General features: G+C 63.4%; 396 protein-coding genes, 5 tRNA genes, 10 pseudogenes and 2 riboswitches (2 of these 413 cut by a window edge). Of the genes and pseudogenes, 209 read left to right on the top strand and 202 right to left on the bottom strand.

The features are described from left to right. The 3 genes in view from OUY36_RS20400 to OUY36_RS20390 are tightly spaced (each overlapping or abutting the next) and all read left to right on the top strand, a layout consistent with a single transcriptional unit that may run on beyond the window. Positions 1-7010: the 3' portion of an Hpt domain-containing protein gene (locus tag OUY36_RS20400; RefSeq protein ID WP_267938223.1), read on the top strand. 172 nt of this gene lie to the left of the window's left edge; the window shows 7010 of its 7182 coding nt (coding positions 173-7182); its start codon lies off the left edge, out of view; the stop codon is at positions 7008-7010. Next, positions 7003-8055: a chemotaxis protein CheB gene (locus OUY36_RS20395; RefSeq protein WP_267935788.1), complete on the top strand. Its 1053-nt coding sequence runs from the start codon at positions 7003-7005 to the stop codon at positions 8053-8055. The genes OUY36_RS20400 and OUY36_RS20395 overlap by 8 nt, the downstream gene beginning before the upstream one ends. Beyond that, positions 8052-8522, top strand: coding sequence for a chemotaxis protein CheW (locus OUY36_RS20390; protein WP_110778840.1), 471 nt, complete (start codon positions 8052-8054; stop codon positions 8520-8522). The genes OUY36_RS20395 and OUY36_RS20390 overlap by 4 nt, the downstream gene beginning before the upstream one ends. Before the next feature lie 13 nt (positions 8523-8535). On the opposite strand, the gene OUY36_RS20385 is transcribed toward OUY36_RS20390, so the two are convergent. Both OUY36_RS20385 and OUY36_RS20380 read right to left on the bottom strand, forming a co-directional pair. After that, complete coding sequence (locus OUY36_RS20385; RefSeq protein WP_156244996.1) at positions 8536-9252, bottom strand: 16S rRNA (uracil(1498)-N(3))-methyltransferase; 717 nt, start codon at positions 9250-9252, stop codon at positions 8536-8538. An 86-nt stretch (positions 9253-9338) separates the two neighbouring features. Continuing rightward, positions 9339-10745: an adenosylmethionine--8-amino-7-oxononanoate transaminase gene (locus tag OUY36_RS20380; RefSeq protein WP_267931423.1), complete on the bottom strand. Its 1407-nt coding sequence runs from the start codon at positions 10743-10745 to the stop codon at positions 9339-9341. Positions 10746-10901: 156 nt separating this feature from the next. On the opposite strand from OUY36_RS20380, the gene OUY36_RS20375 reads away from it, so the two are divergent. From OUY36_RS20375 to adeC, 5 genes are all read left to right on the top strand, one after another. Next, entirely contained in the window at positions 10902-11456 is a 555-nt protein-coding gene (locus OUY36_RS20375; RefSeq protein ID WP_267931422.1) for a cytochrome b, read from the top strand. Positions 11457-11480: 24 nt separating this feature from the next. After that, positions 11481-12056: a YceI family protein gene (locus tag OUY36_RS20370; protein WP_102838886.1), complete on the top strand. Its 576-nt coding sequence runs from the start codon at positions 11481-11483 to the stop codon at positions 12054-12056. A gap of 249 nt (positions 12057-12305) precedes the next feature. Beyond that, a complete protein-coding gene (locus OUY36_RS20365) occupies positions 12306-13445 on the top strand; it encodes an efflux RND transporter periplasmic adaptor subunit (protein WP_063540703.1) in 1140 nt (379 codons plus the stop codon). 14 nt (positions 13446-13459) lie between these two features. Further along, positions 13460-16597, top strand: coding sequence for an efflux RND transporter permease subunit (locus tag OUY36_RS20360; protein ID WP_267935787.1), 3138 nt, complete (start codon positions 13460-13462; stop codon positions 16595-16597). Next, entirely contained in the window at positions 16594-18018 is a 1425-nt protein-coding gene (adeC, locus tag OUY36_RS20355) for an AdeC/AdeK/OprM family multidrug efflux complex outer membrane factor (RefSeq protein WP_230724219.1), read from the top strand. Before OUY36_RS20360 ends, adeC begins: the two co-directional genes overlap by 4 nt. A gap of 96 nt (positions 18019-18114) precedes the next feature. On the opposite strand, the gene OUY36_RS20350 is transcribed toward adeC, so the two are convergent. From OUY36_RS20350 to OUY36_RS20335, 4 genes are all read right to left on the bottom strand, one after another. After that, a complete protein-coding gene (locus OUY36_RS20350; RefSeq protein ID WP_267935786.1) occupies positions 18115-19929 on the bottom strand; it encodes a DEAD/DEAH box helicase in 1815 nt (604 codons plus the stop codon). Positions 19930-20161: 232 nt separating this feature from the next. Further along, entirely contained in the window at positions 20162-21013 is an 852-nt protein-coding gene (metF, locus tag OUY36_RS20345; protein WP_267935785.1) for a methylenetetrahydrofolate reductase [NAD(P)H], read from the bottom strand. Between the two features lie 70 nt (positions 21014-21083). Continuing rightward, positions 21084-22490 (bottom strand): adenosylhomocysteinase, encoded by a 1407-nt coding sequence (ahcY, locus tag OUY36_RS20340; protein WP_267935784.1) that lies wholly within the window; start codon positions 22488-22490, stop codon positions 21084-21086. 24 nt (positions 22491-22514) lie between these two features. Next, a riboswitch (S-adenosyl-L-homocysteine riboswitch) is annotated at positions 22515-22613 on the bottom strand. A gap of 82 nt (positions 22614-22695) precedes the next feature. After that, a complete protein-coding gene (locus OUY36_RS20335; RefSeq protein ID WP_267935782.1) occupies positions 22696-23949 on the bottom strand; it encodes a cation:proton antiporter in 1254 nt (417 codons plus the stop codon). A gap of 174 nt (positions 23950-24123) precedes the next feature. Here OUY36_RS20335 and OUY36_RS20330 point away from each other — a divergent pair, with 174 nt between their 5' ends. Both OUY36_RS20330 and OUY36_RS20325 read left to right on the top strand, forming a co-directional pair. After that, positions 24124-24561, top strand: coding sequence for a hypothetical protein (locus tag OUY36_RS20330; protein WP_200597354.1), 438 nt, complete (start codon positions 24124-24126; stop codon positions 24559-24561). A 103-nt stretch (positions 24562-24664) separates the two neighbouring features. Next, entirely contained in the window at positions 24665-25111 is a 447-nt protein-coding gene (locus tag OUY36_RS20325) for a c-type cytochrome (protein WP_063540711.1), read from the top strand. Positions 25112-25117: 6 nt separating this feature from the next. Here the strand turns inward: OUY36_RS20325 and OUY36_RS20320 are convergent, their stop codons facing one another. The 3 genes from OUY36_RS20320 to OUY36_RS20310 form a co-directional block, all read right to left on the bottom strand. Continuing rightward, a complete protein-coding gene (locus OUY36_RS20320; RefSeq protein WP_063540712.1) occupies positions 25118-25498 on the bottom strand; it encodes a DUF1090 domain-containing protein in 381 nt (126 codons plus the stop codon). Between the two features lie 59 nt (positions 25499-25557). Further along, positions 25558-27219, bottom strand: coding sequence for an NAD-dependent DNA ligase LigB (gene ligB, locus OUY36_RS20315; protein WP_267935780.1), 1662 nt, complete (start codon positions 27217-27219; stop codon positions 25558-25560). Positions 27220-27314: 95 nt separating this feature from the next. Beyond that, the gene (locus tag OUY36_RS20310) at positions 27315-28646 is read right to left on the bottom strand and encodes a ferredoxin reductase family protein (protein ID WP_200597358.1); all 1332 of its coding nucleotides are present in this window, start codon (positions 28644-28646) and stop codon (positions 27315-27317) included. 173 nt (positions 28647-28819) lie between these two features. Between OUY36_RS20310 and OUY36_RS20305 the strand changes: the two genes are divergently transcribed. Further along, positions 28820-29743, top strand: coding sequence for an ABC transporter ATP-binding protein (locus tag OUY36_RS20305; RefSeq protein ID WP_267935778.1), 924 nt, complete (start codon positions 28820-28822; stop codon positions 29741-29743). Between the two features lie 12 nt (positions 29744-29755). Then, positions 29756-30517: an ABC transporter permease gene (locus OUY36_RS20300; protein WP_102838873.1), complete on the top strand. Its 762-nt coding sequence runs from the start codon at positions 29756-29758 to the stop codon at positions 30515-30517. A gap of 97 nt (positions 30518-30614) precedes the next feature. Here OUY36_RS20300 and OUY36_RS20295 read toward each other — a convergent pair whose 3' ends face one another. The 7 genes from OUY36_RS20295 to OUY36_RS20265 form a co-directional block, all read right to left on the bottom strand. Next, a complete protein-coding gene (locus OUY36_RS20295; protein WP_156245007.1) occupies positions 30615-30941 on the bottom strand; it encodes a hypothetical protein in 327 nt (108 codons plus the stop codon). A 45-nt stretch (positions 30942-30986) separates the two neighbouring features. Continuing rightward, the gene (locus OUY36_RS20290; protein ID WP_063540718.1) at positions 30987-31514 is read right to left on the bottom strand and encodes a DUF5384 family protein; all 528 of its coding nucleotides are present in this window, start codon (positions 31512-31514) and stop codon (positions 30987-30989) included. 3 nt (positions 31515-31517) lie between these two features. Further along, on the bottom strand, positions 31518-32024 hold the full coding sequence (locus OUY36_RS20285; protein ID WP_063540719.1) for a hypothetical protein: 507 nt from the start codon (positions 32022-32024) through the stop codon (positions 31518-31520). 288 nt (positions 32025-32312) lie between these two features. Further along, the gene (metK, locus tag OUY36_RS20280; protein ID WP_125872061.1) at positions 32313-33503 is read right to left on the bottom strand and encodes a methionine adenosyltransferase; all 1191 of its coding nucleotides are present in this window, start codon (positions 33501-33503) and stop codon (positions 32313-32315) included. 14 nt (positions 33504-33517) lie between these two features. Further along, positions 33518-34519 carry an ArsR/SmtB family transcription factor gene (locus OUY36_RS20275; RefSeq protein ID WP_267935777.1) on the bottom strand — a complete coding sequence of 334 codons (1002 nt, stop codon included), beginning with the start codon at positions 34517-34519 and terminating at the stop codon, positions 33518-33520. A gap of 82 nt (positions 34520-34601) precedes the next feature. Further along, positions 34602-35204 (bottom strand): LysE family translocator, encoded by a 603-nt coding sequence (locus OUY36_RS20270; protein ID WP_125872059.1) that lies wholly within the window; start codon positions 35202-35204, stop codon positions 34602-34604. Continuing rightward, positions 35201-36097, bottom strand: a complete 897-nt coding sequence (locus OUY36_RS20265) for a TauD/TfdA family dioxygenase (protein WP_110778856.1) — start codon at positions 36095-36097, stop codon at positions 35201-35203. Before OUY36_RS20265 ends, OUY36_RS20270 begins: the two co-directional genes overlap by 4 nt. Before the next feature lie 143 nt (positions 36098-36240). On the opposite strand from OUY36_RS20265, the gene OUY36_RS20260 reads away from it, so the two are divergent. The 7 genes from OUY36_RS20260 (at position 36241) to fba (ending at position 43545) form a co-directional block, all read left to right on the top strand. Next, positions 36241-37179 (top strand): LysR substrate-binding domain-containing protein, encoded by a 939-nt coding sequence (locus tag OUY36_RS20260; RefSeq protein ID WP_267938221.1) that lies wholly within the window; start codon positions 36241-36243, stop codon positions 37177-37179. 96 nt (positions 37180-37275) lie between these two features. Beyond that, on the top strand, positions 37276-39273 hold the full coding sequence (tkt, locus tag OUY36_RS20255) for a transketolase (RefSeq protein ID WP_267935776.1): 1998 nt from the start codon (positions 37276-37278) through the stop codon (positions 39271-39273). A gap of 106 nt (positions 39274-39379) precedes the next feature. After that, positions 39380-40426 (top strand): erythrose-4-phosphate dehydrogenase, encoded by a 1047-nt coding sequence (epd, locus tag OUY36_RS20250; RefSeq protein WP_267935774.1) that lies wholly within the window; start codon positions 39380-39382, stop codon positions 40424-40426. 49 nt (positions 40427-40475) lie between these two features. Beyond that, complete coding sequence (locus tag OUY36_RS20245) at positions 40476-41636, top strand: phosphoglycerate kinase (protein WP_267935773.1); 1161 nt, start codon at positions 40476-40478, stop codon at positions 41634-41636. A 115-nt stretch (positions 41637-41751) separates the two neighbouring features. After that, a complete protein-coding gene (locus OUY36_RS20240; RefSeq protein ID WP_013984292.1) occupies positions 41752-41949 on the top strand; it encodes a hypothetical protein in 198 nt (65 codons plus the stop codon). Between the two features lie 20 nt (positions 41950-41969). After that, entirely contained in the window at positions 41970-42305 is a 336-nt protein-coding gene (locus tag OUY36_RS20235) for an MliC family protein (protein ID WP_063540728.1), read from the top strand. Between the two features lie 175 nt (positions 42306-42480). Beyond that, a complete protein-coding gene (fba, locus tag OUY36_RS20230) occupies positions 42481-43545 on the top strand; it encodes a class II fructose-bisphosphate aldolase (RefSeq protein ID WP_102838865.1) in 1065 nt (354 codons plus the stop codon). Between the two features lie 61 nt (positions 43546-43606). Here fba and OUY36_RS20225 read toward each other — a convergent pair whose 3' ends face one another. Next, the gene (locus tag OUY36_RS20225) at positions 43607-43987 is read right to left on the bottom strand and encodes a response regulator (RefSeq protein WP_063540730.1); all 381 of its coding nucleotides are present in this window, start codon (positions 43985-43987) and stop codon (positions 43607-43609) included. 280 nt (positions 43988-44267) lie between these two features. Here OUY36_RS20225 and OUY36_RS20220 point away from each other — a divergent pair, with 280 nt between their 5' ends. The 6 genes from OUY36_RS20220 to OUY36_RS20195 all read left to right on the top strand — a co-directional run bounded on the left by OUY36_RS20220 (position 44268) and on the right by OUY36_RS20195 (position 49043). Beyond that, the gene (locus OUY36_RS20220) at positions 44268-44882 is read left to right on the top strand and encodes a class I SAM-dependent methyltransferase (protein WP_267935772.1); all 615 of its coding nucleotides are present in this window, start codon (positions 44268-44270) and stop codon (positions 44880-44882) included. 177 nt (positions 44883-45059) lie between these two features. Continuing rightward, complete coding sequence (locus OUY36_RS20215) at positions 45060-45338, top strand: DUF3509 domain-containing protein (RefSeq protein ID WP_063540732.1); 279 nt, start codon at positions 45060-45062, stop codon at positions 45336-45338. Between the two features lie 88 nt (positions 45339-45426). After that, on the top strand, positions 45427-45900 hold the full coding sequence (locus tag OUY36_RS20210) for a hemerythrin domain-containing protein (protein ID WP_063540733.1): 474 nt from the start codon (positions 45427-45429) through the stop codon (positions 45898-45900). Between the two features lie 214 nt (positions 45901-46114). Continuing rightward, positions 46115-48361, top strand: coding sequence for a putative bifunctional diguanylate cyclase/phosphodiesterase (locus tag OUY36_RS20205; RefSeq protein ID WP_267935771.1), 2247 nt, complete (start codon positions 46115-46117; stop codon positions 48359-48361). Positions 48362-48492: 131 nt separating this feature from the next. Continuing rightward, positions 48493-48798 carry a hypothetical protein gene (locus OUY36_RS20200; protein WP_110778864.1) on the top strand — a complete coding sequence of 102 codons (306 nt, stop codon included), beginning with the start codon at positions 48493-48495 and terminating at the stop codon, positions 48796-48798. A 62-nt stretch (positions 48799-48860) separates the two neighbouring features. Further along, positions 48861-49043 (top strand): hypothetical protein, encoded by a 183-nt coding sequence (locus OUY36_RS20195; protein WP_102838861.1) that lies wholly within the window; start codon positions 48861-48863, stop codon positions 49041-49043. 28 nt (positions 49044-49071) lie between these two features. On the opposite strand, the gene OUY36_RS20190 is transcribed toward OUY36_RS20195, so the two are convergent. Next, on the bottom strand, positions 49072-50256 hold the full coding sequence (locus tag OUY36_RS20190; protein WP_267935770.1) for an NAD(P)/FAD-dependent oxidoreductase: 1185 nt from the start codon (positions 50254-50256) through the stop codon (positions 49072-49074). 134 nt (positions 50257-50390) lie between these two features. On the opposite strand from OUY36_RS20190, the gene OUY36_RS20185 reads away from it, so the two are divergent. Beyond that, entirely contained in the window at positions 50391-51155 is a 765-nt protein-coding gene (locus OUY36_RS20185) for a substrate-binding periplasmic protein (RefSeq protein ID WP_267935769.1), read from the top strand. Here OUY36_RS20185 and yccS read toward each other — a convergent pair. Both yccS and dbpA read right to left on the bottom strand, forming a co-directional pair. Beyond that, complete coding sequence (gene yccS, locus OUY36_RS20180; protein ID WP_267935767.1) at positions 51152-53335, bottom strand: YccS family putative transporter; 2184 nt, start codon at positions 53333-53335, stop codon at positions 51152-51154. The two genes, OUY36_RS20185 and yccS, sit on opposite strands and share 4 nt — an antisense overlap. 137 nt (positions 53336-53472) lie before the next feature. Further along, complete coding sequence (gene dbpA / locus OUY36_RS20175) at positions 53473-54852, bottom strand: ATP-dependent RNA helicase DbpA (RefSeq protein ID WP_110778868.1); 1380 nt, start codon at positions 54850-54852, stop codon at positions 53473-53475. Positions 54853-54995: 143 nt separating this feature from the next. Between dbpA and rloA2 the strand changes: the two genes are divergently transcribed. The 4 genes from rloA2 (at position 54996) to OUY36_RS20155 (ending at position 58824) form a co-directional block, all read left to right on the top strand. Continuing rightward, positions 54996-55505, top strand: coding sequence for a retropepsin-like aspartic peptidase RloA2 (gene rloA2 / locus OUY36_RS20170; protein ID WP_063540740.1), 510 nt, complete (start codon positions 54996-54998; stop codon positions 55503-55505). 665 nt (positions 55506-56170) lie between these two features. Continuing rightward, positions 56171-56434: a DUF4212 domain-containing protein gene (locus tag OUY36_RS20165; protein WP_063540741.1), complete on the top strand. Its 264-nt coding sequence runs from the start codon at positions 56171-56173 to the stop codon at positions 56432-56434. 3 nt (positions 56435-56437) lie between these two features. Then, positions 56438-58207 (top strand): sodium:solute symporter family protein, encoded by a 1770-nt coding sequence (locus tag OUY36_RS20160; protein ID WP_063540742.1) that lies wholly within the window; start codon positions 56438-56440, stop codon positions 58205-58207. 98 nt (positions 58208-58305) lie between these two features. After that, positions 58306-58824 (top strand): hypothetical protein, encoded by a 519-nt coding sequence (locus OUY36_RS20155; RefSeq protein ID WP_102838855.1) that lies wholly within the window; start codon positions 58306-58308, stop codon positions 58822-58824. Positions 58825-58962: 138 nt separating this feature from the next. Here OUY36_RS20155 and OUY36_RS20150 read toward each other — a convergent pair whose 3' ends face one another. The 6 genes from OUY36_RS20150 to OUY36_RS20125 form a co-directional block, all read right to left on the bottom strand. Next, complete coding sequence (locus OUY36_RS20150; protein WP_110778869.1) at positions 58963-59670, bottom strand: 3'-5' exonuclease; 708 nt, start codon at positions 59668-59670, stop codon at positions 58963-58965. After that, positions 59667-61601 (bottom strand): putative nucleotidyltransferase substrate binding domain-containing protein, encoded by a 1935-nt coding sequence (locus tag OUY36_RS20145; protein ID WP_063540745.1) that lies wholly within the window; start codon positions 61599-61601, stop codon positions 59667-59669. Before OUY36_RS20145 ends, OUY36_RS20150 begins: the two co-directional genes overlap by 4 nt. Before the next feature lie 185 nt (positions 61602-61786). Next, complete coding sequence (locus OUY36_RS20140) at positions 61787-62191, bottom strand: phosphate ABC transporter substrate-binding protein (protein WP_200630353.1); 405 nt, start codon at positions 62189-62191, stop codon at positions 61787-61789. 11 nt (positions 62192-62202) lie between these two features. Beyond that, positions 62203-63342 (bottom strand): porin, encoded by a 1140-nt coding sequence (locus tag OUY36_RS20135; RefSeq protein ID WP_267935762.1) that lies wholly within the window; start codon positions 63340-63342, stop codon positions 62203-62205. A 19-nt stretch (positions 63343-63361) separates the two neighbouring features. Then, positions 63362-64984 carry a methyl-accepting chemotaxis protein gene (locus OUY36_RS20130; protein WP_267935760.1) on the bottom strand — a complete coding sequence of 541 codons (1623 nt, stop codon included), beginning with the start codon at positions 64982-64984 and terminating at the stop codon, positions 63362-63364. A gap of 205 nt (positions 64985-65189) precedes the next feature. Next, positions 65190-67370, bottom strand: a complete 2181-nt coding sequence (locus OUY36_RS20125; RefSeq protein WP_200630355.1) for a malate synthase G — start codon at positions 67368-67370, stop codon at positions 65190-65192. Between the two features lie 227 nt (positions 67371-67597). On the opposite strand from OUY36_RS20125, the gene OUY36_RS20120 reads away from it, so the two are divergent. Then, entirely contained in the window at positions 67598-68122 is a 525-nt protein-coding gene (locus tag OUY36_RS20120; protein ID WP_267935758.1) for a glycine cleavage system protein R, read from the top strand. A gap of 3 nt (positions 68123-68125) precedes the next feature. Here the strand turns inward: OUY36_RS20120 and rarD are convergent, their stop codons facing one another. After that, the gene (gene rarD / locus OUY36_RS20115; RefSeq protein WP_063540751.1) at positions 68126-69016 is read right to left on the bottom strand and encodes an EamA family transporter RarD; all 891 of its coding nucleotides are present in this window, start codon (positions 69014-69016) and stop codon (positions 68126-68128) included. Between the two features lie 203 nt (positions 69017-69219). On the opposite strand from rarD, the gene OUY36_RS20110 reads away from it, so the two are divergent. From OUY36_RS20110 to OUY36_RS20100, 3 genes are all read left to right on the top strand, one after another. Further along, positions 69220-69987, top strand: a complete 768-nt coding sequence (locus OUY36_RS20110; protein ID WP_110778876.1) for an SDR family NAD(P)-dependent oxidoreductase — start codon at positions 69220-69222, stop codon at positions 69985-69987. Further along, positions 69984-71591 carry an alpha,alpha-trehalase TreF gene (treF, locus tag OUY36_RS20105; RefSeq protein ID WP_267935755.1) on the top strand — a complete coding sequence of 536 codons (1608 nt, stop codon included), beginning with the start codon at positions 69984-69986 and terminating at the stop codon, positions 71589-71591. The genes OUY36_RS20110 and treF overlap by 4 nt, the downstream gene beginning before the upstream one ends. Positions 71592-71704: 113 nt before the next feature. Beyond that, positions 71705-72457, top strand: coding sequence for a FadR/GntR family transcriptional regulator (locus tag OUY36_RS20100; protein ID WP_133455430.1), 753 nt, complete (start codon positions 71705-71707; stop codon positions 72455-72457). A 60-nt stretch (positions 72458-72517) separates the two neighbouring features. On the opposite strand, the gene OUY36_RS20095 is transcribed toward OUY36_RS20100, so the two are convergent. The 7 genes from OUY36_RS20095 to OUY36_RS20065 form a co-directional block, all read right to left on the bottom strand. Continuing rightward, positions 72518-73423, bottom strand: a complete 906-nt coding sequence (locus OUY36_RS20095) for an EamA family transporter (RefSeq protein WP_267935753.1) — start codon at positions 73421-73423, stop codon at positions 72518-72520. A gap of 230 nt (positions 73424-73653) precedes the next feature. Next, a complete protein-coding gene (locus OUY36_RS20090; protein WP_208216918.1) occupies positions 73654-74934 on the bottom strand; it encodes a TRAP transporter large permease in 1281 nt (426 codons plus the stop codon). Beyond that, positions 74934-75461 (bottom strand): TRAP transporter small permease, encoded by a 528-nt coding sequence (locus tag OUY36_RS20085; RefSeq protein WP_156245026.1) that lies wholly within the window; start codon positions 75459-75461, stop codon positions 74934-74936. Before OUY36_RS20085 ends, OUY36_RS20090 begins: the two co-directional genes overlap by 1 nt. A 58-nt stretch (positions 75462-75519) precedes the next feature. Further along, complete coding sequence (locus OUY36_RS20080; protein WP_267935750.1) at positions 75520-76491, bottom strand: TRAP transporter substrate-binding protein; 972 nt, start codon at positions 76489-76491, stop codon at positions 75520-75522. 80 nt (positions 76492-76571) lie between these two features. Further along, a complete protein-coding gene (locus tag OUY36_RS20075) occupies positions 76572-77462 on the bottom strand; it encodes an SMP-30/gluconolactonase/LRE family protein (protein ID WP_267935748.1) in 891 nt (296 codons plus the stop codon). Positions 77463-77502: 40 nt separating this feature from the next. Continuing rightward, a complete protein-coding gene (locus OUY36_RS20070) occupies positions 77503-78318 on the bottom strand; it encodes an NAD-dependent epimerase/dehydratase family protein (RefSeq protein ID WP_267935746.1) in 816 nt (271 codons plus the stop codon). Between the two features lie 398 nt (positions 78319-78716). After that, the gene (locus OUY36_RS20065) at positions 78717-79634 is read right to left on the bottom strand and encodes an aromatic alcohol reductase (protein WP_267935744.1); all 918 of its coding nucleotides are present in this window, start codon (positions 79632-79634) and stop codon (positions 78717-78719) included. A 99-nt stretch (positions 79635-79733) separates the two neighbouring features. Between OUY36_RS20065 and OUY36_RS20060 the strand changes: the two genes are divergently transcribed. Beyond that, complete coding sequence (locus OUY36_RS20060) at positions 79734-80147, top strand: winged helix-turn-helix transcriptional regulator (protein ID WP_267938219.1); 414 nt, start codon at positions 79734-79736, stop codon at positions 80145-80147. A 116-nt stretch (positions 80148-80263) separates the two neighbouring features. Here the strand turns inward: OUY36_RS20060 and OUY36_RS20055 are convergent, their stop codons facing one another. The 3 genes from OUY36_RS20055 to OUY36_RS20045 all read right to left on the bottom strand — a co-directional run bounded on the left by OUY36_RS20055 (position 80264) and on the right by OUY36_RS20045 (position 82397). Next, positions 80264-80572, bottom strand: a complete 309-nt coding sequence (locus OUY36_RS20055) for an AzlD family protein (RefSeq protein ID WP_267935742.1) — start codon at positions 80570-80572, stop codon at positions 80264-80266. Continuing rightward, the gene (locus OUY36_RS20050) at positions 80562-81278 is read right to left on the bottom strand and encodes an AzlC family ABC transporter permease (protein ID WP_267935740.1); all 717 of its coding nucleotides are present in this window, start codon (positions 81276-81278) and stop codon (positions 80562-80564) included. The genes OUY36_RS20055 and OUY36_RS20050 overlap by 11 nt, the downstream gene beginning before the upstream one ends. Positions 81279-81482: 204 nt before the next feature. Continuing rightward, positions 81483-82397 (bottom strand): LysR family transcriptional regulator, encoded by a 915-nt coding sequence (locus OUY36_RS20045; RefSeq protein WP_267935738.1) that lies wholly within the window; start codon positions 82395-82397, stop codon positions 81483-81485. Between the two features lie 106 nt (positions 82398-82503). Between OUY36_RS20045 and OUY36_RS20040 the strand changes: the two genes are divergently transcribed. Beyond that, a complete protein-coding gene (locus tag OUY36_RS20040) occupies positions 82504-83646 on the top strand; it encodes an L-talarate/galactarate dehydratase (RefSeq protein WP_267935736.1) in 1143 nt (380 codons plus the stop codon). 36 nt (positions 83647-83682) lie between these two features. On the opposite strand, the gene OUY36_RS20035 is transcribed toward OUY36_RS20040, so the two are convergent. The 4 genes from OUY36_RS20035 to OUY36_RS20020 all read right to left on the bottom strand — a co-directional run bounded on the left by OUY36_RS20035 (position 83683) and on the right by OUY36_RS20020 (position 88168). Next, positions 83683-85203: a tripartite tricarboxylate transporter permease gene (locus tag OUY36_RS20035; protein ID WP_267935734.1), complete on the bottom strand. Its 1521-nt coding sequence runs from the start codon at positions 85201-85203 to the stop codon at positions 83683-83685. A gap of 10 nt (positions 85204-85213) precedes the next feature. Then, positions 85214-85708: a tripartite tricarboxylate transporter TctB family protein gene (locus OUY36_RS20030; RefSeq protein ID WP_267935732.1), complete on the bottom strand. Its 495-nt coding sequence runs from the start codon at positions 85706-85708 to the stop codon at positions 85214-85216. 64 nt (positions 85709-85772) lie between these two features. After that, positions 85773-86741 carry a tripartite tricarboxylate transporter substrate binding protein gene (locus OUY36_RS20025; RefSeq protein WP_110778893.1) on the bottom strand — a complete coding sequence of 323 codons (969 nt, stop codon included), beginning with the start codon at positions 86739-86741 and terminating at the stop codon, positions 85773-85775. 32 nt (positions 86742-86773) lie between these two features. After that, a complete protein-coding gene (locus OUY36_RS20020) occupies positions 86774-88168 on the bottom strand; it encodes an enolase C-terminal domain-like protein (RefSeq protein ID WP_267935729.1) in 1395 nt (464 codons plus the stop codon). A 452-nt stretch (positions 88169-88620) separates the two neighbouring features. Between OUY36_RS20020 and kdgD the strand changes: the two genes are divergently transcribed. The 10 genes from kdgD to OUY36_RS19970 all read left to right on the top strand — a co-directional run bounded on the left by kdgD (position 88621) and on the right by OUY36_RS19970 (position 100736). Then, entirely contained in the window at positions 88621-89532 is a 912-nt protein-coding gene (kdgD, locus tag OUY36_RS20015) for a 5-dehydro-4-deoxyglucarate dehydratase (protein WP_110778895.1), read from the top strand. A gap of 73 nt (positions 89533-89605) precedes the next feature. Beyond that, positions 89606-91048, top strand: coding sequence for an aldehyde dehydrogenase family protein (locus OUY36_RS20010; protein WP_267935727.1), 1443 nt, complete (start codon positions 89606-89608; stop codon positions 91046-91048). A 93-nt stretch (positions 91049-91141) separates the two neighbouring features. Next, positions 91142-92482: a glucarate dehydratase gene (gene gudD / locus OUY36_RS20005; RefSeq protein ID WP_267935726.1), complete on the top strand. Its 1341-nt coding sequence runs from the start codon at positions 91142-91144 to the stop codon at positions 92480-92482. Between the two features lie 232 nt (positions 92483-92714). Next, positions 92715-94268, top strand: a complete 1554-nt coding sequence (gene garD, locus OUY36_RS20000; RefSeq protein ID WP_267938217.1) for a galactarate dehydratase — start codon at positions 92715-92717, stop codon at positions 94266-94268. A 46-nt stretch (positions 94269-94314) separates the two neighbouring features. Further along, a complete protein-coding gene (locus tag OUY36_RS19995) occupies positions 94315-95244 on the top strand; it encodes a 2-hydroxyacid dehydrogenase (protein ID WP_267935724.1) in 930 nt (309 codons plus the stop codon). A gap of 128 nt (positions 95245-95372) precedes the next feature. Next, a complete protein-coding gene (locus OUY36_RS19990; RefSeq protein ID WP_267935722.1) occupies positions 95373-96260 on the top strand; it encodes an aldose 1-epimerase in 888 nt (295 codons plus the stop codon). A 160-nt stretch (positions 96261-96420) separates the two neighbouring features. Further along, on the top strand, positions 96421-98538 hold the full coding sequence (locus OUY36_RS19985) for a TonB-dependent siderophore receptor (RefSeq protein WP_267935720.1): 2118 nt from the start codon (positions 96421-96423) through the stop codon (positions 98536-98538). 52 nt (positions 98539-98590) lie between these two features. Further along, positions 98591-98887 (top strand): DUF3649 domain-containing protein, encoded by a 297-nt coding sequence (locus tag OUY36_RS19980; RefSeq protein ID WP_110778901.1) that lies wholly within the window; start codon positions 98591-98593, stop codon positions 98885-98887. Then, positions 98884-100410, top strand: coding sequence for a PepSY-associated TM helix domain-containing protein (locus tag OUY36_RS19975; RefSeq protein ID WP_110778902.1), 1527 nt, complete (start codon positions 98884-98886; stop codon positions 100408-100410). The genes OUY36_RS19980 and OUY36_RS19975 overlap by 4 nt, the downstream gene beginning before the upstream one ends. 2 nt (positions 100411-100412) lie before the next feature. Next, on the top strand, positions 100413-100736 hold the full coding sequence (locus tag OUY36_RS19970; protein WP_110778903.1) for a DUF3325 domain-containing protein: 324 nt from the start codon (positions 100413-100415) through the stop codon (positions 100734-100736). A gap of 99 nt (positions 100737-100835) precedes the next feature. On the opposite strand, the gene OUY36_RS19965 is transcribed toward OUY36_RS19970, so the two are convergent. From OUY36_RS19965 to OUY36_RS19950, 4 genes are all read right to left on the bottom strand, one after another. Beyond that, entirely contained in the window at positions 100836-102098 is a 1263-nt protein-coding gene (locus tag OUY36_RS19965) for an OprD family porin (protein ID WP_110778904.1), read from the bottom strand. 278 nt (positions 102099-102376) lie between these two features. Further along, the gene (locus OUY36_RS19960) at positions 102377-102880 is read right to left on the bottom strand and encodes an LEA type 2 family protein (protein ID WP_267935717.1); all 504 of its coding nucleotides are present in this window, start codon (positions 102878-102880) and stop codon (positions 102377-102379) included. Further along, positions 102881-103639: a slipin family protein gene (locus OUY36_RS19955; RefSeq protein ID WP_110778906.1), complete on the bottom strand. Its 759-nt coding sequence runs from the start codon at positions 103637-103639 to the stop codon at positions 102881-102883. Beyond that, a complete protein-coding gene (locus tag OUY36_RS19950; protein ID WP_267935714.1) occupies positions 103629-105005 on the bottom strand; it encodes an NfeD family protein in 1377 nt (458 codons plus the stop codon). The genes OUY36_RS19955 and OUY36_RS19950 overlap by 11 nt, the downstream gene beginning before the upstream one ends. A 181-nt stretch (positions 105006-105186) precedes the next feature. Here OUY36_RS19950 and OUY36_RS19945 point away from each other — a divergent pair, with 181 nt between their 5' ends. Both OUY36_RS19945 and OUY36_RS19940 read left to right on the top strand, forming a co-directional pair. Continuing rightward, complete coding sequence (locus OUY36_RS19945; RefSeq protein WP_267935712.1) at positions 105187-106020, top strand: MBL fold metallo-hydrolase; 834 nt, start codon at positions 105187-105189, stop codon at positions 106018-106020. Further along, a complete protein-coding gene (locus OUY36_RS19940) occupies positions 106020-106208 on the top strand; it encodes a hypothetical protein (RefSeq protein WP_152481886.1) in 189 nt (62 codons plus the stop codon). The genes OUY36_RS19945 and OUY36_RS19940 overlap by 1 nt, the downstream gene beginning before the upstream one ends. 7 nt (positions 106209-106215) lie before the next feature. Here OUY36_RS19940 and OUY36_RS19935 read toward each other — a convergent pair whose 3' ends face one another. Continuing rightward, entirely contained in the window at positions 106216-107208 is a 993-nt protein-coding gene (locus OUY36_RS19935) for an SDR family oxidoreductase (RefSeq protein WP_267935710.1), read from the bottom strand. A gap of 428 nt (positions 107209-107636) precedes the next feature. Between OUY36_RS19935 and OUY36_RS19930 the strand changes: the two genes are divergently transcribed. The 5 genes from OUY36_RS19930 to OUY36_RS19910 all read left to right on the top strand — a co-directional run bounded on the left by OUY36_RS19930 (position 107637) and on the right by OUY36_RS19910 (position 114103). Beyond that, complete coding sequence (locus OUY36_RS19930; RefSeq protein ID WP_073865913.1) at positions 107637-107795, top strand: YqaE/Pmp3 family membrane protein; 159 nt, start codon at positions 107637-107639, stop codon at positions 107793-107795. Positions 107796-107996: 201 nt separating this feature from the next. Next, a complete protein-coding gene (locus OUY36_RS19925) occupies positions 107997-111494 on the top strand; it encodes a response regulator (protein ID WP_267935708.1) in 3498 nt (1165 codons plus the stop codon). A gap of 1 nt (position 111495) precedes the next feature. After that, positions 111496-112314: a CheR family methyltransferase gene (locus OUY36_RS19920; RefSeq protein WP_063540763.1), complete on the top strand. Its 819-nt coding sequence runs from the start codon at positions 111496-111498 to the stop codon at positions 112312-112314. Next, entirely contained in the window at positions 112311-112910 is a 600-nt protein-coding gene (locus OUY36_RS19915) for a chemotaxis protein CheB (protein ID WP_267935705.1), read from the top strand. The genes OUY36_RS19920 and OUY36_RS19915 overlap by 4 nt, the downstream gene beginning before the upstream one ends. Before the next feature lie 2 nt (positions 112911-112912). Then, a complete protein-coding gene (locus OUY36_RS19910; protein ID WP_267935703.1) occupies positions 112913-114103 on the top strand; it encodes a hybrid sensor histidine kinase/response regulator in 1191 nt (396 codons plus the stop codon). 56 nt (positions 114104-114159) lie between these two features. Here the strand turns inward: OUY36_RS19910 and selO are convergent, their stop codons facing one another. The 5 genes from selO to OUY36_RS19885 all read right to left on the bottom strand — a co-directional run bounded on the left by selO (position 114160) and on the right by OUY36_RS19885 (position 123807). After that, the gene (gene selO, locus OUY36_RS19905; RefSeq protein ID WP_267935701.1) at positions 114160-115620 is read right to left on the bottom strand and encodes a protein adenylyltransferase SelO; all 1461 of its coding nucleotides are present in this window, start codon (positions 115618-115620) and stop codon (positions 114160-114162) included. 91 nt (positions 115621-115711) lie between these two features. Further along, positions 115712-119005, bottom strand: a complete 3294-nt coding sequence (mscK, locus tag OUY36_RS19900; protein WP_267935699.1) for a mechanosensitive channel MscK — start codon at positions 119003-119005, stop codon at positions 115712-115714. A 128-nt stretch (positions 119006-119133) separates the two neighbouring features. Then, on the bottom strand, positions 119134-120879 hold the full coding sequence (locus tag OUY36_RS19895) for a potassium/proton antiporter (RefSeq protein WP_267935697.1): 1746 nt from the start codon (positions 120877-120879) through the stop codon (positions 119134-119136). Between the two features lie 127 nt (positions 120880-121006). Then, the gene (locus OUY36_RS19890; protein ID WP_267935695.1) at positions 121007-122809 is read right to left on the bottom strand and encodes an acyl-CoA dehydrogenase; all 1803 of its coding nucleotides are present in this window, start codon (positions 122807-122809) and stop codon (positions 121007-121009) included. A gap of 104 nt (positions 122810-122913) precedes the next feature. Then, a complete protein-coding gene (locus tag OUY36_RS19885) occupies positions 122914-123807 on the bottom strand; it encodes a polyprenyl synthetase family protein (RefSeq protein WP_110778917.1) in 894 nt (297 codons plus the stop codon). Between the two features lie 157 nt (positions 123808-123964). On the opposite strand from OUY36_RS19885, the gene fni reads away from it, so the two are divergent. From fni to OUY36_RS19860, 5 genes are read left to right on the top strand one after another with little or no spacing between them, the layout of a single operon-like run. Beyond that, positions 123965-125005 (top strand): type 2 isopentenyl-diphosphate Delta-isomerase, encoded by a 1041-nt coding sequence (gene fni, locus OUY36_RS19880; RefSeq protein ID WP_161612569.1) that lies wholly within the window; start codon positions 123965-123967, stop codon positions 125003-125005. Positions 125006-125024: 19 nt separating this feature from the next. Further along, positions 125025-126311 carry a glycosyltransferase gene (locus OUY36_RS19875; protein ID WP_267935692.1) on the top strand — a complete coding sequence of 429 codons (1287 nt, stop codon included), beginning with the start codon at positions 125025-125027 and terminating at the stop codon, positions 126309-126311. Further along, positions 126301-127467, top strand: coding sequence for a lycopene beta-cyclase CrtY (gene crtY / locus OUY36_RS19870; protein ID WP_110778920.1), 1167 nt, complete (start codon positions 126301-126303; stop codon positions 127465-127467). Before OUY36_RS19875 ends, crtY begins: the two co-directional genes overlap by 11 nt. After that, positions 127464-128981 (top strand): phytoene desaturase, encoded by a 1518-nt coding sequence (locus OUY36_RS19865; RefSeq protein ID WP_152481877.1) that lies wholly within the window; start codon positions 127464-127466, stop codon positions 128979-128981. The genes crtY and OUY36_RS19865 overlap by 4 nt, the downstream gene beginning before the upstream one ends. Next, positions 128978-129904, top strand: coding sequence for a phytoene/squalene synthase family protein (locus tag OUY36_RS19860; protein WP_152481876.1), 927 nt, complete (start codon positions 128978-128980; stop codon positions 129902-129904). Before OUY36_RS19865 ends, OUY36_RS19860 begins: the two co-directional genes overlap by 4 nt. Here OUY36_RS19860 and OUY36_RS19855 read toward each other — a convergent pair. Together OUY36_RS19855 and OUY36_RS19850 are read right to left on the bottom strand one after the other, a co-directional pair. Continuing rightward, positions 129864-130397 (bottom strand): sterol desaturase family protein, encoded by a 534-nt coding sequence (locus OUY36_RS19855; RefSeq protein WP_152481875.1) that lies wholly within the window; start codon positions 130395-130397, stop codon positions 129864-129866. The two genes, OUY36_RS19860 and OUY36_RS19855, sit on opposite strands and share 41 nt — an antisense overlap. Before the next feature lie 83 nt (positions 130398-130480). Then, positions 130481-131524, bottom strand: a complete 1044-nt coding sequence (locus OUY36_RS19850; RefSeq protein WP_152481874.1) for an NAD(P)H-dependent flavin oxidoreductase — start codon at positions 131522-131524, stop codon at positions 130481-130483. 135 nt (positions 131525-131659) lie between these two features. On the opposite strand from OUY36_RS19850, the gene OUY36_RS19845 reads away from it, so the two are divergent. Next, complete coding sequence (locus OUY36_RS19845; protein WP_152481873.1) at positions 131660-132499, top strand: 23S rRNA (adenine(2030)-N(6))-methyltransferase RlmJ; 840 nt, start codon at positions 131660-131662, stop codon at positions 132497-132499. A 144-nt stretch (positions 132500-132643) separates the two neighbouring features. Here the strand turns inward: OUY36_RS19845 and OUY36_RS19840 are convergent, their stop codons facing one another. Continuing rightward, positions 132644-133618 (bottom strand): serine/threonine protein kinase, encoded by a 975-nt coding sequence (locus tag OUY36_RS19840; protein WP_267935687.1) that lies wholly within the window; start codon positions 133616-133618, stop codon positions 132644-132646. Positions 133619-133672: 54 nt separating this feature from the next. Then, positions 133673-134377 carry a ComF family protein gene (locus OUY36_RS19835; RefSeq protein WP_063540779.1) on the bottom strand — a complete coding sequence of 235 codons (705 nt, stop codon included), beginning with the start codon at positions 134375-134377 and terminating at the stop codon, positions 133673-133675. Positions 134378-134470: 93 nt separating this feature from the next. Between OUY36_RS19835 and bioB the strand changes: the two genes are divergently transcribed. The 9 genes from bioB (at position 134471) to OUY36_RS19790 (ending at position 144876) form a co-directional block, all read left to right on the top strand. Beyond that, the gene (gene bioB / locus OUY36_RS19830; RefSeq protein ID WP_063540780.1) at positions 134471-135526 is read left to right on the top strand and encodes a biotin synthase BioB; all 1056 of its coding nucleotides are present in this window, start codon (positions 134471-134473) and stop codon (positions 135524-135526) included. A 106-nt stretch (positions 135527-135632) separates the two neighbouring features. Beyond that, a complete protein-coding gene (gene bioF / locus OUY36_RS19825; RefSeq protein WP_267935685.1) occupies positions 135633-136811 on the top strand; it encodes an 8-amino-7-oxononanoate synthase in 1179 nt (392 codons plus the stop codon). Next, entirely contained in the window at positions 136804-137529 is a 726-nt protein-coding gene (locus OUY36_RS19820; protein ID WP_013984239.1) for an alpha/beta fold hydrolase, read from the top strand. Before bioF ends, OUY36_RS19820 begins: the two co-directional genes overlap by 8 nt. Beyond that, entirely contained in the window at positions 137522-138319 is a 798-nt protein-coding gene (gene bioC, locus OUY36_RS19815; RefSeq protein WP_267935682.1) for a malonyl-ACP O-methyltransferase BioC, read from the top strand. The genes OUY36_RS19820 and bioC overlap by 8 nt, the downstream gene beginning before the upstream one ends. After that, positions 138319-139026 (top strand): dethiobiotin synthase, encoded by a 708-nt coding sequence (bioD, locus tag OUY36_RS19810; RefSeq protein ID WP_267935680.1) that lies wholly within the window; start codon positions 138319-138321, stop codon positions 139024-139026. Before bioC ends, bioD begins: the two co-directional genes overlap by 1 nt. A 64-nt stretch (positions 139027-139090) precedes the next feature. Beyond that, a complete protein-coding gene (locus tag OUY36_RS19805; RefSeq protein ID WP_011914869.1) occupies positions 139091-139339 on the top strand; it encodes a hypothetical protein in 249 nt (82 codons plus the stop codon). Positions 139340-139706: 367 nt separating this feature from the next. Continuing rightward, positions 139707-141512, top strand: coding sequence for a phenylacyl-CoA dehydrogenase (locus tag OUY36_RS19800; protein ID WP_020305770.1), 1806 nt, complete (start codon positions 139707-139709; stop codon positions 141510-141512). Positions 141513-141669: 157 nt separating this feature from the next. Further along, positions 141670-142959 (top strand): GGDEF domain-containing protein, encoded by a 1290-nt coding sequence (locus OUY36_RS19795; protein WP_267935678.1) that lies wholly within the window; start codon positions 141670-141672, stop codon positions 142957-142959. A 138-nt stretch (positions 142960-143097) separates the two neighbouring features. Then, the gene (locus tag OUY36_RS19790; protein WP_267935676.1) at positions 143098-144876 is read left to right on the top strand and encodes an acyl-CoA dehydrogenase C-terminal domain-containing protein; all 1779 of its coding nucleotides are present in this window, start codon (positions 143098-143100) and stop codon (positions 144874-144876) included. Positions 144877-145298: 422 nt separating this feature from the next. Here OUY36_RS19790 and msrA read toward each other — a convergent pair whose 3' ends face one another. Continuing rightward, positions 145299-145946, bottom strand: a complete 648-nt coding sequence (msrA, locus tag OUY36_RS19785; RefSeq protein WP_267935674.1) for a peptide-methionine (S)-S-oxide reductase MsrA — start codon at positions 145944-145946, stop codon at positions 145299-145301. Between the two features lie 85 nt (positions 145947-146031). Then, entirely contained in the window at positions 146032-148704 is a 2673-nt protein-coding gene (locus tag OUY36_RS19780; protein ID WP_267935672.1) for a sensor domain-containing protein, read from the bottom strand. A gap of 150 nt (positions 148705-148854) precedes the next feature. Between OUY36_RS19780 and OUY36_RS19775 the strand changes: the two genes are divergently transcribed. Continuing rightward, positions 148855-149343: a hypothetical protein gene (locus tag OUY36_RS19775; protein WP_267935670.1), complete on the top strand. Its 489-nt coding sequence runs from the start codon at positions 148855-148857 to the stop codon at positions 149341-149343. Between the two features lie 110 nt (positions 149344-149453). Here the strand turns inward: OUY36_RS19775 and aceF are convergent, their stop codons facing one another. Both aceF and aceE read right to left on the bottom strand, forming a co-directional pair. Continuing rightward, positions 149454-151118 carry a dihydrolipoyllysine-residue acetyltransferase gene (gene aceF, locus OUY36_RS19770; RefSeq protein ID WP_267935668.1) on the bottom strand — a complete coding sequence of 555 codons (1665 nt, stop codon included), beginning with the start codon at positions 151116-151118 and terminating at the stop codon, positions 149454-149456. A gap of 11 nt (positions 151119-151129) precedes the next feature. After that, positions 151130-153778, bottom strand: coding sequence for a pyruvate dehydrogenase (acetyl-transferring), homodimeric type (aceE, locus tag OUY36_RS19765; RefSeq protein WP_063540924.1), 2649 nt, complete (start codon positions 153776-153778; stop codon positions 151130-151132). 271 nt (positions 153779-154049) lie between these two features. Here aceE and glnE point away from each other — a divergent pair, with 271 nt between their 5' ends. From glnE to OUY36_RS19690, 15 genes are all read left to right on the top strand, one after another. Then, the gene (gene glnE / locus OUY36_RS19760) at positions 154050-156995 is read left to right on the top strand and encodes a bifunctional [glutamate--ammonia ligase]-adenylyl-L-tyrosine phosphorylase/[glutamate--ammonia-ligase] adenylyltransferase (RefSeq protein ID WP_267935666.1); all 2946 of its coding nucleotides are present in this window, start codon (positions 154050-154052) and stop codon (positions 156993-156995) included. A 48-nt stretch (positions 156996-157043) separates the two neighbouring features. Further along, the gene (gene ilvE / locus OUY36_RS19755; protein WP_014597897.1) at positions 157044-157967 is read left to right on the top strand and encodes a branched-chain-amino-acid transaminase; all 924 of its coding nucleotides are present in this window, start codon (positions 157044-157046) and stop codon (positions 157965-157967) included. A 78-nt stretch (positions 157968-158045) separates the two neighbouring features. Beyond that, positions 158046-159080 carry a lipopolysaccharide heptosyltransferase II gene (gene waaF / locus OUY36_RS19750; RefSeq protein WP_267935664.1) on the top strand — a complete coding sequence of 345 codons (1035 nt, stop codon included), beginning with the start codon at positions 158046-158048 and terminating at the stop codon, positions 159078-159080. Further along, positions 159081-160082, top strand: coding sequence for a lipopolysaccharide heptosyltransferase I (waaC, locus tag OUY36_RS19745; RefSeq protein ID WP_267935663.1), 1002 nt, complete (start codon positions 159081-159083; stop codon positions 160080-160082). It begins immediately after the preceding gene. Continuing rightward, entirely contained in the window at positions 160082-161215 is a 1134-nt protein-coding gene (locus tag OUY36_RS19740) for a glycosyltransferase family 4 protein (RefSeq protein WP_267935661.1), read from the top strand. Before waaC ends, OUY36_RS19740 begins: the two co-directional genes overlap by 1 nt. 40 nt (positions 161216-161255) lie before the next feature. Continuing rightward, positions 161256-162062 carry a lipopolysaccharide core heptose(I) kinase RfaP gene (gene rfaP / locus OUY36_RS19735; RefSeq protein ID WP_267935659.1) on the top strand — a complete coding sequence of 269 codons (807 nt, stop codon included), beginning with the start codon at positions 161256-161258 and terminating at the stop codon, positions 162060-162062. Then, positions 162062-162796 (top strand): lipopolysaccharide kinase InaA family protein, encoded by a 735-nt coding sequence (locus OUY36_RS19730; protein ID WP_267931363.1) that lies wholly within the window; start codon positions 162062-162064, stop codon positions 162794-162796. The genes rfaP and OUY36_RS19730 overlap by 1 nt, the downstream gene beginning before the upstream one ends. Beyond that, positions 162793-163536, top strand: a complete 744-nt coding sequence (locus tag OUY36_RS19725; protein WP_267935657.1) for a lipopolysaccharide kinase InaA family protein — start codon at positions 162793-162795, stop codon at positions 163534-163536. The genes OUY36_RS19730 and OUY36_RS19725 overlap by 4 nt, the downstream gene beginning before the upstream one ends. Next, on the top strand, positions 163536-164981 hold the full coding sequence (locus OUY36_RS19720; RefSeq protein ID WP_267935655.1) for a lipopolysaccharide kinase InaA family protein: 1446 nt from the start codon (positions 163536-163538) through the stop codon (positions 164979-164981). Before OUY36_RS19725 ends, OUY36_RS19720 begins: the two co-directional genes overlap by 1 nt. Positions 164982-164993: 12 nt before the next feature. After that, positions 164994-166748, top strand: coding sequence for a carbamoyltransferase family protein (locus OUY36_RS19715; protein WP_110775642.1), 1755 nt, complete (start codon positions 164994-164996; stop codon positions 166746-166748). Continuing rightward, a complete protein-coding gene (locus OUY36_RS19710; protein WP_156245082.1) occupies positions 166735-167652 on the top strand; it encodes a glycosyltransferase family 2 protein in 918 nt (305 codons plus the stop codon). The genes OUY36_RS19715 and OUY36_RS19710 overlap by 14 nt, the downstream gene beginning before the upstream one ends. A gap of 83 nt (positions 167653-167735) precedes the next feature. Then, positions 167736-168899, top strand: coding sequence for a hypothetical protein (locus tag OUY36_RS19705; protein WP_231600319.1), 1164 nt, complete (start codon positions 167736-167738; stop codon positions 168897-168899). Positions 168900-169072: 173 nt separating this feature from the next. Further along, positions 169073-170020, top strand: coding sequence for a capsular polysaccharide export protein, LipB/KpsS family (locus tag OUY36_RS19700; RefSeq protein WP_267935651.1), 948 nt, complete (start codon positions 169073-169075; stop codon positions 170018-170020). Next, positions 170017-171210 carry an O-antigen ligase family protein gene (locus tag OUY36_RS19695; RefSeq protein ID WP_110775651.1) on the top strand — a complete coding sequence of 398 codons (1194 nt, stop codon included), beginning with the start codon at positions 170017-170019 and terminating at the stop codon, positions 171208-171210. The genes OUY36_RS19700 and OUY36_RS19695 overlap by 4 nt, the downstream gene beginning before the upstream one ends. Then, entirely contained in the window at positions 171210-171776 is a 567-nt protein-coding gene (locus tag OUY36_RS19690) for a serine acetyltransferase (RefSeq protein WP_231600320.1), read from the top strand. The genes OUY36_RS19695 and OUY36_RS19690 overlap by 1 nt, the downstream gene beginning before the upstream one ends. Positions 171777-171795: 19 nt before the next feature. On the opposite strand, the gene OUY36_RS19685 is transcribed toward OUY36_RS19690, so the two are convergent. Beyond that, entirely contained in the window at positions 171796-172398 is a 603-nt protein-coding gene (locus tag OUY36_RS19685; RefSeq protein WP_156245085.1) for a toluene tolerance protein, read from the bottom strand. 34 nt (positions 172399-172432) lie between these two features. Between OUY36_RS19685 and msbA the strand changes: the two genes are divergently transcribed. The 4 genes from msbA (at position 172433) to hldE (ending at position 178045) form a co-directional block, all read left to right on the top strand. Next, positions 172433-174250, top strand: a complete 1818-nt coding sequence (gene msbA / locus OUY36_RS19680) for a lipid A export permease/ATP-binding protein MsbA (protein WP_267935647.1) — start codon at positions 172433-172435, stop codon at positions 174248-174250. Beyond that, positions 174250-175146, top strand: coding sequence for a GNAT family N-acetyltransferase (locus tag OUY36_RS19675; RefSeq protein WP_267935646.1), 897 nt, complete (start codon positions 174250-174252; stop codon positions 175144-175146). Before msbA ends, OUY36_RS19675 begins: the two co-directional genes overlap by 1 nt. Before the next feature lie 3 nt (positions 175147-175149). Then, positions 175150-176544: a PIG-L deacetylase family protein gene (locus tag OUY36_RS19670; protein WP_267935644.1), complete on the top strand. Its 1395-nt coding sequence runs from the start codon at positions 175150-175152 to the stop codon at positions 176542-176544. Positions 176545-176623: 79 nt separating this feature from the next. Further along, complete coding sequence (hldE, locus tag OUY36_RS19665) at positions 176624-178045, top strand: bifunctional D-glycero-beta-D-manno-heptose-7-phosphate kinase/D-glycero-beta-D-manno-heptose 1-phosphate adenylyltransferase HldE (protein WP_267935642.1); 1422 nt, start codon at positions 176624-176626, stop codon at positions 178043-178045. Between the two features lie 72 nt (positions 178046-178117). Here hldE and OUY36_RS19660 read toward each other — a convergent pair whose 3' ends face one another. The 4 genes from OUY36_RS19660 to OUY36_RS19645 all read right to left on the bottom strand — a co-directional run bounded on the left by OUY36_RS19660 (position 178118) and on the right by OUY36_RS19645 (position 181465). Then, positions 178118-179005: a metal ABC transporter ATPase gene (locus tag OUY36_RS19660; protein WP_102838802.1), complete on the bottom strand. Its 888-nt coding sequence runs from the start codon at positions 179003-179005 to the stop codon at positions 178118-178120. A gap of 90 nt (positions 179006-179095) precedes the next feature. Continuing rightward, a complete protein-coding gene (locus OUY36_RS19655; RefSeq protein WP_267935639.1) occupies positions 179096-179905 on the bottom strand; it encodes an aldo/keto reductase in 810 nt (269 codons plus the stop codon). Beyond that, a complete protein-coding gene (locus tag OUY36_RS19650; RefSeq protein WP_267935637.1) occupies positions 179902-181077 on the bottom strand; it encodes an NAD(P)/FAD-dependent oxidoreductase in 1176 nt (391 codons plus the stop codon). The genes OUY36_RS19655 and OUY36_RS19650 overlap by 4 nt, the downstream gene beginning before the upstream one ends. 55 nt (positions 181078-181132) lie before the next feature. Continuing rightward, positions 181133-181465: a DMT family transporter gene (locus OUY36_RS19645; protein WP_020305812.1), complete on the bottom strand. Its 333-nt coding sequence runs from the start codon at positions 181463-181465 to the stop codon at positions 181133-181135. A gap of 112 nt (positions 181466-181577) precedes the next feature. Between OUY36_RS19645 and waaA the strand changes: the two genes are divergently transcribed. Further along, entirely contained in the window at positions 181578-182846 is a 1269-nt protein-coding gene (gene waaA, locus OUY36_RS19640) for a lipid IV(A) 3-deoxy-D-manno-octulosonic acid transferase (RefSeq protein WP_110775671.1), read from the top strand. 117 nt (positions 182847-182963) lie between these two features. On the opposite strand, the gene OUY36_RS19635 is transcribed toward waaA, so the two are convergent. Continuing rightward, positions 182964-184418, bottom strand: a complete 1455-nt coding sequence (locus OUY36_RS19635; protein WP_110775673.1) for a TolC family outer membrane protein — start codon at positions 184416-184418, stop codon at positions 182964-182966. Between the two features lie 174 nt (positions 184419-184592). Further along, a riboswitch (TPP riboswitch) is annotated at positions 184593-184699 on the top strand. A gap of 96 nt (positions 184700-184795) precedes the next feature. On the opposite strand from OUY36_RS19635, the gene thiC reads away from it, so the two are divergent. Then, positions 184796-186679 (top strand): phosphomethylpyrimidine synthase ThiC, encoded by a 1884-nt coding sequence (thiC, locus tag OUY36_RS19630; protein WP_267935634.1) that lies wholly within the window; start codon positions 184796-184798, stop codon positions 186677-186679. A gap of 65 nt (positions 186680-186744) precedes the next feature. On the opposite strand, the gene OUY36_RS19625 is transcribed toward thiC, so the two are convergent. After that, complete coding sequence (locus OUY36_RS19625) at positions 186745-187482, bottom strand: RsiV family protein (RefSeq protein ID WP_267935632.1); 738 nt, start codon at positions 187480-187482, stop codon at positions 186745-186747. A gap of 214 nt (positions 187483-187696) precedes the next feature. Here OUY36_RS19625 and OUY36_RS19620 point away from each other — a divergent pair, with 214 nt between their 5' ends. From OUY36_RS19620 to OUY36_RS19580, 9 genes are all read left to right on the top strand, one after another. Continuing rightward, positions 187697-188314, top strand: a complete 618-nt coding sequence (locus tag OUY36_RS19620) for an NUDIX domain-containing protein (protein ID WP_014597852.1) — start codon at positions 187697-187699, stop codon at positions 188312-188314. Further along, complete coding sequence (locus tag OUY36_RS19615; RefSeq protein WP_063540815.1) at positions 188311-188757, top strand: DUF1249 domain-containing protein; 447 nt, start codon at positions 188311-188313, stop codon at positions 188755-188757. The genes OUY36_RS19620 and OUY36_RS19615 overlap by 4 nt, the downstream gene beginning before the upstream one ends. 136 nt (positions 188758-188893) lie before the next feature. Beyond that, positions 188894-189709 carry a 3',5'-cyclic-AMP phosphodiesterase gene (cpdA, locus tag OUY36_RS19610; RefSeq protein ID WP_267935630.1) on the top strand — a complete coding sequence of 272 codons (816 nt, stop codon included), beginning with the start codon at positions 188894-188896 and terminating at the stop codon, positions 189707-189709. Between the two features lie 145 nt (positions 189710-189854). Then, positions 189855-190460, top strand: coding sequence for a YqiA/YcfP family alpha/beta fold hydrolase (locus tag OUY36_RS19605; protein ID WP_253749117.1), 606 nt, complete (start codon positions 189855-189857; stop codon positions 190458-190460). Between the two features lie 117 nt (positions 190461-190577). Continuing rightward, positions 190578-192464: a DNA topoisomerase IV subunit B gene (parE, locus tag OUY36_RS19600; protein ID WP_102838791.1), complete on the top strand. Its 1887-nt coding sequence runs from the start codon at positions 190578-190580 to the stop codon at positions 192462-192464. Further along, on the top strand, positions 192461-193444 hold the full coding sequence (locus OUY36_RS19595) for an esterase-like activity of phytase family protein (RefSeq protein WP_267935628.1): 984 nt from the start codon (positions 192461-192463) through the stop codon (positions 193442-193444). Before parE ends, OUY36_RS19595 begins: the two co-directional genes overlap by 4 nt. Further along, complete coding sequence (locus OUY36_RS19590; protein ID WP_110775683.1) at positions 193441-193968, top strand: retropepsin-like aspartic protease family protein; 528 nt, start codon at positions 193441-193443, stop codon at positions 193966-193968. Before OUY36_RS19595 ends, OUY36_RS19590 begins: the two co-directional genes overlap by 4 nt. Then, on the top strand, positions 193965-196217 hold the full coding sequence (parC, locus tag OUY36_RS19585; RefSeq protein WP_267935626.1) for a DNA topoisomerase IV subunit A: 2253 nt from the start codon (positions 193965-193967) through the stop codon (positions 196215-196217). The genes OUY36_RS19590 and parC overlap by 4 nt, the downstream gene beginning before the upstream one ends. 185 nt (positions 196218-196402) lie before the next feature. Continuing rightward, positions 196403-197107 (top strand): PqiC family protein, encoded by a 705-nt coding sequence (locus OUY36_RS19580; protein ID WP_267935624.1) that lies wholly within the window; start codon positions 196403-196405, stop codon positions 197105-197107. Positions 197108-197250: 143 nt separating this feature from the next. Here the strand turns inward: OUY36_RS19580 and OUY36_RS19575 are convergent, their stop codons facing one another. Next, positions 197251-198783, bottom strand: coding sequence for an AhpA/YtjB family protein (locus OUY36_RS19575; protein WP_267935622.1), 1533 nt, complete (start codon positions 198781-198783; stop codon positions 197251-197253). Between the two features lie 219 nt (positions 198784-199002). Here OUY36_RS19575 and serB point away from each other — a divergent pair, with 219 nt between their 5' ends. After that, positions 199003-200217 (top strand): phosphoserine phosphatase SerB, encoded by a 1215-nt coding sequence (gene serB, locus OUY36_RS19570; protein WP_267935620.1) that lies wholly within the window; start codon positions 199003-199005, stop codon positions 200215-200217. Between the two features lie 45 nt (positions 200218-200262). Here serB and OUY36_RS19565 read toward each other — a convergent pair whose 3' ends face one another. From OUY36_RS19565 to OUY36_RS19540, 6 genes are all read right to left on the bottom strand, one after another. After that, entirely contained in the window at positions 200263-201336 is a 1074-nt protein-coding gene (locus OUY36_RS19565; protein ID WP_267935618.1) for an NAD(P)-dependent alcohol dehydrogenase, read from the bottom strand. 128 nt (positions 201337-201464) lie between these two features. Then, positions 201465-203531, bottom strand: coding sequence for an EAL domain-containing response regulator (locus OUY36_RS19560; RefSeq protein ID WP_267935616.1), 2067 nt, complete (start codon positions 203529-203531; stop codon positions 201465-201467). A gap of 61 nt (positions 203532-203592) precedes the next feature. Further along, positions 203593-205440 (bottom strand): molecular chaperone, encoded by a 1848-nt coding sequence (locus OUY36_RS19555; protein ID WP_267935614.1) that lies wholly within the window; start codon positions 205438-205440, stop codon positions 203593-203595. Between the two features lie 138 nt (positions 205441-205578). Next, entirely contained in the window at positions 205579-206472 is an 894-nt protein-coding gene (gene asd / locus OUY36_RS19550; RefSeq protein WP_267935612.1) for an archaetidylserine decarboxylase, read from the bottom strand. Positions 206473-206483: 11 nt separating this feature from the next. Next, complete coding sequence (locus tag OUY36_RS19545; RefSeq protein ID WP_102838782.1) at positions 206484-207299, bottom strand: rhodanese-like domain-containing protein; 816 nt, start codon at positions 207297-207299, stop codon at positions 206484-206486. Between the two features lie 48 nt (positions 207300-207347). Then, positions 207348-208862: an HDOD domain-containing protein gene (locus tag OUY36_RS19540; RefSeq protein ID WP_253749097.1), complete on the bottom strand. Its 1515-nt coding sequence runs from the start codon at positions 208860-208862 to the stop codon at positions 207348-207350. 164 nt (positions 208863-209026) lie between these two features. Here OUY36_RS19540 and motA point away from each other — a divergent pair, with 164 nt between their 5' ends. After that, the gene (motA, locus tag OUY36_RS19535; protein ID WP_267935607.1) at positions 209027-209878 is read left to right on the top strand and encodes a flagellar motor stator protein MotA; all 852 of its coding nucleotides are present in this window, start codon (positions 209027-209029) and stop codon (positions 209876-209878) included. 9 nt (positions 209879-209887) lie between these two features. Continuing rightward, positions 209888-210889 (top strand): flagellar motor protein MotB, encoded by a 1002-nt coding sequence (motB, locus tag OUY36_RS19530; RefSeq protein ID WP_152481821.1) that lies wholly within the window; start codon positions 209888-209890, stop codon positions 210887-210889. A 15-nt stretch (positions 210890-210904) separates the two neighbouring features. Here motB and rsgA read toward each other — a convergent pair whose 3' ends face one another. Then, on the bottom strand, positions 210905-211936 hold the full coding sequence (gene rsgA, locus OUY36_RS19525) for a small ribosomal subunit biogenesis GTPase RsgA (RefSeq protein ID WP_110775709.1): 1032 nt from the start codon (positions 211934-211936) through the stop codon (positions 210905-210907). Between the two features lie 117 nt (positions 211937-212053). Between rsgA and OUY36_RS19520 the strand changes: the two genes are divergently transcribed. Further along, positions 212054-212857, top strand: a complete 804-nt coding sequence (locus OUY36_RS19520) for a class I SAM-dependent methyltransferase (protein WP_267935604.1) — start codon at positions 212054-212056, stop codon at positions 212855-212857. Between the two features lie 28 nt (positions 212858-212885). Continuing rightward, positions 212886-213428 (top strand): oligoribonuclease, encoded by a 543-nt coding sequence (gene orn, locus OUY36_RS19515; RefSeq protein ID WP_267935602.1) that lies wholly within the window; start codon positions 212886-212888, stop codon positions 213426-213428. 158 nt (positions 213429-213586) lie between these two features. On the opposite strand, the gene OUY36_RS19510 is transcribed toward orn, so the two are convergent. The 3 genes from OUY36_RS19510 to OUY36_RS19500 all read right to left on the bottom strand — a co-directional run bounded on the left by OUY36_RS19510 (position 213587) and on the right by OUY36_RS19500 (position 216454). Further along, positions 213587-214228, bottom strand: coding sequence for an oxidoreductase (locus tag OUY36_RS19510; RefSeq protein ID WP_063540836.1), 642 nt, complete (start codon positions 214226-214228; stop codon positions 213587-213589). Between the two features lie 19 nt (positions 214229-214247). Continuing rightward, positions 214248-215921: a C13 family peptidase gene (locus tag OUY36_RS19505; protein ID WP_267935599.1), complete on the bottom strand. Its 1674-nt coding sequence runs from the start codon at positions 215919-215921 to the stop codon at positions 214248-214250. Between the two features lie 77 nt (positions 215922-215998). Further along, on the bottom strand, positions 215999-216454 hold the full coding sequence (locus OUY36_RS19500) for a MaoC family dehydratase (RefSeq protein ID WP_125867088.1): 456 nt from the start codon (positions 216452-216454) through the stop codon (positions 215999-216001). Positions 216455-216645: 191 nt separating this feature from the next. On the opposite strand from OUY36_RS19500, the gene OUY36_RS19495 reads away from it, so the two are divergent. From OUY36_RS19495 to OUY36_RS19485, 3 genes are read left to right on the top strand one after another with little or no spacing between them, the layout of a single operon-like run. Next, positions 216646-217008, top strand: coding sequence for a CidA/LrgA family protein (locus OUY36_RS19495; protein WP_102838773.1), 363 nt, complete (start codon positions 216646-216648; stop codon positions 217006-217008). After that, a complete protein-coding gene (locus OUY36_RS19490) occupies positions 217005-217724 on the top strand; it encodes an LrgB family protein (RefSeq protein ID WP_063540840.1) in 720 nt (239 codons plus the stop codon). Before OUY36_RS19495 ends, OUY36_RS19490 begins: the two co-directional genes overlap by 4 nt. Positions 217725-217734: 10 nt before the next feature. Next, entirely contained in the window at positions 217735-218319 is a 585-nt protein-coding gene (locus OUY36_RS19485; RefSeq protein ID WP_125867085.1) for an LON peptidase substrate-binding domain-containing protein, read from the top strand. Between the two features lie 79 nt (positions 218320-218398). Here OUY36_RS19485 and OUY36_RS19480 read toward each other — a convergent pair whose 3' ends face one another. After that, entirely contained in the window at positions 218399-220156 is a 1758-nt protein-coding gene (locus tag OUY36_RS19480; RefSeq protein ID WP_267935594.1) for a bifunctional alpha/beta hydrolase/class I SAM-dependent methyltransferase, read from the bottom strand. A 171-nt stretch (positions 220157-220327) separates the two neighbouring features. Beyond that, positions 220328-221647 carry a bifunctional DedA family/phosphatase PAP2 family protein gene (locus OUY36_RS19475; RefSeq protein ID WP_110775727.1) on the bottom strand — a complete coding sequence of 440 codons (1320 nt, stop codon included), beginning with the start codon at positions 221645-221647 and terminating at the stop codon, positions 220328-220330. A gap of 192 nt (positions 221648-221839) precedes the next feature. On the opposite strand from OUY36_RS19475, the gene OUY36_RS19470 reads away from it, so the two are divergent. The 13 genes from OUY36_RS19470 (at position 221840) to OUY36_RS19410 (ending at position 233356) form a co-directional block, all read left to right on the top strand. Then, complete coding sequence (locus tag OUY36_RS19470; RefSeq protein ID WP_102838769.1) at positions 221840-223105, top strand: glutamate-5-semialdehyde dehydrogenase; 1266 nt, start codon at positions 221840-221842, stop codon at positions 223103-223105. Continuing rightward, on the top strand, positions 223105-223764 hold the full coding sequence (gene nadD, locus OUY36_RS19465) for a nicotinate-nucleotide adenylyltransferase (protein ID WP_110775731.1): 660 nt from the start codon (positions 223105-223107) through the stop codon (positions 223762-223764). Before OUY36_RS19470 ends, nadD begins: the two co-directional genes overlap by 1 nt. 15 nt (positions 223765-223779) lie before the next feature. Beyond that, positions 223780-224139, top strand: a complete 360-nt coding sequence (rsfS, locus tag OUY36_RS19460) for a ribosome silencing factor (protein ID WP_110775733.1) — start codon at positions 223780-223782, stop codon at positions 224137-224139. 3 nt (positions 224140-224142) lie between these two features. Further along, positions 224143-224610 (top strand): 23S rRNA (pseudouridine(1915)-N(3))-methyltransferase RlmH, encoded by a 468-nt coding sequence (rlmH, locus tag OUY36_RS19455; RefSeq protein ID WP_063540847.1) that lies wholly within the window; start codon positions 224143-224145, stop codon positions 224608-224610. An 18-nt stretch (positions 224611-224628) separates the two neighbouring features. Continuing rightward, the gene (mrdA, locus tag OUY36_RS19450) at positions 224629-226518 is read left to right on the top strand and encodes a penicillin-binding protein 2 (protein ID WP_267935590.1); all 1890 of its coding nucleotides are present in this window, start codon (positions 224629-224631) and stop codon (positions 226516-226518) included. Next, positions 226515-227660 carry a rod shape-determining protein RodA gene (gene rodA / locus OUY36_RS19445; RefSeq protein ID WP_267935588.1) on the top strand — a complete coding sequence of 382 codons (1146 nt, stop codon included), beginning with the start codon at positions 226515-226517 and terminating at the stop codon, positions 227658-227660. Before mrdA ends, rodA begins: the two co-directional genes overlap by 4 nt. Before the next feature lie 47 nt (positions 227661-227707). Next, a complete protein-coding gene (gene mltB, locus OUY36_RS19440; RefSeq protein ID WP_267938214.1) occupies positions 227708-228685 on the top strand; it encodes a lytic murein transglycosylase B in 978 nt (325 codons plus the stop codon). Then, positions 228682-229674, top strand: coding sequence for a septal ring lytic transglycosylase RlpA family protein (locus OUY36_RS19435; protein WP_267935586.1), 993 nt, complete (start codon positions 228682-228684; stop codon positions 229672-229674). The genes mltB and OUY36_RS19435 overlap by 4 nt, the downstream gene beginning before the upstream one ends. Positions 229675-229722: 48 nt before the next feature. Continuing rightward, entirely contained in the window at positions 229723-230880 is a 1158-nt protein-coding gene (locus OUY36_RS19430) for a D-alanyl-D-alanine carboxypeptidase family protein (protein WP_110775741.1), read from the top strand. 66 nt (positions 230881-230946) lie between these two features. After that, complete coding sequence (locus OUY36_RS19425; RefSeq protein ID WP_041015896.1) at positions 230947-231228, top strand: DUF493 domain-containing protein; 282 nt, start codon at positions 230947-230949, stop codon at positions 231226-231228. Beyond that, on the top strand, positions 231228-231884 hold the full coding sequence (lipB, locus tag OUY36_RS19420) for a lipoyl(octanoyl) transferase LipB (RefSeq protein ID WP_063540853.1): 657 nt from the start codon (positions 231228-231230) through the stop codon (positions 231882-231884). Before OUY36_RS19425 ends, lipB begins: the two co-directional genes overlap by 1 nt. After that, complete coding sequence (gene lipA, locus OUY36_RS19415) at positions 231877-232854, top strand: lipoyl synthase (protein ID WP_200597485.1); 978 nt, start codon at positions 231877-231879, stop codon at positions 232852-232854. The genes lipB and lipA overlap by 8 nt, the downstream gene beginning before the upstream one ends. A 157-nt stretch (positions 232855-233011) precedes the next feature. Further along, positions 233012-233356, top strand: coding sequence for a hypothetical protein (locus tag OUY36_RS19410; RefSeq protein WP_063540855.1), 345 nt, complete (start codon positions 233012-233014; stop codon positions 233354-233356). 90 nt (positions 233357-233446) lie between these two features. On the opposite strand, the gene OUY36_RS19405 is transcribed toward OUY36_RS19410, so the two are convergent. From OUY36_RS19405 to leuS, 5 genes are all read right to left on the bottom strand, one after another. Next, complete coding sequence (locus tag OUY36_RS19405) at positions 233447-234745, bottom strand: lytic murein transglycosylase (protein ID WP_267935582.1); 1299 nt, start codon at positions 234743-234745, stop codon at positions 233447-233449. 62 nt (positions 234746-234807) lie between these two features. Beyond that, positions 234808-234966, bottom strand: a complete 159-nt coding sequence (gene arfA, locus OUY36_RS19400; RefSeq protein ID WP_102838758.1) for an alternative ribosome rescue factor ArfA — start codon at positions 234964-234966, stop codon at positions 234808-234810. Between the two features lie 78 nt (positions 234967-235044). Next, positions 235045-236076 carry a DNA polymerase III subunit delta gene (gene holA / locus OUY36_RS19395; protein ID WP_156245118.1) on the bottom strand — a complete coding sequence of 344 codons (1032 nt, stop codon included), beginning with the start codon at positions 236074-236076 and terminating at the stop codon, positions 235045-235047. A gap of 37 nt (positions 236077-236113) precedes the next feature. After that, positions 236114-236719, bottom strand: coding sequence for an LPS-assembly lipoprotein LptE (locus OUY36_RS19390; RefSeq protein ID WP_267935578.1), 606 nt, complete (start codon positions 236717-236719; stop codon positions 236114-236116). A 44-nt stretch (positions 236720-236763) separates the two neighbouring features. Further along, the gene (gene leuS, locus OUY36_RS19385) at positions 236764-239370 is read right to left on the bottom strand and encodes a leucine--tRNA ligase (protein ID WP_267935576.1); all 2607 of its coding nucleotides are present in this window, start codon (positions 239368-239370) and stop codon (positions 236764-236766) included. A 262-nt stretch (positions 239371-239632) separates the two neighbouring features. Here leuS and OUY36_RS19380 point away from each other — a divergent pair, with 262 nt between their 5' ends. Further along, entirely contained in the window at positions 239633-240076 is a 444-nt protein-coding gene (locus OUY36_RS19380; RefSeq protein ID WP_174214544.1) for a hypothetical protein, read from the top strand. A gap of 65 nt (positions 240077-240141) precedes the next feature. Next, positions 240142-240915: a YdcF family protein gene (locus OUY36_RS19375; protein WP_267935573.1), complete on the top strand. Its 774-nt coding sequence runs from the start codon at positions 240142-240144 to the stop codon at positions 240913-240915. 36 nt (positions 240916-240951) lie between these two features. Here OUY36_RS19375 and lnt read toward each other — a convergent pair whose 3' ends face one another. From lnt to OUY36_RS19325, 10 genes are all read right to left on the bottom strand, one after another. Further along, positions 240952-242463, bottom strand: coding sequence for an apolipoprotein N-acyltransferase (lnt, locus tag OUY36_RS19370; protein WP_267935572.1), 1512 nt, complete (start codon positions 242461-242463; stop codon positions 240952-240954). Positions 242464-242565: 102 nt separating this feature from the next. Further along, the gene (locus OUY36_RS19365) at positions 242566-243408 is read right to left on the bottom strand and encodes an HlyC/CorC family transporter (RefSeq protein WP_063540862.1); all 843 of its coding nucleotides are present in this window, start codon (positions 243406-243408) and stop codon (positions 242566-242568) included. Between the two features lie 10 nt (positions 243409-243418). Further along, positions 243419-243901 carry an rRNA maturation RNase YbeY gene (ybeY, locus tag OUY36_RS19360; protein ID WP_267935571.1) on the bottom strand — a complete coding sequence of 161 codons (483 nt, stop codon included), beginning with the start codon at positions 243899-243901 and terminating at the stop codon, positions 243419-243421. Continuing rightward, a complete protein-coding gene (locus tag OUY36_RS19355; RefSeq protein WP_102838751.1) occupies positions 243894-244901 on the bottom strand; it encodes a PhoH family protein in 1008 nt (335 codons plus the stop codon). The genes ybeY and OUY36_RS19355 overlap by 8 nt, the downstream gene beginning before the upstream one ends. 119 nt (positions 244902-245020) lie before the next feature. Further along, the gene (gene miaB, locus OUY36_RS19350; protein WP_267935570.1) at positions 245021-246334 is read right to left on the bottom strand and encodes a tRNA (N6-isopentenyl adenosine(37)-C2)-methylthiotransferase MiaB; all 1314 of its coding nucleotides are present in this window, start codon (positions 246332-246334) and stop codon (positions 245021-245023) included. A 97-nt stretch (positions 246335-246431) separates the two neighbouring features. Next, a complete protein-coding gene (locus OUY36_RS19345; protein WP_063540866.1) occupies positions 246432-246968 on the bottom strand; it encodes a tetratricopeptide repeat protein in 537 nt (178 codons plus the stop codon). Positions 246969-247085: 117 nt separating this feature from the next. Next, positions 247086-247697, bottom strand: coding sequence for a hypothetical protein (locus tag OUY36_RS19340; RefSeq protein WP_267935569.1), 612 nt, complete (start codon positions 247695-247697; stop codon positions 247086-247088). A gap of 8 nt (positions 247698-247705) precedes the next feature. Next, entirely contained in the window at positions 247706-248989 is a 1284-nt protein-coding gene (gene hemL, locus OUY36_RS19335) for a glutamate-1-semialdehyde 2,1-aminomutase (RefSeq protein WP_045633632.1), read from the bottom strand. Between the two features lie 52 nt (positions 248990-249041). Then, positions 249042-249683, bottom strand: coding sequence for a thiamine phosphate synthase (gene thiE / locus OUY36_RS19330; RefSeq protein WP_267935568.1), 642 nt, complete (start codon positions 249681-249683; stop codon positions 249042-249044). Between the two features lie 14 nt (positions 249684-249697). Further along, positions 249698-250492 carry a hydroxymethylpyrimidine/phosphomethylpyrimidine kinase gene (locus tag OUY36_RS19325; protein WP_267931298.1) on the bottom strand — a complete coding sequence of 265 codons (795 nt, stop codon included), beginning with the start codon at positions 250490-250492 and terminating at the stop codon, positions 249698-249700. Positions 250493-250717: 225 nt separating this feature from the next. On the opposite strand from OUY36_RS19325, the gene OUY36_RS19320 reads away from it, so the two are divergent. The 5 genes from OUY36_RS19320 (at position 250718) to OUY36_RS19300 (ending at position 258456) form a co-directional block, all read left to right on the top strand. Next, the gene (locus tag OUY36_RS19320) at positions 250718-252679 is read left to right on the top strand and encodes a sensor histidine kinase (protein ID WP_267935567.1); all 1962 of its coding nucleotides are present in this window, start codon (positions 250718-250720) and stop codon (positions 252677-252679) included. 129 nt (positions 252680-252808) lie between these two features. Next, positions 252809-254455 (top strand): acyl-CoA dehydrogenase family protein, encoded by a 1647-nt coding sequence (locus tag OUY36_RS19315; protein WP_267935566.1) that lies wholly within the window; start codon positions 252809-252811, stop codon positions 254453-254455. A 485-nt stretch (positions 254456-254940) separates the two neighbouring features. Further along, the gene (locus tag OUY36_RS19310; protein WP_102838744.1) at positions 254941-256452 is read left to right on the top strand and encodes a succinate CoA transferase; all 1512 of its coding nucleotides are present in this window, start codon (positions 254941-254943) and stop codon (positions 256450-256452) included. Positions 256453-256671: 219 nt separating this feature from the next. Beyond that, complete coding sequence (amn, locus tag OUY36_RS19305) at positions 256672-258147, top strand: AMP nucleosidase (RefSeq protein WP_267935565.1); 1476 nt, start codon at positions 256672-256674, stop codon at positions 258145-258147. A 66-nt stretch (positions 258148-258213) separates the two neighbouring features. Continuing rightward, positions 258214-258456, top strand: coding sequence for a DUF2789 domain-containing protein (locus tag OUY36_RS19300; protein WP_063540874.1), 243 nt, complete (start codon positions 258214-258216; stop codon positions 258454-258456). 14 nt (positions 258457-258470) lie between these two features. Here OUY36_RS19300 and OUY36_RS19295 read toward each other — a convergent pair whose 3' ends face one another. From OUY36_RS19295 to OUY36_RS19275, 5 genes are all read right to left on the bottom strand, one after another. After that, on the bottom strand, positions 258471-259043 hold the full coding sequence (locus tag OUY36_RS19295) for a HupE/UreJ family protein (RefSeq protein ID WP_267935564.1): 573 nt from the start codon (positions 259041-259043) through the stop codon (positions 258471-258473). A gap of 28 nt (positions 259044-259071) precedes the next feature. After that, positions 259072-259686, bottom strand: coding sequence for an urease accessory protein UreG (gene ureG, locus OUY36_RS19290; protein ID WP_267935563.1), 615 nt, complete (start codon positions 259684-259686; stop codon positions 259072-259074). Between the two features lie 339 nt (positions 259687-260025). Next, complete coding sequence (locus tag OUY36_RS19285) at positions 260026-260718, bottom strand: urease accessory protein UreF (protein ID WP_267935562.1); 693 nt, start codon at positions 260716-260718, stop codon at positions 260026-260028. After that, the gene (gene ureE, locus OUY36_RS19280) at positions 260715-261215 is read right to left on the bottom strand and encodes an urease accessory protein UreE (RefSeq protein WP_267935561.1); all 501 of its coding nucleotides are present in this window, start codon (positions 261213-261215) and stop codon (positions 260715-260717) included. The genes OUY36_RS19285 and ureE overlap by 4 nt, the downstream gene beginning before the upstream one ends. A gap of 163 nt (positions 261216-261378) precedes the next feature. Beyond that, positions 261379-261864, bottom strand: coding sequence for a GNAT family N-acetyltransferase (locus OUY36_RS19275; RefSeq protein ID WP_063540878.1), 486 nt, complete (start codon positions 261862-261864; stop codon positions 261379-261381). A 257-nt stretch (positions 261865-262121) separates the two neighbouring features. Between OUY36_RS19275 and OUY36_RS19270 the strand changes: the two genes are divergently transcribed. Together OUY36_RS19270 and OUY36_RS19265 are read left to right on the top strand one after the other, a co-directional pair. Continuing rightward, a complete protein-coding gene (locus tag OUY36_RS19270) occupies positions 262122-262994 on the top strand; it encodes a DMT family transporter (protein ID WP_267935560.1) in 873 nt (290 codons plus the stop codon). Between the two features lie 99 nt (positions 262995-263093). Then, positions 263094-263957, top strand: a complete 864-nt coding sequence (locus tag OUY36_RS19265; protein ID WP_003301755.1) for an isocitrate lyase/PEP mutase family protein — start codon at positions 263094-263096, stop codon at positions 263955-263957. A gap of 6 nt (positions 263958-263963) precedes the next feature. Here OUY36_RS19265 and OUY36_RS19260 read toward each other — a convergent pair whose 3' ends face one another. Beyond that, complete coding sequence (locus tag OUY36_RS19260) at positions 263964-264689, bottom strand: TorF family putative porin (protein WP_267935558.1); 726 nt, start codon at positions 264687-264689, stop codon at positions 263964-263966. Between the two features lie 203 nt (positions 264690-264892). Between OUY36_RS19260 and OUY36_RS19255 the strand changes: the two genes are divergently transcribed. Continuing rightward, positions 264893-265159 (top strand): DksA/TraR family C4-type zinc finger protein, encoded by a 267-nt coding sequence (locus tag OUY36_RS19255; RefSeq protein ID WP_102838738.1) that lies wholly within the window; start codon positions 264893-264895, stop codon positions 265157-265159. Here the strand turns inward: OUY36_RS19255 and OUY36_RS19250 are convergent, their stop codons facing one another. From OUY36_RS19250 to urtA, 11 genes are all read right to left on the bottom strand, one after another. Continuing rightward, positions 265160-266341, bottom strand: a complete 1182-nt coding sequence (locus OUY36_RS19250) for a GAF domain-containing sensor histidine kinase (protein ID WP_267935557.1) — start codon at positions 266339-266341, stop codon at positions 265160-265162. A 130-nt stretch (positions 266342-266471) separates the two neighbouring features. Then, positions 266472-268172 (bottom strand): urease subunit alpha, encoded by a 1701-nt coding sequence (gene ureC / locus OUY36_RS19245; protein ID WP_267935556.1) that lies wholly within the window; start codon positions 268170-268172, stop codon positions 266472-266474. Positions 268173-268292: 120 nt separating this feature from the next. Then, positions 268293-268598: an urease subunit beta gene (locus OUY36_RS19240; RefSeq protein ID WP_267935555.1), complete on the bottom strand. Its 306-nt coding sequence runs from the start codon at positions 268596-268598 to the stop codon at positions 268293-268295. Then, positions 268595-269149, bottom strand: coding sequence for a GNAT family N-acetyltransferase (locus OUY36_RS19235; protein WP_267935554.1), 555 nt, complete (start codon positions 269147-269149; stop codon positions 268595-268597). Before OUY36_RS19235 ends, OUY36_RS19240 begins: the two co-directional genes overlap by 4 nt. Positions 269150-269160: 11 nt before the next feature. Beyond that, positions 269161-269463: an urease subunit gamma gene (gene ureA / locus OUY36_RS19230; RefSeq protein ID WP_003283033.1), complete on the bottom strand. Its 303-nt coding sequence runs from the start codon at positions 269461-269463 to the stop codon at positions 269161-269163. Positions 269464-269603: 140 nt separating this feature from the next. Then, entirely contained in the window at positions 269604-270437 is an 834-nt protein-coding gene (locus OUY36_RS19225; RefSeq protein WP_267935553.1) for an urease accessory protein UreD, read from the bottom strand. 206 nt (positions 270438-270643) lie between these two features. Further along, entirely contained in the window at positions 270644-271342 is a 699-nt protein-coding gene (gene urtE, locus OUY36_RS19220; RefSeq protein WP_003283035.1) for an urea ABC transporter ATP-binding subunit UrtE, read from the bottom strand. Between the two features lie 125 nt (positions 271343-271467). Then, positions 271468-272319: an urea ABC transporter ATP-binding protein UrtD gene (gene urtD / locus OUY36_RS19215; protein WP_267935552.1), complete on the bottom strand. Its 852-nt coding sequence runs from the start codon at positions 272317-272319 to the stop codon at positions 271468-271470. Next, positions 272316-273395 (bottom strand): urea ABC transporter permease subunit UrtC, encoded by a 1080-nt coding sequence (gene urtC, locus OUY36_RS19210; protein WP_267935551.1) that lies wholly within the window; start codon positions 273393-273395, stop codon positions 272316-272318. Before urtC ends, urtD begins: the two co-directional genes overlap by 4 nt. Next, the gene (gene urtB / locus OUY36_RS19205; RefSeq protein ID WP_267935550.1) at positions 273392-274963 is read right to left on the bottom strand and encodes an urea ABC transporter permease subunit UrtB; all 1572 of its coding nucleotides are present in this window, start codon (positions 274961-274963) and stop codon (positions 273392-273394) included. Before urtB ends, urtC begins: the two co-directional genes overlap by 4 nt. A 233-nt stretch (positions 274964-275196) precedes the next feature. Beyond that, complete coding sequence (gene urtA, locus OUY36_RS19200) at positions 275197-276465, bottom strand: urea ABC transporter substrate-binding protein (protein ID WP_200597543.1); 1269 nt, start codon at positions 276463-276465, stop codon at positions 275197-275199. A 291-nt stretch (positions 276466-276756) separates the two neighbouring features. Here urtA and OUY36_RS19195 point away from each other — a divergent pair, with 291 nt between their 5' ends. Beyond that, positions 276757-277395: a pseudouridine synthase gene (locus OUY36_RS19195; protein WP_267935549.1), complete on the top strand. Its 639-nt coding sequence runs from the start codon at positions 276757-276759 to the stop codon at positions 277393-277395. 21 nt (positions 277396-277416) lie between these two features. Here the strand turns inward: OUY36_RS19195 and OUY36_RS19190 are convergent, their stop codons facing one another. The 5 genes from OUY36_RS19190 to OUY36_RS19170 all read right to left on the bottom strand — a co-directional run bounded on the left by OUY36_RS19190 (position 277417) and on the right by OUY36_RS19170 (position 280488). Further along, complete coding sequence (locus OUY36_RS19190) at positions 277417-277635, bottom strand: DUF2788 domain-containing protein (protein ID WP_003298283.1); 219 nt, start codon at positions 277633-277635, stop codon at positions 277417-277419. Positions 277636-277810: 175 nt separating this feature from the next. Next, the gene (locus OUY36_RS19185) at positions 277811-278203 is read right to left on the bottom strand and encodes a globin (RefSeq protein ID WP_063540890.1); all 393 of its coding nucleotides are present in this window, start codon (positions 278201-278203) and stop codon (positions 277811-277813) included. Between the two features lie 149 nt (positions 278204-278352). Next, on the bottom strand, positions 278353-278832 hold the full coding sequence (locus tag OUY36_RS19180; protein ID WP_017246503.1) for an Lrp/AsnC family transcriptional regulator: 480 nt from the start codon (positions 278830-278832) through the stop codon (positions 278353-278355). 323 nt (positions 278833-279155) lie between these two features. Continuing rightward, the gene (locus OUY36_RS19175) at positions 279156-280046 is read right to left on the bottom strand and encodes a cation diffusion facilitator family transporter (protein WP_156245142.1); all 891 of its coding nucleotides are present in this window, start codon (positions 280044-280046) and stop codon (positions 279156-279158) included. Between the two features lie 25 nt (positions 280047-280071). Further along, positions 280072-280488 (bottom strand): polyribonucleotide nucleotidyltransferase, encoded by a 417-nt coding sequence (locus OUY36_RS19170; RefSeq protein WP_200597545.1) that lies wholly within the window; start codon positions 280486-280488, stop codon positions 280072-280074. 155 nt (positions 280489-280643) lie between these two features. Here OUY36_RS19170 and OUY36_RS19165 point away from each other — a divergent pair, with 155 nt between their 5' ends. Then, complete coding sequence (locus OUY36_RS19165; protein ID WP_267931277.1) at positions 280644-281108, top strand: DEAD/DEAH box helicase; 465 nt, start codon at positions 280644-280646, stop codon at positions 281106-281108. A 27-nt stretch (positions 281109-281135) separates the two neighbouring features. Here the strand turns inward: OUY36_RS19165 and OUY36_RS19160 are convergent, their stop codons facing one another. Both OUY36_RS19160 and OUY36_RS19155 read right to left on the bottom strand, forming a co-directional pair. After that, positions 281136-281735 carry a DUF6088 family protein gene (locus tag OUY36_RS19160; RefSeq protein ID WP_015275564.1) on the bottom strand — a complete coding sequence of 200 codons (600 nt, stop codon included), beginning with the start codon at positions 281733-281735 and terminating at the stop codon, positions 281136-281138. A gap of 166 nt (positions 281736-281901) precedes the next feature. Beyond that, positions 281902-282192 carry a helix-turn-helix domain-containing protein gene (locus OUY36_RS19155; protein WP_003292631.1) on the bottom strand — a complete coding sequence of 97 codons (291 nt, stop codon included), beginning with the start codon at positions 282190-282192 and terminating at the stop codon, positions 281902-281904. A gap of 202 nt (positions 282193-282394) precedes the next feature. Between OUY36_RS19155 and OUY36_RS19150 the strand changes: the two genes are divergently transcribed. Beyond that, positions 282395-282751 carry a hypothetical protein gene (locus OUY36_RS19150; protein WP_267935548.1) on the top strand — a complete coding sequence of 119 codons (357 nt, stop codon included), beginning with the start codon at positions 282395-282397 and terminating at the stop codon, positions 282749-282751. 219 nt (positions 282752-282970) lie between these two features. Then, positions 282971-283309, top strand: a pseudogene (locus OUY36_RS19145) (three-Cys-motif partner protein TcmP); the annotation flags it as partial. 90 nt (positions 283310-283399) lie between these two features. On the opposite strand, the gene OUY36_RS19140 reads toward OUY36_RS19145, so the two are convergent. Next, on the bottom strand, positions 283400-284080 hold the full coding sequence (locus OUY36_RS19140) for a heavy metal response regulator transcription factor (RefSeq protein ID WP_003292635.1): 681 nt from the start codon (positions 284078-284080) through the stop codon (positions 283400-283402). A 424-nt stretch (positions 284081-284504) separates the two neighbouring features. Here OUY36_RS19140 and OUY36_RS19135 point away from each other — a divergent pair, with 424 nt between their 5' ends. The 7 genes from OUY36_RS19135 (at position 284505) to OUY36_RS19105 (ending at position 290907) form a co-directional block, all read left to right on the top strand. After that, positions 284505-284714, top strand: coding sequence for a co-regulatory protein PtrA N-terminal domain-containing protein (locus tag OUY36_RS19135; RefSeq protein WP_015275566.1), 210 nt, complete (start codon positions 284505-284507; stop codon positions 284712-284714). Positions 284715-285031: 317 nt separating this feature from the next. Further along, entirely contained in the window at positions 285032-286873 is a 1842-nt protein-coding gene (locus tag OUY36_RS19130) for a copper resistance system multicopper oxidase (RefSeq protein WP_003292636.1), read from the top strand. Positions 286874-286885: 12 nt separating this feature from the next. Continuing rightward, positions 286886-287188 carry a hypothetical protein gene (locus OUY36_RS19125; RefSeq protein WP_003292637.1) on the top strand — a complete coding sequence of 101 codons (303 nt, stop codon included), beginning with the start codon at positions 286886-286888 and terminating at the stop codon, positions 287186-287188. Then, entirely contained in the window at positions 287178-288176 is a 999-nt protein-coding gene (locus OUY36_RS19120) for a copper resistance protein B (protein WP_015275567.1), read from the top strand. The genes OUY36_RS19125 and OUY36_RS19120 overlap by 11 nt, the downstream gene beginning before the upstream one ends. A 9-nt stretch (positions 288177-288185) precedes the next feature. Further along, complete coding sequence (locus OUY36_RS19115; protein ID WP_003292639.1) at positions 288186-288995, top strand: c-type cytochrome; 810 nt, start codon at positions 288186-288188, stop codon at positions 288993-288995. 478 nt (positions 288996-289473) lie between these two features. After that, entirely contained in the window at positions 289474-289803 is a 330-nt protein-coding gene (locus tag OUY36_RS19110) for a four-helix bundle copper-binding protein (protein WP_015275568.1), read from the top strand. Between the two features lie 414 nt (positions 289804-290217). Continuing rightward, a complete protein-coding gene (locus OUY36_RS19105) occupies positions 290218-290907 on the top strand; it encodes an SDR family NAD(P)-dependent oxidoreductase (RefSeq protein WP_231600321.1) in 690 nt (229 codons plus the stop codon). On the opposite strand, the gene OUY36_RS19100 is transcribed toward OUY36_RS19105, so the two are convergent. From OUY36_RS19100 to OUY36_RS19040, 13 genes and pseudogenes are all read right to left on the bottom strand, one after another. Further along, entirely contained in the window at positions 290882-291337 is a 456-nt protein-coding gene (locus OUY36_RS19100) for a DUF305 domain-containing protein (protein ID WP_003292642.1), read from the bottom strand. The genes OUY36_RS19105 and OUY36_RS19100 overlap by 26 nt on opposite strands. 544 nt (positions 291338-291881) lie before the next feature. After that, positions 291882-293549: a hypothetical protein gene (locus OUY36_RS19095; RefSeq protein ID WP_015275569.1), complete on the bottom strand. Its 1668-nt coding sequence runs from the start codon at positions 293547-293549 to the stop codon at positions 291882-291884. A 105-nt stretch (positions 293550-293654) separates the two neighbouring features. Next, positions 293655-295028 carry a heavy metal sensor histidine kinase gene (locus OUY36_RS19090; RefSeq protein WP_003292645.1) on the bottom strand — a complete coding sequence of 458 codons (1374 nt, stop codon included), beginning with the start codon at positions 295026-295028 and terminating at the stop codon, positions 293655-293657. Positions 295029-295118: 90 nt separating this feature from the next. Continuing rightward, positions 295119-295349 carry a hypothetical protein gene (locus OUY36_RS19085; protein ID WP_003292646.1) on the bottom strand — a complete coding sequence of 77 codons (231 nt, stop codon included), beginning with the start codon at positions 295347-295349 and terminating at the stop codon, positions 295119-295121. A gap of 23 nt (positions 295350-295372) precedes the next feature. Beyond that, positions 295373-295630, bottom strand: a complete 258-nt coding sequence (locus tag OUY36_RS19080) for a DUF2933 domain-containing protein (protein WP_003292647.1) — start codon at positions 295628-295630, stop codon at positions 295373-295375. A gap of 32 nt (positions 295631-295662) precedes the next feature. Next, positions 295663-295980, bottom strand: coding sequence for a co-regulatory protein PtrA N-terminal domain-containing protein (locus tag OUY36_RS19075; protein WP_003292648.1), 318 nt, complete (start codon positions 295978-295980; stop codon positions 295663-295665). Positions 295981-296122: 142 nt separating this feature from the next. Further along, entirely contained in the window at positions 296123-296479 is a 357-nt protein-coding gene (locus tag OUY36_RS19070; RefSeq protein WP_003292649.1) for a copper-binding protein, read from the bottom strand. Further along, positions 296476-299640, bottom strand: a complete 3165-nt coding sequence (locus tag OUY36_RS19065) for an efflux RND transporter permease subunit (RefSeq protein WP_003292650.1) — start codon at positions 299638-299640, stop codon at positions 296476-296478. Before OUY36_RS19065 ends, OUY36_RS19070 begins: the two co-directional genes overlap by 4 nt. Further along, a complete protein-coding gene (locus OUY36_RS19060) occupies positions 299637-301088 on the bottom strand; it encodes an efflux RND transporter periplasmic adaptor subunit (protein ID WP_003292651.1) in 1452 nt (483 codons plus the stop codon). The genes OUY36_RS19065 and OUY36_RS19060 overlap by 4 nt, the downstream gene beginning before the upstream one ends. Then, on the bottom strand, positions 301085-302338 hold the full coding sequence (locus tag OUY36_RS19055; protein WP_003292652.1) for a TolC family protein: 1254 nt from the start codon (positions 302336-302338) through the stop codon (positions 301085-301087). Before OUY36_RS19055 ends, OUY36_RS19060 begins: the two co-directional genes overlap by 4 nt. A gap of 92 nt (positions 302339-302430) precedes the next feature. Next, positions 302431-302811, bottom strand: coding sequence for a hypothetical protein (locus tag OUY36_RS19050; RefSeq protein WP_003292653.1), 381 nt, complete (start codon positions 302809-302811; stop codon positions 302431-302433). Positions 302812-302897: 86 nt separating this feature from the next. Then, a complete protein-coding gene (locus OUY36_RS19045) occupies positions 302898-305261 on the bottom strand; it encodes a heavy metal translocating P-type ATPase (protein WP_015275571.1) in 2364 nt (787 codons plus the stop codon). Between the two features lie 494 nt (positions 305262-305755). Beyond that, positions 305756-305860 (bottom strand): annotated as a pseudogene (locus OUY36_RS19040) (integrase); the annotation flags it as partial. 198 nt (positions 305861-306058) lie between these two features. On the opposite strand from OUY36_RS19040, the gene OUY36_RS19035 reads away from it, so the two are divergent. After that, positions 306059-307105 carry a hypothetical protein gene (locus tag OUY36_RS19035; protein ID WP_015275572.1) on the top strand — a complete coding sequence of 349 codons (1047 nt, stop codon included), beginning with the start codon at positions 306059-306061 and terminating at the stop codon, positions 307103-307105. A 613-nt stretch (positions 307106-307718) separates the two neighbouring features. On the opposite strand, the pseudogene OUY36_RS19030 reads toward OUY36_RS19035, so the two are convergent. Then, a pseudogene (locus OUY36_RS19030) lies at positions 307719-308024 on the bottom strand (tyrosine-type recombinase/integrase); the annotation flags it as partial. Here OUY36_RS19030 and tcmP point away from each other — a divergent pair. Further along, positions 308022-308825: pseudogene (gene tcmP / locus OUY36_RS19025) on the top strand (three-Cys-motif partner protein TcmP); the annotation flags it as partial. The pseudogenes OUY36_RS19030 and tcmP sit on opposite strands and share 3 nt — an antisense overlap. A 57-nt stretch (positions 308826-308882) precedes the next feature. Further along, the gene (locus OUY36_RS19020) at positions 308883-309515 is read left to right on the top strand and encodes an HAD family hydrolase (protein ID WP_003292660.1); all 633 of its coding nucleotides are present in this window, start codon (positions 308883-308885) and stop codon (positions 309513-309515) included. Positions 309516-309601: 86 nt separating this feature from the next. On the opposite strand, the gene OUY36_RS19015 is transcribed toward OUY36_RS19020, so the two are convergent. After that, positions 309602-310492: a cation transporter gene (locus tag OUY36_RS19015; protein WP_003292661.1), complete on the bottom strand. Its 891-nt coding sequence runs from the start codon at positions 310490-310492 to the stop codon at positions 309602-309604. 92 nt (positions 310493-310584) lie between these two features. On the opposite strand from OUY36_RS19015, the gene cadR reads away from it, so the two are divergent. Beyond that, the gene (cadR, locus tag OUY36_RS19010; RefSeq protein ID WP_003292662.1) at positions 310585-310989 is read left to right on the top strand and encodes a Cd(II)/Pb(II)-responsive transcriptional regulator; all 405 of its coding nucleotides are present in this window, start codon (positions 310585-310587) and stop codon (positions 310987-310989) included. Positions 310990-311111: 122 nt separating this feature from the next. Here cadR and OUY36_RS19005 read toward each other — a convergent pair whose 3' ends face one another. The 3 genes from OUY36_RS19005 to OUY36_RS18995 form a co-directional block, all read right to left on the bottom strand. Beyond that, positions 311112-312485 (bottom strand): heavy metal sensor histidine kinase, encoded by a 1374-nt coding sequence (locus OUY36_RS19005; RefSeq protein WP_003292663.1) that lies wholly within the window; start codon positions 312483-312485, stop codon positions 311112-311114. Continuing rightward, positions 312482-313156 carry a heavy metal response regulator transcription factor gene (locus tag OUY36_RS19000; RefSeq protein WP_003292664.1) on the bottom strand — a complete coding sequence of 225 codons (675 nt, stop codon included), beginning with the start codon at positions 313154-313156 and terminating at the stop codon, positions 312482-312484. The genes OUY36_RS19005 and OUY36_RS19000 overlap by 4 nt, the downstream gene beginning before the upstream one ends. 320 nt (positions 313157-313476) lie before the next feature. Then, positions 313477-314796, bottom strand: a complete 1320-nt coding sequence (locus OUY36_RS18995) for an OprD family porin (RefSeq protein ID WP_023444719.1) — start codon at positions 314794-314796, stop codon at positions 313477-313479. An 839-nt stretch (positions 314797-315635) separates the two neighbouring features. Between OUY36_RS18995 and OUY36_RS18990 the strand changes: the two genes are divergently transcribed. The 6 genes and pseudogenes from OUY36_RS18990 to OUY36_RS18965 all read left to right on the top strand — a co-directional run. Further along, entirely contained in the window at positions 315636-316943 is a 1308-nt protein-coding gene (locus OUY36_RS18990) for a TolC family protein (RefSeq protein WP_031323266.1), read from the top strand. A 9-nt stretch (positions 316944-316952) separates the two neighbouring features. Continuing rightward, positions 316953-318299, top strand: coding sequence for an efflux RND transporter periplasmic adaptor subunit (locus OUY36_RS18985; protein ID WP_031323264.1), 1347 nt, complete (start codon positions 316953-316955; stop codon positions 318297-318299). A gap of 16 nt (positions 318300-318315) precedes the next feature. After that, positions 318316-319512: pseudogene (locus OUY36_RS18980) on the top strand (efflux RND transporter permease subunit); the annotation flags it as partial. Positions 319513-319575: 63 nt separating this feature from the next. Further along, positions 319576-320556, top strand: coding sequence for an IS5-like element ISPa16 family transposase (locus OUY36_RS18975; protein WP_048376693.1), 981 nt, complete (start codon positions 319576-319578; stop codon positions 320554-320556). 143 nt (positions 320557-320699) lie between these two features. Next, positions 320700-322682 (top strand): annotated as a pseudogene (locus OUY36_RS18970) (efflux RND transporter permease subunit); the annotation flags it as partial. Between the two features lie 265 nt (positions 322683-322947). Beyond that, positions 322948-323153, top strand: a pseudogene (locus OUY36_RS18965) (IS3 family transposase); the annotation flags it as partial. A 168-nt stretch (positions 323154-323321) separates the two neighbouring features. Here the strand turns inward: OUY36_RS18965 and OUY36_RS18960 are convergent. After that, on the bottom strand, positions 323322-323651 hold the full coding sequence (locus tag OUY36_RS18960; RefSeq protein WP_021210274.1) for a hypothetical protein: 330 nt from the start codon (positions 323649-323651) through the stop codon (positions 323322-323324). A 395-nt stretch (positions 323652-324046) separates the two neighbouring features. Here OUY36_RS18960 and OUY36_RS18955 point away from each other — a divergent pair, with 395 nt between their 5' ends. Then, complete coding sequence (locus OUY36_RS18955) at positions 324047-324967, top strand: cation diffusion facilitator family transporter (protein WP_003292671.1); 921 nt, start codon at positions 324047-324049, stop codon at positions 324965-324967. A 214-nt stretch (positions 324968-325181) separates the two neighbouring features. On the opposite strand, the gene OUY36_RS18950 is transcribed toward OUY36_RS18955, so the two are convergent. From OUY36_RS18950 to OUY36_RS18940, 3 genes are read right to left on the bottom strand one after another with little or no spacing between them, the layout of a single operon-like run. Next, the gene (locus OUY36_RS18950) at positions 325182-325643 is read right to left on the bottom strand and encodes a methyltransferase family protein (RefSeq protein ID WP_003292672.1); all 462 of its coding nucleotides are present in this window, start codon (positions 325641-325643) and stop codon (positions 325182-325184) included. A 4-nt stretch (positions 325644-325647) separates the two neighbouring features. Next, on the bottom strand, positions 325648-326328 hold the full coding sequence (locus OUY36_RS18945) for a DsbA family protein (RefSeq protein WP_008569955.1): 681 nt from the start codon (positions 326326-326328) through the stop codon (positions 325648-325650). Continuing rightward, positions 326325-326759: a disulfide bond formation protein B gene (locus OUY36_RS18940; RefSeq protein ID WP_003292674.1), complete on the bottom strand. Its 435-nt coding sequence runs from the start codon at positions 326757-326759 to the stop codon at positions 326325-326327. The genes OUY36_RS18945 and OUY36_RS18940 overlap by 4 nt, the downstream gene beginning before the upstream one ends. Positions 326760-326968: 209 nt before the next feature. Between OUY36_RS18940 and OUY36_RS18935 the strand changes: the two genes are divergently transcribed. Further along, the gene (locus OUY36_RS18935) at positions 326969-327928 is read left to right on the top strand and encodes an arsenic resistance protein (RefSeq protein ID WP_003292675.1); all 960 of its coding nucleotides are present in this window, start codon (positions 326969-326971) and stop codon (positions 327926-327928) included. Between the two features lie 25 nt (positions 327929-327953). On the opposite strand, the gene tnpC is transcribed toward OUY36_RS18935, so the two are convergent. Both tnpC and OUY36_RS18925 read right to left on the bottom strand, forming a co-directional pair. Then, positions 327954-328316 (bottom strand): Tn3 family transposase post-transcriptional regulator TnpC, encoded by a 363-nt coding sequence (gene tnpC, locus OUY36_RS18930; protein ID WP_003292676.1) that lies wholly within the window; start codon positions 328314-328316, stop codon positions 327954-327956. Next, on the bottom strand, positions 328313-328489 hold the full coding sequence (locus tag OUY36_RS18925) for a hypothetical protein (protein ID WP_003292677.1): 177 nt from the start codon (positions 328487-328489) through the stop codon (positions 328313-328315). Before OUY36_RS18925 ends, tnpC begins: the two co-directional genes overlap by 4 nt. A gap of 63 nt (positions 328490-328552) precedes the next feature. On the opposite strand from OUY36_RS18925, the gene OUY36_RS18920 reads away from it, so the two are divergent. The 6 genes and pseudogenes from OUY36_RS18920 to OUY36_RS18895 form a co-directional block, all read left to right on the top strand. Next, a complete protein-coding gene (locus tag OUY36_RS18920) occupies positions 328553-328801 on the top strand; it encodes a hypothetical protein (RefSeq protein WP_101153433.1) in 249 nt (82 codons plus the stop codon). Between the two features lie 478 nt (positions 328802-329279). Beyond that, positions 329280-330938 carry an ATP-dependent nuclease gene (locus tag OUY36_RS18915; RefSeq protein WP_015275579.1) on the top strand — a complete coding sequence of 553 codons (1659 nt, stop codon included), beginning with the start codon at positions 329280-329282 and terminating at the stop codon, positions 330936-330938. Continuing rightward, complete coding sequence (locus OUY36_RS18910) at positions 330931-332115, top strand: UvrD-helicase domain-containing protein (RefSeq protein WP_003292679.1); 1185 nt, start codon at positions 330931-330933, stop codon at positions 332113-332115. Before OUY36_RS18915 ends, OUY36_RS18910 begins: the two co-directional genes overlap by 8 nt. A 73-nt stretch (positions 332116-332188) precedes the next feature. After that, complete coding sequence (locus tag OUY36_RS18905; protein WP_015275580.1) at positions 332189-332467, top strand: BPSL0761 family protein; 279 nt, start codon at positions 332189-332191, stop codon at positions 332465-332467. Positions 332468-332679: 212 nt separating this feature from the next. Continuing rightward, a complete protein-coding gene (gene hrpB / locus OUY36_RS18900; RefSeq protein ID WP_003292681.1) occupies positions 332680-335205 on the top strand; it encodes an ATP-dependent helicase HrpB in 2526 nt (841 codons plus the stop codon). A gap of 224 nt (positions 335206-335429) precedes the next feature. Next, positions 335430-335633 (top strand): annotated as a pseudogene (locus OUY36_RS18895) (chemotaxis protein); the annotation flags it as partial. Positions 335634-335711: 78 nt separating this feature from the next. Here the strand turns inward: OUY36_RS18895 and OUY36_RS18890 are convergent. From OUY36_RS18890 to OUY36_RS18875, 4 genes are read right to left on the bottom strand one after another with little or no spacing between them, the layout of a single operon-like run. Next, positions 335712-337181 (bottom strand): tyrosine-type recombinase/integrase, encoded by a 1470-nt coding sequence (locus OUY36_RS18890; protein ID WP_063613243.1) that lies wholly within the window; start codon positions 337179-337181, stop codon positions 335712-335714. Next, positions 337178-337786, bottom strand: coding sequence for a hypothetical protein (locus tag OUY36_RS18885; protein ID WP_015275582.1), 609 nt, complete (start codon positions 337784-337786; stop codon positions 337178-337180). Before OUY36_RS18885 ends, OUY36_RS18890 begins: the two co-directional genes overlap by 4 nt. Continuing rightward, a complete protein-coding gene (locus OUY36_RS18880) occupies positions 337787-339883 on the bottom strand; it encodes a phage integrase (protein ID WP_015275583.1) in 2097 nt (698 codons plus the stop codon). Further along, positions 339873-341834: a hypothetical protein gene (locus OUY36_RS18875; protein WP_138407004.1), complete on the bottom strand. Its 1962-nt coding sequence runs from the start codon at positions 341832-341834 to the stop codon at positions 339873-339875. The genes OUY36_RS18880 and OUY36_RS18875 overlap by 11 nt, the downstream gene beginning before the upstream one ends. A 402-nt stretch (positions 341835-342236) precedes the next feature. Between OUY36_RS18875 and hrpB (OUY36_RS18870) the strand changes: the two are divergent. Continuing rightward, positions 342237-344390 (top strand): annotated as a pseudogene (gene hrpB, locus OUY36_RS18870) (ATP-dependent helicase HrpB); the annotation flags it as partial. A 3-nt stretch (positions 344391-344393) separates the two neighbouring features. Here hrpB (OUY36_RS18870) and OUY36_RS18865 read toward each other — a convergent pair. Then, positions 344394-345209, bottom strand: coding sequence for a substrate-binding periplasmic protein (locus OUY36_RS18865; RefSeq protein WP_267935544.1), 816 nt, complete (start codon positions 345207-345209; stop codon positions 344394-344396). An 81-nt stretch (positions 345210-345290) separates the two neighbouring features. Here OUY36_RS18865 and OUY36_RS18860 point away from each other — a divergent pair, with 81 nt between their 5' ends. Beyond that, entirely contained in the window at positions 345291-346118 is an 828-nt protein-coding gene (locus tag OUY36_RS18860) for an SDR family oxidoreductase (protein WP_267935542.1), read from the top strand. A 10-nt stretch (positions 346119-346128) separates the two neighbouring features. Here OUY36_RS18860 and OUY36_RS18855 read toward each other — a convergent pair whose 3' ends face one another. Both OUY36_RS18855 and OUY36_RS18850 read right to left on the bottom strand, forming a co-directional pair. Next, positions 346129-346557: a VOC family protein gene (locus tag OUY36_RS18855; RefSeq protein WP_011914724.1), complete on the bottom strand. Its 429-nt coding sequence runs from the start codon at positions 346555-346557 to the stop codon at positions 346129-346131. A gap of 76 nt (positions 346558-346633) precedes the next feature. Further along, positions 346634-347314: a YciC family protein gene (locus OUY36_RS18850; RefSeq protein ID WP_125875678.1), complete on the bottom strand. Its 681-nt coding sequence runs from the start codon at positions 347312-347314 to the stop codon at positions 346634-346636. A 117-nt stretch (positions 347315-347431) separates the two neighbouring features. Here OUY36_RS18850 and OUY36_RS18845 point away from each other — a divergent pair, with 117 nt between their 5' ends. Continuing rightward, positions 347432-347908: a LabA-like NYN domain-containing protein gene (locus OUY36_RS18845; RefSeq protein WP_044314537.1), complete on the top strand. Its 477-nt coding sequence runs from the start codon at positions 347432-347434 to the stop codon at positions 347906-347908. A 200-nt stretch (positions 347909-348108) separates the two neighbouring features. Here the strand turns inward: OUY36_RS18845 and dxs are convergent, their stop codons facing one another. The 16 genes and pseudogenes from dxs to OUY36_RS18765 all read right to left on the bottom strand — a co-directional run bounded on the left by dxs (position 348109) and on the right by OUY36_RS18765 (position 365460). Then, entirely contained in the window at positions 348109-350007 is a 1899-nt protein-coding gene (dxs, locus tag OUY36_RS18840; RefSeq protein ID WP_267935541.1) for a 1-deoxy-D-xylulose-5-phosphate synthase, read from the bottom strand. Between the two features lie 108 nt (positions 350008-350115). Continuing rightward, positions 350116-351003, bottom strand: a complete 888-nt coding sequence (locus tag OUY36_RS18835) for a polyprenyl synthetase family protein (protein WP_267938212.1) — start codon at positions 351001-351003, stop codon at positions 350116-350118. Then, positions 351003-351245 carry an exodeoxyribonuclease VII small subunit gene (locus tag OUY36_RS18830; protein ID WP_003283056.1) on the bottom strand — a complete coding sequence of 81 codons (243 nt, stop codon included), beginning with the start codon at positions 351243-351245 and terminating at the stop codon, positions 351003-351005. The genes OUY36_RS18835 and OUY36_RS18830 overlap by 1 nt, the downstream gene beginning before the upstream one ends. Before the next feature lie 141 nt (positions 351246-351386). After that, entirely contained in the window at positions 351387-352148 is a 762-nt protein-coding gene (locus OUY36_RS18825) for a siderophore ferric iron reductase (RefSeq protein WP_267935540.1), read from the bottom strand. Further along, a complete protein-coding gene (locus tag OUY36_RS18820) occupies positions 352132-353940 on the bottom strand; it encodes an IucA/IucC family protein (RefSeq protein ID WP_267935539.1) in 1809 nt (602 codons plus the stop codon). Before OUY36_RS18820 ends, OUY36_RS18825 begins: the two co-directional genes overlap by 17 nt. After that, positions 353937-354524, bottom strand: a complete 588-nt coding sequence (locus tag OUY36_RS18815; protein ID WP_267935538.1) for a GNAT family N-acetyltransferase — start codon at positions 354522-354524, stop codon at positions 353937-353939. Before OUY36_RS18815 ends, OUY36_RS18820 begins: the two co-directional genes overlap by 4 nt. Next, positions 354521-355675 (bottom strand): MFS transporter, encoded by a 1155-nt coding sequence (locus tag OUY36_RS18810; protein WP_267935537.1) that lies wholly within the window; start codon positions 355673-355675, stop codon positions 354521-354523. The genes OUY36_RS18815 and OUY36_RS18810 overlap by 4 nt, the downstream gene beginning before the upstream one ends. Beyond that, complete coding sequence (locus OUY36_RS18805; RefSeq protein ID WP_267935536.1) at positions 355672-356991, bottom strand: lysine N(6)-hydroxylase/L-ornithine N(5)-oxygenase family protein; 1320 nt, start codon at positions 356989-356991, stop codon at positions 355672-355674. Before OUY36_RS18805 ends, OUY36_RS18810 begins: the two co-directional genes overlap by 4 nt. Then, entirely contained in the window at positions 356988-358514 is a 1527-nt protein-coding gene (locus OUY36_RS18800; protein WP_156245156.1) for a pyridoxal phosphate-dependent decarboxylase family protein, read from the bottom strand. The genes OUY36_RS18805 and OUY36_RS18800 overlap by 4 nt, the downstream gene beginning before the upstream one ends. 196 nt (positions 358515-358710) lie before the next feature. Further along, on the bottom strand, positions 358711-359208 hold the full coding sequence (locus OUY36_RS18795) for an RNA polymerase sigma factor (RefSeq protein ID WP_156245157.1): 498 nt from the start codon (positions 359206-359208) through the stop codon (positions 358711-358713). A gap of 90 nt (positions 359209-359298) precedes the next feature. Then, positions 359299-361689: an EAL domain-containing protein gene (locus OUY36_RS18790; protein WP_267935535.1), complete on the bottom strand. Its 2391-nt coding sequence runs from the start codon at positions 361687-361689 to the stop codon at positions 359299-359301. Further along, positions 361683-362618, bottom strand: coding sequence for an ABC transporter substrate-binding protein (locus tag OUY36_RS18785; RefSeq protein ID WP_267935534.1), 936 nt, complete (start codon positions 362616-362618; stop codon positions 361683-361685). Before OUY36_RS18785 ends, OUY36_RS18790 begins: the two co-directional genes overlap by 7 nt. A 142-nt stretch (positions 362619-362760) precedes the next feature. After that, positions 362761-362895: pseudogene (locus tag OUY36_RS18780) on the bottom strand (chemotaxis protein CheB); the annotation flags it as partial. A 108-nt stretch (positions 362896-363003) separates the two neighbouring features. Then, positions 363004-363765, bottom strand: coding sequence for a TerC family protein (locus OUY36_RS18775; protein WP_102838714.1), 762 nt, complete (start codon positions 363763-363765; stop codon positions 363004-363006). Positions 363766-364012: 247 nt separating this feature from the next. Further along, positions 364013-364540, bottom strand: coding sequence for an inorganic diphosphatase (ppa, locus tag OUY36_RS18770; protein WP_063541497.1), 528 nt, complete (start codon positions 364538-364540; stop codon positions 364013-364015). 107 nt (positions 364541-364647) lie between these two features. After that, positions 364648-365460 (bottom strand): zinc-dependent peptidase, encoded by an 813-nt coding sequence (locus tag OUY36_RS18765; protein WP_267935533.1) that lies wholly within the window; start codon positions 365458-365460, stop codon positions 364648-364650. 147 nt (positions 365461-365607) lie between these two features. On the opposite strand from OUY36_RS18765, the gene OUY36_RS18760 reads away from it, so the two are divergent. After that, positions 365608-367161 carry an alkaline phosphatase D family protein gene (locus OUY36_RS18760; RefSeq protein ID WP_253749955.1) on the top strand — a complete coding sequence of 518 codons (1554 nt, stop codon included), beginning with the start codon at positions 365608-365610 and terminating at the stop codon, positions 367159-367161. Positions 367162-367167: 6 nt separating this feature from the next. Here OUY36_RS18760 and eutC read toward each other — a convergent pair whose 3' ends face one another. From eutC to exaC, 4 genes are all read right to left on the bottom strand, one after another. Beyond that, on the bottom strand, positions 367168-367962 hold the full coding sequence (eutC, locus tag OUY36_RS18755; RefSeq protein ID WP_267935532.1) for an ethanolamine ammonia-lyase subunit EutC: 795 nt from the start codon (positions 367960-367962) through the stop codon (positions 367168-367170). 154 nt (positions 367963-368116) lie between these two features. Continuing rightward, positions 368117-369508, bottom strand: a complete 1392-nt coding sequence (locus OUY36_RS18750; RefSeq protein WP_267935531.1) for an ethanolamine ammonia-lyase subunit EutB — start codon at positions 369506-369508, stop codon at positions 368117-368119. An 11-nt stretch (positions 369509-369519) separates the two neighbouring features. Continuing rightward, on the bottom strand, positions 369520-370968 hold the full coding sequence (gene eat / locus OUY36_RS18745) for an ethanolamine permease (protein ID WP_013984101.1): 1449 nt from the start codon (positions 370966-370968) through the stop codon (positions 369520-369522). A 199-nt stretch (positions 370969-371167) separates the two neighbouring features. Next, on the bottom strand, positions 371168-372688 hold the full coding sequence (gene exaC / locus OUY36_RS18740) for an acetaldehyde dehydrogenase ExaC (RefSeq protein ID WP_267935530.1): 1521 nt from the start codon (positions 372686-372688) through the stop codon (positions 371168-371170). Between the two features lie 203 nt (positions 372689-372891). Here exaC and mpl point away from each other — a divergent pair, with 203 nt between their 5' ends. The 4 genes from mpl (at position 372892) to ftsH (ending at position 377403) form a co-directional block, all read left to right on the top strand. Then, complete coding sequence (gene mpl / locus OUY36_RS18735) at positions 372892-374241, top strand: UDP-N-acetylmuramate:L-alanyl-gamma-D-glutamyl-meso-diaminopimelate ligase (protein ID WP_267935529.1); 1350 nt, start codon at positions 372892-372894, stop codon at positions 374239-374241. Between the two features lie 309 nt (positions 374242-374550). Further along, a complete protein-coding gene (ubiX, locus tag OUY36_RS18730) occupies positions 374551-375180 on the top strand; it encodes a flavin prenyltransferase UbiX (protein ID WP_013984098.1) in 630 nt (209 codons plus the stop codon). 1 nt (position 375181) lies between these two features. Then, positions 375182-375472 (top strand): YceK/YidQ family lipoprotein, encoded by a 291-nt coding sequence (locus OUY36_RS18725; RefSeq protein ID WP_267935528.1) that lies wholly within the window; start codon positions 375182-375184, stop codon positions 375470-375472. 92 nt (positions 375473-375564) lie between these two features. Next, positions 375565-377403, top strand: a complete 1839-nt coding sequence (ftsH, locus tag OUY36_RS18720; protein WP_267935527.1) for an ATP-dependent zinc metalloprotease FtsH — start codon at positions 375565-375567, stop codon at positions 377401-377403. On the opposite strand, the gene queG is transcribed toward ftsH, so the two are convergent. Continuing rightward, the gene (gene queG, locus OUY36_RS18715) at positions 377400-378470 is read right to left on the bottom strand and encodes a tRNA epoxyqueuosine(34) reductase QueG (RefSeq protein ID WP_267935526.1); all 1071 of its coding nucleotides are present in this window, start codon (positions 378468-378470) and stop codon (positions 377400-377402) included. The genes ftsH and queG overlap by 4 nt on opposite strands. A gap of 73 nt (positions 378471-378543) precedes the next feature. Here queG and OUY36_RS18710 point away from each other — a divergent pair, with 73 nt between their 5' ends. The 11 genes from OUY36_RS18710 to OUY36_RS18660 all read left to right on the top strand — a co-directional run bounded on the left by OUY36_RS18710 (position 378544) and on the right by OUY36_RS18660 (position 391508). Next, the gene (locus tag OUY36_RS18710; protein ID WP_267935525.1) at positions 378544-380034 is read left to right on the top strand and encodes an NAD(P)H-hydrate dehydratase; all 1491 of its coding nucleotides are present in this window, start codon (positions 378544-378546) and stop codon (positions 380032-380034) included. Further along, complete coding sequence (gene tsaE, locus OUY36_RS18705) at positions 380022-380492, top strand: tRNA (adenosine(37)-N6)-threonylcarbamoyltransferase complex ATPase subunit type 1 TsaE (RefSeq protein ID WP_267935523.1); 471 nt, start codon at positions 380022-380024, stop codon at positions 380490-380492. The genes OUY36_RS18710 and tsaE overlap by 13 nt, the downstream gene beginning before the upstream one ends. 17 nt (positions 380493-380509) lie before the next feature. After that, positions 380510-381925 (top strand): N-acetylmuramoyl-L-alanine amidase, encoded by a 1416-nt coding sequence (locus tag OUY36_RS18700; protein ID WP_326491934.1) that lies wholly within the window; start codon positions 380510-380512, stop codon positions 381923-381925. After that, the gene (gene mutL / locus OUY36_RS18695) at positions 381922-383799 is read left to right on the top strand and encodes a DNA mismatch repair endonuclease MutL (protein ID WP_267935520.1); all 1878 of its coding nucleotides are present in this window, start codon (positions 381922-381924) and stop codon (positions 383797-383799) included. Before OUY36_RS18700 ends, mutL begins: the two co-directional genes overlap by 4 nt. A gap of 80 nt (positions 383800-383879) precedes the next feature. Then, entirely contained in the window at positions 383880-384851 is a 972-nt protein-coding gene (gene miaA, locus OUY36_RS18690) for a tRNA (adenosine(37)-N6)-dimethylallyltransferase MiaA (protein ID WP_267938208.1), read from the top strand. A gap of 93 nt (positions 384852-384944) precedes the next feature. Next, positions 384945-385199: an RNA chaperone Hfq gene (gene hfq, locus OUY36_RS18685; RefSeq protein WP_267935519.1), complete on the top strand. Its 255-nt coding sequence runs from the start codon at positions 384945-384947 to the stop codon at positions 385197-385199. A gap of 11 nt (positions 385200-385210) precedes the next feature. Beyond that, entirely contained in the window at positions 385211-386512 is a 1302-nt protein-coding gene (gene hflX, locus OUY36_RS18680; protein ID WP_110775873.1) for a ribosome rescue GTPase HflX, read from the top strand. Between the two features lie 98 nt (positions 386513-386610). Beyond that, complete coding sequence (hflK, locus tag OUY36_RS18675; protein ID WP_230724386.1) at positions 386611-387786, top strand: FtsH protease activity modulator HflK; 1176 nt, start codon at positions 386611-386613, stop codon at positions 387784-387786. After that, positions 387786-388652 carry a protease modulator HflC gene (hflC, locus tag OUY36_RS18670; protein ID WP_063541863.1) on the top strand — a complete coding sequence of 289 codons (867 nt, stop codon included), beginning with the start codon at positions 387786-387788 and terminating at the stop codon, positions 388650-388652. The genes hflK and hflC overlap by 1 nt, the downstream gene beginning before the upstream one ends. A gap of 284 nt (positions 388653-388936) precedes the next feature. Beyond that, positions 388937-390124, top strand: a complete 1188-nt coding sequence (locus OUY36_RS18665) for an ATP phosphoribosyltransferase regulatory subunit (protein ID WP_230724387.1) — start codon at positions 388937-388939, stop codon at positions 390122-390124. An 88-nt stretch (positions 390125-390212) separates the two neighbouring features. Further along, positions 390213-391508, top strand: a complete 1296-nt coding sequence (locus OUY36_RS18660) for an adenylosuccinate synthase (RefSeq protein WP_110775875.1) — start codon at positions 390213-390215, stop codon at positions 391506-391508. Positions 391509-391650: 142 nt separating this feature from the next. On the opposite strand, the gene OUY36_RS18655 is transcribed toward OUY36_RS18660, so the two are convergent. Continuing rightward, positions 391651-391737, bottom strand: a tRNA-Leu gene (locus OUY36_RS18655). A 118-nt stretch (positions 391738-391855) separates the two neighbouring features. Continuing rightward, positions 391856-391942, bottom strand: a tRNA-Leu gene (locus OUY36_RS18650). 205 nt (positions 391943-392147) lie between these two features. Between OUY36_RS18650 and rnr the strand changes: the two genes are divergently transcribed. The 9 genes from rnr (at position 392148) to alr (ending at position 402654) form a co-directional block, all read left to right on the top strand. Continuing rightward, positions 392148-394649 carry a ribonuclease R gene (gene rnr / locus OUY36_RS18645; protein WP_267935516.1) on the top strand — a complete coding sequence of 834 codons (2502 nt, stop codon included), beginning with the start codon at positions 392148-392150 and terminating at the stop codon, positions 394647-394649. Next, positions 394646-395401, top strand: coding sequence for a 23S rRNA (guanosine(2251)-2'-O)-methyltransferase RlmB (rlmB, locus tag OUY36_RS18640; protein ID WP_267935515.1), 756 nt, complete (start codon positions 394646-394648; stop codon positions 395399-395401). The genes rnr and rlmB overlap by 4 nt, the downstream gene beginning before the upstream one ends. Before the next feature lie 166 nt (positions 395402-395567). After that, positions 395568-397700, top strand: a complete 2133-nt coding sequence (locus OUY36_RS18635) for a PAS domain-containing protein (RefSeq protein WP_267935514.1) — start codon at positions 395568-395570, stop codon at positions 397698-397700. 179 nt (positions 397701-397879) lie between these two features. After that, positions 397880-398299, top strand: a complete 420-nt coding sequence (gene rpsF, locus OUY36_RS18630) for a 30S ribosomal protein S6 (protein ID WP_063541875.1) — start codon at positions 397880-397882, stop codon at positions 398297-398299. 28 nt (positions 398300-398327) lie between these two features. Beyond that, complete coding sequence (rpsR, locus tag OUY36_RS18625; protein ID WP_003283112.1) at positions 398328-398558, top strand: 30S ribosomal protein S18; 231 nt, start codon at positions 398328-398330, stop codon at positions 398556-398558. Positions 398559-398592: 34 nt separating this feature from the next. Further along, positions 398593-399486 carry a hypothetical protein gene (locus tag OUY36_RS18620; RefSeq protein WP_063541877.1) on the top strand — a complete coding sequence of 298 codons (894 nt, stop codon included), beginning with the start codon at positions 398593-398595 and terminating at the stop codon, positions 399484-399486. Positions 399487-399507: 21 nt separating this feature from the next. Continuing rightward, on the top strand, positions 399508-399954 hold the full coding sequence (gene rplI, locus OUY36_RS18615) for a 50S ribosomal protein L9 (RefSeq protein ID WP_011914672.1): 447 nt from the start codon (positions 399508-399510) through the stop codon (positions 399952-399954). Positions 399955-400058: 104 nt separating this feature from the next. Further along, positions 400059-401453, top strand: coding sequence for a replicative DNA helicase (dnaB, locus tag OUY36_RS18610; RefSeq protein WP_063541879.1), 1395 nt, complete (start codon positions 400059-400061; stop codon positions 401451-401453). Positions 401454-401577: 124 nt separating this feature from the next. Beyond that, the gene (alr, locus tag OUY36_RS18605; RefSeq protein WP_267935512.1) at positions 401578-402654 is read left to right on the top strand and encodes an alanine racemase; all 1077 of its coding nucleotides are present in this window, start codon (positions 401578-401580) and stop codon (positions 402652-402654) included. On the opposite strand, the gene OUY36_RS18600 is transcribed toward alr, so the two are convergent. After that, positions 402642-404504: a diguanylate cyclase domain-containing protein gene (locus OUY36_RS18600; protein WP_267935511.1), complete on the bottom strand. Its 1863-nt coding sequence runs from the start codon at positions 404502-404504 to the stop codon at positions 402642-402644. The genes alr and OUY36_RS18600 overlap by 13 nt on opposite strands. 168 nt (positions 404505-404672) lie before the next feature. Here OUY36_RS18600 and OUY36_RS18595 point away from each other — a divergent pair, with 168 nt between their 5' ends. Further along, complete coding sequence (locus tag OUY36_RS18595) at positions 404673-406952, top strand: YgiQ family radical SAM protein (RefSeq protein WP_267935510.1); 2280 nt, start codon at positions 404673-404675, stop codon at positions 406950-406952. Between the two features lie 54 nt (positions 406953-407006). Here OUY36_RS18595 and OUY36_RS18590 read toward each other — a convergent pair whose 3' ends face one another. Both OUY36_RS18590 and OUY36_RS18585 read right to left on the bottom strand, forming a co-directional pair. Further along, positions 407007-408968: a methyl-accepting chemotaxis protein gene (locus OUY36_RS18590; RefSeq protein WP_267935509.1), complete on the bottom strand. Its 1962-nt coding sequence runs from the start codon at positions 408966-408968 to the stop codon at positions 407007-407009. Positions 408969-409077: 109 nt separating this feature from the next. Continuing rightward, positions 409078-410673, bottom strand: a complete 1596-nt coding sequence (locus tag OUY36_RS18585) for a response regulator (protein WP_267935508.1) — start codon at positions 410671-410673, stop codon at positions 409078-409080. Positions 410674-410887: 214 nt separating this feature from the next. On the opposite strand from OUY36_RS18585, the gene OUY36_RS18580 reads away from it, so the two are divergent. After that, complete coding sequence (locus OUY36_RS18580) at positions 410888-411943, top strand: DUF2333 family protein (RefSeq protein ID WP_063541891.1); 1056 nt, start codon at positions 410888-410890, stop codon at positions 411941-411943. 78 nt (positions 411944-412021) lie between these two features. On the opposite strand, the gene OUY36_RS18575 is transcribed toward OUY36_RS18580, so the two are convergent. The 4 genes from OUY36_RS18575 to OUY36_RS18560 form a co-directional block, all read right to left on the bottom strand. Then, positions 412022-413359 carry a sigma-54-dependent transcriptional regulator gene (locus OUY36_RS18575; protein ID WP_152481770.1) on the bottom strand — a complete coding sequence of 446 codons (1338 nt, stop codon included), beginning with the start codon at positions 413357-413359 and terminating at the stop codon, positions 412022-412024. A 126-nt stretch (positions 413360-413485) separates the two neighbouring features. After that, positions 413486-415081, bottom strand: coding sequence for a sensor histidine kinase (locus OUY36_RS18570; protein ID WP_267935507.1), 1596 nt, complete (start codon positions 415079-415081; stop codon positions 413486-413488). Next, positions 415071-415304 carry a PP0621 family protein gene (locus tag OUY36_RS18565; RefSeq protein WP_110775887.1) on the bottom strand — a complete coding sequence of 78 codons (234 nt, stop codon included), beginning with the start codon at positions 415302-415304 and terminating at the stop codon, positions 415071-415073. The genes OUY36_RS18570 and OUY36_RS18565 overlap by 11 nt, the downstream gene beginning before the upstream one ends. A gap of 120 nt (positions 415305-415424) precedes the next feature. Next, complete coding sequence (locus tag OUY36_RS18560) at positions 415425-416414, bottom strand: outer membrane protein assembly factor BamD (RefSeq protein WP_063541899.1); 990 nt, start codon at positions 416412-416414, stop codon at positions 415425-415427. Between the two features lie 203 nt (positions 416415-416617). Between OUY36_RS18560 and rluD the strand changes: the two genes are divergently transcribed. The 6 genes from rluD to OUY36_RS18530 all read left to right on the top strand — a co-directional run bounded on the left by rluD (position 416618) and on the right by OUY36_RS18530 (position 421492). After that, positions 416618-417592 carry a 23S rRNA pseudouridine(1911/1915/1917) synthase RluD gene (gene rluD, locus OUY36_RS18555; protein ID WP_063541901.1) on the top strand — a complete coding sequence of 325 codons (975 nt, stop codon included), beginning with the start codon at positions 416618-416620 and terminating at the stop codon, positions 417590-417592. Then, positions 417589-418326 (top strand): peptidoglycan editing factor PgeF, encoded by a 738-nt coding sequence (gene pgeF, locus OUY36_RS18550; RefSeq protein ID WP_267935505.1) that lies wholly within the window; start codon positions 417589-417591, stop codon positions 418324-418326. Before rluD ends, pgeF begins: the two co-directional genes overlap by 4 nt. Before the next feature lie 171 nt (positions 418327-418497). Beyond that, positions 418498-421062 carry an ATP-dependent chaperone ClpB gene (gene clpB / locus OUY36_RS18545; RefSeq protein ID WP_063541905.1) on the top strand — a complete coding sequence of 855 codons (2565 nt, stop codon included), beginning with the start codon at positions 418498-418500 and terminating at the stop codon, positions 421060-421062. Positions 421063-421249: 187 nt separating this feature from the next. Then, positions 421250-421325 (top strand) — tRNA-Asn (locus OUY36_RS18540). A 9-nt stretch (positions 421326-421334) separates the two neighbouring features. Then, positions 421335-421411, top strand: a tRNA-Pro gene (locus tag OUY36_RS18535). A 5-nt stretch (positions 421412-421416) separates the two neighbouring features. Further along, a tRNA-Lys gene (locus OUY36_RS18530) sits at positions 421417-421492 on the top strand. 117 nt (positions 421493-421609) lie between these two features. Here OUY36_RS18530 and OUY36_RS18525 read toward each other — a convergent pair. The 3 genes from OUY36_RS18525 to OUY36_RS18515 all read right to left on the bottom strand — a co-directional run bounded on the left by OUY36_RS18525 (position 421610) and on the right by OUY36_RS18515 (position 425503). Further along, entirely contained in the window at positions 421610-422905 is a 1296-nt protein-coding gene (locus OUY36_RS18525) for an NAD(P)/FAD-dependent oxidoreductase (RefSeq protein WP_133455606.1), read from the bottom strand. Positions 422906-422955: 50 nt separating this feature from the next. Beyond that, positions 422956-423129 (bottom strand): DUF3094 family protein, encoded by a 174-nt coding sequence (locus OUY36_RS18520; RefSeq protein ID WP_073865939.1) that lies wholly within the window; start codon positions 423127-423129, stop codon positions 422956-422958. 121 nt (positions 423130-423250) lie between these two features. Next, complete coding sequence (locus OUY36_RS18515; protein ID WP_267935503.1) at positions 423251-425503, bottom strand: DUF1631 domain-containing protein; 2253 nt, start codon at positions 425501-425503, stop codon at positions 423251-423253. Between the two features lie 413 nt (positions 425504-425916). Here OUY36_RS18515 and nadC point away from each other — a divergent pair, with 413 nt between their 5' ends. Continuing rightward, positions 425917-426765, top strand: a complete 849-nt coding sequence (gene nadC / locus OUY36_RS18510; RefSeq protein WP_110775891.1) for a carboxylating nicotinate-nucleotide diphosphorylase — start codon at positions 425917-425919, stop codon at positions 426763-426765. A gap of 41 nt (positions 426766-426806) precedes the next feature. On the opposite strand, the gene OUY36_RS18505 is transcribed toward nadC, so the two are convergent. Beyond that, positions 426807-427235, bottom strand: coding sequence for a YhcB family protein (locus OUY36_RS18505; protein ID WP_063541913.1), 429 nt, complete (start codon positions 427233-427235; stop codon positions 426807-426809). Between the two features lie 138 nt (positions 427236-427373). Between OUY36_RS18505 and OUY36_RS18500 the strand changes: the two genes are divergently transcribed. The 3 genes from OUY36_RS18500 to zapE all read left to right on the top strand — a co-directional run bounded on the left by OUY36_RS18500 (position 427374) and on the right by zapE (position 430662). Further along, the gene (locus OUY36_RS18500) at positions 427374-428000 is read left to right on the top strand and encodes an alpha/beta hydrolase (RefSeq protein WP_200630475.1); all 627 of its coding nucleotides are present in this window, start codon (positions 427374-427376) and stop codon (positions 427998-428000) included. 45 nt (positions 428001-428045) lie between these two features. Continuing rightward, the gene (locus OUY36_RS18495) at positions 428046-429404 is read left to right on the top strand and encodes a tryptophan--tRNA ligase (protein ID WP_267935501.1); all 1359 of its coding nucleotides are present in this window, start codon (positions 428046-428048) and stop codon (positions 429402-429404) included. Between the two features lie 163 nt (positions 429405-429567). Beyond that, on the top strand, positions 429568-430662 hold the full coding sequence (zapE, locus tag OUY36_RS18490) for a cell division protein ZapE (RefSeq protein ID WP_063541919.1): 1095 nt from the start codon (positions 429568-429570) through the stop codon (positions 430660-430662). A gap of 145 nt (positions 430663-430807) precedes the next feature. Here the strand turns inward: zapE and OUY36_RS18485 are convergent, their stop codons facing one another. Then, a complete protein-coding gene (locus OUY36_RS18485) occupies positions 430808-431797 on the bottom strand; it encodes a GlxA family transcriptional regulator (protein ID WP_063541921.1) in 990 nt (329 codons plus the stop codon). 159 nt (positions 431798-431956) lie between these two features. On the opposite strand from OUY36_RS18485, the gene nfi reads away from it, so the two are divergent. From nfi to OUY36_RS18465, 4 genes are all read left to right on the top strand, one after another. Then, the gene (gene nfi / locus OUY36_RS18480; RefSeq protein WP_267935499.1) at positions 431957-432685 is read left to right on the top strand and encodes a deoxyribonuclease V; all 729 of its coding nucleotides are present in this window, start codon (positions 431957-431959) and stop codon (positions 432683-432685) included. 102 nt (positions 432686-432787) lie between these two features. After that, positions 432788-433339: a 1,6-anhydro-N-acetylmuramyl-L-alanine amidase AmpD gene (ampD, locus tag OUY36_RS18475; RefSeq protein ID WP_267935498.1), complete on the top strand. Its 552-nt coding sequence runs from the start codon at positions 432788-432790 to the stop codon at positions 433337-433339. Positions 433340-433354: 15 nt separating this feature from the next. Continuing rightward, a complete protein-coding gene (ampE, locus tag OUY36_RS18470; RefSeq protein ID WP_208216763.1) occupies positions 433355-434191 on the top strand; it encodes a regulatory signaling modulator protein AmpE in 837 nt (278 codons plus the stop codon). Positions 434192-434457: 266 nt separating this feature from the next. Continuing rightward, positions 434458-436488, top strand: coding sequence for a methyl-accepting chemotaxis protein (locus OUY36_RS18465; RefSeq protein WP_267935497.1), 2031 nt, complete (start codon positions 434458-434460; stop codon positions 436486-436488). Between the two features lie 9 nt (positions 436489-436497). Here the strand turns inward: OUY36_RS18465 and OUY36_RS18460 are convergent, their stop codons facing one another. The 3 genes from OUY36_RS18460 to ada are packed head-to-tail and all read right to left on the bottom strand — an operon-like array spanning position 436498 to position 438661. Continuing rightward, positions 436498-437277 carry a TatD family hydrolase gene (locus tag OUY36_RS18460; RefSeq protein ID WP_208216761.1) on the bottom strand — a complete coding sequence of 260 codons (780 nt, stop codon included), beginning with the start codon at positions 437275-437277 and terminating at the stop codon, positions 436498-436500. Positions 437278-437328: 51 nt separating this feature from the next. Beyond that, the gene (locus OUY36_RS18455) at positions 437329-437571 is read right to left on the bottom strand and encodes a hypothetical protein (RefSeq protein ID WP_253749882.1); all 243 of its coding nucleotides are present in this window, start codon (positions 437569-437571) and stop codon (positions 437329-437331) included. A gap of 49 nt (positions 437572-437620) precedes the next feature. Beyond that, on the bottom strand, positions 437621-438661 hold the full coding sequence (ada, locus tag OUY36_RS18450) for a bifunctional DNA-binding transcriptional regulator/O6-methylguanine-DNA methyltransferase Ada (protein WP_102838672.1): 1041 nt from the start codon (positions 438659-438661) through the stop codon (positions 437621-437623). A gap of 157 nt (positions 438662-438818) precedes the next feature. On the opposite strand from ada, the gene OUY36_RS18445 reads away from it, so the two are divergent. Then, entirely contained in the window at positions 438819-439709 is an 891-nt protein-coding gene (locus tag OUY36_RS18445; RefSeq protein ID WP_063541937.1) for a PA4780 family RIO1-like protein kinase, read from the top strand. Between the two features lie 86 nt (positions 439710-439795). On the opposite strand, the gene OUY36_RS18440 is transcribed toward OUY36_RS18445, so the two are convergent. Genes OUY36_RS18440 through OUY36_RS18430 form a run of 3 tightly spaced genes read right to left on the bottom strand, consistent with a single transcriptional unit; the run spans position 439796 to position 445393 of the window. Beyond that, positions 439796-441268: an efflux transporter outer membrane subunit gene (locus OUY36_RS18440; protein ID WP_267935495.1), complete on the bottom strand. Its 1473-nt coding sequence runs from the start codon at positions 441266-441268 to the stop codon at positions 439796-439798. Beyond that, positions 441265-444309, bottom strand: a complete 3045-nt coding sequence (locus OUY36_RS18435) for an efflux RND transporter permease subunit (protein ID WP_267935494.1) — start codon at positions 444307-444309, stop codon at positions 441265-441267. Before OUY36_RS18435 ends, OUY36_RS18440 begins: the two co-directional genes overlap by 4 nt. Before the next feature lie 4 nt (positions 444310-444313). After that, the gene (locus OUY36_RS18430; RefSeq protein ID WP_267935493.1) at positions 444314-445393 is read right to left on the bottom strand and encodes an efflux RND transporter periplasmic adaptor subunit; all 1080 of its coding nucleotides are present in this window, start codon (positions 445391-445393) and stop codon (positions 444314-444316) included. Between the two features lie 245 nt (positions 445394-445638). Here OUY36_RS18430 and bfr point away from each other — a divergent pair, with 245 nt between their 5' ends. Further along, positions 445639-446106: a bacterioferritin gene (bfr, locus tag OUY36_RS18425; protein WP_063541945.1), complete on the top strand. Its 468-nt coding sequence runs from the start codon at positions 445639-445641 to the stop codon at positions 446104-446106. Between the two features lie 44 nt (positions 446107-446150). Here bfr and OUY36_RS18420 read toward each other — a convergent pair whose 3' ends face one another. The 3 genes from OUY36_RS18420 to OUY36_RS18410 form a co-directional block, all read right to left on the bottom strand. Beyond that, positions 446151-448073, bottom strand: coding sequence for a methyl-accepting chemotaxis protein (locus tag OUY36_RS18420; protein ID WP_267935492.1), 1923 nt, complete (start codon positions 448071-448073; stop codon positions 446151-446153). 167 nt (positions 448074-448240) lie between these two features. Next, the gene (gene cueR, locus OUY36_RS18415; RefSeq protein WP_110775904.1) at positions 448241-448681 is read right to left on the bottom strand and encodes a Cu(I)-responsive transcriptional regulator; all 441 of its coding nucleotides are present in this window, start codon (positions 448679-448681) and stop codon (positions 448241-448243) included. Positions 448682-448695: 14 nt separating this feature from the next. Continuing rightward, complete coding sequence (locus OUY36_RS18410) at positions 448696-451074, bottom strand: heavy metal translocating P-type ATPase (RefSeq protein WP_267935491.1); 2379 nt, start codon at positions 451072-451074, stop codon at positions 448696-448698. 148 nt (positions 451075-451222) lie between these two features. Between OUY36_RS18410 and OUY36_RS18405 the strand changes: the two genes are divergently transcribed. Continuing rightward, a complete protein-coding gene (locus tag OUY36_RS18405) occupies positions 451223-451414 on the top strand; it encodes a heavy-metal-associated domain-containing protein (RefSeq protein WP_063541953.1) in 192 nt (63 codons plus the stop codon). A 4-nt stretch (positions 451415-451418) separates the two neighbouring features. On the opposite strand, the gene OUY36_RS18400 is transcribed toward OUY36_RS18405, so the two are convergent. Next, entirely contained in the window at positions 451419-452066 is a 648-nt protein-coding gene (locus OUY36_RS18400) for a TetR family transcriptional regulator (protein ID WP_063541955.1), read from the bottom strand. A 205-nt stretch (positions 452067-452271) separates the two neighbouring features. Between OUY36_RS18400 and OUY36_RS18395 the strand changes: the two genes are divergently transcribed. Next, complete coding sequence (locus tag OUY36_RS18395; RefSeq protein ID WP_267935490.1) at positions 452272-453444, top strand: Bcr/CflA family multidrug efflux MFS transporter; 1173 nt, start codon at positions 452272-452274, stop codon at positions 453442-453444. A 4-nt stretch (positions 453445-453448) separates the two neighbouring features. Here the strand turns inward: OUY36_RS18395 and OUY36_RS18390 are convergent, their stop codons facing one another. From OUY36_RS18390 to OUY36_RS18380, 3 genes are all read right to left on the bottom strand, one after another. Further along, positions 453449-453613, bottom strand: a complete 165-nt coding sequence (locus OUY36_RS18390; RefSeq protein WP_166082458.1) for a hypothetical protein — start codon at positions 453611-453613, stop codon at positions 453449-453451. A 99-nt stretch (positions 453614-453712) separates the two neighbouring features. After that, positions 453713-454663 (bottom strand): adenosine deaminase, encoded by a 951-nt coding sequence (locus OUY36_RS18385; RefSeq protein WP_267935488.1) that lies wholly within the window; start codon positions 454661-454663, stop codon positions 453713-453715. Positions 454664-455111: 448 nt separating this feature from the next. After that, positions 455112-455699 (bottom strand): IMPACT family protein, encoded by a 588-nt coding sequence (locus tag OUY36_RS18380; protein WP_156245360.1) that lies wholly within the window; start codon positions 455697-455699, stop codon positions 455112-455114. Between the two features lie 210 nt (positions 455700-455909). On the opposite strand from OUY36_RS18380, the gene OUY36_RS18375 reads away from it, so the two are divergent. Further along, on the top strand, positions 455910-456239 hold the full coding sequence (locus OUY36_RS18375; RefSeq protein WP_014597733.1) for a four-helix bundle copper-binding protein: 330 nt from the start codon (positions 455910-455912) through the stop codon (positions 456237-456239). A gap of 49 nt (positions 456240-456288) precedes the next feature. On the opposite strand, the gene OUY36_RS18370 is transcribed toward OUY36_RS18375, so the two are convergent. The 3 genes from OUY36_RS18370 to dksA are packed head-to-tail and all read right to left on the bottom strand — an operon-like array spanning position 456289 to position 458549. Beyond that, positions 456289-456933, bottom strand: a complete 645-nt coding sequence (locus OUY36_RS18370; RefSeq protein WP_267935486.1) for a DUF1826 domain-containing protein — start codon at positions 456931-456933, stop codon at positions 456289-456291. Next, positions 456933-458135 carry a zinc metallochaperone GTPase ZigA gene (gene zigA, locus OUY36_RS18365; RefSeq protein WP_156245203.1) on the bottom strand — a complete coding sequence of 401 codons (1203 nt, stop codon included), beginning with the start codon at positions 458133-458135 and terminating at the stop codon, positions 456933-456935. The genes OUY36_RS18370 and zigA overlap by 1 nt, the downstream gene beginning before the upstream one ends. 9 nt (positions 458136-458144) lie before the next feature. Further along, on the bottom strand, positions 458145-458549 hold the full coding sequence (dksA, locus tag OUY36_RS18360) for an RNA polymerase-binding protein DksA (protein WP_156245204.1): 405 nt from the start codon (positions 458547-458549) through the stop codon (positions 458145-458147). A 211-nt stretch (positions 458550-458760) separates the two neighbouring features. Here dksA and OUY36_RS18355 point away from each other — a divergent pair, with 211 nt between their 5' ends. After that, positions 458761-459135 (top strand): VOC family protein, encoded by a 375-nt coding sequence (locus OUY36_RS18355; protein WP_156245205.1) that lies wholly within the window; start codon positions 458761-458763, stop codon positions 459133-459135. A 22-nt stretch (positions 459136-459157) separates the two neighbouring features. Here OUY36_RS18355 and OUY36_RS18350 read toward each other — a convergent pair whose 3' ends face one another. Continuing rightward, a protein-coding gene (locus OUY36_RS18350) for an MFS transporter (RefSeq protein WP_267935483.1) crosses the window boundary here: on the bottom strand, positions 459158-459807 show its 3' portion. Its footprint extends 532 nt past the window's final position; 650 of the gene's 1182 nt are visible here — the last part of the coding sequence; its start codon lies off the right edge, out of view; the stop codon is at positions 459158-459160.

Genomic DNA, 459807 nt, shown 5'->3' with positions numbered 1-459807 from the left:
TCGAGTTCTTCGGAGCGGCGCTGCTTGCGGAAGAAATGGAGCAGCTGGCAAGGGCCCTGCTGGAAGAGCGGGTGGCCAACCAGGGTGAAGCGCTCGAGGTCATGATGCAGGCCATCCTGCAGCTGCCGGCCTATCTGGACCGTATCCAGAGCGCGCGCCGTGATCTGCCGATGGTGGTCCTGCCGCTGCTCAACGACCTTCGCGCCGCGCGTGGCGAGAAACTGCTGTCGGAGACCAGCCTGTTTTCTCCAGATCTGTCGGGGCGGACGCCCGCGCTTTCGCAGGAGTCGGTGGAGCGTTTGCGCACCCAGGAGCTGCCAGCGTTGCTACGCAAGCTGCGGCAGATGCTGCAGGTCGCTCTGGTCGGCGTCATTCGCAATCAGGACCTGCCGACCAACCTCGGTTACATGGCTCGGGTGTTTGCCCGTCTGGAAACCTTGTGCCAGAACGCTCCGCTGGCTGCCCTGTGGCAGATTGCTTCGGGGATGGTCGAGGGGCTGGCCAGCGGCGGCGTGACTAACGGTACCTCGGTCCGCACCTTGCTGCGCCAGGTGGACAAGCAGCTAAAGCGGTTGGTTGAGGAGGGTGCCGATGGTTTCAATCAGGCTGCTCCGGACGAGCTGATCAAGAACCTGCTTTTCTACGTTGCCAAGGCGCCGGGGCAGACGCCTCGCATTCAGGCACTCAAGCAGCATTACCGTCTGGATGAAGCGCTGCCTGACAGCGCTGTCGTCGATCAGGAGCGGGCCCAGCTTGCCGGTCCCGACCGCGGTGCAATGCGCTCGGTGGTCGCGGCCCTTTGCGAAGAATTGGTGAGGGTCAAGGATAGCCTCGACCTGTTCGTGCGCAGCGATCGCAAGGTCATCGCCGATCTTGCCAGCCTTGAGGTGCCGCTCAAGCAGATCGCCGACACGCTGGCCGTTCTCGGTTTCGCACAGCCGCGCAAGATCGTTCTCGATCAGATCGCCTTGGTCCAATCCATCGGCCAGGGGCTGCGCGCGCCGGATGACGCTGTGCTGATGGATATTGCCGGCGCGCTGTTGTACGTCGAGGCGACGCTGGCTGGCATGGTCGGGGGGCCGGCCGAAGAGCGTGGCGAAGAAAGCCACTTGCCCACGACCGATGTGGCGCAGATTCATCAGTTGGTCATTCGTGAAGCGCGTAACGGCCTGGAGCAGGCGAAGGACGCGATCATCGAATTCATTGCTTCGCAGTGGAACCATGAGCATCTGGCGCGGGTGCCGGAGCTGCTGACCCAGGTCCGCGGTGGCCTGGCAATGATTCCGCTCGAGCGTGCCGCGGCACTGTTGCAGGCCTGTAACAGCTATATCCAGGATCAGCTGCTGGCGCGCCAGGCCGTGCCTGATTGGCAGAGTCTGGACACCTTGGCCGATGCGATCACCAGCGTCGAATACTACCTGGAGCGTCTGACCGAGGATTGCGGTACTCAGGGAGACCTGATCCTCGACGTCGCTGAGGAAAGCCTGCAGAACCTCGGTTATTCACTGGGCCGCACACAGCAGCCGATGGCCGCTCTGTCGCAGGTCGAAGCCACGCCTGACGAGACTCTCGACGAGATCGAGGTACTGTTGGAGGAGCCTGAGTCGCTCGACGAGACCTTTGAGCCGATGTTGGACGACGGCGTTGGTCACGAGTCGCAGGCTGAGCCGTCGATGCCATCCGGCCAGGATTCGGTCCTGTCAGAAGACTTCGACTTGCTCGGCGGCGACACGCCTGCCGACGAGCAGATCGTTTTCAGTCTGCCCGAAGACGCCGGCGAGGCAATCTCCGACGATGTACCTGATGCCGTCGACGACGAAACCGCTTTGCAGCAGTGGAGCGAGGCGCAAATGGCCGACCTCGATCTGCCCGAGGTTGCGCTCCCCGATTATGCCGAGCCCGAGCCTGTCGAGAGTGTCCAAGTTGAGCAGCCGCTGAGCATCGAGCAGGTCATGGCGGCGCCTGTCGCGGCAATCAACCCACCTGCGCAGGACGTTCCCCCGACTTTGCTGCCGCCGCCGTCCGATGAGGAGCCGGTCGATGAAGACCTGCTCGAGGTCTTCATCGAGGAAGCCGCCGAAGTCCTGGAGACCATCGGTGAGTACCTGCCGCGCTGGCTCGGTGATAATCAGGACAAGGATGCGCTGACCGAAGTTCGCCGTGCATTCCATACCCTGAAAGGCAGTGGTCGGATGGTCAGGGCGCTGGTTATCGGGGAACTCGCCTGGTCCGTGGAAAACCTGCTCAATCGGGTCCTGGACCGCAGCATCGAAGTCTCCGACTCGGTTGGCCATGTGGTAAACGAGGTCGTCGCCCTGATGCCGGCTCTGGTTGAGGAGTTCGCAGCCAAGAATCAGCGCCAGCGGGATGATGTCGACCGCCTGGCTGCCGCCGCGCACGCCTTGGCCAAAGGCCAACCCGTCGCGCTGTCACTTCCGTCGAACGAGCAGGCGCCTTCGACTGATGAGGTGCCACAGCAGGCTGCCCTGACGCAGCACCAAGATGCGCTGGATCCGCAGCTGCTGGAGATATTTCGTAACGAAGCAGAGTCGCACCTGACCACGCTGGTCAGTTTTCTGGCCGATTGCGCACAGCGTCTTCCGCAGCCGGTGACCGACGCCCTGCAGCGCGCGTTGCATACCCTCAAGGGCAGCGCTCATATGGCTGGCATCCTGCCTGTTGCGGAAATCGCGATGCCACTGGAAAAAATGGTCAAGGAGTTCAAGACCAACCTGATCCCCATGGATCTGGCAGAAGCTGAGCTGCTGCACGAGGCCGAGCTGCTATTGCGCCAGGGCCTGGCCAATCTCGATCACCAGCCGCTTGCTCCGATCGATGGTGCGGCCGAGTTCCTGGAAAAGGTGTATGCGCTGCACAAGGCGCGTCTGGCCGAAGCCGGCGCCCGTCAGCAGAACGATGCAGGCGAAGTGCGTGATCCCAACATGATTGCGCTGTTCCTGTCCGAGGGGATGGATATCCTGCTCGATGCTGAGGATTTGCTGCGCAGTTGGCGTAATCACCCCGCCGAGCGACAGGAGCTGACAGCACTGCTGGAAGAGCTGACGACGTTGGGTCAGGGCGCCAAGATGGCCGAGTTGCCGCAGATGGAAGCGCTATGCCAGGTATTGCTACGGTTGTATGCCGTTGTCGAGGAAGGCCGGCTGGCGGTAAGTGAGCGCTTCTTCGACGATGTCGAGCAGGGCCACGAGGCACTGGTCGGCATGATGGATCAGGTCGCGGCTGCTTTGCAGGTAACGGAGCAGTCCGAGCTGGTGGGGCGACTCGAGGCGCTGCTCGCCGAGGCCGTCGATCCGCTGGCCATTGCGCGGCTGCCGGACGCTGAAACAGATGATGCAGAAAAGGCGGTGGCCCCGACAGACTCGCCAGCCGAAGCCGAAGCCGAAGCCGAAGCCGAAGCCGAAGCCGAAGCCGAAGCCGAAGCCGAAGCCGAAGCCGAAGCCGAAGCTTGGCCTGCAGATGATTCGACGCAGCCACAACCGCAGGAAGATTTCGATCCGGAGATGGTGGACATCTTCCTCGACGAGGCTGTGGACCTGATGGAAAGCGCTGGACAGGCGCTAGATCGCTGGCTTGCCGATCCGTCCAACCAGATGGCGCTGTCGGCGCTGCTGCGCGATTTGCATACCCTTAAGGGTGGCGCCCGGATGGCGGCCATTCGCCCGATAGGTGATCTGGCGCACGAACTCGAGTCGCTTTACGAAGGGCTATCCGATGGACGTTACGTCCATTCGGCCGAGCTGGCCGCGCTGCTCCAGCGCAGTCACGACCATCTGGCGCTGCAGCTCGAGCAGCTGCAGCGCCAGCAGCCAATGAGCGGTGCCGAGGCGCTGATCGATGCGATGCGGGGTTTTCGCCAGGGAGGCAGCTTTCCCGTCGAGGAAATGACATCCGAGGCTCGGCCTGACAATGGCGATCTCGATCGCGGCCCCGACGCATGCCCGAGCACAACCGATGAGCTGTCCGGCCTGCCGGAGCAGGGCGAGCTTTCCGACGCTGCGGAGCTGCCATTGCCGGAGCTCGATGAGCTTACGGTAGAGCAGAGCGATGAGGATGCAGCTAGCACTGAACCGATGCCGGATCCGTTGACGTTCGTCGAGGAGGTCGAGCTGGACCTGCCTGAAACCGATGATCGTTCCGCCCCTATCGACCCGGCGGAGACCGAGGCAAGCACCCCGGCCAATGAGCGCGATCCGGAACTGGTCGAGATTTTCCTGGAGGAAGGCTTCGACCTGCTGGAGAGTGCTGCTGGCGGCCTGCAGCGCTGGATGACCGATGTCGACAACAGTTTCGAGCTCGAAGCGCTACAGCGTGACCTGCACACCCTCAAGGGCGGTGCGCGGATGGCCGATATCGGTGAGGTCGGTGACCTGGCGCACGAACTTGAATACCTGTACGAGGGGCTTTGCGCCGGCCGCTATCGGGCCAGCCCCGAGCTGTTCGGGCTGCTGCAAGCCTGTCAGGACCGACTGGCCGAGATGCTCGAGGCCGTTCGTGCTCATCAACCGTTGCCGAAAGGCGATGGGTTGATCGAAACCATCAAGGCTTTTCGCGACAGCCCCGCGGAACAGCTGAGTATGCCCAGCAGCGTGTCGCTGAAGGCCGCGCAAGAGGATGCTCCACAGACTGCTGAAGCCGAAATTCTCGATATTTTCGTCGAGGAGGCCGATGATCTGCTTGAGGACATGGAGGCGGCCCTTGGTCGCTGGGATGCGTGCCGCGACGATGCTGCACCGCTGGCGGACATTCTTCGCGTTCTGCATACCCTCAAGGGCGGTGCTCGCCTTGCCGGGCAGGGTGCGCTGGGCAACCTGGCGCACGATCTGGAACAGCGCCTGAGCGAGGCTCAGCAGTCGGGGGCGCCCTGGCCGGATAGCCTGTTTCTCGATGTACAACAGGGATATGACGCACTGCTGAGGGATGTCGAGCAGCTGCGCGCCGGCCTAGCGGACGATGGCGCCGAGCAACCGCAGGAGGAGCCGGTCGAGGTTGATCAACCGCTCGGCCAGCCGGCGGCATTGCTACAGACGATTGTCGCTGCCAGCGTCCAGCCGGCTGCAAGCCCCGCTCCGGCGAAGGTGCTGCCGTTCATTCGCCGCGCGCAGCAGGCGGCTCAGGAAGCTGCCGCACGGCGCGCACCACAGGAGCTGGTGAAGGTACCGGCGGAGTTGCTGGAAGGGCTGGTCAATCTGGCCGGGGAAACCTCGATCTTCCGTGGCCGGGTGGAGCAGCAGGTCAGCGACGTCGGGTTCACGCTTGGCGAGATGGAAGCGACCATCGAGCGTGTCCGCGACCAGCTTCGCCGTCTGGACACGGAAACCCAGGCGCAGATTCTCAGCCGCTATCAGGCCGAAGCCGAGCGTGCTGGCTATGACGATTTCGATCCGCTGGAGATGGACCGCCATTCGCAGCTGCAGCAGCTTTCCCGTGCGCTGTTCGAGTCGGCCTCCGACTTGCTCGACCTGAAGGAAACCCTGGCGGCGCGCAACCGAGACGCTGAAACGCTGCTGCTGCAGCAGGCGCGGGTCAATACCGAGCTTCAGGAGGGCCTCATGCGCACCCGCATGGTGCCCTTCGAGCGCCTGGTGCCGCGCCTGCGCCGGATCGTTCGGCAGGTCGCTGGCGAGCTCGGAAAACAGGTCGAGTTCATGGTCGGCAATGCCACCGGGGAGATGGATCGTAGCGTTCTTGAGCGCATCGTCGCGCCTCTCGAACACATGCTGCGCAACGCCGTCGACCACGGCATCGAGTCGGTCGAGCGGCGCCGGGCCGCCGGCAAGCCCGAGCAGGGCACGATCCGTCTGGACCTGGCGCGTGAAGGTGGCGATATCCTGCTGACCCTGGCGGATGACGGTGGCGGTATCAACCTGGAGGCGGTGCGGCGCAAGGCGATCGAGCGCGGCCTGATGTCCACTGGTAGCGATCTGTCCGAACATGAGATTCTGCAGTTCATTCTCGAAGCCGGCTTCTCCACCGCCGAGCGCGTCACGCAGATCTCCGGCCGCGGCGTCGGCATGGACGTGGTGCACTCGGAGGTCAAGCAGCTCGGCGGCTCCATGAGCATCGAATCGACCCTCGGTCAGGGCACACGCTTCCTGATTCGCCTGCCATTCACGGTGTCGGTCAACCGGGCACTGATGGTCTATTCCGGTGAGGATCTCTATGCGATTCCGCTGAATACCATCGAGGGTATCGTACGGGTCTCGCCTTACGAGCTGGAGGCCTACTACCAGCCGGATGCACCGCGTTTCGAGTACGCCGGGCAGGCGTACGAACTGCGCTACCTCGGTGATCTGCTGAACAACGGGCAGAAGCCGAAGCTGGTCGGACAGAGTCTGCCGCTGCCGGTGATCCTGGTGCGCTCGAAAGAGCACAGCGTCGCGGTGCAGGTCGACAGCCTGGCCGGCTCCCGCGAAATCGTGGTGAAGAGCCTCGGCCCGCAGTTTGCTGGTGTACATGGCATCTCCGGCGCGACCATCCTTGGGGACGGCCGCGTGGTGGTGATTCTCGACCTGCTGGCTACCATTCGCGTGCTGCATGCCCATCAGCTCACTCAACTGCATCAGCCTCGCCTGCTCGAGCAGCAGCCGCAGGAACCCGTCGAGACGGAGAGCGAGCGGCCAACCCTGGTCATGGTGGTCGACGACTCGGTCACCGTGCGCAAGGTGACCAGCCGTCTGCTGGAGCGCAACGGCATGAACGTGCTGACCGCCAAGGACGGAGTGGACGCCATCACCCAGCTGCAGGAGCGCAAGCCGGACATCATGCTGCTCGATATCGAAATGCCGCGCATGGACGGTTTCGAGGTGGCCACGCTGGTGCGTCACGACGAGCGTCTGAAGGACCTGCCGATCATCATGATCACCTCGCGTACAGGCGAAAAACACCGCGATCGGGCGCTCGGCATCGGGGTCAACGAGTATCTGGGTAAGCCGTATCAGGAGTCTGTCCTACTCGAAGCCATTCAGCGCCTGGTTCACGCCGATGTCTGACGTTCTCTCTGCACGCATAGCGGTACTAGCCGACACCTCGCTGCAGCGCCATGTGCTGCAGCAGGCGCTGACCGGCAGTGGCTATCAGGTCGTGCTGAACAACGACCCGGCGCGCCTGGAGCCGGCCGACCTGGACGGTACCGAGGCCGATCTTTGGCTGGTGGACCTAGCGCAGACCGAGGATTCGCCGCTGGTGGATGCGCTCCTGGAGCGAGATACCACGCGCGTGCTGTTCGGCGAAGGGCATGCACCGGAACGGCACTCCGAATTCTACCCGCGCTGGGAGCGCAGCCTGTTCAGCAAGCTCAAGCGCCTGGTGGGGGATCCGTCGCATGCGGTGGGACCACGCCTGGATGTGTTGCAGGGCGACGGGCAGGGGCTCGAGCGACTGACGCTGCCGGCGGTGCTCGCCGATTCGGCGCTGCATGTAGGCGAGCCAGCAGCTCAGGTCTGGTTGCTGGCTGCCTCGCTTGGTGGGCCTGAGGCAGTGAAGGCGTTTCTCGACGCTTTGCCGGGCGGGCTGCCGGTGGGTTTCATCTATGCCCAGCACATCGAGGCCAGCTTCGAATCGGCGCTGTCCCAGGCCGTGGGCCGGCACAGCCAATGGCAGGTGCGCCAGGTCCGTCCGGGCGAGCGGGTTCGCTGCGGCGAAGTGATCATCGCGCCGATCGGCGAGGAGCTGGGGTTCGAGGCCGACGGCCGCACGCGGCTGACCGGTCGCTGCTGGCCGGAGCCGTATAGCCCGTCGATCGATCAGATGATGCTGAACCTGGCGCAGCAGTTCGGCGAACGTTGCGGCGTCATCGCCTTCAGTGGCATGGGCAGCGACGGCAGCGCGGCCGCCGCCTATGCCCTGCGCCAGGGCGCCAGGGTCTGGACGCAGCGGGCCGACTCCTGCGCCTGCTCGAGCATGCCGGACAATCTTCGCGAGGGTGGCTACAGCTCCTACAGTGGCGATCCTCGCGAACTGGCCCAGGCGCTGGTCAATCATTTGGTGAATCAGGTCGGTACGACCACCACGTCTTTACTACGGAATAACTCATGAGTCAGATGGTCGTTTCTCAGGACGCGGAAAGCCTCACCGGGCTGCTGATGCCGCTTGCCGACCGCATGTTGCTGGTACCCAACGTCGCGGTGGCCGAGCTGATTCCGTACCGCGCGCCGCAGGCCGCCGAGGGCATGCCGGCCTGGTTTCTCGGTCAGGTGCAGTGGCGCGACCTGAGCCTGCCGCTGCTGTCGTTCGAGGCAGCGTCTACCGGCCAGCCGCCAGCGGTTGGCCAGACTGCCCGGGTAGCTGTGCTCAACGCGGTGGGCGGGCGCGAACACGTCAAGTTCATCGCATTGCTGGTGCAGGGTATTCCGCATTCGATAAAGGTGGATACCAGTCTGGCTCGAGCGGATGCGGCGCTTGCCCCGCTGGAGCTGGACGCTGTCGACCTGGGCGACATGCAGGCGCGCATTCCCGATCTGGTCGGCCTGGAGCAGCAGCTGGCGGATGCCGGGCTGATCTGAGCACGCCCGGGTGCTAGAAGTCTCCCCATAGCTGCTGCGCCACGCTCAGCGCCACCACCGGCGCCGTTTCGGTGCGCAGAACCCGCGGCCCCAGCCGCGCCGGAAGAAAGCCCTGCCCGGCAGCCTGTTCGACTTCGCTCTGGCTCAGACCACCCTCCGGACCGATCAGAAACGCCAGGCTTTGCGGCTTGGCATGGCTCGCCAGCGGCTCGGCCACCGGGTGCAGCACGAGCTTGAGGTCGGCCTCGACGGCCAGCCAGTCGCGCAGCGCAACCGGTGAATGGATGATCGGCAGGACCGAACGGCCACACTGCTCGCAGGCGCTGATGGCGATCTGCCGCCAGTGGGCCAGGCGCTTGTCGGCCCGCTCATCGTTGAGGCGCACTTCACACCGCTCGCTGATCAGCGGCGTGATTTCGCTGACGCCCAGTTCGGTGGCCTTCTGGATCGCCCAGTCCATGCGCTCGCCGCGCGAAAGGCCCTGCCCGAGGTGTATCTGCAGCGGTGATTCCGTCATTCCTGCCAGGCGTTCGTGCAACTCGACGCTAACGCGCTTCTTGCCGACCTCCGTCAGCTCGCCGCGATACTCCTGGCCGCTGCCATCAAACAGCTGCACCGCGCTGCCGGTCGACAGGCGCAGGACTCGCCCGATGTAGTGGGCCGCTGCCTCGGGGAGTGCATGCTGGCCGAGGGAAAGGGGAGCGTCGACGAAGAAGCGGGATAGGCGCATAGGGCAACGGCAGGGCGAGGTGGATGAGGCTGCAAGTCTAAAGCATCGGCGGTCCGGTCAGCAGACCGCCGCACGCTTGCGTGATTTCAGCCCGGATCGCGGAAATCCGGATACGGCCCCGCCGGCACCGATACCTGCGCACTGTCGCGCGTGGCGATGTCGATACCCTCGCTGGCCACGGTGGCGAGAAAATCAATCTGTTCCTCAGTAATGCAATACGGCGGCAGGAAATACACCACGCTACCGAGCGGTCGCAACAAGGCGCCGCGCTGCAGTGCGTGCTCATAGACCTTGAGGCCGCGACGCTCCTGCCACGGATAGGCCGCGCGAGTGGGCTTGTCCTGCACCATTTCAATGGCCAGTGCCATGCCGGTCTGGCGCACCTCGGCCACGTGCGGGTGATCGGCCAGGTGCGCGGTGGCGCTGGCCATGCGCGCGGCCAGGGCCTTGTTCGCTTCGATGACATTGTCCTCGGCGAAAATGTCCAGCGTCGCCAGCGCGGCGGCGCAGGCCAGCGGGTTGCCGGTGTAGGTGTGCGAATGGAGGAAGGCGCGCAGGGTCGAGTAGTCGTCGTAGAACGCCTGGTACAGCTTGTCTGTGGTGAGCACCGCGGCCATTGGCAGGTAGCCGCCGGTCAGTGCCTTGGACAGACAGAGGAAATCCGGTGTGATGCCGGCCTGCTCGCAGGCGAACATGGTGCCGGTGCGACCGAAGCCGACGGCGATCTCGTCATGGATGAGGTGCACCTCGTAGCGGTCGCAGGCTTCGCGCAGCAGCTTGAGGTAGACCGGGTGATACATGCGCATGCCGCCGGCGCCTTGGATCAGCGGTTCGACGATGACCGCGGCGATGTCCTGATGATGCTCGGCCAGGGTCTGCTCCATGTGCGCGAACATCTGCCGCGAATGCTCTTCCCAGCTCATGCCCTCGGGGCGCAGGTAGCAGTCCGGGCTCGGCACCTTGAAGGTGTCCAGCAGCAGCGGCTTGTAGGTGTCGGTGAAGAGCGCGACGTCGCCTACTGACATGGCGGCAACGGTTTCGCCGTGATAGCTGTTGGTCAGCGTGACGAAGCGCTGCTTGCGCTCGCGGCCACTGTTGCGCCAGTAGTGGAAGCTCATCTTCAGCGCCACCTCGATGCCGGTGGAGCCGTTGTCGGTGTAGAACACGCGATCCAGCCCGGCCGGCGTCAGGGCGACCAGGCGCTCCGACAGTTCCACCACCGGCTGGTGGCTGAAGCCGGCGAGCATCACGTGCTCGAGCTGGTCGACCTGGTCCTTGATGCGTTGGTTGATGCGCGGGTTGGCATGGCCGAACACGTTGACCCACCAGGAACTCACCGCGTCCAGGTAACGCTTGCCGTCGAAATCCTCCAGCCACACGCCGTCGCCCCGGCGGATGGGAATCAGCGGTAACTGCTCGTGGTCCTTCATCTGGGTGCAGGGATGCCAGAGCACGGCGAGGTCGCGTTGCATCCAGCTGTCGTTCAGGCTCATGGTTGGTCCTCCGCAGTGAGTCGCGAAGCCTACTTGCAAGTGACACTCGATGCGATCAGTTATCGATTTGCTCGATGTTTCAAAGCGAAAAAATGCGCTCTATTCCGATAGGTAACCGGCTAGGCTTCTAACCCTCGAAATTGAAGGATGGATTCGATGCGTTGGCGCAACTCTTCCACGCACTACGGGCTGACCAGTATCGCGTTGCACTGGCTGGTGGCCGTCGCGGTCTTCGGATTATTCGCCCTGGGCTTCTGGATGGTCGGGCTTAACTACTACAGCAGCTGGTACCGCACCGCGCCGGACCTGCACAAGAGCATTGGCATCGTGTTGTTTTTGATCATGCTGCTGCGGGTGCTCTGGCGCTTCATCAGTCCGGCACCAGGGCCGTTGGCAAGCCAGGGCCGGCTAACCCAGCGGGCTGCCAAGCTTGGGCATGGGCTGCTCTACCTCGGCCTGTTCGTCGTCATGATCTCCGGCTACCTGATTTCCACTGCCGACGGCCGGCCGATCGGTGTGTTCGGCCTGTTCGACGTGCCGGCGCTCATCACCTCCATTCCGGACCAGGCCGATCGCGCCGGGCTGGTTCACGAGTATGCCGCCTGGGCGCTGGTGATCTTTGCCGTCGTACATGCCCTGGCCGCGCTCAAGCACCATTTCATCGACCGCGATGCGACGCTCAGGCGCATGCTCGGTTTCAATGCCGATTAATCATCAAAGACAGGAGAATCACTGATGCTCAAGAAAACCCTCGCGGCACTGATCCTAGGGTCCGCACTGGTCGGCGGCCAGGCATTCGCGGCCGATTACGCCATCGACAAGGAAGGCCAGCATGCCTTCGTCAACTTCAAGATCAGCCACCTCGGTTACAGCTGGCTGTGGGGCACCTTCAACGACTTCGACGGCGACTTCAGCTTCGATGCGGCCAAGCCGGAGGAGAGCAAGGTCAACGTCACACTGAAGACCGCCAGCGTCGACACCAATCATGCCGAGCGGGACAAGCATCTGCGCAGCGATGACTTCCTCAATGTCGCCAAGCACCCGACGGCCACCTTCGAGTCGACGTCGGTGAAGTCCACCGGCGAGGGCACCGCCGACATCACCGGCAACCTGACCCTCAACGGCGTGACCAAGCCGGTGGTGATCGCCGCCAGGTTCATTGGCGAAGGCAAGGACCCGTGGGGTGGCTACCGTGCCGGCTTCGAAGGCAGCACGACGCTGACCCTCAAGGACTTCGACATCAAGATGGATCTCGGCCCGGCCTCGCAGACGGTCGACCTGATCATCTCCGTCGAAGGTGTGCGCAAGTAAGCCCTGTTTCGGGTTGACGAACGCCGGCACCACGCCGGCGTTCTGCTTTGCGAAGGTTGCTCGCCGCTGACTGGACAGGACGCAACGCAATGTCTGGAATGCACGTTTCGCAACATTTAACCGGGACAGCGGGAGGTTTTGGCGGTTTACAGACAGTGATGGATGTAAGTATATTCCGGTCCATTCTGCTATCCGCATCTGCGGCGTGCTTTGCTCATTCCCGCCTGCCGGTTTTCAAGAGGTCTATCCATGTCGATCAAGTCAGCCAGTGCTGCCCTGATGTCCATTCTCGCCGTGGCTGTTTTCCTGGCCGGATGCCAGGAGGAAGCCGCGCCACCGGCGCAGCAGAAGCCCAAGGTAGGCATCGTCACCGTGCAGACGGAACCGTTCGCGGTGACCACCGATCTGCCTGGCCGCACGCGCGCCTACCGCATTGCCGAAGTACGGCCGCAGGTCAATGGCATCATCCAGAAGCGTCTGTTCACCGAAGGCAGTGACGTCAAGGCCGGGCAGCAGCTGTACCAGATCGATGCCTCGGTCTATGAAGCTACCCTGAAAAGCGCTCAGGCCAGCCTGGCTTCCAGCAAGTCGCTGGCTGACCGCTACGCCGAGCTGGTCAAGGATCAGGCTGTCAGCAAGCAGGCCTATGACGAGGCCCGCGCAGCCAGCCTGCAGGCCGAAGCGGAGCTGGAGCGCGCGCGCATCGACCTGCGCTACACCAAGGTGCTGGCGCCCATCTCCGGCCGCATTGGCCGTTCCGCCGTCACCGAAGGTGCGCTGGTCAGCAATGGCCAGGCGCAGGAGCTGGCGACCATTCAGCAGCTCGATCCGATCTATGTCGATGTGACCCAGCCGGCCCGCGACCTGCTGGCGTTGCGCCGCGATCTGGCCGAGGGCCGGCTGCAGAAGTCCGGCGAGAACGCCGCGCGGGTCAGCCTGAAACTGGAAGATGGCAGCGATTACGGCCATGAGGGCAAGCTCGAATTCAGCGAAGTGACGGTCGACCCTGGTACCGGTTCGGTGACCCTGCGCGCCGTCTTCCCCAATCCGGACAAGATTCTTTTGCCGGGCATGTTCGTCCATGCGCAGCTGGTGGCAGGCCTCAAGAGCGAGGCGATGCTGGTGCCGCAGCAAGGCGTGACACGCAACGCCAAGGGTGAACCGACCGCGATGGTGGTCAACGCGGAGAACAAGGTCGAGCTGCGCACGATCAAGACCGAGCGCGCGGTCGGCAACCGCTGGCTGGTCGGCGATGGCTTGCAGCCCGGTGATCGCGTGATCACCGAGGGGTTGCAGTTCATCCAGCCGGGTGTAGAGGTCGAGGTGGCGCCGGCGACCAACGTCGATAACCGGGGGGTGAGCGCACAGCCCCAAGGCCAAGAAGGCTGAGGGGTTACTAGTTCATGTCCAGATTCTTCATCGACCGGCCGATCTTCGCCTGGGTAATCGCCCTGGTGATCATGCTCGCCGGCGGCCTGTCCATCCTCAAGCTGCCGGTCAACCAGTACCCGAGCATCGCCGCGCCTGCTGTCGGCATCTCCGTCAGCTATCCGGGCGCCTCGGCGCAGACGGTGCAGGACACCGTGGTGCAGGTCATCGAGCAGCAGCTCAACGGTATCGACGGGCTGCGCTACATCTCCTCGGAAAGCAACTCCGACGGCAGCATGTCGATCACCGTGACCTTCGATCAGGGCACCAATCCCGATATCGCCCAGGTCCAGGTGCAGAACAAACTGCAGCTGGCGACCCCGTTGCTGCCGCAGGAAGTCCAGCAGCAGGGCATCCGTGTGACCAAGGCGGTGCGCAACTTCCTCATCGTCATCGGTCTGGTCTCCACCGACGGCAGCCTCGACCAGCGTGACCTGGCGAACTACATCGTCGCCAATATGCAGGACCCGATCTCGCGGACCAAGGGCGTGGGCGACTTCCAGGTGTTCGGTGCCCAGTACGCGATGCGCATCTGGCTCGACCCGGCCAAGCTGAACAACTTCAGCCTGACGCCGGTGGATGTCAGCTCGGCTATCCAGGCACAGAACGTCCAGGTCTCGTCCGGCCAGCTCGGTGGTTTGCCGGCGCTGCCGGGCCAGCAGCTCAATGCCACGGTTATCGGCAAGACTCGTCTGCAGACTCCTGAGCAGTTCCGCAACATCCTGCTCAAGGTCCACGCCGACGGCTCGCAGGTTCGCCTGGGTGATGTCGCCAAGGTCGAGCTGGGCGGTGAGAACTACTCGGTCAGCGCGCATTTCAACGGCAAGCCGGCTGCCGGCCTGGCGTTGAAACTGGCCACCGGCGCCAACGCGCTGGATACCGTCGAAGGCGTGCGCAAGACCATCGACGAACTCAAGCCGTTCTTCCCGCCGGGTGTCGAGGTGGTCTATCCGTACGACACCACACCGGTCATTTCCGCATCCATCACCGGGGTCATGCACACGCTGCTCGAGGCGTTCGTGCTGGTGTTCCTGGTGATGTACCTGTTCCTGCAGAACTTCCGTGCGACGCTGGTGCCGACGCTGGCGGTGCCGGTGGTGCTGCTGGGTACCTTCGGCGTACTGGCGGTGTTCGGCTTCAGCATCAACACGCTGACCATGTTCGCCATGATCCTGGCGATCGGCCTGCTAGTGGACGACGCCATCGTGGTGGTGGAAAACGTCGAGCGGGTGATGCGCGAGGAGGGCCTCTCGCCGCTGGAAGCCACGCGCAAGTCCATGGGCCAGATCCAGGGCGCGCTGATCGGCATTGGCGTGGTGCTGTCGGCGGTACTGCTGCCGATGGCCTTCTTCGGCGGATCGACCGGGGTGATCTACCGGCAGTTCTCGATCACCATCGTATCGGCCATGGTGCTCTCGGTGCTGATGGCACTGATCTTCACTCCGGCCCTCTGCGCGACGCTGCTCAAGCCGATCGACAAGGATGACCATCACGAGAAGCGCGGTTTCTTCGGCTGGTTCAATCGCACCTTCGATCGTAGCGTCAACGGCTACGAGCGGGGCGTACGGGGGGTGCTCAAGCGCAAGGCGCCATTCCTGCTGCTCTACGTGCTGATCGTCGGCGTGATGGTGGTGCTGTTCAGCCGCATCCCGACCGCGTTCCTGCCCGAAGAGGATCAGGGCGTACTGTTCGCCCAGGTGATGACGCCGTCGGGCTCGACTGCCGAACGCACCCAGCAGAGCATCGACGCCATGCGTCGCTACCTCTTGGAAGAAGAAGGCGACATCGTCCGTTCGGTGTTCACCGTGACCGGCTTCAGCTTTGCCGGCCGGGGCCAGAGTTCGGGTATCGCCTTCATCGGCCTCAAGCCGTGGAGCGAGCGCACCGACAAAGAAGACAGCGTATTCGCCCTGGCGCAGCGGGCGCAGCAGCATTTCGCCAGTTTCCGCGACGCCCAGGTGTTCGCCTTCGCGCCGCCGGCGGTGATGGAGCTGGGTAACGCCACCGGCTTCAACCTGTACCTGCAGGATCGTGCTGGTGTCGGCCAGGAGGTGCTGCAGCAGGCGCGGGACAAGTTCCTGCAGTTGGCCAGCCAGAGCCCGGTGCTGACCCGTGTGCGGCCCAACACCCTGCGCGACGAGCCGCAGTATCAGATCCTCATCGACGACGAGAAGGCGCGTGTGTTGGGCATTTCCCTGGCCGATATCAACAGCACGCTGTCGATCGCTTGGGGTGGTCGCTACGTCAACGACTTCATCGACCGCGGTCGGGTGAAGAAGGTCTACCTGCAGGGCATCCCCAGTGCACGGATGAATCCCGAGGACCTGGAGAAGTGGTACGTGCGCAACGATGCTGGCGAGATGGTGCCGTTCAGTGCCTTCGCCACGGGCGAGTGGACCTACGGCTCGCCGAAGCTGTCGCGTTTCAACGGCGTCAGCGCGATCGAGATGCTCGGCGAGCCGGCGCCCGGCTACAGCTCGGGCGATGCCATGGCCGAGGTGGAGCGCATCGCCGCCCAGCTGCCGCCGGGGGTGGGCTATTCCTGGACCGGCCAGTCCTACGAGGAGCGCCTGGCCGGCTCGCAGACGCTGGCGCTCTATGCCCTGTCGCTGCTGGTGGTGTTCCTCTGCCTGGCGGCCCTGTACGAGAGCTGGTCGATTCCGTTCTCGGTCATGCTGGTGGTGCCGCTGGGTATTGTTGGGGCGCTTGCCTTCACGCTGGCGCGTGGATTGTCCAACGAGGTGTTCTTCCAGGTCGGTCTGGTCACCACTATCGGCCTGTCGGCGCGTAACGCGATCCTCATCGTCGAGTTCGCCAAGGCGCTGCACGAGCAGGGCATGAGCTATGCGGACGCCGCCTTGCGTGCCTGCCGTATGCGTCTGCGCCCGATCATCATGACCTCTCTGGCGTTCATTCTCGGCGTGGTGCCGCTCGCCATCGCCTCCGGCGCGGGTGCCGGCAGCAAGCACGCCATCGGTACCGGGGTGATCGGCGGCATGCTCACCGCGGCGGTGCTGGCAATCTTCTGGATTCCGTTGTTCTACGTGATGATCTGCTCGTTCTTCGATCGCACGGATTCCGCCAGCGAAGGTGGGAAGGAGGATTCGCTGTGAACAAGTCTCTGTTGAGTCTCGCGCTCGTGGCGGCGCTGAGCGGCTGCTCGCTGATCCCCGAGTACCAGCGTCCGGATGCGCCGGTACCGGCTGACTGGCCACAGGGCGAAGCCTATTCGAAGGCATCCCCCGAGGCTCGGGCGCAGGCCCTTGGCTGGCGCGAGTTCTTCCGTGATCCGGCGCTGCAGCAGCTGATCGAAGTGGCTCTGGAGAACAACCGCGACCTGCGCGTCGCGGCGCTGAACGTCGATGCCTATCGCGCGCTATACCGCGTGCAGCGCGCCGATGTGTTGCCGGCGGTGAGCGCCGACGGCGCGGGGACGCGCAGCCGTACACCGGGCGATCTGAGCATGAGCGGCGAGCCGGCCATCAGCAGTCAGTACAGCGCCACCTTCGGCGTGTCCTGGGAACTGGATCTGTTTGGCCGCCTGCGCAGCCTGCGCGACCAGGCGCTGGAAGAGTTCTTCGCCAGCGAGGCCGCGCAGCGCAGCACGCAGATCAGCCTGATCGCCAGTGTCGCCAATGCCTGGCTGACGCTGCAGGCCGATCAGGCGCTCCTGCAGGTCACCCGCGATACGCTCAAGACCTACGAGGAAAGCCTGGGCCTGACTCAGCGCAGCTTCGATGTCGGTGTCGCCTCGGCGCTGGAGCTGCGCCAGGCGCGCAGTGCAGTGGACAGTGCGCGGGTGAGTATCGAGCAGTACACCCGTCTGGTGGCGCAGGATCGCAACGCACTGACGTTGTTGCTGGGGCAGGCATTGCCGACCGGACTGCCGGCAGACGATCGGCTGGAGCGGACCCAGCTGGCACCGTTGCCGGTCGGACTGCCCTCGGATCTGCTGCAGCAGCGCCCTGACATCCTGCAGGCGGAGTATCAGCTGCGCGCGGCCAACGCCAGCATCGGCGCGGCGCGCGCGGCCTTCTTCCCGCGCATCAGCCTGACCGGTGCGGCAGGTACCGCCAGCCGTGAGCTGTCCGGCTTGTTCGACGGCGGTTCCGGTTACTGGAGTTTCTCGCCGAGCATCAGCGTGCCAATCTTCAATGCCGGCCAGTTGCGCGCGAATCTGGACTACGCAGAGATCAGCAAGAACATCCAGGTCGCGCAGTACGAGAAGGCGATCCAGACCGCATTCCGCGAAGTGGCCGATGGTCTCGCGGCGCAGGCCACCTACACCCGCCAGGTGCAGGCGCAGCGCGATCTGCTGGCGACCAGCGAGGACTACTACAACCTTGCCGAGCGCCGTTATCGCACCGGCGTGGACAGCTATCTGACCGTGCTCGATGCGCAGCGCCAGTTGTTCAGCGTGCAGCAGCAGCTGATCAGCGATCGCCTCGCGCAGATGACCAGCGAGGTCAATCTGTTCAAGGCCCTGGGCGGTGGCTGGCAGGAAACGCTGCAGGCGGCGCCCGCCGAGGGCTGAGTGACATCGACGGCTGTCCCCGGTTCTGGGGAGCGGTCGTCGAGTGGATAAAAAAACGCCGCCCGATGGGCGGCGTTTTCGTTTCGGACGCGGGGCTCAGGCCTCGCGGTTGCGCGTCAGCAGCGCCGGCTTCTCGCCACGCGGGCGAGACGGCAGCTGCTCGAGCTGCTCCAGGCTCGGCAGGCGGTCGATCTTCGATTCCTTGTGGATGATCACCGGCTGCTTCTCGCGCGGCTTGGCCGCTTCCTGGCGCGTCACGGCCGGTTCATCGATGCGGCGACCTTCGTTCTTGCGCCGTGGCTGACCGTTGCGTGGCTGGCCATTGCGCGCAGTCTGGCCCTGGCCCGCAGCCGAACGCTTGCCCTTGCCGCCCGCTGCGCCGCCGCCATTGCGCGCGGCTCCGGCTGCGCGCGGTGCGGAGCCGGGCTGGGCCTGGCCGCCGGAGCGACGTCCGCGGTTCTGCTTGTTCTGATAGGGGCTCACGTAGTCCACCCGGTTGCCGAAGTTGTCCACCTCGTCATCAAGGAACTCGTCCGGCGCCCGGTCCGGTGGCAGCTGGGGCGGCCCGGCGACGACCGGGCCCTGGGCGGCCGCGCCATCACGGGCGGGCTTGCGCGCCTTGCTCTTGCTGCGGCGGTTGCGCTCCTTCGGCTCGCCGCCCTTTTCTGCCGGCTTGTCGCGTTCGCCACGTGCCTTGCGCTCGCCACGCTGCGGGCGTGGTTGGCGGGGCTCGCGTACTTCCGGCTTCTCGGCTTCGATGCTGCTGGCGTCGAAGCCCTGCAGATCGCCATCCGGGATGCGCTGCTTGGTCATGCGCTCGATGCCCTTGAGCAGCTTTTCCTCGTCCGCCGCCACCAGCGAAATGGCTTCACCGCTGCGCCCGGCACGGCCGGTGCGGCCGATGCGGTGCACATAGTCTTCCTCGACATTGGGCAGCTCGAAGTTGACCACGTGCGGCAGCTGATCGATGTCCAGGCCGCGGGCAGCGATATCGGTGGCCACCAGAATGCGCACCTGGTTGGCCTTGAAATCGGCCAGGGCCTTGGTGCGCGCGTTCTGGCTCTTGTTGCCGTGAATCGCGGCAGCCGGCAGGCCGTGCTTCTCCAGGTACTCGGCCAGGCGGTTGGCGCCGTGCTTGGTACGGGTGAAGACCAGCACCTGTTCCCAGGCGCCCTGGGTGATCAGGTGGGCGAGCAGGGCGCGCTTGTGACTGGCGGCGACGCGGAACACGCGCTGTTCGATGCGCTCGACGGTGGTGTTCGGCGGGGTGACCTCGATGCGCTCCGGATTGTGCAAGAGCTTGCCGGCAAGGTCGGTGATGTCCTTGGAGAAGGTGGCCGAGAACAGCAGGTTCTGGCGCTTGGCCGGCAGCTTGGCCAGGACCTTCTTGACGTCATGGATGAAGCCCATGTCGAGCATGCGGTCGGCTTCGTCGAGGACGAGGATTTCCACGTGCGACAGGTCGATGGCCTTCTGGTTGGCCAGATCGAGCAGGCGACCGGGGCAGGCGACCAGCACGTCGACGCCCTTGGCGACGGCCTGGATCTGCGGGTTCATGCCGACGCCGCCGAAGATCACCGCGCTTTTCAGCGGCAGGTCGCGGGCGTAGATCTTGAAGCTGTCGTGAACCTGGGCGGCGAGTTCGCGGGTCGGTGTCAGTACCAGCACGCGCGGCTGCTTCGGGCCGTAGCGATGTTCACGATCCGGGTGACCACCCGGAAACAGTAGTTCGAGTACCGGCAGGGCGAAACCGCCTGTCTTGCCGGTACCGGTCTGGGCGGCGACCATCAGGTCACGGCCTTGCAACACGGCGGGAATGGCCCGCTGTTGCACGGGAGTAGGCTGGGTGTAACCGGCGGCCTCGACGGCACCGGCCAAAGCCTCGGAGAGACCGAGGGAAGCAAAGGACATGAGTAATCCTGTCTTGTAAGGGGCGATGCCCTGGGATGATCATGCCTGGCCCGAATCGCGACTGGCGTGCGATCCCGTCCGGTCCTGCCGCGCATGGTGATGGCGACATCCGGGCGTAAGCCTGGCGGAAGCGCGGAGTATAACAGAGCCTGTCAACGCCGCATTGCTCTGACAGTGTCGCAGGTCACGGGTTCATTAGCCAGCTCCGTATTTCCCCGGAGCTGGCCGGAACTCAGTGCGACAGGCCGAGGTTGTTCCAGATCGCCAGGCTCGGCTCGGCCTGGTTCAGCGTGTAGAAGTGCAGGCCCGGGGCGCCGCCGGCCAGCAGCTTCTGGCACATCTCGGTGATCACCTGCTCGCCGAAGGCCTGGATGCTCTGCATGTCGTCGCCATAGGCTTCGAGCTGCTTGCGTACCCAGCGTGGAATTTCCGCGCCGCAGGCATCGGAGAAACGCGCCAGCTTGCTGTAGTTGGTGATCGGCATGATGCCGGGCACCACCGGCGTTTCCACCCCGAGCTTGCGCACGCGCTCGACGAAGTAGAAATAGCAGTCGGCATTGAAGAAGTACTGGGTGATTGCACTGTCGGCGCCGGCCTTGGCCTTGCGCACGAAGTTCGCCAGGTCGTCCTCGAAGTTGCGTGCCTGGGGATGCATCTCCGGGTAGGCGGCGATCTCGATATGGAAGTGGTCACCGGTTTCGGCGCGGATGAACTCCACCAGCTCATTGGCGTAGCGCAGCTCGCCGCTGGCCATGCCCATGCCGGACGGCAGATCGCCACGCAGGGCGACGATGCGCTTGATGCCGGCACTCTTGTAGAGGTTCAGCAGCTCGCGCAGCTCGGCTTTGGTGTCGCCGACACAGGACAGGTGCGGCGCGGTGGGGATCTTCACCTCACCGTCGAGTTGCAGCACGGTGTTCAGGGTGCGGTCGCGCGTCGAGCCACCGGCACCGTAGGTGCAGGAGAAGAAGTCGGGCTGATAGCCTGCCAGCTGGCGGGCCACGTTCAGCAGTTTTTCATGCCCGGCTTCGGTCTTGGTGGGGAAGAACTCGAAGCTGATGGACGGGCGGTTCGAAGAGGTCATACAGAAATTCCTTGAGCTGCACATCGCCGACCCCGAGCGCTAGGGCTCGGTGGTCGGCGGCATGACCTGCTTAGTAGCGGTAGCTGTCCGGCTTGAACGGACCTTCGACGGCAACGCCGATGTACTCGGCCTGCTTGGCGGTCAGCTGGGTGACCACGCCACCGAAGCCCTTGACCATCTCCAGCGCCACTTCCTCGTCGAGCTTCTTCGGCAAGACCATGACGGTGACGTTCTGGGTCTTCTCGGCCACCGGCAGGTCGGCGAACTTCTCGTTGTAAAGGTGGATCTGCGCCAGTACCTGATTGGCGAACGAACCGTCCATGATCCGGCTCGGGTGACCGGTGGCGTTGCCCAGATTCACCAAACGGCCTTCGGCGAGCAGGATCAGATAGTCATCATTGGCCGGATCGACGCTCTTGCCGGTGCGGTGGATCTTGTGCACCTGCGGCTTGACCTCTTCCCAGCCCCAGTTGGCGCGCATGAAGGCGGTGTCGATCTCGTTGTCGAAGTGGCCGATGTTGCATACCACGGCGCGCTTCTTCAGCGCCTTGAGCATGCCGGCGTCGCAGACGTTGACATTACCGGTGGTGGTGACGATCAGGTCGATCTTGCCCAGCAGCGCGGCGTCGACGCTGGCGTCGGTGCCGTCGTTGAGACCGTTCTTGTACGGCGAGACCAGCTCGAAGCCGTCCATGCAGGCCTGCATGGCGCAGATCGGGTCGACTTCGGACACCTTGACGATCATGCCTTCCTGGCGCAGCGACTGTGCCGAGCCCTTGCCCACGTCGCCGTAGCCGATGACCAGCGCCTGCTTGCCGGAGAGCAGGTGATCGGTAGCGCGCTTGATGGCGTCGTTGAGGCTGTGGCGGCAGCCGTACTTGTTGTCGTTCTTGCTCTTGGTGACCGAGTCGTTGACGTTGATCGCCGGCACTTTCAGGGTGCCGCCCTTGAGCATGTCGAGCAGGCGGTGCACGCCGGTGGTGGTTTCCTCGGTGATGCCATGCACGCGCTCGAGTACCTGCGGGTACTTGTCATGCAGGATCTGGGTCAGGTCGCCACCGTCGTCGAGCACCATGTTGGCGTCCCACGGCTGGCCGTCCTTGAGGATGGTCTGCTCGATGCACCACTCGTATTCTTCCTCGGTTTCGCCCTTCCAGGCGAATACCGGGATGCCGGCAGCGGCGATGGCGGCAGCGGCCTGGTCCTGGGTGGAGAAGATGTTGCAGGAGGACCAGCGTACCTCGGCGCCGAGGGCGATCAGCGTCTCGATCAGCACGGCGGTCTGAATGGTCATGTGGATGCAGCCGAGGATTTTCGCGCCCTTGAGCGGCTGCTCGGCCGCGTACTTCTTGCGCAGGCCCATCAGGGCGGGCATTTCCGATTCGGCGATGATGATCTCGCGGCGGCCCCAGGCGGCCAGGGAAATGTCGGCGACCTTGAAGTCGGTGAAACCGGCAGGCGTCATGACAGCACTCATCGAAGAGTTCTCCATTCGTATAGATGCGAATGGGCGCCGTTGATGCGTTCTAGGAAACGCCCCATCCGAGCCTGACAGGCCTGCTCTGTAACAGAGCAACCTGCTGCAGCGCCCCTCGGACGGGTGGCGGGCACGATCGAAGCGGAGTCGATCGCGTGAAGCCCGGCGATTATAGCGATGACCGCCGGCAATCCCAAGCTGTCCGTCAGTAAGTGCTGGCCGAGTTGCCGCGGCAGATTCGTCGGACCAGCCGGCCGATGCTCAGCCCTTGCACCAGGATCGAGAACAGGACGACCAGGTAGGTGATGTTGAGCAGCAGGTTGCGCTCTTCGCTGGCCGGCAGTGCCAGGACCAGCGCGACCGAGATGCCGCCGCGCAATCCGCCCCAGGTCAGGATGCGTACCGTGCCGGCAGGCAACGCACGGCCTGCCGCACGCAACGCCAGCGCTGCCGGGCCGACTGCGGCGAGGCGTGTGGCCAGTATCAACAGCGTTACGCAGAGGGCGATCAGCAGGTACTGGGCACTGAACGGTAGCAGCACCAGTTCCATGCCGATCAGCACGAACAGCACGGCATTGAGGATTTCGTCCAGCAGCTCCCAGAAGTTGTCCAGGTTTTCCCGCGTATGCCTGGACATTGCATGGCGTCGGCCCTGATTGCCGATGATCAGCCCGGCTACGACCATGGCGATCGGGCCGGATAGGTGCAGATGTGTCGCCAGCGTGTAGCCGCCCAGCACCAGCGCGAGCGTCAGCAGGACCTCGACCTGATACTGGTCGATGCTCTTGAGCAGGGCGAAGGTCAACGCCCCGAGCAGGGCGCCGAGCAGGATACCGCCTCCGGCTTCCTCGACGAACAGCCAGAGCGCCTCGCCAGCCCCCGGCGCCTCTCCGCGCGCCAGCACGCCGAGCAGCACGGTAAACACCACCACCGCGACGCCGTCATTGAACAGCGACTCCCCGACAATGGTGGTCTCCAGCGCCTTGGGTGCGCCCGCCGAGCGCATGATGCCGAGCACGGCAATCGGGTCGGTTGGCGAGATCAGTGCGCCGAACAGCAGGCAGAAGATCAGCGGCGGCTGCAGCCCGAACAGCCCGAAGATCCACCAGCTGCCCAGGCCGATCACAGCGGTGGAGAACAACACGCCGACCGTCGCCAGCAGGCCGATGGCCCAGCGCCGGGCACGCAGATCGGCCAGATTGATGTGCAGTGCGCCGGCGAACAGCAGAAACGACAGCATGCCGTCCATCAGCAGGTGATTGAAGTCGATCCGCCCGACCAGCGCCTCGATGCGTTGCTCAAGCAGTGGCAGGCCGAGCATGGCCAGACCGTGCAACAACAAGGAGAACAGCAGCGCGGTGGCCATCACGCCGATGGTCGGGGGCAGGCCGATGAAGCGGTAATTGACGTAGGCGAGCAGCGCCGTGAGGCTGATGAATATTGCGGCGAGTTCGAGCATGAAACCCTCGCATGAGGTCAGTGATGCAAGGGTGGACTCGCCAGGTGCGCGATTGGTGCCGGCTGCGCCCGGCTTTGCCGGCCAGGCGGTGGGTGACGAACTCAGCGCAGGGCGCGGCGTCGAACCAGAAGGTTCGGTGAACCTTGCCGGGCGAAACCGTTTCAGGAGACCACCATGAACCCCATGCTTCGCTTAGCGCCCGTGTTACTTGTTGGCGCTTTCAGCCTGCCTGCCGCTGCCAAATCCTGCTATGTGCACAGCGAAACCTCCGGTGCGGTTCCTGCGCCAGTGGTGACCGAGCAGTGTTTCGAATTCCACGGCGTGGACAAGGACGACGCCATCGACTGGGTCTGCCAGGACAACGAGGCCGTGAGAAATTCGCGCCGCGAGCTTCGCGACAGCTGTCCCGACGGCCACTTCGGTGTCTGCACCGCGCCGATGACGGCGGAAACGCTGGCCAACGAGCGTGCCACCGGCTCCCAGGCGAAGAACGGTACCTTGCCCAGCCAGGTGGGCGGTGAGGCGACGATCGTCACCTATCACTATCACGCCAGTGATCGGGCCCAGGCCAAGATCGATTGCGAAAGCGCTGGCGGCAGCTGGTCGCAATAGCCTGCCGGGCAATCGTTGCTGACGAAGTCGAAATCCGACTGATTTGTTCAGCCGCGCATGGACGGGGATAATCCCGCGCTTTGCATCGACGAGTGGTTGAACCATGAAGCTGAGTTTGCTGAGCCTGCCCCTGCTTGCTGTCCTGGCGCTGACGGGCTGCGATCGGGTCGATCCCAATTCGCCGCTGGGCAAGCGCAAGGCGATCTATCAGGCAATGCTCGATACCAAGGAAGACCTGGGCGGAATGTTGCGCGGGCGCATTCCGTTCGATGGCGACGCCTTTCGCTCCGGTGCGGTCAAGCTGGACGAGCTTTCGCGGCAGCCGTGGCAGCATTATCCCGAGGTGAAGGAAGAACAGAGCGATGCGCGCGACGACGTTTGGCAGCGTCAGGAACGCTTCAACGAGCTGGCACGTGCGCTGGAGGCCGAAACGGCCGCGCTGGTCGAAGTGACCACGGCTGCGCCGGTCACGGCCGAGGGTGTGGCGCCGGCGTTCCAGCGCGTCGAGGATGCCTGCGAGACCTGCCACAAGGAATTTCGTGCCTATTGAGGTGAGTCATTGGCGCAGCGCCTCGAGCTTTTCCCGGGACTTGGCCAGCTGATTGCGGCGCAGCTCGATCAGCTGCGCGTCGCCGGTACCCAGCGCCTGGCGTAACAGCGTTTCGCGCCGCTCCACCTCACCATAGACGCGCTCGTACTCGACCTGCCGCGGATGCAGCGCGACCAGGCCCTGGCATTGCTCGGTCAGGGTCTGCAGCTCGTGATTGAGCTGCGTCTGTTGCAGCTTGTCGCCCTGCAGGCGTGCCTGTTGCAGCTGCTCGCCCAGCGCCTGACGCTCGGTCTGGCACTGGCTCTCGACGGTCGAAGGGGCTGCCAGCAGCGGGCTGATGACGGCCGTACCGATCAGCAGGGCAAATGGCCAATGTCGCAAAGACATGCCTCGCCTCCATGATTGTTATTCAGCCTCTATCGACAGCGGGGTAGAGCGAAAGTCCCTCAGGTACCCGGAATGCCGACGACCCGTAGCCTTTCACGCAGCGCTTGCAGTTCGGGTTCGCGAAAGAATGCCTGAAGCTGGTTCGCTCGCGCCGGTCCCACGCCGGCTTCGACCTGCCATTGCGCCGGGGCCCGCGCTGCCAGTGCGTCCCAGTCCAGATTCACTTGCGGTGCTTTGCCGGGCATGCCCAGCGCCTTCAGCCACTGCGCCAGCGGTCGTTTGCGGGCCTGGGCGAAGGTGGTCGCCAGTTTGCTCGCGCGCGCTTCGCCGATGCCCGGCACCTGCTGCAGCGTGACGGCATCCAGCGTCAGCCAGGCGAGCAGGTCGGGTAGCAATCCGGCGTCGAGCAGCGCCTGCCAGCTGCCGGCTCCGATGCCGTCGAGGGCGAGGCCCTGCTTGCCGCCGAGCCAGACAAGTCGGGAAAGAAACTGCTGCTCGCAGCCGGGCAGTGGCCGCCAGCAACTGTGCGGGTGATAACGGTTCGGCTCAGGCACGGCCACTGCGGCCCGCTCCGTGGCGCGCCAGGCCACTGAGTCCAGCTGCGGAATGCTGTGCCCGGCGAGCGCAACCGCGACCCGGTCGCCGGGGCGCACGTCCAGCGCCCGCCAGCGCTCCAGCGAGCCGAGGCTCAGCGTGCGAATGCGTCGGCCGTCGAGCTGGACCGGGACGAGCTGCAGCAGCGGCGTGATGCGCCCGGTGCGACCGATGCGAAACTCCACCTCGCGCACCTCGGTCAACGCCTTGCGCAGCGGGTACTTCCAGGCGGCGGCCCAATAGGGTTCCGCCTGCCAGCGCTCGGCCGGTGGACGCTGACCCTGGCGCAGCACCACGCCATCGCTGGCGAACGGCAACGCTTGGCGGTACCAGTGCTCGCGCCAATGTTGCGCTTGTTTGAAGCTCTGAACCGGTAGCGTAAGCGCCTGGCTGTCGGCGAAACCAAGCTCAGCCAAGCGTGCGAGGCGGGTTTGCATCGGCGCAGGGCCGTTTGGCCAGTCCCAGATGAACAGGCCGATCCGCGCGGCGCTGCTGGTGCCCAGACTGTTGCTGGCCATGGCGCCAGCGACGCGCCCGCGAGCCCCCGCGCTGCCGTGGGTGGCCTGGACATGCTGGTCCATTCGCCAATACAGCTCCCCCTGCAGAATGACCTCGCCGGCCAGCGCCAGGCGCGCCGGGATCGCCGCCAGTCTGCGGGCATTGGCCGTCCAGTCCTGCCCGGTGAGGCCGTCGCCGCGGCTGATGGCCTGCTGCAGGACGCCGTCGCGATAGACCAGGGTGACCGCGACACCGTCTATCTTGGGCTGGATCCACAGGTCCTCGCGCCGCGCGATCCAGGCGGCGACCGCCTGCTCATCGGCGAGCTTGGCCAGGCCGGTCTGGCGGATCGGATGGCGAAGCGGGCCGCCGGCGCCGGCCAACGGGTCCGGAGCCGCGAGGGTGCTGGGGAAACAAAGGTGCCAGTCGTGCAGGCGCGCACGGCTCTGGTCGTAGATTTCGTCATCCACCAGCGCCAGGCCGCGGCGGTGATAGGCGTCGTCCCACTCGGCGAGCTGCGTTTGCAGCTGGTGGATTTCCTGCTGTGCTCGGGCGTCGTCCCAGGTTGGGCAGGTGGCGAGGCAGACAGGGGTAAACAGGCACAGCGATAGTGCGATCAGGCGTTGCATGACGAGCATCCTTGCTCTGGTGACAGGAGCGTGGCCCGCCGTCGCTGGCGGGCCGATGCCGGATTGTCGCCTGCCTGGCGCGTGCCGACCGTGCGTCAGCGCATGTTGAACAGCTCCTGATGGAAATCTCGCGGTGGCAGGCCGTGGCGCTGCAGGTCCTTGCTCAGATCCTGACCAAAGCCGGCCGGGCCGCAGAACCAGACGTCACTGTTCTGCCACTGCGGCGCCAACTGGCGCAGGCGCTCGGGTGTCAGCCGGCCGCCCTCGCTGGCTACCAGCACGTGCAGACGCACGCGAGCGCGTTCGGCCAGCTGACGGATGCGCTCGATGAAGCCCTGATCCGGCGCGCTGGTGCAGTAGAACAGGTCGACGTTGTCGCCCGTGCCGCTGTCGGCCAGCGCCTGCAGGCGGCCAATGAACGGCGCGATGCCGATGCCGCCGGCCACCCAGATCTGACGCGGCTGGCGGCTGTGGAAATCGAAGCAGCCATAGGGCCCTTCGACCTTCACCGCGTCGCCCACCTTCAGGGTGTCCGGCAGGGTACGGGTGTAGTCACCGAGCCCCTTGATGGAGAAGGCCAGCTTGCCGTCGTTGCACCAGGCCGAGGAGAGGCTGAAGGGGTGCGGCCCTTCCTTGTCGTCGAAAGTGACGAAGGCGAACTGCCCGGCCTTGTGCCCCGGCCAGGCGCCGTCGAGCTTGATATCGACGCGCAGCACGCGGTTGTCGCGGTGATGGGTCAGGCTTTCGATGCGGCCGACCACCTGATGCTTGCGGCCGATGCGGCGCAGCAGCGAAATGCAGGCAGCGACAGAGCCCGACGCCATCAGCACGGCGAGAACCAGGCCCAACGGCGAGGTCCAGTAGTCGGGCGGGGTCAGCACGATCGAGTGCGCCACCAGGGCCAGGTAGATCAGCGCCAGCCAGCGGTGCGTCTTGAAGAACCAGCGATAGGGGAAGCGCTTGACCAATGCCAGCACGATGAGGATGACGGCGGCATAGAAGGCCCATTCACCGATGTCCTCGGCGAGGCCGCGGAAACGCTGCAGCACGGCGAAGATGCCTTCGTGCCCCTGGCCCTCGCCGGCGCGCCGGGCCGGCTTTTCCAACCAGCCGAAGCCGACCAGCCATTTCGGAATCTGCCCCCAGCCCCAGTGGAAGATGGCGATCACCAGCGCGCTGATGCCCAGCCACTTGTGCAGCCGATAGGTCTTGTCCAGGCCGTCGAAGAAGCGTTCGAAGCGCCGCGGCCGCACCGCCAGTATCATCGCCACGCTCATCGCGACGATGCCGAGCACCCCGCTGTAGTGCACCATTACCTTGCGCAGCGGCCAGATCTGATAGCGCGCCATGATGAAGTCATCCACCAGCAACCAGAGCAGCGTCAGTCCGACGAACAGCGCGACGTAGGTGAGTTTTATCTGTCTCATCTCGGGAAAGCCTCCTTGCTGGCGTCCCGTATGCCAGCGCTTCCAAGCATCTGTGCAGCGCCGCGACGCCGCCATGATCACGGTCACTACGAAGCGTGACTGGGAGACGGCGGGCGCTCTGCGTTGCGTTTTTATCTACAATTCCGCCCCTGATTCCTCGAAGAGACGAGCCCGTGCAACCAGTGATCGCCATCGAGCAGCTCACCAAGACCTACGCTTCCGGCCACCCGGCGCTCAAGCGCATCGACCTCGAGATCCGCAAGGGCGAGATCTTCGCCCTGCTCGGGCCGAACGGCGCCGGCAAGACCACGCTGATCAGCATCATCTGCGGCATCGTCAATCCCGGCAGCGGGCGAGTGCTGGTCGACGGCCACGACATCGTCCAGGACTACCGCGCCGCCCGCTCGAAGATCGGCTTGGTGCCGCAGGAGCTGTTCAACGAGGGCTTCGAAAGCGTCTGGGCGACGGTGCGGTTCTCGCGCGGCCTGTTTGGCAAGGCGCCTGACGATTCGTTCCTGGAGAAACTGTTGCGCGATTTGTCGCTATGGGACAAGCGCCATGCCCGAATCCTGGAGCTTTCCGGCGGCATGAAGCGCCGCGTGATGATCGCCAAGGCGCTGTCCCACGAACCATCGATCCTGTTCCTCGACGAGCCCACCGCCGGCGTCGACGTCGAGCTGCGTCGCGACATGTGGGAGATGGTCCGCGGCCTGCGCGAGCGCGGCGTGACCATCATCCTCACCACGCACTACATCGAGGAGGCCGAGGAGATGGCCGACCGCATCGGGGTGATCAGCAAGGGCGAGATCATCCTCGTCGAGGACAAGCATGTGCTGATGCACAAGCTCGGCAAGAAGCAGCTGACCCTGCACTTGCAGCGTCCGCTGACGGCGATCCCGGGCGAGCTGGCCGACTATCCGCTGGAGCTGACCGATGCCGGCAATCAGCTGGTGTTCACCTTCGATGCCCAGCACGAGGACACCGGTATCGCCGAGCTGCTCAGGCGCCTGGCCGCCCACGGCATCGATTTCAAGGACCTGCAGTCGAGCCAGAGCTCGCTGGAAGAAATCTTCGTCAACCTTGTTCACGGTCGCTGAGGAAAAGCCCGCATGAATTTCTACGCGATCCGCGCGATCTACCTGTTCGAACTGGCGCGCACCTGGCGCACCCTGCTGCAGAGCATTGCCACCCCGGTGATCTCGACGTCGCTTTACTTCGTGGTATTCGGCTCGGCCATCGGCGCACGCATGGAGGCGATGCACGGCATCCCCTACGGCGCGTTCATCATCCCCGGCCTGATCATGATGGCGCTGCTCACCGAGAGCATTTCCAATGCCTCGTTCGGCATCTACATGCCGCGCTACTCGGGGACGATCTACGAGGTGCTGTCGGCGCCGGTGTCCTACATCGAGATCGTCATCGGCTACGTCGGTGCGGCGGCGACCAAGTCGCTGGTGCTCGGCGTGATCATCCTCATCACCGCGCGGCTGTTCGTCGACTACGAGATCCAGCATCCGCTGATGATGGCGCTGTTTCTGGTGCTGACGGCGATTACCTTCTGCCTGTTCGGCTTCATCATCGGCATCTGGGCCGACGGCTGGGAGAAGCTGCAGATCGTCCCGGCGCTGATCGTCACGCCGCTGGCCTTTCTCGGTGGCAGCTTCTATTCCATCGAGATGCTGCCGCCGCTGTGGCAGAAGGTCACCCTGTTCAACCCGGTGGTCTACCTGATCAGCGGCTTCCGCTGGAGCTTCTACGGTGTCTCGGACATCAGCGTCGGCATCAGCCTGGCGATGATCCTCGGCTTCCTCGCCGCCTGCCTGCTGGCGGTGTGGTGGATATTCAAGACCGGCTATCGCTTGAAGAACTGAGGACGGGAAGGCGGTTTTGCGGGCAGCGCAGGATTCGCTCTACCGGATCGGCTGATGCAGCTCTCGGCATCCTGCACCGAGAGCTGCGGCTGGTGGATCAGAGCCCCTGAGGTAGGAAACGGGTGGCCCCGCTCACATCATCGATTTTCTTGATGCGCAGGGCCTTGTGGCAGGTCTCGTCGCGCGTTCCGCTCGGACAGTAGCGGCTGATGAACGCATCCAGCGTCATGTCGGAGCCATCCACGGTGAGGATGCGGCGCCAGTATTCGCCGTCGATTCCCTGGGCTTGTCGCTCCCGAGTTCTTTCCTGATCCACTTCCAGACGACCACGCACGTCAACGTTGGGAACGCTTGGTACTGGGTCTTCATTCGAGCAGCCGGATAACGCCAGGCATGCGAATGCCAGCATTGTAATGTGCTTCATGAAATCATCCTGAAAGCCCCGGCTTGCCGGGGCTGTAGCTGAGCCTTAGTCGAAGAGGCGCTTGGAGCGATTGACTTCGGCTTGGCCGGCATCTTCGAGCAGAGCCTTGGTGCCGGAAGTTACGTTGCGCAGCGAGTCCGCCTCCGACTGGATCACGTCGGTACGTGCGGCCTGATCGCGCAGTTCGGCATCGATATAGTCGTTGGCGCGCGCGGTGCGTGCACGCTTGGCCTGAAGCTCCAGGCGACGCTCTTCGAGCTCGAGGGCTCGTAGTTCGTCCTCGAAGGCTTCCTCGCGCGAGCGGACACGCTTGTTCTCCGCTTCGATCGCAGCGCGCTGCTCGCTAGCTCGTTTCTGTGCGGCTTGCTGCGCGGCGGCGCGCTGGCGCCGCTCGGTCTCCTCTCGGGCTTCTGCTCGGGCACGGGCGGCTGCAGCCTCGCGGATTCGCTCGGCTTCGGCAGCGGCCTCAGCCTGCTTGGTCTGCTGTTCGATCTGGTAGAGCTGATCGAATTGATTGGCGGCGACAGATGTAGAGACGAGCAGCGCAGTTGTTGCGAGAAGGGCGAGTCTCATCGCTTAACCCTTCTGCGGCTCGGGGCAGGTCGCATTCGGCTGAATGCGTGTCTCGTTGTTGATGGTCATCACCATCAAGGAGATTTCACCTGCCTTGAACTCGCAGGGACGGCCAACCTGAGCCGAGGTGAAGATCTTGCCGTTTTCCGAATAGCCGATGAGCACGCCGGGAACCAGCGAGGTGTCGCTGACCAGCGAGCCAGCCATGGCGCCGGCGGCACCGCCGGCGACCCCGCCGACGATGGCCGTGTCAGTGTTGTTCTGGTTGCCCAGCGCGGCGCCACCAATGGCACCGAGCAGGCCGCCGACCATCATGGCGGCTTTCTTGTTCTGCTCGTTGCTGACTTTGATCTTGGTGGCGGAGACGGTGACGATCTTGACCGTCTTAGCCTCCTGCTGCGTGTTGACCTGTGAGGCGTCGAAGACGTCCGCCTGGTACTGCTCGCCGGTGCTTTGGCAGCCGGTAATCAGCGTGGCGATGGCGAGCGATAGGCAGCAACGTTTGATCATGATCCTTTTTCCTTATCCCTGATCGTGGTTCTGAATCCGTGACGCATCCGTACATGGATGGCGATTTGATATCAGTTTATGCGGGGCAGGAAATTGCGGTAAACCCTCGGCTGGCTGCCGCAGGGCAGGCTCAGCGGGCAAAAAGCGGCGCCAATACTGGGGGATTGATAGCAATCTGCGGCAGATGGTCGCGTCCAGGCCTGCGCCTGTATCAAGGTGGTGGCGCGGCAATGAAAAAGCCCCGCACGGCATGGCCGGCGGGGCTTGGCTGCTGCGTGGGTTGGTTAGTTACAGCCCCGCTGCAGCACGCAGTGCGTCGGCCTTGTCGGTGCGCTCCCAGGTGAAGGCGGTGAAGGTGTCGGCACCCACCGTCATTTCGTAGGGGTTGCGGCCGAAGTGGCCGTAGGCCGCGGTGGCGCGATACATCGGGTGTAGCAGGTCGAGCATGCGAGTGATCGCGTAGGGACGCAGGTCGAAATGCTCGCGCACCAGGGCGATGATCTTCTCGTCGCTGAGCTTGCCGGTGCCGAAGGTGTTCAGCGAGATGGAGGTCGGCTGTGCCACGCCGATGGCGTAGGACACCTGGATCTCGCAGCGGTCGGCGAGGCCCGCGGCAACGATGTTCTTGGCGACGTAGCGGCCGGCGTAGGCGGCGCTGCGGTCGACCTTGGACGGGTCCTTGCCGGAGAAGGCGCCGCCGCCGTGGCGGGCCATGCCGCCGTAGGTATCGACGATGATCTTGCGACCGGTCAGGCCGCAGTCGCCGACCGGGCCGCCGATGACGAATTGGCCGGTCGGGTTGATGTGGTACTGGGTGTCCTTGTGCAGCAACTCGGCCGGCAGGCTGTGCTTGATGATCAGCTCCATCACCGCTTCGCGCAGGTCGCTCTGCTTGACGTCGGGGTTGTGCTGGGTCGACAGCACCACGGCATCGATACCGGCGACCTTGCCGTTCTCGTAGCGGCAGGTGACCTGGCTCTTGGCATCCGGGCGCAGCCACGGCAGCAGGCCGTTCTTGCGCGCCTCGGCCTGGCGCTCGACCAGGGCATGGGAGAAGCGGATCGGCGCCGGCATCAGCACGTCGGTCTCGTTGCTGGCGTAGCCGAACATCAGGCCCTGGTCGCCGGCACCTTGGTCTTCCGGCTTGGTGCGGTCGACGCCCTGGGCGATATCCACCGACTGCTTGCCGATGATGTTGATGATGCCGCAGGTGGCGCCGTCGAAACCGACCTCCGAGCTGTTGTAGCCGATGTCGACGATGACGTCGCGCACCAGTTGCTCCAGATCGACCCAGGCGCTGGTGGTCACTTCACCGGCGACGATGGCCACACCGGTCTTGACCAGGGTTTCGCAGGCCACGCGGGCGTGCTTGTCCTCGGCGATGATGGCGTCGAGCACCGCATCGGAGATCTGGTCGGCGATCTTGTCCGGATGCCCTTCGGATACGGACTCGGAGGTGAAAATCGAGTATTCGCTCATCTATCGGTTTCCTATTACCGGTGGGTGAGTCGGTCGTCAGGAGCGGACCGGGAGAAGCACCGGGCCTGGATCTGAAAACCGTTTTTCAAGCCAATGTAGAGGCTCTCGCCGGGCGTGAGCCCCGCGGCATCGGCCCAACGGGCCAGATCGTCCTGTTCGAAGCCCAACCAGAGATCGCCGCAGGCCTCCCTGGCCCAACTCTGGTTGTGGCTGCACAGCTCCGTGACCAGCAGACTACCGCCTGCGTTCACCAGCCGTGCCAGTTGTTTCATCGCTTCGCCCGGCGCTGCCAGGTGATGCAGCACCATGTTCAACACCACACAGTCGGCTGGGCGGCAGTCGTCGTGCAGTGCGTCGGCGAGCTTCAGCTCGACGTTGTCGAGCCCCTCCTGTTCGCAGCGGGCACGCGCCAGGTCGAGCATCGCCGGGCTGTTGTCCAGCGCCACGACGCGGGCGAAGCGACCAGCCAGTTCCGGTAAAAAGCTGCCGTCGCCGGGGCCGACTTCCAGCGCCGTGGCGTCGGCAGCGAAGTTCAGCGCGTCGAGCAGGGCCACCACGCTGTCGCGGTACTGCGGCAGGCCGGCGATCAGGTCCTGGCGGGCCTGAAAGCTGTCGGCCATGCGCGCGAAGAAATCCTCGCTGGCGGCGCTGCGCTGGGCATGCACGGCGGCGATGCGCGCCTCGATCTCGCGCGGCAGTTCCAGGCGGTCCGCTTCTTCCAGCAGCGCCGCATGCAGCCTGCCGCCGAGGCTGTCGAGCTGCGGCAGGCTGCGCCGGTAGAACACGGCATTGCCTTCGCGGCGGGTCGCCAGCAGCCCGGCCTGGGTCAGCACCTTGAGGTGATGGCTCATTCCCGACTGGCCGGTGGCGAAGATCTGCGCCAGCTCCAGCACGCCGAACGAGTCGCTGGCCAACGCGCGCAGCACGTTCAGCCGCAGCGCATCGCCGCCGGCCTTGCACAGGGCGGCGAGCTGGTCACTGGCGTCGTAACGGATCTGGGGAAAGCGCAGGCTCATAGGCCGCGAAGTCTAGTCGGACCGTTTTCACCCAGCAAGGGCAATATCAAAAAGTTTTGATATTGCCCTTGCTGGCGCAGGGTCAATGCAGCAGGCGGGACAGTCCGAGGGTGCAGGAGACCAGACCCAGGCCGATGAGGAAGTAGTTGGGCAGGATATCCAGCAGGCGCTGGATCAGCCCTTCGCCGGCCAGGCGACGCGACAGCAGGCTGTAGGTGAGCAGGATGCTCAGGTCGATGATTGCCCAGATCAGGATGAGCACCATTGCCTGCGGCGCGAACGGCTGCGCGGGCAGGATGAAGCCGGGCAGAAAGGCGAGGAAGAACAGGATGTCCTTCGGGTTGGACAGGCCCACCGCCATGGCCCGCCAGAAATAGTGCGCTTCACTGCGGGTTGGCGTGGCGGTGTCGCTGCGGCCGCCACACAGGCCGTCGCAGCCGAGCCAGATAAGGTAGAGCCCGCCAAGGATCTGGCCGGCCTCGAGCACGATCGGTTGCAGGTCCAGCGCCAGGTAGATCATCACCAGCGCGGCGATCATCAGTACCTGGGCCGATACCACGCCACCGAGAATCGTCCACAGCGGCCAGCGGCGGCGGGCGTCGGCCACCACCAGGGCGACGACGGGGCCGGGCGAGGCGATCAGCAGGGCAACGGCGGCGGCAAAGGCGAGGTAGGTGGCGTTCATAGTTCGGTCACCAGGCCGAAGACCCGGCTGCGGTTGCCCAGGCGCTCGGTGTAGAAGTTCGGATTGGAAATGGCGAATGCCCGCTGTATCCAGCGGTCGCTGCCGTCGAAGCGGGCGCTGAACGGGCTGCGCGCATGGGCGGTGCGGCGATTGTCGATGATCAGCAGGTCGCCACGATTCAGCCGTACCGGCTCGACCACGTCCCAGGCGATGCTGCGCAGTTTGTCCAGCAGCTGCTGGGCACGGTTGCTGAAGGCCTGCATGAAGTGCGGGTCGAAGCGGAAGAACGGCGCATCCGGATCACCGTAGAGCACCGTCTGGTGGCGATTGATGTCGATGCGCTGGTTCTTCGAAGTCGGTCCGTAATCGGAGAGGAAGTTGTATGGCTCGGTGAGAAAGAACGCCTGCTCCTCGAAGGTCAGGCGCTGCAGGATGCGCTCGATCGAGGCGATGTAGGTCACCGCTTCGGCTGCCGGGTCCTGGCGCAGGCAGAGCAGAACCAGATGATCGGGCAGGACGGCATGGAAGGCGTTTTCCGTGTGCAGGTCCAGTTCGGTGTCGAAACTGTCGGAGGTGGCCGCCCGTGACAGCGCTTGTTGCGGGAAGAAATTGTTGACGATGCAGCCGTCGGACTCCTGGGTGTAGCCGATCGGCTCGCCGAGCAGGGCGGTCGCCTGCAGCAGCAGGCGTTCGCTGCTGTCGTCCGGTTTGCGAATGTCCTCGCGGCTGACGGGCGTGGGCGGGATATCGCCGATCGGCAGGTTTTCCAGCAGAAGGAAGCCTTGCTTGTTGCCGAACAGGCGGAAGTTGATGATCTGACCGATCTGCTCATGGCGCAGTGCACCTTGTGCCACCGCGTTGGCCAGAAGCCGCTCGTAATGATCGTTTTGCATGCGTCGTTCCCTGAGTTTTATTGTTGCTGGGCGATGACAGGCGGTGGCCCGGTATTGGCCTTGAGCCTTGTGCTGGCGCAGTATTGGCGGCGGCGAATGCGATGAAAAACGGAAAAAACGAGGAGGAAGCATGAGTGAAAGTCATGCATGACGGAGCGGCTGAATCGCTTCGCATGCCGCCGCTCTATGCCCTACGGGCCTTCGAGGCGGCGGCGCGTTTCGGCTCCTTCACCCAGGCGGCGCAGAGCCTGTTCATCACGCAGAGCGCGATCAGTCGGCATGTGAAGACGTTGGAAGAGCACCTCGGCTGCCAGTTGTTCGAACGCCACGGTCCGCGGCTGCTCCTGACCGATGCCGGTCGTTTGCTGGCGCAGGAGCTGAGGGTCGGGTTTCGGACCATCGAGAATGCCTGCGTCGCGGTTACCCGACAGCGCGGCGCGTTGCGTCTCAAGGCGCCCTCGACGCTGACCATGCGCTGGCTGCTCGCCACGCTGGAAGGCTTCCAGGTGGCCAACCCGCAGAACCGCGTGCAGCTGACCAGCGCCTGGATGGACCTGGACGCCGTGGACTTCCACAGCGAGCCGTTCGACTGCGCGATCTTGCTCGGCAATGGCGGCTTTCCTGCCGATTGGCGCCGGGTCAAGCTGTTCGATGAATGGCTGGTGCCGGTCTGTGCGCCCGAGCTGCTCGGGGCCGCGCCGTGGAGCACGCAGCAGCTGGCGCAGGCCGAGCTGATCCATCCGTCGCGCGACTGCCGTGACTGGCGGCGCTGGCTGCAGCGCACCGGGCGGGCGGATGAGGTCGCCTGGCAGCAGGGCAAGCTGTTCGACACCCTGGAGCTGGGCATCTCCGCCGCTGCTCAGGGGCATGGCGTGTCGATCGGTGATCTGGCGCTGGTCGGTGCCGAGCTGCAGCGCGGCAGTCTGGTGCTGCCGTTCGGGCAGGCGGTCAAATCCGGCGACAGCTACTACCTGGTCTGGCCGGCCGGCGACAGCGAGTCTTCCACCTTGACGCGCATGCGCGACTATCTGCTCGAGCACCTGCCGGATGTCACCGGGCAGGGCATCGAGCTGTTGGATTGACGGTGCTTGCCAGGCCATTCAGTCATTGCCCCGGCCACCCTCGGTAGGGGAAAATGGCCGCCTTTTTCCAGGTACACCCCCGCAGGAGATTCAGCGATGCCCAGCCGTCGTGAGCGAGCCAATGCCATCCGCGCACTCAGCATGGATGCCGTGCAGAAAGCCAACAGCGGCCATCCCGGTGCCCCCATGGGCATGGCGGACATCGCCGAAGTGCTCTGGCGCGACCACCTGAAGCACAGCCCGACCAACCCTCAGTGGGCCGACCGCGACCGCTTCGTGCTGTCCAACGGCCATGGCTCGATGCTGATCTACTCGCTGCTGCACCTGACCGGCTACGACCTGTCCATCGATGACCTGAAGAACTTCCGCCAGCTGCACAGCAAGACCCCGGGCCACCCGGAGTTCGGCTACACCGCCGGCGTCGAGACCACCACCGGCCCGCTGGGTCAGGGTCTGGCCAATGCCGTCGGCTTCGCCCTGGCGGAGAAGGTCATGGCCGCGCAGTTCAACCGCCCCGGCCACGAGATCGTCGACCACAACACCTACGTGTTCCTCGGCGACGGCTGCATGATGGAAGGCATCAGCCACGAGGTCTGCTCGCTGGCCGGCACCTTGGGGCTGAACAAGCTGATCGCCTTCTACGATGACAACGGCATCTCCATCGATGGCGAGGTGCATGGCTGGTTCACCGACGACACCCCGCGTCGCTTCGAGGCCTACGGCTGGCAGGTGATCCGCAATGTCGACGGCCATGACGCCGACGAGATTCAGATGGCGCTGGAAACCGCGCGCAAGAGCGACCAGCCGACACTGATCTGCTGCAAGACCATCATCGGCTTCGGCTCGCCGAACAAGCAGGGCAAGGAGGAGTCCCACGGCGCTGCCCTGGGCGATGCCGAAATCGCCCTGACCCGCGAAGCGCTGGGCTGGAACCACCCGCCGTTCGAAATCCCCGCCGAGATCTACGCCGAGTGGGATGCCAAGCAGAAGGGCGCCGATGCGGAAAACGAGTGGAACAAGCGCTTCGCTGCCTACGAGACCGAGTTCCCGGCACTGGCCGCTGAATTCAAACGCCGCATGGCCGGCGAGCTGCCGGCGGACTTCGCCGAGAAGGCCAGCGAGTTCATCCGTGAAGTCGCCACCAAGGGCGAAACCATCGCCAGCCGCAAGGCCAGTCAGAACTGCCTGAACGCCTTCGGCCCGCTGCTGCCGGAGCTGCTCGGCGGCTCGGCGGACCTGGCCGGCTCCAACCTGACCCTGTGGAAGGGCTGCAAGCCGGTGGTGGCCGAGGATGCCTCGGGCAACTACATGTATTACGGCGTGCGCGAGTTCGGCATGGCCGCGATCATGAACGGTGTCGCCCTGCACGGCGGCCTGATCCCCTACGGCGCGACCTTCCTGATGTTCATGGAATACGCACGCAACGCCGTGCGCATGTCGGCGCTGATGAAGCAGCGGGTGATCTACGTGTTCACCCACGACTCCATCGGCCTCGGCGAAGACGGTCCGACCCACCAGCCGGTCGAGCAGCTGGTCGCCCTGCGCACCACGCCGAACCTGGATACCTGGCGCCCGGCCGACACCGTCGAGTCCGCGGTGGCCTGGAAGCACGCGGTCGAGCGCAAGGACGGCCCGAGCGCGCTGATCTTCTCGCGGCAGAACCTGCCGTTCCATGTGCGCGACAATGAAACCGAAGCGGCCATCGCCCGCGGCGGCTACATCCTGAAGAACTGCGCCGGCGAGCCGGAGCTGATCCTGATCGCCACCGGTTCGGAAGTCAGCCTGGCGGTGCAGGCTGCCGACAAGCTGACCGAGCAGGGCCGCAAGGTGCGCGTCGTCTCGATGCCCTGCACCAGCGTGTTCGACGCCCAGGACGCGGCCTACAAGCAGCAGGTACTGCCGGTGGAAGTCGGTGCGCGCATCGCCATCGAGGCGGCCCACGCGGACTACTGGTACAAGTACGTCGGTCTCGACGGCCGCATCATCGGCATGACCACCTACGGCGAGTCGGCCCCGGCCGGTCAGCTGTTCGAGGAATTCGGCTTCACCGTCGACAACATCCTCTCGGTGGCCGAAGAGCTGCTGGAAGACTAAATCGAGCGGCGGTGGATGACCCTGGTCATCCACCCTACGTCACGCCACCTTGCGTAGGGTGGAAAACCCGCGCGGTGGTTTTCCACCGCCAGGACCGACGATTCCCATGGCCAACGCCCGTCCCTATCGCGTCGCCCTCAACGGTTACGGCCGCATCGGTCGCTGCGTGCTGCGTGCCTTCTATGAGCGCGGCGCTGCCTTCAATTTCCAGTTCGTTGCCCTCAACGACCTGGCCGACATGGCCAGCCTGGAATACCTCACCCGCTTCGATTCCACTCATGGTCGTTTCCCCGGCGAAGTGGGCGTGGACGGCGATTGTCTGCATCTGAACGGGCACTGCGTGAAGGTGCTGCGCGAGTCGACGCCGGAAGCCATCGATTGGCGCGCGCTCGACGTCGATCTGGTGCTGGAGTGCTCCGGCGCGTATACCAGCCGTGCCGATGGCGAGCGCTTCCTTGCGGCGGGTGTGCCGCGGGTACTGTTTTCCCAGCCGATGGCCAGCGCGGCGGATGTCGACGCCACGGTGGTGATGGGCATCAATCAGGGGCAGCTGACGGGTTCCGAGCGGCTGGTGTCCAACGCCTCCTGCACCACCAACTGCGGTGTGCCGTTGCTCAAGCTGCTCAACGATGCGGTGGGCATCGAGTTCGCCTCGATCACCACCATCCATTCGGCGATGAACGACCAGCCGGTGATCGACGCCTACCATCACGATGACCTGCGCCGCACTCGCTCGGCCTTCCAGTCGGTGATTCCGGTGTCCACCGGCCTGGCAAAAGGCATCGAACGCCTGCTGCCGGAACTCTCCGGGCGGATTCAGGCCAAAGCCGTGCGGGTGCCGACGGTGAACGTCTCCTGCCTGGACATCACGCTGCAGACGGCGCGCGATACCGATGCGCAGACCATCAACAAGGTGCTGCGCGAGGCCGCCGAAAGCGGCCCGTTGCAGGGGTTGCTGGCCTACACGGAATTGCCGCATGCCAGTTGCGACTTCAACCACGACCCGCATTCGGCGATCGTCGACGGCAGCCTGACCCGTGCCTCCGGCCCGCGCCTGGTGAACCTGCTGGCCTGGTTCGACAACGAATGGGGGTTCGCCAACCGCATGCTCGACGTCACCGACCATTACCTGCGCGTGGCCCATCGCCCGTAGCGGCACGCGCTTGCAACATCGCTGCTTCTCGACCTTAAGGAAGACCAACATGACCGTTTTGAAGATGACCGATCTCGACCTCCAGGGTAAGCGCGTGCTGATCCGCGAGGACCTCAACGTGCCGGTGAAGGATGGCGCGGTGAAGAGCGATGCGCGCATCCTGGCCTCGTTGCCGACCATCAAGCTGGCGCTGGAGAAAGGCGCTGCGGTGCTGGTCTGCTCGCACCTGGGCCGTCCGGAAGAGGGCGTCTACAGTGAGGAAGACAGCCTCAAGCCGGTCGCCGACTACCTCTCCAAGGCCCTCGGCCGTAAGGTGCCGCTGGTCAAGGATTACCTGGACGGTGTCGAGGTCAAGCCGGGTGAGCTGGTCCTGCTGGAGAACGTGCGCTTCAACAAGGGCGAGAAGAAGAACACCGACGAGCTGGCGCAGCAGTACGCTGCCCTCTGCGACGTCTTCGTCATGGATGCCTTCGGCACCGCTCATCGCGCCCAGGGCTCGACTCATGGCGTGGCCAAGTTCGCCAAGGTCGCCTGTGCCGGCCCGCTGCTGGCCGCCGAGCTGGATGCGCTGGGCAAGGCGCTGGACAAGCCGCAGCGGCCGATGGTGGCCATCGTCGCCGGCTCCAAGGTATCGACCAAGCTCGACGTGTTGACCTCGCTGGCCGACATCTGCGACCAGCTGATCGTCGGCGGCGGCATCGCCAACACCTTCCTCGCCGCGGCCGGCTACAAGGTCGGCAAGTCGCTGCACGAGGCCGATCTGATCGACACCGCCAAGGCCATCGCGGCCAAGGTTGCCGTTCCGCTGCCGGTGGACGTGGTGGTCGCCAAGGAGTTCGCCGAGAGCGCCGAGGCCACGGTCAAGGCCATCGCCGACGTCGCCGACGACGACATGATCCTGGACATCGGACCGAAGACCGCGGCCATGTTCGGCGAGATGCTCAAGGCTTCGCAGACCATCCTCTGGAACGGCCCGGTGGGCGTGTTCGAGTTCGACCAGTTCGGCAACGGCACCAAGGTGCTGGCCCAGGCCATCGCCCAGAGCCCGGCGTTCTCCATTGCCGGCGGTGGCGACACCCTGGCGGCGATCGACAAGTACGGCGTGGCCGAGCAGATTTCCTACATTTCCACCGGTGGCGGCGCTTTCCTCGAGTTCGTCGAGGGCAAGGTGCTGCCGGCGGTCGAGGTGCTGGAACAGCGCGCCAGCTGATACCGATCGGGCAGCCAGTGTCGTCCTCGGTACTGGCTGCCCGCTGATGCAAGCGGCAACCCCGGCGGCTCGCCGTGGTCTTTGTTCTTATCGGAACAAGGAAAGGGGATTCCCCATGCGCTACATCGCTGTTGCCGTTTGTTGCCTGGGCCTGGCCGGTTGCGCCGGCAATTCACCGGATACCGCCTGTCAGGTGCTCGACCCGCCGCCGGTGCTCAGTCCGACCGCCGAGCATGATCAGCGCATGCAGATGCAGGCCACTGGCGATCCGACCGTCGTTACCCAGGGCGGACTGCAAGACTGTCCGGACTGATTTCGCCTCGAGGAGATGGAATGAACAAAGGCTTGCCCATGCTGCTCGCCGCGCTGCTGCTCGGCGGGTGCGGGCACTGGCAGTCCGGCCCGGACGCACCGTTCGTGCGCTGGAAGTGCCAGAGCCAGCAGCACATCGCCTGGCGCTATGCCAATGCCGAACGCAACGTCATCGATCTGAAGATCGGCGACAGCGAGCGGATTCATACGTTGCGCAAGGAACCTGCAACGCATGGCACTTTCTATAGCGATGGCGTAATCGCTTTCCATGACAGAGGCAACCAGGCGCTGGTGTATCGCGTCACCGATGACAAGGTGCTGGCCCACGGCTGCAGCGCATCGCTCATCAGCCTCTAGGCGACACGTTGCGAACGCCTCGCGGCTGCGGGGCACGAATTGAAAGCTGGCGGGACGCTGGCATTTGTCGCTCCCGCCTCTACAATGCCGCGCCCAGCGTGCGGCGCTTGAACAGCGTCGGCCACTGCGGCAGGCTCTACACGATCAAACGACCCAGACCGGGAGAAAGGAAAACATGGCACTCATCAGCATGCGCCAGATGCTCGACCACGCCGCCGAGTTCGGCTACGGCGTGCCGGCCTTCAACGTCAACAACCTCGAGCAAATGCGCGCCATCATGGAAGCGGCCGACAAGACCGATTCCCCGGTGATCGTCCAGGCTTCCGCCGGTGCGCGCAAATATGCCGGTGCGCCGTTCCTGCGTCATCTGATCCTGGCGGCGATCGAAGAATTCCCGCACATCCCGGTGTGCATGCACCAGGACCACGGCACCAGTCCGGACGTCTGCCAGCGCTCGATCCAGCTGGGTTTCAGCTCGGTGATGATGGACGGCTCGCTGAAGGCGGACGGCAAGACCCCCGCCGATTACGACTACAACGTGCGCGTGACCCAGCAGACCGTTGCCTTCGCCCATGCCTGCGGCGTTTCCGTGGAAGGTGAGCTGGGTTGCCTGGGCAGCCTGGAAACCGGCATGGCCGGTGAGGAAGATGGCGTTGGCGCCGAGGGCGTTCTCGATCACAGCCAGCTGCTGACCGATCCGGAAGAGGCTGCCGACTTCGTCGCCAAGACCAAGGTCGACGCCCTGGCCATCGCCATCGGCACCAGCCACGGCGCCTACAAGTTCACCAAGCCGCCGACCGGCGACACCCTGTCGATCCAGCGCATCAAGGAAATCCATGCGCGCATCCCGGACACCCATCTGGTGATGCACGGTTCCTCGTCGGTGCCGCAGGAGTGGCTGAAGATCATCAACGAGTACGGCGGTGAGATCGGCGAAACCTACGGCGTGCCGGTCGAGGAGATCGTCGAGGGCATCAAGTACGGCGTGCGCAAGGTCAACATCGACACCGACCTGCGTCTGGCCTCCACCGGCGCGATCCGCGAATTCCTGGCGAAGAACCCCAGCGAGTTCGACCCGCGCAAGTACCTGGCCAAGACGGTCGCCGCCATGCGCGACATCTGCATCGCCCGCTACGAAGCCTTCGGTACCGCCGGCAATGCCAGCAAGATCAAGCCGATCTCGCTGGAAGGCATGTTCCAGCGCTATGCCAATGGCGAGCTGGATCCGAAGATCAACTGATCGCTCGGACATGAAAAAGCCCGCTGATGCGGGCTTTTTCGTTTCTGCGCGCCGGCAGTGCTCAGCTGGCGAGCAGCTCCTGGATCTGGCAGCGCAGGGTATCCAGCGCGAAGGGCTTGGCCAGCACCGGCGCCGAGCGGGCAATGGGGCTGCCGGATTCGTAGATCTCGATGGGGTAGCCGCTGATGAAGATCACCTTGAGCTCTGGTCGCAGCTTGAGCGCGGGCTCGGCGATCATCACTCCGGAGACGTTGCCTGGCAGGCGGAAGTCGGTGACCAGCAGATCCAGATGTGGCTTGGTCGCCAGGATTTCGAAAGCCTTGGGCGCACTGTCCGCTTCCAGCACCTGATAGCCCTCTCCGGCCAGATAATCCGAGAGCAGGCTGAGGATATGCGGCTCGTCTTCGACGAGCAGTACGATTTTTGGCAGGGCGTGATTCATGGTGGGTCTCGATGTTGCGTTACGTGCTGCATGCCCGCCCGTAGCTTGGAGCCGGACAGGGTTTCGACAGGTTACGCGCTGCAAGTTTCAGTCCTGCGGCTGAACGGTCGTCGTGTCGGCTGCCGCTGTGCGCTGGTGCACGCTTGCGATCATACTCGACGCTTTCAGCACTGCGCTCAATGTCGACCTTAGCCGGGGGCGCCCAGCTGGGGACGCCTGGGCTGGCTCGCGGCGCCCAGCCGCGCTAGGGTTGCCCTTGATCATTCTTGCAGGAGAGACCATGAGCGACCCGTGGAGCGCGGCACAGCGCACGCTCGATCATTACCGAAGCAATGCACAGGCCTTTCGAGAGGGCACGCGCGAGCATGACGTCAGCCAGAACATTGATGCCCTTCTGCGTCACATTCGGGCCGAGCCTCCCCTGCGCATCCTTGATCTCGGCTGCGGTCCTGGGCGCGATCTCAGGGCTTTCAAGGCGCGAGGGCATGTAGCCGTAGGACTGGATGGCACCGAGGCATTCGTCGACATGGCCCGCGCCGAGAGCGGCTGTGAGGTCTGGCAACAAGACCTCTTGCAGCTGCAGCTGCCATCAGCATCGTTCGACGGTGTATTCGCCAACGCGGTGCTGTTTCATGTGCCCAGCCGTGAGCTACCTCGGGTGCTGGCGCAGCTGCACGAAACCCTGAGGCCGGACGGGGTGTTGTTCTGTTCCAATCCGCGCGGTCACAACGAGGAAGGATGGAGCGGCGACCGCTACGGCGTCTGGTACGACTGGCCTGCCTGGCGCAAGCGGTTGCTGGCTGCCGGTTTCACCGAACTGGAGCACTACTATCGTCCGGCCGGCTTGCCACGTGCCCAGCAGCCCTGGCTGGCGAGCGTCTGGCGCAAGGTTTAGCGGTAGCGCAGGCCGCAGAATGCAAGCTGCGTCACACTTCATGTTGCGTTTTGCACGGTCGGATGAAATGTGATATTTGCCTAACTCATTGTTTTATAAGAATAAAAATAATAATCCGCGGTTGGCACGAACGCTGCTCCCGTAATGTTCGCTGGAACTTTACTGGAGTACAGAACAATGACCGCTGCACAACAATTCCTCACTGCCGCTTTCCCTGAGTTCGAAGTACTCACCGAGCCACGCCCGGATGGCGGCTTGCTGCTGACCCTGCGCAACGATGACCGCACGCTGGTCAAGCGAGCGCTGTCGAAGGGGCAGACCCAGACGAAGATTCAACTCGAATGGGTCGTCAGCTCGGTTCGCCGGGATCTGGCGCTGGAGGCCGGGATGTCTCCATCCATCGCGCATTTGCAGAGCCAGAGCCGTACCGCACTGCCGACCTACGAGTACGCCTGAGCCCTTACCGGCTGCCGCCCACGCCGCAGCCCTTCGAGCCGAACGTCGCGGTTCGGCTCCTTTGCCGTGAAGCTGAAGAGGACAACACATGAACGCCATCGACCTGCTGATTGAGGACCATGAGCGCGTGAAGGACCTGCTGACGCGCTTGACCGAGTCCACCGAGCGCGCCGTGAAGACGCGCACCGATCTGCTGAGCAAGCTGGAAATGGAAGTGACCATTCACACCCAGCTCGAAGAGCAGATCCTCTATCCGGCCTACAAGGAAGCGGGCGGCAAGGAAGAACTGAAGATGTTCCACGAGGCCAAGGAAGAGCATCGCGCCGTCGATTCGCTGGTGCTACCGGATCTCAAGGCCACCGACCCCGGAAGTGTGGAATTCTCCGGGCGCGCCAAGGTATGCAAGGAACTGCTCGAGCACCATATCGAGGAGGAGGAGTCGGAGATGTTCCCGCAGGCGCGAGAACTGTTCGATGCCAAGCGACTCGAGGAGATGGGTGAGCAGATGAGCCAGTTGCGCACCCGTTTGAAGAAGGAGATGGCTGGCAAGCAGGCCGCCTGATCCGTTCGCCTGGATACCGGGATCGCCCGGCCCGGTATCCCGCTCTCCTAGCTTCCGAGCGGACCTTCGTCTTTGCTGACGTGCATCAATAATGCGACGAAGCGTCGCTGCGACCCTTGATGGCTTTATAGCATCAGCTGGTGCACTCACCACACTCAGCTGGCTGCAAGCCGGGTGTGGAAGTGTGGTTGGGCCAGCATCGACAGGGGCGGGCATGGAAGACGAGCTGAGGTCACTGCTGCATCGGGTTGGTCTGGGACTCGATCAGATCCTGACGCGCAAGCGTTTCCTACAATGGCAGACCGCTGATGCGCTGCGCCTGAATCGGCTCGCCGCGGAGCTTGAGCCGGCTCATCACGCCTTCATCGAGCGGCTCTATACGCATCTCGCCACGTTCGGCCAGCCAACGGTCATGCAGAACGATGGGATCGGCCTGGCACGTCTCAAGCAGCGTCAGCAGGATTACTACCGGCGACTCTGGAACGGCCCGTACGAACGTGACTACGTGCGCGACCGCCTGTTGGTCGGCCTGGTGCACCAGCGCGTCGGTGTCGATCTGGAATGGTATCTCGGCGCTTACCGGCTGTACCTGTCGGACATGCTGCGGGCGCTGCTGGGCGAAGGCGAGCAGCAGGCGGCCTATGACAGCCTGCTGAAGATCGTCTTCTTCGACATGATTCTGGCCATCGACACCTACAGCGCCGCTCAGCGGCACGCGGTGGAAGACAGCGAGGCGCGTCTGACCCGCGCCTTGCGTGGCTCCGAAGACGGCATCTGGGAATGGGACATCGAGCATGACCAGCTGCACCTGTCCGAGCGCTGGACCGCCATGCTGGAAATGCCGTCGCAGCCCGACTACACCAGCCGCGACTGGTTCGGACGGGTGCATCCAGACGACTTGCCGGGCCTGCGCGAGGCCATCGCCGATCATCTCAACGGACACACCGCCTCGCTGACCTACGAGTACCGGGTGCGCACCGAACGCGGTGAGTACCTCTGGGTGCTGCTGCGCGGCGTCGCCGAGCGCTGCGAGCTGGGCACGCTGCGCCTGGCCGGTTCGCAGACCGACATCAGCGCACGTAAGGCGGCCGAGGAATGTCTGCGGCATGCGGCGCGCCATGATTCGCTGACCGGGCTGGCCAACCGCCTGCACCTGGAAGAGCTGCTCAAGGAGGTTCAGCAACGCCCGCATGGGCGTGCCGCCGCGTTGCTCTTCGTCGATCTGGACCGTTTCAAGCTGATCAACGACAGCCTCGGACATGGCGCCGGCGACCAGGTGCTGGTCGAAGTGGCGCAGCGGCTGCTGCGCTGCCTGCGGCCGGGCGATCACCTGGCGCGTTTCGGCGGTGACGAATTTGTCGCCCTGCTCGGCGATCTGGCCTGCGAGGCCGACGCCGAGCGGGTTGCCCAGCGCATGCTGGTTGCCCTGCGCGAGCCGCTGCAGCTGGGCGAGCGCACCCTGTCGGTCAGCGCCAGCATCGGCATCGCGCCGTTGCAACGCGACGGGCAGGCACTCAATGCCCTGCAGGCGGCGGATCTGGCGCTGTACCGGGCCAAGAGCGCCGGCAAGGACCAGTTCGCGCTGTTCTGCGATGGTCTGCACAGCAAGGCGGCTCGCCAGCTGGAACTCGAAAGCGCATTGGCGCAGGCGCTGACCCGCGGCGAATTCACCTTGCACTTTCAGCCGATCTGCCGGGTGGTTGGCGATCAACCCTATCTGCTTGGCGTCGAGGCACTGTTGCGCTGGCGCTTCAATGACAAGGCAGTGGCGCCCAACGAATTCATTCCGGTGCTGGAGGAGTCGCGCGAGATCGTCCGGGTCGGAGAGTGGGTGCTGCGCGAAGCCTGCCGGCAGGTCCGCCGCTGGCAGCAGGCGGGACAGCCTCTGCTGTACTGCGCGGTCAATCTGTCGATACGTCAGCTGCAGCAGGTTGATTTCGCCGAGCTGCTGGCGCGCGTACTGCAAGAAACCGGGCTGCCGCCGCAGAGTCTGCTGCTGGAGATCACCGAAACGCTGCTGATGCACGACAGCGAGATGATGCTCAGTTGCCTGCGCGAGATCGCGGCGCTGGGCGTGCGTCTGGCGCTGGACGATTTCGGCACCGGCTACTGTTCGCTCGGCTACCTGAAGCGCTACCCGCTGCATGTCCTGAAAGTCGATCGCAGCTTCATTGCCGCGGCGCCGGCAGATACCGATTCGGTGGCGATCAGTCGGGCGATCATCGGGCTCGGCCAGAGCCTGGGCCTTGCGGTGGTCGCCGAGGGCGTGGAGCGGTGCGAGCAGGTGGTCTTTCTCGGCGCCGAGGGTTGTCGGACCATCCAGGGCTACTGGCTCAGCCCGCCGCGCCCGGCGGCGGAGTTGCAGCGGCTGTTCGACGGCGAGCGTTGTCTGGACGGCCTGTGGAGCCTGCGGCGTCCGGCAGCAGCGGAGCGCCTGTCAACTGAGACCCTGTCGGGCTGATCGAGCTGCGCTGCGGATAACCGACCAGGCGGGCAGGGCACTCTTGCGCCAAGACAGGGTCAACCTTCTGTGAATCTGACGATTCAAGCGATTGCCGGCCACCCGCCGGTTCACTCTGAAGGAGGTTAATCATGCGTCTTAGCTATCTGCTGCCCCCCGTGCTCGGACTTCTGCTGGTAGGTTGCGGTCCGGATGAAGACCGCGAGCGCGAGCCGACTCCGCCGCCGGCGACTACCGAGCAGCCTGCCGCGCCTTCCACCAGCACCACCACGCCGCCTGCAGACACCGGCACTGGTACCGGCACCGCACCAAGCACCGGAACTGGCACCGGCACTTCCGGCGGCATGGCAACCCCACCGGCCGACAACGGCAGTGGTCTGGGCACCGAGTCCGGTTCGGGCACCGCACCGAGCACTGGCACCGGCACTTCCCAGTAACCGCCGAGCATCTGATCCAGGCGCCTCCGCACATGCGGGGGTGCCCTCAACCGGAGACGAAGATGAAGCCGATACATGCCTTGGCCGGCGCGCTGGCTGCCCTCACATTGCTGGGCTGCTCGCCGGACGATGAAAGATCTGCCTACGACAACAACACCCGCAACCAGCAGGAATATCAGAACACCGCGACCGACCCGGCGGGGCCGCGGGAGATTTCGCCACCCTCCAACCGGACCAACGAGTAATCCGGGCGGCCTGCTCCGGCAGCGTCCGCTAGACGAACTGGCCGGCGGCGTGGCCGGATGCCCAGGCCCACTGGAAGTTGAACCCGCCCAAGTGGCCGGTAACGTCCAGTACCTCGCCGACGAAGTACAGCCCTGGCGACTTCTGCGATTCCATGGTCTTGGACGATACTTCGCGGGTATCCACCCCGCCCAGCGTGACCTCCGCCGTCCGGTAACCCTCAGTCCCCGCGGGTACCAGCTGCCAGTCCGCCAGTTTGTTCGCGATCGCCTCCAGCTCACTGGGCCCGTACTGCTTCAACGGTCGCGAGTCAAACCAGTGCTCGCACAGCAGCCCGGCCATCTTGCGCGTGAAGACTTCGCCGAGCAGCGTTTTCAGTTCGATGTTCGGCCGTTCCTGCTTCTGCGCCACCAGCCATTCGCCGAGTTCGAGATGCGGTAGCAGATTGATGTGCACCACGTCGCCCGGCTGCCAGAACGACGAGATCTGCAGGATCGCCGGTCCGGACAGGCCGCGATGGGTGAACAGGATGTTCTCGCGAAAGCTCTGCCCGTTGCAGCTGACCAGGCAATCCTCCACCGAGGTGCCGGACAGTTCGCTACAGATGGTCTTGAGTTGCGGGTCGGTGATGGTGAATGGCACCAGCCCTGCGCGGGTCGGCAGCACGTTGTGGCCGAACTGGCGGGCGATCTGGTAGCCGAAGCCGCTGGCGCCCAACGTCGGGATCGACAGCCCGCCGGTGGCAATCACCAGCGACTGGCAGCGCACCGAGCCGATGCCGGTCTGCAGCGCATACCCCTGATCGAGCCGCTCGATCGCCGTCACGGCGGTGTCCAGGCGCAGATCGACTCCGGCCCGCACGCATTCGTCCAGCAGCATCTCCAGGATGTCGCTGGATTTGTTATCGCAGAACAGCTGGCCGAGCTTCTTCTCGTGATAGGGCACGCCGTGGCGGCTGACCATCTCGATGAAGTCCCACTGGGTGTAGCGCGCCAGCGCGGACTTGCAGAAGTGCGAGTTGCTGGAGAGGAAATTCGACGGCTCGGTATAGAGGTTGGTGAAGTTACAGCGCCCGCCGCCGGACATGAGGATCTTCTTGCCGGCCTTGTTGGCGTGGTCCAGCAGCAAGACCTGGCGGCCCCGTGCAGCGGCGGTGAAGGCACACATAAGGCCGGCGGCGCCGGCGCCGATAACCACCACGTCAGTCTGCACCAATGCGCACCTCGTTCGAAAACGCGCGATGGTACTCCGCTCGCGGTTTCGCTGCAGCCCGGCATCCGACGAGGCGCCGACGTCAATCGACCTGCGTTGTGTTCTGATGGGCTGATAGCGCTTTGCCAGAAGGGTGGGTGGACGTGATGGTCATGCGACGATTGATCGGACTGATGCTGCTGCTGGCAAGCGCTTCGCTGCCGGCGGAGGTGCTTCGTCTGGCCGGCAACGTCTGGCCGCCCTATACGGATAAGAGCCTGCCCGGAGAAGGGCTGTCCGTCGAGCTGATCCGCACCGCGCTGGAACGCGGGGGCTACCGGGTCGAGTACATCGATGTGCCCTGGGAGCGCGCACTGTTCGGCCTGCGCAGCGGTAGCTACGACATGGTCAATGGCTGGCCGACGCTCAAGCGCGTCGACTACACGCTGAGCTCCCGCCCGTTTCTGGTCAACCGGATGCGCTGGGTCCAGCGACGCGGAAGCGACTTTCGCTATGACGGCCTCGATAGCCTGATCGGCCATCCGATCGCCTTGAGCCGGGGCTACATGTACAGCGACGAACTGGACGACAACACGCGGTTGCAAAAGGGCTACGCTGCCAGTTTCGTCCAGGCGGCGGCGATGGTGCTTGCCGGCCGCGTCGACTTGACGCTGGAGGATGAGCGCACCGTACTGTTCCATCTCGAGCGCGAGCTGGGCCATGAGCGGGATGAACTCTCCTTCGTCCCCGGTGAGTTCAGGCGGGCCGGGCTGTCCTTGGTGGTGCGCAGCGACCACCCGCAGGCGGCCGACATCGTGGCGACCTTCGAGCGTGAGATCGCCGCGATGGTCGAGGACGGTAGCTACGCGGCGATCTTTCGCCGCCACGCCATGCCCGCCCCGGAGGCGTTGCCCCGGTACTAACGCTGAACCGGCTGCTGCTTGATCAGGTGCGCGGCCATGCTGCGCAGCGGCGCCAGCTGACGGCAGATCAGCCCGAGCTGGGTCTGCACCAGGCGATGGGCATCGTCCATCTCCTCCGGTATCTGTTCGAGCTGCTGCGCCAGGGCTTCTTCCTCTTCGCTGTAGATGGCCACGGGTTCGTTCTGTGCCAGCGCCTTGGCCAGATCGTCGAGGCTCGCTGCCAGCTGCCCTGCGGCGCGCTCGAGCAGCGCATCGCTGGCATCATCAGGCAGGCTTTCGCGATGGGCGCCGAGGCCGGACAGGTAGTTCAGCAGGGTGTGCGAGAGGATCAGAAAGCGAAAGCCGGTCTCGGCATCCTTGCGGAAGTGGCCGGGCTCCAGAAGCATGTTGGAGAGGGTGGTCGACAGCGCGGCATCGGCGTTGTGGGCGTTGCGCCGGGCCAGGCGGTAGGCCAGGTCGTCGTGCTTGCCGCTGTCGTACTGGCGCATGATCTGGCGCAGGTAGTCGCTGTTGCAGCTGAGGGTGTTGGCGACCACCTGGTTCAGACGCCGGCCTTGCCAGTCCGGCAGGATCAGGAACACCGCGGCGGCTGCGATCAGGCTGCCGAGCAGGGTATCGAACAGCCGCGGCCAGATCAGCCCGTAGCCATCGCCGACCTGGTTGAAGCAGAACAGCACCATCAGCGTGATCGCCGCCGTGGCCAGGGTGTAGCGCGTGCTGCGGGTGGCGAAGAACACCACTCCGGCGACCACGGCGAACAGTGCCTGCACCGGCTGGCTGGGGAACAGATCGAACAGCGCCCAGCCGACCACCAGGCCGAGCACGGTGCCGCTGATCCGCTGCACCAGCTTGATCCGGGTGGCGCCATAGTTGGGTTGGCAGACGAATACGGTGGTCAGCAGCACCCAGTAGCCCTGCTCGGGATGGATGGCGTGCAGCGCGGCGTAACCCGCGACCAGGGCGACGGCCATGCGCAGGGCGTGGCGGAACAGCAGGGACGTCGGCGTCAGCTGCAGGCGGATGCGGTTGAATGCCTCGCGCAGCGTCTGCGGTTGGCGATCCAGCAGGCTGCTGTCCTGCGTGCCTTCCAGCGCGGCGGGGTCGCTGGCACTGGCGAGCTGGCGCTGCAGGGTGGAGAGGTTGCTCGACAGCGCACGCAGCGAGCGCAGCAGGCCGCGCCAGGCCGGGTTGTTCTGCTCGCGCAGGTGCTCCAACGACGCTTGCAGGTCCTCCAGTGCCTGCCCATTGGCCTCGCTGTAGCGAAACGTCTGGCGCAGCTGGATGGCCTCGCCGAGTTCGCTGCAGGCGCTGGCCTGCAGACGCAGCAGGCGCTGGCAGCGAAACAGCACGTCGCTGTGGAAGAAGGCTTCGGCCAGGGCCTGGTAGGGGTAGTGCGAAGAGCTGACACGCTCGTGCAGGTCCTGGGCGAGGAAGTACAGCTTCAGGTAGTGATTGATCTTGCTGCCGGGGCGACCACTGCCCAGGCGGTGCAGCAGGGTTTCCTTGGCCGCATTCAGGGCGCTGACCACCCGGCCGTTCTGCTGCGCCAGCTCGAGCCGGCGCTGTTCGACGTCCAGCTGGCGCACCGGCTCGAACAGCGCGGCCTTGTAGCGGAAATACAGGCCCAGCTCGCGATACAACCGCGCCAGGCTCTGCTGCACCGGTTGGTGCGCAAACAGCGCGTTCCAGCATACCGACAGCAGGCCATACCAGGCGGCGCCGGCCACCAGCAGCAGCGGGTCGCGCCAGAACTGCTGCAACTCGCCGTTGCGCTGGTCGGCGGCGATCATGCTGTAGATGGAGAGGATCAGCGTGGCCTGGGCGATCGCGCCGTAGCGTTCGCCAAGCGCACCGAGCATGACCAGGGCGAAGGTGGACAACGCCAGGCCGGCGACGAACAGCCACGGATAGGGAAACAGCAACTCGACGGCTACCGCGGCGATGCTGAAGCACAGCAGGGTCACCAGCAACGCGCTGAGCCGGCCCAGCCAGCTGTCGTCGGTCTCCGCCAGGGCGCTGGCGATGATTCCGAGGAACAGCGGGATGATCAGCGACGGCTGTCCGAGATACCAGCTCAGGCCCATGCTGCCGGCCATGGCGATCAGCACGCGCAGGCTGTAGCCGAACTTCTCCAGCGCCCAGAGGCGCCGCAGTGACTGGCGGAACGAGGATTGCGGCATCTATCGGTCCATCAAGGTGGCAGCGGATTGGACGGTCGCGCTCTTGCGGCTGTCACGGTAGCGATCTTGCTTTGCAAGTCCCATTCCCTTGATGGCCGTATGCGTGTCTCGTCTTCGCCGTGCACTGCGGTACGGTTCTACAGTTGTCTCACCTTCAGCGAGCGGCCCTTGATCTTGCCATCGTTCAGGCGCTTGAGGGCCTGCCTGGCGACAGTTCGTTCCACTGCGACAAAGGCCTGGAAATCGAAGATGGCGATCTTGCCCACCTGGCTGCCCGGGATGCCGGCGTCGCCGGTCAGGGCGCCGAGGATGTCGCCGGGGCGCAGCTTGTCCTTGCGCCCCGCGGCGATGCACAGGGTCACCATGGGTGGCTGCAACGGTTCCCCGGACTGCGACTTGAGCGCATCCAATGGCTGCCAATTGAGTGGCGCTTGCTGCAGATTTTCGATGGCCTGTGCACGATGGGCTTCGGCCGGCGCCACGAGGCTGACCGCCAGGCCCTGCTTGCCGGCCCGTCCGGTACGGCCGATGCGATGCACGTGGATCTCCGGATCGCGCGCCAGCTCGACGTTGATAACCAGATCCAGCGCCTCGACATCCAGGCCGCGCGCGGCAACATCGGTTGCCACCAGCACCGACAGGCTGCGGTTGGCGAACATCGCCAGCACCTGGTCGCGGTCGCGCTGTTCCAGATCGCCGTTGAGCGCTGCCGCGGAAATGCCTTTGCTGGTCAGCTGCTCGACCAGCTCCTGGCATTGCTGTTTGGTAAAGCAGAACGCTACGCAGCTCTGCGGTCGAAAGGCGCTCAGCACGCGCACCACGGCAGTCATGCGCTGCTGCGGATCGATTTCATAGAAGCGCTGTTCGATCTGGGTGTCGTCATGCAGCGCCTCGACCCGTACCTGCTGCGGGTCGCGCATGAAGGTAGCCGACAGTTGCTTGATGCCGGCCGGGTAGGTGGCCGAGAACAGCAGCGTCTGCCGCCTGGCCGGCGTCTGTCCGATGATTTCGGCGATGGCGTCGTAGAAGCCCATGTCCAGCATGCGGTCGGCTTCGTCGAGGACCAGCGTGTTCAGGCCGTCGAGCTTGAGTGTGCCTTTCTTCAGGTGCTCCTGCACGCGTCCCGGCGTGCCGACGATCACGTGGGCGCCATGCTCGAGCGAAGCGATCTGCGGGCCGATGGAGACCCCGCCGCAGAGGGTGAGGATCTTGATGTTGTCCGCCGCCCGCGCCAGCCGGCGCAGTTCCTTGGCCACCTGGTCGGCCAGCTCGCGGGTCGGGCACAGGACCAGCGCCTGACAGCCGAAGTAGCGCGGGTTGATCGGGTCGAGCAGGGCGATGCCGAAGGCGGCGGTCTTGCCGCTGCCGGTCTTGGCCTGTGCGATCAGGTCCTGGCGCTTGAGCATGATGGGCAGACTCTGCGCCTGGATCGGGGTCATCGCCGTGTAACCGAGCGCTTCGAGATTGGCCAGCATGGCCGCGGAGAGGGGCAGCGAGGAAAAGGCGGTACTGGTCACGGAAAGAATCTTCGGCAAGGAATCGACCGGCAGTCTAACAGGCGCTACTGAAACGCGCGGCGCGCATGGGCGCTTCGGTAGACGGAACCCTGGAGGTGACACCTGATCGAAAACTACCCAATCGCTCTAAGCAGGAGGTTGTTTTGTCTCGTGTGCTTTTCCTCGCTGGGTTGCTGGCACTGCCCGCTTTTGCAGCCGAGCCCACGCTCTATGGACGTTACGAACGAATCAAGATCGAAGAGATCGGCAAGATCCTTCCGGCCAAGATGGACACTGGCGCAATGACGGCCTCGCTGTCGGCCCGTGATATCGAGCAGTTCCAGCGCGACGGCGAGGACTGGGTGCGGTTCCGCCTGGCCGTGGATGGCGCCGATGACACGCTCTATGAGCAGCGCATGCTGGGCATCAGTCGGATCAAGACCCGTGCCGAGGAAGCCGGTGACATCGATCCGGGAAGCGAGCCGCCGCGCGCCGAGCGTCCCATCGTCGGCATGCAGCTGTGCATTGGCGACCAGCTGCGCGAGGTCGAGGTCAACCTCACCGACCGCAGCCATTTCAGCTACCCGCTGCTCATCGGCGCGGAAACCATTCGCGACCTGAACGCCGCGATCTACCCGACCGAACGTTACACGGCGGGCCAGCCGACCTGCTGAGCGCCGCCGTGCGTCAGCCTTAGGCCTGCGCCTCGCCTCGCAGTGCTACGGCGGGCCCAGGCCGTACCGGGCCGGGGTCCGTCCCTCCATTCACGGCTGGTCTGCCGTTCACTGGCCGGCGGTGCGCATGACTAGCTAGCAGTCGTGCCATGGTGCGCTGCGGATTGTCTCGGCCCGACTCGAACAAGTGCAATGAATTGGCAATACATTAGTGCTAATTAATGGCGTGATCTGGCGTGGAATTAATTAATTTATTTAAGTGGAATCGCTATAAGTTAATTAATTCGTTGTGTCTTTTTGTATTGCATTGCCCGTGTATTGTTCTGCTCTGCCGTTGTCTTTCACATATATATAACGGTTGGTAGTTTGGTGACCGGTTAGTCGCGTTTAAACCGGCCGTTGCCGGCCGCCAATCTCATCCGTACGGCTGCTGGCGGACCGCTGGCAAGGAGATGGGCGGCGGTCTGGATCGAAGGTTGGCGGCCGTCTGATGGCAAAGTGCTGGTGGCGAACGCGGCGTCTTCGCAGGCTCTGGCGCAGTGCCCGGTCGCCGCTCGGGGTTGATTGTCAGACTAAAGTCGGGGCTTTCATTCTATAAGGCACCTTTGTTAGATTCAGCATGTGGTTTTCTCTCACTCGCAATAACAATAAGGCGGAGAACGTCAATGGCCGACAACGATAAAGAAAATGCTGCTGCGTACTGGAAGGCGAATGTTCGCCTCATAACATGGAGCCTCGTGGTCTGGGCTCTGGTCTCTTATGGCTTTGCCATTCTCTTGCGTCCCCTGCTTTCCGGGATCCCCGTCGGGGGTACGGATCTAGGCTTCTGGTTTGCTCAACAGGGTTCCATCATCACGTTCATTGCGATCATCTTCCACTACGCGTGGCGGCTGAACAAACTGGACAAGGAATTTGGGGTTGAGGAATAAGCCATGAGCCAATATTGGATCAACATGCTGTTCGTGGGCGCCTCGTTCCTGCTCTATATCGGGATCGCGGTCTGGGCTCGCGCCGGGTCAACTAAAGAGTTCTATGTCGCTGGTGGTGGTGTTCACCCGGTAACCAACGGTATGGCAACGGCGGCAGACTGGATGTCTGCGGCTTCCTTCATTTCCATGGCCGGTCTGATCGCTTCCGGCGGTTATGCCACTTCCGTGTACCTGATGGGCTGGACCGGTGGTTACGTGCTGCTGGCGATGCTGCTGGCGCCGTACCTGCGCAAGTTCGGCAAGTTCACCGTGCCGGACTTCATCGGTGACCGTTTCTACAGCCGTGGCGCTCGCCTGGTAGCTGTCGTCTGCCTCATCCTCATCTCCGTTACCTACGTAATCGGCCAGATGGCTGGTGCTGGTGTGGCGTTCTCCCGCTTCCTGGAAGTGAGCAACTCCGCCGGTATCTGGATCGCTGCTGCCATCGTGTTCGCCTACGCGGTATTCGGCGGCATGAAGGGCATCACCTATACCCAGGTGGCGCAGTACGTGGTTCTGATCATTGCCTACACCATCCCGGCCGTGTTCATCGCCATGCAGCTGACTGGCAACCCGATCCCGATGCTCGGGATGTTCGGCACTCATACCGAGTCCGGTATGCCGCTGCTCGACAAGCTGAACCAGGTCGTTACTGACCTCGGCTTCGCTGCCTACACCGCTGACGTCGACAACAAGCTGAACATGTTCCTGTTCACCCTGTCGCTGATGATCGGTACCGCTGGTCTGCCGCACGTCATCATCCGCTTCTTCACCGTACCGAAGGTGGCTGATGCCCGCTGGTCCGCTGGCTGGACCCTGGTCTTCATCGCCCTGCTGTATCTCACCGCTCCGGCCGTTGCCTCCATGGCACGCCTGAACCTGGTCAACACCATCTATCCGGAAGGCCCGCAGGCCGAAGCGATCCGTTATGAAGATCGTCCGCAGTGGGTGCAGACCTGGGAACAGACTGGTCTGATCAAGTGGGAAGACAAGAACGCCGACGGTCGTGTGCAGATGTACAACGACGCCAACGCCGCCTTCACTCCGACCGCTACCGAGCGTGGCTGGAACGGCAACGAGCTGACCGTGAACAATGACATCATCGTTCTGGCCAACCCGGAAATCGCCAACCTGCCGAGCTGGGTCATCGGTCTGATCGCTGCGGGTGCTATCGCTGCTGCGCTCTCGACCGCTGCGGGTCTGCTGCTGGCGATCTCGTCTGCCATCAGTCATGACCTGATCAAGACACTCATCAATCCGAAGATCAGCGAGAAGAACGAAATGCTGGCCGCTCGTCTGTCCATGACGGCAGCGATTCTGCTGGCCACCTGGCTGGGTCTGAATCCACCGGGCTTCGCCGCGCAGGTGGTGGCGCTGGCATTCGGTCTGGCGGCAGCGAGCCTGTTCCCGGCGCTGATGATGGGTATCTTCTCCAAGCGCGTGAACAGCAAGGGTGCGGTCGCCGGTATGCTGGTTGGTGTGGTAAGTACCGCCGTGTACATCTTCCTGTACCTCGGCTGGTTCTTCATCCCTGGCACCGCAAGCATCCCGAACACCCCTGATCAGTGGTGGATGGGCATCTCCCCGCAGGCCTTCGGTGCCGTGGGCGCGATTCTGAACTTCGCTGTTGCCTACGCCGTTTCGATGGCTACCGAGGCCCCGCCGCAGGAGATTCAGGATCTGGTCGAGAGCGTTCGTACCCCGAAGGGTGCTGGCGTTGCACTTGATCACTAACTGATAATGCAGCCGGACGTCAGACCTGCTCTGACACAAGGTTGAGGTAGAAGTCGGGCTTCCAGTTGGAAGCCCGATTTTTTTAGGGGGAGTCGTATATGTTCTGGCATCTAATCGCGGCAATCGTCGCAGGTGTGGCGGGAGCCGGTATTGGCCTGCTGCTGCGCTCACTGACGCGTAAGCGACTGCCGAAATGGATCATTCCCGTCTGCGCCGGTCTGGGAATGCTGAGTTACACCATCCATTACGAGTACACCTGGTTCGAAACCACGCAAGCGCGCCTGCCGGAAGGATCGCTGGTGGTCAGGAGCGAAGAGGGCGAAATGCTCTGGCGCCCATGGACGATGATCTATCCGATGCCGTTGGCCTATACCGTGCTGGACGGTGCGAATGCCCAGGTACAGGACACCACTCAAGGCCGCCTCGGCCGCTTCGTGCTGTACCGTTTTGAGAAGCAACACCTGACGTCGGTCGTGAAGAGCGCCAGCTATCAGCTGATCTGCAGCGAGAGGGCCATGTTCAGGCTCAACGATGCCGGAGAGGCCAAGGTCGAAACGCTGACCGAGCTGGAAAGCGATTCACCGCTGTACCAGGCCATCTGTGAACGTGACCGTTGACGGGATATACCAGCAGAGCCAGGCACCACGCACCGGCCACCGGTGTTCGGTGCCTGCCACGGCGTGGCGCGAATCGGAGCGGGCCGAAGTCCGCGTGACCGAGGCCACCTGCCGCCACGTCGCGGCGCGGTCGTGGCATCAGATCGAGTTGAACGCCGCCTTGCGTGCGCGCTGCCAGCATCTGAGCCGCTGAGCCAGTTCGTCGAAACGCTGGAGTCCGGTGCGCTGCGCGCGATTCAGCAGGATCAGGGCGATCTCAGCTGTAGCCATGGCGTCGGCTGCGGCATTGTGGCGTTGCGGAATGTGGATGTTGAAGTAACCGAGCCAGTGGTCCAACCCGCCGCGATGAATCATCGCTTCCGGAAACAGCATGGGCGCCAGATCGGCTACATCGAGAAAGCTGTGTTCCAGGTTATAGCCAAGCTCCTGTTTCAGCGCGCGGGCCAGCATGCGCTGATCGAACGGGGAGTGAAAGGCCAGGATGACGCTGTCGCCGGCGAACTCCATGAAGCTCAGCAGAGCCTCTGCCGGCGGCAGGCCGCTGGCCAGTTCGCTGGGCGCGATGCCATGGATCAGTACGCTTTCGTTTACCTTGACCTGGCGGCAGAGCGTGCATTCGAACTGCTGGGAATAGGCGATGGCGCCGTTCTCGATTACCACTGCGCCGATGGCGATCACCAGGTCGCGCTTGAGATGCAAGCCGGTGGTTTCCAGATCCAGGACAACCAGCCGTTGCTCGCGCAGAGGCACGGCTTTGGGAGGAGACGGCCGCTGCAGCTCGGCAACGCGCTGTTGCTGCTCCAGGGATAGTTTCGGCCCGCGTGGGTTGAACCAGAACATACTCATAGCTGATAGCGCACCGCGAGACTGGCCTGTAGACGCTGGGCCTGACGGAAGGACTCACGCAGGATCCGGCGGTCGAGCACGTTGAGCGTATCCGGGTCCAGGCGGTTGGAATAGGGCAGTCCGTCGCGTGCCTGCTGCTGGTGGTGCTGCATGCGGGTCTGCTGAATGAAATGATAGGCCTCTTCGTAGGCCGCACCGTCCTTCTTTTCGATCACGCCCTTTTCGACCAGTTTGCGCAGTCGTTCGAGCGTGTTGCAGTTGCCGATGCCATTGCTCAGCGCCAGTAGTCGTGCACCATCGACGAACGGCGTCAGGCCCTGCACCTTGAGGTCCAGCGTGTCCTTGCCGTCGCCTTTGCGGGCCACCACGAAGTCACGGAAGCGGCCCACCGGCGGACGATGGCGCAGGGCGTTTTCGGCCATCATGCGCTGGAACAGGCTGTTGTCGCCGATCTCCTCGAGCAGGTCCTGGCGCAGTTGCTCGCAGCCCTCGGAAGGGCCCCAGATGCTGCGCAGATCGAAATAGATGGTGCTACCGAGCAGGTTTTCCGGCGTCGCCTCACGAACGAACGAGCTGAAGCGCCGACTCCATTCCTGTCGCGACAGGCACAGCTGCGGGTTGCTGGCCATGATGTTGCCTTTGCACAGGGTAAAGCCGCAGGTATCCAGGTCGCGGTTGATCCGCTCGGCCAGCGGCAGCAGCCGGCCGCGGATATGCGCAGCCTCGGCGGCATCGGCGGCCTCGAAAAGCATGCCGTTGTCCTGGTCGGTGTGCAGCGTCTGCTCCTGTCGACCCTCGCTGCCGAAGCACAGCCAGGTGAACGGAACGCCCGGATCGCCCATGTGCTTGATCGCCAGCTCGATGACGCGGCAGACGGTGTGATCATTGAGCAGGGTGACGATGCGGGTGATCTGCGTCGATGACGCGCCATGGGCGAGCATGTTGTCGACCAGCTGGCGAATGCGGCTGCGGATGACCACCAGTGCATCGACATGATCGGCATGCCGAATCGTCTGTGCCAGGTGCACCAGGTCGACCCGCTGCAGGGAGAACAGGTCGCGCTCGGAGATCACGCCGCGCAGCAGCCCGTTATCGACGACGCAGACATGGGCGATATGCCGCTCGGTCATGGCGATCGCCGCGTCGAAGGCGGTGGCGTCGGGCGGCAGATAGAATGGATCGTGCGTCATGAACTGCGAGATCGGCTGGCTCAGATCGGTGGTGCCGGTGCCGATGGCGCGACGCAGGTCGCGCAGAGTGAAGATGCCCTGGGGGTGCAGCGCTTCATCGACGATGACGATGCTGCCGACGTTCTCCTCCTGCATCATCGCCACCGCTTCGTTGAGCGGCCGGCTCGGCAGGCAGGACACCGGGTGATGCAGGGCCAGCTCGCCGATGCTGGTTTCCAGCGAGAAGTTCTCACCGAGGCTTTCCACCGCACGCATCTGCGCCTGTTGGTTGACCAGGTCGAGCAGGCTGCTGACGCCGCGTATGGCGAAATCGCGAAACACGTCGGAGCTGGAGACCAGCTTGACGAAGGCAGGCTTGTTCAGCAGGAAACAGAAGGTGTCCTCGGCCGCCAGGTGCGCGGTACGGGTGGCTCGCTCGCCCATCAGCGCGGCCATCGGGAAGCATTCGCCGACGATGACCTCGAAGGTGGTGTCGGTGCCGCGCTTGGCGGTATGCGGGCGCTGACCGTGAACGCGGCCCTGCTTGACGATATAGAAGTGCTGTACCACACCGTCCTCGGGCGAAATGATGCAGTCGCCCTCGGCGTAGAAGCGCAGCTCGCAGTTCTCCACCAGGTAAGCCAGATGGGCCGGCTCCATCTGGTTGAACGGGGCGTACTTGCGCAGAAACTCCATGGTTCCATGGATGTTCTGCAGTACAGCCGTCTTCCCTGCCTGGGAGAAGGCGTCGGGTGTGCTCATGTTTGGCTTCCACTTTTTATTAATGGTGGGCTGCGGGTCGGCCAGACCCAATTGGACGTAAGTCTAGTCAGCGCGGACGCTAGGAAAGCTGATCGGGATCAGCCTCATGTTTCGAGCTGTTGCGTTGAATTTCAGGCATAAGAAAGCCGGCCACTGGGGCCGGCTCCTTTGCTTCGTCATCGAGCTCAGGGCAGGGTGAACAGCACCTTGACCGAGCCGTTTACTGCCGAGGCGTCGACGTAGCCGATGGCGTCGGCTTCGGCGGCTACCTTGGCCATCACCGCCGCGTCGTCGGCGACGCTGGGCAGGGGCTGGCCCTTGCCGGTGAAGATCAGACCCGACCAGTAGGACTTGAGCTGCGACTCGTTCTTGCTGGTCACGCCGGCGTAGAAGGCTTCCTTGGCCGGGTTCCAGCCCCCCTGGTCGACGCCCTTCATGGACTTGTCCTTGCCCAGGAAGATGTTGGCTACTTCCGACTGCGACGGTGCCTTGGCCGCGCCGGGATTGACGATCACGGCCACTTCGGCCTGCGCCAGGGAAGCCAGGCCGAGCAGCATGGCAGCGCCGAGGGTGCGAATGGATGCTTTCATCTGGACGCTCCTCAGAATACGAAATCGACGCCGACGGAGACGATGTCGCCGTCGTAGTTGCGGGCCGGGGCGATCCCGACGGCGTTCTCGAATACTTCCTGTGCGTTGCGGGTGAACACGCCGTCGTAGCCGTTCTTGGTATCGACGCGCTTGTACTCGCCCTTGACCACCACGGTCGGTGCAGCCTGGTAGTTCAGGCCCAGGGTCCAGGAGCTCTGGCGACCGCCGTTGTCATCCAGCTGCGCGTAGGTAAGGTGAGGCAGGAAATCGCCGAAACGACGGCCGCCCATCAGGTAGAACGAGTCGATGGATTCCATATCATCGTTCTCGATCATGCGCGAGGTCCACTCGTTGCTGCTGACCCAGGTACCGTTGTCGTACTGGTAGCCGATCGAGGTGAACTTGCCTTTTTCCTTGTCCAGATCCAGCAGGCTGAGGGTTCGCATCATGCCGCCGCCAACATCCACCGTGCCGCTGATGTCGGTCTTGATATCCGCCTCGACATAGCCGATGCGCAGCGTGCCGAAGTCGTTGCTGGCCAGGCTGACGCTGGCGCCGAACAGCTTGCCGTAGTCGATATCGAACTGCTCGTCGTAGGCGTAGTAGTCACGGTTCTTCGCCTGGCCGCCGGCGAGCTGGAAGGTCACCGAACCGTACGACAGCGGCATGGTGTAGACCGCATCGACGCCTTCGTAGTTAGTCACCTGAACCTGGCTGTAGACCTCGTCGGGCAGGCGCAGCCAGGGGTAGCTGTAGCCCACGTCGAGGCTTTCGGAATACATGTAGACCGGGCTGCGCAGGCGGCCGGCGCGGAGCATCAACTGGTCGTTGGCCTGCAGCGACAGGTAGGCCCATTCCAGGTTGGCTTTCCACTCGTCCTGTTGCGCCTTGGCTGTGGCCTGCACGGTCACGCCCAGCGTGTCGGTGATGCCGTAGCTCAGCTGGGCACCGAACTTGGACAGCTGATCGCCGCGCCAGGAATCGTTGGTCTGACCCTGGACGCCATAGCTGCGACCGTCATCTTCGCCGCCGAGATGGGTGAAACCGACGGTACCGAAACCGTTGAAGCGATGTTCACCCTGTTCCAGGGCAAAGGCAGGGGTGGCGGCCAGGCAGATAGCTGCCAGACCGGCGACACGAAGTGCAGTCATTGGATGCTCCAAAAAATCGTTAAACACGGAATTGGCTCGTAGCCGCGCGCAGGTGGTCTCCGGTACTCACCAGTTGTTCGCCAAGGCGGGCGGTGGCTTCGGCGCCGTTTGCGGTTGCTTGTGCGTCCTGCTGCAACACTTGGGTTTCTTGTCTGATGGAACTCGACAGGCCGATCTGTTCCTGTGTGAACTGGGCGATGCCGGCGTTGAGTTCGTCGATCTGGTTGACCGTGCCGGCGATGGCTTCCAGCAGCTGTGTGGCTTCGATGGAACGCTCGATGCTGGCGCGGGATTTCTCGCCGTTGCTGGTCATCACGTTGAGCACGGTGTTGGCGCTGTTCTGCAGGCGCTGGATGATCTGTTGGATCTCGGCGGTGGAGGCAGCAGTCTTCTGCGCCAGATTGCGCACTTCGTCGGCGACCACGGCGAAGCCGCGGCCCTGCTCGCCGGCGCGGGCGGCCTCGATGGCGGCGTTCAAGGCCAACAGGTTGGTCTGTTCGGCGATGCTGCGGATCACGGTCAGTACCGAGCCGACTTCCTGGGTTTCTTCCTCCAGCTGTTCCATGGCCTTGACCGCGCCCATCACGCTGTCGCCCAGGTCGTTGATGCCGGTCGACAGACTGCCGACGTGCTCGCGTGCCGTCGCCGCCTGGCGCGCTGCGGAATTGGCCTCGTCGGATGCCTGCTGCGAGCGCTGCGCGACTTCCTGAATGCTGCCGGTCATGGTCAGGATGTCGCGGCTGATCGAATCGGTGTGGTGCTGTTGCGACTTGGCGTTTTCCTCCGAGCCCTGGGTGAGCTGGTAGAGGTCCTTGGAGACCTGGCCGAGCGGGGCGGCGGCCTCGATGATCTGGCGGATGGTGCGCTGCAGCTTGTCGAGAAAGCTGTTGAACAGCTCGATCATGGCGCCGATCTCGTCGTTGGACTCGACGTTGACGCGCTGGGTCAGATCGCCGTCGCCGCGGGCGATCGATTGCAGCGAGGCGATCACCCCGCGGATGTTGACCATCACGCTGCGAATCACCAGCCAGGCTCCGAGGCTGACCAGTACCACCAGCACCAGGCTGAGAATGATGCCCAGGCGGGTGGTCGCCGCGTTGGCTTCGCGGGTTTGCACCAGGGTCTGCTGAAAATCGGCGTAGGCCTGAGCACGGAAGTCGCTGGCGAGCTTCTGCGCCTGCGCCAGGTCACTGGCCATGCGATCCAGACTGGGGCGCAGGTCGTCGAACGAGGCGCTGCCGTCGATCAGCTTGGAAGAGGCGGCGAGGGCATTGTCGGCGTAGTCGCGCACGGCCTTGCGCCAGTCGCTCAGGGCCTGATGCTGCTGGCGCTGCTCGCTCAGCAGCGACGCCAAGGCTTGCTGCTGGCTGTCGATCTGCTGCAGCACGTCGCGCGCTTCGTCGAGAATGCCCGGCTCGCCCGCCGCCACTGCATTGTTCAGCAACGCCGGCACGCGGGAGAACTGGAAGATCACCGCGTCGGCCTTTTCCAGCGTCGGGTAGCTGCGGGTCTCCAGCAGGACCAGGCGCGAGTCGGTCGCCGAAAGCTGCAGCGAGGTGTAGACCACATACAGCACGAGGCCGAGCAGGGCGACGGCCGGGACCAGGGAAAGCTTGGCGGTCAGCGAGAGGTTCTTCAGCATGCAGCGAACTCCAGTGCAGGGGCTTACGGGTACCAGGAAGAGCACGTTGATGGCCAAATGCTACTTTGGCGGCGCAAGTGTGACCGAAAACGATATTCGGGTCACGTTATCGGTTGTAACAGGCCTAACTTGAGGACCGTCGGCCGGATTACGGGCATAAAAAAACCGCCCCGAAGGGCGGTTCTTTCTGCAGCGGCTTGGCGGGTTACAGGCCGTTCTTGGCCTTGAACTCGCGGCGGCGGCGGTGCAGCACCGGCTCGGTGTAGCCGTTGGGCTGCTTGGTGCCTTCGAGGACCAGCTCCAGCGCGGCCTGGAAGGCCACGCTGTTGTCGAAGTCCGGCGCCATCGGGCGGTACAGCGGGTCACCCTGGTTCTGGCGGTCGACTACCGGGGCCATGCGCTTGAGGCTCTCGATCACCTGATCCTTGGTCACCACGCCATGGCGCATCCAGTTGGCCACGTGCTGGCTGGAGATACGCAGGGTGGCGCGGTCTTCCATCAGCGCGATGTCGTTGATGTCCGGAACCTTGGAGCAGCCGACGCCCTGTTCGACCCAGCGAACCATGTAGCCGAGGATGCCCTGCGAGTTGTTGTCCAGCTCGTTGCGCTTTTCTTCCTCGCTCCAGTTGGTGTCTTGCGCCAGCGGGATGGTGAGGATGTCGTCGATGGACGCCTTCTCGCGCTTGGCCAGTTCGACCTGACGCGCCTGCACGTCGATCTTGTGGTAGTGCATGGCGTGCAGGGTGGCAGCGGTCGGCGACGGTACCCAGGCGGTGTTGGCGCCGGCCATGGGGTGGCCGACCTTCTGCTCGAGCATCGCGGCCATCAGGTCAGGCATGGCCCACATGCCCTTGCCGATCTGCGCCTTGCCCTGCAGGCCGCAGGCCAGACCGACGTCGACGTTGTTGTTCTCGTAGGCGCTGATCCACTTCTCGGCTTTCATGGCCGCCTTGCGCACCATCGGGCCGGCTTCCATGGAGGTGTGGATCTCGTCACCGGTGCGGTCGAGAAAGCCGGTGTTGATGAACACCACGCGCTCGCGCGCTTCCTTGATGCAGGCCTTGAGGTTGATCGTGGTACGACGCTCCTCGTCCATGATGCCGACCTTGAGGGTGTTGCGCGGCAGGCCAAGAACGTCCTCGACGCGGCCGAACAGTTCGGTGGCGAAGGCCACTTCTTCCGGGCCGTGCATCTTCGGCTTGACGATGTACATCGAGCCGGTGCGGGTGTTCTTGCGGCTGGTGTTGCCTTTGAGGTTGTGCACCGCGATCAGGCTGGTGAACAGGCCGTCCATGATGCCTTCCGGCACTTCATTGCCTTCCTTGTCGAGGATGGCGTCGTTGGTCATCAGGTGACCGACGTTACGGATGAACAGCAGCGAGCGGCCATGCAGGGTCAGCTCGCCGTTGCCGTCGGCCTTGGTGTAGACCCGGTCCGGGTTCATCGCGCGGGTGATGCGCTTGCCGCCCTTTTCCAGCTCCTCGACCAAGTCGCCCTTCATCAGGCCGAGCCAGTTGCGGTAGACGATGGTCTTGTCGTCGGCGTCGACGGCGGCGATGGAGTCTTCGCAGTCCATGATGGTGGTCAGCGCCGCTTCCATCAGGATGTCCTTCACGCCGGCGGCGTCGGTCTGGCCGATCGGGCTGGCCGGGTCGATCTGGATCTCGAAGTGGATGCCGTTGTTCTTCAGCAGCACGGCGATCGGTGCGCTGGCTTCGCCCTGGAAGCCCTGCAGCTGGGCCGGGTTCTTCAGGCCGGTGGTGCTGCCGTCCTTCAGCGAGACGACCAGCTTGCCGCCTTCGATGCGGTAGCCGGTGGAGTCGACGTGCGAGCCGGTTTCCAGCGGAGCGGCTTCATTGAGGAAGTTGCGCGCGTAGGCGATGACCTTGTTGCCGCGGATCTCGTTGTAGCCCGGGCCCTTGGTAGCGCCGTCTTCTTCGGAGATGGCGTCGGTGCCGTAGAGGGCGTCGTACAGCGAGCCCCAGCGAGCGTTGGCCGCGTTCAGGGCGAAGCGCGCATTCATGATCGGCACCACCAGCTGCGGGCCGGCCATGCGGGCGATTTCTTCGTCGACGTTCTCGGTAGTGGCCTGGAAGTCTTCGGCTTCCGGCAACAGGTAGCCGATTTCCTGCAGGAAGGCCTTGTACGCCACGGCATCGTGGGCCTGACCGGCGCGAGCCTGGTGCCAGGCGTCGATCTTGGCCTGTAACTCGTCGCGCTTGGCCAGCAGGGCGCGGTTCTTCGGCGCCAGGTCGTGGATGACGCTGTCGGCGCCAGCCCAGAAGGCGGCGGCATCGACGCCGGTACCGGGAATCGCCTCGTTGTTCACGAAGTCATACAGGACTTTGGCGACCTGCAGGCCACCGACTTGAACGCGCTCAGTCATTACTCGCCTCACTTGGTTCTTCTAATTTCGCCGGACGGTTTCGCTTTTGTAGTCCGAGGTCGCCGGATACTACATGAAGCGTCGGGGAAAATCAGTCCGCTGAAAGCGCAGGTTGCGTCGGCCTTGCGAGCATGCCGGTACAGGCGGTGCTGTCATCGCGAGTGGGGCCTGCTATACCTATTGGGCCGTCGCCATCGGGCGCGCGAATCCCGCCACAGGAGCAGTCCATGGATCACCTCGTTCTCACCGTCATTGCCAAAGATCAGCCCGGTCTGGTCGAACGACTGGCCAAGTGCATTGCCGATCATGGCGGCAACTGGCTGGAGAGCCGCATGTCGCGCATGGCCGGGCAGTTCGCCGGCATTCTGCGGGTGGCCGTGCCGGCAGACGCCCATGCCGAGCTGACTGCCGCGCTGGAAAGCCTGCAGACCCAGGGCATTCGCGTGTTGCTGGCCCACAGCGGTGCGGAGCCGACAACAAGCTGGCAGGAAATTCAGCTGGAACTGGTCGGCAACGATCGCCCGGGCATCGTCCGCGACATCACCCACCTGCTCGCCGAGCACGGCGTCAATCTGGAAAGCCTGGATACCGAGGTGCTGCCGGCGCCGATGAGCAGCGAACTGCTTTTCCGCGCCGAGGTGCGTCTGGCGGTGCCCAGCGAGCTGTCGCTGGAGCTGCTGCAGCAGCGCCTGGAAACCCTTGCCGACGACCTGATGGTCGAGCTCAAGCTGCAGCCGGCCGAGCGGATGTAGTGCTCAGCCGGCGCTTTTGCGCATGATGCGCCAGGTGTCCAGGCTGTACACCGCAAGTCCGGCCCAGATGCAGAAGAAGGCCAGTTGCCGGTCGACCGGGAACGGCTCGCCGAACAGCTGCACGGCGAGGATCAGCAGCAGCGTCGGCGTCAGGTACTGCAGGAAACCCAGGGTCGAATACGGCAGGTGGCGCGCGGCGGCGTTGAAGCCGAGCAGCGGGATCAGCGTCACCGGGCCGGCCGCCATCAGCCAGAGCGCGTCGGTGCTGGTCCAGAATGCGGGTTCCGTGCTCGTGCCGCTGCTGAACCAGAACAGCCAGACCAGCGCGACCGGCAGCAACATCCAGGTTTCCACCACCAGTCCGGGCAGTGCGGCCACCGGTGCCAGCTTGCGCAGCAGGCCGTAGCTGCCGAAGCTCAGCGCCAGCACCATGGAAATCCATGGGAATTCGCCGAGCATCAGCAACTGCAGACTGACACCGACGGTGGCCATCGCCACCGCCAGCCACTGCAGCGGGCGCAGCCGCTCACGCAGCACGATCATGCCGAGCAGCACATTGACCAGTGGATTGATGTAGTAGCCCAGGCTCGCCTCGACCATGCGGTCGTGGTTCACCGCCCAGACGTAGATCAGCCAATTGGCCGCGATCAGCACGCTGGAGATACCCAGCACGCCCAGGCGCCGCGGGTGCGCCAGCAACTCGCGCCACCAGCCTGGATGGCGCCAGACCAGCAGTACCAGCGAGCCGAACACGGCCGACCAGATCACCCGCTGGGTGACGATCTCCAGCGCGCCGTACTGCTCGAGCGCCTTGAAGTAGAGCGGAAACATGCCCCAGATGCTGAAGGTGGCCAGCCCCAGCAGATAACCCTTGCGCAAATCGGCGGTTTGCATGAATTCCTTCTACGGGCAGCGGAGAGCCGGCCATTCTGCGCCTTTGCCTGCGGGAGAGAAAGATTAGTCAGCTAACAGAGCGATCCCGCGCGACGGACTGTCCGATCGATCAACAAAGGGGAACACTCGGGCGCTTGCCCTCGTCTCATCTGCATCGCTAATCGAGACGGCAGCGCGCGGGTCAGCGCGAGCGGAGGACGGCAATGCGCTTGCACAATCAGGTCGCCCTGGTCACCGGCAGCACTCAGGGCATCGGCCGCGGCATCGCCGTGCGCCTGGCCGAGGAGGGCGCCGATATCGTCATCAACGGCCGCAAGGAGGACGACGAGGCCCGCGAAAGCCTGAAGCAGGTGCGCGCCCTCGGTCGACGGGTGTGCTTCATCGCCGCCGATGTCGGCGAGGTCGGGCAATGCCGCCGGCTGGTGCGCGAGAGCATCGCGCAGATGGGCAGGCTGGACATCCTGGTCAACAACGCCGGGGTGCAGAAGCATGCGGCGTTCCTCGAGGTACAGGAGGGGGATTACGACCAGGTTCTGGACGTCAACCTGCGTGGGCCGTTCTTTCTTGCCCAGGCCTTCGCCCAGTACCTGCGCGAGCAGGGTCGTGGCGGGCGCATCATCAACAACAGCTCGGTGCACGAGGAGCTGCCGCATCCCAACTTCACCGCCTACTGCGCGAGCAAGGGCGGGCTGAAGATGCTCATGCGCAACATCGCCATCGAACTCGCGCCGCTGGGCATCACGGTGAACAACGTGGCGCCCGGCGCGGTGGAGACGCCGATCAACCGCGAGCTGATGAACCAGCCGGACAAGCTTGCCAACCTGCTGCAGAACATCCCGGCCGGCCGTCTCGGCCGCCCGCACGACGTCGCTGGCGTCGTCGCCTTTCTCGCCTCACCGGATGCCGAATACATCACCGGGACTACACTGGTGGTCGATGGCGGCCTGCTATGGAACTACAGCGAGCAATGACCGATACCCCCCCGAACCAGCCGTTCAGTCATGACACCAGCGCCATCTCGCGGGCCGACACGCTCAGCCCCGCCGATCGCTACCAGGAGCTGTTCGTCGCCGTGCAAATGCAGCGGGTGTTTGCCGACAGCAAGACCTTCGTCGACTGCGCGCCGCGGCGCCATCCCGAAGCCATCCTCGAGGCCTACCGCGCCTGCTGCAACGAGCCCGGCTTCGATCTGTCCGCCTTCGTTCACGAGCATTTCAGCCTCTACGAGATGCCCGCCAGAGACTTCGTCGCCAACCCCGACGACAACCTGGCCGAGCACATCGACCGGCTCTGGCCGGTGCTGACCCGCCATCCACGTGAACATCCGGCGCATTCCTCGCTGCTGCCGCTGCCGTACGACTACGTGGTACCAGGCGGGCGCTTTACCGAGCTGTACTACTGGGACTCCTACTTCACCATGCTCGGCCTGGACGAAAGCGGACACTGCGATCTGCTGCGCTCGATGGCAGACAATTTTGCCTACCTGATCGACACCTACGGCCACGTACCCAACGGCAACCGCACCTATTACCTGGGGCGCTCGCAGCCGCCGGTCTTCGCCCTGATGACCGAGCTGTTCGAGGAAACCGGCGTCCACCGCGCCAGCGACTACCTGCCGCAACTGCGCAAGGAATACGCCTTCTGGATGGAGGGTGCCGACTCGCTGCGCCCAGGCGAGCAGCATCGACGCTGCGTCTGTCTGGCGGACGGGGTGGTGCTCAACCGCTACTGGGACGAGCGCGACACACCACGCGAGGAGTCCTATCGCGAGGATGTCGAGACTGCGCGGGCCAGCTGCCGGCCGCGGCACGAGGTCTATCGCGATCTGCGTGCTGGCGCCGAGTCGGGCTGGGACTTCAGCTCGCGCTGGCTCGACGACGCCCATCGGCTGGCGACCATCCGTACCACCGGCATCCTGCCGATCGACCTCAACGCGCTGCTCTACAAGCTGGAGCGGCAGATCGCCGAGCTGTCGGCGGTGAAGGGCCAGCACAGCTGTGCCGAGACCTTTGCCCAGCGTGCCGAATCGCGCCGGGCGGCCATCGACCGATACCTGTGGAACCCGCGTTGCGGTGCCTATTTCGATTACGACTGGCAGCGTGGCCGGCCTCGCGACAACCTCACCGCCGCGACCCTCGCGCCATTGTTCGTGCGCATGGCCGGTGCCGAGCAGGCCGCGGCGGTGGCGGCGACGGTACGTGAGCGCCTGCTGGCGCCGGGCGGCCTGGCCACTACCGAGATCAGCGGCAGCGGCGAGCAGTGGGACCGCCCCAATGGCTGGGCACCGCTGCAGTGGATGGCCATTCGTGGCCTGCAGCACTATGGCCATAACGCCCTGGCGCTCGAAATCGAGGAGCGCTGGCTGACCATCGTCAGTCACCTGTTCGAGCGCGAGAACAAGCTGGTGGAAAAATACGTGCTGCGGCCCTGTACCGAGCATGCCGGCGGCGGCGAATACCCGTTGCAGGACGGCTTCGGCTGGACCAACGGCGTCACCCGCAAACTGATGCAGGAAGATCCCAATCACGAGGCCAACCGCTGTCGTGCCGGGCATTGTCGCAGCGCGCCGGCTTAACGCAGCTGGCAATCGCACGGGCGCTATTTCCACACGGATGCCATGGATCAATAGTTATCGTACAACTGCTGGGCTATGATAAGCGTCGCTTCCGCTTTCAGAGATTGCCGCCCATGGAAAACCAGAGCGCTCAACCGCGTGCCCGCCGCAAACATCGCAGTCTTGCCCAGGAACTGGTCGCCGAACTGTCGCAGCAGATTCGTGATGGGGTGATCAAGCGTGGCGACAAGCTGCCGACCGAGTCGGCCATCATGCAGGCACAGGGCGTCAGCCGCACCGTGGTGCGCGAGGCGATCTCGCGGCTGCAGGCCTCGGGGCTGGTGGAAACACGGCACGGTATCGGCACCTTCGTGCTGGATACGCCGAGCACCACCGGACTGCGCATCGACCCGGCGACCATCGGCACGTTGCGCGATCTGCTGGCGATTCTCGAATTGCGCATCAGCCTGGAAGTGGAGTCGGCCGGTCTGGCCGCGCAGCGCCGCACGCCCGAGCAGCTGGCGGCCATGCGTGCCTTCCTCGATCAGCTGAACCAGAGCGCGGCGCACTCCAGCGATGCGGTGGCCTCGGACTTCCAGTTCCATCTGCAGATCGCCGAGGCCACCGGTAACCGCTACTTCACCGACATCATGAGTCACCTGGGCACCACGCTGATTCCGCGCAGCCGGGTCAACTCTGCGCGCCTGGCCCATGACGATCAGCAGCACTACCAGGCCCGCCTGGGCCGCGAGCACGAGCAGATCTACGAGGCCATCGCCCGGCAGGACCCGGAATCGGCCCGCGCCGCCATGCGTCTGCACTTGACCAACAGCCGCGAGCGGTTACGCCAGGCCCATGAGGAAGCTGAGGCGAGCACGGTCGGCTGACCGCCGCGCCTCGTCAGCCAGCTGCCGCGCCCGGCGGCGGGCGACGCTTCTGCACGAACCCTAGCGGCGGTACGCCAGCAGCACGATGCCGCCGACCACGATCAGCCCGCCGAACACCTGCGAGGGGCCGAGCAGCTGACCGAGCACCAGCCAGCCGAGCAGCATGCCGGCGACCGGCTCCATGTTCATCACCGGCGCGTTGCGCGCGATGTTCAGCCGTGGCATGCAGATGAACAAGGTCGAGAAGGCCGCGCCGTAGAGCAGCACCAGGCAGGCGAGGGCGATCCAGCCGGCTGTGGCGTTGGGCAGGCCGAGCCCGCCGGGAATCAGGCCGCTGCTGCCGAGCAGGGCCGAGGCGAGAAACACCACGATCAGCGTCAGCATGCTGCGCACCGAACCGGCCATGCTCGACAGCTTGTGTTCGGTCACCCACAGCGCCACCGCGAACACCGCGGCGGCCGTCAGGCTGAACAGGATGCCGGCGACCCACTGGCCATCCGGTGCCTCGGCGCTCAGCAGGCGCGCCGGCACATCCAGCACCAGCACCAGGCCGAACAGGATCAGACCCATGATCGCCAGCGCCTGACGGGTCGGCCTTGGGCCGCCGAGGAGCCAGGTGAGCAGCGCCAGCAGGATCGGCGAAAGGTTCACCACCAGCAGTGCCAGCGCCACCGGGACGCGCGCCACCGCCGAATAGATGCAGAAGCTCTGCACCGCGATCAGCAGGCCGAGCAGAAGCTGCCAGCGCCAGGTGGCCGGGCTCAGGCGCAGCGACTCGCGCCGCCAGAGCACCAGCGCCGCCAGCACCACAAGGGTCACGCCGGCGCGACAGAGCATGGCCAGCAGCAGGCCGGTGTCGTGATCGAAGGCGATGCGCGCGGCGATGTGGTTGCCGGCGAACGAGCAGGCCAGGGTCGCCAGAATCAGCACGGAGATATGGCGGGGAAACGGCGCGGCAGCTTGCATGAAATCCAGTCCTTCTAGTGCCTGTACAGAGTTCTACGCATTCGGATTGCAGGATGGCTTGGCGTTAGGCGGCCAGTTCAGGGTGGTGTCTGCGTCAGTGTGCAAAGTAAAACGCCGCCCGGGTGGGCGGCGTCCTCGTTCCCATTTGCGTGCCGTCAGATTTTGTAAATGAGCATTCCGAGCCTGTTTTTAACGCAGGAGGGCCGACGCGCAGCAGATCGTGAGCTGGATCAGAGCACTACGCTCGGCAGCCACAGCGAGATCATCGGGATATAGGTCACGGCCATCAGCACGGCGAACAGCGCGGCGTAGAACGGCAGCAGCGCCTTGACGGTGTTCTCGATGCTGACCTTGCCGATGGCGGCACCGACGAAGAGTACCGCACCAACCGGCGGGGTAATCAGCCCGATCCCCAGATTGACCAGCATGATCATGCCGAAGTGCACCGGGTCGACGCCGAACGACGTCACCACCGGCAGCAGGATCGGCGTGAGGATCAGGATCAGCGGCGCCATGTCCATCAGCGTGCCGAGCACCAGCAGCATCGCGTTGACGCACAGGAGAATCACATAGCGATTGTCCGACAGGGTCAGGAACGCGGTGGTGATCTTCGCCGGGATCTGCATCAGCGTCATGATGTAGCCGAAGCTGGCGGCGAAGGCGATCAGGATCATCACGATGGAAAGCGTACGCACCGTGCGGTGCAGCATTTTCGGCAGCTCGCGCCACTGGTAGTCGCGGTAGATGAACATGGTGACGAAGAAGGCCCAGACCACGGCCACCGCGGCCGACTCGGTGGCGGTGAACACGCCGGAGAGGATGCCGCCGAGGATGATCACCATGGTCATCAGCCCCCACAGCGCCTCGACGCAGATCTTCAGCGCCTGGCGCAGCGGCACCACTTCGCCCTTGGGGTAGTTGCGCTTGCGCGCGAACAGCAGGCAGAGCGTGGCCATGGCGGTGCTGAGCAGCAGGCCAGGGCCGATGCCGGCGACGAACAGCGCGGAAATCGATACGGTGCCGCCGGCCGCCAGCGAGTAGATCACCGAGTTGTGGCTGGGCGGGGTGAGCAGCGCCTGCACCGAGCCGCTGACGGTCACCGCGGTGGAGAACTCGCGCGGATAGCCCTTCTTTTCCATCTCCGGAATCAGCACCGAGCCCACCGAGGCGGTATCAGCCAGCGAGGAGCCGGAAATCGCGCCGAAGAAAGTCGAGGCGGTGATGTTGACCAGCGACAGCCCGCCACGGACGAAACCCACCAGCACGCCGGCGAAGGCCACCAGTCGGCGGGCCATGCCGCCCTCGGCCATGATCGCGCCGGCCAGGACGAAGAACGGGATGGCCAGCAGGGAGAATTTGTTCACGCCGCCGGCGATCTGGATCATCACGGCATGCAGGGGAATATCGATCCACCAGGCGCCGACCAGGGTGGCCAGGCCGAGGGCGTAGGCTACCGGGACGCGTAGCAGGATAAGGACGATGAAACTGCCCAGCAGGACGACGGCATCCATTACACGGACTCCTTGGACTCTTCGCGGGCTTCGTAGTCGACGACCCGGCGTTTGCTCTGGTCGCCGTACAGCAGTTGCTCGATGACGAACAGCAGGGTGATCAGCCCGCCCAGTGGGATCGGCGCATAGCTGACGCCGACGCGCATCCAGGGCAGGGTGCTGAGGTACTGGTTCCAGGTGGCAACGCACAGCTTGTAGCCCCAGATCAGCATGAACAGGCTGATAGCGGCCATGGCCAGGCGCACGAACAGAACGACGAAAGGCTGGGCCAGCGGCGGCAGGCGATCACTGAGCACCTGCACGGCCATGTGCGCGCCCGCGCGGTAGCTGGCGGCGGCGCCGACGAAGGTGAACAGCACCATCAGCAGGATGGCGATGGGCTCGGGCCAGCCGAGGCCCTGGCCCAGTGCGTAACGGCTGAACACGCCCCAGGGGATGATCGTCGCCATGATCACGATCGCCAGGGCGGCGACGATGACGCAGGCGCGATAGATGACGTCATTGACGCCCAGAACCAGGTTTTTCATGAGATTCCACCGGTTGCATCGCGGCGGTGCGGGCCGCCGCGATGCGCTTGCACGAGGATTACTGAACGGCTTCGATGCGCTTGATCAGCTCGGCGTAGGGCGCGCCGTACTTCTCGCGGATCGGCGCGGTCGCGTCGAAGAAGGGCTTCTTTTCGACTTCGATGAACTCGACCCCGGCTTCCTTGAGCTTGGCTTCGCTGGCGGCGGACTTCTCGTCCCACAGCTTGCGCTCTTCGAACTGCGCTTCCTTGGCGAACTTCTTCACCAGCTCCTGCTGCTCGGCACTGAGCTTGTTCCAGGTGGTCTTGGAGATCACGATTGGCTCGGGCAGGATCAGGTGGCCGGTCAGGCTGTAGTACTTGGCGTTGCGGAAGTGGTTGTGCTCGAGCATGGTCGGCGGGTTGTTCTCGGCACCGTCGATCACGCCGCTCTGCAGCGCGCTGAAGATCTCGCCGGTGTCCATGGCGATACCGCTGGCGCCCAGGGCATTGAAGGTTTCGATGAACATCGGGTTGCCGATCACGCGGATCTTCATGCCCTTGAGGTCTTCCAGACTCCGCACCGGCTCCTTGGTGTAGAGGTTGCGCACGCCGCCATCCATCCAGGCCAGGCCGACCATGTTGAATTCGGAATTGGTGATCTTGTCGAGGATCTCCTGGCCGATCTCGCCATCGATGACCTTGCGCATGTGTTCATGGTCGCGGAACACGAACGGCATGTTGAACACGTTGACGTCCGGGACCACCGGTCCGAGGGTGCCGAGGCTGACGCGGGTCATCTGCACGGCACCGAGCTGCACCTGCTCGACCACTTCCTTTTCTGAGCCGAGGACGCCACCGGAGAACATGCGGTAATCCAGCTCGCCCTCGGTGGCTTCGGCGATCTTCTTGCCCATGTTCTCCTGCGCGACCACCGTGGGGTAGCCGGCCGGGTGGATCTCGGCGATCTTCAGCGTCATGGCATGCGCCAGCCCGCTGACGCAGAAGGCGAAGGGTAGGGCGGTAACGAGCAACTTGCGTTTGAGGTTCATGACACTCTCCATCTTGTTTTTGTTGGTGTGCAGCGTTGCGAGAAGCGAGGTTGGGCACGCAGCGGCCCTTCCCTGGTGAGTCAGTTGAAAGTGGGTTCCTCCAGTCCGGTAACGCCCGGGTTCAGGGCGAAGACGCCCCCGGCCAGCGGCTGGTCGCCGAGATCGCCGCCGGGGCGGATCGAGGTGACGAACAGGGTGTCCAGACGCGAGCCGCCGAAGGCGCACATGGTCGGTTTCTTCACCGGTACTGCGAGCGAGCGGTCCAGCCGGCCATCGGGGGTGAAACGGTGGATCAGCCCGGCATCGTTGCCGCAGATCCAATAGCAACCGTCGGCATCCACCGCGGCGCCGTCGGGCCGGCCGTGGTGGTCGAGCATGTCGACGAACAGGCGTCGGCCGGTCGGCGTGCCGCTGTCCGTGTCGTAATCGAAGGCCCAGATCTTCTGCACGCTGGGATGAGAATCGGAGAGGTACATGGTGCGTCCATCCGGGCTGAAGGCCAGGCCGTTGGGCACGATGAAGCCATCGAGCTGCGGTCGCAGCGACGTAGCGCCGGCATCGCCATCCAGCCGGTAGAGCGCGCCGACCGGATGTCCGGCGGCCATGTCCAGCGCCATGCTGCCGGCCCAGAAACGGCCCTGGCGATCGCAGCGGCCATCGTTCATGCGCATCTCGGGCAGCTGGTGCTCGATGGTCGCCAGCGCGCGGCTGTCGAGTTGGCCGTCCGGGCGCGTCTGCAGGGCGAAGAAGCCGCTCTCCATGCCAGCCACCCAGCCGTCGCCGTGACGCGCGATGCAGGCCAGCATCTGCTCGCCCTGCCAGTGGGAAACCTGGCCGTCGGCAGCGCTCCAGCGCAGCAGCTCGCGGTTGGGGATGTCGACCCAGTACAGCGCCTGTTCGGCGGCGACCCAGACCGGGCTTTCACCAGTGGCGCAGCGCAGGTCGGCGATGAGTTCAGCTTCACTGGCCATTGCGTTTCTCTTTGTTGTTGTACGCGGGCGAAGGGGGCGATCAGTCGAAGGGGCCGGCCGCGACGAAGGCGCCGCCCTGGTAGATGCCGGCCGGGTCGTCAGCGCTGTACGGCGGTTGCTGCTCGACCTTGTCGCGGAACGCTTCGGAGCTGTCCTGCGCCTGGAAGCCCAGGTGCGCCGCCAGATGGTTGTCCCACCACACGTCACGGTTGGCGGACATGCCGTAGACCACGGTATGGCCCACCGCTGGCGTGAACAGCGCGCAGCGCATCAGCTCGGTGAGATCGCGGAAACTGAGCCAGGTGCTCATCATCCGGCGGTTGGCCGGCTCGGGAAACGAGGAGCCGATGCGAATGCTCACGGTCTCGATGCCGTAGCGATCGTGGTAGAAGCTCGCCATGTCCTCGCCATAGGACTTGGACAGGCCGTAATAGCCGTCAGGGCGCCGTGGTGTTTGGGCGTCCAGGGTTTCGGTCTGTGGGTAGAAGCCGATCACATGGTTGGAGCTGGCGAAGACCACACGCTTGATGCCATGCAGGCGCGCCGCTTCGTAGATGTGAAAGGTGCCGCGGATATTGGCGTCGAGGATTTCCTCGAACGGCCGCTCGACGGAGACACCGCCGAAGTGGGCGATGGCGTCGACACCTTCGCACAGGGCATGCACCGCCGCCTTGTCGGCGAGGTCGCACGGCACGACCTCCTCGTGCTCGCCGGCTGCCGGAGCCATGGGCGCGATATCGGACAATCGGATGATGCGGGCGTAGGGCTGCAGACGTTCACGCAGTTCCTTGCCGAGGCCGCCCGCTGCACCAGTGAGCAGAAGGCGGCCGAACGGGGGATTTTGAGTGGTGGTCATCGGAGTGCCTGTCGTTATTGTTTTGAAGTCATCTGTTGTCATATGACATGGCGCAAATATCAGCATTTGCCTGGTTAAATGTCAACAGGCTTAAAGTCGTATTCGCTCAGCTGTGCTGGTGCACCCGGTGCGCGCCGTTGGCATATGTGGGCGTTAAGCCTCTCCGCCAGCGGCTCCCTGGCTGTGGCGGTGACACCTGGCGAAGGCGACAACCGAGCTCATCGTTTTCGACGATAGTTGTATGATGACTTGGCGGAATAGCAAGACCTGCGACAGGACACCTTCGGCTTAACTAGCGCCTGCGATGCGATCGTCAGGCTCGCTTCAGTGTATCCGGCATGATCCGCGACCTATGGCAGCAGCTCCAGGGGCGGGTGTGGTGCGAGGCTCGCGCAACGCTATCGCAGCAGGTGCTGCTCCACCCATTGAGCGACCGTCGTGGTCGGAATGCCGCGCTCAGCGTTATAGGTGAGGGATTTGTCCCAGGCGACTCCCACGCCCTCGGCAAATACCGCCCGGTACTTGCGCATGGGGTCGTCCGGGGCGGCCATCAGCTCGTTTCGTAGCATCGGGATCGTCCATTGCTCACGCCGCATCGGGCGCCTCAACACGCGCTCGATGGTGTCGGCCAGCTGGCCATAGCTGATGGTATCGCCGGCGCAGAAGACTATCGGGTCGCCCTGGACCGGTTCGCAGACGACTCGGGCGGTCAGGTCGCCGATGTCCTCCGGGGTCGTAACCGTCACAGTGGTATCCCAGCTGCCGAGAGCGCGAACGATGTCGTTGTCCAGATCGACCACGCCCAGCGCCGGCTCGAACAGGAAGCTGGTGAACATACCGGTGGAGATGATCTGCCATTGAAGCCGGGTTTGCGCACGCAGCATGTCGCGTACGTTCAGCTGTTCGTCGAACAGTGGCTGTGGGCTCCCGCGACCGATGGCGTCATAGTCGACGCCGAACTGCCATGGGATATAGCGCTTCACGGTCGACTGCAGCGCCGCCTGGGTCAGTTTGCGTTGGATGCCGGGCCCCGCCGCGAAGCCAAGGCAGCTGATCAGCGTGTCGAAACCGCTGAACAGCTGCGCCAGACGCTCAACGGAGTCGCCAGCTGCATCGGCATGGACATAGGCGACCCCGAGGTGCTCGAGCGTTTCGGCCTGCGATCCGCCCTGGTCATGCCCATCAGCGGGTGGTCGCAACATTGCCGTGACGCGCGACTCGGGTCGGCCGGCAAGTGCCTGGAGCACGGCCATGCCGAGTTCGCCGACTCCCAGTACCAGGACGTTGTCAGTCTTTTCAGGGGTGAGTGACTGCATATGTGCGATCTCCTCGATGGACTAGCGATGGACGGGTTTTATCCTGTCACTCTCGATGGGCATACAGAAGAAGGCACACGCGTGATACCGCATGAACACATGACCGAAGATGAGGTGATCCATTATTCGCAGGCTGCGTGCGAGGCGCTCAGCGCCGAGGATGGCAAGCTCAAGCGTGAGGTGCTGACGCATGCCGGTAACCGATGGTCGCTCGGCATCGTGCACGCGTTGGGCGTAAGCGGAAAACTTCGCCATGCCGAGCTGGCCCGCCGCCTGGACGGCATCACCCAACGCATGCTGACTCGCAGCCTCAGGCAGCTGGAGCGCGACGGACTGATTCTGCGCTTCGACCACCGGGAAGTGCCGCCGCGGGTGGAATACGAGCTGACGGCGCTTGGCCGGAGTTTTCTGGCTCGCATGGTGCCGCTGTGGATGTGGCTGCTGGAGAATGCCGAGGCGTTTCGCGCATCCCGTGATCGTTTTGGCGGGAGCAACCCAGGTAGCGCTCGCTGACGCTCAGTTCGCTGGTCTGTTTCGGCGCAGGCCGAGGGGCTGACAGTAGCCACGGCGAGGCGGATCGGCGGAGTCAGACTCGCTCCTCGGTGGGCCCGCTTGGAGCGGCAGCCGCTTCAGAACTGCCGGACCAGCGCGGCGACCGCGATGCCGGCGGCAATCGCTGGCAGTGGCTTCTTCAGCACCAGCATGGTCGCTGCCGTGGCCAGCAGCGCCAGGCGGGCGCCGGCGTCCCCCTGCAGGGCTATGGGCGCGACGATCGCCACCAGCACCGAGCCGGACATGGCGGTGATGAACTGCCGGACGCGGTCGCTGATCGGCACGAAGGCCATGACGAGCACGCCGCCCCAGCGCGTCGCCAGGGTCACCAGGGCCATGACCAGCACCACGATCAGCGCGCCGGCGCCCGTTGCATCAAGATTCACGCGCTTTCTCCTGCCACAGCAGCCCCATCGCGCCACCGGCCAGCGCGCCCACCACCACGTGGCTGTTCTCCGGCAGGTAGCTGAAGGCGAGCAGCGAGGCGGCGGCGGCAACGCTCCAGATCACCAGCATGCGCAGGTTCTTTTCGCCGCCGACCACCATCGCCAGCAGGAAGCAGCCCATTACCATGTCCAGGCCCAGGCGCTTCGGATCACTGACCGCACTGCCGAAATGGATGCCCAGCCAGCTGCCGACCACCCAGAACGACCAGAGCGCAAGGCCGCCACCGAGCAGCAGGCCGAAGCCCGGGCGGTTGCGGTTGAAGGCCTGCATGGCCATCGCCCAGTTGGCGTCCGAGGCGATCAGCATCACCCCGTAGCGCCGACCCGGCGGCAGCTGGCGCAACCAGGGATAGAGCGTGGCGCCCATCAGCAAGTGGCGGGCGTTGATGGCGAACACCGTGACCATCAGGGTGAACAGCGGCACCTGAGTGCCCCACAGCTCCAGCGCGGCGAACTGCGAGGCGCCGGCGAACACCAGCGCGCTCATCGTGAGGATCACCGAATCGTCCAGCCCGTTCTGCACTGCCGCCAGACCGAAGGCGGCACCGAACAGGGTGACGAAGATGGAAATAGGCGCGAGCTGGCGAAAACCGGTCCAGACCATGCGCCGGTCGAAATGATGCAACTCGGTTTCTGTGTCGGTCATGCAAGTTCTCCAGTTGAGCGCGCTGGACTGGCGGAGCTGTCCGTGCATTGCCCGGCCGGCCAGATTAAGACCAGTTCGATCGGCGCAACAGTTCAGTTGCGCACCAATCGGCCGGTACAGCGTAGGTGCAGCGGCAGCATCGAGGCGGGCGAGCCGTTCAGGCGACACGGAGCGAGCGGCTCCTGCCTGGTTTGCCTGCTGCGGCTAGATCGGCGGCATGCTCTGGGCAATATCGCCGGCCGCCTGACGCACGGCATCGCGCGCCGCCTCCAGCGCCGGGTTGTCGTTGTCGTCGCGCCAGGCCAGGTGCAGCTCGGCGCAGATCCCCGCCGGCAGCGGCAGTTCGCGAAAGCACACATGCTGGAAGCGGATCGCGCCGGCCCCGCGCGGCACCAGCGCCAGGCCGAGGCCAGCGTTGACCAGCGAGAGGATGGTCAGCGTCGAGCCCAGCGACTGGACGAATTCGGGCTGAATGCCGCTGGCGCGGAACAAGCCGGTGTGCAGCTCGTTGAACGGCTGCCAGGCGCCATGGGCATAGAGGATGAACGGCTCGCCATTGAGCATTTCCAGGGTCGGCGCCGGATGCTGCGCCAGCGGGTGCCGGACCGGCGTCGCCAGCACGAAGGGCTCGCGCAGCAGGCATTCGCTGACCAGCCCCGGCTGCTGCAACGGCTCGCGCACCACCGCCAGGTCGACCCGGCGTGCGCGCAGTGCCTGCAGTTGTTCGAAGGTGGTGGTCTCCAGCAGGTTGATGGCCACGCCTGGCCGCTCCCGGCGTACCTGGGTGATGGCGCGCGGCAGGAAGTCGTAGACCGCGCTGGCCACGAAGCTGATGGTCAGCGAGCCGCTCTCGCCCAATGCGGCCAGTCGCGCGCCCTGCGCCGCGCGGTGGGCCTGGTCGAGCAACGCCTGAGCCTCGACGAAGAAGGCGCGGCCGGCGGCGGTGAGCGCCACCGAGCGCGTGCTGCGGGTGAACAGCGCGACGCCGAGCTGATGTTCCAGCAACTGGATCTGCCGGCTCAGTGGCGGCTGGGTCATGTTCAGACGCTCGGCCGCGCGGCGGAAGTTCAGCTCGCTGGCCAGGATGGTAAAGCAGCGCAGCTGGGCAAGTTCGAACATTGATCCGTTCCTGGTATCAATCGAGTGCAGAAATGAATTAGACCGTATCAATCCTTCGGGGAGATTATCCAGCTCATTCCCTGATTGACGAGGCGGCGACACACGAATGAGCGACCTCTATGAAGCGGACCGCATCAGCTGGATCGGCCTGCGTGCTGTGGAGTTGCCATTGCAGCGGCCCGTCAGCGACGCCAAGGTGCTTACCGGGCGACAGCTGCCCCTGGCGTCGGTCAGCCTGCTGTTCGTCGAGCTGCAGTCGCAGCAGGGGCATCACGGCCTCGGTTTCAGCTACAGCCTGCGCACCGGCGGCCCCGCGCAATATGCCCACGCGCGGGAACTGGCGCCGTTGCTGCTGGGCGAAGACCCCAACGACATCGCCCGCCTGTGGAGCCGGCTGAGCTGGGCCAGCGCCTCGATCGGGCGCAGCGGCCTGGCGCTGCAGAGCATCGCCGCCTTCGATACGGCGCTGTGGGACCTCAAGGCGCGCCGCTCCGAGTTGCCGCTGGCCAAGCTGCTCGGCGCCCATCGCGACGCGGTGCCCTGCTACAACACCTCCGGTGGCTATCTGCAGGCGCCCATCGAGGAGGTCATCGAAAAGGCCGAGGCGTCCCGCGCGCGCGGTATCGGCGGGATCAAGCTGAAGATCGGCCAGCCGAACCGGCGCGAGGACCTGCGCCGCGTGCGGGCGCTGCGCGAGGCGCTGGGGGCGGATGTGGCGCTGATGGTCGACGTCAACCAGCAATGGGACCGCACCACCGCGGCGCGCATGGGGAGGGCGCTGGAGGAGTTCGACCTGACCTGGATCGAGGAGCCGCTGGACGTCCACGATCTGGACGGCCATGCCGCCCTGGCCGCGCAGCTGGTCACCCCGGTAGGTAGCGGCGAGATGCTCGCCAGTGCGGCCGAGGCCTGTGCCTTCGTCGAGCGCGCGGCGGTGGATGTGATCATGCATGACGCGCCGCGCATTGGTGGCATCACGCCGTTCCTGCAGGTGGCCGAGGCGGCGCGGCGGCGCGGAATCATCATGGCGCCGCATTTCGTCATGGAATTGCATATCCACCTCGCTGCGGCCTACGAACATGCCACGTGGGTCGAGCATTTCGAATGGCTCGAGCCGCTGTTCCAGGAACGACTCGAGATCCGCGATGGCTGCATGCAGGTGCCGACCCGGCTCGGACTGGGGCTGAGCCTCAGCGAGCGGGTGGCGGGCTGGACGCTGGCAAGCGATGCGTTCGGTCGGCGCGGCTGAGCCAAACCCTCCTCCGGCCGGAAGAAGGGCGTCGGTTTAGGTACGCAGGGCCTGCGCGATGGCACCGCTGCGTGGCCGCACGGCGCTGTACAGCTGCCAGAGCACGAAGGCCAGGGCCAGGCCGAGGAATGTCGCGGCGATGGGGTTGCTGACGAAGGCGGCGAAGTTGCCATCGGACAGCATCAGGCCGCGGCGCAGGTTGGTTTCGGCCATCGGCCCGAGGATGAAGCCGATGATGAAGGGCGCGACCGGCATCCCCGCCTTGACGAAGCCGTAGCCGAGCAGCCCGAACAGCAGGATCGACCAGACGTCGAACAGCCGGCTGGAGAGGCCGAACGCGCCGACCACACAGAGCACCAGAATGATCGGCAGGAGGATGTGCTTGGGCACGTCGAGCAGCTTGATGAACAGGCGCAGGCCGTAGAACTCCATGAACAGCATCATCACCGAGGCCACCAGCAGCGCGGCGAAGATGGTGTAGACCAGCGGCCCCTGGCTGACGAACAGCAGCGGCCCGGGCTGGATGCCGTGGATCAGGAAGCCGCCAAGCAGGATCGCCGTGGTGGTGTCGCCGGGGATGCCCAGGGTCATCAGCGGCATCATGGCGCCGCCGATGCCGGCGTTGTTCGCCGTCTCGCTGGCGACCACGCCGCCGATGTTGCCCTTGCCGTAGGTTTCCGGCTGCTTGGCGCGCTTCTTGGCGACGATGTAGGAGAGCAGGTTGGAGGTGCCGGCACCGATCCCCGGGAGGATGCCCACCGCCAGACCGATCAGACCGGAACGGCTGGCGTTGGGCAGCTCCTGGCGGAACTCCCTGAGCGAGAAGCCGAAGCCCTTGATGTGCTTCATGCTCACCGAGCCGACCTTGCTGCGCGCGGCGTGCCGCCCTGTTTCGGCGAGCTTGATGACCTCGGCCACGGCGAACATGCCGATCATCACCGTGAGCATGGAGAAGCCGCCGTTCAGCTCGCTGACGCCGAAGGTGAAGCGGCGCACCGCCTCCACCGGGGCGATGCCGACGGTGGACACGGCGATGCCCAGCGTGCCGGCAAACAGCCCCTTGACCATCGAGCCGGCCGACAGGGTGGCGATCAGCGTCAGGGAGAACACCGCGATGGCGAAGTATTCGTGCGGGCCGAAGCTCAGCGCCACCTTGGCCAGCTGCGGGGCGATGAACATCAGCGCGATGATGCTGAAGATGGTGCCGAGAAAGGAGAACACGATGCCGACGCCGAGCGCCTTCACGCCCAGCCCCTGCTCCATCAGCGGGCCGCCGTCGAACACCGTGGCGATGGACGATGGCGTGCCGGGAATCTTCAGCAGGATCGCCGAGATCAGGCCGCCGGATGTGGCGCCGATGAACAGCGCGACCAGCAGCGACAGGCCGGCCTGCGGACCCATGGTAAAGGTCAGCGGCAGGCACAGGGCGACCGCCATGGTCGCGGACAGACCGGGCACGGCGCCGAAGACGATGCCGACCGCGACGCCGCCGAGCATCAGCAGCAGGATGTTGAGCGAGAAGACGGCACCGAAGCCTTGCTGCAGTAATTCGAGCATGGTCGATTCCTCAGAAATTCAGCAGGCCAGCGGGCAGCAACAGGTCGAACGCCTCGCGGAACAGCAGGTAGATGACGATGGACGTGACCACTGCGATGGCCGCGTAGGGCAGGTGGCGGACCTTGTGGTCCACCGGCGTCAGGACGATGAACTGCAGGTAGAGGTACAGCGCGGTCATGATCGGAAAGCCCACCGGGCCGAGCAGCACCACGTAGAGCAGGATCAGGCCGAGGGTCTTCAGCACGGTCAGCGGCTCGATGACGCTGGTACTGGATTGCTCCGGGGCGTCGGCGCCGCTCTCGGCTGCGGGCCGCGCGCGGTTGCCGAAGGCGCTGAGCGTCTGCAGCGCCCCGAGCAGGCAGAGCAGGAAGGCCAGCAGGGTAGGGACGGTGGCGGCATCGATGCCGTCGTGGCCGGGTACGCGGTAGGCCATCACCAGATAGGCGATGCTGGCGCCGAGCATGGCCACGCCGATGATCAGTTCTTTCTTGTTCGCAGTGGTCATGGCAAACCTCCGTGCGTGAGGAGAGACAGCCAGCCGGCGTGGCCGGCTGGCGACACGTCAGGGATCAGTTCTTGGCCTGACGCAGCTCGTCCTTGAACTGCATGAAGTCCTCGCGGGTCTTGGCCAGAATCGCCTTGGCCTCTTCGGTGCCGTGGTAGGCCACCGGCTGCTTGAACTTCTTCAGCTCCTCGGCGTACTCGGGAATCTCGGTGATCTGCTTCATCACGTCGGCCATCTTCTTCACGATGGCCGGGTCGGTGCCCTTCGGGAAGGCGACCACGTAGGGCTTGTCCATGGTGATGTCCAGGCCCTGCTCCTTGAGCGTCGGCACCTCGCCGAGCAGTGGGTTGCGCTCTTCGTTGGGCTGGCCGAGCGCGACCATCTGCCCGCCGCTGACGTAGTCCTGCACCGAGCCGTAGGTGATCGCGCCGAGGTCCAGGCGTCCGCCGAGCATGCCCACCACGCGGTCGGAAACCGTACCGCCGTCGACCATCTTCAGCTTGGTATCGGTCAGCTTCTCCAGCATCAGCCCCTGCACGTGGGAGAAGCTGCCCATCTCGGTGCCGTAGGTGATGCTGCCCGGTTCGGCCTTCGACTTGGCGATCAGGTCCTGCATGCTGGTCACGCCGGACTGCTTGGACGCGACGAACACCGTGCTCTTGTCGACGCCGGCGATGCAGGACACGTCGAAGGTCTCGTAGCTGTCCTCGGTGAGGCCGGCAACCTCGTTGACGATCAGCTGGCCCGGGTGGGTGAAGAGGATGGTGTTGCCATCAGCTGCCGCGCCTTTGACCTGTTCGGCGGCCAGGGTGCCGCCGCCGCCGGCGATATTGGTCACCACCATGCTCTTGCCGGTGATCTGGTTGAAGTACTTGGCCATAGTGCGGGCATTGAAATCGGTGTCGCCACCGGGGTTGGCGATCACCACCACCTGTACGGGGCGGGTCGGCCATTTCACCTCATCGGCAGAGAAGGCGCTGCTGCTGAAGGCCATTGCGGCGGATACCAGGGAGGCGCATATCGCTTTTTTCATTGTTCGATCTCCAGTGGTTGGGGTACTGCGGGTCAGACGGGTGCGCGTCCGAAGCTCGGCCGCTTGGGATGGTATTGCCAGCCCGGAATCAGGTACTGCATGGCCATGGCATCGTCGCGGGCGCCGCTGGCGACCTTCCTGTACAGCTCATGGGCGGCCATGATCCGGTCCATGTCCGGCTCGATGCCCAGGCCCGGGCGCTCGGGCACGTGGACCTGGCCGCCGACGATCTGCAGCGGCTCGCGGGTCAGGCGCTCCTGGCCCTCCTGCCAGATCCAGTGGGTGTCGATGGCGGTGATACGGCCCGGTGCAGCGGCCGCGGCATGGGTGAACATGGCCAGCGAAACATCGAAGTGGTTGTTCGAGTGCGAGCCCCAGGTCAGGCCGAACTGCTCGCACATCTGTGCCAGGCGCACCGAGCCCTGCATGGTCCAGAAGTGCGGGTCGGCCAGCGGGATGTCGACCGATTCCAGGCGCAGCGAGTGGCCCATCTGCCGCCAGTCGGTGGCGACCATGTTGGTGGCGGTGGGAATGCCGGTGGCGCGCTTGAACTCGGCCATGATCTCGCGGCCGGAGTAGCCGTTTTCTGGGCCGCAGGGGTCCTCGGCGTAGGCGAGCAGGTGACCCTGGCCTTTGCACAGGGCGATGGCCTCGTCCAGTGACCAGGCGCCGTTGGGATCGAGGGTGACGCGGGCATCGGGGAAGCGCGCCTTGATCGCGGCGATCGCCTGCATCTCTTCCTCGCCGCGCATCACGCCGCCCTTGAGCTTGAAATCGGCGAAGCCGTAACGCGCATGCGCGGCTTCGGCCAGACGGGCGATGGCGTCCGGGGACAGCGCCTGCTGATGGCGCAGCTGGTACCAGTCCTCACCGGTGCTGGCCAGGTAGGGCAGGTCGGTACGCTGGCGATCGCCTATATAGAAAAGGTAGGCCAGCATCGGCACGGCGTCGCGCTGCTGGCCACTGCCCAACAGCTCGGCCACCGGCACCTGCAGGTGCTGGCCGAGTAGGTCGAGCAGCGCGGCCTCGACCGCGGTGATCACGTTGTCCATACGCAGGTTGATCTCGTGCGGCTGGCGCAGCACGGCGGCCTCGGCTTCGGAGGTCACCTCGTGGCGGGTCGCCTGCGGGGTGCCGGCGGCGTTGCCGGCGATGGCGCTGCGCAGGCTGTTGAGCGTGCGGTTGTAGAGGCCGATCGGCTGGTCGATGACCAGCGGGCGGCAGCGCTCCAATGCCTGACGGATACCCTCTCCACCGGGTACCTCACCGATACCGGTGTTGCCGGCATTGTCGGTGAGCAGCACCAGGTTGCGGGTGGAGTAGGGAGCATGGGCGCCGCAGAGGTTGAGCAGCATGCTGTCGTAGCCGGCCACCGGGATGACCTGCATGCTCTGGACGCGGGGCGTTGCACTGAACGGCTGGCTCATTGTGCGCGGCCTCCGCTGTAGGCGAGGCGAGCGACCGGGGTGGGCGCTGTACGCGCATCTGCTGAGGCAGCGCGGCGGATGACGTTGTCGGCAGCCGGCGGCTGCGCAGGGGACGGGCAATTGCGGAACATGTCCGGGGCCTCGCTATTGTTATTGTGGTCATAGGTCGTCGTACGACTATGGAGGATTTTTTACAGTTCGCTACGTCACCTGTCAAACGAAATCATCGCTGCATTCAGCTGGGTCGTCTGCCGCTGCTTATGCCGTTAAAGCTGCCGCTGTCACGGTGATTGACCTGGCCGAGCGAGTGAAAAGCAGAAAGCTTTCATTCAGCTTTCAGCGCTGAAGAAAATCCGCAGAAAAAACGGTTGGACTATTTTTAGTTGTACGATAACGTATCTCAAGGCTGATGCCCTTGTACCTCTCCAACATGCATTCAGGATGCTCGAATAATGAACCCACAAGAATTGAAGGCCATCCTCTCTTCCGGCCTGCTGTCGTTCCCGGTCACCGACTTCGACGCGCAGGGCGACTTCAACCGCGCCGGCTACGTCAAGCGTCTGGAATGGCTCGGCCCGTACGGAGCCTCGGCGCTGTTCGCCGCCGGCGGCACCGGTGAGTTCTTCTCGCTGGAGCCGCGCGAGTACAGCGAGATCATCAAGACCGCCGTCGATACCTGTGCCGGTACCGTGCCGATCCTCGCCGGCGTCGGTGGTCCGACCCGCCTCGCCATCCAGATGGCTCAGGAGGCCGAGCGCCTGGGCGCCAAGGGGCTGCTGCTGCTGCCGCACTACCTCACCGAAGCCAGCCAGGAAGGCGTGGCCGCCCATGTCGAGCAGGTCTGCAAGTCGGTGAACATCGGCGTGGTGGTCTACAACCGCAACGTCTGCCGCCTGACCGCGACGCACCTGGAGCAGCTGGCCGAGCGCTGCCCGAACCTGATCGGCTACAAGGATGGCCTGGGCGATATCGAGCTGATGGTGTCGATCCGGCGCCGCCTCGGCGACCGCTTCAGCTACCTCGGCGGCCTGCCGACCGCGGAAGTCTATGCCGCGGCCTACAAGGCACTGGGCGTGCCGGTGTATTCCTCGGCGGTGTTCAACTTCATCCCGAAGACCGCCATGGATTTCTACAAGGCCATCGCCCGTGAGGATCATGAAACCGTCGGCAAGCTGATCGACGATTTCTTTCTGCCGTACCTGGAGATCCGCAATCGCTGCAAGGGTTATGCGGTCAGCATCGTCAAGGCCGGCGCCCGAATTTCCGGCTACGACGCCGGCCCGGTCCGCGCGCCACTGACCGAGCTGAAGCCCGACGAGTACGAGCGCCTCGCGGTGCTGATCGAACAGCAGGGCGCGCAGTAAGCGCGGCCTTTTCCGACCTCCTGGCGCCGCTGTGCCGCACGGTCGCGCCGGGCATCACCAGAGGACAGTTTGCATGGCTGACGTACAACGCTACGACAACTACATCGACGGCCAGTGGGTCGCCTCGGATCGCTACCAGGCCAACACCAATCCGTCCGACCTGTCGGACGTGATCGGCGAATACGCCCAGGCCGATGCCGCCCAGGTCGAGCAGGCCATCGCCGCCGCCCGCCGCGCCTTCCCGGCCTGGGCCAGCGTCGGCATCCAGGCGCGCGCCGATGCGCTGGAAAAGGTCGGCCTGGAAATCCTCGCCCGCCGCGAAGAGCTCGGCACGCTGCTGGCCCGCGAGGAGGGCAAGACCCTGCCGGAAGCCATCGGCGAAGTCGCCCGTGCCGGCAATATCTTCAAGTTCTTCGCCGGCGAGTGCCTGCGCCAGGCTGGCGAGACGCTGCAGTCGGTGCGCCCCGGAGTCGGCGTCGAGGTCACCCGCGAACCGCTGGGCGTGATCGGCCTGATCACCCCCTGGAACTTCCCCATCGCCATCCCCGCCTGGAAGATCGCTCCGGCGCTGGCCTTCGGCAACTGCGTGGTGATCAAGCCGGCCGACCTGGTACCGGGCTGCGCCTGGGCCATCGCCGAGATCATCTCCCGCGCGGGTTTCCCGGCTGGCGTGTTCAACCTGGTGATGGGCCGCGGCCGTGAGGTCGGCGAGGCCATCGTCAACGCCAGCGACGTCGATGCCGTGAGCTTCACCGGTTCGGTGGGCGTCGGTCGCGGCATCGCCCAGGCCTGCGTGGCGCGCGGCGCCAAGGTGCAGCTGGAGATGGGCGGCAAGAACCCGCAGATCGTGCTGGACGACGCCGACCTCAAGGTCGCCGTCGAGCTGTGCACCCAGAGCGCCTTCTACTCCACCGGCCAGCGCTGCACGGCCTCCAGCCGCATCATCGTCACCGAAGGCATCTATGACCGCTTCGTCGAGGCGATGGTCGAGCGCATCAGCAAGATCAAGGTCGGCCCGGCGCTGGAGCAGGGCGTCGACGTCGGCCCCGTGGTGTCCGAGGCGCAGCTGGAGCAGGACCTGCGTTACATCGAGATCGGCAAGCAGGAGGGCGCGCGCCTGGCCTGCGGCGGCGAGCGGGTGAAGTGCGGCAGCGACGGCTACTTCCTGGCGCCGACGCTGTTCGTCGACAGCAACCCGAACATGCGCATCAGCCGCGAGGAAATCTTCGGCCCGGTGGCCAACGTGGTGAAGGTCAAGGATTACGACGAGGCGCTGGCCATGGCCAACGACACCGAGTTCGGCCTGTCCGCCGGTATCTGCACCACCTCGCTGAAATACGCCAACCACTTCAAGCGCCACGCCCAGGCCGGCATGGTGATGATCAACCTGCCCACCGCCGGGGTGGATTACCACGTGCCGTTCGGCGGCCGCAAAGGCTCGTCCTATGGCCCGCGCGAACAGGGTCGCTACGCCCAGGAGTTCTACACCACGGTGAAGACCACCTATATCGGCTGATGTTGAAAGCCGGCCGAAAGGTCCGGCCGCAAGACTGCGTCACGGCGCCCCCGGTGGGCGCCGCATCCCCACAAGAACAACAGAGGGACACCCATGACCACCGCCATGTCGGGCACGCCCCGCATCACCGAACTCACCGTCGTGCCCGTCGCCGGGCAGGACAGCATGCTGATGAACCTCAGCGGCGCCCATGGGCCCTGGTTCACCCGCAACATCCTCATCCTCAAGGACAGCGCCGGCCACGTCGGCGTCGGCGAAGTGCCGGGCGGCGAAGCCATCCGCCAGACCCTCGACGATGCGCGTGCCCTGCTGGTCGGCGAACCGATCGGCCAGTACAACGCGCTGCTCGGCAAGGTGCGCCGCGCCTTCGCCGACCGTGACGCCGGCGGCCGCGGCCTGCAGACCTTCGACCTGCGCATCGCCATTCACGCCGTCACCGCGCTGGAGTCGGCGCTGCTCGACCTGCTCGGCCAGCACCTCGAGGTGCCGGTCGCCGCCCTGCTCGGCGAAGGCCAGCAGCGTGACGAAGTGGAAATGCTCGGCTACCTGTTCTTCATCGGCGATCGCAACCGGACCGACCTCGGCTACCGCGACGAATCCAACTCCGACGACGCCTGGTTTCGCGTGCGCAACGAGGAGGCCATGACGCCGGAGCGCATCGTCCGCCAGGCCGAGGCGGCCTACGAGCGCTACGGCTTCAAGGACTTCAAGCTCAAGGGCGGCGTACTGCGCGGCGAAGAGGAAGTCGAGGCGATCCGCGCCCTGGCCCAGCGCTTCCCCGACGCCCGGGTGACCCTGGACCCCAACGGCGCCTGGTCGCTGGACGAAGCCATCGGCCTGTGTCGCGATCTGCACGGTGTGCTGGCCTATGCCGAAGACCCCTGCGGTGCCGAGAACGGCTATTCCGGTCGTGAAGTGATGGCCGAGTTCCGCCGCGCCACCGGCCTGCCCACCGCGACCAACATGATCGCCACCGACTGGCGACAGATGAGTCACGCGGTGTGCCTGCACTCGGTGGATATCCCGCTGGCCGACCCGCACTTCTGGACCATGGCCGGCTCCGTGCGCGTGGCGCAGATGTGCGCCGACTTCGGCCTGACCTGGGGCTCGCACTCGAACAACCACTTCGACATCTCCCTGGCGATGTTCACCCACGTGGCGGCCGCCGCGCCGGGTCGCGTCACTGCCATCGACACCCACTGGATCTGGCAGGACAGCCAGCACCTGACCCGCGAGCCGCTGAAGATCGTCGGCGGCAAGGTCGCGGTGCCGCAGAAGCCGGGGCTGGGCGTCGAGCTGGACTGGGCTGCCCTGGAGCAGGCGCATGCCCACTACCAGGAGAAAGGCCTGGGTGCCCGCGATGACGCCATCGCCATGCAGTACCTGATCCCCAACTGGACCTTCAACAACAAGAAGCCCTGCATGGTGCGCTGAGCCACTTGCCGGGCGGGAGTCGGATGGCTTCGGCCATCCACCCTACGGGTCCGTGCCGGATGGGAAACTCGCACGGTGGGCTAAAGCCCACCCTACAGAGCCGGCAACACCGTAGGGTGGGCTTCAGCCCACCAGCGGCCTGCCGGTAAGCCGCGTGCTTGGCGGGGCGACACCAGCGAAACGACGTCAGAACAACAACCGGACCCTAACCGGAGCAGACATGAGCGAAACCGTGCAACTGATTCCCCACCAGGATTCCCCGCGCTGCATCCGCCTGAACGAGGCGGACAACGTCGCCGTGGTGGTCAATGACGGCGGCGTGCCGGTCGGTGCGCAGTTCGAGGGCGGGCTGGTTACGGTCGAGGCCGTTCCGCAGAGCCACAAGGTCGCGCTCGTCGACATCGGCATAGGCGAGCCGGTACGCCGCTACGGACAGATCATCGGTTACGCCCTCGAGCCCCTGCGCCGTGGCAGCTGGGTCAAGGAAACCCAGTTGCGGATGCCCAGCGCACCGCCGCTGGACAGCCTGCCGCGCGCCACCGCTGTGCCGCCCGGGCTCGACCCGCTCGAGGGCTACACCTTCGAGGGCTACCGCAACGCCGACGGCACCGTCGGCACGCGCAACATCCTCGGCATCAGCACCACGGTGCAGTGCGTCACCGGCGTGCTGGAGCATGCAGCCAAGCGCATCCGCGACGAGCTGCTGCCCAAATACCCGAACGTCGACGACGTGGTCGCCCTGACCCACAGCTACGGCTGCGGCGTGGCGATCAATGCCCGCGACGCCTACATCCCCATCCGCACCGTGCGCAACCTGGCGCGCAACCCGAACCTCGGCGGCGAAGCGCTGATCGTCAGTCTCGGCTGCGAGAAGCTGCAGGCCGAGCAGGTGATGCACGAGGGCGATCCCTCGGTGGACCTGCGCGACCCCTGGCTGTACCGCCTGCAGGAGTCGAACAGCGGCTTCAGCGAGATGATCGAGCAGATCATGGCCCTGGCCGAAACGCGGCTGAAGAAGCTCGACCAGCGCCGCCGCGAAACGGTGCCGGCCAGCGAGCTGATCCTCGGCATGCAGTGCGGCGGCAGCGACGCCTTCTCCGGCATTACCGCCAACCCGGCGCTGGGCTATGCGGCGGACCTGCTGGTGCGCGCCGGGGCCACGGTGATGTTCTCGGAGAACACCGAGGTGCGCGATGCGGTGTATATGCTCACCGCCCGCGCCGAGACGCCGGAAGTGGCCGACGCACTGATTGCCGAGATGGACTGGTATGACCGCTACCTGGAGCGCGGCGCCGCCGATCGCAGCGCCAACACCACCCCGGGCAACAAGAAGGGCGGGTTGTCGAACATCGTCGAGAAGTCCCTGGGCTCCATCGTCAAATCCGGCAGCGGCGCCATCAACGGCGTGGTCGGGCCGGGCGAGCGGGTTGCGCGAAAGGGCCTGATCTTCTGCGCCACCCCGGCGTCGGACTTCGTCTGCGGCACGCTGCAGCTGGCCGCCGGGATGAACCTGCACGTGTTCACCACCGGCCGCGGTACGCCCTACGGCCTGGCCATGGCGCCGGTGATCAAGGTGGCGACGCGCACTGAACTGGCCGAGCGCTGGCCGGACCTGATCGACATCGATGCCGGGCGCATCGCCAGTGGGCGGGCGAGCATCGAGGCGCTCGGCTGGGAACTGTTCCACTACTACCTGGACGTCGCCAGCGGTCGCAAGCAGACCTGGGCTGAGCGCCATCGGCTGCACAATGACCTGGTGCTGTTCAACCCGGCGCCCATCACCTGACGAGCATCGCTGTATCGCTTCACGCCTACCGAATGAGGAGAGCTTCATGCCCTATCTGCTGCAGGTCGCGCCGCTGTCGGCACGGCTCGACCGTGAACTGGCCGACCGCTACGACGTCCTGCCGTTGTGGCAGGCCGATGTTGCCGAGCGCCTGGATGAGGTGGCGGGCTGCATCGAGGTGGTGGTCACCGGTTCGCGCTTCGGCTGCTCGGCCGAGCTGATGGCGCGGCTGCCGGCGCTCAGGGCCATCGTCAGTTTCGGCGTCGGCTACGACCCCATCGATGTGCCTGCCGCGCAGGCCCGCGGCATCGCCATCAGCAACACGCCGGAGGTGCTCAACGACTGCGTCGCCGATCTGGCCATGGGCCTGATCATCGACGGCCGCCGGCAGCTGAGCCGCGCCGATCGCTTCGTCCGCGCCGGCGGCTGGCTGAACGGCAACCTGCCGCTGGCGCGTCGGGTCAGCGGCAGCCGGCTGGGCATTCTCGGTCTCGGCCGCATCGGCCTGGCGGTGGCCCGCCGCGCCGAGGGTTTCGCCATGCCGGTGCGTTACCACAACCGCCGGCCGCTCACCGACTGCCCTTACGAGTACGCCGCCAGCCTGGTCGAGCTGGCGCGCTGGGCCGACGTGCTGCTGCTGACCTGCGTCGGCGGCCCGCAGACCCGCGGCCTGGTGAACCGCGACGTGCTCGAGGCGCTTGGCCCGGACGGCCTGCTGGTGAACGTCGCGCGCGGTTCGGTGGTGGACGAGCCGGCGCTGGTCGAGGCGCTGCAGGCCGGCCGCCTCGGCGGTGCCGCGCTGGACGTGTTCGCCGACGAGCCGCGAGTGCCCGATGCGCTGCTGGGTATGGACAACGCGGTGCTGCTGCCGCACGTCGGCAGCGCCACCCGGGAAACCCGCGCCGCCATGGAAGACCTGGTATTGGCCAACCTGCAGCGCTTCCTCGCGGAGGGGCAGCTGGTGACGCCGGTCTGACCGGTGTCAGCGGCGCACGCGGCGGTTGTCACAGGCTTCCGTCGTGATTACTTGACCGCTCGCTGCGTGCACCCCGAACGCCACAAGCGCTCTGCCGGTGCCGGCACATTTCTGGAAGGGCGAACGCCATGGCTTGCTTCGATGAGTTGCATCTCAGCCGTGCCGGTTTGCAGCTATCGGTGTGTCCCGCGCTGGGCGGCGCGATCACCCGCTTTGCCCTCGACGGCTTCGATCTGCTGCGGCCCTGGGATGGCAGCGAGCAGGTGCGGCGCACGGGCTGCTTCGTGCTGGCGCCGTACTCCAATCGCGTCGCCAGCGGCTGTTTCGACTTCGACGGCAGCTCCTATCAACTGCGGCGCAACTCCCCCGATCACGCCCTGCCGATCCATGGTGTGGCCTGGAAGCGGGCCTGGCAGCTGGACGAGCAGGGCGCCGACCAGCTGCGGCTGAGCCTCGCGCATGATCCGAGCGAGGGCGATAGCGCCGCGGACTGGCCGTTCGCCTTCCACCTCAGCCAGCGGCTGCAGCTCCTCGACGATGGCCTGGTGTTGGAGCTGCGGCTGCACAACCGCGACAGCCGGCCAATGCCTGCCGGACTCGGCTGGCACCCGTACTTTCCGCGGCATGCAGGCGTGGAGCTGCAATTCGCCGCCGAGGCGGTCTGGCTGGCCGACGAGCAGCAGCTGCCGCTGCGCCAGGCAACCATTGCGCCGGTCTGGGATTTCCGCCAGTTGCGCGTCGTGGGCGAGCCGGGGCTGGACAACAATTTCACCGGCTGGGACGGCCAGGCCCGGCTCCGCTGGCCGGAGCAGCGGCTGGGCCTGGCGATCGAGGCCGGGCCGGGGCTCGAACACCTGATCGTCTACACCCCGCCGGTTGACCAGGGTTTCATTGCTGTGGAGCCGGTATCCCACGCCAATGCCGCGCTGAATCGGAGTAAAGACGGGTTGGAAATCCTCGCACCTGGGCAGGCCATGGTTCGCCACTGCCGGCTGCGCATCAGCTCGGACTGCTGAGCCTCTAGCGGCAGTAACAATACCCGGACGGTTAGCGATGGTTGGCGAAATTCCCGGCCGCAGGACGACGAAGCCGAGGAAACAGAAAAACAGATCTTCTAAATGAAAACATTTATCAATATCATGCGCATCCTCAATCCATAACAAGGTCATAACGGTCATGAGTGATGCTGTCGCTTCGCCTCCTTTTTCCCTGCGCCCTCTCGTGCTGGCCCTGCCTCTGGTCGCCTGCTTCGCTGTCCAGGCTCAGGAGGCGGTCGAACTCGAAGCGCAACAGATCACCGCGCCACGCGAAGCCGAGGAGGGCGACGGCCCGGTAGAAGGTTACGTGGCCAAGCGCAGCGTCAGCGGGACCAAGACCGACACGCCGATCATCGAAATCCCACAGTCGATCAGCGTGATCACCGCCGACCGCATCCGTGATCAGGGCTCGCTGACCATCCAGGACTCGTTGCGCTATGTCGCCGGCATGCGTGGCGAGGCTTATGGTCTGGACAGTCGCGGCGACTTCGCGCTGATCCGCGGCGTCGCGCCGACGCTTTTCCTTGATGGCCTGCAGCAGAGCGTCGGCCACTACACGAACTCACGCACCGATCCCTTCACCCTGGAGCGCGTCGAGGTGATCAAGGGGCCGTCATCCATGCTCTACGGGCAGAGTTCGGTCGGCGGCCTGCTCAATTTCGTCAGCAAGCGCCCGCAGGCGGAACAGAAGAATGAGCTGCAGCTGCAATACGGCAGCTTCGACCGCAAGCAGATCGCCTTCGACAGCACCGGCCCGCTGGATGAAGACGGCACGTTGCTTTACCGCGTGGTGGCGATCCAGCGTGACAGCCAGACCCAGGTCGATCACACCAAGGACAACCGTCTGGTGTTCATGCCGTCGTTGACCTGGCGTCCGAACGAGCAGTTCGAATGGACGCTGATGGCCAACGTGCAGAAAGACGACAGCGGCACCACCAGTTCCTTCCTGCCGCACCGCGGCACGGTGCTCGGCGCGCCCTACGGCGAGATTGGCAGCGAGCGCTTCGTCAGCGAACCCGGCTTCGACGAATATGACACCGAGCAGAAAGCACTGACCTCGCAGATGACCTGGCGTGTCGACGACACCTGGACGCTGCGGCAGAACCTGCGTTGGCAGAAGAGCAAGGTCAGCTACCAGACCATGTATGGCTGGCCGCCGGTGCTCGGTGCCGACGACCGCACGGTCAATCGTGTCTATTACGTCTCCAAGCCTGAGGTGACCATCTGGAGCGCCGACCACCAAGCCGAGTCGCGCTTCGACACCGGCCCGCTGCAGCACACTGCGCTGGTCGGTGTCGACTACCGGCACGCCGTCACCGATAGCAAGACCGCTCGCGGAGCCGCCACCCCGCTGGATCTCTACGATCCGGTCTACGGCACCTTCGATCCATCCGGCATCACGCTTTCCGATGTCCCGCAGCAGCGCGTTGCCCAGCAGGGCCTGTATGTTCAGGACCAGATCCGTCTCGACAAGTGGCTGGCAACTCTGGGCCTGCGCAAGGACTGGGCTGACACGCGCGTCGAGCAGGGCACCCGGCAGAAGGATGACGCGGTCACCGGTCGCGTCGGTCTGACCTATCTGTTCGACAATGGCGTGGCGCCCTACATCAGCTACAGCGAGTCCTTCACGCCGATCATCGGTCTGGATAATTTCACTCAGCAGTCCTACAAGCCGCTCGAGGGCGAGCAGTGGGAGCTCGGGGTGAAGTACCAGCCGGCAGGCAGCAACACGCTGCTCACCGCAGCGGTATTCGATCTGCGCGAGAAGAATCGCCAGATAGCCGGATCGGTACCGGGCAGCAATAGCCAGGCCGGCGAAGCGCGGGTCAAGGGACTGGAGCTGGAAGGGCTGGTGGAGGTGAACCCCAACTGGGATCTGATCAGCACCTACACCTACCTCGACAGCGAAGTGGTCAAGGGGCCGACTGCCCAGCAGGGCAAGCGCATCGCCAGTGTACCCGAGCACATGGCCTCGCTGTGGTCGCAGCACCGCTTCAGCATCGCCGGCATTCCCGGCTTCAGCGCCGGTGCCGGTGTGCGCTACGTCGGTGCCAGCTGGGATGGCACCGACAGCCTGAAGACGCCGTCGACCACGCTGTTCGATGCCATGCTCGGCTACGCCTACCAGGACTGGGCGTTCACCCTTAACGCCACCAACCTGGAAGACGAGACCTACTACACCACCTGTCTGTCGCGTGGCGATTGCTTCACCGGCAACCGCCGTACCGTGGTGGCGACCGCCAGTTACAGCTTCTGACCACCGCCAGGGCGCCTGGCGCCCACTGGCTAACGATGGAGGGACACCCACGGTGAGCCGCAATGCATCCATGAATCGCTGGCAGATCGCTTCACGCGTACTGGCGGCGCTGGTCGGCGGCTATGCCGTGGCGTACGCGGTGACCGCCTTTCTGGCGGTTTACCTGCCGCTGGCACGGCCTGATCGGGTGGTGTTTTCCAGCCTGGCCAGCTTTGCCGTGTGGACGGCGGTGGCGATCTACGTGTTCGCCGCTCGCAGTGCTAGCCGCATCTGGCTGTTGATCGTCGGTGTGACCGCGCTGCTGTGCCTGGCCGCGTTCCTTTCCGGCGACTGGAGGGTTCGTCCATGAGACTGCGCCAAAGCATGGCCGGCCTGCACACCTGGGGCGGCTTGCTGCCGAGCTGGCTGCTGTTCGTGATCATCTTCGCCGGCACGGTGGCCTGCTTCGACAAGGAGCTCAGCCGCTGGATGCGCCCCGCGCTGCATGACGGCGTGGTATCGAGTCTGGGTGCCGATGACGTGCGTGGCTGGTTGCAGCAGAACGTCAGCGACGAGCTGCATGCCTTCTGGATGCACGGCCCGACCGAGCGTGAACCGTACTGGCGACTGGGCTGGGAAGTCGACGCCACCAAGACCATCCACAACGTCGCGTTCGACCCGCGCAGTGCGCAGGCCGAGCCGATGCCGGAAACGCTGGGTGGCGAGTTCTTCTTCAAGCTGCACTACAACCTGCACGCCGGCGACATCGGCATGTACATCGTCGGCCTGGCCGGCATGTTCATGCTCGTCGCGCTGGTGTCGGGGGTGATCATTCACCGGCGCATCTTCAAGGACTTCTTCACCCTGCGGCCCAAGGCCAACGGTCAGCGAGCCTGGCTCGATGCGCACAATCTGTTCGGCGTGGTCGGTTTTCCGTTTCATCTGGTGTTGGCCTACACCGGCGTGGCGATCTTCGTCGCGTCCTACATGCCGGCCGCCGCGCAGGTGAGTTATTCCGGCAACGTCATGCAGTACTTCGGCGAGGTGATGGGCAGCTTCGAGCGTGAAGAGGTGGGCCAGCCGCCGCCGGCTCCGGTGTCCCTCGATGCGCTGATCGCCGAATCGCAGCGGCAGTGGGGCGGAGGCGAGGCGGGCTGGGTCAGCGTGCATCATCCCGATGATGCCTCGGCAGTGGTGGATGTCCGTCGCCGGGACCGTTCGCGGATCGGCTCGCCGCAGGACACCCTGAGTTATGACGCCGGCACCGGCGAGCTGCTCAACCGCCAGGACGCATCCACCGGCTACCGCGCCTATCTCTGGCTGGCGGGGCTGCACATGGCGCAGTTCGGCGGCACGCTGGTGCGCCTGCTCTATCTGCTGATGGGTCTTGCCGGTTGCGCCATGCTGGTCGGCGGGCTGCAGGTCTGGCTAGCCAAGCGCGAGCAGCGCGGCGACCGCAGCGTGATCTGGGTGCGCGCGCTGAACGCCTCGGTGTTCGCCGGCTTGCCACTGGCCAGCCTGGCGCTGCTGTGGGGCAACCGGCTGATCCCGGCCGGTTACAGCGAGCGTGCCGTGGCCGAAGGCTGGGTGTTCGCTGGTGCCTGGCTGCTGGTTGCGTTCTGGGCAGTGCTGCGGCGTCAGCAGGGGCGGCGTTTGCTGCGCGGACAACTGCTGCTCGGCGCGCTGCTTGCGCTCGGCCTGCCGATCATCAACGGGCTGACTACCGGCGGTCATCTGCTGGCCAGCATCGGGCGCGGCGACTGGGCGCTGGCTTCGGTGGACCTGTTCCTGATCGTCGCCGGACTGATCTGTGCCGCCTGCGCCTGGCGCTTGAAGGGCGTACCCGCACCGGCTGTCGCACGCCGCCGCGCGCCGCGTGTGCAGGAGGCATGAACATGCTGCTATCGGCTTTCGCGTTGAGTTATCTGGGCATGGTGCTGCTCTGCCTGGGCATGCATCGACATCGTGGCGAGCTGCTGCGCGCTAATCGGCGCGTCCCTGCTGTCATGCTCTTGCGTGCGCTCGCGGCGGCCTGCTTCGGTGCGGCGCTGTGGGCGAGCGTCGCCAGCCTGGGTGGGGAGATCGGTGCGGTGGTCTGGCTCTGCCTGGTGATGCTCGCCGGGGTTGCACTGGCAATGCTGCTGGCCTGGCGTGCGCGCTGGGTGCTGCCGCTGGTTCCGCTGCTGACGGCCGGCGCGGTGCTGTCGGGCCTCTGGTAACGAGCAGATGTCCTTGTGGCGGGCAAAAAAAGACCCGCCTAGGCGGGCCAAAGAAGTTATCGCAACCGGAGCGAGGAGGGTTGCGTACTGCCCTACCGCTTACAGCAGAGACAACGGGTAGTTGAAGATCAGCCGGTTCTCGTCGAACTCGGTAGCGCTGAAGTCGCGGCGGATGCTGGAGTTGCGCCACTTGATGTTGAGGCTCTTGAACGGCCCGCTCTGCACCGTGTAGGCCAGTTCCGATTCGCGCCCCCATTCCTTGCCATCGTCCACGCCGCCGGCTTCGATCTGATCGCCGCTGATGTAACGGTTCATGATGGTCAGACCCGGAACGCCCATGCCGGCGAAGTTGTAGTCATGGCGCAGCTGCCAGGAACGCTCGTTGGCATTGTCGTAGCTGGAGTTGAACGAGTCGTTGGCGAGGGTGCCGCCGCTGGTGCCGTTGACGCGCATCCAGCCGTTGTCGCCGCTGACCTTCTGCAGGCCGACGTAGAAGGTGTTGCCGCCGACCTGCAGGCCGAACAGGCCGGAGTAGGTCTTGTTGTCGAGGTCGCCGGCCAGCGCGCTGCCTTCTTCCTTGCCGGTGAAGTAGCCTAGGTTGGCGGTCAGTGCCACGCCTTCGCCGAGCGGCTGGGTGTGCAGCAGCTGGAAGTAGTTCTGCTGGTAGATGTCTTCCAGGCGTGCATGCCAGGCGCCGACCTTGGTCTTCGCGCCGAGCTCGTATTCGCCGCCGACGAAGTTGAAACGGTCGGAACTCGCGCCGCCGTAGAACATATCCTCCATGCTGCCGTCGTCGCGCGGGCTGTTCTGCCGCATCTGGCCGCCGTAGAGCGACAGGCCCTTGATTTCCTTGGAGGTGATCATGCCGCCCTGGAAGGTCTGCGGCAGCGAACGGCCATCGTCCGAACGCAGGATCGGCAGTACCACCATCCATTCACCGACGCGCACCTCGGTTTCGGAGAACTTGGCCTTCGCCGCGACTGCCAGGCGAGAGAAGTCATCCGCCGGATGCCGATCGCCCGGTGCGCCGTGAACCGGCAGCAGGCCGGTGCCATAGGTGCCGCCACCGCCATCGAGCTTGACCGCCAGCATGCCCAAGGCGTCGACGCCGAAACCCACCGGGCCGGGCGTATAGCCGGACTGGAAATTGAGGATGAAGCTCTGCGTCCACTCTTCACCCTTGCTCTGCGGGTAGTCGGTGTCGACGAAGTTGCGGTTGATGTAGAAGTTGCGCAGGTTCAGTGAAAGCGTCGAATCGTCGATGAAGCCTTCGGCTTGCGCGCCGGTGCTGACGCCGAGCGATACGAGGGTCATGCAGCCGCCGAGAAACAGCGCAGCGGAAGAGGGTGTGCCTGGGGTCATTATTGTTGTGCTCCCTTGCTTGATGGGCCGCCCCGGTGTGGCCACCGTTGGGGCGGTGGTCTATGCCTGATCGGAAAGTCTAATGACGTCAGTTGTCATATGACTGCAGGGATTATGACGATGCTCGCGTCGTTGTCAATCTCGCCACCGCTGAAAGGCAATAGCCTGCAGGCGCCTATTGATAGGCTTTGAGCGATTTGTGACGGGCGGGTAAGCGTTTCGTGATACGGCAGTGAGTGCTCTTGCTGGCGTACGATCGATGATTGGTGGTCGTATGACTAATGGCGCCGGTAGGGAGAATCTGTGATGGGTGACAGGTCGAATGTGCCCTTCTCAACGAAGCGCTGGGTACCGAACAGGCCGCCGGCGAGTTTGCCGCGCAACACATAGGGCACTTCGTCGAGGCCGATGTGCTCGGCTAGCCCCAGCGCCTGGCGCGCGGCGGAGAAGGCGGAGATGGTTACCGGCACTTCGAGCACGCTCTCGCCGAAGCGCGGCACCGTGCCGCGCTGGTCGCTGACACCACTGGCCAGCCGCCGGCCGTTGATCTCCAGGTCCAGGGCGACGCCGTTGTAGTCGATGGCGCCCTCGTTGGGGTTCTGCAGGCGCAGCTTGACCAGGAAGCGCACCTCCAGTCCCTCGCCCTGCAGCGGTTGAATGCCGGCGACCTGGACATTGAGCGGATCGCGCGGCGAAAAGGCAGCGCAGGCGCCCAGAGCCGATGCAAGCAGAATGATCAGCAGCAGGCGCAGCGGGTGGTGGAACGTGGAAGATGTGTGCACTCAGGGTTTCCTGTCGAGGTTCTTGATGCCCTGCAGCAGCTCGATGGGCAGCGGGAAAACGATGGTCGAACTTTTGTCACCGGCGATGCTGCTCAGCGTCTGCATGTAGCGCAGCTGCATGGCTCCCGATTGCCGGCCGAGCATCTCGGCGGCCTGCATCAGCTTCTCCGACGCCTGCAGTTCGCCCTCCGCATGAATGACCTTCGCCCGCCGCTCGCGTTCCGCTTCGGCCTGCCGCGCGATGGCCCGGATCATCGATTCGTCGAGGTCGACGTGCTTGATCTCGACGTTCGCCACCTTGATGCCCCAGGCGTCGGTCTGCGCATCGAGCACCTGCTGGATGTCGCTGTTGAGCTGTTCGCGTTCGGCCAGCATGTCGTCCAGTTCGTGCTTGCCGAGCACCGCACGCAGCGTGGTCTGCGCCAGCTGGCTGGTGGCCGAATGGTAATCCTCGACCTGGATGATCGCCTTCTGCGCGTCCAGCACGCGGTAGTAGACCACCGCATTGACCTTCACCGAGACGTTGTCGCGGGAGATCACGTCCTGGGTCGGCACGTCGAGCACCAGCGTGCGCAGATCGACCCGCACCATCTGCTGGATGCCGGGAATCACCAGGATCAAGCCCGGCCCCTTGACCTTCCAGAAACGTCCGAGCATGAACACCACGCCACGCTCGTATTCGCGCAGGATGCGGAACGTCGACGCCAGCAGGCCGAACAGCAGCACCAGCAACACCAGAAAACTCATTTCATAGCCCATGGTTCAGCTCCTCTCGATGGGTGGATGGCTGTGCAGCGACTTCCAGCTGCAGTCCGTGCCGCGCGATCACGCGTACCTGCTGGCCGGCCGCCAGTGGCGTGGCGCTGTGCACCTGCCAGTTCTCGCCCTGCAGATGCAGCCAGGCGCTGTGCGGATCCTGTGTCGAGACCGAGCTGATCGGCGCGACGCTGCCGATCAGCTCGCTGTCGCCGCCGACCAGGCGCTGGCGTCGCGCCTTCAGCGCCATGGCAACGATGGCGAACACCAGCAGCGCACTGGTGAGGGCAAGGGTGATGATCAATGCCAGCGGAATGCCGAAGCCGGGCACTTCGGTGTCGATCAGGATCACCGCGCCGGCAACGAACGCGGCCACGCCGCCGATGCCGAGCACGCCGAAGCTCGGTAGAAACGCTTCGGCGACCATGAAGGCAATGCCGAGCAGGATCAGCGCCACGCCGGCGTAGTTCACCGGCAGCAGCTGCAGCGAATACAGCGCGAGGATCAGACAGATGCCGCCGAGCACGCTGCCGGCGCCGATGCCGGGGTTGGAGAATTCGAGGATCAGCCCGTAGATGCCGATCATCATCAGGATCAGTGCCACGCTCGGGTTGGTGATCACCGCCAGCAGGCGTACCCGCCAGTCCGGCGCGTGCTCGATCAACTGCGCGTCAGCCGTGTGCAGCGTGACTTCGGTATCCGGGACGGCGAGCGTCTTGCCGTCGAGCTGGCGCAGCAGGTCGGCGACGTCGCGCGCGAGATAGTCGATCACCTTGTGCTCCAGCGCTTCGCTGGCCGACAGGCTGACCGCCTCGCGCACCGCCTGCTCGGCCCACTCGGCATTGCGCCCGCGCAGCTGGGCGAGGCCGCGGATATAGGCCGCCGCGTCGTTGACCTGCTTGCGGCTCATGGCATCGCCGTGTGCCTTGGTTTGCTCGTCCCGCTCGCCTTGCGGCTGCTCGGGCGGCGCGCCGGGCATGCCACCGATCTGCACCGGCGTCGCCGCGCCGAGGTTGGTGCCCGGCGCCATCGCCGCGACATGGCTGGCGTAGAGCATGTAGGTGCCGGCACTGGCCGCGCGGGCGCCGCTGGGGGTGACGTAGGTGGCGACCGGGATGGGGCTGGCGAGGATCGCCTTGATGATGGCGCGCATCGAGGTGTCCAGCCCGCCGGGAGTGTCCAGTTCCAGCACCACCAGCTGCGCACCCTCGTCGCGGGCGTGTTGCAGGCCACGCAGGATGTAGTCGGCACTCGCCGGACCGATGGCGCCATCGACCCGTAGCAGCGTCACCGGTGCGGCGGCGTTCGCACTCTGGACCGCCAGCAGGAGCAGCATGGCCAGCAGCCAGTGGGCGGAATGGCGAGGCATGGCAGGCGTCCTCTTGTGCGAACGGGCACCCGGCGTGCCCCTGTTCAGCGTAGACCACCGGCTGTTACCGGGTTGCGGCGGCACAGAGTTCGCTTCCCGGCGGTCTGAACTCCGGCGCGCGGCACGGCCTCTGACGACATAGAGCCGGCGATCCTGTCGGCTCGTCGAGCGAGGAGTGCCCATGCGCGTCCATCACCTGAACTGCGGTTGCATGTGCCCGCTCGGCGGCGCCTTGTTCGATGGCTTCAGCAAGGGGCTGACGGCGCAGCTGGTTTGCCATTGCCTGCTGCTCGAGACCGAGCAGCACGGGTTGGTGCTGGTGGATACCGGTTTCGGCACCGAAGACGTGCGGCGCCCCGGCGAGCGGCTCAGTCCGTTCTTCCGGGCGCTCAACAACATCCGCCTGGAGCCGCGCTACACCGCGCTGGAGCAGCTGCGCCAGCTCGGGTTCGCCGCCGGGGACGTGTGCCATATCGTGCTCACCCATCTGGATTTCGATCACGCCGGCGGCCTGTCGGATTTTCCGCAGGCCCAGGTGCACGTGCTGCAGCGCGAGATGGATGCCGCCCGGGCGACACGCAGCTTCATCGGCCACAACCGCTACCGTCACCGGCAGTGGGACGAGGTGCGCAACTGGCAGTTCTACGAGCCGGGCGGCGAGCTCTGGTTCGGTTTCCAGGCGGTGCGCGAGTTGCGGGGGCTGCCGCCGGAAGTCCAGCTGATCCCGCTGACCGGGCATGCCCACGGTCACGCCGGGGTCGCCGTGCAGACCGATAGCGGCTGGCTGCTGCATGCCGGCGACGCCTATTTCTTCCGCGAGGAGGTCGGCCGCAACGAGCGCCATTGCACGCCGGGGCTGCGCTTCTACCAGCGCATGATGGAGGTCGATCGCACCGCGCGGCTGGCCAATCAGCACCGGCTGTGGACGCTGTCGCTGGAGCACCGCGACGAGGTCACGCTGTTCTGCAGCCACGACGCGCAGGAGCTGACGCGTATGCAGCGCGGTGCGCACTGATGGCGGCGCCACGTAGCCGGGCGGTGGAACGGATGATGGCCGCCGTGCGCTGGATCGGCTTCGGCGCCTGTTCGCTGGCCGCGCTCGGCTATGCGGCGATCGGCAACTACAGCATGACCGGCGCCATGCTGGCGCTGGCCGTGCTCTCCTGGATCAACATCCGCCGCAAACGCGAGCCGCGCCCGTAACGACAGCTCAGCGCCGGCGACGGCCAAGCAACAGGCCAACGCCGAGCGCCAACAGCGCACCGGCGCCAACGGCCAGTCCGCTGGCGGTCGCCGCACTGAGCGATACGGCCCGGGGTACGGCCTGCTCGGTGAAGCGCCCGTCGGTCCGATGCAGACCCTCTACCGGCTCGAACAGGTTGTCGGGGCGCTCGGATGGGGCAGGCTCGGCGGTCAGCTGGCCATCCCAGGCCTGACGGGCGAGCATTCGATCGAGTAGGCCGGGCATCAGCTGCGTACCCAGGATCGCCTTGAAACTGGCGGCGCCCAGCCAGAGTTCCCGTGGCGCGTTCCTGGCCGCACGCAGGATGGCGCGGGCCGCGACGTCCGGCGTGTGGATCGGCGGCACCGGCTGCGCACGCCGGCTCATCCGGTTGCGCGCCCAGTCGAACTGCGGCGTGTTGTGCGCCGGCAACTGCACCATGGTCAGGCGAATGGCGCTCCTGTCGTGAATCAGCTCGCAGCGCAGTGAATCGATGAAGCCGCGGATGGCGAACTTGGCGCCGCAATAGGCCGACTGCAGCGGAATCGCACGATAGGCCAGCGCCGAGCCGACCTGGACGATGGTGCCGCGGTTGCGTGGGCGCATGCAGCGCAGCGCAGCGAGAATGCCGTGCACGCTGCCGAGATAGGTGACCTCGGTGACGCGGGCGATCTCCTCTGCGCTGAGCGTGGCGACCGGACCGAACACGGTGGCCATTGCGGCATTCACCCAGACCTCGATGGGCCCCAGTTCCGCCTCGATGCGCGTCGCCGCGGCGTCCAGCGCAGCCGCGTCGGCGACATCGACGGACAGGGCCAGCACCTGCGCGCCCGACGCTTCGATCTGCAGCCTCGTTTCATGCAGCCCCTGATCGCCACGGGCGATCAATGCCACTCGGTAACCGGCCCTGGCGAAGGCCTCGGCGGTCGCGCGGCCGACACCGGCGGTCGCACCGCAGATCACCGCAGTTGGTTCGGCCATGGAATCCCCCCTGTCGTCAGTTCACCGCCGGTACGTTGGCCGGCTCTGTAAGCGACCTGCCGCAGCGCGGGCTAGTTCCTGCTCACGACGGACGCATTTTCCGAGTGATCCGCTCGGCTATCGACCAATGGCCAATAGCGATTACGTCTTTAGTCTGAGATTGTTAGCAGGCTAAGCGAAAGCCTGGCGCTGCCCCTTGGTCCAAAAGGCGAAGTGGCACGACGCGGCAGCCACCGCAGGTGGGGCTGCGTCCTTTCCTCTGTGCATCGATCAGATGCCCTCGGCGACTTATCCGGTCGCCTTCGGATCGTGGAGCCGCTGCCCCGGCAGCGGACTTTCCCGGCGGCAGCGCGAAGGAACCGGTCGACACCGATCAGGTCGATTCAGGTAAGCCAAGTTTGGCTACCTCTGACCTGACGGAGACCATGATGGACCTCATCCGCATCATCCTTGCGATTCTGCTGCCGCCGCTGGGCGTATTTCTCCAGGTGGGCTTTGCCGGTGCGTTCTGGCTGAACATCCTGCTCACCCTGCTGGGCTACATCCCGGGCATCATCCATGCGGTCTGGGTCATCGCCCGCCGCTGACGAGCCCCGGCCCGGATGGTCGGGCCATTTTGAACTCCCTCTCCTGGCCGTGTAGAGTCGCCGTCCCGGCGCTATGGAACCTATTGCGCGGGAAACACTCAAGAAAACGCCGTTAACGAGTGCGATCAGGCGGTAGCCATGCCTGCCGCCGGCAATCCTTGCTTGCGTTCGCCCGTCCCGGGTACACGGAAAGGAAACCAGATGAGCGAGTCCTTCATCGACCAAAACAATTTCAGGCGGATCCTCAACCGCAACGTGGCGGTGCCCCTGGGGTTCGGTTTTCTCAGCGCCTTCTTCTTCAGCGCCATCGTCTATTACCTGCTGAGCGTGGGCCAATGGGTCGAGCGCTCGGTTCAAGGCGTCGCCTATGCGCACGAGGCGCAGAAGATGCTCAACGACATCGAATCCTCGATGCGTGGCTATCTGATCGCCGGCCAGGACCGGTTCCTCGAGCCCTACGAGCGCGAGCGGCCGTTGTTCGAGGAGCAGTTGGAACTGATGCGCAAGTACTCGGCGGAAGATGCCGAGCAGCTCGAACGCGTCGAACGCATCGCGATGCTGCACAGCCAATGGCTGGCCTTTGCCGAGGACCTGATCGGCCAGCGCGGTCAGGGGCTTTCGGTCATCGAGGACGTGCAGAGCAAACGTGGGCTCGAGTTGAAGGAGGATCAGCGCCGGCTGCTCAACGATTTCATCGCCCGCGAGCGCCAGCTGCGCAGCGAGCGTACCGATGTCTCGGAGGTCATCACCACCGCGCTGATCGGGGGGTTCCTGCTGTTCAGCCTGATCTTCAGCGGCCTGCTGGTCTACCTTGGTCGCCGCGACCTGACCTCGCTGTCGGAAAGCTACTCGGAGTCACTGCAGCGCCAGCAGTCCCATGCCGAGGCGCTGGAGCAACAGGCCTGGTACCGCACCGGGCAGACCCAGCTCAGCGACTCCATCATCGGCGAGCTGGCGCTGCCGGCTCTCGGTCAGGGGGTGCTTAATTTCCTTGCGCGCTACATCGATGCTGCCGTCGGCGCGCTCTACGTGGTGCAGGACGGCAAGCTGCAGCGCGTCGCTGAGTATGCCTACGACCCGGAGCATCTGCAGAGCGCACGGACCCTGGAAGTCGGCTCCGGGCTGGTCGGCCAGGCCGCGCTGGAGCGCCGGGTGATGGCGGTCGAGGACCTGCCGGCCGATTACCTCAAGGTGACCTCGGCGCTGGGCGGCACCCAACCGCGTTCGGTGCTCATCGTGCCGGTGGAAGACAGCGGCCTGCTCAACGGCGTGATCGAACTCGGCTTCCTGCGACCGCTGCGTGAGCAGGACAGCGAGCTGCTGCGGCGCATCGTGCCCAGCATCGGCTCGGCGATCGAGGCGGCGCGCTACCGCCAGCGCCTGCAAAAGGTGCTAGCCGAAACCCAGCAGCTCAACGAGGAGCTGCAGGTGCAGCAGGAAGAGCTGCGTGCCGCCAACGAAGAGCTGGAAGAACAGTCGAACGCCCTGCGGGAGTCGCAATCGCACCTGGAAGAACAGCAGGCCGAGCTGGAGCAGACCAACGAGCAGCTGGCCGAGCAGACCGAAACCCTCGCGCGTCAGCGCGACGAGATGGACGAGAAGAACCAACGCCTGAACGAGGCCCAGCTGATGCTCGAGCAGCGCGCCGACGAACTGCAGCGCGCCAGCCGCTACAAGTCCGAGTTCCTCGCCAACATGTCCCACGAGCTGCGCACGCCGCTGAACAGCTCACTGATCCTGGCCAAGCTGCTGGCCGACAACCCCGAGGGCAATCTCAGTGACGATCAGGTGCAGTTCGCCCGCTCCATCTATTCGGCCGGCAACGACCTGCTCACGCTGATCAACGACATTCTCGACATCTCCAAGGTGGAGGCCGGCAAGCTCGAGGTGCACCCCGAGCTGACCGTGCTCGCCCGACTGGTCGATGGGGTGAAGAACCTGTTCCTGCCTCAGGCCATGGAGCGATCGCTGCAATTCGAGGTCGAGCTGGCCGATGATCTGCCGGTCAGCCTGTTCAGCGATCGGCAGCGTCTGGAGCAGATTCTCAAGAATCTGCTGGCGAATGCCTTCAAGTTCACCGAGAAGGGATCGGTGACGCTACGGGTGGAAAAGCGCGGCGAAGACCAGCTGGCATTCGCCGTGCGCGACACTGGCATCGGGATTGCGCCGGAGCAGCAGGCCGCCATCTTCGAAGCGTTCCGTCAGGCCGACGGCACCACCAATCGCCGCTATGGCGGCACCGGACTGGGACTGTCGATCTCGCGCGAACTGGCCAATCTGCTCGGTGGCGAGATCGAGGTGCAGAGCAGGCCGGGGGCGGGCAGCACCTTCACCCTGGTGGTGCCGGAACACTACAGTGAGCCGCGCCCCATCACGCCAGCCAGCGTGCCGGCGGCGGCGCCTGTCGCGCTCGAGCCTCCGGCGCCTCCAGCCGCCGTCGAGCGAGACCTGCTGCAGCGTGCCGCGGCTCCCCGCCAGTGGCTGCCGGATGACCGTGACGAGCGGCCGTTCGAGGCGCGCTGCGTACTGGTGATCGAGGACGAGCCGCAGTTCGCGCGCATCCTCTACGACCTCGCCCACGAGCTTAACTACAGCTGCCTGCTGGCGCAGAACGCCGACGACGGCTTCGATACCGCCGTGCAGTACAAGCCCGATGCGATCCTGCTCGACATGCGTCTGCCCGATCACTCCGGTCTGACCGTACTCGAACGCCTCAAGGAAAATCCCGCCACTCGGCATATCCCGGTGCACGTGGTATCGGTGGAGGACCGCAAGGAAGCGGCGTTGCAGATGGGGGCGGTGGGCTACGCAATGAAGCCGACCACCCGCGAGGACCTCAAGGAGGTGTTCGGCCGTCTGGAAGCCAAGCTGGCGCAGAAGGTCAAACGCATCCTGCTGGTCGAGGACGACGCACGTCAGCGTGAGAGCGTGTCGCGGCTGATCGAGGACGTCGATATCGAGATCACCGCTGTCGAGTTCGGCGAGCAGGCCCTCGAACTGCTGCGCAGCACCGTGTTCGACTGCATGATCATCGATCTCAAGCTGCCGGACATGGACGGCAGCGAGCTGCTCGAACGCATGGCTCGCGAGGACATCTGCTCCTTCCCGCCGGTGATCGTCTACACCGGGCGCAACCTGACCCGCGACGAGGAAGCGGCGCTGCTCAAGTATTCGCGTTCGATAATCATCAAGGGCGCGCGCTCGCCGGAGCGTCTGCTCGACGAGGTAACGCTGTTCCTGCACAAGGTCGAGTCGGACATGCCACCGGAGCGGCAGAAGATGCTGAAGAGCGCGCGCAGCCGCGAGAAGGCTTTCGAGGGCCGCAAGATCCTGGTGGTGGACGACGACGTGCGCAACGTCTTCGCCCTGACCAGCGCACTGGAGCAGAAGGGCGCATTGGTGGAAATCGCCCGCAATGGCCTGGAGGCCATCGACCGGCTGCAGCACGATGGCACCATCGACCTGGTGCTGATGGACATCATGATGCCGGAGATGGATGGCTTCACCGCCATGCAGGAAATTCGCAAGGACTCCCGTTTCGCCAAGCTGCCGATCATCGCGGTGACCGCCAAGGCGATGAAGGATGACCAGGATCGCTGCCTGAGCGCTGGCGCCAACGACTACCTGGCCAAGCCCATCGACCTCGATCGGTTGTTCTCGCTGATCCGTGTCTGGCTGCCGAAAGTGGAGCTGCTGTGAAATGCCCGACCGCAATGTCGAGATCGAACTCAAGCTGCTGATCGAGGCCATCTACCTCAAGTACAGCTACGACTTCCGCGACTATTCCGGCGCTTCGCTCAAGCGCCGGGTATTGCTGGCATTGAAGCAGCTGCAGTGCCAGAGCATCTCCGAACTACAGCGAAAGATTCTCTACGATCCGCAGGCGTTCATGGAGCTGCTGCAGTACCTCACCATTCCGGTGAGCGAGATGTTCCGCGACCCGAGCTACTACCGGTCGCTGCGCGAGCACGTGGTGCCGGTGCTGCGTACCTACCCGTCGCTGAAGATCTGGATCGCCGGCTGCAGCACCGGCGAGGAAGTCTATTCGATGGCCATCCTGCTCAAGGAAGAGGACCTGCTGGAGCGTTCGATCATCTACGCCACCGACATCAACCCGCGGTCGCTGGAACAGGCGCGCCAGGGCATCTTCGCCATCGACCACCTACGTCAGTACACCGCCAATTACCAGCAGGCCGGTGGCACGCAGAGCTTTTCCGACTACTACACCGCCGCTTACGACTCGGCGATCATGGACAAGTCGCTGAAGGAAAAGGTTACGTTTGCCGACCATAGCCTGGCGACCGATAGCGTATTTTCCGAGACACAGCTGATTTCTTGCCGAAATGTGCTGATCTACTTCAATAAGCCGCTGCAGGATCGGGCGTTCGGCCTGTTCCACGAGTCGCTCTGCCACCGGGGCTTCCTTGGCCTTGGCAGCAAGGAGACCGTCGAGTTCTCGGCCTTTGCCGGTCTCTACGAGCCATTCGACAAATCGGAAAGGATCTTCCGCAAGCTATGAGCAGCGAGCAGGCTATCTTGCGCAGCAAACGGCAGCCGCCCATCGAGGCCGTAGTGATCGGTGCCTCGGCCGGCGGGTTGGAGGCGCTCGGCATGCTGCTCGACGATCTGCCGGCCAACTTCCGCCTGCCGATTCTGGTGGTGCAGCACGTTCCGGCCAACGGCCCGACCCACCTGGCCGAGATATTCGGCCGCCGGACCCGGTTACGGGTGAAGGAAGCCGACGACAAGGACGCGGTAAGTGGCGCCACCCTGTACTTCGCGGCGCCCGGCTATCACCTGCTGGCCGAGCGCGATCGCAGCCTGTCGCTGAGCCAGGACGATGCGGTGCATTTCTCGCGGCCGTCCATCGACGTACTGTTCGAGTCCGCCGCCGATGCATGGGGCGCGCAACTCGCCGGGTTGCTGCTCACCGGTGCCAATGAGGACGGCGCCGCGGGACTCGAGGCGATCCATCGTTGTGGTGGCCTGACCGTTGTCCAGGACCCAGCCGAAGCGGCGGTACCGACCATGCCGCGTGCCGCGCTCCAGCGCTTCGCGCCGGATTTCATCTTGCCTCTGCGCGACATCCACCGATTGTTGCGAGAACTGGAGTGACCATGCCCGACCATACCGACGAGGTGAATCTGCTGATCGTCGATGACCTGCCGGAGAACCTGCTGGCCCTGGATGCACTGCTGCAGGCGCCGGGCGTCAGGGTGTACCAGGCCGAGTCGGCCGAACAGGCGCTCGAACTGCTTCTGCGGCACGATTTCGCCCTGGCCATTCTCGATGTGCAGATGCCGGGCATGGACGGCTTCCAGCTGGCCGAGCTGATGCGCGGCACCGAGCGCACCAAGCAGATCCCCATCGTCTTCGTCAGCGCCGCCGGTCGCGAACTCAACTATGCCTTCAAGGGCTACGAGAGCGGCGCGGTGGATTTCATGCACAAGCCGCTGGACGCCCATGCGGTGCGCAGCAAGGTCAGCGTGTTCGTCGACCTGTATCGCGGGCGCAAGCGTCTGGCTCGCCAGCTCGATGCGCTGGAGCGCAGTCGCCGCGAGCAGGAAGTGCTGCTCGACGAACTGCGCAGCACCAAGGCCGAGCTGGAGAATGCGGTGCGCATGCGCGATGACTTCATGTCGATCGTCTCCCACGAGCTGAAGACCCCGCTAAACACCCTGATTCTCGAGGTGCAGCTGCGCAAGCTGCAGCTCGGTCGCAACAATCTCGAGGCCTTCAGCGAAGAGCGCCTGCGCAACATGGTGGACAAGGACGAGCGGCAGATTCAGAGCCTGATCCGGCTGATCGACGACATGCTCGACGTGTCGCGAATCCGTACCGGCAAACTGTCGATCCGCCCGGCGCAGATCGATCTCGCGCAACTGGTGGGCAACGTCGTGGAGAGTTTCGCAGCGCAGATGGAAGCCTGCGGCTGCGAATTGCGGCTGGAGCGAAACGAGCCGATCATCGGCGTCTGGGATGCCTTCCGTATCGAACAGGTGCTGGCCAACCTGCTGACCAATGCGATGCGCTACGGTGCCGGCAAGCCGGTGCATGTCAGTGTTGCGTCCTGTGCGGAGGGTGCGTGCATCGAGGTGCGCGACCACGGCATCGGCATCAGCCCGCAGAGTCTGGAGCGCATCTTCTGCCAGTTCGAGCGTGCCGAGGGTAGCGAAAGCAGCGCCGGACTCGGGCTTGGCCTGTTCATCGCCGACCAGATCGTCAGGGCGCACAACGGCCGCATCCAGGTTCACAGCGAGGAAGGTCAGGGCTCGCGGTTCCGCGTGCTGCTGCCATTGGGCAAGTAGCGCAGCGGCGGCACTCCAGCGGCGATATGGGCTCGGCCCGTCACGGGCCGCGCACCTCAGGACGAGCAGCTGATCTCCAGATGCTTGCCCCATTCCGGCGGGCGCTCGGCGTAGCGCTGCATGCCGGGCTGCTCATCGAACGGTCGGCTGAGCACCTGGTGCAATTCGCGCACCGGCCCGTAGTCGCCTTTCTCCGCCGCCTCGATGGCCTGCTGCGCCAGGTAGTTGCGCAGGATGTACTTCGGGTTGACCGCCTGCATGCGCGCCTGGCGCTCGGCCGGCGCGCTGCCCTCGCGTGCGGTGCGCGCGCAATAGTCCGCCGCCCAGGCATCGAAGCCCGGCAGATCGACGAAGTCCTCGCGCAGGCGGCGGACCGCCTGTTCGGCAGGACTCTCGCTGAGTTCGCGGAAGAAGTTCGTGTAATCCACGGCGCTGGCCTGCATCAGTTGCAGCAGACGGCGCACCAGTGCCTCGTCATCCGCCTCGGCCGCGGCGAAGCCCAGGCGTCGGCGCATCAGGTCGAGCCATTCGGCTTCGTACAGCGGTAGGAACAGCTCCATGGTTTCACGCAGCAGCTTGACCTCGACGAAGGGCGTCAGCGCCTGGGCCAGCGCTGCCAGATTCCAGTGAGCGATGGGCACCTGATTCTCGAAGGAGTAGCGGCCGGTATCGTCGGAGTGGTTGCAGATGAACCGCGCGTCGAAATCGTCGAGGAAGGCATAGGGGCCGAAGTCGAAGGTGATGCCCAGGATCGACATGTTGTCGGTGTTCATCACCCCGTGGCAGAAGCCGTAGGCCTGCCAGCGGGCGATCAGCGCCGCGGTGCGTTCGAGCACTTCGCGGAAGAACGCGTGGAATGGTTCGGGATGTTCCAGCAGGTCGGGAAAATGCGCCTCGATGACATGCTCGAGCAGCTGCTTCAGCTCGGCATGCTGGCGGGTGTAATAGAAGAATTCGAAATGGCCGAAGCGCACGTGGCTCGGTGCCAGGCGCAGCAGCATGGCGCCACGTTCCGGTCGCTCGCGGTAGACCGTTGTGTCTGAGCCGGTCACGCACAGCGCGCGGGAGCTTGGGATGCCCAGCGCATGCAGGTGTTCGCTGGCGAGGAACTCGCGGATCGACGAGCGCAGCACGGCACGGCCATCGCCCATGCGCGAGTAGGGCGTCTTGCCGGCACCCTTGAGGTGCAGGTCCCAGTGCTCGCCCGCTTCGTTGACCACCTCGCCGAGCAGCAGGCCGCGGCCGTCGCCGAGCTGCGGGTTGTAGCTGCCGAACTGATGACCGGAGTAAACCATCGCCCGCGGTTCGGCGGTGGACCAGATCTTGTGTCCGGAGAACAGCTCGGCGAACAGCGGCTGCTCGGCCTCGGCCGGATCCAGGTCGAGCAGGGCCATGGCCGCCGCGCTGACGACTACCAGGCGCGGTGCCTCGAGTGGTTGCGGCGGCACCTCGGTGGAGAATGTATCGCCAAGGCGGGCGAAGCGGTTGTCGAAGGTCAGTTGGGTCAGGGTCTTCAAGATCCCTCCGGCGCGACATGCAGGCAAGAATAGCCCGGCAATTGCCGGGCGTGTTCAGGTGGTTGGAGGCTGCGATCCGTCTGGGCGTTCCTCAGCCGCGATCGTCGGTCTCCGACTTCGGCGTATCGCCGGCCGGTTTCGGCGTGGTGCTGAGCTGCAACTGCTGGCCGGCGAAGTTCTTGAGGAACACATCGACCTGGCGGAAGGCGATGTTGATGCCGGCCTTGGCGAACTCGCGATCGATGAAGCGGTTGATCTCGTCGGTGGCCGGGTTGCGGTCGCCGAGATCGCGCACGTGGATGCGCAGCTCATGGTCCAGCGTGCTCTCGCCAAAGGTGAGGAAGAACACCTGCGGCTCCGGCTCCTTGAGCACCCGCGGATTATCCTGAGCGGCCTTGTAGAGCAGCTCCTTGACCTTCTCCAGATCCGAGCCATAGGCCACGCCGACCTTTACCGTCACCCGGGTGACGGTGTCGCTCAGCGACCAGTTGATCAGCTGGCCGGTAATGAAGGTCTTGTTCGGGACGATGATGTCCTTGCGGTCGAAGTCGGTGATGGTGGTGGCGCGGATGCGAATCCGGCTGACCGTGCCGGACAGGTTGCCGATAGTCACCACGTCGCCGATCCGTACCGGACGTTCGAAGAGGATGATCAGGCCGGAGATGAAGTTGGCGAAAATTTCCTGCAGGCCGAAACCCAGGCCCACCGAGAGCGCCGCCACCAGCCATTGCAGTTTGTCCCAACTGACGCCGAGGGTGGACAGCGTGGCAACGATGCCGAAGCCGGCCAGCGCATAGGACAGCAGCGTGGTGGTGGCGTAGGCGCTGCCCTGGGCCAGGCGCAGCTTGGACAGCACCATGACTTCCAGCAGGCCCGGCAGGTTGCGTGCCAGGGCCACGGTGATGGCGACGATCAGCAGCGCGCCGAGCAGGTTGTTCAGGCTGATCGCCGCGGTGGTGAGCGTCTCGCCGCTGCCGGTGGTGTATTCGTAGAGGGTGATGTTGTCCAGGTAGGAGACCACCGAGATCAGGTCCGACCAGACCCAGTACAGCGCCACCAGGAACACGCCGAACATGGTCAGGCGAGTCAGGCGCAGCGACTGCTGGTTGACCTGCTCGATGTCCAGCCCCGGTTCGCCCTGGGTTTCCACCGTGTCGCTGCCCTCGTCGACCTGCGTCTGGCGCTTGGCCAGCGCGCGCTTGTAGGCCAGGCGCCGTGCAGCCACTGTCAGCCCGCGGATCAGCGCGGCTTCGACGACGATCCAGATCATCAGCAGGTAGAGGGTGTCGATCAGCCGGTCGGTCAGCTTCAGGGCCGTGTAGTAGTAGCCAAAGCCGACTGCGACGATCAATGCGATCGGCAGCACGCTGAACAGCAGCCCGATCATCAGCCGCAGCGGCGGGGCGTTCTGGCTCGACGGGCCCTTGAGCAGCAGGCGATTGAGGCGCCAGCTCATCAACGCGAAGCAGGTCAGCACCACCAGGATGCCGAGGACGTCATCGGCCAGCCGCGCCGGTTGATGCTCGGCGACGCTGACCACGGCGACCAGGGCCATGACGATCAGCCCCAGTCGGCGGATTTCGTCACGCAGGAAGGCCACCTGCGGCCGTGACCAGCCGAAATGCAGCTCGGCTACACGCCCCGGCGAGAGCATGCGGTAGGCGCTGTAGAACACCAGCCAGGCCTGGGCCATTTCAAAAAGGGCGGCACCGAGGACGTAGTTCTGTCCGCGTGCGTCCATCTGCAGCAGGTAGCCGCATAGAGTCAGGAACAAGGCGCCGGGCAGTGCCAGCAGCAGGTTGAGCAGCAGCGCCAGTGGGGTGTGCAGCTGGCTATCGTTGCGGAAGTGACCGATTTCTTCGCTCAGCGAGCTGAGCTTGGCCTCGATCTTCCGACGCCACCAGAGCAGGGCGGCGATCAACAGCAGCAGCGGCAGGAAGAACAACGGGCGCTCCTTGAGCCCTGCCCCCAGTTCCTGCAGCGCGGACAGCCAGGGCATCGCCGCGAGCTGATTCTTCAAGCGCTGGGCGGCGCCCTGCAGCCAGTCGAAGTCCAGCGGCTTGTTGCTGGGAATCCAGAACATCTGCTCGTCGAGGGTATTGCTGAGCGCGCTGGCGGTGTCCTGCAGCTGCTTCTGGTTCAGCTGCAGGGTGATGGATGCGTTGAGCAGGGCATCCAGTTCGCGGTTCAGACGGTCGAGCAGCTCGCTGCGGGTGGTCGCCAGCTCCAGCAGGGTGCGCCGCAGTTCCGGCGTGACCTCCTCTTCGTTCTGCTGGGCGAGTAGCTGGTCGACGTAGGCAGAGGGGTTGCCTGCGGCTTCACGGCGCTGGTTCAGCTCGAACTGATAGAGGCGGATATCGGCGATCTCGTCGGCGAGATTCTTGTCCAGCTGCAGGCTCGGCAGCGCCTGCTTCTGCTGATAGAGAATGCGCGACAGCAGCAGGCTGCCTTCGAGCACGGCGATCTGCTCCTCCAGTGCCTGATCGGTCTGGTTGAGCGTGTCGAGCTGCTGGCGGGTCTGCAGATTCTGCTGGTTCAGACGGTTGAGGCGTTCGGTGGCGCGCAGCAGGTAATCGGAGAGCTTGAGGTTCTCGGCGCTTTCGGCGGCGAGCAGTTTGTCCGAGCCGGCCTGCTGCACCCGTGCCGAGAACTCCGCCACGGTCTGTTCCGATTCGGCCCGGCGCTTCTCGTTGATCAGGGTCTGCAGCGCCTGGGTTTCTTCCTCCGCACGCCGAATGCGCTCGGCCAGCAGATCACGGCGAGCCTTGCCGAGGTCCTGCAGCAGGCTGTTGCCGGCCAGCTCCTGACGACGCAGCTCGATCTGTGCCTCGAGCGAGGCGATCTCGGCATTGAGCAGCGCGCGGCGCTCCTCGCTCAGCGGCTTGCCGGATTCACGGCCACTCTTGAGCAGGTTGTTGATCTCCTGGATGCGCGTCTGCGCCGTACCGATCTGCGCCTGAGCGCGTTCGGGGCGTGTCTGCGCCGAGATGATCATGCTGTTGGCCGAGCTGTATTGCTTCTGCCATTCCGCCAGTTCCTCGACCCGCGCGCTCAGGCGCTGTTCGAGCGCATCCACCGACTGGCTGGCATAGCGCTTGGCAGGATCCTCGTCCGGGCTGGCCTTGAGCTTGGCCAGTTCGCGCTGGGCTTCGGCGATCTCCTTCGGCGCCTGCGCCAGTTGCGTCTTCAGCTCTTCGAGGCGGGCCTTGCTGGTTTCGGTCTGCTCGACCATGCGGAGGGTTTGTTCGCCCAGCGATTGTTGGGCGGGCTTCGCTTCGCCTTCGGCACTGGACGGTGTGCCGGTGAGGCTGTCCAGCGATTGGGCATGCAAAGGGGCGACGAACAGGCAGAGCGTCGAGAGCAACAGCGTGCGCAGAAGTGACATGAGGGCAGTGACGTAGCGGATGACCGGAAAGAGCGGAAGTCTACGGACTGTGCCGGCCCAGCGCGAGTACCCGACAGTCGACCGGCAGATGAGCGGTGAGGCCGCGTCAGCCGGCGGCTGTACTGGCATCAGAACATCAGTTGCGGGCCGGGCTTGTCGCCTTCGGGAAACTTCAGGCCGACCTTGCGCACTTCACCGGCGTCCATGGCCGCCACGGTCCAGGTCAGGCCGTTCCATTCGACCTGATCACCCACCACCGGCCGACCACCGACCTCGTCGGCCATGAAGGAGCCGATGGTCTGCTCGCCGTCGACGTCGCCGAGCTTGAGCCCGTAGAGCGCGGCGATGGCGCTGAGCTGGGCGTCGGCTTCGAGGATGAAGTCGCCGAAGAAGCGCAGGTCCTGGCCGCGCTTGGGCGCCTGGCTGAACAGCTTGCCGAGGGCCGGCAGGTCTTCGTCGTGGCCGATCACGCAGAGGATGTCGTTCACCTGCAGACGGGTGCTGCCCGACGGGTGCAGCAGCTCCTTGCCGCGGAACAGCGCAGCAATGCGAGTTCCGGGTGGCATCTTCAACTCGCGCAGGGCGGCGCCGACGCACCATTTGCTGGCGCTCAGGCGGTAGACGAACATCTCCCACTGGCTGGTGGTGTGCACCTGCAGCCCGGTGCGCGAGACCGGCATCGGCGATGGCGGGACCTCCACCTTGGCCTTTTTCGCCGCCCAGGCCAGGGTCGAGCCCTGCAGCAGCAACGATACGAGGACGATGAAGAACGCCACGTTGAAGAACAGCTGGGCGTTCTCCAGCCCGGCCATCAGCGGGAACACCGCGAGGATCACCGGCACCGCACCGCGCAGGCCGATCCAGGAGATGAACAGGCGCTCGCGCAGGTGGAAGCTGCGAAACGGCAGCAGGCTGACGAACACCGCCAGCGGCCGGGCGAAGAGGATCATCCACAGCGACAGCGCCAGTGCCGGCAGGGCGATGGGCAGCAGCTCGCTGGGCGTGAGCAGCAGACCGAGCACGAGGAACATGCCGATCTGGCTGAGCCAGGCCAGACCGTCGAACATGTGCAGGATGCCGTGGCGGTTGCGGATCGGGCGGTTGCCCAGCAGCAGGCCGCAGACGTAGATCGCCAGGATGCCGCTGCCGCCAATCGCGCCGGACAGGGCGAAGATCATCAGGCCGCCGGCCACCGCCAGCAGCGGATAGAGGCCGTCGGCCACCGACAGCCGATTGATCAGCTGCAGCAGCAGCCAGCCACCGAGCAGGCCGAGCACGGTGCCGATGCCGAACTGCTGCAACAGGTTGAGCAGGAAATCCCAGCCGAACGTGGTCTGCCCGGCGAGCAGCATGTCGATCAGCGCGACGGTGAGGAACATCGCCATCGGATCGTTGCTGCCCGATTCGATCTCAAGCGTCGAGCCGACCCGTTCGTTGAGGCCCTTGCCGTTGAGCAGATTGAACACCACGGCGGCATCGGTGGAGCCGACGATCGCACCGATCAGCAGGCCCTGCAGCAGCGGCAGGTCGAACAGCCAGGCGGCGGCGAGGCCGGTCAGGCCGGAGGTGATGGCGACGCCCAGGGTGGCCAGGGAAAAGGCAGGTTTCAGCGCGACGCGGAAGGTCGCGGTGCGCGTGCGCATGCCGCCATCGAGCAGGATCACCGCCAGCGCCAGGTTGCTGATGACGAAGGCGAGCTGGTAGTCCTCGAAGACGATGCCGCCGATGCCGTCGACGCCGGCGAGCATGCCCACGGCGAGGAAGATGACCAGGATCGGTACGCCGAGGCGATTCGACAGCGAACTCATCAGGATGCTGGCAGCAACCAACAAGGCACCGATAAAAAACAGGTGGTTGATGTTGCCGACGTCCAAATGCGCTCTCCCCGGTCATTGCGGCCCCATGCAGGGGGCATGCCAGCGATTCTAACCTGATGATTTGACGGGCTGTCAAAAAAACGCCCCGCATTGTGCGGGGCGCTGTAACAGGATTTCTAGCGGCTTAGAACCAGGCGTCCTGCATGCCCAGGCAGGTGTCGTCGCGGGCTTCGAGAATGGCAAGCTCATGGGCGCAGCCCGGTACCTCCCAGGTCAGGAAGTAGCGCGCCGCCTGCAGCTTGCCACGGTAGAAGTCAGCATCGGCCGGATTGCCCTCGGCCAGCCCGCGTTCGGCGCGCAGCGCCTGTTCCAGCCAGCGCCAGCCGACCACGGCATGGCCGAACACCTTCAGGTATAGCGCCGAGTTGGCCAGGGTCTGGTTGACCTTGCCGGCCATCAGGTCGCCGAGCAGCGCCTGGGTCACGCTGGTGAGGCGGGCGATGTGCTGCTCCAGCGGCTGGCGCAGTGCGCTCAGCGAGTCGTATTCGGCGGCGTGCGCGCAGCTGGCCTGGATCAAACCGAGCAGCTGGCGCAGGCCGGCGCCCTTGTTCTGCATCAGCTTGCGGCCGAGCAGGTCCAGCGACTGGATGCCGTGGGTGCCTTCGTGGATCGGATTGAGGCGGTTGTCGCGGTAGTACTGTTCCACCGGGTATTCGCGGGTGTAGCCATGCCCGCCAAGGATCTGGATCGCCAGTTCGTTGGCCTTGAGGCAGAACTCCGAGGGCCAGGATTTGACGATGGGCGTGAGCAGGTCGAGCAGCTCGCCGGCGTTGCGCCGCTCCTCGTCGCTCTCGGCGGTGTGCTCGTCGTCCACCAGGCGTGCCGAGTACAGGCCGAGATCGAAAGCGCCTTCGACATAGGCCTTCTGCGTCAGCAGCATGCGCTTGACGTCGGTGTGTTCGATGATCGGCACCTGGGTCGAAGCCGGGTCCTTGCCGTCCGGCAGGCGACCCTGCGGACGCTCGCGGGCGTAGTTCAACGAGTAGAGGTAGCCGGCGTAGCCGAGCATGATCGCGCCCATGCCGACGCCGATGCGCGCCTCGTTCATCATCTGGAACATGTAGGCCAGGCCCTTGTGCGGCTCGCCTACCAGATAGCCGACGCAGTTGCCGTTGTCACCGAAGTTCAGCGCGGTGCTGGTGGTGCCGCGCCAACCCATCTTGTGGAACAGCCCGGCGAGCAGTACGTCGTTGCGTTCGCCCAGCGAGCCGTCGTCGTTGACCAGGAACTTCGGCACGATGAACAGGCTGATGCCCTTCACTCCGGGCGGCGCGTCCGGCAGCTTGGCCAGCACCATGTGCACGATGTTTTCCGATAGCGGGTGGTCGCCGCCGGAAATGAAGATCTTGTTGCCCTTCAGGCGGTAGCTGCCGTCACCGGCCGGTTCGGCGCGGGTGCGGATGTCCGACAGCGAGGAGCCGGCGTGCGGCTCGGTGAGCGCCATGGTGCCGAAGAAGCGGCCATCGATCATCGGCTGCAGGAACAGGCGCTTCTGCTCGTCGGAGCCGAAGGCCTCGATCAGGTGAGCCGCACCCATGGTCAGCATCGGATAGGAGCTGGTGGCGATGTTGGCCGACTGGAAGTGGGCGAAGCAGGCGCGCGACAGCAGGTTGGGCATCTGCATGCCGCCGTCTTCGAAGTTGCGTCCGGCGTTGTGGAAGCCCGCCTCGATGAAGGCATCGACCGCCGGCTTCACCTCGGGAATCAGCACGGCCTCGCCGTTCTGGTAGACCGGTTCGTGCTCGTCGGACTTGCGGTTGTGTGGGGCGAAGTACTTCTCGGCGATGGTACGTGCGGTGCCGAGGGCGGCATCGAAGGTTTCGCGGCTGTGCTCGGCGAAGCGCTCGCGGCGGGTCAGGGCTTCGGCGTCGAGCACTTCGTAGAGTTCGAAAGCCAGGTTGCGCGGGCAGAGCAGGGTCTCGGTCATGGTCAACCTCCATTTTTATCGACCCGAGTCTAAGGACGGCGGTTTTCCGTTGCCTAGCTCCATCCATTGCACTGATGGAGCGTCAACACGGTCGCTCTCGTCTGCTAGCCGAGCAGCTGGCGCATCAGCGAGGCGAGTTCGCCTTCGGCCAACCCGGCGGCCTGCAAGTGCGCCAGTGCCGCTTCGCGGTGCGTCGCCAGTTGCTGGCGCGCGGCCTGCGGACCGAGCAGCGAGACCACCGTGGCCTTGGCCCGATCCTGCTGGCAATCCTTGCCGGTCTGCTCGGGACTGAGGCCGTCGGCGATGTCGTCGAGCAGCTGGAAGGCCAGGCCCAGTTCGACGGCGAAACCGTGAAGATGCCGCATCAGCGTTCGATCGGCCCCGACCAGCAGCCCGGCCAGGGTCAGCGCAGCGCTAAACAGGGAGCCGGTCTTCAATTGGTTGGTGGTGGTGGCTGCATCGAGTGGGTGAGCCTGTTGCTGCGCACCGTGCAGGTCGCGGAACTGCCCTCGCACCAGGCCCTGCGCACCGACGGCGCGAGCCAGGATGGCGACCGCTTCGTTGCGCTGTCTGGGCGTCAGGCCCGGCGCGGTGGCGGTGATGCCGTAGGCGTGGCTGAGCAGGGCCACCGAGGCGAGTACGGCGACGTCTTCGCCGAAACGCAGGTGCAGGGTCGGCTGGCCGCGGCGCAGGCTGGCGTTATCCATGCAGGGCATGTCGTCGAGAAACAGCGACGCGGCATGGATCATCTCCAGCGCACAGGCCGGATCCAGGCCGATGGTCGGGTCGCTGCCCAGGTCGCCGAGGGCCAGCAATAGCAAGAGCGGCCGCAAGCGCTTGCCGGGTGCCAGGGTGCCCTCGCGAAGCGCGAGCGTGACCGTGTCCAGCTCCGATTCGGGAAACGGCAGGCGCAGCGCCAGGCGCTCGTCGACTTGCCGGCGCAGGCGCAGCAGGCTGTCGCATGACGGGAGCGGGAGGCTGGTATTCGGCGTTTGCATGGCGCTGCCCTCGCTGGCGTCCCGGCACGAGCCAGGATGGCGGATAGGTTGTACAACCTGATGGGCGGTTTGACAGAAACTTGTACAACTCGTGCCATCGCATAGCACTTTTTTCAGGTCATCACGTCCAATGAAGTCATTCCGGGGAGCCGATTCCATGAGCAAGCAATCGCTGGTCAGCCGCAAGAACGATCATCTGGACATCGTCCTCGATCCCGGGCGCGCGGCGATCGCAGCAGGGAACGGTTTCGCTGCCTTCCGCTTTGAGCACTGCGCCCTGCCCGAGTTGCACCTGGACCAGATCGACCTGCGCAGTCAGCTGTTCGGGCGGCCGCTACAGGCACCGCTGCTGATCAGCTCCATGACCGGTGGCGCAGCGCGCTCGGCGGCAATCAACGCGCATCTGGCCGAGGCCGCCCAGCAGTTGGGTATCGCCATGGCTGTCGGCTCGCAGCGGGTGGCGCTGGAAACCGCGGGCGACCAGGGGCTCACCGGCCAGTTGCGCCAGCTGGCGCCGGACATCCTGCTGCTGGCCAACTTCGGCGCCGCCCAGCTGGTGCGTGGCTATGGCGTGGACGAGGCGCGGCGGGCGGTGGAGATGATCGAAGGCGACGCGCTGATCGTGCACCTCAACCCGCTGCAGGAGGCCGTGCAGGCCGGCGGCGATCGGGACTGGCGCGGCGTGCTGCAGGCGATCGAGGCACTGGCCGCGCGCCTGCCGGTGCCGGTGGTGATCAAGGAAGTCGGCGCGGGTATATCCGCAGCGGTGGCCCGGCGACTGGTCAATGCCGGGGTGGCCGCCATCGATGTGGCTGGTGCCGGCGGCACCAGTTGGGCTGCGGTGGAGGCCGCGCGGGCGGCAGACGCCAGCCAGCAGGCCGTCGCCCAGGCCTTCGCCGACTGGGGCATACCCACGGCGCAAGCACTGCTGGCGGTGCGAGAGGCCTGCCCGAACACGCCGCTGATCGCCTCCGGCGGTATCCGCGATGGCGTCGAGGCGGCCAAGGCGATCCGCCTGGGCGCCGATCTGGTGGGGCAGGCGGCCGGCGTGTTGCAGGCGGCGATGCACAGCAGCGAGGCGGTGGTCAGCCATTTCGAGGTGCTGATCGAGCAGTTGCGCATCGCCTGCTTCTGCACCGGCTCGGCCGATCTCGCCGCGCTGCGACAGGCGCGGCTGCTGCAGCTGTCCGCCTGCTGATGCCCGGCCCGGCGCGCCGATGACACATTTTGCGGCGATTGCGCCGCCCTTCATGAGCCATCTGCGGGCGTCCGAGGCGATCGCCTGGCAGCTGCAGCAACATGGCCACCGCGTGACCTTTATCCAGCAGGCCGATGTCGGCGCGCTGCTGGCCCTACCCGCGGCGGGCTTCGCCGCCATCGGTAGCGACACCCATCCGCCGGGCTCGCTGGCCGCGGTGGTGCGTCGTGCCGCCAGCCCCGGACCGTTTGGCATTCGCCGGGTGATCGCCGACATGGCGGCGAGCACCGAGCTGTTCTGCCGCGAGGCGCCTGCCGTGTTGCGGGCGCTGGAAGTGGATGCGGTGCTGGCCGACCAGATGGAGCCGGCCGGTGCCCTGCTGGCCGAGCACCTCGGGCTGCCATTCGTTTCCATCGCCTGTGCCCTGCCGTTCAACCGCGAGCCGCTGGTGCCGCTGCCGGTGATGCCCTGGCGCTACCGGGCCACGGACTGGGGCGAGCAGCTCAACCGGCACAGCAGCGGCGTCTACGATCGGCTGATGCGGCCGCACGGCGAAGTGATCGAGCGCTATTGCCGGGCGTTCGGCCTGGCCAGGCGCACAAGCCTGAGCGACTGCCTGTCGCCGCTGCTGCAGATCAGCCAGACGGTGGAAGGTTTCGACTTTCCGCGTCAGGCCCTGCCGGCGCACTTCCATGCCGTCGGCCCGTTGCGTCGACCTCTGCAGGCGGAGGGGGAGCTGGACCTGTCGATCGACCGCGCACGGCCCTTAGTCTTCGCCTCGCTAGGCACGCTGCAGGGCCACCGCTACGGCCTGTTGCGCAATATCGCCCGCGCCTGTCGGCGGCTCGATGTGCAGCTGTTGATTGCCCATTGCGGTGGGCTGGATGCCGCAGCGGCTGCCAGGCTCCGGCAGGAAGGCGCATGCTGGGTCACCGATTTCGCGCCGCAGCGGGCCGTGCTGGCGCAGGCGTCTGCCGCGGTGACTCATGCCGGGCTGAACACCGTGCTCGATGCCTTGGAGGCGGGTGTGCCGATGCTGGCGCTGCCGATCGCCTTCGACCAGCCCGGTGTCGCCGCGCGTATCGAGCACGCCGGCATCGGGCTGCGCCTGCTTCCGGCGCTGGCCAGCCCGGCGCGTATCGCCCATGCGCTGCGGCGGCTGCTCGACGAAGCTGCCTTCCGCCAGCGTGCCGCGGCGCTCGGTGAAGAGGTTCGCCAGGCCGGTGGCGCGGCCCGCGCCGCCGAGCTGATCGAAAGCGCGCTCTGCTGCGTTCGGCCTCGGTCGGAGGTGGCCGATGACGCCTGATGCAGACCTGATCCTGGTCGGCGGTGGCCTGGCCAACGGGTTGCTGGCCCTGCGCTTGCGCCAGCGGCGGCCGGAGCTGCGCGTGCTGCTCCTGGAGCAGGGCGAAACCCTCGGCGGCAACCACACCTGGTCGTTTTACCAGCACGACCTGACCCCGGCGCAGCAGGCCTGGCTGGCGCCGCTGGTGGAGCAGCGCTGGCCGGGTTACGAGGTGATCTTTCCCGCCCTGCGACGGCAGCTCGGCAGCGGCTACGCGAGCATTTTCTCGTCGCGCTTTCATCAGCACCTGATGGCTGAGCTCGGCGGGCAGATTCGCCTGGGCGTGGAGGTGTCCGCGGTCGAGCCGCAACGCGTTCAGCTGGTCGGTGGGCAGAGCCTGGAGGCCGGGGCGGTGATCGACGGGCGCGGCGTGCGGCGCAGCGCTCAGCTGGCGCTGGGCTTCCAGAAGTTTCTCGGCCAGGAGTTGCGCCTGCAGCAGCCCCATGGCCTGCAGGTGCCGATCATCATGGACGCCAGCGTCGCCCAGAAAGACGGCTATCGCTTCGTCTACGTGCTGCCGCTCAGCGTCGACAGCCTGTTGATCGAAGACACCTACTACGCCGACGGCGATGCGGTGGCGCCGGAGGCTCTGCGCGCCAATATCCAGCGCTACGCCGAGGGCCGCGGTTGGGCGATCCGCGAGGTGCTGCGCGAGGAGCAGGGCGTGCTGCCCATCGTGCTGTCCGGCGATATCGCGGCGTTCTGGGGGGAGGCGCGTGGCGTGCCGCAGAGCGGGCTGTCGGCTGCGTTGTTCCACCCCACCACGGGCTATTCGCTGCCCGATGCGGTGCGCCTGGCCGACCACCTGGTTGCCCTCGATCGCTGGGATGCAGGCAGCCTGTTCGCCGCGATTCGCGACTATTCCACGCTGCAGTGGCGCAGGCGCGGCTTCTTCCGCCTGCTCAATCGCATGCTGTTCATGGCCGGCCCGGCGGATCGCCGCTGGGCGGTGATGCAACGTTTCTACCGGCTGCGCGAACCGCTGATCCAGCGCTTCTACGCGGCCGAGCTGACTGCCTGGGACCGCTTGCGCATCGTCTCGGGCAAACCTCCCGTGCCGGTGGGCGAGGCGCTGCGGGCGCTGGCCGCCAGCAATCTGCACAAGGACAGACGATGAACCAGGCAACAGGCGGTGTGAGGCGGGCGGTGGTGATCGGTGCCGGTTTCGGCGGGCTGGCGTTGGCGATCCGCCTGCAGCGCGCCGGCGTCCAAACGACGCTGCTGGAGAAGCGCGACAAGCCGGGCGGCCGCGCCTACGTCTACCACGACCAGGGCTTCACCTTCGATGCCGGGCCGACGGTGATCACCGATCCGCCGGCACTGGAAGAACTCTTCAGCGGCGCCGGCAAGCGCATGGCCGACTATGTCGAGCTGCTGCCGGTCAGCCCCTTCTACCGGCTGTGCTGGGAGGACGGCTACAGCTTCGACTACGTCAACGACCAGGCCCAGCTGGACCGGCAGATTCATGCATTGAATCCCAAGGATGTCGCCGGCTATCAGCGCTTTCTCGCCTATTCGCGGGCGGTGTACGAGGAGGGCTACGTCAAGCTCGGCACCATGCCCTTCCTGTCGTTTCGCAGCATGATCGGCGTCGCCCCGCAGCTGGCCAAGCTGCAGGCCTGGCGCAACGTATACGACATAGTGGCCAAATTCGTGGAGAACGACCGGCTGCGCCAGGCGCTGTCCTTTCACTCGCTGCTGGTGGGCGGCAATCCGTTCGAGACCTCGTCCATCTACGCGCTGATCCATGCCCTGGAGCGCCAGGGTGGTGTCTGGTTTCCCCGCGGCGGCACCGGGGCGCTGGTGCGGGGGATGGTCCGGCTGTTCGAAGATCTGGGCGGCAGGCTGGAGCTGAACGCCGAGGTCGCGCGGATCGAGCTGGAGGCTGGACGCGCGAAGGCCGTGATCACCGGTGACGGTCGCCGTTTCGACACCGATGCGGTGGCCTCCAACGCGGATGTGGTCAACACCTACAAGCAGCTGCTCGGGCATGAGGAGCGTGGTCGCGACGAGGCCAAACGGCTCTCCGGCAAGCGTTTCTCGATGTCGCTGTTCGTCATCCATTTCGGCCTCAAGCGCCGTCATGAGCACCTGCAGCACCACACGGTGTGTTTCGGCCCGCGTTACCGCGAGCTGATCGACGAGATCTTCAAGCGCGAGACGCTGGCCGACGACTTTTCCCTCTACCTGCACGCGCCCTGCGTCACCGATCCCTCGCTGGCGCCGGAAGGCTGCGCCAGCCATTACGTGCTGGCGCCGGTGCCGCACCTGGGCACGGCAAATATCGACTGGGCGGAGGAGGGGCCGAAGTACCGCGACCGCATCTTCGAGTACCTGGAGCGGCACTACATGCCGGGGCTGCGAGGCGATCTGGTGACCCACCGAATCTTCACGCCGCAGGATTTCCGCGACGAGCTCAATGCCCATCTGGGCTCGGCGTTTTCGCTGGAGCCGATCCTCACGCAGAGCGCCTGGTTCCGCCCGCACAACCGCGACGACGTGATTCCCAACCTCTATATCGTTGGCGCCGGCACTCACCCGGGTGCCGGCGTGCCGGGCGTCGTCGGTTCGGCCAAGGCCACCGCCGGGCTGATGCTGGAGGACTTCATGCTGAAGGGGCAGGCCGGATGAACGATCAGGTCATCGATCACTCCACTCAGGCGATCAATGTCGGCTCCAAGAGCTTCGCCGCGGCGGCGAAGCTGTTCGACGAGCGCACCCGCCAGAGCGCGGTGATGCTCTACGCCTGGTGCCGTCATTGCGACGATGTGATTGACGGCCAGACGCTGGGGCATGGCCAGGTCGAGGGCGATCGCAACAGCGGTAAGGCGCGGCTGGCCGAGCTGGTCGATCTCACCGAGCGCGCCTACGCTGGCGAGCCGATGGCCGATCCGGCGTTCGCCGCCTTCCAGCAGGTGATCCAGCGTCATCGGATTCCCAAGGCCCATCCGCTGGAGCATCTGGCGGGTTTTCGCATGGATGTGCAGGGCTACCGCTACCAGACCCTCGACGACACCTTGCTGTACTGCTACCGCGTTGCCGGCGTGGTGGGCCTGATGATGGCGCGGGTGATGGGCGCCGAAGCGGAGCCGACGCTGGATCGCGCCTGTGACCTGGGTTTGGCCTTTCAGCTGACCAACATTGCGCGGGATATCGTCGAGGATGCACAGATCGGGCGCGTCTACCTGCCGGCCGAGTGGCTGGCGGAGGTGGGTATTCCGGAGGACGAGGTCGCGCTGCCTCAGCATCGTGCCGCGTTGGCGACGCTGGCGGCGCGACTGGTGGATCTGGCCGAGCCCTACTACCAGTCGGCGTCTCAGGGCTTGCGCGACCTGCCGCTACGCTCGGCCTGGTCGATCGCCACGGCTCATGGCGTCTACCGGCAGATCGGCGTCGAGGTGAAAGCGCGCGGCGTGGCGGCCTGGGATGCGCGGGTGTCGACCAGCAAAGGGCAGAAGCTGCAGTTCCTGCTGGGGGGCGGCGTGCTGGCGCTGGCCTCGCGGCGGATGCAGGTCAGGCCGCGTCCTGATGGTCTCTGGAGGCGTCCTCGCTAGCGCTAGCGCTCGCCTTGCGCAGCGGCCCGCCGTGCAGCTCGCGCAGCTGGCGCTTGAGCACCGGCAGCGGCGGCGCGTAGAGAAAGCCGAAGGATACGCAGCGCTCCTTGCCTTCGACCGCATGGTGCAGGCGGTGCGCCTGATACAGCCGCTTGAGATAACCGTTGCGCGGCACGTAGCGCAGCGGCCAGCGGTGATGGACCAGCCCGTCATGAGCGACGAAATAGAGAAAGCCGTAGGCCGTCATCCCGGCGCCGATCCATTCCAGCGGGTGATAACCGGCCGTGCCGAGGGCGATCAGCAGGATCGCCACGCCAGCGAACACCACCGCATAGAGGTCGTTCTTCTCGAACCAGCCGTTGCGCGGCTCGTGGTGCGACTTGTGCCAGCCCCAGCCCCAGCCGTGCATCACGTACTTGTGTGCCCACCAGGCGAAGACTTCCATGCCGGCCAGGGTGGCGAGGAAGACGAGCGTATTGGTCAGTGGGCTCATTGGCGGCGTTCCGTGTGACGTGCGGTCGATTCTACGCCCCGTCGCGGCGGCTCAGGGCTCGCTGCGACGGAATGCGTAATGACTCAGGCCCGCCAGCCGCCGGCAAGTTCACGAGTCAGCTGGGCGGCCGGGATCTCCCGGCAGCCGCTGACATTTTGCCCGGCCCACAGCGGCGTACAGTGATCCAGGCCCTGCTTCTCGGTCTGGGCGCGCAGCGCACCGATGGCGTTGCCGGCCAGCGGGAAGGGCGGCACGCCTTCGGGCAGCGGACCCAGCTCGCGCATGATGCGGTTGACGATGCCGCGCGCCGGGCGCCCGCTGAACAGGGTGGTCAGCGCGGTATGCACTGCCTGCGGGCTCTTCAGCGCGGCGCGATGCAGCGCATTGGTGCGGCTCTCCGCGCACAGCAGGTAGGCGGTGCCCAGTTGCACACCGGCGGCGCCCAGGGCCTGCGCTGCCGTCACGCCCTGGGCATCGGCGATGCCGCCGGCGGCGACCACCGGTACGTCCAGCGCGGCGACCAGTTGCGGCAGGAGGGCGAAGGTGCCGAGTTGGGTGGTCAGATCCTCGCTGAGGAAGATGCCGCGGTGGCCGCCGGCCTCCAGGCCCTGGGCGATCACCAGGTCGACGCCGTGCTGCTGCAACCAGAGGCCTTCGGCGACCGTTGTCGCGCTGGAGGCGATCTTCGCCCCGGTGGCGCGGGCGCGCTGCAACAGGTCGGGGCTAGGCAGGCCGAAGTGGAAGCTGACCAGTGCGGGCCTGTGCCGCTCCAGCACCGCGGCCATTGCTGCGTCGAACGGCTGGCGGGTGGCGCCGGCCGGAATGTTGGCCGGGTCGACGTCGAATTCGGCGAACAACGGTGCGAGCATCCGGTGCCAGGCGTCGAAGGCCGTCGGGTCGGCTGCTGGCGTCTGGTGACAGAAGAAATTGACGTTGTAGGGTCGGTCGGTCAGCGCCTCGATGGCGGTCAGCTCGGCGTCCAGCGCTGCCGCATCGAGCATGCCGGCCGGGATCGAACCCAGCCCGCCGGCCTCGCACACCGCCGCGGCCAGCAGGTGATTCTGCGCGCCGGCCATGGGCGCCTGGATGATCGGGTGCTCGATGCCGAAGAGATCGCGCAGGTCCATGAGGTCAGCTCCGTTCAGTCGTCGTGGGGCGCCACTGTAGCCCGTGTCGGTGGCCGGGGAAAACGACGCTGGTCATGCCGGACCTGCGCTGGGCAGGGCCGACGGGTAAACTGCGCCGCTCTTCAGGAGGATCAGATGAACTACCGCCACGCCTTCCATGCCGGCAACCACGCCGATGTGCTCAAACACCTGGTGTTGAGCCGGATCTTCGCCCTGCTGTCGCGCAAGGAGGCCCCGTTCGCCTACCTCGACAGCCACGCCGGCGTCGGCCTCTACGACCTGGCCGGCGACCAGGCCAGCCGTACCGGCGAGTGGCTGCAGGGCATCGCCCGCATCTGGCAGGCCGAAACCCGCCCGGCGCTGCTAGACGACTACCTCGGCGTGATCCGCTCGCTCAACCCGGACGGCGCGCTGCGCTACTACCCGGGCTCGCCGGAACTGGCGCGGCAGCTGACCCGCGAGCAGGATCGGCTGCAGCTCAACGAGAAGCACCCCGAGGATGGCGCCCTGCTCAAGGACAACATGTCCGGCGACCGCCGCGTGGCGGTGCACCGGGGCGAGGGCTGGCATGTACCGCGGGCGCTGATGCCGACCCGCGAGAAGCGCGTGGTGCTGCTGATCGACCCGCCATTCGAACAGGCCGACGAACTGAGCCGATGCGTCACGGCGCTCAAGGAAGCGCTCGGCCGCATGCGCCAGACCATCGGCGTGATCTGGTATCCGATCAAGGACGAGCGCCAGCTCAAACGCTTTTATCAGGACCTCGCCCGCAGCGGCGCCCCGAAACTGCTGCGTGCCGAACTGTTCGTCCACCCCGCCGACGATGCCGGCCGCCTGAGCGGTTCGGGCCTGGCCATCGTCAACCCGCCGTGGGGGCTGGAGGAGGAGCTGCGTGAGCTGTTGCCGTGGCTGGCCGAGCAGCTGGCGCAGAGCCAGGGCAGCTGGCGGCTGGACTGGCTGATCGAAGAGGCCTGAGCCGCCGAGATCGCCGCCTGGTGGACGTCCACACGGTGGATCGATAAAGCGCGATCCACCCTACGCAGACGCCTGGATTCGTAGGGTGGATGTCGCTTTTCACATCCACCGTCACGGCGCTGAAGTCGCACCGCTTGGCCGTCCTCAGAACAGCCTGAGCGGCTCTTCCTGCAGCGCCGACATCTGCTCGCGCAGGATCAGCACCTGGTCGCCCCAGTAGCGCTCGCTGCCGAACCAGGGAAAGCTCATGGGGAAGGCCGGGTCGTCCCAGCGTCGTGCCAGCCAGGCGCTGTAGTGCATCAGCCGCAGCGCGCGCAGGGCCTCGATCAGCGGCAGCTCGCGCGGGGCGAAATCGTGGAATTCGTTGTAGCCGTCCACCAGTTCGGCCAGCTGGGCGAGCCGCTCGTGTCGCTCGCCGGCGAGCATCATCCACAGATCCTGTACTGCCGGGCCCATGCGGCAGTCATCCAGGTCGACCAGATAGAAGGCGTCGTCGCGGGCGAGGATATTGCCCGGGTGACAATCGCCATGCAGGCGGATCGGGGTGAAGTTGGTGCTGGCGAAGACATCCTCGACCCGCTTGAGCAGGTCCCGCGCCACCGACTCATACGCTGGCAGCAGGCTCCGCGGCACGAAGTTGCCTTCCAGCAACGTGCTCAGCGAATCATGGCCGAAATTCTGCACGCCCAGGGTTTCGCGATGCTCGAACGGGCGGTTGGCGCCTACCGCATGCATGCGGCCCAGCAGCTGGCCTAGGCGATAGAGCTGGTCGAGATTGCCGGGCTCCGGTGCGCGGCCGCCGCGGCGCGGGAAGAGGGCGAAGCGAAAGCCGGCGTGCTCGAACAGCGTCGTGCCGTTGCGCTCCAGCGGTGCCACCACCGGCACCTCGTGCTCGACCAGTTCCAGACTGAACTGGTGCTCCTCGAGGATCGCCGCGTCGCTCCAGCGGCCCGGACGATAGAACTTGGCGATCAGCGGCGTTTCGTCTTCGATGCCCACCTGATAGACGCGGTTCTCGTAGCTGTTGAGCGCCAGCACGCGGGCATCGCTGAGGTAGCCGATGCTTTCCACGGCGTCGAGGACCAGGTCCGGCGTGAGTGTGTCGAAGGGATGGGACATGACCGGCTCCGCTGACTAGGTCGTCCAGTGTACGCCCTCCATCGGTCGGCGGCTTCATTCGCCGGGTTTCGGGGTGCGCGCCAGGCAATAGACATCGACCCGTTCGGCGCCGGCGCGCTTGAGCAGGCGCGCAAGGGCTTCGGCGGTGGCGCCGGTGGTCAGCACATCGTCGACCAGCGCCAGATGCCGGCCCTTGACGTCGGCACCGGCTGCGATGGCGAAGGCCTGACGCAGGTTGCGGCGGCGGGTGGCGGCGTCCAGCTGCTGCTGAGCCGGTGTGTCGAGTACACGTTCGAGCACGCGGGCGTCGGTGGCGATGCCCAGTGGGCGGCTCAGCCAGTCGGCGAGCATCTGCGCCTGGTTGAAACCGCGCTGGCGCAAGCGCCGACGGGCCAATGGCACCGGCAGCAGCAGGTCCGGCCGCGGCAGCCCATCGGCGAAGGCATGCTCAAGATGATGGGCCAGGCGTTCGCCGAGCAGCCGGCCATAGGGCCAGCGTGCCTGGTGCTTGAAGCGGGTGATCAGCGCATCCACTGGGAAGGCGAAGCGCCAGGGCACTTCGACGTGATCGTAGCTCGGCGGTCGCTTCAGGCATTCGCCACAGACCAGCCCGCGGCTGGGCAGCGGGACCGCACAGACCGTGCACCGAGCGTCGAGCCACGGCAGATCCGCCTCGCAGGGGCTGCACAGTGGCTGACCCTCGCAGCGCTCGTCGCAGAGCAGGCAGTGCTGTTCAATAATTGACCAGTTGTTAACCATGATTCCCTTCCTGGTTGACAGCGTATCGGGCTTGGCTAACCATTCAACATCCGTGTCAGGCCGCCGAGCCGCTATTAATTACAAGGAATGCCCATGAGCGCCACCTCCGCTTCCGTTACCCGCCACGACTGGTCCCTCGCCGAGGTCAAGGCGCTCTTCGAGCAACCCTTCAACGACCTGCTGTTCCAGGCGCAGACCGTGCATCGCCAGCACTTCGACGCCAACCGTGTTCAGGTTTCCACGTTGCTCTCGATCAAGACCGGTGCTTGCCCGGAAGACTGCAAGTACTGCCCGCAGTCCGGTCACTACAACACCGGTCTCGATAAAGAGAAACTGATGGAAGTGCAGAAGGTGCTGGAGGCCGCAGCCGAGGCCAAGGCCATTGGCTCGACCCGCTTCTGCATGGGCGCGGCCTGGAAGCACCCGTCAGCCAAGGACATGCCCTACGTGCTGAAGATGGTCGAGGGCGTCAAGGCCATGGGCCTGGAAACCTGCATGACCCTCGGCAAGCTCGATCAGGAGCAGACTAAGGCGCTGGCGGCGGCGGGGCTGGATTACTACAACCACAACCTGGATACCTCGCCGGAGTACTACGGCAACATCATCACCACTCGCACCTACGGCGAGCGTCTGGAAACGCTGAGCTACGTACGCGAGGCGGGGATGAAGATCTGCTCGGGCGGCATCCTCGGCATGGGTGAGTCGCTGGACGATCGCGCCGGCCTGCTGATCCAGCTGGCCAACCTGCCGGAGCACCCGGAGTCGGTGCCGATCAACATGCTGGTCAAGGTCAAGGGCACGCCGCTGGCCGAGGAACAGGACGTCGATCCGTTCGACTTCATCCGCATGCTCGCGGTGGCGCGGATCATGATGCCGAAATCCCATGTGCGTCTGTCGGCCGGGCGTGAACAGATGAACGAGCAGATGCAGGCCCTGGCCTTCTTCGCGGGTGCCAATTCGATCTTCTACGGCGAGAAGCTGCTGACCACCGCCAACCCGCAGGCGGACAAGGACATGCAGCTGTTCGCGCGTCTGGGCATCAAGCCGGAAGAACGTCAGGAGCACGCCGACGAGGTGCACCAGGCAGCCATCGAGCAGGCGCTGATCGAGCAGCGCGACAGCAAGCTGTTCTACAACGCCGCGGTCTGATCTTCTCGCCGGGGGGATGAGCGTCGCGTTCGTCCTCCCGGTGCCTGCTCTGGTTTCTTCGCAGTGACGGCCCGCTTGCGGTTGTTCACCGTCTCCGGTTCCTGCCATGACATTCGATCTCGCTTCCCGCCTCGCCGCCCGTCGTGCCGAGCACCTCTACCGCCGGCGTCCGCTGCTGCAGAGTCCGCAAGGGCCTGAGGTGACGGTCGACGGTGAACGCCTTCTGGCGTTCAGCTCCAACGACTACCTGGGCCTCGCCAACCATCCCGAGGTGATCGCGGCGCTGCAGCAGGGCGCCGCGACCTGGGGCGTGGGCGGCGGTGCCTCGCATCTGGTGATCGGTCACAGCACGCCGCATCACCAGTTGGAGGAGGCGCTCGCCGAGTTCACCGGCCGGCCGCGTGCGCTGTTGTTCTCCACCGGCTACATGGCCAATCTGGCGGCGGTGACCGCGTTGGTCGGGCAGGGCGACACGGTGCTGGAAGATCGCCTCAATCACGCCTCCCTGCTCGATGCCGGTCTGCTCAGTGGTGCGCGCTTCTCTCGCTATTTGCATAACGACGCGAGCAGCCTCGCCAAGCGACTGGAGAAGGCCAGCGGCAACACCCTGGTGGTCACCGATGGCGTGTTCAGCATGGACGGCGACCTCGCCGACCTGCCGGCGCTCTGCGCCGAGGCGAAGCGACATGGCGCCTGGGTGATGGTCGACGATGCCCACGGCTTCGGCCCGCTGGGCGCCACCGGCGGCGGCATCGCCGAGCATTTCGGTCTCGGGATCGACGAGGTGCCGGTGTTGGTCGGCACCCTCGGCAAGGCCTTCGGTACCGCGGGCGCCTTCGTCGCCGGCAGCGAGGAGCTGATCGAAACGCTGATCCAGTTCGCCCGTCCCTACATCTACACCACCAGCCAGCCGCCGGCGGTGGCCTGTGCCACACTGAAGAGCCTGGAGTTGCTGCGCAGCGAGGGCTGGCGCAGAGACCAGCTGAACCGACTGGTCGCGCGCTTTCGCGCCGGCGCGGCGCAGATCGGCCTGACGCTGATGGCCAGCCCGACGCCGATCCAGCCGGTGCTGGTAGGCAGCAGCGAGCGGGCGCTGCGGCTGTCGGCCTTGCTGCGCGAGCGCGGCATCCTGGTCGGCGCCATCCGCCCGCCGACCGTTCCGGCCGGTAGCGCACGACTGCGGATCACCCTCACCGCGAGCCACAGCGATGCGCAGATCGAGCGCCTGCTGGAGGCGCTGGCCGAGTGCTGGGCCCTGTTGCCCGAGGAGTGCGACGATGCGTGATCGACTGATTCTTCTACCCGGCTGGGCGTTCGGCCCGGCGGCGCTGGAACCCCTGGCCGAACTGCTGCGCGAGCGTGAACCGCGGTTGCAGGTCGAGATCGCGTTGCTGCCAACGCAACCGCAGTCCGGCGCCTGGCTTGACGAACTGGATGCGCGAGTGCCGCCTGACAGCTGGTTGGCCGGCTGGTCTCTGGGCGGCATGCTGGCCACGCAACTGGCCGCGCGTCGCGGCGACAGCTGCCCCGGCCTGATCACCATCTGCAGCAACCCCTGCTTTCGCAGTCGCGACGACTGGCCGACGGCCATGCAAGCGGAAGTGTTCGATGCCTTCGAGGAAGCCTTCCGCCTCGGCCCGGACGACACGCTCAAGCGCTTCAGTTTGCTCTGCAGTCGCGGCGCCTACGATCCACGCACCCTTGCCCGACAATTGCAGGTGAGCCTGCTGGATCAGCCGCAGGCGGTGTCGGCCGCGGGTCTGCGCCTGCTCGCCGAACTGGACGGGCGCGCGGCACTGCAGCGCTATGTCGGGCCGCAGCTGCACCTGTTCGCCGGCAGCGATGCGCTGGTACCGGCGGCCGCGGCCGAGGCGTTGCTGGCCTGCCTGCCGGATGTGGAGGTCGATGTGCTGGCCAATGCCAGCCATGGCCTGCCGCTGGAGCGCGCCGAAGACGTGGCGACGGCCATGCTGGCCTTCATGGGCGAGGGCGAGGATGACTGACAGCACCACCCTGTTGCCGGACAAGCGCCAGGTCGCCGCGTCCTTTTCCCGTGCTGCGGCCAGCTACGACAGCGTCGCTGCCCTGCAGCGGCAGGTCGGCAACCAGCTGCTGGCGCGGCTGCCCGCCGATCTGCAGGTCACCAGCTGGCTCGACCTGGGCAGCGGTACCGGCTATTTCTCTCGCGCACTGGCAGCAGCGTTTCCCCACGGCGACGGCATCGCGCTGGATATCGCCGAGGGCATGCTGCGTCATGCTTGGCCACAGGGTGGTGCGCGCCATTTCGTGGCCGGCGATGCCGAGCGCTTGCCGCTGCGCGATGCTGGCCTGGACCTGATCTTTTCCAGCCTGGCCCTGCAGTGGTGCGAGGATTTCGCCAGCGTGCTTGGCGAAGCACGCCGCGCGCTGCGCCCGGGCGGCACTTTCGCCTTCAGCAGCCTGTGCGTCGGAACCCTGCAGGAGCTGCGTGACAGCTGGCAGGTGGTGGATGGCTTCACCCACGTCAACCGCTTTCGCACCCTGGAAACCTACCAGCGGCTCTGCCAGGACAGCGGTCTGCGACTGCTCGGCCTCGACGTTCGTCCAGAGGTGCTGCATTTCCCCGATCTGCGCCAGCTGACCCACGAACTCAAGGCGCTCGGCGCGCACAACCTCAACCCCGGTCGACCGGGCGGGCTGACCGGTCGCGCACGCATCCGAGCGCTGGTCGACGCCTACGAGGGCTACCGCCAGGCCGAGGGGCTACCCGCCACCTATCAGGTCGTCTACGGGATTCTGCGTAAGGAACCATGATGAGTTGCGCCTTCTTCATCGCCGGCACCGATACCGACGTCGGCAAAACCACCATCGCCGCCGGCCTGCTGCATGCCGCGCGCTCACAGGGGTTGTCCACCGCGGCGATCAAGCCGATCGCCTCTGGCTGCGAGCTGACCGACGCCGGCTTGCGCAACAGCGATGCGCTGGCGCTGCAGGCCGAATGCAGCCCGGCGCTGGAATACGCGGCGGTCAACCCGTTCGCCTTCGCGCCGGCGATCGCGCCGCACATTGCCGCTCGTGAAGCCGGTGTCGAGCTGAGTGCCGAACGCCTGGTTCAGGTGATACGTCCGGTGTTGGCGCGGCAGGCCGATTTCACCCTGGTGGAAGGTGCGGGTGGCTGGCGCGTGCCGCTCAGCGCGCGGGAAAGTCTTTCGGCGGTTGCGCAGGCACTGGGTTTGCCGGTGATCCTGGTGGTTGGCGTGCGGCTGGGCTGCATCAATCACGCCGTGCTCAGTGCCGAGGCGATTGCCCGGGATGGGCTGGTACTGGCCGGCTGGGTGGCCAACATCGTTGACCCGGCAACCTCGCGTCTGGAGGAGAATCTGGCGACGCTGGCCGAGCTGCTGCCAGCACCGTGCCTCGGCCGTGTGCCACGCCTTGACCAGCCGAGCGCGCAGCAGGTCGCCCGCCATCTGTCGCTCGACGCCCTGCCATTGCCGAGCGGTCAAGGTTCCGCGAACTAGCGCCTTGCCGGCACAAGCGGCATCTGCTTGAATGATGGCTACCTGATAGCGCTCGGAGCGAGCCATGCAGATCACCAACAGCCTCATGGGCGCCGGACTGAGCGCCTTCCAGAACGGTCAGCAGCGCGTCGAGCAGGCCGCATCCAGCATCGCCTCCGCCAGTGCGCCCGCGCTGGGCAATTCCCAGGCGGTCGCCGATCTCACCGAAGAGCTGATCCAGCTGAAGCTCGGCGAGCACACTGCCAAACTCGGCACCCGCATGATCCAGAGCGCCGACGAAGTGCTCGGTACGCTGATCGACACTCAGGCCTGATCGAGCTTCCCGCTCCCCATTCTCTTGCTGCGAGCGCGCCGCTCTGCCAGGCGCCTGTTCGGCTGTTTCCACGCTCGTTGTCTGGCTCGCCATCGCTTACGCCACCCCGACAAGTGATTGCAACAATGCATTTCCAGTAGACCCATCTGCCTTGCCTGGCGTCGAGGCCGGTGCGACTGTGCCCGTAATCTGGCCGATTCAGCCGATCGATGGCGACCCTTCCCCTGCTTGACATCGCTCAGGTCGAAACGTATGTTTCAAACGCCTGTTTGACCCGTCGGGCGTATCGTCCGACGGTCGGAATCGAATTCGAATGGCCGGACTTGCCGGTCAGCTGCAACAAGAACTCACCGCTGAGGTTTACGCTATGCCCGATTACAAGGCCCCCTTGCGCGATATCCGCTTCGTACGTGACGAGCTGCTCGGCTACGAGGCGCACTATCAGAGCCTCCCGGGATGTGAAGACGCCACCCCGGACATGGTCAATGCCATTCTCGATGAAGGCGCGAAGTTCTGTGAGCAGGTGCTGGCACCGCTGAACCGCGTCGGCGATACCGAGGGCTGTACCTGGAGCGAGTCCGGCGTGAAGACGCCGACCGGCTTCAAGGAGGCCTATCAGCAGTTCGTCGAAGGCGGCTGGCCGAGCCTGGCCCACGACGTCGAGCACGGCGGCCAGGGCCTGCCGGAGTCTCTCGGCATGGCCATGAGTGAAATGATCGGTGAAGCCAACTGGTCCTGGGGCATGTACCCCGGCCTGTCCCACGGCGCCATGAACACCCTGCATGCCCACGGGACTCCCGAGCAGCAGCAGACCTACCTGACCAAGCTGGTATCCGGCCAGTGGACCGGCACCATGTGCCTGACCGAGCCGCACTGCGGTACCGACCTGGGCATGCTGCGCACCAAGGCCGAGCCGCAGGCCGACGGCAGCTACAAGGTCACCGGCACCAAGATCTTCATCTCCGCTGGCGAGCACGACATGGCCGAGAACATCGTCCACATCGTACTGGCCCGCCTGCCCGACGCCCCTGCCGGTACCAAGGGGATCTCCCTGTTCATCGTGCCGAAGTTCCTGCCGAACGCCGAAGGCGAGGCGGGCGAGCGCAACGGCGTGTCCTGCGGCTCCATCGAGCACAAGATGGGTATCCACGGCAACGCCACCTGCGTGATGAACTTCGACGGCGCCACTGGCTTCCTGATCGGCCCGCCGAACAAGGGGCTGAACTGCATGTTCACCTTCATGAACACCGCGCGCCTGGGTACCGCGCTGCAGGGCCTGGCCCACGCCGAAGTGGCCTTCCAGGGCGGCATCAAGTACGCCCGTGAGCGTCTGCAGATGCGTTCGCTGACCGGCCCCAAGGCTCCGGAAAAGGCCGCCGACCCGATCATCGTGCATCCGGACGTGCGCCGCATGCTGCTGACCATGAAGGCCTTCGCCGAAGGCAACCGCGCCATGCTCTACTTCGCCGCCAAGCAGGTCGACGTGATGCAGCGCAGCCAGGACGAGGAGCAGCGCAAGGCGGCTGACGCCATGCTGGCCTTCCTCACCCCGATCGCCAAGGCGTTCATGACCGAAGTCGGCTTCGAAGCGGCCAACCACGGCGTGCAGATCTACGGTGGCCACGGCTTCATCGCCGAGTGGGGCATGGAGCAGAACGTGCGCGATAGCCGCATCTCCTGCCTGTATGAAGGCACCACCGGCATCCAGGCGCTCGACCTGCTCGGCCGCAAGGTGCTGATGACTCAGGGCGAGGCGCTCAAGGGCTTCACCAAGATCGTGCACAAGTTCTGCCAGGCCAATGAAGGCAACGATACCGTCAAGGAATTCGTCGAGCCGCTGGCCAAGCTGAACAAGGAATGGGGCGAGCTGACCATGAAGGTCGGTATGGCCGCCATGAAGAACCGCGAGGAAGTCGGTGCCGCATCGGTCGACTATCTGATGTACTCCGGCTATGCATGCCTGGCCTACTTCTGGGCCGACATGGCGCGCGTAGCAGCTGAGAAGCTGGCGGCCGGTACCGAGGAAGAGGGCTTCTACAAGGCCAAGCTGCAGACTGCCCGCTTCTACTTCGCACGCATCCTGCCACGTACCCGTACCCATGTGGACGCCATGCTGTCCGGCGCCGACAACCTGATGGAGATGGCCGAGGAAGATTTCGCCCTCGGCTACTGATCGGTTGCTGCTGAAGAAGGCCGCTGCATCTGCAGCGGCTTTTTTTTTGCGCCGATTTCGGCCGGTCTGCAAGACAACTGTGCTTTTCGACCTTTTGGCTGCACATCCGTAACCGTTAAGGCAAAATGCCAGCTTTTCTCGCTGCGCCGGTATTCTCGTGTCGCGCCCCTATTCGCCTCGCTTCAGCCACTTCCTTGCACCGCTGGCATTGTTGCTTGGCGGCGAGGCGATCGCACGCCAGGTCGTGCTGAATGAGTTCTTCACTTCGCTGTACAACGTGCTGCCGACGGTACTGTTGCTGCTCGGTGGGGCGCTGTGCGCGATGTACGGCCGCATTCGCGAGCTGTTCCTGCTGCTGTGCGTCTATATCGTCTATTTCCTGCTCGACACTCACGCCGACTATTACCGGGCCCATGGCAGATTGCTGGACGACGCGGCACTGACGTTCCATCTGTGCAGTCTGTTGCTACCGCTTTTATATGGCTTATATGGCCTGTGGCGAGAGCGCAGCCACCTGGCACAGGATGGTCTGGCCCGGGCGGCGGTGCTGTTTGCCCTGGGCGTCGTTGCGGTCGCGTTGGCGAAGCGATTTCCGGAGGCGCTGCACGCCTGGCTGGTGGTGATCCGCTGGCCATCGCTGCAGGCCGATTGGCTGCCGCTCATCCAGCTGGCCTATCCCGCTTTCATCGTTGCGCTGGCGTTGCTGGTGGTGCAGTACCTGCGGCAGCCCAAGCCTTCACATGCGGCGCAGATCGTCGCGCTGATCGCCTTGCTGCTGATGCTGCCTCAGACGTTCAGTCGCATCGCCGCACTGAACATCCTCAGCAGCCACGTGTTGCTCATGCTGGTCGTGGCCATCGCTCACGAAGCCTATCTCATGGCCTTTCGCGACGAGCTGACCGGTCTGCCGGGGCGGCGTGCGCTGAACGAGCGACTGCAGCGCCTCGGCCGGCAGTACGTGCTGGCCATGGCGGACGTGGATCATTTCAAGAGTTTCAACGATACCCATGGCCATGATGTCGGCGACCAGGTGCTGAAAATGGTGGCCAGCCGCCTACGCAAGGTCGGTGGTGGCGGGCGCGCCTATCGCTACGGTGGCGAGGAGTTCACTCTGGTGTTTCCGGGGCGTAGCGTCGAGCAGTGTCTGCCGCACCTGGAGGCTGTCCGCCAAGCGATTGAGGGGTACGCCCTGCAACTGCGTGACGCCAGCAAGCGACCCAAGGATGACCGCCAGGGACGTATGGCGCGTGGTCATTCATCGACAGCGCAGGTGTCGGTGACCATCAGTATCGGGGTGGCCGAGCGGCAGGGCGACCAACGCAGCCCGGAGGAAGTCATCAAGGCGGCCGATCAGGCGCTGTATGGCGCCAAGAAGGCCGGACGCAATTGCGTTCGGGTGCATGGCAGCGGGCGCGGCGCAGTGCGTATGGCCGGCCATTCGCGTTAGGGCTGTAGCGGTTCGCTTATGACCGAATAAAACTATCTGGTCATAAAAAGACGCTTAATCCTGTCCTGGTTGTTCGGTTAGACTCGTTGGAAACGGCCCATAGTGGCTGCAACCCAGTGTCTTGCGAGGAACCTTGCCATGGCTGACTACCAAGCCCCGCTGCGCGACATGCGTTTTGTCCTGAATGAAGTCTTCGATGCGCCGAAGCTCTGGCAGACGCTGCCAGCCCTGGCCGAGGTGGTCGATGCGGAAACCGCCGACGCCATCCTCGAAGAGGCCGGCAAGATCACCGCCAACAGCATCGCCCCGCTCAATCGCAGTGGTGACGAAGAGGGTTGCCGCTGGGACGCTGGTGCAGTGTCGACGCCGGCCGGCTACCGCGACGCCTATCAGCTGTATGCCGAAGGCGGCTGGGTGGGTGTTGGTGGTGATCCGGCATTCGGCGGTATGGGCATGCCCAAGGTCATCTCGGCTCAAGTCGAAGAGATGATGAACTCCGCCAGCCTGGCCTTTGGCCTCTATCCGATGCTGACGTCCGGCGCCTGCCTGTCGATCTACGCCCACGCCAGCGAAGAGCTCAAGCAGAAGTATTTGCCGAACATGTACGCCGGCGTCTGGTCCGGCTCCATGTGCCTGACCGAACCGCATGCCGGTACCGATCTGGGCATCATCCGCACCAAGGCCGAGCCGCAGGCCGATGGCTCCTACAAGGTCAGCGGAACCAAGATCTTCATCACGGGCGGCGAGCACGACCTGACCGACAACATCATCCATCTGGTACTGGCCAAGCTGCCGGATGCACCGGCCGGTTCGCGCGGCATCTCCCTTTTCCTCGTGCCGAAGGTTCTGGTCAACGACGACGGCTCGCTGGGCGAGCGCAACTCGTTGTCCTGTGGATCGATCGAACACAAGATGGGTATCCAGGCGTCCGCGACGTGCGTGATGAACTTCGACGGCGCCACTGGCTGGATGGTCGGTGAAGCCAACAAGGGCCTGGCGGCGATGTTCACCATGATGAACTACGAGCGCCTCGGCGTCGGCATTCAGGGGCTGGCCACTGGCGAGCGTTCCTACCAGAGCGCCATCGAGTACGCTCGCGAGCGCATCCAGAGCCGTGCCCCGACCGGCCCGATTGCGCAGGACAAGGCTGCCGACCCGATCATCGTGCACCCCGATGTGCGGCGCATGCTGCTGACCATGAAGGCGCTGAACGAAGGCGGGCGAGCCTTCTCCAGCTACGTCGCGTTGCAGCTCGACATCGCCAAGTTCAGCGACGACGAAGCGGCTCGGCAGCGGGCCGAGGCGCAGGTTGCGCTGCTGACGCCGGTGGCCAAGGCCTTCCTCACTGACATGGGACTGGAAACCACCGTGCATGGCCAGCAGGTCTTCGGCGGCCACGGCTTCATTCGCGAATGGGGGCAGGAACAGCTGGTGCGCGATTGCCGTATCACCCAGATCTACGAAGGCACCAACGGCATCCAGGCGCTGGATCTAGTGGGACGCAAGATCGTCGGCAGCGGCGGAACCATGTACCAGGCGTTCGTTGACGAGATCCGCGCGTTCGTCGCCAGTACAGGTAAGGATCTGAACGAGTTCACCGAGCCGCTCAAGGCTGCGCTGGACAACCTCGACGAGCTCACCGCCTGGGTGATCGATCAGGCCAAGGCCAATCCGAACGAGATCGGCGCCGCTTCGGTCGAGTATCTGCACGTGTTCGGCTACACCGCGTACGCCTACATGTGGGCGCGGATGGCGGCGGTTGCGCTGGCCAAGCAGGGCGAGGGCGATTTCTATCAGAGCAAGCTGGGCACGGCGCGCTTCTACTTCGCCCGGCTGTTGCCACGCATCCACTCGCTGACTGCGTCGGTGAAGGCAGGAAGCGATTCGCTGTACCTGCTCGAAGCGGCACAGTTCTGAGTGGAGAGGCTTAATCTAAGGGCAATTTGAAATTATTTGGCCATGATGTGGAACGATTAAGCCGCCCCTTCTGTCATAAAACTCGCGCCATGTAAGCCTGGACTTACAGGATTGCGTCAAGGATGACGCGATGTAGGAAAAGGCTTACAGGGCGTGATGCAAAATGGCTACTACTGGCTCACAAGGCCTGGCGGTACTCTACTGCATAGGGACGTTGCGCAAGGAAAGCGCGGATCAACAACACGGACCAACAAGGAGCGGTGCCAGGACGGCACGCGATCATGGATGTCAGGATTCAGTCTGCAGAGCCCCGCTTCGGCGGGGTTTTTCTTTTCCGCGCCGCCGTGGCTTAGCCATGGTGCTATGGGCAAAGCGCGCGGGCCTTCTTTCTTGGCGAGGCTTAACCTGCCCCTTCGGCGCTTTCAGCCGGGCAGGCACACACCTGTCCCACCCAGCCCGCAATAACCCCCCGGATTCTTGGCCAGATATTGCTGGTGGTATGCCTCTGCATAGAAAAAAGCTGGAGCGTCGGTAATTTCCGTGGTGATCGCGGGATAGCCGGCCGCGCTGAGGCCGCGCTGGAATCGCTCGCAACTGGCCTCCGCTGCACCCCGCTGGCGCTCGTCCATGCAAAAGATCGCGGATCGGTACTGGCTGCCGACATCGTTGCCCTGACGCATCCCCTGGGTGGGGTTGTGCGATTCCCAGAAGATCCTCAGCAGTGTTTCGTAATCGATGATCTGTGGATCGAACACTACCAGTACGGCTTCGGTATGGCCGGTCAGGCCGGAACAGACTTCTTCGTAAGTCGGATTGGGCGTCGGGCCGCCAGCGTAACCGACGGCCGTCGTCCAGACGCCAGGCAGTTCCCAGAATCTCCGCTCCGCCCCCCAGAAACAGCCCATCGCGAAAACAGCCTGCTCGAGGCCTTGGGGAAAGGGCGGTTGCAGCGGGTGCCCGTTGACATAGTGTGCAGCGGGAACCGGCATCGGTGTCGAACGGCCAGGCAACGCCTGCTCGGCCGTCGGCAATGTCTGTTTGTTGAGCAGAATCTGCGAACGTAGGGACATGCGGGCCTCGGTCAGAGCGTGAGCTGGACTTGTAGGCTACAAAAGGCCGGGCGGTAGCGAAAGCGTCGCGCGTCGCCTGGCATGCTCAGGCATTGTGTGGATAACGCTGCAGCGCCTCATGCAGCGAGCTGCTGGAGATCGGTCTGTCGAACAGGTAGCCCTGGCCGATGTCGCAGCGATGCTGGCGCAGGAACCTTAGCTGTTCGGCGGTTTCGATGCCTTCGGCGACGACTTTCAGATTCAGTTTGCGTGCCATGGCGATCACTGCCGAAGTGATCTCGACGTCGTCCTGGTTGCCCGGGATGTCCTTGATGAAGCTTCGGTCGATCTTGATGACGTCGATGGGAAACTTCTTCAGGTAGCTGAGCGAGGAATACCCTGTGCCGAAATCATCCATCGCCAAGGTGAGCCCCAGCGCCTTCAGGCCGAGCAGCTGCTGGCGGGTTTCCTCGGTGGCATCGAGCAGCAGGCTCTCGGTCAGTTCCAGCTCCAGCTGAGCAGGTGGCAGTTGCTCTTCGAGCAGTATTGTCGCGATCGAACCGAGCAGGTCGGGATCGGAGAACTGCTTGGGTGACAGGTTGATCGCCACTTGCGGGGCGCCAAACCCCAGTGCCGACAGCCGGACACCCATGCGGCACGCTTCGCGCGCCACCCATTTGCCAATGGGGATAATCAGGCCGGTTTCTTCCGCAACGCTGATGAACTGATCCGGGCTGATCATGCCCTTTTCCGGATGATTCCAGCGCAGTAGTGCCTCCAGGCCCTGCAGTCGACCGCTGCGCAGGCAGAGCTTGGGTTGATAGAACACCTCCAGCTCGCTCTGTATGAGCGCGCGGCGCAGGTTGTTCTCGACGAACAGTTTGTAGTTGGCCTCGGCGTGCAGCGCCTCGGTAAACACCTGTACCTGATTCTTGCCGTTGGCCTTGGCTTTGTGCAGCGCCTGCCCGGCATGCTTCATCAGCGTCTCGGGATCGCGGCCATGCTCGGGCGAACAGGCGAGACCGAGCGAGCCACTGACGCTGATCAGCTGTTTGTCGACGAACAGTGGCTTGTCGAGGATGTGCAAGACCTGGTCGGCAAGGCGAATCCCCTCCTCGAGTTCCATTTCATCGAACATCAGGGCGAACTCGTTGCTGGCGAAACGCGCCAGTACGCTTTGCTGGCTCAATCCGTTGCGCAGGCGGCGGGCGAGGCTGGCAAGCAACTTGTCGCCGGTCTGGTGGCCAAGGCTGTCGTTGATCCGCTTGAAGTTGTCGATATCGACGAGCAGCAGGCAGAGCCGCGGCTCGGCGCCGGCTGCGAAGCGTTCTTCGAGGCTGCGGATGAAATAGGGTCGATTGCCGAGGCTGGTGAGATTGTCGGTGTAGGCCAGGCGCTCGATGTGCTGGTGCGCCAGCTTGCTACGGGTGATGTCTTCGTAGATGCCGATGTAGTGGGTGAGAATGCCGTCCTCGTTGAAGACCTTGGAAATCGACAGCTGGCCCCAGTATGGCTCGAGGTTCTTGCGTCGCGAGCGGAACTCGCCCTGCCAGCTGTTGCTGTGCGCCAGTGCCGATGACGTGGCGAACAGCAGCTCGCTGAGATTTTCCAGCGCTTTGAGGTCTGCCAGACGCTGACCGCGAACCTCGGACTCGGTGAACTGGCTGATGGTCGTGAAGGCCGGATTGACGTACTCCACCCGTCCTTCGCGGTCGACCAGGATGAATGCGCTGGCACTCTGCTCGACGGCGCGCTGGAACAGGCCGAGCATATGGGTGGCACTGAGGCGCTGCTGGTTGGCCAGTACCTGGGCGTACTGATCGGCCAGCTCGCCGGCGAACGCAATCTCGTCGGCTTGCCAGGTTCGCGGATTGCCATCGTGTTGCAGGCTCAGCACGCCAACCACCTCGCCGCCGACTCGGATGCTGGCGTCGAGTATCGACTGGGTACCCAGGGGCGCGTAGAGCTGTCCGCCGAGTTCGCTGGTTCGATGATCCTGCAGCACGTCCCGTGCATCCACTGCACGACCGCTCTGCAGCGCCTGCAAGTAGCGGGGAAAGGGCGCCAGCTCGAGCGGCGCGAGGGTTTCATAGCTATCGCTGATGCGTGCGTAGCAGGCGATCGGCTCCAGGCGCGTTCCGCTCAGGTGCCAGATCGCGGCACGGTTGAGCTCGTAGACTTCGCAGGCCGCCTGGGTGATCAGCTGCGCCGCTTCGAGTTGTGGGTTGGCCGAGCCGTAGCGGTGCCTGGCCAGCCGGACAATGAGGCTCTGCTGGGTGCGTGAGCGCAGCATGTGCTCGACATGCTCGTCCTGGGCCTGCTCATGCTCCTGCAATGCCATGCGCAAGCGGGCGTTCTGCGTTCTCAGGTCATGATCCGACTCGGGGTGCCGGCCGGCCAACAGGTATCCCCTGAGTAGCTCGCGACCGTATTGCTGGCAAACTTCGCCGAGCTCGGTGATATCCAGGACTCCGTCAGGCGTGTGCAGCCGGTAGCCGACCTGATAGTGATTGCGCCCGGCCAGCTGCTGCTGGATGTCTTCGTGCAGCTGATGGCGAGCGCTGGGTTCCATGAGACTGGCATAGGGCGAGTCGACCAGCGAGCAGAGATCGCTGGCACTGACTCCGAATGCACGTTCGCAGGTTGGATCGAGAAACAGCAGTGTCCAGCTCGGCTCGTTCAAACGCTCGAAGCGCAGCATGCCGAGCCGTGATGGCACTGGCAACTGCGTCACAACCTCGGTCGCCAGTCGGCTGGCGGCATCGGTATGTATTTTCATCGAGCGGCTGGCTTCCAGTATGCTCCACGGAGTTGGGCTGGCCTGGGCTCCAGGTGCCGTTCCAGCGAAGGACGATGGCTAAATAATATTAATTCCGGGCAAGGGTGCATCATGCGACAGGGACTGACAAGTCGGCTTGCGAAGTTAGTGATGGTCTCGCTTTTCTGTACCTTCGGGATACCCCTTCAGGCTGCTGAACCGGTGGAGTTCGCATCTGACGAATCGGCCAACTATCTGGCCGAACTGCGCCGGCTGTATCTGACCGGCAGCGACCGCCAGGCCTTGCTGGCACACAGCAACGGGCTGCTCGGTACCTACGCCTTGCGTGCCGGGTTCCAGATCGGTCAGCCCAACCCCCAGGATGTGCTCTACGAGCTGAGCGTAGCGACGCCCGGCGAACTCCGCATCCGCGAAGAGGTGCGTGGCAGTAACAGCGGCGTAGCGGTACGCAACCGCAGCCTTTCGGTATTCGGGCTCGACCCCTATCTCCAGTACCAATGTCCGGCGCAGGGCTTCAGCTGCGCGATCAACAGTCCGGTCGATGGTTTGCCGCTGGTGGTGATCCAGCGTGACCCGGCGGGTGCCGAGGAGCTTGCCAAGGCGCTGTCCTATCTGATTCGAAACCTGCAGAAGGGGTGAACCCGACGCTGCAGATTGTTCGACCGTCGGGCTGAGTCGTAGACGGCTCCGGTAAAGAAAAACGCCGCATCCTCGAAGAGAATGCGGCGTTTTTTCTTCAGCCCGAGCGGTTACAGCAGCAGCGTGCGGATGTCCGCCAGCAGTTCGGACAGGCGCTTGGTGAAGCGCGCCGCCGCGGCGCCGTTGATCACTCGGTGATCGTAGGACAGCGACAGCGGCAGCATCAGGCGCGGCTGGAAGGCCTTGCCGTCCCACACCGGCTGCATGGTGGCCTTGCTGACGCCGAGGATCGCCACCTCCGGCGCATTGACGATCGGCGTGAAGCCGGTGCCGCCGATGTGGCCGAGGCTGGAGATGGTGAAGCAGGCGCCCTGCATGGCGTCCGGCGAGAGCTTCTTGTTGCGTGCCTTGTCCGCCAGTTCGGCAGCTTCGCCAGCCAGTTGCAGCAGGCTCTTCTTGTCCACGTCGCGGATGACCGGAACCATCAGGCCGTCCGGCGTGTCCACGGCGAAGCCGATGTGCACGTACTTCTTGCGGATCAGCGCCTTGCCGCTCGGCGCCAGCGAACTGTTGAAGTCCGGCAGCTCCGTGAGCAGGTGCGCGCAGGCCTTGAGCAACAACGGTAGCACGGTGAGCTTGACGCCGGCCTTCTCGGCCACCGCCTTCTGCGCCACGCGGAAGGCCTCCAGCTCGGTGATGTCGGCCGACTCGAACTGGGTCACGTGCGGCACGTTCAGCCAGCTGCGATGCAGGTTGGCGGCGCCGATCTGCATCAGTCGCGACATCGCGACTTCCTCGACCTCGCCGAATTTGCTGAAGTCCACCGCCGGGATCGGCGGAATGCCGGCTCCACCGGCCGCGGCCGCGGTCGGTTCGGCCTTGCCCTGCTGCAGCATGGTCTTCACATACTGCTGCACGTCTTCCTTGAGGATGCGTCCCTTCGGACCGCTGCCGGCGACCGCGCTTAGTTCGACGCCGAACTCGCGGGCCAGCTGGCGCACGGCCGGGCCGGCATGCACCTTGGCGCCGTCGCGGCTCGGTGCGCCGACCGCCTGTGGAGTTTCGCTCTGCGCGGTTGGTGCCGGCTTGCGGTCGGCTTGTTCCGGGCTTGCGGCCTTGGCCGGTTCGGCGGGACTCGGTGCTGGCGTCGACTCGGCCTGCTTGGCCGGTGCCGCACCCTGGACCTTTAGGGTCAGGATCAGATCACCGGTGCCGACCTCGTCGTTCAGCTTGATCGCCAAGCTCTCTACCACGCCGGCCACTGGAGACGGAATCTCCATGCTGGCCTTGTCCGATTCCAGGGTGATCAGCGACTGCTCGGCCTGTACCGAGTCGCCCGCCTTGACCATGATCTCGATGACGTTGGCCTTGCCCGCCGAGCCGATGTCCGGCACGCGAATCTCCTGGCTCTGTTCGGCGCCTGCGGCGGCCGGTGCTTCGCTGGCCGCAGGGGCTTCAGTGGCTTCGGCTTCATCGGGCGCCTGGCTCGGTTGCGCGGCCTCCGCGGCAGGCGCCGCGGGTGCTTCGGCAGCGGCTTCGCCACCTTCGCTTTCCAGCTCCAGCAGTTCGTCGCCTTCTTTCAGGCGGTCGCCCAGCTTGACCTTCAGCGCCTTGATGACGCCCGCCTTGGGTGCCGGAATCTCCATGCTGGCCTTGTCCGACTCCAGCGTCAGCAGGCTCTGTTCGGCTTCGATGCGGTCGCCGACCTTGACGAACAGCTCGATCACTTCACCTTCGCCGCTGCCGATGTCGGGTACGCGAATCAGTTCACTCATGGCTTCGCTCCTCAGCAGTCCAGCGGGTTGGGTTTGTCGGTATCGATGCCGAACTTGACGATGGCCTCGGCCAGCACCTTGGCTTCCATCTCCCCGCGTGCGACCAGTTGCTCCAGCGCGGCCAACACGACCCAGTTGCGATCCACTTCGAAGTGATGACGCAGCTTCTTGCGGCTATCGCTGCGGCCGAAACCATCGGTGCCCAGCACGCGGTATTCGCGGCTCGGTACCCACTGGCGGATCTGGTCGGCGAACAGCTTCATGTAGTCGGTGGAGGCCACTACCGGGCCCTTGCGGCCGGCCAGGCACTGTTCGACGTAGGACTGCTGCGGCTTCTCGTGCGGGTGCAGGAGGTTCCAACGATCCACCGCAAGGCCGTCGCGGCGCAGTTCGTTGAAGCTCGGCACGCTCCAGACGTCAGCGGCGACGCCGTAGTCTTCGCGGAGGATCTTCGCCGCCTCGCGCACTTCGCGCAGGATGGTGCCGGAACCAAGCAGCTGGACGTGATGCGCGGCGTCCATCTTGTCTTCTTCGAGCAGGTACATGCCCTTGATGATGCCTTCTTCCACACCCTCCGGCATCGCCGGCTGCTGGTAGGCTTCGTTCATCACGGTGATGTAGTAGAAGATGTTCTGCTGCTCTTCGGTCATCTGGCGGATGCCTTCACGGATGATCACCGCCAGCTCGTAGCCATAGGTGGGGTCATAGGTGCGGCAGTTGGGGATGGTTGCGGCGAGGATATGGCTGTGGCCGTCCTCGTGCTGCAGGCCTTCGCCATTGAGCGTGGTACGTCCGGCGGTGCCGCCGATGAGGAAACCGCGTGCACGGCTGTCACCAGCCGCCCAGGCCAGGTCGCCGATGCGCTGGAAGCCGAACATCGAATAGAACACGTAGAACGGCAGCATCGGCTGGTTGTGATTGCTGTAGGCAGTCGCCGCGGCAATCCAGCTGGACATGGCGCCGGCCTCGTTGATGCCTTCCTCGAGGATCTGACCCTTCTTGTCCTCGCGGTAGAACATCACCTGGTCTTTGTCTACCGGCTGATACAGCTGGCCGACCGAGGAGTAGATGCCGAGCTGGCGGAACATGCCTTCCATACCGAAGGTACGCGCCTCGTCCGGAATGATCGGCACGATGCGCGAGCCCAGATCCTTGTCCTTGACCAGCTGTGCCAGTACGCGGACGAAGGCCATGGTGGTGGAGATCTCGCGATCGCCGGAGCCGTCGAGGATGGCCTTGAGGGTGTCCAGCGGCGGCGTCGGGATGCTGAAGCTCTTGGTGCGGCGCTGCGGCACGAAGCCACCGAGGGCCTCGCGCTTCTGGCGCAGGTACTTGGCCTCGGCGCTGTCCTCCTCGGGTTTGTAGAACGGCAGCTTCTCCAGGTCCTCGTCGCGGATCGGGATGTTGAAGCTGTCGCGGAAGCGCTTGAGGCTCTCGACGTCGACCTTCTTGACGTTGTGCGCGATGTTCTGCGCCTGGCCGGAGCCGGTGCCGTAACCCTTGATGGTCTTGGCCAGGATCACGGTGGGCTGGCCCTTGTGGTTCACCGCCTGGTGATAGGCCGCATAAACCTTGTACGGGTCATGGCCGCCGCGATTGAGCTTCCAGATTTCCTCGTCGGAGAGGTCCTCGACCATCTTCAGCAGCTCGGGGCGTGCGCCGAAGAAGTGCTTGCGCACGAAGGCGCCGTCGTTGGCCTTGTAGTTCTGGTAGTCACCGTCGACCACCTCATCCATGCGCGCCTGCAGCAGGCCGGCATCGTCCTTGGCGAACAGTGGGTCCCACAGACGGCCCCAGATGACCTTGTTGACGTTCCAGTTGGCGCCGCGGAAGTTGCCTTCCAGCTCCTGGATGATCTTGCCGTTGCCGCGCACCGGGCCGTCCAGGCGCTGCAGGTTGCAGTTGATGACGAAGATCAGGTTGTCCAGTTTCTCGCGGCCGGCCAGCGAGATGGCACCGAGGGATTCCGGCTCGTCGCACTCGCCGTCGCCGAGGAAGCACCAGACCTTCTGCTTGCCGGCCGGGATGAAGCCGCGGTCTTCCAGGTACTTCATGAAGCGAGCCTGGTAGATCGCCTGGATCGGGCCGAGACCCATGGAGACGGTGGGGAACTGCCAGAAGTCCGGCATCAGCCAGGGGTGCGGATAGGAGGACAGGCCGTTGCCGTCCACTTCGCGGCGGAAGTTGTTCAGCTGCTCTTCGCTGATGCGACCTTCGAGGAAGGCGCGGGCGTAGACGCCAGGGGAGGCGTGGCCCTGGAAGTAGATCAGGTCGCCACCGTGCTCTTCGGTCGGTGCCTGAAAGAAGTAGTTGAAGCCGATGTCGTACAGCGTCGCGCTGGAGGCGAAGGTGGAGATGTGACCGCCGAGGTCCGGGTCCGCCAGGTTGGTGCGCATGACCATGGCCAGCGCATTCCAGCGTACCAGCGAGCGAATGCGGCGTTCCATGAACAGGTCGCCGGGCATGCGTGCTTCGTGGGTGACGGGAATGGTGTTGCGATACGGCGTGGTGATGGCGTAGGGCAGCTGGGTGCCGCTGCGTGTGGCCAGTTCGCCCATCCGGGTCATCAGGTAGTGAGCGCGTTCTTCACCCTCGCGGTCGAGGACGGACTCGAGGGCGTCCAGCCATTCCTGGGTTTCGACGGGATCGAGATCTTGCATGGCTTGCTCCATGGCGGAAAGGCTTCCAGAATCGGTCGCCTGTTCGCTACCGGCTTTGTGGGCCGGTGCGTGTAATGTTCTTGGACGAGTGCCGGGGGTAGGGCCGGGCGCCTGTAGTTTTACTACAAAAATGCGCCGGGATCAGCCCCCTGAAATACTCTTTAGTAGTAAAACTACAGATCAGCGGCACTGGCATTTCCCTGTAATAGGTACTTGCGAGGCTCTGAATCGCGCGGTCCATCGTATTCGCTGCTGTGAAGGAAACCTTCCAATGAGTCTGCCGTCGCTGGTTGCATTGCCGCCCTCACTCCTGCCTTTTGTCAGTCGTGCCGAGGAGTCGTTCCTCGCGGCTGCCGGCAACCTGTCGGAAGCGCTTGCGGCACGATGCCGCGCCTGGCTGACCGAGCATGGTGAGGCGTTCGCCCGGGTCTGTGCGGCGAGCGACTTCGTCAGCGAACAGGTTAGCCGAGATCCACAGATGCTGCTGCAGCTGGCCGAACTGGGCTGGCTGGATCGGTCGCTGGAAGCCGGCGAGCTGCGCGATGCGCTGAGCGAGCTGATTGCAGTCTGTGACAATGAGGACACGCTGGCGTTGACGCTACGGCGCTTCCGTAGCCGCCAGCAGGTGCGCATCATCTGGCGCGACCTGACCCGCCAGGCGGCCCTGGCCGAAACCTGTCGCGATCTCTCCGATCTGGCCGACGCCAGCGTCGATCTGGCCTACCACTGGCTCTACACCCGCCATTGCGAGCAATTCGGCGTGCCCACCGGACGGCGCAGCGGCCAGCCGCAGCACATGGTGATCCTCGGCATGGGCAAGCTGGGCGCCCATGAACTGAACCTGTCCTCCGACATCGACCTGATCTTCGGCTATCCGGAGGGTGGCGAGACCGTCGGCGCCAAGCGCTCGCTGGACAACCAGGAGTTCTTCGTCCGCCTCGGCCAGCGGCTGATCAAGGCATTGGACGCCATCACCGTCGACGGCTTTGCCTTCCGCGTCGACATGCGTCTACGTCCCTACGGCTCGTCCGGACCACTGGTCTACAGCTTCAATGCGCTGGAGCAGTACTACCAGGATCAGGGGCGCGACTGGGAGCGCTACGCCATGATCAAGGCGCGGGTCATCGGCGGCGACCAGCAGGCCGGCAAGGAGCTGCTGGAAATGCTGCGACCCTTTGTCTACCGGCGTTACCTGGACTTCTCCGCCATCGAAGCGCTGCGCACCATGAAGCAGCTGATCCAGCAGGAAGTGCGGCGCAAGGGCATGGCTTCGAACATCAAGCTGGGCGCCGGTGGCATTCGCGAGGTCGAATTCATCGCCCAGGCCTTCCAGCTGATCCACGGAGGGCGCGATCTCAGCCTGCAGCAGCGTCCGTTGCTCGGTGTGCTGGCCACGCTGGAGGGACAGGGTTATCTGCCGGCCGCGGCAGTGACCGAACTGCGCGAAGGCTATGAGTTCCTGCGCTACACCGAGCATGCGCTGCAGGCCATCGCCGACCGTCAGACGCAAATGCTGCCGGAGAACGAGGCGGACTGTGCGCGGGTGGCGTTCATGCTCGGCTTCGACGGTTGGGCGGCCTTCCACGAGCAGCTGCTGCACTGGCGCGAGCGCATCGACTGGCATTTCCGCCAGGTCATCGCTGACCCGGATGAGGACGAGAATGCCGAGGGCGAGACGCTGGTCGGCGGCGAATGGCTGCCGCTGTGGGAGCAGGACTGGGACGAGGAGTTCGCCTGCCGCCAACTGTCCGAGGCCGGTTTCCGTGATGGTCAGGGCGCCTGTCAGCGGCTCGCCGCGCTGCGCAACGCCAGCCAGGTGCGCACCATGCAGCGTCTCGGTCGCGAGCGCCTGGACGCCTTCATTCCAAGGCTGCTGGCGCAGATCGTCGAGCAGGACGACCCGGATCTGGTGCTCGAACGCGTACTGCCGCTGGTGGAAGCGGTCGCCCGGCGTTCGGCCTATCTGGTCCTGCTGACGGAGAATCCCGGGGCGCTGCAGCGCTTGCTCGAGCTCTGCGCGGCCAGCCCGTGGATCGCCGAGCAGATTGCACGCTTCCCGCTGTTGCTTGACGAGCTGCTCAACGCCGGTCGTCTGTACAGCCCGCCGCTGGCGCCGGAACTGGCGGCTGAACTGCGCGAACGGCTGATGCGCATTCCCGAGGATGACCTCGAGCAGCAGATGGAGGCGCTGCGGCATTTCAAATTGGCGCACCGGCTGCGGGTTGCCGCTTCGGAGATCGCCGGGACGCTGCCCTTGATGAAGGTCAGCGACTACCTGACCTGGCTGGCCGAGGCGATCCTGCAGGAAGTGTTGACCCTCGCCTGGCGTCACACCGTCGCGCGTCATGGCCAGCCACAGCGCAACGACGGCACGCTCTGTGATCCGGCGTTCGTCATCGTCGGCTACGGCAAGGTTGGTGGCATCGAGCTCGGGCATGGTTCGGATCTGGATCTGGTGTTCATCCACGACGGCGACCCCGCCGCCGAGACCAATGGCGCCAAGCCCATCGATACCGCGCAGTTCTTCACTCGCCTGGGCCAGCGCATCATCCATCTGCTCACCACCCAGACCACCTCCGGCCAGCTCTATGAGGTGGACATGCGCCTGCGTCCGTCCGGCGCCTCCGGGCTGCTGGTCAGCTCGCTGGGCGCCTTCGAGCGCTACCAGAGTCAGGAGGCCTGGACCTGGGAACACCAGGCGTTGGTGCGCGCGCGGGTGCTGGTCGGCTGCCCGCAGCTGACGGCCGACTTCGAACGGGTGCGCGCCGGTGTGCTGGGTCGCGAACGCGATCTCGAGGCGCTGCGCCGCGAGGTCAGCGAGATGCGCGCGAAGATGCGCGACAACCTCGGCACCCGCGCGACGCATGCGGGAACCGCCGAGCAGGCCTTCGACGCCGCTGCCGAGTTCAATCTCAAGCAGGACGCCGGTGGTATCGTGGATATCGAATTTATGGTGCAATACGCGGCTTTGGCGTGGTCGCACCAGCATCCCGAACTGCTGCGCTATACCGATAACATCCGCATTCTCGATGGGTTGGAGCAGGCCGGGTTGATGACCGGCGATGAGGTGCGGCTGCTGCAGGACGCCTACAAGGCGTACCGTGCCGCGGCTCACCGGCAATCACTGCAGAAGCAGCCCGGAGTGGTGAGTGGGGATCAATTCCACGACGAGCGTCGCGCAGTCATGCGGATCTGGCGCGAGCTGGGGCTCAGCTGAGCCCGCGTCGGGCTACCGAGCAATATCGAATTCTGAGGAGCTGGCAAGATGTCGATGGCCGATCGTGATGGCGTCATCTGGTATGACGGCGAACTGGTGCAGTGGCGCGATGCGACCACCCATGTGCTGACCCATACCCTGCACTACGGCATGGGCGTGTTCGAAGGCGTGCGCGCCTACAACACCCCGGACGGCACGGCGATCTTCCGCCTGCAGGCGCACACCGACCGCCTGTTCGATTCGGCGCACATCATGAACATGCAGATGCCGTACTCGAAGGAAGAGATCAACGAGGCGACCCGCGCCGCGGTGCGCGAGAACAACCTGGAAAGCGCCTACATCCGCCCGATGGTGTTCTACGGAAGCGAAGGCATGGGCCTGCGCGCCAGCGGCCTGAAGGTGCACGTGATCGTCGCGGCCTGGCATTGGGGCGCCTACATGGGCGACGAGGCGCTTGAGCTGGGCATCAAGGTGCGCACCAGTTCCTTCACCCGTCACCACGTCAACATCACCATGACCCGCGCCAAGTCCAATGGTGCCTACATCAACTCGATGCTGGCCCTGCAGGAAGCCATTTCCGGCGGCGCCGACGAAGCGCTGATGCTGGACCCCGAAGGCTACGTGGCCGAGGGCTCGGGCGAGAACATCTTCATCATCAAGGATGGCGTGATCTACACCCCGGAAGTCACCGCCTGCCTGAATGGCATCACCCGCGGCACCGTGCTGACCCTGGCTGCCGAGCACGGCCTGAAAGTCGTCGAGAAGCGCATCACCCGCGACGAGGTGTACATCGCCGACGAGGCCTTCTTCACCGGTACCGCAGCCGAAGTCACGCCGATCCGCGAAGTGGACGGCCGCGCCATCGGTATCGGCCGTCGCGGCCCGATCACCGAGAAGCTGCAGAAAGCCTACTTCGATCTGGTCACCGGCAAGACTGATGCCCACGCCGAATGGCGGACCCTGGTCAAGTAAGCCTGGTGCTGGAAGCCGGCAGCGCATGACTCGCTTGCCGGCCACGCATCCAGCCCCTCAGCTTATGGCTTAGAGCTTATGAACATACTGATCGTAGGACCCAGCTGGGTTGGCGACATGGTGATGGCGCAGACGTTGTTCGTCTGCCTGAAACAGCGCCATCCCGACTGCCGGATCGACGTGCTGGCGCCCGAGTGGAGCCGGCCGATTCTCGAGCGCATGCCCGAGGTGCGCCAGGCGCTGAGCTTTCCGGTCGGGCACGGCGTGCTCGACATGGCGACCCGGCGCAATGTTGCGCAGAGCCTGCGCGGTCAGTACCAGCAGGCGATCCTGCTGCCCAACTCCCTGAAGTCGGCGCTGGTGCCGTTCTTCGCCGGCATCCCCAAGCGCACGGGCTGGCGTGGCGAGATGCGTTTCGGCCTGCTCAACGACATGCGCAAGCTCGACAAGCAGCGCTACCCGCTGATGATCGAGCGCTTCATGGCGCTGGCCTTCGAGCCGGGCGCCGAGCTGCCCAAGCCGTACCCCAATCCCTCGCTGCGTATCGACACCGCGACTCGCGACGCCGCCCTGGCACGTTTCGGCCTGAGTCTGGACCGGCCAGTGCTGGCGTTGTGCCCCGGTGCCGAGTTCGGCGAATCCAAGCGCTGGCCGGCGGAACACTTCGCCAAGGTGGCCGAGCTGAAAATCCGGGACGGCTGGCAGGTCTGGCTGTTCGGCTCGAAGAACGATCACCCGGTCGGCGAGCAGATTCTCGAGCGGCTGATTCCGGGCCTGCGCGAAGAGGCAGTGAACCTGGCGGGCGAAACCAGCCTGGCCGAGGCGATCGATCTGCTGTCCTGTGCCGATGCAGTGGTGTCCAACGACTCCGGTCTGATGCATGTCTCCGCCGCGCTCGGCCGGCCGTTGGCGGCGGTTTACGGCTCCACCTCGCCAGCCTTCACTCCACCGCTTTCCGAGCAGGTTGAAGTGGTGCGCCTGGGCCTCGACTGCAGTCCCTGCTTCGAGCGCACCTGCCGCTTCGGCCACAACAATTGCATGCGCGAGCTGAAGCCGCGCGCGGTGATCGAGGCGCTGGAACGTCTGGTCCCGCAGTCGGTCGAGGTGCGCTGATTGAAGGTCCTGCTGGTCAAGACCTCGTCGCTCGGTGACGTCGTGCATACCCTGCCGGCGCTGACCGACGCGCAGCGGGCGCTGCCCGGCATCCAGTTCGACTGGGTGGTGGAGGAGGGCTTCGCCGAGATTCCGGCCTGGCATCCGGCGGTGGCACAGGTGATCCCGGTGGCGATTCGTCGCTGGCGCAAGCACCCGCTGCAGACCCTGCGCAACGGTGAATGGCAGCGCTTCAAGGCACGCCTGCGAGAAGGCCGTTACGACCTGGTGATCGACGCCCAGGGCTTGCTGAAAAGCGCCTGGCTGACCCGCTACGTCAAGGCTCCGGTCGCCGGATTGGACCGGGAGTCCGCGCGTGAGCCCATCGCCGCACGCTTCTATGACCGATGCTACGCCGTGCCGCGTGACCAGCATGCGCTGGAGCGGGTGCGTCAGCTGTTCGCTCAGGCGCTCGCGTATCCGCTGCCGCAGGATGTCGCCGACTACGGTCTCGATCGCGAGCAGATGGCGGCGCCCAGCGACCAGCCCTACCTGCTGTTTCTGCACGGCACCACCTGGCCGAGCAAGCACTGGCCGGAGGCCTACTGGCGCGAGCTGGCCGAGCGCATGAGCGATTTCGGCTGGGCGATCCGCCTGCCGTGGGGCAATGCCGAAGAGAAGGCGCGGGCCGAACGCATCGTCAGCGGCATAGCCAACGCCGCGGTGCTGCCGAAGCTCAATCTTGCCGGTGTCGCCCGGGTCATCGCCGGTGCACGCGCTTGCGTCGCGGTGGATACCGGTCTCGGCCACCTGGCCGCGGCGCTGGATGTGCCGAGTATTTCGCTCTATGGTCCGACCTTGCCGGGGCGGGTCGGCGCCTATGGCCGCTCCCAGGTGCACCTGTGTGCCGGCGGACCGAACGCCGGTCGCGGTGACCGGTACAAGCCCTGTTTCGACGATCTGCGCCCCGAGCGCGTCGTCACCGAACTGAAAGCCCTGCTGCGGGCCCCGGAGTCCGTCTGATGCAACTGGCCTTCATTCTCTACAAGTACTTTCCGTTCGGCGGTCTGCAGCGCGACTTCATGCGTATCGCCCTGGAATGTCAGCGTCGCGGCCACACGATCCGCGTCTACGCGATGATCTGGGAAGGCGAGGTGCCGGACGGCTTCGAAGTGCTGATCGCGCCGGTCAAGGCGTTGTTCAACCACACTCGCAACGAGCGCTTCACCGCCTGGGTCGAGGCCGATCTGGCCAAGCGGCCGGTGGACCGGGTGATCGGCTTCAACAAGATGCCGGGGCTGGACGTGTACTACGCCGCCGACCCTTGCTTCGAGGACAAGGCGCAGACGCTGCGCAACCCGATCTATCGGCGCTGGGGCCGCTACAAGCACTTCGCCGAGTACGAGCGCGCAGTGTTCGCGCCCGAGGCGAAGACCGAAATCCTGATGATCTCCGAGGTGCAGCAGCCGCTGTTCGTCAAACACTACGGCACGCCCGCCGAACGCTTTCACCTGTTGCCGCCGGGCATTGCCCAGGATCGCCGCGCGCCGGCCAATGCCGCGCAGATTCGCGCCGAGTTCCGTGAGGAGTTCGAGGTGCGGCCCGACGAGCTGTTGCTGGTACAGATCGGTTCCGGCTTCAAGACCAAGGGACTGGACCGCAGCCTCAAGGCACTCGCCGCATTGCCGCACGAACTGAGCCAGCGTACCCGGCTGCTGGTGATCGGCCAGGACGATCCCAAGCCGTTCAAGCTGCAGGCCAAGACGCTGGGTGTTTCCGGCATGGTCGAATTCCTCAAGGGGCGCAGCGATATCCCGCGTTTCCTGCTGGGCGCCGATCTGCTGATCCATCCGGCCTATAACGAGAACACCGGTACCGTCCTGCTGGAAGCGCTGGTCGCCGGGCTGCCGGTGCTGGTCACCGACGTATGTGGCTATGCGCACTACATTACCGATGCCAACTGCGGTCGCGTGGTGCCCAGCCCCTTCGAGCAGCAGGCGCTCGACCAGATGCTGGCGCAGATGCTGGCGCAGATGCTCGCCGATGATGCGCAGCGCTCGGCCTGGAGTCGCAACGCGCTGGCCTTTGCCGAGACGGCCGATCTCTACTCGATGCCGCAGAAGGCCGCCGACGTGATTCTCGGGGAAAGCGCATGAACGTCGTGTGCCTCCTGCGGGCGCCGTCATTGGGGGCTCCATGCGTCTGATGCTGACCGAGCCGTTCGAAAGCCTGTGGCAGGGCAAGGACCCCTTCGAAGAGGTCGAGCGTCTGCAGGGCCAGGTCTACCGGGAACTGGAAGGTCGCCGCACGCTGCGTACCGAGGTTGCCGGGCGAGGTTACTTCGTCAAGATTCATCGCGGCATCGGCTGGGGCGAGATTGCCAAGAACCTGCTCACGGCCAAGGCGCCCGTGCTTGGCGCTGGTCAGGAATGGCGCGCGATTCAGCGGTTGCACGAAGTGGGTGTGCCGACCATGACCGCAGTGGCCTATGGCGAGCGCGGGCGCAATCCGGCCAGCCAGCACTCGTTCATCATCACGGAAGAGCTGGCGCCGACTGTCAGCCTCGAGGATTTCTCGGCGAACTGGCGGGAGCAGCCACCGGCACCGGCGCTCAAGCGCGTCCTGATCGCCGAAGTCGCCCGCATGGCCGGCACCATGCATCGCGCCGGGGTCAATCACCGCGACTTCTACATCTGCCACTTCCTGCTGCACACCGATAGGCCGGTGACGGTCAGCGATCTGCGCCTGTCCTTGATCGACCTACACCGCGCCCAGACTCGCAGTCACACACCTGTTCGCTGGCGCAACAAGGATCTGGCCGGGCTGTACTTCTCGGCCCTCGAGATCGGCCTGACCGGCCGCGACAAGCTGCGCTTTCTGCGCGATTACTTCCAGCGGCCGCTGCGCGAAGTCCTGCGCGACGAGGCTGCCTTGCTGGCGTGGCTTCAGCGCAGGGCTGAAAAGCTACTGGATCGTAAGCAGCGTTATGGGGATGCGCTTTGATGGCAGGCTGGACTCTCGATCCTGCCTACATCGATCTGCATGATGACTTTGGCAGCCTGACAAGCGTGTTCGCCCTGCAAGGCGAGCGTCTGACGCAAGATCTGCTTTCGGAGGTCATCCGCATCGAGCGCAACGGCGTGCGCTACTACGTCAAGCGCTATTCCGGCGCAGGCAAAGGTTTGCGACGATTCATCGGCCGCCCACGTGTCAAGGCAGAGTGGCAGAACCTGATGCTGTTTCGACGGTGGGGCATTCCGACCGCGCCGATCGTGGCTTACGGCATGGAGCGGCGCGGCGGTGCGTTTTTACGCGGTGCCCTGATCACTCGCGAGCTGGAGCAAACCGACGATCTGGCGTTGCTGGCGACCACTCACGACGCCCGTCTTCGCGATCCGCGCTGGGTGCAGGAGGTCAGCCTGCAGTTGGCGCGCTCGACACGGGCGATGCATGATCGGGGCTTTGCTCACAACGATCTCAAGTGGCGCAACCTGTTGGTCGATCCGCAGCGTCGCCTTTATCTGATCGACTGCCCCACCGGCGCGTTTTGGCGGGGCCCGTTTCTGCAGCGGCGCATCGTCAAGGATCTGGCGTGTCTGGACAAGGTGGCCAAGTACCAGCTCAGCCGAACCCAGCGCCTGCGGTTCTATCTGCAGTATTGCCAGCGAAAGCGACTGGTTGACAAGGACAAGCCGCGCATCCGGCAGATTCTGAATTATTTCCAGGGGCGGGAATGAACGATTTCATTGCGCAGGCCGATCGTCCAACGCTCGAGCGCCATGGCTTGGCGAGCTTCGATGCGCTCTGGTCGGTCCAGTTGTCGGCGGTGGATGAGCCCAATGTCGAACGCGGCGGCTGGAGCAGTGTTTTCAGGCTGGAGCTCGATGATTCGGCGTTCTACCTCAAGCGGCAGAGCAATCATCTGACCCGCACCCTGGCGCACCCTTTTGGTGAGCCAACCTTTGCCCGGGAGTTTCGCAATATCCGTCGTTATGCGCAGCTTGGCGTGCCGGCGCTTCAGGCCAGCTTCTTCGGGAAGCGCAAGGTTGATGGCGAAAGGCGTGCAATTCTCGTGACCCGTGCATTGGATGGTTGGATAGATTTGGACGGATGGCTGAAACGATGGCCCGAGCTGAACGAACCTCGACGCCAGGCCATCATCGGTGCGGTCGGTGCGCTGGCGCACACGCTGCATCAGGCCGGTCAGATGCATGGCTGCTTCTATCCCAAGCACATCTTTCTCCGTGAGCAGGACGGACATTGGCAGGCTTGCCAGATCGACTTGGAAAAAACCCGTCCTCTGTTGTTGGGGCGGCGCGACCGGATCAAGGATCTGGAACCTCTCGTGCGGCGTGCAAGCTGCATCGGTGAGCAAGGCGTACGGCACTTGCTGAATGCCTATCTGGACGATCCTCGCCTGGTCGAGCCATGGCTGTTGCAGTTGCAGCGGCGACACAAAGCCAAGGAGGCGCGCTGATGAGATTGGCCGATCTGACGGTCGCCGGGCGCGAGCCTGCCTGCCCTGCGCTCGTCGAGCTGTCGGGTGTGGCGGGTCTGCATGTCGATTCGTGGTTGCGCATCCTGCCTGGGCAGCGCTATGTCGGTCGCGCGCGCTGGAACGGTCGCCAGGTCCTGGCCAAGCTGATGGTGGGTGCCAAGGCGCAGCGTCATTATCGACACGAGCTGGCTGGTGCGAAGCTGCTGGCGGGCCAGCATTTGCCAACACCTGCGCTGGTGGGGCAGGGCTGGCAGGAGGGGGAGGGTGGCTGGCTGCTGTTCGACTGGCTCGTTTCCGCCGAAAGCCTGTGGGAGAGCTGGCGCTCCGTCGAGGCGGCACCCTTGCTGACGGACGGGCAGCGTGGCGTGCTCAGTGAGGCGCTGGGGCTGATCGCCAGGATGCATGTGCAAGGCTTATGGCAGGCGGATCTGCATCTGGACAACCTGCTGCGGGCCGACGGACAGCTCTATGTGGTCGACGGCGGCGGTGTAAAGGCCGAGACGCCTGGGGAGCCGTTGTCGCGTGAGCGGGTACTGGAGAACCTGGGCGTCTTCTTCGCGCAGCTGCCAGCAGAGATCGAGCCGTTCATCGAAGAGTTGCTGGTGCACTATCTGCTGGCAAACAGCGAGCATGCCTTGCCGCTGGAGGCGCTGGTCAAGGAGGTTCACAAGACTCGCGCCTGGCGCCTGAACGATTATTTGAAGAAGGTCGTGCGGGATTGCAGCCTGTTCAGCGCGCGTATCGGCGCGTTCGGCGCGCAGGTGGTTCGGCGTGAAGAGGCGTCTGCCTTGCGGCCTGTACTGGCTGACCCAGATGCATTCATTGCTCAGGGCGGCCTGTTCAAGACCGGCGGCGCAGCCACCGTTGCGCAGTGCGTACTGGACGGCCGGCCACTGCTTATCAAGCGCTACAACATCAAGAATCCGCTGCATTGGCTCAAGCGTTTCTGGCGGCCCAGTCGGGCCTGGCACAGTTGGGTCGAAGGCAATCGCTTGGACTTTTTCGGGATCGCCACGCCGCGCTTGCTGGCCGTCATCGAGCGCCGCTGGCTGTGGATGCGCGGACCGGCGTGGCTGATTACCGAATTGCTGCATGGAGAAGATATAATCACGCGTTTTCAGCCGTATCTGGATGGCTGTCCTCCAGAGCAGGAACTGGTTGCCCTGGACCGGCTGTTCGCGGCACTGATTCGCGAGCGAATCAGTCATGGTGATCTCAAAGGGCACAACCTGTTCTGGGAGCATGATCGCTGGTCGCTGATCGACCTGGATGCCGTGCAGCAGCATGGCAGCGATGCCAGCTTCGCCCGGGCCTATGCCAAGGACCGTGCGCGATTCCTGCGCAACTGGCCGACCGACAGCGCCCTGTACCGGCTGCTTGACGAACGTTTACCCGCGGTGCCCGGCACCAGCATCGAAGATTAAGAGGCAATACCCGTGGCATTGACGATTCTCGGCCTTTCCGGCGCCCTCAGTCATGATCCTTCCGCCGCCCTGTATATCGACGGCAAGCTGATCGCCGCCGTCGAAGAAGAGCGCTTCGTGCGCGACAAGCATGCCAAGAACCGCATGCCCTACGAGTCAGCCAAGTTCTGCCTCGAGCAGGCCGGCATCAAACCGTGCGACGTCGATGTGGTGGCGATCCCGTTCGCCCCCATAAGCATCTTCGAAAAGGCGCGCTGGCACTATGCCAAGCGTTACTGGTACGCACCGGATCGCGCGCTGGATGCCATTCTCATGGGCAACCGCCGCTACTACCGCTACAAGAAACGCATCGAATGGTGTCTCCAGCAGCTGGGCTTCGACCTGAAGAAGGTCAAGATCCAACCGGTCGAGCATCACCTGGCTCATGCCTCCAGCGCCTATCACTGCTCCGGCTTCACCGAGAAAACCGCGATTCTCGGCATCGATGGCAAGGGCGAGTACGCCACCACCTTCTTCGGCTGGGGTGAGAACGGCAAGATCCACAAGATCAAGGAATTCTACGACCCGGACTCCTTGGGCGGACTGTATGGCGCGATCACCGAATACCTCGGCTTCGAGATGCTCGATGGCGAGTTCAAGGTCATGGGCATGGCGCCGTACGGTGACGCAGCCAAGTACGATTTCTCGCGCTTGGCGACCTTCGAGAACGGCGAGCTGACCATCAATACCGAATACGCCAACGTCATCGGCTTCCGTCGCTACAAGGAGAAGGGCAAGGGCTACTACTTCTCGCCCAAGCTGATCGAGTGGCTGGGACCCAAGCGCGAAGGAGATATCGCCGACGATCCGTACATTCATTACGCGGCCAGCATGCAGGCGCTGTTCGAGAAGCTTGCGCTGGAGATGATGGACTACTACCTCGGTGACATCATCCGCGAGACCGGCAAAATCGCCTTTGCCGGCGGTTGCGCGCTCAACGTCAAACTCAACCAGAAGATCATCGCCCGCGAGGAGGTCAAGGAGCTGTTCGTTCAGCCTGCCTCGGGTGACGCTGGCACCGCCGTTGGTGCTGCGGCTTATGTGTCGGTGCAGCGCGGCGTGCCGGTGGAGAAGATGGAGCACGTCTATCTCGGGCCGTCTTATTCCAACGAAGACGTTATCGCTGCCTGTGCCCGCCACCCGAACAAGCCGGTGTTCAAGCAGATCGCCAACACCCCCGAGCGCATCGCCAGGATCATGGTCGATGGCAACCCGGTGGCCTGGTTCCAAGGGCGCATGGAGTTCGGCCCGCGCGCCCTTGGCGGCCGTTCGATCATCGGCTGCCCGAGCGTGCCGGGCGTGGCTGACCGTATCAACGAGCAGATCAAGTTCCGCGAGCGTTGGAGACCCTTCTGCCCGTCGATGCTCGATACCGTGGCGCCGCAGATGCTCAAGGTCGACCATCCGAGCCCATTCATGACATTCACCTTCGAGGTGAACGAAGGCTGGAAGGAGCGTGTCGGCGAGGTGGTCCATGAAGACGGCACCTCCCGCGCCCAGGTTCTCGAGCGCCGCCACAACCCGCGCTGGTATGACCTGATGCTGGAGCTGGAAAAGCTGACCGGCAACGGCGTGTCGCTGAACACATCGCTGAACCGCCGTGGCGAGCCGATGATCTGCTCGCCAACCGATGCGCTGAACATGTTTTATGGCTCAGACCTGCAGTACCTGATCATGGAGGACATCCTCGTGGTCAAGGAGGGCAAGGATTGGTATGAGCACATCTGATTTGCTGATCAGTATCGTCATTCCAGCCTACAACTATGCGAAGACGTTGCCTCGCGCGGTCGAGTCCGTGATCGCTCAGTTAAGTGAGAGTAGCGAGCTGTTGGTCATCGATGACGGTTCAACCGACGAGACACCTGCGGTACTTGCCGATCTGCAAGACAAGCATCCTGGACTTTTTCGTGCTATCCGCAAGCCCAACGGGGGGCTTTCATCGGTCCGTAATCGCGGCATAGCAGAAGCCAAAGGGACGTATCTGGTGTTTTTGGATGCCGATGACGAGTTGGCGCCGGATGCCCTGAGGTTGTTGAGTGAGCACCTCGCGCAACATCCGCAAACGCGCATGGTAATTGGTGGGTACTGGGCGGTCTGGCCTGATGGAAAGCGCCGCAAACATTTGCCAGCGGCGCTTCCTAAAGATCGGCAGGGGCGGTTACGTGGGTATTTGCTGGATAAGACCATCGGTCTTGCCAACGGGGCATCCGCCATCCATTGCGACGTTTTCCGGCTCGGAAACTACCCAGAAAACTTTCGAAATGCCGAGGACATTCCAGTCTTCAGTCAAGCACTCGCAAACTTTGAATGCTCGGTTCTTGCCGCGCCCATGGCGTTGATCTACAAGCACGACGACAGCATGAGGCACGATATCAAGCAGGATTGTGCGGTTGGGCTTGCCGTCGTCGAGGAGATATTCGACAAGGGGCGGGTGCCTGCGGAAATGGCGCCGTTACGCAGGGCATTCAAAGCTCAGCGTTGCCTTTCGCTGTTTCGTGGGCTTTTGAGCGCAGGGCGGTTTGTCGAGGCGCGCCAAATGTATCGCCAGGCGATCGGTACTGATTGGCGAGTAGTATTCAAGACGTCATATACCCGCAAAGCGCTGCGGCTTTGGCTGAGCGGAAAACGCTGAGCGTGGGACGTCCCGTGGACAGGGCGTTGCGTCGACTGCGTGACTTCGTAGTCAGCGCACCCGTGCGCCGGGGGAAGGGGCAAATGGCGGCATGGCGACTGCGCTGTCGGTTGGCGGGTAAGAGCCTGTTGGCTTTCATGTTCTCCAAAGGCCGCCATATCCCAGCAACGCAATGCGACGTCTTGTTGATTCATCCCTCGCGTAAATCGTACGAGCAAGGCCGAAAAGGCGCCTTTCTACAGGCATTGAGGGCCACCGGTCTCCACGTTGAGGAATTTGTCGAGGAGTCAGATGATGTACTGATTCGCGCCCGACAGTTCTCCAGACCCGCCAAGCCAGTTCCGTTGCTGTTGTACTGGCATGCTGCGCATGCAGCGTTTCTGCTGCGACGTTATCGGGCCAAGGTGGTGCTGACCGAGCGAAACGGGTGGATAGTCCCAAGTTTCATCAAGGCGCTACGCACCGAGGGCATGCGAGTAATGCATCTGGCGCATTCGGTGCCGTCTGGGCAGTCCAGTCGCTATGACTACTTCGATTACGATTACTATCTAATGTTTGGCAAAAGCTCCTATGACTATCTTTACTCGCTTAGCGAAGCTTTTGGTGAATGCTGTGCCGTATATGCGGGGCCGTATTATCTAACAGATAAAAAAAGTACCGTGCGGGCTGAGACTTACAGTGGGCAAGCACCGCGTTTGTTGTTTCTCGGCTCAGGCCCGGATTACGAACATGCCGAATCCTATCAGCATTATTGCAGGTGGGTCGTGACGTGGCTTGAACAGCACCTAGATGCAAGACTTTCGGTGAAGCTTCATCCCCGTGGGGAAGGTTATCCCTGGCTGGACTATGCAGCGAGTTATGAGCGAATTACTCTCTTGCCTGTAGGCGTGACGCTAGAGCAATGTGCCGAGCACTTCGATCTTGTACTGTGTGGGTATACCAATGCCATTTTGGATGTTGCTCGTGCCGGTACTCCTTTCGTGCTTCTGGGGCAAGGTGAGGATTTTTTTTCTGTTGAGCAATATGCCTTGCCGATGTGCACCCACGAGTCACAATTGGCATTGTGTATCGAGTCGGTTCTAGAGGATCCAGAAAAAATATGTCAACGTTTGTCGGCTTTTCTGGGCTATCACCTTTATCACGCAAGTGACCCGCTGGCCTCGCTAGTGGGCAGCGTGGAAAAGGTGATAGCCGGCTCGGGGCTGGCTGGTATCCGCCTTTCTGCTCCCGAAAAAAAAACTAATTAAGCACTCTTATGAAAATAGTATTTCTCGGGTTGGCCAAGCATCAAACTAGGTATTTTAGTTCCCTTCTCCAGAACACTGAGTTGAGTGGGGTTGTTATTACTCCAGCTGCGCTACCGAGTCCATCCATTTCGCTTCTCCGACAAGCGCTACGCCGTGTGGACTGGGGGCGTCTGGTGAAAGAAAAATGCACCGAGCGGGCGACCAAGGGGCGTTATCATGGCGCACTATACCGAGTGCTGCTCAGGCTTGAATTGCTGGTTATGGCGCTTCGTTTCGGTCGATTGCTGCGCAAGGAGAATCCCGATGCTGTAGCTGTATGGAACGGTGGTCATCGTTATTGCGCATTGCTTGCAAGCATGTGCAGCGCCAACGTGCAGATGCTTTATTTCGAAAACGGCTTGCTTCCTGGCACCACGACAGTTGATCCCAATGGCGTAAATTATCGGAACTCCGTGCCTCGAGATCCGGCATTCTATCGAGATTACGCCAACCGACATCCTGAGCGGCTCCGACCTATTCGAGCGGTTGCGCTGATTCCCAGAGAAACGAAGCGTCAAAGCCAAGCGGTCGAACTTCCCGGTAAGTTTATTTTTATTCCGTTTCAAGACGATTGGGATACTCAAATTCGGCTGTTCTCGCCGTGGATACGCAACATGCGCGAGCTTTTTTCCTTTGCTGAGCTAGTAGCGGAGCGCATTGGGAGAACGGTGGTTCTGAAGGAGCACCCGTCAAGTCGGGTCAAATATCCGGATCTGGCCAGGCGTGTCTCAGATAGGGTCATTTTCGCCAACGGGAATTCGACGCAGGAATTGATCGAAAAAGCAGATTGCGTCGTTACGATCAACTCGACAGTCGGCCTCGAAAGCATTCTCTTGGCGAAGCCCGTGCTGGTTTTGGGGGAGGCTTTCTATGCGGTGGAAGGCGTTGCGGCCAAAGCGCGAAGTGCAGAAGAGGCTCTCGCGTTGCTAGAACAACTGCCAGCCTGGGCGTTGAGCGAGGAGCTGCAGCGTGCGTTCATCAGCTATCTCCAAGATGAGTATTGTGTGGCTGGCCGCTGGCAAGACGGCGGATCAGAACACTATGCGGCGGTAGCGAGGAGAATCGAGGCCTTGGCAGCATGAGTCTACCTTGGTCATTTCCAGAACCCTTGAGAGTGTTGCTCGCGCTCGGACTATATCTGCAGCTGGCGGGAGTTTGTTTCATTGTGGATGGCAGTCGTTACGCCACCATTACCAACATAACGCTGTTCGCCCCCGCACTCGTCGCGCTCGTTTTCTTTAGGCAGTCCTGGCCGCCCTTCAATAAGGCTGCCTTCGGCGTGTTGTTGGCCCTGTGCGCGTGGGTGGCCTTCGTTGCTGTGTTCAACGAGGGGAGCGTTGGCAAGCCGTGGAGATGGCTGCGACTGCTCCTTTATGTGGGACTCTACGTAGTAGCCATAGGCCTGGTGATGCAAAGCGAGACGCTCTGGCGAGCCCTGCTTTTGTCGGTGGTCAGCACTGCGGCGGTGTTTGCATGGCTCAGCCTGTTTCAAGCGCTCTTCATCGATAACCGAGGCTTCGGTTTCAGAGAGTTCAGGCTGGACTCCTGGGCGGGTCATGAAATGGCAGATTTCGAAAATCCGATTGTGTCCGCCTTGTATTTTGGCGTCATAGCGATCATGGCGCTTTGCCTGTCGTTGCGCGAAAAAGGTGGGCTCAAGCTATTGTCCATACTCGCATTCCTAGGAGCTTCGGCGTACTGCTATTTCACTTATTCGCGAGGGGTCTGGGTTGGCTTATTGGCTGCGGTTATGGCCTGTCTGGCGGTTTCGCTCACGGCACGACAATTTCGCTTGCTGCTATGGGGCTTTCTTCCGTTAACCCTTGCCGGACTCTTTCTTCTCGGAACAGCAGGTGGAATAGACGCGAGTTATCGAGACGAAATCTTTTGGCAATGGTGGTCGAGGATCGGCACGTTCTGGTTATGGGGGGCCGGAGCGGGGGGCGATCCGAATATTTGTATTGAAGGGATTCAGCGCTGTTTCAATCAGGCGCACAGCCTCTACCTGCAGATTTTCTATGAGTATGGGATTCCCGGTTTGCTGCTCCTGCTGGTGTTGATTGCCGCGCTTCTGCTAGGTGGATGGCGCCATCGTTCGGGGCAAAACTTCACCCCTCTGGGCTTGGCGCTAATGGTGTTTGTCATCGTTGTATCCGTTGCAAATTACTATGTGATTTTTCTGCGTCCAGGTGTGTTCTGGATTGTTTTCTGGCTGCCGGCTGCAATCCTGTTATGCGAAGGCGCGGGGAGTGGGCGCTCCGAGGTGAGATGATGTCAATGTTGAAAAACATGAAGCGGTACTGGTGCCTAGAGATTCTAGGCACGCCGAACGAGTTTTCGTGGCGCAGGCTCTGGCGGAAGTACAAAAGAAGCAATCGTTATGCTTATTTGTTCTGGTTTCGGGTTGCCTACGTGCTTCACGCTGATGGCGGTCGCTTTTGGAAGCGGCGAGCGAAGCTGCTCAACGAGCGAATAAGCCGAAAGTACAACGTCGAGATCATGCTTGGCGCGACGGTTGGTGAAGGCTTATGGATTGCCCATACCTCAGGTATCGTGATTAGCGCGTACTCTAGAATTGGCAAGAACTTCAAGATCTGGCAGGGCTGCACCGTTGGCATAAAAGGTGGTGAGGGCGAAAAATCGATAATTATTGGAAATGATGTCAGTCTTTGTGTTAACTCATGCGTGATTGGTGATGTTATCTCCATTGCGGATAACGTGGTGATCGGTGCCATGACGCTGGTCAATAAAGATATTTTCCAACCTGGAATTTATGTGAACAAGCGGGTTCTGGGTAAGTTTGGTTGCGGTGACGGTTTGCCGAAGTCCCCTATCTAGCTGTTGGTCTGCTCACTTTTCAAGGGGCGTTTGTATAAAGCTTGATAAGCTCCTCAATAGGGAACTCCTCAAGCTTTTTTCTTTTTAAATGGTTGCGTAAGTGGCCAAAGTTCCGGCTGACCAAGCTCCGGCCGAGAGGCGCTCGCTTATTCTGCAGGTCAAGGACATCGATCAGGCCAAACGAGCCGTTTGGAAGTAAAATAATATTTCCAATATGCAATGACCTGAAGTAGATGCCGCTTTTATGCAGGCTTTTTATAAATTTAGCTAGCTCGGGCAGGTGTTTTTTGATCAGATACGGGTCAGTACGGAAAACGGACTCTATCGAAACACCTGGAAGAGGTTGGTACAGGCAGCCGCTCAGACCTGTGCTCTTGTCAAGCCAAAACGTCTCGATGATTTCAGGCACGTTGAAGCCGGCGTCTCGTAGCATCGCAAGGTTCCTGGCGAACCGTGCTGCATAGGGAAACAGACGAGCCAGAAAGGGGCGTCGACGAGTATAGAAGATCTTCAGAAAGCTCCCGTCCGCCAACGCTAGAACTTTGGGGCCGCGCGCGTCCTTTTCCAGTACCTTGCCTTCCGTCAGCCAGTTTTCCAACTCCTGCGCTGTTACAATCCGCATCTTGTTCCTCTAGCCAGTCGTATGGGGCTGCCGAATGGCCAATTCTACCCAGCAATCGAGCATGAAGGTCTATTTGCGGTTGCTGCGCTATGTGGCCCCTTACTGGGGACTGTTCGCAATGAGCCTCCTTGGCTTTCTGCTCTTTGCCTCCACCCAGCCCGCGCTGGGCTACATTCTGAAGTTCTTCGTCGATGGGCTGAACAACCCGGACGCGAGTTTCTTCGCCCAGGTGCCGCATCTCAACGAGGTGCGGTGGCTGGCCGAGCTGAAACTGCTGCAGGCAGTGCCGCTGCTGATCATCCTGATCGCGCTGGTGCAGGGCATTGGCTCGTTTCTCGGTAATTTCTTCCTGGCCAAAGTTTCCCTCGGGCTCGTGCACGATCTACGCGTCGCGCTGTTCAACAACCTACTGACCCTGCCCAACCGCTACTTCGACAGCCACAACTCCGGCCATCTGATCTCCCGAATCACGTACAACGTGACCATGGTCACCGGCGCGGCGACCGATGCGATCAAGGTCGTGGTGCGCGAGGGCATGACGGTGATCTTCCTCTTCGCCACGCTGCTGTGGATGAACTGGAAGCTGACCTTGGTGATGCTGGCGATCCTGCCGGTGATCGGCTTCATGGTGTCGAGTGCCAGCAAGAAATTCCGCAAGCAGAGCAAGAAGATTCAGCTTGCGATGGGCGATGTGACGCATGTGGTATCGGAAACCATTCAGGGGTATCGCGTGGTACGGAGCTTCGGTGGCGAGCCCTACGAGCGGGATCGCTTCTTTGCGGCGAGCTCGGAGAACACGGCTAAGCAGCTGCGCATGGTCAAGACCAATGCGGTATACACGCCGAGCCTGCAGCTGGTGATCTACAGCGCCATGGCAGTGCTGATGTTCCTTGTGCTGCTGCTGCGAGGCGATGCGTCGGCTGGCGATCTGGTCGCTTACATCACGCTGGCCGGTTTGCTGCCCAAACCGATTCGCCAACTGTCGGAAGTCAGTTCGACCATTCAGAAAGGTGTCGCTGGCGCCGAGAGCATCTTCGAGCAGCTCGACGAGCAGCCGGAAGTCGACAGTGGCACGCTGGAGCGCGACTCGGTCAGCGGACGTCTGGAAGTGCGTAACCTCAATTTCGTCTACCCGGGCAGCGACAAGCCAGTGCTGCACGATATCAGCTTCACCGTGGAGCCCGGGCAGATGGTGGCGCTGGTCGGTCGGTCCGGCAGCGGCAAGTCGACACTGGCCAATCTGATTCCGCGTTTCTATCACCACGAGACCGGCCATATCCTGCTCGACGGTGCGGATGTCGAGTCCTACACGCTGCGCAACCTGCGCCGGCATATTGCCTTGGTGACGCAGCAGGTAACCCTGTTCAACGATACCGTGGCCAACAACATCGCCTACGGCGATCTGGCCGGCGCGCCGCTGGACGATATCCGCCGTGCGGCCCGTGATGCCTATGCCGACGAGTTCATCGAGCAAATGCCCGAGGGCTATCAGACCCTGGTCGGGGAAAACGGCGTGCTGCTGTCCGGTGGACAGCGGCAGCGCCTGGCGATTGCCCGTGCACTGCTCAAGAATGCCCCGGTGCTGATTCTTGATGAAGCGACTTCGGCGCTGGATACCGAGTCCGAGCGGCATATCCAGGGGGCTCTGGACCATGTGATGCAGGGCCGCACCACGTTGGTCATCGCTCACCGGCTGAGCACAATCGAGAAGGCCGACCTGATCCTGGTGATGGAGCAGGGCCGCATCGTCGAGCGTGGCACCCATGCCGAGCTGCTGGCGGCGAACGGTGCCTACGCCAGGCTCCACGCGACGCAGTTTCAGGACGACACGCCAGACGAGCAGGGCGCCTGATGCTGCAGTTTCTGAGGAGCTGGCGTGAGCGCGGCTGGTGCGAGATCGATGCCGACACCTATGCGCAGATCTGGCAGCGCTACGGCGGCAGCGTTGCCACTCACCCCGCCGTCGTCGAGCGCCTGGCCGGTCTTGCCGGGATTCCGGTGCGCTATCTGGCGTGGGAGCGGCAGGGCGAATTGATCGCCGCGGTGCCCTGCTGGGGCCGGCATCTGGCCCTGTCCAAGGACGTATTGAAAAAGACCGGCAAGCGCGGGCTGTTCGATCTGGGTAATGCCGAGATCATCCTGCCCGTCGCCGAGCAGGCGGCGATCCCGGTCCGCCAGCGCATGCGCTACGTGTCAGAGCTCAATGCAGGCGCGATCAGCACCTTGCGCGAGCAACCGGAGGGTCTGGCGCTGGCGCGCGAACCGGAGGCGTACTCGAAGAAGTTTCGATACAACCAGCGCCGCGAACAGCGTTTGCTGGAAGAGGCGGGCGGTGCGCTTCGCCCCGTGCTCGATTTCTCTGCGGCGGAGCAGGCGACGATGTACGCCGAGTTGTTTCAACGGCGCTGGAATTTCGAGGCGCCGGGGAGGGCGCATCTGCACGAGGTGTTCGAGCTGCTGCGCGAGTTCATGACCGGCTCGGTGGTGTTTCTCGACGAGCAGCCGATCGCCATCCAGGTTCTCTATCGGGTCGAGTCGCCGAAGTGGGTGTCCGTCGAGTACATCAATGGCGGTGTCGACCCGGTGCAGCGGGACTTCAGCCCAGGCAGCGTGCTCAGCTTCGTCAACACCCAGACGGCCTGGGCCGAGGCGCGGGCGTTGGGCAAACCGCTGCGTTACTCCTTTGGCCGGGCGGATCGCGAGTACAAGGATCGCTGGTGCCACCGAGTTCCGGTCTATCAGGTGTGAGCCATGAGTGCACGCAAGCAGCAGTTGCTTAGACGCCACCGCAAGCACAAACGCATCGCCCTGCTGGTCGCGCTGGTCGCGCTGCTGCTGCTCGGCGCGCTGGTTGCTTGGTGGTTGGTTCCGCTCTTGCTGGTGTTGGGCTGGATCGCTCATGAGGCCTGGTTTGCCGACCACCTGTTCTACAGCCCTCAGGACGATTACGACTATGTATTCCCGGATGATGCCCAGCGTTATCCGGTGCGGATCGACGGCGGCCGAATCACGGCGCCGGAGCGCTTCGAAGCCGCGGATACGCTTATTCTCGAGATCGAGCTCAAGGCCAGCTGGCTGGGGCGGTGGCTTGATCCGCAGGTGTGGGTCGGTGACGACCGTCAGGATTTCGAGCGGGGCGTTGCCGGCCGGCGCTATCTCAACCTGTCCGGCCAGCATGGGCCGCTGAGTGGCGGTGTGCTGCGTGTCAGCGGGCGCTTCTGTCGCCTGTCCGGCGAGGCGACGCTCTTCGCGATGCGCAACCCGGATTATTCCGAGCGCCGCGTGCTGATCGTCGCCCCGCACGCCGACGATGCCGAGCTGGCCGCTTTCGGTCTGTACAGTCGGGCACGCGATGTGGCCATCGTGACCCTGACCCAGGGTGAGATCGAAGCCGACAGATACCGTCGGCTGGGTCTGGACGATGCATCTGCCGCCAGGCTCAAGGGGCGGTTGCGCACCTGGGATAGCCTGGCGGTGCCGTTGTGGGGCGGCGTGCCGCAGTCGCGGTGCGTCCAGCTGGGCTATTACTGCCTGCAGCTGCCCGCCATGGCTGCAGACCCGCAGACGCCGTTCGGTTCGCGCGAATCCGGTGAACAGGACGTGCGCAGCGTGCGCCGGCACAATCCGCTGCTGTTGCCCGCGGACGTGGACGGTGTGCCCAGTTGGGACAATCTGCAGGCCGATCTGCGGGTTCTGCTCACCCATTTTCGCCCTGAGGTGGTGGTCACACCGCACCCCGAACTGGATCCTCACGCTGACCATGTGGCTGCCACCCGGGCCTTGTATCAGGCCATGGAGGAGGGCGACTGGCTGCCGGAAACACTGCTGTTGTACGCCAACCATCTGCACGATAACGACCGCTGGCCAATGGGCCCGGCGGATGGCGGCATCGCCCTGCCGCCCGCTATCGAGTCGCTCCCAGCGGATCGCCTGTGGAGCCCGACGTTGGATTCCGAGGTTCGGCTGAACAAGGCCATGGTGCTGGCGATGCAACACGATCTGCAGGGTCCTTTGCCGTTCAAGAAGCGTCTGCGCCGCCTGATCCAAGCCATGCTTGCCGGTCGCCGCTGGCCGGCCACTGGCGATGACGAGTTTTTTCGCAAGGCCGTGCGCAGGCACGAGCTATTCTGGGTGCGCAAGCTCTAGCAGCCTTGTCGCGCTGGCCGGACCAGCGCGAGCTGCGTGTTATGATCGCCGCCGTTTTCTGTTTGTCATCGGAGCCCCAATGAAGCTGTCCATGCCCCGTTTCGACCAAGCCGCCGTACTGGTGGTGGGTGATGTCATGCTCGATCGCTACTGGCATGGCGGCACGTCGCGGATCTCGCCTGAGGCGCCGGTGCCGGTGGTCAAGGTCGAGCAAATCGAAGATCGCCCAGGCGGTGCGGCCAACGTCGCGCTGAACATCGCGGCGTTGGGGTCTGCTGCGGCGCTGGTGGGTGTGACCGGCGAGGACGAGGCGCGTCAGAGCCTGGCTGACAGCCTCGCGGCTGCCGGTGTGCAGGCGCATTTCCAGTGCATCGATGACCAGCCCACCATCGTCAAGCTGCGGGTGATGAGTCGCCATCAGCAACTGCTGCGCATGGATTTCGAGGAGCCGTTCAACACCGATCCGGCCGCGTTGCTGGCCGAGGTGGAAGGGCTGCTGGCCGGGGTCAAGGTGCTGGTACTGTCGGACTACGGCAAGGGCGCGCTGAAGAACCATCAGGCGCTGATCCAGGCGGCGCGACGCCGCGGCATTCCGGTGCTGGCCGACCCCAAGGGCAAGGACTTCGACATCTACCGCGGTGCCACGCTGATCACGCCGAACCTGGGCGAATTCGAGGCGATCGTCGGGCATTGTGCCGACGAGGCCGAGTTGGTCAGCAAGGGGGCCGAGCTGATGAGCCGGCTCGAGCTGGATGCGTTGCTGGTCACCCGTGGCGAGCATGGCATGACCCTGCTGCGTCCCGATCACGCGCCGCTGCACCTGCCGGCTCGTGCCCGTGAAGTGTTCGATGTCACCGGTGCCGGCGATACCGTCATCTCGACGCTGGCCGCTGCGATTGCGGCTGGCGAGGAATTGCCACAGGCCGTGGCACTGGCCAACCTGGCCGCCGGTATCGTGGTCGGCAAGCTGGGCACCGCCTGCATCAGCGCGCCGGAGCTGCGCCGCGCGGTGCAACGCGAGGAAGGCTCCGAGCGCGGCGTGATGACCGTCGAGCAGCTGCTCACCGCGGTCGAGGATGCCCGCGCCGAGGGCGAGAAGATCGTCTTCACCAATGGCTGTTTCGACATCCTGCACGCCGGCCATGTGACCTACCTCGAGCAGGCCCGCGCCCAGGGCGACCGGCTGGTGGTGGCGGTGAACGATGATGGTTCGGTGAGCCGCCTCAAAGGCCCGGGCCGGCCGATCAACTCGGTGGACCGCCGCATGGCGGTGCTCGCCGGTCTGGAAGCGGTGGATTGGGTGGTGTGCTTTTCCGAGGACACGCCGGAAAACCTGCTGGCCCAGGTCCGTCCCGATGTGCTGGTCAAGGGCGGCGACTATGGCGTCGATCAGGTCGTCGGTGCCGATCTGGTCAAGTCCTACGGCGGTGTGGTGAAGGTGCTGGGGCTGGTGGAAAACAGCTCGACCACCGCCATCGTCGAGAAGATTCGCAGCCGCTGAGTCCTTTGGATACGCCTATCGCGTATCGCGTCAGTAGGTGGATAGCCGCTTTGCGCGGCTACCCACTACGCGTTAACGGGCGGCTGCCATCGGCCGTGCCGCCCACCAATCCCGCCAGCGAACGCGCTCGTCGCGCACTACCCAGCCTTCCTGCGGCGCAAAGCTTTCCGATAGCCACAGGCCGCGAGTGTTCACCGGGCTGAATTGGCCATTGCGCAGTTGCAACAGCTGATCCTGCGGCTGGCCCTGCTGCAGCGGTATCAGGTAGATGTCGGGCCGGCTGCGCTCCAGGCGCGCAACCAGTTGTCCGTCTTCCAGGCGCTCGTCGACGTGGAACAGGCTCAGCTGACGCGCCTCTTTCGGTAGTTCCATGCGCATGTCATAGACCAGCTGCAACGACGCGGTCGGCAGGTGCACATAGGCGCGAGGACGCTCCATCAGCACCATGTTGCCGCACTGTACCGGGCGCGTGGCGCCGGATTGCGAGGCGAGCTTGAAGTGCACCGCATCGCGGTAGTGCAGGCTGGCCTGGTACGGCGTGGGCAGCCAGGTATCGCCGAAACGCCCGGCGAGCCAGCCTTCAGGAGTTTCCAGCAGGCATTCTTCGGCAATTTCCTGGATGGCGGTAAGCAGCGGCAGGTTCAGCTCATGGGCCGGGATGTAGCCGGATATCAGCTTGAGTACAACGTCGCCGCGGTCCGGCCGCTGCTGACGGACCAGCACCCAGTATTCGCGGCCCTGCCAGCTCATGGTCAGACGCACCGAGACGCCGAGATTGGCCAGTTCGATGGCAAAACGGCCCGGATCGGACACCTCCACAGGGCGGCGGCGCTCGATCACTTCGCTGAAGTTTAACGGCCGGCCCAGACTCTGGTAGCTCAGGTTGTCCTGGCTGGCCTCGACGTAGAGAGGCAGGGTCTTGAATGCGGCAGGGCTCTTGCGCACCAGAACTCTTGGCATTCGGTTTCTCCTTGCGGCGAAGAAAGTAACCGCGCGGCATCAGCGTAATGCGCTTCCGCGCAGCGGATGAACGTTGCCGCCAGGACCGTTTCAGTTGCCGGTCAGAACGGCAGCAGCAGTCCGTACGTTAGCCGTCAAATGCTGCGGATTGATAGTGCCGATGATCGCGCCGCTGACACCTGGGTGACCGAACAGCAGCTCGAAACTGCGGCGGACTGGGTCGTCACCTGGCTTGAGGCAGGCATGTCCGCTGGCCAGGGCTTTCTTGATCAGGATGCCCTTGCCGTGTGCAGCAGCGTAGTCGAGGACTGGCCGTTCGGCCTGCTCGTTGAGGTTGTAGGTCACCATCGCGCAGTCGCCCTGCTGCAGCGCAAGCAGCCCACCATCGACCGTCTTGCCGGACAGGCCGAAGGCGAGGATTTTGCCCTCGCGCTTGAGCTCGGCCAGGGTCTGGTAGACCTCGGTGTGCTGCAGGATGTCGAGGTCGTTGCCGTCCGAGTGCACCAGCACCATCTCGATGCGGTCGGTACGCAGGCGTTTGAGGCTGCGCTCCACCGAGAAGCGCGTGTGCGCGGCGGAAAAATCGAAGCGTGACTGGCCGTTCTCAAACTCCTCGCCAACCTTGCTGACGATCACCCAGTCCTCGCGCTGGCCTACCAGCAACGGGCCGAGCCGTTCCTCGCTGACGCCGTAGGCCGGCGCGGTGTCGATCAGGTTGATACCCAGTTCGCGGGCCAGCGTAAGCAGTTGGCGAGCCTGGGCGTCGTCTGGGATGGAAAAACCATTGGGATATTTCACCCCTTGATCGCGACCCAGCTTGACTGTGCCCAGACCCAACGGCGAAATGCGCAGGCCGGTGCTGCCCAGCGAGCGGTGCAGGTCATGCAGCGTCGCGTTCATGGCAGCAGCCCTTCCCAAAACGGGCCGGTCAACGGTGGTCGCGGCAGTTCCGGTAGCGCAGGATGCTGGCCGGGGCGAATGCCATCGCGGGCGAGAGCGGCTTCGACGCGGTCGGAAAAGTCCGGTGACAGCGCCAGCTTGGTCGGCCAACCGACCAGTAGCCGGCCCTGCTCGGCAAGGAAGGCGTTGTCCGGTCGGGCGAGGGCCGATTGCGCAGGCTCGGCGCGGTCGATACGCAGCGTGGCCCATTGCGCGGAGGACAGGTCGATCCAGGGTACCAGTTCGGCCAGCTCCTTTTTCGCTGCGGCGATCTGAGTGGCTTCGTCGCGTGCCACGCCATCGGCTTCGGCCAGGTCGCCGCCGAGATACCAGACCCACTCGCCGTCCGCTGTCGGATGGCTGGTGACCGTGATCCGCGGTTTGGTGCCGCCGCCCAGGCAATGGGCATAGAGCGGCTTGAGCGTGGGCGCCTTGACGATGACCATGTGCAACGGACGGCGCTGCATCGCCGGTTGCTGCAGGCCGAGCGACGCGAGCAGCTCGGCCGTCCCGCCACCGGCGCTGAAGACGATGCGCTGGGCGCGGATCTCGCGACCATCGACGCGCAGCCCGACCAGCTCGTTGTCGTCGAGCAGCGGTTCGATCCGCTGGCAGGCCAGCAGGCTGTCGCCAGCCAGCTCGGCCAGCCGGGCGATCAGGCTGGGCACGTCCAGCACCAGCTCGCTGAGCCGATAGACCTTGCCCTTGAACCGCGGATGCTGCAGCGCAGGCGGCAGCTCATCGCCCTTGACCTGGCCGACCCTCGAGCGCACTGCCTTGCTGGCGAAGAAGCTGGTGAGGTTGCCGGCCAGGGTGCCTGGCGACCACAGATAGTGTGCATCGGACAACAGGCGCACGCCGCTGAGGTCCAGCTCGCCCTTGCCTTCGAGCGCTTCGCGCCAGCGCCGCGGCATGTCCGCAATCGCCTCGGAGGCACCGGTGAGCGCACCGCTCAGCGCGTACTTGGTGCCGCCATGGATGATGCCCTGGGACTTCACGCTCTGCCCGCCGCCCAGTGTTCCCTTGTCGACCAGCAGGGTGGCAAAACCCAGTCGGCGCAGGCGCGCGTTCAGCCAAAGGCCGGCGACGCCGCCGCCAACGATCAGGACGTCGGTGCTCAGGGATTCGGGCATGTGCAGACCTCATTGGGTAAACGGTCGCGCAGTATAACTGCAGTCCGCCGGCAGCTTAGTGGCCTGCGCTGCGGGAGAACAACTGGATGACCACCACACCGGCGATGATCAGCCCCATGCCCAGTACCGCCGGCAGGTCCAGGTACTGACGATAGAGCAGCGCCGCGGCGACGCTGACCAGTACGATGCCGAGCCCGGCCCAGATGGCATAGGCGATGCCTACCGGGATGGTCCGTACCACCAGCGCGAGCATCCAGAACGACAGGCTGTAGCCGGTCACCACCAGCAGCAGTGGCAGCGGACGATTGAAGCCGGCCAGTGCCTTCATCGAGGTGGTGGCGACCACCTCGGCGCAGATGGCGATGGCCAGGTAAACGTAGCCGGACATGGCGAGATCCTGATTATGGGCGGGCAACTTCGTTCGGTTCCGACCTCGCCAACAAGTTCGCCGGCAGGGCGGTTATGGCTCGCGAGCAGGCGGCTTGCTAAGCTCCGCGCCCATGAATCGCACCCTCTATACCCTTCTGTTCCACCTCGGCCTGCCGCTGGTGTTCCTGCGCCTGCTGTGGCGCGCCTGGCGCGCCCCGGCCTATTCCCGCCGTATCGGCGAGCGTTTTGCCTTCGGTTTGCCGCGGCTGCGTCCGGGTGGCATCTGGGTGCATGCGGTCTCGGTGGGAGAAAGCATCGCCGCGGCGCCGATGATCCGCGGGCTGATGGCGCGCTACCCGCAGCTGCCGATCACCGTCACCTGCATGACCCCGACCGGCTCCGAGCGCATCCAGGCGCTGTTCGGCGACAGCGTGCAGCATTGCTACCTGCCCTATGACCTGCCTTGGGCGGCGGCGCGCTTTCTTGATCGCCTGCAGCCGAAGCTGGCGGTGGTGATGGAGACCGAGCTCTGGCCCAACCATATCCATCAGTGCGCCCGGCGCGGCATACCCGTGGCGCTGGCCAACGCGCGGCTGTCCGAACGCTCGGCCCGTGGCTATGCGCGCTTCGCCCGGCTGACCGCGCCGATGCTGGCCGAGTTGAACCTGATTGCCGTGCAGACCGAGGCTGAAGCCGAGCGTTTTCGCCAGCTCGGCGCACGCCACGAATGCGTCGAAGTGACTGGCTCGATCAAGTTTGACCTGACCATCGACCCGATCCTGCTGGAACGGGCGAGCGACTTGCGCGATCAATGGGTGGCGCAGAAGCGGCCGCTGTGGATCGCCGCCAGCACCCATGCCGGCGAGGACGAAATCATCCTGGCCGCGCACCGACGCTTGCTGGAGCGGTTTCCGCAGGCCCTGCTGCTCCTGGTGCCACGGCATCCGGAGCGCTTCGTCTCGGTGTATGAACTGGCAGGCAAGGAGGGCTTTGCCGCGGTGCGCCGCTCGACGGGCGAGGCTGTTGGCGCCGGCACGCAGGTGCTGGTCGGCGACACCATGGGCGAGCTGCTGTTTCTCTATGCCCTGGCCGACGTGGCCTTCGTCGGTGGCAGCCTGGTACCCAATGGCGGGCACAACCTGCTGGAGCCTGCGGCGTTGGGCAAGCCGGTCCTCAGTGGCCCGCATCTGTTCAACTTTCTCGAAATCTCCGCGCAACTGCGCGATGCCGGCGCCCTGCGCGAAGTACAGGATGCTGGTCAGTTGGCTGATGCTGTCGGTGAGCTCTGGCGCGATCCGGCTGTCGCGCAACGGATGCGTGACGCCGGGCTGGGCGTGATCAAGGCCAATCAGGGCGCCTTGCAGCGTCTGCTGACAGGGCTGGCGAGGCTGCTCGGCTAGCAGGTGCGTCTGGCCCGGGAGGAAACCGGATCAACTGCCTGCCTCAGTGCGCCTCCTGGGGTGCGGGCGCCTGGTGGGCCTTAGCCCACCAAGCCACGGTTCAAGCGAGCCCCCTGCTCAATAATCCACCCGTACCGGCTGACCGATGGTCTGCGGCAGGTCCGGCGGCAGGAAGTCGGTATCCGGGTTGTAATCGGGTTTCAGGTAGGCCGCCAGCTGCTGCAGGTCGTCCGGGTTCAGCGTGCCGGCCGCCTGCTTCAGGCGCAGGTTGTCGAGAATGTAGTCGTAGCGGGCATTGTTGTAGTCGCGCACCGCGGCATACAGGCGCCGCTGGGTGTCGAGCACATCGACGATGTTGCGGGTGCCGACCTGATAGCCGATCTCGGTGGCTTCCAGCGCACTCTGGTTGGAGATGATCGACTGCCGGCGGGCCAGAACCTGTTCGATATCGGTGTTGACCGCACGGTGCAGGTTGCGCGTGGCTTCCACCACCTGGCGGCGCAGGCTTTCGCGCTGCTGCTCACTCTGACTCAACTGGTAATAGGCCTCGCGGCTCTGCGACGTGGTCAGGCCGCCGCTGTAGAGCGGGATGTTCAGCTGCAGGCCGATGCTGCGCTGCTCGACGTCGCCGGTGTAGCGCGGCATGTCGAAGCCCGGGATGCTCTGGCTGTTGCTGAAGCCCAAGGCGTCGTTGTCGCCCTTGCGGTAGGAGGCCACGGCGTCGAGCGTCGGCGCATGGCCGGCGCGGCGCTGGCGCAGGGTCTCCTCGGCGGCGGTCACGGCGTAATTGACCGCCAGCAGATTGAGGTTCTGCCGCGTCGCCGTATCGACCCAGGCCTTGGCCTCGTTTGGCACTGGCGCCAGGACCGGCAAGGTGTGGCGGATGCCTTCCAGCGCCAGGAATTCGCGGTTGGTCAGGGTGTACAGTGCCTGGAAGGCATCCTCGACCTGGCGCTGGGCGATGGAGCGATTGGCGCGCGCGGTGTCGAAGCCGGCCTGGGCTTCGAGCACATCGGTCTTGTCGGAAAGGCCCACCTCGAAGCGTTCGTTGGCCTGGTCGAGCTGGCGCTTGAACGCGGCTTCCTCGGCCTTCACCGCCGCCAGGTTGTCCTGCGCGCGCAGCACGGCGAAGTAGGCCTGGGCGCTCTGCAGGATCAGGTCCTGCTCGGCGATGGAGTATTCGATTGCGGCCTGCTCGCTCACGGCTTCCGCGGCCTTGAGCTGGAACCAGCGGTCGGCACGGAAGATCGGCTGGCTCAGCGTCGCCTGGTAGACGGTACCGCTGCGCGACAGCGAGGTGGAGCCCCTGCTGGTATCGACGTCCGTTTCGGTGTCACTCAGCTCGGCACCGGCGCTGAGATTGGGCAGCAGGCCGGCGCGGGCCTGCGGCACGACTTCCTGGCGCGCGCGAAACTGCGCGCGCGCTGCAGCCAGGTCGGCGTTGTTGTTGACGGCTTGCTGATAGACGCTGACCAGATCGGTCTTGCTGGCGAGGGGGATGGTCTCCTGCGCCCAGGCCCCTCCGGCAGTGAGGGTGGCCACGGCGAGAGCCAGGGGGAGTCTGCGCAGCATGTTGGGTCCATCCTGAATAGAGCTGATGGGCAAGGCTAAGCGGCAGCTGTCAGGGGGTCAAGGCGCGCGTGCGCCTGCTGTGTGGTGCCCGTGGCGGTCCGGTCAAATGACCGAACGGTCGACTAGTTTCGCCATTCCCATGGTGTTCGCCCAAGGTCTTGATTAGACTCGACGGCGTTCTTGTCGGGGTGCCTTGAAGCGAAGGCTGAGATCGGAAAGTTCCGGATCCCGTTGAACCTGATCAGGTTAAGGCCTGCGTAGGGAACAAGATGTCCTCGTCTAGAACGTGACGAGTCTCTCCACCGCAGTTGCGGTGCCCGACGCCCTTGATCCGCCGTGTTGCTCAGGTTCGCTCCGACACATCCCAGGAGAAGCCGATGAGCGTGCAAAGCAACAAGAACCTGAGTGAATCCGCCCAGGTCGACCAGCAGTCCATTCAACCCTTCCCGCGTTCGCAGAAAATCTATGTGCAGGGTTCACGCCCGGACATCCGCGTACCCATGCGCGAGATCAGCCTGGACGTGACGCCCACCGACTTCGGCGGCGAGATCAACGCGCCGGTCACCGTCTACGACACCTCCGGCCCTTACACCGACCCGAACGTCACCATCGACGTGCGCAAGGGCCTGGCCGACGTGCGCAGCGCCTGGATCGAGGACCGCGGCGACACCGAGAAGCTGCCGGGGTTGTCCTCCGAGTTCGGCCAGCGCCGCCTCAACGATGCCGAACTATCCGCCATGCGCTTCGCCCATGTGCGCAACCCGCGCCGCGCCAAGGCCGGGCACAACGTCAGCCAGATGCACTATGCGAAGAAGGGCATCATCACGCCGGAGATGGAGTACGTCGCCATCCGCGAGAACATGAAGCTCGCCGAGGCGCGCGAAGCTGGCCTGCTGGCCGAGCAGCATGCCGGGCAGAGCTTCGGCGCCGCGATTCCCAAGGAGATCACCCCCGAATTCGTCCGCTCGGAGGTCGCGCGCGGCCGCGCCATCATTCCGGCCAACATCAACCACACCGAGCTGGAGCCGATGATCATCGGCCGCAACTTCCTGGTGAAGATCAACGGCAACATCGGCAACTCGGCGCTGGGCTCCTCCATCGAGGAGGAAGTCGCCAAGCTGACCTGGGGCATCCGCTGGGGCTCGGATACCGTGATGGACCTGTCCACCGGCAAGCACATCCACGAGACCCGCGAGTGGATCATCCGCAACTCGCCGGTACCGATCGGCACCGTGCCGATCTACCAAGCGCTGGAAAAGGTCAACGGCGTTGCCGAAGACCTGACCTGGGAGCTGTTCCGCGACACCCTGATCGAACAGGCTGAGCAGGGCGTGGACTACTTCACCATCCATGCCGGCGTCTTGCTGCGCTATGTGCCGCTGACTGCCAAGCGCGTGACCGGCATCGTCAGCCGCGGCGGCTCGATCATGGCCAAGTGGTGCCTGGCGCATCACCAGGAGAATTTCCTCTACACCCACTTCGAGGAAATCTGCGAAATCATGAAGGCCTACGACGTCAGCTTCTCGCTGGGCGACGGCCTGCGTCCGGGCTCGATCGCCGATGCCAACGATGCCGCGCAGTTCGGCGAACTGGAAACCCTCGGCGAACTGACCAAGATCGCCTCGAAGCACGACGTCCAGACCATGATCGAAGGCCCGGGCCATGTGCCGATGCACATGATCAAGGAGAACATGGACAAGCAGCTCGAATGCTGCGACGAGGCGCCGTTCTACACCCTCGGCCCGCTGACCACCGACATTGCCCCGGGCTACGACCACATCACCAGCGGCATCGGGGCGGCGATGATCGGCTGGTTCGGTTGCGCCATGCTCTGCTACGTCACGCCGAAGGAGCACCTCGGTCTGCCGAACAAGGATGACGTGAAGACCGGCATCATCACCTACAAGATCGCCGCGCACGCTGCTGATCTTGCCAAGGGGCATCCGGGCGCGCAGATCCGCGACAACGCGCTGTCCAAGGCGCGCTTCGAGTTCCGCTGGGAGGATCAGTTCAACCTCGGCCTCGACCCGGACACCGCGCGTGCCTTCCACGACGAGACGCTGCCGAAGGATTCGGCGAAGGTGGCGCACTTCTGCTCCATGTGCGGGCCGAAGTTCTGCTCGATGAAGATTACCCAGGAAGTGCGCGAGTATGCTGCCGAGCACGGCCTGACCGACGAGCAGAAGGCCATCGAGGCGGGTTTCGCCGAGCAGTCCTCGCGGTTCAAGGACGAAGGCTCGGTCATCTACAAGCAGGTGTGACCGGCGAGCTGTGATCGACCGCCTGAGCCAAAGCGGGCCGGCAGATGCCGGCCCGCTTCGTATCCTCAGAGATATTCGGCTTTCAGAATGCCCTTGAGCTGTTCAAAGGGAATGAGCAGCTCCGGGTGGCCGCTGGAGTACGGCGCGATGCTGTAGACGTCGTACTTGAGCAGCACCTGATCTTTCAGTAACGCGATATGCGGGGTCTGCTGGAAGGGCCAGAATTCCACGAACTCGGCGTCCTGATCGTGTTCGTTCTCCACCAGCCAACGCTGGTGCGCCTGGCGTGCGACGCGCCAGAAGTTACCTTCCTGTCCCGGAATCAGCAGGTCCTCCAGGCGCAGCTCGCGGTTCAGCTCGCGATCGTAGTTGATGAAGCCACGCCCGGGCATGCCGTGGGCCCCGCCGACATACAGGTAGCTGGAAAACTCGACCACCAGGATGTCGCCGTGCTGCTCGCGCAGCTTGGCCTGCAGGTAGCTGCTCCAGCCCGGCTCGGCGGTGCTCAGAAAGCGCTGCTGGTAATCCTGTAGCGACGCGGGCAGGCGGTCATCCGGGCCGTTGATGGTCATCCGCCGCAGCCGTGCGTCGATCAGGCGGTTGAGTTCAGGTTCGTTGGCGAAGGTCAGGGTATCGATGTTCACCAGTGGGCAGCTGTCGTCCTCGCAGCCTTGGGGGCGATGCTCGGTGACGATTTGACGGACTTCGACGGGGCGTTCGGCGACTAGGTGCTGGCAGCCGCCGAGCAGCAGGAGAAGGCTGCCCAGCAGGATGAGGTGGCGGATGGATGCGATTGAATACATGGTTGGTCCAGGCATGACAGTGCGCTTTCGATCGCCGCGCTTGCGCGAAGTTCGTGCGCTGGCGGCAGTGGAGCGTTCTTCGGTTACGGCGGTCTGCAAAGGGCTGCGTCAGAGACAATGCCGCGTTAGGATGACCACAAAGCCGCTCACGACGTGACGGTTGCAGTCATTCGCCGCCGGCAAGGCGCGAATCAAACCGATATGAGTGGTACCCATGAGCGAGACCTTCAAACCCGGTCCGGATGATGTCCAGATCCTCCGTCGAGAGCAATGCTTCAGCGGTTTCTATAGGCTGGAGCGCGTCCACCTGCGCCACCGTCAGTTCAGTGGTGCCATGGGCGCCGAGTTGAGCCGCGAACTGTTCGTGCGCCACGATGCCGTATGCGTGCTGCCCTACGATCCGCTGCGCGACCGTGTGGTGCTGATCGAGCAGTTTCGTGTCGGGGCGCTGGGCAAGGTCGACAATCCCTGGCTGATCGAACTGGTCGCCGGGCTGATCGACAAGGACGAGGCGCCGGATCAAGTCGCCCGTCGCGAGGCGGTGGAAGAAGCCGGGCTGGAGCTGGGCGAGTTGTGGCCGATCACGCGTTATTTTCCATCGCCGGGCGGCAGCGACGAGCGCGTACACCTCTATATAGGCCGCTGCGACAGCGAAGGGGCCGACGGTGTGTTCGGGCTGGCCGAAGAGGGCGAGGACATCCGTGTGCATGTCTGGTCGTTGCAAGAGGCACTGCGCGCCATTTCCGACGGTCGAATCGACAACGCGGCCAGCATCATTGCACTGCAGTGGCTGGCCTTGAATCGCGAGCAGGTGCGGGGGGAGTGGGCATGAGGAAGACGCGCGAGCGATACCGAGTCGATCTGCTCGAACTGCAGGCGGCCTGCGAAGCCAACTATCTGCGTCTGATGCGTCTGTTGCCGGGCATGCGCAGCGGCTGCGAAGCGCGGCGCATCGCCATCAGCCAGGGTGACCTGCTGCTCGGCGTACTGGTACTCGAGGTGCTGGAGAGCTGCCCTTACACCACCACCGTGCGGGTGAGCCAGGAGCACTGCCTGACCTGGTTGCCGGTGCCGAAGATGGAAGTGCGCGTCTATCACGATGCACGCATGGCCGAAGTGGTTCGTGCCGAGAACGCCCGGCGCTTCCGCGGCATCTATCACTACCCCAACGCGCAGATGCACCAGCCTGATGAGAAGAACCAGCTCAATCTCTTTCTCGGCGAGTGGCTGGGGCACTGCCTGGCCTGTGGCCATGAGCTGGAGCCCGTGCTCTGAAGCCGTTGATCGATTGACGAAGCAGGCACACGGGCATCGCAACGCGGTTCTGTGACCCAGGCCCACAACCCGAGGTTTACCCTCCGGATGGGCTCCTACCATAATTCCGTTGCGATTTCGCTCAAGGAGAAGGGCCTTGCCTGGTGCGCCCCTGACTGCTGTTGAAGATTCGGTTCTGCTGGTGCAGCTCACCGATAGCCACCTGTTTGCCGAAGCGGACGGCAAGCTGCTGGGCATGAATACCTGCGACAGTCTGAAGCGGGTGGTCGAGCTGGCCATCGAAGAGCAGCCGCGCATCGACCTGATCCTGGCTACCGGTGATCTGTCCCAGGACGGCTCGGTGGCGTCCTACCAGCGCTTCCGCCAGTTGGCCGGGCGCATCGAGGCGCCAGCGCGCTGGTGTCCCGGCAACCATGACGAACTCGGCGCCATGCGCGAGGCCACCCGTGGCAGTGAACTGATGGAGCCGGTGCTTGAGATCGGTGGCTGGCGCGTCGTGATGCTCGACACCCTGGTTGCAGGCTCGGTGTATGGCATGCTGCGCGGCGATCAACTCGAGCTGCTGGATCGCGCCCTGGGCGAGGCGCCCGAGCGGCATCACCTGGTCTGTTTGCATCACCATCCCGTATCCATTGGCAGCCGCTGGATGGACAGCATCGGGCTGCGCAATCCCGAGGCGCTGTTCGGGGTGCTGGACCGCCACGATAACGTGCGTGCGCTGCTTTGGGGCCACATCCATCAGGCGTTCGATCAGTCGCGCAATGGGGTTCGGCTGCTAGCCACGCCGTCGACGGGCGTGCAGTTCACGCCGCAGAGCGAGGACTTCCAGGTCGATAGCGCGGCACCGGGTTATCGCTGGCTCCGTCTGTATGCCGACGGGAGACTGGAAACTGCTGTGTCCCGGGTCAGCGGCATCGCCTTCGAAGTGGATTACAGCGTCAAGGGCTATTGAGCGTAGTGCAGCTCGCGCTGCATAACGTTTGGTCGGCGGTCTTGATCGGTTCGGGGCAGGGGTAAGTGGCGTTCGTCCCGGGCGGTTCGCTTGCAGTCGGCGGTATGCGCCTTGTAGCCTTGCGGTTTTTCAACGAACTGTATTCATGTCCAGTTACCCGCCCTCGATACTCTATCTCCATGGCCTCAACAGTTCGCCGCTTTCGCAGAAGGCGAGCCGGCTGTCCGCTGCGTTGGACCAGCTTGGCCTTGCCGATCGGCTGCGGGTGCCGGCGCTGCATCACCACCCGCGCCAGGCCATCGCCCAGCTCGAAGCCTGCATCGCTGAGCTCGGCCGGCCGTTGCTGGTCGGCAGCTCGCTCGGCGGCTACTATGCGACCCACCTCGCCGAGCGCCATGGCCTCAAGGCGTTGCTCATCAATCCGGCGGTGATGCCGCATCGCCGCTTCGACGGTTATCTCGGGCCGCAGACCAATCTCTACAGTGGGGAAGTCTGGGACCTGACCGAGGACCATGTGGCCGCACTGGCGGAGCTGGAGACGCCATCACCCGAGGACGCCGAGCGCTATCAGGTCTGGCTGCAGACGGGCGATGAGACGCTGGATTACCGTGACGCGGCGCAGTTCTACCGTGGCTGTGCGCTGCGTATCCAGGCAGGTGGCGACCACGGTTTCCAGGGGTTCGAGGAGCGCCTGCCGGCATTGCTGGCCTTCGCCGGTTTCGACCCGCAGCTTTGGTTGGGGCGGCTCTGACAGCGTGTCGCGGCGGCAACGGTAGCGCGAGTGCGCACTGGCGATACCGCATGACTCGTCGATTATTCGTGGCTCGCATGGGCCGATTGTTCAGAACATAAGGACAGTGCCAGACTGATGTCTTATACCGCAGAAGCCATCGAGGTTCTTTCCGGCCTCGATCCGGTGCGCAAGCGCCCCGGCATGTACACCGACACCTCGCGGCCCAATCACCTGGCCCAGGAAGTCATCGACAACAGCGTCGACGAAGCCCTCGCCGGCCATGCCCGCTCGGTCCAGGTGATCCTGCATCAAGACAATTCGCTGGAAGTGATCGACGACGGCCGTGGCATGCCGGTGGACATTCACCCGGAAGAGGGCGTGCCGGGCGTCGAGCTGATCCTCACCAAGCTGCACGCGGGCGGTAAGTTCTCCAACAAGAACTATCAGTTCTCCGGTGGTCTGCACGGCGTCGGCATCTCGGTGGTCAACGCGTTGTCGACGCGGGTCGAAGTGACCGTCAAGCGCGACGGCAACGAGTACCGCATGAGCTTCGCCGATGGCTTTAAGGCCACCGACCTGGAGGTCATCGGCAGCGTCGGCAAGCGCAACACCGGTACCAGCGTGCGCTTCTGGGCCGATCCGAAATACTTCGATTCCCCCAAATTCTCCATCAGCCGGCTCAAGCACGTGCTCAAGGCCAAGGCTGTGCTCTGTCCGGGGCTGAGCGTCAGCTTCGAGGACAAGGCCAGCGGTGAGAAGGTCGAGTGGCATTACGAGGATGGTCTTCGTTCGTACTTGGTGGACTCGGTCAGCGAGTATCTGCGCCTGCCGGACGAACCCTTTGTCGGCGCCCTGGCTGGCAACACCGAAGCGGTGGACTGGGCGCTGCTGTGGCTGCCGGAAGGTGGTGAGAGTGTCCAGGAGAGCTACGTCAACCTGATTCCCACGGCCCAGGGCGGTACCCATGTCAATGGCCTGCGCCAAGGCCTGCTGGATGCCATGCGTGAGTTCTGCGAATTCCGCAACCTGCTGCCGCGTGGGCTCAAGCTGGCGCCGGAAGACATCTGGGAGCGCATCGCCTTCGTCCTCTCGATGAAGATGCAGGAGCCGCAGTTCTCCGGGCAGACCAAGGAGCGCCTGTCGTCCCGCGAGGCCGCCGCCTTCGTCTCCGGTGTGGTCAAGGATGCCTTCAGCCTCTGGCTCAACGCCCATCCGGAGCTGGGCATGCAGCTGGCCGAGCTGGCGATCAGCAACGCCGGGCGCCGCCTCAAGGCTGGCAAGAAGGTCGAACGCAAGAAGATCACCCAGGGCCCGGCGCTGCCCGGCAAGCTGGCCGACTGCGCCGGGCAGGACCCGATGCGCGCCGAGCTGTTCCTGGTCGAGGGCGACTCGGCCGGCGGCTCCGCCAAGCAGGCACGGGACAAGGAGTTCCAGGCGATCATGCCGCTGCGCGGCAAGATCCTGAACACCTGGGAAGTCGACGGCGGCGAGGTGCTTGCCAGCCAGGAGGTGCACGACATCGCCGTGGCCATCGGCGTCGACCCGGGCGCCACCGATCTGGCCCAGCTGCGCTACGGCAAGATCTGCATCCTCGCCGATGCCGACTCCGACGGCCTGCACATCGCCACGTTGCTCTGTGCCCTGTTCGTTCAGCATTTCCGCCCTTTGGTCGAGGCCGGCCATGTCTATGTCGCCATGCCGCCGCTGTATCGCATCGACCTGGGCAAGGACATCTTCTATGCGCTCGACGAGGCCGAGCGCGACGGCATTCTCGAGCGGCTGGTGGCCGAGAAACGCCGCGGCAAACCTCAGGTGACGCGCTTCAAGGGCCTCGGTGAAATGAACCCGCCGCAGCTGCGGGAAACCACCATGGACCCCAATACTCGCCGCCTGGTACAGCTGACCCTGGATGATTTCGAGGGTACCCGCGAAATCATGGACATGCTGCTGGCGAAGAAGCGCGCCGGCGATCGCAAGAGCTGGCTCGAGTCCAAGGGCAACCTGGCGGAGGTGCTGGTTTGATCCGTCGCTGGCTGGCGCTGCTGAGTCTGGCCTCGGCACCGCTCTGGGCCAACGAGCCGGCGCCCGAGCTGAAGCTGTTGAGCGAGCACCCGGTGATGGGGATGAGCGGTGGCAACCTGTCCGGAATAGCCTGGTGCGGCGATGCGCTGTGGGCCGTTTCCGACCGCGAGGATGACGTTCTCTATCGTCTGGATACCAGCGTATCGCCCTGGCAGGCGGAGCCCGAGCGTTTCGAAGCCGGCCCTCCGCCGGATAGCGGTTTGCCTTGGGGCATGCGCATGCGCACCTGGCTCAGTGGGCACGTACGCGGTGGTCACCTGGATTTCGAAGGGCTGAGCTGCGACAGCCTGGGCAATCGCTATCTGGTCAGCGAGGCGCATGCCGCCGTGCTGCGGGTGAGCCCTGCGGGCACGGCGGAGTGGCTGCGCCTGCCCGAATCGCTGGTGCGCCAGGCGCGGGCCAGCGGCATGCTCTGGCATTTCAATGCATTGTTCGAGGGCATCGCCGTCGATCCGAAGGCCGAGCGCCTCTGGCTCGCCGCCGAGCGTGAGCGCCGAGGGTTGCTGGTACTGCATCGCCAGCAGAGCAGTTGGCAATGCACGGGCGGCTGCGTGCTGATGGCCGAGGGTGGCGATCAGCCGCCGCCCGCTGCATTGGGCGATGCACCGCTGCCAAAAAGCTTCTCGGCGGTGGCATTCTTCGGCGACAAGGTCTTCGTGCTGGAGCCCTCGGCCTACCGCGTCTGTCGTCGCAGCCTCACCACCGGTGCGGTCGAGCGCTGCTGGTCATTTGCCGAGGAGGCTTTGACCGAAGAGCGCCGTTACGCAGAGCCCTACGGTAATGCCGAAGCGCTGTGGATCGACGAAGAGGGCGCCTGGATTGGCGTCGACAACAACGGCAAGGCTCGCGGTGACGGCGAGAAGCGTCCCATTGTCTGGCGATTCTCCGCGCCGAAAGGCGGCTGGGGTGCGAAGCCTTGAGCCAGACGGCCGGGCGTCGTGCCGGGCGGGTGATGCTGGTGCTCGCCTGGGGTATCGGGCTGTTTCTGGCTACACGCTTCTTTGCCGCCTGGGAGGCAGATCGCGTCAACCCCAACCGCCAACCGGTATCCCAGCTGCAGGGCGAGCAGATTGAGGTGCAGCTGGCTGGCAACGTCCAGGGACATTTCGTCGCCAGCGGCAAGATCAACGGCGAGGCAGTCACCTTTCTGCTCGATACCGGCGCCACCGATGTTGCGGTGCCGGCCGAGCTGGCCGAACGGCTGGGGCTGGAGCGTGGTGCACCGGTGATGCTGCACACCGCCAATGGCCAGACCACCGGCTATCGCACCGTGCTGCCAAGTCTCGAACTTGGCGAAATCAGGCTGCGCGATGTGCGCGCCATCGTCGCCCCCGGCTTTCGCAGCGAACAGGTTCTGCTCGGCATGAGCGCCCTGAAACAACTTGAATTCACCCAGCGCGCCGGCACCCTGGTGCTGCGCCAGCATGTAACGGATCGACCATGAGCGAATCCCTCGACCTGAGCCTCGATGGCGTGGAGCGGCGCTCCCTCGCCGACTTCACCGAGCAGGCCTACCTCAACTATTCCATGTACGTGATCATGGATCGCGCGCTGCCGCATATCGGCGATGGCTTGAAGCCGGTGCAGCGGCGCATCGTCTATGCCATGAGCGAGCTCGGCCTGAACGCCGATGCCAAGCACAAGAAGTCGGCGCGCACGGTCGGCGACGTGCTCGGCAAGTTCCATCCGCACGGCGACAGCGCCTGCTACGAGGCCATGGTGCTGATGGCGCAGCCGTTCAGCTATCGCTACACGCTGGTCGACGGTCAGGGCAACTGGGGTGCGCCGGACGATCCCAAGTCCTTCGCTGCCATGCGCTACACCGAGGCGCGCCTGTCACGCTATTCCGAGGTGCTGCTGTCCGAGCTGGGGCAGGGCACGGTGGACTGGGTACCGAACTTCGACGGCACCCTCGACGAACCGGCGACCCTGCCGGCACGGCTGCCCAACCTGCTGCTCAACGGCACCACCGGGATCGCCGTGGGCATGGCCACCGACGTGCCGCCGCACAACCTGCGTGAAGTCGCCGCCGCCTGCGTGCGTCTGCTCGACGAGCCGAGCGCCAGCGTTGAGCAGCTCTGCGAGCATGTGCAGGGGCCGGATTTCCCGACCGAGGCCGAGATCGTCACGCCGCGGGCCGACCTGCTGAAGATCTACGAAACCGGTCGTGGTTCGGTGCGCATGCGTGCCGTCTACCGGGTCGAAGACGGCGACGTGGTGGTCACCGCGCTGCCGCACCAGGTGTCCGGCTCCAAGGTGCTCGAGCAGATCGCCGGGCAGATGCAGGCCAAGAAGCTGCCGATGGTGGCCGACCTGCGCGACGAGTCGGACCATGAGAACCCCTGCCGCATCGTCATCATCCCGCGCTCCAACCGGGTCGATGTCGAGGCGCTGATGCAGCACCTGTTCGCCACCACCGATCTGGAGTCCAGTTACCGGGTCAACACCAACGTCATCGGCCTCGATGGGCGTCCACAGGTGAAAAACCTGCGCACCCTGCTCAGCGAGTGGCTGACCTACCGCATCGGTACCGTGCGCCGTCGTCTGCAGTTCCGCCTGGACAAGGTTGAGAAGCGCCTGCACCTGTTGGAAGGTCTCTTGGTGGCGTTCCTCAATCTGGATGAGGTGATCCACATCATCCGGACCGAGGATCAGCCCAAGCCGGTGCTGATGGCTCGTTTCGAATTGTCCGAACTGCAGGCCGACTACATCCTCGACACCCGCCTGCGCCAGTTGGCGCGCCTGGAAGAGATGAAGATCCGCGGCGAGCAGGACGAGCTGGCCAAGGAACGCGAGAAACTGCTGGCGCTGCTCGGTAGCGAAAGCAAGCTGAAGAAGCTGGTGCGCAAGGAACTGATCGAGGACGCGGAAACCTACGGCGATGACCGTCGCTCGCCGATCGTCGAGCGTGCCGAGGCCCGTGCGCTGTCGGAGAACGAGCTGCTGCCGTCCGAGCCGGTCACCGTGGTGATCTCCGACAAGGGCTGGGCGCGCTGCGCCAAGGGCCACGATGTCGATGCCGGCGGACTGTCCTACAAGGCCGGGGATGGCTTCAAGGCGGCTGCGGCCGGGCGCTCGAATCAATATGCGGTGTTCATCGACTCCACTGGACGCAGCTATTCGCTAGCGGCGCACTCGTTGCCTTCGGCACGTGGCCAGGGCGAGCCGCTTACCGGCCGGCTCACCCCGCCGCCAGGCGCCAGCTTCGAATGCGTGCTGTTGCCCGACGACGAGGCGCTCTATGTGATCGCCTCGGATGCCGGCTATGGCTTTGTCGTCAAGGGCGAGGACCTGCAGGCCAAGAACAAGGCCGGCAAGGCACTGCTCTCGTTGCCGACTGGCGCCCGCGTTGTGGCACCGCGCCCTCTGACCAATCGCGAGGAGGACTGGCTGGCTGCCGTGACGACCGAAGGCCGCCTGCTGGTGTTCCCGGTGCGCGATTTGCCTCAGCTGGGCAAGGGCAAGGGCAACAAGATTATTGGCATTCCCGGCGAGCGGGTGGCCAGCCGCGAGGAGTATCTGGTCGATCTGGCGGTATTGCCCGCCGGCGCGACGTTGCTGTTGCAGGCCGGTAAGCGCACGCTGTCGCTCAAGGCCGAAGATCTCGAGCATTACAAGGGCGAGCGCGGGCGGCGCGGCAACAAGCTGCCACGCGGCTTCCAGCGTGTCGAAGGACTGCAGGTCGAGGTCTGACCAGCGCATTGGCGCTGGAATCGACGGCCGCTTTCACGGAAGATAGCGGCCTTTCCAGCCTGCGGCATGTCGCCGGTGCTTTTCTTTCGCGTCGCTGACTCGTTTTCCGGCGCGTTACATACGCACGAGGCATTGCTGGCCGTAGGGCCGCAGGCGGCCAGAAGAATTTTGGTGTTATGACGGTAATGAAGAACTTGCTGCGTGTTCCGACTGTTTTGTTGCTGGCCAGCATTGGCTTGACAGGCTGCATCGGGCTCAAGCCAGCGCCGATGTATCGGCTCGACAGCGGTACGACCGAGGTGCCTGAAAGAACCGATGGCGCGTCCGTGCTGCTGGCGCCGGTGGCGTTGGCCGACTACCTGCAGCGCGATGCTCTGCTGCAGCGCCTGGCCGATGGCAGCCTGGCTGCCGATGATCAGCAGGCACGCTGGGCGGGCAGTCTGAAGGGTGACATCGAGCAGCTGTTGCTGCGTCAGCTGGCCTGGCGCCTGGACACCCAGAGCCTCGTGCTCGGCCCGGCTGAAGAGGGTTTCGCGGCGGAGGTACAGATCGAGCTGTCGATCTCGCGTCTGGATTCCGGACCGCAGTACCCGGCGGTGCTTGAGGCGCAGTGGCGGCTCAGGGACAAGGCGGGCAAGCATCTGGGTACTCGCTTGGTGCGGCTGCAGGAGGAGCATCAGGGCACGGCAACCGACCAGGTACGTGCGCAGAGTCAGTTGCTTCAGCGACTGAGCGAGATGTTGGCGCAGGCGGTTGAGCCGACCCTGGTGGTGAAGGCGGCGCCCAAGCCTGCGCCGGCCAAGCCGCCGGTCAAATCTGCCGAAGTGCCGGCACCGCGGATCCCTGCCGTCGAACCCATTCGCACCGATATGGAAGTGTTCCGCTTCTAACCCTGTTGCGGCGGCTGTTGCAGCCCGTGCTATGAAAAAGCCCGGCCAGCGATCTGGTCGGGCTTTTTCGTTCTCTCGGGCTTGGTTGCCACTGCGGGCATGCTCGCCGCGCGACTCGCTTGAAAGCGATCGTATGGCTTGCGTCAGTGGGTGCGGCTACGTAGCTCGTGCATGCGTGTGAGCTGACGCTCCAGCAATGACGGGTAAGGGTCGAGCAGGCGCTCGACGCAGCAGGCGCCTTCCGGGCTGGCGATCGGGCGGATGCGGGCACGTTGTTGGATCAGGCGGTCGTCGCTGATGCTGCGCTCGACCAACAGCAGATTACGGCTGTGCAGCGACATCTCCAGTGCAGCCTGTGCCGCTTCGCTGAGCAGCAGATCACCCTGGCTGAGATCGAACAGGTTGTCGCCCTGGGTCAGGCCGAGCTGCAGCTGCAGGGTGATACCACTGTCGGCGAGGTCGATCTGCAGGGCATGGCCAAGCGCGCGCATCAGCTCGCCGCAGCAGATGGCATGGGTGAGGTAATTCTGCTCGTCGTCCTGACTATGGAACAGCATCAGACTGCTGCCGTCGTTGAGCGTATGCAGTTCGGCCTGGTAGAGCGTCGCCGCCTGCTGCAGGCAATCACGATAGCGTTGCAGCAGTTCGGTCAGGCGCTCGCGCGGCAGGCGGCGCAGCTGATCCTGATTGCCGAGCTGGATGGCCAGCACGGCGCTGCGCGTCGAGCGTGGCGCAGTCATCGGTTGCGGAGCCCGGCTGGCGGGAGCGGGGCTGTCGAAAGGCGGTTCGTCGTCCGCTATCTCCAGATCGTCGTCGCTGTTCGCCGACAGCCGCACCTGACGCTGCGGCTGGTCTTCGTCCAGGTCGACCTCAAAGCGCTCGGGGGGAGACAGGCTCGGGCTGTCATGGCTGGTGCGGTCTTCGTCCTGTTCGAAATAGTCCTCGTCCAGTGCATCGCTGAGGTCAAGCTCCGGCTCTGGCTTCTCCGGCACCAGACGTGCCTGCAGTTGCCGGGCGAGGTCGCCGATCTCGTCCTGCCGCCCGGCGCCCGGTGCCGGGTCGTCCGGGTCGCGCAGCCAGAGGCGCATCTGCATCAGCGGCGTGGATAACTGGCGGCCGAGGCGCATGCTCAGGGTCAGGGTCAGCGCCAGCAGAATCAGGCTGAGCAGGCCCATGCTTTGCAGACTGATGGTCATCGGCTGCTGGAACTGCTGCATGTCGAGGCTGACACGCAGGTGCCCGGCGATCACCTCCTGAAAGCTGATCGGCGTCGAGTAGAGGCCATTGTCGTCCCCCAGCAAGCCCTGCTGTGGGCGCGTGCCGGACTCGGCCAGCACACGATTGTCCACGCTGTAGATCGCCGCATGGGCGACCAGCGGGTTCTTCACCAGATTGCTCAGCAGCACGTTGAGGCTGAGGATGTCGTTGGCCACCAGCAGGTCGGTGGCCGACGCCGCCGTCTGTGTCACCAGACTCTGGCCGAGGGCATCGGCTTGCTGTTCCATGGCGTGCTTGAATTGCATGCCGATCACCCATGCATAGATGATCAGCGCCAGCGCCACCAGCAGCAGCGTGTGGCTGGCGATACGCAGCACCAGTGGCACGCGATGCTGGCGCACTGCGCGATAGAGCATGAGAAAGAAGTTGTCGGGCTTTACGGATGCGGGCCGGTTCACAGAGCGCGGCTCTTCTCGTCGGGAAATTGCCGAGCAGTATACGGAAAGCACGGTGGGCGCTGAAGGTCTGCAGCTATCAGCTGACGAATTGCGTGGGAGCGTCTAGCTAAAGAGGATGCGGCACACAGGGCTTGCAGGCGAAGTCGTAGGACGCTGTCCTGGCGCCTGGCGAGCTGATGTAGAATGCCGGCCTTCATTGCCTGTCATGGGAGCTGCGCCTTGCGCGAAATCGTCCTGATCAACATCACCGGTGAAGACCGTCCGGGCCTGACCGCAGCCATCACTGGCGTGCTCGCCCAGGGAGGCGTGAACATTCTCGACATCGGTCAGGCAGTGATCCATGACACCCTGTCGTTCGGCATCCTGATCGAGATACCCGACAATGAACGTGCTTCGTCGGTGCTCAAGGACGTGCTGTTCATGGGCTACAAGCACGACCAGCAGGTGCGCTTCACGCCGGTCTCCGAGGTCGATTACCAGCACTGGGTGGCCGGCCAGGGCAAGGCTCGGCACATCGTCACGCTGCTGACTCGCAAGGTCACCGCCGAGCAGCTGCAGCGGGTCAGTTCGATCACCGCCAAGTATGGCCTCAACATCGATCACATCGATCGTCTGTCCGGACGTATGCCGCTGGACATGCCCGAAGAACAAGGTAAAGGCTGCATCGAGTTTTCGGTGCGTGGCGAGCCTGCCGATACCGCCGCATTGCGCGCCGAGTTTCTCAGCGTGGCTCAGGAGCTGAACGTCGACATCGCCTTTCAGCGCGACTCGGTCTACCGGCGCAACCGCCGCCTGGCCGTGTTCGACATGGATTCGACGCTGATCGAGGCTGAGGTCATCGACGAGCTGGCCAAGGCCGCCGGCGTCGGTGAACAGGTGTCCGAGATCACCGAGCGCGCCATGCGCGGCGAACTGGACTTTCGCGCCAGCTTCAAGGAGCGCCTGGCGCTGCTCGAGGGCCTGTCCGAGGACGTCCTCGCCGATATCGGTGCCAGCCTGCGGCTGACCGAGGGCGCCGAGGTGCTGTTCGCCGAGCTCAAGCGCCTGGGCTACAAGACCGCGATTCTGTCCGGCGGCTTCAGCTACTTCGCCAAGCAGCTGCAGGCCAAGCTGGGCATCGACTACGTGTTCGCCAACGAATTGCAGATCGAGAATGGCAAGGTCACCGGCGTGGCGGTCGAGCCCATCGTCGACGCCCAGCGCAAGGCCGATCTGTTGCGTCAGCTGGCCGAGCAGGAAGGGTTGTGTCTGGAGCAGACCATTGCCGTGGGCGATGGCGCCAACGATCTGCCGATGCTCGGTCTGGCCGGTCTCGGCGTCGCCTTCCGGGCCAAGCCGCTGGTCAAGCAGTCGGCCAAGCAGGCGATCTCCACGCTGGGGCTGGACGGCATCCTCTATCTGCTGGGCTTCCGCGATCGCGAAGGCTCCGAGTGACGGCGACGGGCTGATACTGCGGCATCAGCCCGTCGCGGCCAGGTCTCAGGGCTTGATCGCTACCTTCAGTACCCCGTCGCGCTGGTTGGCAAAGAGATCGTAGGCGTCATTGATATCGGCCAGCGCATACTGATGGGTCACCAGCGGGCCGAGATCGACTCGTCCTGAAGCCACCACGTTGAGCAGCCGGCGCATGCGCTCCTTGCCGCCGGGGCAGAGCGAGGTGACGATCTTGTTGTCGCCCAGGCCGGCGTGGAAGGCGCCGAGCGGAATGGTCAGGTCACTGGAATAGACGCCGAGGCTGGACAGCGTGCCGCCTGGCTTGAGTACTCGCAACGCGCTCTCGAATGTCGATTGCAGGCCCAGCGCCTCGATGGAAGCGTCGACGCCGCGGCCGCCGGTCAGCTTGAGCACCTCGTCCACCACGTCGACATTGCGGAAGTTGAGCGTCACGTCAGCGCCCATCTGCCGCGCGATATCCAGCCGCGCATCGACGCCGTCCACTGCGATGATGGTGCCGGCGCCACGCAGTCTGGCTCCGGCAGTGGCACACAGGCCGATGGGGCCTTGGGCGAAGATCACCACGATGTCGCCGATCTTGATGTTGGCGGCCTCGGCGCCGGCGAACCCGGTGGACATGATGTCCGGACACATCAACACCTGCTCGTCGGTCAGGCCGTCCGGCACCGGCGCCAGGTTGGCCTGGGCGTCGGGCACCAGCACGTATTCGGCCTGGGTGCCGTCGATGGTGTTGCCGAAGCGCCAGCCGCCCATGGGCTTGTAACCGTGGCACGAGCAGCCGCCATCCTGCGACGGCAGGCCGTCCTGGCAGGCGTAGGAGGTGAAGCTCGGGCAGATGGCGCCGACGATCACGCGCTGGCCCTCCTGGTAGCCCCTGACATTGCTGCCCAGCTTTTCGATGACGCCCACCGGCTCGTGGCCAATGGTCAGTCCCGGGGCAACCGGGTATTCGCCCTTGAGAATGTGAACATCGGTGCCACAGATGGTTGTCGTGGTGATCCGCAACAGCGCATCGTTCGGGCCAATCTCGGGTATGGGTTTGTCCTGCAGTTCGATGCGCCCGGGTTCGACGAACACGGCGGCTTTCATCATGGCCATGGCACGACTCCTCCTGAAAGTGAAGACGTCCGGACACTCTAGCCCAGCGTTGCGGCCAGCGGATGACCACGATCAACTCAGGGCGAGTTGGCAGGAGGAGGCTGTCTTGGCCGCTGCGCCAGCCGGGCTCACTCCTCGTCGGAGGAGAAGTCGTAGTCCATCGACTGGCTGGGGCCCTGCAGGTAATGCCCCTGGATATAGCTGACGCCGGCCTGCCAGAGCGTGGCGAGTACCGTGGCGCTTTCGACGAAAGGCACGATGCTCTGCTTGCGCTGCTCGTGCAGTTCGGCCAGCAGCGTCTTGAGCGCTTCCTGATTTTCCTGGCGGCTCAGGTCCTGGGTATAGGAGCCGTCGACCTTGATGAACTCGGCATTTAGGTGCTTGAGCGTGTTGAAGGGGTTCAGCACGCAACCGAACTGGGCCAGGGCAATTCGGCAACCGAGGCCGCTCAGGCCCTGTGCTAATGCCTTGGCCGGTTTGAGATAGGCGACGGCATCGGCTTCGCCGAACTCGAAAGCCAGTGAGTCACCGGGCAGGCGCGAGGCCTTGAGTACGACGCCGAGCCAGGGCAGCAGACTGGCGTCCTGGATGCTGGCGGCGGACAGGTGCAGGAACAAGCGGGTGCTATGGCCCTTGGCGCGATGTTCGGCGAGCAGCTTGATGGAATTGAGAATGACCCAGCGGTCGATCTTGCTGGCCAGGCCGGCCTCGCTGGCGGCGCTGAGAAACTCGTTGGGCGGTACCTCCGCGCCTTGGGGATCGAGCAGTCGCAGCAGGACTTCGTAATGCTCGAAGTTGTCGCCGCGCAGGCTGATGATCGGCTGGAACAGCAGCCGGAAGCTGTTGTTCTCCAGCGCCTGCTTGAGCATGGCGGCGATATCGCCACGGTTCGCCGCGGCGGCCAGCTCGTCGGCGGGGTTATAGATCTTCAGCGCATTGCCGTCGCTGAGCTCATCGGCGCAGCGGTGCGCGCGCTCGATGGCGTCCTGGGCCTTGGCGGTCTTTTCGTCGAGGCCGGCGACGCCGATGCTGAGGGTGACCTGCACCGTGCGCCCGCCTACATCGAGCAGATGCCCTTCGACCTTGCCAAGCAGTGCACGCAGGTCCGCTTCGGCCTGCTGCGGTATGACGCCGGGCTGCAGCACGGTGAACACATCATCGGCGAAGCGCGCCAGCTGGGTGTCGCTCGGGAAGTGCCCGCGCAGCAGGGTGGCCAGCTGGCTGAGCAACTGGTCGGAGTCGGTCAGGCCGATATCGGCCTGCAATGCAGCGAAACGGTCGATGCGGATGTACGCCAGGGTCGCGCTCTGGCCCGCGTTGACCGCGCGCTCGACCGCGGTGTCCATGACTTCGACAAAGCTGTTGCGGTTGAGCAGGCCGGTCACCGGATCCTGGCTGCTGATCTCGCGGAGCTTCTGCAGTTCGGCGCTGTCGCTCTCGGCGCGGATCACCACCTGGATGCAAGGCTCGCCGTCATAGGCGGCTGGCGAGAAGCTCATGCGCATCTTCAGCGCTTCGCCGTCGGCGCGGACCCCGCCGCAGGCCAATTCGGCGCTGCCTTCGAGAGTCTGGTAGTTTTTCAGGAAGGTCTTGAACCGGCTCTGGTCGGCACCGCCGATCAGGTCGATCATCGGCATGCCTTCCAGATCCTCGACGTCGTCGTAGCCGAACAGCTCGAGGTAGGCACGGTTGGCATAGATATGCATGCCGTCGTGAACGTAGGCGATGGCGTCGACGGAGCTGTCGAGCAGCAGCTGGCAACGTTTCTCCGCCTCGCGCAGCGCGACTTCGGCCGAGCGTCGGGCGCGTCGCTCCTCGAGGTTGGCCAGTTCGCGGTTGGCCACCAGCAGCAGCCATTCATCCTCGCCCTGTGGCAACGCGTCCTGGGCGCCGAGCATCAGCGCATCGGTGATCGCTTCGGCGTGGTTGCCGGCGGTCAGCTGGATGATCGGGATGTCCTTGGCCTGCCGGCGAATAGCGCTGATCGCCTCGCTGGGGTCGAGATTCTCGCTCTGCGGCGCACTGATCAGCAGATCCCAGATTTGTTTCAGGGCTTCGGCCAGATCGTCGCTGGAGGTGAGTCGATGCACCCGGGTCGCCTGTCCGGCATTGCGGAAGAGGCTGACCAGGCGCTCGGCTTCGTTCTGCGAGTCTTCAAGAATCAGCAGGCGGATGGTTTTCTTTTGCAGGGCCATGGCAACAGCTTAAGTGCGCGCCGGTGCGGCGCGGGCAGGCAAGAATGCGAGAATCGGCAATCTACAGCGACTTCCAGAGTGAGTCAAAATCTTCATCCCCGCCGCTCGTGTGGGCTTTCCAGCCTGTGAACGAGGTCTCTCGCTCCGGTGCCAGCTGGCCAAGCGAGCGATACTCGAACTGGTTGTAGTTTCCGCTGTTGCCACGGCGTCGGTGCAGAATGGCGCGCTGTTCCTCGCCGTTGTGATTGATCAGGACCTTGTGCCCCTCCTGGAAGGGCAGGCGTGGCGCAATTAGCATCGCCGGCTGGGAGATGGCGCCGATCTCGGGCAACAGCAGGGCACGAAGGTACTCGCTACCCTGATCGACCTTGCGCAACAGGCGCAGGCCGCAGGGTTGGGCCTGTGGTGCGATCAGCTGGACACCCATCTGCGTGACGCCCCCGCGGATCTGGCGAATCCAGCGCACCACGGCGATGCTCCAGCTCTGCCCGTCACCTTCGCGCAGCCCCAGCAATTCGCCGGTCTGCAGCAGGCCGGGTACTTCGCCTTCCCAGGCCAGGCAGTAGCCGCCCGGGCTGTGATCGACCAGCTGGACCTGATGAATCGGGTGGCTTTCGCATGTTGTCGATCTGCTTGCCGGGACCGGATCGGTGTTGTTTGCGCGAGCCGCTGGAGTGGGAGTGGCGCGTGCGCGGGTAGGGCTGATGAACTCGATATGATCCTGGTCCGGCGGCAGCTCGGTAGCGGTGCTCTGGGCATCGAAAGCGCTGGCCCAGACATCTGTTGCGCCATTGTGCAGCTTGAATACCGCGCGGTTCGATGCGTCGGGCTGCTCCAGTACCTCATTGAACGGTCGCTGGCCGGCTAGCTGAAAATGCAGCGCGGTCATGCCGATGCACAGGCTGAGTACACCCTGTGCCGGGGTGCGCTGGAAGGTGCGTTCGGAAATCGCGCCCCAGGCCGAGCTCAGATGGCGCAGCAGATCGTCATCGAGACCGTTGGCCGCCGGGAGGTTGGTCAGCTGGCGGTTTTCCGGAGCCAGGCGCAGGTGTTCCTCGATCAGGTCGACCAGTGGACGGGTATCGATACCGAGCAGATGCAGCTGTTGTGCATCTGGCAACAACGAGCGATAGCGTGGTGGGCCGTCTACCGTCGGGGAAAGCAGGAACAGGCTGCTGGCCAGGCTGCCGGCCTGGATCAATGGCAGCGCGCTCCAGGCTTCGAGCGCCGCGGCCAGCTTGATGATGTTCTGCTGACGCATCTGGTTGCAGCGCGCACAGCCGAGCAGCAGCGCGGCGATATAGCTCTGCTCGGTGCTCAGGCCGGGGCCGTGCTGCGCCAGCGGATCGCGGACCAGGAGACGCTCGACGCCGTGTTCGACCGCCAATTGATACAGCTGATGCATCTCCAGCCAGAGACCGGGTGCGGGCGGCCCGTAGAGTTGAGTCGAGCGCACGAGCAGCGCCCCCAGGCTGTGAACCGCACGCTGCAGTGCGACGGAAAACAGCTGGTGGCGGTCGCGGTTGGGTTGGGAGACCACGCGAACGACGATCAGCTTGTAGCCGACCGCCAGGTGGTTCTGCAGTGCCTGGCAAAGGCCGGCGACCTTGCGCGGGCGCTCGGCCAGCACGATTGGCTGGTTGACGTAGTGCTTTTCCAGCAGCCGGCAGACGAAGTGCACGTCTGGACGCAGCAGCTCGAGTATCTGCAGCCTGGTTTCGGACCCAATGCGAAGCTGGTTGAGCTCGATCAGGGCCTGATACAGCTGACGTGCGGTCTCGCCGATGTTGGCTTTGGGCAGCCCGGCGAGCCAGGCGGATACGCCGCGCACGCTGGCATCGCAGAAGGACAGGCTCTGCCGACTCGGTGCGGGTGCGCGCAACAGCAGATGATGGCTCTGTCTATCCAACGATGGCTCCGCAGCGATTCAAGGCATGAGTAATGAGAACTCTATCAATATCTGCCGCAGCGGGCAGGACTGAATAATGGCCTGGTGATATTAGCCGACATTCGGCAGCGGCTGGCGGCCGAACGTCGGTTGGGGCCGTTAGAGCTGGTCGAGCGGCTCGGCGATCACTGCGCTCGATTCCGCCTGCCCCAGGGCCTGGCCCATGCATACGGGACTAAGCGGGCCGAGCTGCTCGGCCCAGCGAACACGGTCCGGACCGAACAGCAGGATGACGGTCGAACCAAGCTTGAAGCGCCCCATCTCCGCACCCTTTTCCAGGTGGATCGGTGCGCGCGCGGTTTCGTCGTAACGGAAGGTCCGGAGGCTGCGCTTGGGCGGCGTGACCAGTCCGGCCCAGACCGTTTCGATGCTGGCAACGATCATCGCGCCGACCAGCACCATCGCCATCGGCCCATGCTCGGTGTCGAACAGGCAGACCACCCGCTCGTTGCGCGCGAACAGCTCCGGTACCCCCTGGGCGGTAACGGTGTTCACCGAGAAGATCCGTCCCGGTACATAGACCATCTCGCGCAGCGTGCCGCTGACCGGCATATGCACACGGTGATAATCCTTGGGCGACAGGTACACGGTAGCGAATGCGCCGCCCATGAACGGCGCCGCGCGCTCATGATCGCCGCCGAGCAACTCCATGGCGCTGAAGCTGTGCCCCTTGGCCTGGAAGATGCGGCCCTGCTCGATGCGGCCTAGCTGGCTGATGGCCCCGTCGCAGGGGTTGAGGATGGCGCCAGGCGTGGTATCTAGAGGGCGCGCGCCATCTTTCAACGCGCGGGTAAAAAAGGCGTTGAAATGTTCGTAGGCCGTAGGTTCTTCCGTCTGGGCCTCGCGCATGTCGACTTGGAAATGGCGGACGAACCACTTGATGAAGGTGTTCTTCACCCAGGGCAGCCGGCATTCGGCCAGGCAGCCGGCCAGTCGTGAGATCAGGTGATGCGGCAGCAGATACTGGCTGGCGACGAACAGGCGTTCTTTCATGTTGGTCCTTTTCATTGCTGCACCGGGGTGTCAGGCAGGTTGCCCCATTCGGCCCAGGAGCCGGCGTAGCCTTTGACGCGCGGATAGCCCAGCGCCTTGGCTATCAGGTAGGTGAGGCCTGAGCGATGGTGGGTTTGACAATGGGTGATGATTTCCTTCTCCGGCACGATCCCGAGTGCCCGCAGGTGCTCGGCGATGTCCTCGCGGATGCGCAGCGAACGTGCTGGGTCCATGGCGGCGGTCCACTCGAAGTTGACCGCCCCGGGGATGTGGCCACCGCGGGCGGCGAACAGCTTTTCGCCGCGGTATTCAGCCGGTGAGCGAGCGTCCCATATAGCCAGGTCGTCCGCGCCGAGGCGGCTCTCGATGTAGGTGCGGGTGGCGGTGGGTGCTTCGTCGAGCGTCAGGCTCGGGTGGCCGGCGGCGGCCGCGGGTACCTGCTGGGTGAGTGACCGACCCTCGGCCAGCCAGGCGTGCAGGCCGCCGTTGAGGTAGTGGTAGTGGTGATGGCCGATCACATCCAGCAGCCAGACGAAGCGCCCGGCCCAGCCGCCGCCCTCGTCGTCGTAGACCACATAGACCGCGTCGGGGCGATGTCCCAGTGCGCCGAACAGCTGCTGCAGCTGCGCGATGTCGGGAAGCAGGCCGGGCGCTGGCGGTTGGCCGAGCTGGGTCTGCTTGGGGTCGACGAAGCGAGCACCCAGCAGATGGCCTTCGGCATAGCGAGCGGCGCTCGTCAGATCGACCAGAATCAGTTCCGGCGCATCGAGGCGAGCGGCCAGATCGGCAGGCTCGATCACCAGCGGCAGGTGGGAAAAGACGGACACGGCGGGCCTCGACTCAGTCATGGAAGGGACGAAGTCTAGCGAAAAAGATCAGCCCCCGCGCCTGCTGAAGTTGCTCAGTGCGCGCTCGATGCACTGGGATGTTTTAACGAATGTTTGCAGTACCGCGTCCGACATGGGCGCGCCGTTCTGATCGGCAACGATGAGCATCAGCACTCGCCCGTCGACTCCCAGCGAGCGCAACAGCAGGTGCTCGCCGGCGAACAGTTTCTTGAGCGTGCCGGGCAAGAGGGCCGAGAACTGCGCCATGTTGGATGGTTGCAGTCGCAGCTGGGCAGGTTTTTCCAGCAGGCGCCGAACAATCTGGCTCTGCTCCGGAGCGAGCGTCAGGCGCGCGGCATCGGCAGGCAGGCCGTTGCCCTGCTGGCTGACCAGGCGATTCTGCTTGCGGTCGACCAGCATCACCAGTGAGCGCTGAAGGCCGGCGCAGTTCAGTGCGCGGCTGGCTGTGGCAGTCAGTTGCAGGATGTTGCTGAACGGTGAGGGATCGCCCAGCAGGCGGCGACATTGGTCGCGCCACTCTGCCAGGTCGGCCGCGCTCGGGATCGGTGCTTCGCGCAGGGTCTGGAAGCGGCTGCCGGTTGGCCACAGCAGGCCCTGGGCCGGGTGCCAGAGGTCGGTCGGGCCGAACTCGCGGGCACTGATGACCGCTTGCTGGTGCACCATCTGTTGCATCTCGTCCAGCGGCACCTGCAGGTACAGTCCGGCCAGCCGCTGCCAGCGCAGGCTGTGCACGCCGCTCCAGCTGTGGTGTGCCGATAGCGCCAAGCCGTTGGCCAGCACGATGGTGTTGCTCGGCAATGTAAGCCAGCGGCGTAGCTCGGGGTCGGCGTCGAGCATCTGCTGCTGGTGCAGCGGGTGTTCGTTGTCGTGGGCGATATGCAGGGCTCTGATCAGCCGGCGCCGATCGGCACCGAGCAGGCGATAGCCCTGAGCGATCCAGTCGGGTAGACGCCAATGCTCGGCAAGCCTGAGGCACAGCTCCAGCAGGGAAACGCCGAGCAGTTCGCGCTCGACGCGGCTGGCTGGTTCGCCCTTGACCAATACCCGCTGTTCCCAACTTTCCAGCAGATGCGGATAGGTGCCGATCAGTGCCCAGGCCGGCGCCAGAAACAGCAGGCTGCCCCAGTGGATGTCCTGCCACAGCCGGGCCAGGCGGGCGGCGAACAGTCCGTTGGCCTGCTGGCTGGCATGGCGGCTGATCAGTACCAGTTGCCGCAGCGGTCGCGGCATGTCGGCCGCCTCCATCGCCGGAATGCGCGCCAGCAATGCTTCAGCGCGCTGCACGCCGATGCGGCTGAGTGCGACCTCCAGGCTTTCGGCCGGCTGGCCATCGCCGATGCCGCGGTTGGCCTCTTGAATGAAGCGCAGCGCCAGCACCGGGCTGTCCTGGATGAGCTCGGCGATCTGCCGCATCGACTTGCTGCTGTCGCGCAACGCCAGGCGAACCCGTTCATGAACGGCGGCAAAGGCGGGCAGGGGAGCATCGTCGAGTGCCTTGATCCAGGCGGGCAGGGTGCGTGGTAGCGGGGGTGTGGTGGTCATGGCCGAACTAGCTTTTCATCGGGATGGCCTTTAGTCTGGCGCAAAAGTTCCGATAACCAGAACAATTCTTCCAACATTCCTTCTGCAAGGCCGTACGGCGGGGTTTTGCGGCAGTTGTTGCCGCAGTCCGAACGGCTCGTAATCAGGTTCCAGACGTACCTCCTATGGTCAAAATCATCGGCATCATCGTCGTGTTCGCCAGCGTGCTGGGCGGGTTCGTACTATCCGGCGGCAAGATCGGCGCGCTCATCCATCCCTTCGAGGTGATGATCATCGGCGGCGCGGCGCTGGGTGGCTTCCTGCAGGCCAACCCGGGCAGCACCACCAAGATCGTTTTCAAGAAGTCGCTGAAGATGTTCAGCACGCGCTTCACCAATACCTATTATCTAGAAGTGCTCAGCCTGCTCTATTCGATCCTGAACAAGAGCCGCCGCGAGGGCATGATGGCCATCGAGGCCGATCTTGAGGATCCGGCCGCCAGTCCGCTGTTCAGCAAGTACCCCGGCTTCCTGCAGGACGAGCGGATGACCGCCTTCACCTGCGATTATCTGCGCATCATGTCCTCCGGCAACATGGCGCCGCACGAACTCGAAGGCTTGTTCGACATGGAGCTCAACAGCCTGAAGGAAGAACTCGAGCACCCATCTCACGCCGTCAGCAAGGTCGCTGATGGTTTGCCGGCGATGGGTATCGTCGCGGCGGTACTGGGTATCGTGATCACCATGTCGATCCTCGCCGAGGCGGATAACGCCATGATCGGCTACAAGGTCGGCTCGGCGCTGGTCGGTACCTTCCTTGGCATTCTTGCTTCCTACGGATTCTTTGGGCCGCTGGCCGCGGCGTTGGAGCACGACGCCAAGGAAGAGCTCAACGTCTACGAGGCAATCAAGGCGACGTTGGTCGCCTCGGCCTCGGGTATGCCGCCGACGCTGGCCGTCGAGTTCGGCCGCAAGGTTCTCTATCCGGCGCACCGCCCGAGCTTCTCCGAGCTCGAGCAAGCCATGCGTGGCAGCTAAAGGTTCGCCATGGACAATACCCAACCGATCATCGTCAAGCGGGTCAAGAAGGTCGCTGGCGGTCATCACGGTGGCGCCTGGAAGATCGCCTTCGCCGACTTCGCCACGGCGATGATGGCGTTCTTCCTTGTGATGTGGCTGATGAGTTCGGCCACGCCGGAACAGAAGAAACTCATCTCCGGCTATTTTCAGGACCCCATCGGGTTCACCGAAAGCGCCAGCCCCCATGTCATCGATCTGGGCGGCACGCCGACGCCTTCGCCGGACCGCACCCTCAATCCCGAGCTGGAGCCGGCGCAGAGCGAGGCGCAGATCGACGCCCAGCAGGCCGAGACGTTCGCCGAGCAGATCGAGCGCGAGCGGCTGGAGTTGCTGCTGCAGGAACTGCAGAACAAGGTCGACGAGAACCCCGAGCTGCAGAAGTTCAAGGACCAGATCCTCTTCGAGATCACCCAGGATGGCCTGCGCATCCAGATCATGGATGCCGAGAACCGACCGATGTTCGCCCTCGGCAGCGCCCAGCTGCAGCCTTACTTCGAGGACATCCTGCTGGCGCTGGTGGACACCATCGCCGCCGTGCCGAACAAGATCAGCATCAGCGGACACACCGACGCCAAGCCGTTTTCCGGGCGCGGCGATTTCGGCAACTGGGAGCTATCGGCCAGCCGCGCCAATGCCGCGCGCCGCACGCTCGTAGCAGGTGGGTATCCCGAGGAGCAGATTGCGCGGGTGGTGGGCTATGCCTCATCGGCACTGTTCGATCGCAAGGATCCGTTCAACCCGGTGAACCGTCGCATCGATATCCTGGTGCTGACAAAGAAGGCGCAGCGTTCGATCGAGGGCGAGCAGCCCGGCGCGCAGCGCGACGATGAGGGCGGTGCGGTGCCTGCCCAGTCTTCGCCCGGCGCGACAGCACCCGTCGAGGAGCCGTTGCAGCCCGAACAGCTGCGCGAGCGGCTGAACATCTTCGAAGACGGGGTGCTGCAATTCGGCCAACCCGACGGTCGCTGACCGGCCGGGATGAACTCAGTAGTCCGATTCCGGCAGGCTGCTGAGAATATGTCGATAGCTGGCCATGCGCTGTGGCTGGATACGCCCCTCTTCCAGAGCCTTGAGCAGCGCGCAGCCCGGTTCGCGATCGTGCTTGCAGTCGCGGAAACGGCAGTGCCCGAGTAGATCCTGGAATTCGATGAAGCCTGCTTCCACATCGGCGCGGCTGACGTGGCCGAGGCCGAATTCGCGAATGCCGGGTGAGTCGATCAGCTCGCCGCCGCCGGGGAAGTGGAACAGCCGCGCGGTAGTGGTGGTATGCGTACCCTTGCCGGTCATTTCCGACAGCGCGCCGACACGGGTGTCGACGCCCGGCAGCAGGCTGTTGACCAGCGATGACTTGCCGACCCCGGATTGCCCGACGAACACGCTGACGTGACCGTCGAGACGCGCCTTCAGCTCGTCCATGCCGGCGCCGCCATGGGCCGAGACCTCCAGCAGCGGATAATCCAGCTGGCGATACACGTCCAGCAGGCGGTTCAGTGCTGCCTCGTTCTGCTCGTCGATCAGGTCGGCCTTGTTCAGCAGCAGCAGCGGCGCGATGCCAGCGTGCTCGGCTGCGATCAGATAGCGATCGATCAGGTTGGCGTGCGGCTCGGGAAGCGGGGCGAAGACGATGACGATCAGGTCGACATTGGCCGCCACCGGCTTAAGCTGGCCACGCATGTCCGGCCGGCACAGCTCCGAATGCCGCGGCAGCTGCGCGACGATGACGCCGATGCCCTGGTTGCCCGGGCGCCAGACCACGCGGTCGCCGGTGACCAGTGCCGGCAGGTTGGCCCGCAAGTGGCAGCGGAACACCTGCCCGCTGTGTTCGCCCTCCAGTGCCTCGACCTCGACCTGTACGCCGAAATGCGCGATGACCAGCCCGGTCTGTTCCGGGCCGAGGTCGCCGCCCTCCAGCTCCTCGAGGGCACGGCTCTCACGGCGTGCGGCACGGGCGGCGCGCTCTTCCTGGATCTTCTCGATACGCCAGCTCTGCCGGCGGTTGAGTTGGCGTTTGGCCATGGGTGGGGGTTGTCTCGCAGTTTTGGTGGGCGAGTCTAGCATGCCGGCTGGCTGCGGCCTGTATGGCGCGTCGGCAGACGGTTAGACTGGCCCGCCCTGGTTCGACGATCGCTGACCATGTCCGCCACCACGCTTACCCGTTTGCCTGTTCTGCGCGCGCTGCTGGCCCAGTTGCTGGCGCTGCTGCTCGTCTGGCTACTGGCGTTCGGCTTGGCCTGGGGCTTTGCCGTGCGCCCGGGGCTGATCCCCACCGCGCTCGCGCAGGGCGCTCTGGCCGCACTGATCGGGGCGCGACTCGGCCTGTCGGTCTGGTGGTTGCCGATCAACCTGCTCTTCGTGCCTGGTCTGCTGCTGTCCGGCGACCTGAATGTACCGGCATGGGCACCGCTGAGCGGCCTCGCGCTGCTCTTGTTGCTCAACTGGAACGCCTTCGGTGAGCGGGTGCCGCTCTACCTGACCGGCTCGCAGACCGAGCGCCGGTTGCGTGCGCGGCTGGCGGTGCTGCCGAACGATTTTCGTCTGATCGATCTGGGCAGTGGGCTGGCCGGTACCCTGGTGCGGCTGGCACGGGCATATCCGGCGGCTCGCTTCGTCGGAGTGGAAACCGCACCGCTGACCTTCGCCCTGTCCTGGCTGCGCTGCCTGCCACGGCGCAACTGCCAGGTCCAGCCGCTCAGCCTGTGGCGCGTCGATCTCGGCGAGTACGATGTTGTCTACTGCTTCCTTTCACCGGCGCCCATGGCGGCGCTGTGGGAAAAGGCGCAAGCGGAAATGCGCCCCGGCGCGATGCTGATCAGTAACAGTTTCGCGGTGCCCGGCATGGAGCCGGCGGAGGTGCTGTCGATCGACGACTGGCGCGGCTCACGCTTGCTGATCTGGTACCCGGCCGGCCCACCTGACGACGCCGGCGCGAGCGGCTAAACTGCGCCGCACAGCCAAGGAGCCCCTCATGCAGAACCCGCAGAACCTGATCTGGATCGACCTGGAAATGACCGGTCTGGATCCGGACAACGACGTCATCATCGAGATGGCCACCATCGTCACCGACAGCCAGCTCAACGTGCTGGCCGAGGGACCGGTCATCGCCGTGCACCAGAGCGACGAAGTCCTTGCCCGCATGGATGAGTGGAACACCCGCCAGCATGGCGGTTCGGGGCTGACCCAGCGTGTGCGCGAGAGCCGGATTTCCACGGCGGAGGCCGAGCGCCTGACCCTGGAATTCCTCGAGCAGTGGGTGCCCAAGGGCAAGTCGCCGATCTGTGGCAACAGCATCTGCCAGGACCGTCGTTTCCTCTACCGACAGATGCCGACGCTGGAAGCCTACTTCCACTACCGCAATCTGGATGTCTCGACGCTCAAGGAGCTGGCAGCACGCTGGGCGCCACAAATCATGGAAGGTTTCAAGAAGGCTGGTACCCACCTGGCGCTGGACGACATCCGCGATTCCATCGCCGAGCTGCGGCATTACCGCGAGCACTTCATCAAGGTATGAGCGGCCACTAAGGCTCGCGCAGGCTCGTTGGGTGGATCGCGCGGCGCCGATCCGCCCGGCCGGGCGAGCCGGAAGTAAAGAGCGACATCAGTCCTACGCCTGCGAGCCGGCAGCAAGCCGGCCCTCGCGACGATCACGGCCAGAAGTCCGGCCGAAAGCTACTTGCCCAATTTGCGCAGTTCGTCCGACTCGACGATGCGCAGGCCGTCGCCTTCTTCCAGCGCCAGGCGCCAGAGCGCTCGCGCCAGCGTGCAGGCCTCGATTCCGTGGTACTTGCCTGGAAGCAGCTGCGACAGCGGCGCGGCGATGCGCTCGCTCAGGCGCGACTCCAGGCGTGGGCCGATGAGTTGCGAAGGGCGCGCGATGGTCAGTTGCGGCCAGTCCTGCTGCTGTAGTGCGGCCTCGGTCTCGCCCTTTACCTTGAGATAGAAGATCGAGCTGTCCGTGCTGGCGCCCAGTGAGCTGATCACCAGCAGATGGCGGGCGCCCATTTCCTTGGCGCGGCGGGCGAATGCCAGCACCAGGTCATGATCAATGGCACGGAAGGCTTCCTGGGTGCCGGCCTGCTTGAGTGTGCTGCCCAGGCAGCAGAAGGCCGTGTCGATCGCGCCGCTCAGAGTTGGCAGCACTGTTAGCAGCTCGCCGACCGGGTTTTCCAGGCGTGGGTGCGCGGCCAGCGGCTTGCGCGTCGGCGCCAGCACGCGTTCGACGGTGGGTTCGTTGAGCAGTCGATCGAGCAGGTGCTCGCCAGTGAGTCCGGTGGCGCCGGCAAGCAGAATGCGCTGTGGCGTCAAATACATGGTTGTGCTCCTGTGGCGATCATTGGGCGGCGCGCCGCTGCTGCAGTTCCTGCCAGCGTTGGACGACCGGTTCCGGCGCCCATAATTGCGGTTCCGATGCCTGATAGTCGTCGGCCTGCTCGCGTTCGGCAACCTTTGCCGCCGCCAGCGTGAAGGCCTGCACGATATCGTCGGTTTCCTGCAATGCTTCGGCGAACAGCGCGCGGCCGAAGTAGGTAAAGTCGCTCTGCTCGGAGCAGCCGAACGACACCCGGTCGGCACGCGCGGCAGTCATGATCAGCGTCTGCTGATTCTTCAGCGGCTCGATGAAACCACCGGAGTAGCAGGCGGATATCACCACCACCGCCTTGCGCCCGGCCAGCGGCGTGAGCAGTTCGGCAAGATCGCCGGCGGGCAAGTCGTCCAGGCTCAGACGCGGCTGGCTCAGCACCAGTTCGTGCTCGGCCGAGCCGTGGCTGGTGAAGTAGAGGAAGATCAGGTCTTCCTCGCCGCTGCGCTCGGACAGGGCACGGATGGCCCGTGCCAGGTTCTCCCGGGTCGCCAGCGGGCGGTCGGCCAGGTGGTCGCGATGGTTGACCAGGCTGAGCTGGCCGCGGGCCTCGAAGCGCTCGGCCAGCAGCCGCTGCACGTAATCCGCTTCGCGCATGAACACGCTCTGACGACCGTCGCCGGCGAACGTCAGCGTATAGAGTTCGGCCGCCGGGGTGGATGGCGGTAGTGCCTCGATGGCGCTGTCGAGCAGGTCACCCTGCTCTAGCAGGGCGATCTCCAACGGGTCGGGCAGGGCGTGACCCTGTTCGTCGCGGATGCGCCGGCCGTTGCGCCAGGTGCCGCGTAGTTCGCGGCCTTCGGTATCGGTCAGCGCACCCTCGCCGGCGAAGCGTCCCTGGCGGAAGCCGCCGGTGTAGAAGCTGCCATCGGCACGGTCGAGCCGGCCCTGGCCGTGGTAGCGCCAGCCGCGGAACTGGCCGACGTAACGGCTGCCATCGCTGGCGAGGTGGCTGCCGGTGCCACTCAGTTCGCCATGGACGAAGGTACCGCTCCAGACGTTGCCGTCGCTGTCCTCGTAGCGGCCCTGGCCATGGAACTGGTCATTCTCGAACTGGCCGCTGTAGCGTTCGCCCTGGCCGGTCACGTAGCTACCTTCGCCGTTCAGGCTGCCGGCGCTGAACTCGCCGCTGAGCTGGCCATCGACGTCGCTGCGGGTACCAGGACCATCCGGCTGGCCTCGGCTGAACTGGCCCTGATGGACGTAGCCATCGGCATACTCGAGCTTGCCTTGGCCGTGGTAGAGATTGTTGCGGAACTCGCCTTCGTAGACCGTGCCGTCCTGGCTGAAACGGCCGTGGCCGTGCATGCGACCGGCCTGGAATTCGCCTTCGTAGACGCCGCCCTCGGCGTAGCTGAAGCGGCCGAGGCCGTCGAACAGGCCATGCTTGAACTCGCCCTCGTAGCGATCGCCGGTGGCGCCGTTCCAGGTACCGAAGCCATGCCACTGGCCGTCCTTGAACTCGCCGAAGTAGTAGCTGCCGTTCGGGTAATCGATACGTCCGCTGCCCTGCAGCAGGCCGTCGACGATCTCGCCGCGGTAGCGGCCGCCGTCCGGCAGCACTCCATCGGCAGGGGTGAGAGGCTCGCCCTCGCCGCAGGCGGTGAGCAGACCGAGTAACAGGAAGGGAATAAGACGCAGCATGCGGACATCCGCTCAGGCAGGACGTCCGCAGTATGCCGCAAACCGGGCGGGCTGCGACAATCGCGCAGGGTTGCCGCTCAGAGGACGCACAGAGCCAGGGTTTCGGCGATGTAGGCCGGTTTCTCCGAGCCTTCGATCTCCATCACCGCGCGCGCCTTGAGCAGCCACTGGCCGGGATTCTTCTCGTGGGCATCGATCAGCGTCAGCCCCAGCCGCACCCGCGAGCCGACGCGTACCGGCTGGATGAAGCGCAGGCTGTCCAGGCCATAGTTGACGCCCATCCGCGTGCCCTCCGGAACCACCATCAGGTCACCGGAGAGCATCGGCAGCAGCGACAGTGACAGGAAGCCGTGGGCGATGGTGCCGCCGAATGGGGTCTGCGCGGCCTTCTCGGCGTCGACATGGATGAACTGGTGGTCACCGGTGCAGTCGGCAAACTGATCGACACGCTGCTGGTCGATGGTCAGCCAGTCGGAGTGACCGAGTTCCTTGCCGATGAGGTCCTTCAGTTGTGCGACGGGTACCTGTGGCATGAATCCTCCGGGTTGTTCTTGTGATTGCAGGATGGGCGGCCAGGGGCAGTGGGCGACTGCACCGGGGCTAGATCAGCACGTGCGCCAGCCACTGCAAACCAGCATCGGCAGCGCGAATGGCCCGTCATAGCGCCGCGCAGGCAGCTGGCAGCATTGGCCCTTATACTGTCCGCATTTTGCAGGAGGCTCCCATGCTGCTAAGAGGCCTGACCTGGCTGGTCGCATTCCAGCTGCTTGGCACCGTGCTGAACGTGCTGTTTCTGCCCATGCTGCCAGGCCCGATCATTGGGATGGTGCTGTTGTTCGCTGGTCTGCTGGCGCGTGGCAGGGCAAGCGAATCGCTTCAGCTGGCGGCGAGTAGCCTGCTGCGCTATCTGCCGCTTCTGCTGGTGCCCCCGGCAGTGGGTGTGATGGCCTATACCGAGGCGATCCTGGACGATTTCTGGGCCATCATCGGCGTGCTGGTGATTTCGCTGGTGATCTCGCTGGTCTTCACCGGTTGGCTGATGCAGGCGCTGATCCGGCGCAAGCAGCGCCGTCAGGAGGGGGCATGATCGAGTTGCATTGGTATGCGGCCTGGCAGGCGCTGATCCACCATCCGCTGTTCGGCGTGGGCATCACCCTGGCGGCGTTCCAGCTGGCATTTGCCGCCTACGAGAAGACTCGCTGGGTGTTTCTACAGCCGGTGCTGGTGTCGATGGCGCTGGTGGTCGGCATCCTCTTGGCATGCGGTATCGCCTACGAGGAGTACCGCATCAGCGCCCAGTGGCTGACCATCCTGCTTGGGCCGGCCACCGTGGCCCTGGCCGTGCCGCTTTACCTCAACCTGCGGCGCATCCGCGAGCTGTTCGGGCCGATCGTGGTCACCCTGCTGGTCGCCGGCATATTCGCCACGGCATTGGGCATGGCCCTGGCCTGGGCGTTCGGCGCCGACGAGATGATCCTCATGACCCTGGCGCCGAAATCGGTGACCTCGCCGATCGCCATGCTGGTCGCCGAACAGATCGGTGGCGTTGTGGCCCTGGCCGCGGTGTTCGTGATGATCACCGGTGTGCTCGGCGCGATTATCGGTCCGGAACTGTTGCGTCGGTTTGGCGTTCAGCATCCTGCAGCCCGCGGCATCGCGCTGGGGCTGACCGCTCACGCCGTGGGCACGGCGCAGGCGCTGCAGGAAAGCGACGAGTGCGGTGCTTTCGCGGCCCTGGCCATGAGTCTGATGGGGGTACTGACCGCGGTGCTGTTACCGTTGGTGGTCGCCCTGCTGCTGTGATGGAGTCCGCATGAGATTGCCGCTGTTCCCGCTGGATACCGTGCTGTTTCCCGGTTGTGCGCTCGAATTACAGATATTCGAGGCGCGCTATCTGGACATGGTCAGCCAGTGCTTAAAGGCTGGTCATGGCTTTGGCGTGGTGCACATTCTGGATGGTCGTGAAGTCGGCGCGGCGCCAACGGCCTTCGCCAGCATCGGCTGCGAGGCGCATATTCGCGACTGGCAGCAATTGTCCAATGGCCTGTTGGGCATACGCGTGGAAGGCGGGCGACGCTTCGATGTTCAGTCGTCCGAAGTGCAGGACGACCAGCTGACCGTCGCCCAGGTCGCCTGGCGCGTTGAGCCCGCCCTGCAACCGCTGAACGAGCGGCACGCCGACCTGCTGGTACTGCTCGAGGCGCTCGGTCAGCATCCGATGGTCAAGACGCTGGGGCTCGGCGGCCCCGTCGACGATCAGGCCACCCTGGCCAATCAGCTGGCTTACCTGCTGCCATTCGAGGCCACGCAGAAGATCGAGTTGCTGAGGCTGGACAAGCCGGATCTCCAGTTGGAGCAGATTCAAAGCCTGCTCGAGCAATTGCAGGACGGGGCTTAGGCCTGACGCCCCGAGTGTTGGGCGACTTGACCTGGAGCCGCACCGGCCAATTGGTGTCGCTAGAAAAGGGTCGGCTTTGTCAGTGCGGCTTTTGTGCCAACGACACCGTAAAGATCCCCCAATCGTCTATGCGCTGGGTGATTTTAACCAGGCCTGCCGCTGCTACCAATTGGTCCATCTCTGCTTGGGTACGCCGCCGCATCACCCATGCCTGTCCATCTCGGTGACTGGTCAGCACTCGGGCGATGAGATTCAGCTGTGGGTGCCAGGGTTGTCCTGTGTAAACGATGTAACCGCCCGGTTGCAGTGCTTCGGCGATGCCGGCCAAAGAGCGGCTGATCATCTGATTGTCGCCGAACAACTCGTAGAGTCCCGATACCACTACAAGCGTTGGGCGCGGCGAGAGTGAGGCCAGACTGGCCTGATCGAATGCGTCAGCCTTGATGAACCGAGCGACGTCTTCGAGACCCTTTGCCTGGATCAGGGCGCTACCATCGCGTACGTTGATGTCGCTGTAATCGCGTAGAACAATCGAAGCAGGGCGCTCTTCGAGACTCTGTACTGCCTCAAGAATGTAGCGACCGTGGCCGGCAGCGATGTCTACGATATGTACTGGCTGATCGGTGCTTCGCAGCCGACTTATCGCTCCGCGTAACAGCTCTTCTACATGCGCTTTTCTCGGGCGTATTGCTCGCCAGCCTATGGAATTCAAATAGAGCTGGTCGATCTTGCGCCCTAGCAGGGTCAGGCCTGCTGGTTCGTTTCTATAGACATAATCGAGCGTGCTGCCGGAATCGAAACCGGTCTCGAAGCCGAGCTTCATTCCATGGGAAAGCCGGGCACCAAGGCGCATTCCTGCACGCATGGCGCGCCAGTAACATTCTTGTATTGAGTTTGGGGCAACAGGGGCGGCCAGTGCTTCTGCTTCCGCACGCATCGGGCCGATTCGGTCCGCATCTAAGAGCGATGGAGGTGCCGTTGGCGTTTCAAAGTTGTGAAGAATGAAGCGACGGGCCTGGCTTACTGCCCGTTCACGATCTCGCTCACCAAGCGTGTCGTGAAAGAAGCCGGGGAGAAGGTGTTTTTCTTTCCGTAAGCAGCCGAGTCTTTCGAAAAACATCACCTGCGGTTTGCGCTCGACGACGAAGTCTGCGCCTGAGATGAGGAGCTGCGTCGGGATTTGGATCGCCTGCGCATCTGCAACCACGCGCCGCGCCGCTTCATGCAGTCCAAGGAGCATGTTGACGGAAATGGCCTTGGTAATAAGCGGGTCCTGCTGATAGCTCTGAATCCGCGCGGGATCGTGAGTCAGGAAGCGTGCCTTGACGTAGCTGTCAACGAAGAAGTTGCCGCGAAATGCTCGTATCAGCCTCAAAGCCGCCCGTGCGAACGGTACGTACAGCTTCACGCTGAACGCCGGTGAGGCCAGTATCAGCGCGCGAACTTTGGGCGCATAGTCGTGGGCCCATGTCGCAACGACAACCGCCCCTACGCTTTGCGCAACAATGGCTAAGTTCTCTTCGTCGAAGTTGTGGGTCGAGCCGATATGTTCAATGAACGTTTGCACATCTCGCACGCTCGTTGCGAAGCTCGGGCTGTCTCCGCGAACGCCAGGCGACAGACCGTGCCCGCGCGCATCCCAGGCGAAGAAATCACAGTCAGGAAGGTCGAGTTCATCAACGAGGTGGGCCAGTCGACCCGAATGCTCATGTCCTCGATGGAACATTACGACGGCCCGCCTTTTCGTTGTCTCTACCGACAAGAGCGCGGGCCAATGGCGGTAGGAGAGTGCTACGGCATCGTGGCTGCTGAATGTTAGAAGGTGTGACTCTCGCATCGGTCTGATCCTAGTTCCCTGGACACTTATTGAGTTATCCGAAACTCAACGTTGGAAGGTTGCTCGCGCTAGATGCGCACCTAACCACCGGTGGTGTGATATGCGCAACGACACGTCACACATTCTTGGCTCGTGCCCAGAAAATAGCGGATCACACCTTCGCTAGAGTGCTCACTGATACCGATACATCTGCATCGCGGCCGGCAGCGCCCAGGTGCTGAACGTGCCGATCAGTCCCAGGCAGGCGGGCAGGATCAGCCACCATACCTTGGCTGGTAGTGCTGCCATCGGGGCGCGCCATTGCACCAGGGTCAGGCTGAGTGCGCAGATGCTCGCCGCGAGCAATGCACCGGCGGTGACGTCGGTCATCCAGTGCACCCCCAGGTAGACCCGTGACAGCGCGATCGCCGTGGCCGGTAGGCTGGCCAGCACCAGCCAGGCCAGGCGTAGGCGCGGCGGCTGGTCGCGGCCGGCGAGCACGCCGAGGGTGAGAAAGAAGGCGAACGCGGCCGAGCTGTGTCCACTGGGAAAGCTGTAGCTGCTCAGCGGCTCCATCAAGACCTCTGGTCGGACGCGGGCGAAGGAGGCCTTGAGCGCACCGTTGGCCGTGGCCGTGCCCAGCAGCGTGAGGATGGAAAAGATTGCTGCACGCCACTGGCGTAGGATCAGGAGCAGCACGCACAGCAAGACACCGGCCCAGAGCTGGGTGTGGAAGTCGCCTAAGCGGGTGATGACGACCATGATGCGATCGAGCACGCTGCTGCGCTCGCTCTGGATTACCTCGAGCAGTCCTTCGTCGAGCTCCTTGAAATGTGGCCAGCCGAAAAACAGCCCGAGCAGGATCGCTACGCTGACTGCTGCCGACAGGGCACTGACCCAGCGCAGCTGGCGCAGGCTGCCGTACGCGGTACAGGCGGCCAGAGCCAGTAGGCCGCCGGCGACGATCGCCGCCTCGCTCCAGAAACCTTCCTGCAGCGGCAGGCGCATGGCCGCGCCAGCGCTCCAGCCGGGCAGCAGATAGGCCATCGACCAGCCAGCGGCGGCACACAGGCTGACCAGCAAAAAGCGGCCGAAGGGCATGTCGAGCATGCCGGCGGTCATTGGTAGCATCGGTCGCAGCGGCCCAATGAAGCGGCCGACCAGCAGGCTGGCAACGCCGTAGCGCTGGAAGTAATGCTCGGCGCGCAGCAGCCACTCGGGGTGGTTGCGCAGGCCGGGCAGGCGACGTATGCCCTGATGGTATCGGCGGCCCAGACCATACGAGAGCAGGTCGCCGATCAGGCCGCCGATGAAGCCCAGCAGCAGGGTTTCGCCGAGCGTGAGGACGCCGTTACCGGCCAGCAGGGCGATGGAAAAGGTCAGTACGGTACCCGGGATCAGCAAGCCGACGACTGCCAGGCTCTCCATGCAGGCAACGAGCAGCAGTGCCAGGCCCAGCCAGTGTGGGTGGCTTGCCAGCCATTGAGTAAGGGGGTCGAGCCACTGGCCCATGCATGCTTCCTTGGATCGGGATCGCCTTTCGACCTGACGAAAGGGCGGCGGGTTTCCTGTGCGCCGATAATACCCCGCTGGTGTCATGATGAACGGGCGCGATCAGAGCCCTTTCGCCCAGGCGTCGCTGTGCGTAGGCTGCCGGGACGGCTATAATCAGCCGCTTTCCCTTCAGTCAGGCCAGCTAGATCCATGACCGAGTCCGTACTCGACTACATGACCCGCCTGGGCCGCGCCGCGCGCGAGGCCTCGCGGGTGCTCGCGCGCGCCAGCACGGCGCAGAAGAATCGTGCCCTGCAGGCCGCCGCCGCGGCGCTCGACGCTGCCCGCGACGAGTTGGTGCGGGCCAATGAGCTGGACCTGGCCGGCGGTCGTGCCAATGGTCTGGACGCCGCCATGCTCGATCGCCTGGCGCTGACGCCAAAGGTGATCGACGGCATGATCGAGGGCCTGCGCCAGGTCGCCACGCTGCCTGATCCGATCGGCGCGATCCGCGACATGCGTTACATGCCATCCGGCATCCAGGTCGGCAAGATGCGGGTGCCGCTGGGCGTGGTGGGCATCATCTACGAATCGCGGCCCAACGTGACCATCGACGCGGCCAGCCTGTGCCTGAAGTCGGGCAACGCGACCATCCTGCGCGGCGGCTCCGAGGCGATCCATTCCAATCAGGCGATTGCCCGCTGCATTCAGCTCGGCCTCGCCGAAGCCGGATTGCCGGCTGCTGCCGTGCAGGTGGTGGATACCACTGACCGCGCCGCGGTGGGCGCCCTGATCAGCATGCCGGAATATGTCGACGTGATCGTGCCGCGTGGTGGCAAGGGCTTGATCGAGCGCATCAGTCGCGACGCCCGGGTGCCGGTGATCAAGCACCTGGACGGCATTTGCCACGTCTATGTCGACGTCGCGGCGGATGTGGACAAGGCCATCCGCATCGCCGACAACGCCAAGACCCAGCGCTTCGCGCCGTGCAACACCATGGAAACGCTGCTGGTGCACCAGGGCATTGCCGAGCAAGTGCTGCCGCCCCTGGCCGCCATTTATCGCGACAAGGGCGTTGAGCTGCGTGGCTGCCCGCGCACGCGAGCGCTACTCGGCAGTGATGTGCTGCAGGCCAGCGAAGAAGACTGGTCCACTGAGTACAACGCGCCGATCCTGTCGGTCCGCATCCTCGACTCGCTGGACGAGGCGATCGAACACATCAATCGTTACGGCTCGCAGCACACCGATGCGATCGTCACGGAGAACTTCACCGACGCCCGTCGCTTCCTCACCGAGGTCGATTCGGCATCGGTGATGATCAACGCCTCGACCCGCTTCGCCGATGGCTTCGAGTACGGGCTGGGGGCGGAGATCGGTATCTCCACCGACAAGCTGCACGCGCGCGGTCCGGTCGGCCTGGAAGGGTTGACCAGCGAGAAGTACGTGGTCTTCGGCGACGGTCACGTCCGTACCTGATGAATCACGCAGGCGGCGCCCGGCGCATCGGCATTCTCGGTGGCACCTTCGATCCGGTGCACATCGGCCACCTGCGCGGCGCGCTCGAAGTGGCCGAGATGTTCGGGCTCGACGAGCTGCGGTTGATACCCAATGCGCGGCCGCCGCACCGCGATACGCCCAATTGCTCGGCACAGGATCGCCTGGCGATGGTCCGCCTGGCGGTGCAGGACCTGCCGCCGCTGTGTGTGGATGCACGGGAGCTGGAGCGCGAGAGACCGTCCTACACCATCGATACGCTGATTTCCTTGCGTGCCGAGCTCGGTGCCGACGACCAGCTGCTGCTGGTGGTGGGCTGGGACGCCTTCTGTGGTCTGCCCACCTGGCATCGCTGGGAGGAGCTGCTCGACTACTGCCATATCCTCGTGCTGCAGCGGCCGGATGCCGGCACCGAGGCGCCGCAGGCACTCCGTGATCTGCTCGCGGCGCGCAGCGTGACCGATCCCCAGGCGCTGTGCGGTGGGGCAGGGCAGATCGCTTTCGTCTGGCAGACGCCGCTGGAAGTATCGGCCACACAGATTCGCCAATTGTTGGCCAGCGGCAAGTCGGTCCGATTCCTGGTTCCCGATGCCGTACTGGCTTATATCAACGCGCACGGACTGTACCGGGCGTCGAACTGAGGTTGTTTTCACGTTATGCAAACTGAAGCTTTGGTCCAGCTGGCGGTCGCCGCCCTGGAAGATCTGAAAGGCCAGGACATCACCACCATCGATGTCCAGGGCAAGACTAGCGTCACCGACTACATGATCATCGCCAGCGGCAGCTCCAGCCGGCACGTCAAGTCGCTGGCCGAGAACGTTCTGGAGAAGGCCAAGGAGCAGGGCGTGCGCCCGCTCGGCAGCGAAGGTCTGGATGGCGGCGAATGGGCGCTGCTCGACCTGGGTGATGTGGTGGTGCATGTGATGCAGGTGCCGACCCGCCAGTTCTACGACCTCGAGCGCCTGTGGCAGGGCGCCGAGCAGAGCCGCGCGCAGCACGCCCACGACGCGGAGTAAGCTGTGCGGATCAAGCTGGTCGCGGTTGGCTCGAAGATGCCGCGCTGGGTCGAGGACGGTTGGCAGGAATACGCCAAGCGCCTGCCCTCCGAGCTGCCGCTGGAGCTGCACGAGATTCCGCTCAACACTCGTGGCAAGAACGCTGATGTGGCGCGGTTGATCCGCCAGGAAGGCGAGGCCATGCTGGGCAAGGTGCAGCCGGGCGAGCGCATCGTCACGCTCGAGGTGCACGGCAAGCCCTGGAGCACCGAGCAGCTGGCTGCCGAGCTGGAACGCTGGCGGCTCGATGCGCGCAACGTCAATCTCATGGTTGGCGGCCCGGAGGGCCTGGCACCCGAGGTCTGTGCACGCAGCGAGCAGCGCTGGTCGCTTTCGCCGCTGACCCTGCCGCATCCGCTGGTGCGTATCCTCATTGGCGAGCAGATCTATCGCGCCTGGACCTTGCTGTCCGGTCATCCCTATCACAAGTAGTACGCGAACACTTCCAACATGCCGCAACCGATTCAGCTCAAGGATCACGAAAAGGACGCCGTGCTGGTACGCCGACGCGTGATCGTGGGGCTTGCCGTCGTGCTGCTGCTGATCGGCGTGCTGGTGGCGCGCATGTACTACCTGCAGGTGGTGCAGTTCGAGCATCACTCGACGCTGTCGGAGAACAACCGCGTCCACGTTCAGCCGATCCCGCCCAACCGCGGGCTGATCTTCGATCGCCAGGGGCGGGTCATCGCCGACAACCGGCCGAGTTTCAGCCTGACCGTGACCCGCGAGCGTGCCGGCGACTGGCGGGTCGTGCTCGACTCGGTGGTGGAGATTCTCGAACTGAGCGAGGAAGAGCGCGGGTTGTTCGAGAAGCGCGTGCTGCAGGGTCGGCGGCCGTTCGAGCCGGTGCCGATCATGTACGAACTGTCCGAGGAACAGATCGCCCGTATCGCGGTGAACCAGTTCCGTCTACCCGGCGTCGAGGTCGCGGCGCAGCTGGTGCGTCATTACCCGCAAGGGCCGCATTTCGCGCATTCGGTCGGCTACGTCGGGCGGATCAATGAACAGGAGCTCAAGCAGCTCGATCCGGTCAACTACAGCGGTACGCACCACGTCGGCAAGACCGGAGTCGAGAAGTTCTACGAGGACGAGCTGCACGGCCAGGTCGGTTACGAGGAGGTCGAGACCAACGCTCGTGGGCGGGTTCTGCGCGTGCTCAAGCGAACCGATCCGATCCCGGGCAAGGACATCACCCTGTCGCTTGACCTGGATCTGCAGGAGGCGGCCGAGGCGGCCCTGGGCGGGCGCCGTGGCGCCATCGTCGCGCTGCTGCCGGACACCGGCGAGGTGGTCGCCATGGTCAGTCAGCCGAGCTTCGATCCCAACCTGTTCGTCACGGGAATCAGCTTCAAGGACTACGGCGAGCTGCGCGACTCGATCGACCGGCCACTGTACAACCGCGTGCTGCGCGGCCTGTACCCGCCGGGCTCGACGATCAAGCCGATGATGGCGGTGGCCGGGCTCGATGCCGGGGTGATCACGCCGTCCAGCAGGGTGTTCGATCCGGGCTTCTTCCAGCTGCCCAACGTCAAGCACAAGTACCGCAACTGGAATCGCAGTGGCGACGGCTGGGTCGATCTCGATCTGGCCATTGCCCGTTCCAATGACACCTACTTCTACGACATGGCGCACAAGCTGGGCGTCGACCGCATGCACGATTACATGACTCGATTCGGCCTGGGTCAGCGGGTATCGCTGGACATGTACGAAGAGACCGCAGGCCTGATGCCCTCGCGCGACTGGAAGCGGGCGCGCTACCGGCAGCCCTGGTATCCCGGCGAGACGGTCATTCTCGGCATCGGTCAGGGCTACATGCAGGCCACGCCACTGCAGCTGGCCCAGGCCACGGCGCTGGTGGCCACGCGCGGTAAATGGATTCGTCCGCATTTGGCGCGCAGCATCGCTGGCAAGGCGCCGGTGGACCCGGAACCGATTCCGGACATTCAGTTGCGCGATCCGCGTTTCTGGGATTATGCGACCCACGGCATGGAGCAGGTGCTGCATGGCGCGCGCGGTACGGCGCGCAAGGTCGGAGACGATTCGGTCTATCGCATCGCTGGCAAGAGCGGCACCGCCCAGGTCGTGGCGATTCGCCAGGGCGAGAAGTACGACAGCGCCAAACTGGCCGAGCGCCATCGCGACCACGCGCTGTTCGTCGCGTTCGCGCCGGTGCACGACCCGCAGATTGCCGTGGCGGTGATGGTGGAAAATGGAGAGTCGGGTTCCGGTGTTGCCGCGCCCGTGGCCAAGCAGGTCATGGATGCCTGGCTGCTGGACGAAGAGGGCAAGCTCAAGCCCGAGTTCGCACCGCCGCTGACTGCCGAAGGGAAGAAGCCATGAGCGGCAATTTCGACCGCACCCTGTCCCGCGACGATGTGCTGCGCCGCCGCGCCAGCCTGCTGCAGCGCCTGCACATCGACGGGCTGCTGCTGGTGCTGCTCTTGGTACTGGCCGCCGGTAGCCTGTTCATCCTTTATTCGGCCAGTGGCAAGAACTGGGATCTGGTGATCAAGCAGGCGACGTCCTTCGCTCTCGGCCTCGGTGCCATGCTGGTGATTGCACAGTTCGAGCCGCGTTTCATGGCGCGCTGGGTACCGCTGGGCTATCTGGGCGTGGTGGCGCTGCTGGTCGCGGTCGAGGTGGTCGGGCACACGGCGATGGGCGCGACGCGCTGGATCAACATTCCCGGCGTGATTCGCTTCCAGCCGTCGGAGTTCATGAAGATCATCATGCCGATGACGATCGCCTGGTACCTTTCGACCCGCAGCCTGCCGCCGAGTCTCAAGCATACGGCGATCAGCCTGTCGCTGATCTTCGTGCCGTTCGTGCTGATCCTCAAGCAGCCTGACTTGGGCACCTCGCTACTGATTCTGGCGTCCGGCGCGTTCGTGCTGTTCATCGCCGGTCTGCGCTGGCGCTGGATTATCGGGGCGGTAGCGGCGGTCGTGCCCATCGCCGTGGCGATGTGGTACTTCGTCCTGCACAACTACCAGAAGCAGCGCGTACTGACCTTTCTCGATCCGGAAAGCGATCCGCTGGGCACCGGGTGGAACATCATCCAGTCGAAGGCCGCGATTGGCTCGGGCGGTGTGTTCGGCAAGGGCTGGCTGGCCGGGACGCAGTCGCACCTGGATTTTTTGCCGGAAAGCCACACTGACTTTATCATCGCCGTGCTTGCCGAAGAGTTCGGCCTGGTCGGTGTCTGCTTGCTCCTGCTGGTCTATCTGCTATTGATCACGCGTGGGCTGGTGATCACGGTGCAGGCGCAAACATTGTTCGGAAAACTGCTGGCTGGCGCCTTGACGATGACATTCTTCGTTTACGTTTTCGTCAATATCGGTATGGTCAGTGGGCTGTTGCCCGTGGTGGGGGTGCCGTTGCCCTTCATCAGTTACGGTGGAACTTCATTGGTGACCCTACTGTCAGGGTTCGGGGTTTTGATGTCGATCCACACCCATCGCAAGTGGATCGCACAGGTTTGACGAGAGTGAATTTGTTGACTTCATTACGGCGTGGTTGGGTGGTGCGAATGCTGGCGGGCGTGGGCTTGGCTGGTGCCGTGCTGGGAAGCCTGCCGCTACAGGCCGCTGACTACGTCGGTCCCAACGTGGACGAGTTTGTCGCTGAAATGACGCGCGACTACGGATTCGCAAGCGAGCAGCTGCACGAGCTGTTCGCAAAGGCCGAGCGTAAGCAGGCCATTCTCGATGCGATTTCGCGGCCAGCCGAACGAGTCAAGCCGTGGAAGGAATACCGGCCGATCTTCCTCACCGACTCGCGTGTCGCCCAGGGCGTCGACTTCTGGCGCGAGAACGAGGCGGCGCTGGCCCGTGCCGAATCCGAGTACGGCGTGCCGGCCGAGATCATCGTGGCGATCATCGGCGTGGAAACCTTCTACGGGCGCAACACCGGCAGCCATCGCGTGATCGATGCACTGTCGACGCTGGGTTTCGACTATCCGCCGCGGCAGCCTTTCTTCCGCCAGCAGCTCAAGGAGTTTCTGCTGCTGACTCGCGAGGAGCAGGTCGACCCGCTGACGCTCAAGGGGTCCTACGCCGGAGCCATGGGCCTGCCGCAGTTCATGCCGAGCAGCTTCCGCGCCTACGCGGTGGACTTCGACAGTGATGGTCATATCGACATCTGGAACAACCCCACCGACGCCATCGGCAGTGCCGCCAGCTACTTCAAACAGCATGGCTGGGCTGCCGGCGAGCCGGTGGTGGCGCGGGCCAAGGTTTCCGGCGAGCGATTCGAGGAAGGCCTGACCGTTGGCCTCGAATCACAGAAGAACGCCGGCGAGATGCGCGCCCTGGGTTGGCAGTTCGACAAGTCGGTGGCCAACGAGACCGCCGTCACAGCGTTCCGTCTGGAAGGTGCCGATGGCGATGAATACTGGCTGGGCCTGCCGAACTTTTACGTGATCACCCGCTATAACCGCAGCGTGATGTACGCCATGGCCGTGCATCAGCTGTCCCAGCAGCTGGCTGAAGCGCGAGGCGATCAATGAGGCTTCTCTGGACACGAGTGCTTGCCCTGGGCATGACGGCAGCACTGCTGGCGAGCTGCTCGTCGACCCCCGCACCGAGCACTAAGCCGGGCAAGGGCAGCGGCATCAGCGGTCCAGGTGATTACGCTCGTCCGCACAAGGATGGCGCGCCCTGGTGGGACGTGGACGTCTCGCAGATTCCGGACGCGGTGCCGATGCCGCATTACGGGCCATACAAGGCCAATCCTTACACGGTGCTCGGCAAGACCTATTTCCCCATCAGCGACGGACGCCGTTATTCGGCGACCGGGACGGCGTCCTGGTACGGCACCAAGTTTCACGGGCAGCCCACCGCCAATGGTGAGAAGTATGACCTGTACGGCATGAGTGCAGCGCACAAGACACTGCCATTGCCGACCTATGTAAAGGTCACCAACCTGGAAAACGGACGCACCGTGACGCTGCGCGTCAACGACCGGGGGCCGTTCTACTCGGACAGGATCATCGACCTGTCGTTTGCCGCTGCAAAAAAGCTCGGCTACGCCGAACGTGGCACCGCCAAGGTCAAGGTCGAGGGGATCGATCCGCAACAGTGGTGGGCCGAGCAGGGCCGACCGGTGCCCAGCATGATGGCGCAGCCGCAGGTTGCCGCGGCCAAGCCGGCCAGCAACATGGCGCAACCGATCGAGCAGTACACCCCGCCGCCGCAGCAGCACGCCGCGGCGACGGTGCCGCTGGAAATCGAAGCAAAAAAAAACGCTTCGCCCGCAGCCTCTGGCCTGTTTCTCCAGGTTGGCGCCTTCGCCAATCCGGATGCGGCGCAGCTGCTCAAGGACAAGCTGAGCGGCGTGGTGTCTGCACCGGTGTTCATCAGCTCGGTGGTACACAACCAGCAGACCCTGCACCGGGTGCGGCTGGGACCCATCGACACGCCGGATGAGGCCTTGCAGCTCGAGCAGAGCGTACGCCTGGCCAATCTCGGACAGCCGCGCCGCGTCGCAGTCGACTGAGCCTTTTGCAATTCTTGCCTTGTTTTACCTGACTAACTTGAGATTCGGATGAACATCACCAGCCTCGTGCAACGCTCCCTAGTCCTGATTCTGCTGGCGGTCGCTCCTACCGTCTGGGCGGCGCAGATCCTGCCGTCACCGCCACAGCTGGCGGCCAAGTCCTACATGCTGATGGATGCGGCCAGTGGTGAGGTGCTGGTCGAGCACAACGGTGACGAGCGCCTGCCTCCCGCCAGCCTGACCAAGCTGATGACCGCCTACATCGCCACCCTGGAAATACAGAAGGGCCAGATCAGCGATAGCGACATGGTCACTGTCAGCGAGAAGGCCTGGCGTACCGGTGGCTCCCGGATGTTCATCCAGGTCAATACCCAGGTTTCGGTGGATGATCTGTTGCACGGCATCATCATTCAGTCTGGCAACGATGCCAGCGTGGCAATGGCCGAGCATATCGCCGGTAGCGAAGAGGCTTTCGCTGACCTGATGAACGCGACGGCTCAGCGCCTGGGCATGACCAATAGTCATTTCATGAACGCCACCGGTCTGCCGGATCCGGAGCACTACTCCTCGGCGAACGACATGGCCAAGCTGGCCCGCGCGATCATCTACGAGGATCCGGCGCACTACGCCATCTATGCGCAGAAGGAGTTCCTCTGGAACAACATCAAGCAGCCCAACCGCAACCTGCTGCTGTGGCGCGACAAGACCGTCGACGGCCTGAAGACCGGTCATACCGAGGAGGCTGGCTACTGCCTGGTGGCCTCTGCGGTGCGTGACAACATGCGTCTGATCTCGGTGGTGTTCGGCACCGACAGCGAGCAGGCGCGTGCCGCGGAAACGCAAAAACTGCTGACGTACGGCTTCCGCTTCTTCGAGACCCGCACCTTCTACCAGAAGGGCACCGAGCTGGCCGAAGCCCAGGTCTGGAAGGGGCAGCAGAGCAAGCTCAAGGCCGGCCTGGCCCAGGACCTGACCATGACGCTGCCGCGCGGCCAAGTCGAGAAGCTGCAAGCCGTCATGAGCTTCAACGGTACGCTGACCGCGCCGATCCAGCAGGGCGATGTCGTTGGCAAGGTCGAGGTCAAGTTGGATGACAAGGTCGTGCGTAGCACCGACCTGGTGGCGCTGGAAACGGTCGAAGAGGGTGGGCTGTTCCGCCGTTTTTGGGATAGCATTCGCCTGTTCTTCTACAGCCTGTTCAACTGACCACGCTCGCGTGCGCCGCGGCTGATCCCGCCGCGTCGCACGTGCGGATCACGAGTCCGTTACGCCATGACCGATAATCAAGATGTCGCTGCACCCAAGATCGACTTTCCCTGCGAGCGCTACCCGATCAAGGTGATCGGCGACGCGGGCGAAGGCTTCCGTGAGGTCGTGATCGAAGTCATCCAGCGCCACGCGCCGGACTTCGACGAGACCACCGTGGTCACGCGTGACAGCCGCAACGGACGCTTCCTTTCGCTGCAGGTGCTGATCACCGCCACTGGCGTCGAACAACTGCAGGCCATCCATGTCGACCTGCGGGCCACTGGTCGTGTCCACATGGTGCTGTGATGACCCACGAAGTGGGTGTGCGTGAGCTCGGCCTGATCGAGTATCGGGCGGCCTGGCAGGCCATGCAGCATTTCACCAATACGCGCGATGCCGCCAGTGGCGACGAAATCTGGCTGCTGCAGCACCCGCCCGTGTTCACCCAGGGCCAGGCCGGCAAGGCCGAACATCTGCTGTTCCCCGGCGATATTCCGGTGGTGCAGGTGGACCGCGGCGGTCAGGTGACCTATCACGGGCCCGGCCAGCTGGTCGGCTACCTGCTGCTGGATGTACGCCGACTCGGTATCGGTGTACGGGAGCTGGTCAGTCGCATCGAGCAGAGTCTGATCGATCTGCTCGCCGGCTATGGTGTCGAGGCGGCTGCCAAAGCGGATGCACCGGGCGTTTATGTCGACGGTGCAAAGATCGCGTCTCTGGGCCTGCGCATTCGCAATGGCCGTTCCTTCCACGGCTTGGCGCTGAACGTGGACATGGATCTCGAACCTTTCCGGCGCATCAACCCCTGCGGTTATGCAGGGCTGCCCATGACCCAGTTGCGTGACCTGATCGGGCCGATCGACATCTCTGAAGTGGCCGATCGACTGCGTGATCATCTGGTCCGGCAGCTCGGATACGCGCAACAGAAGACCCTCGCGGGCGGAATCGAAGCTTATGAGTAGTGTAGAAACGGCAGGCAAGCGCCCGGCCAAGGTAGAGGCTGGTGTCAAACTGCGCGGTGCCGAGAAGGTCGCGCGGATTCCGGTGAAGATCATCCCCACCGATGAACTGCCGAAGAAGCCCGATTGGATCCGCGTGCGCATCCCGGTATCGCCGGAGGTCGACCAGATCAAGCAGACCTTGCGCAAGCACAAGCTGCACAGCGTCTGTGAGGAGGCGTCCTGCCCGAACCTGGGCGAGTGCTTCTCCAGCGGCACCGCGACCTTCATGATCATGGGCGACATCTGCACCCGTCGCTGCCCATTCTGCGACGTCGGCCATGGCCGGCCGAACGCGCTGGACCCGGACGAACCGAAGAACCTCGCCCAGGCCATTGCGGACATGCGCCTGAAGTACGTGGTCATCACCTCGGTGGACCGCGACGACCTGCGCGACGGCGGTGCCCAGCATTTTGCCGACTGCTTGCGCGAGATCCGCAAGCTGTCGCCGTCGATCCAGCTCGAGACCTTGGTGCCGGACTATCGCGGACGCATGGAGATCGCGCTGGATATCACAGCCAGCGAGCCGCCGGATGTGTTCAACCACAATCTGGAAACCGTACCGCGGCTGTACAAGTCGTCGCGGCCGGGGTCGGATTTCGAGTGGTCGCTGGATCTGCTGGAGAAGTTCAAGCAGCGCGTGCCGGGCGTGCCGACCAAGTCGGGACTGATGCTCGGTCTTGGCGAGACCGATGAAGAGGTGATCGAGGTCATGCAGCGTATGCGCGAGCACGACATCGACATGCTGACCCTCGGCCAGTACCTGCAGCCGTCACGCAATCACCTGCCGGTGCAGCGTTTCGTCCATCCCGACACCTTCGCCTGGTTCGCCGAGGAAGGCATGAAGATGGGCTTCAAGAACATCGCGTCCGGCCCGCTGGTGCGTTCCTCGTACCATGCCGATCAGCAGGCCCACGGCGCCAAGCACGACTGATCCGTACCGGCGTTCTGCCGTAAAAGGAAGCCGCGCACTGGAGTCGGCGAAGGCTGCAGCCGAAGCGTTGGCAGGAAAATTGCGGCATTTCACCGCATTAGACTTTGGTCTATAGTGGCCCGGTTTACACCACGAGGCCAACCGAGGGCCACAGCAGATGAACGAACCCCAGTTGAAGAACCTGCTTGATGATCTGGATGCCGCCAAGGTCGAGTGCGACGCGATGAGCCGTCTGGTGGTGACGCGTCTGGCCAAGCAGCACATTCCATATCGTGCGATGTTGGGGCAGGTGGAGTTGGACGGTAAGGTGCTGTCGCCACACTTCTGGGTCGAGGCTGATGGCTGTGTGATCGATTACCGAGCGCGCCAGCGGCTGGGTGGCGATCAGCGTGTGCCCCATGGCGTCGTTCCGCGCGAGGCTGTCCAGGCGCATTATCAGGGGCAGCAAGTGGTCATCGATCCGCTACCGGACTACCTCTACGAGGTGGCGGTCAAGCACTGAGATGCGACCTGCCATAACGAAAAAGCCCGGCCATCATGCCGGGCTTTTTTGTTTGCCGAGTTTTCGCCCCGCTCGAAGCGCAGGCTGCGCTCAAGGCTGGGCGCGTAGGCGACCGAGCAGCTCCTGAGTGGGATGGCCGTCGGCCGGCCAACCCAGCTGCTGCTGGAAGCCGCGAATGGCCTTGCGTGTATTGGCGCCGATGATGCCGTCCGGCGTGCCCGGGTCGAAGCCTTGGGCGACCAGGCGCTCCTGCAGCTCCAGGCGTTCCGAGCGGCTGAGCGGTTGCTCACCACGTGGCCAGCTGCCGGCAACCTGGCCCTTGCCCTGAAAGTTCTCAGACAGCAGACCGATGGCCAGCGCATAGGCCGAGGAATTGTTGTAGCGCAGGATCGCGCGGAAGTTGTCCATGATCAGGAACGCGGGGCCGCGGTGGCCGGCAGGCAGCAGCAGACTGGCATTGGCCTCGTCCACTCCTTGGGGTAGTCCGCGCAGGCCGAGGCGACGCCATTCGGCCAGCGGCTTGCGAATCTCGCTATCGGCCAGGGCATAGTCGAAGCCACTGGGCAGCTGCACCTCGAAACCCCAGGGCTGACCTTGCTTCCAACCGGAGGCCTGCAGGTAGTGCGCAGCGGATGCCAGGGCGTCGGCCGAGCTGTTCCAGATATCGCGCTTGCCGTCACCGTCGAAGTCCACCGCATGGGTGTTGTAGGTGGTCGGGATGAATTGCGTCTGGCCCATGGCGCCAGCCCAGGAACCGCGCATCTGCTGCGGCGACACGTCGCCGTGCTGGAGGATTTCCAACGCGGCGATCAGCTGGCTCTTGGCAAAGGCCGGACGGCGCCCTTCATGGGCGAGGGTGGCCAGCGAGCGGATCACCGACTTGTCGCCCATGATCTGGCCGAAACTGCTCTCCAGGCCCCAGACGGCAACCAGGGTCTCGCGATCGACGCCGTAGCGGGCTTCGATGCGGTCCAGGGTCGCGGCGTGCTGGTTTAGCAGGCGTTGTCCGCTGCGGACTCGCTGGGCTGAAATCGCGCTTTCCAGATATTGCCAGACGGGGCGCGTGAATTCCGGCTGGCTGCGATCAGCTTCGATCACCGCAGGATCGGGCTGCACGCCGGCGAAGGCGCGGTCGAAGGTCGTGGCGGAGATGCCCGCTTCCAGGGCTTCGGCACGGAATTGCTCGCGCCACTGGCTGAAGCTGAGATGAGTGGCTTCTGCTGGCGCGTCGACGACGGGCTTGTCGCTACGCTGGACAGAGGGCGCGGGTGCGTTGCTGACAAGGGAGGACTGCGCAAGAGGTTCGGCGGCACAGGCGACCACCAGGCTCATCGCCGAGGCGGCGACCAGCGTTCGCAGCAGCAGAACGGGAACGAAGGTGTAAAACATGCACCACTCTCGAAAGGTGTCGTCGGCCGCAGACATTATCACGCTTTCGGGGTGTTGGGTTTTCAGGCCGCCAGAAGGACCGAAGCCTCCCAGTTGGTGGACTGGGAGGCTTCGCGGCGGTAGCTGCCTTTGCCTTTCTTTGGCGTTTCCTGGCGCTGGCGGAACAGCGGTTGCGCGACCAGGCGTTTGGCCTTGTTCGTTCTTTTCTTGCGTGTGCTCATGACGTATCCCTGAGTAGCCCGGTATCGGACAGCGGCATCATAGGGTTTGTACAAAAAATGTCCAGCAGACTGGCGTTGTCAGCTTGCGCCCAGCCGGCGACCGCTCAGCTGCAGGCAGATATTGGCCAGCCCGATCCAGGGATCGCCTTCGGCCTGGCCTTTGATCTGCTCGTCTATGCGCTGTGCAGCCATCAGCAAGCGGCTCCAGCCGGCGGCGTCGTGCCGTTGCAGTGCCTTGGAGACCAGCGGGCGTCGTTTGTCCCAGACCGGCGGACGTGCCTGGCTGAAGGCGCGCTCGAGCGGAACGCCCTGCCCGTACTGCTGGGCGATATTGGCCAGTAGCCGCAGCTCGCGCGCCAAGGCCCAGAGGACCACCGGCGCTTCCACACCCTCGCCACGCAGGCCTTCGAGCATGTGCAGCGCGTGCGCGGCCTGGCCGTGGAGTGCCGCGTCGATCAGGCCGAAGACGTCGTAGCGGGCGCTGTCGGCTACGGCTGCTTGCACAGTATCAGCACTGATCTGGCCGGCGTCGGCCAGCAGTTTCAGCTTTTCGATCTCCTGCGCGGCGGCGAGCAGATTACCCTCGACCCGTGCCGCGATCAGCTCGACGGCTTCCTGATCGGCGGATAGACCGGCCTGGGCCAGCCGCTGGCGGATCCATTGCGGTAGTTGCGCGGCGTCTACCGGCCAGATCTGCAGAAACTGCACGTCCTTGCCGTCGATCAGCGCCTTGGCCCACTTTGTCTTCTGCGTGCTGCCATCAAGCTTGGGCAGGCTGATCAACAGCACCGTGTCTTCGGCCGGGCGCGCCAGGTAGTCCAACAGCGCCGCGGCGCCCTTGTCCCCCGGCTTGCCGTTGGGAATGCGCAGTTCGATCAGACGTTTCTCCGCGAACAGCGACAGGCTTGCGCCGGCCTCGATGAGCTGGCCCCAGTCGAAGCCGGTCTCGACGTGGAAGACCTGACGCTCACTGAAACCCTGCGCGCGGGTTGCCGCGCGAATCGCATCGCAGGCTTCCTGACACAACAGGTGCTCGTCACCGCAGACCACGTAGATGGGCGCAAGGGTGCCTTGCAGATGCTTGCCGAGTTGAGCGGGAGAGAGCTTCATGGGTGCGGAAACGGGGGCGCGAGGCCCCCGTGCAGACTCAGCGGACGGGTAGCTGGATGGGCGACTGCTGCGGTTGCGCATCCTGGGCGCGGCGGGCGGCTTCGACGGCCTCCGCTTCGGCACGGGCCTTGGCTTCGGCCTCCTGCTGCAGGCGGTCGAGCTGTGCCGGGGTGATGCGTTGGATGCGCAGAACGAGCTGCTGAAGCAGCTCGCGACGCATTTCCTGACGCAACTGGTCGCCCTCCTGGGTCGAGCCGATCAGGTTGTTGCTGTCGTGTACGTAGACCTTCTGCACCTCGATGCTGTCTTCGAGCAACAGAAGGTTCCGCGGGCCACGGAATTCATAATCGAGTGTGCTGGTCAGCTCGTACTCGGCGCTGCGTGCCGAGCTGGTATAGCTGGCGGTGCGCTGGCGGGTCTGCTCGCGGGCCAGGTTAAGGCTGTACTTGGCGCCCGGGTAAACCCGCACGTCGTTGCTTTCGAGCAGCGCTTCGAGCTGCTGGACCGTCTCGCCATAGCTGTTGCGGGCCTGCAGATCGATTTCCTTGAGACCGAACTCCACATCACCGGTGCCGCGCAGCTGGAAACCGCAGGCGCTCAGCAGCAATGTCAGACCCAGCACCACCAGATTCCGTTTGTTCATATTGTTATCCCCTTTGCAGGCCCGGCGCAGGCGCCGGGACCGAATCAGTTAGCGACGATGTTGACCAGCTTGCCCGGCACCACGATGACCTTGCGGATGGTCAGGCCTTCGGTGAAGCGCAGCACGTTCTCGTTGCCGCGCGCGGCGGTCTCCACCTCTTCGCGGCTGGCGCTGGCCGGCACTTCGATCTGGCCGCGCAGCTTGCCGTTGACCTGTACCACCAGGGTCAGGCTGTCCTGCACCAGGGCGGCTTCGTCGACCTTCGGCCATTGCGCATCGATGATCGCGCCGCTCTTGCCCAGCTGCTGCCAGAGTTCGTGAGAGATGTGCGGTGTGATCGGTGCGAGCAGCAGGGCGACCGTTTCCAGGCCTTCCTGCAGCAGAGCACGGTCCTGCTCGCTGGCGGTCGGCGCCTTCTCCAGCACGTTCATCAGTGTCATCACCTGGGCAATGGCGGTATTGAACTTGTGGTGCTGGCCGACATCGGTGCTGGCCTGCTTGATCGCCAGGTGAATCGCGCGGCGCACGGCCTTCTGCTCGTCGTTCAGCGCGGCCAGATCGAGCGTACCCGGCAGCCCGGCGCTGACATGCGCATGGGCCAGACGCCAGACGCGGCGCAGGAAGCGGCTGGCGCCCTCGACGCCGGAGTCGGACCATTCCAGGCTCATGTCCGGCGGCGAGGCGAACATCATGAACAGGCGGCAGGTGTCGGCGCCGTAGGCATCGATCATCGCCTGCGGGTCGACGCCGTTGTTCTTCGACTTGGACATCTTCTCGGTGCCGCCGATTTCCACTGGCAGCCCGTCGGTCTTCAGCCGGGCGCCGATGACCTTGGCCTTGGCATCACGCTCGACCTCGACGTCGGCAGGGTTGAACCAGTCCTTGCCGCCGTTTTCCAGGGTGCGGTAGTAGGTTTCGGCAACCACCATGCCCTGGGTCAGCAGATTCTTGAACGGCTCGTTGGAGCTGACCAGCCTCTCGTCGCGCATCAGCTTGTGGAAGAAGCGCGCGTACAGCAGGTGCAGGATGGCGTGTTCGATACCGCCGATGTACTGATCCACCGGCAGCCAGTGGTTGGCCGCTTGCGGATCGACCATGCCCTTGTCGTAGTTTGGGCTGGCGTAGCGGGCGAAGTACCAGGACGACTCGACGAAGGTGTCCATGGTGTCGGTTTCGCGCTTGGCCGGGGCGCCACATTTGGGGCAGCTGCACTCGTAGAACTCGGGCATCTTCGCCAGCGGCGAGCCGGCGCCATCCGGCACCACGTCTTCGGGCAGCACGACCGGCAGCTGGTCTTCCGGCACCGGCACGTCGCCGCAGCTGTCGCAATGGATGATCGGGATCGGGCAGCCCCAGTAGCGCTGGCGGCTGATGCCCCAGTCGCGCAGGCGGAACTGGGTGCGCGCCTGGCCGAGGCCTTTCTTCTGCAGCGCCACTTCGATGGCGTCGAAGGCGCCTTCGAAATCCAGGCCGTCATAGATGCCGGAGTTGATCAGCTGGCCGTGCTCGCCGTAGGCGTCCTGCCAGGGCGCGGGCGTCTCGTCGCCGGCGCTGGTGCGCACCACCGGCTTGATCGGCAGGCCGTATTTGCTGGCGAATTCGAAGTCGCGCTCGTCATGCGCCGGCACGGCCATGACCGCGCCCTCGCCGTAGTTCATCAGCACGTAGTTGGCGACCCACACCGGCAGCAGCTCGCCGGTCAGCGGGTGTTGCACACGCAGGGAAGTGGCCAGGCCTTTCTTCTCTTGGGTGGCGATGTCGGCTTCGGCGACGCCGCCGCGCTTGCACTCGTCGATGAAGGCCTGCAGCTCGGGGTTGTTCTGCGCGGCGAGAGTGGCCAGCGGATGTTCCGCTGCAACGGCCACGTAGGTCGCACCCATCAGCGTATCGGGGCGGGTGGTGAAGACCTTCATCACGCCTTCGCTGCCGATGCTGGCGACGTCGTAGGGGAAGCTGATCTCCATGCCGCGCGACTTGCCGATCCAGTTGCGCTGCATGGTCTTGACCTGCTCGGGCCAGCCGTCCAGCTCGTCCAGACTCTCCAGCAGCTCATCCGCGTAGGCGGTGATCTTGAAGTAGTACATCGGGATTTCGCGCTTCTCGATCAGCGCGCCCGAACGCCAGCCGCGGCCATCGATGACCTGCTCGTTGGCCAGCACGGTCTGGTCCACCGGGTCCCAGTTCACGGTGCCGTTCTTGCGATAGATCACGCCCTTTTCGTACAGGCGGGTAAACAGCCACTGCTCCCAACGGTAATAGTCAGGCTTGCAGGTGGTGACTTCACGGGTCCAGTCGACGGCCAGGCCCAGGCTTTTCAGCTGGGCCTTCATGTAGGCGATGTTCTCGTAAGTCCACTTCGCCGGCGCCACCTGATTTTTCATCGCGGCGTTCTCGGCCGGCATGCCGAAGGCGTCCCAGCCCATGGGCTGCAGGACGTTCTTGCCCTGCATGCGCTGGTAGCGGGCGATCACGTCGCCGATGGTGTAGTTGCGCACGTGGCCCATGTGCAGCTTGCCGCTGGGGTAGGGGAACATCGACAGGCAATAGAAGGTGTCCTTGCCGGGCTGTTCGCTCACTTCAAAGGATTTCTGCGAATCCCAGTGGGATTGCGCGGCGGCTTCGATCTCGCGGGGCTGATACTGTTCGTGCATGGCTACTGGCGTTGGATAGGGGCTGGCTCTCCGCGAATGCGCTGGCGCAGGCTCGGCTGGCAGGTCGGAACGACCTTGTGCAAACGCGACCCGGCGGGTGGCGGACGGAGGCATGGAAGCGCCGTAGCATACATGACCCCCCGCAGCCTAGGGAAACCCGATTTGCCGTCAGCACCGAGGGTTCCGTCCGTCGCGTCCGGCTTGAGCGAGCCAGGCTGAGCTACGCTTGATCCAGGGGCGGGACAAACGCGAGGTATGTCCAATGGAAAGAGAGTCGCAATCAGAGGACAGCAGTCTGTATGCGCGGGTCCTGCAGCGCTTGAGTTCGGCGTTGCAGGAGGCAGAGCGTGGCGAATCAGGTGCCGCTGGCGAACTGGAGGTCGGCGGGTTGACGCCGGCGGAATTTGAGTTGATTCGCGCCTATCTGCAACGTGATTCCCAATGGCTTTCCGGCTGGCATGCGGCTGCCGAGGAACAGGCTCATCTCACGCGCCAGGCGATGCGGCCAGCCGTGCGTGGTGGCGGGCGGCAGCGCCATGGCGCACGCCTCAGGCATGCGCCGCTGCACCTGCAGCAGAGCCTCAGCTGCGCACTTTGCAATACCAAGGTGACCTGGCCGGAAGGTGCCGGGCCTGCGATGTGTCCGGCCTGCGGCTCGCAGCTGCTACGTGCACGGCAACGTCTGCAGACCTACCCGCGCCACTGAGCGCCCCCTGCGCCGACAAATCGGCCGACAGCCGCTAGAGTGTCGACCTTTGCCGGAGAGCTGGGATGCCCATTCGTTATTTCTTCAAGCAACTGCTGTTGCCGCCGGGGGGACTGCTGCTCCTGTTGCTGCTGGGCTGGTGGCTGCGCCGACGCGCTCCGAGGCTGGCGGCGCTGTGTTTCGTCACCGGCTTCGGTGGGCTCTGGCTGATGAGCCTGCCGATCGTCGTCGAATGGACGGCGCGCGCGGTGGAGCGCGAGCCGGCATTGGCCGAGGCGCGCTGGCCGAAATTGAGCGGGCAGGCCGGTGCCATCGTGGTACTGGGCGCCGGCCGGGAGCAGAACGATCCGGCCTGGGGTGGAGATCAGCCCGGTTACGTAGCGCTGGAGCGCCTGCGCTATGCCGCGCGCGTCGCCAAGGCATCTGGCCTGCCGATTCTCACCAGCGGGGGCCTGCACTACGGCCAGCCGCCCAGCGAAGCTATGCTTGGCGCCGAGGTGTTGCAGCGCGATCTAGGCGTCGCCACGCGCTGGCTGGAAGAGCGCAGCCGTACGACCTGGGAGAATGCCGTGCTCAGTGCCGAGATGCTGCGCTCGGCTGGCATCGAGCGGGTGGTGCTGGTCACCTCGGCCGCGCACATGCCTCGTTCGCGTTGGTGCTTCGAGCAGAACGGCATCGAAGTGATTGCCGCGCCAGTGGGCTTTATGGGCGTGCCCAACGGCCGCCCTTTGAACGGCTGGCTGCCGGAGGCCAAGGCTTACTGGCAGAACGGCATGCTGCTCAATGAAATCGTCGGCATGGCGGTGTACCCGCTGGTTTATCGCTCGGCGAACGATTGAGCGGAACGCTTTCATTCGTAGGGGCTCAGGGTGCCCCTATGCGGACTTGCGTCTGACCAGCGCCCAGCCGAGCAGCAACACGCATGCCGCGATCAGCGGCCAGGAGCGCCAGCGCAGGTAGGGCGTCAGCCCCTGCATCGGCGTGACCTCGCCATACAGCACAGCCTGTTCGAACTGCGGAACCTGCTCGGTGATGCGCCCATAGGGGTCGATCAGCACGGTGATGCCGTTGTTGGTTGCGCGGATCATCCAGCGTCCGGCCTCCAGGGCGCGCATCTGCGCCATCTGCAGGTGCTGCAGTGGGCCGATGGAGCGGCCGAACCAGGCGTCGTTGCTCACCGTCAGCAGCAGGTCGCTTTGCGCCGCGAGGCCCGCGGCGAACTCCGGATAGACCACCTCATAGCAGATGTAGGGCGCGATCTGCAGGCCTCTGGCCTGTAGCAGCGGCTGGCCGGGTTCGCCGCGGGCGAAATCGGACATCGGCAGGTCGAAGAAGGCGATCAGCCCGCGCAACAGTTCCTGCAGCGGCACATACTCGCCGAACGGCACCAGCTTCTGCTTGAGGTAGGTACCGGCACCCTCGCCAGCGGTGGTTAGGCCGTTGTAGTAGCGCAGCTCACCCTCTGCATTGGGCTGGCGCACCGGCACACCGGTGATGAGCGCCGATCCGCGCTGCTTGGCGAAGCCGGCCATCATTGTCAGGTAGCCTTCGGCGTGTTCCTTGAGGATCGGCACGGCGGTTTCCGGCCAGACGATCAGGTCCGCCGGACGGCTGCGAAAGGTCATGTCGCGATACAGCAGCAGCTGCATTTCGAGCTTCTTCGGATCCCACTTCATGCTCTGCTCGACGTTGCCCTGCACTGCAACCACGCTCAAGGGCTCACCCTTGTCTTGGGTCCAGGCGCGATCCTTGAGTGCCAGGCCGGTCAGCCAGGGGGCGATCAGCAACAGGACGCCAGCCAGCAGGCGCGGCTTGTCGGCACGCAGTCGCGGCAGCGCGACCAGCAGGGTGGCGCTCAGGGCGATGGCGAAGCTCAGCAGCCAGACGCCACCCACCGGCGCCAGCCCGGATAGCGGGCCGTCGAGCTGGCTATAGCCGATATAGAGCCAGGGAAAGCCGGTGAGCAGCCAGCCACGCAGTGCGTCGAAGGCCAGCCAGAGCGCGGCGAAGGCCAGCGCGTCACCGAGCGCGGAATGGCGATTGCGCAGCAGCCGCACCCAAAGCCAGCCGAGCAGGGCGAAGAATAGCGCCAGGCCGGCGACGAAGCCGAGCGTGAGCAGGCCGGCCAGTGGCGGCGACGCCGCGCCGAAATCATGGATGCTGACATAGACCCAGCTGACGCCCGAGGCGAACAGGCCAAAGCCGTAGCACCAGCCGCGTTGCGCCGCCTGCGTTGGCCCGGTTTCGCGCAGGCCGAGGTAGAGCAGCGCGACCGACAACAGGGCCAGTGGCCAGATGTCGAAGGGCGCCAGGGAGAGGGTGGTCAGCGTGCCGGCCAGCAGGGCCAGCAGATTGCCCGGCCAGCCGGGGCGGGTGAACCAGTGCATGGGGTTTCCTTGCGCGGGGATTGCGGCGCAGGCTACGGGCAACGTCGCGATCGGGCAAGCTGCCGGCGGCTCGCCGCCCGTAGGCGGGCGGCAAGTCGCAGGTCATGCGCTTTCCAGGCGACTCAGGCGCAGCATGTGCACGCGGCGGCTGTCGGCGTTCAATACGCGAACGCGGAAGCCGTCGATCTCGGTCACCTCGTTGCGCTTGGGCAGATGGCCGAAGGTGCTCATCACCAGGCCGGCGACAGTATCGAACTCATCGTCGGGGAAGGCGCTGCCGAAGTACTCGTTGAAGCTGTCGATCGGTGTCAGCGCCTTGACCAGGAAGTCGCCACTCGGCAGCGGGCGGATATAGCTGTCTTCCTCGACGTCGTGCTCGTCCTCGATGTCGCCGACGATCTGCTCGAGCACGTCCTCAATGGTCACCAGGCCGGCCACGCCGCCGTACTCGTCGATGACGATGGCCATGTGATTGTGGTTGGCGCGGAACTCGCGCAGCAGCACATTGAGACGCTTGGATTCGGGCACGAAGGTGGCCGGGCGCAGCAGGTCCTTGATGTCGAAGTTGTGATGCTCATCCTTGAGAATCAGCGGCAGCAGATCCTTGGCCAGCAGCACGCCGATCACCTCGTCGAGGCTCTCGCCGACCACCGGGTAGCGCGAATGCGCGGCGGCGATGATGGCGGGCAGAAATTCGCGTGGCGACTGGTCGGCCTTGATGCTGATCACCTGCGAGCGCGGCACCATGATGTCGCGTACCTGCAGGTCGGCGACCTGGATGGCGCCTTCGACGATGGCCAGCGCCTCGTTGTCGAGCAGCTTGTTCTGGTGGGCTTCGCGCAGGATTTCCAGCAGCTCCTGGCGATTCTTGGGTTCATGGGCAAAAGCCTGGGTGATTCTTTCCAGCCAGGTCTTCTGCCCGCTGATCGATCGATCTTCGCTCATGTCGTTTGACTCAAGAGTCCTTGCAAATGCCCGTTTCGGGCGAATCTTCAGCATAGGGGTCGGGATGCCCCAGTTCAGCCAGCAGCTGGCGCTCCAGCGCTTCCATCTCCTCGGCTTCGGCATCTTCGATGTGATCGTAGCCGAGCAGGTGCAGGCAGCCATGGATGACGAGGTGTGCCCAGTGCGCCTCGAGAGCCTTGCCCTGTTCCGCCGCCTCGCGCTCGACCACCGGCACGCAGATCACCAGGTCGCCGAGCAGTGGGATGTTGAGAAACTCGTCCGGCACATCGGCGGGGAACGACAGCACGTTGGTGGCATAGTCCTTCTGTCGCCAGGTGCGGTTCAGCTCGCGGCCTTCCTCCTCGTCGACCAGGCGAATGGTCAGCTCGGAGTCGCCGCTGCGCTGGCGCAACGCCAATTCGCACCAGCGCTGCAGGTCCGCCGCAGCAGGCGCGGCGCCAGTGCTGGCGCACTGCAGGTCAAGCTCAATCATCGGCGGCGTCCTGCGCGGCGCGCTTGCTGGCCGGCGACTGACGATCCTCGAACGACTCGTACGCCTCGACGATGCGCTGCACCAGCGGATGGCGCACCACGTCCTTGGGCTTGAAGTGGGTGAAACTGATGCCGTTGACGTCCTTGAGCACTTCGATGACATGCGCCAGGCCGCTCTTGGTGCCCCGCGGCAGGTCGACCTGGGTGATGTCGCCGGTGATCACGGCGGTGGAGCCGAAGCCGATCCGCGTGAGGAACATCTTCATCTGTTCCTGAGTGGTGTTCTGGCTTTCATCGAGGATGATGAAGCTGTTGTTCAGCGTGCGCCCGCGCATGTAGGCCAGCGGGGCGATCTCGATCACCTGTTTCTCGATCAGTCGCGCCACGTGCTCGAAGCCAAGCATTTCGTAGAGCGCGTCGTAGAGCGGGCGCAGATAGGGGTCGATCTTCTGCGCCAGGTCACCGGGCAGGAAACCGAGCTTCTCGCCGGCTTCCACCGCCGGGCGCACCAAGAGGATGCGGCGCACCTGCTCGCGTTCCAGTGCGTCCACCGCGCAGGCCACCGCCAGGTAGGTCTTGCCGGTACCGGCCGGGCCAACACCGAAGTTGATGTCGTTGTCGAGAATGGCCTTCACATAGCGCTGCTGGTTGGCACCGCGCGGGCGGATCATGCCTTTCTTGGTGCGCAGCGCCACGCCCTGGTGGGCGTTCGGGTTGGCCAGTTCCTCCATGCCGGATTCCTGCAGGTACAGGTGCACCATGTCCGGGGACAGCTCGGTGGTCTTGGTCTCGCGGTACAGGCGGCGCAGGAGATTCTCGGCGGATTTGGCCACGTTGCTCGGGCCGACCAGTTCGAACTGATTGCCGCGGTTGCGGATTTCCAGCTCCAGGCGTTGTTCGATCAGGCGCAGATGCTCGTCGAACTGGCCGCAGAGATTGGCGAAGCGACGGGCTTCAAAGGGTTCGAGGGTGAAACGATGCGGTTCTATGGGTGCGTTCAAGGGCTTTTATATGTGGCCGATATCGGCGAAATGATGAAAGAAGAATAGCGCTGCGGGCGCGAAGCGAAAAGCGCAGTCGCGGCCCGGATGCATTCACATGGGGGCCGCATTCCGGCTTCTCAAGCTAGCAAGGTGCCACGCAGCGAGTGTGGCAGCGCGTCATCGATGTGTACGTCGACGAACTGGCCGATCAGTCGCGGGTTGTCGCAGCGGAAGTTGACGATGCGATTGTGCTCGGTACGGCCCTGCAGCATGCCCGGGTCCTTCTTCGAATAGTCGCTGACGAGGATGCGCTGGGTGGTGCCGACCATTCGTCGGCTGTTCTCGAAACCCTGCTGATTGATGCGCTGCTGCAGGATGGCCAGACGCTGCTTCTTGACCTCTTCCGGCGTGTCGTCGGCGAGGTCCGCTGCCGGGGTGCCGGGGCGTGCGCTGTAGACGAAGGAGTAGGAGAAGTCGAAGCCGATGTCCTCGATCAGCTTCATGGTCTGCTCGAAGTCCTTATCGGTCTCGCCGGGGAAGCCGACGATGAAATCCGAGCTGATCAGGATATCCGGCACGGCGGCCTTGAGCCGACGGATGCGCGACTTGTACTCGAGCGCGGTGTGGTTGCGCTTCATCGCCGCGAGGATTCGGTCGGAGCCGGCCTGCACCGGAAGGTGCAGGTACTTCACCAGCTGCGGGATGTCCGCATGGGCCTGAATGATAGCGTCGGAGAACTCCAGCGGGTGGCTGGTGGTGTAACGGATGCGACCGATACCTTCGATCGCCGCTACCGCGTGCAGCAGGTCGGCGAAGTCGTGGCCGTCGTGGCGATAGCCGTTGACGTTCTGCCCCAGCAGGGTGACTTCCTTCACGCCGTTCTCGGCCAGGTGCACGATTTCCGCCAGCACATCGGCCAGCGGCCGGCTGACCTCCTCGCCGCGGGTGTAGGGCACCACGCAGAAGGTGCAGTACTTGCTGCAGCCTTCCATGACCGAGACGAAGGCGCTGGGGCCGTCGACGCGGGGCTCGGGCAGACGGTCGAATTTCTCGATCTCGGGGAAGGAAATGTCCACCTGCGGCGTCTTGGTTGTGCGCGCGGCGTCGATCATTTCCGGCAGGCGGTGCAGCGTCTGCGGGCCGAAAACCACATCGACGTAAGGCGCGCGGTCGCGGATCGCCGCGCCTTCCTGGCTGGCGACGCAGCCACCGACGCCGATGACCAGTTGCGGATTGTCCTGTTTCAGTTCGCGCCAGCGGCCCAGCTGCGAAAAGACCTTTTCCTGGGCCTTTTCGCGGATCGAGCAGGTGTTGAGAAGAATCACGTCGGCTTCTGCCGGGTTCTCGGTGATCTCCATGGCCTGGTGTTCGCCCAGCAGGTCCACCATGCGCGAGCTGTCGTACTCGTTCATCTGGCAGCCGTGGGTTTCGATGAAAAGCTTGCGGGTCATGTTACGGGCCGGCGTTGTGCAAAAAATGACCGGCGATTATATGCCCATGGCCGGGCAGGGGAAAGCGCGGACGGATGCCGCAGGGGGCACCGGTTTCTCAGGGGATCTGTGGGGCGTCGGCGGCCTGCAGCTGCATCAGGTAGTCGCGGAAGATCTGGCCGAGCACCTGGCTGGCAATCTCCAGCTCATCCCGGCGCATCTGCGCGGAGACGCGGTCGGCGGTATCCAGCGCTTCATCCTCGCCGTTGACCGCGGCCATCTTCAGCACAATATAGGCCTGCACATTGTTGGCCTTGACGCCTTCGCCGCGGAAGAACATCACGCCGAGGCGGTGCTGCGCCGCCGCATGGCCGCGCAGCGATGCCTGTTCGAACCAGTACAGCGCCTTGGCCAGATCGCGTGGCGCACGTTTGCCGTCGTAGTGGAATTCGCCCAGCTCGTAGGCGGCCTGCACGTCGCCATCGCTGGCTGCCTGCTGGCAGCTGCGCAGCGCTTCAGGCAGTTCCTCGGGCAGCGTATCGAGGGCACAACGGGCGGTCGCCGGGATCAGCAGGGTGTTCCCGCCAGCCAAAGCCGTGAGAGGCGAGAGAAGCAGCAGACAGCCCAAAGACAGGATGCGGCCGGTGCGGATCATGAAAATCTGGCGCCTCGAGGAGCAGGGCGATAATGAAAGACTGGAACGAGCCAGCCGTCACATTATGGATAAGCTGCTGTCTGCTTACAAAGCCTTTAACGGCCTGCCATCGGCTTTTTATGCGGCCGTTGGCTGTTGCTCGCGCGCGCTGCCCGGCAACCGCAGCAGCAGGACTGCCAGCAGAGGACTGGCGATCGCCAGCAGCAACGGCTGTGCCCCGGCGAACGGGTTGCCGATCGCCATGCTGCCAGGCAACGGCAGCATGAGCAGCAACAGCACGCCTGCCGCGATACCGGCGCCACTCGGCAGACGGTCCGGCCATTGCAGCACGGCGGCATAGATCACCAGCAACGCGCTGGCCAGCAGCAGGCCGAGCGCATAGGGCTCGCTCCAGCCGAGCTGTCGTGCCAGTTCGAAAAACACGCACAGGCCCAGCACCACGCGGCCCCAGTTCGGACGGCTCCAGGCCCAGCGTCTCGCCAGGGTCAGTGCGGCCAGGGCGAGCAGGGGCAAACCGAGTAGCAGGCTGGCGCGTTCCAGCCACTGCTGGGCCTCGGCCAATCCACCGGCGAGGCCGGTTGCCCCGCTGGCCGCGGCAAGGATGAAGGCGAGCATCGCGCTGAACAGCGCCGGTTGATCCGCTTCGCCGTAACGGCGCCGGGCGCGACCGACAAGGATCGCGCTGGTGGCCGCGGCAACTGTCAGTAGCAGGGCCTGCAGCAGTTCCATCGGCGTATTCACTTGAGCTTGGCGAAGGCGCGCTCGGCGGCGTCGAGGGTGATGGCCAGCTCCTTATCGCCGTGGGCGATGGAGGTGAAACCGGCCTCGAACGCGCTCGGCGCCAGGTACACGCCGCCCTCGAGCATCAGGTGGAAGAAGCGCTTGAAGCGATCGGCATCGCTGGCCATGACGTCGGCAAAGGTCACGATGTCGTCGGCGCCGCTGAAATACAGGCCGAACATGCCGCCGACCTGAGTGGTGACGAAGGGGATGCCGGCGGCATCGGCGCGATCCTGCAGACCCTGCAGCATGCGGCTGGTATAGGCGCTCAGGGCATCATGGAAGCCGGGGCGGCTGATCAGCTCGAGGGTGGTCAGGCCGGCGGCCATGGCCAGTGGATTGCCCGACAGCGTGCCAGCCTGGTAGACCGGGCCGAGCGGGGCGATGCGTTCCATGATGGCGCGCTTGCCGCCGAAGCAGCCGACCGGCATGCCGCCGCCGATGATCTTGCCGAAGGTCGACAGGTCCGGCGTCACGCCGTAGTAGGCCTGGGCGCCGCCGAGGGCGACGCGGAAGCCGGTCATCACCTCGTCGAAGATCAGCACCACGCCGTGCGCGTCGCACAGGCGGCGCAGGCCTTCGAGGAAGCCCGGCGCCGGCGGCACGCAGTTCATGTTGCCGGCCACCGGCTCGACGATGATGCAGGCGACCTGCTCGCCCTTTTCCTTCAGCGTGGCTTCGACTTCGGCGAGGTCGTTGTAGGCCAGTGTCAGGGTGTGCTTGGCGAAGTCCGCCGGCACGCCCGCTGAGCTGGGTACGCCCTGGGTCAGGGCGCCAGAACCGGCTTTGACCAGCAGGCTGTCGGAGTGGCCGTGGTAGCAGCCTTCGAACTTGATGATGGCGTCGCGCCCGGTGTAGCCGCGGGCCAGGCGGATCGCACTCATGGTCGCTTCGGTGCCGGAGCTGACCATGCGCACCATCTCCATGGACGGCACCAGGCGGCAGACCAGTTCGGCCATCTCGGTTTCCATCGCGGTTGGCGCGCCGTAGGACAGCCCGTGCTCGAGCTGGCGACGCACCGCATCCAGTACCTGCGGGTGGCTGTGGCCGAGGATCATCGGGCCCCAGGAGCCGACGTAGTCGACGTAGCGCTTGTCGTCCTCATCAATGACATACGCGCCTTCGGCGTGCTTGAGGAACAGCGGGGTGCCGCCTACGCTGCGGAACGCACGAACCGGCGAGTTGACGCCGCCGGGGATGTGGGTCTGAGCGCTGGCGAAGAGGGTTTCAGAACGGGACATGCGGGCCTCGCAAAACAGGGGCGGACGGCGTTAGCGGCCCGCCGTGGCGGAATCAGGGCGTGTTGAACAGTTGGCTGAAGGCTTGAGCGCGGCGCTCGACCTCGGCGGCACTGTCGGCGGCGAACAGGGCGTGGATCACTGCGACCATGTGCACGCCGGCGGCGATCAGTGACGGCGCGGTGTCCAGCGTGATGCCGCCGATAGCGACGATGGGCAGGCCGATACGGGCGCGGGCTTCACGCAGCAGTTCTTGATTGGCTGCCGGTGCGCCGGGTTTGGTGTGGGACTGGAAGAAACGGCCGAAGGCAACGTAGCTGGCACCCTCGCGAGCGGCCTGCTCGGCCAGCGGCAGTTGCGCATGGCAGGTGGCGCCGATGATCGCCTGACGCCCGAGCAGGGCCCGCGCGGCGGCCAGCGAACCATCTTCCTGGCCCAGGTGCAGGCCGACGCCCAGGCGCGCAGCCAGTTCGGCATCGTCGTTGATGATCAGCTGTGCGCCGTGGCGGGCGCAAAGTTCCTGCAGCGCATCGGCCTCGCGCAGCCGCCGCGCTTCATCGCCGGTCTTGTCGCGATACTGCAGCAGGCGGGCGCCGCCCTTCAGTGCGGCTTCGGCATAGGGCAGCAGGCGACCATCGGCCAGCAATGTGCTGTCGGTAATGGCGTACAGGCCGCGCAGGCGGGACGCTTCCTTCATGCGCTGCTCTCCAGTCAGGCCAGGTCCAGGGGCAGGCGGCGCGGCACGTACTGGCCGTGCCCGGGGGCCTCGGCATCGCGCAGCGTGCGCCAGGTGTAGTCGAGTGCCGAGCGGACCGCGCTGGTCAGTTCCTCGCCCAGTGCCAGACGGCCGGCCAAGGCGCTGGCCAGGGTGCAGCCGGAGCCGTGATAGCTGCCCGGCAGGCGCGCGCAGGTGAAGTCGTGACGGCTGCCGTCGCGGCAATACAGACGGTTGTGCACTTCACTTTCATCGCCGTGACCGCCGGTGATCAGCAGGTGACGGATATGCGGCAGCAGGCGTTCGGCGCACTCGTCGGCACTGCCCTGCGGCAGTTCGGCCAGGATGCGCGCTTCCGGCAGGTTCGGCGTGGCGATTGTGGATGCTGGGAACAGCCGCTCGCGCATGGCGTAGCCGACATCGTCCTTGCCCAGTGCACCGCCGCCGCCAGCGCGCAGCACCGGGTCGCAGATCAGCGGCACACCGGGCAACTTGGCCATGATCTCAAGCACTGTCTCGACCATTTCCACCGAGCCGAGCATGCCCAGCTTCACCGCGGCGATGGGCAGGTCAGCGATCACCGCGTTGGCCTGGGCGAGTACCCATTCGCGGTCGAGCACGCGGAAGTCGGTGACGTTGACGGTGTCCTGCACGGTGAGCGCGGTGACAGTCGGCGCGGCGTGGCAGGCCTGCGCCAGCAGGGCTTCGATGTCAGCCTGCAGGCCGGCGCCGCCACTGGGATCGTGGCCGGACAGACAGAGGACGACGGGACGGGAAGTGAAGTTTTTCATGGCGTGCGAGCTTATCACCAAACAGAGGCGGCGGGACGCGGCAGTTGCAGGTCGAACGGTCATCCGGCGGTATCTGCCGGCCATCGGAACGATCGCGACGCTGCACGTCCGCTTTTCCGGCTGGCCCAACTGCTGTGGTAGATTGCTGGCACTTTGATTACGGTCTGGGTGGCGGAGTTCATGGGACATGAGCTCGTTTTCGACACTCGGCCAGCACGAGGCATCATGCGGCACGTCTTCCTGTTCATTCTGGCCTTCCTGCCCGTCCTGGCCGTTGCCGTCGAACTCGACGAAACCACTCGCCATCTGCCGCTCGGGCGGCACATGCAGGTGTTCGAGGATCCGCACGGCCAGCTGCGGATCGAGGATGTCGCCGCGCCGGCTTTCGAGGAGCGTTTCCAGGCGCATCGCAAGGATGTGCTGAACGCCGGCTATTCGCGCTCCGTGCATTGGGTGCGTGTCGATCTGGACTATCGACCGCAGTCGTCGCCAGACGCGCGGCGCTGGTTGCTGGAGGTGGCCTATCCACCACTCGACAGCCTGCAGTTGTATCTGCCGGACGCTTCCGGCTCTTACCGCCTGGCTCGCGACACGGGCGACATCCAGCCCTGGGCCAGCCGCGAGATCGGCCAGGGCAATTACCTGTTCGAACTCGAGTTGCCGGCCAACCAGACGCAGCGCCTGTATTTGCGCGTGCAGAGCGAGGGGTCGGTCCAGGTCCCGCTGAGTCTCTGGTCGCACCACGCCTATCTCGAGGCGCAGCCCGGGCGACTCTATGTGCTCGGCATGATCTACGGTGTGCTGCTGGCGATGCTGGTTTACAACCTGTTCATCTATGTCAGCATCCGCGACCCCAGCTATCTGTATTACATCCTCTACATCGCTGCGTTCGGCCTTTATCAGGTCTCGGTGAACGGCGCGGGCGTGCAGTTTCTCTGGCCTGATCACCTTTGGTGGACCAACGCCGCGACGCCGCTGCTGATCGGTGCGACCGGCTTGTTCGGCTCGCTGTTCACCCGCAGCTTCCTGCGCACGGCCGAGCACAGTCGCTGGATCGACCGGCTGCTGCGACTGATGATCGCCTTCTCGCTGGCCGTGATGGCGCTGGCGCTGACCATGGATTACGGCGTATCGCTGCGCCTGGCCACTGCCCTCGCGCTGCTGTTCACCCTGGCGGTGTTCGCCGCGGGCATCCTCGCCTGGCTGCGTGGCATGCGGGTGGCGCGTTACTTCATCATTGCCTGGAGTGCGCTGCTCATTGGCGGACAGATCAACACGCTGATGGTGCTTGGGCACCTGCCGCACAACTTCCTGACCATGTATGCCAGCCAGTTGGGGGCGGCGCTGGAAGTGGTGCTGCTGTCCATGGCGCTGGCCGATCGCATCAATGCGCTGAAGGACGAGCGGGCAAAAATCCTGGAGAACGCCCGCTCCGACCTGGAGCAGCTGAACCGCGAGCTGGCCGAGAGCAACCGGCTCAAGGACGAATTCCTCTCCAACATCAGCCACGAGCTGCGTACCCCGATGATGGGCGTGATGGGCGCGCTCGAGCTGCTGCCGGCGTCGGAAACCCCGGAGGAACTGCAGCAGTACCAGCACATCGCTACCGGCTCGGCGCGCGACATGATGCGTCTGGTCAACAACATCCTGGCGCTGAGCGAGCTGCGTGCAGGCAAATTGCGGCCCCGTATCGGAGAGTTCCGCCTGCGGCAGATGGCCGAGCGCTTGCACCAGCAATTCGCTCCCGTGGCGCAGGAAAAGGGCCTGGAGTTCGAGCTGGAGGTCGCCGCCAACCTGCCGGACCGCGTCTTCGGCGACGGCGAAAAGCTCGAACAGAGCCTGACCCACCTGCTCGACAACGCGCTCAAGTTCACGTCGCGCGGCCACATCACGCTGCGCTTCGGTGGCGAACCAGGGCAGCATCACCTGCTGCTGCAGGCCGAGGTCATCGACACGGGCATCGGCTTCAGCGACGCCGATGAGGCGTTCCTCTACCACCAGTTCCGCCAGGTGGATGGTTCCATGACCCGGCGTTACGGCGGCCTCGGCATCGGCCTGGCGATCAGTCGCGGTCTGCTGGAGTTGATCGGCGGGCAGCTCGACCAGCAGTCGCGTCCCGGCCTGGGCAGCCGTTTCCGCATCAGCGTTCGCCTGGCGCGCCTCGACCCGCACCAGGCGATTGCCTGACGCGCGGCCCTTTTGGCCGATACCTCGCTTCAACCGTCGCGTCAGCACATGCTTCACTGCCTGTGCGTCGCCGGTTGCCGGCTACGCTTGCTGGCAACCGCCGCATCGGTCAAGAAGGAGGACGCCTGGATGAATCCGCAAAGCTGCGCCGAAACCCACGAGGTCACCAACCAGGTGCCGCCCCTCGACGGCGCCAACCTCTACCGTCTCGACCTGCCGCTGCAGCAATGGGTGCAGCGCTACCATGCCGGCTGGGCGGCGGAACGTCTGGACGCCTACGGTGCGCTTGCCGGCGGCCCGTTGATGCAGGCCGGTTTTCTCGCCAACGAGAACAAGCCGGTGTTCAAGAGCCATGACCGCTACGGTCATCGCATCGATTTGGTGGAGTTTCACCCGGCCTATCACGAGCTGATGCGTGCGGCTATCGAGCACGGCATCCCCTCGCTGCCGTGGACCGATCCGCAGCCCGGCGCGCAGGTGGCGCGTGCCGCCCTGATGTACCTGCACAACCAGGCCGAAGCCGGCAGCAGTTGCCCGCTGACCATGACCTACGCCAGCGTGCCGGCGCTGCGCCTGCAGCCGGATCTCGCCGAGCGCTGGCTGCCGAAGATCCTCGCCACCGAATACGACCCGCGCAGCCTGCCGATGGAGCAGAAGGCCGGCGTCACCATCGGCATGGCGATGACCGAGAAACAGGGCGGCACCGACGTGCGCGCCAACACGACCCGTGCCTTTGCGGTCGGTGCCGGGGGACCCGGCCAGGCCTACGAGCTGACCGGCCACAAGTGGTTCTGCTCGGCGCCCATGTGCGACGCCTTCCTCACCCTGGCGCAGACCGACAAGGGGCTGACCTGCTTCCTGCTGCCGCGGCATCGGCCGGACGGCACGCGCAACCAGTTCTACATCCAGCGGCTGAAGAACAAGCTGGGTAACTGGGCCAACGCCTCCAGCGAAGTCGAGTACCGTGGCGCGCTGGCCTGGATGGTCGGTGAGGAAGGGCGCGGCGTGCCGACCATCATCGAAATGGTCTCCTCGACCCGTTTCGATTGCATGATCGGCTCCAGTTCGCTGATGCGTCAGGCACTGACCCAGGCCCTGCATCACTGCGCGCACCGCCAGGTCGGCGGCTGGGTCCTGCTGGAGCAGCCGCTGATGCAGAACGTGCTGGCCGACCTTGCCCTGGAAAGCGAGGCAGCGCTGGCGCTGACCCTGCGCATGGGCCGCGCCCAGGACCATCGCCGTGACGAGCACGAAGACAAGTTCGCCCGGCTGGTCACCGCCGTCGGCAAATACTGGATCTGCAAGCGCGCACCGAACATGATCGCCGAGGCCAGCGAATGCCTGGGCGGCGCTGGTTATGTCGAGGAGACCATCCTGCCGCGGCTGTACCGCGAGGCGCCGGTGAATTCCATCTGGGAAGGTTCCGGCAACGTGCAGTGCCTCGACGTCTTGCGCGCGCTATCGAAGGAGCCGGGCGTGCTGGAGGTGCTGTTCGCCGAACTCGGCGACGGCCACGGTGATGCACGGCTGAAGGCGCATATCCAGCGTTTGAAGGCGGCCTTCGGCGATACCGGGGACATCCAGTACCGCGCCCGTCAGCTCACCGAGGACGTTGCCGTTGGCCTGCAGGCCAAGCTGCTGCTCGAAGCCGGCAACGCGGCCGTATCCGATGCCTTCATCGCCAGCCGCCTCGAAGCGCACGGGCGGGTGTACGGGACGTTGCCGCGCGGGCTGGACATCGACGCAGTGCTGGCCCGGAGCGCTCCGCAACTGTGATGCGGGACGTGGGGCTCTGCCGTTGTAAACGCCCGACCGGGTGCAGCATGGCGACGAAGACTTGCTCGGAAAGTGACGGCGGTGTCCGGTTCGTTTCCAGATTTGACAGAGGTTGGGCGGCGCTTTGAGCGCGGTGACAGGCCGGGCGCCCCGTTTCCACGGCGTACGGCGGCGGGCGAATGCTGCACAGTCGGCCGCTCGTGGTTGCGCTGGGCGCGGATACCGGCTATGACCTCTCCTGTGCGGCGGCCTGCTAGTACCTTTGTATAACAGCCAAAAGAGCTGGTGCTCCTAGAATGGGGCGAGCGACTACGTTACTGGGTTGCAAGTGCCGCATGATTTTTGAGGTTCGATATTGAGCGGCAAAAGACATGGGCGCTTGGTCTCCGGACATCAAGTGGCCGTCTCCCTGCCTCGTCAGGCCTGGTGAGTTTCTTTGCAGAGCCTTCACGGACGAGCATTCGATGAGTTTCTGAGGTGAGTTCATGGCAACCGATCTAAACAAGTACATCCGCAACGCAGCGTTTCTCGACAAGGTCGTCTCGGCAGAAGAAGCCGCGTCGTGGATCGAGGACGGCATGACGCTGGGCATGAGCGGCTTCACCCTGTTCGGGGAGCCGAAGGTGTTCCCGAAGGCACTGTCCGAGCGCGGCCAGCGCGAGAAATTCAAGGTCAACCTGTTCACCGGCGCGTCCATGGGACCGGCGGCCGACCAGTCGATGGCCGAAGCTGGCATCATCAACAAGCGCATCCCGTATCAGGGCAACCCGGTACAGCGCAAGAAGATCAACGCCGGTGAGGTGCTCTACATCGACCAGCACCTGTCGCACACCGCCGAGCTGCTGCGTCAGGGCGTGCTACCGCAGGTCGACTACGCCATCATCGAGGCGGCTGCCATCACCGAGGACGGCCAGATCATCCCGACCGGTTCGGTCGGTAACTCGCCGATCTTCGTGCAGAACGCCAAGCACGTGATCATCGAGCTGAACACTTCTGCTCCGCGCGAGTACGAAGGCATGCACGACATCTACATCCCCGGCCCGGCCGGCGAGGATTCGCGCAAGGACATCCCGGTCTACAACGTCAGCAAGCGCATCGGCTCGATCGGTATCCCGGTCGATCCGGCCAAGGTGCGCGGCATCGTGCTTTCCAGCGAGCCGGACATTCCTTCCCCACTGTTCGAGCCGAACGCCGAAACCCAGAAGATCGCCGACAACCTGCTGGACTTCCTGCGTGAAGAAGTGCGGCTGGGACGCCTGACCAACAGCCTGGCTCCCTTGCAGTCCGGTGTGGGTTCGGTGGCCAACGCGGTGCTGGCGGGCATGAAGACCTCCGAGTTCAAGGACCTGACCGTCGCTTCCGAAGTGCTTCAGGACGGCGTTTTCGACCTGATCGACGCCGGAGTGGTGAAGTTCGCCGCCGCCACCGCCTTCTCCCTGTCGAAGAAGCGCGTGGACAACCTGGCCTCCGACCTCGCCAAGTACGCCGGCAAGGTGGTGTTCCGTCCGCAGGAGATCTCCAACCATCCGGAAGTGATCCGCCGACTGGGGATCATCTCCTTCAATACTGCGCTGGAAGCCGACATCTACGGCAACGTGAACTCCACGCACGTCAACGGCACCCACATGATGAATGGTATCGGCGGCTCGGGTGACTTCGCCCGCAACGCACGTATCAGCATCTTCGTGACGACCTCGACGGCGAAGGACGGCAAGATCTCCTCCATCGTTCCGTTCGTCACCCATGTGGATCACACCAACCACGACGTCGACGTGATCATCACCGAGCAGGGCTATGCCGATCTGCGCGGGCTGGCGCCCGTCGAGGCGGCGGCGCGAATCATCAACAACTGCATGCACCCGGATTACCGGGCCCAGGCGCTCGCCTACCTCGAAGAGGCGAAGCAGCGTGGTGGCCACACCCCGCACGTGCTGGAAAAAGCCTTCTCCTGGCATGCCAACTTCGCCAAGAACGGCACCATGCTGCTGGACAAGTAATCGGTAGGAGCCTGTGCGGCTGATGCAGCAATGCATCGGCGGCGGGCTCGGAGCAGTGCCCAAATCCGACGCCAGACTCTGGCGTCGGATTTTTTTCGCCCATGACGGCGCACATTTCCAGCGCGCGGCGTCTCCGGTGCGGCTCCATCCGCTCGGCTGCGTATACATCCGTCACCAAATGCAGCCAAGATAGGCCAGTGTGTTAAGCCAGGATGAGCCATGACTTCCAACGAATCCAGAACCTTCACCGTCGCCACCTGCGCTGAGGAGGCGGTCGACAAGCTGGCCGAGCTGCACGCGCAGGCCACAACGGCGCTCAACCAGGCGCTCAAGCGCTACGTCGCCAGCCGTACCGAGCCCAGTGCGGCGGAGCGCAACCTGTTCCGCTACCCGCAGCTGCGCCTGACCTACGAGTGCCACGGCGAAGTGCCGGCTTCGACCCGCGCCTACGCCAAGGTGCAGGCGCCCGGCGTGTACAGCGTCACGGTGACCCACCCGGCGGCATTTCGCGCCTACTTGCTCGATCAGCTGAAGCCGCTGATCCAGGACTTCAACGTCACCGTTGAGGTCGGCATGAGCGACCGCAACATCCCTTATCCCTATGTCATCGAGCAGGGCGACGAACTGGCCGGCACCGGCGTGACCGCTGCCGAGCTGGCGCGGGTATTCCCCAGTACCGATCTGTCCGCCGCTACCGACGATATCGCCGACGGGCTTTACGACTGGGAGAACGCCGACCCCTATCCGCTGGCGCTGTTCGATGGCGCGCGGGTGGACTTCTCGCTGCGCCGGCTGGTGCACTACACCGGCAGCGACTGGCGCCATGTGCAGCCGTGGATCCTGCTCACCAACTACCACCGCTACGTCGACCAGTTCATTCGCCACGGCCTCGACATGCTGCGCGACGACACCCGCTTCACGCGCATGGTGTTGCCGGGCAACGTGGTCATCGAGCGCGGCATGGAGGAGGGCGAGGCGCAGGCGATCATCGGTGGCGTGATGTGGCACCGCTACCAGATGCCGGCCTACCACCTGATCGCCGACGATGGCCATGGCATCACCCTGGTGAACATCGGCGTCGGTCCTTCCAACGCAAAGAACATCACCGACCACCTGGCCGTGCTGCGCCCGCATTGCTGGCTGATGATCGGCCACTGCGGCGGGCTACGGCAGTCGCAGTCCATCGGCGACTACGTGCTGGCCCACGCCTACATGCGCCGCGACGGCATCCTCGATCGCGTGTTGCCGCCGAACATTCCGCTGCCGGCCCTGGCCGAAGTCCAGCAGGCGCTGCAGGAGTCCGCAGCCAAGGTCACCGGCGAGCAGGGCGAGGCGCTGAAGAAGCGCCTGCGCACCGGCACCGTGCTCACCTACGACGACCGCAACTGGGAACTGCGCTGGGCGCAGGAGCGGCCGCTGATCAACCTGTCGCGGGCCGTTGCGGTGGACATGGAGAGCGGCACCATCGCCGCCCAGGGCTACCGCCTGCGGGTGCCCTACGGGACACTGCTGTGCGTATCGGACAAGCCGCTGCACAGCGAGATCAAGCTGCCCGGCTCGGCCAACGCGTTCTACGAGCGGGCCGTTACCCAGCACCTGAAGATCGGTATCACCGCACTCGAACTGCTGCGCAACCAGCTCAACTCGCTGCACTCGCGCAAGCTGCGCAGTTTCGACGAGCCACCGTTCCGCTGACGCCGGCGCTTTCGCGGGAATGAGCAATACTCATAGCGTTCATTCCCGCGAGCACCGGAGGTCAACATGGAACAGTCGATCCACGCCTTCCATAACCTTTTCGAGCAGTTGGGCCTGCCCAACGACGATGTCTCGATCAGGCGATTCATCGAAACCCATTCGCCGCTGGCAGACGATGTCTATCTGGCCGACGCGTCGTTCTGGACGCCGGCCCAGGCGGCTTTCCTGCGCGAGGAGATTCTCGAGGATGCCGACTGGGCCGAGGTGGTCGATCGCCTCAATGTCGCGCTGCGGCGGCGCTATCACTGAGGCATGGCTGGTTCTCAGCCGGCCAGCAGCCAGGCGCCGGTGACTGCCGAGGCGGCACCGGCAATGCGCACCAGCGGTGCGGCAGCCTGCGGCAGCAAGCGTACCAGCGCGTAACCGGCGGCATGCAGAGCGGCGGTGGCAACAACGAAACCGGCGGCATAACCCCAGGGGCTCGACAGTGCCGGCAGCTCCAGGCCGTGGGCGACGCCATGGCTGGCGGCGAACAGCGCGGTCAGCGCTGCGGCGACGACCAGCGGCGGGCGAATTGCCAGCGCGACCAGCAAGCCCAGCGCCAGCACCGAGCCGGCGATGCCGGTTTCCATCAGCGGCATCTCGATGCCGGCAAAGCCGGCCAGGCCGCCGAGCAGCATGGTCGCGACGAAGGTCATCGGCAGCGCCCAGCGCCCCTTGCCAGTCTGCTGAGCCGCCCATAGACCCACCGCGAGCATGGCCAGCAGATGGTCGAGGCCGAAGATCGGGTGGGCGATACCGGACAGCACGCCGGCGTGGTCATGGCCGGGGTGAGCCAGCGCCAGTGCCGGGCTGAGCAGCAGGAGGGTGGCGAGCAGTGGTTTGCGCAGGTTCATAAAGACTCCTTGGATGAGCGGACGGACGTCAGGCGGCGCTGAGCATTCCCTGTTTTTCGATGAAGGCGATGATCTTCTCGAGACCCTGGCCGACCTTCTGGTTGCTGAAGACGAACGGCCGTTCGCCGCGCATCTTGCGGGCGTCGCGATCCATCACCTCCAGCGAGGCACCGACCATCGGAGCCAGGTCGATCTTGTTGATCACCAGCAGGTCGGACTTGCAGATGCCCGGGCCGCCCTTGCGCGGCAGCTTGTCGCCGGCCGATACGTCGATCACGTAGATGGTCAGGTCCGACAGCTCCGGGCTGAAAGTCGCCGAGAGGTTGTCGCCGCCGGACTCGACGATGATCAGGTCCAGGTCGGGAAAGCGCCGGTTGAGCTGCTCCACGGCTTCGAGGTTGATCGAGGCGTCCTCGCGGATCGCCGTGTGCGGGCAGCCGCCGGTTTCCACGCCGATGATCCGCTCGGGCGCCAGGGCCTCATTGCGCACCAAGAACTGGGCGTCTTCCTGGGTGTAGATGTCGTTGGTCACCACGGCGAGGTTGTAGCGGTCGCGCAGGGCCTGGCACAGGGCGAGAGTCAGGGCGGTCTTGCCGGAGCCGACCGGCCCGCCAATGCCGACGCGCAGGGGTTGGGTGTTCATGGGTGGTCTCCTCTGGAAGGCGGTGTGGCCGCCTCGGGGTTGATGCGAAGGGTGTGCCGCTGCAGATTGGGGCAGGGGGATTCGTTGGGTGAGCTTGTTTGCCGCTTGCGGATGCAGTGCGTGCTGGCAGTGGCTTGGGTGCTGCCATGGGGGCGCCGCGCTTTCCTTGGCGCCACCTACAGGGTGGGCAAGACTTTTTGGTTCCTTCGGGCGGGGCCGGCCATCCGACGATTGCCAAAAGGAACCCGCCCAACAGCTCGAAACCTAAGCCATCCGCCGATGGCGCTGTCGAGCCGCCCGCCGCAAAAGGTGCCGCCAGCACCCACGTGCCAACACCTCTCATGACCTAAACAACCGACTGTACTGCCGTTCATGCGCCATGCTGGTCAGCACCAGCCCGAACGGTGCGCTGCCCCAGGCCGCTTCCGGCAGCTGACTGGCCTCCCGTTGCGCCTGGCTCAGGACCGGCAACAACTGCGAGGTCAACCGCTGCGCCGCCTGCTGCCCCAGCGGCAGGGTCTTCATCAGCACCGCCAGCTGATTTTCCAGCCAGCCCCACAACCAGGCGGCGAGGGCGTCGGCGGGCATGATCTGCCAGGCGCGGGCGGCCAGTGCCCAGGCGAGAGCCAGGCCGGGCTCGCCGGCGGCCGCGAGGCAGTTGCGGCCCGGCTGGGCGAGTTCCGGCAGGCCGTCGAGCAGCTGCGCGAGGGAATAGCCCATCTGCCGGCTTTCCAGCTGCAGTTCGCGGGTTTCGCGGCTAGCGCGGTGTTCTGCGGCCAGTTGCAACAGGCGCGGCCAGTCATCCCGCTCGGCGGCTTCGCAATGTGCGAGCAGCAGCGGCGCCTCGAAGCGCGCGAGGTTGAGCAGCAGTTGATCCTCCAGCCAACGCCGCGCGCTGTCCGGATCGTTCACCTGGCCGTTCTCCACCGCCATCTCCAGCCCTTGGGAATAGCTGTAGCCGCCGATCGGCAGCTGCGGGCTGGCCAGCCGCAGCAGCGCCCAGGCCGAGCCGGGAGCAGCGGCCGCGTTCACGGGCGCACGCCGAACTGGTGCAGTCGCGGTGCGTAGCTGAACTCCGCTTCGCCGGCGTGGGAATGGTGATGGCCGCCACCGTAGGCGCCATGCTCCGGCTGGAAGGGGGCTTCGATGTGTTCGACGCCGGCGCCCAGCTGCAACAGCATGTCCTTGAGCACGTAGTCGTCGAGCAGCCGCAGCCAGCCATCGCCAACCTGCAGGGCTACATGGCGGTTGCCCAGATGATAGGCCGCGCGGGTCAGCTCGAAGGCGCTGGTGCAGGTGACGTGCAGCAGTTGTTCGGGCCGAGCACGCACGCGCACGACACGGCCATCACCGGCGAGCAGGCATTCGCCATCGTGCAGCGGCGGCTGGCCGCGTTCGAGAAACAGGCCGACGTCTTCGCCGCTGGTACTGAAGCAGCGCAGGCGACTCTTGCTGCGCGCGTCGTAGGTCAGTTCGAGTTCGGCCTGCCACTCGGGGCGGGCGTCGATGCGTTGGCGAATCACCAGCATGTGCAGAGTTCCGGTCGGATCGTTTCCGGAACAAGAGCAAGTGGCTTGCCAACCGGCCCCATGTATCGCGATCACGGCGGCTGTCGGGCCTGCGTGCCTGATAATGGGGCTTTGGGCGCACCGTCACGGTGCGCGTGTTGGGGGCGGGTCTGGTGCGTGCGCCTTACTGGTGCAGATCGCGCACCATGTACACCGCCGGGATCTGGTAACTGGCCAGGTTGCCGGCTTGCGGCGGGTCGAGTTCGTCGTGGGCTTCGTAGCCCAGGCGCGACCAGAAGCCGGTGGAATCCTGCACCGACACCAGTGCCGAATAGCGCAGCTGTGCGGTGCCGGCCTGTTGCAGGTTGTGCCGCACCAGTGCCGGGCCGATGCCGCGGCCTGCGGCTCGTCCGGCCACGGCGAGGTCATGCAGGTAGAGGCAATCGGCTTCGCCGTCGGTGCAGAACTCCCCGTCCAGCGGGGTCACTTTGCCCAGGCGCGAGTGATAGGCGAACAGGTAGGCGCATACGCCCTCGTCATCCTCGGCCACCCACGCCAGCTGTGGAAATGCCGCCAGACGTGAACGGATCACCGCCTCGTCTTCCAGAACCTCGGCGGCATAGGATTCTTCCTGGATCGCCAGGACGGCAGGGATATCGCGCTCCTGCATCGCTCTCAACTGGTACATCACGACTACACTCGGACGCCGCGAGACGCCGCGCGGCTCGGCAAAAAGCCGGCGATCATACGCGAAATGCCGGCGCTCCGCTTGCCGCCGGGCGGCGCATCCGCAGCTCCGCTGCCACCCACAGCCGGACAGTCGCGCCGCGTCCAGGCTCAAGTGAAAGGTTTCAGCTGATTGGTGCAGCGGTGCGACAAGATGACAGGCATAATGGTTAGCCTGCTAACAAGTGGCTGAGGCCTGCGTTGAACGATCACCACCACCCGCTCTACGGCGTTCTGCTGATATTGCTGTCGGGGCTGTTGCTGGCCAGCCATGACGGGCTGGCCAAACACCTCTCGGAAATCTACCCGGTGTTTCTGGTCATCTGGGCTCGTTACGTCGCGCAGACGGTGCTGATGACCGCGCTGTTCGTGCCGCGCATGGGCCAGCGCGTGTTTCGCACCCTGCGGCCGTGGCCACAACTGCTGCGCGGGCTGAGCCTGGTCAGCGTCAGCCTGCTGTTCATCAATGGCCTGCATTTCATCCCGCTGGCCGAAGCCACCGCGGTGATCTTTCTGACCCCGGTGCTGGTAACCATCGCCTCAGCGCTGTTGGGCGAGCGAGTCAGCCGCAGTCAGTGGCTGGCCGTGGCCTTCGGTCTGCTCGGGGTGGTGATCATCATGCGTCCCGGTTCGGCGCTGTTCACCCCGGCGGTGCTGTTGCCCTTCGGCGCGGCGCTGTCGTTCACCGTGTATCAGCTGGTCACCCGGCGCCTGGCCGGCACCGATCACCCGGTGACCAGCAACTACCTGACCAGCCTGGTCGGTTGCGTGACCCTGAGCGTGCTGGTGGTCTTCAACTGGCGCACGCCAACGCTGCACGACGCGCTGCTGATGGGCGCGCTCGGTGGCATGGCGATGCTCGGCCACCTGCTGCTGACCAATGCCTTCCGCTTCGCCAGCGCGGCGACCCTGGCGCCGTTCACCTACGGCCAGATCGTCTTCGCCGGGGTGGTCGGCTATGTCGCCTTCGATCACGCGCCGGATGCCGGGGCGCTGATCGGCATGGCGGTGATCATCGCCAGCGGCCTGTGCATGGCTTATGTGCAGCGCCGCCAGCGGCCGGTCATGGGATAGAACAGCGAATGCGCCATTCGGCCGACCAGGCAGCTTCTCAACAATACTGAAATGAAAAGACAGGGCGAATCGACCCTTGCGTGCACCCATGGAGCCTATATGCCGCGACTCTCTCATCACGACCTGCGCCGCAACTTTCGCGAGCTGCTGAACGCCGACCGCTGCTTCCACACCGCCTCGGTGTTCGATCCGATGTCCGCGCGCATCGCCGCCGACCTCGGTTTCGAAGTGGGCATCCTCGGTGGCTCGGTGGCCTCGCTGCAGGTCCTCGCCGCGCCGGACTTCAACCTCATCACCTTGAGCGAATTCGTCGAGCAGGCCACGCGTATCTGCCGCGTCGCCCAGCTGCCGGTGCTGGCCGACGCCGACCATGGCTATGGCAACGCGCTGAACGTGATGCGCACCGTTTCCGAACTGGAGCGCGCCGGGATTTCCGCGCTGACCATCGAGGACACCCTGCTGCCGCCCAAATTCGGCCGCCGCTCCACCGACCTCATCGGCATGTTCGAGGCGGTCGGCAAGATACGCGCGGCGTTGGAGGCGCGTGTCGATCCGGAAATGGCCATCATCGGTCGCACCAATGCCGGCGTGATCGGCTTCGAGGAAGTCATCGCCCGAGCCCAGGCCTACGAAAAGGCCGGTGCCGATGCCATCTGCCTGGTCGGCATCGAAGATTTCGATCACCTGGAAAGCATCGCCAGCCAGCTGAGCAAGCCGCTGATGCTGGTCACCTACGGCAACCCCAACCTGCGCGACAACGCGCGGCTGGCGGCGCTTGGCGTGCGCATCGTGGTCAACGGTCACGCGGCCTACTTCGCGGCGATCAAGGCGACCTACGACTGCCTGCGCGAACAACGCCAGGTCGATGCGCTGGACCTGAACGCTTCGCAGCTGTCGGTCAAATACTCCACGGCCGATGAATACGTCGTCTGGGCCGAGGAGTACATGCAGGTCAAGGAATAGCCGCGCTCAGAACAGCTGCCGCTCGGCGCGGAAGGTCAGCAGGCCGTCGCAACGCGGGTTCTGTCCCGAGCAGGCGCTGCAGGCCTGGCCGCTCAGGCTGGAGTCGCTGTAGGACAGGTTCAGTTGCAGGCCCAGCCAGGGCCGCGAGAGGTCGAGTGACCAGTCGCTGAACATGTCCACGCTGCCGCCACCGTCGAGATAATGCGGTGTGGCCAGCGCGTGGCTCGAGTACTTCACGCGGACGCCGACGGCGAATGGCGTCACCGTGCCCAGGTCCAGATAGAACGTGCTGTCGGTGCGCCCGGCGGCACTGTTAAGCGCCGCACCGAGGCGGCGATCGCCCAGCGTCAGGCCACCGTAGTATTCGTGTCGATCCCATTCGGGCAGTTCCGGAAAGCTGTAGCGCATCAGGCCGATCTCGTAGCCGAGTTGGTCATGATCGTTCTGCTGGGCGTAGCCGAGATAGGAGTTCACCTCGAGTTGCCTTCCCTCGACCAGGCCGACGCTGGGGGACCACTGCCCGACATACAGCCCGCTGGCATGGGTGAGATCGAGCCCGCCATGGAATGCATTGCCGGTACTCGGTTGCACCAGCCCCTGAGCCATGCTGCGGGCGGGCTCGGTGCCCAGCTTGAGATCGAAGGTGCCCAGATCGCGTTCCAGCACCTGTGGTTCGCTGGCGCAGCCCGCCGCCAAGAGCAGGCTGGTTATGATCGGTAAGATGCGCTTCATGCTGGCTGCCCTGCCGGTTCGCAAATGCCCGAGGCGCTGAGCCGTCGGCGTGAACCGAGGCAGGATAGGCGACTGTGCCGCTCGGGCAGCGCCATCCGTCGATTGCCCGGCGCCATTCGATGGGCGGTACCACCCGGGGTGAGCATCCGGCGGCGCAGCGACTCCAACGCAGAACAGCATCGAGCCGATGCGGGAGGTGGAGCATGGCGACAGGTTGGGCAGGTGACGGTGCCGTCCAGGAGCAGATCGACAGCACGGTCGAAGACGCGGTGCAGCGTGCCCGAAGCAAACTCGCCCGCGGCGAGAGCCTCAAGCATTGCGAGGAGTGCGGCGCGGCCATTCCCGAAGCACGGCGTCTAGCGGTACCCGGCGTCAGGCTGTGCATCAAGTGCCAGGCCGAGCAGGACAAGGAAGACGCCAGGTTCAGTGGCTACAACCGCCGTGGCAGCAAGGACAGCCAGCTGCGCTGATCAGGCGCGCCGCAGCGGCATGCGGAAGGTGAAAGTGGTGCCGCCTTCGGCGCTGGAGGTCACCTGCATGCCGCCGCCATGGGCTTTGGCCACCTGATCGACGATGAACAGCCCCAGTCCAAGCCCGTTGCGCGAGGTGTCGTCTTCCTGGGAATAGGCATGGAACAGTTGTTCGAGCCGCTCTGCCGGGATTGGCGTGCCACGATTGTGCACCGCCAGTTGGAAATGCTCATCGACCACCTCGGCCTGCACGATCACCGGACCGGTGCTGGCGCCATGATGCAGGGCATTGGTGACCAGATTGGCCAGCAGCTGGGCGATGCGGTCCGGGTCGCACTCGAACACAGGCAGCTCCGGCAGCTGTTCGAGCAGCACACGGCGTGGATGGGCGGTACGCAACTCGTTGACCACCTGTGAAAGAACAAGGTGCAGGTTGGCCGAGGCCATCCAGTTCAGCGGTATGCCATTGCCCAGCTGGCCGCGGGCGAAATCCATCAGGTCATCGACCAAGCGCGAAGCGCGCTGGCTGGAGGTACGCACATGTTCTGCAAGCTGTTGCGTGCCGCGTTCGGTGGAACGGCGGATCAACAGGTCGCTGGCCGCCTGGATGGAGGCGAGCGGGGTGCGCAGGTCGTGGCCGAGCAAGGCGATGAACTGCTCACGCTGATAGCCTGTGATGCGCTCGTCAGCCAGCGCCGCACGCGTAGCCTGCTGTTGCTCTTCGGCATCGATCTGCAGGGTCAGCAGGCGGGCAAAAGACTCGAACATCGCCCGCGTCGCCGGGCTGGAGAGGTCGCGGGGCTCCGGATCGAGTGCGCAGAGCGTGCCGAAGAAGCTGCCGTCGGCGCGCAGCACAGGTACAGAGATATAGCTTTCGAAGCCATACATCTGCGGCGTGTGATGGTTGCGGTAGTCGGGGTCGGCGCTGACCTGGCTGATGATGATCGGCTGGTGGGAGGCGCGGATCTCGCTGCACAGCGTGGTAGTGATGTCCAGCTCGCCGCCGACCTTCAGACCGAACTCGATGCGATCGAGCACGGCGCAGGCGGTCCAGTTCGACTCGGTGACGCGGGCGACCGCAGCGAAGCGCAGGCCGGTGGTTTCGCTGACCACCTGCAGGATGGCCGGTACAGCGCTGATGCGTTGCACGGTAAGCAGGTCGTCGAGGATGGATCGCACCATCTGCAGGCCCTGAGCGGCGAAAAAAAGGCCGGCCACTTTAACATGGTCGACCTCTTCTGCAGGCTGCGCTCAGCCGAGCGGAGCGGGTTGAGCCGCGCCGCTGAGCGGTGACTGGTTACGCATCAGTCGATCAGAACAGAAAGTAGCGCTGCGCCATCGGCAGCACCTCGGCCGGCTCGCACCAGAGCAGCTGGCCATCGGCGCGCACCTGATAGTTCTGCGGGTCGACCTGGATGTCCGGTGTGTAGTCGTTGTGGATCAGATCCTTCTTCTGCACCGAACGGCAGCCCTTCACCACGCCAATCTTCTTCTTCAGCCCCAACTGCTCGGGCACGCCGGCCTCGAAGGCGGCCTGGCTGATGAAGGTGAAGCTCGACGCGTGCAGCGAACCGCCGTAACTGGCGAACATCGGTCGGTAGTGCACCGGTTGTGGTGTCGGGATCGAGGCGTTGGCGTCGCCCATCAGGCTCGCGGCAATGGCGCCGCCCTTGAGGATCAGCGTCGGCTTCACGCCGAAGAACGCCGGGCGCCAGAGCACCAGGTCGGCCCACTTGCCCACTTCGATCGAGCCCACCTCGTGGCTGACGCCGTGGGTGATCGCCGGGTTGATGGTGTACTTGGCGATGTAGCGCTTGGCGCGGAAGTTGTCGTTGCCATCCCCATCACCGGGCAGGGCGCCGCGCTGCTTCTTCATCTTGTCGGCGGTCTGCCAGGTGCGGGTGATGACTTCGCCGACGCGGCCCATGGCCTGGCTGTCGGAGCTGATCATGGAGAACGCGCCGAGATCATGCAGGATGTCCTCGGCGGCGATGGTCTCGCGGCGGATACGGCTCTCGGCGAAGGCCACGTCCTCGGCGATGCTCGGGTCGAGGTGGTGGCAGACCATGAGCATGTCCAGGTGCTCGTCGATGGTGTTGCGGGTGAACGGCCGGGTCGGGTTGGTCGAGCTCGGCAGCACGTTGGCGAAGCCGCAGGCCTTGATGATGTCCGGCGCGTGACCGCCACCAGCACCTTCGGTGTGGTAGGTGTGGATGGTGCGGCCCTTGAACGCGCCGAGGGTGGTCTCGACGAAGCCCGATTCGTTCAGCGTGTCGGTGTGGATCGCCACCTGTACGTCGTACTTGTCGGCGACGCTCAGGCAGTTGTCGATGGCCGCCGGGGTGGTGCCCCAGTCCTCATGCAGCTTGAGGCCGATGGCGCCGGCCCTGACCTGCTCGATCAGCGGTTCGGGCAGCGAGGCGTTGCCCTTGCCGGTGAAGCCGATGTTCATCGGGAAGGCGTCGGCGGCCTTGAGCATCATCGCCATGTGCCAGGGGCCGGGCGTCACCGTGGTGGCGTTGGTGCCGGTAGCAGGGCCGGTGCCGCCGCCGATCATGGTGGTCACGCCGCTCATCAGCGCCTCTTCGATCTGCTGCGGGCAGATGAAGTGGATGTGCGAGTCGATGCCGCCGGCGGTGAGGATCATGCCTTCGCCGGCGATCACTTCGGTGCTGGCGCCGATGGCGATGGTCACATCGGGCTGAATGTCCGGGTTGCCGGCCTTGCCGATGGCGGCGATGCGGCCGTCCTTGAGGCCCACGTCGGCCTTGACGATGCCCCAGTGGTCGAGGATCAGCGCGTTGGTGATCAGGGTATCGACCACCTCGGCGGCGCACAGCTGGCTCTGGCCCATGCCGTCGCGGATCACCTTGCCGCCGCCGAACTTCACCTCTTCGCCATAGGTGGTGAAGTCTTTTTCGACTTCGATCCACAGGTCGGTGTCGGCCAGGCGCACCTTGTCGCCAACGGTGGGGCCGAACATGTCGGCATAGGCTTGGCGGGAAATCTTCATTGCATCTCATCCTGTCCGTAGGGTGGACAACGCGAAGCTTGTCCACCGGCAATCTGGGTGGTGGAAAAGCCTTCGGCGTTTTCCACCCTACGAAGCTTGCTTGTCGCTTGCGGCTGCGCTCTAGAGCGCGCCCATCACCCGCCCGGCGAAGCCGAACACCCGGCGCTCGCCGGCCAGCTCGACCAATTCCACCTCGCGGCTCTGGCCCGGTTCGAAGCGCACCGCGGTGCCGGCCGGGATGTTCAGGCGCATGCCGCGCGAGGCGGCGCGATCGAAGGTGAGCGCGTCGTTGGTTTCGAAGAAGTGGTAGTGCGAGCCGACCTGGATCGGCCGATCGCCGCTGTTGGCCACATTGAGCGTGGCGGTGCGGCGGCCGGCGTTGAGCTCGATGTCGCCGTCCTGGATCTGGTATTCGCCGGGAATCATGGATTGGAGCTCCTGTTCAGGGTCAGTTGCATCATGGTCAGGTCCAGCCAGCGGCCGAACTTGCAGCCGACCTGGCGCATCTGGCCGACATGGATGAAGCCCAGTTGCTGGTGCATATGCACCGAGGCACGGTTCTCGCTTTCGATGAAGGCGACCATGACGTGCTTTTCTAGCTGCCGGGCGCGCTCGATCAGTGCCTTCATCAGGCTGCGGCCGATGCCGCTGCCGCGGTGGTCGGGGCTCACGTACACCGAGTTCTCCACGGTATGACGAAAGCCGTCGTGGGGGCGCCAGGGGCCGAACGAGGCATAGCCGGCCACCTGGCCCTGCTCGTCGATGGCAACCAGCACCGGGTAACCCTGCGCGTGGCGCTCGGCCAGCCAGGCCTGGCGGTTGGCAAGGTCGACCGTGTGGTCGTTCCAGATCGCCGTGCTGTTCTGCACCGCGTCGTTGTAGATCTGCAGGATGCCTTCGAGGTCGGTGTCCAGGGCGTCGCGTAACTGCACGTTGGTTTCCTTCAAGAACGGTTCAAGGTCGTGGGCAGTAGACATTGACCGATATTTCAGGCGATTGGTTGATGCACCGTGACCAGCTTGGTGCCATCCGGGAAGGTCGCCTCGACCTGGATCTCCGGAATCATCTCCGGCACGCCTTCCATCACCTGCTCGCGGCTGAGCAGGGTGGTGCCGTAGTGCATCAGCTCGGCGACCGTCTGGCCGTCGCGCGCGCCTTCGAGCAGCGCGGCGGAGATGTAGGCCATGGCCTCCGGGTAGTTGAGCTTCACTCCGCGGGCCAGCCGGCGCTCGGCCACCAGGCCGGCGGTGAAGATCAGCAGCTTGTCCTTCTCTCTTGGTGACAGATCCATAACCGCTCCAGTCGTAGGGTGGATGTCGCTCTTCGTATCCACCGGCCGGTGGTCGAGACCACGCAGCGTTGTTCAGGGCGGCGTGCACGCAGGCGCGCCGGCGTAGGGAGGGCAACGGCGCAGCCGTGCCCACCGATCATTCAGGTACTCCAGATTCGCGGCGGTACCGCCTCGCGGCCCAGCAGTTCGGGGCGCAACAGCCGCCACAGGTCGATCAGCCAGGCGCGGGCGTGCAGCGCCTCGTCGGCCAGACAGCGCGCCACGATGAGCCCTGGCAGTTGCGTCAGGTCACCGCGCACGCGACTGGGCAGTTCCCGGCAGCGCTCCATCAGCTCCGCATCGATTTCGCCGCTGGCAATGAGGGTGGCGAACACCGAACGCCCGTCGAGGCCGATCGGTGAGTCGAGCAGCGCATCGGCGCCGGCGATGCGCTGGCGCTCGTGCCAGATCAGCTGGTCGTCGCGACGGATATCCAGGCGCGCCTGGAAATGCCCGGCGTCGAAGCGCTCGCCTGCTGCCGGCCGGCCGAGGGCAACCATGTCCCAGTAGAACAGCCGCGCATCGCTTTCCAGCTCGATGACCGTGTTCAGCTCGGCCTGCGCCGCTGAATAGACGATGGTCTCCTGCGGCAGCCATTCCAGCGTGGCACCGGCCTCGACGCGCAGGCGCAGGTCCTGAAACGCGGGGCCGACTGCGCGATACCACTTGGCTGCACCGGGGCTGGTCAGCTGCGTCCAGGCACCGGCTGCAACCGAGGCGCTGATATCCAGCCGATCGCCACCGGCAATGCCGCCCGGTGGGTGCACGATGATGTGCTGACAGACCTCCGGCCCCTCGGGATAGAGATGCTTCTGCACCCGCAACGGCCCCGTGTGGCGACGCAGTACCGGCCGTGTTGCGCCGGCGCACGGCGCATAACCGAGCTCCAGCTCGGCATGCCAATGGGGGGTGAACAGCGGTGCAGGGGCGTTCATCGGTGCAGGCTTTTCGATCTGTCGGTCAGGAAAGCAGAGCAATCGCCATGCCCGTTATGCGCTGCATTGGTGCGCGGCCTGACAGATCGGCGCTATGGCGTTTTTTCGACGTGGATTGGCATCTTGGGCAGCGTCTCAGGTTGTTCTTTTTGTGCATCGGGCTGGTGCGTCGAGCGATAAATGCGCTGTTGTGGTGCGCTGACCGGTCAGATCGCGACCAGCCCACGTACGCCTTCGGCTTCCATGTTTTCGCCGCGGCCCTGCTGGATGATCTCGCCGCGGCTCATCACCAGGTACTGGTCGGCCAGTTCAGCGGCGAAGTCGTAGAACTGCTCCACCAGGAGGATCGCCATGTCGCCGCGGGCCGCGAGCTTCTTGATCACCGCGCCGATCTCCTTGATCACCGAGGGCTGGATGCCTTCGGTGGGTTCGTCGAGGATCAACAGGCGCGGCTTGCTCGCCAGCGCGCGGCCGATGGCGAGCTGCTGTTGCTGGCCGCCAGAGAGGTCGCCGCCGCGGCGGTGCTTCATTTCCTGCAAAACCGGGAACAGTTCGTAGATGAACTCGGGTACTTCCTTGGCTTCCCTGGCGCTGAAACGGGACAGGCCCATCAGCAGGTTTTCCTCGACGGTCAGGCGGCCGAAGATCTCGCGCCCCTGCGGCACATAGGCGATGCCTGCGTGCACGCGCTGGTGCGGCTTGAAGCCGGTGATCGGCTTGCCCTCCCAGTTCACCGCGCCTTCCTTGGCCGGGATCAGGCCCATCAGGCACTTGAGCAGGGTGGTCTTGCCGACGCCGTTGCGTCCGAGCAGGCAGGTGACTTCGCCGACCTTCGCCTCGAACGAGAGGCCGCGCAGGATATGGCTGCCGCCGTAGTACTGGTGCAGTTGCTGGACTTGCAGCATGTGCGACTCCTTCACTTGGTGGATAAGCCTCTGGCGTTATCCACCCTACGATTAGGTTTGCGTTGATGCGGGCATGGGCGTTTGGCGGGCGTAGGGTGGATGGCCGAAGCCATCCACCTTTTTGCTCAACGCCCCAGATACACCTCGATCACCCGCTCATCCACCTGCACCTGTTGCAGCGAACCCTCGGCCAGCACCTGGCCCTGGTGCAGCACGGTGACGTGGTCGGCGATGGTCTCGACGAAGCCCATGTCGTGCTCGACCACCATCAGCGAATGCTTGCGCGCCAAGGACTTGAACAGCTCGGCGGTGAATTCGGTCTCGGCATCGGTCATGCCGGCCACCGGTTCGTCGAGCAGCAAGAGCTGCGGCGACTGCATCAGCAGCATGCCGATCTCTAGGAACTGCTTCTGCCCGTGGGACAGCAGCCCGGCCGGGCGATGACGCGACTGGCCGAGGCGGATGGTCTCCAGCACTTCGTCGATGCGGTCCTTCTGCTCGCCGTTGAGCTTGGCTCTCAAACTCGCCCATACCGACTTGTCGGTCTTCTGCGCCAGCTCCAGGTTCTCGAACACCGAAAGCGCCTCGAACACCGTGGGCTTCTGGAACTTGCGGCCGATGCCGGCCTGGGCGATGTCCACCTCGCTCATGCGGGTCAGGTCCAGGGTTTCGCCGAACCAGGCGCTGCCGCTGGTGGGGCGCGTCTTGCCGGTGATGACGTCCATCATGGTGGTCTTGCCGGCGCCGTTGGGGCCGATGATGCAGCGCAGCTCGCCGACGCCGATGTACAGGCTGAGATCCGTCAGTGCCTTGAAACCGTCGAAGCTGACGTTGATGTCTTCCAGGCTGAGGATGGTGCCGTGGCGCACGTCCAGGCCCTTCTCGGCGACCCGGCCGAGGCCGATGGCATCGCGGGTCAGGCCACCCCCGGTGGGGTCGAAGCCGTCGATGACGGCGCTGCAGGGTACGGTTTTCATTCTTCGCCCCTCCGCTTGATGAGGCCGATGACGCCCTTGGGCAGGTACAGGGTGACGACGATGAACAGCGCACCGAGGGCGAACAGCCAGTATTCGGGGAAGGCCACGGTGAACCAGCTCTTCATGCCGTTGACGAGGCCGGCGCCGAGCAGCGGGCCGATCAGCGTGCCGCGTCCGCCGAGGGCGACCCAGACGGCGGCCTCGATGGATTGCGTCGGCGCCATCTCGCTGGGGTTGATGATGCCCACCTGCGGCACATAGAGCGCACCGGCCAGGCCGCAGAGCACCGCTGACAGCGTCCAGATGAACAGCTTGTAGCCGCGCGGATCGTAGCCGCAGAACATCAGCCGGTTCTCGGCATCGCGCAGGGCGGTGAGCACCCGGCCGAACTTGCTGCGCGCCAGGCGAAAGCCCAGGTACAGGCTGCCGGCCAGGAGCGCCACGGTGGCGAGAAACAGCGTGGCGCGGGTCGCCGGCGCCGAGATCGAGAAACCGAGGATGGTCTTGAAATCGGTGAAGCCGTTGTTGCCGCCGAAGCCGGTCTCGTTGCGGAAGAACAGGAGCATGCCGGCGAAGGTCAGCGCCTGGGTCATGATCGAGAAGTACACGCCCTTGATCCGCGAGCGGAAGGCGAAGAAGCCGAAGACGAAGGCCAGCACGCCGGGCACCAGCACCACCAGGCATATGGCCCAGAGGAAGCTCGACGTGCCATACCAGTACCAGGGCAGCTCGTTCCAGGCGAGGAAGCTCATGAATGCCGGCAGGCCGTCACCGGCGCTCTGGCGCATCAGGTACATGCCCATGGCGTAGCCACCGAGGGCGAAGAACAGGCCGTGGCCGAGGGACAAGAGCCCCGCGTAACCCCAGACCAGATCCAGCGCCAGGGCGACGATGGCGTAGCAGAGGATCTTGCCTACCAGTGTCAGGGTGTAGGCCGAAACGTGCAGGGCATGCTCGGCCGGAAGGAGGTGCAGCAGCGGCATGGCGACGAGGACGGCCAGCGCCAGACCGAGGGCGATGACCGTGGCTTTCGGCCCGGCTTTCTGTGCGGCGGTGAGGGTAAGTGGCTGGTTCAATCGATGACCCTCCCCTTGAGAGCGAAGAGCCCCTGCGGACGCTTCTGGATGAAGAGGATGATCAGCGCGAGGATGAGGATCTTGCCCAGCACGGCGCCGATCTGCGGTTCGAGGATCTTGTTGGCGATGCCGAGGCCGAAGGCGGCGAAGATGCTGCCGGCCAGCTGACCGACACCGCCGAGCACCACCACCAGGAAGGAATCGATGATGTAGCTCTGGCCGAGGTCCGGGCCGACGTTGCCGATCTGGCTCAGGGCCACGCCGCCGAGCCCGGCGATGCCGGAGCCCAGCCCGAAGGCCATCATGTCGATGCGTCCGGTGGGTACCCCGCAGCAGGCGGCCATGTTGCGGTTCTGCGTTACCGCGCGCACGTTCAGGCCCAGGCGCGTCTTGTTCAGCAAGAGCCAGGTCAGGAGCACCACGAACAGCGCGAAGCCGATGATCACCATGCGGTTGTACGGCAGCACCAGGTTCGGCAGCACCTGCAGGCCACCGGACAGCCAGGCCGGATTGGCGACCTCGACGTTCTGCGCGCCGAACAGCACCCGCACCAGCTGGATCAGGATCAGGCTGATGCCCCAGGTCGCCAGCAGGGTTTCCAGCGGGCGGCCGTACAGATGGCGGATCACCGTGCGTTCCAGTGCCATGCCGATTGCGGCGGTGACGAAGAAGGCCACCGGCAACGCCACCAGCGGGTAGAAGGCGAGGGCTTCCGGGGCGAGCCGCGCCATCAGCACCTGCACCATGTAGGTGGTGTAGGCGCCGAGCATGAGCATCTCGCCGTGGGCCATGTTGATCACCCCGAGCAGGCCGAAGGTGATCGCCAGACCGAGGGCGGCGAGCAGCAGGATCGAGCCCAGCGACAGACCGCTGAAGGCCTGGCCGAGCAGCTCGCCGATCAGGAGCTTGCGCTTGACCTGGGCCAGGCTGGTTTCCGCTGCCTTGCGCACGTTGGCGTCGGTTTCCGCCTCGTCGGCCAGCAGGTTCTCTAGGCGTACCCGTGCCAGCGGTGCGCCGGTTTCACCGAGCAGGCGCACGGCGGCGAGGCGTACTGCGGGGTCGCTCGCGGTCAGCTGCAGGTTGGCGAGGGTGAGGGTAAGGGCTTCGCGTACGGCCGGATCGTCCTCGGCTTCGAGACGCTGTTGCAGCAGTGGCAATTGCTCCGGCTTCCCGCTGCGCTGCAGGCGCTTGGCCGCAGCGAGGCGCTGCGCGGGGTCTTCGGCGAACAGCTGGTGGCTGGCCAGAGCGGTGTTGAGCAGGCCACGCAGACGGTTGTTCAGGCGCAGCTTCTTCGGCGTGCCGACGGGTTCGGCATCACCTTCGAGGGCACGGTAGGCGCCGTTCTCCTCGATGAAGGGTGTCTTGTTCTTGTCGATCACCACGCGGCTGGCGCGCAGCGCTTCGATCAGTGCCAGGCGTTCGGGAACGGGCGCGATGGCCCATGTTTCTAGCAGCTTGGCCTGTTTGGCCGGGCTCGCCTTGGCGTAGTCGGCCGCTTCTCCGGCGTGCACTGCCCAGGGCAGGGCGAGCAGGAGCAGCAGCAATAATCGGTGCAGGGCAGTGTTCATCTGTGCATTCCCCAGGGGAGGCCGCGGGCTCTCTTAATGGAGCTAGTGACGGCCGACAGGCGGATGAGAAAAGCGACATTCATCCGCCGCTACAGCGTCGAAGGTGGCCTGTTTGTAGGGTGGGCTTCAGCCCACCGAGGGCTGATGGTGGGCTGAAGCCCACCCTACGAATGCAGGGCCATACGGCAGTGCTCGTCAGATGGATGGCGCTTCATCCACCACAACGGCGTCGATCAGTTCGACTTCACCGCGTAGTCCGGCTTCTTGTCGTTGCCCGGGATGTACGGGCTCCACGGCTGCGCGCGGACCGGGCTTTCGGTTTCCCAGACCACCGAGAACTGGCCGTCCTCCTGGACCTCGCCGATCATCACCGGCTTGTGCAGGTGATGGTTCTTCTCGTCCATGGTCAGGGTGTAGCCGCTCGGCGCCTCGAAGGTCTGGCCAGCGAGGGCGTCGCGCACCTTGCCGACGTCGGTGGTGCCGGCTTTCTCGACCGCCTGCGCCCACATGTGAATACCGACGTAGGTGGCTTCCATCGGGTCGTTGGTCACCGCCTTGTCGGCGCCCGGCAGGTTCTGGGCCTTGGCGTAGGCCTTCCACTTGCTGACGAAGGCTTCGTTGACCGGGTTCTCCACCGACTGGAAGTAGTTCCACGCGGCCAGGTGACCGACCAGCGGCTTGGTGTCGATGCCACGCAGTTCTTCCTCGCCGACCGAGAAGGCCACGACCGGAACGTCAGTGGCTTCCAGGCCCTGGTTGGCCAGCTCCTTGTAGAAGGGCACGTTGGAGTCGCCGTTGATGGTCGACACCACGGCAGTCTTGCCGCCGGCGGAGAACTTCTTGATGTTGGCGACGATGGTCTGGTAATCGCTGTGACCGAAGGGGGTGTAGACCTCTTCGATGCTGGATTCCGGCACACCCTTGCTGATCAGGAAGGCGCGCAGGATCTTGTTGGTGGTGCGCGGGTAGACGTAGTCGGTGCCGAGCAGGAAGAAGCGCTCGGCGCCGCCGCCGTCTTCGCTCATCAGGTACTCAACGGCCGGGATGGCCTGCTGGTTTGGCGCGGCGCCGGTGTAGAAGACGTTCGGCGACAGCTCTTCGCCCTCGTACTGCACTGGGTAGAACAGCAGGCCGTCGAGCTCCTCATAGACCGGCAGTACCGACTTGCGCGATACCGAGGTCCAGCAACCGAAGGTCACCGCCACCTTGTCCTGGGTCAGCAGCTGACGGCCCTTCTCGGCGAACAGCGGCCAGTTGGAAGCCGGGTCGACCACCACCGGTTCGAGCTGCTTGCCGAGCACGCCGCCCTTGGCGTTGATCTCATCGATGGTCATCAGCGCCATGTCCTTGAGCGAGGTCTCGGAGATGGCCATGGTGCCGGACAGCGAATGCAGGATGCCGACCTTGATGGTCTCTGCGGCCTGCAGGGTGAAGGGGAACAGGCCGCTGAGCATCAGGGCACTGGCGGCGAGGGTGGACTTGATCAGGGGACGGCGTTTCATTGTGGGGCTCCTTGGCTGTCCGTGCGCAACTGTGTGCTGAAAACATCGGAACGCCAGGAGCAATGGCAGCATCCGTGCCAAATGGCGCAAAGCCTTCTGCGACGCAGCTTTGCGCCGATCCGGGATCGATCGGGCAGCTTCCGCGGTGAGCCATGCTGGTGCATGCGAAGGCCGGTGGTGCACCGCGGGAGGCCGCTTTGCCCGATTTCAGTGCCACACAGCGGAGCTCCGCTACTTGCGGCTGCCGGGCGTCACTTCTAGCATGGCCGGCCCGCATCGAGACCCGTCGCCATGCCTCGCCCACCGCGTCCTCCATCCTCGCGTCCGCCTGCGCGAACCGCGCGCCCATCCGCGCCGCGGCGCGTGGCCAAGGCACCGCCGGCCGAGCCACGCCTGTTGTTGTTGAACAAGCCGTTCGACGTGCTGACGCAATTCAACGACGCCGATGGCCGCGCGACGCTGAAGGATTACGTGCAGGTGCCGGGCGTCTATCCGGCCGGCCGGCTGGATCGCGACAGCGAGGGGCTGCTGCTCTTGACCAACGACGGTCGGTTGCAGGCGCGTATCGCCGACCCCAAGCACAAGCTGCCGAAGACCTACTGGGTGCAGGTGGAGGGTGAGGTCAGCGCCGAGCAGCTGCAGCGCTTGCGCGATGGCGTCCAGCTCAACGACGGCCTGACCCTGCCCGCCGAAGCGCGGCAGCTGGACGAGCCCGAGCTATGGCCACGCAACCCGCCGGTGCGCTTTCGCAAGAGCGTGCCGACCAGCTGGCTGGAATTGGTGATTCGCGAGGGGCGTAATCGCCAGGTCAGACGCATGACGGCGGCGGTCGGGTTGCCGACCCTGCGTCTGGTGCGGGTGCGCATCGGGCCGTGGGCGCTCGATGGCCTGCAGCCGGGTGAGTGGCGGGAGGTGCCGGCGCAGCTGTAGTGCACCGGCTGGCGCCTCAACTCAGTGCGGGATGCCCTGAGTGACTTCGATGACGTAACCGATGACCGGCTTGGCGAGAAAGGCGAACAGGCACAGGCCCAGGCCGAGGAAGAGAATGGCAGTGCCGAGGCGACCGGCCTTCGACTTCTTGGCCAGGTCCCAGATGATGAACGCCATGAAGGCCATCAGCCCGCCGACGAGCACGATCATCATCCACTTTTCGAAAACTTCGGGCTCCACAGGGATCTCCTGACTGACTTCGACGAATGCGCCCGTGGCAGGCCGGGCGCGAAAGCGGCGCAGTATACGCCGCTAGCGAGTGGTGGGTGTGCCACCGCTGGTTGGACGGTCGAGCTCGGAAAGCGTTCGGATCGCGCCGACCGGGCGCCGGTGCGGCGAAATGTCTCACCGGTATTCAGTAGGCCGCCTTGATCACGTCGATGCCCTTGTTCAAGACCATGTGCCAGGCCTTCAGGTCCTGTTGCTGCAGTTCGCCATCGTGCTGGCGGATGGTCTTGAGCAGCGCGTCGATCCATAGGTCATAGAGCTCCGGGCGGATGTCCAGGCGTGCCCGCGAATGGCTCTCGCCCAGCGCGCGAAGCTTGGTGTCCGGCATGCCTCGGGCGAACAGCACCAGATTGAGAATGCCGGCGCGTAGCAGCTGCTTTTGCGCGGTCATGTCGGTGCGGGCGAACTTCTCCCGTATCGCCGGCGAACTGGCGAGGAAAGTCACGTAGAAATCATCGAAGAAGCTGGGGCTCGCGCAGCAGCGGCCATAGCTCTGCATGACGCGGTTGGTGTCGTTCATGGGGCGTCCCTTGCACGAAGGATCTGGAACGGCGCCTGCATCGGGCGTCGCATTCGGCAGTCCGGCTCGCCCAGGCGGGCCGGAAAACAAGGGCGCGGATTATAGGCAGTAACCCTGCGAAAAGTAGGGTACAAGCTGTGCGCTGCGTCTCAGCTGCGCAAATGCTCCAGCGGCAGCTCGGTACTCGACGCCACCTGACGCAGGACGAAGCTGGAACGCACGCTGGAAACGCCTTCGATACGCGTCAGCGTGCCGAGCAGGAACTGCTGGTAGTGGTCCATGTCGGGCACGACCACCTTGAGCTGGTAGTCGGCGTCCATGCCGGTGACCAGGCTGCATTCCAGCACCTCCGGGCAGCGTCCGATCACCCCCTCGAAATGCTCGAAGCGCTCCGGGGTGTGCCGGTCCATGCCGATCAGCACGTAGGCAGTGAGCGTCAGGCCGAGCTTCTTGCGGTCGAGCAGGGCGACCTGGCGCGCGATATAGCCGTCGTCTTCCAGCTGCTTGACGCGGCGTGAGCAGGGCGAGGGCGACAGTCCGATGCGTTCGGCCAACTCCTGGTTCGAGATGCGGGCGTCGTGCTGCAATTCGGCGAGAATGCGCAGGTCGTAGCGGTCGAGTTTGCTCATGGAGGGAGGCCTTTGGGATCGGATTGCGCGTGATGATGAATCCAGGGCTATTGATTGCGCAAGTGACGCCGTGATCAGCAATCTTCGCAATCCGGTGCCGGTCGGGGCGGCGTAAGCTTTATCTCAACTTCAGCCCCCGGCAGAACGACCACGGCACGCGATCCCCGCTGCGGTCACCGAAAGTCTTACCGAGACCGACGGTCCGGGCCTCCGGCGCTCACGAGGCACCGTGCGAAGCAGCCGTTACCATCGGCCAGACGAATCGAAGAGACCACGCCCAGGCGTGGTCTTTTTCGTTGTGGGCGTTGTGGTGGTCGAACTGCTCACCGCTTAGGCGGCGCTACCTCAAGCGGGTCGGCATGCACCAGCACCTCCGCATTCGGATAGCGATCGTGAATCGCGTTCTCCACCGCCACGCACAGATCATGTGCCTGTGACAGCGGCAGGTCCCCGGGTAGCTCCAGATGCAACTGGACGAACCAGCGCGTGCCGGAAACCCGTGTGCGGAAATCGTGGCAGCCATGCACGCCGGGCACTTCGCAGACCAGTTGCTGCATCTGCTCGCTGATTTCTGGCGACAGCTCGGTATCCATCAGCACGGCACCGGCCTCCCGGACGATGCTGATCGCGCTCCAGAAGATGTACAGGGCGATAGCGATGCCGAACAGCGCGTCCACTCGCTCCCAACCAAAGCTGGCCAGCACCAGTGCGAGCAGGATGCTGGTATTCAGCAGGAGGTCGGAGCGGTAGTGCAGCGAATCGGCGCGGATGGCGGTGGAGCCGGTGAGCTTGACCACGTGGTGCTGGTAGGTCAGCAGCACGGCGGTCATCACCAGTGAGAAGATCATCACCGCGATGCCTACGCCCTGCGCGCCCAACGGTTGCGGGTGCAGCAGGCGGTCGACGCCTTGCACGCCGACGAGGATCGCGCTGACACAGATGAATGCCGCCTGGCCCAGCCCGGCCAGGGCCTCGGCCTTGCCATGGCCGTAGCGGTGGTCGTCGTCCGCCGGGCGCAGCGAGTAGTGCACCGCCAGCAGGTTGAGCAGCGAGGCGGCGCCGTCCAGCAGCGAGTCGGTGAGGCCCGCCAGCAGGCTCACCGAGCCGCTCAGCCACCAGGCCACCGCCTTGCTCAGCGCCAGCAGGATGGCCGTCGCCAGGGCCGCAGCGGTGGCCCGGCGCATGAGCCGGGCGTGGTCGCGATTGATGCTCATCGGCGGCGGCTGTCCCCCGTGCGCATCAAGCGGCCGGGCGCAGGCCGAAGGCGGCCAGCTGCTCGACGCTGCCGTTGTGCTGGATCAGTCGCGGGTCGTCCAGCGGCAGGCTGCGGCCGGTTTCCGCCTCGATGATGGCTTTCAGACGAGCCTGATCGATCACGCCGTCGGCACCAATGGCTTCCTGCAGTTTCTCCGGCGCAACGGAGTACTGGTCGTCGGGCAGGTAGATCGCGCCAGTGGCGAAGTCGATACCGAAGGCGATCAGGCCGGGAATGACATAGAACAGCAGGCCGACGGCGTTGAGCACGGCGATGGCCGGGTCGATGCGGCCTTCGATCTGCCCGCGGCGATCGGGATAGAACAGCGTGCCGCAGGCGGTCAGTTGGGTGAACAGGGAAGCGGCCAGCACGCCGCCGATGATTCGGTTACGGGTACGCATAAAGACCTCCGGGAAAAGTGGCGCAACTATACAAGGGCTGGATGATGTTTTCTCGACATCAGACCGCCCGGGTCGCGCGGCTGTTCGCAAAAAGTCGCCGGTCCGCTATCGATGCGGCCGCCTCGATATAATCGGCCACCGCAATCGGAGCCGACATGATCAGCCTACCCATCGACGAAGCCCTGCCGGCGTTGCGCCAGGCTCTGCAGCAGCGCGACGAAGCCGTGCTCGAGGCGCCGCCCGGCGCCGGCAAGACCACCCGCGTGCCGCTGGCGCTGCTCGGCGAAGCCTGGTTGGCCGGGCAGACCATCATCATGCTCGAACCGCGCCGGCTGGCCGCCCGCGCCGCTGCCGAGCGCCTGGCCAGCGAGCTGGGCGAGCGGGTCGGCGAGACGGTGGGCTACCGCATTCGGCTGGACAGCAAGGTCGGGCCGAGCACCCGCATCGAGGTGGTCACCGAGGGCATCCTTGCGCGCCGCCTGCAGGACGATCCAGCACTGGAAGGCGTCGGGCTGGTGATCTTCGACGAATTCCACGTTTTGCTAAATGCGCAGGAAGTCGCATTGTCTTGTCAGAAAAGCCAGCCACGTCTCGCCTCAGGCTTTGGTAGCTGCCAGTAGGTGGAGTCGGGTAGGTGCTATTGCGCACTACTCAATCTCCTTGGCAGCAAAGCGCAATGCCGACCGCATCCACTCCGGCATCTTGCAGGCCCGGAGCTTCATCAGCTCTTCGCCGCTCAGCGCACTAACAATCTTGGAAACCACATTAGCGGACAGCCCTTCTTTCCCGATGTAGTAGAGAGCAGTAAGCGCCACACCTACCGTCGTGCCGGCGTGCTGCAAGCGGTCCTTGGATACGTGGCGGAGGCGAACCACCGCATTGCCAACCTTGATCTCGCGAGTAGATCCGCTGGTGTAAAAGGTCGGCAACACCTGCATCTGTGTGCTGAGGCCCAACCTCCGAACAGCCTCCGCGCCGTGTATCTGGATCGTCTCGCCGTTCGCCTTCGTGATGACCTCCACGACAGCCAGCGGACTCGGGCGCACCACCCTGCCGGTGTACTTGCTCATTTTGGGGCGCATGTAGACACCGCGAGCGACTCGCTCCAGCGTGCCTGATTGCACCAGCCTAGAAAGCGCTTTATTAATCGACGCACGGGAACCGACCTGCGCGAACACCGCGCCGGCAAATGGCCTCCCCTTTGGCATGTGCTTGACTCGATTTAAAATAGCTTGCGCGACGGACATATGAGCCCCAAAAAGTCAGAATCCACATATTTTCTGACGCCCACAAAAACTATAAGCCCTGCCAAAAACAGGACCTCCAGGCCAGCCACTGGGGACAGAGGGACAGCAAGATCAACACTCACTGTGCGGCCACGGAACCGGCCCCTCACACAGCCTCGCTGAGTAATCAGTCAGGTTCGACTAGAGCTCTCAACTCCTCACCAACCTTCTCCAGGAGCTGCTCAAAACTTTCAGGAGCTTCGGATCCAAGCAAGTAGGTCAGGGCCAAGAGGGTGACAGGGTGAGTGTCGAGCACCGTGCAGAGGCTATCGAGCTTTTCGAGAGTCGGGCTCGTTGCCCCGCGCTCCAGCATGCTGACGAAGGTACGACTGCTAACGAGCGAGAAATCTTCCTGTGCCAGCCCCCTACGCTGCCGCACGAGCCTCAACGCTTTCCCGAACGAATCCCGGACTTCCATTTTGCTGCTCCGCAAAATGGAACGATGAAGCGCGATTGAACAATATATGACTACAAAATATATTGTTCATCAATCAAGTACAATTATCATTAGGAGATTGGCGCGTGTTCAAAACCAGTCGGAATGCGGAACTGCTTCCTGGGCTCTCAACAGCGCCAGATGGCGTGCAGTTCTGGTCATATGTCGAGCTAGAGATGACCTGATGACCTGGCCCTGGTTCTACCTGCAGATCGTTGAGGACGATGGAAACGCGGCCTTTCGAAGCATGCTAATGGTTCCGTCGGTTCCATTGCTGGAACAGGTCATAGCTGCGCAGACCGAGCACGCCTGGCTGGAGCAGGCGTATCTTGTGAGTCCCGGGCATATGAACGAGGTGGGTCGCTGGTTGATGGAGCCGTTACTGGAGATCCTTTCAATTCGTGATGCACAAGGTAGCGAGCTTGGGCACCAGTACCGAGTGGAGGGAGATCGCACGTACTCAACCTCAGCGTGTCAGTCTCTCGGCAGTCGAATTAGTAAACACGTGATCTTCTCTGCTGCATTACATCTGCGAGGCTAACGCCCCACTTCCTACCCGTATCCATAGTCCCATCTGAACCGAGCTCAGTTGTCTTTCCAGAATTCGCTCCGCTGCACAAGGCCGAACTCATCGCCAGTCCTATCGGGATTCTCGTCGAACATGGTGTTGACCATACGCTCGCGGCGGAGACCACTCAGCGCTCGGAAAAAGCAGGCCTCACAGAGATGCACCTCATAACGCTCGCCATCATGCAAACACGATTTGCTGTTGGATGAGCATCACTTCGACGATGCCACCGATGACCGCGTCCGAGGAGAACTTTCAGAGCTCTTGCCCAACCAGGTCTACGAGGTAGAACGGCAACCTTTTTTGGGCCTGATGAGCGGATTGACCAACTACACCATGGCTGACGAGTTTCGCGTAAAGCAGGCGCTCGATATCGCTGTTGCGACCGGTGATTTGCTGGCGGTCGGTAAGGATGGCAAGACCAGGCGTCGCAAGGGCACTAGCATCAAATCCAGTGATATTCTGATAGCTCCCCCGCAGAGACCCATCTTCTTCGTGCCACAGCTGAAGAAATCCAGCTCGGAGAACTGAGGTTCGGCACCGCTCCTTGCTCGGTGGCTCGCCTTAACCGCATCGGTACCGGTAGCTTGGCCCATCGCGTGAAATGCCGAGCATTTCGCTCTAGGGGTCTGGCGCGTCGATCAAATAGCCCATCCCACGCGCGGTTTGTATGAGCTTAGGTTCGAACTCATCATCGATTTTTGCTCTCAGCCGTCGTACCGCCACCTCAATCACATTGGTATCGCTGTCGAAATTCATGTCCCATACTTGGGAGGCGATAAGGGACTTTGAGAGCACTTCCCCGCGACGCCGAAGTAATAGCTCAAGAAGTGCGAATTCCTTTGCAGTTAGGTCTATTCGTTTCCCCGATCGCGTAACTCGACGCCTGAGCAGATCGACCTCAAGGTCGAGGAGTTTGAGTATTGTTTGGTTGGGGACATTATTGCCGCGGCGAAGCAACGTACGGATCCTGGCTAGCAATTCGGAGAAGGCGAACGGCTTGATGAGATAATCATCAGCGCCCAACTCCAATCCCTTTACTCGATCCTGAACCCCGTCTCGGGCGGTGAGAAAGAGCACGGGAACCTCATTACCAGCAGCGCGGACTTTCTGTAAAACCTGCCACCCATCCAGGCCAGGCATCATCACGTCTAAGATGAGCAAGTCGTATGTGGTATGAAGCGCGTGCTGAGCAGCATCGGTCCCGTTTTCAACTCTATCGACTGTGAAGCCTGCCTCTGAAAGCCCCTGCTGTAGGTAGGTGCCTGTTTTCGGCTCGTCTTCAGCAACAAGAAGCTTCATGAAAGTATTCCCTCCGGCATTTGGAGCAGTGTGCCGATTGTCAGGGCGTGCAGCCAGTACCTTACAGAAACGTAATGCTCGCATCATCTGTCTGACAGCTTGTAGCGTTAACGTCTACATCAGCAGTTGCTCCCACACTCTGCTTTTTGGCCTTTTCCATGCTCCTTTGGCCTATCGGCGCCTAGATGGCGCCCTTTTTTTGCCCGCTGGAAACAAGACCTATTTGCCTGAACGAAAAGGCACCATGCACGCTACCTGCGCTTTCGCTTGGGCTCACTGCTTTTATGCATTACTGACGAAACCGTAATGTCTAAATCAGGCTTCTGACAGGAACGCTCGGTTAGCTTAGACACAGGACCAAGCCAAAGCCCCTATTTATGGAGCTGCGCTGGGTCTCCCATGTCTTCGAACGAGGTAACAAGTAATGAAATTCTTCAGATCCGTTTCTGTACTGCTCGCCATCGCAGCAAGCTCTTCCTATGCAATGGCAGAAGGTGGTGGTGATCGTACCTTTGCTCGTATGGAGCAGGCTCGCCAAATAGCGATCGCTAGTTATCAGGCTGACCAGAAGGACCAAGCCCAGGAGGTAGCCTCAAAAGCAACTTCAGCGAAGCACGCCCACGCTAATTGCTGAAGCGAAACCTTACGCAACTGTGACCATGCACCTTGAGTATCGTTGCAACCGGATCCTTGCACGGAAATCAAAAGCCATTGCGCAGCTTCCACCTGGAGATTGACATGCTCACAGGCGATTTTTTGGGCGATTTCTGAAGCGCTTTAAGCTTACAAAAATGTAATCCCGCGTCTTTCTTAGGCATGCCATATTTACGATTAAAGGCGAGTCGCTTGATAAGACAGACCGTGCGCGAGTTTCTAAGATCAATTAACGCTGGCAACACCAACCTTACGGCTGGTTTCGGCTTGGCTCCTTAGTTTGATTGGAACCTACACATGCAACGTAAAACCTCTAGGCGAACCTTTGTTAAAGGCTTGACTGCCGCAGGCATCCTTGGCGGTCTTGGCTTGTGGCGAGCTCCGGTCTGGGCAGTGACTAGCCCAGGCCAGCCCAGCGTACTAAGTGGCACGGAGTTCGATCTGCTGATTGGGGAGACGCCGGTCAATATCACCGGCGCGGCCCGGACAGCGATGACTATCAATGGGACCATCCCAGGGCCGCTTCTACGTTGGCGTGAAGGGGATACCGTCACGCTGCGAGTCAGAAATAAGTTGAGCGAAGATACATCGATTCACTGGCACGGCATGATCCTGCCGGCCAACATGGATGGCGTGCCTGGATTGAGCTTCCACGGCATCGCTCCCGATGGCATGTATGTCTACAAGTTTCAGGTTAAACAGAACGGTACCTATTGGTACCACAGTCATTCAGGCCTACAAGAGCAGCTTGGTGTCTATGGTCCCTTGGTCATCGATGCGAAGGATCCCGAACCGTTCAGCTATGACCGCGACTATGTGGTGATGTTGACTGATTGGTCCGATGAGGATCCCGCTCGAATCCTTTCTAAGCTCAAGAAGCAGTCCGATTATTACAACTTCCACAAGCGCACTGTCGGAGACTTCATTAACGATGTGAGCGAAGACGGCTGGGCCGCTACGATTGCGAATCGGAAAATGTGGGCTCAGATGAAAATGAGTCCCACCGACCTCGCCGACGTAAGCGGCTACACCTATACCTATCTAATGAACGGCCAAGCACCCGACGGGAACTGGACCGGCATCTTTAAGCCCGGCGAGAAGCTTCGTCTGCGGTTCATCAACGGCTCGGCCATGAGCTATTTCGATGTCCGCATTCCAGGGCTGAAGATGACTGTAGTCGCAGCCGATGGCCAATACGTCAACCCAGTTAGCGTCGACGAATTCCGCATTGCCGTGGCAGAAACCTACGATGTGATTGTCGAGCCTGCGACCGAGGAGGCTTACACGATCTTCGCCCAATCGATGGATCGCACAGGATACGCCCGTGGCACGCTAGCGGTTGCCGAAGGGCTGAGCGCTCCTGTTCCAGAAACCGATCCTCGACCACTAATCACCATGGACGACATGGGGATGGATCACGGCAGCATGGGCGGTATGGCGGGCATGGACCATGGCGGCGACATGGGCGCGATGGACCATAGCAACATGTCCGGCATGAACCACGGTGACATGCAAGGGATGGGCGACATGGGCGCAATGGCCGGCATGGATCACAGCAAAATGGGTGGGATGTCCGGGATGGACCACTCTGGAATGGCTGGGATGAGCGCAGGTATGCAATCGCACCCGCCCTCAGAGTCCAATAACCCACTGGTGGACATGCAGACCATGAGCCCAACTCATAGGCTGAACGATCCCGGTATTGGCTTACGAGACAACGGCCGCCGAGTCCTGACCTATAGCGACTTGAGAAGCACTTTCCCCGATCCGGACGGCCGTGAGCCCAGTCGGACGATCGAACTCCATCTCACCGGCCACATGGAGAAGTTCTCCTGGTCATTTGACGGTATAGAGTTCTCTGATTCGGAGCCCCTGCGGCTCAAATATGGCGAGCGGGTACGCATCACTTTGGTCAACGACACCATGATGACCCATCCGATTCATCTGCATGGTATGTGGAGCGATCTTGAAGATGAGAATGGAAAGTTCATGGTTCGCAAGCACACGATCGACATGCCTCCAGGTTCGAAGCGCAGCTACCGCGTGACAGCCGATGCGCTCGGGCGTTGGGCTTATCACTGTCACCTACTGCTTCACATGGAAATGGGCATGTTTCGTGAAGTCCGAGTGGACGAGTAAGAGGAACTTTATATGGGAAATTTTACGAAGCGTAAAACTCTTATCGGCAGCGCGTTAATGTTCAGTCTGCTGGGCGTAATGAATATGTCAGCTGCGTTTGCAGAGCAAAAGCATGATCAGCACAAGCAATCATCGGCTTCATCGCAGAATCCAGGCAACAAGCCGGCATCTCAGACACAAGGCACCTCTAACTCAAAAATGAACCACGACGACATGGATCATGGCTCGATGGACCATGGAGAAATGGAGCACGGCAAGATGGATCATGACCCCAAGGCCACTGATACTGAGGTGGATTCGCACCATGACCACTAGACCTTCTCGCTTTGCTCTGATTGCGCTCGGAGTTTCGTTGAGCGCAGCGGCTGGAGGGACAGCCAACGCTGCCGAGATGATGGATCATTCGATGCATCAAACCCCTCCTGCTGAGGCAGCTCAAGCCCCTGCATCTTCAGCGAAGCCCGCAGCTAAGAATCATGGCTCCGGTGGGCAAACGGACCATTCTGCGATGGGTCATGGTGCGATGGACCATAGCACGATGAACCATGGCCAAATGAAGCATGACGATACGCTCGAAATGCCCGGCATGGTTCATCCCTCGTTCATTCCAGTATTGACCGATGCGGATAGAGAAGCGGCTTTCCCTGGTCTTCAAGGTCATACAGTCCATGACAAGTATCTGGCCTGGTTCCTTCTGCTAGATCAACTTGAGTACCAGAACGCAAATGAAGGTAGCACCCTCAGTTGGGAAGCTACTGCCTGGGTTGGTGGCGATATCAATCGGTTCTGGTTTCGCTCGGAAGGTGAGCGAACGAATGGCGTTACTGAAGATGCGGAAATTCAGGCGCTCTACGGGCGTGCCATCAGCCCCTGGTGGGATGTGGTAGCAGGTGTTCGCCAGGACTTTAAGCCCGAGTCGCCGCAGACGTGGGCGGCTTTAGGCGTCCAGGGGATGGCTCTGTATAACTTTGAGGCGGAAGCCACCGCCTTCGTCGGTGAAGGTGGGCAGACAGCAGCACGTTTTGAAGGCGAGTACGACATTCTCCTCACTAACCGGCTGATCCTCCAACCGACTGCCGAGCTCAATTTCTATGGCAAGGACGATCCTGCGCGCGGAGTAGGCGCTGGTCTCGCAAACACAGAGGTGGGGCTCCGCCTCCGATACGAAATCGTTCGTGAGTTCGCACCGTACATCGGCGTCACGTGGAGCCGGGCATACGGTAATACCGCCGATATGGCGAGAGATGAAGGCGAAGACGTAGATGAGGCGCGGTTCGTTGCTGGCATCAGGCTTTGGTTTTAAGGACCCTAGATGAAAAGAATAATTATTAGCTTCGCTGCCTTCTGCGCACTAGGCCTGTTGGTGGTGGCCGGTGTTGTTTTCTCGGGACTAATAAACGTTGCCGCGGATGATCCTCATACGGGAGTCGTGCACGCATTCCTGGAAACTGCTCGCAATCGCTCGATTGAGGTTCGCTCCGAAGACATAGTCGTGCCATCTCTCGACGATGAAGACCAAATCCGCGCCGGGGCGGGGAACTACGACTCGATGTGTGTGGGTTGTCATTTGGCGCCAGGCATGGCTGAGACCGAGCTAAGCAATGGCCTTTATCCCGCTCCACCCAGCCTGGCTGAAGCGGGGCCATACGATGACCCAGCAAAAACATTTTGGGTCATCAAGCATGGCATTAAGGCCACTGGGATGCCCGCGTGGGGTAAAAGCATGGCTGACCCGTACATCTGGGGAATGGTGGCTTTTCTGCAGAAGCTTCCTGAGTTAGATGAAGGAGCGTATCGAGCACTCGTTGCGTCTAGCGGTGGTCACCAGCATGGTGGTGGGGAGACCCCAGCTGGGCATAGTGAGCAACACGGCGAGATGGCCTCGGGCGACCACCATCAGGGCGACAGTGGCGGCTCGGATCACCATGGCTCCAGCAGCACAGGTGGAGCATCCGGCCAATCAGGCTCCGGTCATCATGGTAATAACGAAAGCGATGACCATCATGCGTCCGAGGAGCCCCAGGCGGTTGAGCACAGCAATGGCAGTGACAGTGCCGATGCGGAAGGCAAATCCCCTTCAAAAAACCATGTGCACGCAGACGGGAAGCAACACGAGCACTAACATCCGGTATATGTGTGCCTATGCGGTTCTGATCGAGGCTCTAAGAAAGGCGGTTCAGCAAGCAGAGGATCGGCCCTAGGCCATCCTAGTCGACGCAACGGTACCGGAGGGCTTTGCAATTGCTTCCTTCCTAAAAGTTAGGCCGCAAGGCCAGTAACTTACCTAGTTAAGCGGCTTGCGCTCCGGCCGTTCCCCAACGAATGCTTCCAGTCGTGGCGACAGGGAGCTCCCTCATTTTCAACTCAATCATCTCGAACAGACTAGCGAAGCCGTACAGGCAATCTGACGGCCACATCGCCACCAACTGCGCCCGCAGATCCCCGGTGCGGTTGGACTTACCTTACAACATTGTAATGAGGTTTTTCGAAACGGGCTCGGTAGGAGCGTGTCGTAATTCAGTGTCTGCTAACAGGCTGATGAGCCATATCGGCCAGTAACCAAACGACGAAATACAACTATCGAACCCTGGAGAACGTAAATGACAAACTCAATGTTCGCATCCTGTATCCAAGCTTGTTCGAACTGTGCCCTAGTGTGCGAAATGTGCGCCTCTGCTTGCCTACGCGAGGATGATGTAAAAATGATGGCTCGCTGCATCGAGCTTGACCGCGACTGCGCGGACATTTGCAGGTTGGCTGCCACACTGATGAGCCGCGAAAGTGAATATGCTAAGAAGTTCTGCGCCCTTTGCGCCAAGATCTGCCGTGCATGCGGAGAGGAATGCGCGAAGCATGAAATGGATCATTGCCAAGAGTGTGCGAAGGCGTGCATGAACTGCGCTGAGGAATGTGAGCGTATGGCAGGATAACATCCGTAACTCACTGCTCTGGCACTACTAAATTGGGAGTGTCAGAGCCCCTCGAAGAATAAGAAAAGCCATGGTGCGCTTAATGTTCGCGCCTCCATGACATATCGAAAAAGTGCGTACGATACCCGCAACTGCCAAGAGCGAATCAATCCCTGTCCAGCAGCATTTCATTCCAAAGCGAAATACGATAGTTACGCGCTAGCAACTCTTACTTAGCCACCGATGATCGCCACCGTAACGGTCTATTCTCTTGCCACTGTCTCCCGATTGAGCGCTGAAAACTAATTGAGTGAATTAGCATGAAAGCTCCTGGCAAAAAGGCGGTCCAACAACAACCAAGCGGGCCATGCGACCTTATTTTGCTGGGAGAAAACGAAAATGGTTTTGCGAATATTCCCATCGCAGCGATTGGCTTTGCTGCTAGTACTGCTCGCCGTTCTGCAACTCAGTGGCTGCGCCGTTTCCCCGCGCCTGAAACCAAGCGACCAGCCAAGCGTTGCTCGCAAAACCTTTGTCATCACTGGTGCCTCCAGTGGCTTCGGCCGCGGCGTGGCGCTCAAGCTTGCCGCTCTGCAAGGCGACGTGGTGCTAGCGGCCCGCCGGACCGACGTGCTCGAAGAACTGGCCGCGCAGATACGCATGGCTGGAGGATCGGCACTGGTGGTGACCACCGACGTGAGCAACCCGAACGAGATGCAGGACTTGGCACGAGCCGCCATCGAGCGTTTCGGCAGGATCGACGTTTGGATTAACAACGCTGCGGTCGGAGCGCTGGGTCGTTTCGAGGACGTTCCCGTCGAGGACCATGCGCGGATCGTGGATGTCAATCTTAAGGGCATGATCTATGGCAGCCACGCAGCCATGCGCCAGTTCAGAGCTCAAGGCTTCGGCACGCTTGTCAACGTGGGCTCAGTCGAGAGCGAGATACCGCTGGCTTATCATGCCTCCTCCGCAGCGACCAAAGGTGGCGTCATAAATCTCGGCGCGGCAATCGCTGAGGAGATTCGCCTGAGCGGTAGCGAGACCATCAATGTCGCCACCGTCATGCCCTGGGCTGTGGACACACCGTTTCTGGGAATCAATTTGCCCTTTCTAGTTCATTGATCAGGGACTTCATTTCTGCGATTTCTCGGCGCTGAGCGTCGATGATTTCGTCAGCTAACTTGCGGACGCGAGGATCTGAAATCTGAGCTCGTTCACTTGTTAGGATTGCTATGGAATGGTGGGGGATCATGGCCTTCATGTAGTCCGTGTCGTCTACCGTCGCTTGCCCACGTACAAGCCATAGTGCAATGGTAAAAGCTACTGCACTTCCTGCCAATATCGCTAGGTTTACTGACTTACGCTTATACATGTTGAGCATGAATGCGAGCATGACTACTGCCATTACCGCGCCCATCACTAATGCCATCCAAGCGCGAGTCTCGCTCCAAAAAACATGCTCGAACGAGTAAGTATTTAAGTACATCACGCCATACATAATGATCGTAGACGTGGCTACCATCGCTGCAAAGCGCCAGTAAGACATTTGCATAGTTAGACCTCTTTAATGATTGCTGCTGGATCGGCGACTCAACGTGTTCGCGCAGCCCTGCTTAGAAGTGGCTTTCGAATGCTCTCCTAAAAACGGACAAGCCGAAGATGATGAGGTTTCGATTTTTTGAGAAGCTTACAAAAATGTAATCATCGACCGCTTTAAGACCGGCTTAAAGCGCTGCCAGCGCTGTACTACGCGTAATGTTCCCCTGAACTAATCAATCGCTAATAGCTTATAAGCAGACAATACCAACGTCGCGCTATGGACCACTGCGCGAAAGAGCGGGCCCACTAAGATGGCCTTCAAGCCTTGAGACCCGACTACTCGGCTTAGCAAGCCCAAAGAGTTATCGTGAGCAATAGAGCACTCGGAGAGAACAATTCAGCACCCAGCATATGCCACGTTCTTGTCGAGTGTGACCGCAGGGTTAGTATTCGCACATTAGATGTGTGGCGGCTAAGACGGCTGGGTGTAGCTGGCTCCAAAACTGAGCGGCGAGGTTATTCTGTCCCAAGCCGCGCCTTTCGTGGCGCGCGGGACCTCACTCACTTTGAAACAACAGACCTTCGATTCGATCATGTTCTTCCGGTGTTGGCAGGGCAGATGAGTCAACATTGCCAATACTATTTGGCTGACCATTTTCTGGTGGGCCAACTTCAGGGTGGTAGGCGCCATCTGCGTCGAAAGCAACCCAGCCGTACAATTCTCGGATGACTTCGGAAGGATGGCCATCTTCCATTGCCACATACCAGTCCGCCAATCGGAAACGCTTACCGGCAAGCTTAGAAGTAGCCATTTCGGCTCGAACCAGCGCCAGATATAGCGGGTGCGGCAGTTCCTCTACGGCGCCGGTTTCGTCGAGCAAGAACATGAACGAGGCGTGCGACCGTTGCTCTGTAGAACCGGCTCGCTCCTCTTCCTCGCCTAAGGTAAAAACGGGAGCAAAACCGCCCCCCTCTGTTCTGAAGTTGGTCGTCTGGCCTTGGTAGACCCTGGCAGCGTTCCACTGCACCTCGCCAGCATAAGCGTAAGCGCGCAGATCAAACTTCATCGATCGTACCTGAGGGTCGGCGACGATTCTACGCTCGCCAGGAGCTACAAGGGACTGGGCCACGTAGTTTCCGCCAACGATTTCTTCCCAAACGCGCTTGGTGAGCTTGTCTCCTCGGTATGCACCGCGACTACCATACCCGCTGACAGGCTTGAAAAAGAGGCTACGGCGGTTTTGCCACAGGTGCTCTGCATTACCATGCCCGACAGGAACGGTAAGCGGGACGTATTGGGCCAATACGGTTCGGATTTGCTGATCAACGCCAATCTCTTCCAAAAAACGTGCGTTGGTTAGGTCAACCAACCTGCGTTTGTCGGCGTAAAGGGCATAGGCCTGAGGGTGTGGCGTTACCGTCACGACATCAGCCAAATAAGCGCTGCGCAGCGCGCTGCAATTGTCGCCTTCCAGATAGAAATCGGTGAGTCGGTTGTAGACGAGATCCACAGGCTTTCCGTCGACCAAGAGGGACTCGTTGTGAAAGGCCAGATCGGCTGGGTCTGCGATTAGGCAGTCGATTCCTGCTGACTCGAATAACCGCTGAAAAAGAAGGAACTCCGGATACAGGTATTGGGCTTGTGGGCTTTCATCCAAGATCACCACGCGCGTGAGCGGACGTGGCTCGCCGCTCGTAGACCATTCCTGGGCGAACATATCCAGAATCGAACGCTCGAAGCCGCCGGGTCCTTCCTGACCTGGCGAAAGCCCGACTACGCCGCTGCAACAACTACGCTGCGCGCGGGCGAGCAATACGTTTAGCATCGCTCCGCCCGCATTTGTGTTTATTTCGATGAGCCCAAGCTTGTCATCATCCAGATGGAAGTCGTAGCCAAAGAAGACGCCGCGCGCGCCCCGAGGATCGTGTCGGGCAATAGGAGGTGCAGAATCCAGAGCATGCTCACGCCAACCGGGCGAGCTCACGGTCTGCTCGATGGCCTGAATAACCTCATTAACCTGGCGCAGCCGCAAGGATGAAACAAAGACCGGTCGTGCTGCAAACACATGAGGGCAACGTGACTTCAATAGCTCCGACAGCTCTGAATTCCCAAGCTGTTCGGTCAATGAGTTTACGAGCGCAGCTTGATCTAGGCTTACGCAGAAGCACGCTTCGTTGAGCGCTGCGGCTGTCGTACCGCATTTTCTCGATGAGGACGCTTGCACGGGAACCTCCAGAACCAAACATACAGCTTCGAAAGTCTCGGCCTCTTTCGGTTCAGCCTGGCGTTTCTATGAGCGTAGGTCAGGGTCGTTGCTGGCACTCTGCCATTAACTAGACATAAGCTTTGGAAGCGTCATTGTGAAAGTCGTATGCCCCTCAGCTGATTCGCAAGCGATGCGCCCTTTGTGCGCTTCGACTATCGAACGAGTGATAGCCATGCCGAGGCCCGCATTCATGGTGGTTCCTTCGCGCCTTGCGGTGTCGACCCTATAGAATCGATCAAACACTCGGGCCTGAAGCTCGGCTGGAATCGTTGTGCCTCGGTTGGATATGGCTGTGCAAACCGAGCCACCGCTCTCGCTTATTTCAACGCTGATGGTGCTGCCTTCCTCTGCATATCGAACTGCGTTAGAGACTATGTTTGAGACGGCCCGTCTCAGCATCGATTTATCGCCATGTACCGATCCATCGCCTGAAAGCGCGATTTCTACCTTTTTGTCCTCGGCTGCAAGCTCGTAATATTCGATAACGCTCGCGGTAATCTCAGCCATGCTGGCATCTTCGGCATTGGGCGTAATCTTCCCGTTGTCCGCCTTGGCGAGGAATAGCATGTCATCGACCATCTTTGACATGCGCCTAAGTTCTTCGAGGGCGGAATACAAAATGTCTTTGTAGTCGGTATTCTCGCGGTCGCGCAAGAGCGCGACCTCCATTTGGGTAAGCATGCTGTTCAGCGGCGTTCTTAGCTCATGCGCGATATCCGCTGAGAAACCTGACAATCTGAGAAAAGAGTCGTCCAAGCGCGAAAGCATTTCGTTGAAGTTGTCTACGAGTTCATGCAGCTCGCCTGGCACCGACTCGGTTGGAATTCTGGTATCTAAGCAGTGGGCGGTTACTGTAGAAGAAGTCTTGGACAGTTCGTCTATTGGTTTTAAGCCTTTCCTGATCAGAACAACACCTAACGCGCCACTCAGAAGTGCACTAACGACAAGCGTATAAGCAAACCACTGCTGAATCATATCGAAGAAGTGGATTCGGTGCGTTACATCCAAAGCCAAATAGATAACAGTGTCCTGCCCTTCTACCCACCGATTTACTTTTCTGGTAATTCCGCTGTACTGGTGGCCACCGAAACTTACCGTCCAGCGTTCCTCTTGGATGTCTGTGACAAGAGGTAGCAAGCTCTCAGACAGATTGTGATGGGAGTAAACCGTCTTACCGTCTACTACAACCGCAGTCGCGAAGCCAAAGGAGTGCTCAATAACGGCATCGATCCTTGAAGCGGTCTCAGGCCCGAATGCTGAGCTGTTGAGTAGCGTACGCTCTACTGCAGCGGCCTTTTCATTAAGCACTTGTGCATCTTTGCGTTCGAAATGGAGCTGACAAAAATAATTAAAGCTGATTGCGGCCGCCAGCAGCACAACCGTAACCACGAGCATGAAAGCTATCGCCATTCTGCTCGTCAGTGACACTTTTCCCATCAGTACGGTCCTGGTTAGGCCATCAAGCACAAAAAAGCAGGTGGGGCACCCCCCACCTGCTTCGATCATTGTTACTCACACCCTCATATCCTATGCTGCGTCTGGATTTTCGCCATTTTGCGAGTGGTCGGCTTTGGCGGCCCCCATCATCTCACGACACTCTTTCATCATTCCACGCATGTCACCCATCATTTCCATATGCTTGTCGCCGCTCATCATGCCGGTTTCTGAATGGCTTTGGTCCGCTTTATCTGCCGCTGCGAAACTCAGTCCGCTCGCCAAGGTGATTGCGATTGCTGTAACGGTGATGGCCTTTCGCATGTTAAATCTCTAAGTTCAGTGGGTTATTCGCTTTTGCTTAACAAGGTGTTTTCGCCAACGTTGGGCTCCTTGGGCTTGTCGCACTTACCGCTAGACATATGCTTCATGCATACGACCATCATCAACAAGCAGGGCAAGAGAAAGAGCAGGCTTGGCAGCGTTGTTGCCAACGCCGCAGTGCTTTGGTTCAGTAGCATGTAGCCAACCACAGCTGCGGTTAACCCCGTTACGACCGGATTGCGCTGCAGTACGCTTTTAATCTTGGATATTATGCTGCTCATCTAACTATCCCTCGGATATTAAGCTTGGCAGATTAGCCATTGTTCACGCCAACTGGGGTGCTCAGGAACTCTACCGTATGGATCTTCCCGTCGGGGGTCTTGACCTTCATCTCATACGTCTGGACTTGGGCACTAGTTCTATAGTTTTGAATCATTCGAGTCGTGCCGGTCGCCCCTGCAGGTGCGATGCTCAGCACTTGACCCTCTTTGACAAGCTCCTTAAGGGTGGGCTTTGCTCCTGCCGAGTCATTTAAGCGATTCAGCGTACGTTCGCTTCCGCCTTCGGCCATTGCAAGCGAGGAAGCAACGGTCAGAATAAAAGGAACGATTACTTTGGTTATGCGGTTCATGGTTTGCACCTCTTGGTTAGTTGATGCCTGTAGATTAAAGGCTTGCTACTTACAAGAAGCTGTTGCCAAGGTTACAAAGCGGTAATCGCTTCATTCTCGTGTTGGTACGACCGCCGCGCCTGCGGCGGTCGCTTTCTGCTCTTTACTGCTTTTCGATGCGCGTAATGGTGGAATCCATACCTTTCGAGGAGAACTCGAATTCGACCTGGTCCCCTTCTTTCAGCGTTTGGAGCTGATCAGGCTTTGCTTTGAAGCCCATCGTCATCGACGGCCAGCCCAACGCTTCGACCGGGCCGTGGGCAATGGTGACGGTTCCGCTCTCGGTGTTTACTTTCTTGACCGTACCTGTGGCTGTAGCGGTCTGTCCCGCCGACTTCTGGTCCATTGGCATGTTCATGCCTTTGTGATCCATCGGCATGCCGTCCATTGGCTCCTTGTCGGCGGCATAGGCGACTGGCACCAGGAAGAATGAGGCAAGGGTGATGTGCTTAATGTTCATGGATGTTCTCCAGTGGGGTTGGTTGCTTGCTGGGTGGTAACTCGCAATTGCCGGCGGCGCATCAGCAGGTAAGCTGCCGGCAGAACGAACAGGGAGAGCAAAGGGGCGGTGATCATCCCGCCCACCATGGGCGCGGCGATGCGGCTCATGATTTCGCTGCCGGTTCCGCTACCCCAGAGGATGGGCAGCAGACCGGCGATAATCACTGCTACGGTCATGGCCTTGGGGCGCACCCGCTGCACAGCGCCTTCGCGGATTGCGTCGAGCAGTACGCCTTCGCCATGGGCTCCAGCGTTAACCCGATCTGTCCATGCGTTCTTCAAATACAGCAGCATAATGACGCCGAACTCAGCAGAAACGCCTGCCAGTGCGATGAAACCGATTCCTGTCGCTACGGATAGGTTGTACCCGAGCAAATAGAGGAACCAGACGCCACCGGTTAGGGCGAATGGCAGCGTGGCCATGATCAGCAACGCCTCCCCAAAGCGCCCAAACGTGAGGTAGAGCAAGACAAAAATGATGAGCAAGGTAGCCGGCACGACGAGCTTCAGCTTCGCGTTAGCTCGCTCCATGAATTCGAATTGGCCGGAATAGCTGATGCTCATGCCGGATTCGAGCTGGACCCCTTTGCTGATCTTTTCCCTCAGATCGCCCACCACAGCCGCCATGTCGCGGCCACGAACATCGACGTAAACCCAGCCCGACAGCCTTGCGTTTTCGCTTTTAAGCATGGGCGGTCCGTCTGTCACCTGTACTTTGGCCACGGTCCCCAACGTGATCTGGCTGCCTTGCGGCGTGTAGATCGGTAGGTTGCGCAGATCGGATATCGAGTCGCGCCACTCGCGGCCATAGCGGAGGTTGATCGGATACCTGGCGAGCCCTTCCACGGTTTCACCAATGGTTTGACCACCGATGGCACCGGCCACGATCGATTGCACGTCCGCGATATTCAGGCCGTAGCGTGCGGCGGCGACACGATCGATATCCACATCGATATACCTGCCGCCGGTCAGTCTCTCAGCAAGTGCCGAACTGACCCCAGGCACCGTTTTGGCGATTTTTTCCACTGCCTGGGTGGCTTTGTCGATCTGTGCCAAGTCAGTGCCATACACTTTCACCCCGATCGGGCTCTTGATACCCGTCGCCAGCATATCGATACGGTTTCGAATCGGCGGGATCCACAGATTGGCTAATCCAGGTACCTGTACGGTGCGATCCAACTCCTCAACCAGCTTGTCAGGCGTCATCCCAGGGCGCCATTGATCCTTCGGCTTGAACTGAATGGTCGTCTCGAACATTTCCAGCGGGGCGGGATCTGTAGCGGTGTCGGCTCGACCAGCCTTACCGAACACGTGTGCAACTTCTGGAACCGTTTTTATGAGCCGGTCCGTCTGCTGCAGTAGCTCAGAAGCCTTCTGAGCGGAGAGGCCTGGAAGCGCAGTGGGCATATAAAGGAGGTCACCTTCATCCAGCGGGGGCAAGAACTCCCCACCAAGGCGAGAGGCCGGCCACAAGCCTGTCAGGAAGACCAGAACAGCCACCAGCAGAGTCATCTTGGGCCAGCGCAGTACCGCGTCCAGGGCCGGCTTGTAGATCCAGATGAGGCCACGGTTGAGTGGATTACGGTGTTCGTCAGGGATTTTGCCCCTGATCCAATACCCCATGAGCACCGGAACCAGCGTGACAGACAGGCCCGCGGCGGCTGCCATTGCATAGGTTTTGGTGAACGCCAGTGGACCGAACAGCCGGCCTTCCTGCGCCTCCAGGGTGAACACTGGTATGAACGACAGCGTGATGATCAGCAGGCTGAAGAACAGTGCCGGCCCCACTTCAACAGCCGCGTCAGTAATGACCTTCCAGTGCTCCTGGCCCTTCAAGGTGGAGTCAGGATGCCGCTTGTGCCAGGCCTCAATGTGCTTGTGGGCGTTTTCGATCATGACGATTGCTGCATCGACCATCGCTCCGATGGCGATCGCGATGCCACCCAACGACATGATGTTGGCGTTGATGCCTTGCCGCTGCATGATCACAAAAGCAATCAGGATGCCGATCGGCAACGACACGATGGCGACCAACGACGAGCGCAGATGCCACAGAAAAATCGCGCAAACCAACGCAACGACAATGAACTCCTCGATGAGCTTGTGCGTGAGGTTTTCAACGGCACTGTCGATCAGCTTGCTACGGTCGTACGTCGTGACGATTTCGACGCCTTGGGGCAGGCTCGCTTTCAGCTCATCCAGTTTGGTCTGAACGGCAGCGATGGTTTCCCGAGCGTTCTTGCCGCTCCGCAGGATCACCACGCCGCCGACTACCTCACCTTCACCGTCAAGCTCGCTGATGCCCCGGCGCATTTCCGGGCCGAGCTGGATATGCGCAACGTCCCCTAGCGTCACAGGCACGCCGCCGTCGAGACGCAAAGGAATGGCTCGAAAGTCTTTGAGTGTCTTGAGATACCCGGTCGCACGGACCATGAACTCGGTTTCTGCGAGTTCCAGAACACTCCCGCCGGTTTCACGGTTGGCTTCATCGATCGCCTTTGCAATCTGCTGCTGCGTCACGCCCCTGCTTGCCATGCGCACGGGATCCAGTACGACCTGATACTGCTTGACCATCCCGCCTATGGGCGCGACTTCCGCCACGTTGGGCAGTGTCTTGAGCTCATAGCGCAGGAACCAATCTTGCAAAGAGCGCAGCTGCGAGAGGTCATGTTTGCCCGTTCGGTCTACCAAAGCATATTGGTAGATCCAGCCGACACCTGTGGCGTCAGGGCCCAAAGCGGGTTTGGCGGCGGCGGGAAGCCGACTCTGCACCTGACTCAGGTACTCCAGCACCCGAGAACGGGCCCAATAGAGGTCGGTGCCGTCCTCAAACAGGACGTACACGTAGCTATCCCCGAAGAAGGAGTAGCCGCGGACCGTCTTTGCGCCGGGGACAGACAGCATGGTCGTCGTCAGTGGGTAGGTGACCTGATTCTCAACGATCCGGGGCGCCTGCCCGGGGTATGGCGTGCGGATGATGACCTGAACGTCGGAAAGGTCTGGCAATGCATCAACAGCGGTGTTTTTGACCGACCAGACACCCCAAGCCACCGCGAACACAGTAGCCAGCAGGATCAGAAAGCGGTTGGCCACTGACCAGCGAATTATGGCTGCGATCATCGCTGGCCCCCCAGCTTCTCGATGTGCTCAATGACCAGGCCCTCTTCGCTTTCACGCGCGCCGACACGGACGTGATCGCCGGTCTGCAACTTTGTTAGGAGCGATTGATCTGCAACCGGAAAGGACATTGTCATCCCAGGCATGTTCAGCGTCTTGAACGGCCCATGCGACAGGCCAACCATGCCATCTTCCAGGCTGACGATCGTACCTTCAGCCTCGTGCAGCGCAGGTTCTGTAGAAGTTGCAGGCTCCTCCAAACCCTGAGCGGTCAGCCCGCGTAGGCTCGCCTCTGAATCCAGGAGAAACTGACCGGACGCCACGACCTTCTGACCGGCTTCCAGCCCTTCAAGCACCTCTGTCTGGTCATCGAATTCCCGGCCTGTGCGAACCTCAATCGGGCGGTAACGGCCTTGATCCTCGGCCAGCATCACCAATGCGCGCCGACCGGTGCGAATGACCGCCTCGGACGGGATGACCAAGACATCTTCGACGTTGCGACTCAACGTCACCTCGGCCGTCATGCCGGGACGAAGCCGTTGTTGCGGATTAGGCAGTTCAACCCGGACGCGCACAGTACGGCTATCCAAGTTGGCTTGTGGTAGTACGGCCTGGATCGTCCCTTCCAGAACTTCACCTGCAAAGGTCGGGAGGCGCGCGTTGACCAGCTGCCCAGGCGCCACATTTGCAACCTGCGCCTCAGGCACCGCAACCTCTAACCATACCTTTTCCAGCCCATTAACACGTGCCAGAGACGCACCAGTGGATACGGTCATGCCCTCGCGAACGTCGAGGCTGTTCAGCACGCCGCCTATTGGACTCCTCACTGTCCAAACAGGGCGCGCTTTACCAGTTCGTTCTAGCTGCACTATGACTTCTGGCGGCATGCCAGCAAGGCGCAACCGCTGGCGAGCCGCTGCGAGCAGCTGGGGTTCGCCAATCCCTTTGAGCGCCAGGTACTCTTCCTGTGCGGCAACCCATTCGGGAACCAGCAGATCGGCTAACGGCGCGCCTTTTTCGATGACATCCTCCGGTGCTCGGTCGTAAACGCGCTCGACAAAGCCACCGGCACGCGCCTGCACAACCGCCACGTCTCGCTCGTCGAACATCAATGCGCCTGTCGCTTCGAGCGACTGGCTGATCGATTCACGCGTTACGGTTGCAAAGCGCACGCCGAGATTCTGCGTCACGCTCGGGTCGATACTGATCGATGCCCCGTCGCTTCCCTCATCTGCATAGCGTGGAATCAATTCCATATCCATGAATGGCGACTTGCCCGGCTTATCGAACTTTTGCTGGGGGACCATAGGGTCATACCAATAGAGCACTTCCTTGTCTTCTTCTGCAGGCGATTGTCCGAAGGCTGCGGTAGGCAGACCGATTAGCGCTGCAGCGCTAATCATCAGAGGCAGACTGAAGGCGAGTACCAGCCGCTTGTGTTGGAATGTCATGGTCGGGTATCTCCAAAGGCGAAATGCAGGCGGGCATTGCTCAACGATCGATCGCGGGCGACGTCAATACGCCGTAGCCGGGTCTCCACAAGCTGTCGTCGCGCTTCGATCACAGCGGTCAGCTCACCGCTTCCGGAGCGGTAATCGGCCATGGCAAGGCGGACCTTCTCTTCAGCGAGGGGTAGTAAGGTTTTGTCGAGGCGGATGAGTGCGCGGTCCAGACGCTGATACTCAGCGAGGTCAGTACTCAGCTCTTGGTTGTACAGGCGCAAGGTCGCTTGGCGCTGAGCCTCGATCTGGGCAAGGCGAGCTCGTTCGGCCGCGATCTTCGGATCCTGCCGAGAGCTGGTAAACAGCGGCAGGTCGAAGCTGACGCTGAGGTTCACCATGTCGCCGTACTCACGGCCACGTCGCAGGTAGTCGATCCCCCAACTCCAATCCGGTGTTTTCTCTGCGATGGCCTGGTGAACCTTTGCCTCCGCTTCACGAGTCATCGGGTCGAAGGCGAGTAACGCCGGGTGCCGGTTCAGGTTGTGCTGATAGTTATCAACGGCGGCAAGCCATTGCGGCCAGTCACCTGTAAGCGGCTGGCCTGCTAGCTCGCCTATCCAGCGCCGGAGGCCGGCCCGCGCAACAGCCTGGTTACGCAGCAGCTCATCCTCTTGTTCAGCCAGCAATGCTGCCTCTTGCCTCGGAAGTACGCTGTCTGCGGTTTGTCCGCTGCCGCCAGCAATGCGGGCCTGAACAGCCCGCGAAAGGAGCTGATTCTCGCTGTAAAGCTGCTTGAAAAGGCTTAGCTTCTGCTCGACCGCGAAGCTAGCGATCCATGCCTCGGCGGTTGCTTGGCGCACACCGAGACGTTCAACCGTTTGCTGGGCGTTTGCGAGCGCAACACTAGCCTGCGCGGCCTCGACACGAGCGCGCCTTTTCGCTCGGTTTGGCACATCTTGCATGACCCCAACCATTTGCATGGTCATGGCCTCTTGCTCCAACTGCCAGCGAGCGTCACCTTCGATGGGCACGCTTTGCAGTCCAAGCTTAAGTTTAGGGTCAGGAAGCTCGCCGGCAGGGATTGCAGCGCTGCGTGCGGCCACCAGGTTGGCGGCTTGCGCATGCAGCGAAGGCGCGTCTTGCTCGGCCACGCTCAGAGCTTGTTCTAAGGTCAAAGCGGACGCTAACCCTGGAAACGAGAGCGCGCCCATGATCAAGGCGGCCACGTACGGCGGCGCCCAATAAATACGGGGTTTCATTTGCGAAGGATTCCTGATCTTTCATGCGAGCCAAAGGCGCGCAGTAGCCGGCCCGAATGCTCACTCGGGCGGTTCCTATAATTTGATCGGAATTAGACGCGGGGTGGACGCCAGACGGCGTCTAAAAGGCTAGAGGGGATCAGGCCGTTATAGGGAGTGGTCACGGGTTTAGCAGCAGGCATCAGCTGGGCTTTTATTGAGACAAGCTGAAGGATACTTGCAGTTTTGCATTCTTGGCCCGTCTTGCAGACGGTCGCCGTTCCATGCTCATTCGCTTCACAGCACTCGTGTTCAGCACCGTCATCGGCGCCAACCATCGAAGCGTGGTCGGTCGTCATGGCGCCCACACCTTCCATATCGGACATCATGTGATGCCCGGACGATCCAACCGTCATGAGCATTTCCGCTATCCCATTGATCTGAAGCGCAAGCACTAGCAGCAGGATAAGGAAGGAGCGCATGTAGGACGTCATATTTCCAGCTTACGGGGCAATTCATGAGCAATCAATGAGGCAATCGGTCGCTTCGCAACCGAAGCCTAAGCCTAAGCCGACAGGCTTCAAACTACACGCGTTTGACGGAGCCGGAGTGCGTTGAACACAACCGATGCTGAGCTGAGGCTCATGGCCAGGGCAGCAATCATCGGAGACAGCAACAGTCCGAAGAACGGATAGAGCAGACCTGCGGCAATCGGGATGCTCAACCCGTTGTACATAAAGGCAAACAGAAGGTTCTGACGCATATTGCGAACCGTCGCCACCGAAAGCGTGCGCGCGCGCAGTATCCCCATCAGGTCACCTTTAACGAGCGTAACTTGGGCGCTGTTCATGGCGACGTCAGTGCCCGTGCCCATCGCTATGCCGACATCAGCCCTGGCGAGCGCCGGCGCATCATTTATTCCGTCGCCTGCCATGGCGACTACTTTACCTAGGGCTTGTAGCTTAACCACCAGCGCCTCCTTGTCCTGCGGCTTCACTTCGCCATGCACCTCATCGAGCGATAGCTCACGAGCCACCGCGCGGGCAGTGGTAAGCCCGTCGCCGGTGGCCATGATGACTTGCACGCCCTCCGCTTGGAGCCGCGCTACAGCTTCCTTGGAAGTCGGTTTGATTGGGTCCGATACGGCCAGCAAGCCGGCAAGTGCCCCATCAACAGCCAGGTACACAATGCTGGTACCGCTCTCGCGCATTTTTTCTGCCTGATATTTCAACGGCTCGACGCTCACACCCGCATCTTCCATAAGCGCGGTGTTGCCTAGCTGTAGCTGCTTGCCTTCCACCAGACCACGGACTCCGATCCCTGACCCTGACTCGAAGGTCTCTGGCTTCGCCAGCTGGAGACCTTCGCTTCTGGCATGGTCTACGATCGCGTGGGCTAGGGGATGCTCACTACCTTGATCCAAGCTGGCAGACAAACGGATGACTTCCTGCGAGTCAAACGGCGTGACGCCTATGGCCCGATCGAAGACAGGTCGGCCCTCGGTCAAGGTTCCTGTTTTATCGACAATCAGCGTGTCTACCTTACGGACATTTTCGATGGCGCCTGCGTCTCTGAAAAGCACTCCACTTCCAGCCGCTTTGCCTGTGGCAACCATGATCGACATAGGCGTTGCCAGGCCAAGTGCGCAAGGGCAAGCAATGATCAAAACCGCAACTGCATTGATCAGGCCGAATACCCAGCCCTGGTCAGGCCCGAACAGGCCCCATGCAAAGAATGTCAGCAAGGCGATACCGATGACCGTCAGCACGAAATAACCTGCAACCGTGTCTGCCATTCGCTGCATGGGTGCTTTGGAGCGTTGTGCATTCGCAACCATCTGGACGATTTGTGAAAGCATAGTCCCGGAGCCAACCCTGGTGGCTCGCATGACAAGCGAGCCGCTCGTGTTCATCGTCGCGCCGATAAGCGAATCGCCTGTCCGCTTCGTCACCGGAACCGGCTCGCCCGTTAGCATGGATTCATCGACGGCGCTCTCGCCCTCCAATACCTCTCCATCAACGGGTACCTTTTCACCAGGACGAACGCGCAGATGGTCGCCCTCATGAACATGTGTGAGCGGGATGTCCTCCTCTGAACCATCTTTGGCGATACGGCGAGCGGTTTTAGGTGATAAGCCAAGCAGGGACTTAATTGCCGAGGACGTCTGCGAGCGGGCCTTCAATTCCAGCAACTGGCCCAGCAGAGTCAATGAAATGATCACCGCGGCGGCTTCGTAATAAACGCCTATCCGGCCGCCTACTGTGAATGACTCTGGAAACATGCTCGGTAAGAGGGTTGCTACGACGCTGTAAATATAGGCAGCCCCCGTGCCAAGCCCGATCAAGGTCCACATGTTTGGGCTGCGATGTTTGACCGAGGCGAGACCGCGCGCGAAAAATGGCCAGCCTGCCCACAAGACAACCGGGGTCGTGAGGGCCAGTTCAACCCAGTTCTGGCTAGCCCCGTGAAACAGCGGTATCGCATGTCCCGCCATTGCCAACAGGGTTACTGCTACGGTCAGGGGCAGAGACCACCAGAATCGCTTCGAGAAGTCCTTGAGTTCGGGATTCTCCTCCTCGTCGAGTTCAGGGATCAGAGGTTCCAATGACATCCCACAGATAGGGCAATCACCTGGACCCATTTGGCGGATCTCAGGGTGCATCGGGCAGGTGTACTCTGTCGTTGCATCACCGGCGGGTGGTTTCTGTGCGGGTGGGGTAGATGCCCGAGAGGAGGTTCCATGAGCCTGCGGTGCAGCGAGATATCGAGCAGGGTCGGAACGAAACTTGGTCTGGCAACCCTGGCTGCAGAAGCGGTAAGTGCTTCCCTGATAATGCTCTTGATGCTCGCTATCCTCTTCCACCTTCATCCCGCAGACGGGGTCTGTGAGTGCTGCAGTACCTTTCGTTTGGTCGGGCTGGTGATGGCACTGCTGAGAGGACATACGGGGCACCTTATGGATTGGTTAGCGACGAACTTGGCCTATTGCAGGGACATTTGCGGTTTTTCAATGCTTGCAGCGTCTGACAGCCAATATATGCAAAGCGTCCTGACCAAAGGCTGAAGTAACCATTACATTTCTGTCAGGTTCTCTGGTATGTCAGGTCGTATGTATGTTGAAGCGAGCTGCTGGAAAAGTAGCTCGCGCAGATACCGCCTGCTGGCCTAGCCTATGCCTCCATTGTTCGATGCTCGGCCGCTTCATTTTGATGAATACCGAACCGTGCAAAAGCCTAAGCGCAGGTACTCTGCTTTTGAATACGCCTTTGGCAGAGTGGGATACGCCGTACGCTCTAATGAAGCCATAGGAACTCCTTTTCTGAGGAGTCAGAAAAGATAGTCCACGATCAGAGGCTGTGCGGTCGATTTGGTAAATTCTCTTGGCATCAACACGTTACGTGCGAAGTGAGTGAATTTTACTTATATCTCGGCATGACCCCTTACTCGGATCGCCCAGATATCTCTCAGTCGGAGCGGGATTTTCTGCCCGACCAATTTCCCTTTGTTCCAGGGCTGACGGCTCCAGGTAGCGATGATGTTCATGGCAAGTCCTCCACGTGTGGGAGGACAAGGATGGCTAGCCAGAGCAATGGTCGCTAACCGGCCAGAAGCTGACGTTCAAATTCGTCTAATAATTGCGTGTCAGTCATTACCGCCGGGCTGCGCCGGCAGATGGTTTGCGTGGCTAGGTGTTGTCAGGTAGGTTCGATCGAATCAGTGGGTCGAATAACAAGGGCAGCTATGGACTTCGCTAAGGCTTACAAGCAGTGCAGAAAATCGATGGCGCTGGGGCGAGGAATAAAAGCAGTAGAAGCTTGCTTACATCGAGGGAAGCATGAGTTTGATAGTTTGCAGGAAGCGAAGCTGAGCTGTTTTCGGGATATTCGCGGATATAAAATTGTTTCATCTGGTGAGTGTGCATTTTTTCCAAGAGATCTTTCGGAAATCAAAGTGGGCTCTGGGCTAGCTTGGTACAGAGATACGTTTGCGACTACTGAGATAGTACTCCCCCCATATCATAGCTTTGGATTTCTATCTGAATACGGCGGAAAAATCTCGAAAAGCAACAGTGAAGAGGAAAGGTACGCTCACGCGAATAATATGCTGTTGGAAATGTACACGCCCCCACGAATGGCCGACCTGATTTGTGGGGCATGGTCTCAGCGCATCACTTTTGCTCAGTATCAAGAACAGCTGATTGAGGCTGTAAAGGCATACTGTCTGGGTCTGTACGGCGTGGCAATTGTTGGAATTCTGCCTTGCATAGAAGGGTTCCTAAGAGAGCTTGGAAAGCACGTCTCTCTTCCAGTTAAGGATGCCGTGAATATAGAGACGCTTCTAAAGGTTTTTCATCGAATAAAGCAAGGTGAGTTGAAACGACTGGTCGCAGGTTATGATTGGTATCCAGACAAGGAATTAACGATAAACTATTTAAGTCGATATCATGAGCGAGTGCAGATGCTGGAGAGCATGGAAATGTACTTCCGTGGGTGTTTTTACGGTCATACAGAGTCGTTACCATCGCACTTTGTTTTAAATCGGCATGGGATTGCGCATGGATTCTTTAAAGGCTACGCAACACCGAGTAATTTCTTGCGGCTTTTTAATTTAATTAGCTTATTGTCGTTTGCAGCCATTCTTGTCGAAGGGCGCGGTAGCATGTTACAGCCGGGAGTTACCACTGATTCCGAAGCATTGGCATTGAATTTTACTAAATGCCTATTATCCCGACGATACGTTCAGCCGAATGCTCAATCGATTCTTCCATCCCCTATTATTTTGGGCTAGCCCTATACTCCACGGCACGCCCGCCGGCCGCGCATCGGGCAAGGATTCGGCCGGGCAAGGTGGTATTCAGATTTGCAGTCAGGTAGCGTCGCGCTCTTCCAAGGGAGGGGCGAGCGATGTGGACAAAGCATTACCGAGTGATGCGATCTGAGTTGGCCAAGTGCGAAAAAGCCAGGTCCGAACTGGAGAAGATGCACCCGCCCCACACCGTCCAACCGGAACAGGATGGACAGCTTCAGGACTATATTCAGAAGTCGGACAGTCTGTACGAATGGCGGCTGCTGATCTTGACCGAGTACTGGATGATAGAGGCAGACCGCCTCGGTGTCCCACTGCCTGATCGCGATGACAGGACTTTCTGGGGGCGAGTCGAATTTGATAGCGACCCGCGGGAGCCCAGGTATCTCACAGATGCTGGCATTCGCATTGTCAGGGCAGACATCCGCGAGGAGCGTAGGCAGCGCCGCGAGCCGGTAACCTTCTGGAGTAGCATCATGATTGGGGTAGTCGGCGCCCTGACCGGCCTAGCATCTGTCATACCGAACTGGTGGGCAGACTAGGGCGGCTATTGGCCGGTTAGCGACGGCCTGGCTTCGACCGTCGCTATGCATGGTCAAACCTCGGTCTGTTCCGCCATCTCTAGGGCATCATCGACCTCAATCCCCAGATATCGAACGGTGCTCTCCAGCTTCGTATGGCCGAGCAACAGTTGAACTGCCCGCAGGTTCTTCGTCCTGCGATAGATCAGCGATGCCTTCGTACGTCTTATTGTGTGAATGCCATACAGGGCTGGATCAGGGCCAATGGCTTTCACCCAACCTTTGACGATACGAGCGTATTGACGAGTGGATAGATGGTCTGAGATATGCAGCCGGCTCGGAAAAAGGCAATCCTCGCTGCGGGGCTGGGCATGATGTATGGCGATGTGCCGTTCCCTAAGATCAAATGGATTTTCCAGAATCTCAACAAAGCCGAGGTCCTGCTGACCTTCAATGTCGATTTTTTGGTTACGTATCTAGCCGACCGCCAAGCGAACCGGAAAGCCATTGCAAATATCGGCTTGGATCAGCATGTGCCATGGGACATGCTTAAACAGCTGAAGGCGCATCAGCCACGGAGCTGGCAATACCTGATCCAGCGCTATCTGTCCGAGGGGATCAAGCAGGAAAGCGGTGCCCAGTACATGACCGTCTTCTTCATTCGTCCGGCCGGCAGCAACCCGATGGCCTATTGGTTTATCCATCTGGCGAACAACTACCGCGCTAACGATGTGATGAAGAAGATCCACTGGAAATACGGCAACAACTTTTCCCATATGCTGTCGCCTTCCAGCTTTTTCAGCTACGACGCCAATCGGGATATCGCCGTGACAGGTCAGCACGATTTGCTGTTGGATGAGCATTATTTCGACGATGCTACCAATGACCGCATCCGAGGAGAACTTTCGGAGCTCTTGCCCAAACAGGTCTACGAGGTAGAACGGCAACCTTTTTTGGGCCTGATGAGCGGATTGACCAACTACACCATGGCTGACGAGCTTCGCGTAAAGCAGGCACTCGACATTGCTGTCGCGACCGGTGATCTGCTGGCGGTCGACAAGAACGGCAAAACAAGGCGTCGAAAAGGCACAAGCATCAAGTCGACAGATATCCTGATAGCGCCCCCGCAAAGACCCATCTTCTTCGTGCCACCTCTGAAGAAATCCAGTTCAGAAAACTGAGAGGGGCGGCATCGCTCTTCGGGTGGGCGGTTCGCCTCCAACGGTAGAGGTACCGGCATGATACAAGCAGTAGTTTTCGATGTGTTTGGCACGCTTCTCCAGATAGGTGAGCGCCGCCATCCTTTCCGCCAACTGATGCAGAACCTGCGGCTTCAGGGCAAAACACCAAGGCCGGATGACGCACGGACTCTGATGACTCGAAATCTGGGCTTGGCTGGAGCTGCCGATTATTTCGGTGCGCAGTTGAGCAACTCTGAGTTAGCTAGCCTTGAAAGCGACCTTTTCACCGAGCTGGCCAGCGTTCGCCTTTTCGATGATGCGTTGGAGTCGCTAAATCAGCTAAAGGACGCCGGCCTGAATCTCGCGTTGTGCTCCAATCTCGCAGCCCCATATGCGATTCCGGCCAAACTGTTACTGCCGTCGTTCGATGTTTACGGATGGAGCTTTGAGGTTGGGACAATAAAGCCTGAGCCCGCAATCTATCGTCAGATGATCGAACAGCTTGGCTGCGAAGCCTCCGCTATCGCAATGATCGGTGACACGTTGCAAGCCGATATGCTTGGTCCAATTGGGCAAGGCATGCGGGGCTACCACCTACAGCGTGAAGGAAAAGCCGATCAGTGCGGCTTCGTCTCGCTGATGGACTTTGCAGCCCACGTTCTGCAATACCCACCATCCGCCAACGGCTAAAGCGGCGTCGCCAGTTTTAGCTGACGCCGCTAGACCCGGATGGCTTACAGGCATGAAGACACCCTTTTTCTGTAACGGGAGCTCCTTCAACCCTTGAGCGCCAGAATACGCCGAGCGCCGTTGAGAACGATGAATCCCACGACGGTACCGATAATCAGGTCTGGGTAGTTGGACCCAGTCCAAGCGACGAGCGCTCCGGCGACTATGACGCCCATGTTGATGACCACATCATTGGCGGAGAATATCCAGCTCGCTTTCATGTGAGCACCACCTTCCCGGTGTTTGGAAATCAGCAGCAAACAACCCGTGTTGGCGAGCAATGCCAGGAACGCGACGGCCATCATTATCAGCGACTCGGGCTCGCTGCCGAATATAAAGCGTCTGATCACCTCTACGAGCACGCCGAGGGCCAAAATCAGCTGGAGCACACCAGCAAGGTGTGCAGCACGCACCTGCAGATTGACGCTGCGCCCAACCGCATAAAGGGCCAGGCCGTACACTGCCGCGTCAGCGAACATGTCGAGCGAATCGGCAATCAGACCCGCGGACCTGGCAATCAGGCCAGCAGTCATCTCTACCACGAACATGAAGGCGTTGATGCCTAACAGTAAACGTAGGGAGCGGGATTCCTGTGTAGAGTTCGCCGGATTCTCGGCGGCTTTGATCATCTCAGGGTCTGCCGCGACAGTTTTCTGAAGAGTGGCGCCTAGCCCTAACGTCGCCAGCTTTTTGGTTATGGGCTCAACGGCACTGTCATGCATGACATCTAACCGACGGTCCGACAGATCAAAAGTCAGCTTCCGAACTCCGTCCAAACCATTCAGCGCCAAGCGGATCATTCGCTCTTCTGATGGACAATCCATCTTGGGCACGGCGTAAACACTGACCCATTGCCCCGTCGTATCGGAAGGGTTTTGCATATCGGCATCAGCGGCTGGTGTCGCATCGCAGCCGCAGGGACCATCGGACTTGCTCATGATACGGCTCCACTTGAAATCGAAGATGGGATCATTAAAAGCCTTATAGCTACTATAAGGTCAATAACGCAGAGCCGATGAGGATTCACACGATGCGCATTGGTCAGTTAGCAAGGCTAATAGGGATTGATACACAGACGATCCGCTTCTATGAGCAGCAGGGCTTGTTGCCACCGCCTGATCGCCAGGCGAACGGCTATCGTGTCTACACCGAGAAGCATGGCGAGCGGCTAGCTTTCATCCGGCGCTGCCGAATCTTGAATCTGTCACTTCCAGAGATTCACGCACTCCAAAGCTACCAGGATGACCCTCGCCAGCCTTGTACGGCCGTCAATGCCTTACTCGATGATCACATTTCTCAAGTCAGATCCCAGATAACCGCTCTGCAATCACTCGAACGACAACTCGTTTCACTGCGGGCTAATTGCAACGATGGGCGGGAAGTTGAGGCTTGCGGCATTCTCGCCGGAATTAGCGAGGACGCATGCATTAAATGAACGGCGTTGGGGCTTGCGGGCCTGGTTACCCGGCCAACGCGCATGCCCTCGAAATGGTTGTTTGTCCCTGTGGTTTTTGCCCCTTCGTAGTGATGGCTGTCTCCGTGCGGTATCACTTTGAGTCAGGCCTGCCGAGGAAACGTGAGTTCAAACGTGGTCCGACCGTCTTTGCTGGCGACGGCCACGTGGCCTTTGTGGAGGTTCATCACTGAGCGGACAATCGCTAGCCCCAATCCTGCCCCGCGAGGTTGTATGCCGTTAACGCGGTAAAAGCGGTCGAACAGATGTGGGAGATGATCCGATTCGATAGTCGCGCCATGATTGGTGACAGCCAGCGAGACGATGTCTACGTCCTCCTCAAGGATCTTAAGTTCGACCGTACTGCCAGTATTTGAATGCCGCAGCGCGTTGGATAGCAGGTTGGAAATGGCCCGCTGGACCATAAGTCGATTTCCCAAAATCATGGCATCGCCCGTTACTGTCGTAGCGACTCCCGCTTCTTCGGCAAGGACTTCGAAGTATTCACATACGCGCCTCGCCTCGCTTCCTAAAGATAATTGTTCGAGCTTCAGTGCTGGGCTGGCGTGGCTGGCCTGGGCGAGAAACAGCATGTCTGACACGATTCGATCCATGCGTTCGAGTTCTTCAACCGACGACTCGATCACCTCCCGATAATGCTCCTTGCTTCGCTCACGCACCAAAGTCACCTGCGCCTTGCCTATCAGGTTGTTCAGCGGAGTTTTTAACTCATGAGCCACATCGTCCGAGAATTGTGACAGTTGCTGAACGCCGTCATCGAGTCGATGAAGCATTACGTTGAGGCTGTGCGCCAATGCCTGGAGCTCTTGCGGAAGCCGATCGGTGCGGATTCGAGGTGATAGATCCTGTGTAGATACCTTAGTCGCCAAGGCCCGGAACTTGCGAAGCGGCCGCAAGCCATTTTGGGCGATTAGCCATCCAGCCAATCCGATCAATATCAGTAGCATCGGCACGGTCACTAAGGCCGAGCGCAGGAATGCAGCCACCAGCCGTTGATCGGCACTGCGATCTTGCGAAAGTAAAAGCGTCATTGGAGCCAGTCCCGGGACTTGGATTTGCTTGCGCCCGGTTAGCATCTGCACGCCATCTTTCGTTGTCCAGCCAAGATAGTCGCCGTCCCTGCTCACGAGATCCAGCTGCTGCGGCGCATTGGCGAATCGGCCGATACTGAAAATGGGTGATTTCGCTGTATCGCCGATGACCGTAATCGAAAGGTTGTCATGGCCGAGTACGGTATCGCTCAATGCGTGTTGCCAGGAGCGGCCCATACGGGCTTTGGTGTCTTCGAGGAGTCCATGATCGATCTGAGAGAGCTTGGCCGTCACTTCCTCCTGGGCGCGCAGTTCCAGTTGGCGCACCAGTACCCAGTAGCTCAGTGCAATCAGCAGCGCGACCAAAGCGGCGCCGGTCAGTGTGATTTGAAGCGCGAGACGCGATGCGAGGCTGAGTGGCTTCAAGGCCGCGCCTCCAGCACGTAGCCCACACCCCGGATGGTGTGTATCAGGCGATCGCCGAAGGGTTCGTCCACTTTCATCCGCAGGCGACGAATCGCAACATCCACCACATTGGTATCGCAGTCGAAATTGATGTCCCACACCATGGCAGTTATTTCCGTACGCGTGAGGACTTCGCCAGTCCGGCGCATGAGCAGATGCAATAACGCAAATTCTTTGCTGGTGAGGTCGATACGCTGACCGCTCCGGTAAGCCCTATGCCGGGCCGGGTCCAGTTCGAGGTCGGCTACACGCAGGTTGCTCGGAAGTGTGACTGCCTCGCCTCGCCGCAACAGTGTCCGGATACGGGCAAGCAGCTCGGGGAACTGGAACGGCTTGACCAGATAGTCGTCGGCGCCCGATTCCAAGCCGCGGACTTTTTGCTCTAAGCGGCCATTGGCAGTCAGCATGATGACGCGTGTCTGCTTACGCCGCCTGATGAGTTCGAGAACCTCCCACCCATCCATGGTTGGCAGATTCACATCTAGCAGCACGATGTCATAGTCGTTCTGCAGTGCCAGGTGAAACCCATCGAGGCCATCACTTACGCAATCGACCAAGTAACCACATTCGATAAGACCCTGCTGCAAGTATTCCGCAGCGTTGATCTCGTCTTCGACAACCAGGATGCGCATGTTTTGAGGTAACTCGGCAAGGAGGTGCGCGGTAAGCGGAACCAAAAAAATCCATGTAGTAACTAGGTCAAGACGAAAGCGGCTTGGCTCTAGCGTGAAAGGCAGAGGCGAAAAGATCTGCCCAGGGAAGCGGGAAGCACTTTAACGCGGTAAAAGCCCTGTGAGGGCTATCTTGCGAATTTGTAATCTACCGGTCATTTGGTTGACCCGCAGCGCGAGCGGGTGCACCAAACGAAAAAAGGCGCCCTGATGGGCGCCTGAAACACATCTTCAAACCAAGGGAGCAAAACTAAAGAAGATGTGGTGTTGCTCATGGTGTTTCACAAGATCGAGAGAGGGTACTCGGCGATGAATCGGACCTCATCGAGGTCGGACTCGAAAGCAGTCGCCCGCGTGGTAGCCTGGCGCACCCGCAGAGACAAATCCTTGAGAGAGCCAGTCTGTACAACGTAGCGGGCTTCGACGTCGCGTTCCCAGCGGTTCTGTCCCGTCAGCGGCGCACCGTTATCGTCTTGGCGCATGTACACCTCGTTCGCGTTGCTGTAATCGGCGCCCCAACCGCGGGCGTAGCGGGTCATGAAAGTAAGCCCGGGTATGCCGTACTCCGCCATGTTCAGGTCGTAGCGCAGCATCCAGGACTGCTCTTTAGGTGAGTTGAAATCACTGTACTGAATGGAGTTGTTCAGGTAGATCGAGTCCGCCTGGCGCAAGTAGTCAAAGTCGTTGTTACCGTTGTTTCGCTGATACGACGCCGTGACGGTGTGCGCGCCGAAGGCGACACCCAGGCTGGAGCTCCAGATGTTGTTGTTGAACTCGCCCAGCAACTCACGGCCTTCGTCGGTTGCCTTGTAATAGTTGAAGCTGGCCAGCAGCGCGACGATATCGGAGAGCGGATAGGTGGCCGACGCACCGAAGTAATGCTGGTTCCAGGCATCTTTGAGGCGGCTGGTGTACAGGCTAAGACTGATATTTTCATTCACGCTGTAGTCACCGCCTGCGTAGCCGAGCCAAGGCGCGTCTACGCCCCCGCCGTAGAAGGTGACGAAGTCTTCGTTCATGTTACTGGTGTTGGGCTGGCTCATCGCGTGCAAGCGGCCTCCCTGAAGGGTGAGGTCGTCCAGCGAGTTGTTCACAACGGTGACACCCTTGAAAGACTCCGGCAGCAGCCGAGAGTCGCCGAAGTGCACGACAGGTGTAGTGGGAAATACATCGCCGGCCTTGATCTCGGTGTCCAGCAAGCGTGCTTTCACCGCGCCCCCCACCCGTGTGAAGTCATCCTCAGGATCGCCAGCGCTGTCGTGGGGAAGCAGGTCGATGCTGCCGCCCACACCGGAGCGCCCCGAACCGGAGTCGAGCTTGAGGCCGAGCATGGCGAAAGCGTCGAAGCCAATCTCTACCGAGCCTTGGGTATATCCGGACTCGAAGAAGGCCATCAATCCGTGGGCCCATTCCTCGGAGTAGCCATTGCCGGCGGCACTCTCACCGTCGCGAAAATCCCGATTGAAATAGAAGTTGCGATTTATCAGCGATAGCGTGCTGCCTTCGATGAAGCCCTCGGCTGTTTCCGATTGGGCAAAGACCGGGGCGCTGCCCAATGCCAGTGAAAGGGCTGTCAGCGAAAAAACGGCCTTTTTGCTCATGATGATGCTCCTTATGTACGGCAGGTCAGTGCTCGAATGACGCCTTTCGCCTTTTTGTTTTTAGCGCTTGGCCATGTTCTTCCCCTAGAGATGACGGCAGGATTAGCGGCAAATGACTATTTTGTAATCTGAGGAAGCCCAATCGCGCACTCCTTCGATTACAGATTTGTAATGTTGCGGTCACCAGGTCGTTATCCACACTTATTTAAAGTCACCACCCCATAGCCATCAGCTATCTCGCCGGCTTGGCAAGGCTGATAAAAACGCTTTCGTGTATTTGTCTACTAAATTCAGGGCGAATCACTATCGCAGTAGAGGCGCATGTGTTTCGCGTCTTGGCGGGGGTAGTTCTTATGATTGGATTCGACATCTAAACCAGGAAGTCATCGTTTTGCCTTGGATGAGAAAAATAGTTTTGCTGATGTTGCTAGCCTTGTTCCCATTGCAATCATCATGGGCAGTTGTTAGCACGAGCTGCAGTCATGAGGATGGTTCGGCAGCAAATCATCTTGGACATCACGAACATCCGCACGAGTCTCTGGGTACTGACGAGGAAGGATCGTCAAAAGCCGCAAAAAAAATCAGTCTGGATGGAGACTGTGTCTTTCATGGCGACCATATCAAGCCGCTTATAACGAAAGGGATCTGTCCTGGTTCGGTATTATCAATGAGCTTGAAACCGTTTCCTTCTGCTAGCTACGCATCGGCTGAAGCGGGGCGTCCTGAGAAACCTAATTGGCGCATCGGTGCAAAACCGGTGGGACGCCAAAGTAACCAGTAAGCGCCATTTATCTGTATCTGACGTCTCACCGAACCTTCCCTTTTTTTAGGAGATTTCGGTGCGAAAAGCTCTTTTCTCGCTGGGGTTGACGACGTTGTCGTGCAATCTCGCCTTTGCGCAACCCTTAGAGTTGCCGACCTTCACACAGACCTTACCTGTCAGTGTGTCAAATACCTTCCCCGTTGAGTCTGTCGACTCCATAAGCTTTGTACGCGCCTTGGAACTCGCTAGCTCTGCAAGCCCTGAACTGGCTGCTGCAAGACGTGAGCTGGCTGCTTCTCGCGCATTGATTAGCCAAGCAGGAGCACGTCCGAATCCAATATTGTCCGCTAGCCAGGAGGGAATCCGGGGCGATGCCCCGGAGACCACGCTTGAACTGAGCCAAGAAATAGAGCTGGGTGGTAAACGTTCGGCTCGTATTGAGGCAGCGCAACGCGCCATGGACGTAGCGGCCGCCGACCTACAGGACGCCCAAGCTCGACTGAGGGGGGCAGTGATGGGTGCATACTACGATGTGCTTACTGCTCAAGAACGGCTGGACCTCGCTCAGGCTGCTTCAAAGCTTGCGAAGCAAGCTGTGAACGTTGCCAATCGACGTGTGAGGGCCGGCATGGTCTCTCCCGTAGAGGAAACCCGGGCGCGGGTTGCGGCTACTGGAGTGCAAGTAGAGCTTGCCCAGGCCACAGCTGAACTCGAAGCTGCGCGCACTCGGCTGGCGGCCAACTGGGGAAATCCACAGCCACGCTTTGAGCGAGTAAAAGAGCCGGTAGAGGCAGTGCCTCCTCTTCCCGAGCTAGCTGAGCTTTATAGCCGTTTGAACGATTCCGCCCAACTAACCCGCGCGCGTCGGGAGGCTGAAAGACGTCGGGCTGCGTTGGAGCTGGAAAGGACGAATCGCTTTTCTAACGTGACGGTTAGCGTAGGTGCCCAACGCTCAGATGAATATAACGGCACGCTGGGACTGGTGAGTATCTCGATGCCCCTGCCGTTGTTTGATCGAAACCAAGGCAACATCGGAGCAGCACAGGAACGGGCCTACCAGGCGCAGGACGAGCTTAACGCCGTCCATATACGCCTGAAAAGCGAACTTTCCCAAGCGCACATGCGGCTGCGCACTGCTCGCCAGCAGTTCGAACTGTTGCGCAACGACATGCTCCCCAGTGCCCAAAGCGCTTATGAAGCTGCCAGCAAGGGGTTCGAACTAGGAAAGTTCACCTTCCTTGACGTACTGGATGCTCAACGCACGCTTTTCCAAGCCCGCTCTCAGTATCTGTCTGCGCTCTCGCAAGCTAACCAGGCGGCGGCGGAAATCGCCCGAATCGTCGGCGATGGGTCGGCCGTTATCACCTCGGCCACTCAGCCATAAGGAATCCATATGAAAAGTAAATCGAATACATCTTCCTTGGCTGGTCACAAGAAGCAGATTTTTTGGATCGTCGTCATATTAAGCGTGGCACTTGTGCTTGGCGGATTGCTTCTTCGCAGTAGTCCAGCTGTGCCCGAAGCGGGCGACGCACATAGCGAGCATGGTGACGCATCGGAGCAGGAGGATGAAGGGCATTCGGATGAGGATGCTGAAGCCGAAGGAGATCATGGACATGATGAAGGAGGCGCCGATAGCGATCACGAGGTCGGTGCGGCAGAGAAAGATGAGCATGAAGATGAGCCCGAGGGAGCGGAGCACACTGAAACAGCAGAGGTAGAACTCTCAGAGACACAAATCCTAGCCGCCGGCATTTCACTGGCAACTGCTGAGCCCGCAAAGATACAAAGCGCAATCGAGCTGCCAGGTGAAATTACGTTTAACCAGGATCGTACAGCGCAAGTTGTGCCTCGTCTCTCAGGTGTCGTTGAAGCGGTCAAAGTCGATTTGGGCGAACAGGTGAAACAGGGGCAAGTGCTTGCTGTGATCGCGAGTACCGACCTGTCGGAACGTAGAAGCGAGTTCTACGCGGCACAAAAACGTCTTGCATTGGCTCAGAAAACCTATCGACGCGAAAAGGAGCTGTGGGAAGAGCGTATTTCTGCAGAACAGGATTATTTACAGGCACAACAGGCTCTACGGGAAGCAGAGCTGACGGTTGCGAATGCAAAAGCACAGCTACAAGCGCTTGGTAGTGATGCTGGCAAGCCAGACGCATTGAGCCGCTACGAACTCAGGGCGCCGTTCGATGGGATGATCGTTGAGAAGGACATCACGCTCGGTGAGTCAGTCAATACCGACGACCAGATATTCATCATTTCCGATCTCTCTACCGTTTGGGCAGATATCAGCGTTCCTGCCAATGCACTCAGCGCGGTACGAGTCGGCAGCAACGCGGTTATCGAAGCCACAGCATTCGAGTCCAGTGCCAATGGCACCGTTTCTTATGTCGGCTCACTTGTTGGTCAGCAAAGCCGCGCCGCTACCGCCCGGGTCACGCTTCCGAACCCGGAAGGTGTTTGGCGTCCCGGCCTGTTCGTCAAAGTGCGGGTAGGCTCTGGCGGAGTGTCCGTGCCGGTTGCAGTCAAGCCCGATGCGATCCACACGTTGGAAGATAATCCGGTGGTGTTTGTACGGACCGACCATGGCTTTGCTGCTCAGCCAATCGTGACTGGTCGCGGCGATAGTGAAGCGGTTGAAATCAAGGAAGGTCTTCAGGCCGGAGTGCGCTATGCCTTGGCCAACAGTTTCATCATTAAGTCCGAGCTTGGCAAAGCCAGCGCCTCGCATGCTCACTGATACGGAGTTATAGACTGTGTTCGAACGTATCATTCGCTTTTCTATAGAGCATCGCTGGCTGGTTTTGCTAGCCGTGCTTGGCATGGCAGCGTTAGGAGCTTACAGCTACCAAAAGCTGCCTATCGATGCTGTCCCTGATATCACCAACGTACAGGTGCAAATCAACACTGCGGCCCCAGGTTATTCCCCGCTGGAAGTGGAGCAGCGCATTACCTACCCGCTCGAGACGGTAATGGCCGGGTTGCCCAAGCTCGAGCAGACCCGTTCCTTGTCTCGATATGGACTTTCTCAGATCACAGTTATTTTTGAGGAAGGCACTGACATCTATTTTGCCCGCCAACTTGTGAATGAGCGCTTGGGAGGGGCCAAAGATCAGCTTCCGGAAGGCGTCACTCCAACACTTGGCCCTATTTCCACTGGGCTTGGCGAAATCTATTTTTGGACGGTTGAAGCTGAGGACGGTGCCACCAAATCGGACGGTACGCCTTATACCTCTGCTGACTTGCGTGAGATTCAAGATTGGATCATCAAACCGCAAGTCCGCAATGTACCAGGCGTAACTGAGATCAATACGATCGGAGGATATGCAAAGGAATATCAGATCGCCCCCAACCCAGACACTTTGCGGTCGTTTGGACTAACACTACAAGATTTGATCGAGGCGGTTGAGCAAAACAATAACAATCTAGGTGCCGGATATATTGAAAAACGCGGCGAGCAGTATCTTGTTCGTGCTCCAGGACAAATGCAATCAGTAGAGGACATCCGCAATACCCTTATTAGCAACGTTGACGGTACCCCAGTACGTATCCGCGACGTTGCGACGGTAGAGGTTGGAAAGGAGCTCCGTACTGGCGCAGCCACCGAGAATGGCCGCGAAGTGGTTCTAGGTACGGCTTTCATGCTTATCGGTGAAAATAGCCGGGTAGTTTCTAGGGCTGTCGATGACAAGATGAAAGAGATAAACCTTTCGCTTCCAGAGGGCGTAAAGGCGATTACTGTCTACGATCGAACTGTACTCGTAGACAAAGCTATATCCACCGTTAAGAAGAACCTCACTGAGGGTGCCATTCTTGTTGTGGTTATACTTTTTCTCTTCTTGGGCAATATCCGTGCGGCGATCCTAACCGCACTTGTTATACCGCTGGCGATGCTCTTTACGTTCACCGGCATGGTAGCCAACGAGGTCAGCGCCAACCTGATGAGCTTAGGGAAGGTCTGAAAAAGACTTCCCGAATCTGGTGAAACACGCCGATCCCGCCAGCCGAGTTTTTCCATGAAGCAGATGACCTTCGCCGACGCCGAGTACGCCGGCAAGCGCAAGCAGACCCGTAAGGAATTGTTCCTGATCGAGATGGATCAGGTGGTGCCGTGGAAGGGATTGATTGCCCTGATCGAGCCACACTACCCAAAGGGTGAAGGTGGTCGTCCAGCCTATCCGCTGATGGCCATGTTACGTATCCATCTGATGCAGAACTGGTTCGGCTACAGCGACCCGGCCATGGAAGAAGCGCTCTACGAGACGACCATCCTGCGTCAGTTCGCCGGGCTGAGCCTGGAGCGTATTCCCGACGAAACCACCATCCTAAATTTCCGTCGCTTGCTGGAGAAACATGAGCTGGCAGCCGGCATCCTCGGCGTAATCAATGGCTACCTGGGGGATCGCGGCCTGTCGCTGCGCCAGGGCACTATCGTCGATGCCACACTGATCCACGCGCCCAGCTCGACCAAGAACCAGGACGGCAAGCGCGATCCGGAGATGCACCAGACCAAGAAGGGCAACCAGTACTACTTCGGCATGAAGGCCCACATCGGTGTGGATGACGAGTCGGGGCTGGTGCACAGCGTGGTCGGCACGGCGGCAAACGTGGCGGATATCACCCAGGTCGACAAACTGCTGCACGGTGAAGAGAACGTCGTCTGCGCCGATGCCGGCTACACCGGCGTCGAAAAGCGCCCCGAACATGCTGGCCGCGAAGTGATCTGGCAGGTCGCAGCACGCCGCAGCACCTACAAGAAGCTCGATAAACGCAGCGCCCTGTACAAAGCCAAGCGCAAGATCGAGAAGGCCAAGGCACAAGTGCGAGCGAAGGTCGAGCACCCGTTTCGAGTGATCAAGCGCCAGTTCGGTTACGTGAAGGTGCGCTTCCGTGGCCTGGCCAAGAACACCGCTCAGCTGGTGACGCTGTTCGCGCTGTCGAACCTATGGATGGCGCGCCGACATTTGCTGACTACCGCAGGAAAGGTGCACCTGTAATGCGGAAAATGGCTGCTGCGAGGTGCTCGCGGCGGCCAAAAACGGAGAACTGAGCGGGTTACCTGGTCGATTTTGATCGACGGCCCGCTTTCAAAAGCAGCGAGGGCTGAAGTCGACCGGAAATACAGGGTTACTTCAGACCTTCCTTAGGCGCATTGGATTTCGGCATCATTATCGATGGTGCCGTGGTGATTGTTGAGAACTGCGTGCGTCGACTTGCTCACGCTCAGTCCCATCACGGGCGGGCATTAACGCTGTCCGAACGGCTTCATGAAGTGTTCGCTGCGGCAAAGGAAGTGCGTCGGCCTCTACTCTATGGGCAGCTGATCATTATGATCGTATATCTGCCGATATTCGCCCTTACAGGGGTAGAAGGTAAGATGTTCACGCCCATGGCGTTTACCGTAGTGACAGCGCTATTCGGGGCGATGATTCTCTCGGTGACGTTCGTCCCGGCAGCCGTTGCGCTCTTTATCGGCAAGCGTGTTACAGAGAAGGAAAACTTTCTAATCCGCAATGCTAAACGGGCCTACGCACCTGCATTCGATGCGGTGATGTCCAACAAGCCAGTAGTGCTCACCTTTGCCGTTGTTGCAGTTGTACTTTCCGGCCTCGTAGGGGCACGTATGGGCAGTGAATTCGTGCCTAGCCTCAACGAGGGGGACTTCGCTATCCAAGCCCTTCGTGTACCGGCTACCAGCCTTAGTCAGTCTGTCGAGATGCAGCAGCAGCTGGAGCGAAAGCTCATGGATGAGTTTCCGGAGATCGAGCGGATTTTTGCGCGCACAGGCACTGCGGAGGTGGCATCCGATGCCATGCCTCCAAACATCTCTGACGGGTACGTCATGCTGAAGCCACAAGAGCAGTGGCCGGATCCAGGCAAGTCGCGCGACGAACTCTTAAGCGAGGTCCAAGCATCCGCCGCTGAGTTACCGGGCAATAACTACGAGTTTTCCCAGCCTATTCAGCTGCGTTTCAACGAGTTGATTTCCGGTGTTCGTGCCGCTGTAGCCGTGAAAATCTATGGTGATGACATGGAGGTTCTTAACAGCACGGCGGCGGAAGTGTCCGAGGTGCTAGGACAAGTACCAGGCGCCTCCGAGGTTACGGTCGAGCAAACGACTGGCCTTCCTATGCTCACGATTGATATCGATCGCGATCAAATCGCACGATACGGCCTGAGTTTAGATACTGTACAGCAAGCGGTTGCAGTAGCCATCGGGGGCCGAGAGGTAGGCACCTTGTTTCAAGGAGACCGGCGTTTCGATATCGTAGTTCGTTTACCGGACGAGATACGAAGCGATCTCGCCGCAATTGAGAGGCTCCCAATTGCCCTTCCAAGGGAATTAAACAGCGCCATAAGTTATATCCCCCTCGGCGAGGTGGCCACTCTGGATTTGGCCCCCGGTCCGAATCAGATCAGTAGAGAGGAAGGGAAACGGCGAATTGTCGTTAGTGCAAACGTCCGTGGTCGGGACATTGGATCATTCGTATCTGAGGCAGAACAGAAAATCCAGGCCCAGGTAGATATCCCGTCAGGTTATTGGATCGACTGGGGCGGTACCTTTGAGCAGCTTGAATCTGCAACGAAGCGGCTGCAGATTGTCGTCCCTGTGGCGCTGCTCCTGGTGTTCATTCTGCTTTTCATGATGTTCAACAATGTCAAAGACGGCTTGTTGGTGTTTACAGGGATTCCATTTGCGCTCACCGGAGGCATTGTTGCGCTGTGGCTGAGAGATATCCCATTGTCCATTTCAGCAGGAGTTGGCTTTATTGCTCTGTCGGGCGTCGCCGTTCTAAATGGCCTGGTAATGATCTCCTTCATCCGTAGCCTACGGGAGCAAGGTTTACCTCTGGGCACCGCGATCCGCGAGGGCGCTCTGACCCGGCTACGGCCGGTATTGATGACAGCCTTGGTGGCTTCACTCGGGTTCGTTCCGATGGCCTTGAATGTGGGTACCGGTGCAGAGGTACAGCGCCCCCTTGCGACGGTGGTGATCGGGGGGATTCTCTCCTCAACGGTGCTAACGCTATTGGTACTGCCGTTGCTCTACCAGCTGGCTCATCGGCGCGAAGACGAATTGGAGGAGCAAGAAATCGCGTTGGCCGCTGACAGAACAAGCTAGAGATTGGATGGCGGCACACAACGCCCCGTTCTTGCTAGCTCGCGAGAACGGGGCGTGTTGGTTTCGGAGTGCTAAGATTCAGCGGCGGCGCAGCGGGCAGCAAAGCCTTTATAGCGTAGGTCTAATGCATCTAAACGGTGAATAGAAAGGGTGCTCAGCGCTTAGTGCGTATGACTCCGCGCTACATACGCCTCCTCGGCTGATGGCTTTCACCCACGGTGAGCTGACGAAAGATTATGCAAGCAGCGGCTGACCTGCCCCGGGCGGCAGCACGGGCGATAGCTACGAAAACGCCCTGGCTGGAACGATCAGCGGGCTTTACAAGGCCGAGCTGACACCTTCAATCATGGACGAACCGCGAGGCCGTTGAGATGGCGACCCTGACGTGGATGCGTTGTACGCCACCAGCGTCTGTTCAGCTCAATCGGATATGCTCTTGCGAACGCTAATAACAGACAGATCAGGCGATAGCGGCCTGACTTAACGAAACGGCCTATAAAGGCCGGGGCGATTCGCTGGTAGCGATGTTGCGGGCAAGTGATGGACACAAAAAAGCGCCCCGAAGGGCGCTTAGAGTACAACTGCTTCCAACGGTGCTTGGAAGCTGCCGGCGGCGGATATCGTTCAGATATTAAGCGGTTAGTCAGCTTTGGTTTCTTTCTTAATTTCCGTGTTGTTCTGATCTTGGCGAATATCATTAACCTTCAACTCGTTTGCTTTTTTTTCGGCGGATTCGGTTCCGTGAATTCGCTTTTGATCTGCTCGGAATTTTTCATTAAATTTCATTGAACGGTCGTATCCATCTCCTGCATAAGACGATGCGGAGCCGAAAATTACCAAACCAACAACAATAGCTTTCAACAGATTCATAGGGCAGTCCTCGCTAAATTCAAAGGTGGCTTGCTGAGCTTTCTCGGTGAGCTCTACAGGTTCGAATGAATTTTGCCTGACTGAAGCTAACAGCAGCATGAGCCAAGCATTACATTATTGAAATGTAATGCTTCCATTGTGGAGTGACATGAGCGCCTTGCTTCGTCATTGCAGCAACAAGGCGCACCAATCTGCAAGGGGCTTGAGCCTACGACAAAATTGATTGGAAGATTACATTTTTGTCATCTTCAGATCATGGCACCGCATAATCCATATCATTAGCGAGCAACGTCGTTTATCGTTTGAGAGAGATCGACCTGTTGTCGGCGAGTTAAAGACGATAACGCACGAACTCGCTCGAGGGTGGTCGCATTTTCTGTCAGTGTGGCTTGGAGGGCCAGATGGTATAGGCGCTAGTATTTTTATTATCTCTTATGGGCGGTCGTTTGGCTCCCCTATTTTTCTTACGCTAGTTTTTAAGGAGCGGTAAAAATATGGCTCACGAACATAACCATAACACCGAAGCCATGGGTGATAAGCGTTTAATCGCAGCTATTGGCGTTAATACTGCACTAACTCTGGCACAAGTTGTTGGCGGGATACTTTCTGGGAGCTTATCGCTCATAGCGGATGCACTACACAACTTGAGCGATGCTGCATCACTGGTTATTGCGCTCATCGCACGTAAGATCGGCCGCAAACCGCCAGATGCTTTTAAAACCTTTGGCTACCGACGCAGTGAAACCATAGCGGCTTTGATTAACTTGGTCACGCTGATTATCGTTGGTCTCTACCTCATCTACGAAGCTATAGGTCGGTTTTTTTCCCCACAGCCCATTGAAGGATGGACAGTGGTCGTGGTGGCGGGAATAGCCTTGATTGTAGATATCGCTACGGCCTTGCTCACCTACACAATGTCTAAGAATAGCATGAATATAAAGGCGGCATTCTTGCACAACGTGTCGGATGCGTTGGCCTCCGTCGGCGTTATTATTGCCGGAACATTGATCCTCCTGTATGGCTGGTATTGGACAGATACTGTCCTGACGCTGATGATTGCTGGTTACGTGCTATGGCAGGGCTTTAGCATGCTACCTAAAACCATTCACTTGTTGATGGAGGGCGCGCCAGAAGGAGTTTCCATCGCCGACATAATCAATATCATGGAACATGTAAACGACGTTGTGAGTGTTCACCACGTACACGTATGGGAAATCGCTGAGCATACAATCGCACTGGAAGCACATGTTGTCATCAAGAAGGCTAGCCTGCCCGATATTGAACGAGTAAAGACTGATTTAAAACGAGTACTTCATGAGCAATTCAAAGTCAGCCACTCGACACTTGAAATGGAGCTAGACGGCAGTGTTTGTATCGACACCAGGCAGGCCGACAGTCATCGCAGCGAAGCATAAGCCTGCTTTGCGCTCAACGCTGTTGCTAGACAGTTATCTCGATATCAACGGAGTGAACTTGCGACATCACTCGTTGGCGCTATGTCTTCGACCAGAGACATGCTAGCGGCATGTGGCCAAAGCAGCTCGTCACGAGGAGATCAGGCTAGGTCGTGGCACCTTCGGCAGGCTGCCGCGACGAGCAAGCCCCGCCAGTCGCTACCGCCGCGGACGCTCAGAGCCAGCGGCGGACTCGTGCACGGTAGCGGGCAAATGATTCGCCGAACAATGTTTCCAGCGCCCACTCTTCGGCTGGGATCTGGAAACGGTTCATGTACAGCACGAAAGCAACTACGCCAAGCAGGGTTAGAGGCGAGGCCAAGACCAGCGCCCAAGCCGCCAGGATAATGGCAAAGCCTAAGTACATGGGGTTGCGGCTGTACCGGTAGATGCCAGCCTCCACTAATGCAGAAGCCTGCTGCGGCTGCAATGGATTAACCGTAGTACGCGCGCGGCGAAACGACAGGACGCCGGCGAGGCACACGCCGAGCCCCAGGAGCAGTATTGGCAAAGCGAAGGTCAGGCGCGCGGTCCATGCCAGTTCGAAACCCGGCAATTTGGTTCCCGACAAACCCATCAGCACAGCGATCAGGCCGGCCACGAGCAGCGGTGGCACGCGGTTTTCCAGCGCGCTCATAGTGTCATTCTCGTGCCTTGGCCACTTCGCTGTTCACCAACTGGCGCAGCGGCTCCGGGCCAAACTCGCTGAGCGCACGACCATTGACAAAAAAAGTCGGCGTGCCACGAACCCCAACGGCTTTAACGTCCTGCATGTCCGTTTCCAGCACGGCGTTGACGCCAGGCGTATGCATGTCCTGGCGGGCCTGTTCCAAGTTCAAACCGACGCGCTCTGCAGCAGCCCATGCCTGCGTTACCTTGGGGTCGTCGTGCCAACCGGGTTGGGCTTCCAGCACAGCCCCCAACACTTGTTCATGGAGATTTTGCTTACGCGCCGCCTCCAGCATTCGCGCCACCTCTTCGGAGCCTTGATGGAACAGTACATAGCGCAGCACCAAACGCACGTCTTCCGGGTTCTCGGCGAGGATCTGCTTCACATAGGGGTGGAAGGCGCGGCATGCCTCGCAGGAAGGGTCAAAGAATTCGACGATGGTCACTGGCGCTTGCGCCGGGCCGAACACTGGTGAGTGGAAGCGAACCAACTGGCCGCCGTTCTGTTTGGGTTGTGTCGCGGTCTCTTGGGCTGTCGAACCGGGAGCCTGGGCCTGTTGAGGCGATTGCGAGGGGGAATAGAAGAATGCGGCGGCAGCAAAGACGGCCAGGATCACGACACTGACGATCAGGACCACGGAACGGCGATTCATGGGGTGGTTCTCCGACGGATGATTATGAGCAGGATGGCGATAAGGATAAAAGCGAACAAGGCGAGTGCCGGCAGGGGCACCACGCCGAAGAGGGTCATTCCGGCGCCTGAGCAGGATGGACCAGTGGCCGTGCAGGGCTGGATCGGCTGTGGAATCAGCCCTGCATAGAGCAGCGTGTGAACAAATGCCAGTGCCGCACCGATAGCGGTCAGCGGCAGGGCATAGTGCCAGACGGTGAAATCCGAGCGGTAGCAGGCGATGGCCAGGATCACCGCCAGCGGAAACATGAAGGCACGCTGGAACCAGCACAACACGCAGGGTGCCTGGCCCATCACCTCACCAATGAACAGCGCGGACAGGGTCGATACCAGTGCGACCAGCCAGGTTAGCAGCAGCAGGTTCCAGGGCATGCCTGAAGGTTGAGGATTCATTGCGGTTAACTCCTGGCGATGGCGAGCACTTGCCTCAGACCCGCCATCCAGTTATTTCGAAACATCATGCATCCTCTTATCGGCAGGACTTGTTAGGACCGTTGCGGACTTCGCCCAACGGCAAAGCGAAAAGCAACCAGCCTCAACGCTGGGTTAAATCCGATGCCAGTGGGAGAATGTCGCCCTTGCGCAACAAGGGAAGATATCAGATGTCGCGGGACTGGCTGGAAGAACACCAGATAGCATTTTATTTCGCGGCGGTGGTGGCCGCTGCCATTGCAGGCCTGAGCTCTGCGCAATTCACCGGACTGACGGCCATGGCCATCACACCGGCGATTGCCGTGCTGATGTATGCCATGTTTCTGCAGATTCCTTTTTTGGAGCTGCGAGAAGCTTTTGCCAACCGCCGCTTCGTCGGTGCCTTGTTGCTGGCCAACTTCCTATTGGTGCCATTGATGGTGTGGCTGGTGACGTGGCCGCTCTCATCGAACAAGGCCTTGTTGGTCGGCGCGCTGCTTGTCCTGCTGACGCCTTGTATCGATTACGTGGTGGTCTTCACCCACCTGGGCAAAGGGGACTCTCGTCTGGTGCTCGCGGCGACGCCATTGCTGCTGTTGCTCCAGCTTCTGCTGCTGCCCCTCTACTTGCGGCTAATCCTTGGCCCCGAAGCCGGCACAGTGATCGAGCTGTGGCCCTTCGCAGAAGCCTTCCTGTTACTGATCGTCCTACCCTTGGTAGCGGCTGTGCTCACCGAATTTGGCGGACGCCGATCTCTGCTGCTTCGCGCATGGAGCGCAGGTTGGGCCTGGCTGCCAGTGCCTGCAATGGCCCTGGTTCTAATCGTGGTGGTGGGTTCGCAGATCGCGGCTGTCGTGTACCAACTCGACATCCTGGCGCCGTTGCTTCCGGTATACGGAGCGTTTCTACTACTCGCTCCGGCCCTCGGCGTACTCAGCTCCCGGCTATTTGGCTTGGAGGCTTCTGCCGCACGGGCAGTGGCCTTTAGCTCAGGCACTCGCAACTCGCTTGTAGTGCTTCCCCTGGCCCTAGCGCTCCCGGAGTCCATTCGCGCGCTGGCCGCGGCGGCTGTGATTACTCAGACACTCGTAGAACTGATTGGTGAATTGATCTACTTACGGGCGATTCCAGCCATGGTCAGAAACAGTTGAGCCTCGTCGAAATCGGCGAGAGCGCTCATGCCTCGTGCTGTGGAGCAAGATTGATCAGCGGCGCAATGATGAGCTGAGCGGAGCGCGCCCAAGAAACCAGTGCCTCAAGATCCATCTGTAGAGATTGGGCTTCTGTCCAGATACAAGCACTCTCGGCAGGCACCGTAAGAGCGATGCCCTCAACTATCGTCAGAGCCATCGCATGCAATCTCAGTAGCTCGTCGCGAATGGAGGTGATTCCACCCAGTTCCACCAAGCAGACGTCCAAGCGATCAACCAGCCGGAGCAGTTGAGAGGTGTCGAAGCTGTCGCGCAGGTTTTCCAACGCCACGGCGTCCACTTCGCCGTACGGTGTAAGGCGGAAGGATGCGGGAGGAATGTTGATCATGGCGTTTTCTCGGTATCTAGCTGGCTAGGTCTGATCACCCGCAGCGAGCCGGCAGCTTGTTGGAACACCGAGTCCTTGATCCAGGGCTCCGGTGGCCGGTTTAGCTTGAGGTTGAATTCGCCGAAGCGCTTGAGGTTGCTGGTCAGGTAGAGTGGTTGGGCCCCCTTCAGCATACATAGCGGAACTGGTGTAGACGACTAGCCCTGAGCTAGGCCTTGGGCTTTCAAGCAGCTCCAATGATCGGCACTGAAGTGCTAGGGAGCGGATTACTTCTAAAATTCTGGCTAACACGCTCACACTTAAAAACGCTTCTGGATATGCTGGAAAAAGGCAAGCCAAGCAGGCGAAAAATTGACACTAACTACTTTCAATACAATGGTTATTTCTTGGGATATAACTCTTCTAAAGATAATGCCGGTAAATACGGATTTGAAGAAAGCCCTGCTGAAATCAAGCAAAAAGTGAAAGAGCTTTTACTAATCTAGCTCGGTCGAACAAACTAGGTCTATTGCTCGTTGAGTGATCGTCTCTGAGCATTTTAACTGCTGCCGTTGCTGGCAGCCATGAGTCAAAAATTGCACTCAACGACAGGCAGCTTTTGGCCGACAGGTGCCTGTCGTCACCGGCTGCAATCGGCCGAGGCTGTGTAAAAACGTTTTCGAGCGCGACAGGTACTCAAAACCGGACTGGAAATCGCGCATCTGGGCGAAATCCACATCTGCTGAGGTGCCGAAAAATTTCAGATTTCACGTAGACGCGCGCACTTCAATTTTGACGAAGCGTTTTTACACACTCTGGGCCAAAAGCAGGCATTAGATGTGACCACGGCACTCGAGGTGATTCAAAACTGCTCTAGACGTTCGTCTTCAGCTGATAGCCATATGGACAGCACACACCACCCAAGGTACGGTTCATTTGCCATGGTAATACGCCATTATCAAGCGATGCCTAGAGGGATTTAGAGTGCACGTTAAAGCCATCAAGCTGATCAACTTCAAAAAATTTCGCGACGAACTTCTAGAATTCAACGACGACGTCAATATTTTCGTCGGCGACAACAATGCTGGTAAAAGCACAATCTTGGAAGCGTTAGAAATTGTGCTCAATTACAATCATCGTGGACGGCCCTTCAACGGCGAGTTCTCCCCTGATCTTTTCAATCAGGATGCCGTCACGCGGTTTCTCGCCTCTGACTTGAGCTCCAAGCACCTGCCCAGCCTTATCATCGAAGCCTACATTGACGGTGTGCCTGAGTACCGAGGCTCGAACAACAGCCTCAAGGCTGACGCCCAGGGCGTCTTGGTACAAGCCTGTTTCGACCCGTCGCTGGAGGCCGTATACGAGAGCCACCTGCTGACCAAGCCGAACATCACCAGCATTCCGATCGAATTCTATAAGGTGGAATGGCTCGATTTCGGTTGGAATCCGATAAAACCGATCGCTAAGAAGTTTAAGGCGCTGTACATCGACCCCACACGTATCCACCCAACCATGGGGAAGAACCAGTACATTTCGAGCATTCTCAACACCGCATTGGCGAAGGAAGAGCTCGTCAAGCTGACCCTCAATTATCGTGAAAACCTGCAGGTGTTTAACAACTCCGGGGAGGTCAGGACGGTCAATGCCAGCCTTGATGCGGGTCACCTTATCACCGATAGCAAGCTCACCATTGCAGCAAGTACGTTACCTGCGGGCTCCATCCAGACCGGCCTACAGCTTGAGGTCGATGATGTGCCTTTTCACCTCATCGGCAAGGGTGAACAGAGCAATGTGCAGATTAAACTGGCCATTCAGAACAAATCCCACGACATCGATCTGGTGATGATGGAAGAGCCCGAAAATCATCTATCTCACACCAATCTGAACAAGCTTGTGCACTACATCGAAACCCAGCGAGGAGACAAGCAGCTGTTCCTGACCACCCACAGCTCGTATGTGTTGAACAAGCTGAGTATCGACAAAATTTGCCTTGTGCAGTCAGGGTACAAAAGGCTGCACACGCTAGACGCTAAAGTGGTGAAGACCCTCAAGCGTCTTCCTGGCTACGACACCTTGCGGGTGGCACTGTCGGGCAAGGTCATCCTGGTCGAGGGGCCGTCGGACGAACTGGTGCTCAAGAAAATCTACCAACGAAAACACAACCGACTGCCTGAGCAGGACGGGATAGATATCATCGTGGTACGCGGTGTAGGTTTCAAGACGTTCATCGAAGTCGGTAAAGAGATCGGCACCAAGATCCATGTGCTCAGGGATAATGACGGCGACTATAACGGTAACGTTGTACAAGGACGTCTGGAATACGCTGCGTTTCCTAACATCAAGCTGTACTCGTCGATGAACGACGCCGAATTTTCGCTTGAGCCAGCGATGATTTATGCCAACGCAGTTGACATTAAAACCCTTGACGCTTTCGCAAAGGAAGTCTTGTCGACGGAAACCTTCAATATCTACAACGCAGAGGTCTCTCTGGAGGATCGAAGGGAAAATTTGATCCGTTGGTTCAAGAGCGTAAAGGGCAACGGTAAAGGCGCTCGCAAGGTCGACTCTGCGGTCAAACTGTTCGATGGCGCACTGGACTTCAAGTACCCAGCCTTTCTAGACGAGGTGCTCGATTTTGCCTAACGAACTCTGGGTCGCAGGCGCCGGATCAGGGAAAACGCACAAGATCATTACTGAAGCCATTGAGACCATCAAGGCTGGTGGACGTGTGCTTGTAGTCACCTATACAACCAATAATCAGGCAGAGTTGCGCTCTCGTTTTGTTGAGTTGTACGGTGCTAGCAGTGAGCACTTCGTCGTCAAGGGGCTGTTCTCTTTTTACCTGGAAGATATGGTGCGTCCCTATCAGAGCGAGGTATTTCCAGATCGGATCACGACTATCTCGTTCACTGAGAACAACCCTCACTTAATATCGGGTACAACCTACTACATTGAAGGCAGAGCTGAAAAATCGGAAGATGGCACGATCAATCCACTGCATTACCTGACGCCCTGCAAAACAAAGGCGTACTCCGGGTTTTTGGCAAAGCTTGCGACCCTCATTGCGAAACTATCCAAAAATGCCCCTGCCAAGCGGTTGAAGGAGATTTATCAAAGGGTCTATTTTGATGAAGTGCAGGATTTGGTCGGTTGGGACTACGACGTGATCAAATCACTCAACAAGGTCATGGTCGACTCGATCTGTTGTGTGGGCGACTTTCGACAGACAATCTACACAACGACGTTCGGCCATAAGGCTCCGCAGACGCCTCAACAGAAGGTCGATTACTTCGTCGGGAAAATGAAGTTCGAAAAGCATTCGATGCCGAAGAATCGCAGGTGCATACAAGAAATCTGCGACCTCTCCGACACGATCCACCTGGGGCTGTATGACAAGACGGTAACAGGTGTCGAGAAAGTGCCAGACGAAATATCGCATCACCATGGCACCTTCATAGTGAAACAATCTCAGGTGAGCGATTACTTGGCAGCGTTTCAGCCTCAAGTACTGCGCTGGTCGTCCACCACCGGCACTGGATACCTACCGGGTAACCTTATCTGTTATACGTTCGGTTCCTGCAAAGGCTTAGGCTTTGATCGAGTGCTTGTGATCCCGTCAGATAAACATCTGAAGTTCATTGGCGGAAATGCCAAAGTGTTCGACAAGGATAAGACGGAGGAGTCGCGAAACAAGCTATACGTCGCGATTACCCGCGCGCGCTATAGCCTGGCCTTCCTCGTCGAGGATAAGAAGGTGAAAGGGCTCCCTTACCCCATATGGGATGGCTCTGGCGCGCTCAATGCAGTGATCGAAAAGTGAGGCGGAGAGGCTGACGACTCATGTTGAGTGACGAGAAGCCGCCTCTCCCCGCGGACATTTCAGGAGCAATACCATGACGATGGCCCATGAGCGCACCCGTAGCGTTGTTCAAACACGGGACTTCCTACAGGAGCTGGCTAGGGACACGAGCCTTCCTGAAAACGTACGGTACCAAGCAAATAATCTACTTCGGCATTACCCGACAGCAGAAGCCGTCTGGTTGGCTGGTCGAGTGGAAGAGCGATCCAAGCAAGAGCTTTCCCTATTGGCCGACAAGCATGGACCTCTACATCCGGTGTTAGTCAGCTGGCTGTTAAATGATCCGATGTTTTCGGATCACGGAGCCAGCTGAGCCGGGGCGCAACACTGGCAAGAGGATCCCCCTCGTCAGGTGTTCAAGGGGCAGATGCTGGCTGTGGCCTTGATGTCCATCATGCCGTTTAAATAGGCCCCGTTTATCTCTGAGCGGCCCGAAGGGAGCCGTGCACTGGGCGTGATTGACATACCGCCGTGCCGTAACAGCTTCCCTCGTATCTATAATTGGTGGCTCAGCTAGGAGCCATCATGAGTTTGTTGCCGATTGAATCTGTTTTGCCCGCTTTAAGAGATGCCTTGTCTGCACGTAATGAAGTTGTACTTGAGGCAGCGCCGGGGGCAGGCAAAACAACGCGAGTACCAATAGCGCTGCTGGAAGAGCCTTGGCTGGCCGACCAGACTATTGTCATGCTCGAACCACGTCGACTAGCTGCCAGAGCCGCAGCTGAGCGACTGGCGAGCGAGCTGGGAGAAAGCGTTGGGCAAACAGTCGGCTATCGAATTCGCTTGGAGAGTAAGGTCGGACCACAGACTCGAATTGAAGTAGTGACTGAAGGCATTCTTACTCGTCGGCTTCAAGACGATCCTGCCCTAGATGGCGTTGGGCTGCTCATATTTGATGAGTATCATCTGCGTAGTCTCGATGCCGATCTGGCGTTGGCCTTGTGTCTCAACGGCCGTGAGTTGTTGCGCGACGAACCGCCGCTGAAGGTGCTGCTGATGTCCGCCACGCTGGAAGGCGAGCGCCTGTCGCGCCTGCTGGACGAGGCGCCTGTGGTACGCAGCGAAGGTCGCATGTATCCGGTGGAGCAGCGTTGGGGGCGGCCGAGTCAGATCGGCGAGGCGCTCGAACCCCGGGTGGTACAGACCATGCTCCAGGCCCTGGCCGATGAACCTGGCAGCCTGCTGGTGTTCCTCCCCGGCCAGGCGGAGATTCGCCGCGTCGCCGAGCAGTTGGCCGAGCGCCTCGCTGGCCGGTCAGAGATCCTGCTCTGCCCGCTCCACGGTGAACTGGACCTCGCTGCCCAGCGCGCGGCCATCGAGCCGGCACCGGCGGGCAAGCGCAAGGTGGTGCTGGCCACCAACATCGCCGAGACCAGCCTGACCATCGATGGCGTGCGCGTGGTGGTGGACGCGGGCCTGGAGCGTGTACCGCGCTTCGACCCGGCCAGTGGCATGACTCGCCTGGACACCCAGCGTATTTCCCGCTCCTCCGCGACCCAGCGTGCCGGCCGTGCCGGCCGTCTGCAGCCGGGTGCCTGCTACCGGCTCTGGTCTGAGGCCCAGCATGAGCAACTGGCCGCCCACGGGAGCGCGGAAATCCTCCAGGCCGACCTTGCCGGACTGGCGTTGCAACTGGCGCGCTGGGGGATTGGTGATCCCAATGAACTGGCCTGGCTCGATCCGCCGCCCACGGCTGCCTACGCCCAGGGCCGTGACCTGCTGCAACGCCTCGGCGCACTGGCCGACGATGGCAACTTGACCCGCCATGGCCAGGCCATGGCCGAACTGCCCGCCCATCCGCGCATTGCCCACCTGCTGTTACGTGGCCACGCCCTGGGACTCGGCGGCCTGGCCTGTGACCTCGCCGCCCTACTGGGCGAGCGCGACATCCTGCGTGGTGGCGGTGCCGACCTGCACAGCCGCCTCGCCTTGCTGGCCGGTAACGACAAGGCAGCGCGTGGCGCTCGTGGCGGCGTGCAGCGTGCTCGCCAGCTGGCGCGGCAGTTCCGTTCCTACCTGCGTGGCCCGGCCAGCGAGCCGGTGGCCGATCCGGATCACCCGCGCTGGCTCGGCTGCCTGCTGGCGTTCGCCTACCCGGACCGCATTGCCCAGCAACGTCGTGCCGGAGGGGCCGATTATCGGCTGGCCAATGGCCGTGCAGCCACCTTTGGCGAGCCGGATGCGCTGATGAAGGAGCCCTGGTTGGTGATCGCCGATCTCGGTAGCCGCCAGGGCCAGCGTGAAGAGCGCATCTATCTCGCGGCCGACCTTGATCCCGCACTGTTCGACGGCCCTCTGGCCGAACAGGTAAGGTGCCAGGACCTGCTCGACTGGGAAGAGCGCGAAGGTGTGCTGCGCGCCGAACGTCAGGTGAAAGTGGGTGAGTTGGTGCTGGCCCGCGAAGCCCTTGCCGAACTGGATGACGAGGCCCGCTCGCGTGCGCTGCTCGGTCTGGTGCGACGCAAGGGGCTGGAGCTGCTGCCGTGGAGTGCGGAGCTGCGCCAGTGGCAGGCGCGGGTGGCGCTGCTGCGCCGACTGGACCTGGCCGACACGGGCAGCAGCGAATGGCCAGACCTCTCCGACGCGGCGCTTCTGGCCAGCCTGGAGGAGTGGCTGCAGCCCTGGCTGGGCAAGGTCAGCCGCCTCAGCCATTTCGCCAACCTCGACCTCGCCGGCATCCTCCATGGCCTGCTGCCCTGGCCGCTGCCGCAACGCCTCGACGAGCTGGCGCCGCGTACGCTGGAAGTGCCCTCCGGCTCGCGCATCCGCCTCGACTACAGCGACGAGATGCCGGTTCTCGCGGTGCGCCTCCAAGAGCTGTTCGGCCTCGCCGACACTCCGCGCATCGCCGGTGGCCGTCAGGGCGTCAAGCTGCACCTGCTGTCCCCGGCCCAGCGCCCGGTGCAGGTCACCCAGGACCTGGCGAGTTTCTGGCGCAATACCTACGCGGAAGTGAAGAAAGATTTACGAGGTAGGTACCCTAAGCATTACTGGCCTGAGGACCCGCTTGTGGCCCAGGCTACAGCTAGAGCTAAGCCGCGAAAATCGTAGGCTGTTGCTCAATGCGGGCGTGTGAACCGGAACCCAGTGTTGCCTCGAGAGCAACGCAGGTTGGCTCTCTGTTGAGTGTGCCAGTCAACCGGCGTACTAGGGCCGTGCGAGTTTTACCGTATTGCCATTCGTAGAGTCGACGTGCCCGTTTTTTGCAGATTTCGGCCCTTTGTAAATGTGTGCTCCGGAACTTAAGCGACGGTTCACCCTTGACACCCTAGTGGAGGATCATAGATGTCGTGGACTTTGGCGGCATCGACCATGCATTCCTGGTTGATCACAACGGCCAAGTGATCTTCAGCCTTGACAAGGGTCAGGTGATGACGAACCTCAAGGACATCTATCCGGACAGAGCCCTACGGATTGAGTCGGGCATTCAGGATGCCACCTTGCACGGGCAGGAGCGGATTGTCTCTTTCGCCCCAGTGAACGACCGGTAAACGTCGTCGTCATTAGACACGCGCTTTATGGACGCTTCGGCAGTGAAGCGAGTTGTATCGCAACATTCAAAGGTGGTTATGCCAATGCTCCCAGCTTTTGACTGACTCCGTATTCTCTTCCTCTTCCTCTTCCTTTGTCTCTTTCTTGAGATCTTCTTGCCGAAGTTGCTTTAGCTTCTCCAGTTCACGCACGTACTCGTCAACTGGCATACCATTTTTTAATGCGTTCAGAAGTAGCTCCTCGGCCTGGTCATATATACGGTTAGTCCTGATTATATGGGCAGATGAAACGATGTCTTCGTATCCATCAAGTTTGGCGAATGCAAGATGAATATACCGTTCTACCGAGAGGGGATCTTTGTGGCCAGTCCACAGCATGACGTCGTAAAGAAACTTTTTGCTATTAAGCAGGGCGCTTCTGAAGTCGTCCTTTTGCTTGAACTTGTGTCTTTTGATTAGGAGTACGAAAAGATTGGTGATGAAAGCATGGCGGAACATGTGTGCACAGACTTTTTCTTCGATGCCGGCGTGACTTCTAAGTTGAATCATTTCATTCGTAATACTGCAGGCACCGAGCGGCTTACCAGTCTTTTCTTGAACAAAGAGTCTGTCGTGATCCGTGTCCTTGAAGTTGCGAAGAGATATTCTGCGGGCAAACTGAATATATTTCTTAGCTTCGCTTAGTACCACTCTTGAAATCGGGATAAAACGCTCGGAATAGGTTCCACGTTTCAAGGTTCGCAGACGTAGCAATGGGAACGACATGTTCATGGCATTACGTATGTCCGAAACGGTAATTTCAATTATCTCGCTGCGTCGAGCGCCCGTATGCTCAAGCAAGGAAATCACCAGATTCCGTCGAAGTTGAAGGTGTCTCGATGGGTGGATTTTGTTTGCTGAATCTCGCAAAAGCTTTATATGTTCGCTCGGGATCGGATCGCGCGTGTGGTAGCGCGTTCCAGATACATGAAGAGAGTGGTGATGCAGATAACTCCGCTTTATCGTTCTTCCTGAGCGCGTTGTGATAGTAAATGTTTTCATTACGGCGCGGATGGTTCCATTCTCTGATACAAATGCATCGTCGCCATAAAGACGTCCTACGAATTGCAAAAAATCTAGACAGATCCTACCAATTGCTAGGAGTGTAGTTTCGGTGCGCCTATTTACAGTGGGATCGTTGACAGATCGCTCCTTTCTTAATTCGTCAATGAAGTCTGAGAACTGTTGGTCAGACAGTCCTATAAAGTCAGTTCGGTATCTGAAGCAGTAGCGAACTAGTGGGCTTATTTTGGATGCATACTCCCCAATGCTTCCGCCTTTACCGCCGTGCCTTGATAGGCCTTTTCCACCTCGGCCAGGGCGGTCACGTAGTGCGAGCATGTAGAGATTTGCGACGTTATTGGGCGTGCCATCAGGCCAACAGCAAAACGGCAGGCCAGAACCATCTTTTGTTATAGTACTTCCATGCGCATGGTAGCTAAAGAGTGTTAGCTCTTTAAGTGGTTTAAATAGTTGTTGGCGAAGGTGGTTTGTCACTTGCGATACTCCTCCAGTCGCGTAACTCGCCCGTCTCCGGAAGAAGGGGAGGGGGGGGGTGGCTGTTCTGGAGGGAGGCTCAGTAGAGCAGTAAGTGCCTGAACGGCATCGCTTGCCCGCTTTTCAAGTAGAGCGGGATCTAGATTGCTACGTATATTTCTTAACTCGTTAATTGCCAGGCTTAATCCCTGGAGGAGGACCATGTTGGCGCAGCGCTGCTTATCAAGTCTCTCCTCTAGTTCAGTTACTAGTCGCGAAAGTCCGGACTTAGTGCGTTTTGTTGAAGTGGCCTCTTTGCTGCCATTGACCTTCTCAATGGCCCTCAATGCCGCTAGGCGGAGGGTATCAAGTTCCTTAAATCCTCCCTTGAACTGTAAGTTGGCGTGAGATTTTAAAGTGTTGATGCTCATTGGGGATTTTGACTTTATAGCCCCTGAGTCCTCGAAATTGAATTCGAGCTTGGCTAGCGCTCCTTGGCTTCTGAGAGCCTTTAGAATGTTCTCGTTTTTGGAAAAATAGTCAGGATTACGGTAGATTAGCTTTAAAAGTTCACTGGTTATTAATGTGGCGCTAGCATGTGGCTCTAGGTCGGAGATTTTTTTCATTTAGTCTGTGCTCTGAATTTTTACTACCACGCGCATATGTTGGCCGGTTTCGTCTGTGAAAAACTCTGGCTCAATCTGGACTTTCCCTGTCTTTATCATGTCGGTGATTGCGTCTTCAAGTTCAGCAGTGTCTACTAGAGCAAAATTATCTGTGTTGTAACGAATTTTTAGTATTTCGGCTAGATCTTCGTAAGCAGTGATATCGCCATTATGCAAGCTTTCTGCTATGAACTGAGCCTTAGCGCTACGCAAAACTGCACCATCAGTGGACTCAGTAATGTAATTCCAAACATGCTGCATGTCGGTGTGCCCGAGCATCCACTGCAGTGTCTCCAGTCCTCCAAAACTGCTCGAGTGGAAGAATACCATGGAGAAAAAGCGTCGAAGTTGATGTTGTCGGATATAGTACCTTTCTCCTTTTGAATTTAGTGGTAGTTCGAAATAATCGCACAACAAGTCTAGGTTTCTATTGTAGGCATACATTGTTTGCTGACTAAGCCCGGCATTTCCGAGGAGTCCGGGGGGGGCAAAGAGGCTAGTCATTTCAGTTATGAATCCGCTTTTTAAAAGTCTCTGCTGCATGGAAATTAAGTTTTTAATCATTTTTACGGCAATGGGTTCGATTGGGCGTGCTTGGCGTTGTCTTATGCCGAACAGGTTGGATGTGCTTTTTCTATTTAAGAAGATCAACCATCTTTCGCTTTTATCTAGGCAGTCAGTCGAGTGCAAATCGAGCATTTCTCCTATTCGGCGAGCCATGATTGTTCCAACTACCATCTGGACACATCCAATATAGATGCGTAAGCACTCAATCAGTCCCACATTATTTCTGAGTTCTATGAAGTAATTTGACTGCTTTCTCAGTGCGCCGTGCCTAATAGACACCGTTTGACATACAAGCCCAAGCTTCCTAATTCCCATGTCGATAAGCTCAGGGGGCATAATGTCTTGTAACTCTCCATTGGTAAGTTGCGTAGGGGCAATTCCATTGAGGTTGCAATGCTCTGCCATGCGGCAGAAACCTTCTATTAGAAGTTCTCCATACTTGAAATGGTACTCGATTGATTTTCTGAAGGCGTCTCTCACTATTGGGTACGGCAGCGTCCGAAACCGAGCAGCTTCAGAGAGTGATGGTTCATAATCAAGTATCTGCTTCAGCTCTGATACTTCGGGAGCTGGAAGCCCAATTTCATGAAGAATTCCAAGGTTGTATGTTAAAAATCTGTAGGCGCGAAATGGACCGGATGTCATTGCTTCATGGTCACCTGTCCTGACCGATGAACCGGGATACTCTCTCGATATTATTTCTCTCTCATTATCAGTATAGAATTCTAATGAGCTTAATGTTTTTAGTTTTAGATGCCCGCCTTTCAGTGTGTTGGCATAAAGCGATTTCGCTAGCTGCAAGGTGTTAGGGGTGCGGACTCCAGCAGTTGATCTTTTTTTATAATATCCATGCAAATGCAAGGCAGCTCTTGCATAAGGTATTAAATCAAAAGGTATTTCCAGGTGATGCTCATCTAGTTGTTCGTCAGTCACAATGCGCATTCGTGGATATTGATCTAGAATGCTATCGAGTTCGATAGAACTGGAAGTGTTTATTAAGCTTAAACAAAATTTGCTGATAGTCTTGGTCCACTCGTAAACCGACTCTTCCGAACCGTTGACGCTTGAGAAGACGTCTAGCATTCTCTTCATGTGATGGCTGTTGATTCCAGCCAATCCGAATCTGGATAGCTGATATTCTTTTGCATTCAGAAGAATGTAATCGGCAACGTGAATGGCCCTGTTAAACATCGTCATCTGTGCGGCTAGTGAACCTAATTCGATCGCCGATCCTCGAACAGAACGTGTAGATGTTGTTAAAAAATACTTTAGCCCGTCTAGTAATGGCTTGTTTTTTTGGGCAAGCAGAGAAGTTTCGTCGTCTAATGTAATGTCCCAGTTGATCGTGTTGGGGGTCGCAAAATTGAAATCATATTTCCATATGTGCAAGTCGAAATCACTCAGCAACCAACTTGATTTTTTGTATTCTGTCCTAGGGTCGGTGTAGAACGCTTTTAGGAAGTCTAGCTCTGCTGGTAATTCAACATTCATATATCAACTTCTCCATTCTGCGGGGGTTACACCTCTGCTCGGCGACATAAAGGTGGTCTTTCAGTAGTGCGTCATTATCCCTTCTGATCTCGGCAACAACGGCCTTCGTTAGATCTGCCCAGTATCGTGCTACTCCTGTCACTTCTTCGGGTCGTTCCGCTGTAGCCACTGCTTTCTCTAATGATACGAGGGCGGTCATTATCCCTGGATCCACTGAGATGTAGACCTCTGAGTACTGATTCGCTGAATAGGGTTCAGTTGTTTGAGTGTTCTCCGGGTTGACCAGGTGGTCAGGGATGTCTTTTAGTGCATGGTTCTTAAGAAATAGATTTAACTCTTCCATTGTCTCGAAGTCTGCGGCCTCTATGAGGAAGCTGCTATCTTTCATCGCGTCACAGATTAAGCCGCGCTGAAAAATTCTTATCCAGCGGGCTTGGAAGAAGGCTAGTATTGACTCGGGCAGGTAGTGAGAAAGTTGCAGGCAGTCGTGGTTTGCGTGGCCGAGCGCTTTGGACATGGCTTCGACGCTTTGGGTTTTTAAATATACCTCTACCCCACATGAGGCTCGAAGACTAGAAAGGGTGACTCGAGATAAGAAATTTTTTAGTTCAGTACCCCTCAAGGAAGTATGATTTGAAAATTGTTGTGCAAGTCGTTCAAAAATCCGTGTGTGTTTATCGAATAGCGCTTTGTTCCAAGTCGGAATTACAGCGCTCCGCGGGTGACCGAAACCCTTCCCGCAGGTCAGGAATAACTCCTTCCATCGGCTGTCGCCAATTCCCTTGAGATATTTTCTTAACGGTGCTGTGATCTTTATTACTTCGAAGATTCGCTTTGTTGAGTTCGCGTTTAGTTGTATTTTCTGCTCGCTTAGCTTTCCACCTCTTCTATCCTTGAAGCCGACCAACTGATACCCGGTGTCGGTTTTCACAAAGCCGGATCTTCTACCTTTGTCGTCATACAAACGAAAATTCTTAAGGAAAGATTCTGTGATCTCATTGTGCTCTGCTACCAGTAAGCATTGGTAGGGATAAAGAGTGCCAGCAGCCGGAAGTCCAAGTATATTTGCGACATCAGCAGATAATATGGTGTATCCGTATTGGTGTTCGAAGTCCATGCGCGAGGATGGAAAGCCGTTGCTTTGAAAAATCGCGCAAATTGATTCGTGATCGTAACTCCGACGCTGCCAGCCTTTTCGAGGTTTGATTTCCGAGGAGTTTATCCGTGTGGTTGCGAGTATACGAAGTTGGACTCTCGAGTAAAGTTCATTGGCTTGTTCTGTTGCCCAGGATTTTACGGTTTCGATGTCTTTGTGGATACTTTTGAATAATATTTCTATTGCCTCGTTATCAGTTATTTCGAGAGGGACTCTAGTGATAAGTTTTTCATGGATTTCCACCCCCTCATCAGACACGGACACTCTTGTTTGCGCTCTGTGTTGTTTGGGGCGGATGGGCCGTGGTAGTCCATCCCCAAAAGGGGTTGCCCAAACTCCTGATTGTATAAAGGCCTCTTCGCAGTTCGATATGAACCTGTTCCACGTTTTTATCTGGGTTGGTATATTTAGATTTTCTCTATATGCGGTTAAGAAGTGCTCCTTCATGAAGTGCAAAAAGAATGATTTTATATTTTCTGGGTTTTGGAAGGTTGTAGTTGGCCACTCCAAAGAGTTCTTCGATAAATAGCTGGCCAGCTTGTTGCACAATGTGGTGTTGCATCTTGCTTGCTTGGCCGAAAAAGTCTTCCATGTCCGGTAGTACTCTTCTGTAAACTCAGGGCCATGGGAGTGCCATAGTTCTCCCAGCGCGAGAAAACTTGGTACTCCTTTTAGGGAGTCGACTTGCCATCCGTTCCAATAGCGCAAGGCCAATGGGTTCAATTTTTTCTGCTGGGAATCCCAGAGTTCTTTCCCTTCTTCGAGGTCGGCCATCAAATAGTCGAAATTGGGCATGCCTGGAATTTCGTCGCGCAGACTTGTAAGTGTTTCTACGAAACGTCGAGCCCAGCGAATCCGAACAGGCTCTTTGCTATCGGCCAAAGTTCTTGATCGCAATGCACCGACAAAACCGATGATGATCGGCTCGCAGCTTCGACTCGACAGATGGACGTAGGAGAGTTCTGCCTCGATGAGTTGGAGGTAGCACTCGAGCAGCTTCAGCGGAACGTTAATCAACTCCGACGACGCGTGGGTTTGAAAGGCCTTGGCTAGGGGCTCCGAAATTTTTCGGAATGGATAGTTGGGTAAGAACAGGGTGCTGCTGATGATTGTCAACGAATTCTTGTCCTTGCTTTGGGGTGGAAGATCCCGTATTTGCTGGGTTTAGGTATCTAATGATAAATCCATGCGAATGGCAAAATGCGTGAGCGCAGCCTGGATGCCGATCTGGCCCTGGCGCTGACGCTCAATGCGCGGCAGCTGCTGCGCGACGAGCCGCTCAAGCTGCTGCTGATGTCGGCGACGCTGGAGGGCCAGCGCCTGTCGGCGTTGCTCGACGATGCACCGGTGGTGCGCAGCGAGGGCCGCATGCACCCGGTGGAGCAGCGCTGGGGCCGACCGCTGTCACAGGGCGAGCGCATCGAACCGCGTGTGGTGCAGACGGTGCTGCAGGCGCTGCAGGACGAGCACGGCAGCGTGCTGGTGTTTCTCCCCGGGCAGGCGGAGATCCGCCGGGTGAACGAGGCGCTGGCCGAACAGCTGGAGGGGCGCGGCGACATTCTGCTCTGCCCGCTGCACGGCGAGCTGGAGCTGGCCCAGCAGCGCGCGGCGATCGAGCCGGCACCGGCGGGCCTGCGCAAGGTGGTGCTGGCGACCAATATCGCCGAGACCAGCCTGACCATCGAAGGCGTGCGCGTGGTGGTGGACGCCGGGCTGGCGCGGGTGCCGCGCTTCGATCCCGGCAGTGGCATGACCCGCCTGGAAACCCGGCGCATCTCGCGTGCCTCGGCCACGCAACGGGCGGGGCGGGCCGGGCGGCTGGAGCCGGGTGTCTGCTACCGGCTGTGGTCTGAGGAGCAGCACGGGCAGCTGGCGGCCTACGGTGAGGCAGAAATCCTCCAGGCGGATCTTGCCGGCGTCGCGCTGCAGCTGGCGCGTTGGGGCGTCGAGCCCGACGAGTTGGCCTGGCTCGATCGTCCGCCGATTGCGGCCTACGGCCAGGCGCAGGCGCTGCTGGAGCGCCTCGGTGCGCTGCAGCGCAGCGAGCATGGCGGCTGGCAGCTGACCCGCCACGGTCAGGCGATGGCCGAGCTGCCGGCGCATCCGCGCCTGGCGCATATGCTGCTGCGCGGGCAGGCGTTGGGCGTGGCTGCGTTGGCTGCCGACGTCGCGGCGCTGCTGGTCGAGCGTGACATTCAACCCGGCGGGCAGCGCGGCGGCGGAGCCGATCTCGCCCTGCGCCTGCATCAGTTGCAGGATGGTCGTGGTGCTGGGGTACAGCGCGTCCGGCAAATGGCCCGGCAGTTTCGCAGCTTGCTGCGCGGTGCCGCGGCGGCGCCGGCTGCTCAATTCGATGAGCAACACGCCCTGGCCGCACTGCTGGCCTTCGCCTATCCGGACCGGGTGGCCCGACAGCGCCGCGAGGGCGGCGGTGGCTATCGGCTGGCCAACGGCCGCGCGGCGCAGTTCGGCGAGCCGGACCAGTTGATGAAGGAGCCGTGGCTGGTGATCGCCGAGCTGGGCAGTCATCAGGGCCAGCGCGAGGAGCGCATCTATCGCGCCGTGGCGCTGGACGCGGCATTGTTCGAGGGGGCGCTGGCCGAGCAGGTCGTCGTGCGCGACGAGCTGGAGTGGGGCGAGCGCGAGGGCGTGCTGCGTGCCGAGCGGCAGCGGCGGGTCGGCGAGCTGGTGCTCAGTCGCGAACCGCTGCCAACGCTGGATGAAGCGGAACGCGGCAAGGCGCTGCTCGCGCTGGTGCGGCGCAAGGGGCTGGAACTGCTGGCCTGGACGCCGGAGCTGCGCCAGTGGCAGGCGCGTATCGGCCTGCTGCGCCAGCTCGATCTGGATGCGGGCGGCACCAGCGACTGGCCGGATGTCAGCGACACCGCACTGCTGGCACGCCTGGAGGACTGGCTGCTGCCTTATCTGGGCAAGGTCACCCGGCTGGCGCACTTCGCCCAGCTCGATCTCGCCGCGATGCTCGCCACCCTGCTGCCCTGGCCGCTGCCGCAGCGCCTGGAGGAGCAGGCACCGGTGGCCGTGACGGTGCCCTCCGGCTCGCGCATTCGGCTGGACTACAGCGAGCAGCCGCCGGTGCTGGCGGTGCGTCTGCAGGAGCTGTTCGGCCTGGCCGATACCCCGCGTATCGCCGGCGGCCGGCAGGTCGTCAAGCTGCACCTGCTGTCGCCGGCGCGCCGGCCGGTACAGGTCACCCAGGACCTGGCGAGCTTCTGGGCCAATACCTATGCCGAGGTGAAGAAGGATCTGAAGGGGCGCTATCCCAAGCATTACTGGCCGGACGATCCGCTGATCGCCGAGCCCACCGCCCGGGCCAAGCCCCGCGGGCAGTGAGGCTCAGTCGGAGGGCAAGCTGAGGTCTTCGCCGGCCTGGCGCAGCGTTTCGTAGGCCTGATCCAGTGCCTCGACGATGGCTTCGGCGTCTTGCGCATGGCGCGAAACGATGAAGTGGATCGGCACCTGGGTCAGGCGCAGGTAGGGCAGCTCTTCCATCTGCAGCCGCTGCCGGGCCTGCTCCACGGGAATCTGATAGTCCAGCAGATAGTCGCCACGCTTGCGCCGCAGCATTTCCAGCGCCGAAAGGTGGTTGCTGGTGCGCAGCAGGCGCAGATCGAACGCCGGGTTCTCGAGCATCGTGTTGACGTTCGGCCAGTAGCTGTAGCCGCCGATCAGGATCAGCGACTTGCCAGCCAGGTCCTCGGGAATGCGCGGCGCCGGTGTGCCCGCACGGTGGTACAGGTTGAGGTTGATCTGACTGAGGGTATGCCGCCCCTCCAGGGTATGCGCGGTGAGCTCAGGCTTGCCCCGGGCACCTGGCCAGACGTCGATACTGCCGTTTTCCAGTGCCGCATACAGGCGCGCACTGGGCAGCGGCCGGAAGCGCGCCTCATAGCCGGCCTGGCGCGCCACGCGGCGGGTCAGCTCGGCCAGCTCGCCGCGTGCCGTGCCGTGGGCGTCGGTATAGATGGCAGGCGCGAATTCGTAATAGCCGATATTGAGGACTCGTGGCGAAACGGAATCTGCCATCGCCACGGCAGACAGGCTGCAGAGCAGGGCCATGCCCAATTGGAGGAATGCTTTCAAAGGATCGATCACTGGCTTGCGCTGTTCCGGCAAGCATGCGCAGGCGTTGCGTCGTTGTCCATGAGGCATCTTGCGGCGGCGTGAGGTACGTCTGCTTATCTCGACCTATGCTCAAGGCAAGGCGCGATGTCGCGGGTGAGGAGTAAAGATATGCAGCGCAAGGTGTTCGATCGCAAGGTGTTCAACCGCAAACTGGTGCTGATCACCGGTGGCTGTGCCGGAATCGGCCGTGCCCTGGCGGTGCGGATGGCCCAGGCCGGCGCGCGGCTGGTGATCTTCGATCTGCATCAGGATGCGCTGGATGGCTTGGTGCAGCATCTGGCCGATCACCACAACGCCGAGGCGCTGGGGCTGTGCTGCGACGTCAGCGATGCCGAGGCGGTGCAGCGCGCGGTGACGCTGGTGATCGAGCGTTATGGCGGCATCGATGTGCTGGTCAACAATGCCGGCATCACCCATCGCAGCCCGGTGGCGAGCACCAGCCTGGCGGTGTTCCAGCGGGTGATGGCGGTGAACTTCTACGGCGCGCTGCATTGCACCCAGGCGGCACTGCCCAGCCTGATCGCCCGGGACGGGCAGATCATCGTGCTCAGCTCGCTTTCGCAGTATGCCCCAGTGCCCAACCGCGCCGCCTACAACGCCAGCAAACACGCGCTGCACGGGCTGTTCGAGACGCTGCGTGGCGAGCTGAGCGATACCGGGGTGCATGTGATGCTGGTCTGCCCCGGTTACACCGCCACCGACCTGCGCAAGAACGTGCTGGTCGGCGACGGCTCCACCGCGCCGTCGCCGGTGCTGGACATCGGTCGGGTCGCCTCGCCACAGGATGTCGCCGAGGCGATCTACCAGGGCGCGCTGCGTCGGCGCCCGCTGCTGGTGCACTCCAATCTGGACTGGAAGGCGCGACTGCTGGCGCGCTGGTGTCCGCGGCTGTACCAGCACCTGCTGCTGCCACGGCTGCTCGGCAGTCGAACCTGATGCTCCGCGGTCACTCGCCGCTGCCGTAGAGCTGCTCCATCAGCGCGGCGTCCCAGTAGGCCGCCTCGATCTTGTGGCCATCCAGATCACGGACGAAGCACCCGTAATAGGGCTCGCCATACTCCGGCCGTGGTCCAGGGGCGCCTTCATCGACCGCGCCGGCGGCAATGGCGGCTCGGTGGAAGGCATCCACGGCAGCCTGATCGGCGGCGAAGAAGCCCACATGGGTGCCGTTGCCGACGGAGGCCGTGCCGCCGTCGAACGGGCGCTGGACCCAGAATTCCGGGTATTCGCGGCCCCAGGCGACCGCGCCCGGGTGTTCGAGGATGCGTTTGCAGCCGAGGGTGGCGAGGACCTGGTCATAGAAGGCAACCGCCTCGTCGAAGCGATTGCTGCCCAGGGAAATGTGGGAAAGGATGCTGGGGTTCTGTTCGGCCATGGTGCGTTCTCCTTGAATGGCCAAGCAAGCCTAGCAGGCCGTCGGTGCCTGGCCGCGGGACCAGCCGAACGGCGACTCAGCCGGGCTCCGACTGCCTTGCCGGCGGTTCGCTGCAGAGCATGAAGCAGCGGAACAGCATGATGGTCGGCAGCAGTTGCAGCAGGCCGACCACGCCATCCAGCAGCATTGCCGGCAACAGCGGTGGCGTCTGCTCGGCGAACAGCTGAGCGGCGATCCAGACCTCGAGCATCCAGACCGGCAACAGCACGGTCATCACACAGCCCAGGATCAGCAGGAAATGCCCGCGGGTGAGGAGGAAGCTCTGCTTCAGCGCTGCCAGCGGTGTCAGCCCGCGCAAGACCAGCAGGTACTCGGCGAAGGCGATCTTGACCATTACCCAGATGCCCGGCAGCACGAACAGCGAGGCGCCGAGCAGGATCAACAGCGTGCCCAGCCCCGAGAGCACCGCCAACGCCGGCCACAACGGCAGCGCCCGGGCATAGACCGCGCCGAGAGCCGGATCATGGCCACGGCTGCGCGCGTCCAGAAAGAGGATCAGCGCGCCGACGTACAGCGGGTAGAAGATCAGGCCCACCAGCAGGTCCAGGGCGGGCAGCACGTCTTCGCCGAGCCAGTGATCGAGCGCCAGGCGCGTCGCGCTTTCGAGCAGGATCAGCGGCAGGCAGAGCCGGACGATGGTCAGGAAGTGACGGGAGTAGAAGAACCAGGCGTCACGCAGGATGGCAAGAACGTTCATTGCAGACCGAAGGTGAGGTAGTCGTTTCGGGGCGCCACTGTAACGGATGCGGCAAGGACGGGACATGCGCGATTTCGCCGTCCATACTGGCGGTCCATTCAGATTTCAGGCTGCCGCGTGAAGAAGATCGCCCTGTTCGCCGATGTGCAGAACCTCTACTACACCGTGCGCCAGGCCCATGGCTGTCATTTCAATTATTCGGCTCTGTGGGCTGATGTCAGCCGGCGCGGCACTATCGTCGAAGCCTATGCCTACGCCATCGAGCGCGGCGATGCGCGGCAGCAGCAGTTCCAGCAGATCCTGCGCAACCTTGGCTTCACGGTGAAGCTCAAGCCCTATATCCAGCGCAGCGACGGCTCGGCCAAGGGCGACTGGGACGTGGGCATCACCATCGACGTGCTGGACGCGGCGGCGCGGGTCGATGAGGTGGTGCTGGCATCCGGCGACGGCGATTTCGATCTGCTGCTCGAGCGGGTGAGGGCCGGTGGCGCCGAAGCGACAGCCTACGGCGTGCCGGGCCTCACCGCGCAGTCGTTGATCCGTGCGGCAACGCGTTACGTGCCGATCGAGGGTGATTTGCTGTTGCGTGGCTGAGATCCGCCGCTTTGAGAGAACGACGATTGTCTGCCAACGGGGCGACTCGGAGTTGCCAGTGTAGGGTGGATGACGCTCCACCCATCCACCGCAGCGGAGCCACGCCGTGGAAAATGCTGCGCAGTTTTCCACCCTACGCCTCCAACCCAGAGGCGCTGTGATCGCAGGTGGTGACGCTCCACCCAACCAGCGAAACGACGTCAGGCTTTGCCGAGAGCCGCCAGGCGCTTGCGCACCGCCGCTTCGATGCCGGCTGCATCCAGGCCGCATTCGGCGAGCATTTCGCTGGGCTTGGCGTGCTCGACGTAGTAGTCCGGCAGGCCCAGGTGCAGGATCGGTCGCAGTACGCCTTCGGCGGCTAAGAACTCGGCCACCGCGCTGCCGGCACCGCCCATGATGCTGTTCTCCTCGACCGTCACCAGCAGCTCGTGGCTGCCCGCCAGTTCGCGCAGCAGGGCTTCGTCCAGTGGTTTGACGAAGCGCATGTCGACCACCGTGGCGTCCAGCGCCTCGCCGACCTGCAGCGCCTCGGGCAGCTGCACGCCGAACACCAGCAGCGCCACCTTGCTGCCCTGACGGCGCACCACGGCCTTGCCGATTTCCAGCGGTTCCAGGGCCGGCTCGATGCTGGCGTTGGGGCCGCTGCCGCGCGGGTAGCGCACCGCGGCCGGGCCTTCGAAGTGGTAGCCGGTGGTGAGCATGCAGCGCATCTCGTTCTCGTCGCTGGGCGTCATCACCAGCATGCCGGGGATGCAGCGCAGGTAGGACAGGTCGAAGCTGCCTGCATGGGTCGGGCCGTCCTCGCCGACCAGGCCGGCGCGGTCGATGGCGAACAGCACGTCGAGATTCTGCACCGCGACGTCATGGATCAGCTGATCGTAGGCGCGCTGGAGGAAGGTGGAGTAGATCGCCACCACCGGCTTCAGGCCTTCGCAGGCCATGCCGGCAGCCAGGGTGACCGCGTGCTGCTCGGCGATGGCGACGTCGAAGTAGCGGTCCGGATAGCGTTCGCTGAACGCCACCAGGTCGGAGCCTTCCTTCATCGCCGGGGTGATGCCGGTCAGGCGCGGGTCGGCGGCGGCCATGTCGCACAGCCACTGGCCGAAGACGTTGGAGTATTTCGGCCCCGCGGGCTTCTTCGGCGCTGGCGGCGCGCCGACTGGCTCCAATTTGCTGATCGCATGCCAGGTGATGGGGTCGGCCTCGGCCGGGGCGAAGCCCTTGCCCTTCTTCGTCACCACATGGAGGAACTGCGGGCCGTCGAGGTCGCGCATGTTGCGCAGGGTGGCGATCAGCGTCGGCAGGTCGTGGCCGTCGATGGGGCCGATGTAGTTCCAGCCCAGTTCCTCGAACAGGGTGCCGGGCACCAGCATGCCCTTGGCGTATTCCTCGGTGCGGCGGGCGATTTCCCAGGCACCCGGCAGGCGCGAGAGGATCTTCTTGCTGCCTTCACGCATGCTCGAATAGGTGCGGCTGGAGAGAATCTTGGCCAGGTAGTTGGACAGCCCACCGACGTTGCGCGAGATCGACATGTCGTTGTCGTTGAGCACGACCAGCATGTTGGCGCCGACTTCCGGGGCGTGGTTGAGCGCCTCGAAGGCCATGCCGGCGGTCAGTGCGCCGTCACCGATCACTGCGATGGACTTGCGCTGCTCGCCTTTCAGACGGGCGGCGACCGCCATGCCCAGGGCGGCGCTGATCGAGGTGCTGGAATGGCCGACACCGAAGGTGTCGTACTCGCTCTCGGCCCGACGCGGAAAGGCGGCCAGGCCGTCCTTCTGGCGCAGGGTGCCCATGCGCTCACGGCGGCCGGTGAGGATCTTGTGCGGATAGGCCTGGTGGCCGACGTCCCAGACCAACCGGTCGTCCGGTGTGTCGTAGACGTAGTGCAGGGCGATGGTCAGTTCGATCACGCCGAGGCCGGCGCCGAAGTGCCCGCCGGTGCGGCCGACGCTGTACAGCAGCTCCTGGCGCAGTTCGTTGGCAAGCTCTTCGAGTTCCGCCTCGCCCAGTCGGCGCAGCTGCTCGGGGGTCGCCGCTCGGTCAAGAACGGGCGTCGCGGGGCGCACCCGAGGAATCTCATGGAACGTCTTGGGCATCAGGCGGATCGTTGTCGTTGGAAAAAAGAGCGGCAGTTTACCCGATGGGCCCCTCGATAAGAACGGCCCCGGGTCCGGTAGGGGTTTGACTGCAATTTCGGCGAAAGGTCAATTGCGCCGTTCGACAATGTAGCGCGCCAGCTCGCGCAGCGGCTCGGCGGCGGTATCGAACGGGCGCAGCGCGTGCAGTGCCTGGTCGCGCAACTCCAGTGCATAGGCCTTGGCCGCGTCCATGCCGAGCAGGGCCGGGTAGGTCGGTTTGTCCCGCGCGATGTCGGCGCCTTGGTGCTTGCCGAGCGTAGCGGTGTCGCTTTCCACGTCCAGAATGTCGTCCTGGACCTGGAAGGCCAGGCCGATGGCGCGGGCGTACTGGCTCAGCGAGGCGAGATTGTCGGCATCGGCACGGCCACTGGCCAGCGCGCCGAGCTGCACGCTGGCCTCGATCAGCGCCCCGGTCTTGTGTCGGTGCATCAGCTCCAGGGCATCGCGATCGAGCTTGAGGCCGACCGAGCCGAGGTCGATGGCCTGGCCGCCGACCATGCCAGCCGGCCCGGCGGCGCGGGCCAATACGGCGAACATGCGCAGGCGCAGCGCCGCGTCCTGCGGATTGTGCTCGGCCTGGGCCATGGCCTCGAAAGCGAGACTCTGCAGGCCATCGCCGGCGAGGATCGCGCAGGCCTCGTCGAAAGCCTTGTGCGTGGTGGGCTGGCCGCGGCGCAGGTCGTCGTCGTCCATCGCCGGCAGATCGTCGTGCACCAGCGAGTAGGCGTGGATCAGCTCGACCGCGCAGGCGGCGCCGTCGGCATCAGTCTTGTCACCATTCAATGCTTCGCAGGCGGCGTAGACCAGCAGCGGGCGGACGCGCTTGCCACCGTTCATCACGCTGTAGCGCATGGCCTGGTAGAGCCGCTCGAGCTGCGGCAGCGGCGGGACGAAGAGGGCTTCGAGGCAGCCGTCGACGCGCTGCTGACAGCTTTTCTGGTAGTCGCCGATCATCATGCTTCGGGGTCCGACTCGAAGGGGGCTTCCTGCAGGCTGCCGTCGCGTTCCAGCAGGATCTGCACCTTCTGCTCGGCCTGGCTCAGCGCCGCCTGGCAGTCGCGGGTCAGGCCGATGCCCTGTTCGAAGCAGGTCAGCGAGTCTTCCAGCGACAGCTCGCCGCTCTCCAGGCGCTCCACCAGCTGTTGCAGCTCGGCAAGGGATTGTTCGAAATCGAGTGCAGCTTTCTTGCGGGCCATGGCGGGAACCTGTCGTCGGCGGCGAGTCGGAAACGGGCGCGACATTAGCAAAGAAACGCCAGTGGCAGCCACAAGGTTTGCCCGCGTGATGTGTATCAACCTGCGTAGGTCGGCGGAGTGCCCTGCAACCCGCGCCGCCGCTCAGTGGTCCTGCTCGCGCAGTCGCCTTTCCCGTTCGGCGAGCGGCAGCTTCGGACAGCTGTCGCAGAGTTCGCCATCGGCGCGGCGAAAGTGCTGGCAGCACGCCTTGCGCTGCAGGCCCAGGCGCGTACCGCCAGCGGCCAGCGGTACCGCGAGCAGGCCGCTGGCGCCGGACATGGCGCAAGCCCCCAGCCAGACGTCAGCCGCCCGGCACAGTTGCAGGTTGCCGCAACCGTCGAGGCGCTGGCTATGCAGCAGTGCGGCCATGACGCAGTCGGCCGCCAGCCGCTGCGCCAGCTTGGCGTGCAGCCCGAGCAGCGGCCCGCTGACGGCCTGGGCCTGTTCACAGAAGCCACGGATCTGGGCGCCGGCATGGCGCAGCAGGCGCTGGGGCTCGCCCTGCAGTGGCTGGTGATCGGGCAGGCAGAACCCGGCGACGAAGCCCTGTTCGACGCCCTGCGCCAGGCCGTCCAGGCACGGGGCCTGGCCGGCCAGGCGCACCGCGAGCACCTGCAGGTAGATGGGCTGCCAGACCAGCAGCGACCAGCAGCGCGCCGCCCAGTAGTGGCGGCCCGCTTCCGGACAGGCCTCCCGCCAGTGCGCCAGCAGCCTGGCCACAGACTGCGGATGCTCCAGCGTCAGCTCGTCGGCGCGGGGTGCGCCGACCCGGCCATCGAGGCCCGGCAGCACGCGACGCAGGCGCAGCAGCAGGCTGCCCAGCGCATCCGTGGGCGGCCAGCGCGCTTCAGCGCTCCGGTGCATAGCGCGCCACGGGGTTCTTCAGGGTGCCCGCGAATTTCAGCGCTCCGGCCGGATCGGCGAGGTCGAGCATCTGCCGGTTGTTGCCCAGCTGCAGGCGGTTCAGGCAGGAGCGGGCGAATTCCTCGGCGAACAGGTCGTAACGGGCGAACTTGTCGCGCAGCTGCGGCTGGCTGGCCTGGTAGTCGGCGATGCAGTCGGCGACCTGCTGCCAGAAGCGCTGCTCCGGCAGGCCGCCCTGTTCGTCGAGAATCTGCGCCAGGTAGCGGAAGAAGCCGTCGAACACGTCGGTGAAGATCGACAGCACCTTGAGCTCGTCCGGCACCGAGACGGCGAGACGGCCGACCGCTTCGGGAATCTTCGCCTCGGCATCGAGGATCACCGCTTCCTCACCGATGTCCTTCATCAGCACGCGGACCGGCACATGGTCTTCCAGCACCAGGATCAGGTTTTCGCCGTGGGGCATGAATACCAGGTCATGGGCATAGAAGCAGTGCAGCAGCGGCTTCAGGTAGGCATTGAGGTACTGCCGCAGCCAGCGGTCGGCGGTGAGTCCCGAGGCGCTGATCAGCGTCGGCAGCAGGGCGCGCTCGTCGCCGTCGCTGTGCAGCAGCGCGGCCATGGTCATCAGCCGCTGGCCGGGTTCGATGTGGCCCAGCGGGCTCTCGCGCCAGAGCGCCGAGAGCATCTTGCGGTAGGGGCTGCTGGCCGGCAGCGCCTGCTCGTAGTAAGGGTTGCGATAGCCGATCGCCGCCACCTCGCGCAGCAGCTGGAAGCCGCAGTCGCGCAGCAGCGGGTCGCGCGCCACGCGGCCGGCGAGGTAGGCGTTGATCGCCGGGGTCGCCTGCATGTAATAGGGCGACAGCCCGCGCATGAAGCCCATGTTGAGGATCGACAGGGCGGTCTTCACGTAGCGCCGCTGCGGCTCGCTCTGGTTGAAGAAGGTGCGGATCGACTGCTGCGCCAGGTAACGGTCGTTGCTCAGGCCGAGATAGACGATCTGCCGGTTGGCGATCTCCGCGGCGAAACCGATGGCCAGGATGTTGTGCCACTGCCAGGGATGCGCCGGCATCAGCAGATAGTCATCCGGGTCGAGCTGCAGCGCCTGCAGCTGGTTGTGGAACACGCCGAGCTGGCCACCCAGCTCCTCGCGCAGCAGGGTCGCCTGGTCGAGCCCGTCGATGGCGCTGTAGCTGGCGCGGCTGCGGTGCACGGCGAGCCAGACCAGACGCACCGGGCTGGCGGCTTCCGGCGCGTAGGCCCGGTAATCCTGGGCGTCGAACCCCATCCGCCCGTTGTTGGCGACGAACCCCGGATGACCTTCGCGCATGCCGGTCTCGATCTGCTGGAAGTCCGACAGGGCCAGCTGGGCCGCGCTCAGCGGGCTGTTGGCGAGCTTGTAGGCGCTGCCGAACAGGGTGCTGCTGATCTCGTCCAGGTAGAGCGGCAGGTTGGTTTCGGAAAGGCCGAGGACGTCGCTGAACTCGATGATGAATGCAAGGGCATCCAGCGGCTGTGGTTCCCCGTTGCTGAGCTTTTCGATGGAGACGGTGGCGATCGACCAGTGATCCAGCGCCAGCCGCTGCGCCCTGAAACGGTACTCGGTCGAGCTGTCCGGCACGGCGACGCGGTAGTGGCTGTCGCCCAGCGGCTCGGGGCTGAGCAGCTTCTCGTGGCTGAACTCGGCAAGGGCCTTTTTCAGCAGCAGGCGATTGGCGCGGGCCCAGAGTTCGGCTTGCAGATGGTCGGTGGCCAGGTCGCTGGTAGCGGTCGGCAGGCGTACGAGCTGATTCATTGCGGGTTCTCCTGAAGGGTGGCGAGGAACTGCGCACGGGTGCAGAACGCCAGGCAGGCGTCCTTCTCCGGCAGATGCATCAGGCACTGATAGACGAAGCCGACCCGGCGGTTGAGCGCATGTACCTTGGCGTTGCGGGCGTCGGGCTCGACGACGATGCGGCGGGCGAAGGGGTCGGCGAACTGATAGGCGAGGATGCTGCGCATCACCTCCAGGCTGAAGCCGTGCACCGGGCGCTCGCAGGGGGCGAGCAGCAGGTGCATGCCGCGGTCGCCGGGGCGCACCTGATAGTGGTCGGCGAGCCGGTCGTGGGCCGGGTGGTAGCCCTCGAACAGGAAGGCCGGCTCGCCGTTCCACAGGCCGAGGGCGATGTCGCGGTGGCTGCTGCGCTGGATCTCGTCAACGTAGTCGGCCAGCTGCGTCAGGCTCATGTGGCCCATGCCCCAGAAGCGCGCGTAGTCGCGGCGCAGCCAGTTCTGCAGCAGCGGCAGGTGCTCGGCTTGCAGGGTTTCGAAATGCATCGCGCCAAGGGTGCAGTAGCGGACGAAGCGCGGACCGTCCGCGCGGGAAAGAGCGGTGTTCATGGTTTGGCTCCACAGAGAGGCGCCCCGGCCGGTGCTGAAACCAGCAGCCAGCGCAGGGTGCATGCGGTGAGAACGAGGCCCAGCGCCGAGAGCAGGAACGGCGCGGCGAGGCCGGCATCACGTACCACCACGCCGGCCAGCCAGGAGGCGGTGAGTACGCCGAGGTTCTGGAAGATGTTGATCAGGCTGTAGTCGCGGCCGTAGTGCTCCGGCCGGCTGAGGGCGAACAGTCGCGCATCCAGCGCCACGGTGAGCTGGTACAGCGCCCAGCCGAACAGCACGCGCCCGGCCAGCACTAGCGGCATCTGCTCGACGCCCTGCAACGCCAGCCCGGCGGCGCCGAGCAGCAGCCAGGCGGTCAGGTGCTGCCCGGCGTGGTAGTGCAGGGCGAGGGCGAGCAGTGCCAGCATGCCGGGAATGGCATAGACCAGGCCGGTGATCCAGCTGGCCTGTGGTCCGCCGAGCTGTTCCCAGTACAGCGTGAAGAACGGCCGCGCCAGGTAGACGCAGAAGTAGAAGGCCAGCATCAGCAGGCACAGCCGGGCAATGGCCAGATGCTCCTCCCGCGGCCTCGGTGGCGTGCTCGCATCGACCCGTGCCGGTTGCGGCGCATGGCGCAACAGCAGCAGGCTGACGGCCATCTGCACGAAGTCCATCAGCCCCATCAGCACGAACATCCGCGCCGGACTGAGGTAGTGCAGCACGCCGCCGCCCAGCGTCGCGCCGGCGATTGCGCCCAGGTGCACCGCCACCGAAAGCAGGCCGATGGTGCGTACCTGCTGGTCGGTGCCTACCAGGCCCATGACGTAGGGATACATCAGCAGGTAGCTGGCCTTGAAGGCGATCATCGCCAGCGACACCGGCCAGAACAGCCACTGCCGGTCGATGGCCGCACAGGCCAGTGCCAGCACGCCGGCTAGCAGCTGACCGACGATCAGCAGCCGCAGCGGGTGAGCATGGCGTGCAAGGCACACCCACCCGGGCAGTGCGAGCATCGCCACCAGGCACACCGCGGCCAGGTACAGCCCGACCTGCTCGCTGCGCAACTCGCCGAAACGCTCGGCGAAGTATTGCGGGTAGAACGGCATCAGCAGGCTGTCGCCGAGCACGGCCAGCAGCGTCATGCCGATCAGTGCGCGTCGCAGCGTCATCGCGCCGCCACCGCGCCTTGGGGCGTGAGCGGCTGCGGCAGGCTGAACTGCTGGAAGGCGATCTTCGTCTCCACCGCGTAGTGCTCGCGCCCGCAGATCTCGCGCAGGATGCAGGCGTTGCGGTAGCAGCCCATGCCGAGATCCGGCGTCACCAGGCCGTGATCGGCAAGCCCGGCGTTCTGCACGAAGACCTCGCCGCCGTTGCGGTCGATGCTGTAGTTGCGCGCCACGGCGAAGCGCTCCGGCGCCTGCCAGACGATGCGTTCGGCGATCGGCTGGATGAAGCGTGGCAGGCGGTACTGATATCCGCTGGCCATCACCAGCGCCTCGCAGCGGTGCCGGTAGCTCTGCTGCAGTTCGTGCTGGAAGAACTCCAGCTCCAGCGTGCCGTCGGCCAGGCGCTGGCAGCGGCGCAGTTCGGCGTTGGTCAGCAGCTGGGTCGGCACCTCGCCCTTGAGGCTCTGGTTGTACAGCTCGTCGTAGATGGCGTTGATCAGCGTACCGTTGATGCCCTTGTACAGGCCCTTCTGGCTGTCGATGAGCTTTTCCCGGGTGCTGCGCGGCAGGCTGTGGAAGTAATCGATGTACTCGGGGCTGGTCATTTCCAGCGTCAGCTTGGTGTATTCCAGCGGGAAGAAGCGCGGCGCGCGGGTGATCCAGTTCAGCTGATAGTCGTGGCGGTCGATTTCCTGCAGCAGGTCGTAGTAGATCTCCGCCGCGCTCTGGCCGCTGCCGACCACGGTGATCGAGCGCTTGCCCTGCAGGCGTGGCTTGTCCTGCAGGTAGGTGCCGCTGTGGCTGACGTGGTCGGCCAGGCCTTCGCAGCAGCTCGGCAGATAGGGCGTGGTGCCGGTGCCGAGTACCAGGCGGCGGGTGAGGAACTCGAAACCCTCGCCGCTGCGCGCATGTACCCCGCGCACGCGGTAGCAGCGACGCTCGTCGAGGTAGTCGACGTGCTGGACGAAGTGCTCGAAGCGCAGGTTGTCGAGCTGCTCCACCACCCATTGGCAGTACTGGTTGTATTCGCGGCGCATCAGGAAGAAGTCTTCCTTGATGTAGAAGGCGTACAGCCGCCCGATCTGCTTGGCGTAGTTGAGAAAGCTGAAACGGCTGGTGGGGTCGGCCAGGGTCACCAGATCGGCCATGAACGGCGTCTGCAGGGTGGCGCTGTCGAGCATCATGCCGGGATGCCAGTTGAAGCCCTCGGCGCGGTCGAGGAACAGGCAGTCGAGTCCGTCGATGGGCTCTGCCAGGCAGGCCAGGCCAAGGTTGAACGGGCCGATGCCGATGCCTATGAAGTCGTAGATCTTGTTCATGAGCGATCTCCTACTGGTTGACGGTCGTCGAGCAGGCGGGCGCCGTGGTCACGAATCAGCTCGACGATGGCGCGCAGGTCGTCCAGCGTGGTTTCCGGGTTGAGCAGGGTGAACTTGAGGTACTGCCGACCCTTGACCACGGTGGCGGCAATGACCGCCGCGCCGGAGCGGAAGATCGCTTTGCGGATCTCGCGGTTGATCTCGTCCAGGCGCTCGTCCGCCACGCCTGCGGCGACGAAGCGGAACACCAGCGTGCTCAGGCGCGGGGCGAAGACTTCGAAGGCCGGGTCGTCGGCGAGCAGGCGATGGGTGTCGGCGGCGCGGTCGATGACTTCCTCGAACATCGCGCCGAGATGCTCGGCACCGAGGATGCGCAGGGTCAGCCAGAGCTTCAGCGCGTCGAAGCGGCGGGTGGTCTGGATGCTCTTGTTGACCAGGTTCGGCGTGCCCTCGCGGGTCTGGCTGCGCGGGTTGAGGTAGTCGGCGTGGTGAGTGATGTAGCTCAGGTGTTGACGCTGGCGAACGAAGAAGCCGCTGCAGCTGACCGGCTGGAAGAACGACTTGTGGTAGTCCACGGTGACCGAGTCGGCGTGTTCGATGCCGGTCAGCCAGCCGCGGTAGCGCGGCGCGACCAGCAGGCCGCCGCCATAGGCCGCATCGACGTGCAGCCAGACGCCGTAGTGCTGGCACAGCGCGGCGATCTCCGGCAGCGGGTCGATGCTGCCGAAGTCGGTGGTGCCGGCAGTGGCGACCACGGCCATGGGCAGCTCGCCCAGGCGCTGACAGTCCGCCAGCGCCTGGGCCAGCGCGGGCACGCTCATGCATTGGGCACTGTCGGTTTCGATGCTGCGCACGGCGTCGTAGCCCAGCCCCAGCAGCGCGGCGGATTTCTGCACGCTGAAGTGGCTGGCGCGGGAGGCGAAGATACGCAGCCCGGCGGCCTCGGCCGGCAGACCATGACGCAGATTGCCGCCGTGGCCGGGCAAGCGGTTGCAGAGGTGCTCGCGGGCCAGCAGCAGCCCCATCAGGTTGGACTGGGTGCCGCCGCTGGTGAAGACGCCGTCGGCCTGACTGCCGAGGCCGATGCGCGCACAGGTCCAGTCGATCAGGCGTTGTTCGATCAGCGTGCCGCCGGCGCTCTGGTCCCAGGTGTCCAGCGAGGAATTGATTGACGACACCAGCACTTCGGCGAGCAGCGCCGGCAGCACCACCGGGCAGTTGAGATGGGCGACGTAGCGCGGATGGTGGAAATACACCGCGTCGCGCAGATAGAGCTGATCCAGCTCGCGCAGCGCGGCACCGGCGTCGCCCAGCGGGCGCTCCAGATCGACGCGTTCGAAGTCGGCGGCCAGTTCCTGCGGAAGGATGCCGCTGAACGGCTGCTGCTGGCGCTGCAGACACTGCTGCACCAGGTTCAGACCCTGCTGCATGAGCTGGCGGTAGTCATCGTGACTGCTGCGGGTGAACAGCCCGTTGCTGACGGGGCCGGGGGCGAAGGGCACTACGGTACTGGACGGGGTCATGCACATTCCTCGGGCCGAGCGCGGCCGCGACCCGGAGCGGGCCGTTTTCGCGGCTTCGGTGGTTTCTTGTCTGGCGGCTGGACCGCACGAAAGCATCTGCGAGGATGCCGGTTAATCGAGAATAACTCTCAATTGCGCAAGGGCACAGGCAAGACGAATCAGCGCGGAAAAACCATTACGGTGTCGAAGAAAAAAATTACGGGCGCTCCAGCCGCTGGCGCGCCTTGGCCAGCTGTGCGATCACGGTGTTCACCGAAATGCCCAGACGCTCGGCGATCGCGGCCTGGCTGAGACCTTCCAGCCGGGCCAGTTCGAACACCTGGCGACAGCGTGGCGGCAAGTCGTCGAGCTGGCGCAGGACGCATCGCAGCGCACACTGGTGTTCCACCAGCCCGCAGGGGTCGGCCTGCACGGCCTCGATCAGTTCCAGCGGTGCCTCGTCGCCAGCACCGACAAGCGCGCGATGGCGCAGGGCATCGCGCAAGAGATTGGTGGCGATGCGAAAGAGATAGGCCTTTGGATTATCGAGACTCTGCTCGGGCATGACCTGCGCCAGTTTCAGCCAGGCATCCTGAGCCAGGTCCTCGGCCAGCGCACGGCAGCCGCCGAGACGCGTCAGATGGGCCACCAGCCGTTGGCGGTGATGGACATAGCATTGCAGACAGGCGTCGGGAATCTTGTTGTTTTCGCGCATGGGAGCGTGCCACCGAGAGGGGCAACGAAACTATCCCAGATGCGAACTGTTCGCAATTGCAGGCTTAATGCTGGCACGCCGGCCGGCGAATCAGCCGTCCAGCGGCAGCTGCAGGGTGATCGGCCGGTTGCCATGATGCAGGCGGCATTGGGCGGCGGGTAGCGGCCGTGCGTAGTGGAAACCCTGCAGGCTGGGGCAGCCGTTGAGGCGCAGAAAAGCCGCCTGGCGCTCGTTCTCCACGCCTTCGGCGACCACGTGCAGGCCGAGGTGACTGGCCATGGTGAGGATGCCTCGCACCAGCGCGACGGACTGCTCGCTATCCGGTAGTCCGCTGACGAATTCGCGATCGATCTTGATGCCATCGAAGCGGAAGCGTTGCAGATAGGTCAGCGAGGCATAGCCGGTGCCGAAGTCGTCGAGCAGCAGCGGCAGCCCGGCGGCCTTCAGGCGGCCGAGGGTCTGCTGGACATGCTCGTCGGCTTCGAGCAGCGCACTCTCGGTGACCTCCAATTCCAGCATGCTCGCCGATGCTCCTTCTTCTTCGAGAATTGCCAGCAGGCTGCCGGCCAGATCCGCCTGGCGGAAGTCCAGTGGCGAGAGGTTGACCGCAATGCGCAGTGCATGCCCCATGGCGTGCCAGCGACAAGCCTGGCGGCAGGCTTCGCGAAACACCCAGCGGGTCGCCTCGATGATCATGCCGCTGTCTTCCAGCACCGGGATGAACACCCCGGGCGGCACCAGGCCTCGCTCCGGCGAGTTCCAGCGCAGCAGGGCCTCCATGACTTCCGGTTCACCCTGGGCGTTGACCTGCGGCTGGTAGTGGAGCACGAACTCGTCGTGATCCAGTGCGCGGCGCAGCGCCTGCTCCAGTTCATGGCGTTGCGCGGCGGCTTCGCTTAGGGATTCGTTGTAGATGACCGTGCAGTTGCGCCCCGCGTCCTTGGCCGAATACAGCGCCAGGTCCACCTGCCTGAGCAGGTCGCTGGCACTGTGCCGGCCGTCGCTGATGGCAACGCCGATGCTCGGGCTGACGTAGCACTCGTACTGGCCGATGCGTACCGGCGGCTGGAAGCCTTCGATGATGCACTGGGCCAGCTGCTCGGCGCGGGCGTGGTCGCTGCCGTCGAGCAGCAGCATGAATTCGTCGCCGCCGCTGCGTGACAGCAGCGCATGCTCGGGCATCAGCCGGCCCAGGCGGTCGCCGATCTGCACCAGCAGCTTGTCGCCGATCTCATGGCCGAGGCTGTCGTTGATGCGCTTGAAGTGGTCCAGGTCGAGGTAGAGCAGTGTCAGCGGCAGGCGCGCCGCGAGCAACTGTTCGAGGCGCTGCACCAGGTAGTTGCGATTGGCCAGCTGCGTCAGCGGATCGAAGTGGGCGAGAAAACGCAGGCGCTGTTCGGCGCGCAGGCGGTCGCTGATGTCGCGCAGCAGCACGAGGAAATGGCGAACGCCGTAGCGCTGGAATGGCGTGCAGCTGATCTCCAGCGGCACCTCCCGATCATGACGGCGACCGGTCAGCTCCAGCGGCGTGTTCGCCGGGGTGCTCAGCAGCCGGGTGGTGGCGTCGCTTTCCAGCAGACGATCACCCGGCAGGTTGCCCAGCAGCTCCGCCGGGGTACAGCCGAACAGCGCTGCCGCCGCAGGGTTGGCCTGCAGCACGCGCAGCTCGCGGTCGACCACCAGCATGCCGATCGGCGCGGTGTCCACCAGGTCGCGGAAAAGCTGCTCGCTTTCGCTGAGCGCCAGCTGGCGCTCGTGCAGCTGGTTCATCATCCGATTGAGGGTTCTGGCCAGCCGGCCGATCTCGTCGCGGCCGCCGACCGACAGGTTCTGCGGTTGCTGATCGATGGCGAACTGGCGTGCGGCCTGGTCGATGCGGGCCAGGCGGCGCGTCAGCAGGCGGCCATAGAGGCGGTTGAGGATCACGCCAAGCAACAACAGCAGGGCCAGCGTTTGCACGAGGTAGAACCAGGCCTCGCGCTTGGTCTGCGCCAGCATCGGCGCGAAGTCGTACTCCACCAGCAGCGCTTCGCGCAGCGGCGTGCCGTCCTGGGCGACGCGGTCCAGCGGGTAGATCGCCAGCTGCCTGGAGCCTTCGCCGAACCAGCCCGCGCGGCCGCCGTGCACCTGTTTGGCGAGTTCGCCGGCATCGATCAGCGTCAGGCGCTCGGGGGACAGACCCAGCTGGGTCGTGGCGATCACCTGTAGCCCACGGTCGATCACCATCGCCCAGCGCACGCCTTCCAGGCTGGCCAGATCGGCCAGCTCGGTCTCCAGCTCGGCGTTGCGGCCGAGGCGGCGATGATCGCTCAGGCTGCTCTGCAGCAGGGCAAGATGCTGCGAGGTGTGGTTGCGCCAGCCGGCGAGGTTTTCCTCGATACGGGTCGGCAGGTGCCAGGCGGTCAGCATGACCGTGAACAGCAGACCGAAGATGCCCAGCAGCAGGGGCATTGATCGACGCAGCGACAAACTTGTCAGCATGTTGGGCCCTCGCAGCGAGCGATCAGATTGACCGGGCTCGAACCGTTGAGCAGCCGGCGTTCGCGCAGATACTGGCTGAGCTGGCCGATGCTCTGCTGCAACTGGCCCTCGTCGAACCACCCACGGTTGACGGCGCGATCACCCATCAACAAGCCGTCGAGGGTGACCTGCAGTGCCATCGGCGTCAGGCCGAGGCGCGCATGCAGGCGTGGATCGGTTTCGCCGCGATTGTCCTGCCAGGTGCGCAGCGCATCGAACCAGAGGGCCCGGAGGCGCCGGCGCTGCTCGCGGGTGACGCGTTGCCGGTCGACCACCAGGACGTCGACGATCTCGCCCGGCAGCCGGCGGCTGTCGAAGATGCGCCGGGCGCCCTTGCTTTCCAGCGCCGGGCCCTCCGAAGCAAAGGTGATGACAGCGTCGACATCGCCGGCGGCGAAGGCGGCGGTCTGCTCATGCACTGGCAGGCTGACCACCTGCAGATCGTCGATCCGCAGCCCGGCCTGATCCAGCACGCGGGAAAGGAAGTAGGCGCCCAGCGCAGTGTTCTCCACGCCAATGCGCTGGCCGGCCAAGTCCTTGAGGTTGCTCAGCGGCGCGCGGGCGAACAGCGCATCGGCGCCAGCTGAGACGTTGGTGACCAGAATGATCTCCAGGTCGAGCTCCGCCGCGCTGTCCTGCAGCAGCAGCGTTTCGTCGAGGGTGAGCATGGCGGCGTCCAGCATGCCGTTGCGAAAGCCGCGCAGCACACCTGTGGTGTTCGGGTATTCCACTAGACGAATGCCGCTGGGGGCAGTCCAGCCCAGATCGTCCGCCAGATAGATCGGCGCATAGCCAAGCCAGCGGTTGCTGCCGATACGGATCGACTCCGATTCGGGCTGGCAGCCGAGCAAGGCGACAAACAACAGCAAGAGGATTGAGCCCCGAACCATGCGATCACTCCGTGATACCTGTTAGCCACCATAGCGAAACCGTGCGGTCACGGGAATCCCTTCGAAAGCAGGGGATATAGGCACGACGTATCGGCGGTGCGCTGAATCGCATCAGCGCCGCTCGTCTGCAGCGGCACCGTGCTCAACTCCGGCAAGTGGCACGGGCATAGTCGGTGATCAACCTGGGCAGGTTTTCCAGGGCCTCGGTGCTCTGTGCGGCGCCGATCTGCAGGGCCTCCTTGGGCATGCCGAAAACCACGCAGCTGGCTTCGTCCTGGGGCCGGCGTGCAGGTGCTCGCTCGCTCGGGCGCCGCAGAACCGTCCAGACGGTGGTGCCGGGTAGGAGAGCCGAGCAGTGCCCGGCTCACCGGCACCTAGACAGCCGTCAGCGTGCCCCTTCGAGCTGCTTGCGCTTGGCCCGTCGCGCCAGCATGTTCAGCACCTCGATGCCCGCCGAGAACGCCATGGCGGCATAGACGTAGCCTTTCGGCACGTGGGCGCCGAAGCCTTCGGCGATCAGGGTCATGCCGATCATCAGCAGGAACCCCAGGGCCAGCATGACCACTGTCGGGTTGTCGTTGATGAACTTGGCGAGCGGGTTGGCCGCCACCAGCATCACGGTCACCGCAACGATTACCGCGACCACCATGATGGCCACATGGTCGGTCATGCCGACGGCGGTGATGATGCTGTCGATGGAAAACACCAGGTCCAGCAGCAGGATCTGCGCGATTGCCGAGCCGAAGCCCATGGTGACCGCGTTGCCGACCGACTTGCCCTCGAACATGTCGCCGCCCGGCGTCGGGTCCATGCTGTGGTGGATTTCCTTGGTCGCCTTCCACAGCAGGAACAGGCCGCCGGCGATCAGGATCATGTCCTTCCAGGAGAAGGCATGGCCGAACGCCTCGAAGACCGGCTCGGTCAACTGGACGATCCAGGCCACGGTCCCCAGCAGGCCCAGGCGCATGATCAGGGCCAGGCCGATGCCGATGCGTCTGGCCCGTTCACGATGCTGCTCCGGCAGCTTGTTGGTCAGGATCGAAATGAAGATCAGGTTATCGATGCCGAGTACCACCTCCATGGTGATCAGCGTGGCCAGGGCCACCCAGGTGGTGGGTTCGGAAAAAAGCTGGATGAGCGATTCCATCGGAAATCTCGGGCTGGTGGCAGTCAGCCTCCGCGCGCAGCTGCACGGGGCGGCGAATCTTAGCGATAACGCTGTTCGTAGCGATGCAGATTGAGAGGCTGATTTGTATCAAGTCGTTCCCGACTTGGGAGCCGACAGAACTGCGGCGGCGAGCGCCGTGGGAACGGGACGTAGCCAGAGGAAAGCGTGCCGAATTGCAGGCATTAAAAAGCCGGCTTGTGGCCGGCTTTCAGGGGGTGGCGTTGGCTTATTTTTGGTAAGCCGCAACCGCCTTGGTGATTGCGGCACGGGCGGCGTCGGCGCCTTCCCAGCCTTCGACCTTGACCCACTTGCCCTTCTCGAGATCCTTGTAGTTCTCGAAGAAGTGCTTGATCTGCTCGATCAGCAGCGGTGGCAGGTCGGTGTATTCCTTCACGTCCTTGTACAGCTGGGTCAGCTTGTCGTGCGGGACGGCGATCAGCTTGGCGTCACCGCCGGCTTCGTCGGTCATGTTCAGCACGCCGACCGGACGGCAGCGGATGACCGAGCCCGGGGCAACCGGGTAGGGGGTCACGACCAGCACGTCGAGGGGGTCGCCGTCATCGGCCAGGGTGTGCGGGATGAAACCGTAGTTGGCCGGGTAGAACATCGGGGTGGCCATGAAGCGGTCGACGAACAGGCAGTCGGTGTCGTGATCGATTTCGTACTTGATCGGCGCATGGTTGGCCGGGATCTCGATGGCGACGTAGATGTCGTTCGGCAGGTCTTTGCCAGCCGGGACTTTGCTGTAGCTCATGAACGATGGGCTCCTGATCGGCCAGCGCGGCCTGGGGGCGGAAAAAAGTGGGCGCGATTATAGGCGCAATGTCGCGTGCAATGCACGCCGGCTTCGACGCGCCCGGGCTACGCAGGTTCCCGGTAGGCAGGGTGTTCGGCCTGCAGGCGTTGCAGGCGCGCCAGCGGGTCCTGCCGGTAGAACTCCGCCAGCTGCGCATAGACCTCGGGAAAGGCTTGCTGCAGCACGTCCGGTGCGCTGAAGAAGTACTCGCTGGTAACGGCGAAGAACTCTGCCGGGTTCTCGGCGGCGTAGGGGTCGATCGGCGTCTCGGCATCCGGGTCGGCGTCGAGCGTGCGATCGAGCTCGTCGTAGGCCCGCTGCATGGCGCTGGCCCAGGCGTCGATGCGCATCTGCCGGTGCAGCGGCGGCAGGCCGTTGGCATCGCCGTTGAGCATGTCCAGCTTGTGCGCCAGCTCGTGGATCACCAGGTTGTAGGCTTCCCAGCCGCCACTCTGCTGCACGCCAGGCCAGGCCAGGATCACCGGACCCTGCAACCAGGCTTCGCCGCTGTGCTCGGCGTCCCATTCATGCTCGACGCCGGCAGCGTCGCGGTGCTTCTGCGGGCTGAGGAAATCATCGGGGTAGATCACGATCTCGTGGAAGCCGTGGTACCAGCCGAGGTCCGCCAGGTGCAGCAGGGGCAGTTGCGCCTGCAGCGCCAGGCGCAGGCGGTCCTGGGGTTGCAGCTCGACGCCGGCCAGCGGTGTCAGGCGCTTGTCGTGCAGGAACAGCACGGCGCGCTCACGCAGACGATCCAGCTCGTCATCGCTCAGGCCATCGAGTATCGGCAGGCTGTCGAGTACCTGCTGCCACAGCTCAGGCGCGACCGGGTTGCGGGCAAGGACGCGTTTGCGCTGCCAGGCGCGGAAGGACCACATGGACGGAGGCTCCAGCGAAGTGGGCGCCCACATTAAGCGTGGCTGCGGGATGCGACAAGCAGTGAAGTACCGTCGGTCGGTGCGTCATGGGACTGTCAAGCGGGCCGGCTACATCAGGAGAACCACCCACTCGCAAGGAGACCTCAGATGACCGCACCGGATCAGAAACGCCGTCAGCTGCTGCAGGGCATCGGCGCCGGCATCGCCCTGCCGGCCCTGGGCATTGCGCCTGCCATCATCGCCGCGCCGCGGGCGCGCCCGCAGATGCTCGACGGTGTGCAGTCCGGCGACGTGACGGACGGCCGCGCATTGATCTGGAGCCGCTGCGACAGGCCCGGGCGACTGGTCGTCGAGTGGGATACGCGCAGCCGTTTCGGCAATCCGCGGCGCATGCTGTCGTCCATCACCGATGCCGGTCAGGACTTCACCGCCCGCGTCGATCTGCGCGGGCTGCCGGCGGATCAGTCGATCTTCTACCGCGCGCGCTTCGAGGACGCCCGCAGCGGCGTGCTCAGCGAGCCCTGGTTCGGCCACCTGCGCAGCGCACCGACGCGCCCGCGCAATATCCGTTTCGTCTGGGGTGGCGATACCTGCGGCCAGGGCTATGGCATCAACCCGGACTTCGGCGGCATGCGCATCTACGAAAGCATGCGCATGCGCCGGCCGGACTTCTTCCTGCACAGCGGCGACGTGATCTATGCCGATGGGCCGATTCCCGCCGAAGTGACCGCTGAGGACGGCAGCGTCTGGCGCAACCTGGTCACCGAAGAGAAGAGCAAGGTTGCCGAGACGCTCAATGAGTTTCGCGGCAACTACCGCTACAACCTGCTGGATGAGAACCTGCGGGCCTTCAACGCCGAGGTGCCGCAGATCTGGCAGTGGGACGATCACGAGGTGACCAACAACTGGTCGCCGAGCAAGGAGCTGGACGATCGCTATCAGCAGGTGCGCGACATCGACACCCTGGTCCGCCGTGCGCGCCAGGCCTACCTGGAGTACGCGCCGATGCGCGTGGCCCGTGGCGACAAGCTCGGGCGCATCTACCGCAAGGTCAGCTACGGCCCGTTGCTGGACGTGTTCGTGCTGGATATGCGCAGCTATCGCGGGCCCAACACCCACAACCTGCAGGCGGAGCAGGGCGCCGACACGGCGTTCCTCGGCCGCGAGCAGCTGCGCTGGCTCAAGCGCGAGCTGCGGGCCTCGCGCGCAACCTGGAAAGTGATCGCCGCCGACATGCCGATCGGCCTGCACGTACCGGACGGTCCGCGCTGGGAGGCAATCGCCAATGGCAACGACGGCGAGGCGTTGGGCCGCGAGCTGGAAATCGCCGACCTGCTGACCTTCATCCAACGTGCGCGGGTGCGCAATACCGTCTGGCTGACGGCGGATGTGCATTATTGCGCAGCGCACCACTATCACCCCAATCGCGCTGCCTATCAGCGTTTCGAGCCGTTCTGGGAGTTCGTCGCAGGACCCTTGAACGCCGGCAGCTTCGGGCCGAATCCGCTGGACGGCACCTTCGGCCCGGAGGTGGTGTTTCAGAAGGCGGCGCCTACGCCAAACAGCTCGCCGCGGGCGGGCTTCCAGTTCTTCGGCGAGGTGGAGATCGACGCCCAGAGCGGTGCGCTGAGCGTGAGCCTGCGCGACATCGACGGCGCGGTGGTCTACAGCCAGACGCTGGAGCCCTGGCAGCGGGCCTGAGGCGGCTCAGCCGAGCAGGAAGTTGCCGGCGCGCGGCTGACCGTCCAGCGCCGGCACGTCGGCTTCGTCCTTGAGCTGGACGCCTGAGAGCTGCCGGCGGCTGGCTTCGCGCATCAGATAGAGCAGGCGGTGCGCGGCCAGGTTGTAGCTCAGCCCCTCGGGGCGGATGTTGGAAATGCAGTTGCGCTGCGCATCGTGCCGGCCGACCTGCGGTGCCCAGGTGAAGTACAGGCCCAGGCTGTCCGGCGAGCTGAGGCCCGGTCGCTCCCCGAGCAGGATCACCACCATGCGCGCCTTGAGGCGCTGACCGATCTCGTCGGCCACCGCCACGCGGCCCTGTTCCACCAGCGCGACGGGACCGAGGGACCAGCCTTCGGCCTGGCATTGTTCGGCGATCTTCAGTGCCATGGGTGCCGCATGACGCTGCACGGCCAGGGCCGAGAGGCCATCGGCGATCACCAGCGCCAGGTCGCAGCCCTCGCCGGCCTCGGCGTCGAGCGTGGCGGCGCTGGCTTCGTCCAGGCGTCGGCCGAGGTCAGGGCGTTGCAGATAGGTCTGGCGGTCGCTGGCGGCGCTGTGTAGCGGCAGGCAGGCGAGGCCGTACTTGTCCAGCTCGGCGGTCAGCGCTTCGCAGTCCAGCGGCAGGTGCACGGCATCACGGGCCTGCGCGTGGGCGAACTGGAAATCCAGTTGCGCCACCGTCGGCAGACTGGTGCCGGCACGGCCAAGGGCGATGCGTGCCGGGGTCAGCTGGCGCAGGTGCTGCCACGGATTTTCGATGGTGGGCGAGCGGTCGGGCATGGCTACCTCGGAGCGTGGCGGTCAGGCGCGTGAACAGACGCGTGGAAAAGACCTGCGGTCGTTTTCCACCCTACTGGGCCGGGTGATAGCTTCGGCGTAGGGTGGAAAACCGCGCAGCGTTTTCCACGCTGCTGGCGGCGAATGGGGCAGCGCTTCATGCCTGCTGCTCCAGCGCCCGGCGGAACGGCTCGGGCAGCTCGCGGCCTAGCTGCAGGCGATTGCCGTCCTGCCGGAAGATCTGCATCTTCGCCAGCCATTCCTCGAATTCCGGTGCGGGCCGCAGGCCAAGTACCTGACGCACGTAGAGGGCGTCGTGGAAGGAGGTGGTCTGGTAGTTGAGCATCACGTCGTCCGAGCCCGGGATGCCCATGATGAAGTTGATGCCCGCCGTGCCGAGCAGGGTCAACAGCATGTCCATGTCGTCCTGGTCGGCTTCGGCGTGGTTGGTGTAGCAGATGTCGCAACCCATGGGCACGCCGAGCAGCTTGCCGCAGAAGTGGTCCTCCAGCCCGGCGCGGATGATCTGCTTGCCGTTGTAGAGGTATTCCGGGCCGATGAAGCCGACCACGGTGTTCACCAGCAGCGGCTTGTAGCGGCGTGCGACGGCGTAGGCGCGGGCTTCGCAGGTCTGCTGATCGACGCCGTGATGGGCGTTGGCCGAGAGCGCGCTGCCCTGGCCGGTCTCGAAATACATGAGGTTGTCGCCGAGGGTGCCGCGCTTCTGCGACAGGCCGGCCTCGTAGCCTTCCTGCAGCGTTGCCAGGTTGATGCCGAAGCTGGCATTGGCCGCCTCGGTGCCGGCGATGGACTGGAACACCAGGTCCAGCGGCGCGCCGCGATTGATCGCCTCGATGGAGGTGGTGACGTGGGTGAGGATGCAACCCTGGGTCGGGATCTCGTAGCGGCTGATCACCGCGTCGAGCATCTTCAGCAGCTCGCAGATGCCGGCGGTGCTGTCGGTGGCCGGGTTGATGCCGATCACCGCGTCGCCGTTGCCGTAGAGCAGGCCGTCGAGAATGCTCGCGGCGATGCCGGCGCCGTCGTCGGTGGGATGGTTCGGCTGCAGCCGGGTGGACATGCGTCCGGCCAGGCCGATGCTGTTGCGAAAGCGGGTGACGACGCGGACCTTCTGCGCGACGAGGATCAGGTCCTGCACGCGCATGATCTTCGACACCGCGGCGACCATCTCCGGCGTCAGCCCTGGTGCGAGGGCTTTCAGCGATGATTCGTCGGCATCATCGCCGAGCAGCCAGTTGCGGAAATCGCCCACGGTCAGATGGCTGACCGGGGCGAAAGCCGCGGCGTCATGGCTGTCGATGATCAGCCGAGTCACTTCATCGCTTTCGTAGGGAATCAGTGCATCTTCGAGAAAACGCCTGAGCGGCACATCGGCCAGGCACATCTGCGCCGCCACTCGCTCGGCGTCGCTGCCCGCCGCGACCCCGGCGAGCAGGTCGCCGGAGCGCGCCGGGCTGGCCTTGGCCATCACCTCGCGCAGATCGTCGAAGCGCCAGGTGGTGCCGCCCACGCTGTGCGAGTACGTCATGGCTGCTCTCCCTACTTGAGTGTCGCCTCGGCCTGCTCGATCGCCGCGAATTCCTCTTCCGGCGTGCCGGCCACCAGATGGTGTCGACTGTAGATCGCGAAATAGGCGATGAAGATCCCGTAGATGATCGCGGCGCCGATCACCACCCGCGGGTCGACCAGGAAGCCTGCGATGACCGCGATGCAGGCCAGTACCAGCGCCACGCCCGAGGTGACGATGCCGCCGGGTGTCCTGTACGGGCGATGCAGATCCGGCCGGCGCAGGCGCAGCACGATGTGCGAGGCCATCATCAACACGTAGGAAATGGTCGCGCCGAACACCGCGACGAGGATCAGCAGATCGCCCTGGCCGGTCAGCGACAGCAGGAAGCCGATCACGCCAGGGATTACCAGGGCCAGCACCGGCGCCTTGTTCTTGTTGGTCAGCGAGAGGTTGCGCGGCAGGTAGCCGGCCCGCGACAGGGCAAAGATCTGCCGCGAGTAGGCGAAGATGATCGAGAAGAAGCTGGCGATCAGCCCGGCCAGGCCGACCAGGTTGACGAAGCCGCTCATCCAGGTGGACGAGCCGTAGGCCGTGGTCAGCGCTTCCACCAGCGGGTTGCCGGATGCCACCAGGGTGCTGGAGCCGGCGCCGCCAGGGCCGACCAGGAGGATCAGCCCGGCGAAGGCGACCAGAATAAGCATGGCGCCGATCAGCCCGCGGGGCATGTCGCGCTGCGGGTTCTTGGTTTCCTCGGCGGCCAGCGGCACGCCTTCGACGGCGAGGAAGAACCAGATCGCGTAGGGAATCGCCGCCCAGATGCCGACGTAGCCGTAGGGCAGGAAGTTGCTGGCACCGGCAGCGGTGGTCGGCGCGATATCGAGCAGCTTGTCCACCGAGAAGTGCGGCACCATGGCGACGATGAACACCGCCAGGGCAAGGGCGGCGACCGCGGTGATGATGAACATCAGCTTCAGCGCCTCGCCGACGCCGAAGATATGGATGCCGATGAAGACGATGTAGAAGGCCAGATAGATCATCCAGCCGCCGATGCCGAACAGTGACTCGCAATAGGCGCCGATGAACACGGCGATCGCCGCCGGCGCGATGGCGTATTCGATGAGGATCGCCGTGCCGGTGAGAAAGCCGCCCAATGGGCCGAAGGCGGTGCGGGCAAAACCATAGCCGCCGCCCGCGGTCGGGACCATCGACGACAGCTCGGCCAGCGAGAAGCACATGCACAGGTACATGGTCGCCATCAGCAGCGTGGCGATGAACAGCCCGCCCCAGCCGCCCTGGGCGAGGCCGAAGTTCCAGCCGGCGTAGTCGCCGGAAATCACGTAGGCGACGCCAAGGCCGACCAGCAGCACCCAGCCGGCGGCGCCTTTCTTCAGTTCGCGTTCCTGGAAATAGCTACTGCCAACGGTTTCGAAATCGATTGCGTGGTGCGGTGGCGTTGAACTGCTGTGTTCGAGAGCCATGGGGGAATCCTCTTGGACGGGTTGGCACCTCTCTCCCTAGCAAGCGTCATGCCCCGGCACCGGAATACGGGATTCCCGGTGTTTTGTCGGTGGATGTCGGCAGGAACGCACCTTTTGCGGGCTCCACAGCACCACGGCGGAGCCCGGCAGGTGTCTTGTTCGAACGCGCGGTGAGCCGAAGCCCACCGCGCTCAGCCCATCAGAAGAAGCCCAGCGGATTAATGTCGTAGCTCACAAGCAGGTTCTTGGTCTGCTGATAGCTGTCGAGGATCATCTTGTGCGTCTCGCGACCGACGCCCGACTTCTTGTAACCACCGAACGCCGCGTGCGCCGGGTAGAGGTGGTAGCAGTTGGTCCAGACACGGCCGGCCTTGATCGCCCGGCCCATGCGGTAGGCGCGGTTGATGTCGCGGGTCCAGACGCCAGCGCCGAGGCCGTACTCGGTGTCGTTGGCGATAGCCAGGGCTTCGGCCTCGTCCTTGAAGGTGGTGACGCCGATCACCGGGCCGAAGATCTCTTCCTGGAACACACGCATCTGGTTGGTGCCCTTGAGCAGGGTCGGCTGGATGTAATAGCCGGTGGCGAGAGAGCCTTCGAGCTTCTCCGCTGCGCCGCCGGTGAGCACCTCCGCGCCTTCGCCCTTGGCGATCTCCAGGTAGGACATGATCTTGTCGAACTGCTGCTGGCTGGCCTGGGCGCCGACCATGGTCTCGGTGTCCAGCGGGTCGCCGCGCTTGATCTGCGCGACCTTCTTCATCACCGCTTCCATGAAGGGGGCGTAGATGGATTCCTGCACCAGCGCGCGCGACGGGCAGGTGCACACCTCGCCCTGGTTGAAGAAGCCCAGCACCAGCCCTTCGGCGGCCTTCTCGATGAAGGACGGTTCGGCCTGCATGATGTCCTCGAAGTAGATGTTCGGGCTCTTGCCGCCCAGCTCCACGGTGCTCGGGATGATGTGCTCGGCGGCGCGCTTCATGATGTGCGAGCCCACCGGGGTGGAGCCGGTGAAGGCGATCTTGGCGATGCGCTTGCTCGAGGCCAGTGCTTCGCCGGCTTCCCGGCCGTAGCCGTGCACCACGTTGAGCACCCCCGGCGGCAGCAGGTCGCCGATGCATTCGAGCAGCACGTTGATGCCTAGCGGGGTCTGCTCGGCCGGTTTGAGCACCACGCAGTTGCCGGCGGCCAGCGCCGGGGCGAGCTTCCAGGCGGCCATCAGGATCGGGAAGTTCCACGGGATGATCTGCCCCACCACGCCCAGCGGCTCGTGGAAATGGTAGGCCGCGGTGTGTTCGTCGATCTCGGCGCTGGTGCCTTCCTGGGCACGGATGCAACCGGCGAAGTAGCGGAAGTGGTCGGCGGCCAGCGGGATATCGGCGTTGAGCGTCTCGCGCACCGCCTTGCCGTTGTCCCAGGTCTCGGTGATGGCGAGCATCTCCAGGTTCTGCTCGATGCGGTCGGCGATCTGCAACAGGATCAGCGAGCGCGCCTGCACGCTGGTCTTGCCCCAGGCATCGGCAGCGGCATGGGCGGCGTCCAGCGCCTTTTCGATGTCGGCGGCGTCGGAGCGCGGAAACTCGGCGATGGGCTGACCGTTGACCGGGGAAAGGTTGGTGAAGTACTGACCGCCGGCCGGCTCGACGAACTGGCCGTTGATGTAATTGCCGTAGCGGGATTTGAAGGAAACGACAGCGCCTTCGCTGCCGGGATGGGCGTAACGCATGATGAGTCTCCGGTTCTTGTAAAGGTCGAGGTAACGGCGGTCGTTTCAGCGTAGATCAGCTTGCCGGAACCGGCGAACGAGATGACACGCATGCCAGGCTCGGGCGCCGCTCGCGCTGCAGCGCTGTGCTAATCTGCCGCGCATTTCCCAGCTTCAGCGGGGCGTCTTGACGGCGCTGCGCGGGGGCATTGCAGAGGTCATCCATGCATATCCATATTCTCGGCATCTGCGGCACCTTCATGGGTTCGCTCGCGGTGCTGGCCAAGGAACTCGGCCATCGCGTCACCGGCTCCGATGCCAACGTCTATCCGCCGATGAGCACGCAGCTCGAGGCTCAAGGCATCGAGCTGATGCAGGGCTACGAGCCGGCGCATCTGGAACCGGCACCCGACCTGGTGGTGGTGGGCAACGCCATGTCGCGTGGCAACCCAGCAGTGGAATACGTGCTGAACAAGGGGCTGCCCTATGTCTCCGGCCCGCAATGGCTGGCCGACCATGTGCTGCAGGGGCGCTGGGTACTGGCGGCGGCCGGTACCCATGGCAAGACCACCACCAGCAGCATGCTGGCCTGGGTGCTGGAACATGCCGGCATGAGTCCGGGGTTTCTCATCGGTGGCGTGCCGCAGAACTTTGGCATCTCCGCGCGCCTGGGCGGCACGCCGTTCTTCGTGGTCGAGGCCGACGAGTACGACAGCGCCTTCTTCGACAAGCGCAGCAAGTTCGTCCACTACCGCCCGCGCACCGCGATCCTGAACAATCTGGAGTTCGATCACGCAGACATCTTTCCGGATCTGGCTGCCATCGAGCGGCAGTTTCATCATTTGGTGCGCACCGTGCCGGGCGAAGGGCTGATCATCCATCCCGAGTCGGAAACGGCGCTCAAGCGCGTCATCGAAATGGGCTGCTGGACACCGGTGCAGACCACCGGCGACGGCGGCCAGTGGCAGGCCAGGTTGCTCAGCGCCGACGGCTCGCGCTTCGAAGTGATCTTCGACGGCGAGGTGCAGGGCGTGGTGGAGTGGGAGCTGACCGGCCGGCACAACGTCAACAACGCGCTGGCCACGCTGGCGGCGGCGCGGCATGTCGGCGTGCTGCCGAAGCAGGGCGCCGAGGCGCTGAGCGAGTTCCGTAGCGTCAAGCGGCGCATGGAGAAGGTCGCCGAGGTCAATGGCGTGACCATCTATGACGACTTCGCCCATCACCCGACCGCCATCGCCACCACCCTCGACGGCCTGCGCAAGCGCGTCGGCGATACGCCGATCATCGCCGTGGTCGAGCCGCGTTCGAACTCGATGAAGCTCGGCGCGCACCGCGAGGGCCTTGCCGAGTCGGTGGCGCTGGCCGATCAGGCGATCTGGTACGCACCGGCCAACCTTGGCTGGGATCTCGCCGCGACGGTCGCCGGCTCGCCGGTGCCGACCACGGTCTGCGATTCGCTGGAAGCGATCATCGCCAAGGTGAAAGCCGATGCCGTGCCGGGCACCCAGGTGGTGGTGATGAGCAATGGCGGTTTCGGTGGGCTGCACAACAAGCTGGCCGCGGCGTTGGCGTAGGGTGGAAAACGCCGAAGGCTTTTCCAAGCGTAAGGTTAGGCCGAAGCGCCAAGGCCATGTAACGGTGGAAAACGCTTCGCGGTTTTCCACCCTACGATGACAGTAGGTAGGGTGGAAATCGCCGCAGGCTTTTCCACGCGCCGGGCTGCCGATGTGGCGGGCACAGGTGAATTTGTTCTCAAAGCGTCGCGAGCGAAGCTTAGGCAAGGCGAAACCTTGCGAGACAGCGGAGCTTGCTGGTGCAAGTGAGCATTTCGAGTAAGGTTTCAACGCAGCATAAGCAAGCGCAGCAGCTTTGGGAGCACATTCATGAGCGGACCGGAACGCATCACCTTGGCCATGACCGGCGCCTCCGGCGCTCAGTACGGTCTGCGCCTGCTCGATTGCCTGATCCAGGAAGACCGCGAGGTGCACTTCCTGATTTCCAAGGCCGCGCAACTGGTGATGGCCACCGAGACCGACGTGGTGCTGCCGGCCAAGCCGCAGGCCATGCAGGCCTTCCTCTCCGAGTACACCGGTGCCGCCGCCGGGCAGATCCGTGTGTTCGCCAAGGAGGACTGGATGGCCCCGCCGGCGTCCGGCTCCGGCGCACCGACGGCGATGGTGGTGGTGCCCTGTTCCACCGGCACGCTGTCGGCAATCGCCACCGGCGCCTGCAACAACCTGATCGAGCGCGCCGCCGACGTCACCCTCAAGGAACGCCGCCAGCTGATCCTGGTGCCGCGCGAGGCGCCCTATTCGAGCATTCATCTGGAAAACATGCTCAAGCTGTCGAACCTGGGCGCGGTGATCCTGCCGGCCTCGCCGGGCTTCTATCACCAGCCGCAAAGCATCGACGACCTGGTGGATTTCGTCGTCGCGCGCATCCTCAACCTGCTCAACATTCCCCAGGACATGCTGCCGCGCTGGGGCGAGCACCATATCGTCAGCGACGACTGAGATGATCGGTCGGGCGCTGCTGGTACTGACGACGCTGAGCCTGCTGGGTGGCTGCGCCACGGTGCGCACGCTGGACGCGGCCAAGCCCGGTGCGCCGATCATCTATTCCGGCACGCGTCTGGACTGGTACAGCCTCAACGGTGGCTGCTGCCCGCTGGATCGCTTCGGTGCCGTGGCGCCCAAGCATGCCGCGCTCGATCTGCCGGCCAGCGCCTTGCTGGACACGCTGTTGCTGCCCTTCGCCGTCGCGGCGGAGCTGGGCGTCGGCCTCGGCGTGCGCGGCGGGCTCTGATTGCAGCAACCGTGGCATAACTGATCTGAGTCCAGGCGACGTCTTCGCCGAACAGGCATAGTTGGCAGGTCCGCGCCACAAGGAGAAACGGTGTGAAAGACCGCGCTCAGTTCCACTTCAACTACTGGATGATCGCCATCCTGGTGTTTCTCGGCCTCCAGTACCTGCTGTCGACCCAGCAGCAAGTGGCGACCATCCCTTACAGCGAGTTCGAGCAGCACCTCAAGGACGGGCGCATCGATGAACTGGCCATCACGGACCGGCGCATCGAAGGCCGGCTCAAGGAGCCCCTGGCCGGCGGCCAGCGCCGTTTCATCACCAACCGCGTCGAGCCGCAGCTGGCCGAGCATCTGCAGCAATACCCGGTACGCTACACCGGCAAGGTGGAAAGCACGCTGGTGCGCGACCTGCTGTCGTGGATCATCCCGGCGGCGATGTTCTTCGGCATCTGGCTGTTCCTGCTCAAGCGCATCGGCAGCGGCCTGGGGGGCGGCGGTATGATGCAGATCGGCAAGAGCAAGGCGCGGGTCTATGTCGAAACCGACATGAAAGTGACCTTTGCCGATGTAGCCGGCGTGGACGAGGCCAAGGACGAGCTCAAGGAAATCATCGACTTTCTCCGCGATCCGCAGACCTACGGTCGCCTCGGCGGACGCATGCCCAAGGGCGTGCTGCTGGTCGGCCCGCCGGGCACCGGCAAGACGCTCCTGGCGCGCGCGGTGGCCGGCGAGGCGAAGGTGCCATTCTTCTCCATTTCCGGTTCCGAGTTCGTCGAGATGTTCGTCGGCGTCGGCGCCGCGCGGGTGCGTGATCTGTTCGAGCAGGCGCGGGCCCAGGCGCCGGCGATCATCTTCATCGACGAGCTGGACGCTCTCGGCCGCGCCCGCGGTGCCGGCCCCCTGTCCGGCGGGCATGACGAGAAGGAGCAGACGCTCAACCAGCTACTGGTGGAGATGGACGGCTTCGACACCTCCAGTGGGCTGGTCCTCTTGGCGGCCACCAATCGCCCGGAAATCCTCGATCCGGCACTGCTGCGCGCCGGCCGCTTCGACCGTCAGGTGCTGGTCGATCGTCCGGACAAGGTCGGGCGGGTGCAGATTCTCAACGTGCACCTGAAAAAATCGCGACTGGGCACCGATGTCGATCCGCAGGCCATCGCCGCCCTGACCCCGGGCTTCACCGGTGCCGACCTGGCCAACCTGGTCAACGAGGCGACGCTGCTGGCAACCCGGCGCAATGCCGACGCGGTAGCGATGGAGGACTTCACCGCGGCCATCGAACGCATCATCGCCGGGCTGGAGAAACGCAACCGCCTGCTCAATCCGCGCGAGCGCGAGATCGTCGCCTATCACGAGATGGGCCATGCGCTGGTGGCGATGGCGCTGCCGGGCGTCGATCCGGTGCACAAGGTGTCGATCATTCCGCGCGGCATGGGCGCGCTGGGCTACACCATCCAGCGCCCCATTGAGGATCGCTTCCTGATGACCCGCGACGAGCTGGAGAACAAGATGGCCGTGCTACTTGGCGGGCGTGCGGCGGAGTGGCTGGTGTATGCGCATCTGTCCACCGGCGCGGCGGACGACCTGGCCAAGGTCACCGACATCGCCCGGGCGATGGTGACGCGCTACGGCATGTCCAAGCGCCTCGGTCACCTGGCGTTGGAGCGCGAGCCCAATTCCTTCCTCGGCAACGAGGCGATGCTCGGCCTCAAGCCCCAACACGACTATGCAGAGAGCACGGCGACGGCGATCGACGAGGAAGTGCAGGAGCTGGTTCAGTCGGCCTTCCAGCGTAGCGTCGATCTGCTGCAGGCGCGTCGTGCACTGCTCGAGCGCTGCGCCCGGCAGCTGCTGCAACAGGAGACGCTGGATGCAGGACAACTGCGTGCGTTGAGCGCCGAGCTCGGCGCTCAGTTGCCGTCGTCGGACTAGCCTGCCCGCTTGGCGTGCTGGGCCAGGGCCCACTCCACATGCTCGCGCACCAGCTCCGATGGGTCGTCACGCCGTGCCTCGAGCGCTTCCAGTACCGGGATGCTCGACGGCGCATTGCCCAGGCCCACCGCGAGATTGCGCAGCCAGCGTTCGTAGCCGGCGCGGCGTAGCGGCGAGCCCTCGGTGCGACTGAGAAATTCCTCTTCCGTCCAGCGGAACAAGGTCGCAAGCTCGGCGTTGTCCAGGCTATGGCGCGGTTGGAAGTCGCCTTGCTCGGTGGGGCGGGCGAAGCGGTTCCAGGGGCAGACGATCTGGCAATCGTCGCAGCCGAACACGCGGTTGCCGATCTTGTCGCGCAGCTCGACCGGGATCGGTCCCTTCAGCTCGATGGTGAGGTAGGAAATGCAGCGCCGCGCGTCCAGCAGCCGTTCACCGACGAACGCCTCGGTGGGGCAGATGTCCAGGCAGGCGTGGCAGCTGCCGCAGTGATCGCGGGTCACCGGCTCGTCGACCGGCAGCGCGATGTCGACGAACAGCTCGCCGAGAAAGAACCAGCTGCCGGCCTTGCGGTTGAGTAGCAGGGTGTTCTTGCCGATCCAGCCGAGCCCGGCCTGCTGGCCGGCGGCCTTTTCCAGCACCGGCGCGCTGTCGACGAAGGCGCGAAAGCCGAACGGGCCGACCACCTGCTGAATGCGCTCGGCCAGTTGCTGGATGCGTTTGCGGATCAGCTTGTGGTAATCCCGGCCCAGGGCATAGCGCGACACATAGGCCTTCTCCGGGTCGGCCAGCTGCTGGCTCATGCGCGTGTCGCCGGGCAGGTAGTCCATACGCAGCGAGATGACCCGCAGCGTGCCGGGCACCAGTTCGTCCGGCCGCGAGCGTTTGCTGCCGTGGGCGGCCATGTAGTCCATCTCGCCTTGGTAGCCCGCCGCCAGCCAGGCCTCGAGATGCGCTTCGTGCTCGCCGAGATCGACGCCAGTGATCCCCACCTGCTGGAAGCCGAGCTCGCGGCCCCACTCCTTGATGGAGTCGGCGAGGGCGATGGGGTCGAGAGCGGAGCTGGACATCGGAGACTGCGGCGGGAAGTGAGCGGGTGCGTATAATTCTGCCAGACATTCCGCCGCGATGATCCCTGCACCGATGACCGATTCCCTGCCCGTCCCCTTGTACAACGCCGCCCAGGTGCGCGAACTCGATGCGCGCCTGATTGCCGCCGGCACGTCCGGCTTCGACCTGATGCAGCGCGCCGCCCATGCCGCCTGGCGCGCGCTGCGTCGGCGTTGGCCCGATGCAGGTGCTGTCACCGTGCTCGCCGGGCGCGGCAATAACGCCGGCGATGGCTACCTGCTGGCGGCGCTGGCGCAGCGCGCTGGCTGGCAGGTGCGGGTGCTGGCGGTGGGCGATCCGCAAACGCTGCAGGGCGACGCGGCGCTGGCCTGCGCCGAAGCGCGTGATTGCGGAGTGCCCATCGAACCCTGGCGAGCGGAGGCGCCGCTGCAGGGCGTGCTGGTGGATGCGCTGCTCGGCACCGGTCTGACCGGCGCGGTGCGCGAGCCCTATGCGAGCGCGATCGCGGCGATCAACGCCAGCGGCCGTCCGGTGCTGGCAATCGACCTGCCCAGCGGGCTGTGCGCCAACACCGGTCAGGTGCTGGGGCAGGCAGTGCGGGCCGATCTCAGCGTGACCTTCATTGGCCTCAAGCTCGGCCTGTTCACTGCCGACGGTCCTGATCGTGTTGGCGCGCTGGTGTTCGACGATCTGCAGGCCGACCCGGGAATCGTCGCGCAGGTGGCGAGCGAGGCCGTGCGCCTCGACCACGGCTCGCTGGCGCGGGTCGCACCTCGTTCGCCGACAGCGCACAAGGGCAGTTTCGGCCAAGTGCTGGTGATCGGCGGTGACCTCGGTACCGGCGGCGCCGCGCTGCTCAGCGCCGAGGCGGCGCTGCGTTGTGGGGCCGGTATGGTGACCCTGGCGACCCGACCGGAACACGTCGGCGCTTCGTTGGTGCGCCGGCCGGAGGTCATGTGCAGCGGCGTGGAGTCCACCTACAGCCTGTCGGCGCTGCTGGAGCGTGCCGATGTGCTGGTGGTCGGCCCCGGCCTCGGCCAGGCGCCGTGGGGGCGTAGCCTGATTTCCGCGGCTGCGCAGCGCGAGCAGCCGCAGGTCTGGGATGCCGATGCGTTGAACCTGCTGGCGAGCGGCGCCGTCGAATTGCCGCCCGGCTGCCTGATCACCCCGCATCCGGGCGAGGCCGCGCGACTGCTGCAGTGCTCGGTCGGCGAGGTTCAGGCCGATCGCCCGGCGGCGGTGCGGGCGCTGACGCAGCGTTATGGGTGCGTCGCGTTGCTCAAGGGGGCCGGCACGCTGATCGCGGCGCCGGATGGCCGGCTGGCGCTGTGTGATCGCGGCCATCCGGCGATGGCCAGTGCCGGGCTCGGCGACGTGCTCGCCGGTGTGCTCGGTGCCTTGCTGGCACAGCAGCTGGCGCCGTTCGAGGCGGCCTGCCTGGGCGCCTGGCTGCACGCCAGCGCGGGTGAGCGCCTTGGCCCGCTGGGGCGAGGCCTGGCCGCCAGTGATCTGATTCCGGTGATCCGTCAGTTGTTCGAGGAGCAGTCGCCATGCCTGAAATGAATCTGTATGCCGGTGACGAGGCGGCGATGCTCGCGCTGGGTGCGCGCATCGCCCGCGCGACCGGTGGTCGGGGCGTCATCTATCTGCATGGCGACCTCGGCGCCGGCAAGACCACACTGTCACGCGGCCTGATCCGTGGTTTCGGCCACGAGGGCAAGGTCAAGAGCCCGACCTTCACGCTGGTCGAGCCCTACGAGCTGGGCGAGGTTCAGGTGTTCCATTTCGACTTGTATCGCCTGGTCGATCCGGAGGAGCTGGAGTTCCTCGGCATCCGCGACTACTTCGAGGGCAATGCACTGTGCCTGATCGAGTGGCCGGAACGCGGGGCCGGCATTTTGCCAAAGGCCGACATGGACATTACCATTACGCCGCATGAGGCCGGCCGAACGCTGCGCCTGTCGCCCCATACCGCGAGGGGCGAAGCCTGGTGTATCGCCCTGACCGACGGAGAGCTATGAATAACATGGGTTTGGGGATGCGCATGCGCACCCTGGTTGTTGGCCTGCTGCTGTCGCTGATGACGGCGGACCTGTTTGCTGCCAGCGATGTACAGAGCGTGCGTCTGTGGCGTGCGCCGGACAACACCCGCCTGGTGTTCGACCTGTCAGGGCCGGTCGAGCACAAGATCTTCACCCTCACCGCACCTGATCGGCTGGTCATCGACGTCACCAACGCCACGCTCAAGGCGCAGCTTGATCAGTTGCCGCTGAGCAATACCCCCGTCGCCTCCCTGCGCGCCGGCCAACACGATGCCGATACGCTGCGCGTAGTCGTTGATCTGCATGCGCCGGTTACGCCTAAGAGCTTCAGCCTGGCGCCGAACCAGCAGTACGGCCACCGGCTGGTGGTCGATCTGTTCGATCAGGCAACGGCCGCCCGCGCCGCCACTCAACCGCCGGTCACGGCAACGTCGTCCAAACCTGTCGCACCGGTCTCGCCGACTCTGCCTGCGGTCAAGCTGCCCGCTCCGATCGGTGGCAAGCGTGACATCGTGATCGCGATCGATGCCGGTCATGGTGGCGAAGACCCAGGCGCCATTGGCCCCGGCAAGGTCTACGAAAAACACGTCGTACTACAGATTTCCAAGGAGTTGCAGCGCCAGATCAATGCCGATAAAGGCTTCCGCGCCGAGCTGGTGCGCACCGGCGATTACTTCATTCCACTGCGCAAACGCACCGAGATCGCCCGCAAGAAGGGCGCCGACCTGTTCGTCTCGATCCATGCCGATGCCGCGCCGCGTTCAGCGGCCTATGGCGCTTCCGTATTTGCCCTGTCGGATCGCGGCGCCACCTCGGAAACCGCACGTTGGCTGGCCGACAGCGAAAACCGTTCCGACCTCATCGGCGGTGCCGGCAACGTCAGCCTCGGTGACAAGGACCAAATGCTCGCAGGCGTGCTGCTGGACCTGTCGATGACCGCCTCGCTGTCCTCGAGTCTGAACGTCGGGCAGAAGGTGCTGAGCAACATGGGCCGCATCACGCCGCTGCACAAACGGCGCGTGGAGCAGGCCGGCTTCATGGTGCTGAAGTCGCCGGACATCCCGTCGATCCTGGTCGAGACCGGCTTCATCTCCAATCCGTCTGAAGCCAAGAAGCTGCAGACGTCCGGCCATCAACAGGCGCTGGCACGCTCCATTCACAGTGGCGTGCGGCAGTTCTTCCACGAGAATCCGCCTCCGGGAACCTACGTCGCCTGGTTGCGCGATTCAGGCAAAATAGCCGCCGGTCCTCGCGAGCATGTCGTGCGCTCGGGCGAAAGCCTGGCCTTGCTCGCCCAGCGCTATCAGGTCAGCCTGACCTCGCTGCGCAGTGCCAACAATCTGCGCAACGACGTGATCAAGATCGGCCAGACACTGAACATTCCCGCCACCACCCTGGCTTCGCAGCCATGACGCAAGCGCCACGCATCCAGCTGCTCAGCCCGCGGCTGGCGAACCAGATCGCCGCTGGCGAGGTGGTCGAACGCCCGGCCTCGGTAATCAAGGAGTTGCTGGAAAACAGCCTGGACTCCGGCGCCGGCCGCATCGAAGTAGACGTCGAACAGGGTGGCGTAAAACTGCTGCGTGTGCGCGACGACGGCTGCGGCATCCCGCCGGACGACTTGCCGCTGGCCCTGGCCCGCCATGCCACCAGCAAGATCCGCGATCTGGAAGATCTCGAGCGGGTGATGAGCCTGGGCTTTCGTGGCGAAGCGCTGGCCTCGATCAGCTCCGTCTCGCGGCTGACCCTGACCTCGCGTACCGCGGATGCCAGCGAGGCCTGGCAGGTGGAAACCGAGGGGCGCGAAATGGAAGCGCGGGTGCAGCCGGCGGCTCATCCGGTTGGTACCTCGGTGGAGGTGCGTGACCTGTTTTTCAACACGCCGGCACGGCGCAAGTTCCTGCGCACCGAGAAGACCGAATTCGACCACCTGCAGGAGGTCATCAAGCGCCTGGCGCTGGCGCGCTTCGATGTGGCCTTTCATCTGCGCCACAACGGCAAGGGCGTGCTGGCGTTGCATCAGGCCAACGACGACAGCGCCCGTGCGCGGCGCGTCGCTGCGGTATGCGGGCCGGCCTTCCTGGAGCAGGCGCTGCCCATCGAGATCGAACGCAACGGGCTGCGGCTCTGGGGTTGGGTCGGACTGCCGACCTTCTCGCGTAGCCAGGCGGACCTGCAGTACTTCTACGTCAACGGGCGCATGGTGCGCGACAAGCTGGTCGCCCATGCGGTGCGCCAGGCCTATCGCGACGTGCTGTTCAACGGCCGGCATCCGACCTTCGTGCTGTTCCTCGACGTCGATCCGGCGGTGGTGGACGTCAATGTGCATCCCACCAAGCACGAGGTGCGTTTCCGCGACAGCCGTATGGTCCATGACTTCCTCTACGGCACGCTGCACCGCGCGCTGGGCGATGTGCGTCCCGAGGACCAACTGGCCGCGCCGGCGAGCGTAGCGCCGATGACCCAGGTTTCCGGACTGGCTGCCGGCGAGTTCGCCGGACAGAACGAGATGAGCCTGTCGGCCAGCGTGCTCGAGCGGCCACAGGGGGACACACCGGTCTGGCGCGGTGCCGGCGCGGGCTATCAGGCTCCAAGGCCGACATCGGCCGGCTATACCGCCGAAGCCCAGGGCACCTACCGCGAGTTCTTTACTCCACTGCCCGAAAGCACCCCGGCGCCACTGCCTGTCAGTCAGGATGACGTACCCCCGCTGGGCTACGTGCTGGCGCAGCTCAAGGGGGTCTACATCCTCGCCGAGAATGCCCAGGGCATGGTCTTGGTGGACATGCATGCCGCCCACGAACGCATCACCTACGAGCGGCTGAAGACCGCCATGGCCAGCGAAGGCCTGCGTGGCCAGCCGCTGCTGGTGCCCGAGTCCATTGCACTCAGCCAGCGCGAGGCCGATTGCGCGGAAGAGCATGCGCAGTGGTTCCAGATGCTCGGCTTCGAGCTGCAGCGCCTCGGTCCGGAAACCCTGGCGATCCGTCAGATTCCCTCGCTGCTCAAGCAGGCCGAGGCCACCCAGCTGGTGCGCGATGTGCTCGCCGACCTGCTGGAGTACGGCACCAGCGACCGCATCCAGGCACACCTCAACGAGTTGCTGGCGACCATGGCTTGCCATGGCGCGGTCCGCGCCAATCGCCGCCTGACGCTGCCGGAGATGAATGCCTTGCTGCGTGACATGGAGCACACCGAGCGTAGCGGACAGTGTAACCACGGCCGCCCGACCTGGACGCAGCTGGGCATGGACGATCTGGACAAGCTGTTCCTGCGCGGTCGCTGACCGGCTCCCGGCGGCAGGCCGCGCTTGCGGCCAACCGTCCGCCACTGGAAACTATGCGGCCACGCCTGCCGAGCCCGCCGATGTCTTCTCTGCCTCCCGCCATCTTTCTCATGGGTCCGACCGCCTCGGGCAAGACCGATCTGGCGCTGGAGCTGGCACGTGTGCTGCCCTGCGAGCTGATCAGCGTCGACTCGGCGCTGGTCTACCGTGGCATGGACATCGGCACGGCGAAGCCTACCCCAGAGCTGTTGGCAGAGTTCCCGCATCGGCTGGTGGATATTCTCGATCCGGCCGAGAGTTACTCGGCAGCCGAATTCAGCAGCGATGCCCTGGCGGCCATGGCAGAGATCAGCGCTGCCGGCCGCATTCCGCTGCTGGTCGGCGGAACCATGTTGTATTTCAAGGCATTGCGCGATGGCCTGGCCGACATGCCGGGTGCCGATCCGTCGGTGCGTGCCGATCTGGAAGCGCAGGCGGCGGCTGAGGGGCTGCAGGCGTTGCACGACGAGCTGGCGCGGATCGATCCTGAGTCGGCGGCGCGCATACATCCCAACGATCCACAGCGGTTGGTTCGCGCCCTTGAGGTCTATCGTGTCAGCGGTTCGACCATGAGCGAGCACCGTGCCCGACAAAGGTCGCAAAAAGCCGTTGCAGACGCTCCAGGCTCCGGTGTCTTGCCTTATACTGTGGCGCATCTGTGCATTGCTCCGGCGCAGCGCAGCATTCTTCATGAACGTATCGAAAGGCGTTTCCTGGGGATGGTTGAACAGGGGTTCATCGAAGAGGTCGAAGCCCTGAGGTGCCGCGGTGATCTGCATCCCGGCATGCCATCGATTCGCTCGGTTGGTTATCGGCAAGTCTGGGAGTACCTGGACGGTCGGTCGAGCCGGGGCGAGATGGTAGAGCGCGGCATCGTCGCGACCCGGCAACTCGCCAAGCGGCAGTTCACCTGGTTGCGGAGTTGGGGGGAAAGTTATTGGTTGGACAGTTTGTCCCGCGACAATCTGCCGCGCGCATTGAAATACCTGCAATCGCTCTCCATATTGAGCTGACACTGCAAGCTGACCGTCTATTCTCAGACAAGTGGATCGTCGGTTGTACTTTATAGAACACTAATGAAACAGATCCTCTAAGGAGTGCGGCACATGTCAAAAGGGCATTCGCTACAAGACCCTTACCTCAACACACTGCGTAAGGAACGCGTCCCGGTCTCCATCTATCTGGTCAATGGCATCAAGCTGCAGGGTCAGATCGAATCCTTCGACCAGTTCGTCATTCTGCTGAAGAACACCGTCAGTCAGATGGTGTACAAGCATGCGATCTCCACCGTTGTTCCCGGGCGTCCTGTGCGCCTGCCGACCGCTGGCGATGCCGAGCAATCCGAGTTGAGCAACGACTGAGGTAGGTTTCTTTGTTCTTCGAACGTCCCGGTGGTGGTGAGCGGGCTATCCTGGTGCACCTGGACGGCCAGGACCCCGCGGCGCGCGAGGATCCTCAGGAGTTCCAGGAACTGGCGCGTTCGGCAGGTGCAGAAACGGTTGGCTTCGTCAATGTGTCCCGCCACCAGCCGTCCGCCAAGTTTCTGATCGGCAGTGGCAAGGTCGAAGAGCTGCATGACCTCGTCAAGGATGGCGAGGTCGAGTTGGTGATCTTCAATCACACGCTTACCCCCAGCCAGGAGCGCAACCTCGAGCGTGCCCTCGAATGTCGCGTGCTCGATCGCACCGGTCTGATCCTAGACATCTTCGCCCAGCGTGCGCGTACCCATGAGGGCAAGCTGCAGGTCGAACTGGCACAGCTGGAACACATGAGCACGCGGCTGGTTCGCGGCTGGACTCACCTCGAGCGGCAGAAGGGTGGCATCGGTCTGCGAGGGCCGGGTGAAACCCAGCTGGAAACCGACCGTCGTCTGTTGCGTGTCCGTATTCGGCAGATCAAGCAGCGCCTGGAAAAAGTGCGCGGCCAGCGTGAGCAGGCCCGTCGCGGGCGACGTCGCGCGGATATTCCTTCCGTGTCGCTGGTGGGCTACACCAACGCCGGTAAGTCCACTCTGTTCAATGCCCTCACCGAATCCGAGGTCTACGCTGCCAATCAGCTGTTCGCCACGCTCGATCCCACGCTGCGCCGCCTCGAGCTCGAGGATGTCGGTCCGGTGATCCTGGCCGACACGGTGGGCTTCATTCGTCATCTGCCGCACAAGCTGGTGGAGTCCTTTCGGGCCACATTGGAAGAGTCCAGCAACGCCGACCTTCTGCTGCACGTGATCGATGCTCACGAGCCTGAGCGCGATCAGCAGATCGAGCAGGTGCTCGCGGTGCTCGGTGAGATTGGCGCCAACGAGCTGCCGATGCTCGAGGTGTACAACAAGCTCGATCTTCTCGAGGGCATCGAGCCGCAGATACAGCGCGATGCCGACGGCAAGCCGCAGCGCGTCTGGGTGTCCGCCCGTGACGGCCTGGGGCTGGACCTGTTGCGTCAGGCCGTCGCCGAGTTGCTCGGCGACGATCTCTTCGTCGGCACGTTGCGCCTGCCGCAGAGGCTGGGCCGCCTGCGGGCGCAGTTCTTCGAGCTGGGTGCGGTGCAGCGTGAGACGCATGATGAGGAGGGTGGCAGCCTGCTCGAGGTTCGCTTGCCACGTGTCGAACTGAATCGCGTGATCAGCCGCGAAGGATTGCGGGTGGACGAGTTCATCGAGCAACACACTTTGCAATAAAGCCTCGATCGGCAATTTTGCCGGTCGTTCGGGGCTTTCTGTAGCATTGGCGGGCGCGCCGTGGGCGCGCCTTTAGCTTTATTTGAATGGAGAGCGCTATGGCTTGGAATGAGCCGGGTGGCAACTCGAACAACCAGGATCCCTGGGGCAGTGGTGGCGGCGGCCGTCGTGGCGGCGGTGGCGACCAGAAGGGTCCGCCGGATCTCGATGAGGCTTTCCGCAAGCTGCAGGACAGCCTGAACGGCATGTTCGGTGGCAAGAAGCGTGGCGGCGGTAATTTTGGCGGCAGTGGCAAGCGCGGCGGATTCGGCCTGGTGTGGATCGCCCTGGTCGTATTGCTGGCTGTGTGGCTGTTCAATGCCATCTACATCGTCGACGAGCAGGAGCAGGCCGTGGTGCTGCGCTTCGGCAAGTACCACGAGACTGTCGGGCCCGGCCTGAACATCTATTTCCCGCCGATCGATCGCAAGTTCCAGGAGAACGTCACTCGCGAGCGCTCGTACAGCAAGCAGGGACAGATGCTCACCGAGGACGAGAACATCATCGAGGTGCCGCTGACCGTTCAGTACAAGATCAGCAACCTGCAGTCTTTCGTGCTGAATGTCGATCAGCCTGAAGTGAGCCTGCAGCACGCCACCGACAGCGCCGTGCGGCATGTCGTGGGCTCGACGGCCATGGATCAGGTGCTCACCGAGGGGCGTGAGGTCATGGCCGGTGAGGTCAAGGAGCGTCTGCAGCGGTTCCTCGACAACTACGGCACCGGCATCGTCGTTACCCAGGTCAACCTGCAGAGTGCAGCCGCGCCGCGTGAAGTTCAGGAAGCCTTCGATGACGTCATTCGGGCGCGCGAGGACGAGCAGCGCGAGAAGAACCAGGCCGAGTCCTATGCCAACGGTGTGATTCCCGAGGCGCGCGGTCAGGCCCAGCGCATGCTGGAAGAAGCCAGCGGTTACCGCGACGCGGTGATCTCCCGTGCCCAGGGTGAGGCGGATCGCTTCAGCAAGCTGGTCGCCGAGTATCGCAAGGCGCCGGAAGTCACGCGCGAGCGTCTGTATCTGGAAACCATGCAGGAAGTCATGAGCAATACCAGCAAGGTCATGGTGAGTGGCGACAGCGGGCAGAACCTGCTCTATCTGCCGCTGGACAAGATGATCAACAGCCGTGGCGCAAGCACGCCAGCCCCCGCCGGGGTTGCCTCGGGCGCGGCGGCTCAGGGCACACGTATGCCGCCAGAGCTGGATCCGCGTGAAGTCCGTACGAGGGAGGGCCGCTGATGAGCAATAAATCCCTTACTGCCCTGATCGTGGGTGTGGTGGCTGCAATCGTTCTGTGGAACAGCTTTTACATCGTTTCGCAGACCGAGCGCGCGGTACTGCTGCGGTTCGGGCGTATCGTCGAGCCGGACGTGAAGCCGGGCCTGCACATGAAGATTCCGTACGTGAACTCGGTGCGCAAGTTCGATGCGCGTCTGCTGACGCTGGATACCACCACCTCGCGTTTCCTGACGCTGGAGAAGAAGGCGCTGATGGTCGACTCCTATGCCAAGTGGCGTGTGGACGATGCCGAGCGTTTCTATACGGCGACGTCGGGCATGAAGCAGATCGCCGATGAGCGTCTGGCGCGTCGTCTCGAGGCGGCGCTACGCGATCAGTTCGGCAAGCGCACGCTGCATGAATCGGTCTCCGGCCAGCGTGATGAGCTGATGGCTCAGGTCACTCGAAGCTTGAATCGTGCGGCTCAGCAAGAGCTGGGGATCGAAGTCGTCGACGTCCGCGTCAAGGGCATCGACCTGCCGCGTGAAGTCAATCGCAGTGTCTTCGAGCGTATGAGTTCCGAGCGGGAGCGTGAGGCGCGCGAGCATCGCGCCAAAGGTAAGGAGCTTGCCGAGGGTATCCGCGCCGACGCCGATCGCCAGCGCCGTGTCCTGCTGGCCGAAGCATTCCGCGAAGCCGAAGAGCTGCGTGGTGACGGTGACGCCAAGGCTGCTGCAATCTATGCCGCCGCGTACGGTCAGGATCAGGAGTTCTACGCCTTCCACCGTAGCCTGCAGGCTTACCGTGAGAGCTTCTCCAGTAAGGAAGACGTGCTGGTACTTGATCCGAAGAGCGACTTCTTCCGTTATCTGCAGGGCAACAAATAGCATCCCACTGCCAGTTGGCTAAGGTTCTCCGGCGGCACGCGCGTGTCGCCGGGTGACCCATGGGGAAAAGGTTGCTATGATCCGCCAGCCGGGGAAATCCCGGCTTTTTTGCGTCTGTGCCCTTGAGGTCGCAGGCTATCCCAGGCATGCGGTGGTCATGCCGACCCCTCAGGGGCATGGCTCGGATGCCATGGTTCGAACACAACTGCACGCAACCGGAGGCCAGCTGAGGCTGCAGCCGCGGTTTTCGTCTGGGCTTACCGGAACGAGAGGTGATTTCGCGAATGGCAACGGTAGACCGCTGGCTCTTGCCAGATGGCATCGAAGAAGTGCTGCCGCCCGAGGCAGCGCGTATCGAAACGGCGCGTCGGCGCGTGCTGGATCTGTTCCAGCGCTGGGGCTACGAGCTGGTCATCACCCCGCATGTGGAATTCCTCGAGTCATTGCTCACCGGTTCCGGGCAGGATCTGGATCTGCGCACCTTCAAGGTCATCGATCCGCTTTCCGGTCGCCAGATGGGGCTGCGTGCCGATATCACGCCCCAGGTGGCCCGCGTCGATGCGCATACCCTGCGTCGTGAGGGTCCGAGCCGGCTGTGTTATGCCGGTAGCGTGCTGCATGCCAAGCCGCAGGCGCTTTCCACTTCGCGCAGCCCCATTCAGCTCGGCGCCGAACTGTATGGCGATGCCTCCGCTTCCAGTGACCTCGAAGTCATCAGTCTGATGCTGGAAATGCTCGAGCTGGCCGGTGTGCCCGACGTGCACATGGATCTCGGTCATGTCGGCATCTACCGCGGCCTGGCAAAGGCCGCCGCGCTGAGCGGTGAGGCCGAGCAGCGCCTGTTCGACGCGCTGCAGCGCAAGGCTATGGACGAGATCGAGCAGCTGACCGCGGCGCTTGATCCGGCCCTCGCCTCGATGCTGCGCTCGCTGGCGCGCCTGTGTGGCGGGCGCGAGACGCTCGATGATGCTCGGCAGGCTCTGGCTGGCGCGCCCGCGGATGTGCAGGCGGCGCTGGAGACCCTTTCGGCGGTGGCCGACCAGCTCGCGCTGCGCTACCCGCAGGTGCCGCTGTACTTCGACTTGGGCGAATTGCGCGGCTATCACTACCATACTGGAGTGGTGTTCGCCGTGTTCGTGCCGGGCATGGGGCAGTCGATTGCCCAGGGCGGGCGTTACGACGATATCGGTGCCGATTTCGGGCGTGCCCGTCCGGCGACCGGCTTCTCCACTGATTTGAAAACGCTGGTCAGTCTCGGAAATGCCGATCTGAGCACGCCGATTTCCGGGATCTGGGCTCCGCACGGCGATGAGTCGGGCCTCTGGAATGCGATTCGCGAGCTGCGGCGCCAGGGCGAGCGCGTGGTGCAGGCGCTGGATGGCCAGTCGCGGGCCGATGCCGCGCAGCTGGGCTGCGACCGGCAATTGCGGTTGAGTAATGGTGTCTGGACGGTGGTTTCGCTGGCGTCCTGACGGCTATGGCGCCGCGCTCGCGGTGCCGGCCAGGTTTCGATTATCGCCGGTTGCGGCCGGTATGCTTCGCCGAAGAGGACAAAGGGTTATGGGTAAGAATGTCGTGGTCCTGGGCACCCAATGGGGTGATGAGGGCAAGGGCAAGATCGTCGATCTGCTGACCGATCAGGCGGCTGCGGTCGTGCGTTACCAGGGCGGCCACAATGCCGGTCATACCCTGGTCATCGATGGCGAGAAGACCGTTCTGCACCTGATTCCGTCCGGCATCCTGCGCGACAACGTGCAATGCCTGATCGGCAATGGCGTGGTGGTTGCGCCCGATGCGCTGCTACGGGAAATCACCAAGCTGGAAGAGAAGGGTGTGCCGGTGCGCGAGCGCCTGCGCATCAGCCCGTCCTGCACCCTGATCCTGCCGTACCACGTGGCGCTGGATCAGGCCCGCGAGGCCGCGCGTTCGGAAGGCAAGATCGGCACCACTGGGCGCGGCATCGGTCCGGCCTACGAGGACAAGGTGGCGCGTCGCGGCCTGCGCATTGGCGACCTGTTCAATCCAGAGCGCTTCACGGTCAAGCTGCGTGAGTTGCTGGACTACCACAACTTCGTGCTGCAGAACTTCTACAAGGTCGAGCCGGTTGATTTCCAGAAGACCCTCGACGAGGCCCTCGGCTACGCCGAGATCCTCAAGCCGCTGATCACTGACGTCACGGCCCGTCTGCACGAGCTGCGCAAGCAGGGTGCCTGCATCATGTTCGAAGGTGCCCAGGGCTCGCTGCTGGATATCGACCATGGCACCTATCCGTACGTGACCAGCTCCAGCACAACGGCAGGCGGCACGGCGACTGGCTCGGGCTTCGGTCCGCTGTACCTGGATTACATCCTCGGCATTACCAAGGCCTATACCACACGCGTGGGCTCTGGTCCGTTCCCCACCGAGCTGTTCGATGATGTTGGTGCGCGCCTGGCCGAGCGTGGTCACGAGTTCGGCTCGACCACCGGGCGTGCGCGTCGTTGCGGCTGGTTCGATGCCGTCATCCTGCGCCGTGCGATCGAGATCAACAGCATCTCCGGGATCTGCCTGACCAAGCTCGACGTGCTCGACGGGCTGGAGACCATCCGCATCTGCGTCGGCTACAAGGATCGCAACGGCGAAGTGCTGGTCGATGCGCCGACCGATGCCGACAGCTACGACGGTCTGCAGCCGGTGTACGAGGAAATGCCAGGTTGGAGCGAGTCGACCGTTGGCGCCAAGAGTCTCGACGAGCTGCCGGCCAATGCCCGCGCCTACATCAAGCGCCTGGAAGAGTTGATCGAGGCGCCGGTGGATATCATCTCCACCGGTCCGGACCGCAACGAAACCATCGTGTTGCGTCATCCGTACGCCTGATCGGGCGCATGCTAGAAGACCGCCTCCGGGCGGTCTTTTGCTGTCTGGAGCTGACGGCGGCGCGAGTATCGGCTGGCGGGGATGATTTCTATCGGGCTGAAACGAAAAAACCGAGCCAGGGGCTCGGTTTTTTCTTGAAGAGTGGTGCCCAGGAGAAGACTCGAACTTCCACGGTGTTGCCACCGCTAGGACCTGAACCTAGTGCGTCTACCAATTCCGCCACCTGGGCACATTGCGATGATTGCTCACCGACTTTTTTGCCATTTTGCCGATTCACATCGGCCGAAGTCGGCAATCTTCGTTACTGCCTGAGACACGCATCAATGATGCAGGTTTCATTTGAAGAGTGGTGCCCAGGAGAAGACTCGAACTTCCACGGTGTTGCCACCGCTAGGACCTGAACCTAGTGCGTCTACCAATTCCGCCACCTGGGCACGAGAAACGATGATACTTGGCCGTTTCCGTGTTACAACGTCTGCCAGACATTGTGGGCGCGAACTATACGGCTGAGGTCTAGCCTTGTAAACCCCTGATGGCGAAAAATAATTCGCATGAAAGCTGCCGTCCGGCAGCGATTCGCGCTTCAATAGAAAAAGGGCGTTCTGCCTCTATAAATGAATGAAAGGTGACATCTCTCTAATGGCCGATTGGCAATCCCTCGATCCCGAGGCCGCTCGTGAAGCGGAAAAGTACGAAAACCCTATTCCCAGCCGTGAGCTGATTCTTCAGCATCTCGGCGAACGTGGCTCGCCAGCTGCCCGTGAAGAGCTGGTGGAAGAGTTCGGGCTGGAGTCCGACGAAGATATCGAAGCGCTGCGTCGCCGCCTGCGTGCGATGGAGCGAGACGGCCAGCTGATCTACACCCGGCGCGGCACCTATGCCCCGGTGGACAAGCTGGACCTGGTCTGCGGGCGCGTCAGCGGCCATCGTGACGGTTTTGGTTTCCTCATCCCCGATGATGGCAGCGACGACCTGTTCCTCAGCCCGGCGCAGATGCGCCTGGTGTTCGATGGTGACCGCTGCCTGGCTCGGGTCGCGGGCCTCGATCGCCGTGGACGCCGCGAAGGCGCCATCGTCGAGGTGATCAGCCGCGCGCACGAGAGCATCGTGGGCCGTTATCACATCGAGAGCGATGTCGGCTTCGTCATTCCGGACAACCCCAAGATTCAGCAGGAAGTGCTGGTCACGCCTGGGCGGGCGCTGGATGCCAAGCCGGGTCAGTTCGTCGAGGTGAAGATCACTCACTGGCCGACGCAGCGCTTCCAGCCGCAGGGCGATATCGTCGAGGTGATCGGCAACTACATGGCGCCGGGCATGGAGATCGACGTCGCGCTGCGCAGCTTCGATATTCCGCATGTCTGGCCGGAAGCGGTGCTCAAGGAGGCTGCGCGGCTCAAGCCCGAGGTGGAGGAAAAGGACAAGCACAAGCGTGTCGACCTGCGCCATCTGCCGTTCGTCACCATCGATGGCGAGGATGCCCGCGACTTCGACGATGCGGTCTACTGCGAGAAGCCGGGCGGCTGGAAGCTGCTGACCGGCGGGTTCCGTCTGTATGTGGCCATTGCTGACGTGTCGCACTATGTGAAGGTGGATTCGGCGCTCGACAAGGAAGCTGTGGTCCGCGGCAACTCGGTGTACTTCCCCGAGCGCGTGGTACCGATGCTGCCCGAGGAGCTGTCCAACGGCCTCTGCTCGCTGAATCCCCATGTCGATCGTCTGGCCATGGTCTGCGAGATCACCCTGAGCAAGTCGGGGAAGATGACCGACTACCTGTTCTACGAAGCAGTGATCCACTCCCATGCACGGCTGACCTACAACAAGGTCAGCGCGATGCTGGAGCAGCCCAAGTCTGCCGAAGGCAAGCGGCTGAGCGCCGAGTACGCCGAAGTGCTACCGCACCTCAAGCAGCTCTATTCGCTTTATAAGGTGCTGCTCAAGGCACGCCATACCCGCGGTGCGATCGATTTCGAGACTCAGGAAACCCGCATCGTCTTCGGTGCCGATCGCAAGATCGCCGAGATCAAGCCCACCGAGCGCAACGATGCGCACAAGCTGATCGAGGAGTGCATGCTCTGCGCCAACGTCGCCACCGCGGCGTTCCTGCAGAAGCATGAGATTCCGGCGCTGTATCGCGTGCACGACGCACCGCCGCTGGAGCGTCAGGAGAAGTTGCGCGCCTTCCTCGGTGAGCTGGGGCTTTCCCTGCACAAGGGCAAGGAAGGGCCGACGCCCAAGGATTACCAGGCGCTGCTGGAAAAGATCCAGGGGCGCCCGGATTTTCACGTGATCCAGACGGTGATGCTGCGTTCGCTGAGCCAGGCGGTCTACAGTGCCGAGAACCATGGTCACTTCGGTCTGAACTACGAAGCCTACGCACACTTCACTTCGCCGATCCGGCGCTATCCGGACCTGCTGGTACATCGCGCCATACGCAGCGTGATCCGTTCCCGTCGCGACACACCGCACGTGCGGCGTGAAGGCGCTGCCAGCATGCCCAAGGCGCGCATCTACCCGTATGACGAGGCGGCGCTGGAGCAGCTGGGCGAACAGTGTTCGATGACCGAGCGGCGCGCCGACGAGGCCACCCGCGACGTAGTCAACTGGCTCAAGTGCGAGTTCATGAAGGATCGCGTCGGCGAGACCTTCCCAGGTGTGATCACCGCGGTGACCGGCTTTGGCCTGTTCGTCGAGCTGACTGACATCTACGTCGAGGGCCTGGTGCATGTCACGGCGATGCCGGGCGACTACTACCACTTCGACCCGCTGCACCATCGCCTCTCCGGCGAGCGCAGCGGGTGCAGTTTCCGCCTTGGCGATAGCGTCGAGGTTCGCGTTATGCGCGTCGATCTGGACGAGCGCAAGATCGATTTCGAGCTGACCGCTGGCGGCACCAAGGCCTCCGGCCAGCGTGACGGCGCAGAGCGTGGCCGCGAACCGGGCAATGCCGACATTCGCAAGAGCCGCGAGCTGAAGAAGGCATTGATTGCCGAAGCCAAGGTTGGTGGCAGGAAGGGCAAGTCCGACAAGGCAGGCGGCAGCAAGTCCCGGTCCGGCACATCCAAGGCAAAATCCGCTGCGAAGTCGACGAGCAAGCCTTCAGCCTCCAGCAGTGGTTCCCGAAAGCGCAAGGCCAAGTCATGAGTCAGCTGGAAAAGATCTATGGCCTGCACGCCGTGGAGGCGTTGCTGCGGCATCATCCCAAGCGCGTCAAGCAGGTCTGGCTGGCTGAAGGCCGGGACGATCCGCGTGCTCAGGTGCTGATCGAGCTGGCCGCGCAGGCGCGCGTCAGTGTCGGCCAGTGCGAGCGTCGCGAGATGGATGCCTGGGTCGAGGGCGTGCACCAGGGTGTGGTGGCCGAGGTCAGCCCCAGCCAGGTGTGGGGTGAGGCGATGCTCGACGAGCTGCTCGATCGCGCCGAGGGTCCGCCCCTGTTGCTGGTGCTCGATGGGGTGACCGACCCGCACAACCTCGGCGCCTGCCTGCGTACGGCCGATGCGGCCGGTGCGCTGGCGGTGATCGTGCCGAAGGACAAGTCCGCCACTCTCAATGCCACGGTGCGCAAGGTCGCCTGCGGTGCTGCCGAGGTCATTCCGCTGGTGGCGGTGACCAATCTGGCGCGGACTCTGGAGAAGCTGCAGCAAAAGGGCCTTTGGATCGTGGGCACCGCCGGCGAAGCCGAGCAGTCGCTCTACGAGCAGGATCTCACCGGTCCAATCGTCTTGGTCATGGGGGCGGAAGGTCGCGGCATGCGCCGGTTGACCCGCGAGCACTGCGACTATCTGGTGCGTCTGCCGATGGCGGGTAGCGTCAGCAGTCTGAATGTCTCGGTTGCCACCGGCGTCTGCCTGTTCGAGGCGCTGCGTCAGCGCGGCCTTGGCCAACCGGCTCGTTAGCGCCAGGCGACGCATGTACTGAAACCGATCGGTCTTTTTGTGGTCAATCGCTGTCCCAGGCCCGCCGGATAGCGGCTGTTCGATTTTTTCGCTTGAGGGCCCCGGAGTGCTGCCGGGGTCTCGCTGAGTTCGTTACGCGGCGTCAGGCTCGTACCATGGAGGTTGTATGCAGCAGCGCCCGTCTTTCGAGAGTCTGTTCCGGCTGTCGCCGAACGCCTATGTTCTGCTCGATCGCGATCTGGTCATCCTCGATGCCAACGCGGCTTACCTGGCCCTGACCGGCCGCAGGCTGGAGGAGATCCAGGGGCAGCGCCTTCACGAAGCGTTCGCAGCAGACCCGCTCAGCCCCGAGACGACTCGTGTGCAGGAGCTGCTCGACTCCTTTGCTCGTGTGCTCAGCCGCAAGGCGGTCGATACGCTGCCGGTTATCCGTTATTCCATTGCACGCCATACGCCGCTTGGCCCCGTCTACGAAGATCGCTACTGGAGTGCCACGCACACTCCGATCCTCGACGAGCAGGGTGAGGTCGTGGCCATACTGCAGCACACCTCCGACATCACCGAGCTGCAGGCCATGAAGGATTCGCTGAAGCAGGTTGCCGGGCATCAGCCTGTGCAGCAGCTCGAACAAGGCGTCATGTCCCGCGCCAGGCTGCTGCAATCCGAGGGCGAGCAGTTGCGGCGGCTCTTCGCTCAGGCGCCTGGATTCGTCTGTTTCCTGCGCGGGCCGAATCACGTCTACGAACTGGTCAACGATGCTTACCGAGAGGTGACCGGGCATCGCCAGCTGCTGGGCAAGGCGGTTCGCGAGGGCCTGCCCGAAGTTGTCGACCAAGGGCTGATCGACCTGCTGGACGAGGTCTACCGCACGGGTCGATCCTACATCGGCAAGCGCGTGTCGCTGTTTCTCAAGCGCCAAGCGGACCGGGAACCGGAAGAGACGATCCTGGACTTCGTGCTGCAGCCGATCATCGAGAACGAGGGCAATGTCACCGGCATCTTCGTGCAGGGGCAGGATGTAACCGAGCAGCAGCGCAACGAAACGGAATTGCAGCGCTATCGTGAACATCTCGAGGAGCTGGTACGCGAGCGGACCCAAGCGCTCGAGCAGAGCGAGGCGGAGCGGCAGGTCGCCGAACAGGCCCTGCAACAGGCTCAGCGCCTTGAGGCGGTGGGCAAGCTGACAGGCGGTATCGCCCATGACTTCAACAACATGCTGCAAATCATCGGAGGCAACCTACAGCTTTTGCGTCGCAGCCTCGGCAACGATGAAACGGCTGCAAGACGTTTGAACTCGGCGGTCAGTGGGGTCGAGAAGGGCGCGCGCCTTGCCTCGCAGCTGCTGGCATTCGCCAGCCGGCAGCCGCTGCTGCCCCGGCAGGTGTATCTGCCCGATCTGCTGGAGCAGATGCATGAGTTGCTCGATGGCGCTCTTGGGTCTGCGGTGCAGGTTGATTTGGATGTCGTAGGTCGGCCCTGGCCGGTCTTTGTCGATGTCGGAAACCTGCAGAGTGTGGTGCTGAACTTGGCGGCCAACGCGCGTGACGCGATGGCCGGGCGCGGCCGGTTGGTGCTGCGTCTTGAGAATCGCTCGCTGAATGACGAAGCGGTGGAGCAGCCTGGGGATTATGTACTGCTCAGCGTCATCGACCAGGGCAGTGGTATGAGTGACGAGGTTCGAGCCCGGGCGTTCGAGCCCTTTTTTACCACCAAGCAGGAGAACAACGCGTCGGGCCTCGGCTTGAGCATGGTCTACGGGTTCGTCAAGCAGAGTGGCGGTTTCGTGACGCTGGGCAGCGGTGACAACGGTGGCACGGCGGTGCATGTTCATCTGCCGCGCAGTGCGGGCGAGAACGCAGAGTCCGACGCCGCCAGCGAGCGCGAACCTGCGCAGTCGGAGGCTGACGGCTCGTCGGCCGTCGATGATGCAGGACTGACGATTCTGTTCGTCGAGGACGATCCCACGTTGCGCATGCTGACCGGGGAGGTCTTGACGGAGCTTGGCCACCGGGTCGAAGTCAGCGAGACGGCTGAGGAGGCGCTGGGATTCCTGGATCGGCAGCCGTTCGATGTGCTGCTTACCGATGTCGGTTTGGCAGGAATGAGCGGAATCGACCTCGCGCGTCAGGCTGGCGCCCGCCATCCTGAGCTTGCGCTGGTGATTGCCTCGGGGTACGCGGTCAGTCCTGCCGAGGTGGGGATCGATCGACTGCGCACGATGATCAAGCCCTACGATATCCATCAGGTTCGCGAGCTGCTCGACGCGATTCGTAGCGAAAGGGCTGCGGCAAGCCGCTAACCTGCTCGGGCTGGTCAAATAATCACCAGCTTGCCTTGCGCCACTGCCGGCCCTTCTCTAGAATGGCGCCCCTTGCCTGGATGGTAGGCGTTTGCGCGCCTTTCTACAGGCAAGACAACAAGTCATTCACTCCTTGCCTGACCGCATCGTCGGCAGGCTGCAACCCGTAAGGAGCAGTTATGCGTCATTACGAAATCATCTTTCTGGTTCACCCGGACCAGAGCGAGCAGGTCGGCGGCATGGTGGAGCGTTACACCAAGCTGATCGAAGAAGACGGTGGCAAGATCCATCGCCTGGAAGACTGGGGCCGTCGTCAGCTGGCTTATGCCATCAACAACGTGCACAAGGCTCACTACGTGATGCTGAACGTCGAGTGCAGCGGCAAGGCTCTGGCCGAGCTGGAAGACAACTTCCGCTACAACGACGCTGTCATCCGCAACCTGATCATTCGTCGCGACGAGGCCGTGACCGAGCAGTCCGAAATGCTCAAGGCCGAGGAAAACCGTAGCGAGCGCCGCGAGCGTCGTGATCGCCCTGAAAACACTGACGGCTCCAACGAGAGCGACAGTGACAGCAGCGATAACAACGCTGACGAGTAATCCACGGATCTATTGAGGAGCCTATTTCATGGCACGTTTTTTCCGTCGTCGTAAGTTCTGCCGTTTCACCGCCGAAGGCGTGAAAGAGATCGATTACAAGGATCTCAACACCCTGAAGGCCTACATCTCCGAGACCGGCAAGATCGTTCCTAGCCGTATCACCGGAACCAAGGCACGTTATCAGCGTCAGCTGGCCACCGCTATCAAGCGCGCCCGCTACCTGGCCCTGCTGCCCTACACCGACAGCCACGGCCGTTGATCCGGCTGGTCGACAGAAGTAAAGGATAGATCGCATGCGCGCCCTGGCTGAGTTCATCATGCGCGGCCGCATGCAGGCCATCTTCGTGGTGGCCGGTGCTGCGGCACTGCCCATGTTGTTCTGGCTGAGCGCTGCCGCAGGCAGTCTCGTGCTGCTGCGACGCGGGCTGAACGATGCGTTGAGTGTGCTGGTTTGGGCCGTGATACCGGCCCTGGCCTGGTGGTACTTCGGCGATCCGCGGACCCTGCTGGTATTGCTGGGTACGCTGGGCTTGGCCCTGGTACTGCGCGGTCAGGCGTCATGGGTGCGGGTGATGTTAAGCAGCGTGGGCCTGGGACTGCTGTATGTCTGGGCGCTCGGTGCGGTATTCGGCGAGCCGATCGCGGCGTTGGCTGGTGAGCTGCAGAAGGTGTTGCCCGATGCGTTGTCGGGTGCCTACGAGCAGCTGTCGGTGGAAGAGCGTGGTCGGTTTGAGGCGCTGCTGATACCGGTGCTGACCGGCCTGCTGGCTGCGCTGCTGCAAATCGTCACCCTGCTGAGCCTGATGCTTGGGCGCTACTGGCAAGCCGCGCTGTACAACCCGGGCGGTTTCGGCAGCGAGTTTCGAGCGCTGCGGTTTCCGCCGCTACTGGCGACACTGCTGTTGCTGGGCATGCTGCTGGGGCCGAATCTCGGTGCGCAGCTGGCCGTACTGGCGCCACTGTGCAGTGTGCCGCTGGTGTTTGCCGGTCTCGCACTGATGCACGGGTTGGTCGCTCAGGGGCGCTTGCCGCGGTTCTGGCTGGTGGGACTGTACGTAACGCTGGTGCTGTTCATGCAGTTGGTTTATCCGCTACTGGCCGTTTTGGCCATTGTCGACAGTCTGTTTGATTTTCGTGGTCGCGCGGCCGGCAAGAACGGCGCGGGACCTGCGAACGGTGAAGGTTAAAAGTTAAGAGGTAAGACTCAAATGGAAGTCATCCTGCTGGAAAAGATCGCCAACCTGGGCAACCTGGGCGACAAGGTAAACGTCAAGGCCGGTTACGGCCGTAACTACCTGCTGCCGCAAGGCAAGGCTACCGCTGCGACCCCGGCCAACATCGCCGAGTTCGAAGCCCGCCGCGCCGAGCTGGAAAAAGCGGCTGCCGAGAAGAAGGCTTCTGCCGAAACTCGCGCTGCTCAGTTGGCCGAACTGGAGGTCACCATCACCGCTACCGCGGGCGATGAGGGCAAGCTGTTCGGTTCCATCGGCACTGCCGACATCGCCGATGCCCTGACCGCCTCCGGCGTCGAAGTGGCCAAGAGCGAAGTTCGTCTGCCGAACGGCACCATTCGCCAGACCGGCGAATACGACGTGGCTGTGCACCTGCACACCGACGTCGAAGCGACCGTCAAGCTGATCGTCGTAGCCGGCTAAGCCGTCGTCTGGCACCGCTGGTGCCTGACGAGTAACATCGGGCACGTTTCCGCGCGAGTGGAACGTGCCCTTTGTTTTTTCCGTAGTTTCGAATTTCGAGTGCCATGAACGACATCAGTGTCCCCCAGCAATACGATCTGGAAACCGCCGCGCTCAAGGTGCCGCCACACTCCATCGAGGCTGAGCAGGCGGTGCTTGGCGGTCTGATGCTGGACAACAATGCCTGGGAGCGCGTGCTCGACCAGGTATCCGACGGCGACTTCTATCGCCACGATCATCGCCTCATCTTCCGCGCCATCTTCGCCCTGGCCGAGCGCAACTCGCCGTTCGACGTGGTCACCCTGTCCGAGCAGCTGGACAAGGAGGGGCACCTGTCCCAGGTCGGCGGTCTGGCCTATCTCGGCGAGCTGGCCAAGAACACGCCGTCGGTGGCGAACATCAAGGCCTACGCGCAGATCATTCGTGAGCGGGCGACGCTGCGCCAGCTGATCGGCATCAGCAACGAAATCGCTGACAGCGCCTATGCTCCGCAGGGCCGCACCGGTGAGGAAATTCTCGATGAAGCCGAGCGGCTGATCTTCCAGATCGCCGAAGCGCGGCCGAAGACCGGCGGGCCGATCGGTATCAACGACATCCTGGTCAAGGCCATCGATCGCATCGACACGCTGTTCAACGCCGGCGAGGCGATCACCGGCCTGTCCACCGGCTTCACCGATCTGGATGAAGCCACCAGCGGCCTGCAGCCGGCCGACCTGATCATCGTTGCCGGCCGTCCGTCGATGGGCAAGACCACCTTCGCCATGAACCTGGTGGAGAATGCCGTGCTGCGTACCGACAAGGCGGTGCTGGTGTTCTCGCTGGAGATGCCCGCCGACTCCATCGTCATTCGTATGCTCGCTTCGCTCGGGCGCATCGACCAGACCAAGGTGCGTGCCGGTAAGCTCGATGACGATGATTGGCCGCGACTGACCAGTGCGGTGAATCTGCTCAACGACCGCAAGCTGTTCATCGACGATACCGCCGGCATCAGCCCGTCGGAGATGCGCGCGCGGACCCGTCGCCTGGCCCGCGAGCACGGCGAGATCGCCATGATCATGGTCGACTACCTGCAGCTGATGCAGATTCCTGGCTCCAGCGGTGACAGCCGGGTCAACGAGATTTCCGAGATCTCGCGCTCGCTGAAAGGCCTGGCGAAGGAGTTCAATTGCCCGGTGATCGCCCTGTCTCAGCTCAACCGCTCGCTGGAGCAGCGACCCAACAAGCGCCCGGTAAACTCCGACCTTCGTGAATCGGGGGCAATCGAGCAGGACGCGGACATCATCATGTTCGTCTACCGCGACGAGGTGTATCACCCGGAAACCGAGTACAAGGGCGTCGCCGAGATCATCATCGGCAAGCAACGGAACGGTCCGATCGGCACCACCCGGCTGGCGTTCCTCGGCAAGTACTCGCGCTTCGAGAACCTCGCGCCGGGCAGCTATCAGTTCGACGACGAGTAGTCGGTCGTCTCGCCAGGCGGCGGGGGAGGGCGTCGTCCATGCCCCTCACCGAGTTCCGGTCTGCACGGTCGTGCCGAGCGGAGTAAGATTCCAGCCTCACCCGCCGTTGTACAGGAACAGCCCCATGCGTCCGCTGGTTGCCACGGTCGACCTGACCGCGCTTCGTCACAACTACCTGCTCGCCAAGCAATGCGCACCACAGCGCAAGGCCTTCGCCGTGGTCAAGGCCAACGCCTATGGGCATGGCGCACCGGAGGCGGTGGCGGCATTGCGCGAAATTGCCGATGGTTTCGCCGTGGCCTGCCTGGAAGAGGCAGAGGTGATCCGTGGCTGCGCACCCGACGCGCGCATCCTGCTGCTGGAGGGCTGCTTCGAGCCATCCGAGTACCAACGAGCGGCTGAGCTGGGGCTGGACATCGCTGTTCAGGACGAGCGCCAGGCCGACTGGCTGCTGGCTGCCGAGCTGGTGCCCCCGCTGAACGTCTGGCTCAAGCTGGATTCGGGCATGCACCGGCTGGGCTTCGGCGTGGACGGCCTGCGCGAGTGTCACGCGCGGCTCAAGGGCGCGGCCCAGGTCGGCGAACTCAATCTGATCAGTCACTTCGCCTGTGCCGACGAGCGTGGCCACGCCCTGACCGACACCCAGCTGGAGCGCTACGCAGAGCTGCTGGAGCTCTCGTTCGACAACTGCTCGCTGGCCAATTCCGCCGCCGTACTGACCCTGCCGCAGGCGCATATGGCCTGGATCCGGCCTGGCATCATGCTCTACGGTGCGACGCCGTTCGCCGAGCTGAGCGCCCGGGAGCTTGGACTGAAACCAGTGATGACGCTGACTGGCGCGCTGATCGCGGTGCGCGAGGTGCCGGTCGGCGACAGCGTCGGTTATGGCGCGAGCTGGGTGGCGCAGCGTCCTTCGCGTATCGGCACCGTCAGCTGTGGCTACGCCGATGGTTATCCGCGTACCGCGCCTTCCGGCACCTCGGTGGTGATCCATGGACGACGCGTGCCGCTGGCCGGGCGAGTGTCGATGGACATGCTCGCCGTGGACCTGACCGACTTGCCGCAGGCGCAGCTTGGCGACGCGGTGGAGCTGTGGGGGACGCAGATGCCCATTGACGAGCTCGCCCAGGCCTGCGGCACCATCGGCTACGAGCTGCTGACCAAGGTGACCGGGCGCGTGCCGCGCCGCTATATCGGCTGATCGGCCGGCGTGCGCCCGTCCTGCTGGACCCAGCTCGCCCGGCCCTGCTGCTTGGCGCGATAGAGCGCCTCGTCAGCGGCCTTGTAGAGTCGGGCGAATTCGTCGGCATGCTGCGGAAAGAACGCGGCACCGACGCTCACGGTCACCGCCAGGCTGGTACCCCGGTAGCGCACCGGTAGCGACAGCTCGTGCAGCAGCCGTTCGGCGACCTGGCCGGCGTCCTGCTCGACGTTCGGCCCGGTCAGCAGTATTGCGAACTCATCCCCACCCAGCCGGGCCGCCATGTCGCTGCTGCGCACCAGACCGCGCAGTCGCTGGCCCAGCGTGCGCAACAGCAGATCTCCGGCATCATGGCCGTGACCGTCGTTGATCGGCTTGAAGTGATCCAGATCGATCAGCAGCAGCGCGATCGACTCACCGCGCCGCGCGGCCTCGGCCATGGCCGCTTCGACCCGCTCGATGAGGTAGCGCCGGTTGGGCAGCTCGGTCAGCGGGTCGTGGAAGGCGGCCTGTTTGAGCTCGATTTCCCGTTCGCTGAGGTCGCGGTTGGCCTGCGCCAGCTCGGCGGTACGCGCCTCCACCGCCAGGCTGAGTTGTTCGGCGCTGGCCTGGACCTGCTTCAGTCGCGCGGACTTTTCCCGGTCGGCGTGTTCCAGTGCCGCCGCGCGCTCCTGCTTGAGTATCTGGATGCGCGAGGCCAGGGCGAAGGAGAACAGGATGGACTCGGCAGCCACCGCCAGCGGAAAGACGTAGCCGCTCCAGGCCGCCGGTTGGATCACGCCGGTGGCGCGCAGCAACAGCAGGTTGACGCTGCCCAGGATCACGCCGAAGCCGCAGAGGTAGAGCAGGGCGGGAAAGTAGCCCTGACGCCAGCGGCGGAACGAGGCCCACAGCGACGCCGGGATCGCGGTCAGGGCCAGCACGACGAAGACCCAGGCGCCGAACGCACGCAACCCGAAGATGTTGAGCAGTACGGCTGTGACATAGAGGCACAAGGCAAAGGTCAGCAGGCGGTGGGCCCAGGGCACGAAACGGCGGGTCTGCAGCAGGGTCTGGGTGAAGCGGCAGGCGCTGAAACCCCAGAGCGCCGGGATGCTGATGCGATCCAGCCAGAAGGGCACCGGTCCGTTCGGCCAGAGGTACTGAAAGCCATGTCCGGTCATGCCCAGAATCATCAGCAGCGCGCCGCTGGTGGTCATCACGTACCAGAAATAGGCGGTATCGCGCAGGCTGAGGAAGATGAACAGGTTGTACAGCAGCATGGCCAGGATCAGGCCATAGATCAGGCCGAGAAACAGGTTCTCGCCCACCGCCTGCTCCTGCAGGGCATCGAGCTGCCAAACCTTGAGCGGAAAGGAGTTGCCGGCCGGGTCGTAGCTGCGCAGGTAAAAGGTCAGCGGGCGCTGGTTGTTCAGCTCGGGAAGGCGGAGCAGCATGCGCCGGTAGGGATGGTCGCGCCCTTCATGGAAGCCGACCAGCTCGCCGGACTGGCGCTCGTGCCAGCCACCCTCACCGTCCGGCAAATAGAGGCGCAGGTCCTTCAGCGTTACCGAGCCGACCTCCAGCCACCAATGCGCCGGCGCGTCGCTGGTCCGCTGCAGCGTGACCTTGACCCACCAGGGGTGCGGGCTCTGGCCGACGCTGGCCTTGCCTTGCGCCGGCTGAAAGCGCGCCAGTACTTCGGCGCGCTGCAGATCGGTCACCTGCAGCTCGGCGCCGGGGTCCATCAGCAGTTCGACGTGGGCATTCAGATTACGGCCGCTGTCACGTGCGCCGATCACGGCTGTATCGGCATGGGCGGGCAAGAGCGTGCCAAGGCACAGCAGCAGGGCGAGGAGGACGGCGTGCACCAGGATCTCCCGGGCTCGATACGTGGGTCGGGTGGCGCGAGTATAGCGGGAGACGAAAGCGCAGCGCGCGCCTGTCGGCAAGGTCGATAAAGACCCTGCACGGTGGTCGGGCTTGGTTATTTTTTGTGCTATATTCCGCGCCCGTTTTCGTTGCCCCGGTTTTCCGCCATGCACGCCGCCAAGCCACTGTTCGACTATCCCAAGTACTGGGCCGAGTGTTTCGGTCCGGCGCCGTTCCTGCCGATGAGCAGGGAGGAGATGGATCAGCTCGGCTGGGACTCGTGCGACATCATCATCGTCACCGGTGATGCCTATGTCGACCACCCGTCCTTCGGCATGGCGATCATCGGCCGTCTGCTCGAGGCCCAGGGCTTTCGCGTCGGCATCATCAGCCAGCCGGACTGGCAGAGCAAAGACGACTTCATGAAGCTCGGCGAGCCGAATCTGTTCTTTGGCGTCGCTGCCGGCAATATGGACTCGATGATCAATCGCTACACCGCCGATCGCAAGGTGCGTTCCGACGACGCCTATACCGCGGGCGGCCTGGCCGGCAAGCGACCGGATCGTGCCAGCCTGGTCTATAGCCAGCGTTGCAAGGAAGCCTACAAGCATGTGCCGGTGGTGCTCGGCGGCATCGAGGCCTCGCTGCGCCGCATAGCCCATTACGACTACTGGTCGGACAAGGTGCGCCGCTCGATCCTGATGGACGCCACCGCGGACATGCTGCTCTACGGCAACGCCGAGCGTGCCATCGTCGAGGTGGCGCAGCGCCTGGCGCGTGGCGAGACGATCGAGGCCATCACCGATGTGCGCGGCACCGCCTTCATCCGCAAGGACACCCCCGAAGGCTGGTTCGAGATCGACTCCACCCGCATCGACCGCCCGGGCAAGATCGACAAGATCATCAACCCCTACGTCAACACGCAGGACCTATCCGCCTGCGCCATCGAAAAGGACAAGGGGCCGCAGGACGACCCGAACGAAGCCCGGCCGGTGGAGCTGCTGCCGCACCCGAAGCTGGAGCGTGACCGCACGGTGATCCGTCTGCCGTCCTTCGAAAAGGTGCGCAACGATCCGGCGCTGTACGCCCACGCCAACCGGGTGCTGCACCTGGAAACCAACCCAGGCAACGCCCGCGCGCTGGTGCAGCGTCACGACGACCGTGAGCTGTGGCTCAATCCGCCGCCGATTCCGCTGACCACCGAGGAAATGGACTACGTGTTCGCCGCGCCCTATGCGCGCGTGCCGCACCCGGCATACAACGGCGCGAAGATTCCCGCCTACGAAATGATCCGCTTCTCGGTGAACATCATGCGCGGCTGCTTCGGTGGCTGCACCTTCTGCTCGATCACCGAGCACGAGGGGCGCATCATCCAGAGCCGCTCTCACGAGTCGATCCTGCACGAGATCGAGGAAATGAAGAACGTGCCGGGCTTCACCGGTGTGGTCTCCGATCTCGGCGGGCCGACTGCCAACATGTATCGCCTGGCCTGCAAGAGCCACGAAATCGAGAAGCACTGCCGCAAGCCGTCCTGTGTGTTCCCCGGCATCTGCGAGAACCTCAATACCGATCACAGCTCGCTGATCGAGCTGTACCGCAAGGCGCGTGCACTGCCGGGCGTGAAGAAGATCCTGATCGCCTCCGGCCTGCGTTACGACCTCGCCGTCGAGTCGCCGGAGTATGTCAAGGAGCTGGTCACCCACCATGTCGGCGGTTACCTGAAGATTGCGCCGGAGCACACCGAGCGCGGTCCGCTGGACAAGATGATGAAGCCGGGTATCGGCACCTACGACCGCTTCAAGCGCATGTTCGAAAAGTACTCGAAAGAGGCGGGCAAGGAGCAGTACCTGATCCCGTACTTCATCGCCGCGCACCCCGGCACCACCGACGAGGACATGATGAACCTCGCCTTGTGGCTGAAGGCCAACGGCTTCCGCGCCGACCAGGTGCAGGCGTTCTACCCGTCGCCTATGGCCTCGGCCACCGCCATGTACCACACCGGCAAGAACCCGCTGCGCAAGGTGACCTACAAGAGCGAAGGCGTCACCGTGGTCAAGAGCGAGGAGCAGCGTCGTCTGCACAAGGCTTTCCTGCGTTATCACGACCCGAAGGGCTGGCCGCTCTTGCGCGAGGCGCTGATCCGCATGGGCCGCGCCGACCTGATTGGCAGCGGCAAGCACCAGCTGATCCCGGCGCACCAGCCGGCGGTGGACGGCTACCAGAGCGCGCGACGCAAGAACTCCACGCCGGTCGGCAGCAAGAAGGCCGGGCAGGGCGGCAAGATCCTCACCCAGCACAACGGCTTGCCGCCGCGCAGCCACGACGGCAACGCCTGGGACAAGCGTGAGCAGGCCAAGGCCGCCGCCGAGGCCCGGCGCAAGGCGCAGAAGAGCGGCAAACCGGCTGGCAAGGGTGGCAAGCCGCAGCGCCCGGTTGCACCCCGTTAGCGGTAGCGGTTCTTCGGCATAGGAAAACGGAGCGCCAGGCTCCGTTTTCTTTTTTTAGAACCTGAACGCCTGGGTCGCACGATCCAGTTCGCTGCCCAGCTGCAGCATCTGCGCACTCTGCTCACGGCCCCGGCTGATGTGGTTCAGGTTGGCGTCGCCCAGTTGGTGGATGCGTTCGCTGTGCCCGCGAATCTCGCCCACCGCCTCGCCCTGTTGCGCGGTCGCCTGGGCGATCTGTTCGGCCATGCGACTGATGGTGGCGATGGTCGAGACGATCTCGTCCAGCGCCTGATCGGCACTCTGGGCGAGACTCGCGGTGCTTTCGGCATGCTCGACCTGGCTGCGCATCGCCTCGACCGATTGCCGTGCGGCCTGCTGCAGGCGGCCGATCAGCTGTTGGATCTCCTCGGTGGCGCCGCTGGTGCGCTGCGCCAGCGAGCGAACCTCGTCGGCCACCACGGCGAATCCGCGGCCATGCCCGCCGGCGCGGGCGGCCTCGATAGCTGCGTTCAGCGCGAGCAGATTGGTTTGCTCGGCGATGGCGCGGATCACCGTCAGCACGTTGCCGATGGTGGTGGTCTCGTCGGCGAGGCGCTCGATGGCAGCGGCATTGTCCTGCACTTCGTTGACCAGACCATGCAGGCCGGTCAGGCTCTGGCCGATCACCTGCTGGCCGTGCTGCACCGCCTGGGCGGCGGCGCGACTCGCTTCAGCCGCTTCTCCAGCCCCATCGGCCACCTGTTGGATGGTTGCTTCCAGCTCGCCCAGCGAATCGCGAATCTGCGCTGTATCGCCGGTCTGGCGCTGGGCTCCGTCATGCAGATCGCTGCTCATTTCATCGAGGTTGCGGCTGCTGGCTGCAACCTGGGTTGCCTGCTGGCGCAGCGTTCCAACCAGCTCCAGCAGGTAGCTGCGCAGGCGGTTGAGCGAGGTCTCGATATCGGTGATTTCAGTTATTTTCGTCTCAATGCGCACCGCGCTGGCGAAATCGCCCTTCGCCCAGCTGGAGAGGGCCGGCACCAGTTGGCCAAGGGCGCGGGTCAGCTGGCGTTGCAGGCGGTCGATCGCCAGGGCGATAAGCAGTATCAGCGCGATGATGCCCACCTGTATCAGGCGTACCTCGCCCTGGATGCGGCTGTGCTCGGCGCGCACGGCGGGCTCCAGTTCGGCCAGTGCCTGCTCGACGCTGGCGATCTTCTGCGTGCTGCTGTCGAGCAACGCACGGCGTTGGCGGATCAACTCGCGGGTGCGTTGCAGCTCGGCAGGGTAGCGCTTGATCAAGCTTGCGAGCTCGCGCTTGAGGGCGATGCCACGGTCTTCGCTGTGTTGGTCCGCGGCCTCGCCCAGCTCCAGCAGTGCGGCGAAACTGCTGGCGGCCGACTGCGTAGCGGCCTCGACGCCCAGCAAGGGCAGGGCTTCTAGCTTTGCGGCCTCCTGTTCCAGGTTGTGCAGCACCTGCTCCACCTCGCCAGCCAGATCGTCGCGACCACTGCTCACCAGCTTGCCCCGAGCGTGCCCCAGGCGCTGCAGCTGTTGGGCGGCTGCGAACAGCGGGCGCTGATACGCCTGTGCGCTCGGATGGCTGGCCTGGCTATGGTATTCATCCAGCTGCGAAAGGACACCGCTCAGCTCCCGTTCCGCCTGCAATAGCAGGCCTTGCGGGTCACCTGCCAGCTTGCCGGCTGCAAGCAGGTCATCGGTACTGAAGCGGTTCAGTTCCTGTAGGCCGGGGCGAAGCTGATCTGCCAGTTCGTCGGGCAGTTGGCCGATGTCCTGCTCCAGCTCGACGAGGGCCTGCTGCGCCTGGGCATGGCGCAGGGCGTCGCCGCTGCCGAGGTAGGCGTGGATGTTCTCTGCGACCTGATGCTGGAACTGCTGGGACAGCCCCAGGTAGCGCGCCATCAGCAGGTAGGGACGCTCCAGCGCTCGCTCCGACCACCAGAGGGTGGCTCCGAGCGCCAGGCAGACCGCTACGAGCAACAGGGTATTGAGAGTGGTGAGCGACTTCAGGCGCATCCTCGCCTCGCATAATGGATCGAGAGGCCTGAAAGGTATGGCAATTTAATGTCAGTCTTGTGACAGCGTTACCCGGGCCACTCCCCGGGTGTTGCCGGCGAGCCCTGTCTCAGTAACGTTCGACGCGGTTGCGACCGCCGTGTTTGGCTCGGTAGAGCGCTTCGTCCGCCTGCTGAGTGAGTGTCTTGACCTCGGCATCCGCGGTCAGCTCGGTCACGCCGCAGCTGAAAGTGCAACTCAGGTCCTCCGGTTGCGCGGGGAAGTGGATCTCGGCGAAGCGCTGGCGGATATCGTCGAGTACCTTGCAGGCCGCGCTGGCGGGCGTGTCGGGGAGCACAACGGCGAACTCCTCACCACCGTAACGGCCGATGTGATCGGTCTTGCGCAGGCGTTGCTTGAGAAACAGCGCGAGGCTCTTGATGACACGGTCGCCCATGGGATGGCCGAAGGTGTCGTTGACGCGCTTGAAGTGATCGATGTCGAGCATCGCGAAACTGAGCGGACGGTCGTCGCGCCGGGCGCGGAAACGCGCGTCCTCGAGCAATTGCAGGCTGTGGGTGTGATTGTACAGGCCGGTCAGGCTGTCGCGCACGATGCGTGCCTTCAGGCTTCGCGCGCGGGTGGCGCGGGTGCGCACGGTTGCGATCAAATGGCTTGGCTTGATCGGCTTGGTGAGAAAGTCGTCGCCGCCTTCGCCCATGGCGTCGAGCTGCTTGTCCAGATCGTCCTCGGCGGACAGGTAGATGATCGGGACGCTGACATAGCGCTCATGCTGGCGAATCACCTTGGCCAGTTCGGTACCCAGGCATTCGGGCATGTACATATCGAGAATGATCAGGTCGGGCTGGAACTCGGCCAACGCGCCAATCGCCTGGATCGGTTCCAGCAGGGTGTGGGTGACGATGCCAGCGTTGTTCAGTACGCGCTCGGTATGCGTTGCCTGGGCTCGGGAATCGTCGACGATCAATACGCGGATCGGTTCGTAATGTGCCGTGCGGGTGAATATCTCGATCTTCTCCAGCAGACTGCTGGCATCCAGGGTGCCGGTGAAGAACTCCAGACCGCCGGCACGAACGGCGGCAAGCCGGGTCGGCGTATCCGTTTCGCAGTGGCTGAAGAACAGCAATGGCAGCTTCGCCTCGAGTCCCTGCTGGATTTGCTCGGCCAGCCGCAGGCCTTCGTCTGGGCCGTTGAAATCGACTTCCATGACGATGGCGGAAGGGTGGCGGCGATGCATAGCGGCGCGAAACGCCGCGACATTGCCGAACGCCTGCGCAGACATACTGAAGAAGTCCAGCTGACGCACCAGATGCTCAGCGCGCTCCTGATCCTGCAGTGCGATGTACACCGGTTTGCTCAACGGTGGCAGGAAGGACTGGTTGTGCGGGTCGTTATGGCGCAGGCCGGTCCGCGCCAGGCGGTAGATCAGCTGGCTGAGCGTAGATATGGTGCTGCTGGACAGGCGGCCGCGGTTGTCCCTGATGTCGCCGAGGCAATCCTCGATGTTCAGCGCCAGCTCGGCATGCTCGGTCTGCTCGAAGCGGTCGGCAAATCGCCGAAGGCGGGAGGTCGCTTCGGTAAGGGCCGTATGGTAGCCATCGTTCCATTCGCTGCGCTGCAGTTGCTGCCAGACTTCGAGCACCTCGCGAGCCTGATGAATGACCCGTTGGGCAAAGTGCTGCTTGAGTTCTTCCTGATCCGACATGACGAAATTCCTGTGCACCCGGTGCGCTGCCTCGGTGCTTTGTAGTGGCGGCATGCTATCACCGCTCGTGCGCTTTGGAAGTGCGTCGCGCGGTAGTGGTTCTCAATTTGACACTGAGCACGGCGGGACGCTGCGTTATAGTAAGAAAACTCTCCGCAACGCCCCCGGCTGCCTGCGGTCGAACTCCCGAATCCGCGAGAAGGACACATAACACATGTTGGACTGGAAGAATCGTTTCGCCCGTATCGGTCGCACGAACGGCTCGGCCGGGACCGCCCGTCAGGGTGGTAACCCGCTTCTACTGGTCCTCGCCGCTCTGGTGGGCCTCTACTTGCTGGTGACCTTGCTCGTGGGCTGGTACTGGAGCCGCGAGCCCGACCTCTTCCCTGTGCAGCAGCATGCGCGCCAGAGCGCCGAGGCGGCACAGCTGCAGCTGGTCAGCGGCTACACCACTGTGGAAACGCTCAAGCGGGTGGCCAGCACGTTGCTGGACAAGCCCGGCGGTTATCTGAGCAACGATATTGCGCCGCCTGGACTGTGGCTGGACAACATGCCGAGCTGGGAGTACGGCGTGCTGGTGCAGGTTCGCGACCTGGCGCGTGCGTTGCGCAAGGACTTCGCTCGTTCGCAATCGCAGTCGACCGAGGATCCGGACCTGGCCAAGGCCGAGCCGCTGTTCAATTTCGATAACCGCAGCTGGACGCTGCCGGCGTCGGAATCCGAGTATCGCAACGGCATTCGCGCCCTCGATCGCTATCTAGCACGGCTGAGCGACCCGGCGCCAAAGGCCTTGTTCTATACCCGCGCCGATAATCTGAACAACTGGCTGGGCGACGCGGCGACGCGACTGGGCTCGCTGTCCCAACGTCTCTCGGCTTCCGTCGGCCGCGTGCGGCTGGATACCGACATCGCACCGGAACAGGAGCGGGCCGGCATCGTGCCGCAGGTCAAGGAGCAGGTGGTGGAGACCCCCTGGATGCAGATCGACAATGTCTTCTTCGAGGCGCGTGGTCAGGCCTGGGCGCTTTCGCATCTGCTGCGGGCGATCGAGGTGGACTTCGCCGACGTACTGGCCAAGAAGAACGCCACGATCAGCGTACGGCAGATCATTCGCGAGCTGGAGGCAGCGCAGGAGCCGCTGTGGAGTCCGATGGTGCTCAATGGCAGCGGCTACGGCGTGCTGGCCAATCACTCGCTGGTGATGGCCAACTACATCTCCCGCGCCAACGCGGCGATCATCGATCTGCGCAACCTGCTGTCGCAGGGGTAAGTTGAGCTACAAGCGGTAAGCGGCAAGCTTCAGGTGAGCGTCGTGTCTGACTGATTCGATGCTGACTTGGGCTTGCGTTCAATCCAGGCCGAGCTTTTTCAGCCGGTAGCGCATCGAGCGGAAGGTCAGGCCAAGCCGCTGGGCCGCCGCGGTGCGGTTCCAGCGGGTCTCCTCAAGGGCCTGCATGATCAGCTTGCGCTCGATCTCTTCCAGGTGGTCTTCCAGGTTATCGATCTGCGCCAGACTGGCTTCGCCGTTCTCCGACAGGCCCGGGCTGTCGGCTAGACGGAGGTCACCGGCCTTGATCTCGTCGTCTTCGCAGAGCGTGTAGGCCCGCTCGAGCATGTTCTCCAGTTCGCGCACGTTGCCCGGGAAACGATAGTTTTCCAGCTTCGCCAGGGCATCAGGATGCAGCCGGGCACTGCTGTCGCCGCATTCCTGTGCCAGCCGGCGCAGCATGGCATCGGCGAGCAGGCCGATGTCTTCACGGCGCTCGCGTAGTGGCGGCACACGCAGTTCGATGACGTTCAGGCGGTAATACAGGTCCTGGCGGAAGCGGCCTGCGGCCACTTCGCTGGCCAGATCCTTGTGGGTGGCACAGAGGATGCGGACGTCGACCATCACTTCCTGCGCACCGCCGACCGCGCGTACGGCCTTTTCCTGGATGGCGCGCAGCAGCTTGACCTGCATCGGCAGCGGCAGGTCCGCCACTTCGTCGAGGAACAGCGTGCCGCCATTGGCCGCCTGGAACAGTCCGGGTTTGTCCTCGATGGCGCCACTGAAGCTGCCCTTCTTGTGGCCGAAGAACTCGCTTTCCATCAGTTCCGAAGGGATCGCGCCGCAGTTGACCGGCACGAAGGGCTTGTCGCTGCGTGGGCCCTGTTCGTGAATCAGGCGAGCCACCAGTTCCTTGCCGCTGCCCGATTCGCCGCTGATATAGACCGGTGCCTGGCTGCGGGCGAGCTTGCCGATCTGCTTGCGCAGGACCTTCATCGGCGGCGAACTGCCGAGCAGGCGATTGTCCACTGGCGATTCGGCCGCCGGTGCGCGCAGTCGCAAGGCGGTGCTGACGAGTTCGCGAAGGCGGTTGAGGTCCACAGGCTTGGTCAAAAAATCGAAAGCGCCGGCCTTCAGGGCGCCAATGGCGGTGTCGAGACTGCCATAGGCGGTGATCATCGCCACCGGCAGTTGTGGATGCTGCTGCTGGATGTACTGCACCAGATCCAAGCCGCTGCCGTCGGGCAGGCGCATGTCGGTCAGGCACAGATCATAGTGCTCGCGTGCCAGGCACTCGCGCGCTTCCTTGAGGTTGCGGGCGCTGCGGGTATCGAGCTTCATGCGCCCGAGGGTGATCTCCAGCAACTCGCGGATATCGGGCTCGTCATCGATGATCAATGCTTTCTGGCGCGCGGTCATGGTCTTGCTCTTGATTCGTGAAGCGGGTGTCCCCGGCTAAGGGGCAGGCAGCATGTTAACCCCGCCGAGGGTCGCCGTGGCTGTCGCTTTGGTCGATGTGTGATGCGCTGCCGGCAAGCGGCGAGCTCAACTCAGCTTACGCGGGTGGGCGAAGACGATGCGGAAGCAGCTACCGCCTTCGGGCCGTTCGCGATAATCCAGTCGAGCCTGATTGCTCTCGCAAAGTTCTCGCGAGATGTAAAGCCCCAGGCCGGTGCCCTTGCTCTCGGTGGTGAAGAACGGCTCGAACACGTTGTGCAGTTGGTCGGCAGCAATGCCGGGGCCGTCATCGAGCACCTCGACGATCGGCAGATCGCTCTGCTCGTCGCGGAAAAGTCGCAGCCAGACCTGCGCCTGCGAATGCTGCTGCCCACTGTAGCGCAGGCCGTTCTGCACCAGGTTGGTCAGCACCTGGGTCAGCTGATTGGGGTCCATGCGGGTCTGCAGCGAACTGCCGATCGTTTCCACATGCACCGTCTGTTGTGGGGTCAGGCCTTGGCGGAACTCGCTCGCGAAGCGATGCAGCCAGTACTTGAGGTCCAGCAACTGTGGCTCGGCCTGCCGGCGCCGCGAGAGTTGCAGGACGTTCTCGATGACCAGGTTCATGCGTCGAGAGTGGTCCTGAATGATCTGCGCCAGGCGGCGGTCCGGGCCGTCCAGCTCCTCGGACTCCTGAAGCAGCTGTGCGGCATGGCTGATGGCGCCCAGCGGGTTGCGTATCTCGTGGGCAATGCTGGCGGTGAGTCGTCCGAGAGATGCGAGCTTGAGCTGCTGCGCTTTCTGCGCGATCTGCGAGATATCCTCGAGAAAGACCAGGGTGTCGAGCTTGTTGCCATGTTGCAGGGCGGCGAAGCTCGGCTGGAGCGTCGGGCCCCCCGGCGTTGCCTTGAGATTCTGCGGGCGCAGGGTGGGATTGCCGCGCCATTGTCGCAGGGCTTTGAGCAGCTCCGGGCAGCGCGGGGCGAGACGCTCGCCGGTCAGCGACTCGTCCTGGCCGAGTAGCTGCAGCGCGCCCTGGTTGGCCAGCAGCACGCGTTCCTGGGGGCCCAGCACCATGATGCCGGTGCGCATGCGCTGCAGGATAAGCGCGTTGAGTGCTTCGAGGTTGGCGACGTCCTCGGCGCGCTGGCGTGCCAGATTTTCGCTCGCCTGCAGGCGCCGCGTGAGGCCTTGCACGAGAAACGCGGCAGCGAAACAGAGGGTGCCGAGCGCGGCGGCCTGGACATACTGGCTGCTGGCTTCAGGCCGGCTGATGCTGAGATAGAAGGTCAGGTAGATCAGGCCAATCGCTGCCACGGCGGCAACGAAGAACCCGATGCGCCCGCGCAGCAGGATGTTGGCGATGGCGACGGCAATGATCAGCAGGTTGCCGATTCCACTCGGCGTGCCTCCACCGAAATAGAACAGGCCGGACAGCAGGATCACGTCCATCAGTGCCAGGCCGAGTACAGGCAGGTCACGCGCAGGGTTCTGCACCAGCACGGCGACCACGATGTTCAGGATCAGATAGAGCCAGGCACCGTACTGGAACAGCTGCGGATTGCTCATCTGCAGCAGGTCGTTGTGCAGGTCACTGCTTATCAGCAGTACCAGTGCCAGGCCGATGGTCAGGCGATAGAGGTGATACAGGCGGAGGATGCGTCGCCCTTGATCGCCGAGAAAAGCGAGGTTTTCAGTGCCCACCAGGCGTGCTGTCCTGCTCCAGGTGGGCCTGGCTGCAGTACCAGCGTCCTTGGGACTGCAGCGCCTGATCCTGCGGTACATGCACGCCACACTGGGCGCAGCGGACCATCGGCAGGCTGCCCTGTTGCTGTGTGGTAGGTGCCTTCTTTTGGGTCAGGCGCCGCCAGAGCCAGAAGGCGGCGGCGATCAGTGCGATCCAGAACAGCAGTCGAAACAGCCCCATATCGTTTCCTTCCCCTTTAAGCGTGACGACCGGCGATCGTTCGAGCCAGGGCCGATCCAGGCCCTTTGCGCCGCCAGCGACGTGCGCGGGGCTCGTCGGGGCGACGTCAGGTCAGTCCAGTCAGTCGAACAGGCCGAAAGTCAGGCGGCTCCACCAGGAGCGCTTCGGCTCCTGCTGCTCCACTTCCTTGAGCACGGGACGCAGTTCATCGGGCAGGTCACGTGCGGCGTTCTCGTACTGGCGCAACACGTCGCGGTTGGCGCGGGAAGTGTCGGGGCGCGGCGCTTCGCCTTCGATCAGGCCCAGTGTTGCCTTGCTCAGCCAGCTGCGAGTGTCTTCTTCGCGCTCGACGGGAGTGAACTTGCCGTCTTCCAGAGTGGCGTGATCGGGATAATTAAGTTGCAGGGTTTTCAGGCTGGACTCGGCGAGGTCATCCAGGCCCAAGCGCTGGTACGCCTCGGTCATCACTGCCAGGCCGTCGGCCACCGCGGGCGTCCCCTGGAAGTTCTCCACTACGTAGCGGCCGCGGTTGGCCGCCGCTACATAAGCCTGACGCTTGAGGTAGTAATGCGCGACATGGATTTCATTGGCCGCCAGCAGGTTGCGCAGATAGACCATGCGCGCCTTAGCGTCGGGGGAGTAGCGACTGTTGGGGTAGCGGCTGGTGAGCTGGGCGAACTCGTTGAACGAATCACGCGCGGCACCGGGGTCGCGCTTGGTCATGTCCAGCGGCAGGAAGCGGGCTAGCAGGCCACGATCCTGATCGAATGAGGCCAGGCCCTTGAGGTAGTAGGCGTAATCCACATTCGGATGCTGCGGGTGCAGGCGGATGAAGCGCTCTGCTGCCGAGCGCGCGGCCTCCGGCTCGACGTTGCGGTAGTAGGCGTAGATCAGCTCGAGCTGGGCCTGCTCGGCGAAGCGGCCGAAGGGGTAGCGCGACTCCAACGCCTTGAGCTTGCTGATTGCGCTGGTATAGCTCTTGTTGTCCAGGTCGGCCTGTGCTTGCTGGTACAGCTCGACCTCACCCAGATTCTCATCGACGGTTTCGTTGGAGGAGCAGGCGGCGGTTAGGGCGAGAATGGCGATCAGCAGCAGGTGTTTCACTTGCATGGCGGCTTGCGTCCCTGTGACGGCTGGCTGTCTCGCGCGGAGCCGTCCTGTTATGATGAGCGCCCCGGTGCGCCGGGACAAAGACGCTGTATTTAAACACAAGCGTGTAGCCGAAACCAAAGGCCGCGCCGCCATCGGCGGTCCCCAGGCATCCATCAGCAGTGGATGCCGCTCGCCTCTCTCTGACGAATCTATCTCGCCGTATGTCCACGATCTCCAAACAGGCCATCCAACTCCGCGCCGAGGTGCCGTTCGACCTGGGCGGACAACGTCTCGATCAGGTCGCGGCGCAGCTCTTTTCCGAACATTCGCGTTCACGCCTTGCGGCCTGGATCAAGGATGGTCTGCTGACGGTGGATGGCGCCGTGCTGCGCCCCCGCGACACCGTGCATGCCGGTGCGGTGCTCGAGCTGAGCGCCGAACAGCAGGCGCAGGGCGAGTGGGTCGCGCAGGACATTCCGCTCGACATCGTCTACGAGGATGATCAGATTCTGGTGATCGACAAGCCGGCCGGGCTGGTGGTGCATCCCGCAGCCGGGCATGCCGACGGCACGCTGCTCAATGCGCTGCTGCATCACGTGCCAGATCTGATCAACGTGCCACGCGCCGGCATCGTGCATCGTCTGGACAAGGACACCACCGGCCTGATGGTGGTGGCCAAGACGCTGCAGGCACAGACCCGCCTGGTCGAGCAGCTGCAGGCGCGCAGTGTCAGCCGCATCTACGAGGCCATCGTCATCGGCGTGATCATCACCGGCGGCACGGTCGATGCGCCGATAGGTCGTCACGGCCAGCAGCGCCAGCGCATGGCGGTGGTGGAGGGGGGCAAGCCGGCGATCAGCCACTATCGCGTACTCGAGCGCTTTCGTTCGCACACTCATGTGCGGGTCAAGCTGGAAACCGGGCGTACCCACCAGATTCGTGTGCACATGACCCACCTCGGCTACCCGCTGGTTGGCGATCCCCTGTACGCCGGGCGTTTCCGTATTCCGCCGGCGGCCAATCCGACGCTGGTGCAGACGCTGCGCGAGTTCCCGCGGCAGGCGCTGCACGCGCGCTTCCTCGAGCTGGATCATCCGGTGACCGGGCAGCGCATGAAGTGGGAGTCGCCATTGCCGGACGACTTCGTCTGGCTGCTGACGCTGCTGCAGCAGGATCGCGAGGCCTTCGTCGGGTGACCAGCTGGAACGCGGATTGGCTGCTGCCTGACTGGCCAGCACCGGCCCGCGTTCGCGCCTGCGTGACGACGCGCCAGGGTGGCGTCAGCGCGGCGCCGTTCGACAGTTTCAATCTCGGCGATCATGTCGGAGATGACCCGGCGGCGGTGGCCTGGAATCGCCAGCACCTGCGCGATGCGCTGGGCTGTCAGCCGCTCTGGCTGGAGCAGGTGCATTCCAGCGTGGCGGTCAGGGCTGCGCCTGGTGCTTGCGCCACCGCCGATGCCAGCTGGAGCGAGGCGCCTGGCGAGGCGTGCGCGGTGCTCACCGCAGACTGTCTGCCGGTGCTGTTCTGCGACCGCGCCGCCAGTCGTGTCGCGGCGGCGCACGCGGGCTGGCGCGGGCTGGCTGGTGGCGTGCTGGAAGCAACGCTCGAGGCGCTGGCGCTTCGCCCTGAAGAGGTACTGGTCTGGCTGGGGCCGGCGATCGGGCCCGCTGCCTTCGAAGTGGGCGGCGAGGTGCGCGAGGCATTCGTCGCGCAGCATCCCGCGGCTGCGGTGGCATTCCTGCCGAGCCGCAACGAGGGGCGCTTCATGGCCAATCTGTATCAGCTCGCGCGCATTCGCCTGGCCGCGGTCGGAGTCGAAGCCGTCTATGGCGGTGGCTTGTGCACCTTCAGCGATCCGCGTTTCTATTCCTATCGTCGCGCGTCACGCACGGGGCGCTTCGCCAGCCTGATCTGGCTGGAGCCTTGATCCTGCGGCTAGCGGTTCGATAGCGCCGTGACTCCGCGGTCCCGGCATGACCTGCATCAATGTCATCCGCCTTGAATCTCCAACAATCATCCTCATCTATGCTCCATCTCGCGGGCTATTTGTAAGGCGCGATTCATGGTGCCGGCCCGCTTTACTTGAGGATGAACATCCATGCGTATCGATCGTCTGACCAGCAAGCTTCAGCTTGCGCTCTCCGATGCCCAATCCATTGCCGTTGGCCTGGATCACCCTTCCATCGAGCCGTTGCACCTGATGCAGGCCCTGCTGGAGCAGCAGGGCGGTTCGATCAAGCCCCTGCTGATGCAGGTCGGCTTCGACATCAACGCGCTGCGCCAAGCCCTGACCAAGGAGCTGGACCAGTTGCCCAAGCTGCAGAACCCCACCGGTGACATGAACCTGTCGCAGGATCTGGCGCGTCTGCTCAACCAGGCCGATCGCCTCGCCCAGCAGAAGGGCGACCAGTACATCTCCAGCGAACTGGTGCTGCTTGCCGCGCTGGACAACAACACCCGTTTGGGCAAGCTGCTGCTGGCCCAGGGCGTGAGCAAGAAGGCCCTGGAGAACGCCATCAGCAACCTGCGCGGTGGCGCGGCGGTCAATGACCCCAATGCCGAGGAGTCGCGTCAGGCGCTGGACAAGTACACCGTCGACATGACCAAGCGCGCCGAGGAGGGCAAGCTCGATCCGGTGATCGGCCGTGACGACGAAATCCGCCGCACCATTCAGGTCCTGCAACGGCGCACCAAGAACAACCCGGTGCTGATCGGCGAGCCCGGTGTCGGCAAGACCGCCATCGTCGAAGGTCTGGCCCAGCGCATCGTCAATGGCGAGGTGCCGGATGGCCTGAAGGACAAGCGTCTGCTGGCGCTGGACATGGGCTCGCTGATCGCCGGTGCCAAGTTCCGCGGCGAGTTCGAGGAGCGTCTCAAGGCCGTGCTCAACGAGCTGTCCAAGCAGGAAGGCCGGGTCATCCTGTTCATCGACGAGCTGCACACGATGGTCGGTGCTGGCAAGGCCGAGGGCGCCATGGATGCCGGCAACATGCTCAAGCCCGCTCTTGCCCGGGGTGAGTTGCACTGTGTCGGCGCCACCACGCTGGACGAGTACCGCCAGTACATCGAGAAGGATGCCGCGCTGGAACGGCGCTTCCAGAAGGTGCTGGTGGACGAGCCGAGCGAGGAGGACACCATTGCCATCCTGCGCGGCCTCAAGGAGCGCTACGAGGTGCACCACGGCGTGACCATCACCGACGGCGCGATCATCGCCGCGGCCAAGCTCAGCCATCGCTACATCACGGATCGTCAGCTGCCGGACAAGGCGATCGACCTGATCGACGAGGCCGCCAGCCGCATCCGCATGGAGATCGACTCCAAGCCGGAAGAGCTGGATCGTCTCGACCGCCGGCTGATCCAGCTGAAGATCGAGCGTGAGGCGCTGAAGAAAGAGGACGACGAAGCCACCAAGAAGCGCCTGGCCAAGCTCGAGGACGATATCGCCAAGCAGGAGAAGGAATATTCGGACCTGGAGGAAATCTGGAAGTCGGAAAAGGCCGAGGTCCAGGGCTCCGCGCAGATCCAGCAGAAGATCGAGCAGGCCAAGGCCGACCTCGAGGCGGCGCGGCGCAAGGGCGACCTGGCGCGCATGGCCGAGTTGCAGTACGGCATCATTCCCGACCTCGAGCGCAGCCTGGAAATGGTCGACCAGCACGGCAAGAAGGAAAACCAGTTGCTGCGCAACAAGGTGACCGACGAGGAGATCGCCGAGGTGGTCTCCAAGTGGACCGGCATTCCTGTGTCGAAGATGCTCGAGGGCGAGCGCGACAAGCTGCTGCGCATGGAAGACATGCTGCACACCCGTGTCATCGGCCAGCACGAGGCGGTTGTGGCGGTGGCCAACGCCGTGCGCCGCTCGCGCGCCGGATTGGCTGACCCGAACCGGCCGAGCGGCTCCTTCCTCTTCCTCGGGCCGACCGGGGTAGGCAAGACCGAGCTGTGCAAGGCGCTGGCCGAATTCCTCTTCGATACCGAGGAGGCGATGATCCGCATCGACATGTCCGAGTTCATGGAGAAACATTCGGTCGCGCGTCTGATCGGCGCACCGCCGGGCTACGTCGGCTACGAGGAGGGCGGCTATCTGACCGAGGCAGTGCGTCGCAAGCCCTATTCCGTGGTGCTGATGGACGAGGTGGAGAAGGCCCATCCGGACGTGTTCAACGTGCTGCTGCAGGTGCTCGAGGATGGTCGTCTGACCGACAGCCATGGGCGGACCGTAGACTTCAAGAACACCGTGATCGTGATGACCTCGAACCTGGGCTCGGCGCAGATCCAGGAGCTGGTCGGCGATCCCGATGCGCAGCGGGCTGCTGTGATGGATGCGGTGGCGCACCATTTCCGTCCGGAGTTCATCAACCGTATCGACGAGGTGGTGGTATTCGATCCGCTCGGTCGCGAGCAGATCGCCGGCATCGCCGAGATCCAGTTGGGCCGGCTGCGCAAGCGTCTGGCCGAGCGCGAACTGAGCCTGGAACTGAGCCAGGAGGCGATGGACAAGCTGATCGCCGTCGGCTACGACCCGGTTTACGGCGCGCGGCCGCTCAAGCGCGCCATTCAGCGCTGGATTGAGAACCCGCTGGCGCAGCAGATCCTGGCCGGGCAGTTCGCTCCGGGCAGCAGCGTCAAGGCGCGGGTAGAGGGCGAGCAGATCGTCTTCGATTGAGGCCAAGGGCAATCCGCATGGCATCGCGAATGCCATGCGGTTGTCCGCTCAGCCGATCGCGGCCGCTAGCCGGGCGCAAACTGTTGTCATGAATCGCATTTTTAGGGTTGACAGCAGGGTATGGAACCGTAAAATGGCGCGCCTCTGAGGCGGGAACGTAACGCCAAGGAGCTGGAATGTTAGTTGTTCCGCGATAGCTCAGTCGGTAGAGCAAATGACTGTTAATCATTGGGTCCCTGGTTCGAGTCCAGGTCGCGGAGCCAAATTCCAATCGGGGTATAGCGCAGTCCGGTAGCGCGCCTGCTTTGGGAGCAGGATGTCGGGAGTTCGAATCCCCCTACCCCGACCATTTTTGGGTCGTTAGCTCAGTTGGTAGAGCAGTTGGCTTTTAACCAATTGGTCGTAGGTTCGAATCCTACACGACCCACCACACAGGCTTGCCTGGCAAGCATGAAAAGCTGGATGTCCGCACGGGCATCCAGCTTTTTTATTGCCTGCAGTTTAATGCTCGCCAGATGGCGCACCACGCGGGTGCGCCATTGATGCGTCAATGGAGTTTCAGGCGAGGTTCGGTACTGCGGCTGAGCTTGTCGCCCAGCATCATCAGCAGCGTGCGGGGCATGCCGTACAGCGCGATCTGGTGCATGCGGTACAGCGAGATGTAGAACATCCTTGCCAGCCAGCCCTCGAGCATGACGTTGCCCGTCAGATTGCCCATCAGATTGCCCACGGCCGAGAAGGTCGAGAGTGATATCAGCGAACCGTAATCCTTGTAGCGGTAGGTCGGTAGTGGCTTGCCTTCCAGTCGATTGCGGATCGATCGCGCCAGCATTGAGGCCTGCTGGTGAGCCGCCTGGGCGCGAGGCGGCACATTGCGGTCGCTGTCCGGCTGCGGGCAGGCGGCGCAGTCGCCAAAGGCGAAGATATTCTCGTCGCGGGTGCTCTGCAGGGTCGGGTCGACCACCAGCTGATTGATGCGGTTGGTTTCCAGGCCATCAAGCTCGTGCAGGAAGGCCGGTGCCTTGATCCCGGCTGCCCACACCTTCAGGCTGGCTGGAACGAACTCGCCCTGCTTGGTGTGCAGGCCGTCGGCGGTGACTTCGCTGACCGCTGCGCCGGTAAGCACCGTGACGCCCAGGTCCAGTAGCGTCTGGTGCACGGGCTGGCTGATCCGCTCGGGCAGCGCCGGCAGAACTTTCGGTCCGGCCTCGATCAGGGTGATCTTCACGTCTTCCGGCTTGATTCCATCGAGACCGTAGGCGGCCAGTTCCTTGGCCGCATGCAGCAACTCGGCGGCGAGTTCGACGCCGGTGGCGCCGGCGCCGACGATTGCCATGTTGATTCCGCGCGGCCCGCTTTCGCCGGCGTGCGCCTTCATGTAGTGGCTGAGCAACTGACGGTGGAAGCGCTCGGCCTGCTCGCGGGTATCGAGGAAGATGCAGTGCTCCGCGGCCCCCGGGGTGCCGAAATCATTGGTCGTGCTGCCGACCGCAATCACCAGGGTGTCGTAGTTCAGTGCGCGCGAGGGCACCAACTCCACGCCGAATTCATCGCGCGTGGCTTCCAGGCGAATGCACTTGTTTGCGCGATCCAGACCGGCCATGCGACCCATCTGGAATTCGAAGTGATTCCATTTGGCCTGCGCCACATAGTTGAGCTCGTCGGCCGATGAGTTCAGCGAGCCGGCTGCCACCTCATGCAGCAGCGGCTTCCAGATGTGGGTGAGATTCGCGTCGACCAGAGTGACCCGGGCTTTGCCGCGCTTGCCCAGGGTCCTGCCCAGGCGGGTAGCAAGCTCTAGCCCGCCGGCACCGCCGCCGACGATTACGATTCGATGTGACATGGGAATGACTCATAGCTGCAAGGAAATCGGGGCGGTGCGCCGGTGTGGGCTCAAAGCACCAGGCGACTCAGGAGACGGCTCAACAGCCCAAGGCCTATTACGATGGCCAGCACGACGAGCAACAGGAGCCAGGGACGAAACGGCCGGCGTTCGACCTGATGCTGCGGTGCGCGGAGGTAGTCATCGACGCGCTGCTGGTCTTCGGGGTTAAGGCGGCTGGGCATGGGCACCTCGAATAGAATGCAGGCATTCTAGCTGTGCAGGGTCAAAAGCCAAGCGCGAAGTGCGGCGCTTTGCCGCGCGGAGGGATCGTAGGCATGCCGGGCGGCATGCCCGTTGGGACGATCAGGTGTTCTTCAGCTTGCGCAGGTTGCCGATAACCGATTCGAGGGCGCGGTCGAAGAGCAGGGTGTCGTTGAGCAGGCGAATGGCGCCGCGCTGGAACTCGCTCGCCAGCCCCATGCGGGTCTTTTCCAAGACCTTCATGCCAGTACGGTTGACGAAGATGTACTTGCCGGTGGGCTTGATCACCGCGGCCAGCTTGCAGCGCAGCTTGTGCTCTTCGTCCTCCTGGAACTCGACCCAGCTGCCGACCCGAAGATTGTCGACCTTGATCAGCGCTTCATCGTTGTCCGGAAGGCTGACCTCGGGCTCCTGCTCGCGGCTTTCGCCAGGTGCCAGCAGAACGATCTCATCGACCACCTCGACCATGGCCGGTGCGCGGTCTTCGGCTGCGGCAGGCTCCGCTGGGACATCACTCGCCGCCTCGGCGTTGTCCGGGGAGGGCTGTGGCTGCTGGATGCGCTGTAGGGTCTGGACATGCAGCGCTTCGAGCTGGGTGAAGAAGTCTCCGGTGGAGAACGGGTCGAATGCTGCGCTAACCAGGCCCTCGCGCAAGGCCTTGAGAAGGCTGGGGACCAGTTCCAGCAGGCGTGCCCGCGACTCATCGTCCTCGTGTGGGGTCACGCTCCAGACCAGATCGTCCATGGTGTCCAACGCTGCCTGCCATTCCTCGGACTGGGTGCCATGCTTCAGGCAGGTGAGCAGCAGCACCTTGCTCCAGGCCTCTTGCAGCAGGCGTACCACGACTTCCGGAAGCGTCTTGCCGAGCAGGCGCTGGTTCAGCGCGTACTCCACTTCCTGGCGTGCAATCTCCGCCTTGGCGCGGCCTTCCTCAGCGTCACGGGTGCGCTGCTCGAGTAGCTCGCTGCGGCGGCGCTCGTCGCCCACGAATGCCAGGAAGTCGGCCAGCAACTCGGAGAAGATCGCCGGATCGTCGACAAAATCGTTGAGCAGGCGAGCCACGATCTGCTCGATCTTCTGATACAGGCTGTCGCGCTGGGCTTCGTCCTGGTCTCCCCAGCCCATCGCTGCCGAAGCGATCTCGTTGAGCAGGCGGCGTGCCGGATGGCTGCCGCGGCTGAAGAATGTCTTGTCCAGTACCGCGACCTTCAGCAGCGGGATCTGCAGGCGGCCAATCAGTGCCTTGAGCGAATCCGGCAGGGTTCGATCGTCGAGAATGAACTCGAAGAGCATGGAGACGAGGTTGATGACATCGTCATCGATCTCGCCGACCACGCGCGATTTTCCGGTCTTGGCGCTTACCCGGCTCAGCAGGCTGCCGAGCTGCTCCTGCAGATCGAAATCATCGACCGTCTGTGGCGCGCGGGCCTGCATATGCGACAGCAGGCGAAGCAGATCACTGCTGGAGATCGGGATGGCATCGCTGGGAACGTTGCGGGCCGGCAGCATGCTGCTGCCACGCAGCTCGGAAAGCAGATTGTGCAGGGCGCTGAACGCAGCCTCCTGCAGGCCCTCGTCGACCTGGACTGCCTGTCCGGACGGGGCGGCTGGTGCATGGCTGCCGGCCGGGACGCCTGGCCGCGGCTGGCGTCGCGGCAGAGCCGATTGGAGTTCGGGCAGGATGCCGGCTGCCACCAGTGTCTGGTTGGCTTCGGCGTAAAGCTGGTCGAGATCGCCGAGTACGTATTTTTCGAAGAGCTTGAAGATGATCAGCTTGACCTTGATTTCGACGCCCAGGCTGCTGCTGGCCTCGATGAAGTAGTCGCAAAGCGCGTGCGGGCCGAGCGGGTTGCTCTTGTCGTCGAGCTTCTTGCTGATCAGCGCATTCATGCGGGTGGTCAGATGGCCTAGCGGCTGCGCTGCTCGGCTCATGACCTTCGCTACCATGGTGTCGACGGCGACCGACTCCTCCAGTTCGTCATTCTGTACCAGCGACAGGCTGTCGAAGGAGACGGTTTCCGGCGCCGGTGGCTTGCCGATCTCATACTGGTTCAGCTTGGAGAAAGCCTCGAACAGTTGCTGCAGGAAGCCGCGCTCGATGTTGCGGCGCTTCATGCGCAGGTCGCGCATGGCCTCGAAGAAAGCGTTCTGTTCGGAGTTGCTGGTCGCGCGATCGGCGATTTCGAAGAGCGAGTCGTCGGCATTGTCGAACAGCGATTGCAGAGCCTGGCGCAGCTGCTGGGCAGCCTTGTCGCGCACGCTGATGAGCGCCACCGGCAGGCGGCCGGCTGGCGAGGAAGGCTTGTGCTCAGGGGCGGCCTTGTTCAGGTGCACCACTTTCGCATCGGTTCGCATCGAGACTCTCCTGCGGTCGCCTGTTTGAGGCGGTCACACGCCAGATGTTGAGCAGCGTCTTATAAAGGTAACCAGGTTGGCAGGGCAAGGCGAAGGTACCGGTGAGCCCGCATTAGGGCAGACTTTTGTATCGAGCCGGATTCCAGCCGCAGCATAGCCGAGCGCTTTGGTTTTACAACGACGTCCCGTCAGCTGGATGTCGCCATTTACGTGACGTCAATTTTCAGGGGCATTATAAGCATCTAAGGCCGATGCCAAGGCCGGTATTTTGTTGGACATGATCTGGCTCACAGATACTCGCGGCTTTTCCGCCAGGAGGTAAGGAAAGCTCGATGAGGGGCCTCATCGAGGGTGCGCTTGTCGCTGTGCAGCGGTCCGAGTCTTTATAATCTGGCAATTCAGAGGAGCCCGTCATGCCCAATCTCACGCTTGCCGATCTGTCGGCGGAAATCGACGCCAACGCACGCCGCGCGCTCGCCGAAGATGTCGGCAGTGGTGACATTACTGCCCAGCTGATCCCTGCTGAGCGCCTGGCTCACGCCTCGGTGATAACCCGCGAGGCTGCGGTGATCAGCGGAACCGCCTGGGTCGATGCGGTGTTCCGTCAGGTGGACCCGCGTGTCGCGGTCCACTGGCAGGTCGCCGACGGGGACAGGGTGGGTGCGGACAAAGTCCTTTTCCACCTCGAAGGGCCGGCACGGGCGCTGCTAACCGGCGAGCGTAGCGCACTGAACTTCCTGCAGATGCTCTCTGGGGTGGCCAGCCGTTGCCGGCACTATGCTGACATGGTCGAGGGCACCGGCGTCCGCCTGCTGGACACGCGCAAGACCATTCCGGGGCTGCGTCTGGCGCAGAAGTACGCGGTTACCTGCGGCGGCTGCCACAACCACCGGATCGGCCTGTACGACGCCTTTCTGATCAAGGAGAACCACATTGCTGCCTGTGGCGGGATCGCCGAAGCGGTAGCCGCTGCGCATCGCATCGCGCCGGGCAAGCCGGTGGAGATCGAAGTGGAAAGCCTCGAAGAGCTCGAGCAGGCGCTGGATGCGGGCGCGGATATCGTGATGCTCGACGAGCTGACGCTCGATGACATGCGCACGGCTGTGGCGATCACGGCGGGTCGGGCCAAGCTCGAGGCATCGGGTGGCATCAGTGACGACACGTTGCGCAGTGTTGCGGAGACGGGGGTCGACTACATCTCGATCGGCGCGCTGACCAAGCATATACAGGCGGTGGACCTGTCGATGCGCTTGCGTCAGTAAGAGGGGGAGAGCCTGGCGCAGCGGCTGCGCCAGGCGATGGATCAGTGACGGCTCTTAAGGCCGAAGTTTTCGTGCAGAGTGCCAGGGGTATCGTCGCCTTTGGGGGCATAGTCCTTCGGCGGTTCGGTGAAGGCCGGTGAGGACAGCCGCTCGCGCGAACCATGGTTCTCCTCGTGCAGCGCGGCCATCAGACGCTGGCGGGTCGGCTCGTCGAGGGCCAGGCGGTTGGCGCCGTCCGACAGGTGCTCCTGGATGTCCTGGTAGTTCTGGGTGAGCTTGCGCAGCAGGCTGGCGGTGGTGTTGAAGTGGGTGACCACTTCGCTCTGATAGGTGTCGAAGCGCTCTTGCAGGTCGTCGACCTGACGCTGTGTGCGGTTGGGTGCGCTGCTGCGCGCCACCAGATAACCGATGGCGATGCCGGCGATCAGGCCGACAATCGGGAGCAACCAGGTCGCGAGGGTCTGTTCCACGAGTCCTTCCTCTATATAAACGGCTGTGCTTACGTTAACGTCTCGTCCCTGCTCTGTATACCGCAACACGAGGCGGCGGTTATCGGCAGCTAGTTAGCAAGACGAGTCGACTCGTCCCAAGGTCACGGAGTTCCTGTTTTGTTGAAACGCGAAAATCCCCTGTCTATCGATGGCCCCTGCGGAGCGCTGGAAGCGCTGTACTTCGATCAGCCGCAGGCGCGCGGCCTGGCGCTGATCTGTCATCCGAACCCGGTCAAGGGTGGCACCATGCTGAACAAGGTGGTCTCGACTCTGCAGCGCACCGCACGGGATGCCGGCTACAGTACGCTGCGCTTCAATTACCGTGGCGTCGGCGGCAGTGCCGGCGCGCACGACATGGTCGAGGGTGAGGTGGATGACGCCGAGGCTGCGCTGCGCTGGCTGCGTCAGCAGAACCCCGAGCTGCCGCTGACGTTGCTGGGATTCTCGTTCGGCGGATTCGTTGCCGGCAGCCTCGCTGGTCGCTTGAACGCCGAGGGCGTGGCGGTGCAGAGGCTGATGATGGTCGCACCGGCGGTGTCGCGTCTTGCGGAGCTGTCGTTGGCTGACGACTGCCAGCTGACGATCATCCAGCCGGAACAGGACGAGGTGATCGACGCCGAGTCCGTGTACGCCTTTTCTGCGCAGTTGCAGCACCCCCACGAGCTGCTGAAAGTGGCAGAATGCGGCCACTTTTTTCACGGCAAGCTGGTGGAGCTGAAAGAGCTGGTCGCGCCACGCCTTTAACCGCTGCTTTCGTTCTTCAGTGCGCAACGATCGAGAAACGACCGAATGACTACCCGCATCCTGACCGGTATCACCACCACCGGCACGCCGCACCTGGGCAACTACGCCGGCGCGATCCGCCCGGCGATCCTCGCCAGCCGCGACGCGGCAGCCGACTCCTTCTATTTCCTCGCCGACTACCATGCGCTGATCAAGTGCGATGACCCGCTGCGCATTCAGCGCTCGCGCCTGGAAATCGCCGCGACCTGGCTGGCCTGCGGCCTCGATGCCGAGCGCGTGACCTTCTACCGCCAGTCCGATGTGCCGGAGATTCCCGAGCTGACCTGGCTGCTGACCTGCGTTACCGCCAAGGGCCTGCTCAACCGCGCCCATGCCTACAAGGCGTCGGTGGACAAGAACGTGGAGAGCGGCGAGGACCCGGACGCCGGTGTCACCATGGGCCTGTACAGCTATCCGGTGCTGATGGCGGCGGACATCCTGATGTTCAACGCGCACAAGGTGCCGGTGGGGCGCGACCAGATACAGCACGTGGAAATGGCGCGTGACATTGCCCAGCGCTTCAACCATCTGTTCGGCAACGGCCGCGAGTTCTTCACCCTGCCCGAAGCGGTGATCGAGGAAAGCGTCGCCACGCTGCCCGGCCTCGATGGGCGCAAGATGTCCAAGAGCTACGACAACACCATTCCGCTGTTCGGCAGCGCCAAGGAGCTGAAGGCAGCGATCGCCCGTATCGTCACCGACTCGCGCCTGCCGGGCGAACCGAAGGATCCGGACAACTCCCACCTGTTCACGCTTTACCAGGCGTTCGCCACCGCACAGCAGCAGGCGGACTTCCGTCAGGAACTGCTCGATGGTCTGGCCTGGGGCGATGCCAAGCAGCGCCTGTTCGAGCTGCTCGAAAACGAACTGGGCGATGCACGCGAGCTGTATCACCAGCTCATCACCAAGCCTGCCGAGCTGGAAGACATCCTCCAGGCGGGAGCCGCCAAAGCGCGCAAGATTGCTACCCCGTTCCTTGGCGAGCTGCGCGAGGCGGTGGGGCTGCGCAACTTCGCCAGCGAAGTGAAAAGCGCGGCGCCGGCGAGGAAGAAGTCCAGCAAGACCGCTCGCTTCGCCAGCTTCCGCGAGGCCGATGGCGCCTTCCGTTTCCGCTTCTTCGCCGCTGATGGCGAGGAGCTGCTGCTGTCCCGCCCGCTGAGCAATCCGAAGGCCATCGGCAGCCTGACCCAGCGCCTGATCGCCGGCGGGCCCGACGCCCTGGAACTTCGCGAGGACGAAGGCGATCAATTCACCCTGTGGCTGGACGACGAATGCATCGCCGACAGCCCGCACTACGAGAGCGCCGAAGCGCTCGACGCCGCCATGTTGCGGGTGCGCGAGGCGCTGGCCACGCTTGTCGAGTAACGCTGCTGGCTGGCCGGGCGCAGCCGATGGGTGCGCTCGGCGACGCGGTGATTTCCAAGTACGGGTGTCCCAGGAGGGCTGACGCTTGAACGACCTGAGTAAATTGCCAACCACCGAGGGCGCCGCTAAAGTGTCGGCCCCGTTTCACTACCCAGACTCCGCCATGACTCCTCTTGAGCGCTATCAGGCCGACCTGAAACGTCCTGACTTCTTCCACGATGCCGCCCAGGAAAACGCGGTGCGTCACCTGCAGCGTCTGTACGACGACCTGGTCGCCGACGATCGCAACAAGAGCGGCCTGCTCGGCAAGCTGTTCGGCAAGAAGCAGCAGGGTCCGATCAAGGGCATCTACTTCTGGGGCGGCGTCGGTCGCGGCAAGACCTACCTGGTGGATACTTTCTTCGACGCGCTGCCCTTCGAGCAGAAGATGCGCACGCACTTCCACCGCTTCATGAAGCGCGTGCACGAGGAAATGAAAACCCTCAAGGGCGAGAAGAACCCGCTGACCATCATCGGCAAGCGCTTCGCCGACGAGGCCCGGGTGATCTGCTTCGACGAATTCTTCGTCTCTGATATCACCGACGCGATGATCCTCGCCACGCTGCTCGACGAGCTGTTCAAGAACGGCGTGAGCCTGGTGGCGACGTCCAACATCGTGCCGGACGGCCTGTACAAGGACGGTCTGCAGCGTGCGCGCTTCCTGCCGGCGATCGACCTGCTGAAGAAGCACACCGAGATCGTCAACGTCGACAGCGGCATCGACTATCGCCTGCGTGCGCTGGAGCAGGCCGAACTGTTCCACTTCCCCCTCGATGCCGAGGCCGAGCAGAGCCTGGAACGCAGCTTCAAGAGCCTGCTGCCGGAGAACTGCCGGGTTGTGAACAACGACGCGCTGATGATCGAAAACCGTGAAATCCGCGCGGTGAAGACCGGCAACGACGTGGCCTGGTTCGAGTTCCGCGAGCTCTGCGATGGCCCGCGCAGCCAGAACGACTACATCGAGCTGGGCAAGATCTTCGGTGCCATCCTGCTGGCCAACGTCGAGCAGATGAACGTCGCCAAGGATGATATGGCGCGTCGCTTCATCAACCTGGTGGACGAGTTCTACGACCGCAACGTCAAGCTCATCATCTCCGCCGAAGTGGAACTGAAGGATCTCTACACCGGTGGCCGCCTGGAGTTCGAGTTCCAGCGCACCCTGAGCCGGCTGCTGGAGATGCAGTCCCACGAGTACCTGGCGCGTCCGCACAAGCCCTGACCGTGAACCGGTCGCGAAGACTTGTTCTTCGCGGCCGGGGTCACCCGCATGATTACTGCGCTGTTGTCGGAGCGGTCTCCCTGCCAGGCCGCCCGCTGCAGTCGGCTGCCCGCTTCGGCACGCCATGGCTGTTTCCGTGTTTGCCCTAGGATGCCGGCCGGTACTTCTGCCGATAGTGGTTCGGCGATAGCTCCGTGTGCTGGCGGAACAGCCGGGCGAAGAAGCTGGCATCGTCGTAGCCCACTTCATAGCTGATCGTCTTGATGCTTTTGCCGGTTGTGGCCAGCAGGCTCTTGGCCGTCTCGATGCGCAGGCGTTGCAGATAATGCAGCGGCTTGTCGCCGGTGGCGGCCTGAAAGCGACGCATGAAGTTGCGAATGCTCATGCCGTGCTGGCGGGCCACGTCCTCGAAGCGGAATTTCTCCGCGTAGTTGGTCTCCAGCCATTCCTGGATCTGCAGGATGCGGGTATCCAGATGCAGTTTCTGCCCGCCAAAGCCCAGCCGGCCGGGGCTGTAGCTACGCTGCAACTCGAACAGCACATCACGCGCCATGCCCTGCGCCACCTGCGCACCGCAGAAGCGTTCCACCAGATACATGTAGAGGTCGCAGGCCGATGTCGTGCCACCGGCACAGTACAGGTTGTCGCTGTCGGTCAGATGCTTGTCGGCGCTGAACTGTACGTCCGGAAACCGCTCGACGAACTCGTTTGCGAAGCGCCAATGGGTGGTCGCTTCCCGGCCATCCAGCAGTCCCGCCTGAGCCATCCAGAACGCCCCTGTGGCTTCACCGCAGATAACTGCGCCGGCGGCGTGCCGCTCGCGTAACCAGGGCGCGACCTCGGGGTACTGTGCGCAGAGCGCGTCGAAGTCGCCCCAGAACGCCGGCAGAATGACCATGTCGGCAGCGTCCAGCGCGGCATCCACCGCGATGGAGGTTCCGCTGAACGTGCTCACCGCCTGGCCGCCGGGACTGACCAGGCGAGTTTCGAACGCCGGCGTCAGATCCATCCCGAGCTGTCGGCCGTAGCGCAGGCTGGCCATGTGAAAGAAGTCCTTGGCCTGCATGAGCGTCGAGGCGAAAACCCCTTCGGTGGCCAGTATGCTGATGTGCTGTATCGAGGCGAGGTTGGGCATGAGCGTTCTAATTATTGTTGCGGCTGAGCAGGGCGAAACTGCCGTCTTGCGGCTGGAGCGTCCTATTTTTGGGCGGTGTTGTCCAGCCCTCGAAGAGTCGAGACGGCTGAACCCCGGGTCCGACAGCACGTCGAAACGCAGAAGCCAATGGAGCCATGCATGAACGAATCCAGCCACTTTCCAGCGAATCCTTTTGGCGATTGGGATGGCAGCCCGGCCGCGGCGCGAGCGCTGCAGCAGACGCTGGCCGCGCAGCTGCGTCTGCAGGACGACTTCCCGCCGCTGCGCCTGATCGCCGGGGTGGACGTTGGCTTCGAAGAGGGCGGCAGCATCACCCGGGCGGCGGCGGTGCTGCTGGATGCCGATACCCTGGAGCTGGTCGGCAGCAGCCTGGCGCGAATCCCGACCAACATGCCCTATGTGCCCGGCCTGCTGTCGTTCCGCGAGTTGCCGGCGGTGTTGCAGGCGTTGGCTGAGCTGCCGGCGGTTCCCGACCTGATCTTCTCCGACGGGCACGGTATCGCCCATCCGCGGCGCCTGGGCATCGCTGCTCACCTGGGCGTGGTAACCGGGCTGCCGACCATCGGTGTAGCGAAGAAGCTGCTCACCGGTGAACACGACGAACTCGACCTGCAGCGCGGCGCCCGGGTAGCGCTGCGCGACAAGAAGACCGGCGAGGTGATCGGCTGTGTGCTGCGCAGCAAGGACAAGGTGCGGCCGTTGATCATCTCGCCGGGCAACCGGGTAAGCATCGCCACGGCGCCGGAGCTGGTCATGCGCTACGTGACCCGCTACCGCCTGCCGGAACCGACACGGCTGGCCGACCGCCTTGCCTCCCGTCGCGAGGAGAAAGCCGCGGCACGGCGCCTGGGCGGTACGGCCGGGTAACGAATGGATTGTAACGGCGAATGCCGGTGCCAGCGGCAGCGCTTGCAGCGCCTGTCTCGCAAGCGCTAGCCTGCGGGCCTGCCGTCAGCATGGACCTTCACGATGCATCTGGATACCGCCACCGGCTGGTGCCATGGCGTCCACCATTGCCCGTCACCCAACTTCAACCAGCGGCCAGCCGGCGAGATTTCGCTGCTGGTGATCCACAACATCAGCCTGCCGCCAGGCCAGTTCGGTACCGGCAGGGTCCAACAGTTCTTCCAGAACTGCCTACAGCGCGACGAACACCCCTTCTTCGAGGAAATCGCCGAACTGCAGGTCTCGGCACATTTTCTCATCGAGCGTGATGGCTCGATTACCCAGTTCGTCTCCTGTCTGGACCGGGCCTGGCATGCCGGGGTGTCCTGCTTCGACGGTCGCGAGAGCTGCAACGATTTTTCCATCGGCATTGAGCTGGAGGGAACCGATGACCAGCCGTTCAGCGAGCCGCAATACCAGGCGCTGATCGCGCTATGCCGGATGCTGCAGAGCGGCTATCCGGGCATCACGCCGGAGCGGGTGTGCGGCCACAGCGACATCGCGCCGGGGCGCAAGACCGATCCCGGACCGGCCTTCGACTGGCAGCGCTTGCGTGCCGCCTCAATTACCTGCTGACGAAAGGAAACGGCGATGAGCTTTCTGGTGATTCTGCTCGTGCTGCTGGTGGAGAAATTCTCCGATTGGCGACCACGGCTGCAGTACGACCGCCCCTGGCTGGCGCGCCTGCGCCAGGCCGAGGCCAGCCCGCGCTTGCGCGGCGCTCCCTGGCTGGCGCTGGCCTTGCTGGTATTGATTCCCGTACTGCTGCTTGGCCTGCTGTTGGTCGCACTGGAACCATTGGCCTACGGCTGGTTGAGCCTGCCACTGCACTTGCTGGTGCTGCTCTACAGCCTCGGCCGCGGCCATGCCAAGGCTGAACTCGGCGCGTTCCGCGATGCCTGGCGTCGTGGTGATGAGGAGGCAGCCGCGCTGGCGGCCGAGCGTGACGCCGGCCTGCAGGCGCAGGACCCGCCGAGCCTGTTATCGGCGGTACAAACCTGGCTGCTGTGGCGCAGCTACGAGGGTTTCTTTGCGGTGATCTTCTGGTACCTGCTGCTCGGGCCGATGGCGGCACTGGCCTATCGACTACTGGCGCTGTGCGCCGAGCACGCCGAACTCGAAGGGCTGCGCGAGCGGGCCGAGCAGCTGCGGCATGCCTTCGACTGGTTGCCGGTACGCGTATTGCTCGGCAGTTTCGCCCTGGTCGGCAACTTCGTCGCGGTCAACCGAGCGCTGCTGCATGAGCTGTTGAGCTGGGACGTGCCGGCCCGGCGCCTGCTGGCCGATGCCGGTCCGCTGGCCGCCGATCTGCCTCCTGCGACCGAGGGTGAGGCGGGCATCGCGCGGCTCGACGGGATCGCGGCGTTGCTGGTGCGCACACGCGTGTTCTGGTACGCGGTGATCGCGGTCTGGACGATCCTCGTCTGAGCCTTATCCGCCAGCGGCGGCGCTGATGGACCTCCATAACGCCGCTGTATGAGGTTTGCCTGTCGAATCGCTGGAACCCTTGAGCCAGACGCCTCGCCGGGTGCCTATCCAATACAGAACTGCTGGCCATGATTTGGCCATTACCTTAAGTTACAAAAGCCCATACCGATATCCCGTATAACCCGGGCAGATGCCACTCTCTGACGAGCCCTGCTGCGCGTTGCAATTGCGTGCAAGCCAATACCAATAAAATTGGGAGACGTCGTGTGAATAGCCTGTTGTATCCCGCCATCGCGTTCATGAACCGCCTGAGCTTCGGCATGAAGTTCAGTCTGGTCAGCGTCCTGTTCTTCGTTCCCATGCTGCTGAGCAACTACTACCTGGTGCGCGATTCGTACCGAGCGTATGTCGGTACCCGCAACGAGTTGCAGAGTCTCGAGCTGCTCGGCTCGACACTGCAGGTGCGGCGCAGCATGGAGGACTGGAAAGACCTCGTGCACATCGAGTCGATCATCGGCCAGACCGGCAATGTCGAGGCGTTGCAGACGCGTCTGAACCGTGTCGAAAGCGAGCTGACGGCGCAGCTGCAGGCGCTGGCCCCCGTTGGCGATGCGCCCGAGCAGGTGGCCGAATTCAATGCCCGGCGCGACGAACTGGTGGCTGGTCTGCGGGCTGCCCAGGCCGAGCAATCGCTGCAGTCCAAGGCGGCCATGGCCGAGACGCTGTTGGGCCAGTCGCAGGTGATGATCAAGCTCGTCGCCGGTCAGTCCGGCCTCAGCCAGGATCTCGAGCGTGAGGTGCGTCAGCTGGCCGAGCTGCTGACCACGGTAACCCCGGCCATCAGCGCATCGCTCGGCGAAGGACGTGCGGTGGGCTCCTACACCTTCGGCCAGGGCTACCTGAACTCCGATGCCAGCAATACGCTGGACAACCTCGTGCTGGAACTGGAAAAGCAGCAGGCGCAGTACGCCGCACAGTTGCAGGACGCCCTCGGCGCGAGCCAGGCCGCGCGAACCCGGCTCGACGCTTTCGCTACGGCCAGCCGCGAGTCCCTGCAGGCGAGCAGCGACATCCTGCAGGACGAGGTGATCATGGCCGACGCGCTGGACCAGCCATGGGAACAGTTCTACGAGCGCATCAGCGCCGAGATGGCCAAGACCTACGAGCTGAACGACGCCATCCTGACATTTCTCGATGTGGAACTCGCCGAACGGTTGGAACAGAAGCGCCTGCTGATGACGCTGCTGCTCTCGGCCCTGGCGGTGGTGTTGTGTCTGGTGGCCTACCTGTATGCCGGCTTCTACGCTTCGACGCGCGCCTCGTTGCACAGTCTCGGCAGGATCATGGACAAGGTCGCCGCCGGCGACATGACCGCGCGCTATCAGGTACAGAGCCGCGATGAGCTCGGCGAGCTGGGCCAGGTGTTCAACACTACCGTGGCGCAGATCCGTGAACTGATCGAGCGCGTCGGCCATACCGTTGCCGAGGTGGAGCGCCAGGCCGGACGGGTGGAGAGCGTATCCGGCGAGAGCAACCAGACGGTATCCGAACAGCGTGGCCAGATCGAACAGGTGGCCACCGCGATGAACGAGATGTCGGCCACCGCCCAGGCGGTCGCCACCAGCGCCGAGGCCGCAGTGGGTAGCGCGCAGAGCGTCAACGAGGAAACCGTCAGCGGCCGTTCCCTGGTGGTCGCGCAGGTCGGCGGCATCCAGCGGTTGGCCAGCGAGATCGAACAATCGGTGGAGGTGATCAACCAGCTGGCTGGCGACAGCAAGGCGATCAGCCAGGTCCTTGACGTGATCAAGGCGATCGCCGAACAGACCAACCTGCTGGCCCTCAATGCCGCCATCGAAGCGGCGCGGGCCGGCGAGCAGGGCCGCGGATTCGCCGTGGTTGCCGACGAGGTGCGTGGCCTGGCGCAACGCACGCAGAAGTCCACCGCAGAAATCGAGCAGATGATTTCGCGCCTGCAGAACGGCGTCGGCGCTGCAGTGAAGACCATGCATGCCAGTCATGCGCTGGCCGAGGAAACGGTCGGGCAGTCGGCACAGGTGGAGCAGGCGCTGGAGAATATCCTCGGCGCGGTGGGGCTGATCGTCGATCAGAACCAGCAGATCGCCGCGGCTGCCGAGCAGCAGACGGCGGTGGCGCATGACATCGATCGCAACATCGTCGCCATCAACGAAGCCGGGCAGCGAACTGCCGAAGGCGCCGGGCATACCGAGCAGGCGAGCCGCGAATTGAGCCAGCTGGTCGGCCAGCTGCAGCAGCTGATCGCCGCCTTCCGCGTCTGACGGGCCGGCTCAGCGCCAGCCGAACAGTTCGCAGCTGTTGCGATAGCTGGCCGCGGCCAGCGTTTCGGGGGCGATGCCCTTGAGGTCGGCCAGGCGTTGGCAGATTTCCGGCAGCAATTCCGGGCTGTTGCGCTCGCCGGCATGCCCGGCCGGCGGGATGTCCGGCGCATCGGTTTCCAGCACGATGGCCTCCAGTGGCAGCTGTCGCAGCACCCGATGCATCCGCTGTGCCTGTGGCCAGGTGCCGGCGCCGCCGAGGCCGAGTCTGAAGCCCAGCCGCAGATACTCCTGTGCCTCTTCCCAGCTGCCGCTGAACGCGTGCACGACGCCGGCACGTTCGAGCCTGTAGCGCTTGAGCGTGGCGATCATCGGCGCATGGGCACGGCGCACATGCAGCAATACCGGCAACGAGAACTCCGCGGCCAGCGCCAGCTGCGCTTCGAGCAGCTGCTGTTGGCGCTCGACGTCCGGATTGTCGATGTAGTAATCCAGGCCGATCTCACCGATGGCGCAGAGCTTCGGCTCGCCGCGCAAGCGCTCCAGCCAGTCGCGCAGCTGTTCGACATGGGCGTCCTGATGTTCGTCGAGGAACACCGGATGCAGGCCCAGCGCCGCGTATACCGATGGCTCGTCACCGGCCAGCTGCCAAACCCGCTGCCAATTGGCGGCATGTACGCCGAGTACCACGATGCGCTCGACGCCGCCGGCCTGGCTGCGGGCGATCACCGCGGCGCGGTCCTCATCGAACGGATCGAAATCGAGATGGGTGTGGGTGTCGATCAGCTGCACGAGCAGACTCCGTACGGTCGGCGGTGAACGGGCGGCAATGCTACAGCCTCGTCAGCGGTTTTCCTCTTCGATCTGGATATCGCTGACGCCCAGTTCGCTCAGCCGGCTGGCTTCGCTGGGGTGCACCGGGTTCTCCCAGGGTGCATCGACCGCGGCGCGCGGCTCGCGGACATGGTGCAGGAGAATCTCCAGTTCGGCCTGTTCCAGGCTGGGCAGTTCGAACGAGCTCATCAGCAGCGAAGCGGGCTCGCCGTTGATGCGGTAGTGGATGCGGTAACGCTTCAGTTCGGTCATGGCAGGCTTCCGGCGGTCGGTACTGCAGTATCCGACCGCCGAAATCCGCTCAGGCTCCCGATTCGCCTTGCCCTTCGCGCTCGAGCAATGCCGCCTTGCGCGCCAGCCCCCAGCGGTAGCCGGTCAGCGCGTTCTGGCTACCAACCACGCGGTGACAGGGCACCAGCAGGCCGACCGGGTTGCTGGCGCAGGCACGCGCCACCGCTCGGGCGTGGCTGCCGAGGCTTGCCGCCAGCTCGCCGTAGCGGCGTGTCTGGCCTGCTGGAATCTGCTGCAACGCCTGCCAGACGCGCTGCTGGAAGGCCGTGCCGCGCAGGTCGAGGGGCAGTTGGGCGGCGCGCTGCGGTTCCTCCAGCTGGCCGATGATCGCCTGCAACCAATTGCCCAGCCCGGCCTGATCGCGCTGCAGCGTGGCGGCGGCGAAGCGTGAGCGCAGCTCCTGTTCCAGCGCGGCCTCGTCATCGCCGAACAACAGCGCGCAGAGACCCTTGTCGCTGGCGGCGATCAGCAGCAGGCCGAGCGGGCAGGAGGCCATAGCGTAACGCAGGGTTTCGCCAGCGCCCTTTCGACGCCGCTGCGCCGGGCTCAGCGCCTGCGCCTCGGCATAGGGCCCACGGGTGCCGGAGTAGCCGACGGCAAGGGCGGCATCGAGTACCGAATCGGCTTTCGGCAGCTGGGCGTCGAGGCGTTCACGCCGGCGCGCGGCGGCCCAGGCATGCGGCGTCAGGCCGGTGCGCGCCTTGAACGCGCGTGACAGGTGCGCCGGTGACAGACCGATGCGTGCGGCCAGCTGCGGCAGCGTCAGCGGCGTTACGGCGTCATCGAGCAGGCGGCAGGCGGCGACGACCAGCGCGTCCAGCTGCTGGCTCGGACTCGGCCCCAGCGGCGAACAGCGTCGACACGGGCGAAAGCCGGCGACTCGCGCTGCTTCGCCATCGGCGTAGAACGCCACCCGTTCACGCGCCGGGCGCCGTGCCGGGCAGCTGGGGCGGCAGAAAATACCGGTCGAGCGCACGGCGAAAACGAAACGCCCATCGAAGGCGGCGTCGCGCTCGCACAGCGCCTGCCAGTAACGGTCTTCATCGAGCATGGCGGTGCTCCAAGAGATGATGGTCCGATTGTCGGCTTTGCGCGTGCTTTGCGCCAAGCCAAAGCGTGCTTTCAAACTCGATGGGAGGCATGGAAGCCGCTATGCGATTGCCGTAACCTGCAGCCCCGCCCCGCACTGAAGGACCTGCAAGCCGCTGATGAAAACGCCTAAACGACTCGAACCGCTGATCGAGGATGGCCTGATCGACGAGGTGCTGCGGCCGCTGATGAGCGGCAAGGAAGCAGCGGTGTATGTGGTGCGCTGTGGCGACGAGCTGCGCTGCGCCAAGGTCTACAAGGAAGCCAACAAGCGCAGCTTCAGGCAGGCCGTGAAATACCAGGAGGGGCGCAAGGTGCGCAGCAGTCGCGATGCGCGCGCCATGGCCAAGGGCTCCAAGCACGGGCGCAAGGAGAAGGAAGAGAACTGGCAGAACGCTGAGGTCGCGGCCCTGTTCCGCCTGGCCGACGCCGGCGTGCGGGTGCCCAAGCCCTACGATTTCCTCGACGGCGTGCTGCTGATGGAGATGATCGCCGGCGAGGATGGCGATGCCGCGCCGCGACTGAACGACGTCGACCTGCATCCGGACGATGCCCGCGAGTTCCATGCGTTCATGATCCATGAAGTGGTGAAGATGCTCTGCGCCGGGCTGGTGCATGGCGACCTGTCCGAGTTCAACGTGCTGCTCGACGAGCATGGCCCGGTGATCATCGATCTGCCGCAGGCGGTGGATGCAGCGGGCAACAACCATGCCTTCGAAATGCTCGAGCGGGACGTCGGCAACATGGCCGCCTATTTCGGCCGCTTCGCGCCGGAACTCAAGTTCACCCGTTACGCCAAGGAAATGTGGGCGCTATATGAGCAGGGCAAACTGACGCCCGAGACGGAGCTGACCGGGGAGTTCGCCGAGCCGGAGGATGCCGCGGATATCGATGCGGTGATGCGCGAGATCAAGGCGACGTTGGCCGAGCAGGCGCGGCGGGAGGCCATGCGGGGCGCGGACGATGCGCCGCAGGATGAACCGCCGGAGCCGCCGTGGATGAAGGGCTGATTGGCAGTCTCCGGCGAGGGCCGGAGACTGTGGGCTCTGTTTTACTCACCGCGTCGTTTGAGGCTCGCCCGTACCCAAAAAAGTATTCAGTGCGTCGCTGTCTCTGAAGACGAGTCCGCAGCATGTGCGGACTCAGCATGCCAGCCGCCTCCCAACGCCACATACAACGCCACCTGCGCCGTCGCCAGTGCGGTCCGCCCTTCCAGCGCCCGCTGGCGGGCCTGCAGCGCACCGCGCTGGGCGTCCAGCACTTCACTCAGGTTCGCCTCACCCAGCTCGTAGCTGCGCTGTGCCAGCCGATGCGCCCGCTCACGGTGCTCGCGGGTGCGGCTGAGCGCTACGTGCCTGCGCTGCTGACCGGCCATCCTCGTCAGGCCCCGTTCGACTTCCTCCAACGCGCGGGCCAGCGCCTGCTCGAAGGCGATGTAAGCCGTCTCGCCCTCGGCATCGGCCAGGTCGATGGCGGCGCCGCGGCGTGGATAGTCCAGCAGCGGCAGGCCGAAGGTCGCGCCGACCCGGGCGAAGTTCGAGGCGCCGGATATCGCGTCTCCCAGGGCGAAGCCGGAGCGGCCCATCGCGGCCTGCACAGCCAGCTTGGGGAACAGGTCACGGCGCGCGGCCAGCGATTGCAGCTCCGCAGCGTTCAGCCGTGCCGCTTCGGCGATCAGGTCCGGGCGGCGGCGCAGCAGGTCGATGGGCTGGCCGGGCGCGATGCGCTGCTCCGCCAGCGGGACCGGCGCGCTGGCGGCGAGCCGCGTGGCGGTGCTGCCCGGCGGCTCGGCGAGCAGGGTCTCCAGCGCCAGCTGCGCTTCGGCCAGGTGGATGTCCAGCTCGTCCAGATCGGCTTCCAGCGACGCGCGTTCGGCGGATGTGGCCTCCACATCCAGCCGGGTCACTTCGCCGGCGTAGAACAGCAGCCCGGCGATACGCTCCAGCTCACGCGCCACTTCGATGCCTTCGACCAGCAACACGCGCTGGCCCTGCAACGCGCGCAGCTGCAGATAGCCCTGGGCGGTATTCGAGGCCACGGCCAGGCGCGCAGCGATCGTCTGTGCCTCGGCCGAGCGCAGCTGCTGGGCCGCACTGTCACGCCGCGCGCGGGTGGCGCCGAACAGGTCGAGTTCCCAGGTCGCCTGCAGCGCCAGCTCCCAGGTATCGAAGCTGATCACGTCGTCGTCGGGGATGAAATCGGCCAGTGGGCTGTCGGGTTCGGCTTCCTGATCGTTCTCGTTCCACTGACGGCTGGCCGAACCGGGCAGGTCGAAGCTCGGCAGCAGGCCGGCGCGCGACTGGCGCAGCTGGGCGCGGGCGCTGTCGACCCGCGCCATGGCCAGACGCACGTCGTGGTTCTGCTGCATGGCGCGGCCGACCAGCGCGGTGAGCTGCGGGTCGTCGAACTGGCGCCACCAGGCGGCCAGTGTCTCGGCATCCGCCGCGTGGCTGCCGGCGGCACTGAACCAGGTATCCGGCAGTTGCGGCGCCGGATGCTGCGGTGCGCTGGAGCAGGCGCCCAGGGCCAGGGCGAGCAGCAGCGGAGCGGCCAGGGCCTTGGCAGTCATGCGGTTTCCTCCTGGCGCACTTTCATCAGCAGCAGGTACAGGCAGGGCACGGCCAGCAGCGTCAGCAGCGTGGCGAAGCCCAGGCCGCCCATGATGGTCACTGCCATGTTGGCGAAGAACGGGTCGAACAGCAGCGGCACCATGCCCAGCACGGTGGTGCCGGCGGCCATCATCACCGGGCGCAGGCGCGACGCCGAGGCTTCGATGATGGCGGTCAGGCGCGGCACCTCGTCGTCGATCTGCCGGTCGATCTCGTCCACCAGCACCACGGCATTCTTGATCAGCATGCCGGTGAGGCTGAGCAGGCCGAGCAGTGCCATGAAACCGAAGGCCTGACCGGTGAGCAGCAGGCCGAAGCTCACCCCGCAGATAGCCATCGGCACCACCGCCCAGATCATCAGCGGTTGGCGCACCCTGGCGAACAGCAGCACGGTGACCAGCACCATTGCCAGGTAGGGCACCGCCAGCGTGCTCGCCAGCGCCTGCTGGGCCTCGGAGGACTGTTCGTAGTCGCCGCCCCATTTCAGGCTGTAGTTGACCGGCAGTTCGATGCCCTCGATCAGCGGGCGGATGCGCTCGTGCGCCGCGTTGGTGTTCTCGCCGTCGCGTGGTTCGGCGCGGATTGAGATGGTGCGCTCGCGGTCGTAGCGCACGATGATGCTGTCCTCGCTGACCGGCTCGACGCCATCGGCGACCTGCGCCAGTGGCACGTAGCCGGTGCCGGCGGGGCTCCAGATCAGCCGTTGCAGCAGCTCGCCGCTATCGATGCGATCCTCGGGCGCAGCGCGCAGCAATACCGGGATCAGCTCGTCACGCTCGCGCAGCAGGCTGACCCGCTGGCCCTCGCTGCCGGCGGCCAGGGCACGCGCCACGGCCTGGCGGGTCAGGCCGGCATCGGCGAGGCGATCCAGTGCCAGTTGCGGGCGCAGCACCAGCACCTGCTGGCGCCAGTCATCGCGCACGTTGAACACCTTGCCCTCATCCTGCAGTCGCTTGCGACCCTCGGCGGATATGGCCCGCAGCACCTCGATGTCCGGGCCGCTGATGCGTGCTTCCAGCTTGGCCTCGGCATTGGGGCCAAACATGAACTGCGCGGCCGAGACGTCGGCCGAGGGATAGCGTTGCGGCAGCTGCTGGTTGATCTGCCGCACCAGCCCGGCGATCAGCTCGGCGTCCTCGGTGCGCACGAGGAAGTGCATCAGTGCCGAATTCGGCTGCTCCGGCATATAGGTCAGCATGAAGCGCGAGGCGCCAGCGCCGATGAAACTGGATACTTCGCTGACGCCCTCCAGCTCCGCCAGATACGCCTCCACGTCAGAGGCGGTCTCTGCGGTCTCGCGAATGTGCGTGCCCTGCGGCAGGAACAGGTTGACGTAGAACAGCGGCGTGCTCGACGGCGGGAAGAAACTCTGCGGCAGGCGAGTGAAGATCACCGCGCTGATCACCGTCAGCACGACCAGCACGCCGATGGTCAGCCAGGGCCGGTGCAGCACGCCAACGGCCAGTCGCCGATAACGGTTGTACCAGGGGCCGTTGTAGGCGGCGTCGGGATCCTCGTCGGTCTTGGCGTTGCGCAGCAGGTAATGACCGAACAGCGGCACCAGCAGCAGCGCCAGCAGCCAGCTGAGCAGCAGCGACACGGCGATGACGAAGAACAGCGAGAAGAGGAACTCACCAGTGGTGTCCTGGGACAGACCGATGCCGGCAAAGGCGAGGATGCCGATGATGGTCGCGCCGAGCAGCGGCCACTGCGTCTGTTGCAGCGTTTCCTGCGAGGCTTCGAGGATGCTCTTGCCCTGGCGCTGGCGTACCAGCATGCCGTCACAGACCACCACCGCGTTGTCCACCAGCATGCCCATGGCGATGATCAGCGCGCCGAGGGAAATCCGCTCCAGTTCGATGCCCGCCAGCCACATCACCAGCAGCGTGCCGAGCACGGTGAGAAACAGCACCGCGCCGATGATGACACCGGCGCGCAGTCCCATGGCGATGCACAGCACGCCGACCACGATGGCCACCGAGAGGAACACGTTGAGCGCGAAGCTGTTCACCGACTCATCGACGATCCGGTGCTGCTCGTACAGCGGATGCAGTTCTGCGCCCAGCGGCATGCGGTGTTCGATGGCCTGCAACGCCGCCTCGACGCTGTGCCCGACCTCGACGATGTTCGCGCCCGAGACCCCGCTGACACCCAGGGTCAGTGCCGCCTGACCGTTGTGTCGGATGATCTGCCGCGGCCGCTCGGCGTAGTCGCGCGACAGCCTGGCGATGGCGCCCAGCTCGACCCGCTGCGCGCCCTGGCCGACCGGCAATGCGCGCAGCTCGTCGAGCGAATCGAAGGCGCCGCTCGGGCGCAGGCGTACGAAAAACTCGCCGGCATGCACGCCGCCGGCATCCACTGCGGCATCGGTGTCGGCCAGCGCCGCGGCGATCTCGTCGGGGGCGATGCCCATCGCGGCCAGCTGCGCCTGGTCGACTTCCACGAGGATGCGCTCTTCCTGCACGCCGGCGATCTCGACCTTGCCGACGCCGTCGGCGGCCACCAGCGCGCGGCGCAGATCCTTGGCCGTCTCGTGCAGCTCCTTGAGCGTCAGGCCGTCGCCGGTCAGCGCGTAGAAGATGCCGTAGACGTCGCCGAAATCATCGTTGACCTGCGGCGGTTCGATCCCCGGCGGCAGGTCGCCCTGGGCATCGTTGATCTTGTTGCGCAGCTCGTCCCAGATCTGCGGCAGCGCATCGCCGTCGTAGCGGTCCTGCATCTCCACGCGAATCTCGGCGATGCCCGGCATCGAGCGCGAGCGGATCTCCTTGATCTGCGACATCTGCTGGATCGCGCTCTCCAGCGGTTCGGTCACCTGTTGCTCGACCTCCAGCGCTGTGGCGCCGGGGTACTGCACGTTGACGATGGCCTGCTTGATGGTGAATTCCGGGTCTTCCAGGCGGCCGATCTCGAAGAAGGCGAGGGTGCCGCCGAGCAGGCAGATCAGTACCAGAATCCAGATGTTGACCGGCCGGGTGATGGCGTAGCGGGCGAAATCCATCGGCTCAGTTCCGCTCCTGCGCTTCGATCGGCTGCTCCTCGTGCAGCTTGCTGCCGCCAGCGACGATGATCGGCATCTGCGCCTGCAGGCCGTCACCGCGAATCAGCGCCTGATCACCATCGATCTGCTCGAGTTGCACCGGCTGCCGCCGTGCGCGGCCATCGTCCGCCTGCCAGATGAAGTGCTGGCCGTCGCTGCCGGTCTGCAGCGCCGACAGCGGCAGGCGGAAGGCGTCGCGGGTCCTCTGCGGCTGCGGCGGGCGTTCGATGCGCACGCGCATGGCCATGCCCGGCAGCAGGTTGTACTCCTCCGGCGGCTCGCCCTGCAGCACCAGGCGGTAGGTCCGCGCGCCTTCACGCGGTTGGGTGCTGTGTTCCTTGTAGCGCAGCGGCAGGCGCACATCGGCGATCACCAGCTCGCCTTCGGCCTGCAGACCGGGGCCGAGCGGAATGCTCAAGGCGGCGGTTTCCGGCAGGTCGACGCTGACTTCGATATGGCCGTTGTCCTGCATCTCGAAGACCGGCGTGCCCACCGCGACCACCATGTCCGGCTCGGCCAGACGGCGCGCCACCACGCCGTCGAACGGTGCATTCAGCGTGCTCTGATCGAGATCGCGCTGGGCGCTGTCGCGTGCCACCCGTGCCGCCACCGTGTTGGCTTGCAGCGCTTCGATGGCGGCCGGCGCGAGGATGCCTTCGGCGAGCAGGGTGCGCTTGCGTGCCAGATCCGCCTCCAGCTGGCGCAGGCGCGCCTCGGCCTCGCGCAGCTGCAGGCGGTAGTCGGTGCGATCCAGCTGCGCCAGCGGTTGCCCTCGGATCACGCGGGTGCCTTCGTCGACGAGGATGCGCTCGATACGTCCGGCCACCTCGAATGACAGCTGCGTGGACGTCACGCTCTGCACCACGCCGGAGAAGCGCAGCGCCTCGGCTTGCGGCTCGGCTGCCTGCAGCGGCTCGACCAGCGCCACCCGTGGTGGCTGGGGTGCTGGCTCGGCTTCCGAGGAACAGCCGCCGAGCAGTGGCAGTGCGCAGGCGAAGATCGTCAACCAGGCCAGGGTCACTGGAAATGCTCGTGTTGACGTCATCGGGGCTCCTGGCTGCTCGCGTTGCGGGCGCGCTGACGCCCGTTGGGACTGACAGTAGAGCCCTGCGTCGGCGCAGGAGTTCGGCGGCAAATTGTTGCCAACGGGGTGACCGGGTGGTCGATTTTCGCCAATGCTCTGCCACACTTGACGCATGAGCGGCTGCGTCTTTGCAGCGCTTGACCGTCGTGAACTCAGCGGGGATGCTTGCCCGCTATTGAAGGCGCATCACTCATGGGGAATACGCAATGCAAGGCCAGGCACCGGTAATCGACTATCTGAAGGAGCTGTTGCGCGGCGAACTGGCGGCGCGCGATCAGTATTTCCTGCATTCGCGGATGTACGCCGACTGGGGCTTCAGCAAGCTCTACGAGCGCATCAATCACGAGATGGAGGAGGAGACGCAGCATGCCGATGCCCTGCTCAAGCGCATCCTCTTTCTCGAAGGTACGCCGGACATGACGCCGGAACCGATCAACCCGGGCCACAGCGTGCCGGATATGCTGCGCAACGACCTGGCGCTGGAGTACAAGGTGCGAGCCGCGCTGGCGCAGGGCATCGCGCTGGCCGAACAGCACGGTGACTACCCGACCCGTGACATGCTGGCGCTGCAGCTGCACGACACCGAGGAAGACCACGCCTACTGGCTCGAGCAGCAGCTCGGCCTGATCGACCGCATCGGTCTGCAGAACTACCTGCAATCCCAGGCCAGCTGAGCCTTCCACCCCGCGAGGCAGGGCCTGCCTCGCGGGGCGTTCCATCAGAGCCGGAAGCGGCTCACCATCGACTGCAACTGACCACCCAGACGGGCCAGCTCGGTGCTCGACGCCGCGGTTTCCTCGCTGGCGGCGGCGGTCTGTTCCGACACGTCGCGCACGTTCACCACGCTGCGGCTGATCTCCTCGGCCACCGCGCTCTGTTCCTCGGCGGCTGCGGCGATCTGCTGGTTCATCGCCTGGATGTTCGACACGGTACGGGTGATGCTGCCCAGCGACGCACCGGCACGGCGCGCCAGCTCGACCCCGCTGTCGGTCAGGTCGCGGCTGGTATGCATGATCGCGGCGACCTGCTGGGTGCCGTTCTGTAGCGCGGCGACCAGCCCTTCGATTTCCTCGGTGGACTTCTGCGTGCGCTGCGCCAGGCCGCGCACCTCGTCAGCGACCACGGCGAAGCCGCGCCCGGCCTCGCCTGCACGGGCAGCCTCGATGGCGGCGTTGAGTGCCAGCAGGTTGGTCTGCTCGGCCACGGCGCGGATCACGTTCATCACACTGCCGATCTTGTCGCTTTCTTCCTGTAGCGCCGTCATCGCCTCGCTGGAGCGCACCACGGCGCTGGCCATGCGTTCGATCTGCGTGACCACCTCGGTGACCACGCGATCGCCTTCGCGGGCTTCGCCATCCGCTTCGGTGGCGGCCAGCGCGGCCTGCTCGGCATTGCGCGCCACCTCCTGAACGGTGGCCGACATCTCGTGCATGGCGGTAGCGACCTGGTCGGTTTCTTCCTTCTGGCTGTTTACGCCGGCGCTGGTCTGCTGGGTAACCGCCGAAAGCTCCTCGGCGGCGGCGCTGATCTGGCTGACACCATCGCGGATGCCGCCGATCAGTTCGCGCAGGGTCGCGCCCATCTGCTGGATGCCGCGCTGCAGCACGCCCAGCTCGTCGCGGCGCTGGATCTGTGCGGTGGCGCTGAGGTCGCCGGAGGCGATGCGCTCGACCTCGGCCAGGGTGGCACGCAGCGGCAGGATGATCTGCCGGGTGATCAGGCAGGCGGCCAGGATGCCCAACACCAGCGCCAGCAACGCGCTGACGATCAGGCGTGTACGCGCGGCGGCGCTTTCCACGGCGAGCAGGTCGAGCTGAAGCTGATAGAGCGAGTCGCTGATGCGGACGATTTCCTTCTGCTGATCGGTCATCTCCTGGCGCGCCTTGGCGATTGCCAGGGTGGCCTTCTCCAGCGATTCGATGGCGCCGCGGTACTCGCCGAGCACGGCACGGATCTGCTGCAGCGTCGCCGCGTGGTCGGCGTCGAGCGCGGCGGCATGGCGATCCAGCGTGGCCTGGGCAGCATTCAGTTGTGCGTAGACGGCCTTGGCCGCCTCGGCACCGGGAGTCGCCATGTAGACGCGCAGCAGGTATTGGGCGCGCTGCACGTCATCTTCGATGCGGGTGATGGCCTGGAATTGCGCGAAGCGCCCTTCGTCATACTCCGCCAGCTGCAGCACCTGGCGGGTTACCCCAGCGTTCAGCTCAGCCAGGCGCGCGGCGGCGCCGTCGATGGTGGTGCGCGCGGCGTTGGCCTGGGCGTAGCCCTTGCGCATGTCGTCCAGCGAGTTCTGGTACTGGGCGTTGTAGCCGGCCTGTTCCTTCAGCTGGGCGACGTCGTCCGGGTGCTCGAAGGTCTCCAGCAGCTTGGTCTGCTGGGAGAGGTAGATGCCCAGGTTGTTGTCCAGCCGCTTGGTGGACTCGTTGTCTCCACTGGCCAGCATGAATTGCAGGCGGGCGATGCGCAGGTCGGTGAGGGTCTTGTTCAGCTGGGATATTTCGGTCATTAGTCCGCTGCGCTGGATGACGCTGTCCAGGCTGCCCCAGCCGTTCCAGGCGAGGACGATGGTGAGTATCAGGACGGTGGCGAAGCCCAGCGTGAGCTTCCTGCTGACCCCGATGTTTGCAAACCAGTTGTTCATGGCACTCCAAGCGAAAGCGAAGTAGTCGGTCCGAGTCGACGCCGCAAGGCGAGGCTCGTATACCGCAGCGCTTTCGGCCGGATGCATACGAACTTGAATGTAAAGCGAGGAACGGTCGTAGCGCCGGATGATCGCGCCGCAACGCCGAACCAGGCTTGTCCGATCGGTCAGGTCTGGTTGCGCGTGAGCGGTGACGGCGCCTGCTCAGGGCGGACGCAGCAGCCGCTCTCGATGCCCTGCAGAATCGGGCAGTCCGGGCGATCATCGCCCTGGCAGTGGTCGACCAGCTCCTGCAGCGTGTCGCGCAGGCCGACCAGCTCGGCGATCTTGCGGTTCAGCTCGTCGATATGTGCGCCGGCCAGGGCCTTCACGTCGGCACTGGCGCGCTGGCGGTCCTGCCACAGCGCCAACAGCTTGCCGACCTCTTCCAGCGAGAAGCCCAGGTCACGGGCGCGGCGGATAAAGGCCAGCTGGTGCAGGTCGCGCTCGTTGTAATGTCGGTAGCCATTGGCGCCGCGCCCGGCGGGCGTGAGCAGGCCGATGGATTCGTAGTAGCGGATCATCTTCGCCGTGAGGCCGCTGTGCTTGGCGGCCTGACCGATGTTCATGGCGTGCTCCCGATTCATTCTTCCGGTTTCCAGGAGCGCAGCAGCAGGGCGTTGCTCACCACGCTGACGCTCGACAGGGCCATCGCCGCACCAGCCACCACCGGGCTGAGAAAGCCGAAGGCGGCGAGCGGAATGCCCACCAGGTTGTAGATAAAGGCCCAGAACAGGTTCTGCTGGATCTTGCGGTAGGTGCGCCGACTGATCTCCAGTGCGGCCGGCACCAGGCGCGGATCGCCGCGCATCAGGGTGATGCCGGCGGCGTGCATGGCCACGTCGGTGCCGCCGCCCATGGCGATGCCGACATCCGCCGCGGCCAGGGCAGGGGCATCGTTGATGCCGTCGCCGACCATCGCCACCACGGCGCCGCCCTTCTTCAGCTCGGCCACGGTGGCCGCCTTGTCCGCCGGCAACACCTCGGCATGCACGTCATCGATGTGCAGCGCTTCGGCCACCACCCGCGCGCTGCCACGGTTATCGCCGGTGATCAGGTGGCTGCGGATATGCCGCGCCGCGAGCCCGGCAATCGCCGCGGCGGCGCCGTCCTTGAGGCTGTCACCGAAAGCGAACAGGCCGAGGATGCGCGGCTTGGGCGCTTGTTCCACCAGCCAGGAGAGGGTGCGGCCCTCGGCTTCCCAACGCTGGGCGGTGTCCAGCAGCTCGCCCGGCTGCAGGCCGTACTCTTCGAGCATGCGCCGGTTGCCCAGCGCCAGCTGCTGGCCATCCAGCGTGCCCGCGATGCCGCGGCCGCTCAGGGCCTGGCTCTTCTGCACATCCGGCACCGTGATGCCGTCGGCTTCGCAGCGCTCCAGCACGGCACGCGCCAGCGGGTGTTCACTGCCTCGCTGCAGGGCGCCGGCCAGGCGCAGTATCCGCGCTTCGTCGCCGTCCACGGCATGCAGGTGGATGATCTGCGGCTTGCCCGAGGTAAGCGTGCCGGTCTTGTCGAAGGCCACGGCATTCACAGCATGGGCGACTTCCAGCGCCTCGGCGTCCTTGATCAGGATGCCGTGCCGCGCCGCCACGCCGGTGCCGGCCATGATCGCCGCCGGCGTCGCCAGGCCGAGGGCGCAGGGGCAGGCGATGACCAGCACGGCCACGGCGTTGATCAGCGCGACCTCGACCGGCGCGCCACTGAGCAGCCAGCAGATCAGGGTGAACACGGCGATCACCAGCACCGCCGGGACGAACACCTGGCTGACCTTGTCCACCAGCTTCTGGATCGGCGCCTTGGCCGCCTGGGCGTCTTCCACCAGGCGGATGATCCGCGCCAGCACGGTCTCGCCACCGAGCGCGGTGGTGCGCACCAGCAGGCGGCCTTCGCCATTGATCGCGCCACCGGTGATGCGGTCGCCCGGCGCCTTGTTCACTGGCAGGCTCTCGCCGCTGATCAGCGCTTCGTCGGCCTGGCTTTCTCCCTCGACCACTTCGCCATCCACCGGGAAACGCTCACCGGGGCGGACCAGTACCAGATCGCCGAGGCGCAGCGCGGCGATGGCAACATCTTCCTCGCGGCCGTCGACTACCCGTGTCGCGCGGTCCGGACGCAAGGCTTCCAGCGCCCGGATCGCCGCGCTGGTCTGGCGCTTGGCGCGGCTCTCCAGATACTTGCCCAGCAGCACCAGGGCAATCACCACCGCCGAGGCCTCGAAATACAGGTGCGGCATCTGCCCGGCCGGGGTCGCCCACCATTGATAAAGGCTCAGGCCGTAACCGGCGCTGGTGCCGATGGCGACCAGCAGGTCCATGTTGCCGGCACCGGCGCGCACCGCCTTCCAGCCGGCGACGTAGAAGCGTGCGCCGAGGATGAACTGCACCGGGGTGGCGAGCAGGAACTGAATCCATGCCGGCAGCATCCAGTGGCCGCCGAACAGCTCGGCGAACATCGGCAGCACCAGCGGTGCGGCCAGCAGCAGGGCCGCGATCACCGCCCAGCGTTCGCGCTGCAGGCGTCGTTCGGCATCCTGTGCGGGTTGCTGCTGGTCGCCGGCGCTTGCCTGGTAGCCGGCAGCCTCGACTGCCTGGATCAGCACGGCGGGGTCGGGCGTGCCGATCACTTCGACATGCGCGCGTTCGCTGGCCAGATTCACCGCGGCGCTGCGTACGCCGGGCACCTTGAGCAGGGCGCGTTCGACCCGGCCGACGCAGCTGGCGCAGGTCATGCCTTCGATGTTCAGCTCGATGCTCTGCACAGGCACGCCGTAGCCGGCCTTTTCTACGGCCTCGATCAGCGTTGCCACGCCCAGGTCATCGCCTTCGATACGCACCTGTTCGTTGGCCAGGTTGACGTTGGCCGCGGCGACGCGCGGTACCTTGAGCAGGGCGCGTTCGACGCGGCCGGCGCAGCTGGCGCAGGTCATACCGCTGACCGGCAGCGTATGGGTGGCGCTGGACATGGCTGTGACTCCTCGGGTTGCGATGGCTGCAGGATCGACCTTAACCCTGTGGCAAGGTCAACACCATGATCTGCGACAGCAGGTGCCTTGACCTTGCCCAGGTGGCAAGGTCGAGAATCCGTGCATCTACCAGTCGAGGAGAGAGACGATGCAAGTATTCAACGTGAGCGGAATGACCTGCAGCCACTGCGAGCGTGCGGTTACCCAGGCCATTCAGGCGCTGGACCCGCAGGCTCGGGTGCAGGTGGATCTGGCGGCCGGAACCGTGCAGGTCGAGAGCAGCGCCAGCGAGCAGGCGATTCGCCAGGCGATCAGCGAAGAGGGTTATCAGGTGAGCTGATCGCTCACGCGGCAGGCTGGTCGGGATCTTCCGGCCAGTCGCGGACCAGACCGCGGAACAGTGGGTCGATCAGCGCCTTGGTATCGACCTGCGGCGCGAACAGCTCGGTGTCGCGCGTCCAGTCGGTGAACAGCCCGACCACCATGGCGTGCAGCGACAGTGCGGCGAGCCGCGGCGTGACGCCGGGTCGCAGGCAGGCCGAGGCGTTGCGCAAGAGGTTTTCGCACAGATCGATGAATTGGTTGATGAAGGCGTGGTGACGTTCCTCGGCTTCGCGCAATTCGTCGGTGAATTCGCACTTGTGCAGCAAGATGGTGAAGATGCGACGCTTCTGCTCGTTGCTGGCCAGGGTGCTGATGGCCTCGACCGTCAGGTTGCGCAGGGCGATCAGGGATTGCAGCGGCTGCTGCTGGTCGCAGGTGCAGAGCCGCTCGTTCATCTGCTCCGGTGGCAGGCGAATCTGGTTGAGCATCTCGTGAAACAGGTGCGCCTTGTTCTGAAAGTGCCAGTACACCGCACCGCGTGTCACCCCGGCATCCCGGGCGATCTGGTCGAGGCTGGTGTGGGCCACGCCCTTGTCCAGAAACAGCCGCTCGGCGGAGGCGAGGATGGCGATGCGGGTCTTCTCGGCTTCTTCTTTGGTTCGGCGCATGGGACAGGTTCGGCAGATAGCGGCTGCTTCGGGCATCCAGCAGCGTTGGAGGCGACCAGTGTAGCGAGGCATCTCGTCGCGATGCATGTTTACAAGCGGCGGTGTATGTAACAGCATCTTGCACGCCGGTGCAAACCCTCGAACGAGGTAACGGTCCACCGAGTGGCCCTCGCGCCACCTTCTCTTTCCTGCTTGCGAGCTTCTGATGTCTCTGCGGATTCTCCTCATCCTGGGCGCGCTCAGTGCGTTCGGCCCCCTGGCCATCGACATGTACCTGCCGGCTTTTCCTTTGCTGGCGGAGTCCTTCGATACCAGCGTCGACCATGTCCAGCTGTCGCTGGCTGCCTATTTCAGCGGTCTGGCCATCGGTCAGCTGGTCTATGGCCCGCTGGCCGATCGCTACGGTCGGCGTGGGCCGCTGCTGGTCGGTGTGACGCTGTTTACCCTGGCCTCGCTGGCCAGCGCCTTCGCGCCGTCCATGGACTGGCTGATCGGCGTGCGCTTCGTGCAGGCGTTGGGTGGCTGCGCCGGCATGGTGGTTGCGCGCGCCGTGGTGCGCGACCTGTGCGACCCGATGACTAGCGCCAAGGTGTTCTCGCAGCTGATGTTGGTGATGGGCCTGGCGCCGATCCTTGCGCCAGTGGCGGGCGGCGCGTTGCTGGCGACCTTCGGTTGGCCATCGATCTTCATCCTGCTGACGCTGTTCAGCGCAATCTGCCTGGTGGCGGTCACGCTCTGGCTACCGGAAACCTATCCGGCCGGGCTGCCGCGCCAGCCGATGTCCGGTGCGCTGGGACAGTACCTGCGGCTGTTCCGCGATCGCTTCTTCATGGGCCACGTGCTGACCGGCGCGCTGTGCATGGCCGGGATGTTCGCCTACATCACCGGTTCGCCGTTCGTCTTCATCGAGCTGTATGGCGTCAAGCCCGAGCATTTCGGCTGGCTGTTCGGCATCAATGCCGCGGGCTTCATTCTGATGGCGCAGGTGAACGTGCGGCTGGTGCGCTGGCGCGGGCCGGAATTCTGGGTACGGCGCTGGGTGTGGTTCTTCTTCGGCAGTGCGCTGGCGCTGCTGGCGGTCGCCGCCGCGCAGCCCGAATCGCTCTGGCCGTTGCTGATCCCGCTGTTCTGCTGCGTGTCCTGCCTGGGCTGTCTGTTGCCGAACGCCACGGCCTGCGCCATGGCCGACCAGCGTGCCAACGCCGGCAGTGCTTCGGCTCTGCTCGGCAGCCTGCAGTTCGCCATCGCGGCGGTTGCCGCTTCGGCGATAGGCGCTCTGCACAACGGCACAGCGGTGCCGCTGGCGGCAATCATGAGCCTGTGCGGGCTGCTGGCGACGCTCGTCGCCTATGGCACGGCGCGCGCCAGCACGGAGTGAAGTATCAGGCGCTCAGTGGCAGGCGATGCGGCGCCTGCAGGCGTCGCTGCAGGGTTTCGACGAAGGCGCGTGCCTCGGCCTCGCTGCGGAAGGTGACGCGCTGGCGGTCCAGGCAGACCTGCCAGGCGCTGTCGGGATAGGGCGTCAGGCGGCGGACGAGAATGTTCATGGCGATCTCCTCGCAAGTTGGCGCCGCTCAGTCTAGGCGCAGCCATGGCCCGCGTGGCGAGCCATGGTGTCGCAGGTCGGCCTTGCGCCGACGAATGGCTCAGTAGGCCAGGCGCGCGTCCAGGCTGTTCTGCGCCAGGCGGCGAGCCTGCGCTTCGGTCATCCCCAGGCTCTCGTGCAGCGCGACGAAATTCTCCGTCACGTAGCCGCCGAAGTAGGCCGGGTCGTCGGAGTTCACCGTGACCTTCACACCCTGCTCCAGCAGCTCGAGGATGTTGTGCTGGCGCATGTCGGCGAACACCTTGAGCTTGGTGTTGGACAGCGGGCAGACCGTGAGCGGGATCTGCTCCTCGATCAGCCGGGCGATCAGCTTCGGATCTTCCGCGGCGCGCACGCCATGGTCGATGCGGCTGACCTTGAGCAGATCGAGCGCTTGCCAGATGTATTCCGGCGGGCCCTCTTCGCCGGCATGGGCAACGGTGAGCAAGCCTTCGCCACGCGCCTTGTCGAACACGCGCTGGAACTTGCTCGGCGGATGGCCGACCTCGGAGCTGTCGAGGCCAACGGCGAAGAAGGCATTGCGATAGGGCAGCGCCTGTTCCAGCGTCTTGAAGGCTTCTTCTTCCGGCAGATGGCGCAGGAAGCTGAGAATCAGCCCGCTGCTGATGCCCAGCAGCTCACGGCCATCGGCCAGCGCCGCGCTGATGCCATTGAGCGCTGCCTCGAACGGCACGCCGCGGTCGGTGTGGGTCTGCGGGTCGAAGAAGGGCTCGGTATGTACCACGTTCTGCTCTTCGCACCTCTGCAGGTAGGCCCAGGTCAGGTCGTAGAAGTCCTGCTCGGTGCGCAGCACGTCGGCGCCGGCATAGTAGAGGTCGAGGAATTCCTGCAGGTTGCCGAAGTTGTAGGCGCTGCGCAGCGCCTCGACGTCGTTCCAGGGCAGGGCGATCTTGTTGCGCTCGGCCAGGCGGAACATCAGTTCAGGCTCCAGCGAGCCCTCCAGGTGCAAGTGGAGTTCGGCCTTGGGCAGATTGTTGAGCCAGTCGTGCATCGCGAAATTCTCGTCTTGCGGGTGTGGGGGCATTCTAGCGACGGGTTGTCGCATCCGGATATGGTCATCGGCTGTTTGCCGTGCCTAGCAGGCGTCGATGACAGTGCGATGAAGCCTCCGTTTCATTTGGCGAATATTTGACCAGCGGTCTGCGAGCCAAGCACGGCGCGGCCTGGCAAGGTTGTTCCCAATGTTATCCACATACTTCTCCACGCGAATCGGGCATAACTGGCAGCTGGCAGAACGCGATTGATGGCATTGCGTCATCGCGCGACCGCTCAGTCAAAAAACACTGCAATTCAAGCGTTTAACGTGATAGAGGCGGGTCTGCAAGGCGCTCTGATTAAAAAATGTACAGATTTCTGCAGCCCCCGTGGCAGGCGCTTCGCAGCACACCATACAAATGTTATCCACAATTGCGTCCACAGTTTTTGTGGGCAAGGAGCGTCTAGTCCAAGGCTTGCAGCCGACTACGGCCGCGGCTGATATCGGCGAGCAATCTTTCCAGCGGCTGCAGCTGAGCGGCGGGAAGGGCAATCTCCAGCGTCGCGCCTTCGGCATCGAAATGCTCGGCTTCCAGCAGCGCTTCGAAATCCCCCAGGCGCGCCTTGAGCAGCGCCAGTTCGGCGAAGCGGCAATGACAGCGGCAGCGCGAGCGCGAGACCAGTTCGCTGTGCTCGCCGGCCTGCAGACATTTGGCGGTGGTGCCGCCGTAGGCACGGGCGAGGCCGCCGGTGCCTAGCTTGGTGCCGCCGAACCAGCGGATCACCACCACCGCAACCCGATCGAAATCCTGCCCTTCTATGGCCGTGAGCATTGGTCTTCCCGCCGTACCGCCGGGCTCGCCGTCATCGCTGAAGCGGTATTGATTGCCGATCTTCCACGCCCAGCAGTTATGCGTAGCGGTCGGATCGCTGACCGCCTGGATGAATGCCTGCGCGTCTTCCGGACTTTGTACCGGTGCGGCCTTGGCCAGGAAACGGCTCTTGCTGATTACTTCCAGCAGTTCGCAGGGCGCGGACAGGGTGAAGGGCATGAGAAATGTGGCTTCCGGATAGCGCAACGGGGCGAGCATTGTAGCCGCGTCGAAGTCGTCGCAAAGGCCGGGCGGCCATGACCATCCGGCCAACGGGCTGAACTTATGTTGCCGCCTCGGACCCCTAGTTAGTAAGGCGTGGCTCGCGCCTGACGCCAGTGGCACCTACCAGAGCCACTTCCTACCGGCTAGAGAAAAGGAGGAAACACCATGCTCAACTCCAGTTACCAGTCATGCATCCAGGCCTGTTCCAATTGCGCCCTGGTCTGCGAGACCTGCGCGGCCTCCTGCCTGCGCGAGGACGACGTGAAGATGATGGCGCGCTGCATCGAGCTCGATCGTGACTGCGCCGACATGTGTGCGATCGCGGCGGTGCTGATGACCCGCGACAGCGCCTATGCCAAAGCCTTCTGCAAGCTCTGTGCGCAGGTCTGCCGCGACTGTGCCGAGGAGTGCGGCAAGCACCAGCACGACCATTGCCAGGCCTGCGCCGAAGCCTGTCGCAAGTGTGCTGAAGAGTGCGAAAAGATGGCGGCCTGATCGGTCGTCGATCCAGAGGGCTGCAGCTGCGGCTGTCGGCCCTTCTGCTTCAGGCCAGCCAGTCCAGCGTCAGGATCAGGCGGCGCTCGGTGCTGGTCGCCTGCGGCGAGCGGTGAATGATCCCGGCGCCTTCGTTACCCAGCCATTTCTCCCCCTTGAACAATGCCACGTCGCCAGCCGCGAGCTGCTCGATGGCGGCCGGGTCTGTCGGTTCGGCTGCCGGATCACCGAGACGGCGACGTGGCATGCCGTCCTCGCGAAGCCATTCGCTGCCCGCACCGGCATAGGTGGTGATCAGCCGCAGCGGCACATGATCGACGTGGAAGCGCGGGCACATGGGCTTGTCCAGCAGCCGCAGGCGCAGGCCGATGCGCCGCGCATCGACCAGACAGCTGAACGCCCGCACCAGCCAGGCCACGTCGGCAACGAAACCGGCGTGGCCGGCAACGTCCCGATGGGCTGCCGCCAGGGTTGGCAGCTGCAGCTCGCCGTCGCCGCTCGGTTCGAGGGTCAGCGACTCCGCCAGCGGCTCGCCCAGCGCCAGAAGTGTCTCGGCGAATTCGACAATATGCAGCGGCAGCTGGCGCTGCCATACGCTGAGGTTGACGCCGTCGTTTAGCGCTTCGCCGAGTATCGCCGGAGAATCGCCCAGCAGCTGGCGTGGCTGTGGACGGATGATCCGCTGCGCCAGCATCAGGCGACCTGCTCGTGCCAGGGGCCGAACGGATCCGGCAGGCGCAGCCAGCCGTCGACGCCCACGGCCCATTCGCTGTCGTTCAACAGGCAGGCGTCCAGCTCGCGGCGCAGCCGGTTGAAGTCGATGTTCTGCCCGATGAAGACCAGTTCCTGGCGGCAATCGCCGAACTCGTCGCGGGATTTGCCGAGGATCGCCGTGCGGCTTTCGCGGTCGCTCGGCCAGGCCGACTCCGGCGTGAAGTGCCACCAGCGCCCGGCGTAGTCGTAGCGCATCAACCCACCGGCCTGCGACCAGCTGCCGGCTTCCTCGGGGCGGGTAGCGAGCCAGAAGAAGCCCTTGGAGCGCAGCAGGCGGCCGTTGCTCCACTCGCGGTTGAGGAAGTTGTAGAAACGCTGCGGATGAAATGGCCGGCGCGCCAGGTAGGCGGTGGAGGCGATGCCGTACTCCTCGGTTTCCGGCACATGCTCACCGCGCATTTCCTTGAGCCAGCCGGGCGCCTGGGCGGCGCGTTCGAAATCGAAACGGCCGGTGTCGAGGATTCGGTCGAGCGGCACCTGACCCATGCTCATCGGCAAGATCTCGGCATGGGTATTGAGCCGGCCGAGGATGGCGCTCAGCTCCTCGCGTTCGGCGGCGGAAATCAGGTCGATCTTGCTGATCAGGATGACGTCGGCGAACTCCACCTGTTCGATCAGCAGCTCGGTGACCGAGCGTTCGTCGTCCTCGCCAAGGGTTTCGCCGTGGCTGGCCAGGCTCTCGGCCTCGTGGAAGTCGCGCAGGAAGTTCACCCCGTCGACCACCGTGACCATGGTGTCCAGCCGTGCCAGATCGGCCAGGCTCTGGCCCTGCTCGTCACGGAAGGTGAAGGTTTCGGCCACCGGCAGTGGTTCGGAAATGCCGGTGGACTCGATCAGCAGGTAGTCGAAGCGGCCCTCGCGGGCGAGCTTGCCGACTTCCTCGAGCAGGTCTTCGCGCAGGGTGCAGCAAATGCAGCCGTTGCTCATCTCCACCAGCTTCTCTTCGGCGCGATTGAGGCTGACGCCGCGCTGCACCTCGTTGCCGTCGATGTTGATCTCGCTCATGTCGTTGACGATCACGGCCACGCGGCGGCCGTCGCGGTTCTTCAGGATGTGATTGAGCAGGGTGCTCTTGCCGGCGCCGAGGAAGCCGGACAGGACGGTTACGGGGAGGCGGTTCATGGCGGTCTCTCAGGCGGATCGTTGGTGTTTTTCGCGCTGTTCCTGGCGTTGTTTCGCCTCGATAGACAGCATCGTGGTGGGGCGCAGCAGCAGGCGCTGCAGGCCGATGGGTTCGCCGGTTTCGGCGCACCAGCCGTACTCGCCGCGGGCGATGGCATCCAGCGCGGCGTCGATCTTGTCCAGCAGCTTTTTCTCTCGTTCCAGCACGCGCAGCTGCCAGTGGCGCTGTTCTTCGGCGCTGCCGATGTCGGCGGGATCGCTGCTCGGCTCCTGTTCGCGCAGCGCCTGGAATTCCTCCTCGATGCGCGCCTGCAAGTCGGCACGCTGGCGTAGCAGCAGGTCGCGGAAGAAGGCTTGTTGGTCGGCGTTCATGTATGCCTCGGCGGGCTGGGCGAGTAGTTCGGCTTCGGTCATGGGCGGGTGTCCGGCAACATCGTCCGTATAGTTATAACATAACATTTAATGTCGCGAGAGCTTATCGAGTGAGGTTGAGCGACGGTCGAAGAAACGGCGCTGATATGCGCGGTGCAGTACCGCCAGGGCACTTGCATGCATGGCCGATCACGTCTGTACTGGCTCGCTACCGGCGCCGGCCCGGTTTGTCGGCGTGCCAGTGGAGCGACCCATGAACCCGACTTTCCAGCCTGGTCGAAACATGGCGATGAAGGTGCCCGCCCATGAGTACGCGAGCACCGTTGCCTTCTACCGCGAGACCCTGAGGCTCAGGGAGCTGACGCCTAGCGATGCCGACGGCGAACAGACACCGCGCTTCGCGTTCGGCGACAAGGTACTCTGGCTCGATCGCGTGGCGGGCATCAGCCAGGCGGAAATCTGGCTGGAGGTGGTGACGGACGATCTGAATGCCGCTGCGGACTTCCTACAGCACCGGCATTGCACCCGTCGAGATGAAATCGAACCCCTGCCCGACGGCTTCCGCGCGTTCTGGATCTCCAGCCCGGCCAATATCATCCACCTGATTTCCGAGCAGAAACTGTCCTGAACGTGCCTCCGGCGGCGCAGCGTCACGCCGCCTGCCTTTGCCGATAGCCCTGCGCAACCTGAAGCAGTACCACCAGCGTCACGATGGGCAGCAGCCCGATGTTCACCGCCGCCCAGCCCGCCTGCGCGATCAAGGCGCCGGAGGCGAACGACATGGCTGCGGCGACGCTGCCGTTGCTCAGCTCCATCAGGCTCTGAGCCCGGGCGCGTTCGCTCGCGGCGTGGCCCTGGCCCAGCTGGGTGGTGCCGGCGACCAACATGAGGTTCCAGCCGATGCCGAGCAGGCAGCTGCTGAGCAGGAAGTGCCAGTGGCTGATGCCGAGCAGGGCGACCACTGCGCTGACGATCAGCAATCCTCCACCAAGGCAGGCGACCAGCCGGCAGCCGAAGCGATCCACCAGCGGTCCGGCGACGAACGCCGGGAGGAACATGCCGAGCATGTGCCACTGGATGACCTGGCCGCTGGCGTGCAGGTCCAGACCTTCGCCATGCATCGCCAGGGGCGTGGCGTTCATCACCAGGATCATCAGGCCGTGGCCGGCAGCGGTGGTCAGCACCGCGGCGCGAACGGTCGGCCGTGCGAGCAGCGCCTGCCAGCTGATCGTCGCCGAATCGGCCCGGGCTGCCGGCACTCCCGAGTTCGCCGGCAACCCGGTCAAGACCACGAATCCCA

Source organism: Stutzerimonas sp. R40042 (assembly GCF_026642215.1).
In the GTDB taxonomy this organism is placed as follows: Bacteria; Pseudomonadota; Gammaproteobacteria; order Pseudomonadales; family Pseudomonadaceae; genus Stutzerimonas; species Stutzerimonas frequens.
Note: the sequence above shows the minus strand (reverse complement) of the source record. Positions and strands in the feature narration are given on the sequence as shown.

Excerpts from the sequence above, each read along its gene's own strand:
- tkt (WP_267935776.1), top strand. The coding sequence starts at position 37,276 with ATGCCCAGCCGTCGTGAGCGAGCCAATGCCATCCGCGCACTCAGCATG.
- OUY36_RS19295 (WP_267935564.1), bottom strand. The coding sequence starts at position 259,043 with ATGAACCTGCGCAAACCACTGCTCGCCACCCTCCTGCTGCTCAGCCCG.
- mutL (WP_267935520.1), top strand. The coding sequence starts at position 381,922 with ATGACGCAAGCGCCACGCATCCAGCTGCTCAGCCCGCGGCTGGCGAAC.
- metK (WP_125872061.1), bottom strand. The coding sequence starts at position 33,503 with ATGAGCGAATACTCGATTTTCACCTCCGAGTCCGTATCCGAAGGGCAT.
- OUY36_RS19120 (WP_015275567.1), top strand. The coding sequence starts at position 287,178 with ATGACCACTAGACCTTCTCGCTTTGCTCTGATTGCGCTCGGAGTTTCG.
- OUY36_RS19155 (WP_003292631.1), bottom strand. The coding sequence starts at position 282,192 with ATGGAAGTCCGGGATTCGTTCGGGAAAGCGTTGAGGCTCGTGCGGCAG.
- OUY36_RS18945 (WP_008569955.1), bottom strand. The coding sequence starts at position 326,328 with ATGAATCGCCGTTCCGTGGTCCTGATCGTCAGTGTCGTGATCCTGGCC.
- OUY36_RS18590 (WP_267935509.1), bottom strand. The coding sequence starts at position 408,968 with ATGCGCCTGAAGTCGCTCACCACTCTCAATACCCTGTTGCTCGTAGCG.
- OUY36_RS20385 (WP_156244996.1), bottom strand. The coding sequence starts at position 9,252 with ATGCGCCTATCCCGCTTCTTCGTCGACGCTCCCCTTTCCCTCGGCCAG.
- OUY36_RS20245 (WP_267935773.1), top strand. The coding sequence starts at position 40,476 with ATGACCGTTTTGAAGATGACCGATCTCGACCTCCAGGGTAAGCGCGTG.
- cadR (WP_003292662.1), top strand. The coding sequence starts at position 310,585 with ATGCGCATTGGTCAGTTAGCAAGGCTAATAGGGATTGATACACAGACG.
- msbA (WP_267935647.1), top strand. The coding sequence starts at position 172,433 with ATGGCCAATTCTACCCAGCAATCGAGCATGAAGGTCTATTTGCGGTTG.
- rpsR (WP_003283112.1), top strand. The coding sequence starts at position 398,328 with ATGGCACGTTTTTTCCGTCGTCGTAAGTTCTGCCGTTTCACCGCCGAA.
- OUY36_RS19060 (WP_003292651.1), bottom strand. The coding sequence starts at position 301,088 with ATGACATTCCAACACAAGCGGCTGGTACTCGCCTTCAGTCTGCCTCTG.
- OUY36_RS18370 (WP_267935486.1), bottom strand. The coding sequence starts at position 456,933 with ATGCTGGCGCAGCGGATCATCCGTCCACAGCCACGCCAGCTGCTGGGC.
- OUY36_RS19720 (WP_267935655.1), top strand. The coding sequence starts at position 163,536 with ATGAGATTGGCCGATCTGACGGTCGCCGGGCGCGAGCCTGCCTGCCCT.
- OUY36_RS20330 (WP_200597354.1), top strand. The coding sequence starts at position 24,124 with ATGAACCCCATGCTTCGCTTAGCGCCCGTGTTACTTGTTGGCGCTTTC.
- zapE (WP_063541919.1), top strand. The coding sequence starts at position 429,568 with ATGACTCCTCTTGAGCGCTATCAGGCCGACCTGAAACGTCCTGACTTC.
- OUY36_RS18520 (WP_073865939.1), bottom strand. The coding sequence starts at position 423,129 with ATGCCCAGCCGCCTTAACCCCGAAGACCAGCAGCGCGTCGATGACTAC.
- OUY36_RS18635 (WP_267935514.1), top strand. The coding sequence starts at position 395,568 with ATGCAGCAGCGCCCGTCTTTCGAGAGTCTGTTCCGGCTGTCGCCGAAC.
- OUY36_RS19175 (WP_156245142.1), bottom strand. The coding sequence starts at position 280,046 with ATGAGCATCAATCGCGACCACGCCCGGCTCATGCGCCGGGCCACCGCT.
- OUY36_RS19935 (WP_267935710.1), bottom strand. The coding sequence starts at position 107,208 with ATGGCCGAACCAACTGCGGTGATCTGCGGTGCGACCGCCGGTGTCGGC.
- OUY36_RS19950 (WP_267935714.1), bottom strand. The coding sequence starts at position 105,005 with ATGCCTCGCCATTCCGCCCACTGGCTGCTGGCCATGCTGCTCCTGCTG.
- OUY36_RS20375 (WP_267931422.1), top strand. The coding sequence starts at position 10,902 with ATGCGTTGGCGCAACTCTTCCACGCACTACGGGCTGACCAGTATCGCG.
- OUY36_RS19345 (WP_063540866.1), bottom strand. The coding sequence starts at position 246,968 with ATGATCCGCACCGGCCGCATCCTGTCTTTGGGCTGTCTGCTGCTTCTC.
- OUY36_RS19470 (WP_102838769.1), top strand. The coding sequence starts at position 221,840 with ATGACCGAGTCCGTACTCGACTACATGACCCGCCTGGGCCGCGCCGCG.
- OUY36_RS20060 (WP_267938219.1), top strand. The coding sequence starts at position 79,734 with ATGACCGAAGATGAGGTGATCCATTATTCGCAGGCTGCGTGCGAGGCG.
- OUY36_RS18855 (WP_011914724.1), bottom strand. The coding sequence starts at position 346,557 with ATGGCCGAACAGAACCCCAGCATCCTTTCCCACATTTCCCTGGGCAGC.
- rpsF (WP_063541875.1), top strand. The coding sequence starts at position 397,880 with ATGCGTCATTACGAAATCATCTTTCTGGTTCACCCGGACCAGAGCGAG.
- OUY36_RS19070 (WP_003292649.1), bottom strand. The coding sequence starts at position 296,479 with ATGAACATTAAGCACATCACCCTTGCCTCATTCTTCCTGGTGCCAGTC.
- OUY36_RS19035 (WP_015275572.1), top strand. The coding sequence starts at position 306,059 with ATGGACTTCGCTAAGGCTTACAAGCAGTGCAGAAAATCGATGGCGCTG.
- mpl (WP_267935529.1), top strand. The coding sequence starts at position 372,892 with ATGCATATCCATATTCTCGGCATCTGCGGCACCTTCATGGGTTCGCTC.
- queG (WP_267935526.1), bottom strand. The coding sequence starts at position 378,470 with ATGTCCAGCTCCGCTCTCGACCCCATCGCCCTCGCCGACTCCATCAAG.
- OUY36_RS19635 (WP_110775673.1), bottom strand. The coding sequence starts at position 184,418 with ATGCTGCGCAGACTCCCCCTGGCTCTCGCCGTGGCCACCCTCACTGCC.
- rluD (WP_063541901.1), top strand. The coding sequence starts at position 416,618 with ATGTCCACGATCTCCAAACAGGCCATCCAACTCCGCGCCGAGGTGCCG.
- OUY36_RS19110 (WP_015275568.1), top strand. The coding sequence starts at position 289,474 with ATGACAAACTCAATGTTCGCATCCTGTATCCAAGCTTGTTCGAACTGT.
- OUY36_RS20145 (WP_063540745.1), bottom strand. The coding sequence starts at position 61,601 with ATGAGCACACCCGACGCCTTCTCCCAGGCAGGGAAGACGGCTGTACTG.
- OUY36_RS18485 (WP_063541921.1), bottom strand. The coding sequence starts at position 431,797 with ATGCCCAACCTCGCCTCGATACAGCACATCAGCATACTGGCCACCGAA.
- metF (WP_267935785.1), bottom strand. The coding sequence starts at position 21,013 with ATGACCTCTTCGAACCGCCCGTCCATCAGCTTCGAGTTCTTCCCCACC.
- OUY36_RS19605 (WP_253749117.1), top strand. The coding sequence starts at position 189,855 with ATGTCCAGTTACCCGCCCTCGATACTCTATCTCCATGGCCTCAACAGT.
- bioD (WP_267935680.1), top strand. The coding sequence starts at position 138,319 with ATGAGTTGCGCCTTCTTCATCGCCGGCACCGATACCGACGTCGGCAAA.
- OUY36_RS19260 (WP_267935558.1), bottom strand. The coding sequence starts at position 264,689 with ATGAAGCGCATCTTACCGATCATAACCAGCCTGCTCTTGGCGGCGGGC.
- OUY36_RS20360 (WP_267935787.1), top strand. The coding sequence starts at position 13,460 with ATGTCCAGATTCTTCATCGACCGGCCGATCTTCGCCTGGGTAATCGCC.
- OUY36_RS19185 (WP_063540890.1), bottom strand. The coding sequence starts at position 278,203 with ATGAACGACACCAACCGCGTCATGCAGAGCTATGGCCGCTGCTGCGCG.
- OUY36_RS19255 (WP_102838738.1), top strand. The coding sequence starts at position 264,893 with ATGGCGACAGGTTGGGCAGGTGACGGTGCCGTCCAGGAGCAGATCGAC.
- OUY36_RS20380 (WP_267931423.1), bottom strand. The coding sequence starts at position 10,745 with ATGAGCCTGAACGACAGCTGGATGCAACGCGACCTCGCCGTGCTCTGG.
- OUY36_RS20040 (WP_267935736.1), top strand. The coding sequence starts at position 82,504 with ATGAGCGACCTCTATGAAGCGGACCGCATCAGCTGGATCGGCCTGCGT.
- OUY36_RS18445 (WP_063541937.1), top strand. The coding sequence starts at position 438,819 with ATGAAAACGCCTAAACGACTCGAACCGCTGATCGAGGATGGCCTGATC.
- OUY36_RS18390 (WP_166082458.1), bottom strand. The coding sequence starts at position 453,613 with ATGAACATTCTCGTCCGCCGCCTGACGCCCTATCCCGACAGCGCCTGG.
- OUY36_RS19275 (WP_063540878.1), bottom strand. The coding sequence starts at position 261,864 with ATGCAGGAGCGCGATATCCCTGCCGTCCTGGCGATCCAGGAAGAATCC.
- OUY36_RS18665 (WP_230724387.1), top strand. The coding sequence starts at position 388,937 with ATGGCAACGGTAGACCGCTGGCTCTTGCCAGATGGCATCGAAGAAGTG.
- asd (WP_267935612.1), bottom strand. The coding sequence starts at position 206,472 with ATGAAAGAACGCCTGTTCGTCGCCAGCCAGTATCTGCTGCCGCATCAC.
- OUY36_RS19660 (WP_102838802.1), bottom strand. The coding sequence starts at position 179,005 with ATGCCAAGAGTTCTGGTGCGCAAGAGCCCTGCCGCATTCAAGACCCTG.
- OUY36_RS20390 (WP_110778840.1), top strand. The coding sequence starts at position 8,052 with ATGAGTCAGATGGTCGTTTCTCAGGACGCGGAAAGCCTCACCGGGCTG.
- gudD (WP_267935726.1), top strand. The coding sequence starts at position 91,142 with ATGACCACCGCCATGTCGGGCACGCCCCGCATCACCGAACTCACCGTC.
- OUY36_RS19990 (WP_267935722.1), top strand. The coding sequence starts at position 95,373 with ATGGCTTGCTTCGATGAGTTGCATCTCAGCCGTGCCGGTTTGCAGCTA.
- ampD (WP_267935498.1), top strand. The coding sequence starts at position 432,788 with ATGCATCTGGATACCGCCACCGGCTGGTGCCATGGCGTCCACCATTGC.
- OUY36_RS18775 (WP_102838714.1), bottom strand. The coding sequence starts at position 363,765 with ATGGAATCGCTCATCCAGCTTTTTTCCGAACCCACCACCTGGGTGGCC.
- OUY36_RS18955 (WP_003292671.1), top strand. The coding sequence starts at position 324,047 with ATGGCTCACGAACATAACCATAACACCGAAGCCATGGGTGATAAGCGT.
- OUY36_RS19225 (WP_267935553.1), bottom strand. The coding sequence starts at position 270,437 with ATGAACGCCCCTGCACCGCTGTTCACCCCCCATTGGCATGCCGAGCTG.
- ureG (WP_267935563.1), bottom strand. The coding sequence starts at position 259,686 with ATGAACACCCAACCCCTGCGCGTCGGCATTGGCGGGCCGGTCGGCTCC.
- OUY36_RS20035 (WP_267935734.1), bottom strand. The coding sequence starts at position 85,203 with ATGCTCGAATTACTGCAGCAAGGCTTCGGTGCCGTCTTCTCGCTCAAC.
- fni (WP_161612569.1), top strand. The coding sequence starts at position 123,965 with ATGAGCAAGCAATCGCTGGTCAGCCGCAAGAACGATCATCTGGACATC.
- lnt (WP_267935572.1), bottom strand. The coding sequence starts at position 242,463 with ATGCACTGGTTCACCCGCCCCGGCTGGCCGGGCAATCTGCTGGCCCTG.
- OUY36_RS19410 (WP_063540855.1), top strand. The coding sequence starts at position 233,012 with ATGAACGAACCCCAGTTGAAGAACCTGCTTGATGATCTGGATGCCGCC.
- orn (WP_267935602.1), top strand. The coding sequence starts at position 212,886 with ATGCAGAACCCGCAGAACCTGATCTGGATCGACCTGGAAATGACCGGT.
- OUY36_RS18765 (WP_267935533.1), bottom strand. The coding sequence starts at position 365,460 with ATGTGGTCCTTCCGCGCCTGGCAGCGCAAACGCGTCCTTGCCCGCAAC.
- OUY36_RS20150 (WP_110778869.1), bottom strand. The coding sequence starts at position 59,670 with ATGAGTATGTTCTGGTTCAACCCACGCGGGCCGAAACTATCCCTGGAG.
- OUY36_RS19805 (WP_011914869.1), top strand. The coding sequence starts at position 139,091 with ATGCAGATCACCAACAGCCTCATGGGCGCCGGACTGAGCGCCTTCCAG.
- OUY36_RS19655 (WP_267935639.1), bottom strand. The coding sequence starts at position 179,905 with ATGAACGCGACGCTGCATGACCTGCACCGCTCGCTGGGCAGCACCGGC.
- OUY36_RS18800 (WP_156245156.1), bottom strand. The coding sequence starts at position 358,514 with ATGACCCCGTCCAGTACCGTAGTGCCCTTCGCCCCCGGCCCCGTCAGC.
- OUY36_RS18790 (WP_267935535.1), bottom strand. The coding sequence starts at position 361,689 with ATGCTGACAAGTTTGTCGCTGCGTCGATCAATGCCCCTGCTGCTGGGC.
- OUY36_RS20205 (WP_267935771.1), top strand. The coding sequence starts at position 46,115 with ATGGAAGACGAGCTGAGGTCACTGCTGCATCGGGTTGGTCTGGGACTC.
- OUY36_RS19065 (WP_003292650.1), bottom strand. The coding sequence starts at position 299,640 with ATGATCGCAGCCATAATTCGCTGGTCAGTGGCCAACCGCTTTCTGATC.
- hldE (WP_267935642.1), top strand. The coding sequence starts at position 176,624 with ATGAAGCTGTCCATGCCCCGTTTCGACCAAGCCGCCGTACTGGTGGTG.
- OUY36_RS18785 (WP_267935534.1), bottom strand. The coding sequence starts at position 362,618 with ATGGTTCGGGGCTCAATCCTCTTGCTGTTGTTTGTCGCCTTGCTCGGC.
- OUY36_RS19015 (WP_003292661.1), bottom strand. The coding sequence starts at position 310,492 with ATGAGCAAGTCCGATGGTCCCTGCGGCTGCGATGCGACACCAGCCGCT.
- OUY36_RS20110 (WP_110778876.1), top strand. The coding sequence starts at position 69,220 with ATGCGCTTGCACAATCAGGTCGCCCTGGTCACCGGCAGCACTCAGGGC.
- OUY36_RS20030 (WP_267935732.1), bottom strand. The coding sequence starts at position 85,708 with ATGACCACTGCGAACAAGAAAGAACTGATCATCGGCGTGGCCATGCTC.
- OUY36_RS18440 (WP_267935495.1), bottom strand. The coding sequence starts at position 441,268 with ATGACTGCCAAGGCCCTGGCCGCTCCGCTGCTGCTCGCCCTGGCCCTG.
- OUY36_RS18830 (WP_003283056.1), bottom strand. The coding sequence starts at position 351,245 with ATGGCCCGCAAGAAAGCTGCACTCGATTTCGAACAATCCCTTGCCGAG.
- motA (WP_267935607.1), top strand. The coding sequence starts at position 209,027 with ATGGTCAAAATCATCGGCATCATCGTCGTGTTCGCCAGCGTGCTGGGC.
- OUY36_RS20200 (WP_110778864.1), top strand. The coding sequence starts at position 48,493 with ATGCGTCTTAGCTATCTGCTGCCCCCCGTGCTCGGACTTCTGCTGGTA.
- OUY36_RS19690 (WP_231600320.1), top strand. The coding sequence starts at position 171,210 with ATGTCAATGTTGAAAAACATGAAGCGGTACTGGTGCCTAGAGATTCTA.
- OUY36_RS18395 (WP_267935490.1), top strand. The coding sequence starts at position 452,272 with ATGTCTCTGCGGATTCTCCTCATCCTGGGCGCGCTCAGTGCGTTCGGC.
- OUY36_RS19975 (WP_110778902.1), top strand. The coding sequence starts at position 98,884 with ATGAGACTGCGCCAAAGCATGGCCGGCCTGCACACCTGGGGCGGCTTG.
- OUY36_RS19985 (WP_267935720.1), top strand. The coding sequence starts at position 96,421 with ATGAGTGATGCTGTCGCTTCGCCTCCTTTTTCCCTGCGCCCTCTCGTG.
- urtD (WP_267935552.1), bottom strand. The coding sequence starts at position 272,319 with ATGAAAACCGTACCCTGCAGCGCCGTCATCGACGGCTTCGACCCCACC.
- OUY36_RS18495 (WP_267935501.1), top strand. The coding sequence starts at position 428,046 with ATGACTACCCGCATCCTGACCGGTATCACCACCACCGGCACGCCGCAC.
- ampE (WP_208216763.1), top strand. The coding sequence starts at position 433,355 with ATGAGCTTTCTGGTGATTCTGCTCGTGCTGCTGGTGGAGAAATTCTCC.
- OUY36_RS19845 (WP_152481873.1), top strand. The coding sequence starts at position 131,660 with ATGAACTACCGCCACGCCTTCCATGCCGGCAACCACGCCGATGTGCTC.
- zigA (WP_156245203.1), bottom strand. The coding sequence starts at position 458,135 with ATGAACCGCCTCCCCGTAACCGTCCTGTCCGGCTTCCTCGGCGCCGGC.
- OUY36_RS20270 (WP_125872059.1), bottom strand. The coding sequence starts at position 35,204 with ATGAACGCCACCTACCTCGCCTTTGCCGCCGCCGTTGCCCTGCTGATC.
- OUY36_RS18960 (WP_021210274.1), bottom strand. The coding sequence starts at position 323,651 with ATGCTGCTGTTAGCTTCAGTCAGGCAAAATTCATTCGAACCTGTAGAG.
- OUY36_RS20290 (WP_063540718.1), bottom strand. The coding sequence starts at position 31,514 with ATGAGACTCGCCCTTCTCGCAACAACTGCGCTGCTCGTCTCTACATCT.
- OUY36_RS19475 (WP_110775727.1), bottom strand. The coding sequence starts at position 221,647 with ATGGGCCAGTGGCTCGACCCCCTTACTCAATGGCTGGCAAGCCACCCA.
- OUY36_RS18385 (WP_267935488.1), bottom strand. The coding sequence starts at position 454,663 with ATGCACGACTGGCTCAACAATCTGCCCAAGGCCGAACTCCACTTGCAC.
- OUY36_RS19520 (WP_267935604.1), top strand. The coding sequence starts at position 212,054 with ATGTCCGCCACCACGCTTACCCGTTTGCCTGTTCTGCGCGCGCTGCTG.
- rodA (WP_267935588.1), top strand. The coding sequence starts at position 226,515 with ATGAGCGGCAATTTCGACCGCACCCTGTCCCGCGACGATGTGCTGCGC.
- OUY36_RS19920 (WP_063540763.1), top strand. The coding sequence starts at position 111,496 with ATGCCCGACCGCAATGTCGAGATCGAACTCAAGCTGCTGATCGAGGCC.
- waaA (WP_110775671.1), top strand. The coding sequence starts at position 181,578 with ATGAATCGCACCCTCTATACCCTTCTGTTCCACCTCGGCCTGCCGCTG.
- OUY36_RS20140 (WP_200630353.1), bottom strand. The coding sequence starts at position 62,191 with ATGAAAGCATCCATTCGCACCCTCGGCGCTGCCATGCTGCTCGGCCTG.
- thiC (WP_267935634.1), top strand. The coding sequence starts at position 184,796 with ATGAGCGTGCAAAGCAACAAGAACCTGAGTGAATCCGCCCAGGTCGAC.
- OUY36_RS18710 (WP_267935525.1), top strand. The coding sequence starts at position 378,544 with ATGACCGATTCCCTGCCCGTCCCCTTGTACAACGCCGCCCAGGTGCGC.
- hemL (WP_045633632.1), bottom strand. The coding sequence starts at position 248,989 with ATGTCCCGTTCTGAAACCCTCTTCGCCAGCGCTCAGACCCACATCCCC.
- OUY36_RS20130 (WP_267935760.1), bottom strand. The coding sequence starts at position 64,984 with ATGCTGAAGAACCTCTCGCTGACCGCCAAGCTTTCCCTGGTCCCGGCC.
- OUY36_RS18565 (WP_110775887.1), bottom strand. The coding sequence starts at position 415,304 with ATGGGGCTGTTTCGACTGCTGTTCTGGATCGCACTGATCGCCGCCGCC.
- OUY36_RS18815 (WP_267935538.1), bottom strand. The coding sequence starts at position 354,524 with ATGAACACCGCTCTTTCCCGCGCGGACGGTCCGCGCTTCGTCCGCTAC.
- OUY36_RS19835 (WP_063540779.1), bottom strand. The coding sequence starts at position 134,377 with ATGGTTAACAACTGGTCAATTATTGAACAGCACTGCCTGCTCTGCGAC.
- OUY36_RS19240 (WP_267935555.1), bottom strand. The coding sequence starts at position 268,598 with ATGATTCCCGGCGAATACCAGATCCAGGACGGCGACATCGAGCTCAAC.
- OUY36_RS20125 (WP_200630355.1), bottom strand. The coding sequence starts at position 67,370 with ATGACTGAGCGCGTTCAAGTCGGTGGCCTGCAGGTCGCCAAAGTCCTG.
- OUY36_RS18940 (WP_003292674.1), bottom strand. The coding sequence starts at position 326,759 with ATGAATCCTCAACCTTCAGGCATGCCCTGGAACCTGCTGCTGCTAACC.
- OUY36_RS19860 (WP_152481876.1), top strand. The coding sequence starts at position 128,978 with ATGAACGATCAGGTCATCGATCACTCCACTCAGGCGATCAATGTCGGC.
- OUY36_RS18995 (WP_023444719.1), bottom strand. The coding sequence starts at position 314,796 with ATGAGCAAAAAGGCCGTTTTTTCGCTGACAGCCCTTTCACTGGCATTG.
- OUY36_RS19135 (WP_015275566.1), top strand. The coding sequence starts at position 284,505 with ATGAAATTCTTCAGATCCGTTTCTGTACTGCTCGCCATCGCAGCAAGC.
- holA (WP_156245118.1), bottom strand. The coding sequence starts at position 236,076 with ATGAAGCTCTCTCCCGCTCAACTCGGCAAGCATCTGCAAGGCACCCTT.
- ureC (WP_267935556.1), bottom strand. The coding sequence starts at position 268,172 with ATGAAGATTTCCCGCCAAGCCTATGCCGACATGTTCGGCCCCACCGTT.
- OUY36_RS18975 (WP_048376693.1), top strand. The coding sequence starts at position 319,576 with ATGAAGCAGATGACCTTCGCCGACGCCGAGTACGCCGGCAAGCGCAAG.
- OUY36_RS18750 (WP_267935531.1), bottom strand. The coding sequence starts at position 369,508 with ATGACGTACTCGCACAGCGTGGGCGGCACCACCTGGCGCTTCGACGAT.
- OUY36_RS19325 (WP_267931298.1), bottom strand. The coding sequence starts at position 250,492 with ATGAAAAACTTCACTTCCCGTCCCGTCGTCCTCTGTCTGTCCGGCCAC.
- OUY36_RS19045 (WP_015275571.1), bottom strand. The coding sequence starts at position 305,261 with ATGTCCTCTCAGCAGTGCCATCACCAGCCCGACCAAACGAAAGGTACT.
- bioC (WP_267935682.1), top strand. The coding sequence starts at position 137,522 with ATGACTGACAGCACCACCCTGTTGCCGGACAAGCGCCAGGTCGCCGCG.
- OUY36_RS19180 (WP_017246503.1), bottom strand. The coding sequence starts at position 278,832 with ATGAGCAAACTCGACCGCTACGACCTGCGCATTCTCGCCGAATTGCAG.
- OUY36_RS19310 (WP_102838744.1), top strand. The coding sequence starts at position 254,941 with ATGGCAACCGATCTAAACAAGTACATCCGCAACGCAGCGTTTCTCGAC.
- OUY36_RS19125 (WP_003292637.1), top strand. The coding sequence starts at position 286,886 with ATGGGAAATTTTACGAAGCGTAAAACTCTTATCGGCAGCGCGTTAATG.
- OUY36_RS19100 (WP_003292642.1), bottom strand. The coding sequence starts at position 291,337 with ATGCAAATGTCTTACTGGCGCTTTGCAGCGATGGTAGCCACGTCTACG.
- OUY36_RS19625 (WP_267935632.1), bottom strand. The coding sequence starts at position 187,482 with ATGTATTCAATCGCATCCATCCGCCACCTCATCCTGCTGGGCAGCCTT.
- OUY36_RS19500 (WP_125867088.1), bottom strand. The coding sequence starts at position 216,454 with ATGCCACAGGTACCCGTCGCACAACTGAAGGACCTCATCGGCAAGGAA.
- OUY36_RS20265 (WP_110778856.1), bottom strand. The coding sequence starts at position 36,097 with ATGCAAAACGATCATTACGAGCGGCTTCTGGCCAACGCGGTGGCACAA.
- nadD (WP_110775731.1), top strand. The coding sequence starts at position 223,105 with ATGAATCACGCAGGCGGCGCCCGGCGCATCGGCATTCTCGGTGGCACC.
- OUY36_RS19085 (WP_003292646.1), bottom strand. The coding sequence starts at position 295,349 with ATGCGAAAGGCCATCACCGTTACAGCAATCGCAATCACCTTGGCGAGC.
- rlmB (WP_267935515.1), top strand. The coding sequence starts at position 394,646 with ATGAGTCAGCTGGAAAAGATCTATGGCCTGCACGCCGTGGAGGCGTTG.
- OUY36_RS18950 (WP_003292672.1), bottom strand. The coding sequence starts at position 325,643 with ATGAGCGCGCTGGAAAACCGCGTGCCACCGCTGCTCGTGGCCGGCCTG.
- clpB (WP_063541905.1), top strand. The coding sequence starts at position 418,498 with ATGCGTATCGATCGTCTGACCAGCAAGCTTCAGCTTGCGCTCTCCGAT.
- OUY36_RS19090 (WP_003292645.1), bottom strand. The coding sequence starts at position 295,028 with ATGGGAAAAGTGTCACTGACGAGCAGAATGGCGATAGCTTTCATGCTC.
- hflK (WP_230724386.1), top strand. The coding sequence starts at position 386,611 with ATGGCTTGGAATGAGCCGGGTGGCAACTCGAACAACCAGGATCCCTGG.
- dksA (WP_156245204.1), bottom strand. The coding sequence starts at position 458,549 with ATGACCGAAGCCGAACTACTCGCCCAGCCCGCCGAGGCATACATGAAC.
- OUY36_RS19480 (WP_267935594.1), bottom strand. The coding sequence starts at position 220,156 with ATGCGAGAGTCACACCTTCTAACATTCAGCAGCCACGATGCCGTAGCA.
- OUY36_RS20220 (WP_267935772.1), top strand. The coding sequence starts at position 44,268 with ATGAGCGACCCGTGGAGCGCGGCACAGCGCACGCTCGATCATTACCGA.
- OUY36_RS19320 (WP_267935567.1), top strand. The coding sequence starts at position 250,718 with ATGCGGCACGTCTTCCTGTTCATTCTGGCCTTCCTGCCCGTCCTGGCC.
- aceE (WP_063540924.1), bottom strand. The coding sequence starts at position 153,778 with ATGCAAGATCTCGATCCCGTCGAAACCCAGGAATGGCTGGACGCCCTC.
- OUY36_RS20090 (WP_208216918.1), bottom strand. The coding sequence starts at position 74,934 with ATGGATGCCGTCGTCCTGCTGGGCAGTTTCATCGTCCTTATCCTGCTA.
- OUY36_RS20285 (WP_063540719.1), bottom strand. The coding sequence starts at position 32,024 with ATGATCAAACGTTGCTGCCTATCGCTCGCCATCGCCACGCTGATTACC.
- OUY36_RS20025 (WP_110778893.1), bottom strand. The coding sequence starts at position 86,741 with ATGAAAAAAGCGATATGCGCCTCCCTGGTATCCGCCGCAATGGCCTTC.
- OUY36_RS19620 (WP_014597852.1), top strand. The coding sequence starts at position 187,697 with ATGAGCGAGACCTTCAAACCCGGTCCGGATGATGTCCAGATCCTCCGT.
- urtB (WP_267935550.1), bottom strand. The coding sequence starts at position 274,963 with ATGAACACTGCCCTGCACCGATTATTGCTGCTGCTCCTGCTCGCCCTG.
- rfaP (WP_267935659.1), top strand. The coding sequence starts at position 161,256 with ATGCGTCTGATGCTGACCGAGCCGTTCGAAAGCCTGTGGCAGGGCAAG.
- OUY36_RS19675 (WP_267935646.1), top strand. The coding sequence starts at position 174,250 with ATGCTGCAGTTTCTGAGGAGCTGGCGTGAGCGCGGCTGGTGCGAGATC.
- OUY36_RS20075 (WP_267935748.1), bottom strand. The coding sequence starts at position 77,462 with ATGGCCAGTGAAGCTGAACTCATCGCCGACCTGCGCTGCGCCACTGGT.
- OUY36_RS20165 (WP_063540741.1), top strand. The coding sequence starts at position 56,171 with ATGGCCGACAACGATAAAGAAAATGCTGCTGCGTACTGGAAGGCGAAT.
- OUY36_RS19740 (WP_267935661.1), top strand. The coding sequence starts at position 160,082 with ATGCAACTGGCCTTCATTCTCTACAAGTACTTTCCGTTCGGCGGTCTG.
- OUY36_RS18455 (WP_253749882.1), bottom strand. The coding sequence starts at position 437,571 with ATGACCGAACTGAAGCGTTACCGCATCCACTACCGCATCAACGGCGAG.
- OUY36_RS20120 (WP_267935758.1), top strand. The coding sequence starts at position 67,598 with ATGGATCACCTCGTTCTCACCGTCATTGCCAAAGATCAGCCCGGTCTG.
- OUY36_RS20335 (WP_267935782.1), bottom strand. The coding sequence starts at position 23,949 with ATGCTCGAACTCGCCGCAATATTCATCAGCCTCACGGCGCTGCTCGCC.
- OUY36_RS20215 (WP_063540732.1), top strand. The coding sequence starts at position 45,060 with ATGACCGCTGCACAACAATTCCTCACTGCCGCTTTCCCTGAGTTCGAA.
- epd (WP_267935774.1), top strand. The coding sequence starts at position 39,380 with ATGGCCAACGCCCGTCCCTATCGCGTCGCCCTCAACGGTTACGGCCGC.
- OUY36_RS18810 (WP_267935537.1), bottom strand. The coding sequence starts at position 355,675 with ATGACGCTGCGACGCGCACTGATCGGCATGACGCTGCTGGCCGTGCTC.
- OUY36_RS19300 (WP_063540874.1), top strand. The coding sequence starts at position 258,214 with ATGGAACAGTCGATCCACGCCTTCCATAACCTTTTCGAGCAGTTGGGC.
- OUY36_RS20070 (WP_267935746.1), bottom strand. The coding sequence starts at position 78,318 with ATGACCACCACTCAAAATCCCCCGTTCGGCCGCCTTCTGCTCACTGGT.
- OUY36_RS19865 (WP_152481877.1), top strand. The coding sequence starts at position 127,464 with ATGAACCAGGCAACAGGCGGTGTGAGGCGGGCGGTGGTGATCGGTGCC.
- fba (WP_102838865.1), top strand. The coding sequence starts at position 42,481 with ATGGCACTCATCAGCATGCGCCAGATGCTCGACCACGCCGCCGAGTTC.
- rarD (WP_063540751.1), bottom strand. The coding sequence starts at position 69,016 with ATGCAAACCGCCGATTTGCGCAAGGGTTATCTGCTGGGGCTGGCCACC.
- OUY36_RS18925 (WP_003292677.1), bottom strand. The coding sequence starts at position 328,489 with ATGCTGAAGGGGGCCCAACCACTCTACCTGACCAGCAACCTCAAGCGC.
- OUY36_RS19645 (WP_020305812.1), bottom strand. The coding sequence starts at position 181,465 with ATGTCCGGCTACGTTTACCTGGCCATCGCCATCTGCGCCGAGGTGGTC.
- nadC (WP_110775891.1), top strand. The coding sequence starts at position 425,917 with ATGCCCAATCTCACGCTTGCCGATCTGTCGGCGGAAATCGACGCCAAC.
- rsgA (WP_110775709.1), bottom strand. The coding sequence starts at position 211,936 with ATGGCCAAACGCCAACTCAACCGCCGGCAGAGCTGGCGTATCGAGAAG.
- nfi (WP_267935499.1), top strand. The coding sequence starts at position 431,957 with ATGAACGAATCCAGCCACTTTCCAGCGAATCCTTTTGGCGATTGGGAT.
- OUY36_RS19075 (WP_003292648.1), bottom strand. The coding sequence starts at position 295,980 with ATGAACCGCATAACCAAAGTAATCGTTCCTTTTATTCTGACCGTTGCT.
- OUY36_RS18515 (WP_267935503.1), bottom strand. The coding sequence starts at position 425,503 with ATGCGAACCGATGCGAAAGTGGTGCACCTGAACAAGGCCGCCCCTGAG.
- OUY36_RS19340 (WP_267935569.1), bottom strand. The coding sequence starts at position 247,697 with ATGGAACTGCTGCAGGCCCTGCTACTGACAGTTGCCGCGGCCACCAGC.
- ppa (WP_063541497.1), bottom strand. The coding sequence starts at position 364,540 with ATGAGCTACAGCAAAGTCCCGGCTGGCAAAGACCTGCCGAACGACATC.
- OUY36_RS18380 (WP_156245360.1), bottom strand. The coding sequence starts at position 455,699 with ATGCCCTTCACCCTGTCCGCGCCCTGCGAACTGCTGGAAGTAATCAGC.
- OUY36_RS19725 (WP_267935657.1), top strand. The coding sequence starts at position 162,793 with ATGAACGATTTCATTGCGCAGGCCGATCGTCCAACGCTCGAGCGCCAT.
- OUY36_RS20065 (WP_267935744.1), bottom strand. The coding sequence starts at position 79,634 with ATGCAGTCACTCACCCCTGAAAAGACTGACAACGTCCTGGTACTGGGA.
- OUY36_RS19995 (WP_267935724.1), top strand. The coding sequence starts at position 94,315 with ATGCCCTATCTGCTGCAGGTCGCGCCGCTGTCGGCACGGCTCGACCGT.
- ilvE (WP_014597897.1), top strand. The coding sequence starts at position 157,044 with ATGTCGATGGCCGATCGTGATGGCGTCATCTGGTATGACGGCGAACTG.
- OUY36_RS18820 (WP_267935539.1), bottom strand. The coding sequence starts at position 353,940 with ATGAATCAGCTCGTACGCCTGCCGACCGCTACCAGCGACCTGGCCACC.
- OUY36_RS18525 (WP_133455606.1), bottom strand. The coding sequence starts at position 422,905 with ATGTCACATCGAATCGTAATCGTCGGCGGCGGTGCCGGCGGGCTAGAG.
- OUY36_RS19430 (WP_110775741.1), top strand. The coding sequence starts at position 229,723 with ATGAACATCACCAGCCTCGTGCAACGCTCCCTAGTCCTGATTCTGCTG.
- glnE (WP_267935666.1), top strand. The coding sequence starts at position 154,050 with ATGAGTCTGCCGTCGCTGGTTGCATTGCCGCCCTCACTCCTGCCTTTT.
- OUY36_RS18725 (WP_267935528.1), top strand. The coding sequence starts at position 375,182 with ATGATCGGTCGGGCGCTGCTGGTACTGACGACGCTGAGCCTGCTGGGT.
- OUY36_RS20370 (WP_102838886.1), top strand. The coding sequence starts at position 11,481 with ATGCTCAAGAAAACCCTCGCGGCACTGATCCTAGGGTCCGCACTGGTC.
- OUY36_RS19485 (WP_125867085.1), top strand. The coding sequence starts at position 217,735 with ATGAGATTGCCGCTGTTCCCGCTGGATACCGTGCTGTTTCCCGGTTGT.
- thiE (WP_267935568.1), bottom strand. The coding sequence starts at position 249,683 with ATGAAGGAAGCGTCCCGCCTGCGCGGCCTGTACGCCATTACCGACAGC.
- OUY36_RS19150 (WP_267935548.1), top strand. The coding sequence starts at position 282,395 with ATGACCTGGCCCTGGTTCTACCTGCAGATCGTTGAGGACGATGGAAAC.
- tsaE (WP_267935523.1), top strand. The coding sequence starts at position 380,022 with ATGCCTGAAATGAATCTGTATGCCGGTGACGAGGCGGCGATGCTCGCG.
- OUY36_RS20365 (WP_063540703.1), top strand. The coding sequence starts at position 12,306 with ATGTCGATCAAGTCAGCCAGTGCTGCCCTGATGTCCATTCTCGCCGTG.
- aceF (WP_267935668.1), bottom strand. The coding sequence starts at position 151,118 with ATGAGTGAACTGATTCGCGTACCCGACATCGGCAGCGGCGAAGGTGAA.
- OUY36_RS20320 (WP_063540712.1), bottom strand. The coding sequence starts at position 25,498 with ATGTCTTTGCGACATTGGCCATTTGCCCTGCTGATCGGTACGGCCGTC.
- dnaB (WP_063541879.1), top strand. The coding sequence starts at position 400,059 with ATGAACGACATCAGTGTCCCCCAGCAATACGATCTGGAAACCGCCGCG.
- dxs (WP_267935541.1), bottom strand. The coding sequence starts at position 350,007 with ATGCCCAAGACGTTCCATGAGATTCCTCGGGTGCGCCCCGCGACGCCC.
- OUY36_RS19915 (WP_267935705.1), top strand. The coding sequence starts at position 112,311 with ATGAGCAGCGAGCAGGCTATCTTGCGCAGCAAACGGCAGCCGCCCATC.
- hflC (WP_063541863.1), top strand. The coding sequence starts at position 387,786 with ATGAGCAATAAATCCCTTACTGCCCTGATCGTGGGTGTGGTGGCTGCA.
- OUY36_RS18860 (WP_267935542.1), top strand. The coding sequence starts at position 345,291 with ATGCAGCGCAAGGTGTTCGATCGCAAGGTGTTCAACCGCAAACTGGTG.
- OUY36_RS20195 (WP_102838861.1), top strand. The coding sequence starts at position 48,861 with ATGAAGCCGATACATGCCTTGGCCGGCGCGCTGGCTGCCCTCACATTG.
- lipB (WP_063540853.1), top strand. The coding sequence starts at position 231,228 with ATGACCCACGAAGTGGGTGTGCGTGAGCTCGGCCTGATCGAGTATCGG.
- OUY36_RS20395 (WP_267935788.1), top strand. The coding sequence starts at position 7,003 with ATGTCTGACGTTCTCTCTGCACGCATAGCGGTACTAGCCGACACCTCG.
- OUY36_RS18560 (WP_063541899.1), bottom strand. The coding sequence starts at position 416,414 with ATGCAAGTGAAACACCTGCTGCTGATCGCCATTCTCGCCCTAACCGCC.
- OUY36_RS18805 (WP_267935536.1), bottom strand. The coding sequence starts at position 356,991 with ATGAACAAGATCTACGACTTCATAGGCATCGGCATCGGCCCGTTCAAC.
- OUY36_RS18885 (WP_015275582.1), bottom strand. The coding sequence starts at position 337,786 with ATGAAAAAAATCTCCGACCTAGAGCCACATGCTAGCGCCACATTAATA.
- OUY36_RS18760 (WP_253749955.1), top strand. The coding sequence starts at position 365,608 with ATGACCGCACCGGATCAGAAACGCCGTCAGCTGCTGCAGGGCATCGGC.
- OUY36_RS20350 (WP_267935786.1), bottom strand. The coding sequence starts at position 19,929 with ATGTCCTTTGCTTCCCTCGGTCTCTCCGAGGCTTTGGCCGGTGCCGTC.
- OUY36_RS19955 (WP_110778906.1), bottom strand. The coding sequence starts at position 103,639 with ATGGGCTATGAAATGAGTTTTCTGGTGTTGCTGGTGCTGCTGTTCGGC.
- OUY36_RS18795 (WP_156245157.1), bottom strand. The coding sequence starts at position 359,208 with ATGCGCGAAAACAACAAGATTCCCGACGCCTGTCTGCAATGCTATGTC.
- OUY36_RS19670 (WP_267935644.1), top strand. The coding sequence starts at position 175,150 with ATGAGTGCACGCAAGCAGCAGTTGCTTAGACGCCACCGCAAGCACAAA.
- OUY36_RS20325 (WP_063540711.1), top strand. The coding sequence starts at position 24,665 with ATGAAGCTGAGTTTGCTGAGCCTGCCCCTGCTTGCTGTCCTGGCGCTG.
- OUY36_RS19165 (WP_267931277.1), top strand. The coding sequence starts at position 280,644 with ATGATCAGCCTACCCATCGACGAAGCCCTGCCGGCGTTGCGCCAGGCT.
- OUY36_RS19160 (WP_015275564.1), bottom strand. The coding sequence starts at position 281,735 with ATGTCCGTCGCGCAAGCTATTTTAAATCGAGTCAAGCACATGCCAAAG.
- OUY36_RS18435 (WP_267935494.1), bottom strand. The coding sequence starts at position 444,309 with ATGGATTTCGCCCGCTACGCCATCACCCGGCCGGTCAACATCTGGATT.
- OUY36_RS20295 (WP_156245007.1), bottom strand. The coding sequence starts at position 30,941 with ATGAAGCACATTACAATGCTGGCATTCGCATGCCTGGCGTTATCCGGC.
- OUY36_RS18430 (WP_267935493.1), bottom strand. The coding sequence starts at position 445,393 with ATGACGTCAACACGAGCATTTCCAGTGACCCTGGCCTGGTTGACGATC.
- hrpB (WP_003292681.1), top strand. The coding sequence starts at position 332,680 with ATGAGTTTGTTGCCGATTGAATCTGTTTTGCCCGCTTTAAGAGATGCC.
- OUY36_RS19405 (WP_267935582.1), bottom strand. The coding sequence starts at position 234,745 with ATGTTTTACACCTTCGTTCCCGTTCTGCTGCTGCGAACGCTGGTCGCC.
- OUY36_RS19495 (WP_102838773.1), top strand. The coding sequence starts at position 216,646 with ATGCTGCTAAGAGGCCTGACCTGGCTGGTCGCATTCCAGCTGCTTGGC.
- alr (WP_267935512.1), top strand. The coding sequence starts at position 401,578 with ATGCGTCCGCTGGTTGCCACGGTCGACCTGACCGCGCTTCGTCACAAC.
- OUY36_RS18920 (WP_101153433.1), top strand. The coding sequence starts at position 328,553 with ATGATCGGCACTGAAGTGCTAGGGAGCGGATTACTTCTAAAATTCTGG.
- mltB (WP_267938214.1), top strand. The coding sequence starts at position 227,708 with ATGCTGGCGGGCGTGGGCTTGGCTGGTGCCGTGCTGGGAAGCCTGCCG.
- OUY36_RS18985 (WP_031323264.1), top strand. The coding sequence starts at position 316,953 with ATGAAAAGTAAATCGAATACATCTTCCTTGGCTGGTCACAAGAAGCAG.
- hfq (WP_267935519.1), top strand. The coding sequence starts at position 384,945 with ATGTCAAAAGGGCATTCGCTACAAGACCCTTACCTCAACACACTGCGT.
- OUY36_RS19140 (WP_003292635.1), bottom strand. The coding sequence starts at position 284,080 with ATGAAGCTTCTTGTTGCTGAAGACGAGCCGAAAACAGGCACCTACCTA.
- OUY36_RS20135 (WP_267935762.1), bottom strand. The coding sequence starts at position 63,342 with ATGACTGCACTTCGTGTCGCCGGTCTGGCAGCTATCTGCCTGGCCGCC.
- OUY36_RS19970 (WP_110778903.1), top strand. The coding sequence starts at position 100,413 with ATGCTGCTATCGGCTTTCGCGTTGAGTTATCTGGGCATGGTGCTGCTC.
- OUY36_RS18355 (WP_156245205.1), top strand. The coding sequence starts at position 458,761 with ATGAACCCGACTTTCCAGCCTGGTCGAAACATGGCGATGAAGGTGCCC.
- kdgD (WP_110778895.1), top strand. The coding sequence starts at position 88,621 with ATGAACCCACAAGAATTGAAGGCCATCCTCTCTTCCGGCCTGCTGTCG.
- amn (WP_267935565.1), top strand. The coding sequence starts at position 256,672 with ATGACTTCCAACGAATCCAGAACCTTCACCGTCGCCACCTGCGCTGAG.
- OUY36_RS19020 (WP_003292660.1), top strand. The coding sequence starts at position 308,883 with ATGATACAAGCAGTAGTTTTCGATGTGTTTGGCACGCTTCTCCAGATA.
- leuS (WP_267935576.1), bottom strand. The coding sequence starts at position 239,370 with ATGCACGAACAGTATCAGCCCCGCGAGATCGAAGCCGCCGCGCAATCC.
- OUY36_RS19510 (WP_063540836.1), bottom strand. The coding sequence starts at position 214,228 with ATGTATTTGACGCCACAGCGCATTCTGCTTGCCGGCGCCACCGGACTC.
- OUY36_RS18905 (WP_015275580.1), top strand. The coding sequence starts at position 332,189 with ATGACGATGGCCCATGAGCGCACCCGTAGCGTTGTTCAAACACGGGAC.
- OUY36_RS19775 (WP_267935670.1), top strand. The coding sequence starts at position 148,855 with ATGGTCTCGCTTTTCTGTACCTTCGGGATACCCCTTCAGGCTGCTGAA.
- OUY36_RS19705 (WP_231600319.1), top strand. The coding sequence starts at position 167,736 with ATGGCGGCATGGCGACTGCGCTGTCGGTTGGCGGGTAAGAGCCTGTTG.
- OUY36_RS19050 (WP_003292653.1), bottom strand. The coding sequence starts at position 302,811 with ATGACGTCCTACATGCGCTCCTTCCTTATCCTGCTGCTAGTGCTTGCG.
- parE (WP_102838791.1), top strand. The coding sequence starts at position 190,578 with ATGTCTTATACCGCAGAAGCCATCGAGGTTCTTTCCGGCCTCGATCCG.
- rnr (WP_267935516.1), top strand. The coding sequence starts at position 392,148 with ATGGCCGATTGGCAATCCCTCGATCCCGAGGCCGCTCGTGAAGCGGAA.
- ahcY (WP_267935784.1), bottom strand. The coding sequence starts at position 22,490 with ATGAGTGCTGTCATGACGCCTGCCGGTTTCACCGACTTCAAGGTCGCC.
- OUY36_RS18660 (WP_110775875.1), top strand. The coding sequence starts at position 390,213 with ATGGGTAAGAATGTCGTGGTCCTGGGCACCCAATGGGGTGATGAGGGC.
- OUY36_RS18865 (WP_267935544.1), bottom strand. The coding sequence starts at position 345,209 with ATGCCTCATGGACAACGACGCAACGCCTGCGCATGCTTGCCGGAACAG.
- OUY36_RS20010 (WP_267935727.1), top strand. The coding sequence starts at position 89,606 with ATGGCTGACGTACAACGCTACGACAACTACATCGACGGCCAGTGGGTC.
- parC (WP_267935626.1), top strand. The coding sequence starts at position 193,965 with ATGAGCGAATCCCTCGACCTGAGCCTCGATGGCGTGGAGCGGCGCTCC.
- crtY (WP_110778920.1), top strand. The coding sequence starts at position 126,301 with ATGACGCCTGATGCAGACCTGATCCTGGTCGGCGGTGGCCTGGCCAAC.
- OUY36_RS20240 (WP_013984292.1), top strand. The coding sequence starts at position 41,752 with ATGCGCTACATCGCTGTTGCCGTTTGTTGCCTGGGCCTGGCCGGTTGC.
- OUY36_RS19425 (WP_041015896.1), top strand. The coding sequence starts at position 230,947 with ATGACCGATAATCAAGATGTCGCTGCACCCAAGATCGACTTTCCCTGC.
- OUY36_RS19930 (WP_073865913.1), top strand. The coding sequence starts at position 107,637 with ATGGACCTCATCCGCATCATCCTTGCGATTCTGCTGCCGCCGCTGGGC.
- OUY36_RS19940 (WP_152481886.1), top strand. The coding sequence starts at position 106,020 with ATGGCGGCGCCACGTAGCCGGGCGGTGGAACGGATGATGGCCGCCGTG.
- OUY36_RS20310 (WP_200597358.1), bottom strand. The coding sequence starts at position 28,646 with ATGAGACAGATAAAACTCACCTACGTCGCGCTGTTCGTCGGACTGACG.
- OUY36_RS19800 (WP_020305770.1), top strand. The coding sequence starts at position 139,707 with ATGCCCGATTACAAGGCCCCCTTGCGCGATATCCGCTTCGTACGTGAC.
- OUY36_RS19730 (WP_267931363.1), top strand. The coding sequence starts at position 162,062 with ATGGCAGGCTGGACTCTCGATCCTGCCTACATCGATCTGCATGATGAC.
- OUY36_RS19380 (WP_174214544.1), top strand. The coding sequence starts at position 239,633 with ATGGAAAGAGAGTCGCAATCAGAGGACAGCAGTCTGTATGCGCGGGTC.
- OUY36_RS19250 (WP_267935557.1), bottom strand. The coding sequence starts at position 266,341 with ATGGTGCGATCCATCCTCGACGACCTGCTTACCGTGCAACGCATCAGC.
- OUY36_RS19820 (WP_013984239.1), top strand. The coding sequence starts at position 136,804 with ATGCGTGATCGACTGATTCTTCTACCCGGCTGGGCGTTCGGCCCGGCG.
- OUY36_RS19195 (WP_267935549.1), top strand. The coding sequence starts at position 276,757 with ATGCCTCGCCCACCGCGTCCTCCATCCTCGCGTCCGCCTGCGCGAACC.
- OUY36_RS19000 (WP_003292664.1), bottom strand. The coding sequence starts at position 313,156 with ATGCGCATCCTGGTTGTCGAAGACGAGATCAACGCTGCGGAATACTTG.
- treF (WP_267935755.1), top strand. The coding sequence starts at position 69,984 with ATGACCGATACCCCCCCGAACCAGCCGTTCAGTCATGACACCAGCGCC.
- urtA (WP_200597543.1), bottom strand. The coding sequence starts at position 276,465 with ATGAAACGCCGTCCCCTGATCAAGTCCACCCTCGCCGCCAGTGCCCTG.
- OUY36_RS20085 (WP_156245026.1), bottom strand. The coding sequence starts at position 75,461 with ATGAAAAACCTGGTTCTGGGCGTCAATGACGTCATCTATCGCGCCTGC.
- OUY36_RS19695 (WP_110775651.1), top strand. The coding sequence starts at position 170,017 with ATGAGTCTACCTTGGTCATTTCCAGAACCCTTGAGAGTGTTGCTCGCG.
- OUY36_RS18620 (WP_063541877.1), top strand. The coding sequence starts at position 398,593 with ATGCGCGCCCTGGCTGAGTTCATCATGCGCGGCCGCATGCAGGCCATC.
- OUY36_RS19875 (WP_267935692.1), top strand. The coding sequence starts at position 125,025 with ATGACACATTTTGCGGCGATTGCGCCGCCCTTCATGAGCCATCTGCGG.
- OUY36_RS19850 (WP_152481874.1), bottom strand. The coding sequence starts at position 131,524 with ATGGACCTGCGCGATCTCTTCGGCATCGAGCACCCGATCATCCAGGCG.
- OUY36_RS20275 (WP_267935777.1), bottom strand. The coding sequence starts at position 34,519 with ATGAGCCTGCGCTTTCCCCAGATCCGTTACGACGCCAGTGACCAGCTC.
- OUY36_RS18835 (WP_267938212.1), bottom strand. The coding sequence starts at position 351,003 with ATGATCGGCGACTACCAGAAAAGCTGTCAGCAGCGCGTCGACGGCTGC.
- ubiX (WP_013984098.1), top strand. The coding sequence starts at position 374,551 with ATGAGCGGACCGGAACGCATCACCTTGGCCATGACCGGCGCCTCCGGC.
- OUY36_RS19615 (WP_063540815.1), top strand. The coding sequence starts at position 188,311 with ATGAGGAAGACGCGCGAGCGATACCGAGTCGATCTGCTCGAACTGCAG.
- OUY36_RS19840 (WP_267935687.1), bottom strand. The coding sequence starts at position 133,618 with ATGTCCCATCCCTTCGACACACTCACGCCGGACCTGGTCCTCGACGCC.
- msrA (WP_267935674.1), bottom strand. The coding sequence starts at position 145,946 with ATGTCCCTACGTTCGCAGATTCTGCTCAACAAACAGACATTGCCGACG.
- ureE (WP_267935561.1), bottom strand. The coding sequence starts at position 261,215 with ATGCTGGTGATTCGCCAACGCATCGACGCCCGCCCCGAGTGGCAGGCC.
- OUY36_RS19265 (WP_003301755.1), top strand. The coding sequence starts at position 263,094 with ATGCCGCGACTCTCTCATCACGACCTGCGCCGCAACTTTCGCGAGCTG.
- OUY36_RS18595 (WP_267935510.1), top strand. The coding sequence starts at position 404,673 with ATGCACGCCGCCAAGCCACTGTTCGACTATCCCAAGTACTGGGCCGAG.
- rplI (WP_011914672.1), top strand. The coding sequence starts at position 399,508 with ATGGAAGTCATCCTGCTGGAAAAGATCGCCAACCTGGGCAACCTGGGC.
- ada (WP_102838672.1), bottom strand. The coding sequence starts at position 438,661 with ATGCTCGATGAAGACCGTTACTGGCAGGCGCTGTGCGAGCGCGACGCC.
- OUY36_RS20155 (WP_102838855.1), top strand. The coding sequence starts at position 58,306 with ATGTTCTGGCATCTAATCGCGGCAATCGTCGCAGGTGTGGCGGGAGCC.
- OUY36_RS19540 (WP_253749097.1), bottom strand. The coding sequence starts at position 208,862 with ATGACCACCACACCCCCGCTACCACGCACCCTGCCCGCCTGGATCAAG.
- OUY36_RS20235 (WP_063540728.1), top strand. The coding sequence starts at position 41,970 with ATGAACAAAGGCTTGCCCATGCTGCTCGCCGCGCTGCTGCTCGGCGGG.
- OUY36_RS19055 (WP_003292652.1), bottom strand. The coding sequence starts at position 302,338 with ATGAAACCCCGTATTTATTGGGCGCCGCCGTACGTGGCCGCCTTGATC.
- OUY36_RS20260 (WP_267938221.1), top strand. The coding sequence starts at position 36,241 with ATGCATGACGGAGCGGCTGAATCGCTTCGCATGCCGCCGCTCTATGCC.
- ligB (WP_267935780.1), bottom strand. The coding sequence starts at position 27,219 with ATGCAACGCCTGATCGCACTATCGCTGTGCCTGTTTACCCCTGTCTGC.
- motB (WP_152481821.1), top strand. The coding sequence starts at position 209,888 with ATGGACAATACCCAACCGATCATCGTCAAGCGGGTCAAGAAGGTCGCT.
- rsfS (WP_110775733.1), top strand. The coding sequence starts at position 223,780 with ATGCAAACTGAAGCTTTGGTCCAGCTGGCGGTCGCCGCCCTGGAAGAT.
- OUY36_RS19910 (WP_267935703.1), top strand. The coding sequence starts at position 112,913 with ATGCCCGACCATACCGACGAGGTGAATCTGCTGATCGTCGATGACCTG.
- tnpC (WP_003292676.1), bottom strand. The coding sequence starts at position 328,316 with ATGATCAACATTCCTCCCGCATCCTTCCGCCTTACACCGTACGGCGAA.
- urtE (WP_003283035.1), bottom strand. The coding sequence starts at position 271,342 with ATGCTGCAAGTCCAGCAACTGCACCAGTACTACGGCGGCAGCCATATC.
- OUY36_RS18875 (WP_138407004.1), bottom strand. The coding sequence starts at position 341,834 with ATGCCCAATTTCGACTATTTGATGGCCGACCTCGAAGAAGGGAAAGAA.
- OUY36_RS20050 (WP_267935740.1), bottom strand. The coding sequence starts at position 81,278 with ATGACCGACACAGAAACCGAGTTGCATCATTTCGACCGGCGCATGGTC.
- OUY36_RS20020 (WP_267935729.1), bottom strand. The coding sequence starts at position 88,168 with ATGAGCCAGCCGTTCAGTGCAACGCCCCGCGTCCAGAGCATGCAGGTC.
- exaC (WP_267935530.1), bottom strand. The coding sequence starts at position 372,688 with ATGCGTTACGCCCATCCCGGCAGCGAAGGCGCTGTCGTTTCCTTCAAA.
- OUY36_RS19390 (WP_267935578.1), bottom strand. The coding sequence starts at position 236,719 with ATGAACAAACGGAATCTGGTGGTGCTGGGTCTGACATTGCTGCTGAGC.
- OUY36_RS19130 (WP_003292636.1), top strand. The coding sequence starts at position 285,032 with ATGCAACGTAAAACCTCTAGGCGAACCTTTGTTAAAGGCTTGACTGCC.
- lipA (WP_200597485.1), top strand. The coding sequence starts at position 231,877 with ATGAGTAGTGTAGAAACGGCAGGCAAGCGCCCGGCCAAGGTAGAGGCT.
- OUY36_RS18375 (WP_014597733.1), top strand. The coding sequence starts at position 455,910 with ATGCTCAACTCCAGTTACCAGTCATGCATCCAGGCCTGTTCCAATTGC.
- OUY36_RS19650 (WP_267935637.1), bottom strand. The coding sequence starts at position 181,077 with ATGCCCGAATCCCTGAGCACCGACGTCCTGATCGTTGGCGGCGGCGTC.
- OUY36_RS19710 (WP_156245082.1), top strand. The coding sequence starts at position 166,735 with ATGAGCACATCTGATTTGCTGATCAGTATCGTCATTCCAGCCTACAAC.
- OUY36_RS20045 (WP_267935738.1), bottom strand. The coding sequence starts at position 82,397 with ATGTTCGAACTTGCCCAGCTGCGCTGCTTTACCATCCTGGCCAGCGAG.
- OUY36_RS18400 (WP_063541955.1), bottom strand. The coding sequence starts at position 452,066 with ATGCGCCGAACCAAAGAAGAAGCCGAGAAGACCCGCATCGCCATCCTC.
- OUY36_RS19375 (WP_267935573.1), top strand. The coding sequence starts at position 240,142 with ATGCCCATTCGTTATTTCTTCAAGCAACTGCTGTTGCCGCCGGGGGGA.
- OUY36_RS18935 (WP_003292675.1), top strand. The coding sequence starts at position 326,969 with ATGTCGCGGGACTGGCTGGAAGAACACCAGATAGCATTTTATTTCGCG.
- OUY36_RS20160 (WP_063540742.1), top strand. The coding sequence starts at position 56,438 with ATGAGCCAATATTGGATCAACATGCTGTTCGTGGGCGCCTCGTTCCTG.
- OUY36_RS19365 (WP_063540862.1), bottom strand. The coding sequence starts at position 243,408 with ATGAGCGAAGATCGATCGATCAGCGGGCAGAAGACCTGGCTGGAAAGA.
- bioB (WP_063540780.1), top strand. The coding sequence starts at position 134,471 with ATGAGCGCCACCTCCGCTTCCGTTACCCGCCACGACTGGTCCCTCGCC.
- OUY36_RS19890 (WP_267935695.1), bottom strand. The coding sequence starts at position 122,809 with ATGACCGAGACCCTGCTCTGCCCGCGCAACCTGGCTTTCGAACTCTAC.
- OUY36_RS20300 (WP_102838873.1), top strand. The coding sequence starts at position 29,756 with ATGAATTTCTACGCGATCCGCGCGATCTACCTGTTCGAACTGGCGCGC.
- OUY36_RS19115 (WP_003292639.1), top strand. The coding sequence starts at position 288,186 with ATGAAAAGAATAATTATTAGCTTCGCTGCCTTCTGCGCACTAGGCCTG.
- OUY36_RS19565 (WP_267935618.1), bottom strand. The coding sequence starts at position 201,336 with ATGGCCATGATGAAAGCCGCCGTGTTCGTCGAACCCGGGCGCATCGAA.
- OUY36_RS19780 (WP_267935672.1), bottom strand. The coding sequence starts at position 148,704 with ATGAAAATACATACCGATGCCGCCAGCCGACTGGCGACCGAGGTTGTG.
- waaF (WP_267935664.1), top strand. The coding sequence starts at position 158,046 with ATGAACATACTGATCGTAGGACCCAGCTGGGTTGGCGACATGGTGATG.
- OUY36_RS19435 (WP_267935586.1), top strand. The coding sequence starts at position 228,682 with ATGAGGCTTCTCTGGACACGAGTGCTTGCCCTGGGCATGACGGCAGCA.
- OUY36_RS18410 (WP_267935491.1), bottom strand. The coding sequence starts at position 451,074 with ATGTCCAGCGCCACCCATACGCTGCCGGTCAGCGGTATGACCTGCGCC.
- eutC (WP_267935532.1), bottom strand. The coding sequence starts at position 367,962 with ATGCCCGACCGCTCGCCCACCATCGAAAATCCGTGGCAGCACCTGCGC.
- mscK (WP_267935699.1), bottom strand. The coding sequence starts at position 119,005 with ATGTCACTTCTGCGCACGCTGTTGCTCTCGACGCTCTGCCTGTTCGTC.
- mrdA (WP_267935590.1), top strand. The coding sequence starts at position 224,629 with ATGCCGCAACCGATTCAGCTCAAGGATCACGAAAAGGACGCCGTGCTG.
- OUY36_RS19235 (WP_267935554.1), bottom strand. The coding sequence starts at position 269,149 with ATGTCTACTGCCCACGACCTTGAACCGTTCTTGAAGGAAACCAACGTG.
- OUY36_RS19080 (WP_003292647.1), bottom strand. The coding sequence starts at position 295,630 with ATGAGCAGCATAATATCCAAGATTAAAAGCGTACTGCAGCGCAATCCG.
- bfr (WP_063541945.1), top strand. The coding sequence starts at position 445,639 with ATGCAAGGCCAGGCACCGGTAATCGACTATCTGAAGGAGCTGTTGCGC.
- OUY36_RS19490 (WP_063540840.1), top strand. The coding sequence starts at position 217,005 with ATGATCGAGTTGCATTGGTATGCGGCCTGGCAGGCGCTGATCCACCAT.
- OUY36_RS18405 (WP_063541953.1), top strand. The coding sequence starts at position 451,223 with ATGCAAGTATTCAACGTGAGCGGAATGACCTGCAGCCACTGCGAGCGT.
- OUY36_RS19560 (WP_267935616.1), bottom strand. The coding sequence starts at position 203,531 with ATGGCCCTGCAAAAGAAAACCATCCGCCTGCTGATTCTTGAAGACTCG.
- OUY36_RS19580 (WP_267935624.1), top strand. The coding sequence starts at position 196,403 with ATGAAGAACTTGCTGCGTGTTCCGACTGTTTTGTTGCTGGCCAGCATT.
- OUY36_RS20095 (WP_267935753.1), bottom strand. The coding sequence starts at position 73,423 with ATGCAAGCTGCCGCGCCGTTTCCCCGCCATATCTCCGTGCTGATTCTG.
- OUY36_RS18880 (WP_015275583.1), bottom strand. The coding sequence starts at position 339,883 with ATGAATGTTGAATTACCAGCAGAGCTAGACTTCCTAAAAGCGTTCTAC.
- OUY36_RS19855 (WP_152481875.1), bottom strand. The coding sequence starts at position 130,397 with ATGAGCCCACTGACCAATACGCTCGTCTTCCTCGCCACCCTGGCCGGC.
- eat (WP_013984101.1), bottom strand. The coding sequence starts at position 370,968 with ATGGCTCTCGAACACAGCAGTTCAACGCCACCGCACCACGCAATCGAT.
- OUY36_RS19945 (WP_267935712.1), top strand. The coding sequence starts at position 105,187 with ATGCGCGTCCATCACCTGAACTGCGGTTGCATGTGCCCGCTCGGCGGC.
- OUY36_RS19505 (WP_267935599.1), bottom strand. The coding sequence starts at position 215,921 with ATGCTGCGTCTTATTCCCTTCCTGTTACTCGGTCTGCTCACCGCCTGC.
- OUY36_RS20080 (WP_267935750.1), bottom strand. The coding sequence starts at position 76,491 with ATGAACCTCAAACGCAAGTTGCTCGTTACCGCCCTACCCTTCGCCTTC.
- OUY36_RS20225 (WP_063540730.1), bottom strand. The coding sequence starts at position 43,987 with ATGAATCACGCCCTGCCAAAAATCGTACTGCTCGTCGAAGACGAGCCG.
- miaB (WP_267935570.1), bottom strand. The coding sequence starts at position 246,334 with ATGACCCGCAAGCTTTTCATCGAAACCCACGGCTGCCAGATGAACGAG.
- OUY36_RS18420 (WP_267935492.1), bottom strand. The coding sequence starts at position 448,073 with ATGAACAACTGGTTTGCAAACATCGGGGTCAGCAGGAAGCTCACGCTG.
- yccS (WP_267935767.1), bottom strand. The coding sequence starts at position 53,335 with ATGCCGCAATCCTCGTTCCGCCAGTCACTGCGGCGCCTCTGGGCGCTG.
- OUY36_RS18585 (WP_267935508.1), bottom strand. The coding sequence starts at position 410,673 with ATGTCGGATCAGGAAGAACTCAAGCAGCACTTTGCCCAACGGGTCATT.
- OUY36_RS19315 (WP_267935566.1), top strand. The coding sequence starts at position 252,809 with ATGAATCCGCAAAGCTGCGCCGAAACCCACGAGGTCACCAACCAGGTG.
- bioF (WP_267935685.1), top strand. The coding sequence starts at position 135,633 with ATGACATTCGATCTCGCTTCCCGCCTCGCCGCCCGTCGTGCCGAGCAC.
- OUY36_RS18850 (WP_125875678.1), bottom strand. The coding sequence starts at position 347,314 with ATGAACGTTCTTGCCATCCTGCGTGACGCCTGGTTCTTCTACTCCCGT.
- OUY36_RS19685 (WP_156245085.1), bottom strand. The coding sequence starts at position 172,398 with ATGCGGATTGTAACAGCGCAGGAGTTGGAAAACTGGCTGACGGAAGGC.
- miaA (WP_267938208.1), top strand. The coding sequence starts at position 383,880 with ATGTCTTCTCTGCCTCCCGCCATCTTTCTCATGGGTCCGACCGCCTCG.
- arfA (WP_102838758.1), bottom strand. The coding sequence starts at position 234,966 with ATGAGCACACGCAAGAAAAGAACGAACAAGGCCAAACGCCTGGTCGCG.
- OUY36_RS19790 (WP_267935676.1), top strand. The coding sequence starts at position 143,098 with ATGGCTGACTACCAAGCCCCGCTGCGCGACATGCGTTTTGTCCTGAAT.
- OUY36_RS19925 (WP_267935708.1), top strand. The coding sequence starts at position 107,997 with ATGAGCGAGTCCTTCATCGACCAAAACAATTTCAGGCGGATCCTCAAC.
- OUY36_RS19965 (WP_110778904.1), bottom strand. The coding sequence starts at position 102,098 with ATGACCCCAGGCACACCCTCTTCCGCTGCGCTGTTTCTCGGCGGCTGC.
- OUY36_RS18575 (WP_152481770.1), bottom strand. The coding sequence starts at position 413,359 with ATGACCGCGCGCCAGAAAGCATTGATCATCGATGACGAGCCCGATATC.
- OUY36_RS18700 (WP_326491934.1), top strand. The coding sequence starts at position 380,510 with ATGCGCATGCGCACCCTGGTTGTTGGCCTGCTGCTGTCGCTGATGACG.
- OUY36_RS18580 (WP_063541891.1), top strand. The coding sequence starts at position 410,888 with ATGTTGGACTGGAAGAATCGTTTCGCCCGTATCGGTCGCACGAACGGC.
- OUY36_RS20100 (WP_133455430.1), top strand. The coding sequence starts at position 71,705 with ATGGAAAACCAGAGCGCTCAACCGCGTGCCCGCCGCAAACATCGCAGT.
- ureA (WP_003283033.1), bottom strand. The coding sequence starts at position 269,463 with ATGGATCTGTCACCAAGAGAGAAGGACAAGCTGCTGATCTTCACCGCC.
- ybeY (WP_267935571.1), bottom strand. The coding sequence starts at position 243,901 with ATGATTGAGCTTGACCTGCAGTGCGCCAGCACTGGCGCCGCGCCTGCT.
- OUY36_RS20210 (WP_063540733.1), top strand. The coding sequence starts at position 45,427 with ATGAACGCCATCGACCTGCTGATTGAGGACCATGAGCGCGTGAAGGAC.
- OUY36_RS19885 (WP_110778917.1), bottom strand. The coding sequence starts at position 123,807 with ATGCAAACGCCGAATACCAGCCTCCCGCTCCCGTCATGCGACAGCCTG.
- cueR (WP_110775904.1), bottom strand. The coding sequence starts at position 448,681 with ATGAACATCGGTCAGGCCGCCAAGCACAGCGGCCTCACGGCGAAGATG.
- OUY36_RS18825 (WP_267935540.1), bottom strand. The coding sequence starts at position 352,148 with ATGCACCGGAGCGCTGAAGCGCGCTGGCCGCCCACGGATGCGCTGGGC.
- OUY36_RS19170 (WP_200597545.1), bottom strand. The coding sequence starts at position 280,488 with ATGCGTACCCGTAACCGAATCATCGGCGGCGTGCTGGCCGCTTCCCTG.